This is a genomic window from Wolbachia endosymbiont (group A) of Lypha dubia, assembly GCF_964028575.1.
Taxonomy (GTDB): domain Bacteria; phylum Pseudomonadota; class Alphaproteobacteria; order Rickettsiales; family Anaplasmataceae; genus Wolbachia; species Wolbachia pipientis.
The window spans coordinates 288,358-749,730 of the sequence record NZ_OZ034796.1; the positions used below are offsets into that span (position 1 = coordinate 288,358).

Here is a 461,373-nt window from a genome sequence, read left to right on the forward strand (position 1 = left end):
CAGTGGTTGATAGTGCCGTTGTATGTGTTGGATTACTATACAAATTTTCTGCAGGTAAATGCTTATCAATATACATTAGAGATTTAATTTTTAAGTTTTCTTATGTGTCAGTATTGAGCATCTGCTTGTTTGTAGGAATGTATTTATTTTGCTTGGCGAACAAGAAGTATTTTAAGATTTCCACATAACCTGTTTTCTGATATAGCTAAACTGACTTTGGGTCCTGGGGGTGTATTTGGTGGTCCTAATACGTAACAACAGTTTAGAATTTATAGGTAGCCTAAACCCACAACTGTACAAACACTATGATTTGAGCCTATCAGGGGGGTGTCATTCCAGTGCCCAGACACTGGAATCCAGAAAAAAGAATGGTGTCATCCCAGTGCTTGACACATAGCTGTACGAACATTCATTTTTGAAGGTAAATTGCACAGCAAATGGTGTCATTCCAGTCTGGAATCCAGAAATTTTGCTTATAACTGAGCTGATGAGCTAAAGGTAGTTGTCTTACGCTAAAACAAACGTTTTTAATTAAGTTGCATAGAACCAGTGTCTGGGCACTGGCCCACTGGTGGGAATTGCTCCTAAACTACAACGTTCGTACAGCTATGTGCTTGACACTGGGATGACATCATAGGGGCACTGGCCTACTTAACCGTCATACCGTCGCGGTATCTCAGCCGCTAACAAGTAGCGGAATGACGATTTATCAAACGCTGCTTAATTTTCCGTAACAGTTGAAAAAATCAATAGAAAATCAATATATCACTATAAATTCACGTATTTTGAGGCTATAATGGTTAATACGCTATATGGTATAATATGGACGATTTTATCAGAGTTAAGGGCGCAAGGGAACATAATCTGCAAGGTGTAGACGTCAATATACCGAAAAATAAGCTAGTTGTTATAACTGGGCTAAGTGGTTCTGGCAAGTCTAGCCTTGCATTTGATACGATTTATGCAGAAGGCCAACGCCGGTACGTTGAAAGCCTGTCAGCTTACGCGCGTCAATTTCTCAACATTCAGGATAAACCAGATGTTGAGTCGATTACAGGTCTCTCTCCTGCAATATCTATCAACCAGAAATCGATCTCAAAAAATCCAAGGTCAACAGTTGGAACTGTTACCGAAATTTACGATTACTTGCGCTTAGTATATGCACGAATAGGAGTTCCTTATTCACCTGCAACTGGATTACCAATAACAAAACAAACGGTGTCTCAAATTGTAGATACTATAATTGCGTTACCTTTAGAAACTAAGATATATATACTTGCCCCTGTTGTGCGTGGTAGAAAGGGAGAACATCTTAAAGAGATATTGGAAATTAAAAGACAAGGTTACGTAAGGTTCAAAATAGATGGTGAAGTGTACAATGTAGATGACTTGCCTAAACTCGATAAGAACAAGAAACACGACATTTTTGTGGTTGCAGATAGAATATCAATATTGGGCGATATAGGAAATCGACTGCCAAGTAGTATAGAATCCGCACTAAAACTTGGTAATGGTCTAATGTATGTAGAAATAGTAAACCTACCTGACAACCATAATTCCGAGTATAAAAATGGTCAAATTCTGACTTTTTCAGAGAATTTTGCATGCCCCGAGTCTGGTTTCACTCTTGAGGAAATAGAACCAAGATTATTTTCTTTTAACAGCCCTTACGGTGCATGTGGTTCGTGTAATGGGCTTGGTAAAAAGCTGGCTATTGATGTGAAGCTGATAGTGCCAGATGAAACTCTTTCAATATCTGAAAGCGCTTTAAAGCCAGTGGGATCAATGTTCCGTCAAGTGCACACAGGTTATGGATTTTTAAAAAGTGCAATTCTATCACTGGCTGAAAATTGTAAATTTAGCCTTGATGTTCCGTGGAAGAACATAGATCAAGAAGTAAAAGATATGATACTCTTTGGCTTCGGTAAATTTCAAGGTTTGGTCAGTATCTTAGAAAACCAGATGGATTATGATGAAACGCTTGTTGAGCGATATTGCTCTGTTACTCACTGCAGAGAATGCACTGGCTATAGATTGAGAAAAGAAGCGCTTACAGTAAAAATTGATAGCAAACATATAGGTGAAATATCAGGGCTCAGCATCGATGAATCCCTTAAATGGTTTGAAAATTTGCCAGACAAGCTCACAGAACAACAGAAGCAAATCTCAAGTAAAATATTAAATGAAATAATCAAGAGGCTAGCATTTTTAAAGAATGTAGGGTTGAATTACCTAACGCTTGATCGAGAATCTAGCACTCTCTCTGGCGGTGAGAGTCAGAGGATCAGACTTGCTTCACAAATTGGCTCTGGTTTAACAGGAGTGCTGTACGTGCTTGATGAACCCTCGATAGGCCTTCATCAATGTGATAATGATCGGTTAATTGCCACACTAAAAAACTTAAGAGACATGGGTAACACTGTAATCGTTGTTGAGCATGATGAAGATACAATAATGGCTGCTGATTATGCGATTGATATTGGTCCTGGAGCTGGCGTAAATGGTGGAAAAGTTGTTGCAGAAGGAACACCAGACCAGGTGCAAAGAAATTCGGGGAGCATAACAGGGCAATATTTGAGTGGAGAGAAAAAAATTTTAATTCCAAGGAGAAGAAAGCAAGCAACTCAGTTCATAAAAGTAATAAATGCATGTGAAAATAACTTAAAAAATGTGAACGTTAAATTTCCTATAGGGAATCTTATTTGTGTTACTGGAATATCAGGAGGGGGAAAATCAAGTTTAGTCATAGAAACGTTATATAAATATTCAGCACATAAGATACATCATTCGTCTGCAAGGTATGGTCAGTGTGATAGAATAGAAGGCCTTGAATATATAGATAAAGTTATAGAAGTTGATCAGTCGCCAATTGGTAGAACTCCTGCGTCAAATCCAGCAACATATGTTGGTATGTTCACTCATATAAGAAATTGGTTTGCAGGTCTTTCGGAGTCAAAAGCAAGGGGATATAATATAGGCCGGTTTTCATTTAATACCAGAGGGGGAAGGTGTGAGGCTTGTAAAGGTGATGGGCACTTAAAGATAGAGATGCATTTTCTACCGGACGTTTATGTGAAGTGTGAGCAATGTAAAGGGCGAAGGTATAATCGGGAAACATTGGAAGTTACTTATAAAGAAAAATCAATCTCTGATGTCCTTGATATGACGATAGATCAAGCTTGTGATTTTTTTGAAAACCTTCCAATGGTAAAAGAAAAGTTGATTTCTTTGCAGGAAGTGGGGCTTGGCTATATAAAACTCGGACAGTCGTCAACAACGTTGTCTGGGGGTGAAGCACAACGAATAAAGCTGTCCAAGGAGCTATCAAAACGATTTACCGGAAGAACATTGTATATTCTTGATGAGCCAACAACTGGATTACACTTTGAAGATATAAATAACTTACTAAAAATACTCCATAGATTAGTCGATCTGGGAAACACTGTTATAGTTATCGAGCACAATTTGCACGTTATAAAAACTGCAGATTATATAATAGACATCGGACCAGAGGGCGGAATAAAAGGCGGAGAAGTGATTGCTACTGGAACTCCAGAAGAAGTGGTAAAAATTCCAGAAAGTGTTACAGGCAGGTATCTTAAAACGTATTTATTATAAACTATTTCTTAATTATATTAGGCTAGGTTGCATATTTATGATTTGGAGATAAGAATGTCAGTATATCGATACTTTAGAAGGTACGTTGAATATGGAGTTGTACCTGCTAAGAAAGCAGAAGATAACACACTATAGTATTTTCTAAAATGAATGATAAATTTCCATTATGGTATTACCAACCAAAAGTTGTAAGTCTGTATATTTATGCATTAAAGGTCTGAGGCGGCTTTTGATGGTATTCCAACAATGCTCTATAGGGTTCAAATCTGGTGAATATGTTGGTAGATAGAGCAAACGGCATCTAGCATTATCTATTAACTCCTTTGTTTTGGGAGTTTTATGGAATGTGGCATTGTCCATAACTATTGTAGTACCATGTGGCAATTTAGGTAATAACATCTTCTCTAACCATGTATTGAATACCTCTTTGTCACACCCACCTTTGAAAGTCATTGGTGCAATAAATCTCTTTCCAATCCACCCGCCTATTATACTGATTCTCTCTCGTTTTCTTCCTGGAATATCTGCATAAATTTTCTTTCCTATTGGAGCACGTCCATACTCTCGGTATAACCTATTATCAACTCCTGCTTCATCTATATATAAGATGCTGGAATGGTCTATTTTTGAGATTTTATCGGTAAATCGCTGCCTATCTTCTTGATTGCGCTCTTGATATAGTGTAACTTTTTTTTAAAGTAATTCTTAGCTGTTTCAGCCTATACCAAATTGAATTTATTCCAAATCCAAGATTTTGTTTCATCTCTGCCAGCGTATGATCTGGATTCTTTTTAACATATTCTTCGAGTATTTTTGGGTCTATTTTTCGAATAAAGCTGCCGTTTTTCGATGGCCTTAGGCTTTCACCAGCGGCTTTCTTTCTTAACCAGCGGTACAGAGTTGCTATTCCTATCTCCAAAAGCTCTGCCACCTCAACCTTTGACTTCCCTTTTTCTATCATCGATACTGCCCTTTCCCTTAAATCCACACTATACGCCATTATAACTCAAATAGCTTATTATACCTTTATCATTTACTTTGGGAAGTACTATAGTTCCAGAAAATAGTTTCTATAAATCTGTACGTTACGTTGATAATGTGCTAGGACCTGTGAAAGATGTAATTTGTGGAGTTGAGAGTAAAGACAATTATAACAAGTATTATCAAGATAATGATAAATGTGAATACGTGGGCCACAGAGCAGAGGGAGTGTATTCATTGTGTACACTGGGTGCTGTTTTAGCAGCCAACATAATATTGCAACCTTTATTTTTGATAGTGGCATGTTTGTCATACTTTCCAGTCAAGTTATTGTCAAAAATAACAGGGGACTATTGTTTTAAAACGGATACAAAATCATTCGTTAATTATTCAAACATATTTTTAGAAATGGGGCAAGATTGTGCTAATGCAGTAGCTAGAGTATTTAACAAGATTGTAAGTTATGCTTGCGCTGCTATCATTTGGGCTGCCGCGTCAATCATAACGCCACTTGTGTGGGCTTGTGACAAAGTGCAAAGTAAGTTGAGTGAAGTACAGAAGCCAGAAAAACATCAATTTTTATCTAAGGATAATTCAAAGACTACTTCAGTCAATGGTATACCACAAACTGAGTTATAAGTTCTGCTTTTCAGCAGCATGAACTATATTGAAATGGAATAAAAAGTGAAAGAGTGTAAGCTTAAGTTACTTTAGCTATACTATATAAATTATTTTATAATATATTTAATGAGTTGTGAACCTTCTCTTACTAAAAAAAGCTACAAATCTCATATTTCCAAGCGTATGCGTAAGTTGCGAATGTATCATTGATGAAAATCTTAATCTGTGTAGTGAATGCAACAAAAAAATCAATTTTCTAACTAAGCATTACTGCAATGTTTGTGGCGTAGTAATCTCAGACAATATTTATACGTGTGGTAAGTGCATCATCAATCCTCCACCGTTTAAAGTATTAAGATCAGTTTTTGCTTATGATCAACATAGTAGAAACATGATTATAAATTTCAAATTTTTTGATAATTTGAATTACGTAAAAATCTATGCAAAGTGGATACACCAAGCTAATCAGGATACATTTCAGAACGCAGAGATCATAATTCCTATACCGTTACATAAAATGCGCTTGTTTAAACGTAAATATAATCAAGCAGCACTGCTTGCAAAAGAATTGAGTAAGTTGTCCAATTTATCCTATACGCCATTTGCAATAAAACGCCTTCGCCATACTGCGCCTCAAGCTGGTCTTTCACTTAAACAGCGTGAAAAAAATTTAAAGAAGGCTTTTAAAACAAGCAACAAGAAAATTATCGAAAATAAAATCGTGATATTAGTTGATGATGTGGTAACAACCGGAGCAACTGTAAGATCTTGCTCTCAGGAAATTTTAAACTCCGGTGCAAAAGAAGTGAGAGTGCTATCACTTGCAAGAACGGTGAATGATTGGACCTCTTGCATAAAAAATTAGCAGTCAGTATCATCCAAGTAGCTTGACTACTTGGATCTATTTTTTTCTAGATTCCAGCGCCAGCGTCACGCACATAGCTGTACGAACATTGTTTGCCAAGGAGGGTGTCATCCCAGTGCTTGACACTGGGATGGCTTTGTTGCATCGCTCTTCGGATAGTAGGTAACGCACAATAAATTTATGAAGCTATCTCAAATTTAGCCATGCCTATTTCAGTAAATTTGTTAAGCAAATAACATTTGAGTAGCAGTTCCCTCTCACGATTCATTTCAGATTTGTTCCTAAAACTAAATCCAAATGTCTTTTTTAATCGCGAGAAAAAACCTTCTATATAAGATCTTTTTCCATAACTCATCTCTTTTTTCCACTTCTTTATACCATCTTCATCATATGACTTTATGAGCTTGACTGCAGAATTTCTCTCAGCCATATAGTCTAACTTTGGATGCTCTGCTGCGTTGTTTTTCGGAGGAATTTTCGTTTTTATACCATATTGATTACACAGCTTATAGAGCTTTTCTCTGTCATATGCCCTATCTGCATATAGTACTTTTATGACATACTGAAAATCGACTTCTTTTAGCAAATCACAAGCTCCATAGTGATCAGCCGTTACTGTATTTTACAGCTATGGCTTTTTTGCTGTTTGTATTCAACATTACATGCAATTTTCTTGTCTGTTCATAGCTGCGATACTTTCTATCTTCGCTATTTTCTTTGCTATGACCAGGAGTGTTGTTGTATATACTAATTCCTGTACTGTCTATAGCAATTTCGATATCTTCCATATTATTTTCTGCAATCATTGATCTTAATATTGAGTTTCTTAAACCTTCTTGATGATTGTGAATAGCTGATAACTTGCAAATTTTTCCCAATTTGCTCAAGGTATCCTGCTATAAACCCAACTGTTTGCCTCAGGCCTATTCTAAATAAACAAGTTATTATGTGCACCAAAATTACAACTTTATCGCTATAAATATTGTTGCCACCTGGTATTTTTGGACCATTCTCGTACCACTTTTCTATGGCTTCGTTGATATAATGAAAAATATTTCCTCTTTTTTCTAGAAATTTGTTATATTCGCTATGGTTACTGACCCTCATTTTTTGTGGCATATTTTTTCTTCAACAGTTAAATCGCTATTTATAATGAATTTTGTCAGTAATCACTAATTTTTCTGCTGCTATGCAACAAAGCCCACTGGGATCCAGGAAAGTTTGCTTGTGAGCAAGCAAACTAGTATAGAAAGTGGTTACAACATTTTCGATGAGATTATATGGAAAACTGGATCCCAGTGTCAGCTACTCGGATGACAGGAGAGGGGACTGGGATAGCAAGAGAAGAATTCTGGAACGACAAACCTCAAAAAAAACTTATGTAAAATCTAGCATTAACGAAAATTATACTTTTTTCATGCATGCTATGGTTTTTATAATTAACGGAGAGTGTGATATGGCGTTAGGTGATCAATTGAATGCTAAGACAGAACAAGAGCTCATAGACGACGGTGCTTTTATAAATGCTTTAGTAGAAAAGCTCGCAGCAGGTGTTGGTAATAGTGGTGTTTATACTAAAACTGCTGCAAATACTGCATTTGTTAAAACTGATGGTTCCAATATTTCAACTCAAGCAGATAAAGGAAAAGCTTTAGCAGATGCAATACTTGCTGTACAAGATAACAATAAAAAATCAGCTCTAGTGGATAAATTAGGAGGATTTCTTGATGCTGCCGATGCAGTGTATGGTGCTAGTAGCAATCAAGCAGCAAAAGCTTTCTTAGCTGATAAATATCCTTTTGTTAAAACTGCAGATCTTGGAGCAAAAGTTGCAGAAAAAGCTGTCGTGGATGTTCTAGTTCCTGCTCTTGCAACAGTTGGTACTGATGATACTAAGAAGGTTTATACTAAATCAGTAGCAGATACTGCGTTTGCTAAAATCGATGCTTCCAACCTTACAGAGGCAGCAAACAAAAAAGCTTTCGCGGAAGCTATACTTCCTGCAGAAGATAACAAAAAATCAATTTTAGTAAATAAACTTGGGGAAGCTTTGGACAGGGTTAAAAATGATGCTAACGATAAAGTGTATGGTACAGACCTTGCTAATTTAAAGATAGCAAAAGATTTCTTAGCTGATAAATATCCTTTTGTTAAAACTGCAGATCTTGGAACAAAAGTTGCAGAAAAAGCTGTCGTGGATGTTCTAGTTCCTGCTCTTGCAACAGTTGGTACTGATGATACTAAGAAGGTTTATACTAAATCAGTAGCAGATACTGCGTTTGCTAAAATCGATGCTTCCAACCTTACAGATGCAGCAAACAAGAAAGCTTTCGCGGAAGCTATACTTCCTGCACAAGACGGCGACAAATCAATTTTAGTGGATAAATTGGGGGACGCCATAGCTAGCACAGATAAAGCAGAGTATAATGTTGGAACTGAACAAACAGCAAAACAGTTCTTAAACAGTAGAGGGCTAATTCCATCAGAGGATGCAATATTTACTAGACTCACAAGCAATGACAATTTCAAAACAAGCGTTGCAATGAATGTCAATGCTAGTGATACAGGATTTCAAAATGCTGTAAGGGAAGTAATGTCACAACCGCGATTTGAGATTCCAGGCGAAGCAGATGTTCCAATTTCTGCGGATTGGTAATTCAGCGCTAGATCCAAGTAGTCACGCTACTTGGATGACGTCATACGGTCCTCGGATGACGAAAAAAAGGACTCGGATAACACCCTACAATGTCATTCCAGCGCGTGACGCTGGAATCCAGGTCTTTTTAGCTATCATAGGATGACAGAAGCAGACCCTCCACTTTGTCATTCCAGTACCCTCTTCTTGTCATGAAAGTAGCTGACACTGGTCTCCATCCAAGAGGGTGTCATCCGAGTAGCTGACACTGGTTTACTTTATGATGATGTCATGCAAGTAGCTTTCCATCCAAAAGGGTGTCATCCCAGTGCCTTGACTACTTGGATCCAGAAAAAAGAATGGTGTCATGAAAGTAGCCTCCTTCTCCTGTCATCCCAGTGCCTATTTCTTTGTCATCCCAGTGCCTTGACTACTTGGATCCAGGAAAGTTTGCTTGTGAGCAAGCAAACTAGCATAGAAAGTGGTTACAACATTTTCGATGAGATTATATGGAAAACTGGATCCCAGTGTCAAGCACTGGGATGATATCATCCTTCTACGTCATACCGCGATTCATTCGCGGTATCTCTAGATCCCGCTAACACGTAGCGGGATGACGGTTGTCAGGGTGTCATGCAAGTAGCTGACTACTTGGATCTGGTAGACTCAAATCACAATGCCCGTAAAGCTGCGACCCTAGAGCTACTATCTCTCACCCACTGCAAATATTGCACGGTACTATCCACTTGATCATCGTGTCGAGTTTCAGGAAACATTAAAGTCTCATACTCAAAATCGTTCAGCCATACTGCTTGGTGCGGCAGAAAAACCTTGCCAGACTCTATAATCGGAACAATTTGATAAAATCGAGTGAGTTTGTCATCATGTGGTACTATTTCGATAATTGGTAAATCACTGTTTGTCTTTAGCTCTTGCACCAATTGCTGACCACTTGTTTTTGCTTCGATTAAAATTGCGTGCGGTGTCCATCTTGCAGCTAGTGACAGAACTTGCTCTTTAAGCTTTGGATACTCAAGCTTTGCGCGATATACATCGAGTAAATAGAATTTATTGCCCACTTTTGTCCAGGTGGTGCAGACGCTAAAGTTGCTCATGTTGCTTGTTGAAACTGCAGTGTCCCAGCTTTGAGTTACATGCGAGAGATTGTCAGGAAAATTTCTATAGCGCTTCAGCCACTCTCGTTTAATTATACCACTTGAAAGTGGCAGAGGGTTTTGTTGATATTGTGCAGCAAAAGCGTAACTTCCAAGTTCAACCTTTATCATCTCAACTTCTTCTTTTCCTCCATCGAGGGGATATAGCAACTGACCTTCTTCTCTTGAGTATAATATTACGGGTGGTGTCATTCTAGCACTTGATGCTGTAATCCAGCTTTTGTACTCATTTGTAGTTACTCGGGTGACAGGAACAAGAAAAGGAGGCGCTGGCTTTTTGATTGAATAGATAATCTCCTTATTTTCAGATATCATCGGTAAACAAGTATGGTTCCATATGTTTTTCGGTTTGGAGAGAAGGTGCCCGGTTAAATCTTCTTGATGTAGCCTGTGCATCACAAGAACAATTACTCCTTTTTTTCTATTGTTGAGCCTGGCTACTAAAGTCTGGTCAAACCAATTTGTAGCACGCTTTCTAAACGTTTCACTCAAAGCTTGGGCGGGACTCAGTGGATCATCCACGATGATGAAATCACCACCTTCACCTGTTAACGTCCCTCCAACTGACGTTGCGATTCTGTATCCTCTCTGCACTGTTTGAAATTTGTATTTGGTATTCTGATCTTTGGATAGTTCTACCTCTGGAAACAGCTCTCTATACCAACTAGACTGCATTATGCATCTTGTATCGAGCGAGTGCTTTTCGCTAAGCAGCCGAGAGTAGCTTGCAACTATTATTCTTGCAGTTGGCTGATTTCCCAGTATCCATGCGGGCCACGCAACACTAGCGCACAGGGACTTCATTGAACGCGGAGGCATATTGAATATTATTCGCCTCATTTTGCCAACATTTGCCGCTTCAAGTCTGTCTGCTATGACTTTTATATACTGATAATCATTATACTCACACCCCGGCACCACCGTTTGAAAGCACAGTTCAATGAATTTTAGAAAGTTCATGATATAATGTTGAAACCAACGCGTGACGCTGGGATGACAAAAAAAGGAGCACTGAAGGCTATAGGTGAGACGTTGCGGTATCTCTAGATCCCGCTAACAAGCAGCGGGATGACGAATTACTTAACCATCATCTACACCGTCATACCGCGATTCATTCGCGGTATCTCTTAACATAGATCCCCTACTATACCTTAACATAGATCCCGCTAACAAGCAGCGGGATGACGAATTACTATGCCGCCGCGAACCGTCATACTGCTGCGGTATCTCAGCCGCTAATAAGTAGCGGGATGACGGTTGTTGTTTAGCTATAAATATTAAGAAATTTACCAAATAAAAAAAAGGCAAAAGAAGCCCCGTGGTTGGCTAATTACTTACATTATACTTTCAAGTATGGCGTTTTTTTATTCTAAACGCTTAATAACCGCGATTTAGCTGCTTTTTAATGCAACTAACCTTTAGTCATAAATGTTTAAGAAATTTACTAAACAGAAAAAAAGGCAAAAGAAACCCTAGGGTAGCTAATTATTCACTATCCATTTTTTAAGTTGGCGTTTTTTGATGTTTTAAATGCTTTATAAGCGTATTTCAGCTTATATTAGGTAAAAACCTAGAAATTTTATAAAGACATAAGGTGCACATAGTGCAAAAAATTAAACATGGGACGCCAGATACGTGAGTTTTTTTGTCATTTAATCTGTACAGAGAAGATAAATAAATAGCTTCAGTTTCATGATAAGGGGACTGGCAAGGCTTGTCAAGCAAGTTTTTTGCAATATCAGGGGATAATTTCGACCATAAATCCCTATCAATAAATTTTAACAAAAATACTTCAGTGCATTTTCAAATATAAGCATTCCATCGCCATATTTTGGCACAGCAACACCTAAACGCTTGCTCTTTTCTTTTTCAAGGGGCCAATTATCTTGCTGGGTAAAAAATATTCCCCTTTCTGGATGGGGCATTAAAGCTAGCACTCTTCCACTTTTATCTGATAAAGCTGCTAGGTCGTATGTAGATCCATTCGGATTGTAAGGAAATTGTAGGTTAGCATAGTTGCCATTTTTATCAATGTAACGTAATGCGGTGGAATTGCTCTCAATCAATTGGTTCAAAATATCTTGATCCATAAAAAATTTGCCTTCCCCATGAGCAATAGGGAGATATAGTTCACTCAGACCCCGTAGCCAAACAGAATTACTCTTTGAATTAACTCTCACTCTAATCCAACGGCATTGATAATTGCCTATATCATTATGGATTAAAGCTAAATTAGAGAATTCTGGAATTAACTTTACTAATATCTGACAACCATTACATATTCCTATAATCAGCTTGTCCTGAGATAAAAACTCTTGAAACTCATCCAACAAGTTGTTTTTAATACGTAAAGCAAACGCATTACCAGCACCAGTGTCATCACCATAGGAAAAACCCCCTGGAATTGCAAGTATATTGCTTAATTTCAGTTCACCTGGATTATTTATGATATCGTTAATGTGAACGATTTTTACTTCAACATTACCAATACCAAGTTTTCTGCTGCATTCCATAAATGCAAATGCAGTTTCTTTTTCGCAATTTAAGCCATAACCAGATAGGACTGTGATTTTCATGAATTGCTAAAAATTAAAAAATTCGAATTTCCTTTTTACAAAATTTGCTACTAAATTTAACGCAAATAACACCAATAATAAAGCTATAATTGCGATAGCAGCAAGTTCAACAAATGCAATTTCAGGATTGCTTGACCATATGTATATTTGCACAGGTAGAACAGTCGCCGGATCGAAAAAGGACGTAGGTGTATCAGCAATAAATGCCACCATACCCATCATAAGTAAAGGAGAAGATTCACCTAAAATCCTTGCAATTGCAAGCACAGTACCATGTATTATTCTTGGTAACGCAATCGGTAAAGAGTGATCTAATATCACCTTGATGTGAGGTGCACCGAGCGCAAACGCTGCATCTTTTATCGTAATAGGAACATTCGCAAAGGCATTTTTTGTTGCAATTATAATATTAGGTAACATCATAAATGAAAGAGTCATTCCACCAACAAGTGGTGAAGAGCGTGGTAGCCCAAATATGCCAAGATAGAGAGTTAAGCCTACTACACCAAATATTATTGAAGGCACTGCAGCAAGATTATTTATGCTAATTTCTACAATATTAGTCATTAGCCTATTTTTAGGCATAAATTCGTAAAGACAGATGCCCGACATAATTCCTATTGGTAATGCTAATGCTAGGCACACTATAATTGTCATTAATGAACCGATAAACGCTCCTAAAATCCCTGCATTTTCAGGTTCACGAGAGTCAGATTTAAGGAATAAAGACTTATTAAAAAATTTTTTCACTCTCCTCTTTTCTTTTAGCCAATCAAGTAATTTAGCATAACGATCATTCAAATATTTATCTTTATTTATTGAATTAATTATACTTGACGCGGTAAACCAGATCTCATATTCACCACTATCTTTTACTTTCTTACGAAAAAATTTCTCTAGTTCTTTGTAAGAATTACGACTTAAAATTTCGTCACCGTCTTTAAAATCAGTTCCTCCAAACACCTTACGTAAAGAATCGTTGAGTAAGCCAATGGACTTATACCGCAAATCACTAGGATTACTCGCCAAAGCAAGATCAGCATTTATTTCAACTGGCAATAAAATTTTCGTTACTGTTAAGGCACTGTAAGAGTTAACTAATATACTCAACAATATACACACAGGACAGCCAAGTGAGATAACTAGTGCCGTGAAAGAACAAAAGCGTAGCGCTCTGTTCTTTTTATTTTTCCTTTTTATACGAGCATGTACACGCCTTGACTGAAGTAATTTAAGGAATTTTTTCTTTATACTCATTTACTTTTCTTTACACGAGGATTTGAAAAAACTTTCCCCTTTTTTGTCATGCAAGTAGCTGACACTGGGATCCAGCAGGCTTTGCCTGCAAATAATTTTTACATTTTCCATGAAAGCACAAACCAAAAGGAGAATAATGAATGCTGGATCCCAGTGTCGGAGCACTGGGATGACACCACAGCGGGAGGCAAACACAATGTTCGTACAGTTGTGTGTCACGCACTGGGATGACAAGAGAGAGTTCTGAGATGACACAATTGACATCACTCCCTATTGTATCTACTTAGATTTCTTTTTAACATAAGTAGTACGCTCTTTGATCCTTGCAGCTTTTCCAAATAGTTTGCACAGATAATACAGTTTTGCTCTACGAACCTTTCCTTTTCTTGTCACTTGCACTGAAACCAGTGCAGGAGAATAAACAAAAAACTGAGACACTATACTTTCTCCATGGCTCACTTTTCTGACTGCAAAAGAAGAATGTAACCCGCGGTTCCTTTTTGATATACATACACCTTCAAATATCTGTATACGTTCACTTGTACCGTCAACTACTTTAAAAGTGACCTTCAAATCATCGCCAGGACGAAATTCTGGTATTTCTTTAGCTAACACTTGCATTTGCTGTTCGTTAAATTTTTTAAGTAAATTTGTCATTTATCTCTCCACTCAATAATTCAGGCCTACGCTTTTTTGTTATAACATGAGACTGCTTCTGCCTCCAATCACTTATTTTTTTGTGATTGCCAGATAACAAAACCTCAGGTACTTTATATCCCTTCCACTGCTCAGGTCTAGTATATTGAGGATATTCAAGTACACCACCACCATAATTAAAACTTTCTTCAGTAATACTATCGGTATTATTTACTACACCTGGAAGAAGTCTAATGCATGCATCAAGAACCACCATTGCAGCTGGCTCACCTCCTGAAAGTATATAATCTCCAATACTTAACTCATAAGGAGTATACGCATCAATTATCCTTTGGTCAATACCTTCAAATCGACCACACAATATTGTTATATGAGGAAACTCTAATAATTCTCTGGCAATATTCTGATTAAACTTAGTTCCAGATGGAGTCATGTAAATAAACTTAGTGTTTTTATGAACAGAGAGCATACTATCTACTGCATCACCAACTACATCAGAACGCATAACCATTCCTGCTCCACCTCCATATGGAACATCATCCACAGTTGAATGTTTATCTTTCGCAAAAGAACGAATATTTATTACTTCAAGGTTCCATATTTTTTTTTCTAACGCTTTTCCGGCAAGAGAATAGTTCAAAAACCCCGGGAACATTTCTGGGAATATGGTTAATATTGTAACATTGAATGCCATTAAGGTTTATTTTAAGTTATTTGGGGCTATACTCTAAGAATAGTAAATTGATATAATATATAGTTAAATTAAACATGTCACTGAATAAAACGATATACGAAGGTAAAGCGAAAGCCATTATTGAAACTGAAGACTTATCAATTGTCATACAGCACTTTAAAGATGATATTACAGCATTCAATAAGGAAAAATATGAAATAATCGATGGTAAAGGAATAATTAATAATCATATTAGTGCTTTTATCATGGAAAAGCTTGAGAAAGCAGAAATTAGCACACACTTTATAAAAACTCTAAACGAAAGAGAACAGCTAGTCAAAAAACTCAAGATAATACCTCTTGAGGTAGTAGTTAGAAATGTCGCAGCTGGCAGCTTTTGCAAACGTTTTAATATCAAAGAAGGTGAGAGGCTTGCATCTCCTATAATCGATTTTTTTTACAAAAATGATGACCTAGCCGACCCAATGGTAAGTGAAAATCACATACTGTATTTTGATTGGCTATCTAGCAAAGAAATGGATGAAGTTAAAACTACAACTTTAAAAATCAACGAAATATTAGTTCACCTATTTTCAAATGCAAGTATATATTTAGTTGATCTCAAGTTAGAATTTGGCAGATTAATAAATGACAGTACTAAAATCGTTTTAGCTGATGAAATTAGCCCTGATAACTGCAGATTATGGGATAAAAATACTTATAAAAAGCTAGACAAAGATGTCTTTCGTTTGAATTTAGGAGATTTAAAGGAAGCATACCTAGAAGTTGCAAAAAGACTGTCAGTAAAGTTAGGTTAACTAAATACTACTCTATCAAGTGGAGGGTTACATGCCTCATCAAGTTTTCCAATAATTTCAATTTTTTCTCCACGTTTTTGGAAATGATTTTTCACGTTTTGCATATTCTCAGAACTTACGATCAATACCATACCAATACCACAATTAAATGTTTTTAGCATTTCTTTCTTCTCTATTTTACCCTCCTTTGTTAGCCATAAAAATATATCTGGCCATTTCCAGGAATTAATGTCTATGTTTGCAAATAAGTTTTTTGGAAGAATTCGCGGAATATTGTCTACCAAACCACCACCCGTGATGTGCGCAATACCTTTTACTTGTGACATGATAGGCAGCAAAGAATCAACATATATTTTTGTTGGTTCAAGTAGTATTTCACTCCAAGATTTATTATTCCATAGAGATGTATCGTTATAATTTATACCTAAGCTTTTGAAAACATGGCGCACTAAAGAAAACCCATTTGAGTGAATTCCACTTGACTCTAAGCCAACTATATAATCACCTGCTTTCATCATACTACAGTTTGGAAGAATTTGCTTTCGATCAACTACACCAACCACAAACCCTGCAAGGTCATAGTGATTATTACCATACATTCCAGGCATTTCTGCAGTTTCCCCACCAACCAATGCTATTTTAGCTTGCTTGCACCCCTCTGCAATGCCCTTAACCACAGATAATAAAACATCTTTGGTTAAAACGCCTGTTGCAAAGTAATCAAGGAAAAACAAAGGCGTTGCTCCTTGTGCAAGTAAGTCATTTACACACATTGCAACTAAATCTATACCTATAGTATCATGTTTATTCACTTCTTGAGCTATCAACAGTTTCGTACCTACTCCATCAGTTGAGGAAACGAGTACTGGATGGTCATACTTCTTACTTAGTGCAGCAAAATCAAATAACGCAGAAAATGAACCTATTTCGCTGATTACTTCTTCTCTAGTAGTTTCTTGAGCAATAGGCTTGACTTCTTTTATTAACTTATTATATAGTTCAATATCTATTCCTGATCTGGTATAAGTATTCATAATCCTTTTATAAATTTTAAAATTGTTAATACTATATTAATGCCTTGATATAAAAAGTGCAACGAAACTTTCTCTTAATTGACTATTATATACTTACCAATATAGGGTAACTTAAATCATTTATAATTATCCAATGAACGAAAATACCAAAAACATACTGTTAATAACGGAACTGCTATCAGGACGGCTGCTTCATGACTTTGCTAACTCTATGAATGGAATAACGTTTGGCGTAGAAGAGCTTGAAGTAATAGATAAGAATGATGCTGATGCGCAGAAGGAAGCGTTGTTGTTTCTTAAAGAAAGCTCCGATGATTTAATATATAAACATAAAGTTATGAAGCAGGCATATTCTTCTTCAATGGATAATTATAGCTTTGATAAGACCAAATCTAATATCGAAAATTATTTATTAAAAAAAAAGTAAAGCTTACGTGGAAAATAGACGCATACTCTGCAAAAAATAAGGAAGATTTAATTGAAAAGATAAATAAGATAATTTCTAATATGGTGCTAACTATAGCCAGTGCAGTGGCGGAAGTTGAACTAGTATCTGTTTTACTGAGTCAAACAGAAGATAAAATGCTATTAACTATAAAAATTCTAAATGAACACAAACCAATAAGCAAATCATTAGTAGACAAATTAATCAAAAAAAATGACACTAATTTAAATACAAAAGATATTAATATCTATATGACCTCTTTATTATTAGAGTACTATAACACTGAAATGCATTATACTTGCGAAAATAATTTGCTGGAAATAGGTTTAACTATAACTTGAGTTGCATATTTGGTTATTACAACTTTTTCTTCGTGTCAAGGCATTCCCCGACAAGGGGTACCAAATCTAATTTTTGTAATCACTTAAGTCTAGTACTATTTTATTAATGTAGCGCTCATTTGCATCTTTGATGATAAACTTCATACCATTTTTATATTTAATGACTTCATCTACAGAAGGTACTTTACCAGCAATCGAAAGAATCAAACCACCAAGTGTAACATAGTCTTCTTCAGGGTCACGTAATTCTATTTTTAGATCCTCTTCTATATCTTTTATAAGAGCCCTTGCTGATACTTCAAACTTATTTTGAGACAATTCAGTAATGGTATATTCTGAATTTATTTCGTTTTCACTATCAATGTTTGGTATTAGTTCCTCTATAAGATCAGTCATTGAAATTAAACCATCAGTTCCACCATATTCATCCAATACGATAGCTAAGCATGATTTAGAAGAGTTCATCCTAACAAAAAGATTAGTTGTCTTCATCGAGGGTGGAACAAATATTACGCTTTGTATAATATGTTTCAGATTAAAATTTTTATCCCTATTAAAAATAACATCTTTTACATAAAAAAAGCCTATTACGTTATCAAAGTTATTTTTATAAATTGGTATTTTAGTGTGGCAAGTGTTTTTTATCTTCTTTATTATTTCACGCTCGCTTGACTCAATGTCTACTGCGCATATCTCTGTACGTGGAGTCATTATATCCATTATACCACAATCGCGGAATTTTAATAGACCATTAAATATATCAAGGTCTGGCAGATCTTTCATTAATGCCTCAGTCGCACACTTTTTCAACACAGAAGCTTTTTTGAAAAGGAAGAGAAAAATTCTATATGCTATTTTTTCTACTAAGGTTCTTTTTTTACTCAATTTATTCCCTGTAATGGCAAAAACGTTTTCAGATTAGATTTATCAAGAAAACTGTTATTAAATGTTTAATAAGCATGTGAATAATGTCAAATTAATTTGTGAATTATTTGTTGATATAAAATACCAACAATTGATCAACAACTTTTTCAACAACATATACATAGTTGTGTAACAATGCATGATGGTAAAGTATTTTCCATAAAAGAAAATTACTAACACTCTAAACACCTTACTTATACACATAAATCATAACAGAAAATCAATAATATACGAAAGTTACTCACATATTTATCCACAAGTTGAACAACGCCAATTTTTACTGAATTTTAAGTTAGTAACAAGTTATTGATAGAACTATTATTATTACTATACTTTAATATACAAAAGAATAAATAGAATAGATTGGAAAGCGGCAAAACAACAATAGCGAAAATTATTAAGAGAAATAAGCCGGGTGGAAGAGTGCCTATCTGGCTAATGCGTCAGGCTGGCAGGTCTCTTCCTGAGTACCGCAAAGCAGTAGAAAATATGAATAATTTTATGGAGATATGCTGCAACACAGATTTAGTGACAGAATTGACGTTACAGCCGGTGACAAGATTTGACATGGATGCGGCGATAATTTTTTCAGACATTTTAATAATAGCTGATGTTTTGGGTTGTGACGTGAATTTCGTACGCGGTGTAGGTCCAATAATAAAACCCGTGGAAAGTCCTAAGGAATTGAAGGGTCCACAAGAAATTGAAACTAAAACCTTACCAATTCTAAACGCTATAAAAAAAGTCAGAAGCCAATTACCAAAAGAAAAATCTCTCATAGGATTTGCTGGTGGACCATGGACAGTAGCCTCATACATCATAGAAGGTGGGAGCAGCAAAACTTTTTCCAAAGTATTAAATTTTTATCCTTCGTGTTTGAAGGAAATAATTGAACGAATAACGGAAGTAACGATTATTTATCTAATTAAACAGATAGAATTTGGAGCAGATGTTATTCAGCTATTTGACAGTAATGCTGGTGCGTTATCGGAACCATTGTTTAAAGAATATGTTATCGAACCAACAAAGAGAATTATCTTGGCAATAAAGGATAGATTTTCTGATTTTCCAATAATAGGTTTTCCAAGGTCTGCTGGAAATCTTTATAAAGATTACTGCGAACAAACAGGTGTATCTGCAGTAAGTATAGATTATAATGTTCCAATAAAATGGGCGAAAGCGAATCTAAACATCCCTCTACAAGGAAACCTTGATCCTAATCTTTTAGCCTATAATAAAACGGAAGCAATCAAAGAAGCAAAACGTATAATAGATTGCTTTAGAGATTTACCCTTCATATTTAATCTCGGACATGGAGTACTCCCTGATACTCCAGTTGAAAATATTGCTGCGTTGGTAAACCTGGTAAAAAGCTACTAATACAATACACAAAATTCTAGCTTTTTTGTTGTACGGGGTTTATCATTTGAATTTAGCTTCAGTAAGATATGTCAGACCTTGCAAAAAGAATGTCCCTAATAAAACCATCACCTACGATTGCTGTAACTGATAAGGCAAATAAGTTGAAAAATGAAGGAAAAAAGATCTGTGTTTTAGCTGCAGGAGAACCGGATTTTGATACTCCAGATCATATAAAAAAAGCAGCTATTCAAGCAATAAGTGAAGGTAAGACTAAATATACTGCTGTTGATGGAACGCGTGAGCTGAAAGAAGCAATAATTAATAAGTTAAGAAAGGATAATAACCTCGAGTACACGCTTAACCAAATCTGTGTTGGTACAGGTGCTAAGCAGGTGTTATTCAATTTGTTCATGGCAACAATTAACTCTGGAGATGAAGTTATTATTCCAGCTCCTTATTGGGTTTCATATGTTGATATGGTAAGTCTTTTTGGCGGCTTGCCAGTTGTAGTAGAATGCAAACAAAATTTTAAACTGACAGCGGAATTATTGAAAAGCAGGATAACTAAAAAAACTAAATGGTTAATTCTTAACTCACCGAACAACCCTGCAGGAGCTGTGTACACATGTGATGAATTGAAAGACATAGCACAAATATTGCTTGAATATCCACATATGAATGTCGTTACAGATGATATTTATGAGCATATAATATACGACGAAAAGTTTTTTACTATCGCTCAGGTTGAGCCGAAGCTTTATGATAGAGTTTTTGTAGTCAATGGAGTATCAAAAGCCTATGCAATGACAGGCTGGAGAATAGGGTATATTGCAGGTAGAAGTGATGTGGTAAAAGCTATCTCTACGCTGCAGTCTCAAAGCACTTCTAATCCAAATTCGATAGCACAAGCAGCAGCAGCAGCAGCATTAAACGGTGATCATAGTTTTTTGAAAGAAAGAACAAGGATTTTTAAGAGTCGTAGAGATTTTATGGTGAAAGAGCTAAATTCTGCCCCGGGATTATCAGCGTCTGTTCCACAAGGTGCGTTTTATTTATTTGTCTCATGTGAAGGATTGCTCAGTAAAAGCACAAAAAGTGATAAGATAATAAATAATGATTTAGATTTTACTGAATACTTACTGGGAGATCATTTGGTTGCTGTGGTTCCAGGAATTGCATTTGGTCTAGAAAATTTTATCAGAATTTCTTATGCAACCTCTCAGGAACAATTAGAAATTGGATGTGATAGTATTACTAAAGCGTGCCAGGAGTTAAAATGAAATAGACTATCCATAAGTTGTATATTTTGCCATACTTCGCCAAGGTTATTTTGAATGTTCTAACTTGTGTTTTTCTATGGAAGGCATTTTTATTGATTGAGCAAGTGTCTTTCTAATATTGAATTCCTCATTTTTTTCATTTTGTTGCAGTAAGTTAATGTTATTTATTTTATTTACTAAATCTTTCCCCTTTTCCAGAGTCTTTAAATCACTTTCGTTAATGTGATGTTCATTGTAAAATTCTGCAACAATTTCTTTTCTTTTCGGATAAGTATTTAAAAATTCCGACACCTGATGTTTAGTAACAGCTTGAATAAATTTCTTATTAAATCTTGAATCGTTATATAGATCTTCTAAATTTTCATCGTAGTGTTTTGCTTCATTTACAGCAAGCTTTATTATCTCTTCTATACCACTTAGAAGTTTCCTATACAATTTGTCGTATCTATTGCCTAGCACGTGTGTAGCGAATGTTTGTTCAATGTATTTTGTTATGTAATTTTGCAGCGTATTATCTATCGTGCTTATATTCATCAGCCTGCTTTAATATTATATTAACTATTTTACACATAAAAAGGTTAATATTGAATTAATAGAATACTTCTGAAGTCAAATTTTACTGAAAATTATGGTATTTAAGATATAATTGTCAGCATGAAATAAAAACATAAATAAAATGGATCTTGTAACAAAAGTGAAGCTCAAGATAAAGATGAATAAGGGTAAAATCATAAATATACTTATCATTTGTGGTGTAATTTTTTTCATATACCTTATTCATGAGCCAGTTGTAGATATGGTAGAAAAAATTATAAGTAAAATAAAAGGTCTCTTTTAAAAATAGAAAAAGTGAACTTTTTCCATCATCCAAACTTGAACCTGGAAAATTTAGTTAATGCATAAACTACTTATGTTGGCTATGAGTTCAACTGTATAAAATTCCGGTAAATTAAAATAAGTATTCATAAAAATATTGTTTTCTATAAACAGAGTATCTATAGTATTTTCTAAAATGAATGATAAATTTCCATTATGGTATTACCAACCAAAAGTTGTAAGTCTGTATATTTATGCATTAAAGGTCTGAGGCGGCTTTTGATGGTATTCCAACAATGCTCTATAGGGTTCAAATCTGGTGAATATGTTGGTAGATAGAGCAAACGGCATCTAGCATTATCTATTAACTCCTTTGTTTTGGGAGTTTTATGGAATGTGGCATTGTCCATAACTATTGTAGTACCATGTGGCAATTTAGGTAATAACATCTTCTCTAACCATGTATTGAATACCTCTTTGTCACACCCACCTTTGAAAGTCATTGGTGCAATAAATCTCTTTCCAATCCACCCGCCTATTATACTGATTCTCTCTCGTTTTCTTCCTGGAATATCTGCATAAATTTTCTTTCCTATTGGAGCACGTCCATACTCTCGGTATAACCTATTATCAACTCCTGCTTCATCTATATATAAGATGCTGGAATGGTCTATTTTTGAGATTTTATCGGTAAATCGCTGCCTATCTTCTTGATTGCGCTCTTGATATAGTGTAACTTTTTTTTAAAGTAATTCTTAGCTGTTTCAGCCTATACCAAATTGAATTTATTCCAAATCCAAGATTTTGTTTCATCTCTGCCAGCGTATGATCTGGATTCTTTTTAACATATTCTTCGAGTATTTTTGGGTCTATTTTTCGAATAAAGCTGCCGTTTTTCGATGGCCTTAGGCTTTCACCAGCGGCTTTCTTTCTTAACCAGCGGTACAGAGTTGCTATTCCTATCTCCAAAAGCTCTGCCACCTCAACCTTTGACTTCCCTTTTTCTATCATCGATACTGCCCTTTCCCTTAAATCCACACTATACGCCATTATAACTCAAATAGCTTATTATACCTTTATCATTTACTTTGGGAAGTACTATATAATGCTAGCTTTGGGGTAAAGTATTGCAGAGGAATTTTTTAATCTGGTTGTTGGCGTCACTGTTTTATGCATACCAATATATATTACGCGTAATTCCAAATATTATAATTCCTGAATTGGTAGTAAGGTTTAATATAGGAACAACAGAAATAGGACAATTTTGTGGACTGTATTATGTAGGTTATGTGTTAGCACATATTCCTGTAGGTATTCTTTTAGATAGATTTGGTTCTAAAGTTGTTATACCGATTTGTATTGCATTAACATCTTTAGGTGCTTTACCTTTAGTCAGTTCTAATGATTGGAGTTATTCTATTATTGGAAGAATAATTACTGGTATTGGATCCTCTGCTTCAGTACTTGGACTCTTTAAAATAATAAGAATCTATTACCATAGAGAAAAATTTGCCATGATGTTCAGCATATCGGTTATTATTGGCATTTCAGGTGGTGTATTTGCCACCAAACCATTACATGTCTTACTTGATAAGTTTGGGTGGGATTATTTATTTACTGTGTGTATAATGCTTGGATTATTGCTTGCTTTAACTACCTTTATATCTATACCTAAAGTTGGCACCTCAGACGAAGAATTAAATATTAAATATTAAAAATTTAAGCAAAGTTATATTTAATAAAGATATTTTATTGATAGGTTTGTTTGGCGGTTTTATGGTTGGACCATTAGAAGGCTTTGCAGATGCGTGGTCCGCAACATTCTTGCATGAGATGTACGCTATAGATAGACACATTGCATATAGCATTTCAAAATGGATACTAATAGGCTTTGGCTTTGGGCATTTATTACTTCCTTACATATTAGCAAAAAATCCAACCAAGCACTATGAAATAATAATTTCTTGTGCTATGGCCATGATAATTGTGTTCTTATTACTTTTTATATGCAATATTAGTGAACTCCTGGCATGTATATTACTATTCATTATTGGTCTTGCTTCTGCATACCAAATTGTTTTTACTGCTAAAGTTGTAAGTTGTGTAAAAAACGAAGCAGTAGCAAGTGCAGGATCTGTAGGTAATTCCATAGTTATGAGTTTTGGTTATTTTTTTCACGTCATTATTGCAAATATAATGAATTTTTATTGGAACGGTGAAATTATCGATGGAAAGCCATTTTATGGAACTGATGTAATGGTTAAGTCTATGTTAATAATACCTATATGCCTACTAATAGGAATGATAGGCTTTTGGTTACTTAAAGTTATAAGCTGTAAAAAGAGCTAAGCAGATTTAGATGATTAATATAGTATTGTTTTTTATAACTAAAGTATCTATAATCCTAAATTTTAGCTGAGATTCATGTTGCAGAGGAATTTTTTAATCTGGTTGTTGACGTCACTGTTTTATGCATACCAATATATATTACGCGTAATTCCAAACATAATTGCGCCTGAATTAATAACAAAATTTAACATAAGTATTGCAGATGTTGGCCAGTTTGGTGGGTTATACTATGTAGGCTATACGCTAGCTCATATACCTATTGGTCTTTTCCTTGATAGATTTGGACCAAAGTTTGTTTTACCTGCTTGTACCGTTTTGACATTTACCGGAACACTACCGCTTATATGCTTTGATGAGTGGAGTTATTCAATAATTGGAAGAATAATTGTGGGAATTGGGTCATCCGCTTCGGCAATTGGAATCTTTAAAGTTGCAAGCATGTATTTTGCGCAAGAAAAATCAGCAAGAATGGCCAGCTTATCTATAATTATAGGAATTTTGGGAGGGATATGTGGCGGGTTACCTTTAGACTTCTTACTCGATAAATTTGGCTGGAATTATGTTATCTATACATTCTCAGCATTTGGGTGTTTACTTGCTCTGTTGCTGTTCTTAGTAACGCCTGAAAGCAATGCTCAACAGGAAAAAGTTAGCATTAGAGACTTAAAAAACATACTTTTCAACAAGCATATTATTCTAATTAGCTTTTTTGGTGGACTCATGGTCGGTCCAATGCAAGGTTTTGCCGATGGTTGGGTGAAAGCATTCTTTTTTGAAGTATATAAAATGAATGAAGACTTGGCATCTTCTCTCTCTTCCGTAATATTGATAGGAATGTTAACAGGATCATTCTCTTTGGCTTATTTATTGGAAAAATATAAAAATAAGCATTATGAAGTAATAATTGCATGCTCATTTGCAATGATCGCTAGTTTTCTTTTGCTTTTTACTCAGATTGGTGGCTTGTATGTTGTATTACCTACGCTTTTTATTATTGGCTTCACATCTGGATATCAGGTGGTTACCATTTACAAAGCGATAAGTTATGTAAATAATAACTTAGTAGGCCTGGCTACAGCTGTGTCAAACATGATAGTTATGGTTTTTGGCTATTTTTTTCACACTGGGATCGCAAAAATAGTAGATTTGTGTTGGGATAGAACAATAATACAAGGAAATCCTGTGTATGGTGCTGAATTGCTGATAAAAGCAACATCAGTTATTCCTGTATGTTTGCTGGTGGCTGTTTTTGGGCTCTTATGGTTAAAAAATAAAGATTTTAGAGAAGTTGATTGTAATAAGTAGATAATTTATCGAAGGCTCGTATGATAAAATCGTTAGATGTACTAATTTAAGGCTCTTGTTATTATGAAATATAATACTTTATTTTACTTTGATATTTTTGTTTTAATTGTAATAGGGTTTTATTAGGTGGTAGGTATGTCGAAAAGTAATTTTTTTGTATGGTTGATAGTATCTCTTTTCTATGCATACCAGTATGTGTTACGTGTCATGCCAAACATAATTGCGCCTGTATTAATAACAAAATTTAATATAAGCATTGCAGATTTAGGGCAATTTAATGGTCTCTACTATGTGGGATTTACACTAGTTCATATCCCTGTTGGTCTTTGTTTTGATAGATTCGGTCCAAAAATTGTTTTACCTATTTGTGCTGTCTTGGTATCTATTGGAACATTACCTCTTGTGTGCTTTGATGAGTGGTATTATTCAGTATTAGGTAGAATAATTGTTGGGATTGGCTCGTCTGCGTCAGTAATAGGAGTATTTAAAGTTGCCAGTATGTATTTTCCGCGAGAAAAATCAGCAAAAATGGCAAGCATATCTGTTATTATAGGGCTATTAGGGGCAATATATGGTGGTCTACCAATAGAACTTTTGCTTGATGAGTTTGGTTGGAATTACGTAATTTATATTCTTTCAGGGTTTGGTTTCTTACTCGCTTTATCTTTATTTTTAGTTATTCCTTACAATGCTTACGACTTTCGAAAAGAAAAAATTAGCATGAAGGATCTAAAAACTGTGCTTTTCAATAAATATATCATTCTAATTAGTTTTTTTGGTGGCTTAATGGTAGGTCCACTAGAAGGTTTTGCTGATGCTTGGACAAAAGCTTTTTTATGTGAGGTATATCAAATGGCCGGTGATCTAGCGTCTTCAATTTCTTCTGTTATATATGTAGGATTTGCAGCTGGATTGCTCTCTTTTGCTCACATATTAGAAAAATATCCAAATAGACATTATGAAGTTATTATTGTCTGTTCCTTTGCAATGATTGCTAGTTTCCTTTTACTTTTTACACAGGCTGGCGGATTGTATATTGTATTGCCTGCACTTCTTGTTATAGGTTTCGCTTCTGGATATCAAATAGTAACACTGTACAAAGCATTAAGTTATGTAAATAATAACTTAATAGGATTAACTACAGCTGTGTCAAATATGATAGTCATGGTTTTTGGCTATTTTTTTCACACTGGGATCGCAAAAATAATAGATTTGTGTTGGGATAGGACAGTGATACAAGGAAATCCTGTGTATGGTGCTGAATTGCTGATAAAAGCAACATCTATTATTCCTGTATGTTTGCTAATAGCTGTTTTTGGGCTCTTATGGTTAAAAAAGCAGGATAAGCAGTCTTAAAATTGCTTGTGCATCTTAAAATTAAAGCGAGGTTTGATCTATGATGAGTGTTTTAAAAAAAATCTGTGGCTCTAAAAATAGTTTAAAGTCTTTTGATAACGAGGTTTATCAGTCTATAGAAAAAGAATTGCAACGCCAAAGATCACAACTGCAACTAATTGCATCAGAAAATTTTGCAAGCAAAGCGGTAATGGAGGCACAAGGCTCTTTTCTGACTAATAAATACGCAGAAGGTTATCCAGGCAGAAGATATTACTGTGGTTGTGAGCATGTGGACAAAATTGAAAGTCTGGCTATAGAAAGACTTTGTAAGTTGTTTGGTGTTAAATTTGCAAACGTTCAACCTCATTCTGGTTCTCAGGCAAACCAGGCGGTATTTGCTTCACTGCTTACTCCAGGTGATACGATACTTGGATTGTCACTGAATTGCGGTGGGCATCTAACTCATGGTGCGGCACCAAGCCTTTCTGGTAAATGGTTTAAGTCGATTCAATATACAGTAAATAAAGACACTTATCTGCTCAATATGGATGAGATAGAAAAGCTGGCGCTGGAGCATAAACCGAAATTGATCATAGCTGGTGCTTCTGCTTATCCAAGAAAAATGGACTTCAAACGCTTTCGCGAGATTGCAGATAAAGTTGGTGCTTATTTGCTTGCAGACATTGCTCACTATGCAGGGCTTATTGCAGCGGGCGAATATCCATCCCCTGCTGAATATGCACATGTTATGACTTCCACAACTCACAAAACTTTGCGTGGTCCTCGTGGTGGAATAGTGATGACCAATGATGAAGCATTACACAAAAAAATTCAATCTGCAGTTTTTCCAGGATTGCAGGGCGGGCCACTTATGCATGTGATAGCTGCAAAAGCTGTTGCATTTAAAGAAGCGTTAGCGCCAGAGTTTAAAACTTATAGCAAGAAAGTCGTGGAAAATGCGAAAGTACTAGCTCAAGAATTGCAAAAGCATGGACTCGACATTATAACCGGTGGCACTGACTCTCATATAGTGCTAGTTGACTTAAGATCGCAGAAATTAACTGGAAAAGACGTTGTAGATAGCCTTGAGAGAGCCGGTATTACCTGCAATAAAAACTCTGTACCATTTGACACAGAAAAGCCAACCATCACCTCAGGGCTCCGTTTTGGCACCGCTGCTGAGACAACACGCGGGCTTGAGGCAGAAAATTTTAAAGAAATAGCCGGCCTAATAAATGAAGTAATTCAAGGATTAATCAGCGGAAATAGCCCTGATATTGAAAGAACGGTGAAAACTAAAGTTGAAAAGATTTGTAGTAATTTTCCTATTTATTAATTTATGTGGTGTCATCCAAGTAGCTGGTAGAAACGAAAAAACTTACTTGACACCCTTCGCCAGCCCACTTATCATGATAGTGAAGCTATTGTATTTGCTTTCGCCAATCTGCAGATTAAAAGGTAAGGATTACTTAATGTATCGGCGTCTTATGTTCAATTTTTTGCAGTATATAGATACTGTATGTCTTTACAAAACTTCATCTACATCTAGATTTTTATCTAAATAAGCTGAACGCGCTTATAAAGCGTTACAAGACATCAAAAAATGCCAATACTCGACAGAGATAGTAAAAGACTAGCTAACTCGGGGATTCTTTGTCTTTTTTTCTGCTTAGTAAATTTCTTAAACATTTGCAGCGTAAGTTAGTTGCAATTAAAAGCAGCTGAATTTCGCTTGTCAAGCGTTTAAAACATAAAAAACGCCAATATTTTAAAGCGGATAATAACCCCAGGGCTTCTTTTGCCTTTTTTTTCATTTGGTAAATTTCTTAATGTTTGTGGCTAAACGACAATCGTCATCCCAGTGCTCCTTTTTTTGTCATCCGAGTAGCTGACACTGGGATCTATTTTGCATGTAACTCCAATTGTGTTTTGGCATAAAACGCGACGCGTATTAGACTTATTTGCAAGCAAAGCTTGCTAGATCCCAGTGTCAGCTACTTGGATGACACCATTCTTTTTCCTGGATCCAAGTAGTCTGGGCACTGGGATGACAAGAAGAAGGCACTGGGATGACAGGAGAAGGAGGCACTGGAATGACAAAGTGGAGTGTCTGCTTCTGTCATCCTATGATAGCTAAAAAGACCTGGTCACGCGCTGGAATGACGTAGCGGAATGTTATCCCAGTTTCCCTATCCTGTTATCCAAGTAGCGTGACTACTTGGATCTAGCGCTGGATTACCAAGTCCAATTAAGTGCAGCATCATCACTTGTTGGAGGCTCAAAATACGGTTGTGACATTTCCTCTTGCACAGCTCTTTTAAATTCTGGACTTTCTATGCTTATCTTTGTTACATGCTCTTGTAAGGCTTTCTCAGCAGCTATTTCATCAGCTGATGGACTTGTTCCATCTGCTCCTTTAAGACCAGTATCCCCTTTCTCTCCTTTTAGCCCGGTGTCTCCTTTATCTCCTTTTGGGCCTTGAGCTCCATCTGCTCCTTTAAGACCAGTATCCCCTTTCTCTCCTTTTGGCCCGGTGTTTCCTTGATCTCCCTTTAGCCCTTTACCTCCTAAGAACACCTTTGCTGTTTGATCACTTTTGGCACCATACTTATTGTCAGTAGAGTTATCAAGGAATTCTCCTAATTTATCCACTAGAATTGATTTGTCGCCGTCTTTTGCAGGAAGTATAGCTTTCGCGAAAGCTTTTTTGTTTACTGCCTCTATAAGGTTGGAAGCATTGATTTTAGCAAAAGCAGTATCAGCAGCAGTTTTAGTGTAAACATCTGCAGTATTAGCTTTCTTTCCTAGCTCAGTATCGACGTAATTCTTGTCAGCTTTGTTAGCTAGAGCGGCTGTGTCAGCTTTTTTTGCCAACTCATCATCTACATTTTTTTTAGTGTAAACGTCTGCAGTGTTAGCTTTAGCTGCTAAATCAGCTGAATTAGCTTTCTTTCCTAGCTCAGTATCGACGTAATTCTTGTCAGCTTTGTTAGCTAGAGCGGCTGTGTCAGCTTTTTTTGCCAACTCATCATCTACATTTTTTTTAGTGTAAACGTCTGCAGTGTTAGCTTTAGCTGCTAAATCAGCTGAATTAGCTTTCTTTCCTAGCTCAGTATCGACGTAATTCTTGTCAGTTTTGTCAGCTAGAGCGGCTGTGTCAGCTTTTTTTGCCAACTCATCATCTACATTTTTTTTAGTGTAAACATCTGCAGTATTAGCTTTGTTGGCTAGATCAGCTGCACCAGCTTTCTTTCCTAGCTCAGTATCGACGTAATTCTTGTCAGCTTTGTTAGCTAGAGCGGCTGTGTCAGCTTTTTTTGCCAACTCATCATCTACATTTTTTTTAGTGTAAACGTCTGCAGTGTTAGCTTTAGCTGCTAAATCAGCTGAATTAGCTTTCTTTCCTAGCTCAGTATCGACGTAATTCTTGTCAGTTTTGTCAGCTAGAGCGGCTGTATCAGCTTTTTTTGCCAACTCATCATCTACATTTTTTTTAGTGTAAACATCTGCAGTATTAGCTTTGTTGGCTAGATCAGCTGCACCAGCTTTCTTTCCTAGCTCAGTATCGACGTAATTCTTGTCAGCTTTGTTAGCTAGAGCGGCTGTGTCAGCTTTTTTTGCCAACTCATCATCTACATTTTTTTTAGTGTAAACGTCTGCAGTGTTAGCTTTAGCTGCTAAATCAGCTGAATTAGCTTTCTTTCCTAGCTCAGTATCGACGTAATTCTTGTCAGCTTTGTTAGCTAGAGCGGCTGTGTCAGCTTTCTTTTTCAACTCATCATCCACACCTTTTTTAGTATAAACACCATTATCATCAGCCCCTGCTTTGAGCTTTGCTAATAGAGCATTTACAAAATCATTATTGTTTATGAGTGATTCTTCTAAAGGTTCATCTAACGTCATATCACACTCTCCATTGATTATAAAAACCATAGAGTGCATAAAAATAATATAATTTCCGTAAATGCTAGATTTTGCATAAGACTTCCCTGAAACTTGTTGTTTCAGAATTCTCCTCTTGTAATCCAAGTGTGTAGCAGATGATGTCATGCAAGTAGCTGACACTGGTTTGATCGAAAATGTTGTATAGTGCACAATCAATTTTTCTGGATCCCAGTGGGCTTTGTTGCATCGCTAGCTATGATGGATTAAAGATAAAAAAGATAGGGAATATCAGTAGCTTATTATTCTGGTATTTATAACAAGAACGGTCAATGAATACCTAAATTTGAGTAAAAGAAATTTCACTACCATTTACCAATCCGGCTAAAATTCAAGAATTTCAATGCTTTAGCTATTTTCAATAGAATTAAATTTATTAATATAAATAACAAATTACTATTCTTAAATTTGATCAGATTGATTGCAAAAAAACAAGATTTTCAATAGGTTGCTTATAATCCTAACTATAGTTAGCCTTTCATAAGTAGCGATGCAACAAAGCCATCCCAGTGTCAAGCACTGGGATGACACCGAAGGGGCTACTCGGATGACAAACCCTGTCATTCCAGGGCGTGACGCTGGTTTCCATCCAAGACGGCAGTGCTTGACACTGGAATGACAAGAAGAGGGCACTGCCCTCCTTGTATGTATTAGATATAGGCCGAGTTGTGGTCGTGATAAATGTGATCGCTTGCGCAATCGAACATTTTCACAAAACCATTCTCTAGATAAAGATTATATTCGTGATGTTGATCTGATAATACAATATTATCTTGCTCCCCTGAATTGAAATGACTTGAATCTGACAGCAATTCGTAATTTGGATTATCTATTTTACTAATGCTGTTTATTACTTTGCCATTACCACTTGATATAGCTAAACTATAACTATCACCATCCTTCATTATCTTGATGGACACCTTATCTTCAGGTAACACTATAAGCTTCTTTGTGCCACTATCGTGGATTACGAATTTGCCTTTTTCAAAATAGTATTTGTCTTCCGGCAAAGCACCAACCTTATAATCTGATGTGTGCAGTTTGTTCCAAAAATCTAACACAGATTGCTTTTCTGCTCCTTCCGCTCTATCATACAAGGCTTTCACATCATTATAATTTATCGTTACATTTGCCTTATGCTTCCCTTCTGAGTCCTGCTCGTAGCTCTTTTCTATTTTGAGAATTGTGTCTTTTAATACTACCTGTTCTTGCTCTTTCTCCTCCACTGAAGCTGACCTTTTTGCCCTTGTTGGAATTTGTGGCTGATCAGACTGCATTTCACTATTGTCGTTTGATGCAGTTTTCTCTTCAGCAGCTTGTGCAACAACATTAGTAGTACTATGAACTTCTGTCTTAGTTTCACTTACTTGCCCTTTTGGACTTTCGGTTTGTTTCTCTTTTGTAAATATTCTCTGATAGTCCGTGTAGCCTCTATTAGTATCACCGATATCGCCACTGCCTTGATCAAAAGTTATTTTTTTACTTCCATTTCCCATATCTTCAATTTCAACTTGAGGAGAAACAGATGCTAGGAAATCGTTATAACTGTAGTTGTAGTCAGCAGAAAAGAATATTTTCCCTTTGAAATTGTGAAAGTTATTAGACAACATTCCAATTTCTTCATCACCATCAAACAATTTTACTTTAGTGAAATATGTTTGATCTTTTATTCTAACTATTTCACCGCTGGAGTTTCTTTGTATGTGATAATCATTTGGGTCGTACTTTATAGCAAAAAGTTTGCCAGAGCCATATTTCTCTAAGTTTATAAGGCCCACATTTACATGTTTATGGGAATAATCTCTCTTTTCATATTCATGTGCAAATATTGGATCTATGTATCTATATTCATCTGATATATTTGGCATACCTATTGGATGTTCATTTCCATCTTTCGTCACCGGAACAAGCTTATATGTTCCGTCTTTTTCCACTAATTTTAGATGAGTAATACTTTGTGGTAGTTGAAACCTTACATTTGCTCCATGGTCATGAATAAATAGATCACCTTTTTCGGTAATATAAAAGCCCATATTTTTGAATGTATGTAAATTTTCGCCTCCTTGTTTTACAACCGCTTCGTGTACATCGTCGTCTGTCCTATCTGTTCCCTTATTATCCAGTAGTTTTCCTTTTTCTACGATTACTCCATTTGCCTTTTGCTCATCAGAATATTGGGCATGCTCTGAATCCTGATGATTCAAAATTTTGGTACCTCTAAGGAGCAGAGAATCTAAATCTTTTTGGATGTGTCCAGTGCTAGGATGCAACAATTCATTTTCATGTAAATGCGCCTCATCAAAGTATTCATCACGTTCAACTGTTCTGCCATCTATTAGGGAAGCTTTATAATGACCGTTTTCTTTTGTAACTGCCATGTAAGCACCACCATCATATTGGGTATTTAAGTTGTGCAATATATCCTCAAAAATGAAAGTTTCTTTAGTTTGGCCTTCAACTTGCTTAAAAAATCCTGATTCGCTCAATAATTCTCCAAGCTTTGTATTTCCGTCATATATAGACAGTGCACCCATATCTCCTTGACCATGAGCTTGCATAGAAAAAATCTTACCTTCTTGTGGATCAATATGAGTACCTCTGATTAAGTTTGGATCGATATTGACCAGCCCATCTAATATTTTTGCTGCTTGGGAATTATTTTCAATCTTATCAACAGCTTTGTTTTTTAGTTGATCAAACTTTAAAAATGCTGGTCTGTATTTTGTATTTTCCTCATTACGTAACTCTTCAATAGTAATCTCTCCTTTATGATATTTTTGATACATTTCACCACGTTCTTTATTCAAATTATCAAATTCATCTACCTGATTCTTAATTTCTGTATCATATTTTGATAATATCCTTAAAGCCTGATTTTTATACTCTTGACTGTTTCGATATTCATTACCTTGTTGGTCAGAGTAAGTTAGTTTATCCTGTCCATCGGAAGTTTTTACTACCTTGAGGAAATGATATTCCTTTGATATATCAAGTGTATCATTTGTTGCCCTATTTATAGCACGAGCAACATCATAAAATGCAACGTGTTCTACAGGAGAAAAACTTCCAACGTTTTCTCCATCCATTTTTTCTATATTTGCTTTATAGTAGGATACGTTTTTAATTTCTCCACCCACTATTTCTTGACCAATTGCTATGAAATCTCCTTTTGTAACTTGCAAAGCGTTGAGATGTTCCATTGCAGTTTCTGTATCATTCTCAGCAAGCCAACTTTTGAAGTCAGTATCGTGTCCTTTTATGTCTTTCAAGAAACTTTTTGACTCATCTGAGTTACCTTGACGTAAAGCATCTAGGTAGTCTCTTAATAAACTAGGATCTTTTTCCTGTAAGTACATTATCAACGCATGACCTGTTTTATAAACCAAGCTATTTGCTTCGCTGTCCTTTGAGTATTCTAAACTTAAAATTTTATCTAAATCCAAATTTGCAGCTTCAGTTTTGTCGATACTTGATCCTTGAGAATTGAATTTATGATCTGAATGATGCTCAAAGTAGTCTGCAATTCCTTCCATTAATACTGTAGGTAAAGATTTGCCTCCTGTAGCCAAGTAAGTTAAACCATGTGCAAATTCATGCTGAAGGTTATGAATGCCACCTTGCTGGTAGACGTACATTTCAGCAAAAACGTCAGCTTTCCCTTTGTAGTAACATTTACCACCTTCGTCTCCAAGGTAAGAACCGAAACGCTCGCTTCCGCCAAGGTGAGTGTAATCATCCTTGTCATCAAACATGTAAATTTTAAATGTTTGTTCTGAACTGCCGCGTTCTAACTCGAATGCGTTTTTAAAATTAGTAGCTGTTTCTCTTATCTCACTTTCAATGTTAGCAACTTTACTTGCTCTTAAATTGTGAGAATAAACCTCTACTTTAATATTTAAATCTTCAACTTCTATAACATGTGGCGAATTAAACCCTTTGCCGTTATTGTTGAAATATTCTGCTTTAATTATATTTTTATTTACTTGTTGACTAATTGTCATAATTTTAACCTCTAATTTGCTGATCTTTCAATATCAAGCATAAAGTAATTTCCCTAAAAAAAACGTAAATCCCTGTATTAATATAATTTATATCTTAATAAATAAAGTATAGATAGTTAACTTAATATGTAAAATTTAGAATATGGCTGAAATTCTATACAGCTATATTCCGGAATCACATTGGACAAGGACAAAAGCAAAGTGGTTTATTGACTTTCATTCCACCAAAGCACTATACTAAAACCACGATGGGTAATTAGCTCAGTTGGTAGAGCACTTGCTTGACGTGCAAGCGGTCGCTGGTTCGAACCCAGTGTTACCCACGTTTTTGTTTATGAAAAGATTTTATATGACAGCAGTGCATAACGGTAAACACTCAGCAGCGCAGTCCAAGCGCTTAATCTATTCCATAATAATAGTTGCGATAACAATGTTTATGGAAATAGTAGGTGGAATAATTTCACATTCGCTTGCTCTATTATCAGATGCAGGGCATATGCTCACTGACCTCTTTGCCTTGGTTTTAAGCTGGTTAGCACATAGGTTTTCAGCTAAGAAATCCGATTTGCAGAGATCATACGGATATCATCGGTTGCAGATAATTGCAGCATTTGTTAATGGTTTAACTCTATTCCTCATTGCAGTAATCATTATAATTGAGTCAATAAAGAGGTTTATTTTTCCAGTCAATGTTGAGTGGAAAGTAATGTTAATAATTGCTACACTCGGTCTTGTCTCTAACATAATAGTCTTTTTTATATTACATAGTAAATGCGAGAGCAATATAAACATAAAAAGTGCTGTACTACACGTTATAGGAGATATTTTAGGTTCTGTAGCTGCTATACTTGCATCTATAATTATCATGCTTACTGGATGGCAAATAGTAGATCCAATCTTATCAGTATTTGTTAGTGTGATAATTCTAAATAGCGGCTATAAAATTCTCAAAAATTCTTGCCATATACTCCTTGAAGGTACGCCTGAGGGTATATCTGCTGAAGAGATAAAAAGTAAGATCACATCAGAATTACCTGAAGTGATAGATGTGCACCACATACATACATGGTCGCTGTCTGATAATTATTTTATAATTACCATGCATGCTAAAATAAAGCAAAATGTGCAGCACACCAATGTTTTATATGAAATAAAAAAAATATTGCTAGATAAGTTCGAGATAGCACACTCTACAGTCGAGATCGAATACGATGAGTGTGCGGATAATAAGATACTTAAACATTGACGTTTTAAATTATTATGCTATTACTAGAGTGTAATGATGTTGAAGGTAAGCTATGATAGGTATTTCTCAAATACAATTTCCTTCAAAGGATTCTAGTAAGCTAAAATTTGTTAGCTACTTTGGAGCTTTTGTCTCGTTAAGCATTATCACTAATCCTGTTAATGTTCTTTTTTCTCTTGGTACTATGTTCTTCAGGTCTGAAATTAAAACTCTTTATATCTACAAAGAAATAAAAACGGCAAAACAGCAAAAAATGAGCAAAAGGGAATATTGGGAAATATTTTTTAAAAACAATACAATCAAGGTAGCAGCCTTCCTCTTGTTTTCTGCTTTCATAACATATCTAACTTTCACTACCACTTTCTTGCTTATTTCGTTACTGGGAACTATACCACTTACAATGCTATTAATTTTATTGCAGAGTGAACTAAGGCCAAAAGATTTTAACCCATTTACGCTGCTTAAAGCTTCTATAAATTTCTTTTTGGAAGGTATAAAAGAGAATTTACGTGGTATGGTTAATAGTTTTGATGTTAAGCTTGAACATTTACTGCCCCATCAATTAAATGATGATATCATTAAAAATATTGATAAATTAAAAGGTAAGTATAGTGAACAAGTACCTGAAGACGTAATCAAAAATGATGAATATATTCAATTCATTGGATATATAAACAATTCATATGAGTTTAGTGATGAGGATAAAGGAAGAGTAATTGCATTTTTAGATGACTTTTGCAAAGATGATCAAAAGCATAGCTCCGGCTTTACAGGTGGGCAGGTTCTGCTTTTAGTTTTAAGGGCTTGCAATGATGGAGACGGAGAAGCCGTTAAGAGTAAAAAGGATGCATTGATTTCTAATTTAATTGATAGCCAAACTTTCTCTAGAAAAGAGCGAATTCCTAACACTTGCTTCACCGGTATTATCTATAGAATGTTAAGCACGCTAGAGGGTATTCATCCTGATCCAGAAATTAGATTTACTCCCCCAAGGGAAATGTTGCTCTCAGAAGCACAAAATAAAGCACGTGAGTTTATGTTAGACAGGTTAAAAAACAAGAAAAACAATAAAGAAATTCTTAAGGCTTGGTATGACGTTCAAAATGGTTATGAAGACGATGAAAGTCAAAAAATAGTTGATGATTTTATTTCAGAAGTAAGTATTCCTTTAATGAGAAAATTATTGAGTATTACTTCTCAATATAGTGAACAAATTGTGCTGACGTTAATGAAAAATATTAGCTCTATAAAGTTAAATAAATTACAATGTTGTGAGCTGGTTCAGCACATGAGAAATAAACTGCAGGAGCATGATTTAGATGACCAAGAAAGTTTACTCGAAAACATCGGAAAAAAAGTATTCTTAGAGCTATTAAATCGAGATCTACTCGAGACAGATTTTTCTCTCAAGGATTCATCTTTGGATGGAGCTAAGAGAATAGCTAATAAGATAATAGAAGAAGAAGTAGCAGAATTTAAGTTAAAGGCTGAGAAGACTATTGAAGGTCAGATAATTAGCATGTTAGATGGGTTAAGAATGCTCCCAAGAGAAAAAAGATGTTATAGGGTATATGTAGAACTCAGTAAAAATAACGAAAATGATAAGGAAAAAATAAAGAAAATTTTGCAAGAAAGGTTAAAAGTAACAAAAGCAGCAATGGATGAAATGTTAAAAAAAGGAGCTTCACATAAGCTAGAGTTAGAAATTGAAAGTGTATATGAAGGAAATAAAGATCACGTTACTCAACTTTATGAAAAAATAAGAGAAACAAAAAAGGAATTCATTGAAGATGGTCTTTTAACACCTCAAGAAGTAGAGAATATAACAAAAGCAAAAATCATAGACTTAAACAAAGAGGACAAAATCATACCGTCAAGCAATTTGTCTCGTAGTTTAAGTGTCAATAATTTGGCAGTACATTATCTATAAAATTTATACTCTTTACCTTGCAGAAGATTCACAATATTTCTGTGGTGTTTTAGGAAGACCAGTGCTCCTATAATTAGTAATGTTACGAACAAATTCCTCTGAAAAAAAAAGGACCATGCTACAGCCGTTGAAGTAGCACTGAGTGAAGCAAGGGAAGAGTATCTAAAGGCAAGAAAGACTATTATCCAAATTATTACGAATACTAAAGTAATATCGATGTTAAATGCTATCAGTATCCCTAGAGTGGTTGCAACGCCCTTTCCTCCACTGAATTTTAGCCAAATAGGAAACATGTGTCCTAAAACTGCTAAAATTGCAGATACATATATATAAAAATCGTTATTATCACAAAATTGTTGTGCTATATAAACGGCAATAAATCCCTTAAAGGAATCCAGAAATAATGCCAAAGCAGCAAGAAATTTATTTCCCGTCCTTGCAACGTTTGTAGCACCAATGTTTCCTGAACCTACTTCTCTTAAGTTTATCCCTTTTATTCTTGTAATGATTAAGCTAAACGGTATTGAACCGAGTATGTAGGACAGCATAAGGACTACATACTTTTCCATTATACCAAGAACCTAATTAATTTTATTATTCCTCAGCCTTTTTAGGTAGCACTGAACTTCATCGTTAATCTGATTACTAAACAGTATAAGCGCTGTCATGTTGATGAGAGCTAAACAAGAGAATAAAGTTCCACCGATATTGGCAATAGCCATTATATCTTTAGAAAGACCAGAGAAAAACGCCACAATTATTACCGCTATGCGGTATATCACTATACTTTTTGCACCGAATAAATATAGCCACCCCATTTCACAACAATATACAAACGAAATTACTGAAGAAAATGCAAACAAAGGAGCAGCTACTGTTAGAAGGATAGGAAACCATGGAGAAACTGTCTCAAATGCTTTGTGAGTAATTAATATTCCCTCACCAACACCTGTTTGGTATGCACCTGTTATTACTATTGTTATTCCTGTTAAACAGCAAATTAACATTGTGTCAAAGCATGGTTCTATCATAGCGACTAGTCCAGTTCTTACTGGTTCTTCATCTTTAGTTGTTGCATGAGTAATTGAAGCAGAACCAACACCTGCTTCGCTGGCAAAGATTGCCCTTTGAATTCCAGCAACAAATGCTCCTACCATCCCTCCGCCAACAGCATTGAAATCTATCATAGTGGAAAATAATATTTTCAACGTATAACCAAGGTTATGAATATTAAATGCAATAATAATAATACAACTAAAGATATATATAAGTGACATAATAGGCACTAGTGCAGAAGATACTCTAGCTATCCTTTTAATTCCGCCAATAATCACTAGAGCAAGCAGCGCAGAAATTATGGAAGAAAGAAACCAAGAGTGACCATCTACCCAACTTGAATAGCCAGATAATATTGAAACCATTTGGTTGGTTTGAAACGCTACACTTCCACCAAGACCTGATAATACAAAGAATACTGCATACATGGCAGCCAGCACAATACCAAGTTTTTTAAATCCAAATTCCTCCAGACCATTCCTTATATACTGAAAGGGACCACTAAACAATTGGTCCTGATCTTCTGTTCTATGTCTAAACGCCAACGTTACCTCAGCAAATTTTGCTGACATACCAAAAAAACCTGTAATCATCATCCAAGGCACCGCTCCTGGTCCACCCATTGAAACTGCAATTGCGACTCCAGCAACAGTTCCAAGGCCTACTGTGCTTGAAAGTGCAGTCATAAATGCCTGAAAATGCGTAATATGACCATCATGGTGATTCGTGTCATATTTTCCACATAAAATAGCAAACGCATGCTTAAACATTCTTATGTTGAGAAATCCAAAACGTAATGTTAGAAACACATAACCAAAAACTAGTAGAAGGATTATAAATGGCACGTAAAGGATCTTGAAAAACAGTACTTCATTCATGAAGTTATTTATTCCATTCAACACAGCGTCATAACTTTCGTAAAAACCTGAAGCAGCGTACACATCATTAAACAATAGGCAAAATAACACCATACAAAGCAATCTATAAATCATGTTAATACCCTTTAGAATTGTAATAAGAATCTATTGTATTCAAAACTTCCCTTCTTAGTAGATATATTGCAACAGCATTTGGAATCATAAGGCACATAAACAAACTGTCACCTAGATAAGATATAAATTCTATATTCTTTGACATACAGCTGATATACACTGAAACCACTATAAGAATTTGGAACGGTATCAGTATTTTTTTACTACCAAATAAATACAGCAAAGCAACTTCACAGTAGTAACAATAAGCTATTATTGTGGAAAATGCAAAGGAAAACATCATTAGCGGAAAAACTAACTTGCTGAACAAGGGCAAAGCTGTTGAAAATATCGAACTAATTAGTGTAATATCACCCACGTTATCAGTGCTATGCATACCAGTGATAATTATCACAATACCAGTCAAAAATGAGATTAATATTGTGTCTATAAGTGGTGCAATCATTGCAACGCACCCAACTTTAATTGGATCTTCTTCTTTTACAGCTGAATGTGCTATAGCTGCTGTTCCGGTACCTGCTTCGTTAGCAAACACTGATCTTCTCACTCCGGCTATTAATCCGCTCAATACTCCGCTTCCTATAGCTGATTTATTGAAGATATCTTGGAATATTATGGATAGAGCATTCAGCAAATTACTTCCGTTTACATAAATTAAATATATACACATACCCACATATAGCACTATCATAACTGGTGTTAAGCTCGTTGAAACGAAAGCAATGCGCTTTATTCCTCCCAATATTACAATAAAGACAAGCAGGGATATAATAATGGATGCGTTGTATTCTAGGAGGTTATTTGATAGTGCTGCTATTTGATTTGCTTGAAATGGTATACCGCCCAAAATCATTGCAATAAGTAGCATAATCGCATAAGTGAAGGCAAGAAATCTACCAGTTTTTGCAAATCCAATTTTTGCAAGCCCGTACTTCATGTAATAAAAAGCCCCGCCAGTTGTATTTTCAGAGCGATAAGTAAATGCAAGCACCACCTCGGCAAACTTTATCGACATACCAAGTATTCCGGTAATTACCATCCAAAAAACTGCACTTGGGCCCCCTATTGTGATAGCTATTGCAACTCCTGATATTGTTCCAAGACCAACTGTTCCTGAAATTACTGTTGCAAACGCTTGAATATGAGTGATTATGCCATTGTTGCTGTTATTACACTTTAGATTGAATAGCGTCTGTATTCCATATTTAAGTAACCTAAAGTTAATGAATTTGAACTGGGCAGTACAAAAGATTCCAGTTGCAATTACCCAAATAATTATAAATGGAATGTTGAATATCTTTATATACAGAAATGAATTTAATAGTTCACTTATCTTCAAAATCATGCAGTTTTCTATTTTTTGTTAGCTAACGAGTTTTATATGTAAAATATATGTAAAACCCGATGCTTATTGGAATAGTAAGTGTATACACTATACCTAAAATTGGTAGAGTCATCCAGGGCTTACTGATGAAAAATACAATAAGTACTCCAAAAAATGACACAAATATATAGGATAGGCTTTTGGGAATATAAATATATTTTGCAGAGAAAGTTGGAATGTGACTTATCGAAAAAAATGAAATGGCCAGAAAGTAACAAGCTACGTTTCTTGTGTTAAAAAATCGCTCTATGAGAAGTAAGTATTCACTCTCATGAGATTGAAAGGTAATAATTATTGGTAACAAAGAAAGTAAAGCACACACTGGAGCTGGAACACCAGAAAAGAAAAATTTTTCCCAGTATGGTTGTTCTGAGTGTAGCGAAACATTAAATCTTGCAAGTCTTATTGATATGCAGATTACGTATATCATTACTAAAATCCAACCTATGACTTTGATTTCGTTTAGCTTCCAAAAATACAAAAGAAATGCAGGCGCTGCACCAAAATTTAGAAAATCTGCAAAAGAATCAAGTTGGGCTCCAAAATCGCTAGTTGATTTTAGAATTCTAGCTATTCTGCCATCCATTCCATCTATTATTGCTGCAATGATGATAAAAATTACTGAGAATTCCCATTGTTCATTAAATGTAAATTTAAGTGAAGTGAGACCAGAACATAAACCCAATAAAGTTATAAAGTTTGGGAATAATTTAGTAATAGGTAAGAATCTACTGTTACTTCCATCGTTATTCATATAACGTCAAAAGTAAGCTTCTCTTGAACGTTTTCCTTATTTAAGTTTGCTATAATTGTTTCACCACCAATAACAGTTTGCCCTTCTGAAACTCTGACTTCTGTATCAGCAGGAACATAGATATTCACTCTACTGCCAAACCTTATAATTCCAAACCTTTCACCTGCTTTTACGTTCTGGGATATTCCTAAATTACAAACGATACGACGTGCAATTAATCCAGCTATTTGCTCCACAATAATTTCTTTCCCCTTTTCGTATTCAATTACAATAACCTGCTTTTCATTTTCATTACTAGACCTATTGCTCATTGCGGATACAAACTTGCCTTTTTTATAACTCATTTCCTTTATCGTACCAGATATTGGTATACGGTTCACATGGACGTTCAAAACACTTAAAAATATGCTAACAAGCGTAAACTTCTTCTCCTCTCCGTTTTCTGCTGATAAAGGATAATTAACTTCTTCAATTTTTGAAATCACACCATCAGCAGGACTTAATATAAGATTCTTATTGTTTGGCACAGCTCTTGTTGGATCACGAAAGAAATAAGTACACAATAATGTCGGAAACAAGCACGTAACGCCAAACCCCCAAGATATAGAGAATGCTATACACGTTACTATAAAGGAAACTACTATAAATGAATAACCTTCCCTGTTTATATTAGGTAAACCAAAACACATAATCTTATTAACAATAACCTATTGTTAACAATTTATCATTTATAATTTCTCATGAAAAGCTTTTTTTAACTGCTTCAGCAAAGTCTTTTTGATACAAGGTAACATTACAGATTGTTATATTAGCACATAGAATTACCGTCATACTGTAACAACCCGTCCAACACAAAATCTAATGCCTAAGTTTAGATCAGAAAACTGATTCTTCTAAAAGTTGCTCACTATCCTCGTCTATTATGATAGAATTATCATGATTTCTGAGTAAATCTCTGATTTTCGTTTCTATTTCATTTGCGACTTCTTTGTTTGTTTTTAGGTAAGTTTTTACATTCTCTCTTCCTTGCCCAAGACGTGTGTTGTTATATGAATAGTAAGCGCCTGCTTTTTCAAGCACACCAAGCTTTGCTCCCATATCTATTATTTCTCCGAGTTTTGATATACCTTCATTGTACATTATATCAAATTTCGCTTCTCTAAATGGAGGAGCAACTTTATTTTTTACAACTTTAACTCTTGTTTCATTACCTGTAATATTTTCTTTGTCTTTTATTACACCAACTTTTCTTATATCAAGCCTTACAGAAGTATAGAATTTTAATGCATTTCCACCCGTGGTAGTTTCAGGATTTCCATACACTACTCCTATTTTCATACGAATTTGATTAATAAATATCAATATACAGTTCGCTTTTGAAACGGCAGAGGTTAGTTTCCGTAGCCCATGACTTAGAAGCCTTGCTTGCAGCCCCATATGTTGATCACCCATATCACCTTCAATTTCAGCTCTTGGAGTTAATGCTGCGACAGAGTCAATAACTATCACATCAACCGCACCAGAACACACTAAATACTCAACAATATGCAACGCCTGCTCTCCAGTGTCTGGTTGTGAAATCACTAAATCATCAGTGCTTACCCCAAGTTTACGAGCATATAAGACATCCAATGCATGTTCTGCATCGATAAATGCGCATGATCCTCCTTTTTTTTGTGCTTCAGCAATCACGTGCAAGGCAAGAGTGGTTTTACCAGAACTCTCGGGGCCAAATATTTCAATTATACGCCCTTTTGGCAGACCTCCAACACCTAGAGCCGAATCAAGCGCAATTGATCCTGTGGATATTGTGTCTATTTTTTCTACAGGGTTTTGCTTCAACTTCATTATTGCACCTTTACCGAATGCTTTTTCAATCTGGCTTATTGCGTTATCTAGCGCTTTTTGTTTATCACTATTTCTTTCTTCTGGGTTACTTGCCATAGATCATTTATTAATTTATATAATTCTCTATGATAATCAAACGCGAATAACCTGCCAAGGTTTTTCTAGTATTTATGTATTATTTCAATGAAAAATATTAACGTTTTCATAAAGCAGATATTTGTTTGCCTTCGTTAGTAACACACTATACTTTAGTGTACGAACGTTGCAATTTGCAGCATAGCAGGTGGTGTCATCCAAGTAGCCAACACTGAAATGACTAAATTCGAAATGGCTACATGAATTTATTGTAAATTACTACCGTATAAGGTGCGATGCAACAAAGCCATTCCAGTGTCAGCTACTTGAATGACACCTCTTAGATGGGTCAGCTACTCAGATCTGCCATGAAAACTGCAACCCTAAATGTTGGAGCACTGTCGTACACTAAGCGCTGTAATGACAATTTTAGTCGCTTCATACACTTATCATGCTAGTCATAACAGAAATAATTTTTACCAAAGATATTTATGAAATAATTGACATAGTTTGGAAATATGTATATTATAGAACATTAATAGTTAGTTAATTTGTAGGTGTAATGTGGCTAGAAATGTTTTGAATGAAAATGAGTACCACGCTTTAAAGCAGTTGTTTTTAACATTTAATATTCAAAAGGAGGATGTGGTAAATTCTGACATTAAGAATATTAAGAAAAAGCTTAGTCAACAATACCGTAAATTATCGTTAAAATATCACTCAGATAAAAACCCAAACAATAAAGAAGCGGAGGAGAAATTTAAGGTTATTGCATTAAATAAGCCATTTTTTGAAGAATTTATAATAGAGCCATTGGAGAAAGGTCTCAATAAAAGAAATAATTTAATAAAAGAATTACGCGGTAAGTTGTGGAGTCGCAGTTATGAAGAATTGCAAAAATACTTAGATGATAAGTGCAGAAATAAACTCTATAATAAGCAGCAGTCAATTAACAATAATGTAACTGCTTATGTAAAATATTCTTCTTATTCAAATCTCTTAGGAGTTCTTTTAGTATCCTTCACATCAATTGCATTTTTAATAATTAATGGTATCAACTATGTTTTTTAAAAATTTTTTTATTTGTGTAATTTTGCAAATTATATGGGCAATAAAAACCCGTTTGTCATAGAAATAGAATTTTATATCAAACAGCTACCACAGCAATTTCTGCTTAAGCTAATGAATATGTGCTTTAAGTCTGTGTGGACGCACATATTCATTAGCCAATTTCAGTTACCGTTGTGAAGATTTTTAAGTATGCAAATTAATTGCTTCTTTAAGTCTTGTATTAGCAATTACTATAATTTTACGCATTAGGGCTGTTATAGCCACCATCTTCTTCTTACCACTTTCAACAAGCTTAGAATAAAAGGCGCCAAGTATAGATTTCGACCTTGTAGCAGCCATAGCGGCTGTAAAGAGCTTTGAACGAACGTTACTTCTACCACCTGTAATCCTTCGGTAACCAACAGCTTTACCACTTTCTTTTGGATGCGGTGCAACTCCGGCAAGACTTGCTACTTCTTTTCTGTTTAAGTAACCAAGCTCTGGCATTAAACACAAAAAATCTTGTGATAACTTTTTACCTATTCCAGGAACTGTTTTAAGAATTTTTTGGCGTTGTTGTAATTCGCGGCTTTCATCAATAATCTTTTGTATAGTATCATTGAGTTCGTTTATTTGACTATCGAAAAACTCAATGGTCTTTTGACAGCTTTCTTTTATATGATCATTTTCCGGTGCTTCAAGTCTGCATTTTTCTTGAGTTCTCATTTGCGTAATATCATCACGACGTTGACAAAGTGCAGCCAAAGTTGATTGTTCTGTAGAGGTAGGTACAAATAGAGAGATAGTTCTATGGCGTTCAAATCCATATTGAGCAAGAGCTCTTGCATCTAGACTTTGCTAAAGTTCCGTGAGATAAAATAAAGCTTTTTACTTTACGAGTATTAGCTCGATGCACGGCAATATTTTTGTCGGTAAGAAAATGTGATAAGCCAAGCTCATATTTCCCTGTATTTTCTAAAGTCACTAAAGCATTAGGTAGAATATCTGAAAACTCTTGAAATAATTGTTGCCAACCAGAAGCATTATTATCAAATTCGACAGCATTCTTCTGTTTGTGAATTGCAACGACATTTTTAAATTTTCCGATGTCAATGCCAATAAAATTTTGATAAGATGTAACCATAATAAACCTCGATAGTTTTAGTTAATTTAAGATTGTAAACGGGTGCATATATATGTTCCAAGCAACTATTCAAACGTATCGAGAGATAGGGCTAGCGTACCTTGATACCAACGGTTGTAATACCAATTTCCTTTCGGTCGCGCACGCCCGCTATTCCTAGTGAGCAGGGTTATCTTTCTCTCTTATCTCTTTTATATCACGTTTTTAACTTACAATTTCTTCTAATGTACCAATAGCAGTAGGTTTTCTTGCTCCCTTGTTAGCAGGATCTATTTTGAGTCTAGCTGTTAAGAGCATTTATACTAGAAATGGGAAAGAGTTTAATCATCAGACTAATATTTTATTATTGTTTAACTTTGACCAAGAATGCGAAAATTTTTCAAAGAGTGATAGGACTAAATTAAAGTGGCTAAAAAATTCAGTTATTTTGAGCAACACAATCTGTACATCTTTAATGTTTTTCGGTGTGGGATTAGATTTAGTTGCCAACGGCTTTGGTATAACTAACTCTATGATGTTATCCGGCTTATTACTTTCATTACCATTCACGCTTTTAATTGTTACTTCACCTATTTTAAATGCTGCAAGTAATTATATTCTCAAAAAGACAGCTATAAATTCAATTGAGGAGCAATTTAAAGGTGATGATCAGTTTATAGAAGTCGATAACGAAAAGCCAAGCAGTACTATGAGCAATCAAAGTTATTTCCCCATCGGTCAGTTAATATCATCAAAGTTAGCTATTCTCCATAGCGAAGTCTCTAGCTAGGAACAATGAGCCACAGATTAGTATGGTTTTGACGTTTTGGGTAGAGGCTTTTAATATGTGATTTGATATTGCATCGCCAATTGATTCACATTCAACTGCTTTTATTCCTATGTTATTGGCTTTTTCCCTAATCAAATTTGTATTTGTTGCTTTAGGTTCAGACTTAACACAAACCGCACATAGTAGCTTGATATATGGCTTTAAGTGCTCTAAGAACTCTTCCACATTTCTGTTACTAGTAACACCAAAAACCATATAAATACCTTCAGCAAAATTATCTTTTACCCACTGAGATAGTACTCTAGCACCATCATTATTGTGTGCACCATCTAAAAATAATTGCCAATCTTTCGGTAGTAGGAAAATTAAATTACCTTCTTTTATAGACTCTAGCCGTGCAGGCCAATAAGTGCACTGTAAACCTGAAGTGATATCCTCTTCTCCAATATCAAATTCATACTTTCCACTTAAAATACTACATGCTGCAATAGCATTGCCTGCATTAATCACCTGATGATCACCCTTTAAAGATGGCAAAGGAAATTCTATTGATTGAATAGCTGATTGAAAAACCATTTTGTTGTTCTTTTTTTTGCAATTCCATTCAAGACCTCCTCTATACAAGGGAGATTTCTTATTTATTGCGTGGTGTTCTAGCGTGTTCACTATAGATTTTTCTTGCGGTGCTATTACGCAAGGAACATTAGGTTTCATTATTCCAGCCTTTTCACCTGCTATAATTTCTACAGTAGGGCCAAGATATTCCGTATGATCAAGTGCAATGGAAGTAATTATTGTTAAAATCGGATTATCTATAACATTTGTTGCATCAAGCCTTCCACCCATACCCACTTCAACTAAAGTTATATCGGCTTTATGACGAGAAAAAGCTAAAAAAGCTGCAATAGTTGCAGCTTCAAACAGAGTGATAGGTTGTTCTGCAATTACTGCACGACATTCTTCTAATAAGCTATATAATTCATTATCGTCGATATAGCTGCCGGCTATCACTATCCTCTCATTAAAACTCACTAAATGTGGAGAAGTGTATGCGTGTACCTTATACCCTGCTGCTTGCATTATATATCTTATAAATGCTAGTGTTGAGCCTTTCCCATTAGTTCCAGCTATATGAATTACGGGAGGCACTTTTTTCTCGGGGTTATCTAGTTTGCTAAGAAAGCCTTTTATGCGATCAAGAGAAAAATCATTCGGCCTGCTACCAAGTGGCTTAGGCCAATGAGGCATATATATCATGGATTGTTATTGCATTTTAATTCAGCTATAACGCTTGCTATGCCATGCGTGTCGATTTTTTCACTAAATTGATAACGTTGATTAATAGCAATACTTATTCCACTCATTACAACATCACTTATCAAGAAAGAACTGTTATTTTTAGTAACTTTAAAATCAATATTTGTAAATTCTTCATCACCGTAAGAAAATCTTGTACCAATTAAGCAAGTTTCATCGTCAACTGCTTTTGTACTCATTATGATCATTTCACTATCATGCATGTATTTATATAAAATTTTAACGCACAAACGCGTAAGATACACTTCATACTCTCTTAAAAAATCTTCTTTTTCTTTTTGTTTAACTAAAGCCCAATGTTTTCCTATGACGAATTGCGATATTCCTTTGAGGTTAACATTGTTTTGAATGACCTCCTGAAGCTTTTTTTGCACACATTCCCGGTTTTTTTTATTCTCCTTTGTAGATATACCATCCACTTGTTGCTTCATAGTATGCACAAAAATTTTGTGATCTGTACAATTAGTGTAAGCACTTGAAGAAATTACAATAAAAACAATGATAGTTAAAACTTTAGTAATGTTCATAAGATATATTTATTAGCTATGATACTTAGAATGCAAAGTTTAATAAAGATTAAATAATAATCGCTAGCTTTAATATATCTATAGACACACCTTGTATAAATCATCTACAATTAATTAAGGGTCTGTTCTATGCGTTATGAGTTAAGTTAAATTTCCCGAGCGATAATTTCTAGTCAAGGGAATTGCCTCTGTTAATTTCGTTGAAATTGATACGCGATGCCCACCTTAACTTTAGTCTCAGGAATCTACTAAGGCTGACGGTAGATACGGATCCTATTTTGATTGGTTTAACATTTATGCTTCATCAATACAAAGAACAGGGTGTTTTCCTATGTTTGCCTAATGAAGTATTCCAAATTGTAATTGATGTTGAAAGGTATCCTGATTTTGTTCCTTGGTGCAAAGCCGTTTATATAAAAGAAAAAATTAACAACCAAATGGTTGTGGATCTCCTCGCAGCTTTTCATGGAATTAAAGGTAGATATACATCAGAAGTTACTTCTCTTTCTCCAAGTGGAACAAATGAAGGTTGGATAAAAGCTGTATCATCAAATGGAATATTTAAACATCTATACAATGAATGGCAATTCATTCCCATAGATGAAAATAAAACTATGGTAAAGTTTTATATAGAGTTTAAGTTTAAGTCCAACTCATTTTCCACTTTATTAAACTCAGTATATAAGTATACACAAAGTAAAATAATTGCTGCATTTAAAGATAGGGCTGAAAGCCTTGCTAAACAAAAGTTATCTTGACATTATTAATATAAATGTATAATTTTTTTTAGTAAGTTAAGTGTTTATATTGTAATGATTTTTAGACTATTGTTTTTATTAATTTTCATAAGTGTTAATTCTTATGCAGTTGTTAAGCAAGATTTATCCGATAACCAATACATTCAAAAAAAACCCAATGAAATAACATCAAATGAGCTATTATCGCCATTACCTAATGATAAATTATTAGGAGATCCAAAAGCACCAATTCTAATGATAGAATATGCTTCATTAACTTGTTATCACTGCTCTCTTTTTCATAGGAATGTTTTTCCTAAAATTAAAGAGAAATATATAGACACAGGTAAGATGTTATATATATTTCGTCATTTTCCTTTGGATTACAGAGGGCTAAAGGCTGCAATGCTAAGTCATTGCTACGAAAAACAAGAAGACTACTTTAATTTTAACAAAGCTGTTTTTAACTCAATAGATTCGTGGAATTACTACAATTTAAGTGATTTGACTTTACTACAAAGAATTGCTGCACTAAGCAACTTAAAGCAAGATGCATTTAACCAATGCATTAATGATAAGAAAATAATGGATAAAATCGTAAATGATAAATCACTGGCAATTAATAAACTTGGTATCACAGCCACTCCAATATTTTTCATCAAGCTTAACGATGATAAATCATATATAGAGCATAATAAAGTTAAACATGGAGGGTATAAAGAGCTGAAATATTTCACTAATGTGATAGATAAATTATATGGAAAAGCTATAGTGAAGTAATACCACTGTAGCTTACCATATAAAAGACTCTATGCTGAGTCATTGTTTTTCACTACTGTTTGTTGTTTTTTACGCTCAAACTCTCTTTTTTTACTGTGCCAAGTGTAGTAATACATAGCGATTTTATTCTCTATTAATACTATTGTCCCATCATAAAACTGAACCATATCCATAACTTTTCTCTGAGCTTCATCAAAACGTTCTTTATACTTTTCACGATAAGCTGGATTATGTAGTAACATAACCCCTTCATTCTTGTTAGATTTTTTGTTTAACGTTTCAACTTCACCAGCAATAGTATAAGACATATAACCCCCTCTAATTGATTATAAAAATTATATTTTAAAAAGAGAAATGCGCATAAACAATCCCTTTAATTCTAGCATAATAATCGACTGTTTATTATACTAGTTAACTATAGTACGATATATAATAATTTTTGTCACTTAAAATTTTATACTATGAAATAATAACTTAAAATAAATGTTTTTATTATTTTAAACTATATTATTATATTTATAAATTGTGTATGAATTAAGTCTCCCTAATTTATAATATATGCGTAATAATTTTAGTATAAAATTGTCATACATAAGAAATCTATTTGCAAAAGAATATAAAAAAATAGAAGAATATTGTATTCTTGAAAAAAAGCAACATATTCAAATTGGCCCTGAAGAAGGAAAGCTATTAAGTTTATTTATAAAAATCCAAAAAATCAAAAGTATTGTTGAGATTGGCACGTTATACGGTTACTCGTCGATTTGCATGGCAAAAGCTCTACTAAAAGACGGTCATATATATACAATAGAAAATAATCCTCAACACTCAAGAATAGCAAAAAAAAATTTTAGTGCTTTTAATCTAAGTGATAAAATTACTCTAATAGAAGGCGATGCACTGGAAAAAATTAATGAATTATCAGCAAAAGCACCATTTGACATGATATTTATTGATGCTGACAAAAGTAGTTATCCTAAGTATTTAGATTGGGCAGAGTCATACATTAAACAAGATGGGCTAATCGTTGCAGATAACACTCTACTGTTTAACACAGTATTTTTAGAATCGCCTCCAAAAGAAGTATCAGAAAAATCATGGCATGCCATGAGGGAGTTTAATAATAGATTATCAGATGAAAAAAAATATTTCTCTATATTGATTCCAACTGATGAAGGAATGACTGTAGCTTTAAAGCTAACATAAGTTAAAAATCAAGGTCAGCATAATGTTTAGGAGGGATTAAACCAGAAATCCTCTCTAATAATATCTCACGAAAACAAGGCTTTGATTTAACAATGGAGTACCATTCTTTTAAAATTTTACTTTTTTCCCATGGAAAACTACTTACATAATCCATTACGGAAATATGCGATGCTAAAGTAATATCAGCTAAAGTGAACTTATCAGTTGCAAGCCAAACGTTCTTGTTAATTAAGTGTTCGATGTATTCCATATGGCAAGGCAGGTTATGCTGAGCTGCATGAAGAAATCTAGAGTCAGGGCTGCGGTTAGTAATTACTTTTTCATTCATAATATACTTAGTAACTTCATTGTAAAATTTGTTATCGAACCAATTGATTAGAGCGCGTATTTTAGACTTAATAATAGTGGATGAACCAAGTAATTTGACGTCGCTATTGTAAGTCTCTTCTATATATTCACAAATGGCATTACTATCCGCTATTACAAAGTTATTATCTATTAACACTGGTACTTGCCCGGTTGGATTGATCTCCATAAATTCATTCCGCTTTTCCCACGGATTTTCATACACTAGATCACAGCCTAATTTTTTTTCTTTTAGAAAAGCTCTAACTTTTCGTGAAAATGGACAAAGAGGAAAATGATATAAAATCATAATGTTCCTCTTTTGTTATACCAATATCCTTTTTTTGTTACTCTATGGCTTGACCTACAACTGTACGAACTTTCTTTGTAGTCCACAGAAGTTTGCGTAGCAGGTAGTGTCATGCAAGTAGCTGACACTGGAATCCAGTTCTTGTTATACAATTGCCTAGTGCGCTCATTTACAGTTAAGTTTTCTGGATCCAAGTAGTCAAGCACTGGGATGACATCCTTTTCGGTAAAAATTGCTCTTATATCACAACATTCATACAGCTGTATGCCTAGGCACTGGGATGACATAAATAAGCGCTGAAATGACATAAATAAACATTGGAGTGACAATCTTGTAGTGACTTGCATGACAACTAACTTTTTATTTACTTCAAAATAGCACTGTAAAAAATTTAACATATCAAATTATAGAGCTAATATAGGATATACCTTGCTAAATAAAAAAAAAAGTATAATATTTTATAAGGTATGCAGGCAAAAACTCTGTAATTTGGTCAGATCAGAAATGAAGCAGCCATATCAGAACCTTTTTGGGTTGCATACCTATTTCATTATTTGTTTTATCCGAGGCTATGAATATAGCATTAAAACATCGTCCTAGTAGCTTCAAAGATCTAGTAGGTCAAGATATATTAGTGCGTGTATTAGAAAATGCTTTTATTTTAAACAAAATCCCACAATCTATACTGCTCTCTGGTAGTAGTGGAGTTGGTAAAACCACCACTGCAAGGATAATAGCTTTATGTTTGAATTGTTCCCTGGGGCCAATTTTTGAACCTTGCGGATCATGTGAAAATTGTCTAGCAATAAAAAATTCAAGCCATCCAGATGTAATTGAAATCGATGCAGCAAGTCACACTAGCATTGACGATATTAAAGTAATCCTGGGAGATATTTGCTATTCACCTATAAGCTCTAAATTCAAAGTCTACATTATAGATGAAGTACACATGCTATCTAGCAGTGCATTTAACGCATTACTTAAAACCCTAGAAGAGCCACCATCTAGTGTAAAGTTCATTTTAGCAACTACGGAAATAAAAAAGATACCAATAACTATTATTGCACGTTGTCAAAGATTTGATTTACACAACATTCCTGTAGCTAAAATAGTGGAACGTTTAAATGATGTTGCACAAAAAGAGAGTTATTCCATTGAAAAGGGAGCATTAGAATTAATTGCACGACACTCTGGAAATTCAATGCGTAACGCCTTGTTTTTGATGAATCAAGCAGTGCTATATAGCAAAGATGGTGCAATATCCACTAAAAATGTGACAGACATACTTGGCCTAGTGGATAAAGATATTATATTCGATCTATTAGGGGCAATATTAGAAGGTGATTTACAGAAAGCTCTATCAGTGTTTGACAAGGCGGTAAAAACAGCAAACCCACTTAGTATTTTTGAAGGTCTATTGCAAACAATTCAGTTAGTATGCCGTTTTTTGATTACAAAAGAGATTGATAATGCAGTTACAGAGCATGAAAAGAATAGGATAAAAGATTTAAGTATAAAGAGATCTTTAATATTTTTTTCGAGATTGTGGAAGATGTTGCTTAAAGGTATTCAAGATATAAAAACTTCAACATGCAACGATGTTGCTGCTGAAATGATGTTAATTAGCCTCTGTTATCTTTCTGATCTGCCTTCTCCGGAACAGGTGATCAAAAAAGTTCTTTCACAGAATGTAGAGCAAGGAAATAGACAGGGCAGACCTGTTGCACCTTCCCCCTCTGTCATCCAAGTAGCTGACTACTCGGATCCAAAAAAATATGTGGAAAGTAAACAACAACCCCACTCTGTCATCCCAGTGCGTGACACTGGGATCCATGTGGAAAATAAACAACAAAATTACGATTTTGATAAGATTTTGCAACTATTAAGGCGAAGTAACCAAATTTATCTTTACAAACAACTGTGTAATAATCTACAATTAATAGATTGTAAACCTGGATATTTAAAATTAAAAGCTGTATCTAAGTTGGATAGTAATTTTTGCAATGATTTAAAAAATTACTTAAACCAGGTGACTCAGCAAGAGTGGGTTATTGCAGTTGATACAGGTTATATAAACAGGGAAGTGAGTAATTTAAATTATGCACCTGCAGTTAAGGATATCCTTGACACGTTTAAAGGTGCAAAAGTAGTTAATATAGAAAATAAGGAGTAAGTTGTGGATTTTAGTCAAATAATGAAACAAGCGCAAGAGATGCAAAAAAAGCTTGCAGAAGCTCAAGAAAAATATGTTGGAAAAGAGTTTCAAGGTATTTCTGGTGGTGGCAAAGTTTCTGTATTAGTGGAAGTCATAAAAATAGGTAGCTATAAAGCTAAAAAGGTGAACATAGACTTAGAACTTATGAGAAATGAGGAAAAAGATATAGTAGAGGATTTAGTAACAGCAGCGTTTAATGATGCCGTTAAAAAAGCAGAAGAAGATATGGCGAATGCAACTTCTGATCTTGCAGGTATGATGGGTTTACCATCTGGGTTTAAACTTCCTTTTTGAATTTACTACTGAAGTTTCTTTTAGTGTAAGTATTTTTTTTCTAATATTCCCAACGCTAGTACTTCTTCATATAATGTACCTATACTAGCATAGCCCTACGTCATACCGTGATTCATTCCACAACTGTACAAACATTGCAATATGGCACATAGTAAACGATGTCATTCCAGTCTGGAATCCAGCCTTGCCGTAATCTCATCAAGAACATTGTGTTTTAACATAAAACGGCTACTTTTATGCTTACCAACTTAATAAAATTCCTGGATCCCAGACTGGGATGACAAGAAGATGGTACTTGGATAAGAGGCATTGCCCTCCTGGTAGGCCCAAATTGCAATGTTCGTACAGTTGTGGATTTCTCATCCGCTAACAAGCAGCGAGATGACGAGGTCTTTCGATAGTAAATCTTACCTGTGTTAGCTATACCAAAAAATCAAAAGTCGTATTTATTCATTAATAAAATCTTTGTCTTCTCCTAAAAATTAGTTAAAATGTAGAATATTTTGTGTTATTAAGTTAGCACTTGACTTAACTTTAGTTGTTACTTAGACTGCTAAAGTGGAATTTTAATTTTTTTACGAGGACAATTATGCATTATAAAAAGTTTTTTTCAGCAGCCGCTTTAGCAACGTTGCTAAGTTTATCAAACTCTGCTTTTTCAGATCCTGTTGGTCCAATAAGTGATGAAGAAACTAGTTACTATATTCGTTTGCAATACAACGGTGAAATTTTACCTCTTTTCACAAAAGTTGATGGTATTACCTATACGAAAGACAATAGTGATTACAGTCCATTAAAAGCGTCTTTTCTAGCTGGTGGTGGTGCGTTTGGTTACAAAATGGACGACATCAGGGTTGATGTTGAAGGAGTTTATTCATACCTAAACAAAAATAATGTTACAGATGCAAGATTTATGCCAGATACTATTGCAGACAGTGTAACAGCAATTTCAGGACTAGTTAACGTTTATTACGATATAGCAATTGAAGATATGCCTATCACTCCATATATTGGTGTTGGTGTTGGTGCAGCGTATATTAGCACTCCTTTGAAAGACGCTGTGAATGATCAAAAAAGTAAATTTGGTTTTGCTGGTCAAGTAAAAGCTGGTGTTAGTTATGATGTAACTCCGGAAGTCAAACTTTATGCTGGAGCTCGTTATTTCGGTTCTTTTGGTGCTCATTTTGATAAAGATGCTGCTGCAGGCAAAGACAAAGGGGAACTCAAAGTTCTTTACAGCACTGTTGGTGCAGAAGCTGGAGTAGCGTTTAATTTCTAGTCTATCTCAGTCTTGTTATCCCAGTGGGGTTTTTCTTGTCATCCAAGTAGCATGATACTGGGATCTAGAAAAAAGAAATGTGGATTCCAGTGTCAAGGCACTGGAATAACACTATTTGCTATGTGTTTAAGCTGTAACGTTTACCATTGTACTGGTAGAATATCATCTAAAGTTACATAATGTTATCCAATTAGCTAACACTGCGGCCTACTGTCTCCAAGAAATTAGATGAAAAATTTGTACTTTTTTCAAATCAAAGCTTGAATTTTTGCTGGAAAATCAATATATTATATGCATGAAGTTTTAATTTAAGTTGTTATGTTGACCCCAATGGCAAGCTTATGTGTCGATAGCAGAACCAATCTCATGCAATATATTGCTAGGGTGCAAAAATTTCCTATGCTGTCTCAAGAGGAAGAGGTACGATTAGCAAAAAATTGGAACCAATATAATGATGTTTCTTCTGCTCATAAATTGATTACCAGCCATTTGAATTTGGTAGTGAAAATTGCAATGAAATTCAAAAATTATGGACTATTGTTGATGGACCTGGTCATGGAAGGAAATATGGGTTTAATGCATGCAGTGAAAAAGTTTAATCCTGATTTAGGGTTTCGTTTTTCAACTTATGCGGTGTGGTGGATTGAAGCTTCAATAAAAGACTTTATATTGAAATCTTGGTCGTTTGTGAAAATAGGCACAACGCAAGCACAAAGAAGATTGTTTTTTAGTTTACGTAAAATAAAAAAAAGAATTTTACAGTATACAAACAGGGAAACCTTAAATAATGAAGAAATAAAAGCAATATCTAATGAGCTTTCTGTATCCGAAGGAGACGTTCTGCAGATGAATTACCGTATGGCTTGTAAGGATCAGTCGCTAAACGATTGCATAAAAATAGGTGATGACTCTAAAAGGGAGCTACAAGATATGATCCCATGTAACTTGGTTAGTCAAGAAGTAACCTATCAGAATCATGAAGAAAAAGAATTAAAAGAAACAATTTTAAACAATGCACTAGCGAGCCTCAACGAAAGGGCAAGAGACATTTTTATCAGTAGATATTTGTCTGAAAACATTCAAACTCTGGATGAACTTAGTAAAAAATATTGTGTTTCAAGAGAAAGAATAAGGCAGTTGGCTGAGCAGGCGATGGCTAAGGTAAAACAATATATACAATCTGAAAGTTTGAAATTTGGTTTGCATGCGTAGTTTTTTTATATTTCTAATATTTTTTTCGATAGGCGCTTTTGCATCGGTTAGTGATGTACAATTGAAGGAAAAATATAAAGATTGGCTCGTGTATACTGCATTGGAAGATGGAGAGAAAGTATGTTATATTGTATCCTATCCTAAAAAAAAAAGCGAATATTATACAACCAATCGCAAGCCGTATGTAATGGTTAGTTATGTTGATAAAAAAGCAGATGAGGTAAGCGTTACCTCTGGTTTTCAGTATGATAAGGAGCCTGTAGCTCTCAATATCGACAAAAAAATTAAATATACACTGCCCATAATACAGGGAAGTTTTGCGTGGGCAGAGCATACAAAAATAGATCAAGATCTCATTCTAAAAATGAAGCAGGGATTATCAATGGTAGTTAATGGAAAAACAAAAACAGTGACCATTGATGATACTTATTCCCTACTTGGTTTTCAAAAAGCGTATCAAAAAATGCATGATTTATGCCATACAAAGTAAATTATTGTAACAGAATAGGTAATTTTCCAGTTGTAGTATAAAACAGACTGCCCTTTCGATAAATAGCACTTTACTTTATATGGGATGTGGATATCATTTAAAATATATTTTTGAGAGTTAGCAATGTCAGAGGTTGCAGGTGTAGATACAGAAATCAAAAAGCAAAATTCTGTGTGCGAGCAGATGCGTTTTAGCGTGAGCCGCACAAGTCTTTTAAATACATTATCCAGAGTAAGTGGAGTGGTTGAAAGGCGTAATGCAATAGATGTTTTGGCGTGTATAAATATCAAAGCACAACACGGCAGCATAAAATTAATGGCAACTGATCTTGACATTTCAATGTTTGCCTCACTTGCTGCAACCGTATTAACAGAAGGAGAAGTAAAAATTTCAGCGCATACTTTACATGACATAGTGAAGAAGTTACCCGCTGATTTGGATGTCAATTTTGAAGTAAATAACCAAGGAAAATTATTGATGTCTTGCGGAAATGCAAACTTTTCTTTACCGAATGTAGTTTCAAGCAGCTTTCCTGCTCTTGAAGAAGACAATTATAAACATGATTTTACTCTACTAAATACAGACCTGATAGACTTATTAACTAAAACAAAATTTGCTGTATCACTAGATGATACAAGGTATAATTTAAATGGAATATATCTACATACAGATGAGCAATTTCTGTACTGCGTTGCAACTGATGGCCATCGTTTATCATGTATAAAGAGGCCAAAGCCTGGGAACATCAATGGCGAATTTGGTGTGATCATTCCACGTAAAACTGTTATGGAGCTGTTAAAAATATTGGACGATTGTAATGAAATTAAAGTAAAACTCTCAGACAGAAAAATCAAGTTTACATGCGGTGAATATATTCTAATATCAAAATTAATAGATGGAACTTTTCCAAATTATAAAGCAGTTATTCCAGCATCTCAAGATAAGCATATGATTATTGAAAGTAAAAAACTTTCAGATGTTATAGATCGAGTTTCCGTTGTTGTATCTGATAAAGTAAAATCCATTAAATTCTCACTACAAGAAAAGCTACTAACTCTGCATTCAAACTCCCAAGAGTGCAGTGATGCAACTGAATCCATAGAAGTGGACTACAATGAAGCCCCTATAGAAATAGGGTTCAACTCGCGTTATTTACTTGATGTTCTATCCTGCATAAAAAATAAATGTAAGTTTAGCTTGGCCGATGGTAATAGTGCTACAATTATCACTGATGAAGACGATTCAAGTGCATTATATGTAGTAATGCCAATGAGAACTTAAACTCGTCATCTCGCTGCTTGTTAGCGGAATCTGGAGATACCGTGGCGGTATGGCACTTATTTCACTAGCTTTTATTAAATTAGTAATCTATCTTTACCAAATATAAGCCAAAAGGTGGTGCAGTAACTCCAGCGGCATTTCTTTTGCATTGGTTTAATATATTTAGCATTTCTTGCGGATTGGTTCTATTTTTTCCAAATTCAACTAAAGTACCCACAATAATTCTCACTTGGTTATGTAAAAAGGAAATAGCAGATATTTTGATGTGTATATGATTCCCGTTTTGTATTATATCGATATCATCAATTGTTCTTATCGGATTTGCGGCGTGACAATCTTTTGAACGGAAACTTGAAAGGTCATGTTTTCCAAGTAGATGTTTAGCAGCTTCACGCATAATATTTACATCAAGTGGGCTAAACACTTGCCATACATAACCCGTCTCCAGAGCGGCAGGAGCATAGCGATTAACTATTCTGTATTCGTAATATCTTTTTTTTGCTGAAAACCGTGCGTGAAACGCATCATCTACAACTTCTACATTGAGCACAACTATAGGAATTGATTTTAAATGATAATTTATTGCGTTTCTTATTCTATAAAGCTCAAATTCCTTTTCGATATCAAAATGAGCAACTTGTCCTAAAGCATGAACCCCTGCATCAGTTCTACCACCACAGTACAAAGTAACTTTCTCACCACTAAAATTAAATATAGCATTTTCTATCTTCTCCTGGATTGAGTTAGCAGAGTGTTGCTGTTTTTGCCAACCAGAGAAACTACTACCATTATATTCTACCGTTATTTTGTATCGCACTGCATTACATCAAGCTCTATCTAAAATAGTCATTTTCTATCTTAACATAATTTATGGTCAAGCCTACAGTGCTGCCACTCCCATAAAGTAGTTCGTCCAATCTTAAATCTTGCTGCCACTGCTTCTCTGCTTTCTCCTTCGTCTAGCGCCTCCATTGCTTTTTTTCTTAAATCATAACTATATGCTGCTGGCATTCAACCTCCTTATCATTATCTATCCTTATCACATCCGGACTTCTATGAAAAGAGCTATAAATCGTGAAAAAGAACTGCTCATTAAGTGCTGTTTGCTTAATAAATTTACTGACATTGGTATGGCTAAATTCGAAATGGCTACATGAATTTATCGTAAATTATTACCGTATAAGGTACGATGCGACAAAGCCATCCCAGTGTCAGCTACTCGGATGACACCGTCATAAATACACTACCGACAATGTTGCAAAAAACATAAAAATAAAACTAGAGAAAACCATTTCTCGAAAACTTCTGTGTCCAGAACCAAGAGTCCGATTTACTTATAGCGCTAATAATCAATTAACCATCGGCTTTAAGGAATGATATGAACATATTATTTCAAGGAAAAGTCATGGGAAACAAGAGATTAGCTATACGAATTAGCTGTAGCTATGAACCTAACCGGTTGGCAGAACAATGCTTATCAGATGCTTATGAAAAGGTAGCATCAAAGGAAATAAGTCAAAAAAACTTAAAACATAAAAATGGGATTCAAGGAGGGTCAAATGGTAACAGTATGTTTATATGCGAGAGTTTCTTCGGGGAAACAAGTAGAAGGAAATACGATAGAAAGTCAAATTGCAGCTTTAGAGAAGCAAATTAATCTGGACGGATACAAATTGTTAAGTGAGTATAAATTTATTGATAACGGCTACAGTGGATCTCATTTAGTCCGCCCTGATTTAGAAAAATTACGTGATAAAGTAACAGAAGGTAAAATTGATAAGATTTACATTCATTCTCCTGATCGTTTATCTAGAAAATATGCATATCAAATGGTGCTGATTGAAGAATTTGAAAGAGCAGGAGCAAAAGTGGTTTTTTTAAATTATGAGATTAACGGTAACCCAGAATCTCAATTACTGTTACAAATGCAAGGTATGATAGCAGAATATGAACGTGCGAAAATTATGGAACGAAGTCGTCGTGGTAAAATCTATGCAGCTAACAAAGGCTGTGTAAATGTAATGGGAGGGGCTCCTTATGGTTATCGTTATATAGATAAACATATGGGAGGAGGACAAGCTTTATTTGAGATTAACGAAGAAGAAGCTGATGTCGTTCGCAAAGTATTTTTGTGGGTAGGCAGAGAAAGAACAAGTATTGGGGAAGTATGTCGTCGGCTAAATACTATGTCCATTAAGACACAAAAAGGAAAAGAACGCTGGAATAAAGGTACAATTTGGAGTATGTTGAAAAACCCTGCTTACAAAGGACAAGCAGCCTTTGGTAGAAGAAGGTTAGGAGTAAGATTAAAACAAGTAAGACCACAGAAAGGCTCTTGTGAGCAGCCAAAAAGTAACCATTCTGTCTATCCTGTTGAAAAAGCAAATTGGATTTATATTAAAGTGCCAAATATAGTAGATGAAGATATATTTGATATTGTTCAAGAACAATTAGCTGAAAATAGAAAAATAGCAAGGACAAGAAAAAGAGGAGCAAAGTACTTACTACAAGGTTTAGTCATATGTAAGCGTTGTAATTACGGATGTTACGGAACTTGCATGAAAAGTAGACGAGAAGAAGAAGGTGGCCATTATGCATATTACCGTTGTAGTAGTAAAGATTCTTACCGTTTTGGTGGTAATAAGATTTGTGACAATAAACTCATCCGCTCAGATGCATTAGAAACAGCTGTGTGGGAAGAGGTTAAGCAGTTATTGAAAAATCCAAACAGGGTTTTAGAAGAATACAAGCGTAGGCTTTCAGAACTAAAAAAATCATCATTGGATCAAAAAAGCGACCTGCTAGAGAAACAAGAAAATAAATTAAAACGTGGTATTGCTAGACTTATTGATGGTTATGCTCAAGAATATATCAATCAAGAGGAATTTGAACCACGAATTAAAGCAATGAAACAAAGCTTAAAAACAATTGAAGAAGAGAAGAAAAAGATATTTTATCAAAAGGAATTAGAACAGGAGGTAACTCTGGTTGTGACCAATTTAGAAGACTTTTCTTCCAATATTACGTTAAACCTTGATAACGCAGACTGGCTAACTAAACGTGATATTATCAGAACATTGGTCAAGAGAATTGAAATTAACCTTGAGGACGTAAATGTGGTATTTCGCGTAAAAGAGCTACCGAACTCTTCTGGACATAATGGAGAGGAAAATAAAAATTTGCAACATTGTCGTAGGTGTAAAGGAACCAGTGTTAGCTACTTGGATGACAACCATTGTGCTTGAGGCAAAATTGACTATCACTTCTTTTTATAGAGCTTGCTCCAAACTTTGTTGTTAGTTAATACAAAAAACACTGTTAAAATTATAAAATACGCCACTACTTTTAATCCAAGTTTATGCCGGCGCTCTAATTCTGGCTCTGCTGCCCATTGTAAAAAATTTATCACATCATACGCCATATTTTCAACTGTGGCTTGCCTTGCACCATCATATTCCACCATTCCTTCAGAAAGTGGTGGCGCCATAGCTAATCTGCCTGTTGGAAAATACGAATTAAAATATAAATCATTTTCATCGTGTTCGCCGTTTTGATAGCCTGTTAACAATGAATAGACATAATTTGCACCATCATGCCTTGCTTTAATAATTAATGATAAGTCTGGTGGGACTGCACCATTGTTGCTTGCTGCAGCTGCTTCTTTTGTATCAAAAGGCGCAATAAAATAATCCGAAGGTACTCCAGGTCTGTCAAACATTTCACCCAAATCATTCGGACCATCTTTAACTTGATAAGAAGCTGCTATTTGTTTTACATCTTCTTCAGAAAAACCGACATCTTGCAAATTACGAAATGCTACCCTATTCATTGAATGACAAGCAGCACAGACTTCTTTATACACTTTATAGCCACGCTGAATTGACTCTCTATCGAAAGATCCGACAATTCCATCAAATTTCCAGTCTATTTTCTTATTTGGTGATGATTTAAATTCTTCTGCAGATATAAGACTAGATAGAAATAACATGCAGAAGATTGCAAATACATTAGATCCCATGCATAACCACTGTTTTAGTAAATTTCGAATTGATGTCATGCAAGTAGCTGACACTGGAATCCAGCTTATTTCATCACTGACATTATGGTTATCATGCACTCCTAGAATCTGTTGTCCATTGCATGATTTGTAAGTATTTTTATACCTGGATCCCAGTGTCAAGCACTGGGATGACAACGGAAGATAGTGGAATGACACTGTGTGTTGTATACAACGTTCATACAATTGTGTACATGATGCTGGAATCCATTTATTTTTTTTCTGGATCCCAGTGTCAAGCACTGGGATGACAAAAGAGGGCTCTGGGATGACAGAAGAGAGCTCTGGGATGACAGAGAATTTTGTAAGAGATCTGCTTTGAATTGACATCACCTCATCTCCGGCACAGAATCACTTAAGGTTTTTGGTGGTTCTTTTGGCTTTTCATACTTACTAAGCAGTGGTAAAACTATCACAAAGTATGCAAAGTAATAAAGAGTAGATAGCCTACTCATAGTGATGTAAGGCTCTTTTACCTCTTGTCCTCCAAGCCAGGCAAGAAGTACAAAATTTATTGCAAAAACCCAAAAAAATTTCTTAAACACCGGGCGATAAGCACCACTTTTAACTTTTGATTTATCAAGCCAAGGTAACAAAAACCACACTAAAATAGACGCAAACATGGTAAGCACACCAGTAAGTTTATCTGGAATTGAACGTAGCATTGCATAAAAAGGTAAAAAATACCACTCTGGCACTATATGTACCGGAGTGACCATAGAATCAGCTTCTATATAATTGTCTGGATGCCCAAGATAATTGGGAGCATAGAAAACAAATGCGAACAAAACTACAAAAAACAGACCAAAAGTTATGCAATCCTTGACTATATAATAAGGATAGAGAGGGATGGTATCCTTATCTGATTTTACCTCCACTCCACTTGGGTTACCAGAGCCAAACCTATGCAGAGCTATCACATGAAGCATAGCTAAAGCAATAATAACAAAAGGCAGAAGATAATGCAGAGCGAAAAAACGGTTAAGTGTTGGGTTATCCACTGAAAAACCACCCCATAACCATATAACTATTTTATTGCCAATTAAAGGTATAGCAGAAAATAAGTTGGTTATAACTGTTGCACCCCAGAAACTCATTTGTCCCCAAGGCAATACATATCCCATAAAGGCAGTTGCCATCATTGCAAAAAATATAAATATTCCAATAAACCACACCATCTCTCTCGGTCTTTTATAAGATCCGTAATATAATCCACGCATTATATGAACATAGACTACCATAAAGAAGAGCGATGCTCCAACAGCGTGAGTGTAGCGTATTAACCACCCGTAATTCACATCTCGCATTATGCGCTCTACACTATTAAACGCATAATCAACATGCGGAGTGTAGTGCATAGCAAGAAATATACCTGTTATTATTTGTAAAATCAGCGCTATACCAGCCAAAGAGCCAAAGTTCCAAGCATAATTTAAGTTTTTTGGCACTTGGTAAGAAGCAGTGTGTCTTAGAAAAGAAAATATAGGCAATCTATATTCTATCCATCCTAATATGCCTTTTTCTTCTTTTATTGTTTCTTTTTTGTTATCTTCCTGCATAACTTAAACCTTTCTGAACACATGTCCATTGCTACTTTTATCTTATTTTTTTATTGTAGCAACTTATCCTTTACGCACAAATAAAAACTTTAAAGCAATATTAATTACCTCTTCAGCAACCTGTCACGTGCTGCGTTTAATTTTTGTGCAAAATATTCCGAGCCTCCTTTATCTGGGTGAACTAATTTCATTAAATTTTGATATGCTTTATTGATTTCATTTTGGTTCGCTCCAGAATCTATTCCTAGCACTTTAAATGCTCCATCTCTGAACATGTTACTACTACCAGACTAGTATGATTTTGTCTTGTAAATTTATTCAACAACCCTATTCTAACTATATAATGAAAAATTATCTACAAAGTGTTTATGAAGATGGTATGAAAATCCAACTATCTAAAGTCAACAAATATTTATTAGTTTTACTGATTACTGTCTCAGCATTTCTCATATCTGGGCAAGTATCCAGTTCAAGCAATATCGAGAATGATTTTCAAGATTTACAAGAAAAATTACCATTATTGAAAGATCAGGATTTGTTATTTTTAGATCCAGCTTCAGCTTTAAATTATGGTGATAGGGCAGGTAAAAAAGTGTTAATGGTTATAGTTCACCATACTGAAACATCAACACTAAAAGGTACAAAAGATACGCTGAATGCTAGAGGATTGTCAGTTCATTTTATTGTCGATAGGGATGGCAGCATCACCTTAATGGTTCCATTAGAGAAAGAAGCATGGCATGCTGGTATTAGTTATGCAAGAGTTAAGGTAGATAGTAAGCTTGAAGAGTTACGGAAGCTTAACAACTATTCTGTAGGTATTGAAATTGTAAACACAGGACTTGAGCCTTTTCCGGAAGAGCAAATGAGATCTGTTAAAGAGCTGATTTTATACCTTATGGAGCGTTTTAAAATTAAAAGGGATATGATATTTAGTCATTCTGAAATAGGAACTATAGTGTATGATCCAGAGCTTGGCTATACAATGCGTAAACCAGATCCACACAAATTGTTTGATTGGGAGTTATTAGAGAAAAATGAAATTGGATTGCACATAAGTGACAGAATAAACCCTAAAGATGCTAAACACAAAATGGGCAAAACATTGTATAAAGCAGGTGATAGAAATGAAGGTATTTTGAAATTAAAACAAAGGCTGAACAGATTTTTCTATAAGATAGAACCTTGGAATGATAAGAAAGGTAATGTAATTTTTCCTGATAATAATGCTGATTACTCAGATGAGTTTGATGAGAATTTTGTATGGGTTATTTATCAGTTTTCAATACATAATTTACCAAGAGAAATTAGAAAAGATCTACCTCTTAAACTAGAACAAGCAGATATATTTCCTGAATTCTTTAGTGAATATAGTCATGGCATTTCTTCTAGTTATCTAACCTTTAGTGAAAAAATTAAATCGACTCTACAACCATGTTTAAGCAAAGTAGATTATGAGAATTTATTATCTTCTCTTGCACAATATGAGAATAACATTTCTCCTGATGCATCTACCACTTTAATGTACAAAATTAAGTTATACTATGATTCTTATTTAAGATATCGCATATGGTCTTCACTCTATAAACCATTTAAGCTTAATGTATTGGAAGAGTTAGAGATTTTAAAGAGTGGAGTGTTATCTTTAAAATCACTAGATAGCTCTAAAGCTGCAGAAGTTTCCAGTTTAATTGATAGCTTTAAAGTAGATATTTCTTTAGAATTTCAGGGTTTTGAAAAACAGTGGTTTCAGGAGTTTAAGAATGCTTGGAGACAAGAATTTATACCTTCCCTGGAAGAACAGATAACATGGACTGCACTACATGAAGCAATATTGGAGTATTTAGAAAAAGCAAAGGAAGAAATTCGTTAAACGAAAACTTTTTTTAAGATCACTTTTTTAACAATTTATCACGTGCCGCATTTAGCTTTTGCGCAAAATATTCCGAGCCTCCCTTATCTGGGTGAACTAATTTCATTAAATTTTGATATGCTTTATTGATTTCATTTTGACTTGCCTCAGGATTCAGCCCCAGTATCTTTAATGCTTCATCCTTGGACATGTTATCACCAGTGTAATTTTCAGTATAACTTCTACTGCTACTAAATTCGTTCAAAAACTTACTCAATATAGAGTTCATCATGAAACTTATGTTATTTTTTTTTGTCAGGAAAAGAAAAAATACAACAACGCTAGGCAAGACAAATGTAACTACTATGAATATCAAAAAAAGGAAAAAGATGAATGACATGTATATTTTTTTATCATTTTATGATTAAATAGTAACAATTATAATCGTCATGGTAAATAACATGTTCATTCAGATTGAAGAAACACCTAATCCAAACACACTGAAATTTCTCCCTGGATTTGCAATTCTAAACGAAGGAGAAACGGCTGATTTTTCAAATGCAAATGAGATAAAAAATTCTAAACTAGCAGCAAATCTTTTTCAAATAGAACATGTGGTAAGAGTGTTTTTTGGTCATGATTTTATTTCAGTAACAAAATTGGGTGGAATTAATTGGGATACATTAAAAGTAGAAATTTTAACTACAATCATGGATCACTTTACTTCAGGTGGAAAAGCACTAGATAAAGAAGGAGTAAATGATAATAATATACCGGATGAAGAATTTTTTGATAAAAATGATATAGAAATTGTAAATAGAATAAAAGAATTAATGGAAAGTTATATCAAACCTGCAGTTGCTCAAGATGGTGGCGATATCAAATTTCGTGGCTATAAAGACGGGATAGTTTATGTTGAGTTACAAGGAGCTTGCTCTGGATGCCCAAGTGCTGCAATTACTTTAAAGCAAGGAGTGCAAAATATGCTGAGCTACCACATACCAGAGATTGCAGGTATAGAGACCACACTATGACTAATCAAACGGTTAGAGGAACAAAAGATCTCCTGTTTGATGAATGGTACAAGTTTAAACACATAGAGCAAACAGCAAGCAGAATCTCAAATCTATATGGCTTTTTGCCTGCTCAAACTCCGATATTTGAATACACGGAGGTTTTTACAAAAACCTTAGGTGATAGCTCAGATATCATCACTAAAGAGATGTATAGCTTCAATGATAAAGGGGGAAAGAGCATAACTTTACGTCCTGAGTTCACTGCAGCGATTGTCAGGCTACTCATTGAAAAAAAACTGCAAACACCGATAAAATTATTCTCAACAGGACCTGCATTTCGCTATGAAAGACCGCAAAAGGGAAGACAAAGGCAATTTCATCAGATAAATTTTGAGGTTTTTGGCATAGAAGATCCAAAAGCTGATATTGAATTGATATCACTCGCTCAGCACTTACTAACTGAATTTGGCATCAATAAAAATGTAAAGCTGGAAATCAACTCTTTAGGTGATGGTGAAACAATAACTAAATATAGAGAAGCTTTGATCTTATACTTTACAAAGTATCAAAATGATCTATCAGAAGATAGCAAAAATAGGTTGATCAAAAACCCACTCAGAATACTGGATTCCAAGGACGAGAAAGATAAATCAATAATTTCTGATGCGCCCAAAATCAGCAATTATTATACGAAAGAGTCCTCAGATTTCTTTGAACAAATACTAAATGGATTAACAATTCTTGATATACCTTATACCGTAAACAATAAACTAGTTCGAGGTTTGGATTATTATTGCCACACAGTGTTTGAGTTTGTTACAGAGGATTTAGGTGCACAAGGGGCAGTTTTTGCCGGTGGAAGATACGATAATTTAGTATCTTCAGTAGGTGGAAAACACACTCCAGCAATAGGATTTGCAGGGGGTATTGAGCGCATAATGGAGTTAATCAATTATTCTCCGAAAGAAGAGCGACCTATTTACCTAATTCCAATCGGTAGAGAGGTTGAAGAATATACCCTAACACTTGCGAATGAATTGCGCAGAAATGGTTTATATGTAATCTATGAATATAGCGGAACGCTCAGAACCCGAATGAAAAAAGCAAATCAAGCAAATGCTAAAGCTGCTTTAATCTTTGGCGATGAAGAATTGAGTAGTAAAACTTTAAAGATTAAAAACATGGATACAGGTGAAGAAAAAATAATTGCTCGCGATAACACAATAGAAAATATCTATTAGGAGCAATGCAAATGTTTTTCTCAGTCAGCTATAGAAGAAAATTCGTCTGCACAAGAATTTTTCATAGTATTCAATGTATCATAATCTGTAAAATCTAATTTTACCGGTGTAATAGTAATAAATCCTTCTTTTATTTTATTTATACTACCACTGCCTGAGTGCTCTCGAGACCAATTTAAGCTAAAAGAGCCATTCGAATTTTCAGTAAAAGTTAAATCCCCATCAATGTTATATTCACCTTGTTCAGCAAATTCTACTCCTTTTACTTTTTCCGTAGCAGGAAAATTTACACTCATCACTATGTTTTTAGGCCAACCAACCTTAACTAGCTTGGCAATAACCTTTGGTGCAAAAACCTTTGTATTGTGCCAGTCTATTTTATCATGATAAACTTGGCTTAGCGCAATAGAAGGTATAGACCTTGCAGCACCTTCCATTACAGCACCAATTGTTCCTGAATAACAAATATCGTCCCCGACATTTGATCCAATATTTACTCCGGACAATATTAAGTCTGGTTTTTTATTCATAACTTTATTTAGCGCAATAATGACACAATCTGCAGGAGTACCAGACACACTAAATTCCCTTTCACTATGTTGTTTTATTCCAATAGATTGTTTCACTGGATAATCAAGAGATCTTGCAGCTCCGCTTCTATCAGTATCTGGTGCCACTATCCATATTTCTGACGCAAAATTCCGTGCAACCTCTTTGAGTAATTTTATTCCTTCACTTCCAAAACCATCATCGTTTGTTATTAATATTATCATATACAATGTTCAGCTATACAGCTCCAAATTATGTAAACCACTGGCTGTAAATAAACTCATGAGGCTTTAAGTTTCTTTGCATAACTACGAACTGTAACAAAGAACCTGCTGTAAATCAATAGATTTCTTGCACAGGCCATAACTGTCATTACAATAGAAACGAAAAAACTTACTTGACAAACTCCGCCAGCCCCCTTATCATAAAACTGAAGCTATTGTATTTGCTTTCGCCAATCTGCAGATTAAAAGGTAAGGATTACTTAATGTATCGGCGTCTTATGTTTAATTTTTTGCAGTACATAGATACTGTATGTCTTTACAAAACTTCATCTACATCTAGATTTTTATCTAAATAAGCTGAACGCGCTTATAAAGCGTTACAAGACATCAAAAAATGCCAATACTCGACAGAGATAGTAAAAGACTAGCTAACTCGGGGATTCTTTGTCTTTTTTTCTGCTTAGTAAACTTCTTAAACATTTGCAGCGTAAGTTAGTTGCAATTAAAAGCAGCTTAATCTTGCTTGTCAAGCGTTTAAAACATAAAAAACGCCAATATTTTAAAGCGGATAATAACCCCAGGGCTTCTTTTGCCTTTTTTTTCATTTGGTAAATTTCTTAACGTTTGTAGCTAAACGACAACCGTCATCCCGCTACGTGTTAGCGGCTAAGAGATACCGCGGCGGTATGACGGTTTGCGGCGGCATGACCTCGTCATTCCCCTACGTGTTAGCGGGATCTAGAGATACCGTGACGGTATGACGGTTCGCGCGGTGGCATGACCTCGTCATCCCGCTACGTGTTAGCGGGATCTATGCTTTGAGATACCGCGAATGAATCGCGGTATGACGGTGTAGATGATGGTTAAGTATCCCGCTACGTGTTAGCGGCTAAGAGATACCGCGGCGGTATGACGGTTTGCGCGGTGGCATGACCTCGTCATCCCGCTACGTGTTAGCGGGATCTATGCTTTGAGATACCGCGAATGAATCGCGGTATAACGGTGTAGATGATGGTTAAGTATCCCGCTGCTTGTTAGCGGGATCTAGAGATACCGCGAATGAATCGCGGTATGACGGTTCGCGGCGGTATGACGGTTTGCAGTGGCATGACGATAAGCTCGTCATCCCGCTGCTTGTTAGCGGGATCTCTTGTTAGCGGATGAGATACCGCGAATGAATCGCGGGATGACGTGTTGAAACAATCCGATAAGGTAAGCCTCGTCATCCAGCTACGTGTTAGCGGGATCTAGAGATACCGCGGCGGTATGACGTGTTGCTTGGGTCAGCTATAGTATTTCTTAAAATTAATAATAAATTTCTTGGCTAGCAAGAAGCTGTAAATTTTTTTGCGAGACCTAAGCCGCTTTTGATATAGCTAAAGGTTTACTGATGATTTGTCTCATTCCACTACCTGCTGACTTACTTTCTGCTTAGCATATCCATCAAATCAGATTCTTTGAGTTTACTATGGTCAACTTTACTGAACTTATTTACCATAGAGCTCATTTGATTATACTGCTTAATTAGAAGATTAATGTCAGTTAAAGTTGTTCCGGACCCCTTAGAAATTCTAAGTCTTCTTTTGCCATTTAAAATATCTGGATTTTGCCTTTCTTTTTCAGTCATTGAGTTTATGATGGCTATATATTTTTTCACTTTATTGTCATCTGGCACACTGCTACTTAGCTTTTTTGTAAATGAACTAGGAATGAATTTCATTATGTTGCTAATGCCATCCATTTTACTCAGAGTTTTTAACATTCCCACTAGGTCGTTTAGGTCGAATTTACCTTTTTTCACTTTCTTTTGTAACTTATCAATTTCTTCCTGACCAACAATCTCAGCAGCTTTTTCAACCAATGAGACAACATCACCCATGCTAAGTATTCTTTTTGCAATTCTATCTGGATAAAAATCATCGAGGTCACTTAATTTTTCACCACAAGCAATAAATTTAATTGGACAATCGGCGATCATTTTCATAGAAAGAGCAGCACCACCACGTGCATCACCATCAACACGGGTAAGAATAATGCCGGTTACACCTATTACCTCATTGAATGATTTGGCAATGTTGACCGCATCCTGGCCTATCATTGCGTCGGCTACTAAAATAACTTCTGCAGGTGAAGCTATTTCCTTTACGGCTTTCAACTCATTCATCATATTATTGTCAATATGAAGCCTGCCTGCAGTGTCTAGTATTAATACATCATAATTATCGTTCTTTGCTGCTGCCAGTGCCCTTTTTGTAATTGTAATGGGCTTCTCATCTATTACTACAGGTAAAGTTTGCACATCTATTTGTTTACCTAGCACTTCAAGTTGTTTCTGGGCAGCAGGCCTATAAATGTCTAAAGAGGCAAGCATCACTTTTTTCTTTTGCTTTTTTAGTTTTAAAGCAAGCTTTCCTGAGGTAGTTGTTTTACCTGCACCTTGTAAGCCCACCATCATAATCACAGCAGGGGGTTTAACTGCTAGATTTAAGTCACTTTTCTCTGATCCGAGAACTGCAACTAAATTATCCTGTACAATTTTAATTATCATTTGTGCTGGAGAAACACTTTTTATGACTTTTTCCCCAATCACTTTATCTTTAATGTCGTTGATGAATTTTTTTGCAACTTCAAGTGAAACGTCAGCTTCAATTAAGGCTATGCGTATTTCACGCATGGCAAGATTAAAATCATCTTCAGAAATGATTGACTTTCCTCTCAGTTTACTAAATACAGAATTTAAACTTTCAGTTAACGATTTAAACATAATAGCATTAGTAGAATACTCATTAAAAAGAGAGAAGAAGCTGAAACAAAACTCACTGAGTTATAACCCAGCACTTCTTTAAGTTTAGTAATATTATTAAAGTATAAACCAGTAAGTGGATTAGTCAAGTTTTGCACTACGCTGGCAAACATTTCTCTAGTTTTAGAGACTAACTGATTGAACAACAAGACAATATAGGATATGAAAGTTCTAAAAATCCAATCAACATCCATTTTAAAATTTACTCTCGGGTAAAATAACTTGCGTAAAGGAATAAACAATAAAGTGGTACATAGTAACAAATTAAATTGCGACAAAATATTTTTTGTGTTGTACACAAAATCGAAAATCGAAGGTTTATTGTAAATAGGTAAGTAAGGATTGCCAGCGATTACGCATATAAATGCTAAAATAATCATAGTCATTTTGCCTCCTCTCTCTGCTAAAGGTTTTGACTTACTTTTTGCAATAAATAAGTAATAAAGAAACTTTAGCCCCACGCTTAAATGAAGCAGCAAATTTAGAAGCTTATATAAATTTTTATACCCTTTTAAGGCAACAGTGTTCATTTCAATTTCAGCTGTGATATATGATTTACTGATAAATCCAACGGTTCCAGGAAATGCAGCCATTGTAAGTATTGCGATTATAGCACACATGCCTTCCACTGACATCAGTTTACCCACTCCATTAAAACTAATTGTTTTTGTTTGTGAAATAATCGAATTACTGACCACAAACAATAATGATTGATAAACAAGAGAGAAGATTATATGCAGTATCAAAATTGGTATTGCTTTTTCCGAAGGACTGAGCAAACTTCCTGCAATAATCAGCAAGCCCATTTGTCCTACAACGTTATAGCATAAAAATCTGCGAATATTTTGCTCAAGAGAAGCAAATATAATGCTGTAAATTGCAGTGATGGCGCCTACAAGCGCTAATATTTCAGTACAATCTTGCCATAGGTTATAAGTGTGTAAAAGCATCACTAAAAAAGAGACTTTAGTGGTAAATAAAGAGAGATATGTGGTGCCATGTAGCGATGCAGCAGGATATGCATCAACAACCCAAAATGAAAAAGGAAAACAAGCGCAGTTTATCAATAAACCCAAAATTATCAGGTTAGTGCTTTGAAGTGCCAATCCTGCTATTAATATAACTCCAACGAAAAAGTGTACACAAGCGTACCTTATTGCAGGTCCACTATCTCTACAGCTAGCTGCGATAATAAAAAATGCACTGATGGTCATTAATTCACAGAATATTATAACCAATATCATATGTTCAGATAAAACTGCATAAAGTGAACTAATAGTGTAAGCAGCAAAAGATAGCATCTCTGAAAAAGTCAAATTTTGTGCTGGTAGAACAGCTAAAAATGCAACTGATAAAAAAGATATTAGTATGGTACGAAAAGATAAATCAAAATCTAGAATTGGGAGAGACCAATTTACTGCAATGCTCAAATTTTCAGGTAATTTTAGGACTATAACTATTAATACAGTCAGTAGAAGTAACAGTGACGATTTATAAAGTTGCACAATAATTAAAACCAATATGGTTTATGCTATCTCAATATATGAATAAAATCAATTTGCATATTAACCACTAATTAAACTAATTATCATATAATTATATCAGAGTTTAGAGGGTTATAGAGAAACCGGTCAGATTAGGTTTTTAATCTAATCTGACCGATAGCTTTAATAGTGAGGTAAGCTTTAATATAGCACTCCTAATTCATAACGCTACACTCGTGCATAATTTATTTTTAATTTGTGCACGAGCGTTAGTAAATTATTTACTTTTTGAAATAAAATTTGGCATCACTTTAATATTGAGACTTAGTAAACCTCAGTAGGTCTGCCAGTTGGGCCCATAAGAATTATTTGCTCGCCTTCTCTTAAGTGTCTGCATAAATTAGTGGAGCCGCCGATTTCCAGCACAATAGTGGAAATAATTCCTTTTTTTTTGTCTACTTCAGTGCCAGTCACAGCTATACCTTCCATAGCAAGGTTAGTTTTTCTGCTATTGGTTTCAAAATTTTGCAACCTAAAAAATTGTCCAGGTTTAAAATTCTTTGCCGCAAGAGGTGCTTTAATCACTATTTCTATCACTTTATCTGTTAAATATTGAACTTTTATGACTTTTGCAGTGAATTGCTCTTTGATTCTATTAAATAATTCTTTATTAGCCAGGTCTTCAACACTTGACCACGCATTTTTTTTCTGGCCCACAACATCACACACTGGAATGACAGAAACGAAGCTATTAACTCCACTCAAAAGCTGAGAAATAATAGGGTAGCCGTTCTTAGCACTTGCCATAGCTTTCACGACGCTGCCGCTATACGAAGGATGAAGGTCACCAAAAAAGCTAATTGTTTTATTGCCTTGCTTGTATACTAATATTCTGTCTTTATTTTGCATTTTAGGAGAAAATATTGGGTCTATTTCTTTTCCCAATGAATTCAATTGAGTAAAATACCCATTACTTAATTTAAAATGCTTTTCATCTTCTGTTGCAATAACCGTATTTGGCTCAGTACCTGCTGCTATAAAAATAGAACGTGCTTTTATACGTTTGATTTCGCCGGATTTTGTGTCTATCAGTTTTATTGATTCAGCATGGTTATATTTATCCGTCACAACTTCAACTGGCTCTAAGTTTTCAATAAAGTAAATTCCTTCTGACAGTGCATTTTGCACCTCTTCGCTATTTAATCGATAACTTGGTGAATCTTTTAGCTCTTTTCTATATATAACTTTCACTCCCCCGAGGCTCTGCATCAACTCTAATATTTTTATTTCTCTATTCTCTTTTTTTGCTAACTCTTGCTCTGCTTGGATCAACTTTGCGTGCGATATGAGCTCATTTGCAATTTTGTGTTCTTCTTCTGTCCAATCTTTTTCAACACAGTCCTTTCCATACTTATCAACTAATATCTCATAACGAAGAAGAAATTTTTCTACTTGAATTGAATAATACGCTAAAGCTTCAGTGGCAGTGTCAATCGCAGTAAGCCCCGCACCTATGACAACTATCGGCATACGAACTTGCAGATTTGCTATAGAATCAAATTTAAGAGCACCAGTCAGTTGTAACGACATAAGAAAGTCAGATGCCATACGCACTCCACGAGCTAGTATATTCTTTATTTTGATCATTCGTGGCTTGCCAGAGCCAAGTGCTAGGGCAATGTGATCAAAACCCAAGTTGAACGCGTCATCAACATTAATCGTGCCACCAAAACGAATGCCTCCATAAAGTGCGAAATTCTCACGTCTTTCCAGCAGTAATCTAATAATCTTTAAGTAATTCTTATCCCACCGAGAAGTAATACCATATTCTGCCACTCCACCAAATCCTCCTGCCACGCGTTCACTCAATTTTTCGTGTTTGAAATCTTTAATTAGCTGGAAATTATCGATCAAAGGTTCAATCTTTAGTCCATCAATGGCGATAACGTTATGCCCATCATTCAACAAATGATGAGCTAAATTAAAACCAGCAGGACCAAGGCCTACAACTAGAACATTTTTTCCAGTGTTTCCTCTTGGCAATGGACGCTGAAAATTTAAAGGATTCCAACGGCTGAGCAGAGAATATATTTCAAATCCGTACGGTAAACTGAGCACATCATCCAGAATCCTTGTTTCAATTGCTGGCACATTTACGGGTTCTTGTTTTTGATATATGCACGAATTCATGCAGTCATTGCATATTCTGTGTCCAGTAGCTGCACATAACGGGTTATCTATCATCACAATTGCAAGACTTGCTATGCTGTACCCTTCGCTTTTCACCAGATTCATTTCTGATATTTTCTGTTCTAGTGGGCAGCCATGCAGCTCAACTCTAAGTGGAGACTTTTTGAAAGTGTTGTCATCATTGATTAGCCCCTTTGAGCAGCTGTCCTTACTTTGCTTATGACAAAATATGCAGTAGTGAGCATTATCTAGTGCTTTATTCAAACTCACCTTTTTGCTTGTTAGATCAAAACCATATCGTCTTTTTACTTCATTTGAATACAGCACTTCAACTTTGTCTACTTCTTTTTTAGAAAATAGTATGAGGTTTTCGTGGTCGATTTTTTTATGAATACTGAATAATATACTCTGTTTATTTTTTACTCTCCACACTGCATATTGTGCCGCAAGTTCTATTTCCTCTTTGTGATTTTCTTTATCTTCAAACCAATGCATCACCTGCTCAGCGAAATTTTTTTCTGTTGTTGGCAAAGTGAGAAAATGACTTAGTTTGTTAGTAATATCTATATTCGCCACATTAGTGTATTTCTTCAATGCATAGCGTTGGACAAATAACCTTTTGCATTTATATATTACAGCAAAGTCGTTGTGCTTTTTCTTTAGCTCTTCTATTCCTTTTTCAATATTGAAAAGTTTTGCAATAAATCCATCAAGTAAGTACGAAAGGTCTATTATTAACTGACTATCTGTCATCCAAGTAGCTGACCGTCCTTCTTGTTTTCTAGATCCCAGTGTCAAGCACTGGGATGACGGAGGGTGACACTGGGATGATGGGAGGTGACACTGGGATGACATCGAAGAAGAAGCTGCTTTTTCTCTTGCTTCAATTAATGAACAAAACAAGCTCTCATCACATGATTTAATATAATTCAAAAATGTCTCATCTAATTTTGTTAATCCATCACGAGTATATAGATTCGAAAATGAGATTTTGAAATTCAGCTTCATTGCTATACTATACAGTGTACATGCTGTTTCTTACAGATGAAGATTTTATTTATTTTGCAGTACTGCTGAGATTGTTGCTTCTGCAACTTTTTCTTCGCTAACAGATGCAATACACCTAAATTTGTGTACACCTAAACACACACTTTGAATGTTAGCTTGAAGAATCAATGTGTCCCCTGGAGTAACTGGCTTTCTGAATTTTGCATTTTCAATGGATCTCAAGTAAACAACTTTATTTTCTATTGTTTCTTTACCAAGAACACATATGGCAGATGCCTGAGCTAGAGATTCAATTATCAAGACTCCGGGCATTATTGGATGACCAGGGAAATGGCCAATAAAAAATGGCTCATTGAAAGTCATATTTTTGATTGCTTTTATACTTTTACCAGGATCACACTCTATAACCCTATCAACCAAGAGGAACGGATAAGAATGTGGCAATATTTTTATAATATCACTGATATTAAATTGCATAATCCTACTCAATGCTTTGTAAAGCAAATTCAGGTATTTCCTTGTTTATATTGTTCAATACCACATCTGATAAATCAACTTCATCCATGGAGTATAAAACTTGGTTCTTTTTTGAAATAAATAGTACCAAATCTATGTTGTTTTTTTCTGCCGTTTTTTTAGCGACTTCTTTTATCTTGTTAAAAACACTCTCTACTGCGTCTCTATAGCTTTCTTCTAAATGTAACATTTTTTTAGCGTAATTATCTCTAGTATTTACAGTGTGCTTATTAAATTGTCCTGTCTTTTCCTTTTTTGCTTCTTCTGACAAAAGGTCAAATTCTTCTTTTGATGGCTTAAGTTTTTCTAACTCATTTTCAAATTCTTGTTGTAATCTAGAATTCTGCTCCTTTATTTGTTGTTGTATATTTTGCAGAGCAAGAGATTCATTGATGACTTTGTCACTATCGATAATTGCAGCCTTTGTGTTCTGAGGTTGATATCCTACAAACTTATACCCCACAAATAAGGAAATAATTAAGGCAATAACTGATATAAATAACTGTATATATTTCATTCAAATCCCCGCTTCAATAGAAAATTTAACATTTGGTGATGGTATTATATCATAAGATTCCTTTACTAAAGGAAACCCGAAATCCAATCTAAGTCTACCAAAAAGAGAAAGCATTGAAAAGCCAAAACCTGGTGACACTCTCACAAGCTTGCTATCGTAGTATTTCCCTTCATACTTCTTATTTTTATCATCTAAGCCAAAAAGTGTTGCATAGTCAACAAATAGTGAGCCTTTGATACCAGCATAGTCATATAGTTTTGGTAGAGGAAAATCCACTTGCTGTGTTAGATTAAAATAAGTTTTGCCTCCTAATGAGCTTTTATTTTTGTCTTCTGCTCTTGGTCCAATACCGGAAAGGTCAAACCCTCTAATCTCATTACCCCCTTTAAAAAAGTGCTGGCCAATGTTTAGATTTTCATCAGTATAAGAAAAAATATGACCTGCCGCCATCTTAAAGCGTAGCGTTATATCATCGTCAATTTTGCTTAATATAGGGTGCGTATAAAAAGATAAGAATTCAGATTTTAGGAAATTCACGTTTCCTCCCAATCCTGAAATATCCTGACTTAAGCGCAGTAAATACCCTTCTTTTGGAGCATATAGATTATCCAGTTTATTATATGCCAACGTGTATCCCACTGATGAAATCTGATGTTTACCTTTTCGGTCCAGTATTATTTCAGAGATATCGGTGTCTTGTCCACCCTTATTATCCATGTGTATATGATTATACTTATAAGAATAGCGAAGGGAATTAGTTAAGTTCTCTGTGACTTTATATGATAACTTTGTAAAAAATCCCATATCGCAACTATCAAAAGTAGTGTTTGGTTTATCTTGTTTTTCATAAAATACACCCATGCCTAGTGACGTATCAGAATCGTTAAAATTATTTTCAACAAACTCTAAATCAGTAGAAAATACGTATTGACTTTTTTCAAGAGCAAAAGAGAGCTCTTTTCCAGTACCAAATAAATTACGGTCTTTGAGGTCAATTTTAATCAATGCTCCACCAGGAAGAGACACACCTCCTCCCAAATACAACGAAGTAGTGTTTTTTTCTTTAACACTTAAGTCAAGATTTACTGCATTATCATTAACTGCATAACTATTTACTTTCACTGTTTCAAAAAAATCACTACTCATTAGTTTTTTACGTGACTTTTGAATCTCAGATATATTGTACGCATCACCTTCTGCTACACTTAGCTTACTTCTGATCACTTTATCTAAAGTGCGATCGTTACCATCAATTGTAATTTGATTTATATAAATCTTTTTACCCGGCAGCACTCTGTAGGTTACATCTACAACATTGTCACGTTGTGCATACTCTGGATTAACTTTTGCAAATATATATCCTTTCTCATTTAAATATTTGTTTATTTTTTCTACTGTATTATTAATTTTAACTCTATTAAATATCTTATCGTTTTCCTCTGTTATAAAATCCAATATTTCTTCTTTTAGGCTCAAATCCTGAATTTCAGTTTCAATATTAACCTCATTATTTCCAAATAAATACTGCTGTCCTTCGTCAATCAAAAAAGTTAACTCTGTTTGATTGTTATTATCAACCTCAACAATTGGTTGAATATTATTTTGAATATATCCTTTAGATGAATAAAAATGATCGAGCAATTCTGTGTTAATCAATAGATATTGCGGTGAATAATGATTTCCGCCTTTAAAAATAGCTCTAAATAACTTACTAAATATGTCATTACTATGTCTTTTGATAACTTGCTCTAGCTCATTTTCAGAAAAGTTTTTATTGCCTATAAATCTTATATCCTTAATTTTAGAGGTTTTGCCTTCTTTTATTTTAAAAATTAGATTGACCCTATTGCCATCAAGCTTATTCAGGTCATATTCAATTTTAACACCAATCTTACCGTTATTTCTATAAGTAGTGACTAAATTCACTAAATCGTTTTGCAATTTTGTTTCAGTTAAAATAGTTAGCGACTTTGATTGAATCACATTACTTAGCAGCTCTTTGCTGTTAAATAACTTATTGCCTTTTAACACTACCTTGTTAATCAGTGGATTTTCTTGAATTTTTATTACTAAATTTTTTTTATCATCTATGTAAGCATTAACACTAGCAAATAACTTTGTTTTATATAGATCTTTTATAATTGAGTCTATATCATCGTCGTTTATATAATCACCAGATTTTAGTTTTATATAGAACCCTATTGTCTGGTTGCTTACCCTCTCATTACCAATACATTTGACATCTTTCACCTGCACTTTTTCCGCAGTTCCTAAAGCAACAAGCAGGGCAGGAAAAGAAATAAAAACCACTACCAGTATATAAAATAGCTTTTTCATATTTTATTTCAAAAAAGATCCCTAATATCATTTGACATTCCAGTTGCCATAAGCAAAAACAACACTAAAGCACCAAAAATAGCTGCATATTTTTGACATTTCAAGCTTAAATCCCTACGTATAACCGCTTCTATGATATAATGAAATAAATGCCCACCATCTAGCAGTGGTATTGGCAGCAAGTTAATTGCAGCTAAATTAGCTGAAATAATTGCCATGAAATACACAACCATAACGAACCCCTTTTTAGCTGATTGCCCTGAATACTTTGCGATTTTTATTGGCCCACCTATTTCATTGATACTCCTTTTACCAACAATAATGTGAAAGAGAGCTTTGATCGTTAAGCACATAGTGTGGTAAGTTTCACTTACTGATAAGCTCACAGCCCCAAGAAAAGACGACTGCTTTAATGTATTGACTGAAATAATCCCTATAGTTTCTCTTTCTATTGTGTTGCCAAAAACGTCTTTGTCCTTGATTATTAATGGAGTTAAACTGGTCCTGTGCTTCTCATTATTTCTGCTATACTCAATCTCCATTCTTATTTTAGGATTCGACATTATCACACGTGAAATATCTTCAAAGTATTTTATTTTATGCTCATTGATTTGTGTAATAGTGTCACCTGGCAACAAACCAGCTTGCTTAGCTGCACTACCTTCGATTACATTTTCAATCATCGGTGGAGTGCGATAATAACCTGCTATGCTAAAAAATATTGTAAAAGCTATAACAGCAAATACCATGTTTGCAAAAGGCCCTGCAAAAACTACTGCTGCTTTTTTATGACGCGGTTTTGTATGAAATGAATACAATTTTTCTTCTTCCGTTAATTCTTGTTGATCAGCTGGGACACTCGCTGCATTAGTATCTCCTAGCATTTTAACATAACCACCCAATGGAACAGCGCTTAATTTCCATCTAGTTCCAGACTTATCGTTAAAACCAAAAATTTCAGGACCAAAACCTATGGAAAAAGATTCAACTTTAACTTTGCATGCTTTGGCAACAACATAATGCCCATATTCATGCACGAATACTATGACAGAAATTATTAAAGAAAATGATAAAAAATAATATATTCCATCGCTAAATTGATGGATAAGATTAGAAATTAATTCCACCTGTATATTTAGATCTTAACAAAATGTTAAGTATATTAAAATGCGCCTCGCTTGACAAGTATTTAGTTTAACTTTTAAATTAAAAAAAGTTTAATTGTAATGACAGATACCTCACTACTCAGAAGAAAATTAATATATAGAAGCTGGCATAGGGGTTGCAAAGAAACCGATATACTTTTAGGGCATTTCGCATTGAAATATCTTGATAAATTTTCCTTAAGCGAACTAATCGAATACGAAAAAATAGTTGATCTTGATGATTACGAATTATATTGTTACATAACTCGTAAGACAAACCTCCCTCCTGGCTTGAATAGTCAGATAGTCAATTTAATTGCTTGCTTTATTGAAGCTAATCCTTTATGCACTCAAGATTAGTGATAATCTTATTTACCTTATCTAGTACCTCAGTATATTCTATTCTTTTCTCGTTTCTATACTTTTCGCGCTCTTGATTTATTTCATCTAATCGCTTTGTTAATTCTAAAATTTTATCCTCAAGAATTAGTGCTGCAAGTAAGAAATTTAATGCATCCGAACCCTTACCTCCAGTTTTTTGAGATACAGAACTAACTAACTTGTCAAAACTATTAGCAAGGCGTAATAAATGATTCCCCTTCCCACTTTCGCAAGATATTTTATATGTGTTATTACGTATAACTATTTCTACTACTTGCATATGGTGCTAAAAATTTCTATCGTACAGTATAAACTCAAACCCCTACTTTCATCTTATTTATGGTATAAATTTTTATTCATTTATCAAATCAGATAATTTTTTACTGCTACGAAAATATGTTTTAAAGTATTGATTCTTTGTAAACTTCTGTAACATTAAATGGCTTGTTTCTTTCAAGTTATAACTTCTAACTGAAAAAGAACCAAACCCCCTAATTTCAACTCTATTATGATGTTTCAATGTGGTTGAAAGTATCCCAAAAAATCTATCAACTATAGCTGCTATAACAATCTTATCTAAAAAAGGATGTCTTTTTGCTACCCTCGCTATTATATCAGACTTTGTTGCCATTTATATGAAGCCAAAATAAGTAAACCTTATCACTTAGCAGATAATGCTATGTTATATTCTTCAACACCCAATACTTCAACTTCTATTTTTTCTGATATAGAGAATTTTTTATTCTCTGGTAAATGCTCTTGATCTATTAGAAGGGTTACATCGTTCTCAACTTCAACGACTAGTCCATTATCTTCTCTCTTACCTACAATAACCTGTATTTTATCACCTACCTTAACTTTCTTTATCAGTTCTTCAAGAGGATCATACTCTATTTGTTTTATTCCAAGATAAATTCTTGCCCGATTCACGTTAGCCCTTATTACTTTTGCTTCTATTTTATCACCTACATTATACTTCTTTATCTCATCTGAACCATTTTTAGACCAACTAAAATCTTTCACATATATTGTCCCTTCTACGTTCTCATCTATTTCAGAATCACCGAAAGCAACAGATACATATGAGCCGGTATTATTCTTCACTTCACCAGAAACAATAGAACCAGGAGGATATTTATTGATAAATACTTGCCAAGGGTTGTCTACACACCTTTTCATGCTTAAACTCATCCTACTCTTAGCAATGTCAATACTGAGAATTTTTACATATACTTCTTGTCCCCTTGTTACGAGACTACTAACTGGTAAATTACTCTTAACCCAAGTTATTTCTGACGAGTGCACTAAACCTTCAATTCCAGGTCTAAGCTCAACAAATAATCCATAATCTTCTATGCTTGTTACATAACCCTTATGCACACTATCAACTGGATATTTTGACTCTGCATCTTGCCAAGGGCTATCTTCTAGCTGCTTCACACCCAAGGAAATTTTAGCATTTTCCTTATCTATTTTTATAATTTTAACTTTTATAGTCTGACCACAAGTAAAAACTGCAGACGGATGACTTACCCTACTCCAAGAGATATCTGTAATATGTAACAATCCATCTATAACTCCCACTACATCTGATTCATGAATACCGACAAATACACCGTAATGAGTGATACTTTTTATTTTCCCTTCTATTATATCGCCTTCATTTAAAGATTCTAAAAATTTAATTTTTTCACCAGCGTGCAATTTTTCTAACACCAGCTTTCTTGATACTACAATATTGCCCTGCTTCTTATCCATTTTAAGCACGATGAACTTTTGTTCAGTTTCAATAAGGTGCTTCGCATCTTTTACTTGCTTCAAATCCACATGACTCAGCGGTAAAAAAGCGCTTATTCCGTCACCAAGATCAACAATAAAGCCACATTTAATTGAGCGTTTAATAACTCCGCTTACTTCAGCCCTTGTAACTGTATCTTCTTCCAACTTATTCCATTTTTCGTCCCTAATTGCTTTTTCACGACTAAGAACAACATTACCATGATAATCTTCAATTCTTTCCACATAAACTCTGATTTTCGAGCCAATAATGACCTCATCATTACAACCGAGTTCCTTGATCAGAATTCTCCCGTCAGATTTTAAACCAATATCAACCACAACGTCGTTAGGGTTTATTCTTGTAATTACACCTTCTACCACATCTCCTTCTTTAATTTTGTTAACAAAAGAATCTTCAAACAAGGTATTATCTTGATCCTCAAATTGGCCTTGACATATCTCTTCTATAAATTTGTTTGATGATAGCTTTCTGATAGTAACCGGTAGATTTACGACTGGATTATTATTATTCATACCTTTAACTTAAACTTTATTAGAACTCATATATTATATAATATTAACAATTATTGACAAGTAATTTTTCATTAACTCATTTCGAGAATTGTTTAAGCTATATAAAATATAGTGAGAAAATTATATATGTATCAAGAATATGCTATTTAAGAATAGCAAGTGGATTAGATCGTTCTCCAGAAGGTCCAGGCTAAAACCTGATGTTGATGAAATATTGGAAAAATATTCTATTCAAAACAGCAAGGAATCTATAGAGAAAATTGTAAATTCACAAAAAAGAATATGGGTAGAAATAGGCTTTGGCAACGGTGAAAATATGCTTTACCAGGTGCTCAATGAACCTGATCTATTATTTATAGGATGTGAGCCCTACTTAAAGGGGGTTTCTCGCTTGCTAACAAACATAGAAATACAGAACATAAAAAATATTTTAATGTGGACAGAAGATGCAAGAGAATTGATTGCAAATTTTCCTGATAACAGTGTTGAAAGATTCTTTATTCTCTTTCCAGATCCATGGCCAAAAAGAAGTCACAATAAAAGACGATTAATTAATACGGAATTTTTAAATTTATTAGCAAAAAAAATACTTATAACAGGGGAAATATTCATTGCAACCGATCATCAGGACTATGCAGAGTGGATAGCATCACATATAAAGCAGTGTAACTCTTTAATCTATAGGGAAGACGATTTCACAAGTTATACTCTTACAAAATACCACAGAAGAGCGCTCAAAGATCAGCGTAAAGTGAGGTTCTTTAAAGTAAGTGTTATTAATAATTTGCAGACTATGGATCAATAGAGTTTTTGCATATCTCTTTTACGTTAACTATAGATTAAAAATAATAAAAAAAGAGGGAGAAATAGAGTAAATTCCTTTAACTACTTCTCCTTATGAAGGAATAGACTTCTTGCATAACCCAAACTAAGTAGGAAAAAGGTATCATCCAAGTAGCCCCTTTCTCGTCATGCCGCCGCGGCGCTAACACGTAGCGGGATGATGAGGCTTATCGTCATGCCACCGCGAACCGTCATACTGTCACGGTATCTCTTAGCCGCTAACAAGTAGCGGGATGACGGTTGTCAGGTTAGCTGTTATCCCAGTTTTTGACACTGGGATGACAACGAAGGGCTACTTGGATGACAGGGAAGGATGCTGGAATGAAGGTTTTTCAAATTGTCGATAAACCTAAATCTATAATAACTATTTGCCTTTTTTCTAGGTTATGCAAGAAGTCTACTGAATAACAGTAAGATTTTTCAATCCTGTTCCACAGCAAATTTTAGTGCCATGTGAGTAGTTATGGTGCTGTTAACAATCAAAATAACAAAAACTAAGATGGTGATTAGTAGTGTATAAATATTCAAGGATAAATTTTCAAATTGAGTTAGCATTTTAAAATACACAAAGGTTGGCATTATCATTGGCAAAACAAGAACTTGCGATACTCCTGATGCTAAGTTGTTTCGACCAATCATCAATGCATTTCCAGTAGCTGAAATATTAATGATTATCAGCGTATTAAATAATAAAGACACTCCAACTGCTATTGAGTGTTCAATACTATTGCCTAGAATTGCAAAGCTGAATATGGAAGAAATTACTGAAATCGGTAACCCAAATAATAACCAGTGAGCGAAAATTTTATAAGCAACTATAAGCCTAGAAGAGAGTGGCTGTACAAAGATTTGCTCTAATATTCCATCATGATAATCAGATGTAAACAAATTATTTGTAGAAATCTGCAAAACAAATGTAGCACATATCCATGTTAATGTTAACATAACTTCTTGTTTATTGTTGTTTTTAAGTGTAAATGAAGATAAACTTAACATTATGATAAAAATACATACTATATAGGTAAAGTTCTTATCATCTATTACTAATTTTTTTACTGAGTCGATCATACTAGGCTTTTAAATGTTTATTATAAATTATAGTGTTTACTTTGAGGTAGTATAATTTTTTGTTCATAAATTATATAGGTTTTATTATTTTTTTGATAATGCAATTATGGAAAAGTTACCAAAAATAAAGTCACCAGAAGATTACACTCCTTCAGAAGATGAAGAATATATGAGCGTAAAACAACTGGAATACTTCAGCTTAAAGTTACAATCAATACTCGCTGAGTTAGAGAAACAAGAACTAGAAGATAATAGTATTGATACATACTATTCTGATGAAGATAGTGGAAACGAGGAATTAATCAAGCGTCGAAAAGATAGAAAAGAAAAAATTAAGGAGGCGTTAGAAAAAATAAAATTAGGCACTTATGGTTACTGCGATGGAACAGGAGAAGAAATAGGAGTCGAAAGACTTAAAGCTAATCCGCTTGCTATATATTGTATTGAAGAGCAAGAGAGAGTAGAAAAAGAAAAGAACGTGTACAACATTAACGATTAATTTACACATAAGTGGTGAGCCCATTGGACTTCAAGAGGAGCAAGAGGCGCTGAAGTATGTTATGCTATAAAGAAAGTGGAAAATTGGACATTCTCAACTTGACTCCTGCAGATTAAAAATTAAGTTGTATCCGTTCAGGCAATGGCGTCAACTTAAGGAAAAATATCAGCGATAGTGTATAAAATTTCTCTCTAAATTTTTTATCATTAAATTATCCAAAGAGTGCAAGGGACAGCACTTTTGTTTCTGTTTTATTTCAACAAAGAAGTCTAAAATGTGTCCTTTTTAGGTGAAATATGCGTGCGCCAAGCAAAGTGCGTAAAGTCCAGTTGGTGAAAATCCAACCCAGGCAAAGCCTAGCCAGCAGGCTGGAACAAACCACTATGCTGCGTAAGGTAACGAGCGTAGTAAAGCTAGTGGAATGGACAACACAGGGTACAACGAAAGTGAAGGTATTGAGTCCCGAAATTCTCGATGTCATAGAGGTCGACACGTTGCATATAGTGGAAGACAGCAAGAAGGGTAACAATAGGGCAAGTTATCACTCACTCTATCGGGATCTGAGGCCGTATCACGTGTTGAGATGGAGTTTACGTAAACTTGGGAGATCCTTTGTATTCCTATTAAGGTACGTTGGAACAAGTCAACAAAGGCGAGTACTGACGGAAGATATAAAGGAAGTCGGACTGATTGATAGTACTCAGAGTGTGGGAAAGCCACATACAAGGGGAAGCGGTCAGCAATATAGTGACTGGTTTAGGAATTGCTATGCCAATACAACGGAGGTTGGAATAACGTGCAAAGAAAACTAAATCAGATAGCAGTAAGAGCCAGGCAAGATAAACGATTGAAATTTACATCGTTAATTCATCTGATAAACGCAGAGAATCTTGCTGAATGTTATAAAGAGCTAAAGCATAACAAAGCATGCGGTATAGACCAGGTGACAGTAGAAGCTTATGGAGAAAATCTTGAAGAGAAGCTCAACACTCTGGTGGATAGTATGAAAAGAAAGCGATATCAACCGCAACCAGTGAAAAGAGTATATATACCAAAAGCTGGAAGCAAAGAGAAACGCGGGCTTGGAGTACCGTCTACAGAAGATAAGTTAGTCCAGATAATGCTGAAGAAGATATTAGAAAATATTTATGAAGCTAACTTTCTGGATAACTCATATGGTTTTCGTCCTGGTAGAAGCTGTCATCAAGCGGTAAATGCACTAAATAAAGCAGTTATGTACAGACCAACTAACTATGTAGTAGAAGTTGATATCAAGAAATTCTTTGATAATGTCCAGCACAAATGGCTAATGAGATGCTTGAGAGAACGGATAACAGACCCAAACATACTGTGGTTAGTAAAACGATTTCTTAAGGCAGGAGTAGTCGAAGCAGGACATTATGAAGCAACTGAACTAGGCACACCTCAGGGGGGAATAGTAAGTCCTATACTAGCTAATATATACTTGCATTATGTGCTGGATTTGTGGTTTGAAAAGAAATTCAAGCTAAGATCTAAAGGTTATATGGAGCTAGTTAGGTATGCAGATGATCACCTGATTTGCTGCGAAAGAGAAAAAGATGCTAGAGAACTCTTAGAGTCACTGAAACAAAGGCTAGGAAAATTTGGACTGGAAATATCTGAAGACAAAACAAGAATAGTAAAGTTTGGCAAAAAGGAGTGGCAACAAGGAATAAGGGAGAAACGAAAAACGGAAAGTTTCAACTTTCTAGGATTCACCCATTATGGTACAAGGAGTCGTAAAGGTAGAGTAATGGTAGGTCATAAAACCTCGAAAGAAAATCTATCTAGAAAACTTAAAGAAATCAAAGAATGGGTGAAAAAGATCCGAAATAAAGTTCACCTTAAAGATTGGTGGTCAATACTTAAAGCAAAACTAACAGGACACTATAACTACTTCGGAGTTAGCGGAAATTACCGGTGGTTGAATAAATTCTTCTGGCGGGTAATCAAGCTAGCGTATAAATGGATAAACCGACGTAGTCAGAAGAAGAGTATGAATTCAAAGCAATTTATACACTATCTACAAGTTAATCCATTACCAAAACCAAGAATATGCTACTCATTATATACAAAATAGGAAATGCTGTGAATACTACATTGTGGAGCCGTGTGCGGGAAAGCTGCAAGCACGGTTCTGGTGGGGGAGTCATAGCGATAAAACTTAATCAGGAGGATTTAAAACTATGACTTCTACCAAACAAAAAGGAAAAAACCTTATTCTACAAATTAAAAATATAATATACTCGAAAACTTTTCAGAAAATCCATTGTGTTGAGTTTTACACGAACAAGCTTTTTCGACAGTATTTTCTATGATTTTAAAGTTAGTTAAAAAAAGTTTGGGAATAGAATGTGAACTTATGGAGCCATTGACATGTACCCTCAAAGCAAGCTTTTTCTAAAGCAAGATATAAGATTTGCCATACAGGCTTTCAAGAATTTAAGCATCCAAACAGCCTATCAGGATGAACCTGAGTTGGAGAGGCTATAGACTTATTGCAGCAGATGGTTCTGGTATGAGATTACCCAGCTCTGGGGAAATTGTATCCGAGTTTGAACCAAATGGAACAACAGGCACCATTGGCAATTTGTTTGTTGATTTGTGTACTTCGCTGATTTGTAGTGCTCGTCTTGCAGCTTGGAATATAGGTGAACAAACGTTGGCGGCAGAGCAATTACCCGAAGTTATCACTCAAATGCGTTTATTAAATCAAGAGAAATTATTATTTATCTATGATCGTCTTCAGTAAAATTCATTCAGCAGCATTATGATTTGGAAGTAGATTTTATTTTTCGCTTGCAAAAAAGAAATTATAGTAAGCTATGGGAACGCTGGCGAATTAGATTTTGATTTTATATTAGAAAATGAAAAGCTAAAAAATAAAATGAAAGGACAGAAAGTAAGAGTTATAGTGCTGACATTAGCCAACTGAGAAACAGAGTTTTTGACCGAGACTTTGGAGCAAAGCTTATGTGTTAAGGTGGCACATAGAGGGGTGCTATAAACGACTCAAAGTAGGAGCAGAGTTAGAGAATTTTTCTGGAGAGGCTGTATTACAAGAATTTTGGGCAAACTTGGTCATGTGCAATATATTATCGCTTCATATATGTGATGCACAAGGGCCTTGGAACCCAGATCAAATTACTGAGTATCGTTTAAATTTTTCAGTTTTATTTAGTGTAATGAGACAGAAACTCTATCAGGTACTTATTGCGCCAAAAAACTTTCAAGCCCTTTTTAAGTATACGCGCTAAAGTTAAAATCCGACCGGGACAGCCGCAATAAAGTAGATAAGCCTAAACGCCATCATGTCTTTAGGAGAGTTTGCTAATGAAAGTTCTTAAGTTGACGTCATTGACTGTTCCGATTCGTTATATGACATAAGAGCATCATATATTTCATGCAATGTATTTGAGATGTTTTTTTCCATATGTTGATTAATATGCCCATATATTGTCGTCTCTTCCGAACACTCTGTATCTTTATGTATATGATTTTGTTGCTTTAATCCTTCTCTATCTACACTCTCTATTTGCTCTGACACTAGCATAACTACCTCATATTTTACATAACGAAATAAAAAAATTCTAACTGTAGTATGCTTATATAATCTACGAAGTCAATAGTTAAATTGAAAAGTTTCGGTTATAATTTACTTCATATAGAACATGCCCTTGAATTATGCTAAAAATCGCCATAGTAGGCCTACCAAATGCTGGAAAATCGACCCTATTCAACAGATTAGTAGGAAGAAAAGCAGCAGTAGTGAGTAACATTCCAGGAGTGACAAGGGATAGGCGAGAGGGAATGGGGAGAATTAGCGATTTGGAGTTTAAAGTTATAGATACAGGAGGATGGAACGACCAAACTAGTTTTTCACTGCAAGTTATTGAGCAAATAGAGTTTTCTTTATCCAGTTCAAACATAATTTTCTTTCTTGTTGACGCAAAAGTGCAAAATGAGCGAAATAAAGAGTTTGCAAAGTGGCTGAAGAGAAAAATAAATAAACCTGTGATACTGATAGCAAATAAATGCGAGAGTCATAAATCCGAAAATGTTGATTATTTGCAGTTTTTTGATTTTCTTGGCCCGGTGTATATCTCTGCCGAGCATAATCTTGGCATGGTTGATCTTTATGATGCATTAGCTGGTGTTATTGAAAATTTTAACGAGAACACTGAGTTACCTAACAATGAACTGAGTAGGCTGAGGATCGCGATCATCGGCCGTCCGAATGTTGGAAAATCAACTTTTTTAAATGGTTTACTTGCAGAAAACAGACTAATAACAAGTTCAGAGCCAGGTACCACACGTGATTCTGTGGATATTACATATGATCATGATGGAGAGTTAATTACTCTAATTGACACTGCCGGAATCCGCAGAAAGGCGAATGTTGTAGATGGCTTAGAATCAAGATTTGTTGAGAAAAGCATGGAATCAATCAAGCGCTCTCATGTGGTAGTTTTAATGCTAGACTCCCTAGTTGGTATTGAGCAGCAGGATTTATCAATTGGTGAAGCTGCAATTAAGGGAGGGAAAGGGATTATTGTTGTTTTAAATAAGTGGGATTTAATAGGTAAGGATGACAGAAGCAGGTTAATAAAATTTGTCAAACAACAGGAAGTAACTAGGTTATTCTTGGAAGTGCCAACTATAACAATTTCTGCGTTAAAAGGCATGCGCTGCGGTGATGTGATAGATAAGTGTCTTGAAGTGAGTGAATCCTTGAACAAGAAGATCAGCACTGCAAAACTGAATAAGTGGCTCATAGATGCTGTAGGAAAACATTCTCACCCTCTTGTAAAAGGCAAAGCAGTTAAAATGAAGTATATCGCTCAAATTGGTACTAAACCTCCAGCTTTTTCTTTGATATGTAACATACCTGAAAGTGTTGATGAAAGTTACAAACGCTATTTAATTAACGATCTCAGAAAAAATTTCTTTGCAGACGGTGTGCCAGTTAGATTGCTTTTGAAAAAAAATAAAAATCCCTATGTAAAATGAATACTCTGCTTTATACTTTCAGGGATAATTTACTTAAAGTTATGTGTAATAATTCCAGAATTCCTGCAATCTTTCTGCTGTCGAGTGCCGCTGCTCTAATTTTTGCATATGTGCTAGAATATTTTTTCAACATGCTGCCATGCAAGTTATGTACATACGAGCGAATAGTTTACTATATCGCCGGATTACTTGCAGTAGCGTGCATGCTTAAAGACAACAAAATTCTAATCTATGCAATGTTTTGCAGCTACCTCATAGGTGCAGTAATATCTTTTTATCATATAGGTCTTGAACTCCACTTATTTCATGATGTTTTAGGTTGTACAGAGCAAGCAAGTGGTAACGTTAGTATAGAAGAGCTCAGAAATAATCTACTAAATCCTAATTACTCTCCATCTTGTGACAGACCTCATTACGTTCTAGGTGTTTCCTTAGCAACATGGAATCTAATTTATCTCATAGTAGCTCTGTTCGTATCAGGTAAGGTGTATTGTGGAGAAAGAAAGAAATCTAAATAATTTAAGGTACAGCAACAATCAGTTCTTGCAACAGGCAATTAGAGTAGATCACGCTGGAGAATATGGAGCTATTTGCATTTATTCTGGTCAAAAATTTATTCTTAAGAAATCTTCTATAATCAATGAAATAATTGAAATGGAAGAGCAGGAAAAAAAGCATTTTCACTATTTTAATGAGAAAATCAAAGAGCAAAAAGTTCGTCCTACTGTTTTGTTGCCTGTTTGGCGTGTTTTAGGAGTGTCGCTTGGCGTTGCAACTGCCATTATGGGCAAAAAAGCTGCTATGGCTTGCACTGCTGCAGTTGAAGAAGTTATCGGGGAGCACTACAAAGAGCAAGTTTCACATTTAGAAGATGGGGAATTAAGAGAAACTATAAGTAAATTTCGCGACGAGGAGTTAGAGCACAAAGATATTGCAATTCAGCACAATGCTGAAAGCGCATTTGGCTACAACATTTTATCATCATTCATAAAAACAGGCTGCAAAACTGCTATTTACTTGTCTAAGTTAATTTAACTAAGCAACTTTCTTAAAGTGTTTTAAATGTTCTGATAACAACAGAAACCAGGAAGGAATTCAAGTGTAACAATTATTTTATAACTATATTTACATATCACCATTATTAATAAATAATTAGTATTTGTAAATTAAATACATCTAAAGTATAGACTGCAAAGGAGGCAAAAGTGCGTTTTAATTTAGAAGAGGGAAATGCTCTTATGTAATACCTGCCACAGGTTCACAACTGTACGAACATTCATTTTTGAAGGTAAATTGCACAGCAAATGGTGTCATTCCAGTCTGGAATCCAGAAATTTTGCTTATAACTGAGCTGATAAGCTAAAGGTAATTGTCTTACACTAAAACAAACGTTTTTAATTAAGTTGCATAGAACCAGTGTCTGGGCACTGGGATGACACCCCACTGGTGGTCCAAACTACAACGTTCGTACAGTTGTGGATTCCAGACTGGGATGACACCCTACTGATGGGCCCAAATCACAATGTTCGTACAGTTGTGGGTCAGGCTATAGGATGACAGAAGTTGACTTTATTAGCTATAGGTGGTATGACACTTAGTCAATTTAAGTAAGCAGATGATCTTAGCTACAAAAGTATTTTTTACCTCATTTGTTTTTGGGTTTATTCTTTTTCCCTATTTTATAAAGCTTCTAAAAAAAATAAGCAAAGATGGGCAACCAATTAGATCATGTGGACCAGAAAGTCATTTAATAACAAAAAAGAATGTACCACCTATGGGCGGAATAATAATACTGATTTCTTCTTTATTACCAATTTTACTCTGGGCTCAGTTAACACCAGAAATTTTGCTGCTGATATTGATAACTCTATTTTTTGCTCTACTTGGATTTATTGATGATTATTTAAAATTGAAGACAAATCACTATCGAGGTTTAAGTGCAAAAACCAAAATACTTATTCAGTTTATTGTTGCTCTGGTTGGTGTGTTTATACTTAAGCTATACTCTGCTGAATGTTTTACAAAAACGTCCCTATTTAAAGGAGTAATAATAGATTTTGGCTATCTATATGTTCCGTTTGCTGCGTTTGTAATTGTCGGCTCTTCTAATGCTGTGAATCTCACAGATGGTTTGGATGGCCTTGCTGCAACTCAAGTTATCACTTCCTTTGCTTTTTTGGGGCTAATTGCATATATAACTCAGGCAGATATGAATATTACTTTATTCTGCATTGCATTTATAGGAGCTATTCTAAGTTTCTTGTGGTTTAACACACATCCAGCAAAAATATTTATGGGTGATGTTGGTAGCTTGTCGGTAGGTGCGGCTTTAGGGTTAACTAGTGTCCTAATTAAAAGAGAAATGCTTTTTGCCATTATTGGAATAATCTTTGTAATAGAGACTCTATCTGTTATTATTCAGATATCATATTTTAAATATACAAAGTTTAAATATGGAGAAGGAAAAAGAGTTTTTCTTATGGCACCAATACATCATCACTTTGAGAAGAAGGGATGGTCAGAAAATACAATCGTTATGAAATTTTGGATAATTTCTATTATCTGTTCAGTTTTTACTATAACTTTCTTATTATAAAAACCTATGAAATACCCAGACTTTACATTAGAAAATAAATTATCAGGAGTGATAGCAGGAGTGGATGAAGTTGGAAGAGGTCCGCTAGCTGGTCCAGTAATATCCGCAGCCGTAGTGTTTATTGATAGAAATACAATTATTGATGGAATCAACGACTCGAAAAAGTTGACTCCTCAATGTAGGCAAGTCCTATATGAAAAAATAATATCCGTTGCAAAATTTGGTATAGGAATGGCAAGCGTAGAAGAAATAAATTCATACAATATCTTGCAAGCAACAAAACTTTCAATGAAACGTGCGTTGATAGACTTGGACCTAGAATTAGATTATGTGCTAGTTGATGGTAATCAACCACCTGAAGTGAAATGGCAAGTGAAATCCATAGTAAATGGTGATAATTTGAGTACATCAATTGCAGCAGCTTCAATCGTTGCAAAAGTTACGAGAGATCGGCTTATGCAAGAATTGCACAATAAGCATCCTGAATATAATTGGTATAAAAATAAAGGATATGGGACAAAAGAGCACCTTAACGCTATTGGCCTTTATGGAATTACAGAACATCATAGAAAAAATTTTGCACCCATATCTCGGGCATTATAGCCTTTACCCTTTTTTGAAAGGTATGGTTTCATTAAATAGGCAAACTGTACTCGATCCATTCCTTAAGGTAAACACTGAACTTACCCTTTCGATTATCAGGTAGTTATCAACTGTACGGAAATTTACTAAAGACTCATATCCTGCAGAATCAACCATAAAAACTGCCGGAAAATCAGAGTTTATTTTATTGAATTGTAGATATGTAAATTTTCCGTCATCAAAAACCTTAATTGGTATTATTGACTGACTACCTTTGACGTGCGAGATGGAATAATTAAAATTTAATCCCTTCTTTACAACTTCAATATCATTGATATCAGGAATAATGGTATGACTAGCTTGTTCGAAGATATCACCGTTATTTGTTGTGTAAATCTCATCACTGCTAAATAGTGGATAAAGAAACCTTACTTCATATGCTAATCTTGGATCATCTAGTCCAGTTGCTTCTTCAGCATGAAGTTCAAAGTAATAAACTCTTTTATTGGTAATTATAGTTGCATTAGTATCGGCAATATCATCTATAGGCTTAATAAACAATCTATTACCTTGAGGAAGGAGTTGCCAACCAGTTGAATCACCCATTGAAAGGTTTTGTATTACCTCCCCTGGTTCAAACAATATACTGGACTGATAACCATAAAAACCCGTATACTTATGTATAGCTTGTGGGTTATAATTTATCACCTTTATGTGATTATCTCCAGCTATTGAACGTGGCTCCTGTTTTGCAAGTGCATCACTACCACAGAGGAACAACAGTACGGCAAACAGTAAACCAATCATAATATCAAAATAAATTAATTTTCATTTTATCATTGATAGACATGCACTGCAACTATTAAGGCACTTTCTATACTATAAACCCCAAAGCAAGCGGTAGAAAAGGCAAGAAATAAGGCAAACTCCTTAAATACTTTAGAACTACAGGAGGCTTTACCTGAACGGATATACTTGGAATCCTGCCATTTTCACTTTGTAAACATACCAAGAATTCTGTCCATTATTCCACCCATATTTGCTTCAGCTTGAGTATACTCTATTTTACCACCATGCAAGATTAGTTTAATATCTGATCCAGGTGATATATTAACAAATTTACTGCCAACAACTCCACTGCTAGTGATCAGAGCTGAACTATCAATTGGCAATTTTATGTCTTTGCTTATACACATATCGATTCGTGCTACGTAGGTAGCTTTGTCAAGTGATACACCAGTTATGCTTCCAACATCTACACCAGAGATCTTGACACTATCACCAACTCCTATACCGTTAGCGTTAGCAAAAAGACCATATATTTTATAGCAATCCTTATAGTTTTTCTTTATGTAAGATAGCTTATCAATAGCAAAGAAAATCAGAAAAATAGTAAAAATTAATACAAATAATCCAGCGGTTATTTCAAGTATATTTGACCTTCGCATCTTTAGTTATCAGGACTCCAGCTTTTATAGTAATTTTTCACTTTTTGGTTTGGATAGTATGCATCTTTTGTACCCGTTAAATTAGGAGTATGTTTTACTTTTCTTTTTTTATTATTAACTGGTACTACATTATCAGTATAGTGAAGCCATATATGCCATTCCGGAGGCACTGTTGTAGGCTCAGAGACACTGCTATACATAACCCACCTTTTTCCTTTACTTGATTCATAGTAAGAATTTCCATTTTCATCTCTTCCTACAAATTTATCTTCTCTTCGTAATAGGCGTTTTATTGCGTTACAAATTTTAGATAACATAAGGGTATTAAAACAAAAAGTATTATATATACTAATACTTTAACGATATATTAACAACAATTTAATGCAATTACCAATTTTACAAGTTATTATCCCAATAATTGCATCAATGTTTTGCTTTCTTGCCAAGAAACACAAGGTATCTTGGTTTATTTCTTTTATTGCAACAACAATCACTCTTATCATTTCATCAATACTACTCATTAAAACATATAAAGGCGAAATTATAACTTATCACCTTGGGGATTGGGCTCCCCCGTACGGCATAGAGTTAAGAATCGACGTGTTGAACTCCTTGATTCTAACTTTGGTGAATTTTATAGCGCTGATTAGCGTGCTTTATAGCTTTTATATTAACGAAAAAGAAATTAGCAAAAACAAAATCACTGGTTTTTACTCTCTATTTCTACTGTGCTTAAGCGGACTGTTCGGGATTCTAGTAACAAACGACATATTTAACCTTTACGTTTTCTTGGAAATTTCATCTCTTTCTTCTTATGTATTAGTTTCAATGGGAAGGGATAAAAAAGCCTTGGTTGCAGCATTTGAATATCTAATTAGTGGAACAATAGGTGCAACATTTTATTTATTTGGCATCGGGCTCTTGTATTCAATGACTGGAACGCTCAATATGTCTGACATGGCTGAAAGAATAGTTCCATTATACGATAACAACATCATAAAACTTGGCACGTTGTTCATTTTTGTTGGTCTCTCAATCAAAATGGCACTGTTTCCATTAAGCAGGTGGCTGGTTAATGCATATAGTGAGGCGCCAAGTTTCATTAGCATATTCTTTTCAGGCACAGTGACAAAAGTGATGATATATGTTTTCATCAGAATCTTTTATACTGTTTTTCATCAAAATTTTTTCTTGTTTAAGCCGCTACTGGACAATGTGATAATTATCCTCGCACTTTGCGCTATTGTATTTGGGTCGATATTTGCAATAACCGCAAAAGACATAAAAAGACTGCTTGCTCACTCTAGTATTAGCCAAATTGGTTATATAATTTTAGCACTGAGTTTTAACTCAAAAACAGGTGTATTTGCAGCAATTCTTCACATAGTAAACCACAGCATAATAAAAACATCTTTATTTATGGCTGCAGGATGTATTTCTTACAAATTTGATACAACAAAAATAGAGAATTTATCGGGACTCAAGAAATCAATGCCTTATACAGCACTTGCGTTCACTCTACTCAGTTTAGCATTAATCGGTGTGCCTTTAACAAATGGCTTTGTAAGCAAGTGGTATATAATGAAAGCAATTATCGAATCTCGCGCGTGGATTTCCCTGATAGCTTTTGCTGCCGGTTCTTTTCTTGCACTAATATACATGTGGAAGATGGTAGAGAAAATGTATTTTGAAAATGATGCAACGTCACGCACTAGAATGACACTAGGCAAAATTAATGATGTGCCATTTCCTATGCTTTTCTGTCTATTGTTTATGGCAGCTTTAACAGTAGTAACTGGAATATATAGCACTCCAATTCGGTTAGTAGTTGAGAAGTTGGTTTTTTGATTTTTATCTTTGTTTCATATTTTACTATACTTTAAGGTTATAAGGTCTTTATTGTGGGTAGGCTGAAGAAGATTCATTGGTTATTAGTCATTAACGTGATAGCGCTGTTTTGCGTTGGCATTGTTGTTCAATACTCTTCTGCTGGAGGAAAGTGGGTGCCATTTGCGATTCACCAACTGGTCATATTTTCCTTCTTTTTCCTACTCGCTATAGCTATGTCATTCATAGAGCTAGATTTTTATTTGAAGTACGCCTACTTTTTTTATATAGCAGCAGCGATTTCACTATTAGCAGTAAATTTTTTTGGCTCACACATAATGGGTGCAACAAGGTGGATAAGAATTGGATCAATTAGTTTGCAACCATCAGAATTTGCAAAAGTAGGCTTAATACTTGCGCTTGCTCGCTATTTTGATAAGCAGAGTATGTATAAAATGATGGAATTTAAAAGATTGCTTAAGGCACTTATAATTATTTTCTTACCCGTGTTCTTGGTGTTAAAGCAACCTAATTTAGGCACAGCTATGATAATGTTATTTATAGGGATATCAATTATATTCACAACAATAATAAAAAGATCTCATTCAGTAATATGTGGAACTCTTGGCATTTTTGCAGTACCGGCTATTTGGCCTTTTTTACGTCCTTATCACAAGCAAAGGATATTGTCATTTTTGGATTCATCAGTGGATCCACTTGGAATAGGTTATAATGCGCAGCAATCTCAAATAGCTATTGGTTCAGGAGGTTTGCTTGGTAAGGGCTTTGTTAACGGAAGTCAAACTCAACTTGGATTTTTGCCGGAGAAACGTACAGATTTTGCTTTTGCAGTGCTGAGTGAGGAATGGGGATTTTTAGGTAGCATGACTTTAATTTTACTCTATACTACATTGCTTGCTATAATGCTCTCTATTGCTTATAGGTCAAAAAATTATTTTTCTAAGTCGTTATCTATCGGCATTTTTGCCTTTTTTAGTGCTCATTTCTTTATAAACATCGGAATGACAATGGGCCTCTTACCTGTAATAGGCGACCCATTGCCATTTCTGTCCTATGGAGGAAGTACAACTGCTGCAAGCTTAATATGTATAGGACTATTGCTAGCAATAAAAGCAGATGAACAACAAAATACTTGTATTTTACCTATGCTAAAGTAAAATTTAACTTTACTTAATAGTTTTTATGCTAGATGAAATGCGTGAGGAGTGTGGGGTATTTGGCATAAGTTGCAACCAAAGTGCTGCTTTTAACTCTATACTTGCTCTCCACGCTTTGCAGCATAGAGGTCAAGAGTCTTTTGGTGTAGTAACCAGTAACAACGATAAGCTGCACTCTTATCACTTTCAAGGTCAAGTGAGCAGCGTATTTGATGATGTAGATGAAATAAAGAAATCCTTACCTGGAGACTGTGCAATAGGTCATGTTCGATACTCAACAAGTGGTAGTAAATTTGGAGTGCAGCCCATGTTTGGCAAAAGTGGCAAATTTGGGGATTTCGCCATAGCACATAATGGTAATTTAATTAATATTTCTCCAATACGCGAACAATTAATTAAACAAGAGTGCGTTTTTCAGTCAGATATTGATACAGAAGTAGTAGTGCATCTGACAGCAAGCGGTGAAAAAGATAGCTTTTTAGAGAGTTTTATATATGCATTAAAGCAAATACAAGGTGCTTATTCTTTTGTGGCAATCAATCAAGAAGTAGTTATTGGAGTACGTGATCCATCTGGAATCAGGCCTCTTGTTTTAGGGAAGTTAAACGGTTCTTATGTTCTTGCATCTGAAACTTGTGCTCTTGATATAGTAAATGCAGAGTTTGTTAGAGAAATAAAACCAGGTGAGTTAGTCACCATTGATCGAAATGGTAATCTAGCTTCAGCATTTCCTTTCCCACAGCAAAAATCAAGTTTTTGTATTTTTGAATACGTTTATTTTTCAAGACCAGACAGCATAATGGAGAATAGGTCCATATATGATATAAGAAAAGAAATAGGAAGAATACTTGCAGAAGAGAGCCCACCAAAAAACAATATGGATATGGTTGTACCAATACCTGATTCTGGAATACCTGCAGCTATTGGATATGCAAAGCATTCAGGATTACCTATGGAACTGGGAATAATTCGTAATCATTACATAGGAAGAACTTTTATACAACCAACCGCTGAAGTACGTAAAGTTAGAATAAAATTAAAATTCAATGCTAATAAGCACACTTTGAAAGGTAAAAACATAATTTTAATAGATGATAGTATAGTGCGTGGTAGTACGTTAACAAATATAATAGTTATGTTAAAGGATGCAGGAGTAAAAGAGATTCACCTCAAAATTTCAAGCCCACCAATTAAGCATTCTTGTTTTTATGGAATAGATACGCCAGAGTGCAAAGATTTAATTGCTGCAAATAAATCTGTAGAGGAAATTAAGGAAGTTATAGGAGTAGATAGCCTAGCCTTCTTGAGTATTGATGGACTATATCAGGCTGTTAAAGCAGAAAAGCGTAACAATGCTACACCACAATATTGTGATGCTTGTTTCACTGGTGATTATCCGATTGGCAAATAGTCTACGCAAGGTCTTAAGTTTAGAAAATCTTAAACCGCCAAAATTTCTCTTGGCCTTTACTAATTCCGATTCTCGGAGTGCAAATATAATCTGGTTTGAGGTGGGATTCATAAACACAAAATTCGTGGCTTATAGTAAGGTCCTGTTTGTTATGTTCTTTTGTAATATTTAATCTTTTGCACAATATTCCTGGTCCACCTAAATTTGCTTCAAGTGGTTCAATAAGCTTTAATCCCCGTATTAACACTGCTGCTGGGAACCCTTCTGTTTCTGTTACAATATTTAAACAGTAATACATTCCATATATAAAATACACGTATGAAAACCCCGGCATACCAAACATTACTGAGGTTCGGTTAGTATAGCCTCTTGCCGCGTGACAAGCTGGGTCATTCATTCCTATATAGGCTTCAACTTCGGTTATTATTCCACTAAAGTTAGAAAATTTGAGGACTTTTCCCAATAACTCTCCAGCTACAGTTAAGGTCGGCCGCTCGTAGAAATTTCTTGGCAGTATTGTGCTACCCATTTTTTATTTTTGTTCTGAGGTTCTATATAGAGTTCAGTTTAAGAATTTCTGGATCCCAGTGTCAAGCACTGGGATGACAAGAAGGGGAGCTACTTGAATGACAAGAAAATGGTACTGGCATAATAAGAAAGAAACATTGAGATGGTGAAAGAGAGAATATATGCAAGCAGTCACCCATAGGGTAGCGCGTGACGCTGGAATCCAGTTTTCTCCTATTACCCAAACCATAGCTTAATTAGTTAGAATAGCATAACTAGCGAGTACGAAATGGAGAAGTTTTAATTTGAACTACAGTTTCAGTGCTATTTAACACATATGCCTTCATACAAAAAGATGCCAGTATATGATATTATGCCAATCAATATATATATAATTGAATTATGGTAGAAAAGCTCTCTAATATTAAAGGCTCAAATACTCCTTTGCTTGATCGGTTAGAACGCGCCCTCTTGGTGTGCGCTTTACAAAACTAATTTTGATTAAATAAGGTTCTACTGTTTCTTCAATATTGCCAACATCCTCAGATAGTGCAATAGATATAGTGTCAATTCCAACAGGTCCTGAGGTGTTGAATAAAAATCTTAGATAATTCATATCAAGTTTATTGAGTCCCATTTTATCTACACCCAATTTTAGTAATACAGAATCAGCGACTTCATAAGTGATTTTTTTATCATCTTTCACTTCAACAAAATCCCTTATTCTCCTCAGTAACCTCAGAGCAATTCTTGGAGTGCCGCGCGCACGGTAGGCAATTTCCCGCGCAGCACCCTCTTCAATTTCAGCAGAAAGAACTCTTGCGCCTCTTTTTATAATATTAACCAGTTCTTCAAAAGAATAAAACTCAAGATGCAAAGGAATGCCAAAACGATCTCTGAGTGGCGCAGAAAGTAATCCAAGCCGCGTTGTTGCTCCAATTAGCGTAAATGGTGGTAGATCTATCCTTAAAGTGCGAGTAGATGGACCTTCACCTACTAATATGTCCAGGCAAAAATCTTCCATAGCAGTATATAAAACTTCTTCGATGCTGCGATTTAATCTATGAATTTCGTCGATAAATAGAACATCTTTTGCATTTAAAGTGGTAAGCACTGCGGCCAAATCTCCAGCTTTACTAAGTAAAGGACCAGAAGTTGCGCGAAAGCTAACTCTTAATTCTTTAGAAACAATTTGTGCTAAAGTTGTTTTGCCAAGCCCTGGAGGACCATATAATAAAACGTGATCTAAGGCTTCAGTTCTCGTCTGTGCAGCGTTTATAAACACTTTTAAATTTTGTATTAAGTCTTTTTGCCCGACAAAATCGTCAAGTTGTTCAGGTCTGATGTTGATATTGCGCACATCTTCAGTATATTCTTTACCGCACGATATTGATTTCATAATGTTGAGAGCTCCTTAAGCGCTATGCGAATAATATCCTTAGTGTCCAGATTTGGCCTGTATTTTTTTATCGTATCATAAGCTTTCATTTTTTCATATCCAAGATTGATCAATGCTGAAAGGGCATCTTCATTAATTGGATTAAAGTTATTGTTATTTATTTCTAGTTTACTCACTTTGCCACTCAATTCAGTGATGATTCGATTTATGAGTTTCAGGCCAAGTCCGCTCATCTTGAGTGCTACTTTATCTTCATTCATAATTGCCAAAAATAGCTGTTCTGGAGTTAATTTGCCCAAAATTGACATTGCAGTTTTATAGCTAACGCCGCTTACTTTAACTAGCAACCTCAAGCACTGCTGTTCTTCTTCGCTTATAAAACCATATAGCTGAGTAGTGTTTTCTCTGTTATTTGCATAGGTTTCGATAAGTAATTTGACTCTGCTTCCGGTGGAACATGCATTTAAAGTTTTGGCAGAAAGGTGCACCATATAGCCAACATCATTCACATTCAGGATTATGTGATCACTGCGCACTTCATCAACTATTCCGCTTAGATTTCCTATCATTTTTAACACTATATAGAGTTCAGTTTAAATACTCCCGGATCTTAGGTCAAGCAAACGAACATTATAACAGGGAAACGTGGCTAAAAAACCACTTGACAAACTCCGCCAGCGCCCTTATCATGAGACTGAAGCTATTTATTTATCTTCTCTGTACAGATTAAATGACAAAAAAACTCAACGTATCTGGCGTCTCATGTTTAATTTTTTGCACTATGTGCACTCTATGTCTTTATCAAATTTCTGGGTTTTTACCTACACAAGCTGAAATACGCTTATAAAGCATTTAAAACATTAAAAAACGCCAACTTAAAAAATGGATAGTGAATAACTAGCTACCCTAGGGTTTCTTTTGCCTTTTTTTCTGTTTAGTAAATTTCTTAACGTTTATAATTTAGATTAGTTGCGGCTTAAAAGCAACTGAATCGCGGTTATTAAATGTTTAGAATAAAAAAACGCCATACTTGAAAGTATAATGTAAGTAACTAGCCAACCACGGGGCTTCTTTTGCCTTTTTTTCATTTGGTAAATTTCTTAATGTTTGTAGCTAAACGACAACCGTTATCCCGCTGCTTGTTAGCGGGATCTATGCTAAGAGATACCGCGGATGAATCGCGCGGTATGACGGTTCGTGGTGGCATCTCGTCATCCCGCTACGTGTTAGCGGCTAAGAGATACCGCGGCGGTATGACGTCTTAGCCATAGATTACCTGATCTCACCATCTTTCCGGTTGTTTTATACATAATTCTCGGATTTTGAAAGTTCACTTTGAATAAATTGCTCATATTCTTTATCCTCTAGTTCTTCAAAAATCTCAGGATAATGTTTACTGGAACGAGTAATTATTGAAATTAGCTCTTGCTTTGTTTTTCTTAGTAAAACCTTTCAAAGAGAGTCTGTTCATCTGGGCGCGCAGACGATCGATACTCCTTTCTATCAAGTGCAACCAAAGCAAAACCTGTTGCAGCCATATGCTTACATGGACCATAATACACAAATGCAGGACAGGAACATGTTCCACTCAAAAGAGGACCATCGTGCTTTAGTGTTACTCGATATACATTTGATCCAACTACCTTTGATTTAGCTTGAGATTCATTAACAGATATAATCTGTACCTTTCTTTTGTCAAAATAATCCCTTCCTCTGGAGCGGTAGGGTTCTTTGATAAGACCTGTGATATCTTTATAATACAGTCTCATTTTTACCTCCTTTAAAACCCTCAATTTTCTAATATATCCTTTCTTCCATAAAAATTTATTAACTCACCACGACTTTTATATGGCCCTGCGGACAATTTTATAGTGCTATAGCTAACTCAAGAAAGGTTTCCCTACGTCATACCGCGATTCATTCCATAACTGTATGAACATTCATTTTTGAAGGTAAATTGCACAGCAAATGGTGTCATGAAAGTAGCTGACACTGGAATCCAGCCTTGCCGTAATCTCATCAAGAACGTTGTGTTTTAACATAAAACGGCTACTTTTATACTTACCAACTTAATAAAATTCCTGGATCCCAGTGGGCTTTGTTGCATCGCTACTTATGAAAGGCTAACTATAATTAGGATTATAAGCAACCTATTGAAAATCTTGTTTTTTTGCAATCAATCTGATCAAATTTAAGAATAGTAATTTATTATTTATATTAATAAATTTAATTCTATTGAAAATAGCTAAAGCATTGAAATTCTTGAATTTTAGCCGGATTAGTGAGTGGTAGTGAAATTTCTTTTACTCAAATTTAGGTATTCACTGACCGTTCTTGTTATAAATACCAGAATAATAAGCTACTGATATTCTCCACCTTTTTTATCTTTAATCCATCATAGCTAGCGATGCAACAAAGCCATCCCAGTGTCGGCTACTTGGATGACAAGAAGAGGGTACTTGGATAAGAGGCATTGCCCTCCTGGTAGGCCCAAATTGCAATGTCCGTACAGTTATGGATTCATTCGCGGTATAGATTCCGCTAATGAGTAGCGGAATGACGAATTTGTTGTTTTTCAAATTGTAGGTAAACCTAAGCCACTTTAGCTATATATAATAGAATTTCGCTTTCTACTATCTTTCCAGTTGTTTTATACATAATTCTCGAATTTTGAAAATTTGCTCCATATCTAATTTCTCACTTGTATAAAATTTGTTTTCTTACTTCGAGACCTAATCTACCACAACTTTTATATGGCGTTTCTTTCCTGCAGATAATTTTATAAATGGCTGATCTTTAAAGCTTTCGAAATTTATTACATGATCAATATTGTTTACAACATTATCATTAATCTTGCATCCGTTGCCCTGTATTAAACGCTTTGCAGCGCCTTTTGAAAGTTCAAAACCGGTGTCATGTAGTAGGTCTACTAAGGATATGCCGCTTGCAACTTGTTCTTTTTTTATGATGTAATCAGGAAGTAGTGAGCTATCTTCATTCTCAAAAGCAGAAATTGCAGCAAATTGTGCAAGTTCCGCTTCTTTGTCACCATGACATATTTTTGTCACTTCTGTTGCCAAGACCTTTTTTGCTTCATTTATTTCTTGATCCTTTAAAGACTCTAATTTTCTAATCTCATCAATTGGCACATCAGTGAGCAATCTTAAAAAACGTCCAACATCTTGATCATCAACGTTGCGAAAATATTGCCAGTAGTCGTAAGGCTTTAGCATATTATCATCAAGCCACACTGCTCCACTTTCAGTTTTGCCCATTTTTTTTCCTTGTGCATTTAATAAAAGAGGCATGGTAAGGCCAAATAGCTCAGGTAAATTCAACTTTTTTCCAAGTTCAATTCCGTTTACTATATTTCCCCACTGGTCTGACCCTCCAATCTGCAGACGACAATCATATTTTTTGTTTAATTCAATAAAGTCGTAAGCTTGCAATAGCATGTAATTAAATTCCAGAAAGCTTAAGGTTTGCTCTCTATCCAGCCTGGTTTTCACACTATCAAAACTTAGCATACGATTTACAGAAAAATAAGCTCCTATATCACGCAAAAAATCTATGTATTTTATGTTATCCAACCAATCTGCGTTATTTACTATCATTGCACCAGTCTTGCTGTCATTAAAAGACACCATTTTCTCTAATATTCTCCTTATACTGGATGTATTTTGATTGATGTTCTCTACAGGCAAGATGCTTCTTGCTTTATCTTTGAAGGATGGGTCACCAATTTTTGTTGTGCCACCTCCAAGTAAGACTATCGGCTTATAACCAAATTTTTGTAGGTGACAGAGCATCATAATCTGAATTAGGTGACCAGCATGAAGACTTGGTGCTGTGCAATCAAACCCAATGTATGCAACTATATAATTGCTCTGCAATAATAATTGATCTAGTCCTTCAATGTTTGTGCATTGGTATAGGTACCCTCTTTCTTGGATGAAATTTAAAAATTCAGATGCGTGTTTCATTTTATAAACCCCAGTCTATCCTGTCATTAATGCCGAAGGTAACCCTAATAGAGAAGCCAGTGCCCAGACACTGGAACTTAATTATAAACAAGCACACTATGCAACGTTTTCGATGAAATTGCATGAAAAACTGGATTCCAGTGTCAGCTACTTTCATGACACCACTACCTGTGCAGGAGTTGCCTTCAAAATTACAACGTTTGTGCAGTTGTGCACCAGCTATCCAGTCAATCAGTTCCATAACTCTTCTATTTTATAATACTCCCTTACTTCCGGCCTGAATATGTGAACCATTATGCCTTGAAAATTCAAAACCACCCAATTGCCTTCATCCATACCTTCTACATCTATTTTATCATGTGGCTTGAGGCTTTTTATTACGTGCTCAGCTAAAGCTTTAACGTGACGGCTTGAATCACCAGATGCAATAATCATATATTTTGCAATAACGGTTTTATTCTGCACATCAAAAGTTACTATATCATGACCTTTATTTTGATCTATTATCTCTTCAATTGTACTTCTTATCGATTCCATATCGCTAAGCATTGTTTACAGGTTATATGATTCATTTATAATTATATACTCAAAATTTCTAAATATGAACTATTTTCAACGCAACTACTTGTTAAAGGTATTACCTGCATCTATTTTATCATCATGTTTTTAGCATGTACAATGTATATACTTTTTATATAATTGAAAATAGCTTTTTACTAGTATTCATTATGGGCAAGACTCTCATCTACTTAATCGGCTTTCCAGGCAGTGGTAAGTTTACTACTGCAAAGGAACTGTGTAAAATCATTGGTGCAGTAATAGTAAGCAATAATCTATTCAATAATATTATATTTGATATTGTTAAATTACAAAACGCTGAAGTTCCAGATGACCTATGGGAAAAAATTTTTGCAGTTAGGGAAAATGTATTAGCAATACTGGAAAAACACTACGTAAAATCAAAACATTATATATTTACAAATGAATTGATAGAGGGTGATCCCTATGACCAAAGATTATATAACTCAGTGGTAAATTTAAGTAAAAAAATGGACATGGAAATTTTTTCTGTAGTATTACATTGTAATAATGAAAAACTAGTAAGACGTGTCCAATCAGAAGAGAGATATCAGGAAAATAAAATTACTGATCCGGATTTTGCTATAAAGAAAATTGAAGGGAAAAGGCTATTTATACCTGAGGGTTCGCTTGAAATTGATAACTCGAACTTGAGTGCAAAGGAAGTTGCAAAGAAAATTGTTGAAGAGATGAAGAAAGAAAAAAATGGAAAATTAATTAAAACTTCTGTAACAAATCATTTAAAAACAGAGCGTACTCGTGGTTGAGCAGAAAGATAAGTACCGTCCTTGTGTTGGCATAATGCTATTTAACAGACAAGGACATGCCTTTATTGGAAAACGCTTTGATAGCGATTCTTACTGGCAGATGCCACAAGGAGGTGTTGATGATGGTGAGGAACTGGAACAAGCAGCGTTACGTGAGTTGCTAGAGGAGGTTGGTACTAATAAAGTAAAGGTTATAACTAAAAGCAAGGATTGGATATACTACAACTTGCCTGAAGAAGTTATACCAATATGCTGGAATGGAAAATATTCTGGTCAAAAGCAAAGGTGGTTCTTAATGAAGTTTTGCGGAGAGGATGAGGACATTGATATTAATTATACTGGTCATCCAGAGTTCAAAGAGTGGCGTTGGCAAGGTATAGATAGTTTAGTAGCCAGTGCTATATCATTTAAAAAAGAAGTTTATAAAACAGTGATAGAAGAGTTTTCTTCTATAATAAAAGCCTCAACAATAAGCTCATGATAGTAGATTCTCATTGCCACTTGATTTATTTTTCTGACGATGAAATACCAAAAGTAATTTCAAGGGCAGAGCAAAATGGTGTAAAGGTTTTGCATAACATATGCGTAAGCATTGACGATGTTCCTAAGTTATTAAAAATTTCTTCATCCTATGATCAGGTCTACTCCTCTGTTGGTATACATCCGCTTGATGCTGCTATAGAAAACGGTGAGTGTATACATGTTGATGAATTAGTTGAATTTACCAAGAACCAAAAGGTAATTAGTATCGGTGAAACCGGGTTAGATTTTTATAAATCTGACAACAAAGACAATCAGAAAAAAAGTTTTGCATTACATATAGAAGCGTCAAGAATAACTGGACTACCTTTAGTTATTCACACAAGAAGCGCTGATAATGAGATGATCGATATGTTAAGGTCAGAAATGAAAGCCGGTGCTTTTAGTGGAGTAATGCACTGCTTTGCTTCCTCTAAAGAACTTGCTTATCAATCTATAGATTTGGGGTTATATATTTCATTTTCTGGAATTATTACTTTTAAAAATGCGAGCTTACTCAGAGAAATTGCACAAAATGTACCACGCGAGCGTGTTTTAGTCGAAACTGATGCACCATATCTATCACCTGAGCCTTATAGGGGAAAAAAGAATGAACCAGCAATGGTGAAATACGTTGTTGATTGTTTGGCAGAGTTGTGGAATGAGTCACCAGAACAAGTAGCGAAGGTAACCACAAGCAACTTTTTTAGGCTGTTTGAGCTATAAAGAAGCTCTATAAAACCATTAATTTGCTTATGAACCTAAAGATTTCACCAGCTCTCTCACCGAGTTTACAGACTTATTAAACATTTCTTGTTCACTATCATTCATTTTAACTTCTAGGATCTTTTCAATTCCGTTTTTTCCAATAATTACAGGAACACCAATAAACAACTCTTCTACACCATATTCACCATTAAGGTAAGCAGCACATGGTAATATGCGCCTCTTATCTTTTAAATATGATTCTAACATGCATATAGCTGAAGATGCAGGAGCGTAGTATGCAGATCCAGACTTAAGCAGATCAACTATTTCTTTACCGCCATTGCGAGTGCGTTCAACTATTTCATCGACTTTTTTCTGTGTGATAAGACCCATATCGATAATTTGAGTAAGTGGAACTCCAGCAACTGAAGCACAATTGATTAGTGGTACCATAGTGTCGCCATGTCCTCCAAGCACAAAAGCAGATATATCTTCAACTGAGATATTTAACTCACTTGCAAGAAAGTAACGAAAACGGGAAGAATCAAGCACTCCTGCCATGCCAACAATCATATTAGTTGGAAGGTTTGAAAATTTATGCACCACTGAAACCATGGCATCCAAAGGGTTGGTAACCACTATTACAAACGCGTTTGGAGAATATTTTTTAATATTTTCGCCAACCTCCTTCATTACTTTAGCATTGGTTTGCAGGAGGTCATCCCTGCTCATTCCAGGTTTTCTAGCGATGCCAGCGGTTATTATAATTGCATCGGAGTTTTTTATATCTTCATACCTATTTGTGCCAGTAATATTGACATTAAATCCATCAATAGGGGATGATTCTGCTATGTCGAGTGCTTTACCTTGTGGTATTCCATCACTAATATCAAGTAAAACAACATCACCGAGTTCCCTTAGTGCAATCATATGGGTGAGAGTTCCACCGATATTTCCTGCACCGATTAAAGATATTTTTTTTCTTTGTACTGTCATTTTCTACTCCTTTGTATTTACTTTTATGGTTTTACCTTCCCAAGGCGATAAGCTATCAAACATACGAAAATCTTGCGGTAAATCTATAGGATTATACACAACCTTTTTTGTCTCTATATCATATCTTACTTCCTCATAACCAGTGAGAGGGAAATCTTTTAACATTGGATGACCTTTGAATCCATAGTCTGTTAGAATCCTACGCAAATCAGGGTGATCAGAAAACTCTATTCCATACATATCAAACACTTCACGCTCAAACCACAAAGCCGTACTAAATATCTTCGCTACACTTGGAGGCATGTCGCTTTCACATAACTGAAGCTTTATGTGTACTCTAATATTATGCACAATGCTGAGCAGATTGTATATTAGCTCGAAACGCTTCTCTCTATTTGGATAGTCAACCCCAAAAATATCAACTAATAGTTCAAACCTACACTTTTCATCATCACGTAGAAAGAATAGGTACTTTTCAATTTCATCTAAAGTTGAATATATTACAATAATGCCATCATCTTTTTGAATGCACTCGCATTTGGTCTTTTTTTGTATATACTTTGCAGTTTTATCCATTCCGAGTCCGTTTTATTTTGTTTTGTAGGCATAGCATTCCATATAGCAACGCCTCAGCGGTTGGTGGGCATCCAGGGACATACACGTCAACTGGCACAATTCTATCACAGCCTCGGACTACTGAATAAGAGTAATGGTAATAACCACCACCATTTGCACAACTTCCCATGGAAATAACATACTTCGGGTCTGCCATTTGATCATAAACCTTGCGCAATGCTGCTGCCATTTTATTAGTTAGTGTGCCAGCAACAATCATCACATCTGATTGACGTGGGCTTGCACGAAACATTATACCATATCTATCAAGATCATAACGGCTGGATGCAGTATGCATCATCTCAACTGCGCAACATGCAAGACCAAATGTCATTGGCCACAATGAACCAGACCTTGCCCAATTCATTACATAATCTGTTAAATCACCAAATTTAGCGACAAGAAACCCTTCTTTTTTATAACGACCCCAGTCATCATTAGATAGAATTTGATTTGTCATAAACTACTCCCACTCTAATGCACCTTTACACCATTCATAGATAAAACCTATAGTGAGTATTGCAAGAAATACCATCATAGACCAAAATCCACCATAGCTTATCTTAGATAAAGAAACAGCCCAAGGAAAAAGAAAAGCAATTTCTAAGTCAAATATTATAAATAATATTGAAACTAGGTAAAATTTAATGTCAAAATTTTTCCTTGCACTGGATAGTGGATTGAAGCCACACTCATATGTGGAAAGCTTTTCACCATCTGGCTTACTCACTGCAAGAAACATAGGCAATATACCTAAAGCAAAAGATACTACAATTGATACGCAGATAAAGATTACTATGGTTAAATATTCGCTCATTTAACAAAACATATAACACTATGAGTTTACATGCTTTCCTAACTTTTTACCACCTAAAATATGCACGTGAAAGTGTGGTACAACCTGCTCTCCATTTTCACCGTAGTTAGTGACTAATCTATATCCTGTTTTTTCTAGATTATATTTGTGTGCTATCTCTCTTACAGTTTTGAAGAAATCCGCTATTTCCTCTTCAGGAGCTTTTAGAATGAAATCATCATATGAAATATATTGATTTTTTGATATAACTAAAATATGAACTGGTGCGTCAGGGTACTTATCATGAAAAGCTAGTACATTTTCATTTTCATGTACCTTCTCACAAGGTAACTCACCTCTTAATATTTGAGCAAAGATGTTATCGCTACCATAAACTTCATTGCTCATATTTTAAGAGCGACCTTTCCCTCTTTCTTCGTTTTTCTCTACATTAGGTGTAGATAGTGGTTTTATCGCTTCACCAGAAGCATCTTCAAGATTTAAAGAGCTTACAAGTTCCCTTACTTTTACCATGTCCTGCTGTTCTTTCAAAAAGGGTTCTATTCCACTTACCCTTTTTCCAGTAATAACTCCTGGTTGTAAGTGATACATATCCCCAGGAACAGTTAGACTATGATGTCTTTCCTCTATTTTTTTAGCTTCACTCATAATACTCCCCTATAACTTATTTTTGCATTGCACAACTTTGCGACTTACCTGCTTTTATAGCTTCTTGCGCCCATTTTTTCTCACCTGAAGCTATAGTTTCTGAAGGCTGACCAACATCAGACTTCACAACTTTGTCTGATGACTGCTTTTGATCATCATATTCCTTATACAATTTTTCTGCAATACCATACAGCAATTTTAAGTCTGTGTGAACTTTAAATTCTCCGCCAGTAATTTTTGCTAGCTTTTTAAGGTTGCCACCAACTCCTTCAGCTCCTTCAGCAATTTTTTCAAGAGCAAGCTCTTTTATTCTTTTCTCATCAATTCCTGGATTGTTCTTTTTGATGTCTTCAATTATTTTTTTAACATCAACTTCAATTACAACTTTGTTTTCTTCTTTAAAGATAGTTACATTTGGCAGGTTTTGCTTTATTTCACCTAATCGTTCTGGCGTCAAATAGGGTATATCCCCTGTCAGAGTCCTTGATGCTAAAAAAGTTACCTTTCCTGTTCCTTTCTTTTGCTCCATTATTTGGACACCAAGATCCTCACTAGCTTGTGTGGTTTCTATAGGTGGATCATATTCTTCAAGTGGGTTGCCAATAATAGAACGTCCGCCATTTTTTATGTCGTGCCGCATTTCATCCCAGGACTTAAACCAATTCTTTGGCCATATAGGGTACACTGCACCCTTGACTAGAACTTTTACACCTCTACCCAGAAAACTTCCTACTCCCGAAGCTGCATTACCAACTTTAGCTAGTATAGAAGTAGATTTTTCATTTTTTCCTGTGAACATACATACCTCCAAGGTACTTTCTACAACTAAATACATTTTAATTATAGACGAAAAAATTTAAACTTCTATATCCATTATAAGATAGAATTATAGGGATTGCAACCATTATTTGTACATTGTCTAAAACATGTAGTATTTTCGCTACTTTTATTGTTCAATTTATTATAAAGAATACTCTAAATTATGTTTAAATGGAACACAAATAATATCATTGATGCAACTGGCGGAAGAGACGTAAATGGTTGTAATTGGATACATAGCTCAAATATTTCAACGGACACAAGAAGCATAAAAAAAGGTGATTTATTTATTGCCCTCAAGGGAAAGAATTTTGATGGCCATAATTTTTTGCATGAAGCGTTTTTAAAAGGGGCTGTCGCTGCAATAGTGAGTGAGGGTAAATATAAAAGTTTCCCTCTCATGATTGTACAAGATACCCTGAAAGCTTTGCACGATATGGCATCATACTATATTAGAAATGTTCTTGTTGACGCTAAAGTTATTGCAATTACAGGCAGTGTCGGGAAAACTACTACAAAGGATATGCTGCATACTGTTTTATCGCAATATGGAGTGTCCCATGCAAACGAAGGTAACTTAAATAATAATATAGGATTGCCTTTGACAATTCTGAAAGCTCCAAAAAACTGCCAGTACTTAATTCTTGAAATGGGAATGAATAAAGCTGGTGAAATAAAAGAATTATCAAAAATTAGTAATCCGAATATTGCAGTTATTACCAACATCGAACCTGCACATACTGAAAATTTTTCATCACTATTTGACGTTGCACAAGCGAAGTTAGAAATTCTGTATGGTATGAAAAATAACGGTACTTTGGTTTTAAGCAGAGATAATAAATATTATGATTATCTCTCATCACACGCCAATAGAAATGTAATAAGCTTCGGTAAAGATAAAAATGCTGAAGTTTGTTTACTAAACTTAATAAGAAACGATGAATCTTCTGTCATTTCAGCACTATCTTCTGTCATCCCAGTGCTTGACTACTTGGATCCAGGAAGTTCAATTGCAAATGAGCATATCAGACGGTTGTATAATAAAGACTGGATTCCAGCGTCACGCGCTGGAATGACATCAAACCGAGTTGCTAATAGATTAAGTTTAAAAATCAGGCTGAGTGATAATCAAATTATAAACTGTAATTTACGTGTACAAGGTGAGCATTTTGCTTATTCGCTACTTGCTGTTGCAGCAGTTGTGCAAAGCCTCGGACTTGATTTATCAAAATTACCACTTGCACTTAAGAATTTTAGTGTAGCGAAAGGTAGAGGCAATATTCATAAGGTCAAATGCAATAAAAAATATATACATTTAATTGATGACTCCTATAACGCCAGCCCTGCTTCGATGAAAACTGCAATAAAAACTTTGAGTACATATTCTAATCAGAGAAAAGTAGCTTTGCTTGGTGATATGTTGGAACTTGGTGATGAAAGCATAGAGTTTCATACAGATTTGGTTAAGATTATCACAGAAAATAATATAGATAAAGTTTATACAGTTGGTAAATTTATGTTAGAATTGCATGAGCTTTTGCCAGATAATATAAGAGGCACGCATTTTAATGATTCTAATCAATTGAAAAGTGATTTAGCTAACATTATTCAGAATAATGATGCAATTCTAGTTAAAGGCTCACGAGGAATGAAAATGGATCTTATTGTACGGGAATTCGTAATAAAATATTAAGCGAAATCATTGTATTAATTTACAGTAACAAATTATTAGGAACTTTAATTGTGACAAAACGTGTAATTATTTTTGGTGGAACGGGGTTTATAGGGAAACACATCGTAAGACGCTTGGCAGCAGAAGGATATTTAATAAAGATATTCACTCGTAATCAGGAAAAAGCTGCTTGTTTAAAATTGTGTGGCAATTTGGGACAAATATCAATATTTAAAGGCGATTTTTTTGATGAAAAATCAGTTCTGGATGGTATGGAAGAATGTGATGTAGCCATAAACTTAGTGGGAATATTATATGAAGCAAAAAAGCACGATTTTTACGCTGTTCACGTTAAAATAGCTGAAAGGATAGCAAAAGCGGCAAAAATGAAAAATGTACCTATGATGATACATTTTTCTGCTATGGGAATAGAAAATAGCAAGTTGTCAAAATATGCTCAAAGTAAATTGGAAGGTGAAAAAGCTGTAACTTCAGCATTTCAAAAAGCAATAATAATTAGGCCAAGCCTTGTATTTGGTAAAGAAGACAACTTCTTTAATAAATTTGCAAGATTAGCAACTATTCTTCCTTTCTTACCACTAATTGGCAATGGAACAACTAAATTTCAGCCAATATGTGTAACAGACTTAGCTGAAGTGGTATATCGTATTATCAGTTTTAATAAGCAAGACAAGAAAATTTATAACATGGGTGGACCAAAGGTTTACTCTTTCAAAAGCTTATTGAAGTTTATTCTGAATGTTACTAACAGAAAGTGTTTGTTGATCAATGTATCTTTTCCAATGGCAAAGTTAATAGCTTTCTTTTTAGAAAATAAAATTATTTCTATGCTGCTAAAACCAATAACCGGAGATACGAACCCTATGCTTACTCAAGATCAGGTGAAAGTTATGATGAATAGTTCAATCGAAAAGTCAGTTGACCTTGAAACAATGAAGGTTCGACCATTAGCAATTGAAAATGTGGTGCCAGAGTACTTGAAGATTTATAGAAAGTATTGATAAAAGAGTGTGCCCGGTGGGATTCGAACCTACGACCCACAGCTTAGAAGGCTGTTGCTCTATCCAGCTGAGCTACGGGCACACAACATATATAAAATGCTTCTTAGTACACGTGAAGTCAAGTACTTCGTGTGAATATGATGGTTGTGGTAATATCTTGCAACACCTTGTCATTGCAGTTGTGTGTCACACGCTACCGAAATTGGATGCGAGAAGTCTATTTATTTTAGAAAATATTATATAGAAAGTTGCTTGACAAACTCCGCCAGCCCCCTTATCATGATAGTGAAGCTATTGTATTTGCTTTCGCCAATCTGCAGATTAAAAGGTAAGGATTACTTAATGTATCGGCGTCTTATGTTCAATTTTTTGCAGTATATAGATACTGTATGTCTTTACAAAACTTCATCTACATCTAGATTTTTATCTAAATAAGCTGAACGCGCTTATAAAGCGTTACAAGACATCAAAAAATGCCAATACTCGACAGAGATAGTAAAAGACTAGCTAACTCGGGGATTCTTTGTCTTTTTTTCTGCTTAGTAAATTTCTTAAACATTTGCAGCGTAGGTTAGTTGCAATTAAAAGCGGCTGAATCTCGCTTGTCAAGCGTTTAAAACATAAAAAACGCCAATATTTTAAAGCGGATAATAACCACGGGGCTTCTTTTGCCTTTTTTTTTATTTGGTAAATTTCTTAATATTTATAGCTAAACAACAACCGTCATCCCGCTACGTGTTAGCGGCTAAGAGATACCGCGGCGGCATGACCTCGTCATTCCCCTACGTGTTAGCGGGATCTAGAGATACCGCGAATGAATCGCGGTATGACGGTGTAATGATGGTTAAGTATCCCGCTACGTGTTAGCGGGATCTATGTTAAGAGATACCGCGAATGAATCGCGGTATGACGGTTAAGTAGGGTGTCATTCCAGTGCTCCTTTTTTTGTCATCCCAGCGTCACGCGCTGGTTTCAACATTATATCATGAACTTTCTAAAATTCATTGAACTGTGCTTTCAAACGGTAGTGCCGGGGTGTGAGTATAACGATTATCAGTATATAAAAGTCATAGCAGATAGGCTGGAAGCGGCGAGCGCTGGTGAAGTGAAACGAATAATATTCAATATGCCTCCGCGCTCGATGAAGTCCATGTGCATAAGCGTTGCGTGGCCCGCATGGATACTGGGAAACCAACCAACTGCGAGAATAATAGTTGCAAGTTATTCTCAGCGGCTCAGCGAAAAGCACTCGCTCGACACCAGGTGCGTGATGCAGTCTAGTTGGTATAGAGCGCTATTTCCAGAGATAGAACTATCCAAAGACCAGAATACAAAATATAAATTTCAAACAGTGCAGAGAGGATACAGAATCGCAACATCAGTTGGTGGAACACTAACTGGTGAAGGTGGTGATTTTATCATTGTGGACGATCCGCTCAGTTCTGCTCAAGCTTTGAGTGAAACGCTTAGAAAGCGTGCCACAAACTGGTTTGATCAGACTTTAGTAACCAGGCTGAACGATAGAAAAAAAGGAGTCATCGTTCTTGTAATGCACAGGCTACACCAGGAGGACTTAACTGGACACCTTCTCTCCAAGCCAAAAAACATATGGCATCATATTTGTTTGCCAATGATTTCTGAAAATAAGCAGGTTATTTATTCAATCAAAAAGCCAATACCTCCCGTTCCTATCATCCGAGTAGCTCAGCACTGTGCGACCAGGCGATTATATAATAAACCAGCGTCACCTGTAAGGATATTATATTCAAGAGAAGAAGGTCAGTTGTTATATCCCCTCGATGGAGGAAAAGAAGAAGTTGAGATAATAAAAGCTGAACTTGGGAGTTACGCTTTTGCTGCTCAATATCAACAAAACCCTCTGCCGCTTTCAAGTGGTATAGTCAAACGAGAGTGGCTAAAGCGCTATAAAAATGTTCCTGATAATCTCTCGCATGTAACACAAAGTTGGGATACTGCGGTTTCAACAAGTAACATGAGCAACTTTAGTGTCTGCACCACCTGGGCAAAAATAGATAATAAATTCTATTTACTCGACGTATATCGCGCAAAGCTTGAGTATCCAAAGCTTAAAGAACAGGTTTTGTCACTAGCTGCAAGATGGACGCCACACGCAATTTTAATCGAAGCAAAAACAAGTGGTCAACAATTGGTGCAAGAGCTAAAGACAAACAGTGATTTACCGATTATTGAAATAGTGCCACATGATGACAAGCTCACTCGATTTCATCAAATTGTTCCGATTATAGAGTCTGGCAAGGTTTTTCTGCCACATCAAGCAGTATGGCTGAACGATTTTGAGTATGAGATTTTAATGTTCCCAGAAACGCGCCACGACGACCAAGTGGATAGTACCGTGCAATATTTGCAGTGGGTGAGAAACAGTACCTCTAGGGTCGCAGCTTTACGGGCATTGTGATTTGAGAGCAATTTCCACAAGGGAGGATGTCATCCCAGCGCTCCTTTTTTTGTCATGCAAGCAGCTGACACTGGAATCTAGCTTCTCGTTGCTGCTGCGATCATATACTATTGTAATGAGCCTTCAAAGTCACTTAAAAATAGCAACGTCCAAGGGTTTTCTGAAAAGGTCCCACAACCCGGTTCGTAAAATTCACAAGAACCATTAAAATATTTTTTTACTTTTCATTGTATATTTCTCAACATATTATCTTTAAGTACTAAAATAATTAACAATATGGCATTATTAATAGTTGAATCACCTGCGAAAGCAAAGACAATAGGTAAATATTTGAGTAAAGAGTTCAAAGTAGCTGCATCCTTTGGACATGTGAGGGATCTTCCAGCAAAAAACGGCTCTGTCGATCCGGATAATGATTTTGCTATAAAGTATGAAACCATTGAAAAAGCAGAAAAGTATATAAAAGAGTTAGTAAAAGCCGCAAGCAAAACATCAGATATATATCTTGCAACAGACCCAGACAGAGAAGGGGAAGCAATGGCTTGGCATGTGATAGAGACATTAAAAGAAAAGAAAGCAATCAGTAATGAAAACAACATTTATAGAGTAGTCTTTAATGAGATAACAAAAAGAGCAGTTCAAGAGGCTATAAAAAATCCACGTGAAATAAATATGGATTTAGTGCGTGCACAACAAGCACGTAGAGCTTTGGATTATCTAGTTGGGTTTAGTTTGTCACCACTGCTGTGGACAAAATTGTCGGGAAGCAAGTCTGCAGGGCGAGTGCAGTCTGTTGCATTAAAGATTATATGCGAACGAGAAGATGAAATTAGTAAATTTATAACACAGGAGTATTGGAGCATAAAAGCAGAAATGCAAAATAGCAAAGATGAGGCTTTTTTTGCTATGCTAAGCCACTATGACAATAAAAAGCTAGAAAAATTTGATATTAAGAATGAAGAAGAAGCAAAGAACTTAGTCAGGGAGATTGAATCAAGGCAATATGCTGTAAGCACAGTAGAACGCAAGCAAGTTAAGAGAAACCCGCTTCCTCCGTTTATTACTTCAAGTCTTCAGCAAGATGCAGTGAATAAACTGTATTTTAATGTGAAAAGTGTTATGCGCATAGCGCAAAATTTATATGAAGGTATCGATATTGGTGGTGAAACTGTAGGGTTGATAACTTACATGCGTACAGATGGGTTTCATATTGCAGATGAGGCTATAAACTCAATTAGAGGGTCAATTAAGTCATTATATGGTGATAAATATTTACCGCAGTCTCCTCGTAAATATGTAAAAAAGGTCAAAAATGCTCAAGAAGCACATGAAGCAATTCGTCCAACTGATATCAATAGAACGCCGGGTAATATTAAGGATTACTTAACGCCAGAGCAATTTAAATTGTATGATTTAATCTGGAAAAGGACCATTGCAAGTCAAATGGAGTCGGCGATTCTTGATCAAGTGGTAGTCGAAATTAGTTCTACTGACCAGAAAATAATTCTGCGAGCAAGTGGATCAAGTATATTCTTTGATGGTTTTTATAGAGTCTATCAAGATAACATGGAAGCCGAAAATGAAGGCCTGCTACCTGCCATGAAGGAAGGGGAAGCATGCAAGCTGATTTCAGTTGAGCCAAAACAACATTTCACTCAACCGCCACCTCGTTATAGTGAAGCAAGTATCGTAAAAAAAATGGAAGAAATCGGTATAGGTCGACCATCAACTTATGCAACAATTATTTCGGTATTACAAGATCGTGAGTACGTTTCATTGGATAGCAAAAGGTTTATTCCAAGCAGTCGTGGTAAAATCGTTACTATATTTTTAGAAACTTTTTTTCAGCGTTGTGTAGAGTATGATTTCACAGCACAAATGGAAGAAAAGCTTGATTTAATTTCAAATGGACATGCAGATTGGAAAAAAGAATTAGGCCACTTTTGGGTGCCATTTTTTGGTCATGTAAACTCTGTCAAGCAAATGACGCATGATGAAGTTTTCAGCGGCATTCACAATTTGGTAGTCGATTGGTTTTGTTCAGAAGAAGGAAGAAAAGAGGTGAATACAAAATGCCCTGCTTGCTCTGATGGCATATTGAAATTGAACTTTGGAAAAGCCGGGGTGTTCCTTGGATGTTCTAACTATCCTGAATGCAACCATACAAAAGAAATTATGGGCAGTAACGACAATTCAGAATATCCAAAAAGTTTAGGTATAGATGATATAACAAACCAAGAAGTGATGATCAAAAAGGGTCCTTTTGGACTTTATCTGGAGTTTAATAACGAGTTAAAAAAGAAAAAAACGGTTTCCATACCAAAAGATATAAATGTTAATGAGATTGATCTGAGCACCGCTACTCAGTTACTTTCCTTGCCAAAAGTAATCGGAGAACACCCTGAAACCGGAAAGGAAGTAAAAATAGGCCTTGGGCGATTTGGGTACTATATTTTCTATGATGGTAGATACTTTTCTCTTAAGAAAAGCTCCAAAGAGGTGCTAAATACAGAATTGAGCGAAGCTGTACAAATTATTGCAAACAGTCCACGCAAAGAACTAAAGTCTCTCGGGGTTAATGAAAAGGGAAAAGAAGTTTTCATCTGCAACGGTAGGTACGGATTCTATATAAAATGCGGTAAAACAAACGTTGCTTTGGGCAAGAGTGCAGATATTGAGAGTATAGATTTGAAGAAGGCTTTAGAGTTGATTAAGGGTAAGAAATAGACTTCTTGCATAACCATTATCTACGTTAAAAATCAGCTTTTTTGTCATTCCAGCGTGTGACGCTGGAATCTAGAAAAAAAGAACCTGGATGCCAGTGTCTGGGCACTGGCATGACACCCTTTCTGGTAGAGGTTGCTCTCAAATCACAACGTGCATACAACTGCAGCAGTATGATGTTTTATTTATTATAGCTATAACACTGAAGTTTACAATCAGAACAAACCACTTGGCCACGTGGAACTGATTTCAGTTTATCAGTTGAAACTTGATTTGAGCAGAATATGCATTTTATTGTGTTGCTTGGAGTAAGTGAGTTATCAACAGCAATTCTATCATCAAAAACAAAACATTCTCCTTTCCAATTACCATTTTTATTATAAGTTTTTTCAAGGTAAGAAAGAATGCCGCCTTTAAGATGGTAAACATCACTAAATCCAAGGCTTTTCATATATGCTGTAGATTTTTCGCATCTAATCCCACCAGTGCAGTACATAGCCACTTTCAGGTCTTTACTCTCAGAAAATGACTCTGTCCACTGAGGAAACTCACGGAAACATTGTGTGTGTGGATTAATTGCATTCTTAAACTTGCCTAATTTCACTTCATACTCGTTTCGTGTATCTATTACTAAAACGTCAGGTTGAGAAGTAAAATCATCCCAATGCTCTGGATCAACATATTTACCCTTAAGGGAAATATCAAGATTGCTTACACCAAGATTCACAATCTCTCTTTTTAATTTTACCTTCATCTTGCTAAATGGTTGATATTCTGCTGCACTCTCTTTCCATGTAAGGTCCCTTAGCCTATAATCAGAACGTAGAAAATCGAATATTTTATCAATTGCGTTTCTTTCACCAGATATTGTTGCATTAACACCCTCTTCTGCAAGGAGTATAGTGCCCTTTAACTCAACGTTGTTGCATGTAGCTTTTATTTCGTCTTTCATGTCATAATAATTAGAAAGTTCTACAAAATGATAGAAAGTTGCAATGACGAAGCTCATGATTATTCACTTATCAACTAAAAACATGATATACAAAATTATAAAGATATTCAATAGTACGGCTGTTAATTACTGGATATCTTCAGTTTTTACATATAACATTTTAATATAAAATATAGATTCAAATTAATGTTTTTAAGAGTATTTAAAAATATATTCTTATTTCTAGTAAGTATATTATTCGTCTGTCCTATACTATCGTTAATATCAATCTTATTTACAGATTCAGCGAATTCCGAATGGGTAATCAGTACACTTTTTCCTGAATATATACTGAGTACGTTAATTTTGATGGTAGGAGTAGGGGGAATATCTTTCATATTTGGAGTAATTCCAGCTTGGCTCACCACATTTTTTTCATTTCCTGGAAGTAAAATTTTTGAGATTGCTTTGTTCTTTCCGATATCGATTCCTGGATATATAGTAGCGTTCGTCTATGTAAATACGCTAGAGTTTTCAGGTCCGGTGCAGAGCTCATTAAGAGACATTTTAGAGTGGAGCAAAGGTGACTATTGGTTTCCTGAAATAAAATCTCTAGGTGGTGGAATATTAGTAATGGGATTCAGCCTATATCCATACGTTTATATGTTAGTCCGCTCAAGTCTAAAGAATGTTAGTAACTCAGTCACTATTGCGTCAACACTTGGGTTCTCCTCATTGAAGAGCCTGTTTTCTGTCATCATACCCTCCATACGCCCATCAATTATAGCTGGGTTGTCTTTGGTACTAATGGAAGTAATTACAGATTTCGGCACACCACAGTTTCTTGCTATCGATACTTTCACAACAGGAATATATCGCACCTGGTTTTTACTGCATGACAAATATTCAACTACTGTTTTAGCAGTTGCAGAATTGATTTTCGTTGCAACACTAATAGCTATCGAAAAAAAACTACAAAAAAAAGGAATATCCTACTCTTCAATCAATACCAATTCAGATTATCACAACAAACGGAGTATAAGTGGCACTATACCATTGATCTTTGCTTATCTTATGTGTGTATTGCCGATATTAATAGGTTTTATTTTGCCAATGATTCCGCTCATATATTGGAGCATAGAGAAGGGGTTTTTCATATATGAAGCAAGATTCTATAACATAATAGCAAATAGCGTTAGTTTATCATTCATCACTGCACTAATCTCAATTAGCATTGCAATAATTATTGGATATACGGCGCGTAAAAATAAGGTAATCAATAATGTAGCACGTCTCATTTCTTTAGGCTACGCAATTCCAAATGCAATTATCGCAATTAGCATAATAATATTTTTAAGCAGAATATCCTCTTTCATTACTCAATATATTGTGGAAATTAGCTTGGTAGGAACTATTGGCGCATTAGTTTACTCATATTTATTTCGTTTTTTTGCTATATCTTTCAAGGCGGTAGAGTCAGGGCTCAAAAAAACACCAAATGAAATTGAGTGGACTGCATATACTATGGGTCATGGACCTATTTCCACATGTTTGAATGTTCATATCCCTCTCATCAAGAAGAGTATATTATCGGGATTTTTGCTCGTATTTATGGATACTATCAAAGAGCTCACAGCAACACTTATTATAAGACCATTTAATTTTGAAACTATATCAACTAGAATATATGAACTTGTAAGCGATGAGCGCTATAGAGAAGCTGCCCCATTTTCGTTAATAATAGTTATAATAGGCTTAATCTCTACAATAACCTTATTTACACTTGATGATAAGGATAAAAAATAAACGTAACCGTTCACAGATTTCCACTTAATTCTTCAATCTCACTAATAGAAAGGCCAGTAAACTTGACAATAGTGTTGACATCAACATTATTAGCCAGCATTGCTTTTGCGACTTCAATTTTCCCTTCCTCTTTACCAATTTTTTTGCCTTTTTCAGTAGCAAGATCAAGTCTGTATTCAAGAATGGCTTCTTCTTTGCGTAGATCCATTATCCTTTCTTCATAGGCTACTAAATCTTTTTCGTTCCAACGAAACTTGTCTAACTCATCATACGCCAGCTTTATTATTGGTGCTTTTTCTGCTATCTCTTTTAAGTCCTCTTCTGTTGTTTCTTCTGCATATTTAAAAAAGAAACACCACCTTTCTATTGTACTTTCTAGCTGCTCTACTTTACTTTTTGAAAATTTGGGCAATTCTATAAAGATAAATTGAAAATCTTTTAAGTAATGGCCGTTAGTTTTTATATCACGTATATTGTGAGTAGAAATATAATCAACTTCTTCAGGAAGTAAGTTACAATTTGATATAGCAATAAAGAAGACTTTCTTTAAATCAATGTAGTTGCCAGATTTATCTAATTGTCTTGAGTAGGCTTTAGCGGCATATAATTGAGCGCGTTTTTCGAAGCCCTTGTCTCTAGCGAGCTGGTTAGGTAAGGAAGTAGTATTGCTACTACTCCCTCCCTTAGAAACGCAGCATGCAGGTTTCCCCACACTACGCTTGAGCCCCTTATCTAAGTCCTTCTTTTCTCGAACCGGCTTGTCCTTCATGATTCCTCAGAAAACATCATTCTTAATGGTGACACCAACAGTAGAGAACCTTCTCTTGAGAAAGAGCTTGCTAACATTTTTGTTTGTTTCACTCTTTCATCAAAATACTTTTTCCATTTTAAGTCAAGTGGATTTGCATCCGCCCTGATTTTAACATGTCGTCTGATAGGTATATCAATCAACCTAAGCAGTCTTAAATACCTTATCTCTTTCGGTTTGTTCTTGCATATGGGTGCAGCAAAGACCCATTGGCGTTGTTTCATTACCTTGAAGTAACGATTCTTTATCCAACGTAATCCTTTACGAGGATGTCTTTTCTTTGCCCATTTCCATAGAGCACACATAATTTCATGGTCTATTTTGTTAAAAGCTCTTTTCGCACACACATGGCTGTAGTAATTTCCCCATCCCCTTAATAGGGAATTGAGCAACTTGATTAGTACGGCCTGAGTGTTCGCTATGTTTGCCTTTATCAATGTACGTGCTTTATTAAGAAGTTTCTTAATACTTTCTTTTGAAGGTTTTATAATTAACTTCTTATTATACCTGCGTACATTACAACCAAGAAAGTCAAACCCTGTTGTAATAGATGTAATTTTTGTTTTCTCTTCGGAAAGGATAAGACCTCTCTCCTGAAGAAAGGACGATACTAGAGGTTTTACTTCATTTTCCAGTACTTCACGTGTGATTCCTGAAATGATAAAGTCATCTGCGTACCTGATTACATTTACTCCACTTCTGATTTTGCTTCTTCTTTTACTGCCAAGTTTACCAAATTGACTTTCCAATGATTTTTCAAGTCCATTTAGGGCTAGATTTGCTAGTATTGGAGAGATGATACTACCTTGTGGGGTACCTGCAGTTGTGGAATACAGAGTTTTTGATTCTAGGAAGCCAGCTTTTAACCAGCTATGAAGAATTTTCTTCTCCATAGGAATATGCTTCATGAGCCATTCATGGTTAATGTTATCAAAACACCCTTTAATATCACCTTCGAGTATCCATTGTAGTTGGTTACGGCTTGCCAGTAACAAGTGACAAGCCACAGTAGCGTCTGCGCAGGATCTTTTTGGTCTAAAACCATAAGAGTGACGATCACTGATCGTTTCAGCTATCGGTTCCAAAGCAAACAAGTATAATGCTTGCATGGCTCTATTTTTTATCGTAGGGATTCCAAGAGGTCTTCTTTTGCCATTAGACTTACTGATGTATATCCGTTTTAGCGGAGAAGGTTTGTATCCTCTTTGTTTTAATAGCTTTATTCCTTGAAATTTTGTGTTGCAAGTTGACCATATTTGACGATCTACACCTGCTGTGTTTTTTCCTTGGTTTTCAGTTACTCTCTTAACCGCCAAAGCTTTGCCGCTAAAAGAGCGTGTGAGAAGGTGTTGTAAAGTTTTCACCTTACCCCATCTGCCTTGTTGGACAGCCTTAACAATACGCCTCTGTAGCCTCATAACAACTTTTTGGCATTTCTTCCAGGGTAACTGGTTCCATGCTTCGGAGTTATTGGTAGGTGCACTTACAGTTGTACTTGTAATCATCTGCTTTCCTACCTTAAGTGGTTAACAAAGTTTCTTGTCATGAGGGACCAAATGGAAGTCTGCTCGTTTTCACGCGAATTAATGTTACAAATTCTATCCATTTCGTTACAAAATGGCATTCGCTTTCTCCATTATCCTTTACCTGCACATCCATCAGCATTCCTTGCGGGTTGCCTGCCATATAGGCGAAAATACAGGCTTATCCTGTTCCTTTTGTCATACAATAGTGGGTTAGGTGGCTTCTCTATACCGGTGGAATTATTATTTGCGTACATCCAGAAATGAAAAATGTAACTCATCCACATTACCTTTTGGTCGGAGCTTATCAGCATCTTTAGCTCTTTAATCGTTACGATACTTATGAAGCTTCACTTACGTTCACCATACCACTAAGCCTAGCCCTCCAACCACATGATGCTTGTAGTTTATGCTTTCTCTCACGATTGAGCATCTTCTTTATCAAGAGGAGGTTCATTGTCCGCGTCGCTCGGCACCAACTGGTTACCCAATTCGCACTGATGCGTAGACTCAGATGGCAAAACATCTGGTTCAATAAGCTTTAGAATCCTTTCAGTTTCTTTCTGAATGAATTCCTCTCCTTTTAAACAATATGACCGAAGGCTTTCAGGTCGCACCATTTCTGCTATATATCTATTTCCGTGAGAATCCTTGCAGAGAACATCAACAATACTTTGTTTATCAGAGGCAACTTCGGGATCCATAATAGTACTTAAGAATTCAACTTCTTGTATTGCATTTATCTCAGTAAACCCTAAAATATCGTTCAAAAAGTGGATAAGGATATTCTTATTTTTTTCCGTTCCAAAGATTTTTTTGAAACACAAATCATTGCGAGGATCGAGAAACTTTGAAAGAGCCATAGCCAAAGTGCTTAAAAATATTAATAATTATACACTATTATTAACAATTATTCAACCATATTTTTGAAGATAGCTATAGCTAACACGTCATAACCGCCACGAACCGTGATTCATTCGCGGTATCTTAGCATAGATCCCGCTAACAAGTAGCGGGATGACAGTTTTTCAAATTGTCGTAAGTCAGTTTAGCTATAGGCAGCAATTTTCTGTATTTATTTTAAATTGAAGAAAGCTCAAATGAAAGATCGTGTTTTGCTAAAAATCACAGAATGCAGTCTAATAGTGAGCAGTTACAAACAAACTATTTTGATAGTTAATGGGGTCTAGTTTTGATGTATGGACTATCCAAAGAAAAGGGTGGCATCATAACTTCAAAAACTTTTATGCTTTCTTCATTCAGAAATTCATACTTACCCTGCATTATTCCTGACGGTACATTTAAGTATGTTCCACTTGTGTATTTAAATACCTCTCCAGATTTTATCACAGGCTGTTCTCCGATAACACCAACTCCGGCAATTTCATTTACTTTGCCCTTATAATCTATTATTTGCCAATGACGACTTAACAATTGAATAGTTGATTGGCTTTTGTTTTTTATCTTAACGTTATACATCCATACATAGCAATTTTCATAAGGAATGGATTGCTCTTCAATGTAAATTGGTAAAACTGTAACTTCAACAAAGTTGGTAGTCAATGTGTATTCTAGAATCATTATAGAATATTCATGATAAAAAGATAATATTCTAATTATATGCTTTTTTCATAGATTTTTCAAGTATACTTTAATTAGGAAATATCAATTTATAGTATGAATGAACCAGATGCGCTGAGCAAAAAAGTAATAGGAATAATAGGTGGTGGACAATTAGGTAAAATGACTGCTATCGCTGCAACAAAACTTGGACAAAAAATACATGTTTTTGCCAGTGCTAAAGACGATCCGGCTTGCTCTGTTGCTGATGATTTCACAATAGCAGATTTCTCTGATAAGAAAGCGCTTGAATCTTTTGCACAGAGTGTGGATTTGGTCACTATTGAGTCTGAAAATATTCCATGTAGTGCAATTGATATCGATGTAAATTTTTATCCGGGTAAAAAAGCGTTACACATTGCGCAAAATAGGCTTAGAGAGAAAGATTTCATTAGAAGCTTGAGTATAAAAACTGCTAAATACAAAAGTATACAAAATTATAATGAGCTACTGAAAAGCAGTAGAGCTTTTGGCTATCCAACAAGGCTGAAAACAACAGAAATGGGTTATGATGGAAAAGGGCAATATGTGCTTGAGAATGATTCTGAAGTGAAGCAATTTGCTTCCTTTGATTGGAATACAGAGTACATTCTTGAAGCAAGTGTTGATCTACTGAAAGAGGTTTCAATAGTCGTTGCAAGAGATAAAAACGGTAAAGTAGCTTTTTTTCCTATAGCAGAAAATTACCACGTTGATGGAATACTTGATACTTCAACAGTGCCAGCTAAAATAGATAGTAAATTAACTCAAGAGGTACAACGAGCTGCAAAGAAAATAGCAAATGCGCTTGATGTAATAGGAATTCTGGCTATTGAATTTTTTGTTACTAAGGATAACGAATTGTTAGTTAATGAACTAGCTCCCAGACCTCACAATTCTTGCCACTGGAGCTTGGATGCATGTAACGTTAGTCAATTTGAACAGCTAGTTAGGATAATATGCGGGTTACCTATGCAGGAAGTAGTATTACGCTTTCCTTGTATGACGAAAAATATAATAGGTAATGATATATATGATTCTCATAAGTATTTGAGCAACGAAAAAGCTAGTTTAACCATATATGGGAAAAAAGAGGTTAGGGATAAGCGTAAAATGGGACATGTCAATATAGATTTAAGTTAACAGTTTTTCTACGTCATACCGCCACAACTGTACGAACATTGTGATATGATGAGATGTTACATAGTAAACGGTGTCATTCTAGCACCTCTTTTCCCGTCATCCCGCTGCTTGTTAGCGGGATCTCATTTCACTTTGTGAAGGTGTCATCCCAGCACCTCTTTTCCCGTCATTCCGCTGCTTGTTAGCGGGATCTCATTTTACTTTATGAGGGTGTCATCCGAGTAGCCCCTTTCTCGTCATCCCGCTGCTTGTTAGCGGGATCTCATTTCACTTTATGAAGGTGTCATCCGAGTAGCCTGACTACTTGGATCCAGGAATTTTATTAAGTTGGTAAGCATAAAAGTGGCTGATCTTATGTTAAAACACAACGTTCTTGATGAGATTACAGCAAGGCTGGATTCCAGCGTCAGCTACTTGAATGACAGCAGTCCTACGTCATGCCGCCGCGGTATCTCTAGATCCCGCTAACAAGTAGCGGGATGACGGTTGTCGTTTAGCCATAAATGTTTAAGAAATTTACCAAACGAAAAAAAAGGCAAAAGAAGCCCCGTGGTTGGCTAGTTACTTACATTATACTTTCAAGTATGGCGTTTTTTTATTCTAAACGTTTAATAACCGCGATTCATCTGCTTTTAAGCCGCAACTAATCTAAATTATAAACATTAAGAAATTTACTAAACAGAAAAAAAGGCAAAGAAAACCTAGGGTAGCTAATTACTCACTATCCATTTTTTAAGTTGGCGTTTTTTGATGTTTTAAATGCTTTATAAGCGCATTTTAGCTTGTATAGCTAGAAATTTGATAAAGACATAAGGTGCACATAGTGCAAAAAATTAAACATGAGACGCCAAATACGTTGAGTTTTTTTGTCATTTAATCTGTACAGAGAAGATAAATAAATAGCTTCAGTTTCATGATAAGGGGGCTGGCGAAGGGTGTCAAGTAAGTTTTTTCGTTTCTATTTCCAATAAAAGTTTGTATGCAATAACACAGAAGCATGCACTGCTATTCCTTCATTTCTTCCAATATAACCTAATTTCTCTGCAGTGGTTGCTTTGATATTTACAAATTCATCATCAATTTCTAATGCTTTTGATATGAATTTCTTCATTTCTACTTTGTAAGGCGATATTTTAGGCTCTTCACAAACTATAGTAATATCTAAATTAGACACGCTGTACCCTTTTTCTTTTGCTTTTTTAGCAGCAAAGTCAAGAAAGTGAGATGAATTGCAATCTTTCCATTCAGAGGAACTAGGAGGAAAGTGCTCTCCTATGTCGCCACATCCCAGTGCTCCGAGTATTGCATCAACGATTGCATGTATTGCAACATCACCATCAGAGTGCGCTTCTATTGCCATGTTGTGTTCAATTTTCACACCGCAAATTTTTATAAAGCTTTCAGCACCATTTTGAACTTTAATGAACTTATGTATATCATAACCGGCTCCGACACGAAATTTTGGCTCTTCAAAAAGAAGCTTTGCCATATTGATATCCTCTTTTGTGGTTAACTTAAAATTGCTTTTCTCACCTTTAATAATCGCAACATGTTTTTTGTGCTCTACCATTAGTGATGAATCGTCAGTAAATTCTTTGACTGATTGATGGCATGATAATAATTCTTTGAAATTAAAAATTTGAGGGGTTTGTATGGCTCTGAGCTTTCCTCTTGAAATCGTAGATTCAATAAAACTATTACTCACCAATGACATAGTGTCTTCAACTTCTATTGCTGGAACTACTCCTGTATATTGATCATTAATCATAGATTCAACCAAGTTATCTATCAGAACATCTGACACAAAAGGCCTACAAGCATCGTGTATAACTACAAAATCTGGGTTAACTTTTTGTAAGCTTTCAAGCCCTAGTTTAACTGAACTTTGCCTGTTTTCTCCTCCGTATACAGGGCTTAGTAATTTAGTGTCTGTAATTAGTGATATAGCTTTCTCATAGAAACTTTCATGGTCTCTATTAATTGCTATTCTTATGTAATCTATATATTGGTTAGCCAGAAATCTTTTAATTGTATGAAATAAAACAGATTTACCTGCCAGTTTTATATATTGCTTAGGAATCGTAGAATTGCATCTACTGCCTACTCCCGCTGCAACTATTAATGCTGCTATTTTGTATTTCTTAGCGCACATATTTCTTTTTGTAGAAGCTTTCCTCTCTATCCAAGATTCTTTCCGAAAAATAAAATTTCTGACATCATATAAAAGTTACTTCCCCTATTAACTAGCATAATTATAATAGCAAAAGAGATATTTAGAGAGCTCAAAATCTATCTTTGCCTGCGGATTAAACAACTAAATTTTAGTAAAAAACGATAGTATTACAAATCGTAAAATACTTTCAACATAGGAAAAATAAATTGCATATTTTTCAGTAAATTAGCTATGCTAAACACATGCAAAAACGTCATATAACTATTTGTTTCATACTGCTTTTTATAATAGGGATGTTATTCCTGATGCGTCCTATGATTTTTCCATGTTTAATATCTATTATTATTGCATATTTGTTTAATCCGCTAGTAGTCAAGTTTGAAAAGTATAGAATACCACGTTCATGTTCTGTAATTTTTATAATACTTATTTTATTAATAGCTTTTATACTAGTCATAACATTTGTTTTACCTATTATATATGTTCAAATTACTTCAATATTAAATTTCTTAGTGAGTAAAGTGCCTTCATTAAAGCTTCAAGTAATCCCCTCTGTATTAGAATTTCTTAATATGAAAATCGAGGATAGCTTATTTGATCATTTATCTAAAAATCTAGCAGAAAATTACAGCAACTATGTATCTTATTTCATGAATGCTCTTGATATTGCTAGTAACTTTATAATCCAAGTGTTAAGTTCAAGCTTTAACACGGTATCATTAATGGTGATTACTCCTGTAGTGTTTTTCTATATATTACGTGATTGGCCTTTAATTATAGAAAAAGCTAGTAAATTAATCCCTATTCCTTACAGAGGAAAAATTGCAGATTATTTTTCCAAAGTGGATTTCATTATATCTAATTATCTAAAGGGGCAGGTAAATGTATGTATTGTCATGATGGTCTTTTACTCTGTGAGTCTGAGCATAATCGGATTGGAACACTCTATTGTTATTGGAATTTTATCAGGAATGTTAACGTTCATACCTTACGTAGGGCCATTATTATATACCATTATTGGGTTTTTGAGCGCTATCACTCAATTTAGTGGATGGTTTGAAAGTGCTGCCGTTTTGCTATTATTTGGTGTTGGACAATTAATAGATTCAAACATATTAGTTCCTTTATTAATAGGAAAAAAAGTTCATATACATCCAACTGTAATTATTCTGGGAATTACTATATGCGCTTCATATTTTGGATTTATAGGTATATTACTTTTTATTCCAATAATAGCAATGTTCAATGTATCAGTAGAATATGCAATCAATAAATATTTTAAAAGTGAGCTTTATAAAAACGGCTAACAGACCTTTTGCATAATCAATTTATGGTAAGAGGAGAAATGAGCCCAGAATACCTGAGATATTTTAGGAGCGTAAGTAAATTTTTGCGCAAAAATTACTACCAGAAAGAGGTTACGTAAGAGGCTTAACGTGCAATTAAATTTATTTAACAACAATCAAGCTGATTATAGCCGGCAAAATTACATCATCTTAGATGAAAATAAGCACGTATATAATTCGGTAGTTAATGATTTATCTTGGAAATGTCTGATTCTTTTTGGACCTAAAAGCTCCGGTAAAACTCATCTTGCTCATATTTGGCAATCAATAAACGATGCAATCTTTATCAATGTGAATAACTTCGTAAGCGAGATTAGGTATAGCGATGCTTTTATTTTAGAAGACGTACAAAACATTAAAGATGAAGCAATGTTATTACATTGTTACAATTACATGAAAGAAAACGACAAGAGGCTGCTAATCACTTCTTCAATTTCACCAAAAAAGCTTAACTTCAAACTAAGAGATTTAAGTTCTCGAATATTATCAACTATCAGCGTAAAAATTTTGCCTGCAAGCGAGGAATTATTAAGAATTATGCTAATAAAACGATTTTCAGATAAACAGTTAAAAATTGATTTAAAAGTGATTAATTATATTTTAGCAAGAATAGAACGTTCTTTCTATAGCATTGATAAAATTATAGAAAAGATAGATAATGAATCTATAGGGTCAAATGTGACCGTTCCTTTTATTAGCACTTTATTAAAAAAAGATGCCATTTGATTTCTTCTTTTGTAAAGGTGTATATTAAAAATTTATTAACACCCATAACACTAACGTAATTGGAATCTCTATCTGTCCATGTTAGAATTATAATCAATGTTATGTTATAATAAATATAGATAGATACAGCTAAGAAGTATTCTATATTTATAGTAGAGCTCACTTTATAAGGTGTTTTTTATAGATTTAACGTTATAATTTAACTATGATAAGAGTAAGATTAAATTTAAGAAAAAGGTTAAAGCAAAAGTTTGTGATGTTCACTCTATTGATAAATGCTTTATTTGTCTCATATTTTCTCATAAGAAACACAGGGAACACTTCTAATCAAATTATAGCCAAAGAAATAAATATAGGAACTGATAATGAAAAATAAACAGTCGCAAAATAAAAAAGAAAATCTTTACATAACATATTACATAGATGCTTTAGCTTCAGAGAGGTCCGCTGCACAAAATACTCTGGAAAGTTATCGTTCGGATTTACACCAGTTTGAAGAATTTTTATTGGAAAGCGGCACTACCTTGGTTGGTGTAAACAAAACCAATATTAAAGATTATGTGAAATCTTTATGTACACAAAAAAAATATAAAAGTAGCTCTATATCAAGAAAAATATCCGCTATGAAAAATTTTTACAAGTGTCTATTTAATGACGGAATAATAGATTTTAATCCAGCGCCGGCTAATGATGCTGAATTAAAGAATCCAAAAGTTTCTCGTCCTTTGCCTAAGTATTTAAGTGTCGAAGAAATATTTTTGCTAATGGACACAGTGAGAAAATCAGCAAGCGAATCGAATAAAGAGATAAGCAGTAAAAGGCTATGTGCGATTTTAGATATCCTTTACTCTTCTGGAATGCGTGTTTCTGAACTAATTAGTATGAAATTATGTGAAGTGTCACATTTAATAAACAGTAATAACAAAGAATGCTATATAATAATAAAAGGAAAAAGTGGTAGAGAGAGGCAAATTCTTTTTAATGAACAAGCATTGCAGAGCCTTAGAAATTATTTATCAGTTCGTGATAATCTGATCTCTAAAGAAAAGGAATCCGATTGGCTATTCCCAGGTGATAAACCTAATAAACCAATTACAAGGCAGAGGGTCGGTCAATTAATGAAGGAGTTGGCAAGAAAATGCAATATTGATGAAAATAAGATCTCTCCACACGTGATTAGGCATTCTTTTGCTACCCATCTACTAAATAGCGGAGCAAATATTGTGTTGATACAGAAAGTTCTTGGCCATACTAACCTTTCTACAACACAAATATATATTCATATTGCTAACGAAAAGTTAAAGGACAAATTAGCTGATTCGCATCCTATTACTCAGATGATCAATAATTAAATTTATTGTTTTTAATTTGTAATAAAGTTAAATTTAAATAAATTTATGTGAGTTTGTGATTTCAAGTTTATTGTTTAATTTCTTTCTTATATTATGGGAGGTATTCTATACTTTCATTACTCTCCCTGTAATTTTCTTTTCTGAGTGTGTAATAACCATTTTCCTCGTCTGTTCGGTGAGAGTTGTATTATTCATGCTGCGTTTATTATGTGGCATTAAATATGAAGTGAGGGGAATGGAAAACATCCCTAAGCAACCTTTTATCATTGCATCTAAACACCAATCTCCATTTGAAACATTTATTTTTATACTACTATTTAGAAAAGCGGTTTTTATTTTAAAACGTGAATTGAAATGGATTCCATTCATTGGTTTGCATCTTATAGCGCTGAAAATGATTTTTATTAACCGTTCAGATGGTATCAGTTCTATACGCCATATAATCAAACTAGCAAAAATGCGTATAAAAGAAAATAGAAGCATAATAATATTTCCTGAAGGTACAAGAACAACTATAAACCAAAATATAAAATATCAACCAGGTATTGCTGCTTTATATAGCGTATTATCTGTTCCTGTGTTACCGGTTGCTTTAAACACTGGTTTGTTTTGGCCAAAAAGCATACTTTCTCTGAGAAAGAATCCCGGAAAGGCAGTAATAGAAATATTGCCCCCAATATATCCTGGGTTAAACAAAAATGAATTCTTGCAAAGTTTAGAAAAAATTATTGAAGAGAGAAGCAGTAGATTAACCATAGGAAAAACTGATATTGCAAATTAACAAAAAAACTTTATAATTAAAAGAAAAGTACAGTATTTTAGGTATTAATATATGGCAAATCATAAGAGTGCTAAAAAAATGATAAAGGTAATAGCAAAGCGCACTTTAATAAATAAGATGCGGAAAAGTAAAACTCGCACCTCTATTAGAAAATTGGTTGATATAATCAAGTCTGGCGACAAAGAAAATGTTGTTCTGGCATTTCGGAATGCTGAATCTAATTTACACAAGTGTGTGAATAAAGGTGTTATTCATAGGAATACTGCTGCGCGTAAAATAAGTCGCTTAAATGCAAAAGTAAAAGCATTGATGACCGCTTAATACGGTTAATGTAAAGTTAACTGTATTAATATATACTCCTCAGTTTGTATATTCTGTATAAAATTTAAGTAGCTTAAGTGATGGATAAAAAAGTGCTATTAGAACTAAGTAATGGATTAAAAATCGAGCTACCTGTATTAAGCGGAACAACAGGTCCTGATGTGTTAAATATCAAGGATTTATATAAGATGACAGGATTATTCACTTACGATCCAGGGTTTGTTTCTACAGCTTCATGCTCTTCTACAATTACATTCATTGATGGAGATGAAGGAGTTCTTAAATATAGGGGACATAATATAGCTGATTTGGCAGAGAATAATAATTTTACTGCTGTGATTTATTTATTGCTCTATGGTGAATTACCCAGTTCAGAGCAACACAAAAAATTTCTTCTCAAAATACAAGAATCATCCAAAGTATCAGAGCAAGTTACAAATGTAATTAAAGCATTTCCAAAAACTGCTCACCCTATGTCAATCTTAGTTGCATGTTTTGCAAGTTTGTCAGCATCTTATCATGAAAAGCATGGCAACAATGTCAATGGTGAAGACCTAGATTTTGGAATTTCTGCAATAGCGCAAGTTTCCACAATTATTGCAATGATTTATAGGCATATCAACAATCAGGAATTCATAAATGCTAACAATGAATTAAGTTACAGTGAAAATTTCTTAAAGATGATATTTGGCGATGCTGTTGATAATGATAAAAGCGCCCTTTTTGCAAAAGCTCTGGATAAAATATTTACTCTCCATGCTGATCATGAACAGAATGCTTCTACGGCGGCTGTCAGATTGGTGGGATCGGCTGGTTCTAATCTGTTTGCAAGCCTCTCTGCAGGAGTTGCTACACTTTGGGGACCAGCACATGGTGGAGCTAATGAGGCAGTTATAAATATGCTAAAAGAGATAGAGCAAAGTGGAGATATAGATAAATTCATCGAAAAAGCTAAAGATGATAAAGATCCATTTAAATTGATGGGATTTGGACATCGTGTTTATAAAAATTATGATCCGCGCGCGCGTATATTGAAAGGCGCTTGCCATGAGGTTCTAAGTAAACTAGAACAAAATAATGAACTGCTTAAAATTGCAAAAAAACTTGAAGAAATAGCTTTAAAGGATGAATATTTTATCGTGCGTAAGTTATATCCAAATGTTGATTTTTACTCAGGTATAATAATGAATGCTATTGATATCCCCTCAAATATGTTCACGCCTATTTTTGCACTTGCAAGAACCACTGGTTGGGTTACTCAGTGGTATGAAATGATAAATGATAAAGAAACTAAGATCTGTAGACCAAGGCAACTCTATTTTGGTAAATAAATTTATTTTCACTTCATTAGACTTCTTGCATAACCCAAACTAAGTAGAAAAAAGGTGTCATCCGAGTAGCTGACACTGGTTCCTTTACGACGGAAGTGTCCAGAGGTGTCATTCCAGTCTGGAATCCAGAAAAAAGGATGGTGTCATTCCGTATCCGTTCAGCCAATGGCGTCAACTTAAGAGCCTCCATTAGCAAACTCTCCTAAAGACATGATGGCGTTTGGGCTTATCTACCTTATCGCGGCTGTCCTGGTCGGATTTTAACTTTAGCGCGTATACTTAAAAAGGGCTTGAAAGTTTTTTGGCGCAATAAGTACCTGATAGAGTTTCTGCCTCATTACACCAAATAAAACTGAAAAATTTAAACGATACTCAGTAATTTGATCTGGGTTCCAAGGCCCTTGTGCATCACACATATGAAGCGATAATATATTGCACATGACCAAGTTTGCCCAAAATTCTTGTAATACAGCCTCTCCAGAAAAATTCTCTAACTCTGCTCCTACTTTGAGTCGTTTCCTCTATGTGCCACCTTAACACATAAGCTTTGCTCCAAAGTCTCGATCAAAAACTCTGTTTCTCAGTTGGCTAATGTCAGCACTATAGTACTTCCCAAAGTAAATGATAAAGGTATAATAAGCTATTTGAGTTATAATGGCGTATAGTGTGGATTTAAGGGAAAGGGCAGTATCGATGATAGAAAAAGGGAAGTCAAAGGTTGAGGTGGCAGAGCTTTTGGAGATAGGAATAGCAACTCTGTACCGCTGGTTAAGAAAGAAAGCCGCTGGTGAAAGCCTAAGGCCATCGAAAAACGGCAGCTTTATTCGAAAAATAGACCCAAAAATACTCGAAGAATATGTTAAAAAGAATCCAGATCATACGCTGGCAGAGATGAAACAAAATCTTGGATTTGGAATAAATTCAATTTGGTATAGGCTGAAACAGCTAAGAATTACTTTAAAAAAAAGTTACACTATATCAAGAGCGCAATCAAGAAGATAGGCAGCGATTTACCGATAAAATCTCAAAAATAGACCATTCCAGCATCTTATATATAGATGAAGCAGGAGTTGATAATAGGTTATACCGAGAGTATGGACGTGCTCCAATAGGAAAGAAAATTTATGCAGATATTCCAGGAAGAAAACGAGAGAGAATCAGTATAATAGGCGGGTGGATTGGAAAGAGATTTATTGCACCAATGACTTTCAAAGGTGGGTGTGACAAAGAGGTATTCAATACATGGTTAGAGAAGATGTTATTACCTAAATTGCCACATGGTACTACAATAGTTATGGACAATGCCACATTCCATAAAACTCCCAAAACAAAGGAGTTAATAGATAATGCTAGATGCCGTTTGCTCTATCTACCAACATATTCACCAGATTTGAACCCTATAGAGCATTGTTGGAATACCATCAAAAGCCGCCTCAGACCTTTAATGCATAAATATACAGACTTACAACTTTTGGTTGGTAATACCATAATGGAAATTTATCATTCATTTTAGAAAATACTATATAACTCTTACTTTCTGTCCTTTCATTTTATTTTTTAGATTTTCATTTTCTAATATAAAATCAAAATCTAATTCGCCAGCGTTCCCATAGCTTACTATAATTTCTTTTTTGCAAGCGAAAAATAAAATCTACTTCCAAATCATAATGCTGCTGAATGAATTTTACTGAAGACGATCATAGATAAATAATAATTTCTCTTGATTTAATAAACGCATTTGAGTGATAACTTCGGGTAATTGCTCTGCCGCCAACGTTTGTTCACCTATATTCCAAGCTGCAAGACGAGCACTACAAATCAGCGAAGTACACAAATCAACAAACAAATTGCCAATGGTGCCTGTTGTTCCATTTGGTTCAAACTCGGATACAATTTCCCCAGAGCTGGGTAATCTCATACCAGAACCATCTGCTGCAATAAGTCTATAGCCTCTCCAACTCAGGTTCATCCTGATAGGCTGTTTGGATGCTTAAATTCTTGAAAGCCTGTATGGCAAATCTTATATCTTGCTTTAGAAAAAGCTTGCTTTGAGGGTACATGTCAATGGCTCCATAAGTTCACATTCTATTCCCAAACTTTTTTTAACTAACTTTAAAATCATAGAAAATACTGTCGAAAAAGCTTGTTCGTGTAAAACTCAACACAATGGATTTTCTGAAAAGTTTTCGAGTATATTATATTTTTAATTTGTAGAATAAGGTTTTTTCCTTTTTGTTTGGTAGAAGTCATAGTTTTAAATCCTCCTGATTAAGTTTTATCGCTATGACTCCCCCACCAGAACCGTGCTTGCAGCTTTCCCGCACACGGCTCCACAATGTAGTATTCACAGCATTTCCTATTTTGTATATAATGAGTAGCATATTCTTGGTTTTGGTAATGGATTAACTTGTAGATAGTGTATAAATTGCTTTGAATTCATACTCTTCTTCTGACTACGTCGGTTTATCCATTTATACGCTAGCTTGATTACCCGCCAGAAGAATTTATTCAACCACCGGTAATTTCCGCTAACTCCGAAGTAGTTATAGTGTCCTGTTAGTTTTGCTTTAAGTATTGACCACCAATCTTTAAGGTGAACTTTATTTCGGATCTTTTTCACCCATTCTTTGATTTCTTTAAGTTTTCTAGATAGATTTTCTTTCGAGGTTTTATGACCTACCATTACTCTACCTTTACGACTCCTTGTACCATAATGGGTGAATCCTAGAAAGTTGAAACTTTCCGTTTTTCGTTTCTCCCTTATTCCTTGTTGCCACTCCTTTTTGCCAAACTTTACTATTCTTGTTTTGTCTTCAGATATTTCCAGTCCAAATTTTCCTAGCCTTTGTTTCAGTGACTCTAAGAGTTCTCTAGCATCTTTTTCTCTTTCGCAGCAAATCAGGTGATCATCTGCATACCTAACTAGCTCCATATAACCTTTAGATCTTAGCTTGAATTTCTTTTCAAACCACAAATCCAGCACATAATGCAAGTATATATTAGCTAGTATAGGACTTACTATTCCCCCCTGAGGTGTGCCTAGTTCAGTTGCTTCATAATGTCCTGCTTCGACTACTCCTGCCTTAAGAAATCGTTTTACTAACCACAGTATGTTTGGGTCTGTTATCCGTTCTCTCAAGCATCTCATTAGCCATTTGTGCTGGACATTATCAAAGAATTTCTTGATATCAACTTCTACTACATAGTTAGTTGGTCTGTACATAACTGCTTTATTTAGTGCATTTACCGCTTGATGACAGCTTCTACCAGGACGAAAACCATATGAGTTATCCAGAAAGTTAGCTTCATAAATATTTTCTAATATCTTCTTCAGCATTATCTGGACTAACTTATCTTCTGTAGACGGTACTCCAAGCCCGCGTTTCTCTTTGCTTCCAGCTTTTGGTATATATACTCTTTTCACTGGTTGCGGTTGATATCGCTTTCTTTTCATACTATCCACCAGAGTGTTGAGCTTCTCTTCAAGATTTTCTCCATAAGCTTCTACTGTCACCTGGTCTATACCGCATGCTTTGTTATGCTTTAGCTCTTTATAACATTCAGCAAGATTCTCTGCGTTTATCAGATGAATTAACGATGTAAATTTCAATCGTTTATCTTGCCTGGCTCTTACTGCTATCTGATTTAGTTTTCTTTGCACGTTATTCCAACCTCCGTTGTATTGGCATAGCAATTCCTAAACCAGTCACTATATTGCTGACCGCTTCCCCTTGTATGTGGCTTTCCCACACTCTGAGTACTATCAATCAGTCCGACTTCCTTTATATCTTCCGTCAGTACTCGCCTTTGTTGACTTGTTCCAACGTACCTTAATAGGAATACAAAGGATCTCCCAAGTTTACGTAAACTCCATCTCAACACGTGATACGGCCTCAGATCCCGATAGAGTGAGTGATAACTTGCCCTATTGTTACCCTTCTTGCTGTCTTCCACTATATGCAACGTGTCGACCTCTATGACATCGAGAATTTCGGGACTCAATACCTTCACTTTCGTTGTACCCTGTGTTGTCCATTCCACTAGCTTTACTACGCTCGTTACCTTACGCAGCATAGTGGTTTGTTCCAGCCTGCTGGCTAGGCTTTGCCTGGGTTGGATTTTCACCAACTGGACTTTACGCACTTTGCTTGGCGCACGCATATTTCACCTAAAAAGGACACATTTTAGACTTCTTTGTTGAAATAAAACAGAAACAAAAGTGCTGTCCCTTGCACTCTTTGGATAATTTAATGATAAAAAATTTAGAGAGAAATTTTATACACTATCGCTGATATTTTTCCTTAAGTTGATGCCATTGCCTGAACACTTACCTAATGATGAAGCTATCGAAAACATAGCAAAGAGACTTCAAAAATCTATAGACGATGCAAAAAAGCACAAGGTCATGTTTAGTGTTGATGTATTCCAAGGAGAAAAAAGTCATCAATAATAGATTATTCGATACTGATCTTATACCACCTCATGGAGCAAGATAAAAATGTTACTGAGACTGGAAAAGAAAAACTACGGCCTCTTATGTTAGAAATGTTTAATCTAGTTTTAGCAGGCACTGATGTGAGCCAAGAAGTTCGGAGATTATTGCCAGAAGATATACTGAAAGAACGCGGCGAATATTTGTCACGTCTAAAACAAATTGTAAGTGATAGTATTGAAAATGACAAAAAAAAAGAAATTGTAGTAGAAAGAGATAATAAATTTTATTATGTACAGTGTCCAGAAAAAAGTGTGATCACTCCTGCAAAATTTATGAACTCCCCGGAATTTAAGGACTTAGAATATGGTGCATTGCGAATAGGAGAAGGAGATAATCTAATCTGAATAAAAAGCTGGCAATATCATGATATGCAAGGCAAAGTAAAAATGACCTTTAGGGTAGGCGATGAAAAGATCGAAATGATTTTATCTTCTGAAAAAGCTGAAAGTTTTGGTAAAATAATGGTACATATGGATGACAAAAGTTGTGAAATCTTCTCAAAGTACCTAAAAGAGCTAGAAAAAGAACCTCGTATAAGCAAGGTTGTTGAAGCTGCTAAAAGTTTTGCACAAACGAAAAGCAGTGCAGTTAGTCCACCTCTTTCTAATATGAAAAGTGTTGACACATCGCAACATTTTCAAAGTAGTGACCATGAATCACCAGAGCATTAACAATTATCATACATACATTGTTGCATATAGCAATAGTGTATGTGTATAGTTAGTAGGGTTTGTAAACTTAATAAAGTCTACAACTAATTTGAAAACTACTTTATTGTATGCAAGACTTTAAAATACTAGAAAATCTAAAAACCAAAGCACTAGAAGCTGAAAAAGGAGGCGGTTCTGACAGGATTACCAAACAACATGAAAAAGGGAAATTAACTGCTAGAGAAAGGCTCAGTATATTGCTCGATGAAAGTTCTTTTGCAGAATACGATAAATTCGTAAAACATCATGCAAATGATTTTGGCATGCAAAATGCTAATTTTTTAGGTGATGGGGTAGTGATTGGTCATGGTACTATTTATGGCAGAAAAGTTTTTGTTTATTCTCAGGATTTTACTGTCTTTGGTGGTTCACTTGGTGCGTCACATGCAAAAAAAATATGCAAAATTATGGATATGGCAATTAATGCCAGAGTTCCAATTATCGGACTAAATGATTCTGGTGGAGCCAGAATTCAGGAAGGAGTAAATTCTCTTGCTGGTTATGGAGAAATTTTTCAAAGAAACGTAAATGCATCGGGTGTTATACCACAAATTTCTTTAATTATGGGCCCATGTGCAGGAGGTGCAGTTTATTCCCCAGCATTAACTGACTTTACTTTCATGGTGAAAAACAGTTCATATATGTTTATAACCGGGCCAGATGTAGTAAAAAAGGTTACCTACGAAGATGTAAGTTTCGAAGACCTCGGTGGAGCAAAAATTCATACAAGCAAAACAGGAGTAGCGGATTTTGCATTCAATAATGATGTTGAAATGCTGCTAAAAATGCGTGAATTCTTTACTTTCTTACCAGCAAATAATCAAGAATCACCAAAATCTGCACCAATCTGTAATGATGTTGACGACATTGATGAATCCTTAAACACTCTAATTCCTACCAATCCTAATACTCCTTATGATATGTATGAACTCATTGAAAAAGTTTGTGATGAAAGGAATTTCTTTGAACTGAAACCTGATTTTGCTCGTAATATCATAACTGGTTTTGGTAGAATTGGAGGAAATACTGTCGGTATTGTTGCAAATCAACCTATGCACCTTGCAGGATGTTTGGATATTGATTCTTCAAGAAAAGCTGCGAGGTTTGTAAGGTTTTGTGACGCATTTAACATTCCGATCATCACACTTATTGATGTTCCAGGATTTTTGCCGGGTACAAATCAAGAATACAATAATATAATACAACACGGAGCGAAACTGCTTTACGCTTACGCTGAAGCGACCGTGCCGAAAATTAGCCTTATCACTAGAAAAGCGTATGGTGGTGCATACATTGTTATGAATTCGAAACATCTAAAAGGTGATATAAATTATGCCTGGCCAACTGCTGAAATAGCTGTGATGGGCCCTGAAAGTGCAGTTGAGATTATATTTCGACACGAAAAAGATCAGCAAACGTTAATTAAAGAATATAAAGAAAAATTTGCTAACCCATTTTTTGCTGCATCATATGGATACATTGATGACATTATAGTGCCAAGTAAAACAAGGTATCACTTTTGTAAAGCATTAGAGCTACTCAAAAACAAGAAGGTAGAAAGGATATGGAAAAAGCATGACAACTTACCTCTGTAACTTTCTTCTAAGCCTTGCTTACAAGTTATGCAATATTATAAGTATAATCAGTGTGCCGTTACCAAGACTCGAACTTGGGACCTCGTCATTACCAATGACGTACTCTACCACCTGAGCTACAACGGCAAGTTTATATATTATGATAATGAATAACACAAAAAAGAATAAGGAAAAAGAAGAGGAGAAAAAAAGATTAGCGAAAGCTTTAAAGCAAAATATTTTGAAAAGAAAAAAGCAGCAACAGAGTAGACAGAGAACCCTTTCAAAACTCGTTTGTGGTGAGGAATTTTTAGGAGAAAGCACCGCAGAATACTCGAATGTATTTGAGAACGACAAAATTACCATCAGAAACTTAAGTTTTGAAGGAGGTATCATGCCAGAACTACCGGAAGTGGAAGTAATCTCTAATTTTTTGCTTGATAAAATTAAAAACAAGCAAATCAGTAATGTTATAGTGAATAATTGGAATTTACGTGCCCCAATAACAAAAAATATTGATGATATGCTAAAGGGCAAAGTCATACGCAACATCAAGCGTAGAGGTAAGTATACCATCTGGAATACAGATGGTAGTGTGGCTGTAATCATACATCTTGGCATGAGCGGAAAGCTTATATATGCTGACCACGATCAAATGCGGAATAAGCATGATCACGTGGTATTTTTATTTTCTGACAATACTTCAATAATTTTTAATGACCCAAGAAGATTTGGATTAGTTATCGTTTTAAATAAAGAACAAGAAACGGATTTTTTTAGCGATTTTGGAATAGAGCCCCTCACGGATGAATTCAGTGGAGACTATTTACAGGAGTTGCTGAAAAACAAAAAAGTGAATATCAAATCAGCGTTAATGGACAATAAATCAATAGTTGGCGTAGGCAACATATATGCTTCTGAGAGCTTGTTTAGAGCCCGTATATCACCACTCAGGTCAGCAAAAAACTTGACCTATAGAGAGTGCGAAAAACTTGCTGCTGAAATAAAAAATACTCTGAGTGATGCAATTGCTGCAGGTGGTTCAACACTGAAAGATTATGCACAGCCATCTGGATCTGCTGGATACTTTCAAAATAACTTTTACGTATATGGTAAAGTTCAAAAACCTTGCAAGATTTGCAATAATATCATAACACTTATACGACAAAATGGCCGTAGCACTTATTTTTGCAACGCGTGCCAGAATTAAGATTTTATTTTTTGATATGATATTTTCACTTGAAAAAGATCCATTTGATTTGTTTTCAAAGTGGTACAAAGCAGTACTTAATTCTCCGTGTGAACAACCAACTGCAATGACGCTAGCAACTTGTAGCAAAGACTGTATTCCATCTGCAAGAGTGGTATTACTAAAGGAATATAGCAAAGAAGGTTTTGTGTTTTTCACTAACGTAAACAGTAAAAAAGGGAAAGAATTGACTGAGAACCCCAAAGCTGCGTTAGTGTTTCATTGGATAGAATTTGCTAGGCAAGTGCGAATTGAAGGAGAGGTTAAACTTCTAAACGATGAAAGAACTGACAAATACTTCTCTTCTCGAGCGCTGGGTAGTCAAATTAGCGCATGGTGCTCAAAACAATCGAGCATTCTGAAAGATTGGCAAGATTTTGAGCAAGCTATAAAATTGAAGGAAAAAGAATTTCACAATACACAAGTTTCTCGTCCTGATTTTTGGGTGGGATTTTGCGTAATCCCAAAAGTAATTGAATTTTGGCAAGAAGGTGAATATAGGAAGCATATTAGATTTAGATACACTCTTGTTGAGGGAAGCGATTGGAAAGTGGAACAACTATATCCTTAAAAATGGTTGCGGGAGTAGGATTTGAACCTACGACCTTCAGGTTATGAGCCTGACGAGCTACCGAGCTGCTCCATCCCGCGTCGTTGCTTATTTAGTTATTATATATACAAATAATGAAAAAAGAAAAATAAAATTTCACCACATGCAAATATCGACACACTTATTAACTTTTCTTGACATAATAGTTAGTTATATACGTAACAATCTGCGCAATGAACAATATAACTTGATACTGTGGTTTCCTGTTTTTCAGTGTGTAGGAATTCTAACCTATTTTTCCCTAAGTTTTGAACCAAGCTGCATATCTATTTTTCTTTTGCTTTTACCCACACTAATTTTGATTGCAATATTGTATAAAAGGTACGCGATATTGTGTATCGCTTTAATTGCAGTGCTCATAGGATTTACAGCTAGTAAATTAAGAACAGCTTTAGTTGATACTCAAATTCTTGATAAAGAGAGATATGTAAAAGATATCGTTGCCACAGTGAAGGATATTAACGACAGGGGCTCATATAAACAATTTCTGCTTTCTGTTGAAAAATCCCCTACTATCTCAAAATCCTCTCCTGTCATCCCAGCGCCCCCTTTTGTCATCCCAGTACTTGATACTGGGATCCAGAAAAAAAAGATATGGATTCCAGCGTCACGCGCTGGAATGACACCGGATAGAGCTCTAGATAACATCAGAATATCAGTTAGAACCAAAGTGGAAAAAGGCATTAAAATAGGCGATCAAGTAAAATTATCAGCAAAACTCTTCCCTCTAAAGATTGCGCCCTCGGAGTATGCATACGATTTTGCAAGAATAGCATATTACCAGAAAATAAGTGCAACAGGCTTTGCAACAAGCAAAATAGCCCTGCACAAAAAGGCTGAAGCAAGGAAATTTCAAGAATATATAGAATCTTTCCGTCAATACATTTATGAAAACCTGCAGCAAAATATCAAGAAACCACATGCGGATATAATCTCTGCATTACTGATCGGTAAAAAAGATGGCATAGATCAAAAAACTATGGACGCGATACGAGATTCAGGTATAGCACATTTGTTTGCCATATCTGGTTTGCATTTATCATTCGTTGCTGGTCTGTTTTTTGTAGTGTTTCGTAATTTATTCGCAATATCTGAAACTTTGACTCTTAAGTATAACACCAAGAAAATATCTGCATTCCTTACTATCTTGCCAACCACGTTTTATTTGTTGATTACCGGTATGCAAATTTCTGCTCAGCGTGCCTACATCATGGTGATTTTAGTACTCGTTGCAATAATGATAGAGAGAAAATATCGAGGGTTAATAGCAATTGCGTTTGCTGCTGCAGTGATACTTATCATAGAACCTGAAGCAATTTTAAAGCCAGGCTTTCAGATGTCATTTTCTGCTGTTTTGGCACTGGTTGCCAGTTATCAAATTAATGCTAATAAATTATTCAAAATAAAAATAATGAAATATTTTGTGTCGATAATGATCAGCTCAGTAATAGCAAGTTTAGCAACTGTTCCGTATACGATATATAATTTTAATTATTTTTCAATTAGTGGCATTATCACAAATTTAGTTGCTATACCAATAGTTACATTAATTATTATTCCACTTGGAATAATCTATGTTTTGTTGATTCCTTTCGGTATTGAATGGATTATAGCGCCACTTGTAGAACGCCCAATTGACAGCATTTTGTATATAACAAACGCTATCGCTAGTCTTCAGTATTTGGTTATTCCCATTCGTACTTTTCCTGCCTCATCAATTATTATAATAACATTTGGGTTATTGTGGCTGTGCTTGTGGGAAAGAAATTGGCGTTTTTTGGGATTTTTTTTTATTGTACTAGGTATTTGCTTTAGCGCTGCATATAAAACCCCCGACATCCTAATAAATGCTGATAATGTTGCTGCAAAGGAGAGTGATAACTTACTATATTCTCTCACTAGAAAAAGCAGAAATTTTGTTATCAAAACGTGGGCAAAGCAAAACGGACAGAACCAAATTTTGAATCATACAAAATATAACAATTCAAATAAAAGGCTACAGTGTGAAGATTATGATTGTATATATAATAAAGGAAATAATAAATCAGTGCTACTTGCTTATAAAAAAGAAGATATTTCAGAAAATTGTGATAAAGTTGATTTAATAATTCAATTAAGTGAATTCGACTATTCAGCTTGCAACGCTAAAATTATTAAACATGCTGATCTAGAAACGTATGGCACACATTCTGTTTGGTTAACAAATCGTTACGTAAAGATTAATACAGTGCGCTCCAATAGGCCTTGGCACATGTTGAAAAATTAAGAAACTTGATTTTAAGGTTTGGTTAATGTATACCTAAATAAGTTTAAACTAGAAAAATGTTATGGTTACAGACACTAAAGATCCTTTCAAAGACTATTTTGATTTTTTAGGATTTAGAAAACTTTCTGACCAGCCCAGTAGAATTTTGAGCTCTATAAGAAAGTATTCTGGTACTATATCGATAGCAAGTACCATTGCTACTCTTATAGCATTTACTGCCTTTTCTATTCAGCCTGTTACAGTAAGTATTGCTGGGTTTGCGTTCACGCCAGCACCTCTTGCCTTTATTCCTCTTATAGTTCTCTTATTTACTGCTGTTATAAACTTTATAAATACACAAAAAATAAAAGAGAATGAAATAGATAAAAAAATAGGAAACTATCAAGTTGATGAACAGTACAGCCAGATTGCTCAAGAAGCTAAAAAAATTGAAATTGTAACAAATTTAGATAAAAAGGGGGAAAAGCTTTCAATAGTTTTACCAATTTCTAAGACGCAGAGAGAAATACTAGAAGATATAGAAGCAGAAAATAGAAATAGGATTCTCTTGTTTACTGGATCATATGTATTTGGTACTATTATAGTAGTTTCAGCAATATCACAATCCATTAATGCTCCAATAATATTAATAGCTTTATTAGTCGCTATTCTTTTATGCATCATATCAACACTTAGCAATCTAATAAGTAATAGCGTGGATCATGAAAATCATACTATTAGAAAACACAGTTCTTTAGGTCTTCTATTTCCATACTGGTCTGGAAAGGGCATGGTTGTATCAGTAGTAGAAAATAAGCTTGGTAAAAGGGAAAATGAACTAATATCTCTAATGAAAAAACTACTTAGTCCGCTTTGCAACTCATTTGACAGTAACCTTAAAAAAGCTTGCGATTTACTTGATAATAGTCTTTTAAAGCCTGCAAATATTAACATTAAAGAAACGCTTGATCACCTAAAAAAAATCAGAGAAGACATCAAAAAAGATTTAGATTGGCTACATGCAGAAATTTCAGAAGTTTTAAACAACACTAAAGAATTGACAAAAAAAGCACATTCACTAGATATTGAAGGTACTTTTTCTAGGTTAGAGAATGCTATTAAAATTGCTGAAGATAAAATTGAACGATTTGAACCAAGCCGCTTTGTAGGCTGGCTTCAATCAACTACGCAGTCTAATAATAACGAGTTCCTTAGCATGCTAAAAAAGTTAAAAGAGGATACAGAAGAGGAAAAAACGGAATTGAAGGAGCAATTAAACGTAGTAAGGAATGAATTAGAAGAAATAAAAAAGAAGCAAGCTCAACCAAGTACGCCTGATTTAGAAGCTAACAATGGAAATAATACTAATAAATTATTAGTATTAGAAAATAAAGTCAAAGAACTACGTGACACAGTTAGAAAGTTAGAGCTGGAAGCAGAACAAAATAAGCTGCAGCAAAAGAAGGAAAAGTTAGAGCAAAAAAAATCTGAACAAGAAAAAACAGATGAATGGAAAGAAAAAATCAACGGCAAACCAAGTGACTTTCTATATTATTTATTAGAATCTATTAAGCTGGAAGAAAAAGATAATAAAGAAAAAAAGGTTGAGGCAACATTACGAGATTTTGATAATAAAGTTACAATCTACTGGAAAGATGGCTCTCAAACAATTTGCCATATTAAAAAACAAGGTGATCTGCAAATTGAGTCTAGTGCAACAATGTTTACAGACCCAAATGTTCAAGCAGCATGGGAAATGGCGCGGGGTAAATCACTATAGATCACTCAATAATAACCTTAAGTGTTAATAATGATAAAGAGAAATTAAGGTTAGACACCTATATAGCTGAAAAATGCAACATATCACGCAGCAAAGCGCAAAGATTGATACAAAATGAGCAGGTGAAATTACTTGGCACACCGATAATTAATAATGACTACATAGTAAAACCAGATGAAGAGTATGTGGTGCATCTCGTTCAACCTGACATATCCACATCAATTGAGCCTAATTATGACATAAAACTTAATATCGTCTATGAAGATGAAGACATTATAGTTCTGAGTAAACAAAGTGGATTAACGGTACATCCAGGTGCTGGGACAAACAATGATACGCTTTTGAACGCAGTTATCGCTCACCTTGGTAAAATCCCATATACCCATGTGAGACCAGGAATTGTTCATAGACTCGATAAAGATACCAGTGGGCTAATGGTAATTGCAAAAAATGAAGCAGCCCATAGTTTTTTGTCTGAATTGTTATCGAATCGCAAAATAAAGCGGGAATACTTAGCAGTAGTTTGGGGAACATTATCTTCCCAGCAGGGAACTATAGAAACTAACATTGCTCCAAAGCGTGGTAATAAAGAAATGATGTGTGTTACAAAAACAACGGGCAAATTAGCAATCACTCATTACTCAGTAGAGAAAGTTATAGGACAAGCAAGCCTCGTTAAATGCACTTTAGAAACAGGTAGAACGCACCAAATTCGAGTCCACATGAGCCACATAGGACATTCCATAGTTGGTGATCAAGTTTATGGAAAAAATAGTAGTAAAAGCACAAAATATGCTAAAAACTCTAGTTTCATTCGTAATTTCAATAGACAAGCACTACATGCTTATACACTGGGCTTATACCACCCAAAAAGTAAGGAATACATGGAATTTGTCTCTGATTTACCGCAAGATATAAAAACTTTAATTGGTGAGTTTGACAACATATCTTAATAACATTCGTATTAACCTATCAATATTATCATCCATGTTATCAGGAAGTTAATTAATGAAAGAAAAACTGCTGCACTACCTAGATCTTTCACCTTTTTTGAAAGTATGTGTTGTTCACTGGAAATACGCTCAATTGTCGTTTCAAAAGCAGTGTTAACAATTTCCACAATTAACACCAGGAATAGGCTGCTTATCATTACTGCACGTTCTAGATTACTTACATCCAAAACAAACAAAACTGAGACACATACTATAAAAAGCAGTAACTCCTGTCTGAACGCAATTTCTGATATAAAAGCTGATTTTATTCCTTCACAAGAGTATTGAATTGCTTTTATTAGACGAATAATGCCCTTCTTCATTATTATTCACAAAACCCTTTAATCAAAATTTTAACTCATTTGGATTTGCTACACCCTATAGCATTTTTATCATTTGTTCACCCTATTGGTTTTGAAATTAAGATTTACTGCAACTACAATAAGTACTCTTATCATCACATTTTGGTGTTAAGTCAGGATAGAACGTGAGTATAGCATCATTCTTTCTTACAAACACTGATTGATAATTGTCATCTTCCATTTCATATAGACACATTCCATCTTTTCCTAATTCCTTAAACGCCTTAGTTGCAGAAATTATCGGCATGAAGGTTATATGCGTATCCATTTGGGCATTTAACTTTCACTTCCCCATCCTTACCTAAATATTTCATTCCAAATGTATAAACTGGCGGCTTAATATCTGATTTATTGCATAGGATTCCAACTGCCCATTTATCCTCTTGAGCTTCAACATATCTACCTACAAAATGCATACCACCTAGTTTATCGTTTGGCTCACCACAAAAAATATGTCCAAACCCTATAGTTTCTTTTTCACTTCCACTATTTGTAAACCAAATGTTAGCCAGTTCATCTTTAAGTAACTCCAAATCCGCATCTGGCGTAATCACTTATATATTCCTTTCACTACTTCTTGATGCTGCGGACAACTAAGTAAAATTTTGAAATCTTCTTTATCTGGATGTGCTCCCCAATCTCCACAAACTTTCAACACTCCTCTATCGAAGTCAGTTAATTCTGAAACGGTGGCTGGTTGTGAACTGAAAAATGGTTCAAAATTGACTTCAACATTTTCTTCTACATAGCCGGTGTGAAAATAATGATCCTTAATATAAAAAATAAATCCTATTATTGGTATTATTAAACACAAAATTAGTTTAACTGTCTTCGACATAATCACGTTCACAAAAAAGCTAGCTTACAAGAAACAATTTAAAAAAGTTTTAATCTAATCATTTTTGCAGAGCAGCAACTCCCGGCATTTCGTCACCACCCAGCCAACTTAAAAACGCTCCTCCACCAGTGGAAACATATGTAAAATCCTTATCAGTAAGGCCTGCAGCGCTTATTGCAGATAGACTATCACCTCCCCCTATTATGCTGGTTAACTTTCCTTTGTGCGTTAAGTCACTTACGACTTTCATTATCCCTATTGTACCACTTGCAAAAGCTGAATGTTCAAAAACACCAATAGGTCCATTCCATAATAGAATTTTACTGCTCGCTATTATACTGCTTATTATACTCAAAGTTTGTGGTCCGATATCCAAAATTACATCGCTGTCCAAAATGGACTCAGCTTTTCTTGAAATACTAGTGCTGTAATCAGAGTTTATTGCAACCAAAACGTCTTCCGGTACAATTATTTTGCAATTGTTTTTATTTGCTGTTTCAACAATATTATGTAGAAGGTCGTCAACACCATTTTGAAAGAAAGATTTTCCTATATTTACTTTGCTAAATGACAAAAAATTATTAGCAATCGCACCACCGAGAACTAGGTAATCAACCTTTTCTGTTAGCTTCATAAGCACTTTTATTTTAGTTGATATTTTAGCTCCCCCAACTATCGCAGTAATAGGTTTAGCTTTAAACGATACAGCTTTTTCAAGATACTTTAGCTCATCTTGCAAGCAAAACCCTGCATAAGAGGGTAAAAATTCTGTAATGCGTGAAATAGAAGCGTGAGCTCTGTGAGAGCAAGAAAATGCATCATTTACATATATATCCGCTAGAGATGCTAGTTGTTTGGCAAAATTTGAGTCACTTTGCTCTTCCTCTTTATAAAATCTTAGATTCTCTAGTAATATTATATCTCCTGCATCCATAACACTTACTGCTCTTTGTACTTTTTCACCAACGCAATCGTCAATGAATTTCACTTTTTTATTTAGTAACTGCGATAAAGTGTCAATTACATTTTTTAGCGACAGATTATTGTCTCTGGCCTTTGGGCGTCCAAAATGTGATATAATAATAATCTTTGCACTCGCATTCACTAAATACTGAATAGTAGGCAATGCTCTCAAAATACGAGTGACATCACGAATTTCTCCATCTTTTATAGGAACATTGAAGTCAACTCTAAGTAAGACGGCTTTATTGTGAAGATCACAATTTTCTATACTAGGTATGTTCATTACAAAATTGAAGCTATAAAGTCACTATACAGCAGTTTGATCTAAAGTAAAGTTTTAAGCTTACGAACGTTTAAGGAAATTTGCATGCCAAACGCTTGACACTGGAACTTTATCGTCATGCCACCACGAACCGTCATACCGTTGCGAACCGTCATACCGCGATTCATTCGCGGTATCTCTAGATCCCGCTAACACGTAGCGGGATGACGATTGTCAGGGTGTCATCCCAGCACCCCTATGATGTCATTTAAGTAGCTGACACTGGTTCCTTTATGATGGCAGTGCCCCTATGGTGTCATTCCAGTGCTTGACACTGGAATCCAGCCTTTCCATAATCATCAAAACATTGTATTTTAACGTAAAACAGCTATTTTTATGCTCACCAACTTAATAAAATTCCTGGATTCCAGCGTCACGCGCTGGAATGACATCACAGGAGCACTGGAATGACACCATTTGTTGTGTTTAACAAAGTTCGTACTTAGCTTCATGTTAGCTATAAATATTAAGAAATTTACCAAACGAAAAAAAAGGCAAAAGAAGCCCCGTGGTTATTATCCGCTTTAAAATATTGGCGTTTTTTATGTTTTAAACGCTTGACAAGCGAGATTCAGCCGCTTTTAATTGCAACTAACCTACGCTGCAAATGTTTAAGAAATTTACTAAGCAGAAAAAAAGACAAAGAATCCCCGAGTTAGCTAGTCTTTTACTATCTCTGTCGAGTATTGGCATTTTTTGATGTCTTGTAACGCTTTATAAGCGCGTTCAGCTTATTTAGATAAAAATCTAGATGTAGATGAAGTTTTGTAAAGACATACAGTATCTATATACTGCAAAAAATTGAACATAAGACGCCGATACATTAAGTAATCCTTACCTTTTAATCTGCAGATTGGCGAAAGCAAATACAATAGCTTCAGTTTCATGATAAGGGGGCTGGCGGAGTTTGTCAAGGAAGTTTTTCGTTTCTATGTTCTGAATGACAGGATTGCTCTTGAATTTACATTGTCGGTAAATCTAAATTGCTTTAATAATTTTGATTGAAAAATAGTTTTTCTATTATATAAATGCTACTTTAGGGTAATCAAAATGGAAGACGATAAATATAGCCTAGGTTTAAGGGTTATCCATTGGTTGATGGCTATTTTTATTATCGGTATGCTTTGCTCTGGACTTTATATGAAAAGCTTACCACTTAGCAATGAAATTAAGTTCAACATATACGCTATTCATAAGGCTTGCGGTATCACTATTCTTGGATTAATCATAGTACGCATATTTTTTCGCGTCTTTACTTATGTTCCACCACTTCCAGCAAATTTCTCTCGATTTGTAATCAATGTAAGCAAAACAGTACACTTTGGTTTATATTCTTTAATGGTGCTAATGCCACTATCTGGCTATGTTATGTCTTCTGCTTCTGGCAAACAGATCAAATATTTTTTTCATATCCCTTTGTTGATTAATCAAAACAAAGATCTAGCTAACGCAGCTAATCAGCTACATTCGATGTTTGCGTATTTTATGGTACTCTTTATAATCTTACATATACTTGGCGCTTTGAAGCACACATTTATAGATAAACAAAACATTTTTAAACGCATGATATAGGTTATATGTTAAGTAGCCTCTGGAAAAAAGGAACAGATTTTCTTGGCAGTGAGTTTGCTATAATGGGTGGTGCTATGAGCTGGGTTTCAGAGAGAAACTTGGTCTCAGCAATCTCAAACGCTGGTGGTTTTGGTGTGATTGCATGTGGTGCAATGTTTCCAGACTTGCTAAAAAAAGAAATCATAGAGACGCAGCAATTAACTAACAAGCCATTTGGTGTAAATCTAATTACTATGCACCCAAAGTTGAGTGAGTTGATAGATGTGTGTATTGAAACGAAAGTGAGCCATATAGTGCTTGCCGGTGGACTGCCAACAAAGCCTAATATAGAAAAAATCAAGGGTGCGGGCATTAAAGTTATGTGCTTTGCACCAGCATTAAGCCTTGCGAAAAGGTTAGTAAAAATGGGAGTAGATGCATTAATAATAGAAGGAATGGAAGCAGGTGGGCATATAGGTCCAGTTAGCACTTCTGTTCTTGCACAAGAGATATTGCCTCATTTTAAAAATGAACAAATACCAGTGTTTGTTGCAGGTGGAATAGGAAGAGGTGAAATGATAATTAATTACCTGGAAATGGGAGCAAGTGGCTGTCAAATAGGTACATTATTTGTCTGCACTAATGAGTCAATTGCCCACAAAAATTTCAAGGAAGTGTTTATTAAATCGGCCGCACGTAATGCAATACCTTCTGTACAGATAAGTGCTGATTTTCCTGTAATTCCTGTAAGAGCTATAGCCAACAAAGCAAGTGATGACTTTATGAAGCGTCAAAAAGAAGTTATTGATGAATACCAAAAGGGACAGATCTCAAAAGAAGATGGGCAGCTTGAAATAGAAAAGTTCTGGGCTGGAGCTTTAAGAAGAGCAGTGATTGAAGGAGATGTTGAAACGGGATCTTTAATGGCCGGTCAAAGTGTTGGCATGGTTGATAGGGAAAAGCCTGTAAAAGAAGTAGTGGATATGTTAGTTCAACAAGCAAACAATTATATTGAGAGCAAATCTGTAGAAGTAGAAAACCCAGAAAGCAAATAGTTAAGCGACCTCACAATAAGCAAGTTGCCATTAATTATCCATAATATGGCATAATTATCCAATTTTAATGTAAAATTAACGCTAAAGAGGTATCTATACATTTTATTTGTATGGAGGAGTCTATGCCAGGTACTTTAAAAAAACCTCAGAATAATAAAGAAGTTATTAACCAACAATTGCACGACACTATATACAAAAAGGTAACAAAAAAAACACATAATCATGAAAGCCCAAAAAAAAATGGAGATGGAACTATCAAAAAATGCATAGAGTTGTTCAAGGAAGGAGCTAGTCCTGAGGTATTAACTGAATTAGAAAAATCGCTGAGAGAACAATTAGAAAAATCACCAGAAAAACAAGAGGAATATCAAAAACATTATAAGTATTATATCGAAAACTTTCTTCCTGCATTGAAAGATGAAGTAATAAAATCAGAAGAACTAGCTGTACCTACAGTATTTAACAATGAAAGAGAACAATCACAAAGACCACAAACAAAAAGAGGAAAAATAGTGAAAACAATTTTGGATATTACTAACAGGAGCAGCAGTGTAAGCTCAATACCAAATGCTGTTGAAGAAAATATTGAAGATCAAATGCAGCTAGGACATATTGAAGAGCAAAACAACACACAAGAAACACCCTTGAATGTAGCTGAGAAAAAAAGTGGTGATACTAAAATACTTGGCCAATTAGATATTCCGAAAGAGGTATCTAGAAAATATAGTAAAGTTATGGAGCAATTAAAGAAGAATATAAAAACTCCTAAGCTTGGTAACGGTAGTGGTTCAGATAGTGGAATAAACTCACCTGGACTGAGTGAAAAAAACTCGATATCACCAATAAATAGTAGAAAAAACAGTTTAACATCAATAGCAAGCACTTCATCTGAGGAAAGTTTAAACTCAACATTGAGCTCTGTTGAAGAAGATAATGGCTTACAACCAGAGGGTGGAGAAAAAACTGAGTTATTAGAATCAAATTTGGAATCCCCAAAAGAAAACGAGACTCAAGTGCAGCCAGAGCAGACTGTAAAAAAAGAGCCAAAAATGCAAGAAAATGAAAACTCAGATGGTCAAGCAAATCCAGATCAAGTTAAGAAAGATATCCTACTTAAAAACCAACCCAATAACAGAAATCTTCACGTTGCATTTGTAGCAGGTTGTGCTCTCTCCACAATAGGGTGCATTGTTGCAGGAGCAATGACATCAGGATTGATAGGAGCAGGACTACTTGCTATGGTTGCAGTGCTTGCTATAGCAGCAGTAGCTGAATTGCATTCAAACTTCCTATCAAGTAAATTAACATCCATTAATGTGAGTCCTCTTGTTGATGATAAGAGCTTACAGCATGTTCACAGCGGTAAAAATTAAATATGTGTTACTTGTAGTGGATAAGTGAATTCAGTTCTTGCCTATTGATATAAAAGTTGTTATATTTGAGGAATGTTTAAAAGGTGTTTAGTTGATGCGCATTCAATTGAATAAAGTTTTGGTTTTTATAGCCTTATTAAGTTTCATTTTTGCATCATATTCTAGCGAAGCAAGTTCGGCGAGTGATGAATTAAAGGGTATACAAGAAACGGTAAAAAATTTTATTTCTTCATTTTCAGTTAAAGATACTGTAGAAAATATGAGTCCTTCAACAATCATAGGGTTGTGTATAGCTGCAGTGATACTTGCAGTAGTGTTCAGAGGTCTAATCTTTTTTATGATAATGTTTGGTGTACTGGTCCTGATGTTCGGTAGTACAGAAAAGGCAACAGACTACTTAAAAGAAAAATTTAACTTTGCAAAAGATATAAAATTACAATCCGATAGCGAAAAAAAAGATAAAAATTAAGATAGTATTTTTATCTTTTTTAATTATCTTTATTGAATACGCATATGCAGTTAAAAGTACCAACAGTTAACTCTAAGCTTAAAAAAAAGAACAACTTAGCATTACTAGAAAGCATTGATTTAGATTTTGTTCCTTATGCTTGTCATTACGATGAAGAAACCATACTAACAAAACAGGGAGAATTGTTAAAAATAATCAAGTTAGAAGATTATTCTTCTGTTGATAACTACAGCGACCTCAGAACTGAAATTAGAAAAAGCATATCAAAAAATATTAATAGCCTGTATTTTACCGTTTGGATTCATACCGTTAGAAAGCGCAATAAACTGAGCTTGAAATGGAATAAAACTGAAGACTTCTCTGACAACCTACATTCAACGTGGTTTAATAAACTAACTGATAGTAAATTACAGTATATAAATGAACTATACATTGTAATATTGTTTAGCGATTTTGGCAAGCATACTAATAATTCGTTTTTTTTCAATAGAATAAAGAATAAGCATAAGTTGTCTTTACAAGAAAGCCATCAGGAGTTGCAAAAGATAACTGACGTAATTCAAAATGATTTAGGACCTTTTGGAGCTAAAAAACTGAGTCTAAGGTTTAGTGAAGGTAAAATATATTCTGAAATGATAGAATTTCTCCACTATATTGTTACATTAACGCACAAAGATTATCCAATACATGAAAGGGACCTGTCGCAATATATTAGAAATTTTAAAATAGCTTTTGGTTTCAATACGTTTCAAACAATATTTGAAAATCAACAGAAATTTGGCTCTATTTTCAGCATAAAAGAATACCGGGAAATCTCTTTAGGTAATATAGATAGATGCTTGCAGCTTGAATCTGAATTTATCATTACAGAAATAATGATATTTACTAGTAATAACAAACCAATAAAAGAATTTAAAAAACAAATCAACATGCTGCAAATTAGTGAGGATAATACCTTACTTAAAAGCTCAGGAATTGAAGAAATAATAGAGCTTGAAAAGACCTCTAGTATAGACTTCTGCCAACAGAAAATTATTTTTACAATATTTGCAGATGATAGGAATAAGTTAGCTGAAAGTATTAGTGATTTATCTTCTATAATGTCATTAGTTGGCTTCATGATGTTTAGAACTGATTTACATATGGAAAGTCATTTTTGGGCACAACTTCCAGGCAATTTTGCTTTTATTACGCAACCGAAAAATATCTTAACAAAATACGCTTGCAGCTTTGCTATGCTGCACGATTTTACGTCAGGTACATTAAAAGGAAGAAGGTGGAAAGAAGCGGTAATGATTTTTTTCTCAAAAAAAGGAAATCCTTACTTCTTTAATTTTCATGGAAAAAGAAATAATGGCCATACTACGATACTCGGAGCTCCAAATTCAGGCAGAACTTCACTCATTAATTTTCTATTATCAGAATCAAGAAAGTTTAACCCAAGAATTGTCATATTGGATAACACTGGAAAATCAATAATTTTTACTAAAGCAGTGAGTGGTAAATATTACATAATCGATCCAAAATATAAGGACAAAAGCCTAAAATTTAATCCACTAAACATTGAAGATAGTGCTTCCAATCGCAATATGTTGGTTGAACTGATCAGAAGAATGGTAGCCGATACGAGCTTGGTGGACGTAGAAGAAAAGATAAGAAAAATTGTGGATTCTATATTTGCTATACCCAAGGAATCACGTTCTATTTCACAAATTTCTGAGGTGCTCTTGCTCCTTGGGGGTAAGATAAGTAGATGGTGTGACGATGGTGACTTTGCTTACTTATTTCAAGATGGTAATGAATCAGATATTGACTGGGAAACAAAAATTATATCTCTCAACACCGCAAACCTTACAAAACAAAAGGAATGTATGTCCGTGATACTTTACTATTTTTTATATTCTTTTGAGGCAAAATGTGATGGCTCGCCTGCAATACTTGTTTTGGATGAAGCATGGGAGATAAGTAATATTTTTCCTACAGAGAAAGAGTTTGATAACTGGATGCAAAGAATGACGGAACTAAATGTTGTAGTAATCCTAAGTACTGAAAATTTAAATCTCGCATTTGCTAGCAAATTTACTCAATATTTAGATAAACATGTTGATACAAGAATCTTGATGCCGAACGTCAATGCAAATAGATTATACATGAAGGCATTTTCTCTATCGAAAGAGGAGCTGAATATAATTCTGCAGACGCCAACACAGGAAGGTTTATTTTTGATAAAACAGTACAAAGGATTAGTAACCTTAAATCTGGATTTGAAGGATATGCAAGAAATACATGTACTTTCAGCTAACAAAGAGACTATAAAGTATATGTATGAGGCAATAAAAGAAAAAGGAGAAGAAGTTAATGAGTGGTTACCGGTATTTTATGAGAAGTGTAAGGCTTAATTTCTTATTGATATTTTTTTTGATACTTGGTCTTTCGTATCAAGGATATGCTGATTGTCCAACATTTGTAGAAAGTAATACTTGGTGGGAAGCAATAGTTGGTGGAGATTGGGTAAAGGAAATTAAGGTGCAAGCAATAAAAGATCAAGGAGTTGATGGTTACTTTAATCCCAAAATTAGAGTATGTGCTTATGATGGACAAAGTTATTGTTATGACTTACAAAGTGGGGAATCCTGCCGCCAGATATATGGAACGCAAGGTACAGGAGCTGGAGTTTCTGCTGCAGCTTTTATTGATTGGGAAGGGGATAAAACAAAAGCTGGAGGAGAAATTGCTCGGGGTCTTAAATGGGAATGGGCAGACGGTGTTACTGATGAGGAAAAAAGAAGATTCGCTAACTCTCCTAAAATATGTGCTTGCAGTCAAAAAGGGGCTTGTATGTCAGGAATTTCTTCATGGGGTTCTAGAGTATTTTCGGGTGAGAATATTTTCCGTCCTGGGGAGATGGAAAAAGTCTGTGATACCTGCTACCAAACGGCAGTAAAATGTGCTCCTGTGCCACTTGCACCTAGCCCCCCTCCATTCTGTGAACAACTTGCGATGTCACCTCCACAAGTTAGAATTGTTCCTATAACAAATGAAGATAATGATTACTTCGATCCAAGAGTTGGGGTGATAATTAGCGGACTGGAGGAAAGAAAAGAGTTAGGTTTTCCACACGTTGTTTCAAATAATGAGAACATTCCAAATCACTCATATACTGTTACAGATAAGGATACTCACTATTACTTCAAAACCTATAGAAAAAAGGGCCAGCTCTGCGCTGAATACCATGGAACTAAAAGTATAGACAAAAAAAATCCACAGTTCGTCCGCTGTTTCCCTGCACCACCTGCTCCAGAGCCTGAAGTAGTAGAAATAGTACAAAGTAACACGTCTGGAAAGCAGAGTGACACGTTAAAGATAAGAATGAAGATGAGCGAGAGCACTTGTACTTATGAAGCACGTGGAACCTACAGTGATGGTTTATGTACTTTTAATGTTAATACCGCTGTAAATATTGGCCCCCTATCTTTAAAAGTAGTAAAACCAGCAATAGTAGCAAAAACAACTGATAGTAATATTGATAATATTATAGAAGGTATATTAGAAAGTAATCCGCAACAATTTAAAGTTCTGAAAGAATATGGCTATGTTCCTGATGTGCAAATTAAATGTTCTAAAGGCGGAAGTTTTTATAGTTTTAATGATTTTGAGAAAAAGTTAAAAGACAAATCTATTCAATGTGAATTTAATAACTCTGGGCAGCCGGAAATAGAAGTAAAGTATAAAGGAAATTCTAACAGTAAAATGCTTTGTCTTTCTGGATGGCAGCCAGAACCAGAAGAGTTTGTTCTTAAAAGAGAAAATAAAATAATACCACTAAAATTAATGGGAACAAGATATACTAAATACAATGCTGTTTACTCCAAGGAATCAAATCAGTTCTATTATCTTCCAAGCAAGGAAAATAAAAGAGCCGATCTCTTAAACAGAGATCAGAGTGAGTTAGATAAAATAATATTCAATAAGCAAGGGTATGTTTTCTTCCCTGACAACAATAAACAGGAAAAGGGGAAATGCAGTTACTGTGTAAAAAGAAATGATGAGATAGACGATACATTTAAATCTAGTAAAGGACTGAAAGTAGTGTACAAATTGACGGATGTAGAGCATAGAGAAAAATGTAATCAAGGTGATGATGGTTGTATCTGCTTTACTGGAACATGCAGCCGTTCAACACGATATGTAGACAAAAAAAACACTCAACCTTTTTATACAAAGATTTCACAAAATACAAATGGCGTTGTCACGCAACCAGAAGCACCAATAAAAGCAAACAGAATGGAGGTCTTTTACGCTGATAAATTGTGTAGGTTCGATTTAGAAGGTCTCAAAAAGAAATTAAAAGAAAAATTAAAAGAGATAATCAAGGAACAGCTGAAAAATAAGAAACCAGATCTTGAAAAAAATAATGAAAAATCCTATGATCATAAAAATAAAGATGTTTATACAGATGACTTATCAATAAAATTTGATCGTATTAAAATAGAAGCGTGGGGAAGTGGTGAAGCAGGTCATATACAAGGTAGTGGCTGTGACAATCAAAAATGCCATTCTACTGAAAGCAGAGTAGGGATGCCAGGAGATTATATTAAAGCTAAACTGAAAATCGATCCTAATTATCCTATAATTAAGGTGCAAGTCACAGAGGGAGGGGGTAACCAGGAAAGTAACCTCTCAGATAAGGACGGGGGACCTGTTTTCATAGAAATGTGCAATTCGCAGAAGCAACATTGCCAGCAACTGATTACTGTTGCAGGTGGAGGTGAGTATAGAACATACGGTGGTAAGGGTTATGAGGAAACAGTAATTCATAAGCAAGATTTAAAGCTAGAGGAGAAAATTGTAAAGGCAGATAAACTGAAGTCTACACAAGACAATCAAATAGCATATATAGAAAATGGTGAAATCAAGTATGAAACAGTAGAGTGTGGAAGTGGTTTGAGAAGCAGTAGATCTGGTGCAGGTGGCTGCATTAATAAAAGCAAAGGAATTTATGGTAAAGGCTCTCCAGGGTATGTGAAGATTAGACCTATTATAAAGGAATTTGACGAAGAAGAAATAAATGCTGCTATTAAAAAAGTAATAGAGGATCTATACGATCTTGAAACTATGACTGATTTTTGGGTAGGGGATCTTAACGTGAATATAAGTGGGATAATTAAAGAGGAAGTCAAAAAAGAATTATCAAGGTAAAAAGATATAGCTCTGGAAATGATGCTCTTGTCTTAATAATTAATTAAAGTAAAGCATGTAGTAAATGGTGTAATTGCTGTATCTTAACAAAAAGGTATAACGAATGTAGGAGGGTGCTTTATGTCTCTAAAGAATAAAATTTCTGAGTTAATAGAACAACAATTTAGCATTAAATACCATGACAATTATTTGGCTTACACTATACATAATTGGGCTGCAAGCGAAATATCTGATTCTATTACTTTTTGCATAATTGGTTGTGGAAATTGCAAGATTGGATATCAAGATGTTGCAAAGTCATTCAACATAACAAAAGAAGAAATTGACCAAGGTAATATTGCAAGCATAGAAAGTAAAATAAAAAGTGAAGCTGAAAAATCAGGTAGCGAGTTTTCTGAGTTGATTTCTAGAGTGGATCAATCGCTAAAAGAGCAGAGTGAAAAGTCTATTGTACAAATTTTAGATTCATCCGCTGAGGAGATGTTAAGGAGTTTCTGTGATAGCCCTGTACAGTCTCCAGAGCCTCAAGAACCCTCTGCTTCATCTGAAGAGCATGCTACAGAAGGCCCAGAAACTAGTGTTAATTCAGATCTTTTGTCAACCTAATCAACCCCATATATATGTTTTTTTTGTACCCATGCTTTGCGTTTTGGGGTGGAAAGAAAGCACCATTCTTCGTTACACTTTTCTATTTTCATTACAACAAATTTGTCTATTTTTATAGTAATCTTGCTGTCTACACTCTGTTTTTGATATCCATAAGTATCTTCTTTTACAATCGTGTAGCGCTTATCACTAAGAAGATTGCCTTTTATCCATCCGCAGTCTTCATCTATATCGCAGACCTTTTTCCAACTCTCAAACTCTTCTATCACTTTCAGGGGCAGATTTTTGCAAGTGTATATCCATTTTACAGGATAGTGAAACCCTGGCCCCGTTCTCATGTTGATCTTATTTGATTTGGTTGAAACAAAGTTGTTAGCAAACAAGCTATGGCTAAATAATAAAAACAATAGGATAATAGTACTGAACCAAGATCCTAGTGTTACGCACTGGGATGACGTGAGGGATAGTGTAACAGACTTATTCATCATAATTCACGATTAGGTTGACATAAGATAAAGAGTAAATTAAAAATTGAATAGATCTTTAAATGCAAAATCAATGCCTATAGAAATATTAATGCCTGCTCTTTCACCGACAATGAGCAAAACTGGAGGAAAAATTGTAAAGTGGCATAAAAAAGAACAAGACAAAGTTGAAGTAGGCGACGTAATTGCTGAGATAGAGACTGATAAAGCCATAATGGAGTTTGAATCTATAGATGAAGGAGTTTTAGCAAAAATTTTAGTAACAGAAGGAACAAGTGGCGTGCCTGTAAATCAACCAATAGCTTTAATGCTGGAAGAAGGAGAAGATGAAAGTGCACTTAACAACTATACTTCAACTTCCATCAATAGTGCAGTTAAAAAGGAAGTGACAAAAAGTGCTGTTGATAATCAAAAATCAGAACACCAAGATTTAAACGGAAAGCCAATAAGTCATTCTTCGGTGTCATTCCAGCGCGTGACGCTGGAATCCAACCCCTCAATGTCATCCCAGTGCTTGACACTGGGATCTAGAAAAGAAGAATGGATCCCAGTGTCAGCTACTCAGATGACAGAGGGTTATGCAGAAGGTAGAACAAAAATAAGCCCATTAGCTAAGAAAATAGCTCAAAATGAAGGGGTTAATGTGCAGCAATTAAAAGGTACAGGACCATATGGTCGCATAATTAAGGCTGATGTGTTGGAGTTTTTAGGCAGTGGTATACATACTGAAAGTCCTGAGAAAGATACCATAGTTGAAGTAAGCAACATGCGCCAAGTGATAGCACAGCGCCTGACTGAATCAAAACAGAATGTTCCACATTTTTATTTAACTGTAGACTGCCAGGTTGATAAGTTAATATCGTTAAAAAACGAGATTAACTCAGCAGATGAAAACAATAAAGTAACAATTAATGATCTAATCATAAAAGCTGCAGCTTTCAGCATGAAAAAATTTCCTGATATAAATTCTTCGTGGATAGATAATAAAATACTGAGATATTCAAATATAGATATTTCAATCGCTGTGGCACTTGAAGATGGGCTAATTACTCCTATAGTAAAAAATGCTGATAAAAAGGGTATTTTATCTATATCAAAAGAAGTGAAAGATTTAGTAAGCAGAGCAAGATCTGGAAAATTGAAACCTGAAGAGTTTCAAGGAGGAGGGTTTACTATCTCCAACTTAGGGATGTTTGGTATAAAAGCCTTCAGTGCTATAATCAATCCGCCGCAATCTTGCATTATGGCAGTTGGTGCATCTAAAAAACAACCAATTGTTATGAATGAGAAAATAGAAATAGCAGAAATAATGACAGTAATGCTCTCTGTTGACCATAGAGCAGTTGATGGGGCACTCGGAGCAAAGTTTTTAAATGCCTTTAAGCATTATATAGAGAATCCTCTGGTGATGTTTATTGAAACTGCGGTAACCTATTAGCATTGTTATTACAAAATTAATACCTCTAAGTTTATAATTCTACTAGTTAATAGGCTTAGAGGTAAAAAAATGAATACTACAGTAGAAAAAAATAATCCAAAAATTTTTCCTAAAAATGAAAACTCGAAAGGTATGGTTGCTCCACCTGTTCCTCCAAAATCTTCCCAAGTTAAATTTGCTGGAATAAGAGCAATTTTTGAGCAAAATGCATCTTATTCCCAAGCAAATGATAGTAATAAAACAGTAAGTAGCAATCTTGGAAGAACATTTGGCCCAACAATGCGAAAACTCATGGAAGACAACATTCATAGCACTCCTAACAAACAACGCCGTGATTCAGGGGATAGTGGTATCAGTGATGTTAGTAGCAGCACTTCTGATGATGAGGATAGAACAATAAAAGATAAAATGATGGAAAATGTTAAGCAGGATAACCATCAAAAAAGCTTTGATTTACATAAAGTACAAGCAACTGATGAATTAGAAACCGTAAAATTTCTCAAAACGCTAAGCAAGAAAGAAAGAGAAAAACTTGGTTTTTCTCCTAAACAGCAAAATAACCAAAAGGTTGAGACTAGCAAAAAAACTTATAATCCACTTGATTGGAATCCAATCTATCAAGGTAAAAAGCTCTTTAGCTTAGGCAATATGTCGAGTAATTCGTCTTCATGTAGTGAAAAAAGCAATATTTCAGATGTAAGCGGTAAGTCTAATAATTCAAACATTGTCAGATGTAATATTACTAGGAGTAACAGTAAGGAAGACCTTCGTAAACCTGATGCTTCACATAATGACAAATTTGCAGGTAAAAAATTATCTAATGTCAATGTAAGCGAATTAATCAGAAAGTTTGAACAAGGTAATGACATAGTAAAAGGGCGTTAATCAAATGTTACCCTATCTTTGTATATGTGAAGGTAGGGTATCTTTTCAAAATAGTATATCCTTTATAGCTTTGTTAATTTTTGACTCCCTCTCTGCAAAAGCAGTTTCTAGAGAGGTTTTAAGTTTTTCCCATTCTTCTTGACCATTTAGAACTAAAGATTTATATTCATTTTCAATTTTTTCCAAGGATCTTTGACATGAGGAATCTAGTTCCTCATATATATCAATATTTATTGATTGCAGTATTACCAAAAATGCAAACAAATTCGGATCAGGTAATTCTTCTCTTGTGTGATTCAGAAGACACAGCTTTATTTTTTTTACGCAGTATTCTATTGTTTTTAACGATAGTGACAGGCTTTCTGCATAAAATATAAAACTATCTACAATCAAATTTTTTGACTTTTTCGGTAATTTAATATTTTCAAATAGTTCTTTTGTAAATTTTTCTATCGGTTGTTTTGGCAAATGTAAAGAGAGATCAGTAAAAGATTTTAGGTCAAAATTTGGTCCAAGTATTGTGCTGATTGCTCTTTGTACATTACTCTTATCTTTACTTACAGAAATAATGAAAACCAGCCCCTCCACATCAAGCATATACTTTATAGATTCCAAAAAATCGACAACGAATTTAGGACGGCACACATCAAGATTATCCACCATTATATAAATGTTTTTGTCTTTTCTGATTTTATTAACCACATCCGCTAACTGTATTTTGAAATCTCTAGTACTCTCTTTTCTTCTTTGGAGAAGACTTAATTCACTCAAGACAAAACCTATGTCTTTTTTATCAGCCTCTTTTGCAGCATCAAGAAATACTGAAAGCATAGCAAGTGGAGATTTACTGATCAGCTTTCCTAGTGTGTTTAGAGAAAATAGCTCTTGGTTTATGTTCTTGAACTGTTGTATAACGCTTCTTTTTACTTCATACGATGCAAATAAATCTTCAAATAGAAAATTTAAAAAAGAAGGAAGTGGTTGGTCCAATGCATTGATATCCCATGCACTATAATAAGCTACAATTTCATTTTGCTGTTTTAACTCTTTTACCCATTCTTTCAAAAAAAACGTCTTGCCCCATCCATCATATCCTTCTAAAGATATTATTGTAAAAGACTGATCAATTGTTTTAATTATAGTGTTGAATTTACCTGAAAATTGCTTATAGTTTAGGCGGTCATTTTCCCAAGCCACCACTTTAAGTGGTGGCACTATTTTTTTCTTTTTGAATGTTATTAGCGATATAAGTTTTTTTAAGCACATGTCTTATTTTATATTTAACTCATATTCTTGTCTTGAAGTAAGTGCTATCCTCAGCGTTCCTTCATCAAGATAGTCAATTTCTCCGCCCATTGGTATGCCGCAAGCAAGGCGTGATATTTTCACATCCAAATTTTTTAGCAATTCAATTATATATTGTGCAGTAACTTGGCCCTCTAATGTCGGATTAATTGCGATAATTATCTCTTCAATTTTAGACTCTGTCACTCTTTTCAGAATAGTGTCAAGGTTGAGTTCTTTTGGACCTATGCCATTTATTGCAGACAATCTGCCACCCAAAACATGGTATAAACCTGAATATATATTTCCTTTTTCAAACGCCCATAGATCACCTAATTCTTCTACTACACACAGTAACTTAGTGTCACGTTTTGGGTTAGTACAAATAGAACAAGGTGACTTAGTATCTAGATTTCCGCAAACTTCACACTCTATTATAAGATCTGCTAGCTCTTTAATCAAAGATGCAAGTGGTAGCATAACTTTTTCTTTGTTTTGGAGTAAATGTATAACTAACCTGCGTGATGATGATGGCCCTAAACTTGGCAATTTAGAGAAAGCATGAACTAGATTTTTTATGTTAACGTTCATTCAATAAATTCAGAATAGGCAGTCAAATGGTAACATCAAACCCTTTGTAAAGAAAGTGGTAAGTTTCTCTTGATCCCACTTTGATCAGCTATAGAAAAAATTTTTTACTTTAACGAAAAAAATTACTTCCGCACATTTAAAGCCTGATTATAATAGACTTCTTGCATAACCCAAACTAAGTAGAAAAAAGGTATCATCCAAGTAGCTGACACTGGTTCCTTTATGACGGCAGTACCTTCTCCTGTCATCCGAGTAGCCGACTACTTGGATCCAGGAAATTTAACTCTACCAAGTAAATGTACAATAAGAACTAGATTCCAGACTGGAATGACAGCAGTCCTACGTCATACCGCGATTCATTCGCGGTATCTCAGCCGCTAACAAGAGATCCCGCTAACAAGCAGCGGGATGACGGTTGTCGTTTAGCCATAAACATTAAGAAATTTACCAAATGAAAAAAAAGGCAAAAGAAGCCCTGTGGTTATTATCCGCTTTAAAATATTGGCGTTTTTTATGTTTTAAACGCTTGACAAGCGAGATTCAGCCGCTTTTAATTGCAACTAACTTACGCTGCAAATGTTTAAGAAATTTACTAAGCAGAAAAAAAGACAAAGAATCCCCGAGTTAGCTAGTCTTTTACTATCTCTGTCGAGTATTGGCATTTTTTGATGTCTTGTAACGCTTTATAAGCGCGTTCAGCTTATTTAGATAAAAATCTAGATGTAGATGAAGTTTTGTAAAGACATACAGTATCTATATACTGCAAAAAATTGAACATAAGACGCCGATACATTAAGTAATCCTTACCTTTTAATCTGCAGATTGGCGAAAGCAAATACAATAGCTTCACTATCATGATAAGGGCGCTGGCGAAGGGTGTCAAGTAAGTTTTTTCGTTTCTATGTTGTCAGCTACTTGGATGACGCCAATCTGAGTTAACTACACCAACTCACATTCAGCAAAAAAGAAAGCTATCTCCTTACGAGCATTTTCTAGACTATCCGAGCCGTGGACTCTATTTTCACTAATATCATCAGCAAAATCACCCCTGATTGTGCCTTTATCTGCCTGCTTTGGATCGGTAGCTCCCATGATTTGTCTGTATTTACTTACTGCATTTTCACCAACTAAAACTTGAACTACCACAGAACCAGAGGTCATAAACTCTACTAATTCCCCAAAAAAAGGCCTATCTTTATGAATTTCATAAAACAGCTCTGCTTGTTTTTTTGTTAGTAACATCATTTTTTGTGCTGTGATTTTCAGCCCAGATTGTTCGATGTAGGAATTTATATTGCCTGTAATATTATTTTTTACTGCATCAGGTTTTAATATCGAAAGTGTCTTCTCAATTGCCATATTGTTTCCTTATATAAAATAGTATATTTATAGATTTATTTTATTGTAAATTTTGATTTGATAAAAGTAGTTTTTTATTTATAGTTAAGGATAAACCATCAAGGAGGTATTGTATGGGTGAATGTTGTAAAAATAACACTACTAAACAAGCTGAGCCTACCACTAAAAAACAAGCTAAATCTACTACTAAAAAATTAGTAAGTAACTTTAAGTCATCACTTTTTTGTGGAACAAAAGGATTTTTAACTTTTAATTTGGCCTTTTTAAGCTTTTTGGAATATAGCTTACATCATAATACAGAATTAAAAAAAGGTGCTGCTTTTGCAATGAAAAGAAACACTATTCCATTTCTTGAAATGACAATCATAGCACCGCTTGTTTGTTTTGCACTGCCAGCTATGCTAGGCAGTATGAGCCTCATGCAATGCGCACTTTTATGTGCTTCCTTAATGATTGCCACATGTTTTATTGTCAGAACTTTTCATCTGCGTGAGAAGTTAATGGAAAAAATCACTAACCATAGTAGAAAAGAAATAGACGCGGAATTTAAGAAAGATACTATAAAATTTCCTATCTTTGATCAAAATAGAAAACACACCGAGTATAATTCGCCTAACTCAGGGCGACTACTGGATGAAACAAGTAGCACCTCTCTTTTCGTTAAAGTTTTACTTTTTCCCCTCAAGGTTCTTCTGAATGTCCTGCAAAGTTGTATAATGCTATCTTTAGCTGCTGTTGAACTTCTTGAAACGGTACCAAGTCTTTTTGTCGATACATTTTTCGATTGGAACTTCACATCCACCAAGAGTAACCTGAAGAGATCAGGCCACTTATTGTATGCCAGTGTAAGAAATTTAGTGCCTATAACTAAATTTGATGAGTGTGTAGCTAATTTTATAGGCACCCCAGAAGTAACTTGTTGTAGTAGTGCGTAGGTGAAAAAGGCAGTTATCTTATTTAATCTTGGCGGGCCTGATTCACTAAATGCGGTCCGTCCTTTTTTATTCAACCTTTTTTATGACAGGAGAATAATCAATCTACCGAATCCCTTTCGGTTTCTTTTAGCAAAGTTTATATCTGCGAAACGAGAAAATACTGCACGAAAAATATACGAGGAAATTGGAGGTAAATCGCCAATTCTAGAGAATACAAAAATGCAAGCTAATGCTTTAGAACTAAAATTAAACGAAAATAGAAACCATGTACACAAGGTATTCATCTGCATGCGCTATTGGCGTCCATTTGCTGACGAAGTTATTGAAAGTGTAAAACAGTTTGATCCTGACGAAGTAATTCTGCTGCCACTGTATCCACAATATTCAACTACCACAACTCTGTCATCCATCGAGAATTGGCAAAAAAATGCTAAACGGTATGGCCTAAAATGCAATACAAAAATGATTCACCGTTATTATGATAACCAAGATTTTATTGAAGCTCACACTAATCTGATAGCTAAGTACTATAAATTGGCTAGAAAAATCGGTAAACCAAGAGTCCTATTTTCAGCCCATAGCTTACCTCTTAGTATCATTAAAAAGGGCGACCCTTACGCTTCACAGGTAGAAAGAAGCGTAGAGTTAATAGTAGAAAAGTTAGCTATCAATAACTTAGATTGGTCAATATGTTATCAGAGTAAGATTGGTCCTGTAAAATGGCTAGAGCCAAGCACTGAAAGTGAGCTATTACGCGCAAAAGCTGATGGTGTACCTGTAGTTCTATCACCTATATCTTTTGTTTCTGAGCATTCAGAAACTCTAGTTGAACTTGATATAGAATATAAAGCAATTATCAAGGATGGATATTACTTTCGTGTGCCAACTCTCAGTACCGATCCCTTGTTTATAAAATGCTTGGCCGATTTGTGCATAAATCTCCCTTGAAGTCCTGATTCATAGGGCTTTTCTTTTAGGATTTTATGTGATAGAATAACAGGAAGTTATTAACTATTTCATGCCAAACAAGCTAAAAAAGAAATCTAACATACTCGCACAAAGGGTGCATGATATTTATGATCATGATTTCAGGAAGGTAATCTGCATCACAACAGGTTTAACAGCCCTATTGTGTAAGATTTCACTGCAATTTTGCTGCGAGTTCATTGACAATAATAGATCCAATATCTTTCTTATACGGAATGTTGCTCGACTAGTAAAGTTTCCGACATCTATTCTATACATTGCCCATTCTGCATTTACTCTACAGGATCTAATTAAGGATTACAGAAACCCTGAGAGTAAAAAAGAGCTGGCAAAAATTGTGGGTAAATCGGCTAATCTTGCAAGCAGCACCATAGAAGCGCTAATGATGTTGAAAATCATCCATTTTTGCACTGGAAGCAATACAGACATAATAAGTTATATTAACTTAACCTCAACGATCCTATTTTTGTTCATTTCAGAACCTATAAGCTATTATTATACATGCAAGGAATATCTGGATAATAAGGATCCTGAAAAGTCTGCTGAGTGTAAGAAGGACCTTATTATTAGCACATTAACTTTGTCGTTAGGTTTATTAAACTTCATATTAAGAAGGATAGAGACTCCAACTATACCAATAAACTTAGGTAATGGTATAATCTATAATTTCAACTTAAGCGTAACAGTCAGCATAATATATAGTGCAGTATTTCTTGCAGTTCAGCTTGACAAATTGTTTCAACAACCTGTCAATGATGATCCTTCCACTGAACTTGATGATGTTCATAATATAAACGGTCATTCTAATGACAGCACTGTAGAGGTATAAGAATTAGGGATGAAAAGATTTTATTTCTACTGCCAACGCTAGTACTGCTAATTTGCTAACAATACTCCAAAGTGATAGAATTTTACCTTCTACAACCTGGCTAACATCATGAAACTCACAGTCAGTGGCATTCAAGCTAGAATATACATCTTTTCTGCTATTACATCGGTATAAGTAACATGTTGGAGTATCTCCTATATAGTATATTAGCGGTTCTGCAGAACTGCTTTTAAACATGTCAATGGTTGGTACACCTTCTTGTATAATAACGCTATTGATTGCTATTCCTTCTTTTATCTTTTTCATTTTATGACGCTTTTTTTTATTGAGGTTTAATATTTCCTCTCCACTTGTTGCTGTTATAATGCCCATCCCATATGTGCCATTGCTTGCTTTGATAAAAACGTAAGGTTGTGTTTTTATTTCATATTCCTCATATTTTTTTTGCACTAGAGATAATATTTGGTCAACTTTAGTTGCTACTGCTCCTAGTGACAAATCATCATCAAAATCAACTCCATCACAGCTCTCTGTAAGCACAGAAATTAGCCATGGGTCTATTTTAAATTTGCCACAAAACTCAGATGCTAATTCTTGATAGATTTCAAAATACTTAAATTTCTGCCTGCTATGCCAACCGTATAGTGGGCTTGGTACTATATCTTGCTTTACGTCTTTCAGCGTGTCTGGAATGTGGCTCGTCATATCACGGTTCAGTATAATAACATCAGGCACAAATCCTGAAGTTGTCTTTAGCAGAGAGTTTTCTTTCACAACAGTTTCATACTGTTCTATTAAATTGTATACTTCATTATATAAAAGGCCAATTCTAGTCTCAAAACCTGCGAGTTGTAGTATTTTCTCTATAACAAATACGTTTTCTATATACATTTTATTGCGTGTATAATTTTCCGGTATTATAAGAACCTTTTTGTATTGATGTCTTTTAAAATAGCTTTTTATCAATCTTGCTGCCATCGTTCTTGATTCTTCACTTAAGTTATTGAACCCCGCAGGAAATAAATTAGCGTCTACTGGAACGATTTTATAGCCAGAGTTTCTAAGATCTATAGAGCTATAAAATGGCGATGTAAGGCCATTAAATTTTGCTTCGAACCAATTATTTATACTTTTTTCCAAATCTGGGTGAATTATGTTTTGCATCTGTACTTTAAATGTTATAAGGAAGGTATTATATTATAAGCTATAGTTGAACATATTTAGTAAATTTGACTAAAGATTAAAGTATAATGAGATTCTTATTTAAAGTGATAGAAAAATGATTCAACACGATAACAATAAAATGTATGGCACTACTATATTATCAATTAGAAAAGATAAAAGTGTAGTAGTAATAGGTGACGGACAAGTTTCACTGGGCCACACTGTTATAAAATCTGGAGCAAAAAAAGTTAGGCGTCTTTCTGGTGATTCCGTAATTGCTGGATTTGCCGGGGCAACAGCCGACGCATTTACTCTTTTTGAAAGATTAGAATCTAAACTTGACAAGCACCCAGGGCAATTAATGAGAGCATGTGTTGAACTTGCAAAAGACTGGAGAATGGATAAATATCTGAGGAAATTAGAAGCTATGATGATCGTTGCAGATAAATCTATTTCATTAGTAATTACGGGAACAGGTGATGTTCTTGAACCTGAAGATGGAGTCGCAGCTATTGGCTCTGGGGGAAATTTTGCTCTATCTGCAGCAAGAGCTTTAATTGACATTAAAGGAATATCAATAGAGGAAATTGCGAAAAAGGCTATGAAGATAGCTGGCGATATATGTGTTTATACAAATCATAATGTAGTTATTGAAAAGATAGAGGAGTGATATGTCTTCCAAGCAAAAAACTTTATGCACCAATTTTTCCAATCAGCCCATAACCCTTTCAGAAGGGCGGTCTTGTAGTAGTGACACCTACGATGAAAAAGATAACCTCTATAAAGATACTAAGAGTGGTTTTGATTCAAATGACAGCGATGTTCAAGTTAATGACAGCACTCAAGTTTTGTTAGATGACCTGCCACCACAGAAGATAGTTAAAGAATTGGACAGATTCATAATCGGACAGGATGATGCAAAGCGTGCTGTTGCTATTGCGCTCAGAAATCGTTGGCGTCGCAATCAGGTTCCATTTCCATTGCGTGATGAAATCATACCTAAGAATATATTGATGATCGGTCATACAGGGGTTGGTAAAACTGAAATAGCTCGTCGCTTAGCAAAACTTGCCGGTGCACCGTTCATAAAAATTGAGGCAACGAAGTTTACTGAAATAGGGTACGTTGGACGTGACGTTGATTCGATAATACGCGATTTAGTTGATGCAGCAATAGTTTTAGTTAAAGAGAAAGCCCGTAAAGCCTTAGCTAAAAAGGCTTTAATTTTAGCTGAGAAAACAATAGTAAACTCTATGGTAGGCGAAAATGCAACCGAAGAGAGTAAAAAAATTTTTAGAGAAAGGTTGAGGAATAAAGAGTTTGAGGACGGAGAAGTTTCTATTAACGTCAGAGAGAGCAAGAGTATGTTACCTACTTTCGATATACCAGGCATGCCAGGTGGGCAAGTTGGTGTGATGAATGTAACAGAAATAATGGGCAAGATGTTTAACGGGAGCAAAAAAACAAAAACTATTACGGTGAAGGTAAAAGAAGCGCGTGAAATATTAATTAATGAAGAAAGTGAAAGGCTAATGGATGAAGATAAGATAATCAAAGAAGCCATTGATCTTGTTAGTAATGACGGTATAGTATTTTTGGATGAAATAGACAAAATTGCAGCGCGTACAGAAGTAAAAGGTGAAGTAAACAGAGAAGGAGTGCAACGCGATCTGTTACCATTACTTGAAGGAACAACTGTTACAACTAAGTATGGCCATGTAAAAACAGACTATATATTATTTATTGCATCTGGTGCTTTTCATCAGTCTAAACCATCTGACCTCTTACCGGAATTGCAGGGCAGATTACCGATCAGGGTAGAACTTAAGGCACTTACTCAAGAGGATTTAATAAGAATATTAAAGGAACCAGAATCTAGTTTGTTAAAGCAGTACATAGCTTTAATGAAAACAGAAAATGTGACACTTGAGTTCACTGATGATGGTATAAAAACCATAGCTGAAATAGCGTTTACAGTTAATAGGCAAGTGGAAAATATAGGCGCAAGAAGGCTTCACACTGTCATGGAGAAGCTTTTAGATGAAATAAGTTTCATTGCTTCTGAGAAAAATAGCGAAAAATTCATTATAGACAGCAAGTATGTAAAAGATAAACTTGAGTCAATTTCGAAGCAGCTTGATTTATCTAAGTTTATACTTTAGGAAAAACGAAAAGCCTACTTTAAGTAGTATAGAGAGTGTTCAGAAGATTAGCCAGTAGACCTAAAATTTCAGCTATATTCTTTAGGCTGTTTTTCAACAGTAGAATGGTGTGCTGCGACCTCTTGCTTAACATCTAAGCTTAAGTCAATTATTGAGATATTTTCTTCATCATAATCTATGTCTTTTATTAACATATCGTCAGTAATAGTCAAAAGGTCAGGCGGAGAAAGAATAGTTCTTTTATTACCAGCTCTCATTCCCACAACTCCAAGCTCTATAGCAAGTGGTATTTTTTTATCGCCAACCCTAAATTGCACTGTTTGATCTTTGACTATATATTCCCCATTATGCTCCTTTACGCTATATTTAACCGATATCTCATCACCGCACCTTACTTGTTTTCCAGTCTTGTTAATTAAGTCATTAAAAACCATCAGATTATTTACTGAGTCGGGATATTTATCCTTTACTTCGATCAGTTTGACGTAATAAGAATTAAAATTCATTTTGTTCTCATTGGCAATAGTAACTACACGCTCTCCGCCTTCTTTCATACCTATTACCCCTAAACTCACTTCTTTTAGGTCATCTTGACCTATTTTCAAAGTAACATCAGAAACTTTGCTAGGGAGTGTTGCTGAGTTATTATTAGAAATTTTATATATTTGCAATAGGACTTCCAGGCCACAAAAAGCCTTGCTGCCACTGCCTTCAGTAATTTCATAAAAATTTATTGAATCTTCTTCCTTTTGCTGCGTTATTTCTTCTAAATATTCTGTCAGCCCATGCTTTTCAATATAGCGGTCAAGTGCTGATTCAAGTATTGGCTTCACTAGGTAATGTGCTATCGTCTGTATCAAACCACCATGCGTGGCATTTATCTCATAAAGCTTGTCCTTTTTTTCCGGTTTACCTTTGTTTATATAGACAATAGTAAACACAAAAGCAGAAGTTAAAGTGAGAATCATTACTACGGAAATAAGCATTTGTAATATAATTTTTCTAACCATCTTTCTTTACTTGATTCAATAAATCATATAAATAATTAGTATCCCCTGAAAGCGCACTCAAATTATCCAAGCCTTGTTTAAAGAGGCCGTCTATATAGTCCTCTACTTCACTTTTACCAAGCACAGACATAAGATTATTTGTTTTATCTTGTTCGTAGTCTTCAATATCATCCTTAGCTTGAAAGATAAGCCCTAGATTTATTCCATAGTTATATAACGCTTTACGTTGCTTGTCTGTAGCACCCCCGATTATAGCACCTATTTCACATGAAGCTGCAAATAGTTTTGCGGTTTTCATCAAATGAATTTCTTTTATTTTATCAGCTTGGCCCGACGTCATTCCAGCGTCATACATACAGCCGTACGAATGTTGTAGTTTTAAGGTAGAAAGGGTGTCATGCAAGTAGCTGACACTGGAATCCATTTCATGTTCAGCTCCACTATCGCATGGCTTTTTGCACGAAATGCTTGTAGGCAAAGCCTTCTGGATCCCAGTGTCCGCTACTTGAATGACAGAGGGTTGGGGGCTAAAATCTATATGCTCACTGTTAATATCTAAAGCCTGTCCTCCCACCATTCCCCTAATTCCTATTGCCTGAGAAAGAACTTTTATGATCTCACAGCGTTTCTCATTTAACGAAGATAATACCTCAAAAGCCAGAGTAAGTAGTGCATCTCCGGCAAGCACTGCTGTTGCTTCATCAAATTTTTTATGGCAGCTTAGCTGGCTTCTGCGAGTATCACTGTTGTCCATGCACGGTAAATCATCGTGAATTAGAGAGTAAGCATGAACAAATTCAATTGCTGCAGCAACTGATATTACTTTTTTAGCTTCCGCGTTAAACACTCGCGATGAAGCTACGACTAAAAAGGAGCGTATATGTTTTGCAGGAGCAAGGAGTATATAACGCATAGCTGATATAAGCTTATTCTCGCTATTTTCGGGTAAGAGTTTATTTACTTCTACAATAAGCAAATTTTTTGTTGTTTCGTCTAGCATTTTTGAATTGTTAATTGTTTAGCACGTAACGCTAGCCAGCTAGGGCAGTAGAAAACTTTACTGTAGTTTACCAGTTATAAAAGATATTGCAAACATAAAAATTTTTTATAACATCAAAGAATAGGTTATTTTTTTGGTAAGAAATGTGAATAGCGAACTAGCAAAGAGCACTAGAGAAGACATAGAAGAAAAAGTGAAAAAGATTATACTAGAGCATATTAGTAAGGATGTAGAGAAATTCAACAGCTCTTCAAAGCTTTCGGAGCATGGTACAGACAGCTTAGATGCAGTTGAAATCATCATGGCAGCAGAAGAAGAGTTTGGAATAGAAATTCCAGATGAAGACGCACAAAAAATGGAAACTATGGAGCAAATAGTTGAGTACATTAATAATAAAAAAGGCTAATATTTAGTGTTAAATGAGCAGAAGAGTAGTAGTCACTGGTGTTGGTTTAATCACTCCACTAGCGGCAGATGTTGACAACACTTGGTCAAGGCTAATGAAAAGTGAGTCTGGCATAAAAGCAATCAATACGGATAGATTTGACTCTTCTGATCTTGCTTGCAAAATTGCAGGGCAGGTGCCGTTGCAATCAGATAACATTGAGCACCATTTCAATCCACTAGATTATATTTCTGAGAAAGACTCAAAAAGGACAGATCGTTTTATCCATTACGGTATTGCAGCAGCTATTCAGGCAGTAGATGATTCATTAATTTTGGAAAGCCAAAATATCAATCGGGAACGTGTTGGTGTGACTATTGGCTCTGGTATAGGTGGTCTTCCGTCAATTCAGGAAAATGTTATTACCATGCAGGAAAAAGGGCCCAGACGTGTCAGTCCATTTTTTGTCCCTGCAAGTCTAATAAATTTGATATCTGGCCATATTTCTATTAAATACGAATTTACAGGTCCAAACGATTCAGCAGTAACCGCATGTGCAACAGGTGCGCATGCAATCATAAACTCAGCAAGAACTATAAAACTTGGTGAAGCGGATGTTATGATTGCAGGTGGAGCAGAAAGTGCACTGTGTAGAGTTGGAATTGCAGGTTTTGCATCTATGAAGGCGTTATCAACTAAATTTAACGATAAACCGGAAGAAGCTTCAAGGCCATGGGATGAAGAACGCGATGGTTTTGTTATGGGTGAAGGAGCAGGTATATTGGTGCTGGAGGAATACGAACATGCGAAAAAAAGGGGGGCAAAAATACATGCTGAACTGGTTGGGTACGGACTCACAGGAGATGCGCACCACATTACAGCACCACATCCAGAAGGAAGAGGCGCATTTAAGGCAATGCAGCTTGCTTTAAAGAGCGCACAAATTAATCCCAATCAAGTAGGGTATATCAATGCACATGGAACTTCAACGCCACTTGGAGATAAAATTGAAGTAATAGCAATGAAACAGTTATTCGGTGACTACGTTTATAAAATACCTGTTTCTTCAACTAAATCTTCTATAGGACATTTACTTGGTGCTGCAGGGAGCGTTGAAGCAATATTCAGTATTCTTGCGTTAAATAATGGAATTATTCCGCCAACCTTAAATTTACACAAGCCTTCAGAAGGATGTGATTTAAATTTTGTACCGTTTAAAGCTCAGGAGCATAAAATTCAATATGCACTTTCTAATTCGTTTGGTTTTGGTGGCACTAATGCATCGCTCATATTTGGACAAGTTTAGTTGATGTCACCCCAGTGTCTTCCTCTTGTCATTCCAGTACCCTCCTCTTGTCATGCAAGCAGCTCTCCTACTGTCATCCCAGCACGTGACACTGGGATGACAAACGGTTGTGAAAGGGAATACATATAAAAATTAAACTATCAATAGCAATTCAAAAAGAAAAAATATTCTATTCATCCCTGAAGAAGTATTTTATTGACAATTTATGAATAAAGATCAATAATGCAGAAAAGGAATTGATGGGCGTATGCATGAATTTAACCACTATTAATTGTACATTATTTGTTGTAATTACATATTTTTTGACGTGCATTATAGCTTGGTGCTTACCTTTCAAAGACATAACATTATTAACAACATTTGTTCCGGCTTCAGTTGCAATTTTGCTAACCATTTATAATAAACAGAAGGTAAGGGATCTTTTTAAACTTAGTTCGCCAAAAAACTGTCTATTAGGGTTTATACTTATTCTGGTAAGTATGCTAATTTCCAATGGTCTTTTGTCAATTTACTGCGGTTTTTCATTTTTCCGAGAGTCTTTTACGTTAGACCGTGTAAAGGATTTGAGTGCAGTTTTGAGTCCATTAGTGATGTTATTTGTTTTATTATCAACCTTTGTGATGTGGATCATTATGTCTCTTGGTGAAGAGATCGGTTGGCGTGGCTATCTTTTGAAAAATCTTAAAAGCAAAATATCAAATTTTTATATCAGAGCAATTATTGTCGGTATTATTTGGTCAGTATGGCACATACCAACTTATGTGGTTGCTGGCTCAGCTTTGTGGAAGGATGGCTTTACATTCCCGACTATTTGTGCTTATACCCTTTATATTTGTGCAATGTCTATAATGTTTACCTGGTTGTTTGAAAAAGACAACTCGATTTGGCCAGTAACTATTGCTCATGCAACAAATAATCTTGTGTATAGTGTTTTGAGCATTCTAATGCCGTCTCCTCCTCTGTCAACTTTCGATGCAGTAATTCGCCTTACATTAGGAGCAGCTGGTTATTTCATTGTTGCAATTGGTGTTATTTGGTTTGATAAAGCTCGAGAGCGTCATTTGAGTAATTCATAGTATAAAATTTCGGGGGCAATTCGCATCAGGTGTCATGCAGGTAGCATGACACTGGGATGATGAGGAAGAAAAAGCAAATTTTGCCTTTTACGGTCAATCTATTATACTTAGTAAGACTTCAATAAACTAATGAATTATACTTTATATCTAATTAAATGCACAAGATATTAATAAGAAATAACTACAAACCTTTGGTCGGAAAAATCAAGATTAATGGCTCAAAAAATGCTGTTTTACCAATAATGGCAGCAAGTCTATTAAGTAGCTCCCCGGTAATTTTGCATAATGTACCTGATTTAATTGATGTGCATCTAATGTCTAAGTTGCTTGAAAGTCTTGGAGCAGAAGTGAACTTTATGCACAATAAAAATTATAAAGCGAACCATACTTTGAAAATTGACTGCAGCAATATCAACAATCACGTGATGCCATATAAAACCGCAAGTAAGCTAAGAACTTCTTTTCTAATATTGGGTCCAATGCTTAGCAGATTTGGCAAAGCGAGAACAGCATTTCCTGGTGGATGCAACATTGGAAAGCGTCCCGTTGATATGCATATTAAAGCATTAGAAGAAATGGGAGCTAAAATTGAAATTGACGGCTATAATATAATTGCAACAGTGAAAGGAAAGCTACAAGGAAAAGAAATCACATTTGAGAAAATAAGTGTTGGCGCAACAGAAAATGTAATAATGGCAGCAACATTTGCAGAAGGAGTGACAACAATAAACAATGCTGCAACTGAGCCGGAAGTTCTTGATTTAATAGATTTTCTGAAGAAAATGGGTGCTGATATTGAAATTGATAATACAAAGGTCATAATAACAGGAGTTGAAGCACTAAATGGATGTGTTCATAAAATAATACCAGATCGCATAGAAGCAGGCACCTATGCACTAGCTGCTATAATAACCGGTGGTAAGTTGGAGTTGGAAGGAATAAATCTATCTGATATAAGGTGTATTACAAATGAGTTGGAGACTATAGGAGCTATGGTTGAACTGTATGATGGAGGCATTGTTATTTCCAGAAAAAATGGCTCTATTAAGTCTGCTAACGTTGCGACAGATCCATATCCCAATTTTCCCAGTGATATGCAACCACAACTGATGTCTGCAATGTGCATCGCTGATGGGATATCAGTAATTGAAGAGAACATTTTTGAAAACAGATTTACACATGCAGATGAATTGAGAAAGTTAGGTGCTAATATCAGCATCGAGAAAAGCAAAGCTACTATAAGTGGAATAAAAAGCTTATCTGGAGCTAATCTATATGCTACTGACTTAAGATCAACAGCAGCTTTGGTGCTTGCTTCTTTGGTAGCCGGTGGAGAAACTATAATAAACAATTCACATCATTTATGGAGAGGATATGAAGCAATGCATGAAAAACTCAATTCATGTGGAGCTGATATCTCCATTTCGTCTTGAGGATATTTTATGAATGAAGCAACCAAACGAACTATAGTAAAAGAAATAGATGCAATCTTATATGAAGAACATAAGGTATTAGACCATGGATTTATTCGAGTAGTGGATTATATGGGCTCTGATAGCGCTATAGTTCAAGCTGCTCGTGTTTCTTATGGCAAGGGAACAAAACAGATAAGTCAGGATGAAGCACTTATAAAGTATTTAATGAGACATCATCATACAACTCCATTTGAAATGTGTGAAATTAAGTTTCACGTGAAACTTCCAATTTTTGTTGCAAGGCAATGGATAAGGCATAGAACTGCAAATGTGAATGAATATTCAGCAAGGTATTCAATACTTGATAATGAATTTTATACACCTAAACCAGAACAAGTTGCAAAACAATCTGACAATAATAAACAAGGTAGCGGGGAAGCTTTTGATCCAGATACCTCAAAGGAAATAATAGATTCTCTAACAAATGACTCTAATTTAGTATATTCTCATTATGAAAAATTTATTGAGCAGGGGCTTGCAAGAGAAATTGCCAGAACTAACCTAATGCTTAATTACTACACGCAATTTTATTGGAAAATAGATCTGCATAATCTCCTTCATTTTTTGAAGCTTAGAGCTGATAAGCATGCCCAATATGAAATCAGAGTTTATGCAGAAGTTATGCTGGATATAATAAAAAAATGGGTTCCACTGGCCTACAATGCCTTTGTTGAATATTGCCTAGAATCAGCCTGTATTTCAAGAACTGGTCTAGAAATAATTCGCAAATTAATTAAAGGGGAAAACGTTACTAGAGAAGAAAGTAATATTGGTAAAAGAGAATGGGGCGAGCTGATGTCTATACTTGATAAACAATCTTAAAGATAAAGGCATACGTGTCAATCTCCTCTGTCAGTTAACTCTCGTTCACCAGATTGAATCTTGCTTTTTACATCACATTAACTCATCACTTTTATAGAACATCTCATTAAAATCATTTAGAGTTCCAAAATCCTGACCCTTGATAAACAGGTGATCATTAGCAACATGTGCTTCATCAAGAGTAAACAGCTCGTAATGATGATTGTGAGCGGGCCTAACAATTTCATTATATAAAACCATTACTTGTTCGTAGTTATATCCATCGCCAGCATGATATTTACCACGTACGGTATCATAAAAATTCTTTACATCATCATATGTCACTTGCAGCTCCACCTTATACTTTCCCACTTCAAGAGGACTTCCTGTCTTTATTTTTAAGGGATGTTGTGAATTTGCAACACTGTTAGAAGTTTCTGCTTCAATATCAGAATTTTTATCCATATTTTCTATCACACTTGCCATAACAGTTTCTTGTTCATCTTCTGTTGGTTTTGTTTGTTTTTCAGTCTTATTACTGCTACTGTCAGTTTCCACAGTTACTTTTTTTACTTCTATATCTTTTTGAGCTTTCTCATTACTTTGCTTGTGTATTTCATCTCCATGCAATTTTTCCTGCAGAGCTTTTTTCGTATCAGCATAATCATCACGATTGCTTTGCAAAGCTGGTTTATAACTGCTGCTATCATCCGCTTGCATTTGATCTATATAGTTAGATTCTTCTTCCTGTATAGTATTTTTTGCGTTATCCTCACCAACCGTTCCTTTCTCCCCAGACTTGGCTTCACTCTCTACCACAACTTCTTCGTCTACTTGCTCATCATCAATTGTAAATTCAGTACCTATCTGATTGCTATCTTCCTCCAATTCATTAGATAATTTTTCAGATAGCTGGTCACCACTCAAATATGGTTCCTTTGAATATTTAGCATAATTATGGGGATCGGTTCTGTTTTCTGAATAAAACCCACTTTCAAAGTCTGAGTAGGAGCTTTGATTGAGCACAAAAAATAAGTTTTCATAATTAACCAGCATATCACTATCAGGGCTAACAAAATTTAAATATTCATCGCCTTCCCATTCTGGGTGGTGTCTATACTCTGCTATGTAGTATTTACTAGAGTCGAGAGGTATCTTGTCACCTTCTTCCCCATCAAGTTGTAAAACTACTGCTGAATGCCCATTACCTAAATCATTACCTTTTACCACTTTGAATATTTTAATCTCATCCTTTTCTACAAGTTCTTTTAATTCCTCGTTCTTTTCATTTAACTCTTCCTCCCTTTGTCTTTCTGCTTCTCTTTCTCTTGCCAATCTTTCTGCTTCTTCATCAGCTTTCTTCTGCAGTTGTGAGAATACATTTTGTAATATATCTTGTGTGGTTAAGCTATTTGTATTGCTTAAAAAATTATCTAACACATTTGATGCAATTGGTGACAATTCACCGTGATCATCAAATACTTTTTCCTTTGCTTTATCATAGTGATTTGGGTTATAGATTGCATACAGAGGATAAAAACCATAATCTGCAATTGACGCTCCGTCAGGTGATAGTTCCATTGAGAATCCATAGTAATTAAGTGAAAGATTGGAGGTTAAATATTTACCGTTATCATCCCTAACGTATAGCTCACTTCTACCATTGTGCTCACTATATTTGTTGTAGTAGATATAAAAATTCTCATGGTTAAGATTGAAGTGATCATCTAGATTATCGAATTGAATTGTACTGCCAAGCTTCTCGCGCAAAAGATTTTTGCTTTCATCTGTAAGCTTTATATGTGCAGAAAAGTAGTATCGATCTATAGGTTCGCCTTTTTCTATTTCAAAGTTCAAAGTAATCTTGTCGTTGACCATTGGTAGCCTCCACAAATTCTATAAATCATTTTATTTATCAATCATACGGTCTGTACTATGAAAAATGTGTTAAACGTTAAGATTTTCTCTGTACCGATTCATCTATATTGCCAAGCTTAATAAAGTTACAAGCTCTTTAAAACAATGTTAAACTCAATCACTATGGCAAAAACAGTTGACGTATTACTACCACTTCCAATTGATCAGTTATTTTCATATGCAATTGAGGAAAATACTGAGATTTTACTTGGAGATTACGTAGTGGTGCCATTTGGCAAAAAACGCTTAATCGGAATAGTTTGGAAATACAGTGATAAAAGTAACCGAGAATTAAAATTTATTGAGCAAAAAATCGATTTACCAAATATTAGACCAAAATTGATCGCATTTGCAGAGTGGGTTGCGCAGTATAACTTAATACCTATTGGTATGCTTGCCAAAGTGATAATGGGAGGAGTGTTAAAAGTAAATCACATAGATAAATTGGTTTGTGCTAAGCAGAAGCAGGAAATAAGTGAAATAAGTTGCCAATTAAGCCCTGAACAGCAGGTAGCTAGTGATAAAATAATCAGCAGTTTGAATGAGTATTCAGTGACTTTGCTTGACGGTGAGACAGGGTCTGGAAAAACAGAAGTTTACTTATCCGTAGTTGCAAAATTGGTAGAGACTGTAAACAGTGCACAAATTTTAATCCTCTTGCCTGAAATTGTTTTAACTTCACAATTGGTAAATCGTGTTCGCGGTCAGATATCAAAAAACTTAGTTGAATGGCACTCAAGGCTCACTCCAAAAACTCGCCGAAGTAATTGGCTCAATATAGCAAGTGGAAATGCGCAGATAATTATTGGTGCACGATCAGCGCTTTTTTTGCCTTATAAAAACTTAAAATTGATTATCGTTGATGAAGAGCACGACTCATCTTTTAAACAAGAACAGGGAATTATATATAATGCTCGAGATATGGCGATAATCTTAGCCAAATTTGAAAATATTCCGATTATTTTATCATCAGCTACTCCACTGCTTGAAACGATTCATCATGTTAAAAACGGGAATTACAATCATGTAAAGCTAACCAAGCGATTCGGTGGTGCAGAATTGCCACTCATTAAAGTAGTGGATATGAGAAGCAATAAGCAATGGATCTCCGATGAGCTTTTTGAAAGCATCAAACAAACCATAGAGAAAAAACAGCAGGTTATGCTCTTTTTAAACCGCCGAGGGTATGCACAACTGGCAGTTTGTAAAAAGTGTGGATATAAAATTTCCTGCTTAAATTGTGCTGTTTGGCTTACATATCACAAGAAAAAGAATGCTCTTTTGTGCCATCATTGCTCTTATCAATTAAAACTTCCAGAAAAATGCTCTGATTGCCAGAGTGAACAGTCATTTTCCCTTTATGGCATAGGAATTGAAAGGTTACTTGAAGAAATGGTGAAATTAATACCAAACGCAAAAACTGCGATTATAAGCAGCGATCAGAAGTCGGTTAGTAACATCATTGATTTAGTGTTAAAGGAAGAGGTGAACATTATAATCGGCACACAGATAATTGCTAAAGGGCACAATTTTCCCAAATTAACTTTGGTTGGAGTAATAAATGCAGATTTGAGCCTCGAAAATTCTGATTTGAGAGCAGCGGAAAAGACGTATCAATTATTGCACCAAGTTGCAGGCAGATCAGGAAGGTTTAATGAAAAAGGAATGGTAATAGTGCAAACCAATAATCCTGAAGGTTCAATAATAAAAGCATTGCTGCATCAAAAAAGGGACTCATTTTATGAAATTGAACTTAAGTCAAGACGTGAAGCCAAAATGCCACCATTTAGCAGATTAATAGCGCTTATCATTTGTGGTAAGAATCAGATTGCAACACAAAAAGCAGCGAATGAAATAGTAAAATCTCTTCTTTGTCATCCAAGTAGCTTAACTACTTGTATCCAGGAAAAAAATGTAGGTGTAGACAAAAAGGAATTTGAAATTCTTGGCCCATCACCAGCAGCGATAAATTTTTTAAATAATAAGTATCGGTATAGGGTATTATTAAAAATACACAATAAGCATAGTCTATCCATACAAAAAAAGCTGAAATATTGGATTAAAAATTGTAACTTGAATTCGAGTATTGCAGTGATAATAGATGTTGATCCTGTGAGTTTTTTTTAACGAGTTTATTTATATTCGTTAAGCCTTCTTGCCAATTACCACAACATTCTCACTGGGAAAAAAATAATCAGGTACAGCCATATTTTTCGGTGCAGGACCCCCAATTACTCGACCTGATGTATCATAATATGAACCGTGGCAAGGACAGAACCAACCATTACCATCTCTTGTAGCGTGGTCAACCGGTACACACCCAAGATGTGTACATATTCCGATCATGATTAACCATTCGTCTTTTCCTTCGCGTACTCTTTGCTCATCTGACTCAGGGTCCCTCAAGTTCTTTACATTCACAGTTTTTGCAGCCTCAATTTCTTGCTTTGTGCGTCTACGAATGAATACTGGTTTACCTTGCCACTTTACTTTTACTCCGTGTCCTTCCTGAATTCCAGACAAATTCACCTCCACTGTGGAAGTTGCTAAAACTTCAGCAGAAGGATTCATAGACTTAACCAGTGGCCAAAGTCCACTTGCAGCTCCTATACCTGCCATAGCGCATGTAGTTAATGTTATAAAATCTCTCCTACTCTTATTTTTAGTAAGATCTTTAACAGGAGGTGTTTTTTTATCCTCTTTGTTTGCCAGTGGTTTTTTATTTTTAGTTAAATTTTTGTCCATTGATCTTTACTCAGCCATAAGTATATATTTTAAATTAAATACTGTGTATTAATCAACAAAAACTTGCGCTTTTTGTTTAACCTGTACTACAGTTGAGAAGAGATAGAGTTTTCAACTTCAGAAATACTATCTTCAGTGGAATCAGGATCTTCAATTTTCGCTACTGACACCACCTTTTCTCTACTTTCTGTTTTAAATAGAGTTACTCCCTGAGTGCTACGTCCTGCAATTCTGATATCATTTACTGAAATACGAATTAACTTTCCTTTATCTGTAATAAGCATTATATTATCACCCTGCTCAACTGGAAAACTAGCAATAACATTACCGTTTCTGCTAGTAGTAAGAATATTGGTGATACCAACACCACCCCTGTTAGTTATTCTATACTCATACGCAGAAGTTCTTTTACCAAAGCCATTTTCAGTAATAGTTAATATAAACTCCTCATTCACTGCAAGTTTTAAGAATAATTCGTTATCTATTCCTAAATCATTTAAAGTCTTTTCCAATTTAGAATCAATGGAGTTATTAATTGCAGTTCCCAGTCTTTTTGCAAGTGGAACTTTTAAGTAAAGTTCTTTTGTTTCTGTTGCTACACCTATCCCATTTAATATGGTCATGGATATCACACTGTCATTCTTTGCAAGTTTGATACCTCTTACGCCATCTGAATTGCGACTTTTAAATTGACGCACATCACTTACAACAAATCTGATACTTTTGCCGAATCTTGTTGAAAGAAAAACATGATCAATTGCATTGCATACTTTAACCGATATTAATTTGTCTCCTTCATCGAGCTTTATTGCTATTTTTCCATTGCTTGGAATATAGTGAAAGTCCGCTAAAGAGTTACGCCTTATGTTTCCATAGGCAGTAGCAAAAACTATGTTTTGATTCTCATCATTTTCACTTGGCAACGGCATGATATTAGTTATAGTTTCACCATCGCTAAGCGGGAATATATTAACAAGCGCTCTTCCACGTGCAGTTGGCTCTGCAAGAGGTAATTTATAAACTTTTAATCTATAAACTCGACCAATGTTAGAGAAGAACAAAACACTAGTGTGAGTATTTGTCACAAATAATTCTGTAATTACGTCTTCTTCTTTTAATCCCTGTCCTAGCTTTCCTTTTCCACCACGACGCTGAGTTCTGTAGTGAGAAAGCTTCACACGCTTGATATAACCATTCATAGTTACGGTTATCACCATATCCTCTTGTGGAATTAGATCTTCAGCTTCAATGTCCGCGTCTGACTCCTCTATTGAAGTTTTTCGCGGCACAGCAAATCTGTTCTTTATTTCTTGTAAATTGTTTTTTATTTCCTTCATCAACTTCTCTTCTGAGCCAAGAAAAGCGATATATTCTTTTATCAGGTTGATCATTGAACTTAGCTCAGCTTCTAATTTGTCTTTTTCAAGGCCTGTTAAACGCTGCAGTTTCATATCAAGGATAGCCTTAATTTGTAGCTCAGTTAATCTATACACTCCATCTTTCAAAAAACTTGCGCTATCTGAAATCAACTCGATAATAGTGTTGATTTCATTCGAAGTTTTCCATTCTTTATTTAAAAGTTCTCTACTTGCTTCCGCAGGGTCTTTTGCACCGCGGATGATTTTTATCACTTTATCTATGCTGAGGACCGCAATGTAGAGCCCTATATATATATGAGCTTTTTCTCTCGTTTTTCTTAGACGAAATTCTGTTCTCCTGATTAATACTTCTTTTCTAAAATCAACAAAAGCAGCTATGATTTCTTTTAATGACATCATAGCAGGCCTGTTGTTATTGAGCACTAAAGTGTTAACACTAAAACTGCTTCTTAATGGAGTAAGTCCCAATATTTGATTAAGTATAAAACTTGCTTCAGCATTTCTTCTGAGGTCAATTACTACTCTAATACCAGACTTATCGGACTCATCCCTAATCTCTGTTATGCCATCAATTCTTTTTTCTTTTACAAGCTCACCTATCTTCTCAATTAATTTTACTTTATTTACTTGGTAAGGTATTTCATCAATCACTATTACTTGCCTATCTTGCGGCAGGTCTTCTATGTGAGTCTTGCCTTGCACAACAATTGATCCACGACCTGTGGCAAACGCTGATCTTATTCCAGACCTGCCAAGAATTGTTCCCCCAGTTGGGAAATCCGGCCCTGGTATCACTTCAAGTAACTCATCCAAAGTCACTTCAGGATTATCTACATATAACATACAAGCATCTATTATTTCTCCAAGGTTGTGAGAAGGAATATTGGTTGCCATACCAACTGCAACACCACTTGCACCGTTTACCAATAGATTCGGAAACTCTGCAGGCAGCACAACAGGCTCTGTTTCATTTCCATCGTAGTTTGGCCTAAAATCAACTGTATCTTCATCAATATCATTCAGTAAAAAGTGCGACACTTTTTGAAGTCTTGCTTCTGTGTATCGCATTGAAGCTGGTGGATCTCCGTCTATCGAACCAAAGTTACCTTGCCCATCAACAAGTGGTAAAAGAAGAGAGAAATCTTGGGCCATTCTAACCAAGGAATCGTAAATAGCTGCATCACCATGTGGGTGATATTTCCCCATTACATCCCCTACTATACGAGCTGCCTTTTTATATGGCTTACCAGCATCGAATCCAGCTCTCGACATTGCATATAATATGCGCCTATGAACAGGTTTAAATCCATCTCGCACGTCAGGTATAGCCCGGCTTATGATAACGCTCATTGCGTAGGAAAGATAAGAATCTTCCAGCTCTTTTACTATTGAGATTGGTACTATATTATCCTGCATTTTCTATACTTTAATTGAAGTAATTAATAATACTAACATTCAGTTAAGCAAATGGGCAATGACAGACTTGAACTGCCGACCTCCTCGGTGTAAACGAGATGCTCTACCAGCTGAGCTAATTGCCCCTTTAGATCTAATTCTATAGCTCAATATTATTATTGTAAACAAAAATAGCGATAAATTGTGTCCGTTCAGCCAATGGCGTCAACTTAAGGAAAAATATCAGCGATAGTGTATAAAATTTCTCTCTAAAACTTTTACCATTAAATTATCCAAAGAGTGCAAGGGACAGCACTTTTGTTTCTGTTTTATTTCAACACAGAAGTCTAAAATGTGTCCTTAAGTTGACGCCATTGCCTGAACAGATACGATAAATTAGCTTTAGGTAAGCTATAAGCTTTTATGAAATCTTTGGGTGCGTGCTGTGAAGTTTTATAAATTTTAGTCTTGCTGTCACTTTGTATAAAGGTATTTTTTCACTCACATCTTTCGAAGTTGTAGCCATGTTTAACAACTTTAAGTAGAATATTGTAGCATTTTGAAAATCTGAAAGTTTATCTAGAATAACAGCTAAATTATAAGTATAAAAAATATTGTTTTCATCGAGGGAAATAGCAGTTATCATATACTCTTTACCTTTTACATAATCCTCCTTTTTCATATAGATCAGACCTAAATTTGCTAATAAAGGAGCATAATTTTTATGTATATCATACAATTTTAACATTTCACTCAACGCCAGATCAGGATCATATTGTGAGATTATCGTCAGAAAATTTTTTAATATGTAAGGGTTACTAGGGTGTTCTTTTAACAGTCTTGTGTAAATCTCTACAGCTTTTTTGTATTCTTTATTAGCGTAATAAATATTTCCCAATCCAATTAAAGCATTTTTATGATAAGGAAACTTTGCAATGATCTGATTAAGGAGAGAAATAGCTGTTTCATTATCTCCTGATTCAAAGGAATCTTTTGCTTTTTTTAAAGTAGAGTATATGTCAAAACTCTTGCCAGAATTCTGCGCAATTTTGATGTTAAATTTATCACTTTTTCTCTCAATAACATCAAGATCTTTATATTTTTTATCAGCTTTTATATGCTTGACAACACTATCAAAGGCCTTCTGTATCTCCAAATTTTCACTAGCATAGGTAACAGAAGACCTCCATAAAATCACAACGCAAATTAACATGCAGATAAACATAGGTCCTAGTGTTGTGGCATTGGCTGCAGCGTGTAACCAGTAAACCTTATTTCTTTGAGCTATATGCAACACATTACAAATTCATAAATGCTAAATTACCTATCTCATACAATAATAAAGATATTATTAATTAGCGGGACGAACATGCTGTGTAGCCTTTCAGAATGCATTTATCTTTTGTCTTCCATATTTCGCTTTATTTCCACAAAAATGCTTCGATTTATCTTAACATTTTGTCAACTACCTTTATAGGAATGACAATTTAAAAGGGCATTTTTACATATTTCATATGGCTGCCAGTTGCACCCCTCACATGCGTACTCGAATTTCTCTAAAGACATTTTCTCCCTAATCTTTTCTACCGCTTCACTCCAGGTCAAAGTCTCGCCAATTTTAATTCCTAAAATTTCCATATGCCTTCTATCTAGCTCTAAAACTTTAGCTTGTGTGGTGCATTTACCTTGTTTAGTCTGATTTGGACAAGCACTACAGATATTATCAAGGTTACCAACTACTTCGATTTGAGTACTAATTACTTTGCTTGCTATCCTTTTATAATTTTCTACAAAACCCTGAGAATACCCATATCCCCGAAACGCGAGGGTGCACATGAAATGATGAGGGCGGAATTTTATCATTTTTTCAAATATTGCAAAGCTGCTACAAGTAGAAAAATTTTTACCAAACCAGGAAGGATAAATGGCAAAACACCCACCATTATTGCTTGTCTCAGACCCAAGTAAACAGCAAGCCAACTAACACCACAAATAAAGATTATAACTGTACCAGCCAGACAACTTAAAGAATTACACACAAATGATTTATACTTAGAGTTCAGTAATTCATTTACTTTGCTCATTACCATAACAGCAGCTAAACAGCCAATTAAATATCCACCTGTTGGTCCAAGGAGAGCGTGATAACCACCAGAAAAATTTGCAAGAACAGGCAATCCTGCTGCACCAAGTGATAGATATGTAAGCACAGAATAGAATGCTGTTCTGCGGTTAAATTTAAGCCCAATAAGCATTACTCCTAAAGTTTGCAATGTGATAGGCACAGGCTGCAATGGTATACTTATTTGAGCCATCAAGAATAAAAGTAAAACGCAAGACAATATTTCAGCCAGTGTTGATCTGCTGCTAGATTGTGTTATAAACATACCTTCCCAATAAAAATAACTTATTAAATGTAATATATGTGTATGAGAGGTTTTGCAATTTAAATTTTGCTTATATTGTGCTACAATGAATTATTTATGCACTATTAAATTAAAAATGATGAGTAAACAAGATCTATTATCGTTGATGAAAGCAAGACACAGCGGACGTTCATACGATCCTACAAGAGCAATATCTCAGGAAGACATGGATATTTTAATGGAAGCTGTAAGGCTGACTCCCTCATGTTTTGGTGATGAACCTTGGAGATATGTGATATGCAATAAACAGAGCAATCAAAACGCATGGGAAAAATTGCTAAATTGTCTTGATGAATCTAATCAAAAGTGGGCAAAAGATGCACAAGTGTTAATCATATCTTTAAGCGCTAAGAATTTCCGCAAATCTGATAAAGGTGAAAATTTTTGGGCTAATCACGATACTGGTGCAGCGAATTATGGACTTATGTTACAAGCTGCAGTTATGAACTTAATGGCCCATCAAATGGGTGGATTTGATAGAGATAAAATAGTGAAAGAGTTCAATATACCCAATGACTTTAACGTAATGTCAGTGATAGCGGTTGGTTACGAAGAAGAGGGCGCTGAAACAAGTAAGAAAAAAAGGAGACCAATAGAAGAAATGTTTTTTTATGATGAGTGGCCAAGGTCCTGAAAATTTTATCAAAATGCACGGAACTGGTAACAACTTCGTTATCATAGACTCACGTTCAGCAAATGATTTAAATTGGAACTATAAAAAAATTGCTAACCAAAACGGTTGCGATCAAGTCATAGTGATAACAAACTCCAGTTTAGCCGATTGCTTTATGCATATCTATAATGCTGATGGTAGCAAAGCTGAAATGTGCGGAAATGCAGCACGTTGCGTTGGATATTTGCTAATGTCAGAAAAAGGTACTGAGTATATCACTATTGAGCTGGTAAACAAACGCATTTTAGAGTGTTTTAAAGTTGGTGATAAATCCATAAAGGTTAACATGGGTAAACCTTTGCTAAAATGGCATAAAATTCCCTTGTCTACTGAGTGTGACACTCTTCACTTACCTATAGAGCTTGAAATGCTAAAAGATCCTGTTGCAGTAAATATTGGTAATCCTCACATAGTTTTTTTTGTTGATAACGTAAATGAAATACCATTGCAAAGTTTAGGATCAAAGTTGGAAAGTCACGTATTATTTCCTCAGAAAATTAATATTAGTATTGCACAAGTTGAAAAGTCTGGAGAAATAGCTTTAAGAGTTTGGGAAAGAGGTACAGGCATTACTGCATCATGCGGTAGTGCAGCCTGTGCAGCACTTGTTACATCCACACTACGTGGATATCTGACTGTCCAACAGACTTCAGTAAATTTACCAGGAGGGAAGTTATTAATCGAATGGGCAAATAACGTATTCATGACCGGTGATATAGGGTTTTTGTGACCCTAATTCTAGTGATGCATTACTTCCAATACCTTCTTACCAATTACTGCAGGGGTTTCAGCAATTGCAATCCCGGCACTCCGCATAACTTCTAGTTTTGCACCAGCACTTCCACCGCTGGAAGAGATGATTGCTCCAGCGTGTCCCATACGTCTTCCTGGAGGTGCCGTTTGGCCTGCTACAAAACCAACGATTGGCTTTTTAGTTTTTTCTGTTTTCACAAAATGTGATACATCTTCTTCTTCGTTTCCACCTATTTCACCAATAACTACAATACCATGAGTATCGTTATCTTTTAAAAAGAGCTCCATACAGTCAACAAATGTCATACCATGAACTGGATCCCCCCCAATTCCGATACATGTGGATTGACCAAGACCAACAGCAGTTGTTTGTGCTACTGCTTCGTAAGTTAAAGTTCCAGAGCGAGACATAATTCCTATGTGTCCACGCTTATGGATATGGCCAGGCATAATTCCTATTTTGCACTCTTCAGGCGTAATAATTCCCGGACAGTTGGGACCAACCAATCGACTTTTTGAATCAACAAGCGCGCGCTTAACTTTCACCATATCAAGTATAGGAATGCCCTCTGTAATACAAACTATCAATTCTATTTTTGCATCTATTGCTTCAAGTATTGCAGCAGCAGCAAATTTAGCAGGTACATATATAACTGTAGCATTTGCACCGGTTTTTTCTTTGGCTTCTGCTACAGTATTAAAAACCGGTAAATTAAGGTGAGTGCTACCACCCTTTCCAGGAGTTACACCTCCCACCATTTTCGTTCCGTAATCAATTGCTTGCTCTGAATGAAATGTGCCTTGTGCACCAGTAAAACCCTGGCATATTAATCTTGTATCTTTATTTACTAAAACGGACATGCTTTATTTTACCTCTTTTACTATCTTTTGCGCAGCTTCATCTAGCTCATCTGCAGCAATAATATTTAATCCCGACTCTTCTAAAATTTTTTTTCCTTCTTCAAAATTAGTACCTGATAATCTAACCACTAGAGGAACTTTAATGCTCATTTCTTTTGCAGCCGCAACAATTCCACTTGCGATAATATCGCAACGCATTATACCACCAAATATATTAACCAAAATTCCTCTTACGTTGCTATCAGACAATATGATTTTAAATGCTTCAGTTACAGTTTCTTTACTCGCTCCACCACCAACATCCAAAAAGTTAGCAGGCTCTGCTCCGTAGTATTTTATTATATCCATTGTTGCCATAGCAAGACCTGCACCATTTACCATGCAACCAATACTGCCATCCATTTTGATGTAACTGAGCCCATACTTTGAAGCCTCTATCTCTTCTTTCACTTCTTCATCATAATCACGAAGTTCCATAATTTCTGGGTGACGATATAAAGCATTATCATCGAAATTAATTTTTGCATCGAGCGCAATAAAATCTCCAGAATTTGTTTCAACCAGTGGATTAATTTCAATTTGGCTCGCGTCAGTTGCAATAAATGCATCATATATTTTTTTTGCAATGTTCGATATCTTTTCTATTTGTTCTGGACTCAAATGAAAACTGCTGCTTAACTTGCTGCTATCAAAACTTGTAGCAGAATCAATATCAAATTTCACAATTTTTGCGGGAGAATTTTTCGCCACTTCTTCGATGTCCATTCCACCCTCTGAGGAAAATATGAATATTGGCCTACTGAGCTTCGGGTCGATTACCAGGCTTAAATAATACTCTTTCTTAATGCTTGAGCCTTCTTCAACGTACACTTTTCTTACTTGCTGCCCGCTTGGCCCTGTTTGATGAGTAACTAAAGTCATACCAATCATGTCCTTTACAAACTGTTGAGCTTCTTCAACTGACTTTGCTAGCTTTACGCCACCGGCTTTACCCCTACCACCTGCATGAATTTGAGCTTTAACTACAAACACGTCAGATTTTAATTGACTTACTTGAGTCTTTACTTCTTCCGCAGATGTAGCAACAAAACCTTTTGGCACTGGGACATTAAATTTATGCAAAACTTCTTTCGCTTGATATTCGTGAATATTCATAAAATAACCAATGATAAACTATTAACTTGAGTACAAACTACCAACCATAACGCTGCCTTCTGCACTCTTGTTGGTACCTCTTTTTTTTAGCTTCAGCTTTCTTTTTAGCTCTTTTTTCTGATTTTTTTTCATGATATTGTTTTTTCATTTTCAACCCTCTTCCTTCCTTTTGAATTGTTTTTTTCAATACTGGAAGAGCTCTGTCTACATCACCATAATGGACTGATACTTCTATCAAACTCTATACCTCCTTCGGTAATCATGTCAAAATCTATTTATAAATTAGAAAATTAACATTGTCAATTATTTTATAAACTTGAGCGTTAAAATATAATATGCCACAATTTACATGGTAAATGATGTCATTCCAGTGTCAGCTACTTGCTTACTGATGGAGATTGCTCTTATATTGCAGCGTTTTTACAATCGTACTAACATCGGGGCGGAGAGATTTGAACTCCCGACCCTTTGGTCCCAAACCAAATGCGCTACCAGGCTGCGCTACGCCCCGACTTCTTTACTCAGAGTATCAATAACTCAGGCAAAATGCAAGATTCATTTGTTTACTTTAGAAAAAATATAATACGAGATTTAATATTATCTTAGAATATGTTTTTTATTAGCTACTCTTTAACAACAGACTGCTTCGTAGAGAGTCTACAGAGTTTTTGTGCGCGCAACACTGAACCAGATTTCTTTATCTTAGCCATATTTAAAAATCTAGCTACACCAATTGGTGAAAGTGAGTGCAGCAACTACAGCAGTATCGACCCTTAAAATTCTTTTTCCTAGACTCAATTTTTGACAAAACTTATCGGCAAGATCAAGTTCATAAGATGAAAAACCACCTTCAGGGCCAACAATAATAGCAACATTTTTTTTGCCTTTCAGCACTTTGTCAGCTTTACCTGTTTCATCACACAAAACAAAATTTTTACTCTGGGAATCAGGTAACTCACAAAAGTTAATAGGAGGCAAAATCTCTGGTATACTTATCCTACCTGATTGTTCCGCTGCTTCGATTGCTTGTAATTTTGCTCTACTTAGGTTAATATTTTTTACCACTGTACGTTCCGTTGAAATAAATTGAATGCAGATTACTCCCATTTCAGTTGCCTGTCTTACTATATTGTTCAAAGCAGCACTTTTTACCATGGCACAATACAGGTATAAATTTTCCTCATATTGCTGTTGTTTAGTGCATTCTTTGGGTGTAACTTCTGTCAATTTACGCGATATATTAACTACTTCTCCTAACCATTCTCCATCTTTTCCATTAAAAAGAGAGAGATTATCATACTTCTTAAGCCGCATTACATTGCAAATATAGTGACTTTGTTGTGGATTAAGTGCTAAACTCACGCCTTGTGATAAAGCTTCTTCAACATAGAGCCTAATTTTTCCCATTCAAAACTTTAATTATATTCTACTTGAGTGACTCTTACGGGATTTGAACCCGTGTTACCACCGTGAAAGGGTGGTGTCCTAACCACTAGACGAAAGAGTCAACTTGAATCTAACTAGGTTATATCGATTACATATATAAAGTCAATTCAATTATTTTGAATCACATAGTTAGAGGGATATATCAGTAATCTTATATCGACAGCCTCCTATTACTCCATGCTCAATACTCACTGAACCTATCTCAGATTTAGGAGCTAATTCTAATTGTTGTTCAACTTTTGTATCGGAATCATAGCCAGAATCGTAGCCAGAATCTCTACGCTCATATTTCTGCCTTATTTCTTCTACACTAAAGCCAGCCTTGGTCTTAATTTTTTGATCATTAGTCTGTTGCTGACTTATCGACTTATTAGCACTTAGCTCATTTAGCTTCACTTGCCAATCATTCACTTTATCTTGCACTAACCCATGGCAAGTTCCAGAATTAGCTTTTATGTCTTTTGCTTTTCTTTCTGCTCTTTTCTTGGACAAATCTACCCTAGCATAAATAGGTTCTGACGACTGTTCTGGCTCTTTCTGTTTTAGGCTAGTAGGCTTTTTTGTTCTGAAAGATCATCTATAGTGCAATAAATAGGTTCTTCTGATATACTCAAATAACCACTATCTTCCAATGATAAATTTTCAGTGGATTTTTTATGTGAATCATATATTTCAGCATAAATAGATTCTTCTGATACACTCAAATAACCATTCTCCCCTAATGAGTTACTAACCTTAGCATCATACACCTCAGCGTAAATTGGCTCTTTTGAAGGCAAAGCATCATAATTAGTGCTCTTTGGCTTATACTCAAAAGTTCTAGAAGGTTTTTGAGGTGGTATTACATTGTTGTTCACCTCAGCGTACATAGTTATTGGCTCATATTCAGAGGTTCTAGGAGGTTTTTGTTGTATAGCTTCAACATTCAAATCATCTGTAGAATAATACTCTGCGCCTTTTCCTAGTAAAAAGGAAACTGTGGGGTGAAGAGTTATCTCTGCTGGTAAGTTTTTCTCACTATCCAATTTTAGATTTTTTGATTCTGCTAAACTCTCAATAACACGAATTATAACATTCTTTCCATTCTCATCTATTGAGTGGATATCAGCTCCACGATTAATCAGCAATTCCATTATTTTGTGATCTGTAGCATGTCCTAAAGCTTGATTATTATTTATATCAAATGATCCTGTATTCTTGAGAGACATAGTCTTTGAAAAGAATTTTCTAAAACTATTTAATGCATCATAGAGAATTAGAGTCAGTTTAACACCTTTTATGTCATTGTTTTTGACAGATTTAATTAAAAAATTATCTATTATGCCCATGATTATACCCCCTATATAAAAGCTCACTACCATGGTACAATTTTAAACTATGATGATTTATTTTCTACTAATAGCAGCTCTCTATAACCACTTAACAAGTGGTGGCATTGACATCATAATTGCATCTGGATTGCCGTCAGTCATTAAACCAAACCTTGTGCCACGATCGTATAACAGATTGAATTCTACATATCTGCCACGTTTTATTAATTGATTTTCTCGTTGTTCTTTTGTCCAAGATTTTTGCATATGTTTACGTATGACGTGCGAATAAATTTCCAAAAAGGCTTCACCTACTGCTTTTGTGAACTCAAAATCGTTTTCCCAGTTGCCAGAACTCAGATTATCATAGAAAATACCACCAATGCCACGTGGCTCTTTTCTGTGTTGTAAGAAAAAATAATTGTCACATTGCTCTTTAAATTTTGGATAATATCCGGTGTCAAATCTATCACATGTCATTTTGATTGATTCATGAATATACTTGCAATCTTCTTCATTTCTATATATTGGCGTAAAATCCATTCCTCCACCAAACCATTGTTTTGAAGTATATATCAGCCTTGTGTTCATATGCGCTGCAGGGATAAGGGGCGATTGCATATGAGACACTAAAGATATACCGCTTGCCCAGAACTCTCCGTTACTTTCACTTGCACCAGGAATTTCATTAATGGCTGAATCTGCAAATTTTCCGTGTACTTTTGAAACGTTTACTCCAACTTTTTCAAAAACATTACCAAAAATAATTGTAGATTCACCACCTCCACCACCTGGGCGATCCCACTTTCTCTTTTCGATCTTTGGCTCTGCGGATGATTGTTTTTCAATTAATAAGAAAGATTCTATGATCTTATCTCTTAGTGCACAGAACCATTTAAATGCTTGTGTTTTTTGTTTTTCCATAATATCCTCTTGCTAGCTTATTAACATTGTTATATCTGATATTTAAGGAACTTAATTAGATTTGGATGATAATTATCTATCAAAGACGTTAATAAATCTATAATAATTAAATCAATATAATAGAACATTTTCGTATGTACAACAATGCCAAGTAACAATAATGAATAAAAGATACATAGATAACAAAAAAGAGAACAGGGTTGACTTCATACTAAGAAATTATGGAATGTCAATTGTTGTGATGGCAGTTATTATGCTCTTACCTCCAGTAGCAATATCGATACTCTACTTTTTTGATATATATAGTCAGCATATTAATATAGAGATTAATTTATTAGTTAGCATTCTAACAACTCTCTTTATGATGTATAATGTAAAACGCTACAGATACCTACTTAATACTATAGAATTTCAAAATGCAATATTTGCAAATGCACTAAATCATAATACAGAATTTTGCCTTATTTTACATAAAGATGAGGGTGTTATTTATGCTGATGCAAGGTTCTACGAAAGGTTTAAAGATCATATAGATGATGACATTACGTTAGACAAGATTCTTGAAATAGGAGATGTTTCAGAAGCAGACAAAAAAGTACTCTATCATGCACTAAAAAATAACTCTTCTGTACAGGTATGCATTTCCTTAAACAAGAAGAATAGAGTATCTAACTTTCTTTTGCTCTTTGAGCCGATACCAGATAATCCCCAAATTGCTATAAATAGTAATAAGATTTTAAATTTATCATTAGTGCCAATAGCAAGGCCAGATGGGTATTTTGTATTAAAAGCAACACAGATAAACAAGGAGCAGATATATGAAGAGTTAATAGAAAAACACAGCATAGGAACTTACATTGCAAATGCCAAAGGGGTGATTTTATCTGTAAATAAAAGATTTTTAGACATATTTGAACTGAAAAAACTGGAAAAAGGTAGCTCAATCAGTGATTTTATATCTCAATCTAAATATAACAATACAACAACCGATAATGAAATTTTGTTTTTTACTATAAGTGGTATTCCATTCAAGGCTTATATGAGCACTGCTATATTTTGTGATAAATACAACCATAGCTATATATATGGCTTTATAACACCAACCGAATCAAATATTGTTGATTATCAATTACACCCTTGTTTTGCAAATTCATCAATTGCTATTGCACAATGTGACATAAACGGCAACTTTGTAAAGAAAAATACGGCACTAATAAAGCTTGCAGGGTCAGATAATAATTCAATCTTTACGTTGATATTGGATAGTTATCATGTGAAAATACGTGAATATTTTTCGAGTAATAGAATAAATAATGCGTCTTTTGATGTACAGCTCAACGGCGGTAATAACATAAAAATATATTTCAATAAGTTTCTTCATAATAAAATGATCTTCATACTTTGTTATTTTATTGACAATACTGAACACAAAAACCTAGAGATAAAGCTTGAGCATTATCAAAAGATGCAAGCTATAGGGCAGTTAGCAGGTGGTATTGCGCATGATTTCAACAATATATTGACTGGGATAATAGGATTTTGCGATTTGCTTTTACTCCAGCATTCAGCTGGTGATCCATCTTTTGGAGATATAATACAGATACAGCAAAATGCAAAGCGTGGATCAAATTTAGTAAGACAATTGCTTGCTTTCTCAAGAAGACAGACCTTGCAGCCAAAAATTATTGATGTAAATAATACTATAGCTAATCTTTATGAAATGATAAAAAGATTAATAGGTGAAAATATAAAATTTAATATTTATTATGGTAGAGACTTGGGTGCTGTTAGGGCTGATCAAGGGCAATTAGAGCAAGTTATACTTAACTTAGCAGTCAATGCTAGTGCTGCTATGGAAAAGGGCGGAGAATTAACTATACGAACCTTTAATCAAAAGATTGACTCATTAAATTCTACACCTCAGGATATGTTTTCTCCAGACAAGGAAGCGATTGAACATGGAAATTATGTTGTGATTGAAGTAATTGATACTGGATGTGGAATGACGAGTGATACAACTGAAAAGATCTTTGATCCATTTTTTTCTACCAAAGATATTACCTCTGGTACAGGTCTTGGCCTCTCTACTGTATATGGCATTATTAAACAAACTGAAGGATACATCTATGTTGCTAGCAAAGTAAATCATGGAACTAAATTTAGCATATTTTTGCCCATGGTTTACATATCAGATGAAAATGATAGAGAGGAAGATAGTGAAGAAACAGAAAGACCGGTAGTAAGTGAAATTAAAGGTAATGGTATAATTTTATTAATCGAAGATGAAGATTCAGTAAGGGAATTCATCTCTAAAGCACTCAAAAGAAAAGGATTTGATGTAATAGAAGCAAGCATAGGCAGCGAGGCGCTAGAAATAATCAGTAAAAAAAGTCAACACATAGATCTTATAATCACTGATGTAATCATGCCAGAGGTGAGCGGCCCAGAAATAGTTAAAGAAGCATTGATCCATAGGCCAAATATCAACGTTATTTTTATTTCTGGGTATGCAGAAGATGCTTTTTTAAAGAGTGATGACATCAATATAGAAGATTTTCACTTTTTGCCAAAACCATTCACTCTGAATGAATTAGGAAACAAGGTTCAAAGTGTGTTACACAAAGCAAAAAAGACAGTCTAATTTTAGTGTGGTTAACAACAAAAAAATTTTCTAATGCAAAAGTTTCTTGCATATATACAATAGAATTATTTTATACATAAGATAAAAGGCGTGAGCAAGATTATTGCAATAGTAAATCAAAAGGGTGGAGTTGGCAAAACCACAACTAGTATAAATTTGTCGACAGCCTTTGCTGCTGTGGGAAAAAGCACTTTATTGGTAGATCTTGATCCTCAAGGAAATGCTAGCACCGGGCTCGGGATTTCTTATCGTAGTAGGGAAGAAAAAAATATATACAAAATACTACTAAGCAGCGAAAATAAATTGATAGAATCGGCAATTTTCAATATAAAGGAAATTCCAAATTTATCACTAATTTCGTCAGTAGTTGATTTATCAGCTGCAGAAATTGAATTATCGCAACTTGAGCGAGGAAAATTTGTGCTAAAAAGCGCATTAGAGAAGATACGTGATAATTATGAGTATATAATCATCGATTGCCCTCCATCACTTGGGCTTCTAACCATAAATGCTTTGACTGCTGCTAATTCTATTATTGTCCCTCTTCAGTGTGAATTTTTTGCTTTGGAGGGATTAAGCCATTTAGTTAAAACTGTAGAGCTGATAAAAAGAAATAACCTAAACCCTTTTTTGGCAATAGAAGGGATAGTGTTAACAATGTATGACAGGCGCAACAAACTCAGTGAACAGATTAAAAACGATATTTGCCAGTATTTAAATGATAAAGTATACAAAACTATCATCCCATTGTATGAGACTGTTATTCCACGTAACGTACGGTTATCAGAAGCGCCTTCTCATGGAAAACCCGCTATTGTGTATGATCTTAAGTGTCCTGGTGCACAAGCATATATAAGTTTGGCAAGGGAAATTTTAAAAAAGCACGCGAGCAGTTGTAAGGAGAAGAAACTAGTAAGCGAGGGCGTAGTATGAAGGATGATAGACGCCTCGGCAGAGGTCTTGCCGGCCTCATAGGCGATAATTATGATAATAAAGAAGATCGACAAGAGCATTTGCCTATTTCATTACTGCACCCAAGCAAATTTCAACCGAGGAAACATTTTGACGAGGAGTCATTAAGAGAACTTGCAAATTCGATAAAGAAAAGTGGCATTATACAGCCTATCGTGGTACGCAAAGATTCAAATGATGATGGTTATGAAATAATAGCTGGAGAACGTCGTTGGCGAGCAAGCAAGATTGCAAATCTTGATAGTGCACCGGTTATCATAAAAGATCTGAGCGACAAGGAATGCTTGGAAGTATCCATTATTGAAAACATACAAAGGCAAGATATTAATCCAATAGAGGAAGGTGAAGCTTACAGAAAACTGATAGATGAGTTTTTCTATACACATGAGGAATTAGCTTCAGCTATAGGCAAAAGCCGCAGCCACATAACCAATATGATTCGGATGTTGTTGCTCCCTGATAGGGTGAAAACAATGATCAATGAGAAAAAATTGTCTATGGGTCATGCAAGAGCGTTGATTAATGTTGAAAATGCGGAAAGTATTGCAGAAAAAATAGTTTCTCAGGGCTTAAGCGTTAGACAAACTGAAAAACTGATAAAGGACCTACATCAAAACAACAATCAAAAAGAGCAGAGATATACTAGAAATCAAGATATGACAGTAATAGAAGGCGCTATATCTTCTCAACTAGGTTTAAAGATCAAAATTAATGACAACAATTCTAAGGGTAAAGTTATGATACGGTATGATAATCCAAATGAATTGGATTTGATATTGAAAATTTTGAATAGGAAACTTGAGGCATAGCTAGTAGTTGGCTAGCAAAGCAACAAACCAATATCAACTGTTGGTGCCATGAAAGTAGCTGACACTGGAATCCAGGAATTTTATTAAGTTGGTAAGCATAAAAGTATAACTTCTACGTCATACCGCCGCGGTATCCGCTAACAAGCAGCGGGGTGACGATTGTCAGGGTAGCTGTCATCCCAGTGCCCTGACTACTTGGATCCAGGAAAAAGAATGGTGTCATCCCAGTGCGTGATACCCTAGTAGAAATCGTTTTTGTAATTGCAACATTCGTGCAATCTTTAGCCATAAATATTTAAAAAATTTACCAAATGAAAAAAAAGGCAAAAGAAACCCTGGGGTTATTATCCGCTTTAAAATATTGGCGTTTTTTATGTTTTAAACGCTTGACAAGCAAGATTAAGCTGCTTTTAATTGCAACTAACTTACGCTGCAAATGTTTAAGAAGTTTACTAAGCAGAAAAAAAGACAAAGAATCCCCGAGTTAGCTAGTCTTTTACTATCTCTGTCGAGTATTGGCATTTTTTGATGTCTTGTAACGCTTTATAAGCGCGTTCAGCTTATTTAGATAAAAATCTAGATGTAGATGAAGTTTTGTAAAGACATACAGTATCTATATACTGCAAAAAATTGAACATAAGACGCCGATACATTAAGTAATCCTTACCTTTTAATCTGCAGATTGGCGAAAGCAAATACAATAGCTTCACTATCATGATAAGGGGGCTGGCGAAGGGTGTCAAGTAAGTTTTTTCGTTTCATCCGATGCGCTGCCAAAAGCTATGCAAAAAGTCCAATGAGTTAACTCCCATATATCCTGAGTAATTCTTGTGCATTAGCTTTGATTAGGATAGGGCATTTTCTATCATTTAATAGGGAACGCAATATTTCAGTTGCACCCTTAACGTCGTTATTGTGTATCTTTACTACAGCAATAGCTTCTTGGCTTGAATAAGGATACACTGTGCTTGATTCTAAATTATCAATTTTATCTTTATTTATTTTTTCACCGTTGGAGTGAAGTAAGCTCATTACTTCTAAATATTGTGCTAACTCACGCAAAACATTAGGAGCATCTTTATCATCTGCCAAATCATTATAAATAGATGCTGTGTCTGTTGGCATTGAATCTGAGATATGATTGAATGCGCGTTCAAAATTTGCTAAATACTCCCAATTTGAATCTATTTCTTCTAGCAGCGGCTTATTATCTTTTTTTAAGAATAATACTTCGTAAAACTTGTCACCTGCAGTTATAGATTGTTTTGTGTTATCAATGTTGCGCAATAAGTATAATGTGATGCCAACTAACATTGGCGCGAGTGCAAGCAGAAAGATGTATTTTTTCATGGTAATATTCCAAATAGTTATATATTTATACATTAATGCTTTTGATTTGCAAAAACATATTGACATAGTGATTATATCACATAATAATATTCTTAAAGTTGTTTGAATAGTTGGAGATTAAAATATTTCTAAAGTAGAAATAAAGACAGCAGTATTAAGCTAAATTATTTTTTGTCGGATTTATCCGATGTACCCTCAACCTTTTATAGGTTGAAGTCTAAATTTGAGAGTTTGATCCTGGCTCAGAATGAACGCTGGCGGCAGGCCTAACACATGCAAGTCGAACGGAGTTATATTGTAGCTTGCTATGGTATAACTTAGTGGCAGACGGGTGAGTAATGTATAGGAATCTACCTAGTAGTACGGAATAATTGTTGGAAACGGCAACTAATACCGTATACGCCCTACGGGGGAAAAATTTATTGCTATTAGATGAGCCTATATTAGATTAGCTAGTTGGTGGAGTAATAGCCTACCAAGGCAATGATCTATAGCTGATCTGAGAGGATGATCAGCCACACTGGAACTGAGATACGGTCCAGACTCCTACGGGAGGCAGCAGTGGGGAATATTGGACAATGGGCGAAAGCCTGATCCAGCCATGCCGCATGAGTGAAGAAGGCCTTTGGGTTGTAAAGCTCTTTTAGTGAGGAAGATAATGACGGTACTCACAGAAGAAGTCCTGGCTAACTCCGTGCCAGCAGCCGCGGTAATACGGAGAGGGCTAGCGTTATTCGGAATTATTGGGCGTAAAGGGCGCGTAGGCGGATTAGTAAGTTAAAAGTGAAATCCCAAGGCTCAACCTTGGAATTGCTTTTAAAACTGCTAATCTAGAGATTGAAAGAGGATAGAGGAATTCCTAGTGTAGAGGTGAAATTCGTAAATATTAGGAGGAACACCAGTGGCGAAGGCGTCTATCTGGTTCAAATCTGACGCTGAGGCGCGAAGGCGTGGGGAGCAAACAGGATTAGATACCCTGGTAGTCCACGCTGTAAACGATGAATGTTAAATATGGGAAGTTTTACTTTCTGTATTACAGCTAACGCGTTAAACATTCCGCCTGGGGACTACGGTCGCAAGATTAAAACTCAAAGGAATTGACGGGGACCCGCACAAGCGGTGGAGCATGTGGTTTAATTCGATGCAACGCGAAAAACCTTACCACTCCTTGACATGGAAATTATACCTATTCGAAGGGATAGGGTCGGTTCGGCCGGGTTTCACACAGGTGTTGCATGGCTGTCGTCAGCTCGTGTCGTGAGATGTTGGGTTAAGTCCCGCAACGAGCGCAACCCTCATCCTTAGTTACCATCAGGTAATGCTGGGGACTTTAAGGAAACTGCCAGTGATAAACTGGAGGAAGGTGGGGATGATGTCAAGTCATCATGGCCCTTATGGAGTGGGCTACACACGTGCTACAATGGTGGCTACAATGGGCTGCAAAGTCGCGAGGCTAAGCTAATCCCTTAAAAGCCATCTCAGTTCGGATTGTACTCTGCAACTCGAGTGCATGAAGTTGGAATCGCTAGTAATCGTGGATCAGCACGCCACGGTGAATACGTTCTCGGGTCTTGTACACACTGCCCGTCACGCCATGGGAATTGGTTTCACTCGAAGCTAACGACCTAACCGCAAGGAGGGAGTTATTTAAAGTGGGATCGGTGACTGGGGTGAAGTCGTAACAAGGTAGCAGTAGGGGAATCTGCAGCTGGATTACCTCCTTAGGCTTTGCGCATAACTTACCATTTTTAATGATGGTGTTGTTATGTGCTATACTGCTGTCTTTACTTCTACTTTATTTTAATTTCCCGATAACGGAATTTTATGAGTGATAGACCTCTTTCTCCACATTTACAAATATATAAAGTACAAGTTACTAGTTTTTTCTCTATTATGCATAGATTGACTGGTATCTTGCTATTCCTTTTATTAATGATACTTTCTTGGTATTTCATATTACATGTTTACTTTCCTGAGTTACTTATAGTAAGGTACTTAAATGCATTATTATTCACTCCTGTTGCTAAATTAGCTTATGTCTTATGTTTTATAAGTTTTGTATATCATTTTCTTAATGGTATTCGTCATTTATTGTGGGATGCTGGGCTTAATTTAGAAATTACTGGCGTTTCAAGGAGTGCTATACTGCTGACAGTAACGCTACTTCTTTCTACTATGGCTTTTTTATTTATGTTTATATGAGTCAGTCTGGAAATTCAGTACATCATTGGTGGGTTCAGCGTGTTTCTGCGGTAATTTTACTGTTCCTGTTTTCTTGGTTTATCTATTCATTTTCTTGCACATTTTATACTGATAGCTCTTTGTCTTTTAGTGAAAAATTTATTAATCACCCTCTAGAGCTTTTATTTTTTGTTGTATTGTTGTTTTGCATTTTTTGGCACGCAGTTCTTGGAATGCAGGTAGTATGCGAAGATTATATACACAGCGTACCTTTGAGGATTTTTACAATTACATGCATAAAGTACTTATCAAGCATTACTTATATAACCCTCGCTTTTACAATCTTTATCTTCTACAGGCATATTTTCTTGTAAAATCACCGGTGCTGTGTTAATATATTATTAGTGTACTAGTTTTATTATTGAACTATAGCATTATAGCGATTTTGGTTTGACAATATGTTTGAAGCATTAAAAAAGGGAGCAATAGATCTTACACTTAAAGCAAAAGGTCTGCTTACTTCACCTGAATCTCAAGTTTACGTCGAAGACCTTAGAAAGGTAATGATGTATGATGGAAGGAAATGCCAGTATCCAAAAAATTATGATCAAATTGTACAGTCTGCTAAAATCATAGAAAACAGGGATATGCATGGAAATGCTATACTAGATAAAGATAAAAATCCAACCTATAAACTTTTGTATGGTCAAAAAGATGAGAATGGAGAACAACCAAGTTTCAGATTATCTTTAGTTACCAAAGATAAAGATAATGATAGATCTTATTTTACTATCAATTATATAGACAATCAGGGTAAGCAAATTCCGATAAATGAGTTGCATAAGTCATATTTTGAGCCATTAGGCTTTTCGAGAATGGATTTGAAAAAACACGTGCCAATTTTTGAAGCTGAAAAAACTAAGGATCCTCAATATCCATTTGAATTAACTAATTCTTCTGTGCTAACTAAAGAGGTAAAAAATAAAGAAGGTAAAGTTCAGGAAGTTGTTGATGAAAAAGGAAGAAATGGAGAATTATTATACACTAGTGATTACAAGAAGCTAAGCACCCATTTTTCAGAAATTAGAGATCAGAATGGTAATCTAGAGCTAGATAAAAGTCTTATATCTGTTCCTATCGTTTTTGCTACAAGCTTGGCTAAAGTTTGTACTAAATTGTTGACTTCTCTTCCTATAAAGTTAGGGGAGCATTTAATAAGCAAACAAAACCCAATTGCAAAGTCTTTTGGTTATCTTTTATTCACTCCTGCAGCGGCAGTAAAAAATTTAGTGGATATGGGAGCTACCATACTTAAGGCTCCAATTTTATTGTTTGTAGCAAATGAGAAAAAATATGGTGATGCTTACTTCACTATGTGGAAACACCAATTGAAAGGATGTTGGGAAGAAGCAAAAAGTGACTTTAATGTTATTAAGGGTGGAGAAAGGCTAAAGCCAGGGCAAAAGGATCATAAGCCACTTAGTATAGTGGGCACATGGGATGAGCTTAACGCTAGAAGGCCAAAGAAACAAGGGAATGATAAAGAAGTTAGCAAGAGTAATGAAATACTAAAGAGTCCTGAGGAAGAACAAAATAAGGGTAATGAAATATTAAGTGATAAAAGAAAAGGTCATGTTGAGGAATTACAAAATAGAAGAAATTCACAGCAAGGGCAAGGCGCTACACATGATCACTCTCATTAGCAATTACTTTAAATCAACATTTACTTTCTTTATTAACTATTCCACAACAAAAACTTGCATGTATTTTGCCCTCAGTATAAGATATTAATTATTTAATTAATATCTTAACTAAATGCGCCCTGTAATATTGTGTGGTGGTAGTGGTAGCAGACTTTGGCCTTTATCTAAGCCAAAGCAATTTCAGAAAATATTTAGTCAGAACACTATGTTTCACAACACTTTGTTGAGGCTGAAAAGCGATTATATGCCGCCCATAATTGCTACAAATATACAGTACGAGTCATTAGTGATGGAGGAATTGCATGCACTGCAAGAATATAAAGTGATTTTCGAACCAGTGAAAATTGGAACAGCAGCGGCAATATTAATTGCTGCGCTTCTCTGCAATGAAAACGAGACAATGTTAATTCTGCCTTCAGATCATTTCATAGGTGATTTGAATAGTTTTTATGCTTCTACTCAAAAAGCGTCTAAGTTAGCCTCTGAAACTAACTCTATAGTCACTTTTGGGGTTAAGCCTAATGAATTCAATTCTGAATACGGTTATATAAATGCAGTTTATGATCAGAAAGAAAAATATCATATAGTGAAAGATTTTACAGAAAAACCCGAGCGTAAGTTAAGTAACGATCATTATTGGAACTCTGGAATATTTGTGTTTAAAGCAAAACGCTACATAGATGAGATCAAAAAATCTGCCCTGAATCTTTACAATTCATGTTTTAAACATTTCACACCGCAAGAGAGATTTCTATATTTAAAACAACAAGATTTTGCAGGAATTAAAGACATATCCATTGATTATTTGGTGATGGAGAAAGCAAAAAACGTTGCAATGATAGAAGCTAATTTCGATTGGTTGGATGTTGGAACTTGGAATTCAGTTTTAGAATTGAGTGAGAAGTTTAGTAAAGAACCGGTGCCATTTCAGCATGTGATTAGAGAAAAAGAACCAGTTTCAACGACAGAAAGTAATAAAAATTTATTGGGTGGAGCTTGTAAGCAACCAAATAAAAGTCTAATTTCATTTATTCATAAAGTTAAGAAAGTAAAGGCGATAAGGAAAGAAGTTAAACCATGGGGATTTTGTAGTATAATTTTAATGAGCGAAAATTTTCTCATAAAATATCTTTTTATAAATCCATTAAGCTGCACTTCTAAGCAATTCCATCACTATAGAGATGAATACCATATGGTACTATCAGGAGTTGGGTATGTTAGTTTAGACGACAAAGAATATGCTATAGTAAAAGACCATATGATAGAAATCCCAAGGGAAGTTTCCCATAGGATTGAAAATAGAAGCACAAGCTTTCCACTTGAAATAGTTGAATTTCAGATAGGAGAGCATTTATCTGATAATGATATAGTGAGGTTGGATGATGTATATGGAAGATTTTGAAATTCTAATGTTAAAGATACTCTATAAGTCTGCTAAATTTAAGGAAGCAAAAATCTCTAGTTTTCAAATAAAGAAAAGTCTACAATTATACGAAGTTTCAAAAATATAATGTCTAACCTCAAAATATTTTGTAATGTCCATTGCCTTTGAAATTACTATGGCTGCTTGCTATTTGCGAGCGAAAAATGCCAGATTTTGCTCTATAATGACTTTGTTCTCTATTATCGGCATTGCCCTTGGAGTTGCAACACTAATAGTGGTGATGTCTGTGATGAACGGATTCAGAGCAAAGTTGCTTGACTCAATACTTGGCATTGATGGCCATATTAACGTTTATTTTGATAGGAACATAAATTCAGATTACTACGCAGTTTCAAAATCTATTGAGAGAATTCCTGGTATATTAAAAGCTACTCCTATGACCAATGATCAAGTCATTATTGCAGCAAATGGTAAAATTGCAGGTAGCGTAGTGCGAGGTGTGTCAACTAAAGACTTGCTTGATAGTACTGCCGTTACAAATAATGTAATTATAGGTGATGTAAAAAAATTTGATGAAGGGATAATAATAGGAGCACGATTGGCAGAAGCTTTGAACATTGACTATGGCGACGAAATTACGTTTATATCATCTGAAGAATTTGATGCATTACTTGGTGAAATGCCACGAATGAAAAAATATAAAGTTATAGCAATATTTGATATGGGTATGTTTGAGTATGATAATACCTTGATATATATGCCTCTAAAATCAGCACAAGCCTTTTTTAATTATGAAAATAGCATAAAAAATATAGAAGTACTTGTAGACGACGTTACTAGAGCTGATAAGCTGGCAGATGCTATAGAAAAAGAAATAGGAATGGAAGCTGAAAGTTGGCAATCACAGCAAAGCCATTATTTTAGTGCTTTAAAAACTGAAAGAAATGTGATGTTTTTAATTCTTACTTTGATTATAGTTGTAGCAGCGTTTAATATTATCTCAAATTTAATGATGATAGTGCAAGAAAAGAAATCCGCGATTGCAATTATGCGTACATTTGGTGCAACAAGTGGAAGCATTATGCGCATATTTTGTGCTTGTGGTCTATTAATCGGTTTTACGGGAACTTGTCTTGGCTGTATTATAGGTGTCTTTTTTTCTCTCAATATCGAAAGCATTAGAGTGTTTTTAGAAAACATTACTAATGTCAAGCTGTTTGATCCTATGATATACTTTTTTTCAAGTTTGCCAGTAATATTAGTTCCTCAAGATGTAGTGAACATTTCTGCACTTGCATTATTCTTATCATTTTTAGCGACAATTGCTCCTGCATTACAGGCAGCTGCACAAGATCCTGCGGAGATATTACGTTATGAATGATACTCAGCAAAAGTACATAGGTTGGTTCTTAATTGTATTGTTATTTACCGGTTACATCACAATAAATAACATAATCTTTTTAAAAATAAATCAGCAAGAGAGTGAAAACAATGTGAAAGCTTTAACGGAAAACATGGATGAATTTAGAATGTTGCTTGAAGTTAATCAATCTAGAATAGAAAAAAAGATATTTGACCTCAAGAGAAGTCAGCATACTCAATGTGAGCAAGGTGATAATAACTCAAGATGTAAGAACCTTGCAAAATTGCTATTACTTGTGGTTAAAATGAAGAATTCGTTATTGCGAGAAGCAAAATTTGATAACCATATAAATTCAATAAAGCCTTTGATATCAGAGCTTGACGATCCAGAGATAGAAAATGCAGTAGATGAATTAGAAAATTTGAAAGAGATAAATACCTTACACGAATTGAAGTTATCTTTTGAAAAAACTATTGATACTATCGATTACAACAAAAGTACATTGTCTAAAAAAATCATTTCAAACTGGATAAAGGTAGACGACCGAAATGATCCATTAAGAGTAAAATTCGCAGAAATTGAGGAGTCAATAAATGATAATGATTGGCAAAATATAACTGTTACAGTAAGCAATTTAACGCATTCAGAATTCAAGCCATGGCTGAATAAATTGAATGGTTTTATTGTAGCTTCTAAGAATATTTCAACAATATATCATCACTTATTACAATATATCTCATGATTTATTTTATAATTTTCGCTTTTTCGTTTTTATTTGGTATATGGGTCAAGGTAAGTGGTGAAGTAATAAAATTGGAATTAGGCAATTACACTATAAGTATTGATCTATATTTCATTATTTTTACTTGTGTAGTTTTATTATTTTTATTAATTACACTTGTACGCTTTTTTTCCTCCATTTCATCAACATTTGCCAACATAAGAAATAGAAGAAGGGATAGGGAAGAATTGCTTCTCTTTGAAGCTTTCTTTAGCATAGACTTAGACAATATAGAGAATGCCCAAAAGCTAGTTAAAAGTCTGAGTGAGGAGAGCGATAGGTTGTCTTTAATAAAGCTCTTTAACTCAGGTAAGACGGGAAATTACAGCTTTTTCAGTAACGGTTTAACAAATATTGCAAATAAAAATCGTAACTTAGCTCTACTTCTAGCCAATAAGCTGATTGTCCACCTCAAACAAGAAAAAGTAGTCTTTCAAAAATTTATAGAATATTGCTCTAGTTCAATTAACGATAAAATGCTATCTATTCCCTTTCAAATAGAGCATTGCATATTGAAAGAAGATTGGATTAATGCAATTTTGAGGTTGAAGGAAGCAGTTAAGTCCAATATTTTTCTCCCCTTTGATCATAAAGAAATGTTTGCAGTGTTTTATTGCGCTTTAGCAAAGCAATATGAAAGTAAAGGAAATTTTAAGGAGGCTATAAAGTCTTTATTTAGAGCACAACGTTATAGTGCAATTTTTCAGCCCATCAATTATTTAAAGGCAGAATTATATATTAAACTTGGAAAAATCAGAAAAGCTTCTGCAGTGCTAGAGGCAGAGTATACAGTAAATCCTACTCCTCAGTCAGCTAAAATGTACATCAATTTAAATAGTAAAGGTGCTGAAAGACTATACAACTTACGCCCTGATTATTATTTTAGTTACTGTTTACTTGCTTTGTCCTCAATGAGTTCAGGTAAATATGATCTTGCAAGTCAATATTTAGACACTGCTATGAAAAAAGCTAATTACATGTCAATCTACTTTATTGTAATACAACTCAAGGTTACATTGCAAGAACACGACAAGGTAATTTATTGGCTAAACAAGATGGACTCAGAAGCTTTGCCTGATCCAGGCTGGAAATGTAAAAATTGTAACAGGGAACTAGAACAATGGGATCATAAGTGTTCAAGTTGTAATAGTTTTAATTGTGTTTATTATATATTATAAAATTCCACAAAGTGTAGAAATTACCATTAGGCTACTTTCACATTGATATTGCTGAAGTTAGAGCACTTTCTTAATATAATCCTTATCTCCAAACAATAAACCTGCAAGTTTCTTAGCTAGACTTGGTTTTAATGTCAAAAAAACTTGCTTTTAGACACTAACAGTTATATATTTTAATAAATCAGGGTTGTATACAAAATGAAGAGCTTAAAGGAATTATCCTTAAGAATTAAGAATATTAGGTCTGTACAGAAAACCACGAAAATAATGCAAATGGTTTCTGCAGCAAAGTTGTTACAAAGCCAAAAGAAGTTATTAAATTCAAAATTATATGTATCTAAGCTGCATAACATTATTTTTTCATTAATGCTATCAGTTGATCAAGAATTACTGGCAAAAATTCTAAATGTCAGTAACGACGGTTCTTACCTAGTATTCATTATTGCGTCTGATCGTGGCTTGTGCGGCAACTTTAACTCTTCTATTGTCAAATTTAGTCAAGAGCGTGTAAATAAGTCAATCGCAAATGGCAAAAAAGTAGATATTGTATTTCTTGGTAAAAAAGCTTTTGATGTAGGTAAAAATAGATTTGACTCTAAAAGTATCTTAAAAATTGAAAATAGTAAGGGAATCACGTTAAAGCACGTAGAAGCTTTGGTTGATGGTATAGATTTAAGTAAATACGATAAAGTTAAAGTTTTTTATAGTAAATTCTATAATACCTTCACGCAAAAACCAATGTTGGAAACAATAAAACCATGGAGTAAAGACTCATCCTTGATTGATAGCTCTCTGGCTGGTCCAACAACAGATTACGGCTATGAGTATGAACCACAAAATATTGAATTTATTTTAAAATCTTTAGTTCAAGATTACGTTGTAATTGCTCTTTACTCTGCTTTACTTGAAAGTGCAACGAGTGAGAATAGTGCTAGAATGGTTGCTATGGAATCAGCAAACAGAAACACTAAAGAGATACTGAACAAATTAGCATTGCTTTATAATCGTTCTCGTCAAGCAGCGATTACGACTGATTTAATTGAAGTTATAGGTGGTGCAGAATCTTTATAGAAATCTAAGGAATAGAAAATGAATATATTAAATATTGCAGCAGATATTACTAAACTAATAAAAAAGCAAAATCAAGATGCGGAAGTTACAATATATGAAACTAATAAGACTTCAGTTTCTCAGCGTCTATCAAAAATTGAGCAAATATCACAATCTAAAAATTGCACTGTAGGAATCAGAGCTATAGCAGGTAAAAACAAAGCTGCGTATATTTCTACAAACGATTTGAATAATCTGAGTGATACAGTAAGCCAAGTGGTAGAAATGGCAAAGAATGCGCCAGAAGATCCTTGCATTAATTTTGCTGTAAATGGTAGTAATTATATCTCTTCTGCAGATTTAAGTATCTCAGATAATAATGTTGTAACCGTTGATAACCTAAAAGAAATTGCTGAAGCTGCAGAAAATTCAGCCCTTGCACATAAGAGTATCACTAATTCTGAAGGAGCCTCTTCTTCATACGCTTTAGTGAATACAGTATTATCGACTGTTTCTGGTTTTATTGGCTCGTTTAGTAAATCAACCTTTGCTAATCAGGTCTCTGTTGTTGCTGGAAGAGAAAGTGAAATGAAGGTTGGTTACGATTATGATATAGCATGTAATTTTAGTGATTTAAAGTTGCCAGAGTTAATGGGAAAAGAAGCAGCAAAAAGAGCAGTTGATCAATTGAATTCACGTACAATGAAAACTGGTAAATTTCCAGTTATTTTTGAAAAAAGAGCAGCAAAAGGGCTAGTAAAAAGTTTTGCTTCTGCTATAAATGGGAGCAGTATTATAAGCAACAGTTCTTTCTTGAGGGGTAGTTTAAACGCTCAGATTTTCAACGATAGAATTAATATTATCGATGATCCATTGTTGCCAAGAGGCATAGCATCGAGACCATTTGATGGAGAAGGGATAACTAGCAAGAAAAATATATTTGTAAAAAACGGAATATTACAAAATTGGATTTTAGACTTATACTCGGCTAGAAAATTAGACTCAGAAACAACCGGAAGTGCAACTCGTGCAAGTAATGCTGCAGTTATTCCTGCAGCTAGTAACCTCTACATTGAGAATGGTGATGTATCGTTTGAAGAATTAATTCAGGAAGTGAAAGAGGGAATATATGTAACTGATTTATTTGGTTTTGGTGTCAATTTAATCAATGGCGATTACAGCCAAGGCGCTTCCGGATTTTTTATAGAAAATGGAAAAATAACGTATCCAATACATGAGATTACCATTGCTAGCAATTTGAAGGATATGTTTAGCAATTTAGTCGTTGCAGATGATCTAACTTTTTGTGGGCAATTTAATTCACCAACGATTAAAGTTAGCGAAATGACGGTTGCAGGTTCGCTTAACGATTAAAAAATTTATTTGCATCAAGTACAACAATTGTGTATTATTGTCATGTAATGTTAAGAATAGACTATGGAGTATAAAGGTTTAGTTTCAATAGCTAAGCTTAAAGCATTCTCAATCGTAATTTCAAAGTTTTTCATCACATTAGTAATGTTAGTTAATAATTTAGGAGTTGTTTAAATGGAATTTGGTAATGTAAAATGGTTTAATGCCGAAAAAGGCTATGGTTTCATCAAGCCAGAAGGTAAAGGGGGTGACGTTTTTGTACATATTAGCACATTGGAACGTTCGGGAATAAGACCTGAGGCACTTAAAGGAGAGAATAAAGAGAAGGGAATAAAAGGAGAAAGGGTGAGTTATGAGGTTAAAGAGGAGCGCGGTAGAAACGGAGAAGATAAAAAATCTGCAATAAATTTAAGATTGGAAGATTAATCTATTATGAAGTCTTTTAACAGGATTAACGTATTGTGAATAATTTTCATGAGATGGGTCTCCCAGCTTCGCTTAGACAAGCTCTAGATAAAAATAATCTTTTCGTCCCAACTCCGATTCAAATACAAGCGATTCCCTTAGCGCTACAAGGTAAAGATATTCTCGGATCTGCTCAAACGGGGACTGGAAAAACTTTAGCATTTGCTATTCCGTTGGTTGCTAAGTTGCTGAATGAGCCTAACACTGGTTCAGATTTAGTCATCGTGCCAACCAGAGAGCTTGCGCATCAGGTAACAAATGAGATAAGAAAACTCTTATCTCAAAATTCTGCACTAAGGGTCGCTTTGTTGATTGGTGGTGAGCCTATTTTTAGGCAGCTAAATCAGCTTCAGAAAAAACCACAAATTGTAATAGGTACTCCTGGTCGTATTATAGACCATATTGAGCGTAAAACTTTGATTACTCGCAATGTTAGCGTTCTTGTGCTTGATGAAACGGATCGTATGTTTGATATGGGCTTTGGAGTTCAGATTGAAGAAATTATGAAGCATTTGCCTAAAATAAGGCAAACTCTTATGTTTTCTGCAACTCTTCCTGGAGATATAGTAAAACTTGCTGAGAAGTACCTTAATCGACCAGAACGTATTTCTGTTGATTGTGAGGTTACAACTTCTGTAAAAATTAAGCAAGAAATTGTTTATGCATCAGAATCAGAAAAATATGAAAAGCTTGTTACACAACTATGTCAGCGCGAAGGATCAATCATTATCTTTGTCAAAACAAAGCGAGGAGCGGATCAGCTAGCTAACAGATTGCACAAAGATGACTATAGCGCTTTAGCAATTCATGGTGATTTAAGGCAGCACAAGCGCGAAAGGGTCATTAATTCTTTTCGTCGTGGCCGTAATCAAATCATGGTTGCAACAGATGTTGCTTCTCGCGGCCTTGATATTCCCCACATTCAACATGTTATCAATTATGATGCACCACAATCGCAAGCTGACTATATTCATCGTATAGGTAGAACTGCACGCGCTGGAGCTGAAGGGTATGCGCTATCTTTTGTTACACCTCAAGATAAGAGAAGACTGCCTGCACTGGCAGACAAAGAAGGAGAGCTAAATTTTGATTGTAGTGTGCAATTTAAAAAACGTAACAGCAAAAAGGTCTTTAAAAGGCCAAGTACGTTAAAGACTAAATACGGTAGAAAAAAGATCAATGCATTTAAGAAGAAAAGCAGAGTACTAGAAAAAGCGTATTAAATAGGATTTACCTACAATTTGATAAGCGTAAAACTCGTCATTCCGCTACTCATTAGCGGAATCTATGCTGAGATATTGCGGTGCTATGACGTAGATCCAGAGTGGGATTCAAATTGGCTACAGCGAACTGCTGGATTTCAATTTTTTTAATAATTGTGTGCTATTCATTATATATGAGTTCCCACTTTTAAAGAGAATAGGAGATGATTTCCAAAAACTTAGAGGCAAGTTTGAATAGAGCACTATTCATTGCTTCTAATTTTAATCTTAAATATGCGAAAGTAGAACATTTATTGCTGGCGTTAACTAAAGACGTGGATGTAAATTACGTTTTATCAAGATGTAATATCAGAGCCGATGAAATCATCAGTATGGATAACATTCTATCAAGATGCAATATTAAGGCTAATGATTATAATAATAATATAAAAGGGTTTTTACAAAGCAGTTCTGAATTGATTATCAGTGGAGTTAAACCTAGCTCAATGTTTCAATGCATAATACACAGAGCAATAATACGGGCTCATAGCTTGGGGAAAAAAGAAATAAATGGAGCAAGTGTTCTAGTAGAAATTTTGTCTGGGCAAGATTTATACGTTGAAGATCTATTGCAGAAACAAAGTGCGAAAGATTCCAATTTGATTTACCACATATCTAACATGAAATACTCTAACGATATAGATGAATACACCACTAATCATAAAGTAAAACTTGATAAAAATAATGATGCTCCTACTACAGTAAATAAAGGTGAGCTACTAAAAGATGAGGAAATTCTACAAAGTTATTGTAAAAATTTAAATGACTATGCAAGAAGCAAAAAAATAGATTATGTTATTGGTCGTGATTATGAATTAAATCGCACTATAGAAATATTATTGAGGCGTAGAAAAAACAACCCTTTATATGTTGGAGATCCAGGTGTTGGCAAAACCACAATAGTTGAGGGTTTGGTACTCAAAATCATTGAAAACAGTGTTCCAAGTGCGCTCAGGTCCAGTATAATTTATGCTTTGGATTTAGGGTCACTCCTTGCAGGGACACGCTATAGAGGTGATTTTGAAGAGAGAATAAAATCTATAATAAAAGCGATTGAGGCAAAACCAGGTGCTATCCTTTTTATTGACGAAATACACACTATCATTGGAGCAGGTTCTACAAGTGGTAGCTTTCTTGATGCAGGTAACCTACTCAAACCTGCGCTTGCAAGAGGTACACTGCGTTGTATAGGTGCAACTACATATAGAGAATACAGCAATAGTTTTGAAAAAGATAAAGCATTAGCGAGGAGGTTTCAAAAAATTAATGTTAAGGAATCTTCTGTTAACGAAACGATAAAGATACTAGATGGTATAAAGCACTACTATGAAGGGTATCATGGAGTATATTATACAAAGAATGCCATTAGGTCTGCGGCTGAACTTTCGCATAAGTATATTACTGGGCGAATATTACCTGATAAAGCGGTTGATGTTATTGATGAGGCAGGGGCATATTGTAAATTGCTAAGAAACAGGGGTAAAATTGTAAATAGTAGAGATATTAAGAATACTATTACTAGAATTACAAATGTGCCTTGCGGATCTGAATCTGATGATTTGCAGAAAGTAAAGTATTTAAAAGCTAATCTAGAGAAGGTGATTTTTGGCCAAGAGCAGGCAATAGAATCTCTTGTTAATTCTATTAAAATTGCTAAATCTGGGTTGAGAAATTACAATAAGCCTTTAGCAAATTATCTTTTTGCAGGGCCAACCGGTGTTGGTAAAACCGAGCTAGCAAAACAATTAGCAGAAAGCATGGGCATGAATCTTATACGCTTTGATATGTCCGAATATATTGAGTCTCATACGATATCAAGGATGATTGGTTCTCCTCCTGGATATGTAGGTTATGATCAGGGTGGATTACTCACAGAGTCTGTATCTAATAATCAATATAGTGTTGTGCTGCTTGATGAAATTGAAAAGGCTCATAGCGATATCTATAATATATTGCTACAAATTATGGATTATGGTTGCGTTACAGACACTTACGGACGTAAAGTTAACTTTTCCAATATAATCTTAATTATGACAACTAATGCAGGAGCAGCTGAACGCAGCAAAAGTTTTGTTGGCTTTGGGCATAAAAAATTTAACACTGGTGATAGTGAAAAAGCGATAGAACAGGTTTTTAGCCCTGAATTTCGTAATCGTCTTGATGCGATTATTTCTTTTTCTGACTTAAATGCGGATATAATTCTGCATATTGTAGATAAATTTATTCAGGAACTGAAAAAGCAGCTGACGCAAAAAGGCATAAACTGCTTGGTAGAGGATGAAGTGAAATCTTATCTTGTACAAATGGGTTATAGTAAGGAAATGGGAGCACGTCCGATAGAGAGACTTATTGAAAAAGAGATAAAAAGTTACTTAGCGGAAGAAATACTGAATCGTAAATTAATAAAAGGAAAGAAATTAAGAATCTATATGAATAAAGTAGAAAATAAAATTGCTTTTGATATAGTTTAAAATCCTTGTATTGAACTTCATCTTTGTTACAATCTATAACTTAAATTCAATTTGAATTATAGTGATAAGTGATAAAGTAAAACAAGTCCTAAGCTACTACGAAAGTGAAAACCCTGGGGTAAAAGCAAATCTTACTCGTATTCTCATGCATGGAAAGCTTGGCGGCACTGGCAAATTAGTAATTCTCCCTGTAGACCAAGGGTTTGAACACGGGCCAATAAAAAGTTTTGAAGTTAACCCTGATGCTTATGACCCACATTATCATTTTCAGCTTGCAGTTGATTCGGGAGTAAGTGCATATGCTGCTCCACTTGGTATGATTGAAGCTGGTGCTTCAACTTATGCTGGAATGCTCCCACTTATTTTGAAACTTAATAGTTCCAACTCCTTACATTCGAAGAATCTGACTTCTGATCAAGCAATAACCTCTTCTGTGAAAGATGCACTGCGTTTGGGCTGCTTGGCTGTTGGATTTACTATATATCCTGGTTCTGCTAAGTGTTTCGATATGATGGAAGAAGCCCGTGAAATCGTAGCTGAAGCCAAATCTTATGGGCTTGCAGTAGTGTTATGGTCTTATCCACGCGGTGAAGGAATTTCCAAAGAAGGTGAAACAGCGGTTGATGTTATTGCCTATGCTGCACACATGGCAGCTTTGCTTGGCGCTAATATAATAAAAGTAAAACTTCCAACTAAATATTTGGAAAGGGAGAAAATAGAAACAGAAAATATTGAATTATTACCTAAAAGAATTGAATATGTTAAAAGATCTTGTTTTGCAGGAAAAAGAATAGTAGTTTTTTCTGGTGGCGAGTCGAAATCAGTGAATGACATATGCAATGAAGCGAAAGAAATTAAGCAGGGTGGTGGTAATGGTTCAATCATTGGACGTAACACTTTCCAACGCAAAAGGGAGGAAGCTTTATCTATGCTAAAAGATATAATGGATATCTACACATAAAAAACGGCTGGGTGGCAGAATGGCTTATGCAGAGGACTGCAAATCCTTTTATACCGGTTCAATTCCGGTCCCGGCCTCTTTCATTTTCTATATCTTGTAAAAGTTGCTCAATTCAACAGTAGCTTTAAGTGTGTAACCTATAGAGAAAATTATTCATAAGTAAAATCAATTTCTTTTCAAGTTATGGTTATACTCTTATAGCGTTTCATGGTAAAAAATAAACTAAAAATAAGCAAAGTGTTTTACAAAATGATATTACGTGATTTATTGTTTTTACTGCCGCCCGAAGTTGCTCACTCTTTGGCAATTATGGCATTAAAGAAAATACCTTATAAGAATCCTATAGAGCTACCAGAATCTTTGAGTGTGAATTTTTTTGGTAATAAGCTCAGAAGCCCCGTGGGTCTGGCTGCAGGTTTTGACAAGAATGCAGAAGTTATAAGGCCTATGCTTTCATTTGGTTTTGGATTTATTGAAACTGGTACTGTAACTCGTAATCCACAATATGGAAACAAAAAACCAAGAATTTTTCGGTTAATTAAAGATCAAGGGGTAATTAACAGATTGGGATTTAACAATAAAGGAATAGACTACTTTCTTAAACAAATAGATAAAACCAAGCTTGATGATTGCATTTTTGGCATCAACATAGGAAAAAACAGTACATCAAAGGACCAAATCAGCGATTATGTTGACTTAATAAAGATAGTATATGGAAAAAGCAATTATATAGTGCTGAACATCTCATCCCCAAACACGCCTAATTTACGCAATCTGCACAATAAGCAAGAATTATCGGAATTGTTGAAATCCGTAACTCTAACCCGGAAATCAATTGATAATTCTAAATCCATACCAATAATATTAAAAATCTCACCAGATATAGATCAGCAAACGAAAGAAAATATCGCTGAGCTTGCGTTGGAATATAAGATTGACGGATTAACAGTGAGCAACACTACGATCAGTCGGAATAACTTACATTCCCACCACAACGAGAGTGGTGGGTTGAGTGGCAAACCGCTGTTTAAACTTTCAACCGAGTTATTGAGCGATATGTACAAACTTACTAAGGGCAAAATATTGTTGGTAGGATGCGGAGGAATCTCAAGTGGTGCTGATGCATATAAAAAAATAAAGGCAGGAGCTTCTTTGGTGCAGTTGTACACTGCTCTCATATACCACGGACCTCAAGTTGTAAACAAAATTAATCTAGAACTTGCAGAACTAATAAGGAGAGATGGATTTAGTAACATTAGTGAGGTGGTGGGTTGTATACATTAAGCATCTTCTCTGTCACCTAAGTAGCCGACACTGGAATAACATCGATGAATCATTATTCAAATAATGGTTATGCAAGAAGTCTATTAAACTGTATATTTTGGAAGTTGTTGGTATTATTTTAATAAAACAAAACTAATTCTTTGGTATAAAGGTGTGGTAGGAAGTGTTATTCTTTTAAATAATGGGTATGAAGAGTTTGAATGATGCAATATCTAAGATCATTGATTATAAATTTACAAATTATGCAATATTAGAAGAGGCACTAACTCACCCAAGCGTAAATAAAAGGAATAGCAAAAACCAGATTGTAAGCTACGAAAGACTAGAGTTTTTGGGCGATAGTGTTTTGAATATGGTTGTATCTGCCACACTGTTTAAACTATTTCCTGAAGAAAAAGAAGGAGCATTGGCAAAAAGAAAGACGGATTTAGTTTGTGGCAACACCATTGCTAATGTTGCTAAAGAAATAAAATTAGGCAGCTTTATCATCATGAATAATAGTGAACGCTGCAATGGAGGGAGATGTAACTTAAAAAATTTAGAAAACTCGCTTGAAGCACTAATAGGTGCAATTTATATTGATGGCGGGCTTGAAAATGTTGAAAAATTTATTATCCAATATTGGGAAAAGCTAGCTAAAGGCATGCTTGACCCCCCTCAAGATCCTAAAACCTCACTGCAAGAGTGGACTCAGAAAAACAAATTGCCTTTACCAGAGTATGAGCTTGTAAAACAAACTGGACCAGCGCACAATCCTGAATTTACTATATCAGTTTGCATAGAAGATTATGGTAAAGTTTCTGCATGCGCTTCTAGTAAAAAGATTGCTGAACAAAAAGCTGCTGAGTTGATGCTAGAAAAAATTGGAAAAGACGCTTCAGTTTAGGTAAAATAGGCATTAATGTAAATTTTAAGGAAGCTAATAGCGTTTAGGGTAAATGGTCAATTTAAGGAGAAGCATAGTATTATTCATAAAAAAGTTGATCTACCAAAAATCAAGCCTTATGTAGTGGAATATCAATGGCTGTTGTCGGAGATGCGGAAAAAAAGAAGTAGCAAGTTACCAAAAGGTGTTATGCCAGATACATTTGGTCCAAGAGTTGTTTTGTGAAGTTGACAGAGTCAAGGAGAATGAAAGTTTTAAAAAATAGCATATTTTTTAATTATAAAAATTTGATATTAACTGTTGTTGGTTGATTGAGTAAAAACCAGTGAATGGTCACGTTAAAACATATTTTTAAATTTCTGCCAAAATCCTGGTTTATTATCATTAACCTTTGTAAATGTTATATTTAAACTGTATTTCGGATCATTTGGCACGTCGTATTTTATGCTAAATGTTGAAACTTTATCGTTATTGTAAATATGTACATCATCATATGATAGCTTTGTTGTGTAACACTTTACATACTTTTGCTTATCATGCACTAAATCACCTGACTCCCTTTCTAGTTCCACAAATTTCGTTTTTTTCTGACATTCCTTCATTTTTATTAAATCCTTATCTAGTGATATTGAAACTGGCAACGTATTTCCAGCATATTCTTTAGCTAAAAGTTCACTTTGAGGATACATTTTTATTTCCCTGCCAAAATGTGAGTCTATGAAATTATTACTCCAAAATTTATCGCCAGAATGCACGTACTCATCAGTAGCATACGGCACCCCACCATAATTGCATTGAACTTTGTAATCTCCAACACCGTTGTTTTGAAAAAAATCATGAATAGCAGTGTAGCTACCGGCAGCATCATTTATATAATCCATTACTTTATTCCTTAAATTTTTAGTTCATTATATCATAATCATTATGCCAATCAATCAAAAAAGCTCTCCCTTGCTGTTTTTAAAACTGATTTTGAGCAAGCGCTCTCGATTAGTTGGGAGCGTATTTGTAAGATTGTGACATTCGTGCCTCCCAGTTTTTCACATACTGCTGAATCAATTCAGGATAATCTGTAATAATTAATAAATTTTCAGCATTTCCTTTTTTAGCTGTCTTACTAAGGTTAAATGACCCTGTGATGACTTTTTGATTGTCAACAATCATTATCTTATTATGAGCAATCTTTGGCTTATCATCGATCCAAATTGGTACTCCACCTGAAAATAATTCATTTATAACACTATATTTTGAGTAGAGTTGCGATTTATCTAAGATGACTTTAACATCAACACCGCGTTCTTTAGCATTAATCAAAGATTTTGCAACTGTTCCAAGAGTAAATGTATATTCTTGAACTAAGATAGATTTTTTAGACTGATCTATTACGTTGATTATCGGTACAGCACAATCTTCTCCAGGTGAAAAGCAAACCGTAGCTTTTGGGCAGGGCGAAAATATAAAACCCGCATAGTAATACAGAGAAAAACACATTAACAAGAATAAAAAGTGAAAAAGCCTCACAACAACCCACCCCCGGATATACGGCGATAGGCTACATTATAATTTAATCACCTGTCAATAGACTTCTTGCATAGTTTTTGGCAACAACCGTTAGAAACGAAAAAACTTACTTGACAAACTCCGCCAGCCCCCTTATCATGAAACTGAAGGTATTCAGTTATCTTCATCTGTGCAGATTAAACAGCAAGAAAACAACGTAGTTGGCGTCTTATTTTTAATTTTTTGCACTATGTGCACCTTATGTCTTCACAATATTTCTAGGTTTTTACCTACACAAGCTGAAACGCGCTTATAAGTCGTTTAAGACAGTATAGTACGCCAATTTGCAGGATTAGGGAGTGACAACTAGCTAACACGGGGTTTCTTTTGCCTTTTTTTCTGCTTAGTAAATTTCTTAAACATTTAAACTAAGGTGAGTTGCATTTAAAAGCAGCTAAATTGCAGTGTTTAAGACTTAAAAAACGCCAATGTTCTAAAATAGATATTAGCTGGGGCTTCTTTTGCCTTTTTTTTCGCTTGGTAAATTTCTTAATGTTTATAGCTAACATGAAGCTAAGTACGAACTTTGTTAAATACAACAAATGGTGTCATCCCAGTGCTCCTTTTTTTGTCATCCGAGTAGCTGACACTGGGATCTATTTTGCATGTAACTCCAATTGTGTTTTGGCATAAAACGCGACGCGTATTAGACTTATTTGCAAGCAAAGCTTGCTAGATCCAAGTAGTCAGGGCACTGGGATGACATCATAGGGACACTGGGATGACACCCTGACAATCGTCATCCCGCTACTTGTTAGCGGATGAGATACCGCGGCGGTATGACGGTTCGTGGCGGTATAATGAAGCTTGAAAGCGGATCACCTTTCACGACCCGTGTTTACTTCATTCACTTTAGGAGTATTAACAGGCGTTATTGCCGGGTTCTCAAGCTTTGTTGCCTGCTTCAAACCCTCGCTTACACTTTTGTCCTTTAAAATTTCATCAAGCTGCTTACTCTTTTGTTGCTCTTCGTTATTTGACGTATCTCTTTGAGCATCTTCTTTCATGCCACGAGCATTCTCTACATCCTTTTCACCTTCACCTAAAAATTTTTCTAATATTTTCTTAACAAAGCGCTTCAGAAGACTCAAAAACCCTTCTTCTTTTTGATTTTCTTGTGGTTGAGGCGTGGTATCTTTTTTGTCCGGCTCAGTGTTGAGCTTCTCTTTTACAGAACTCTTGCTCACTGAGGGATTAACGGTTTGTGAATCGTGCTCTGATGCTGTTTGCACAGAAGCTTCAGTAGTCTTTTTTTGTGTATTATGTTCAAGGTCTTTAACTGCTGTTGTAGTTTTTCTCGGAGTGTCTTGGAGTTTTTTGTCACTTTTTGGCTCTGCAACTTTTTCACTTGTGAAGATGCCCTTCCCTTTATATTGTTGGTCAAGCTCAGCAATTCTTTCAAAATCTTGACGTGCTTTTTCATCTGCACGTCCTTCTTGACTTTCAAGTTTCTGATTCAATTCTGCAACGTTTTTCATCTTGTTCTCAAGCTCCTTACTTTTCACAGCTTTTAGAGCCTTTGTTCCTTTTGCGATATAATTAACCTTCTCTTCTAATGAGGTACCTTCTGGAAAAGCACCTGGAGAACGTTCAAAGACGTCTTTAAACTTTTTTTCAACACTTTCTTGAGATGTCTGGGCCATACCTATTACCTATTAAAACATATCATATAACCAGTATATTAGCTAATTATATAAAAAACAGTTAACATAACTTGTGGTAGAGCGTCCTATTTATATCTTTTTCATTAAAATGCTATTTACTTATTAACTTAAAATATATAACAATATAGAAATGAAAAACAGCCCATTAGCAGTAGTATTCGATTGGGATAATACCTTAGTTGACACTCAAGATAACATTTTTAATGCTATTAAACATACCATAAACTCAATGGGGTATAGTAATAAAGCTGCTGATAGAAATTCCCATGAGTCGAGAAAGAGCTATATGGTCAATTTATTTGGCGATCAGTGGAAAAAAGCGAATCAGATATATCAACAATATTTAGATGATGCACTATTGCAAAACATTGCTCTGAATCAAGGAGTAGAGAAAATGTTGCAGACACTGAAAAGCCACAATGTTTATCTAGCAATAGTAAGTAATAAGAAAAATACTAATTTACGTAAAGAAGTTGCCTATTTTAAACTAGATTCTTACTTTGAAAGAGTGGTTGGGTCATGCGATACTGCAGAAGATAAACCATCTGCAACCCCACTGCTATTTGCACTAGAAGAGAGTACGTTGCCTATAAATAGAGAAAATGTGTTTTTCGTTGGTGATAGCATCACAGATGTTCTGTGTGCACAAAATGCCAATTGTTTACCTATTATATACGGTCAATCAATAAGCGGTTATGAAGATTTGTTATGTTTTCAACATTTTGATAAGCTTACAGATTTCATAATAAAATATTTGGAAGATAGGTAATGACAGAGATTGCCAGCATAAAAAGGCGCTTTTGCGCATATTTAATAGATGTAGCAATTTTATTAATTCCAACTTTATTAATTATACTGCTATTAGAGGATTCTCCGTTGATCTTACATCTATCATACATGTGTGTAAATTGTAGTTACTTCACATATTTTATATCTTCAAAGGCCCAAGCAACTCCTGGTCAGCAGTTAATGAATATATATACTATCAATTTAGATAATTCTAAAATAGACTTGAATTTAGCGTTTGACAGAAGCACTTCCCAGTTTTTTCTTCCTCTGTTAAACAGTGTAGTAGTTGTCCTTACTGAACTTTTGCAAGATCAGGAAGTATTAGTGAATGTCTTGAGTGCATTGAAAGTAATGATGGTGCTGCTCACCCTCTATTGGTATCTAGTTGCTTGTTTTTCTAAAAAGAAACAGACATACCACGACATGCTATTTAATACGGTTGTTATCAAAGGAAATATTAAATGAGTTGCTATAACTATCGTTATCATATAAATTATGCTGATGAATTGAACTAAGGGAAGATTATGAATGAAGAGATAGTAAAACATTTGAATAAATTATTGACCAATGAGCTGACTTCTGTACGCCAGTATCTTTTACATTTTGCGGTTCTCAAAAACAATGGAATTAATAGACTTGCAGAAAAGGTAAAAAATGAGCTTAACGAAGAACTTGAACATGCAAACAAGTTGGCAGAAAGAATTTTGTTATTCAAAGGAGTTCCAAATTTTCAGGATACAAACGAAATATCAAAGCATGATGGAAAGTTTACAAAAGACACAATACGGAAAATCTTAGAAGCTAATTTGAAATTAGAGGGAAAAGGTATTAAGGATATCAAAGAAACGATTTCTATCGCTGAGAAAGAAAAAGATTTTGTTAGTGTAATGTTATTAGAAGAGATGTTAAAAAATGAAGAAGAGCACTTCCATTGGATTGAGAAACAGATTGACCTTATTGAACTAATGGGTGTTGAAAACTATTTAAGAACACAAATATAGAGTGTTAAAAAAAATAGTATTTATTTTAATTGTACCTTGCTTGCTCCTTTTTTTATTAGGATTATGGCAAGTATTCAGATTGAACTGGAAGAATAATATTATTAAAAGTATGAGCCTTCCAGTTGTTCATCTGTTGCCCAATAACGACCTTGAAAAATTTAACTATAGGCATGTCAAGATTGATGGGATTCTAAGTGACATAGAGCTATATGTTTTTGCAGGACAACATGGCTATCATGTGTTATCTCCTATGCTACTTACTACTGGAAATTATATGCTAGTGAACAAAGGAATAGTTAAAGAAAAAAAAGAGGAAAGAGCAAAAATTGAAAAAGTAGCTGCAGGTGGAGTTTTATATTGCAATAGCAGTAAAAGCAAAAATTGGTTTATCAAGAACGATACTGCTTCGAATACATGGTTTACCCTGAGTACAGAAGAAATTTCCAATGAGTTAGGTATTAAGCTAGAGAAGTGTATATTGTGGCCGAACAATTTTGGCAGCAAAGTAGCTATACAGCCAATGAAGCATTTGGAATATGCAATCACTTGGTTTGCACTTTCCTTAATTTGGTTGATTATGTGCGTAATTTACTATAGGCAAAACCTCAATAAAGCTTGAAGCTTTCTGTACATAAAATTAGAGAAGTAGTTATTCATCTTTATCACTACCAAGGTCTTTTAACATACTGTAATTGCCTTTTCTGAATCTACTTTTTAAAGACGTAACTCCACTTTCGCTAATACCACTAAGGCTCAGTGCAGCTCCACCTAGCTGCAATCCTATCTCAGATGTTTCAGGAATAATTTTACTAGCTCCTAGATCTCTATAAACCTCCACATTACTCAGATCTGGTAAGCGTATTACAATATTTACATGCGGAAAATTTGCTGCAACTAAAGAAACAACTTTTTTTATAGTAACTTCATTCTTTATTGAAATAACGAGAGCTTGAGCTCTTTCTATTCCTACCGATTTTAAAATTTCACATCTTGTAACATCTCCAAGATATATAGGAAAACTATCACTTTTTCCTTCTTTGACTATTTTCGATTGAATATCTACAACAACGTAACTTAAATGCTCTGCCGTAAGCATTTTTGTTACCATATATCCCACTCTACCAAATCCAGCAACTATCACATGGTTATAAAGATCTTGTGTATCTGTTTCAACAGCTTCATCATCTAATATTGTTTTCTCAGTGCTAAATGAGTTTGCTATCCAATCTCCAAGCCCCGATAAAAGAGGAGTGAAAGCCATGGTTACTGTAGTTACCATCATAAGTACTTGAGCGATTTCACTTGGTAGCACATTTAGCTCATCTGCTAAGCGAAACAAAATAAACGCAAATTCACCGCCTTGTGAAAGCAGTAACCCAGCTTGTATAGCAGGTGCACTCTTAAACCCAAAAAATCTACACAATATATATATAATAGATGTTTTTAAAACGATAAGGATAATCGATAATAAAGTAATTAGTGGTAACTTATTGAGTAAAAGTTCGGTATTGATGGACATACCAACAGTCATGAAAAATAAGCCAAGAAACAAATCTTTAAATGGCAATACTGCGTGTTCTACTGAGTGTCTATATTCTGTTTCTGCAACTAACAATCCAGCAACAAATGCACCTAATGCTAACGATAAATGGAATTGCTCAGTAATAAATGCTGCTCCTAATACTATTAAAAGCGTTGTTGATATAAAGATCTCATTACTTTCCATTTTAGCAATAACCGAAAATAAAGGTCTAAGCAATAATCTACCAGTTATAAATATCAGCACTAATGCAATAGCTGCTTGCACCAATGAACCTGCCAATGAGCTTATCAGGCTGTGCTCAGAATTGCCAGTAAGTAAAGGTACCAATACTATTAATGGTACCACTGCAAAATCTTGCATTAATAGCACTGCTATCGACAATCTACCAACCTGACTTGCTTGAGAACCTTTTTCTTGCAGAACCTGCAACACTATTGCTGTTGAGGATAGCGCAAGCCCACCACCAATAACTGTTGCTATATTCGTATTCACTCCGAAAGCAAGAGCGATGCACCATATTGCTACCATGGTAACTATAACTTGAAGAGAACCGAACCCAAATACATGAATACGCATAGCGATCAGGCGTTCAAATGTCAATTCAAGGCCTATAATGAATAATAGAAAAACTACACCAAATTCTGCAAGATTATCCATTGCTTCAGCTGAGTGTATCAGATTAAATCCGTGAGAACCAATAACTGCACCTGCAACGAAGTAACCAAGCACTGGACTAATATTCATTTTCCAAAATGCTATGACTATAAACACAGCAGCAGAAAGCAAAATTATAATATCAAACAAATGCTGAGAGCCACTGTGCATGATATTTAACCTGTAGAATTAGACCATTTAATTGAGCAGCCAATACTTGATTTTTGGTCAATTGGAGAATTACCAGTTTCTGCAATAAATTTCATAGCTTGAAATAAGTCACTACTTCCTACTTCATAGCTTTGAACCTTTTCTTTTTTTGTGTCGTTAAAACGTCCACGATAGCAAAGGTTTAAATTGGAATTAAAGCCGAAAAAGTCAGGAGTGCAAACAGCCCCGTATTCTTTAGCTATTTTCTGTGTACTATCAATTAAATATGGAAATGTAAACTTATTTTCCTTGGCAAAATTAATCATATTTTCAAAGGAATCTTCTGGATATTCATTTACATCATTTGGCATTATTGCAATGGTGTTTACCTGATAATCTTTTTTCAATTGATCAACATCGCTTACCAGATTGCTAATAATTGACTGAACGTAAGGACAGTGATTGCATATAAACATTATAATAAGACCATTTTTTCCACAACAGTCACTTAATGCATAATATTTATTGTCTACTCCCAAAAGATTAAAATCTTTTGCAGTAAAACTAAAATCGACTTTAGGAGTATTCAGAGCAACCATAGACTATTATTATACCACATGTAATTTACGGTCTTATTATTTAAATGTCAAACGGTTTCTATGTATACTGTTTGCATATTCTTTTTTAGTATTATAATTATAAAACTTATGTTCATAACTTTCGAAGGAATAGACGGCTCTGGTAAAACAACACAATCTAAGCTACTTGCAAATCATTTTAAGCAAATTCACGGCGAAAATAATGTGGTATTGACTCGAGAACCAGGTGGTACTGATTTTGCAGAAAAGATAAGAGGAGTGTTGTTAACGAATAACATTGATCCTATTTCTGAACTCTTGCTACTTATCTCGATGAGGCGCGAACATATGAAAAAATTAATATTACCAGCTCTTGCAGAAGGAAAAATAGTGATTTGTGATCGGTTTATTGATTCAACTATTGCATATCAAGGATATGGGTTTGGAGTTGACTTAGGGCTAATAAGGGACTTACATAAGCTAGTGGAAATTAAATATCCAGATATTACATTCATTCTAGATATTGATGTTAAAGTTGGGTTAAATAGAGCAAAAGACAAGAATAAATATGAAGAAATGGATGTTAATTTTTACAATAAGGTCAGAAAAGGATTTCAGGAAATAGCCATAAAAGAGCCCGTTAGGTGCAGTGTTATCACTGGAATTGAAACAAAAAATGATAATCACGTACACAATGAAATTATTGATAAAATCACCTAGCTTGTGATAGAAAATTATCAATTTCAGGTAACATTATTTCATATGAATAACTTTTTGTTTGAGTAGCTAAAAAATCCTGTATTTTGTCTGGATCTTCTTCACTTATCATCTTATATGCCCTTGCGAGGTTCATTAATTCACTTCTATTTTTTTTATTGCTTACTTCAGTAATAGTAAAAAATTGATCAAAATGGTCTAAGAGGTCTTTATTTTTTATTGAAGACACAATATCGTCAATTTCTTTCACATATAATGCAAGTTTGTGTGCTTTACTACGATCTTCAAAACAAAGATTAACAAGCACGTTACGAAACCTATCTTTCGTAGTACTTCTCACTTCTGCTAATAAGGACTTAATATTTTCTTGGCAATGCACTCTCTTTACCGATTCAGCCGGTTCAACCATACCAAGAACATTCTTTACCAAAGATTTTTCTTCACAACTAAATATGAACATGTAATAACCCATCGATAAAGTGAAGAGCAAGAACATAGCCGGAAGTAAAAACGGAGCTAATACATTTTGTGACGCAGGGAAAATAAACCAGGTAACAGTTGCTATTGACACAGTTACAAATAATCCTGATAAACATAATTGTGCTTTTCTTCTATAATTCTGATCAATAACTGTACTTACACCAATAGAAGCTATATCAATCATTACTCACACCTCATTAAACATTAATACTAACTGAATGATAGCATTATTGTGATGAAAATGCAATATTATGAATATTTTAATACAATTTATATTGACAGTTACAATTCTGAATGTTTTATTGCAGCGTTAGCTGATTAGCATTTTTAAGATGAGGTCAACTCTCATAGAGAGAGGATTTTTTTATTTTCTCATTCTTCTCATTTTCCTCTCTAACAATTTTTTTTCCATTTAATATGTCCTTTATTTCATCTCCTGTTAAAGTTTCAAACTCCAGTAGATTTTCGGCAATGAGATCTAAGCCTTTCTTATGCTTGGTCAAAATGTCTTTTGCTTTTTCATAGCAAGAAGATACAACTTTCTTCACTTCTTCATCTATAAGTTTTAACGTATCTTCAGAAATTATCTCAGAACCATGTATGGTTTGTTCGCGATTGTGATAGATCGGGCCTATTTTGTCACTCATTCCCCATTTTGTTACCATAGCGCGTGATAAATCAGATGCTTGTTTTATATCCGAAGATGCACCGCTTGTGACTTTATCGTAGCCAAAAATTAGCTCTTCTGCCACTCTTCCACCCATTGCAACAGTTATATCTGCTAGCATCTTTTCTCTTGTGAGGGACACTCTATCTGTTTCTGGTAGTCTCATAACTAAACCGAGTGCCCTACCGCGTGGAATAATTGTTGCCTTGTGTATAGGATCAGAAGCAGGCATATTAACAGCAATCATCGCATGACCAGCTTCATGGTATGCAGTCAGTCTCTTTTCCTCTTCTGTCATAATGAGAGATCGCCTTTCTACGCCCATCATCACTTTATCACGTGCATATTCGAAATCATCCATGGTAACAATCTTCTTGTTTCTTCTTGCAGCGATAAGTGCAGATTCATTCACCAAATTTGCTAGATCAGCCCCTGAAAAAGCTGGTGTTCCTCTTGCAACTGTTTTCACGTTTACATCTGGTGCTATTGATATTTTCTTTATATGAGTATTTAATATCTTTTCACGCCCATTTATATCGGGTAAAGAAATAGTAATCTGTCGGTCAAAACGACCAGGTCTAAGCAGTGCTGGATCTAAGACATCCGGACGGTTAGTCGCAGCAATTATTATTACACCTTCATTAGACTCAAAGCCATCCATCTCAACTAATAACTGATTTAATGTTTGTTCTCTTTCATCATTGCCGCCACCAAGACCAATGCCACGATGTCTACCCACCGCATCTATTTCATCTATAAAAATTATACAAGGAGCATTTTTCTTGCCTTGATCAAACATATCACGAACACGACTTGCACCAACACCCACAAACATTTCAACAAAATCAGATCCAGAAATACTAAAGAATGGCACATTAGCTTCTCCTGCAATTGCACGAGCAAGTAAAGTTTTACCAGTTCCAGGAGAGCCAATCAAAAGGCACCCTTTTGGTATTTTTCCACCTAATATTTGAAATTTTTGCCTTTGTTTAAGAAAATCAACGATCTCTACTAGCTCTTCTTTTGCTTCATCAATTCCGGCAACATCATCAAATGTTACTTTTTTTCCACTAGTCATGAGTCTAGCCCTTGACTTGCCAAAGCTTATAGTTCTGTTGCCCCCCGCTTGTGTTTGTTTAAGAAAGAATAGCAAGAAGCCAATAAAGATAAATGTTGGGACCCATGAGATAAGTAATCCACCAATTACGTTCATGGCAGAATCTCCAGTTGAAAAGGAGAATCTCACTTTTCTATCATGTAAATTTTTTATTAGGTCGCTATATATGACACCGCTTGAATTGAAACTTGAACCGTCCCTGAACTTGCCTTCAATGCTCTGGTTTTTTATGACAATATTTTCTACATCATTGTCTTCTAGTCTAGTTAAAAATTCCGAAAAAGGTATAATTGTTTTACTTTTACCTACATTTCCGCTGAACTGAATATAAGCAACTGAAATAAGAACAATAATTACTAACCAGATCAATAAGCCTTCTAAAAATTTTTTCATTTCTATTTCTAACTAAATACTAATCAAGCTTACCAAATTTTGTTTTATCGTGCTATTAATAATGCATTGAACCTTATCGTCATTGGTATTTTTTCCGTTATAATTTACATCAGGATAAGCAAGCACCTTTCCATCTTTTAGCACTACAGGCAAAGAATAGAAAACTTCAGGGCAGCAGTTGTAATCCTTCAGAAATTCAGGAACTTTTTGTGTTTTTTTTAATGGAGCGATGATAACTGAACACTCTTGATTTCCGAGTATTGTGCAGCTAAATCTGTTATCCCATTGAGTAGGTTCATTTAAAGGTAGGTTTAAGGTAATTTCTTGTATCTTTGACGATTCTCTAATTATCAAGATATTTTCTCCATGTTTTCTTATTTTACACCCAGAAAGTGTACAGTTAACATTACTATCCTTTTGCAATATTTTATTAAATATTACGATAAGGCTGTTGTACCTTGGTTTATAATGTTTACTGGCAATTGCCATTATGGAGTAAAGAAGAAGCCTCAAGGCTATTTCCTCTGGCAATTGATAAAACTCACTTAGTTTAATTTCAATATAACCAAGATCATGCACATTAACGCAGTCATTAAACGCAAGGCGTGTGTAGTGCATCAACGCTTTTGCAGCTCTTTTCATATGAAGGGCTGTGAGGCATATTCGCTCTGTTAAAATCTCTTGATTATCACTTGCTTTAAGTAAGTTACGGTATAAAGTTCGCCTGTATTTTAAGTCATAGTTGCTTCTATCTTCGATCCATTTTAACCGATGAAGCTTAGCGTACTTTTCTATTTCACTACGACTAAAATTTAACAATGGCCTAAATATATAAATACCATTTAGGAAAGACTTGTAGTCCATTGATGATAATCCATCTACGCCACTACCTCGCTCTAATCTTAACAAGAACGTTTCTGCTTGATCATCTTTGTGATGAGCAACAAGTAAATATTTAACATTATTATTTTTACACCACTCTGCTAGTAACTTATACCGTGCTTTTCGTGCCTGTAACTGAATATTGCCTTTAATATTTTGCTTCTCCCAATTTAATATGAACGATTCCTTTGCTCCAAGTTCCTTTGCATAACTTACAACAAAATCAGCTTCTTTTTGAGACTCTGGACGTAACCCATGATTTACTGTTAATGCTGTAGGAAGTGAAAGCTTGTTTTTTTTTGCCCAGTTAGTCATTAAGTGCAGTAAGACTATACTATCTACACCACCTGATACTGCAACTGCAACTTGATTGTTATAGAAAGCAAAACTATTAACCACATTTTGAAATAATAACTCTAATTCCATTATGTCTCTTGATGGCCAGACAGGTCAGATCTCTTACGTCATACCGCGACTTATTTGTGGTATATATAGATCCCGCTAACAAACAACGAAATATGCAAGTTTGTCCTTTTTTGTCTACCCCAGTGCCCTTTCTTTATGTCATCCCAGTGTTTGACACTGGGATCCAGGTTTTAATGCAAGAAACTATTTCTTTATTCCAGAAAATGAAAATTCCACTCTACGATTTTTAGCATGCTCTTTTTCATATTTAGAATTTCTAGAATCATCTTTTACATTAACCAAAGGCTCAGTTTCACCTTTAGAAGCAGTTTTTATTCTGTTTTCTATGTAGGGTGTACAACTAACCATAAATTTTTTAGCTGCATCTGCCCTTCTAGCGCCTAGCGCAAGATTATATTCATGAGAACCACGGTTGTCAGTGTGACCAGTTAAAGTAACCTTCGCGTCAGGGTTATCTTGTAACACCTCCATTACGTCAAGTAATGCATCTGCACTTACTTCAGCAATACTAGATTCATCATAACCAAAGAAAACTCTTTTATCACCTATCTGCTTAACAACAGAATTTATTTTATTTGTTGTATTTGCTCCTTTTTTTGGGCAAGAACTTACACCAGTAAGTAATAAACAAAAACAGCACATTATAACCAGTCTACTCCACATTACTAAACCTCCATAAATTTTAAATAGTGCGTAACTTTAATTTCAGTAGCTAATATCTCTCCATATTGTAATATAGTCAAGAGAAATAAAATACTAAATACTTTTTCTACAACCTTACAATTAATTTTCCTATAATATGCTGGACTCTGAGTAGAAAAATCCAATAAAAGAATAAAAAGTACAATTTTTTATTGTACTTTAAGCAAATATACTTTTAACTTTATTATTAATCTATTACGGTATTAAACAGATGTTTTCTAAAATAATGAACAAATATGCAATCTTATAAGTTTTTAGAGGAAGTATTATATAGGGTAAAGAATATCGAAAATACGCTAAAAGTACTAAACCAAAGCCAATTGAATATAGAGGACAAAGTTGAACAAATGAGTCTTCTAGAAGAAATCAGACATGAAATTATCTCTCATGACGCAATAAAGGAATCATTAGCAGATGCTCTTGGTAACAAAAAAAGTGCAAATACTCAGCAGCTAAAGTTAATAGAGAGAATACATAAAAGCAACAGTGCTGTTCCTATTGATTTAGTAAAGTCTTTATCCAAAGCTAAGGTTGAATGCCAAGATTTATGGAAGCTATCTCATTCTGAAACCAGTAACTTAGAAAAACTAAAAGAACGTTTTACTGATTTAATCACACTCATTCGCGAAGTAGCTTCTATAAAATCGCAGCAATTAAAATGCTCAAAATACGACTCACTGCTTGCTGACTATGACTCTGATATCACAGAAAAGAATATAAGGGAAGTATTCCCCAAGGTAGGCAAATTTTTTAGCGAAAATGTAGATAAAATAATTGAAAAGCAGAAAAAGGATAAGGTTACTAATATACAAAAAGTTGCTACTCAGAAACAGATTGAACTTGGCTCATTATGTTTACAGCAAATGGGTATTGCACTAAATGAGATTCGTACTTCTTATTACTACCCTATAGATTATGATGAATCTGATTTTTGTTATGGTTTATTTTCACTTTTACGGCATAGTGGTTATGCAATTTATCAAAAATGTTTAGCGCAAAATTCTATAAGTAGTCCAATTACGAGACATGTTATGTATGAAACTCAAGGGTTATTCATGGAAAGGATGATTGGAACATCCAGAGAATTTATTGAGTTCATTCAACCACACATAAAAGAGAAATTTGCTATAAAAGGCAAAACTAACGAGAAAGTTAGCAGTGTTGAAAATTTGTACTTGATTTTCAATGAAATAAACCTTTCTTCTTTTTTAAAAAATGCAGATGAATTTAGTCTGTTAGCTCATATTATGTTGAGAACTAGGTTAGAACAAGATATAATAAATGGTACATTGGAAGTCAAAGACCTGCATGATGCGTGGCTGGAAGGTATGAAGCACTATAAAATTCCAGTAAAAGCTGAAAATGAGCTAAACACTTATTTTCAAGATGAATATTGGGCAAGCGGTGTTATGGGCTACTTTCCTATAAAAATTATTGCTTTAATTGCTGCTGTGCAGATTTTCTCTTGCGTTAAAAAGAATCATTACGAATCATTAAGTGCTATAATAAAAGGAGATTTTAGTTTACTTATCAGTTGGTTATCTCAAAATATATACAGTGCAAAGTGTGGCCTGGAACTGCTAAAAAAAGTAACAGGTAAGGGTTTAGACGTTGAGTGCTGCATTAGCTACTTATCTGAAAAGTATAATTTGTCTTAATAAATGATTTTCTTGAGTTGCGTATGAATTTTGTTCGAAAATTAACCGGAAAGTTTTATAGCCTTTTTACTTTCAAAGGTTTGTTTGCTAGCGATATTGCTATAGACCTTGGTACTGCAAACACTTTAGTTTATCAGAAAAATCAGGGAATAGTGCTTGATGAGCCTTCAGTTGTAGCAAGAATAAAAGAAAAAGGAAGTTACGTTCCTTATGCTTTTGGTAAAAAAGCTAAAATGATGCTTGGGAAAACGCCTGGAGAAATAGAGGCGATAAGGCCCTTAAAGGATGGAGTTATTGCTGATTTTAAAAGTGCGGAAGAAATGCTAAAATATTTCATACGCAGTGCAAACACAAAATTCACTGTTAATAAACCTAATATTATCATATGCGTTCCATCTGGATCCACGCCAGTTGAAAGGCGTGCTATACAAGATGCAGCAGAAAGTGCTGGTGCAAATGAAGTATTTTTAATTGAAGAACCAATGGCTGCAGCAATCGGAGCTGGGCTCCCGGTTACTGAACCTGAGGGTTCTATGATTGTTGATATAGGAGGCGGTACAACTGAAGTTGCAATTATTTCTTTAGGTGGAATTGTTTATTCACGTTCTGCCAGAGTAGGTGGAGATATTATGGATGAAGCAATAAAATCATATATTCGTGAAAATCATAAATTATTAATCGGTGAAACAACCGCTGAGAAAATTAAGAAAAGCATAGGTTCAGCCAGTCTGCCAGGTGAAAATAACAAAGAGGGAATGATAATTAAGGGCAGGGATTTAGTGAGTGGCATGCCAAAAGAAATGCTTTTATCAGAATACCAAGTTGCAGAGAGTTTAATAGAGCCTGTACATCAGATAATTTCTGCTATTAAGACTGCGCTGGAGAGCACTCCACCTGAACTTTCTTCTGATATAGTCGATAGAGGAATAGTTTTATCCGGTGGTGGTGGATTATTACGTAATCTAGGTAAAGTTATCAGTGAAACAACAAAATTACCGGTTCGTGTTGCAGATGACCCACTTTGTTGTGTTGCCTTAGGTAGTGGAAAAGTGCTTGAAAACATGGATTATTTTGGCCATGTTTTATTCAAGCAAGATTAAATTATTTTTGAAGGTAGTTTATCGAATTGTTTTGATGGAATTATGTAATATAAATGAGATCCCAGTGTCATGCACCAAGTAATTTGAAGGCAACTTCTAGCAGAAAAGGGTGTCATCCGAGTAGCTAACACTGGGATCCAGGAAACTTGATTACAAATAAATATGCTGTTTTAATGAATTTGTGTAATAGAAGCTAGATTCCAGTGTCAGCTACTTTCATGACATCATCTACTATGTAAATTGCCCCCAAATCAAAACGTTTGCACAGTTGTATGTTGGAATGACACAAGATTTGCGTTTATAAATTAAGGCGATTATGCTAAAAGAATTTGAAATTGAACCTCTGCTAAAAGATAAAGCTCCGCACCAGACCAAGGCTATTGTTGCAATATCCGGGGGAGTTGATAGCTCGGTTGCTGCAGCACTGCTACATAACCTTGGGTACCAGGTGATAGGTGTAACTCTTCAGCTATATGGCACTGATGGCAATGCTAACGCAAGAAAGGGTGCATGCTGCGCTGGACAGGATATTTATGACGCTAAGCGTGTAGCTGAAAGTGTTGGCTTTCCTCACTATATTTTAAACTATGAGGAAATATTCAAAAAGGAAGTAATAGAGGATTTTGCGAGTACCTATATGCGTGGAGAAACTCCCATACCATGCGTGAGATGTAACCAAACGGTAAAATTTCGTGATCTATTGCAAGTTACAAAAAATCTTGGTGCGGATGTGCTCGTAACAGGACATTACGTGAGAAGGTTAGAAAAAAATGGTGAGGTAAAGTTGTGCAGAAGCATTGATAAAAGTAAAGATCAAAGTTATTTTTTGTTTGCTACAACTCAAGAGCAATTGAAGCTTTTGCGATTTCCACTAGGTGGGTTCTATAAAAGTGATATAAGAAAATTAGCAAAGTATTTCAGCTTACAAATTTCTGAAAAGCCGGACAGTCAAGATATATGCTTTGTTTCCGAAAGCTATAGTAAAACAATAGCTAAATTAGCTCCACAATCTGTACAGAAAGGTAAAATAGTGGATGTTAATGGAAAAGTGCTAGGCGAGCACAGTGGCATAGTAAATTTTACAGTGGGGCAAAGAAAGGGCTTGGGTATCGCACACAATGAACCTCTTTACGTGATAAAAATTAATACAGAGAATAATGAGGTTATAGTAGGCCCGATCAACGCGTTAATGCAAAAAAAGATATTGATCAAAGAGTTAAATTGGTTAGAACAACCAAAGGAAGGTATGGAAGTAACTGTGAAGCTGAGATCATCACATGCGGGAAGTTTAGCAACAATACATTCAACTGACGAAAAAAATAAAGCCTGTGTCATTTTAAACGACGATTACTTTGGCATCAGTCCAGGTCAAGCCTGTGTAGCGTATAAAGATGAGCAAGTTATCGGCGGTGGATGGATATGCTCTTAACCAAAAGCTTTAATGCAGAGTGTAAACATACAATAGACTTCTTGCATAACCATATAACATTGGGAATAGAAACGAAAAAACTTCCTTGACAAACTCCGCCAGCCCCCTTATCATGAAACTGAAGCTATTTATTTATCTTCTCTGTACAGATTAAATGACAAAAAAACTCACGTATCTGGCGTCTCATGTTTAATTTTTTGCACTATGTGCACTCTATGTCTTTATCAAATTTCTGGGTTTTTACCTACACAAGCTGAAATACGCTTATAAAGCATTTAAAACATTAAAAAACGCCAACTTAAAAAATGGATAGTGAATAACTAGCTACCCTAGGGTTTCTTTTGCCTTTTTTTCTGTTTAGTAAATTTCTTAACGTTTATAATTTAGATTAGTTGCGGCTTAAAAGCAGCTAAATCGCGGTTATTAAGTGTTTAGAATAAAAAAACGCCATACTTGAAAGTATAATGTAAGTAATTAGCCAACCACGGGGCTTCTTTTGCCTTTTTTTTCATTTGGTAAATTTCTTAAATATTTATGGCTAAACGACAACCGTCATCCCGCTAGCGGGATCTCTTGTTAGTGGCTGAGAGATACCGCGAATGAATCGCGGTATGACGGTTCGCGGCAGCATAAAGATAAGTCTCGTCATCCCACTGCTTGTTAGCGGGATCTGGAGATACCGCGGCGGTATGACGGTTCGCGGCGGCATAAAGATAAGTCTCGTCATCCCGCTGCTTGTTAGCGGCTAAGAGATACCGCGAATGAATCGCGGTATGACGGTGTAATGATGGTTAAGTAATTCGTCATCCCGCTACGTGTTAGCGGGATCTATGTTGAGAGATACCGCGAATGAATCGCGGTATGACGGTGTAGATAGTATCCCGCTGCGTGTTAGCGGGATCTCTTGTTAGTGCCGCGGCGGTATAGCTATACCTTTTTCTACTTAGTTTGGGTTATGCAAGAAGTCTAATAACATTTATTGCTATTTTGCCATGTATCCCTTATACTATAAAGTAGAACATTATAGGTTTCAGCAATGATAAAAGAAATTGAAGAACTAATAAAAATTGTTGGTAAGGGTAATTTATTAGAGACGTTATTTATTTTTTTAGGTAGCTTTCAACATGCTGACTTAGATCGTTTTATGGATCACAGAAATCATTTTGGTTTGTCTGAATTCATTAGAAAAAAAGAGGAACCATTAGATAAATATTTTAACTTAAAATTTAGTCTACAAGGGCTGTTTTTAATTTATGCTCAAGCTTATAAGATACTTAGTGAAAACAATAACCTGAATACTAAAGATGTCATAGATAAAATATATGAAGTTATTAAAGGGTCTGAGTTAAATGAATATATAAATGAAGTAGTAGATGGAAGAAAATTAGATTTACTTAACATCTTAGCAAATCCAAAGAGAGAACCAATATTTAAAACAGAAAAAGATTTTGAAAGTAAAGTACTCATTGGTGTTAGAAAGGTGCTAGATGAAGAAACTACATTAAATAAATACGATAGAGAATTTGCATTAAATAAGTGCGTTATCAGCAGCTATTATTCTATTCATCAAGACATAAAAGTAGACAAGGATGTAGTGTTGTTATTTTCTATACTTGTCGACTATCATAAGCTTTCTGAACATCACAAAGAGTCGATAAAAAAAGAAAATTTACCAATAATAGATAACGTGGTCTTTCTCACATATATAACGAATTTAGCTGGATTACTGCAAAGTATTAATCTGAAAGATCAAAATAGAGCCACTAAATATACGCTGAATCGCGAAAAGATAGGTAGCCTAAACAGAACATTTAATATGTTGGCAGATCAAAATAATCAAAATTTTCCAACCTTTAAAAGCATTGGACCAACCTTGAAGCAATAGCTAAAAAACCAGAATAGTGATGAATTTGAACAATTAGTAACAAACCCTAAAAATATATACTACTCAGTGCCACAAAAAGAGAATAAATGTAGGTCAAATTTCATTGTCAGCAAGAAAAAAGAAAAGAACCATAAAAATACAGCCTGTAAACTTATTTTGGGTATGTTTGTATTATCTGTTGGGTTATCTGTTGCTGATTATTTCCTTATGGAGCAAAAATTATTTAATCCAATAAAAGGTGTCCTACCACAGGATAATTTTGCTAATCTAGTAATTGCTGCAGTGCTTACTATCGTAATAGTATATGCTTTATTTCAATTATCACAGGAACCACCACTTTCAACAGTCAATAAGATGACGAATGAAAATTTAGGACAGCCCGTGCAAAACAAGCTTAGAACTACATAAATGTAGCAACTTAAAAGCATATATTGTATAATGCTTATTCTTAAGTTAAGAGATGATTTATGGATTTAAGTAAAATAACAGCGGTACCAAATGCGGTGAATGTGGTAATTGAAATAAGTGCGAATGCTGAACCTGTAAAGTATGAATTTAATAAAGAGCTTGGGTTGTTACAAGTTGACAGATTTTTATCTACCTCAATGACTTATCCTTGCAATTATGGATTTATACCAAATACCTGCGCAGGTGATGGTGACCCTGTGGATGTTTTGGTGCTAACTCAATTTCCCTTAGCATCTAGTGTTTTAATATCGGTACGTCCAATAGGCGCATTACTCACTAAAGATGAAAAAGGAGAAGATGAGAAAATATTAGCAGTGCCTGTTTCCAGTGTTGATAGCTATTATGACAATATAAAGGACTATTCTGACTTATCTAAAAGCCTACTAGATAAAATTACTCATTTCTTTTCTCATTATAAAGATCTAGAAAAGGGAAAAACGGTAGCAGTTGGAGAATGGGTTGGTGTGGAAGAAGCAAAGAAAATCATTGAAAAAAGCAGAAATTAGTTTTTATTGATTTATAGCTAAAGTGGCTTAGGTTTGCCCACAATTTGAAAAACAACAAATTCGTCATTCCGCTACTTGTTAGCGGAATCTATACCGCGCACAACTGTACGAACATTGCAATATGGCACATAGTAAACGATGTCATTCCAGTGCGTGACACTGGGATCCAGACTTTCCGTAAAAACGTTATATTTTAACATAACACTTATATGCTCACCAACTTAGTGCTAATCAAAATCCTGGATCCCAGTGTCTGGGCACTGGGATGACAAGAAAGGGAGCACTGGAATTTTTGTTTCAGCATTAGCCATGCATCTGAACAGATACAAATATTGCAATTAAAAGCATTAGACAGGTGGTAGAGGTCTTGGTATTATATAATCTTTAGGTTCTAAATTTGGAAGGGTGGCCGAGCGGCTGAAGGCGGCGGTTTGCTAAACCGTTATACGACCCAAAAGTCGTATCGAGGGTTCGAATCCCTCTCCTTCCGTATACTGTTTTTAGCACGGTTTAAATTCGCTATATTAGCCTGTTTACCTGATCTTATTGTAATGTTTTTTTTATTTCCATCTTTAACTATTAAAAAGTTGGCTAGCATTGACTCAGTATTTATTATAGAATTGGTCATTAACTAAACAACTTTGCTTGTATGTATAGAATACTAATTTTACTGTTAATAGTGTTGCCACTTAGGTTGCTTGCAACCGAGATTGAAATTGTTGCAGATGTAAATGGTGAACCAATTTCAAATTTAGATATCGAAAAACGCATCAACTTTATAAATTCATTGTTTGGCACTCAAAGTGTTAATCAAAAAGAAGCAAAGCCTCAAATTCTTAGGGAGCTAATAGACGAAATTATCATTATCAATGAAGCACAGAGGCTGAATATAAAATTGAGCAACGAGGAGTTAGATAATGCTATTATGTTATTTTTAACCCAAAGTTTTAAACTTAAGGCTAATGAAGTTGATCAATACATAGAGAAGCATAATATAGATCTTGGTATTTTAAGAAAACAAATAAAATGTCAGTTACTGTGGAGCAAAATTATTGAAGTAAGAATTGTGCCATTTATTAATATAAGCGATAAAGAAGTAGATGATGTAAAAAGGCAAACAGAAAAGCCGGATTATCTTATCACGTTCCAAGAGTTTATAATTCCTGATCAAAAAGACAAGGACGTTTATGGTATAGCTGAAGATTTAGTAAAAAAATTACGCAACAGTAATAACCCAGAATCTCCAATAAAGATGCGTAAAGCAACAGTTAATTTAAGTCAGCTAAAAGGAAAACTCAAGAGCGTTTTAGAAGGATTAGAAACCAGCGACATAGCAGGTCCATTCAGTTTCAGTGAAGGTTACTCCGTTATAAAAGTAATAGATAAAGTACAACTTAATCATGCACTGCTGGAAAGCACTTTAAAATTAAAACAGATTGTGGTTGAAGGTTCAGAAAGTTTATTAGATAATCTCAAGGAGCAAAAAGTTAATTGTTTAAATTTTGATAAATTAGCAGATAATTTTAAGCTGCCAAACGCAAAAGAATTTGAAATAAAAATGCGAGATTTAAATCCTGATTTACAGATTTTATTTAGTAAAACAAGTGTGAATGAAATAGTAGAATTGAGAGAAAATGGCACTGCAAAGTTGATGATGTTGTGTGATATCAAGAGTAATGTAGCGGGTATAGAAGCAATCAAACAGAAAATGTACCAACAAAAGATTATGATACAAAGCAACTTGTTATTAGATGATATGCGTAAAAATGCAGCTATCAGTTATCGGTATAGTTGAAGTCAGAGAGTGTCCTTGTCTCTGTCTTTGTGTATAGAACTATATAAATTACTTTGTTCTATAAAATTTCAAAAAATTTGAACAAATGTAGTTAAAATAGCACATGAAGAATATAATGCTAATTGGTGGTGGAGTTGGAAATGCAGTGTTATTTTCGATAGGGAAGGCATGTCTTGAAAATAATAACAAGGTTTTGTACTTCGCTGGCTATAAGAAGTTAAGTGATGTATTTAAACGAGCACTGATAGAGCGTGCATCAAATGCAGTAGTTTGGGCATGTGAAGAAGGATTGATAGAAACAAGCAGAGATCAAGATAAATCCTTTCATGGTAATATAGTTGATGCAATAGTCTCTTATCAACAAGGAAGATTAGGTATTAATTTGAACGTTATAGATAAAATTATCACTATTGGTTCTGATAAAATGATGAAAGCTGTGAATGAAGCTAGAAAAACAATTTTAAAGCCATATCTGAAGTCAAGTCATATAGCAATATCGTCAGTTAATTCTCCTATGCAGTGTATGATGAAAGAAATCTGCGCTCAGTGTGTGCAGCAGCATATAAATGCGAAAACAGGAGAAAGGAGTTTTGTTTATAGCTGCAGTAATCAAGACCAGGATATGGAATTTATTGACTTTGATTTTTTAAGTGAGCGCTTGAAGCAAAATAGTTTACAAGAAAAACTTACTGCGAAATGGATAGATCATGTTCAAAGATATTAAACAGCACAAAAAGGAAATAAGAGAGCAATATAGAGCTATAAGAAAAGATATTGATGAAAGTTATTCCAGTTATGCGGCAAATTCCCTTATTAATCTCTTTAATCAGAACTTAAGCTACGTTAAAGGCAAAACAATAGCAGCTTACATTCCAATGGATGAGGAAATAGATGTTGTGCCTTTGATGCATAGTTTACTCGATTTAGATTATAAAGTAGCAATTCCTAATAAAAATAAGTTACTAAAATTTGAGGAATGGAACGAAACAAATGAAGATGTAATTCCCGACACAATCATTACTCCTGTTATTGCTTTTGATGATCATTTTAATAGATTGGGTTTTGGCGGTGGTTGGTATGATACAATGATAGAAAAACTGCGGCCACTTGGAAAAATATTTATAGGTGTAGCCTATGAGAAACAATATTGTAAAGATTTACCTGTAGAAAAACATGATCAAAAATTGGATATTATAATCACTGAGATGTGTGTTAGATGTGGAAGTGGATTGCTCAAAAAAGTGGATAAAAAGGAGTAGCGTAACCCCACTTTCTGATAGTAATTTTTGCGTAAAAAAATGCATCAACTCGGTCCTGTGATTCCTCCTTCACTAACTCGTGCAGCACTTGAAATACCTAAGTGAGAATTTGGCTTCATTTCCTGAGCTTTCTCATTAACTTTTTGTTCTACCTCTTTTATGTCACTACCAATTGCCATAATTGCAGGTTGAAATTCGCTCATAAAATCTACAAGTTTCTCCATGTCTTCCTCATGAGTACTATAGTATTTTCTAAAATGAATGATAAATTTCCATTATGGTATTACCAACCAAAAGTTGTAAGTCTGTATATTTATGCATTAAAGGTCTGAGGCGGCTTTTGATGGTATTCCAACAATGCTCTATAGGGTTCAAATCTGGTAAATATGTTGGTAGATAGAGCAAACGGCATCTAGCATTATCTATTAACTCCTTTGTTTTGGGAGTTTTATGGAATGTGGCATTGTCCATAACTATTGTAGTACCATGTGGCAATTTAGGTAATAACATCTTCTCTAACCATGTATTGAATACCTCTTTGTCACACCCACCTTTGAAAGTCATTGGTGCAATAAATCTCTTTCCAATCCACCCGCCTATTATACTGATTCTCTCTCGTTTTCTTCCTGGAATATCTGCATAAATTTTCTTTCCTATTGGAGCACGTCCATACTCTCGGTATAACCTATTATCAACTCCTGCTTCATCTATATATAAGATGCTGGAATGGTCTATTTTTGAGATTTTATCGGTAAATCGCTGCCTATCTTCTTGATTGCGCTCTTGATATAGTGTAACTTTTTTTTAAAGTAATTCTTAGCTGTTTCAGCCTATACCAAATTGAATTTATTCCAAATCCAAGATTTTGTTTCATCTCTGCCAGCGTATGATCTGGATTCTTTTTAACATATTCTTCGAGTATTTTTGGGTCTATTTTTCGAATAAAGCTGCCGTTTTTCGATGGCCTTAGGCTTTCACCAGCGGCTTTCTTTCTTAACCAGCGGTACAGAGTTGCTATTCCTATCTCCAAAAGCTCTGCCACCTCAACCTTTGACTTCCCTTTTTCTATCATCGATACTGCCCTTTCCCTTAAATCCACACTATACGCCATTATAACTCAAATAGCTTATTATACCTTTATCATTTACTTTGGGAAGTACTATAGTACCCTTGCTCATAAGATTGTTCAAAAGACCAGCCTTATCTTCCCTTATTAACTGTCCTATTGCTGCTAGTTGCTCTTGATTCTGAAGCATTTTTATTATTTTTATTTCATTACTAAGCATTGTTCTTTCTCCTTCATCAGCTTCAAGATTCTTTTCCATTAAATTACTTATTAACTTTTCAAAATTATTTTCTCTTCTTTGAACCTCAGGTAATTTATCTATTAAATCCTTATATGAACTTTTCACTGCTTTTCCTGCTTCAATCGCTCCTTCTTTTATTTTTTCCCCTGCCTTTCCTATACCTATTCCTACATAACGTGCTCCAATAGCCACAAGCGCTATTAATGTAGCAAGGACAATAAGCGGAGAAAATGCTGCTCCTAATACCATTACGGCAGAAGCTATTCTAATTTTTTTATTTGCAGAGGCTGATTTAAAATAATTGACTAGATTATCCAGTGGACCTTTATTATTATTTATAACATTACTTATTGCTTGTTGGTTAACAGATTTTAACGCCTCTTCTATTATTTTTGAGTCAACATTTTCAGAAGTTAAATCTTTAAGTGCTTCTTCAATGAGTTTTATAAATAATTCTTTATTTACCTCCTTTTGCAAGCCTTGGTCATTAATTGCTAAACCTAAATCTTTGAGGTTCATCCCTTTAACTTGTTCTGATAGGGTTGTAAATAACTCTTTTTTCCCCTCTTGTGAGGATTGTGCAATACTTTCTATTATATCTGAAATAGCTTTTCTTAGTTCTGGATAGTCAGTGTCAAAAAACATACTATTGCTAGATTCCATATTCAGCTTCGTTGATTATAAATATGCCTAATTATACATACTAATCATTAATTATATTATAATTGATATAACATACCCCTTTCCAAATATAGAATTTGTATTAAAATATCTAGATTATATGAAATCAAGGTACTTTATGGGTGAAAAAAAATTAAAAGCTGCTGTGGTCTTATCAGGGTGTGGTCACCTTGACGGTGTAGAGGTAAGAGAAGCGGTTTTAAGTTTGCTTGTGCTTGATCAGCAGGAAGTGGATGTTAAATGCTTTGCACCTGATATCAATATCACACAAGTTATGAATCATAGAACAAAAGAGGCAACAAAAGAAAAAAGGAATGTACTTGTGGAAGCAGCAAGAATCGCAAGAGGCGAAATATATGACTTAAAAGAAGCCAAAGCTGAAAATTTTGACATGCTAGTTGTACCTGGTGGATACGGGGTTGCGAAAAATTTATCTGACTTAGCTGAAAGTAAAGACATGGTGACAGTAATGCCTGAATTTGAAAGATTAGTTTCAGAATTTTTTGTTACAAAAAAGCCAATAGGAGCGATATGCATATCTCCAGCCATCATTGTTTCAATTTTAAGTAGCAAGATAGGTAAAGAAGAAAGTAAGGTTAAGGTAACTATAGGAGATGACAGAGAACAGTTGATAGAAAGGCTTGGCGGCGAGCACATAAAATGCGATACAGAGTTATCAATAGAAGACGAAGAACATAATGTATTTTCCTGTTCTGCTTATATGCGTAGCGACGAAAGTACATACTCTGTATATCAAGGGATAAAGCATATGATTGACAGCATGGTAAAAAAGATTAACAAAAAAACTAAACAGCCATTCCTCTAAGATATAGTAATTTAGACTTCCTTACACAATTAACTGTTGAATTTTACATTCTTAGCTGTATTATAGCTAAAGTGCTCTAGGTTTACTGACTATAACGGTATGGCGTAGGGCTTTAGCTCTTTTTTTATAAACGTAAGGTGTTTTATATGTCAGACTTTTTCTATATTGAAACTACGTGTTGTGTGGACGGTCAGTGTGATGTCTATACAGGGGAAGTGAGTTTTAATGATGTCATGTTAGGCAAGTTCAGTCTAAATTCGTGCAGCGGGAAAGAAGCTATGATAAATCTAGACATTATTACATTCGATATTAATATCGCTATTGATGGTCAAAATGGAAAGACAATAAAAAAAGACCTTAAAGGTCTTGAATTTGTAACTAAAGATGATGGTTCTTGGTATATTAATAAGGATTTTGGTGATGATAAATTTGAAGTTGTAGTAAAGCAATCATAATTTTACATCTCAGGTGTAACATTTAGTATAGGCGCTATTCTATTTATAATGTTCTTTACTATAGGCGCAGCAATTATTCCCCCGGTATGGTGCATCCCTTGAGGCTCATCAATAGCAATTAGCACTATGTACCTTGGGTCAAGCATAGTTAGCACTCCTATAAATGATGCTATGTTTGCATCTTTGCTATATTTACCATCTACAACTTTTTCCGCCGATCCAGTTTTTCCTCCTATTGAATATGCCTTTATTTTTGCTTTTCTGCCAGTGCCATCTGTTACTGCTGCACGTAATAATTTTCTCATTTCCCTGGAAGTTCTTCTTGAGATAATTTGCTCTCCTATACTTCTTTTATTCAACATCAAGGTTGCGTTATGAAATATCCCATTGTTGATTAATGCTGCTGCAGTTTGTGCAAGATGTATAGGAGTTACAGCTATGCCATAACCATAAGATGCTGTTATTAAAGTGTTTTCACTCCATTTATCCGGGATTATCGGTGTGGATTTTTCTGGTATTTCTATTTTCAAAGGAGAAAATAGCTTCATAGCTTTAAAGTATTCTACCTGTTTTTCAATACCTAGTTTGACTGCAATTTTTGCTGCACCAATGTTGGATGATTTTACAAATATATCTTGCACAGTAATTTTTGGAATTTTAGATTTATGAAAATCCTGAATTTTATACTTTCCAATGGTGATTGGTGTTGATACGTCATATAAATCGCTAGTTTTTGTAGCGTTCGCATCAAGCGCTGCGGCTATTGTAAAGTATTTTAATACCGACCCCATCTCATATACCCCAAGACTGGCGCGATTAAACTTTTGTACGTCTTCTGCCTTATTCTGTAAGTTGGGATTAAAATCAGGTAGGCTGACCATCGAGATAACTTCACTATTTCTCACATTTAAAACAATTCCTACTCCGCCAAGTGCCTGATATCTGCTTACAGCTTTAGTTAGCTCTTCATGCACTATGCTTTGCACTCGTGTATCTAAGGATAGTATTATGGGCTTTTCTTGCTCATTATTTTTACTTATATATGCCTCAACTCCTGCAATACCGTTGCCATCTATGTCAGTGTAACCAAGCACGTGTGAAAATAAATTACTGTGAGGATATATACGCTTTATGTCGTCATAAAAATTTACTCCTGGTACACCAGCGTTTTTGATCGCTAGTAATTCTTTTGGAGTCAAGTGCCGCTTTATCCAAGCAAATTTCTTTTCTGAAGTAAGTACTCTATATAAGTTCTTGTATTCGAGGTCATGCAAAGTAGAACACAGTTGTGCTGCTATACTTTCCGGATTCTTTACTTTGGTTGCATCTATATATAGTGATGTTGTGGGCACATTTGTTGCTATTACCACTCCATTTCTATCTAAAATATCAGGTTGTTTATGTACTATATTATCTTTTCTAAAATTTTCTGAAGTAGTAGGTTGATCAAATGTTAAAGAGAATATGCGAAAAATAATTATTATATAAAATATAAATAATGGTACTATAAAACACAGTGAGCGGAGCTTATTTTTAAGTAATGCTTGCATATTTACTTGATTTGACAAAAATGGAAATTATCTTAGCTGAGCCGCGAGGTTTTTGTGCCGGGGTAAAAAGAGCTGTGGACATATTAGCTATTACTTTAGAAAAATACAAAAACGAGCGCCAAGTTTATGTGCTACACGAAATTGTTCACAATAAATATATAGTAGAGGACTTTAAGAAACAAGGAGTGGTTTTTGTAAGCAGTATCGAGGAAATTGAAGATAATGAAGGAATACTGATCTTCAGCGCGCACGGAGTATCAAAAAATATAGAAGATGAGGCAAAAAGAAAGGGTATTCAAGTGATTGATGCAACATGTCCTTTAGTCAACAAAGTGCATAAAGAAGCAAAAAGGTATGAAAACAGTGGTAAAGAATTAATTCTCATTGGGCATGAAAACCATCCAGAAGTTAAGGGAATTAGGGGAAGAGTAAACAATCCTATCACTTTAGTGCAAACTTTGCAGGATGTATATGATTTAAAGGTTAAAGATCCAGATAATTTGTCTTATGTTACACAAACTACGTTAAGCATCGACGATACCCGTGACATTATTGCTGCCTTGAAATTAAGGTTTCCAGGCATAACAGGTCCAGATTTAAAGGACATATGCTATGCAACGCAAAACAGACAAAATGCTGTTAAAAAGCTAGCTGAAATTGTAGACATGGTATTAGTTGTAGGAAGTAAAAATAGCTCAAATTCAAACCGCTTATTAGATCTGTGCACTGCCAGAGGAAAAAGAGCCTACTTGATTGATAATTACAGCTGTGTGAATAAAAGCTGGTTTCAGGGCGTAGAAAAGATAGGAATCACCGCAGGTGCTTCCGCTCCTGACATATTAGTTGATGAATTAATAGACTACCTAAAAGTAAACCTGAGTGTAAAAATTTCAGTTATGCCAGGTGGTATTACTGAAAATGTTCAGTTTAAAATACCGAATCTGGTTTAAAACACAACTTATCTACTAAACTTCTCTTGAAATCACACAAACCAGCATCTATAGCTAAGACGTCATACCGCGATTCATTAGACTTCTTGCATAACCATATAACAAACTTTTATTGGGAATAGAAACGAAAAAACTTGCTTGACAAACTCCGCCAGCCCCCTTATCATGAAACTGAAGCTATTGTATTTGCTTTCGCCAATCTGCAGATTAAAAGGTAAGGATTACTTAATGTATCGGCGTCTTATGTTCAATTTTTTGCAGTATATAGATACTGTATGTCTTTACAAAACTTCATCTACATCTAGGTTTTTATCTAAATAAGCTGAACGCGCTTATAAAGCGTTACAAGACATCAAAAAATGCCAATACTCGACAGAGATAGTAAAAGACTAGCTAACTCGGGGATTCTTTGTCTTTTTTTCTGCTTAGTAAATTTCTTAAACATTTGCAGCGTAAGTTAGTTGCAATTAAAAGCGGCTGAATCTCGCTTGTCAAGCGTTTAAAACATAAAAAACGCCAATATTTTAAAGCGGATAATAACCACGGGGCTTCTTTTGCCTTTTTTTTCGTTTGGTAAATTTCTTAATATTTATAGCTAAACAACAACCGTCATCCCGCTACGTGTTAGCGGGATCTCTTGTTAGCGGCTGAGATACCGCGAATGAATCGCGGTATGACGGTTCGCGGCGGCATGACGATAAGGTTTATACCTTGTCATCCCAGTGCTTGACACTGGGATCCAGCTTTCTTTATAAATTCACCAAAAGTGTTTCATTCTATAACATAAAACCCATACTCACCAAATCCAATGCATTACTTGCAATTAAGTTTCCTGGATCCCAGTGTCTGGGCACTGGGATAACAAAGGAGGACGTTATTCCAGTGCCAAGCACTGACCATTTCTGGTCTCTTAAATTGCAACTAATCTAAGTATTAAAAAATTTACCAAGCGAAAAAAAAGGCAAAAAAAGCCCGATGGTTGGCTAGTTACTTACATTATACTTTCAAGTATGGCGTTTTTTTATTCTAAACGCTTAATAACCGTGACTCAGCCGCTTTTAAGCCGCAACTAATCTAAATTATAAACGTTAAGAAATTTACTAAACAGAAAAAAAGGCAAAGAAACCCTAGGGTAGCTAATTATTCACTATCCATTTTTTAAGTTGGCGTTTTTTGATGTTTTAAATAGCGTATTTCAGCTTGTGTAGCTAGAAATTTGATAAAGACATGAGGTGCACATAGTGCAAAAAATTAAGCATGATTTACGCCAAATACATTAAGTTTTTTTGTCATTAATCCACTGCAGAGATTGCGAAGATAAATAAATAGCTTCAGTTTCATGATAAGGGGGCTGGCGAAGGGTGTCAAGGAAGTTTTTCGTTTCATCCAATGCGCTGCCAAAAGTTTGTTATGCAAGAGATCCCATAAATTGGGTGTCATAATAACTACACCCACATTAATTTTGGTGTACGTGACCTTGAAAGATCGTGATTCAATACTTAAATTATTAGGGTAGTAGGCAAATAATGGAGCTCAAAATGCATAATGTACAAGAAACTGAAAATTTAAAATTTGACGCTGAGGTAGGGAAAGTACTGAATATAGTGATTCATTCACTTTACACCAATAAAGACATTTTTCTGCGTGAATTAATATCAAATGCATCAGATGCATGTGATAAGTTGCGCTATGAATCTCAACTAAACCCTAATTTGCTAGATTTGAGTGACGAATTAAAAATCACTATCAGCTCCAATAAAGATAAGAACGAGCTATATATCACTGATAATGGCATTGGAATGAATAGACAGGATTTAATAGACAATCTTGGTACAATTGCAAGCTCTGGTACGCAAAAGTTCTTGGATGCGATTAAGAATAGCAAGGATTCAAGCCAAACTGTGGAGCTGATTGGGAAGTTTGGTGTTGGTTTTTACTCAAGCTTTATGGTTGCATCAGAAGTAATAGTAGAATCGAGAAAAGCTGGAGAAGAGGAGTCTTGGATCTGGCAATCCAAAGGAGATGGGGAATATTCAATCAGCAAGTCAGATAATCAAGTCCCTCGCGGAACCAAAATTACGCTCATTATGCATCCTGAAGAAAACGAGTTTTTAGATAAATTTCGTGTTGAAAATATTGTCACTACTTACTCTGATCACATAAATTTTCCTGTTGAATTTATAGACGAAGAAGGAAAAAGTGAAAAGTTAAACAGTAAGGCTGCAATTTGGACTAAGCCAAAAAATGACGTTACTCAAGAGGAGCACAACGATTTTTTTCGCAGTGTTGCTCACGTTGGCGGGGAGCCCTGGATGATATTGCATAATAAAAATGAAGGTGCAATAGAATATACAAATTTGCTTTATGTTCCTTCTATAAAACCTTTTGATTTATTCCATCCAGATAGACGTTGCTCTGTGAAGTTATATGTAAATAAAGTATTTATCACTGAAGATAACGTACAGATTATACCACAATACTTGCGTTTTCTGAAAGGCGTGGTTGATTCACCGGACTTGCCTCTTAATATCAGCAGAGAAACGCTGCAGAATAATCGTGTTGTTGAGCAGATCAGAAAATCTCTCACTAAGCGTGTGATATCAGAGCTCGGTAAAAAAGCAAAAGAGAATTTAGAGGAATATACAAAATTCTGGACCAATTTTGGTGCAGTTTTAAAGGAAGGTCTTTGCGAAGCTATGCCAACTGATGAGAGAGAAGCACTACTCTCAATTTGCAGATTTCATAGTACTGGTGATGAGAAATTAGTCAGCATTGATGACTATATAAGCAGAATGAAGCCTGAGCAGGAGCATATCTATTATCTCACCGGAAATAGCCTCGATTCAGTGAAAAACAGTCCGCAACTTGAGGGATTCGTCAGTAAAGGACTAGAAGTGCTCCTATTTGTTGATCCAGTTGATGACTTTTGGACTAGTGTAATTCATGAATACAAAGATCAGAAAATCAAGTCTGTAACCCGTGCAGATGTTGATTTGGAAAAATTCTCTTCAGAAGAAGATAAGACAGATGAAGAAAATAAATCGAATGGAGAAAAAACTGAGGAAACTATACTGCAATATTTTACCACAGTGCTTGGAGATTCAGTAAAAAGCGTAAAAATTTCCAAAAAATTGACTGATAGTCCCGTATGCCTAGCGGTTGATGAAGGTGCTATGGATCTTCGCATGGAGCGTTTTTTGCGTGAACAAAAGCAGCTAAATTACCGCACGCCAAAGGTGCTTGAAATTAACACTAAGCATCCTGTAATAAAGAGTATAATGAAATCTTATGCTGAAAGTGGTGAAAACCCAACATTGGAAGACATGATTCATTTATTATTTTACCAAGCTTGCATCGTGGAAGGCGAAGAGATGGATGACGCGAGCAGCTTTGCTAAGAGACTGAATAATTTGCTTGGCAAGATTTCTGTTTAATGCTATACTCAGCTTAGCTGCTAGTTAGGAGGTAAAACATGTTTGGTTCCAATTTTAGAGACTTTGTATCACAAGATACAACTTCACAGGGCCAATCAAATTCTGAAAGATTAATCAAAAGTTGGCATGGTTTTGAAAAACCAGATTCTGAAGATTCAGGTATTGAAGAAGAGTTTGAAGTTTTAGATAGCGAAAGTCAAGAGATACCAGCTACTCCATGTAGCACACCCCCTGAAGATCTAAGTTTAGAGAATGCAATACTTGCAAACTTTCCTGATGGTTGTGATAGGTCGTTTACTGTAGAGTTAAAAGATGAAGATTCATATGGTATCATTCCTAAAAACTTAACTTTTGCTGAGATTATAAATATCTTAAATCAAGCTATACAAGAAGATAATTGTGAAGAATTAGACAAGGTTGTACAAAATATTGAAGATTATGAAGGCAGGTCTATTACGCTGGATAATGAAAATCTCAAAGATTTCTGTTCAAATCAACTTAATTTGGAGTTACAAAACGGAAGCAACCATCAACATATATATTCAAATGTACTATCACAATATAAATTTGATCAAGAGGGTTTCAAGTATGATTATTCAGTAAAAGAATTGGTACTATTGGCAATTGCAGCTAATGACAAGCTAGTAGAGCAATATCAGGATTTTCTTTTTGCTGAAGAAAACTTAAGTCTTTTACCTCTCCTTGTTGGTAATCAAAAATATATTGAAGCTTTTATAGAAAAATTCCATGGTACCGATGGAGTTTATGGAAGATTAAAAGATCAAACTATACAACTTGTCGAACCTAATAAGATTGGTTTTTTCTCAGTTATAGCATTAAGAAAAGAGCAAGAATTATTAAATGCAGTTTTTGTCGAATACGTTTTAAGAGATTTTGGACAGGTGTTAAAAACAAGTAATCCTGATTCTTTGTATGGTGTGCTTGAAACAGCGTCTCTGATCAAAAATGAAGAATTCATCACGATAGTGCTGGGTGCATTTGAAAGATATATTAATAAGCTAACTAAAAAAGCCTCAACAGAAGAGTTATTAAAAAAGAGTTTTGTTACTTTATTAGAAACTGCGATAAGCCAGGAACACACATCTGTCATTGAATACCTGTGCAAACGATACACTAATAGTGCAGATCATGCCATTTACGATGTATATGAACAAGCATTTGCGGATGATAAAGTTATTACAATACTAGGGCAACAAATCCTGAAAAACATAGGAGCTCGTGGCAGAAAAGAAATTTATGATTTAATTCTGAAAACTGCATTGGATGCTGGTAATATTGCATTTATCGAGCACTTGTGTGAAAAATGTGCTAAATGCAGCAATGATGTTATCGGCTATCTCAATCAAAAATTTAAAAATAACGAATTTGATAACATACACGAATCAATCCTCATTGCATTGTCTAATGTTGAATACACAAACACAGACGTTATAGTCGAGGTGCTTTTTTACACTAAAGAAATCCATCAAAACGTATCACATAATGAGCAAGTGATTAGGCCGGTCATACAGAATATACTGAAAAATGCAACACACTACTCAATAGGCCAAGAAGATTACTCCTTAGTCAAGGAAGTATGTTACTTATACACAGAAGAGGGTGCAATTAACGTAATTTTTCAAGAGGAGTGTAAGATTTTTAAATCTAGCATAGAAAAGCGCATAGAAGATCTGGAAAAGGAAAACAAATTATTGCAATCTGAAGCTTTACGTGAATATAACAGCCGTCTTCCAGGTATTGTAAATGGATTAGTTCAGACTGCTTGCATAGTGTATGATGAATACACTAAAGATCCAAAAGACAATAAACGTCAAAAGAATATTGATCTAATATTCAGTTTAATGCAAATTAGAAATATTCTGCAATTTTCTATTGATGTGCAAAAATATTCCTGCCATGAACGTCAAGATTTGTGGGATGAAATGTGCCAAACTCCTGGAACTTTTATAATACGAAAAAGAAGTAATAACGTTGCAGATGAATTAGAAATTCCAGTTATAACAAGTGACATTCTATCAGAAAATCCAGGACTTGAAAGTGCTGGCAGTAAGCAGCCACAAGAAAATGTTATGAGTAATGGAAAGGCTTCAATAGAAGAAGCTATAGGTAATAATTATAGGAGAGGTAAAATGTCTAAAAATAAAAAAAGTATAAAGCAGGGATTGTTTATTGATGTTATCTACGATGTTAAGCGGATGAAGAATTTCCTAAAAAGCAATGATGATAAGCTTGTTTTGGAGAAGGCCCTAAACCAAGTAAATACTGAAATTAAAAAGAAGGAGGACACTAACGGTCTAGGTGTTACTAAGAAGAAAAGAAAAAATGATCAGAAAGAAAAACTCTTACAAACTAAAGAATTGCTTGAAGACAAGATCAAAAGCATTGGAACTGATGCTAAGGCTGCTGTATCATCAGTAACTGATGTTAGCGCTACTACAAGTAGTCACGAAGCTCCTGTTAATATTGATGATGAGAAAAAACAAGCTCATGCTCAACCTGCTGAACATGTACCAGAAGAAAGTGCAAAACTTAAGGCACAGCCTTCTAATACTCAAGAGCAACAAGAAGTTTCTGAGACTCCAGTTCCAGAACAAACGGATGATATTGAAAGTTTAAGTACACAGGACGCTCTTGTTCCTCAAAGTAAAAGTGCTACCGTGTTATCAGTTGATAGCGATGAGGAAAAACAAGCTTCTCTAAGTGATGAAGTTTTTTATGATGCAGAAGAATCTATGTTAGGTACAACAAATAGTAAGGATGGTTCTACGCTTGAAGGTGATAGTGATAAACAAGAGCCACAACCAAAATCAGTGCCAACACCTTTAGTAGCTAAAGAAAATTCTGGACAAGTGAATAATGTTCAAAGTAATGGTAGACAGTCTGATAATCAAAACAATAAAGATATACAAGATGTTAGCGCTACTATAAGTGATCAGGTAACTCCTGTGAGTAGTGATACTGAAAACAATAAAGTGGAAAAAAGTGGTGTGAGTTTACAAAGCAGCGGCTATGTGGACAATAGCACAGTATTATCCTTTGTGGATAGAGAGCGTGTTATTCATGTTGATGCGCAGGTTTCAGGGGATGTGAGTTGTCTGGTTGAAACTATTAGTGAAGATACTGATGAAGTTGCAAGTAATCAAAATGGTGTACTTTTGCTGGAAGCTCAACCTATGGTACAGAGTTATGATTCAAGTGAAAAAGGTAATACTAATTTGCAAAGTGCAGGTGATAGTAGTGTAGGTGTAGTGTCAAAGAATGGTAGTGATCAACTACCTGCCGATAATCTAGAGCAGAATAGCAAAGGGGTGGATGATAGTAGTGTATCTGTGCAGTCTATAGGTATGGTGATAAGTCAATCTAATAGTGCTTCCACTATAACTCTGGATGATCACAAGCCTCTCATGAAAGATATAGAAAATGATAATGATCCAAGTGAAGAAGATAATGATTCTCCACAGAATATCAAAAAAAGCACATTGTCTACTATAGTTGTTTCAACACTAGTCGTGGCTGCAGTAGCTTCGATAGCTATCTCTGTTTACTTAGAAATGTTAGCAGTGGGGATAGCAGTTGGAGCTTGTTGTCTGGTTGCCGCTGCAGTTATATACTGCTGTACACCTAAAAGCCAAGTTGAAAACAGCGAGGTTGAAAAACCTTTCAACACGGGGAAAGTACCTACTGCCGTACATGTATAATAAATATAGTAGTCTATCGTTTAATAATTTATTATAATTATGTTAATTATCGGTAAATAAGGACTTGGTAAACTACGAAGAAATATTCTTGAATAAAATAAAAGATATAAAAGATGAGGGGCGCTACCGTGAATTTACGCACTTTGCGTCATTACCAGGTAGGCTCCCCCACATTATGGACTATGAAAGAAATAGGGAAGTAATAGTCTGGTGCAGTAATAACTATTTGGGAATGTCACAAAATGAGAGTGTAATTGCCGCTATCCAAAATTCATCTGTTGGTGCTGGAGGAACAAGAAATATATCTGGTACAACAAAAGAGGTTGTTGAACTTGAAAAATCCTTAGCTTGTTTGCATAAAAAAGAGGCTGCTTTAACTTTTGCTTGTGGCTACCTCGCTAACCAGACAACACTTAGCACTTTATCGTCTGTTATTCCGGGCGTAGTAATTTTTTCAGACGAGAAGAACCATTCTTCGATGATAGAAGGCATAAAATCAGGAAAAAGGCCAAAACATATATTTAAACACAATGATGTTAATCATCTAGAGCAGTTACTCAAGTCTATAGACAAAAAGACACCAAAAATAATAGCACTTGAATCCGTATATTCAATGGATGGCGATATAGCGCCGCTTAAAGCAATATGCGATCTTGCAGATCAACATAATGCAATTACCTATTTGGATGAGGTGCACGCAGTTGGCATGTATGGTTCACATGGTGGCGGAATTGCAGAAAGAGAAGGCCTGATGGATAGAATAACCGTTATTCAAGGTACACTATCAAAGGCTTTTGGAGTGATGGGTGGGTATATAGCGTCTTCAAAGAGCTTGGTAGATGTAATAAGAAGTTCCGCTCCAGGATTTATTTTTACCACTGCTATGTCGCCTGTTTTAGCAGCGGCAGCAAAGGCAAGCGTTGAGCACCTAAAATCGAGCAACATTGAAAGGGAAAAGCAAAAGCAAGTCGTTGAAAAAGTAAAAAACTCACTGAGAAATGCAGGAATTAACTTCATTCCAACAGAAACTCATATAATTCCAATAATAATTGGCAACTCAGAGTTATCCAAAAAAGCATCAAAATTATTATTTGATGAGTATGGAATATATGTTCAACATATAAATTACCCGACAGTTCCAAGAGGAACTGAGCGTTTCCGTATTACCCCTACACCTTATCATACCGATGAAATGATAGAGCATTTAACAGAATCTCTTGTAAAAGTTTTCGAAAAGTTGTCTATCTCTGTAGCCTGTTTATGCTATAGCTAGTACAGCCCTACATCATACCGCGATTTATTCGCGGTATCTCAGCATGGATTCCGCTAACAAGTAGCGGAATGACGAGTTTTACGCTTATCAAATTGTAGGTAAACATAAATTACTTTAGCTATAGTTTTATATCTCCAGCAATGATTAGCCCGTTGTCTTCCGTTAGCCTTCCACCGCTTTCTTGCAGAAAAAGTCTACCGAGCAAGGCTTTATATTTGTTAACTCCAGAGTAAATTATTCCACTGTGCCTTCCTGCCGCAAGGTATGCAAAGCCTAAAATTGTTGAACCTATGGAGCGTACATTACTATTGCCAGGCAGCAATTTATTTAACAAATTACCACTTACATCTATTAGACCCCCTTCACGGCTTTTCACTCGCATTTTTACATGACGAGATCTAAAATCCTCAAGAAAAGCACCTTTCTTTTCTTCTGCCCAAAAAGTTTCTCTAAGAGCCGGAGCATCAATTACAGCTGCCACAACTTTATTTTTATGAATGAGACAGACTGATACTGCAAAATAAACCATGCAACTAGAAAAGTTCTCCCTGCCCTCTATAGGCATAATAAACCAGGTATAAGTGTTATCTTTTACTTCTTGATCAGTATCATCTTCAAAAATAAAACCATAGTCTCGTTTGTAGTCGTGCAAGCAATCGTATATGGTTTGCTTGGATTTTGAATAAGTTTTATTAATAAAGTCTGCTGATTTAACATTAGAAATTTGCAATTCATTAAAATCGCGCATAAGCTGCTTGGAAGCATTACGCACAGAATCAAGCATCACATTAATTCGTGGTGATGAGAGGGACATTCTTCCTTTTACTCTTTCACTCTTTCATAATAGCTGTCACCTGGAGTATATACTACAATTTTATCCTCTTCTTTTATAAATTGAGGCACGTTAACGCGCATTCCGTTTTCCAAAATTGCAGGCTTATAAGAAGCAGTAGCAGTTTGTCCTTTAATAACAGACTCTGTTTCTTTCACAGCAAGTGTAACATAATCAGGCACATGCGCAGAAATTATTTTGTCTTGATAAGCTACAACTTTAATTTTCATGTTATCCTGTAAATAAATTTTTTTTTCTCCCAATAAGTCCAAATTTATAGTGATTTGCTCGTAATTACTTGGATGCATAAGATTTACAATGTTTCCTTCAGTGAAAAGGTAAACATATTCCTCTTCATCTAAAATTGCCCTTCTGATTGTTGCATCAGAACGAAATCTTTCATAGTGTTTTGCTCCGGTCTTGATATTTTTCATTTCAGCTTGTATGTATGCACCACCTTTACCAGGTTGAGTATGCATAATACCTACAACCAAAAATAATCCGCCGTTATGTTCCAACACCTGACCTGGTCTAATATCGTTAGCTCTTTCTGCCATAATTACATTTTCAGTTTGATCTTACAATTATAAATAGCTTTATATAAATATCAAAGTCTTTATTAGTCAATAAATTCTGGTATATTTAATACTATATACCTCCCCTTTATATTTATATGTGGAAATATCTCTTTAGTGAAAGACAGCATAATACGTTTTTTTGTGCTGATAACTAAAATTTCTAATATATCCCCTGAGCCGAAATTATACACAGATTTTACATAGCCATATAATTCATTACTTTTCAGCCTTACTTCCATATCTACAAGGTCACTTTGGTAAAATTCATCCTCATCATTTAGCTCTGGTAACTTGCTTCTTTCTATATATAGCTTCTTATTCCTTAAAAGCTCTGCTTCATTACGGGAATTTACTCCGCTTATTGTAGCTATTACTAAATTATCACCTATGACGGATACTGAGTCTATTTTATAATTCTCATCACCACTTATTAGCTTACCATATAAGAAGATATTTTCAGGCTTTTCAGTAAAGGTTTTTACTTTAACAGCTCCTTTAATTCCGTGAGGAGAGGTAATAATTCCTAAGCATACCAGATTGTCGTTCATATTAATGCAAGTATCTAATCAGAAGATTTCTCAGATAAATATTGAGTCAAAATCTCGATGCCTTCATCAATCTCTTTTTCAGTGATAATGAGTGGAGGTAAAATTCTCACAACGTTATCTGATGTTACCCCAACAGTAAGCAAGCCGCGATGACTTAACTCTTCTGCAAACTTTTGATTGTCTGCTTTCACTTTTATTCCAAGCATTAACCCTTTCCCTCTTACTTCCTCTATTATTGGAAATTTACTTGCTAAGTCTTCTAGTTTATTTTTTAAGTATTTACCTCTAATTTCAACATTTTTCAAAAAGCCGGGGCTGAGCAATTCTTCGAGCACAGCATTACCTACTGAGGTTGCAAGCGGATTGCCACCAAAAGTGGAACCGTGCATACCGACCGCCATATATTTAGCAGCATTTTCAGTCGCAAGACAAGCCCCTAGCGGAAACCCGCCGCCTATTCCCTTTGCAAGAGCGCATATATCAGGTTCCACTCCTATATGTTCGTATGCAAATAATTTTCCTGTCCTGCCAGCACCGCATTGCACGCAATCAAAAAATAACAATATGTCATTTTCATCACACAGCTTTCTTAGTTCTTTCATAAAGACTTCATTCATTACTTTGATACCACCTTGCCCTTGTATTGGTTCTATTAATATAACGCCTATACCACTTGAAATTGCTTTCTTTACGCTCTCAATATTGGGCTCGATGTTATCACACCAATCAATGTAGGGATTTAGTAATTCAGAAAATTTCTGTTTATCGTTTGTAGCACAAGTTAAAAAGGTTCTTCCATGAAATGCACCATGGAATGTTAAAATTCTGTGACGATTTTTATTGCCTTTTCCATTTTGATAGATCCTAGCAATCTTAAGCCCACATTCTACTGCCTCTGATCCAGAATTTGAGAAAAATACAGTGTCAGCGAAACTGTTGTTTATTAATTTTTCTGCAAAATTATTGGCAGCAGGTATATTATAGGTATTTGATATATGCCATAATTTTTCTCCTTGCAATTTAAGAGCACTAATTAATCGCGAATTAGTGTGACCTAAGCTACTAACGGCTATTCCGGAGTGAAAATCTACGTAGCGCTCACCATCAACATCATATAGGTAGATACCTTTGCCATGAGAAAAATTTATATTAACAGGAGAATAAACTGGCAAAATAGGAGAAATTGTCATAAAATATTATATGCTAAATTTTATTATTAATAACATAAAAGCCGTTGTTTCGCAATGAGTAAGGATATGTATAAGATAGGTAAATTAATGTTTTCTGCACTGGGGAGAAACAAATACACAAAAGTTATCGCATTATTCTCATCAATTTTTATGATTTTATTCAGTGTGATATATTGTAATCATTTACTAAGGAGTAATTTCCTTTCTTCTTACCGTGATTCAAGTGTAAACTTAAAAAGCGTACTGGAAAATGGCATAATAAAAAAATACCATTATTTACTAATAGAAAAGCATCACATTAAATACAAAAATTTTGACTACATAAACCAACTAGTAAAACTACGTGCTGAATTATTACAATCAGTGAGCAAAGTAAAGGATTTCAGCTTAATACTGTATGATCAAAACGGCAGAATAATATTCAGTAATTTTAACACTCAAGATTATGATTATGAACAGTTACTTACAAACGATGAAATTGATAAACTATTAAGTAACCAAGAAATATTTTATACTACAGGAAATACATTAACTTCTATTTTCCCTATATTCCATGAAAATAGCGTTAAACCGTCGTTTTTTTTGAAGATTCTTCGAAACTACAATAATTCTTATGTTATAGCATATGGCCTGTTTTTAACATTTTTGGGCCTATTATTAATAATCTTAATATTAATAATGTTCTATTTGCACTTTTCTAATACCCAAATGCTAGCCAAGCAACATAAAACTAACATTGAATTACAGCAGATAAAAGAGACATTAGAGCAAGAAAATGCAAACAAGCTAAAGTTTTTTGCAAGCGTTACACATGAATTACGCACACCTCTTAATGCTATTATTGGATTTGCGGAGTTGATCAAAAATAAAACTTTAGGTTCAATGGATAATTCTCAATACAAGGAGTATGCAGACGATATATATAATGCAGGAACACACTTACTTACCTTAATTAATGATGTGCTCGATTTTTCTAAAGCTGAATCAAGTAGTTTAACAGTAGAAAAAGTGAAGTTTAACCTGAACAAAATAATGGATTCATGCGTAAATATGCTATTACCTAAATTAAAAGAAGCCGGGATTAATTTAAAAAAAGAGATGACTAATAAACAATTATTAGTCATTGCAGATCCCAAGAGAATGAAACAAGTTATAATAAATTTATTATCAAACTCAATCAAGTTTACTCCCAAAGATGGTTTAATAAGAATGGTGATAAAAGAAAATATAGAAAAAAACTTATTAACTATTGAGTTTCATGACAATGGAATAGGAATAATGCAGCAGGACATATATAAAGTTATGTCTGTTTTTGGCCAAGCAGATTCGGGGTATAGAAACGAAGGTACGGGCATCGGATTGCCGCTAAGCAAGAAATTAGTAGAGTTAATGGGTGGAACTTTTGACATTAAAAGTGAAGCAAAACTTGGTACTACGATAACATTGAACTTCTTTTATGAAGAACAAACATGTGAAGATTCGATTGATTTTTAATAGGATCTATTTGATATGGCCTTACATCAGACGAAAACCACACTTTATCAAAAGCGGCAAGCCGAGAAGGTAGGCAGAAATTCATCAATAAGCCCCCATCAAGAATCTTATCTGTTAGCTATATATAAAATTTGATACTCTGACTACAATATACTACTATAGATAGAAGTGTTATTAATGGAGCAAGGTATGGAATTAGCAGTAGGAAATAATGCACCCGATTTTAGCTTACCAACAGATTCTGGTGAAAATTTATCACTGAGTGAATTTTTTGATAAAAAAAATGTAGTTCTTTATTTTTATCCTAAAGACGATACTCCGGGTTGTACAATGGAGGCAAAAGGCTTTAGAGATAAAATAGATGATTTTTCTTTCCTTGACACAGTGATAATTGGTGTATCAAAAGATAGTGTTAGATGTCACACTAACTTCAAAGCAAAATATTCTCTGCCGTTTTCTTTAGTTTCTGATGAGAATGCTGAAATGTTGGGAAAATATGGTGTTTGGGTAGAGAAAAGTATGTTTGGCAAAAAGTATATGGGAATAGAACGCACTACTTTTTTAATAGATAAAAAAGGTAAAATAGTGAAGATCTGGAAAAATGTAAAAGTTAGTGGACATGTTGATGAGGTTCTGGAAGAAGTAAAGAGAATATAAACTAAAGAATAGGTTAATGGCTACCCATTGCTACATAAAAAAGCTGAAATTACATAATTTTCGTAGCCACTCAAACTTTGAACTGGATTCAGATGATAGCTCAGTTGTAATAACTGGCAAAAACGGTATTGGTAAAACTAATATACTTGAAGCAATCTCGTTGCTTGCTAAAAGCAATGGAATGAAAAAAGCAAAAGCCAGTGAGATACAAAATAGATTCAGTAATGAAGATTGGGCAGTGCACTATGATTTTTTTAATGGAACAGATTTTAATTCAATTGGTATCGCAAAGAGTTTTGATAAGAAACTAATACAAATTGATGGAAAAACGCAATCAAGTTATTCATCTCTGTATAAGATATCCAATGTAATATGGCTGATTCCACAAATGGACTATGTTCTTCTTAATTCTCCAAGTGACAGATTAAAATTTTTAGACCGTATAGTCTCACTGTTTGAGGAAAATTACACTTGCTGCTACATGAAACACAGAAAAGCTAAACGTGAGCGAAGTAAACTGTTGAGAGAGAACACCTTGGACGAAAATTGGCTCTCTAGTCTTGAAAACATAATGGCTGTTAATGCAGTTAGTATTTTACGTATGCGATCGTCTGTTTTAAAAATATTACAAGACACAATTGATAACCATTCCAGTGAGCTTTTTCCAAAGGCAAGTTTGAAATTCAGCAGCCAGCTAACTTTGAACGATACTGCAGAATATTTTCAGAATCGTCTAAAGGAAAACAGAGAAAAAGACTCATTGACTGGTAGAGTAACCTTTGGTGTGCATAACGATAATTTTCGGGTTTTTTGTCAAAAAAGAAACGTACCAATAAATCTGTGCTCCACTGGAGAACAAAAGTTATTACTGCTTTCTATTATTTTATCCAGTGTAAAAGCAAGGTGTATTCATTACAATAAGGCACCACTTCTTCTGCTTGACGATATAATGTCTCATCTGGATAAACATTACAGAAAGGCGTTAATAGAGGAAATGTTAAGTATTCAATGTCAAACTTGGATAACTGATGTAAATCAAGATAATTTCAATAGCTATCTTTATTCTTTCAAGTTTTTTGAATTATCAAATGAATTAAATGCAAAACTTCCTTGACAAACCTCGCCAGCCCCCTTATCATGATACTGAAGGTATTCAGTTATCTTCATCTGTGCAGATTAAACAGCAAGAAAACAACGTAGTTGGCGTCTTATTTTTAATTTTTTACACTATGTGCACCTTATGTCTTCACAACATTTCTGGGTTTTTACCTATATAAGCTGAAACGCGCTTGTAAGTCGTTTAAGACAGTATAGTACGCCAATTTTGCAGGATTAGAGAGTGACAACTAGCTAACACGGGGTTTCTTTTGCCTTTTTTTCTGCTTAGTAAATTTCTTAAACATTCAAACTAAGGTGAGTTGCATTCAAAAGCAGCTAAATTGCAGTGTTTAAGACTTAAAAAACGCCAATACTGAAAATAGACAATGACCAGGGCTTCTTTTGCCTTTTTTTTTATTTGGTAAATTTCTTAATATTCATAGCTAAACGACAACCGTTATTCCGCTGCTTGTTAGCGGCTGAGATACCGCGAATGAATCGCGGTATGACGGTATGCGGCGGCATGACGATAAGCCTTGTCATTCCAGCGCGTGACGCTGGAATCTAAACTTTAACTGATATGATTACAGAAAGAGAATTTATTAGGTATTCATAGACACTGAAAGTGGTCAGCTTGACCACTTTCAAGTAAAGAAAACTACGTTTGTGCCTCCAATAATTTCTATTACTTATTCGGTTACTACACCGTCTTTACAAATCACACCTCCTGGTGTTATTTTTGAAACGACTACAGGAGCGCCAAAAAACACAGCAGTAAATGCACCGAGTGCAAAAAGCGCTGGCCATGGCATTCTGCCAAATATCGCAAGCAAAGCTGCACCAATTATCACTATTGTGATCATCGGCCCACCTATGCCATGAGTATAGCCTATTATCTTGCATATCACTGATGATGTTGTATCACTTTCATCAACAAAAACGGTGTTGGTGGTGCCACCACTAGTATTAGCATTTGCATCAAACGCAAAGGAGAGAATTAACGCCACAAGTAGAAGAAAATTTTTCATTACGCCTCCTATAATTTCTGTTTCATGTTTGATTATCTATCGCTTTGATTAAATTTAAGTAAATGGTGAGGATTCTAGTAAATTTGTCATCCTATCAGTTTATAAAAATTCCCGGATCTCAGTGTTATTCACTTGGACAACATTTATACAATTGTGGAATAATGGTGCTCCTTTAAGAAGCACCATTCAGCTAATGTTTTTCTAAATTTAGTACCTATTTACATACATTATTTGTTGTATCCCATGTTTTACCATCAGGGCAAGCAGTTGCACCATTTTTACAAATCACACCGCCTGGTACTATTTTTGAAACAACTACAGGTGCACCAAAAAATACAGCAGTAAATGCACCGAGTGCAAAAAGTGCTGGCCACGGCATTCTGCCAAATATTGCAAGCAACGCTGCACCAATTATTACTATTGTGATCATCGGTCCACCTATGCCGTGAGTATAGCCTACTATTTTGCATATTGTATTTGACGTTGCGTCATCAGTAACACTGCTAGCAAAAGCATTATCAAATGCAAAGAAGAGAATTAACGCCACTAGTAGAAGAAAATTTTTCATTATGCCTCCAATAATTTCTATTACTTATTCGGTTACTACACCGTCTTTACAAATCACACCTCCTGGTGTTATTTTTGAAACGACTACAGGAGCGCCAAAAAACACAGCAGTGAACGCACCGAGTGCAAAAAGCGCTGGCCACGGCATTCTACCGAATATTGCAAGCAACGCTGCACCAATTATCACTATTGTGATCATTGGTCCACCTATGCCATGAGTATAGCCTATTATCTTGCATATCACTGATGATGTTGTATCATTTTTATCAACAAAAGTATTAGCATTTGCATCAAACGCAAAGGAGAGAATTAACGCCACAAGTAGAAGAAAATTTTTCATTACGCCTCCGATAATTTCTATTTAATGCTGGATTATCTACCATTTTGATTAAATTTAAGTAAATGGTGAGGATTTTTTTGCTTAAAAGTATCCTTTATTTCATTTAGAATACTTTTCTTGGTTCGTTTATATTACAGTGCTACAGAAATTTTACAGCATCGTTTATTGTCTTTATCGTGCTTTGATTGACACAATTTATAATGATGGAGTGGAGCATGCAGGGTATTTATCATTTTTAATTCTGTTATCAATATTTCCTTTTCTCATCGTTTTAATGGCTGTGGCGTCAACATTCGCAAATTTTTTAGACCAGTACAACATTGGCTGGGTATTTATCATTGATAACATGCCACAGGATATTTTATCATCTTTGATGCCGCGTATTAGGGAGATAATATCAGGCCCGCCGCAAAGCTTACTAACTTTAGCAATTGTAGGTGCTGTTTGGACCGCTTCATCGACAATTGAAGGGCTTAGAACAATACTCAATAAGGCCTATAAAGTTCCGGTTTCGCCGCCTTATATATTAAGAAGAGTACTAAGTATATTACAATTTTTAGTAATCACGCTTATTATAACTCTAACTATAGTGTTTTCTACACTAGTACCAATGCTAATTGATTTTTCCTATCAGGGGCTAAGTTATACTAGGTATTTACTTATTGAATTTGTACTTTTCACAGTAGTCTCTTGGCTATATTTTATGTTACCAAACATAAAACAAAATTTATCAGACGTATTTCCTGGATCTTGTGTAGCTGTTATTCTTTGGACGATTTCTGCTTCAGCTTTTAAGCAATACTTAAAAGCTTCCTTTGACCAACTGGATTTGATATATGGAAGTTTAGGTGGTGTGGTAGTGTCATTACTATTTTTTTATATGCTAAGTTTGATTTTTATATATGGAGCAAAATTCAATTTTCAGCTAAAATATTTCAATGGATCTCGCTAAGGAGAAAGAAATGGGTAAGTTAGAAGGTAAAGTAGCTTTAATCACCGGAGCTTCAGGTGGAGTAGGCTCTGCTGTTGCAAAAAGGTTTATAAGAGAAGGTGCATGTGTGATTCTGATTTCAAGATCTCTTGATAATCTCAAGCCACTATATAATGAAATTGAAGAGCTTGAAGAATTTAAAGAAGGCTCTGTGAAACTAATTCAGCTTGATCTTTTAGACTTTGAGAATGTAAAGATACTGACAAACATGATAGAAAGCCTGAAATTATCAGAATCTGGAGCACTTGATATATTAGTTGCGTGTGCTGGAATTTTAGGCAAACTGAACCCCATTCATGACTGTGAGATTGAAGAGCTACAGAACGTAATGAATACAAATTTTACTGCCAATTGGTACTTACTAAAAAACTTAGATCCAATGCTAAAAAAGTCTAATGCTGGAAGAGCGATATTCATGACCTCAGAAGTGACACTTTCTCCTTCCTCTTATCCATATTGGATGCCGTATGCTGCAAGTAAAGTTGCACTAGAAATAATGGTGCAAATATATGCATCTGAGACAAAACATACAAAATTATGTGTAAATGCTGTATACACGGAAGGACCTGTGGGTAGTGAGCAGGCATTTCCTGGATCTGAATTGGTGTCGCCTGATAAACTAACAGATAAATTTGTGGAATTAGCTTCTGAAGACTGCAGCATATCAGGAAAAATCTTACCGCTCAGCAAATCTCCCGAATAAATTACCATAGTATCTGCAAAGATACCGTTAAGCCCACAACTGTATGAACATTGTGATTTGAGAGTAATCTCCACTAGGAAGGATGTCATCCCAGTGCCTCTATGGTGTCATTCCAGTCTGGAATCTAGTCTTTATTATGCAGCCACTTATTTAAAGTTAAGTTTTCTGGATCCCAGACTGGGATGACACCTCTGGGCACTGCCGTCATAAAGGAACCAGTGTCAGCTACTTGAAAGACATCATTTGCTGTGCAATTTACCTTCAAAAATGAATGTTTGTACAGCTGTGTGTCAAGCACTGGAATCTGCCACGCAAATTGCAATGTTCGTACAGTTATGCGTCAAGCCTAAAAGTAATTAGCTAATAGGTTTAATAAAAATTCACATATACAGGAAAGATTGGTAACATTACTTGAATAGAGACCGTTATTGTAATTATGCCGAAACGCACAGATATAGAATCTATATTAGTAATAGGAGCAGGCCCAATAGTTATAGGTCAGGCATGCGAGTTTGATTATTCCGGAACGCAAAGCTGTAAAGTATTAAAAAGCGAAGGTTATAAAGTCATTTTGGTTAACTCCAACCCCGCAACTATAATGACAGATCCTGAGTTTTCTGATGCGACGTATATTGAGCCGGTACTGCCTGAAATCATAGAGAAAATTATAATTAAGGAGAGGCCAGACGCAATATTGCCAACAATGGGCGGGCAAACAGCGCTCAATTGTGCAATAAAACTTGCAGATGATGGAGTGTTAGACAAATACAACGTAGAATTAATAGGGGTAAATAGAGAAGCAATAAAAAAAGCAGAGGATAGAGAGTTATTCCGCCAGTCCATGGATAGAATAGGACTGAAATACCCCAAAAGTATCATTATAAAAAATCAAGAACAAATAAAAAAGGCTTTGGATTACGTTGGATTACCAGCAATCATTCGTTCATCATTCACTCTTGGTGGCGCAGGTAGTGGTATAGCATATAATAAAGAGGAGTTTTTCAATATCGCAGAAAGTGCTCTCAAAATTTCGCCAATAAATGAAGTTCAGATAGATGAATCAATTATCGGCTGGAAAGAATATGAAATGGAAGTTATCCGCGATTGTAAAGATAACTGCATAATAGTCTGTTCGATAGAAAATGTTGATCCGATGGGAGTGCACACTGGGGATAGCATAACTGTTGCTCCTGCTTTGACTCTGCGTGATGCTGAATATCAACAAATGAGAAATGCATCTATAGCAGTGCTGAGGGAAATTGACGTTAGTGCCGGTGGTGCAAATGTTCAGTTTGCAGTGAACCCTAAAGAAGATGGAAGCCTCGTTGTAATTGAAATGAATCCAAGGGTTTCTCGCTCCTCTGCACTTGCTTCGAAAGCAACAGGCTATCCTATTGCAAAAGTTGTAACCAAACTTGCTATCGGCTATTCGCTCGATGAAATACGTAACGACTGCGCTCCAATAATACCAGCAGCATTCGAACCAGTGATTGATTATATCGTCACTAAAATTCCTCGATTTGAGTTTGAGAAATTTAAGGGGACGAATTGTGAATTATCAACCTCCATGAAATCAGTGGGAGAAGTGATGTCTATAGGCCGCACTTTTAATGAGTCACTACAGAAAGCTTTCCGTTCACTTGAAACTGATTTTACAGGACTTGATGAAGTATTTCCTGAGAACATTGATATTGATCACATAAAATCTCAATTAGCAAAATTGCTACCAAACAGATTACTGATTGCTGCTGACGCAATGCGCCACGGAATTAGCATAGAAGAAATAAATTCGATTACAGGATATGACTTATGGTTTCTGCAAAATATACAGCAAATCATCTTGGCTGAACAAAAAATCAAGGAAAATGGCCTTCCTGGAACTGCATATGAAATATTAGAACTAAAAAAGATGGGATTCTCGGATGCAAGGTTGGCAAAGTTAAGTAATAGATCTACCTCTGTCATCCCAGTACCCTCTAATGTCATCCCAGTGCGTGACACTGGGATCCAGCCAGCGTTATACGCTGGAGATCGAGTAAAACAAATTGAGGAAATAAGGAAAAAATTTGGCATTCATCCAGTTTATAAACGTGTAGACACCTGTGCGGCTGAATTTGAATCGAGCACTGCTTATATGTATGGCTGCTATGAGGGAGACATTACAAATAGGACAGAATGCGAAGCGGACATTTCTGACCGAGAAAAGGTTGTCATCTTAGGAAGTGGTCCAAACCGCATTGGTCAAGGTATTGAGTTTGATTATGCATGCGTACATGCAGCTTCTGCCGCCAAAGAAATGGGGTATGAAACAATAATGATCAACTGTAATCCAGAAACTGTCTCAACTGACTACGATACTGCTGATCGTTTATATTTCGCCCCACTGATTGCAGAGGATGTGCTTGAAATACTAAGTAAAGAGCAAGAAAATGGCACACTGGTTGGTGTGATAGTTCAAATAGGTGGTCAAACACCTTTAAAGTTAGCCAAAGTGCTTAACGAGAGAGGTTTCAAAATTCTGGGAACTTCGTTTGATTCTATTGACCTTGCAGAAGATCGCATGAGATTTAAAAATCTTGCTTTGCAACTTAATTTAAAACAACCTGAAAGTTCTATCTGCCATTCAGTAGAAGAAGCGTTAACCAACGCAGAAAAGGTGGGGTTTCCACTAGTAGTCAGGCCATCATATGTCCTCGGCGGTCAGTCTATGTCGATTAGACACGATACTCAGAGCTTTAAAGAGTACGTCTTGGATCAAACTAAAATCTTTGAGCATGGTTCGCTGCTTCTTGATAAATTTTTAGTCAATGCAGTTGAGGTTGACGTTGATGCTGTATGTGATGGGGAAAAAGTTTTCATTGCAGCGGTCATGGAGCATATTGAAGAAGCTGGTATCCACTCTGGTGATTCAACATGCTCAATACCGACAAATACATTGAGTGACGAAGTAATAAAAGAGATTAAGCTACAAACTGAAAGAATAGCATTAGCATTAAAAGTGAAAGGTCTGATAAACATTCAGTTTGCTGTTCAAGAGAATAGACCTCTTGCAGAACCTGTTTGTGATGAGAAATTTTTAGGAAAAGTGCAGATGAGCACCACAGAATACTCGAATGTATTTGAGGAGCGCAGACAAGCTTTGACGACAAAATTGCCTTCAGAAATCGAGTTATGCAAGAGGTCTAGTGATGTATACATACTTGAAGTAAATTTACGAGCTAGTAGAACCGTTCCTTTTATTTCCAAGGTAATCAATATTCCTATTGCAAAGCTTGCCACTCAAGTTATTTTGGGTAAAAAATTGAATCAGGAAAACAAGCCTTTCAATCATTTTGCAGTTAAAGCTGCTGTTTTTCCATTTACCCGCTTTGCAGGAGTTGATACTTTACTTGGTCCTGAAATGAAATCAACAGGAGAAGTGATGGGAATTGACTCATCATTTGAAGCTGCACTTGCAAAAACGCACATGGCTGCAGGATACAAGTTACCAACAGAAGGAACAGCTCTGGTTTCAGTAAAAGATGATGATAAAAAGTATATATTGCCAGTTGCACGAATGTTGAAAGAACTGAGTTTTGAAATATATGCCACCAAAGGCACAGCTTCGTATCTGAACAATAACGGCATTGCTGCACAAGCTGTAAATAAAGTAAGAGAAGGCAGACCCCACATAGTTGATATGCTCAAAGATGGAAAAATAAATCTAGTGATTAATACTTCAAAAGGTGTAAAGTCAGTCTCAGACAGCAAAGATATCAGGAGAACTGCTATTTTGCAAAATATAGCTTACAGCACCACAGCTTCCGGAAGTAAAGCGTTAGTGCTTGCAATTCAATATGTAAAGAATAGCAAACTGGAAGTGAAATCATTACAGCAGATACAAAACGTTTAAATATCAAAACTAGAATAATTCACTCTCAAAATGCTAAAGAGAACATAATAAAAAGATGGAAATTTTGAAGGAAATAGTATACCTAAAGAATCAACTAGCGTAATTGAACAGCCAAATGCTGCAACGAATGCTCCACAATCTCACCTAGAGGACACTTCCCTTATATGTTAAGAACAAGTCTTTATAAATATCAAAGTAGTGAGATTAAAGACACACAGAGAAGAGGAATCGTCACGCCCCTTGATTATAAGAATCGTTGTTCAGCAAGGTTCTCTTCTCTGGTTTATTATACTGAAAGTTCCGAACAACTGATTGAGCTTTTAGGCTCGTATATAAGGCTGGAAAATGCAGTATATGTTATTATTACGGAGGAATTATGAATTCATCAAACATTATTGCTGGCATTGATGTTAGCAAAAGTAAATTAGATCTCCACATTCACCCACTTGAGCATTATAAAATATTTGAAAACAATGTACAATCCATTGATGAAATGCTGGACTTTTTACGTTTGCATAATGTAACCAAAATTGGTCTTGAGGCAACTGGTGGATACGAAAAATTATGTGCCTATACTTTACTAAGCAATGGTTTTGAGGTGTACGTCATTCAACCAAGGTGGGAGAGACTATGCTAAAAGCCTTGGTATTACTACAAAAACTGATAAAATAGACTGCAGTATCATCTCACGTTATATTAATAATACAGATATGCGTGTTACTCCTTTAACAGTTAGTAATGGTAATATTGATTGCTTGAAACAAAAATTATCTCGTAGAAACCAACTTGTAGAAATAGCAAAAATACAAAAAACCCAAATCCAACAGGTAACTGATACATCTATAATCAAACAAATAGAGGAACTTCTTGCAATTTTACGTAATCAAATTAAAACTTTAGAAGATGAAATGATTACATTTATCGATCAAAACCAAGAGCTTAAAAGAAAATATATATCAATAACTATATAGTAGCGGGATGACGGTTTTTCAAATTATCGGTAAATCTAAGTCAGTTTAGCTATAGGCAGCAATTTTCTGTATTTATTTTAAATTGAAGAAAGCTCAAATGAAAGATCGTGTTTTGCTAAAAATCACAGAATGCAGTCTGGTTACTATTTAAAAGGATATGTTCAAAAAACTGTGTCAAATCAACTCATACACTTCATTACCAACTTCATGATGAAGTTCCGCAGTTGGATGGAAATAATCAAAAAAGAAATAATCCTTTAGTGTTTCTTTGCTACACCCAGGGTTATAGTGAACGTCAAGTTCCCCTTTAAATATCAACTTTAAGAGTATTTTTATATTTTCTTTAAATCTCCCAACTTGGTCTGCAATGTTCGATGTGCATGCATCTTGACAATTTAAACCTTTGCTCTTGTATTCGCTAAACATACTTCTCATTTTAGAGTTAAGATCAAATGCTTTTATTTCAAGATTTGTACTTTTCTTCATATAATCTAAGCCTTTAGCCAGTTTTGCATTGAAACTCTCCGTGAGCTTTGTAGCTAGTTCCCTTGCTTCTTCATCTCTATTAAAAGCTGGTATTGAGCCAACTTCAGGTGCATTTGCAACAACTACATGCTTAACACCATGTTCATTTAGAACCTTAAGTGCATTACATATTTCACTCACTGCTTGTTCCAATACTTCTTCCGCTTTAGTATCGTCATAAGCAGTGGCAACCATAACATCATTTCCGCCGATTATGATGCAAAATAAATCTTCTTTACCTATATCTGGATGATGTTTAATTACCGCATCTAGCTGGTTAGCTAAACGAAATTTATTGAAGAAATAAGAAAAAATAGGGTCAAAAATTTCAGATGCTGTTGCATATGAAACTGCGTAATTCTGACCTTGCTGTTCGTGGCATCTCCCAAAAAATGAATAACTCCACCCAGGTTTAAATTCATCTAAATCTAAATATTTTGCTATATATTCAACAGCAGTAGGGCCATTGCTAAAAGATCTTCCTTGATAAAAAGGATCATCAAATTTTACGCTTTTTGCAAAGGATAAATTATTTAAAATTCCAATGATTGCGCCATTATCGGATAAGCTATCACCCAGAACATAAAAATTTCTATACTTTGAATTAGAATTGTCATTTTTGTTTGTCATAATATTTACCGTAGATTAGCATGTTGTTTCATTAGATTCATAGAAAAAGAAAAATAGCGGTGAAATTATACAACTTTGGCCTAACTTGCTCTCCACTTTTTCCGGGCAAAATCAGCTTCTTCTTAACTTGACACGTATACTTAAAAGAACCCTCTAAGTTTTCTAGCACGGCTTGGATGTTTCAACTTGCGCAGTGCTTTTGCCTCTATTTGCCTAATTCTCTCACGTGTTACATTAAAAATTTTTCCTACTTCTTCTAAGGTATGTTCCTTCCCATCTTTACCAAGGCCAAAACGCATTCTTAAAATTCTTTCTTCCTTTGGTGTTAAAGTTGCAAGGACATTGGTTGTAATGCCACGCAAGTCAGCAAGTATTGCAGCATCCTCTGGCCTGGAGACTCGCTTGTCTTCTATACAATCACCAAAGGTACTACTATCATCTTTTCCTGTTGGAGCTTCAAGACTTACTGGATCCCTTGCTATTTTCATAACTTTGCGTATTCTTTCCAGTGGCATTGTCAGTTCTACACTCAATTCCTCTAACGTCGGCTCTCTTCCCATCTCATGAGTCATCTTTCTTAATGCTCTGTTGATTTTACTGATAATTTCCACCATATGAACTGGTATTCTAACTACTTTAGACTGCTCAGGTATTGCTCTAGTGATTGATTGTCTTACCCACCAAGTGCCATAAGTTGAAAATTTATATCCACGTTTGTAATCAAACTTATCCACGGCCTTCATAAGACCAATATTGCCTTCTTGTATCAAATCAAGCAGATCAAGGCCTCTTTTTGAATACTTCTTAGCAATGGAAACTACTAGCCTTAAGTTAGCCTTAATCATTTCTTGCTTTGCTTCAGAGACTTCTCGTTCGTGTTTTTGTATTCTCTTGATTAGCTCCTTAAATTCTTGTACGTTATCTTCCTGTATATGCTGCTTAATACCGTTCAAGGTACTAGCTATATGTTCAGAGTTATCGTCTATAAACCTTAAAAATTTGTTTTTTAATTCACCTGTAAAAGAGGACTGATTTTCATTGATCTTTAAAAGACTTATCTTTTTCAATTCGTGCTTTAAAAGCACGTCATCATAAACTTTATAGAAACTTTCTCTATCGATATCGTATTTTCTAGCCTCAGCAATAAGATTAGCCTCTTCAAGCGTAATGGATCTATTTATCTTATAAAGTTCTTGTGTAATTCTGGCAACAGCAGCATCACTTAACTTAATTTGTAATGCTATAGACCATATTTGATTATACAAATTTTCTAGCTCATTAGAGAAATTTTTAGAATTTTTTCTTAATATCAACGCTTCATTTGTTAAAGTAATTATCTCATCCAATGCAACTATGACCTTTGGCAATAAGTCACTTTCCATTTCAAGAATAGAAACATTTAAATTGACTGAACTTATATCTTCATTATTACCGTCTTTCTCATCATCACTTTTTTTACTATCTTTCTCATCATCACTACAGTACTCAGCATCTTCAGAAACATCCTCAGAATCCTCAACATCTTCAGCACTTTCTTCACTCTCTTCACTTTCTTCTTTGGGTACCACATTAAAATCAGAGTTATAAATTGCATCCAGATCTATAATTTCTCTCAGTAAGAGAGCTCCATTACTTAAATCATCACGCCATACTTTTATCACCTTTAATGTTACTGATGTTTCAATTATTGCGCGTAACATGTTATGCTTTTCAGATTCAATTTTTTTTGCTATCTCGATTTCATCTGCCCTTGATAAAAGCTTTACGGAGCTCATGTCTTGTAAATAAATCCTCACTGGATCATCATTTTGTACTAAAGTTGCAGTAACATTTGGCGATGTGTCATCATCATCAAGTTTACTATCATCACTGTTGGAAGGAATATCTTCTTCATCTTCGCTACTTTCAAGCACATTAATTCCGGAATCCTGCAATAAAGATATAGCATCATCTATAAAGTCAGACGAAAAATTTTCATCTGATAATTTATCATTTATATCATCAAAGGTGATAAAACCACCCTTTTTTATACTCTTAGTTACCAGATCTTTGATAATTTTTTTCTTATCTTCTGCATCATTAATAGTTGACATCATTACCTTTATAGTTTATAATTTTATTTCTTATTAACAAACAAACTTACAACGAGCAAGTCTATAATTTTACTTTTAACTTGTGGCTATTTGTTACTTCATATAGTTTAAGATACTGTTAATTTATGTACACTTGTCTTAATCAATTGTTCCATACTTTTCTTCCATTTTTACTGCTATGGATAATCCAACTGAAAATGTTGCAATTCCAACCACTATAGCAGTAAGCATTAAAACATGGGGTATAGGATTGCTATATGAATAAAAATTTAAAACCAATATAGGAGGCAAGGAACTTTTTATATATCCTAGAGATATGTAAAATAACAAAACAGATGCTTGGAAGACGCTTACCCCTATCATTTTCTTGATTAAATTTTTATCGTTTATAATAATATATAAACCTAGCACCATTAATACAATAATAATCGTATAATTATATAAAGTCATTGTTTTTTCCTACGAGCAAAATTTATATATATAATTAACATAGAGGAGCAGACAGTAAATGCTACACCTAATTCCACCAAAAAAATACCTAATTTTTGACCGGTTCTATTATTGGTTAACAAGATATCATAAGATAAAAAATTTTGGCCAAGTAAAGTTGTTGCAACGCCCGTTCCTCCATAAATTAAAATACCTAACACGTTAGTCAATCTAATCACAGAATAAGGTATTGCTTTTAGAGTTGTAGATACACCAAATAGCATTGAATATAATATTATCCCGGAGGCAATAATTATTCCTGCTTGAAAACCTCCACCCGGAGTGTAATCACCGTGAAATTGTATGTATAAACCAAATAAAATGATAAAAGGTATCATCAAAAATGTTACTGCATTTAATATCGGATCTTTAATCATTTTCTTTTTCTTCTTTTAATATCAACGTTATACAAAGCGCAGCAGTAAAAACTACTATAGTTTCTCCAAACGTGTCATAACCACGAAAGCTTGCCAAAATAGCTGTCACTATATTAGGAATACCGGTAGCTTTTTCGGTATTTTCCACATAATAAGGAGCAACATGCAAGTGGATCGGAGCATTGTGGCTGCCAAAATCTGGCAATTGAATCATAAAATATGACAAACATACAGCCAGAAATAACATAAAAAAAAGCGTTATAGGGTTATGAGATAGATTTACTTTATGATTCTTTATCAAGGAGAGTGCTGCAAACGTAAAAACTGTACTGAGCCCCGCACCAACAGAAGCTTCAGTAATTGCAACATCAGGTGCATTCATAATTAAGTATATAAGCGCAATCAGTGAACTAAATACACACATTAGAACAGCACTTACGACTAAATGTCGCGAGAAAACTATAAAAACCGTAACTGTTAGTAACAACAAAAGTAACACTACATTTAATATTTCTAACACCTTAGCCTTCTTTAACAGTTTTTTTCTTAACTTTATAATGAGTGCGCGCTAAAATATAGCTATTAGTTGAGTTAGCTACCCATATTATAAAAATTAATAATACTATTTTAACAGTATTGATTGAAAATCCATTCTGCAAAGCAAAACCAATTAACAATAACGTTGCACCGCTAGAATCTGTAATACCTGCTGCATTTAACCTAGTATAGAAATCAGGAAATCTGATCACCCCTATATTTGAAATAATTATCAAACAAATACCTAAAAATATGAAAATGGATCCTATCATAAATTATCAAAACAACATTAATCTCATTAGTGCTATAGTTGATATAAAGCTAACGCTAGCATACAACAATGCTATATCAATTAAAAAAAAATTATTCAGAATGATTGATATTGCTGTTATAAGTACAACTACTTGCGTTGAGAAATTATTGAACGCTAAAACCTTATTGTACACATCATTTGACTTAGACACTATGCAACACAACATTACACTCATACAGAACAACAGTGTATAGATAGCAATGCAAATCATTTAAAGACTATGTGACTTCAGTAGATTTCTAAACGGATACTTCTTCATCGCCATCTTGATCATTTATTTCATCATCTATTTCACCATCCACTTCACCATCCACTTCATAATCTTGGCTTTCTTGACTTGCATCAAGATCTGTGTTATCAGAAAAATTTAATAAATTCGCTAGCTTACTTGTATTACTGCTGTAAACATTATTCATATTTCCTTTCATGTATTCCTTGCATCTACCTACCAAAAGGCTAAACAGCTCATGAGTATCCACCTGTTTTCCTGCTATTTCATGTAAGGAAACTATGGTATTTTTATGACCTTTAAACTTAGCTGCTTGAATTGGATTACTTGCCCCTGTATTTAAATCATGTGTTCTTTGACTTGCCAACAGAACCAATTTGAAACGGTTACTTACCCGTTCTATACACTTTTCTACAATAGACTCAGCCATAAGATACTACCTTAATAAGTTTTATACTATATCACAAAAAACAAGTTGTCAACTTTGTATCTATTGCGATTCAACTTCATGTTTTACTTTTTCTGCCTCAGATTTTATTTCTTGGCTTTCTGTCATCGTGATTGTTATCTCATGATCAAGTTTTTTTAGAAATCCTAACAATCGCTCTAAAGAAAAACCATCTATTTTACCATTTTTAATTTGCGATACCTTTGGCTGATCAATACCAAGTTTCTCAGCTGCAAAAGCCTGAGTCCAAGCATTTTTTTCTACAATTTTATTTATTATATAAAGCAACTTTGTTTTTATTCCTGCACTGTCTAAGTTATTTAACGATATTATTTCCATAATTCTTACACTCACATATCAATTAACTTTATTAAATATTATAACATAATATTTAATATACCAAGATATTAATATCATGTAACTTGTCAATAATTATATGATATCAATATTTAAAACTTTAAGTTGATTATATATTAATATTTTTATCAAATTTCTAGTAATTTTAAATTACCATTTTACCATCAGTCTATCTGAAAAAACCATTTATAGAAAGAACAAGCTAAGATTACAAAGCTTGAAATACAAAAATAATTATTTTATAAATTTATCTTACATAAGAAGTTTATATCTCTATATCTTAATATAAATATTTATTTAAATTTTTAAAATTTCTATTTTAACGAGAATTCTATATATTATATTTATAATATAATTTAAATATTTGTTGCTTTTTAGCTGGAACATTATTTAGTTAGTAAGTAAAATTGTGTTGAATATGACAAAAATAAAAAAAGATGTTGCTGTTATTATGGGAAGTGAGTCAGATTACACCACTATGGTCCATACCGTTGATATGTTAAAAGCATTAGAAGCTTCACATGACATATTCATAATATCTGCACATAGAACGCCAGAAAGGCTCTTCAATTTTGCTAAATCTGCACAAGAAGAAGGTTTTAAGGTTATTATAGCTGGTGCAGGAGGTGCAGCTCATTTACCTGGTATGGTTGCGTCACTAACTTGTTTACCAGTTATCGGTGTTCCTGTGCATAGTAAACAATTAAATGGGCTGGACAGCCTACTCTCTATAGTTCAAATGCCAAAGGGTGTTCCAGTTGCAACCATGTCTATAGGAGAAAATGGAGCATATAATGCTGCCATTACTGCCGTATCTATATTGTCAATTTCCAACAGTGAAATTGCAGGTAGGTTAAAAAAGTGGAGAGAGAAACAGACCAAAGAAGTAAAAGAGAAACCAGTTTCATAATAAATCTATGGCAATAATTCTTTTAGACACAAAAACCATAAACCGTATAGCAGCGGGGGAGGTGATAGAAAGGCCAGCAAGTGTAGTAAAGGAATTAGTGGAAAATGCAATAGATGCTGGAAGTTTAGAAATAGAGATTAAAATAGAAAGTGGTGGGCGTAACCTTATTATTGTGACAGATGATGGTAACGGAGTAGAAAAAAACGATTTAGAACTTGCGTTTATGCGCCATGCTACTTCAAAATTGAGCGACAATGAGTTGATAGAAATCAAGCATCTTGGCTTTAGAGGAGAAGCTCTGCCTTCAATAGCAGCAGTAAGTAGGATAAAATTATCGTCTAAGGCAAGAGAAGCAAATGAAGCATGGTCTATAAGTTATGAGGGTGGAGAGAAAATAGGGGAGCAAACTCCTTACTCTTTATCACAAGGGACACATATTGAAGTACGAGATTTATTTTTTGCCACTCCAAATAGACTAAAATTTCTAAAAACTGAAAGAGCAGAAACTCAAAGCATTGTTGATATTGTAAACAACCTAGCAATGATTAACTATCATATAGGGTTTACTCTCACTTCAGGTAATAAAAAGCTCTTAAAATACGCTAAGCAGACTTCGTTATTTCATAGATTGTGTGAAGTAGAAGAAGAATTTCAGGGCAGTTCTCTGGAGATTAATGAAGAAGAAGACGGCATTAAACTTACGGGACACATCTGTAAACCGACCGTCAATCGTGGTAAGTCCACTCAGATCTATACGTTTGTTAATGGAAGGCCAATCAAAGATAATCTACTTATTGGCGCAGTTAGGTATGCATATCATGATTTTATTCCAAGCGATAGGTATCCTTTCGCAGCGTTACATTTAGAGATACCTTATGATCAAGTAGATGTAAATGTGCATCCAAATAAGTCAGAAGTAAGGTTTCAGAATAAGAAGCTCATATATGAGATAATGACAAGAGGATTAATTAAAGCATTGTCAAGAAGGATAGGCACCTTTCCAGCGCATGACCAGAAAATGGATTCAACATTGCCAGATCCTTTTGATAAACCTAATGTTCAAAATGAAAGAAGGCCAAGTCCTTTTGAAAATCAACTAATAAAAGAATTTGCTTCTCCAAATGAAAGAGTAAAAAGCTTATCAGAACAGTCAAAATCGTTTGATTATACCGGCATACAGAAATTACCATCACAAGCGGAGACTATGGTTCTAGAAAAAAAGGTGTTAGAGCAAGTTGATTTGATAGAGAGCCACCCGCTCGGGTTTGCACGCTGTCAGGTCTATAATACTTACATTATTGCCGAGGTAAGAGACAAATTGATTATAGTCGACCAGCATGCAGCCCACGAAAGGCTAGTATATGAATGCTTAAAACAAAAATCAAATGTAAAAAGACAAAAACTACTTCTTCCTGAAACGGTTGAAATCAAAAATCAAGCTGGAATGGAGATGATTGAAATCTATAAAGATAAGTTATTTGAAATGGGTTTTGATATTGAAATCAAATCAGAGAATAAAGTGATAGTAAAAGAAATCCCTGCAATTTTGGGAGCAATAGATGTGAAAGAGATGCTAATTAACATAATTGATAGATTAACGGAAATAGAAGATACATTGCCAGTAGAAGATAAAGTGAACAAAATATTGGCCACTATCGCTTGTCATGGATCAATTAGAGCGGGTAGAAAAATGAGGTTAGATGAAATGAATGAGCTGCTGAGACAAATGGAAAAAACCCCATATTCCGGGCAATGCAACCACGGAAGACCAACTTATATAGAAATGAAACTCAGTGATATTGAAAAACTTTTTGAGCGTAGGTAATGAGGTTGCCATAAATATGTAAGTGCTCCTTTCTCGTCATCCAAGTAGCTCATAGAAACGAAAAAACTTCCTTGACAAACTCCGTCAGCCCCCTTATCATGAAAGTGAAGCTATTTATTTATCTTCTCTGTACAGATTAAATGACAAAAAAACTCACGAATCTGGCGTCTCATGTTTAATTTTTTGCACTATGTGCACCTTATGTCTTTATAAAATTCTAGGTTTTTACCTAATATAAGCTAAAATGCGCTTATAAAGCATTTAAAACATAAAAAAACGCCAACTTAAAAAATGGATAGTGAATAATTAGCTACCCTAGGGTTTCTTTTGTCTTTTTTTCTGTTTAGTAAATTTCTTAAACATTTATGACTAAAGGTTAGTTGCATTAAAAAGCAGCTAAATCGCGGTTATTAAGCGTTTAGAATAAAAAAACGCCATACTTGAAAGTATAATGTAAGTAATTAGCCAACCACGGGGCTTCTTTTGCCTTTTTTTTCGCTTAGTAAATTTCTTAATGTTTATAGCTAAACGACAACCGTCATCCCGCTACGTGTTAGCGGGATCTCTTGTTAGCGCCGCGGCGGTATGACGGTTCGTGGCAGCGTGACGATAAGCTCGTCATCCCGCTGCTTGTTAGCGGGATCTAGAGATACCGCGGCGGTATGACGTAGGACTGCTGTCATTCTGCTACTTGTTAGCGGCTGAGATACCGCGAATGAATCGCGGTATGACAGTTCGTGGCGGCGTGACGATAAGCTCGTCATCCCGCTGCTTGTTAGCGGGATCTCTTGTTAGCGGCTGAGATACCGCGAATGAATCGCGGTATGACGGTTCGTGGCGGCGTGACGATAAGGTTTATACCTTGTCATCCCAGTGCGTGACACTGGGATCTAGCCTTTATTATGCAGCCACTTGGTTGAAATTAAGTCTTCTGGATCCCAGTGTCAGCTACTCGGATGACACCATTCTTTTTTCTGGATCCAAGTAGTCTGGGCACTGGGATGACACCATAGGGGCGCTGCCATTATAGAGTGAACCAGTGTCACGCACTGGGATGACACCCTGACAATCGTCATCCCGCTACGTGTTAGCGGGATCTATGTTAAGAGATACCGCGGCGGTATGACGTATAGAAACTAAAAAAGTTCTTTTTTAAAAAACTTAAGTTATACTTATAAGTATTTGATACTTTTTATAGTGATTATGTCGAGTTTAAGCTGCCTTTATGGTGATAATGCAGAATTTGTGGAAGAAATGTATAGCCGTTATCTGCAGGGCGATAAATCAATCGGGGAAGATTGGAACAGAATTTTTTCAAGTAATTTAGAAGTTAAGAAAACGGAGACCTGCAGTCCGCAGCATGTAACCAAGACGGATGATTCGGCTTCTGATTTGGCAAATTTCTTTAGGTCCTACGGTCATTTTTTTGCAGACCTTAACCCGCTATCACCAAATGAAAATCAAGAAATAGATTATCAAAAATATTCAAATTTATCCCCAGCACGTGACGCTGAAATCTATAGAGATATTTACTGCAAGAATATCGGCTTTGAATTTATGCATATCTCCTCTTATGAAGAGAGAATGTGGCTGCAAGAAAAAATTGAAAATCAAACCTATACGCTGAGTTCACAAGATAAAAAGGAAATACTGAGGCACTTAATTGAATCTGAAATGTTCGAACAATTTCTCCATATGAAATTTCCTGGATATAAACGCTTCTCTATTGAGGGTGGAGAATCAGCTATTGTTGCAATTGAAAAAATTATTAGTGATTCCGCTGGTTATGGTATTGAAGAAGTAGTTCTTGGTATGGCTCATCGCGGACGACTCAATGTTCTAACCAAAGTTATGGGCAAAGAATATGCAGCAATGCTGTCTGAATTTCAAGGCAACCTTGCATACCCAAGTGGTCTTGAGGTGTCTGGTGATGTTAAATATCACCTTGGTTATTCTTCTGATCGAGCACTTGCCAGTGGCAAAAAAATACATTTAAGTTTATGCCCTAATCCATCTCACCTTGAAGCGGTAAATCCGGTTTTGGCTGGAAGAATAAGAGCAAAACAGAATATAAGATCTGTGCTTGGCATATCAATTCATGGTGATGCGGCTTTCATCGGCCAAGGAGTGGTTGCTGAAACTCTAACCTTAAGCAATATTGAAGGTTATAAGGTGGATGGCATTGTGCACATTGTCATTAATAACCAAGTTGGTTTTACTGCTAACCCATGCTGCGCACGATCTTCTTTTTATTGCACTGACATAGCAAAATCAATAGAAGCTCCAGTGTTTCACGTTAATGGAGATAACCCTGAAGTTGTGAGTTTTGTTGCGAATTTGGCGATGGAATATAGGCAGAAATTTAAAAAGGACGTAGTGATTGACATAATATGCTACCGCAAATACGGCCATAATGAAGGCGATGAACCGAATTTCACTCAGCCACTTATGTATAAGGCGATATCAAAGCATAAAACTCTAGGAACACTGTATGAAGAGAAGGTGATCGCAGAGAAAGTATCAAGTGGTGATGAGGTAAATAAATTGCGCAGTGAGTTCAGGGCAAAATTAGATAAAAGTCTTGCTGAATCAGTGACTTACACTCCAAAAAAAGCTGACTGGTTTTGTGGAGTGTGGTCAAAATTAAGAAGGGCAAAGTTGAACGATTTGAGCGAATACTATACAGATTCTGGTGTTCCGCCAGATGAGTTGAAAAAATTAGGTGTGCATATAAATAGCAATATCCCAAGTAGCTTTAACATTAACAATAAGGTTAGAAAAATACTTGATGGCAGAATAGACAGTATAAATTCCGGTAGTAATATAGACTGGGCAACTGCCGAAAGTTTTGCGTTTGCATCACTGCTCACAGAAGGAATAGGAGTGCGTTTATCAGGACAAGACTCTGGTCGTGGAACTTTTTCGCACCGTCATTCAAGGCTTGTTGATCAGGTAACGGAAGAAGCGTTTATTCCGCTAAACAATATAAATGAAAAGCAAGCTTACTTTGAGGTCATAGATAGCGCTTTATCAGAGTATGCTGTAATGGGCTTTGAATATGGATATAGCCTTGATTCCCCGTATTCACTGGTGCTCTGGGAAGGACAATTTGGTGATTTTGCAAACGGTGCGCAAATTATGATTGACCAGTTTATCGCATCTGCAGAAACAAAGTGGTTGCGATCAAGCGGTCTAGTTTTGTTGCTGCCTCATGGTTATGAAGGACAGGGACCTGAGCATAGCTCCGCGCGTATAGAGAGATTTTTGCAACTCTGCGCAGAAGATAATATGCAGGTAGTTAATTGTTCCACTCCGGCGAATTACTTCCATGTCTTACGCAGACAAATGCATAGAGACTTTCGTAAGCCTCTGGTAGTGTTTACACCTAAATCGCTACTGCGCCACAAAAGAGCAGTATCTAACCTATCTGATTTTGAAGGAAAATTCCTCACAGTAATTCCAGAATGTAGAACAGGTTTAGTTTCGAATGATAAAATATGTAAAGTTGTAATATGCAGTGGTAAAGTTTATTACGACATATGTGAAGCACAAAAAATAAACGATATAGCAGTAATACGTTTGGAGCAATTCTATCCGTTTCCTGCAGATAAACTAAGTAATGAACTTGAAAAGTACAAAAACGCTGAAATTATATGGTGTCAAGAAGAACCAAAAAATATGGGAGGATGGTTTTTTGTCAACCCATTGATAGAAGAAGTGTTGTCCAATCTCGATATCCAAGCAAAAAGACCTAAGTGCATTGCAAGACTTGCTGCTGCATCTCCTGCATGTGGTTATGCTAGTGTACATGCTCAGCAACAAGAGGAGATTTTAAGACAGATCGCTTAGTATTTACAGTTATTGAAGCAGAAGTGGTGCTATAAAAGTAGCTGACACTTGAATCCGGTTGCATCACGCGCTGCGGCCAGGCGCAATAGAAAACGCATTACACCAATAAAGCCCTTTTGGTACTCAAGCAAATATAAAAGATTTTTATTCTATTAAAAAAAATTTAATTTTTATTAAAATTTTCATTTATTTTTATTTAAAAAGTAAACATTATTAATATTTACTTTAATTAATATAGGATATATATGAATACAAAAATATTTGAGATGTTAATAAGGAGAACTGGTCTACGCAGAGATAGCAAAGCTGAGATCATACAGTTAAATAGAAATGAAAAAGCTTTCGTAGATGAGGATAAAGAATCTATCGAATTAGCTGAGGCCATTTTTGAAGAGAATAATATGTTTCATTTCCGCAAACCAGGTCCTGCTATGGATTACATTTTGCACAAATTAATAAATGATAGGAAGCTTTTCGAGGAAATGAAAGATAGAGGTACAAGTATAATACGTCTTTTTTCTTTGTTATCAATGTATCATGGTCGTCTCAATTGCTGTGTTATAAGAAAAGGAGGGTGTATTACTGAGTGTGGCATACTTGATTACGCTGGCACCTATCCAGAACTAGTGCCTTTAGAGGACTTTATACTTATTGAGCCTTGCTCGTACCTCGAGTACACTGTGCTTGATAATGATAACATCAGAAATAGGTTAGCTAGAGACTTGACTGAAGACAAAACAAAATTAGATATTTTCGTAAATGGAATTTTAGCAATAAAGAGCTCGGATTTAGTATTATCTTGTATTAACAAGATAGAGGTTCTTAATGAGGAAGATAGATATTTTGTTAATCGCTTACAGAAAAACAACATGCTAGACTACATCTTAAACAAAGATGATACAACACTTGCAAAATCAACTCTAAAGGAGTTGTTGAAGCTTTCTATTTTGCAGGAAGAAAAAAGCACTGAGTTAGAATCTCCCCAAGCTTCAAGTGTAAATGTTAGCAAAGCTCAGCAACATTGTAGTATATAGCTGGTGATAAAGTTTAAAATAATTGCATATACTAAGGCTCATTTAAATATAGAGCCTCAGTGGTGCTTAATTTTTTCAATTTATGGTAGCCCTACTATGATGTAGATCTATGCTTGCTTACAGCTAAAATTTCACCTCTATTAGTGGAATGTTATTCCAGCTATTGCTTCCATAGTCATCAATCGAAGCGTTTAAGTAATCTGTATCAAAGCGTACGGGCACATCAAATTCGAAGCTCGCAGTGATTATCGCATCTTTTACTGGTGGCTTCATAAATGTTATTTCTCCCGTTGAATAATTTACTGAATATTCACTCTCTTCTTTACCATTTAAATAAATCTTTACTGTCCCATGTACTGGCTTTTTGATCATGCGTATATGCTTATCTTCCCCACTTACATAAGTTTTGATTAGCTGAAAAGTCGTTTTTTTGTTATCTCCTATACCAATCTCTTGGCTGATGGCTATAAAATCCGACCAATCCTTAAAACGAAACCCTATTGCTTTACCTTTTCGTGCATGAAAAAATGTTATTAGTTCTAGTAGTTGCTCGTTTGATCTGACCCCGTAAGCTATGTTGTATCTAGTGCGTGCATGAGACCAATTGATGTTGCGCTGTTCACAACCATTGTGAGTTGTTACAACGTCAGTGGAAAATTCCGGTCCTCCAGTGGAACCATAAGATATATTTTCTGGAAATCTAATTTCTGTGAATGACATATGTCCTCCTGTGAAAGTAAAATTAAGATAGTTTGGTTGAAGAAAATGTTGTAATTTGAAAGCATTTCACATAGTAAATGACGCTATGGAAAGTGGATGAGACCACTGAGTTAAACTGCTGTCACACCCACAGTTACTATACTCAGGTTCATTTGAGTTGTCAAGCAAAAAAAATAAAATTTTATGGCAAACTGTAACTAGCCTTGCTTGTGACTTAATTCATCTACTTTTTTGCGTAATACATTCAAATCAGTTGCTCCTACAAACAGGCTATCTCCAATTATTAAAAAAGGTGTACCACCTACTCCCAAATCTCTTACTAGAAGCCTACTGTTGTTTATCATTTGCTCAATTTTGTCCGCGTTATCTTTTATGGAATCATTAAAATCGTCCTCATCAATCCCTATGTTTTTCACTATATCCAATATGCTTTCGTCTGAAAATTCTCCTTTGTGACTTAAAGCAGCATGGTGAAAATCGAAATATTTTTCTTTATCGAGAAAATAGACAGCTAAAGCACTTTTTGCTGCCTTTAAAGAAGCGTTACCAAGTATTGGAGCATCCCTAAAGATATACTTAATTTTGCCGTCGTTAATTAACTGCTTTATATCATTCTTTATAGCTTTGCAATGTCCACAAGAATAGTCAAGGAAGCCTACAGCTATAACACTACTATTTTCATTTCCGGAGTAAGGATAAGTAAGGTCAAATATTTGATCCTTGTATTGTGAAATTTTACTTTTGGTTACATTATCTCGAGCAGCGTAACTACTTTTAATCGACTCCTCTTTGAGAGTTTTTATGATCTTATCAAAATTTCTACTGATATAATCATCTAATCTCGTACTTATTTGGTCATCGGTTAGGGTTTGACCGCGGTGTGAAAGCCAATTGTTTATTACTGGTAAACTTGCTACTGCCAGTATAAGAATCAATAAAAACGATATTCTAGACATATACTTATTAAAGAACCTACAATATAAAACTTTTAGTACACATTTATCTATATATTAAAAGAAGCATTTAATGTTAATATATAAAAACATTTATATCAAGTGTATTTTATAGCCAATTTTGCTGCAAGTACAAACTTTACGCACAATGAAACTCAAGCACATTACCACAAAGTTCATCAGGAGACTTGGTAGCAGAGGCGCGCGGAGCGTAGATTTAAGTTGTTTCCGCTGTGTATAATTTTCCGCGGAATAAACATATGAGTGAACCAATAATTGGCAGAGAAAAAGAAATAGCTATTCTACAAGACAAACTTCTTTCTCAATCAGCCGAATTTATTGCTGTTTATGGTCGGCGTTGTGTAAATGTTGTATTATCTGCATTTTATCAGCATAATATAGAAGTAATGTAATGCAGATATTATGCCGATGCCAAATTATACGATTACTTCTAAAATTGCTAATTGCCTTATGAGGATTGAAGCAGCAAAAGAAAAAGTGTTACATTTGCCACTCACTGTATCGATGCTCTCGTCCCTTCGTGAAACTGCACGGCTTTATACCACACACTATTCTACTATGATTGAAGGAAATCGACTTGAGCCTAAACAGATTGAAGAGGTTTTAAGTGGTAAAAGCCACTTTCCAAAATATAGGAGAGATGAAAATGAGGTTAAAGGATATTATGCAGCTTTAACCCAAGTTGAACAATGGGCAGCGAGAACGATCCCTATTACTGAGAAAGCCATTCAAACGCTTCATGCCCTAGTAATGGCGAGTGGAAAATCTAAAGTGAAGCCAACCTCTTATCGTGATGGTCAAAACGTTATTCGTGATAGCCGTACACGTGCAATAATTTATATGCCCCCTGAAGCAAAGGATGTACCAAAGCTCATGAGCAGTATGATTGATTGGATTCGTGACAGTGAGCAAGTGCCTTGCCCAATTATTGCAGGTATTGCTCATTATCAATTTGTAACAATTCACCCTTACTATGACGGTAATGGTCGTACTGCAAGATTGTTGACTACATTAATTTTACACCTTGGTGGATATGACCTAAAAGGGCTTTATTCATTGGAAGAATATTATGCTAAGAATCTAGGAGCTTATTATGAGGCAATCAGTGTAGGTCCATCGCACAATTATTATATGGGACGAGCTGAAGCAGATATCACTAAGTGGGTGGAGTATTTCGTAGAAGGTATGGCAAATTCATTTGAGAACGTTTTACAACGTATAAATGAAGAAGAATACCACGCTGATCAGACTGATCTTATACGTAAGCTTGATCCTAAACAACGCAAAGCTCTTGAGCTCTTCCAGGAGTTTTCCGCTATTACAGCTAGTCAGGTTGGCGAACTATTTAATTTTAAGCCTCGTACCAGTGCGCAACTTTGTAAAAAGTGGGTGGAAATGGGGTTTATCAAGATTGTAGATTTTTCCAATAGAGGAAGGAAATACAAACTTAGTAAGCAATATGAAGATTTGATCTCAAATTAACTGAAAGCTCGCTAGACAGTGCATAGATCAAATTTCAATAAAGTGCTTGAAAACTAGATATAAACTTAAAATTTTAAAAACTGGAATATGTACAACAACTTACGCGACTTCATCAAAGCCTTAGAAGAAAAAAAAGATCTGATTAGGATTAAGGAGGAAGTTTCAACAGTTCTTGAAATGACAGAAATTCACCGTAGGGTTTTGTCAAACAAAGGGCCAGCGATCATTTTTGAAAATGTTGTCACAGAAAATGGTAAAAATTCGATTCCTGTTTTGGTGAATTTATTTGGTACTATTAAGAGGATTGCATTGGGGTTGAACATAAATCCTGATGAACTAAGAGATCTTGGTAAACTTTTAGCATTTTTGCAATCACCTGAGCCGCCAAAAAACTTTAAGGATGCTATAAAAATGTTTCCTTTGTTGAAAGTCGTGTTATCGATGCGAAGTAAAGTCGTGAGCAAGGCTCCATGTCAAGAGGTAGTGCTAACCGGAGATGAAGTGGACCTAAGTCTACTGCCCATTCAAACATGCTGGCCAAATGAACCTGCACCACTTATCACCTGGCCAATTGTGGTAACGAAAGGACCCACGAAAGAAAAGCAAGATAATTTTAATCTTGGAATATATCGTATGCAGGTTATAGATAAAAAAACAACACTAATGCGTTGGCTTGCACACAGGGGTGGCGCAACTCACCATAAGCGTTGGAAGGAAGAAGGCAGAAATATGAAATTTCCTGCTGCTGCTGTGATCGGTAGTGATCCTGCAACGATTATTGCTGCAGTAACTCCAGTGCCAGAAACATTGTCAGAATACCAATTTGCTGGACTACTGCGAAAGAAGCCGCTTGAGCTTGTAAATTGTAAGACTATTCCACTTCAAGTGCCAGCTCACGCGGAAATCGTTCTGGAAGGCTATGTGAGTTTGGATAGATATCAAGACGAAGGGCCATACGGAGATCACACCGGCTACTATAATTCTGTTGAGCAATTTCCTGAATTTAATATTACTGCAATTACTATGCGTAAAAACCCGATATATCTTAGCACTTTCACTGGCAAGCCACCTGATGAACCATCGATTCTTGGTGAAGCACTCAATGAAATTTTTGTGCCCATTCTTATCAATCAATTTCCAGAGATAGTGGACTTTTATCTGCCACCGGAAGGTTGCTCATATAGAATAGCGATAGTGTCGATAAAAAAATCCTATCCAGGGCAGGCAAAAAGAATTGTTATGGGCATACTTTCTTTTCTAAAGCAGTTTTTATACACGAAGTTTATTATCGTTGTTGATGATGATATAAATATACGTGATTGGAAGGAAGTGATGTGGGCAATGTCAACGAGGATGGACCCTGTGCGTGATACAATCATGATAGAAAATACACCTATTGATTATTTAGACTTTGCTTCCCCTGAAAGTGGACTTGGAGGTAAAATGGGATTTGATGCGACAAATAAAATCCCGCCTGAAACCAAACGAGAATGGGGAAAGAAAATTAAAATGAGTGAGGAAATAGTAAGAAAAGTCACGGAAAAGTGGGAGGAATATATGGACTAGACTTCTTGCATAAAAGCAGAAAAAAGTTTGGCGTTTTTTATAATGCCGTAATTAGCATTAACTGATAATTGTGCGTCACAGTGCCCTTTTTTTGTCATCCTATAGCTATACCGCCGCGGTATCTCTTAGCCGCTAACAAGTAGTGGGATGACGAGCTTATCGTCATCCTGCCGCGAACCGTCATACCGCGATTCATTCGCGGTATCTCTAGATCCCGCTAACAAGCAGCGGGATACTTAACCATCATCTACACCGTCATACCGCGAATGAATCGCGGTATCTCTAGATCCCGCTAACAAGCAGCGGGATACTTAACCATCATCTACACCGTCATACCGCGAATGAATCGCGGTATCTCTAGATCCCGCTAACAAGCAGCGGGATACTTAACCATCATCTACACCGTCATACCGCGATTCATTCGCGGTATCTCTAGATCCCGCTAACAAGCAGCGGGATACTTAACCATCATCTACACCGTTATACCGCGATTCATTCGCGGTATCTCAAAGCATAGATCCCGCTAACACGTAGCGGGATGACGAGGTCATGCCACCGCGCGAACCGTCATACCGTCACGGTATCTCTAGATCCCGCTAACACGTAGCGGGATACTTAACCATCATCTACACCGTCATACCGCGATTCATTCGCGGTATCTCTAGATCCCGCTAACAAGCAGCGGGATACTTAACCATCATCTACACCGTTATACCGCGATTCATTCGCGGTATCTCAAAGCATAGATCCCGCTAACACGTAGCGGTATGACGAGGTCATGCCACCGCGCGAACCGTCATACCGTCACGGTATCTCTAGATCCCGCTAACACGTAGCGGGATACTTAACCATCATCTACACCGTCATACCGCGATTCATTCGCGGTATCTCAAAGCATAGATCCCGCTAACACGTAGCGGGATGACGAGGTCATGCCACCGCGCGAACCGTCATACCGTCACGGTATCTCTAGATCCCGCTAACACGTAGGGGAATGACGAGGTCATGCCGCCGCAAACCGTCATACCGCCGCGGTATCTCTTAGCCGCTAACACGTAGCGGGATGACGGTTGTTGTTTAGCTATAAATATTAAGAAATTTACCAAACGAAAAAAAAGGCAAAAGAAGCCCCGTGGTTATTATCCGCTTTAAAATATTGGCGTTTTTTATGTTTTAAACGCTTGACAAGCGAGATTCAGCCGCTTTTAATTGCAACTAACTTACGCTGCAAATGTTTAAGAAATTTACTAAGCAGAAAAAAAGACAAAGAATCCCCGAGTTAGCTAGTCTTTTACTATCTCTGTCGAGTATTGGCATTTTTTGATGTCTTGTAACGCTTTATAAGCGCGTTCAGCTTATTTAGATAAAAATCTAGATGTAGATGAAGTTTTGTAAAGACATACAGTATCTATATACTGCAAAAAATTGAACATAAGACGCCGATACATTAAGTAATCCTTACCTTTTAATCTGCAGATTGGCGAAAGCAAATACAATAGCTTCAGTTTCATAATAAGAGGGCTGGCGGAGTTTGTCAAGCAAGTTTTTTTGTTTCTGCGGGCTACCTGAGTCTATTGATTTCATTAGAGCCGAAACTCTTGAGACCTAGGTGATAATTCTATCTAAAAGGATGCCAAAAAAGAGAAGCAACCCTACGTAGGAATTATTTTTAAATATGGACATGCATTGACTGGGATCGTCAGGATTGAAATTTTTGTATTGGCGGTGAAATATGAACCCTACAGCAAGTAGAGCAATATAAAAAATGTTATTTAATGATGATAAGATACCAGCATATAGCCACGTCATAAGAGATATTAAATAAAATCTTTTCAACCAAGATTTTGTTGTATCACCAAAATATAATGCGGTAGATTTCATCCCGAGTTTTTCATCATCTTTTTTATCTTGATGGGCGTATATGGTGTCATAGCTAAGTGTCCAAAAGACGCATCCTATATAAAACAGCAAGGATTCTATACTGATCTGGTTTGTTATTGCTGCTGAGCCCATGAGCGATCCCATATTGAAGGTAAACCCTAAGAACAATTGTGGCCACCAAACATACCGCTTTAATAAAGGGTAAGTAGCTATCATACACATTGAGATTATTCCAAGTATAAGTGTAGTTTTATTAGTTAATAATAAGATTACCAGGGCAATAGACAGTAGCAGTGAAAGTAAAGCCAAAGCCTGCTTTATGTTTAATGCACCACTTGCAAGTGGCCTATATTTTGTTCGTTCAACGTGCGCATCTATTTCCCTATCGAAAATGTCATTGATTATGCACCCTGCAGGTCTCATTAAAAATGCACCTATAGTAAACAAAACAAGGAGAAAAAGAACCTGATACGATAGAGAAGTTGAGGCTAAAAGAATACCGCTCAAACTGGGAAATAGCACAAGCCACAAACCTGTTAAACTGTGCAACCTCATTAATGAAAAGTAATGGTTGAAATACATTAATTAAGTGTGATTATGTAATATTTTGCTTACATTAACAAAATTATCGAACGCTAAATCAGGCTTGAAAACTAACTCAGGTATAAATCGCAAATCAACATAACACAATATAGATTTACGTATTGACCATGCAGACTGGTTCATTTCATTAACAACAGTGTTAATATCACAATTATTCTCAGAAGGATCTCCAGTGCGTCTTTTTTCTGGATCTAAGTAGTCAGCTACTTGAATATTCAATGAAGATAACACAATATATACATCTGCTTTTTTTAAATCTTTACTTAATTTTACGTCAGATACCGCTACATTTTTATTGAACACCTTACCTTCCATTAGAATTCTTGATATTGCTCTATGCAATACCGATGCTATCTTTAGGTTTCTAATTTCCTTTTTCATATCCAGCTACTATAACACCCTTTCTTCTTGCACTAATTGATAAGCTTCCAAAATATCTCCAACTTTAATATCGACATTACCCTCTAGTGATACTCCGCATTCAAAGTTTACACCTACTTCTTTAACATCATCTTTAAATCTACGTAGTGCTTTTAACTTTCCTTCATGCACCAATTTGCCACCACGCACTACCTTAATTAAAGAATCTTTTCTTATGACTCCATCACTTACGTAACATCCAATGATATTACCAGCTTTAGATACATTAAATATTTGCCTTACAGATGCAGAACCAACACGAACCTCTCGTGTAACAGGCTTTAACATTTTAGTTAAATACATTCTCATGTCGTCAATGAGCTCGTATATTATGTTATAAGTATGTATTTCTATACCTTTTTGTTTTGCCAAGTCCCTTATTTTTGAGTCCACTTTTACATTAAAAGCTAAAATTACTGCACTTGATGCTTCTGCAAGCAGCACATCTGAATCTGTTATCCCTCCTACTGCTTTGTGTAGGATATTTAATTTCACTTGGTCTTTACCGAGTTTATCAATTGAACTTGATATTGCTTCAATAGAACCAGTTACATCGCACTTTAAAACTACAGATAGTTCTTCTGTTTCGCTGTTATTACGACTGAATATATCTAAATTATTGTCGCCCAAATCTTCTTTCTTTTTCTTGATTAACTCTAGCCTGTATTCAACAATTTCACGCGCCTGCTTTTCAGAATTTACAACAACAAATTTATCTCCAGCATTTGGTACACCATTTAGACCAGTAATTTCAATTGGAGCGGAGGGTAGTGCTGCTTTTTCTCTTTGACCAAGGTGATTAACCATACTACGTACTTTACTGTATGTTGTACCAACTACCAATATATCACCAACCTTTAACGTTCCTTCCTCAACTATCAATGTAGCTGATATTCCTTTCGCTTTATCTATTTTGGATTCTATTACCCATCCAAGTGCTCGACAATCTTCTATTGCTTCTAGCTTCATTAATTCAGCGATTAACAAAATCGTCTCTTCTAGTTTATCTAAATTAGTTTTCTTTTTTGCTGATACTGGCACAATCATAACATCACCACCAAGATCTTCAGGAATGAGATCATATTGAGGTAAGCTACTCATTACTTTCTCCACATCACCAGGCTCAGATTTATCAATTTTATTAATAGCAACTATAATAGAAACATTTGCTGCTTTTGCATGATTTATTGCTTCAACTGTTTGTTTCATGATTCCATCGTCAGCTGCAACTACTATTACAACTATATTAGTAATATTGGCACCACATGCACGCATCGCAGTGAACGCTTCATGTCCTGGTGTATCAATGAAAGTAATTTTTTGCTTATCTTTTGTTATTATTTGATAAGCACCTATGTGTTGAGTTATGCCACCTGACTCTCTTTCTGCAACATTAGATTCACGAAATGCATCGAGCAATGAGGTTTTACCATGATCGACGTGTCCCATAAAAGTGACGATTGGTGGTTTAGGTTTTTTAGGCAGGCTTTCTCTGCCTTCTATAAAAAATAAATCTTTTTCTCTGTTGGTATCGCTCACTCGTTTAGCCGTATGATTAAATTTTTCCACTATTTCACATGCTATATCTGGATCCACCAGATCATCTACTCTATAACTCTCACCGACTTCTTCTTTGAACATTTTTAGCACACTCTTGCTATCTTCTGCCATGCGAATAGATAACTCCCTGATAGTTATTTTGTCTGGTATAATAACTTCTCTTGATATATTTTTACCCTTAGTAAACTTTGACTTTCTACCTCTTATACCAAACCTTTGCTTAAATACAGGGGGTTGTTCAGTTTTTTCATCTATTGCCTGTGCAATTACCAGTTTAGAATGCTTAGAATATATATCTTTGTTGACTTTAAAAGACTTTTTATCGTTGTCCTCATGGTCAATACTATCTTCTTTTGGTTCAACTAAGTGGGTATTACTTAAAACTTGCTTATTTATTTCCTTAGATAAAGCGTCCGCTTCATTTTTCTCGTCAATCTCTTTATTGCTGTCTTCTTTTGCTGTTTTCTCTTTTTCTTCTCTCTGATTTCTTTCTTTCAGCAAAGCAGCATTCTGCACAGCATTAATGCGAAAAATTTGTTCTTTCTCTGTTAAAGAACCTAATTTACTCTCGTCAAATAAATTATGTTCTTCTGCATCATGAGATTTTTTTCTTCTTTTTTTTACTACTGTAGCTCCAGTACTTGGGCTAGCTGAAGAGTTTAAATTGAGGTCTAATTTAAGCTTGCTTAAACCTTGGAGCGTTAATTTTTTATCACTGATATCTTCATTATTCATATTATTTTATTATATTAATCCAAGCTTTTTACGTGCTTCTATGATTATTGAATCTACTGTATCTTTTAGATCTTCTTTGCTATCGGATGAGGAAGAGAGTATGCTGCAAAACTCATAACTTGATAAATCTGCTATGTCCTCTAAAGTCTTAATATCATGCTTACTAAGAGCAATTTTATTGTCTATTGATAAAGTTAAATTGATTACATCATCCTCCATACCTAAACTTTTTAGCTCTTCTATTTTTCTATCATTTTCTGCTTTCAGGTACTTATTTGCTCTATTATGAAGTTCGTTTGCAATATCTTCATTAAAGCCCTCTATTGAAGCAAGCTCTTTAATTGAAGCGCTAGATATGTCTTCTACACTTGAAAAACCTTCTGTTACCAATAGCTGACCCATAATCTCTTCTAAGTTTAAAGCTTCAGCAAATAAAGCTGAACATTGACTAAGTTCTTTACTTCGCCTTTCTGATTCTTGCTGAGTGCTTAATATCTCAATTTTCCATCCAACAAGCTCTGAAGCTAATCTTACATTCTGGCCCTTTTTTCCTATCGCTAAACTCAATTGATCTTCAGCAACTATTAACTCTATGCAATTTTCATTTTCATCAATAATAACCTTCGATACTTCTGCAGGAGTAATGGCTTTAATAACAAATTGACCCAAATCTGAGGAGTAATTTATAACGTCAATTTTTTCACCATTTAATTCGTGTATAATAGTTTTTATTCTATCTCCCTTAACTCCAACACAAGCACCTACTGGATCAATGTTCTTGTCGGGAGAGAAAACGGCAACCTTAGACCTTGAACCAGCATCTCTAGCTATACCTTTAATTGTCACTAATCCGTCAGCAATTTCTGGTATTTCTTGATTTAATAATGCCTCCAAAAAGCCTTCATGAGTCCTAGAAAGAATAATTTGACGTCCATCATCAGAGCGCTTAACAGTCTGTATGTAAGCTTTAACCTTATCACCTTCACGAAATGATTCACCACCAGTTAAATTTCGCAATGGAAGATATGCCCTAGTGCCATTTATGTCTATAATAAGATCTGAATATTCTACTTGTTTAACAATACCATACCTTATTTCTCCCACCTTATCTTTAAATTCCTCATATTGCTTTTTTGACTCTTCATCTTTAATTATTTGAGCAATCTTTTGCTGGGCAATTCTTGCTGAAGCAAGATCAGTGTTAAGAGAGAGTAATTCACTAACAGTATCTCCAACTTTTGCATCTCCTTTTATTAATTTAGCTTGTGTAAGCGTAATTGATTCACACTCGGTATTCTCTTTTTCATTTGATTCATCATCAATAACTTTTAGTTTTCTATATGAAGTAACTTTGCCTGTGTTTCTATCTATATCAACTACAATTTTACTTTTGCTACCATATTTTTGATGAGCCACTGCTTCTATAGCACTTTCTAGTGCCTTTATTACAACATCAAAATCTAAACCTTTTTGAAGTGAAAGCTCTCCTGCTGTTTTTATTACATCAAGGCTTCCAACTATGTTATTCTTGTTACTTTTCTGCTTAACACTGCTTTTACGATTAGCAATCATAATAAATAAATCCAATGTAATTAGTTATAATTATAGCTCCAACGGGCAAAGAACACTATCTTAAATGTTAAATGATTGCTAATTTAAGTCAAGTTTTTTCATGTCTTTGTATAACAAGCAACGCAGGAGTAAAGAATAAAGTTAAAACCGTTGCAGCCAATATTCCACTTGCTATGGTTGTTGAAATGTCAACCCACCACTGGCTTGATGGAGCATCATATGTGATTTGTAGCGTAAAAAAATTGATATTTAACCTGGTAATCATCGGTATTAAACCAAGAACTGTGGTTGCAACGGTAAGCAATATTGGCCTAACGTGAGAAATTGCAGCGTTTATTACACATCGCTTGATGTCATTTTTGTGTACCTTAATTTGGTGATGAAAGGCATCAAGTAATAGTATGTTATTATTCACTATAATTCCCGCCAAAGCAATTATCCCCACTCCACACATAACAACTACGAAAACTTGTTGGATAAGAAAGAAAACAAAAAACACACATGTTGTGGATAAAAACACTGCTGTCATTACGATAAATGTATGGTATACATTATTAAACTGTGTCACTAATACCAATATCATTAGTGTAATCGCTAATATAAAAGCCTTTAACAAAAATGCTCCTGATTTTTGTTGATCTTCTTTGTCGCCTTTAAAATCAATTTTTACTCCCTTGTCCCAATCCTGGGCAATAGAATTCTGAATGAACTTTACTCTTTCATCAACAAGATAGCCAGTATCCAGGTCAGCAGAGATTGTCACTGTGCGTGATCCATCAATCCTACTTAGTTTGTTTACCTTTTTTTCGGGGGCATATTTTACTATGTTGCTCATAGGATACGGGCCATTAACTGTATTGATAAAAAGATTGTCTATAGTCTTCATGTTGCGGTCTCTTCTGGGGAAACGGAGTACAATATCGATTTCTTCATCCGTGTTATTTGGTCTATATTTTCCAATCAACACTCCATTTGTAACCATCTTTATAAAATCGCCAATGGTTGCAACACTTACTCCAGAACTTGTAGCCTTACTCTTATCAACGCTCATATTCCACTCTATTTCAGGTGCTGATCTGCTATCTTGAATATTTATAAACCCGGATGAAGGTTGGTTCATAATTTCTAGAATTTTCTCTGCTGCTAAATTCAAACTGGATACACTCCCGCTGAGGTTAATTTGTATTGGCTTGTCAGCCGACGGTCCTGGCTTTTCCTCTTGAACATTAATTATTATTCCTTTCATGTCTTGCACACTGCTCCTTATATCATTTAGTATGTGCTTAGCTTTGCGCCTGAAGCGCCAATCCATAAGTTCTAGTTGTATTCTGGCGATAACGTTGTCTGAAAATGCTCCTGATCTAGCATAAGAAACATGAATTTCTTTTTCAATGCTCAAAATGCGTTCTTCCACTTCTTTGAGTATCAGATCTCGTTCTTTGGCTGATAAGCTTTCTTTTGCTTTAACACTGATTAAAATATTATCTGAATCCACTTTCGGAAAAAACTTTACTCCAGGAGCAAAAGTAAAGTACAGCACACTAAATGAAAACAAAACGAATACAGTAGCACATACGAATTTTTTAGGATGATCCAAAACCTTCTCTAGCATGCGTACGTAAGCTCTTATTATAGGCCCAGCATTTTTTATTTCACCACTTTCTATAGCACTCATTTTTTTTATTTCTTTTTTTGAAGTTATCGAAGGCTTACCAAATATTGCACCAAGTGTTGGTATAAAAACCAAAGCCATAATGAGCGATCCAGTCAAAGTTAGAATTATTGTAATTGGTATGTACTGCATGAATTTACCAACAGTATCAGGCCAGAATAATAGAGGAAAAAACACTGCTAATTTAGTTAACGTTGATGATGGAACCGGATAAAACATATCACGAACTGAAGTGTAAAAAGCTTCTACTTTGTCCATTCCGCAGATCATCTTTCTATCGGCATATTCGCTGATCACAATTGCATCATCAACCAGCATGCCAACAGCCATGATTAAACTGAAGAGCACAACGATATTTAAAGTGATGCCCATAAAGTAAAGAGCTATTATTCCAATGAGAAAGGAACCGGGTATCGAGAGTGCCACAAGAATAGCAATCCTTGTTCCCATCGAAAGCATCATTATGATCAATATTAACAACACAGCGAATATTATGCCGTTTTCCAAGTCATCAAGCACATCGCGGACGTTTTTTGACTGGTCGTTTAAGTACACCACTTTTAAATTTTCAGGTAATTGATCTTTTGCCTTATCCATTAAGTATTTTACTTGATTTACTGTGTCTATTATGTTTTTTCCATTACGTTTTGAAATTTCTAGCACGACACTAGGTAATCCATTAATGCGAGCAAACCCTTGGTGATCCTCAAACCTAGGGTATACTTTTGCTATATCTTTGATTCTCAAAACTGCATCGCCTTGAGATCTAATAGGAATATTCATAATATCTTCTATATCTTTTAATAACCCTGATATTTTAATCGAATATTTACCGGCCAGTGACCCAGCTCCCACTAGTCTGTTATTGCTTGATATAGCTTGGAATATTTCGTTTGATTGAATGTTATATTTTGTTAGAACTGTGGGCTCAATTATAACTTCCACTGTTTCTTTACGCATACCCGCCACTTCAACTTTGAGAACATTTGGCAGAGATTCTATTTCTTTCTTTAGCTTGCGTGCTATTTCAGTTAAGGCTCTTTCTGGCAAATTACCAATTAAGCCGACATTGAGTATCGGAAATAAGCTCAAGTTTATTTCATTGATTATCGGAGATTCCGCTTCAACAGGTAACTTCGATTTTATGTTTGAAAGCTTTGAACGAACATTATCGAGTACTTCTTTATTATCATACTCTGTTCCAAATTCGAGTATCATGTGAGCACCATCATTAGTTGCAAAAGCTCTCAATTCTCTTACACCTTCGATGGATCTTAGTTCATTTTCTATAGGAAGCACTAATAGCTTTTCACTATCTTGAGCAGAAATCCCAGGAAGTCCAACAAACACGCTGATTATAGGAATCTGTATATCAGGATTGCTTTCCCTTGGCATTTTTACATAAACGTATGAACCGAAGATAAAAATTACTATAAGTAATAATACCACCGCCCTGTTTCGCTCTATGAGTAAGCTCTGCATGTTGAATGTTAGCTGAATATGTGTGTTTGTACAATATTATAGTCGAGATACATTGCATATTAATTAATCCTTGTGTAGCTTTAAAACTTTACGCAAATAATTAAAATTTTCGCAAAATTGCAAGTATAAGAAAATTCCTGTATAATAATTCTAGAACAGTATTTGAGAGGTTATTATGGTGGCAATTCTAAATGTAACAAAGGGCAAAAATAAAGTTATTGTGTCTGGATTAGCTGGAGCTTTATCAGCTTTAATATTTTTAACAGCAATCCACATTGCCGCAAAGATAGCCATTATCGTTTCTGCCGCTGCAGTTACTTACTTATTACTTTCGCTGGTTCATAAAATAAGAACTAAAGCTGAAATTACTCGTGTTTCAGGAGATAAAGTTTCAGAAGATGAAGGGTATAGCAGTGTTGATGAAGGTGAAGAAAAAGATACCGTAAAAGAACCAAAAAGAACTGAAACTGAGCTAGAAGAAGAAATAATAAGGAAAAGAGCACAAGAACGCATGGAGAAAGGATCACTTGGTGGTCCTATAAATGCGTTTGGCGAACCAATTCATGTGACTATAGATGCTGAAAATAGTAATCCTGTTGATTATACAAAAACTATGGTAGTGCCTGAGGAAATTGTTCTTAGCATGCTAAATGATAAAACTCTTACACAAAATAACTCTAGCTCTATAAAGAATCAGATGAAACCTCTTCCTGAGCACATGGATGTGCCTGGTAATCCACTTCCTGGGCAAGTGTTAAGCAATCTAGAGCTTGAATCTAAAAGCACGCAGAAACTATCTGCTTTAGACTTGCTATTACAGTGCAAAAATGTAGATAATGATGTAAAAAAAATGCTAAAACAGCCAATTACCCAAAAGGGGTTTAACGGATTAGGATTTGATAGATAGTTGTTATATTAACCTCTCCATCTCATATTGAGGATCAGATGCAATGCCGTAGACCCTATTTGGCGGAGCAATTTTGTTCTCTATACCAAAAACCATACCTTCAATTATTGCTGTGAGTACTTTTTCAAGGTCACAATCTGCTCCGGGAACGCGGTGCTCTAGGCGGCATCTTTTGAAATCGTTGCCAAAATAGGGAATTCTTATCGCAGCAGTTCTGTTATTTACTCCCCAACTAATCGTAGTTGGAGTGTGAATATCCGGATACTGAAATCTTAAATATGAATCATCATTTGGAGCAAAAAACAACATATGTTTTTTCATCATTGCACATAATCCACCAATACTATGAATCAGATAGTCACTGTACTTTTGCTCATTGATATAAAATAAGTTACCGTTATTTGAATTCACGAGATTAACATGCACATTTAATGCACTGCCTGCTCTATCCAAATAAGGCTTTGCTTTAAAAGAAACATTCCCACCTAGTTTTTGTGCTGTTTCAGTAAGTGATTGTTTTGCTAACTCAAAATGCTTAATTAAATTGTAGGAGTTCGTATAACAACCACTTTTTATCTCATACTGATGTGTAGAATTCTCCTTCTCGCAAGAAAATTCAAGAGATGCTATTTTATTTTTGATGCTATTCAGAAATAAGTATTCTTTTTCTATTCCTTCAATGTAAAACTCTAGTTCAATACCGAATACAGCATAACAACTCAAATTACTTAATATAATCATAAATTTGCTTCAGTAAATCTATATTAGGTTAGCTATATTTATATGAATACTTTACTTATTTGCCAGTAAATTTAACATCTTATTTATACATAATGTATTACTGTTTTTAATAGCATGCTTCTAATCCTCGATACAAGCGACATTTACAAATTTTTCATTTTTTTGAAATAAAAATGATCAATTTTAATGTTTTTATACCCTTTACAACCCATCAAAAAATCACCATAATTTTTAGTATGTATTAAGTAGTATTAGCTTTTCATTTTGCAGTAAGCTATTGATTATCTTGTATTTTTCTAATTATTGCTTTTTTCTTGGTGTGGTATATGAACTTAACTAGCCCTAAGGTTTCTACTATGTTTTTTGATCAGATTATTACAGTAACGGATCACAATGTTACTTGGGAAAAAATCCAAAATTGTCTTTATAATCTTTATGGAGAAGCAACATATAATAGCTGGCTGAGTTCACTAAAATTTGTCAGTAGCAGAAATGGGGAAGTTCTTTTATCCGTGTCAACAAGGTTTATAAAAGAGTGGATTACAGTTCATTACATGAAAAAAATATTATCATTATGGCAAAGCGAAGATAAAAGTATACGTTCTATTGATATTCAAGTAATTGAGGAGAGGAATTCAAATTTTAATGTTATACTAAAAAACAGAGAGGAAAGTAATCATAATCTTGGTTCGCCGCTGGATCCAAGGTTCACCTTTGATAATTTTGTAGTGGGAAAGCCAAATGAATTAGCATTTACGGCGGCAAAGCGTGTGGCAGAATCTATAGATCCAATATTAGGCAGCAATCCTTTGTTTCTATATGGTGGAGTGGGACTTGGTAAAACACATCTAATGCATGCTATAGCTTGGCACATAGTCAATTCCCCATCAGCAAAAAGAAAAGTGGTGTATTTATCAGCAGAGAAATTCATGTACCAATATATTACAGCGCTGCGAAGCAAAGATATTATGTTATTTAAAGAGCAATTTAGATCAGTAGATGTATTGATGGTAGATGATGTGCAATTTATCAGTGGTAAAGATAGTACACAAGAAGAATTTTTTCACACTTTCAATGCATTGATAGACCAAAATAAACAATTGGTTATATCAGCTGATAGGTCTCCTAGTGATCTTGATGGAGTGGAAGAAAGAATAAAATCACGACTCGGTTGGGGGTTGGTGGCAGATATTAATGAAACAACTTTTGAATTAAGGCTTGGTATATTGCAGGCAAAAGTGGAGCAGATGAATATGTATGTTCCGAAAGATGTCCTAGAGTTTTTAGCAAGGAACATAAAATCTAATATAAGAGAATTAGAAGGAGCATTAAATAAGGTTACCCATACCTCATTAATTGGAAGAAGTATGACGGTAGAATCAGCTAGTGAAACCCTAATCGATCTTCTTAGGTCAAATCATAGGTCAGTCACAATAGAAGAAATACAAAAGAAAGTAGCTGAATTTTTCAATATAAAGGTTGCAGATATGCAATCCAATAGAAGGCTTCGCAGTCTTGCAAGGCCAAGACAAATAGCTATGTATTTTGCCAAAAAATTTACGCAAAAAAGCCTACCAGATATTGGGAGAAACTTTGGTGGCAGAGACCATGCTACTGTTATACATGCAGTAAAACAAGTAGAAAATTTTATAAAGACCGACTCAAAATTTGCTGATGAAATCAATCGATTAAAAAAAATGTTTAAGTAGCGTTTTTAAAATAGCTAATAACAAATCCTAAAATGAATCGACTATAGTTTTAATCCGTTTAAGTTTAAAATCTTCTGTTAGCTTCGCAGAATACATTTCCTTATTGTGTTGATTATAGAAGGTAAATTCGTGATCATCTAAATTTAGTATTGCAAAGCCAAAGCCAAAAAAGTTTCTAACCTCGTGTGCTAAGTAGTTTTTACCATTTAAATAGTCAAATTCTACATTTTGATAAACAGATTCTTGATCTTGAGCGTGTAATGATGCACCACCGTTTCCAACTATAATTTGGTCTGGAACATTATCCATTAATAAAATCTGGGCTATATGAATGTGGCCAGAAACTATGGTAGTAACATTGCTTGGAAATTTATCTCCAAAAGCTTCGATTTGTGTAAGATTACCATGGCTTTTTAATGTCAAAAATTCTTTTTTTGGAGATCTCCAAAGCGGTTTATGAGTTAAAAACCACATGGGCTTGTCAGAACTATTTTGTATCAATTTATCAAATTGCCTCTCAAAAGCATCAATTGTGCTTTGGGTTGTAAAAATATCCTCACCGGATGAAGAGTCGAAGATAAAAAATTTCATCGGTCCAGCATCTAAGGACCAACTAGAAACGAAGTTTCCACATTTTTCAGACGAAAAGGGGTATGAATCTAGATACCTGAACCATCCTTCATAAGCTCTATCACAACTCTCATGGTTTCCACGAACAAAAAGGAAAGGGGATTGTGATAAAATATCCTTTGCAGGCTCAAACCAATCAGCGTACCAAACTTCTTTATTATATCCATAAATATCGCCACACTTTTTTGTATTTCTACATTTTGTTTGTCTATAATGATAATCACCAACATGGATAATTAAATCTGGTTTATGAAGGGCGATTGAATCTAAATTTTTTTTTAAAGGCCAGCTATCTACCGAATTACATTCCTGCTGAAATAACATATTTATTCTACAGCCCGTGTCACCAATGAAAGCAATTTTATTAACCTTTTTTGGTAATATAGGAACCCGTAGATCCTCAATACTAATGTTTTTGGCACTTGTTTGTACTGTCAGTTCACAAACTGTTTCGTTATGATCACCATTGTTAATTGAGCTGCGATTCAGCATTTCTGTTTCCTCGCCATCAACATAAACAATGGGACACATGTCATTGTCCGTAATTGCGCGTATGCTTAGTTTATTTTCTGGGATAACTTGAGACCATGTGTATAATATTTGTGCATGGACGAAATGAAAGCTAGTTATAAGAGAGAGAGCTAAAAAAATAAAGATATTAGCTATATTCATTTGTATAAAAACCTAAGTTAAAAATTAGTAGTAAGGTTATCTTAAATGATTAAAATTTATAATCACAAAATTCATAATCAAATTATACAAACAATTTCTAAATTATTCTAGTATCAGATTGACACTCTAGATGAAAAATTCTAAAATGATTAAGTAATTTAAAATAATTATATAAAAACTAGAATATAGTGCGGCCGTGGTGGAATTGGTAGACACGCAGCGTTGAGGTCGCTGTGGCTCATAAGGCCTTGGAAGTTCAAGTCTTCTCGGCCGCACCAGTTTTTATCGCTGTTTAATATGGGTAAAAATGTTTATAGGAAATCAGAGTAGCAATAAGGTAGAAAGAGCTATCAGCGAAATCAGGCGCGGTCGGCCAATTGTAATATATGATGAAAGTAATTACCTATTGTTTGCTGCTGCTGAGGCTTTAGAAAGAGATTTATTTAATCAATACAAGCTTACATCAAGTAATGTATATGTTACTTTAACTTCAAGTAAGGTAAAATACATATCTCAGAATAAAGAACATAACAGCAAACGTCTGTTGGTGAATAATTTTGATGAACTGCTCTATTTAATAAACTGTTCAAAGGAAGATTGCATAAAAGAGTTGCAATGCTCAAAGACAATAGATGAATGTGCTATTGCCTTGCTTAAGTTCTCAGAATTATTGCCATACGCGTTAGTGGCTGATATGACTTTTGAGAATAACCATGAAATGCGAAATTGGTGCGAGAAAAATGACGTTATTGCACTGGACACGTCATTCATAAATAATTTTCAAGAAAATCAGGATGTATATGAAGTGTGCAAAACATCATTATTTTTAAAACAGACTCAAGAAGTAAATATCATATCTTATAGAACCGAAAGTGGTGGAAGAGAACATCATGCAATTATCATTGGCAATCCAGATAAAGATGACGAACCATTAGTGAGAATTCATTCTTCGTGCTATACGGGTGACTTGTTAGATAGCTTGTCATGCGATTGCAGAAGTCAGTTACATCAAGCAATTCAAATGATAGCTGACTCTGGAAGTGGTATTATATTGTATTTGATGCAAGATGGAAGAGGCATTGGTTTAACTAATAAGTTAAGAGCGTACAGTATGCAAAGAGGACATAATCTTGATACTGTTGATGCAAATAGAATATTGGGTTTTGAAGATGATGAAAGGAGTTTTGCTGTTGCAGCTAAAATGCTTAAGAAATTGAACATTAACAAAATCCAATTACTTACAAACAATGATAGGAAATTGTCAGAATTGGAAAGTAGTGGTATAGGAGTTACAAAGTGTCTACCACTTATTGTGGAACGTAATAAATATAACGATTCATATATGGAGACAAAGTTTGGTAAATTAGGCCATAGATTAAGAGTTTTTTAGCTTTTTTGCTGTAACTACTTTGTTAATTTGCTATGTTTATTAACATAAGTTAAGATTTTTAGGAATACTAAAATGCTAAGATTTTTTAAGCAAGAAAAAAATACTGAATCCTTAGATAAGGATATAAATTGGAATTCAAACCGCTACAGCACAGTTATTGCTCAAAGGAATATTCTACTTTTATTTGCATTAATATTATTAGCAACGATCTCTATCAGCATATTAGTCATATTTAAAATTAGCACAAGTAGCACTATTGAGCCATTTGTTATAGAAATTGACAAGAAATCAGGAATAGTGCAATTGGTTGATCCTGTCACAGTAAAACAGTATTCTGCAGATGAAGCGCTAAACGATTATTTTATTTCAGAGTATATAAAAGCAAGGGAGGTTTTTGATCCATATCATTATAATTATAACTATTATACAAAGGTGAGGTTGTTTTCCTCACCTAATGTGTATAATGAATTTAGAAATTATGTAGGATCGCAGAATATGGATGATCTTTTTAATTTATATTCAGATACCAAAAGTGAATTTAAAATTCGCTCAATTCAAAAGTTGGGTAACGATGCTCTTCAGGTGAGATTTTTTGTGGAATTTACACGGAAAGATGGAAGTTCTACGAGAAAAAATAAGATAGTTATTATGTCATATAGATATGCATCGCTTGAAATGGATGATCAGCAAAGATATATTAACCCATTAGGATTTCAAGTTATTTCATATAGAGTAGATGATGAATATGTATAGGATATTATTAGTTTTAGCTTTACTTGTAAGTGGCAATTTAAACGCATCCATTAATTATAATGAGCCTATTTCTATAGATAGTAGAATAAAGACTTTTGTGTATAGCCCTAATGAAGTATTTACGGTGGTTTTTAGTCAGGGTTACTATTCTTATATTGAATTTGCGGAAGGAGAAAAAGTTAAAAATATCGCTGTTGGTGATGCATCAAGTTGGAAAATTAATCCTTATGACAATAAATTGCTTATCATGCCATTTGAAGTTAGTAGTCGCACTAACATGATTATTACGACAACTAAAAAAAGAAATTACATTTTTGATTTAATCTCAAGGCCAAACTACGATAAATACCCGGATACTGATGCTAAGAAAGTAGATCACGATTATTCTGCTGAAAAGGATATATCTTACGTAGTACGTTTTTATTATCCTCAAGAAGAAGGTGAATTTGATGTTGATTTAGATGAGGTTTCTTTACCTACTCAAATGCAATATACTACAGACAAGCTAGAAAAAATAATACAAGAAAATGATACGAAGTACAATTATACATATATTGATGAAGGTGGTAATGCGGATATAGTTCCGATCGAGTTATTTGATGATGGTTATTTAACCTATTTAAAATTTAGAAATAATAATAAAATACCTCAGGTTTTTGTAGAAGGGGAGGATAAACCTTGTAAAAGGCTGTTATTTGATGATTATGTTATAATAAAAGGAGTACATAAAAAGCTATTTATGCGTTATGAAGATGGTGAAGTTGAAATTATAAATAGGTCACTTTAGCTGTGGTACATGCAATATGAATAAAGAAAGGCGTAACAATTCAGAAGATGAATCAGAAATAGAGAATAAGGTAGTAACAGTTGGCTCTAATCAAGGTTATAGGGCATTGATGGTCATTATTTTAGTGCTTCTGGCTGGTGGAGTGTATTATCTCTATTTTAGTCCTTCTCCTAAAGAGGGTTCAGAAGTTATTAAAAAAGAGGAAACAAAGCAAAACGTTCAAGAATTGAAAGGAAAGTTGGAACAAGTTCCAGATAATGTAATGGTTCCTGAAAGAATAATAACTGATCCCTTACCACCCTTACCTCCTCTTCCTACACCACTAATCATACCAGAAATAAAACAAATTAGAAAAGAAGAAGTGATGAAAAAAGAAGAAGAGAAACCAAAAGAAACTCCTGTGTCAAATATACCTATTTTGCCAAAGCAAAATTTTCCTTCTAGTAATGTTATGGGCAATTTACCTACCTCGTTTCCTACAATAGGGGGTGGCGGTTATCCTAGAGACAGACGTAGTGCACAGATGTTGACAATTTCAGGTGGTAGTGGAGAGAACAAGGCTGCTGATGCTATTTTATCCGACACTTCAGCACAATCGAGCAAAGCTACCAGAGTAGGAAAGCTTGGTTTAATGATTACTCAAGGTAAAATTATTGATGCTGTTCTTGAAACTGCAATAAACTCTGATCTGCAAGGAATGCTGCGTGCTATGGTGAGTAGAGATGTTTATGCAGAAACTGGTGATACAGTTTTAATACCTAAAGGCTCAAGATTGATAGGCAGTTATTCATTTGACTCGAATGTTGCTAAATCTCGTGTAAATATAAACTGGAATAGAGTGATTCTGCCACATGGAATAGATATTGCAATCTCATCACTTAGTACTGACGAGCTTGGTAGAGCAGGAATAGCAGGAATAGTTGATAACAAAATAGTAAGTGCGTTATTCTCTTCAGTGACACTTGCTGGTGTTTCGATTGGTTCTGCTGTTATAGGGCAAAAGGCTTCTAATCTTGTTGATACGCTAACTATCAGAGATGCAGTAAAGTCTATCACTGCAACCGAAATAGATTTTTCTTCTCTCCAACTCATTATTGACCCAGAAAAGAAGATATCTAGTGACAAATGGAAATTAGGCCTTGGGGCTATCGGAAGAATTCGGAGTGCCAAAAGCAGACAAGATTTACTAAAAATAATGAAAGAGGAAATAGCAAAAGCACTAGGAATTGAAGAAGACGAGGTAAATATAAGCCTGGAAATTGTAAATCAACTGTTAGAACAAATTCAAAGAAAAAGCAAGTCTGTTTATGATGAAGCAATCGGGAAATCAATCGAGGATTTTTCTAAAGATATGCGGGATGTAGTGGGCAGATATACAGATAAAAAACCAACTATTTATGTTGATCAAGGCACTGCATTGAAAGTATTTGTTAACCAAGATATAGTATTTCCTCCACAGGCAATATTAAATCAATGAAATGAACTATGCTGCACTTGATACATATTTGGAGCCATTACAAGGCATATTTCAAGAAGAAGGCGTAAATGAAATATCAATAAATAAGCCAAAGGAAGTATGGATTGAAAATCGCGGTGAAATAAGGTGTGAAAAATTAGAAGTATTCGATCTTAACCATTTGAAATCTCTTGGCAGACTGATTGCTCAAGCTACAGAACAAAAACTTAGCGAAGAAGCGCCGTTACTTTCGGCAACATTACCAAATGGTTATCGTATACAGATAGTATTTCCGCCAGCATGTGAACCTGATAAAGTAGTCATGTCGATTCGTAAGCCTTCTAGCATGCAGTTAGCACTCGATGATTACGAAAAAATGGGGGCTTTTTCTGAAACTGTTACAGAAGCAACTGATAATCCAGTTGACCGTCATTTGGATTTATTGTTAAGGCAAAAAAAAATAAAAGAGTTTTTAGAATACGCTGTAATAAGTAAGAAAAATATTATAATTAGTGGTGGAACTTCCACTGGTAAGACTACTTTTACTAATGCTACTTTGCGTGCTATTCCAGCTGAGGAAAGAATTATTACTGTTGAGGATGCAAGGGAAATCGTTTTGAACGATCATCCCAATAAAGTCCATCTAATTGCCTCTAAAGGAGGGCAGGGCAGAGCAAAAGTAACCACTCAAGATTTGATAGAAGCGTGCTTACGTTTAAGGCCAGACAGAATAATAGTTGGTGAGCTCCGTGGAGCGGAAGCTTTTAGTTTTCTCAGGGCGATAAATACTGGTCACCCTGGATCAATATCAACCCTTCATGCAGATAGTCCAACAATGGCCCTTGAGCAAATAAAATTGATGGTTATGCAGGCAAATCTTGGCATTCCTCCAGACCAAATTATACCATACATTAGAAATGTGATTGATATTGTTATTCAGCTAAAAAGAACCGGTGGGGGCAAAAGAAGCATTTCTGAGATATTATTTACTAGATCTGCGAGCGAAAATGCTTAAATTTATACATAAGTTAAGGAAGAGTAGTTTATGAGTAATGGAAATCACCTACGTAATATTCTCATAGGAGGTGTAGTAGCTTTTAGCGTACTTGAGTTTTGCTTCTATCTATCTGGTATATTGTTTGTTCTGTTTGCTGATGGTCCGGATGCTGTGGATTTTAAGGCAATTAATCCTAGTTTGACGCCTTTCCCTCAAGCTCTTTGGCCAACGATTTTTGATCATATACAATATTGTTGGCATCATCCAGAGTTATATAGCCTTGAGCTCAAAATCACATTAATTATATCTTCTGCACTGCCTATCATTGTTTTAATGATTATCTTATGGAATTTAAGAGAAAGGATAATTGAGTGGCGACCATTTAAAAAGAAGGAATCACTTCATGGAGATTCGCAGTGGGCATCAGAGAAAGACATACGAAAAGCAGGATTAAGAAGCAAAAAGGGATTATTGCTTGGTAAAGATAAAAGAGGATACTTCATTTCTGATGGGTTTCAGCATGCATTGTTATTTGCACCTACAGGTTCTGGTAAGGGTGTTGGCTTTGTAATTCCTAATTTATTATTTTGGACTGACTCGGTAATTGTACACGACATAAAATTAGAAAACTATGAAATAACAAGTGGTTGGCGAGAACGACAAGGACAAAAAGTATACGTATGGAATCCAGCGCAGCCAGATGGAATAAGTCACTGTTACAATCCATTACAATGGATTAGTGAAAAACCTGGGCAGATGGTTGACGATGTGCAGAAAATAGCTAACCTAATCATGCCTGAACAAGACTTTTGGCAGAATGAAGCAAGAAGCTTATTTGTTGGAGTGGTATTATACTTACTTGCTGCACCAGAGAAAGTTAAATCTTTTGGTGAAGTTGTGCGTACGATGCGTAGTGATGACGTGGTTTATAATCTTGCTGTTGCTCTTGATACAATGGGTAAAATACTACACCCTGTAGCATATATGAATATTGCAGCTTTTTTACAAAAAGCTGATAAAGAAAGGTCAGGTGTTGTATCAACCATGAACTCATCACTTGAATTGTGGGCAAACCCATTGATTGATACTGCAACTGCGTCAAGTGATTTTAATATTCTAGATTTTAAAAAGAAGAAAATTACAGTTTATGTTGGTTTAACTCCTGACAACTTGACTAGGCTCAGGCCTTTAATGCAGGTTTTTTACCAACAGGCAACTGAGTTTTTATGTAGAAAATTGCCATCGGATGACGAGCCTTATGGCGTATTGTTTTTAATGGATGAGTTTCCTACACTTGGAAAAATGGAGCAATTTCAAACAGGTATTGCATATTTTCGTGGTTATCGAGTTAGGTTATTCTTAATTGTTCAAGATACTGAGCAGCTCAAAGGAATATACGAAGAAGCAGGGATGAACTCCTTTTTGTCAAACTCGACTTACAGAATAACTTTTGCAGCCAATAATATTGAAACAGCTAATTTAATATCGCAACTTATAGGAAACAAAACTGTACAACAAGAATCGTTGAATAAGCCTAAATTTTTAGATTTAAATCCTGCTTCAAGGTCATTACATATCTCTGAAATACAGAGAGCATTGCTATTGCCTCAAGAAGTTATTATGTTGCCACGTGACGATCAGATAATTTTAATAGAGTCGACTTACCCAATTAAATCAAAGAAAATTTTGTACTACAGTGATACCACCTTCACAAGAAGGCTGCTCAAACAAACTCGTGTGCCTACACAAGAACCATATGACCCAAACAAAGTTCTTTCTGCCGCTGCGAGCAAAGATAAGGTTAATAACGAGGGGAATAATGTTCTTGAGGGACCTAATTCAGTTGATTATCCTGCTGAAACTAAAACCGAAGATGCAGTATATGATGAATCAGATGAATTTGCAGACGAAGATATTGATGATAAAGATATCGACGATAAGTTTGAAGATGATGACGAGGAAGATGAGGATAGGAGCGATGATGGGTTTGATGACGAAGAAGAGGAGGATGAATTTGAAGATGAGGATAAATTAAAAAATGACGAGAAGTAAGGTTAACTTTGCCTATTTTTAGCTCAGAAAAGTGCAAGTTATGCAAATAATTAGGTTTTTCATATTAAGCCATTTTTAATTAATTAGTATTAGATTAGCTATTTTAACTAGGGGAGTAGTAATGATTAGTAAAAAAACATTAGCGGTTACAGCATTTGCTTTATTGTTGTCACAACAATCTTTTGCAAGTGAAACAGAAGGGTTTTACTTTGGTAGTGGGTATTACGGTCAATATTTAAATAACACAAGCGTACTAAAAACAAGCACTACAGGTATCAAAAATTTGTCTATAAATGACAGGGGTGCTCAGAACACAGAAGGTCAGTCACTAAGTGAGTATAAAGGAGATTATAATCCACCTTTTGCTGCAAATGTGGCATTTGGTTACACAGGGGAATTGGGTAACAACAGCTATAGGGCTGAATTGGAAGGGATGTATTCTTCTGTAAAAGTGGATAATATTGGTTTAACAAGTAGCCAAATAACTGTTTCATACCTAAAGGAGACTGGTGAGGATCCTGATAAAGAAACTTATCTCTATAGTGCTGGAGTTAGTCATGACCAAATTGAGAACATATCTGTAATGGCAAATGTTTATCATCATTGGAAAAGTGACCGTTTCTCTTTTTCTCCTTACGTTGGTATTGGGATCGGTGCAACAAGAATGACGATGTTTGAAAAACCGTCAATAAGACCCGCAGGTCAATTAAAAGCTGGCTTTGACTATCGCATAAACGAAGATGTAAATATGCATATCGGATATAGAGGTTTTGGTGCTATTGGTAGCGATATTAAGCTTACAGCAAAAAGGTTAGGACAAGTGGTAGACGGCCATAATGCTGGAAAAAAGAAGCTTGATCCTAGCTCAGGTAACAAAGTAACTGAGGAAATAAATATAGGTAATCAACTATTTCACACACACGGCATAGAGGCTGGCCTTACTTTCCACTTTGCTAGTAAAGCTTAAACATGTTGCCCTTTAAAAAATGCATAAAACCGTTCCTGTCATCCTATGGCTTGACCATAGTAAATATAGATCCCAGTGTCACGCACTGGGATGACGAGGTAGAGGGTACTGGGATGATATAGGATAATATGGGATGAAGGAGATAATACAAGAAAACATTAGCTATGTTCTTTTCACAACAATGCATCTCTTCATTCCCGCTAAGTCATATACATATTCCTGAAAAGCTAGTTCATACAAGGGTATTATTTTGTCAATATCATTTTGATCTTCACCTACCTCCAATATCGCAAACCCATTTTTTTTAAGGCACTTTCTCAATATTGGAAAAATACTCAAATAACAGCTCAAACCATCAATACCACCATCAAGGGCAATTCTTGGTTCCTTTTGCACTTCAGCTTGCAAGTCTTTCAATTTGCTTCTTTTAATATATGGAGGATTACTGATTATAAGATCGAATGAACCTCTGCACTCTGTCCACGAACTTGGAAATATTTTGGCTCTGCTGAGAAGATCATGTTTTTTTGTGTTCTGATAGGCAACTTTATATGCTTCCAAGCTTTTTTCAAAACCGACGCCAACAGCATATTCATACTCACTAAGTACGGATATCAATAAACAACCTGTGCCTGTACCAAAATCTGCAATTTTTAGTTTCTGTTTTTTGTTTGGGTAATATTTTAACACTGCTAGGATTATTGTTTCACTATCTGGCCTTGGATCTAAAACATGCTGGTTAACTATAAAATTTTTACTCCAGAATTCACGATTACCTATTATTTGCGATATTGGATATCTTTCCGCTCTTTTTTTTGTTAATTTCCAAAATAAAAGTTCTTTCTCCATCGGCACTTGATCAGCATGGTTCACAATTATAAATGATCTTTCCACTCCAAGTACGTGCTGCATGATGATTTCACAATCTAAATGTGGTGATTCAACTTTATGTGACGATAATAACTCCGATCCTTCTTGAATTAAAGTGCTGATTGTTTTCATTATTCTAAAAATATGTTTCTTTCAGCCAAAAATAGCAAGATGAGCTTCCAGTTTAGGGTAGCTGCACTAAATCCTAGTGTCAAGCACGCAGCTGTACGAACATTGCAATTTGCAGATCCAAGTAGCTTGACTACTTGGATCCAGCTAAGTTGGTGAGCATAAAAGTATAGCTAATGCGAGCTTTACGTCATACCGTCACGGTATCTCTAGATTCCGCTAACACGTAGCGGGACGACGAGGTCAGGGTGTCATCCTAGTACCTTCTCCTGTCATCCCAGTGCCCTGACTACTTGGATCCAGGAAAAAGAATGGTGTCATCCAAGTAGCCTTCCTCCCCTGTCATCCCAGTGCCCAGACACTGGGATCCAGAAAAGTTTGCTTGTAAGCAAGCAAACTAGTACAGAAAGTGGTTACAACATTTTCGATGAGATTATATGGAAAACTGGATTCCAGTGTCAAGCACTGGAATGACACCTTCCTGCCCAGTTCATGTTGCCATAAATATTAAGAAATTTACCAAGCAAAAAAAAGGCAAAAGAAGCCCTAGTCATTGTCTATTTTCAGTATTGGCGTTTTTTAAGTCTTAAACACTGCAATTTAGCTGCTTTTAAATGCAACTCACCTTAGTTTAAATGTTTAAGAAATTTACTAAGCAGAAAAAAAGGCAAAAGATATCCCGTATTAGCTAGTTGTCACTCTCTAATCCTGCAAATTGGCGTACTATACTGTCTTAAACGCTATATAAGCGCGTTTCAGCTTATATAGGTAAAAACCCAGAAATGTTGTGAAGACGTAAAGTGTGCATAGTGCAAAAAATTAAAAATAAGACGCCAATTACGTAATACTGTTGTCATTTAATCTGCACAGATTGAAGATAAATGAATACCTTCAGTACCATGATAATGGGGCTGGCGAAGGGTGTCAAGTAAGTTTTTTCGTTTCTACTGAATGACAGTTGTGGCTTGGGAGGTAGTGCAAGAAGTCTACTGATGGCTTTCAAGGCAGTTGAGCTTAATTATTAGAGTAGTAATGTTTATTTTTATATTGACTATTGAGGTTTATTATTTTATAACTAAAAACTTAGTTATTTTAATGAGCTTGAGTTTATAACATATGCCTACGATAAATCAATTAATACGTAAGGGTAGATTAGGATTGACCCATAAGAAAAAGGTACCAGCTTTGGGAAAAAGCAACCCTCAAAGGAGAGGTGTTTGCACTAAGGTGTATACTACAACTCCTAGAAAGCCTAACTCAGCACTCCGTAAAGTAGCCAGAGTAAAAATTAGTGGGTATGGTGAAGTGACGGCTTATATACCTGGTGAAGGTCATAATTTACAAGAACACTCTGTTGTTTTGATACGTGGTGGGCGGGTTAAAGATTTGCCAGGTGTGCGTTATCACATAATAAGAGGTGCCCTTGATCTGCGTGGTGTGCAAAATCGAAAGAAAGCTCGTTCAAAATATGGTGTAAAGAAATCTGGTTAAAGTTTATGGCTCGTCGGAATAAAGCAAAAAAAAGAGAAATAAGTCCTGATTCGCGTTACGGCAGTGTTTTGCTGATGCGTTTCATTAATACAATCATGAAATGTGGTAAAAAATCTACTGCAGAAAAGATTATCTATGACGCTTTGTCCTTAGCTGAAAAGAAAATAGGCGAAGGTGGGTTATCAATTTTTGAGACAGCAGTAGGAAATGTTACTCCTTCTATAGAAGTGCGTTCTCGACGCATTGGTGGTGCAACTTATCAAGTACCTGTTGAAGTTCGACAAGATAGAGCGGTTTCTTTAGCGTTAAGGTGGATTGCTAAAGCAACTTCTGCTGCTCGAAAAAAGAGTGGAAAAACCACTGTTGATTGTTTGCAATCTGAAATACTGGATGCTTATAATAAACGCGGTGGTGCGTTTAAGATGTGCGAAGAAAAATATAAAATGGCTGAAGCTAATAAGGCATTTTCTCATCTTCGTTTTTAATGTTAGCTAATTAATTGTGATATGGAAATTGGAATATCTAAATACAGAAATATAGGGATAATGGCTCACATAGATGCTGGTAAGACTACCACAACAGAGCGTATTTTATTTTATACTGGTAAGCAAAATAGAATTGGTGAAGTGCACGATGGTGCAGCTTCTATGGATTGGATGGAGCAGGAAAAAGAGCGTGGTATTACAATCACATCTGCTGCAACAACATGTTTTTGGAATGATCATAGGGTCAATATAATAGACACTCCTGGTCACGTTGATTTCACTATTGAAGTTGAGAGATCTTTAAGGGTTTTGGATGGTGCAGTTGCTGTATTTGATGGAGTTGCTGGAGTTGAACCTCAATCTGAGACAGTGTGGCGTCAAGCTGATAAATATAGCGTTCCTCGTATCTGCTTTGTTAATAAGATGGATAGAATAGGGGCAAATTTTTATCGATGTGTTGATATGATAAAGACGAAGCTTGGTGCAGCACCTTTAGTTATTCATTTACCAATAGGGAGTGAGAAAGATTTCAAAGGTATAATTGACCTTATTTCTATGAAAGCCATTATATGGCAAGAAGAAACGTTGGGCGCTAAATTTTCTTATGAAGATATTCCTTCTGATTTGCTTGATAAGGCTCAAGAATATCGAAATCTTTTATTAGATGCTGCAGCTGAGATGGATGATGAAGCGATGAATACTTACTTTGAGTCTAATGATCTGCCAGTGGATTTACTGAAAAAATGCGTGAGAAATGGGACCATTAAAGGAAAATTTGTTCCTGTGTTATGTGGATCAGCTTTTAAAAATAAAGGCGTACAACCACTTTTAGATGGTGTGGTTGACTTTTTACCTTCTCCTATTGATGTTGATGTAATTGTTGGAATTGATCCTAAAGATTCAGAAAAGAAAATTGAGGTCAAACCTTCAGAAAAAGAGAAATTTGTTGCTCTTGCATTTAAAGTGATGACGGATAAATTTGTAGGCAGCTTGACGTTTATCCGTATTTATTCTGGTAAATTAAAGTCTAAATCTACCGTTTCAAATGCGTTAAAAAACGAAACTGAAGGGATTGGCAGAATGTTACTTATGCATGCAAATAACCGAGAAGATATAACTGAGGCTAGGGCTGGAGATATAGTTGCTTTAGTTGGGCTAAAGAAAACAACCACCGGAGATACTTTATGTTCTGTTGATTTTCCTATATTATTGGAGCGTATGGAATTTCCTGAGCCTGTTATTGAAATTGCTGTGGAACCTAAAACCACTTCAGATCAGGAAAAATTAGGTATTGCTCTAAATAGGTTGGTTGCAGAAGATCCTTCTTTGAGAATGTCAGTAAATGCGGAAAGTGGCCAGACTATATTGAAAGGCATGGGTGAGCTCCATCTTGAGATTATTGTTGATAGAATGAAGCGCGAATTTAACGTTGAGGCTAACGTCGGTGCTCCTCAGGTTGCATATCGTGAAACTATCACTAAATCTGTTGAAATTGATTACACTCATAAAAAACAATCTGGTGGAGCTGGTCAGTTTGCTAAGGTTAAAATAAAATTTGAACCTCTTGAGCCTGGTTCTGGGTTTCAATTTGAAAGTAAAATTGTAGGTGGTGCTATTCCAAAAGAGTATATTCCTGGGGTAGAAAATGGCTTGGAGTTGATAAAAGAAGGTGGTATAATTTCGGGATTTCCGTTGATTGATTTTAAGGCTACCCTTCTTGATGGTGCTTTTCATGAGGTTGATTCTAGTCCTTTAGCTTTTGAACTTGCTGCTAAAGGTGCTTTTAAAGAGATGGCAAATAAAGCTGGTCCAAAAATGCTGGAGCCTATAATGAAAGTTGAAATCATTACTCCTGAAGAATATATGGGTGATGTTATGGGTGATATAAATAGTAGAAGAGGAAATGTTGCTGATATGCTCGATTTAGGTAATAATAGTAAAATAATTACTGCTTCGGTACCTCTTGCAAATATGTTTGGTTATATCAACGTTTTGCGTTCTATGTCTCAGGGAAGGGCGCAGTATAGTATGCATTTTTCTTGTTATGAGCAAGTGCCACAATATGTGGTTGATGAGTTAAAGTTAGAGTATAATTAAGGGTAATAATTATGACAGCAGTAGTGGAAGCATTTGGAAAGCCACATGTAAATGTGGGAACAATAGGACATGTGGATCATGGGAAGACAACGTTAACAGCAGCGATAACAAAGCATTATGGAAATTTTGTAGCGTATGATCAGATAGATAAGGCGCCAGAAGAAAGGAAGAGGGGGATAACGATAGCAACAGCGCATGTTGAGTATCAGACGGAAAAAAGGCATTATGCACACGTTGATTGTCCTGGACACGCTGACTATGTAAAGAACATGATAGTAGGTGCAGCACAGATGGATGCGGCGATATTGGTAGTGTCGGGGGTTGATGGGCCAATGCCACAAACGAGAGAGCATATATTGCTGGCGAAGCAGGTAGGTGTTGGATATATCGTGGTGTATATAAATAAAGTTGATGTTGCTGATGCTGATATGATAGATTTAGTAGAAATGGAAGTGAGGGAATTACTGAGTAAATACGGATTTCCAGGGGATGAAGTGCCTGTGGTGGTTGGTTCAGCGCTCAAGGCGCTGGAGGATGACAGCAGCGAATATGGAAAGAAATCAATAGATAAATTGATGGAAAAGTTAGATGAATATGTAGCGGTTCCACCAAGGCCTGTGGATTTACCATTTTTATTGCCAATCGAAGATGTATTTTCGATATCGGGGCGAGGAACAGTGGTAACAGGAAGAATAGAGAAGGGAGAGATAAAGACGGGAGAAGAGATAGAGATAATAGGTCTGAAAGCGACGCAAAAGACGATATGCACAGGTGTAGAAATGTTTAAGAAGTTGCTGGATAAGGGAAGTGCAGGACTCAATGTAGGAATATTGTTAAGAGGAACAAAAAGAGAAGAAGTAGAGAGAGGGCAAGTATTGGCAAAACCGGGGACGATAACGCCGCATAGAAAGTTTAAGGCGGAGGTTTATATATTAAAGAAAGAGGAAGGAGGAAGGCATACACCATTTTTTGCGAATTACCAGCCACAGTTTTATTTAAGGACAACGGATGTAACTGGGAGCATAAAATTGCTAGATGGGAAGGAGATGGTAATGCCAGGAGATAATGTGAGTGTAGAAGTAGAATTGCAAGTACCGATAGCAATGGATAAGGGATTGCGTTTTGCGATAAGAGAAGGCGGTAGAACTGTTGGTTCTGGTGTTGTTTCTGAAATTTTGGAGTGAGAGTTTGAGTTATAGGAGTGTAGCTCAATTGGTAGAGCGCTGGTCTCCAAAACCAGAGGTTGTAGGTTCAATTCCTATCGCTCCTGCATTAATGTTGTGGTGGAAATGTTAAAAAGTTTGTGTGGTTTTTTCTGTGATATAAAGCAAGAAATACGAAGAATTGCTTGGGTAAAGAAACAGGAGGTGTTGTCATCTCTATTTGTTGTAATGATTGTTATATTATGCTTTTCGATTTTCTTCTGTTTTGTGGATTTTATGTCTCTTTACGTAATTAAGGCTTTATTTGGAATTATTTATGGAATGTGAATATAAATGGTATATCATTAAAGTTGATTATGGATATGAGCAAAACATACGCGAATTGGTAAGTAATGCTGTTTATTTTAAGGAAGTGTTTATTCCTTATCAAACGGTATGTAATTCAAAGTCTGATATAAAAGAATTATGTGAAGTGTATGTATATATGCATCTGTGTGATGAAAGCAAAAATATTTTGAATCAAACGCCAGGATTCTGCAGTGGCGAATCTGGTGATTTTGAGATGATTTCAGATGATGAGATAAGTTTAAAGTTTAAAGAATTTAATAGATATAAATGGTATATCTTGAGAGTTGCTTCCAATTGTGAAGAGAAAGTGCGCCAACATATATTGGAAAATTCTATGAGATTGGGTGTTAATGATTACTTTAAGGAAGTTTTTATTCCATATGAAGAGCTAAGTGAAGTAGAGTTGAAATCTAAGAAAATTGCTACACGAAGGAAATGCTTTCCTGGTTATGTCTTTTTATACGTGAATTTATGCGATGAAGTATTGAATTTTATCAATAATATACCAAAATCTCTTAAGGTTTATGGATTTTTGAAAAACGGTAATATTCCAAAGGTGATTTTGGATGATGAGATTCACTCAATGTGTAATGCACTTTATAATGCTCAAGAGACAAAGAAGTTAGGTTATGGTTATGAAAAAGGTGAAAAAGTGAAAATTAATGATGGTCTTTTTCAAAATTTTACTGGTAAGGTAAATATGGTAAACGATGAGAAAAAAATTATTAATGTGGAAGTATCGATTTTAGGTAAGCCGACAATAATAGAGCTTGATCTGGCTCAAGTAGAGAAAATAGAGGATTAATTATGAGTGTTATAGTTGCTAAGATTAACTTACTTATGGAAGCTGGGAAAGCAGTTCCAGGACCGAAAATTGCTTCAGTACTTGGTCCACGTGGTATACCTGTTCCTAAGTTTTGTGAAGCTTTTAATAAAGTTACTAGTGCTGCTAACGCTAATTATAAAGTAGGCGATTTAGTAACAGTGCGAATTTCCATAAAGGATGATCGCTCTCATGATTTTACTGTCAGCGGTCCGCCTGTGGCTTATTTACTTAAGCAGGAGGCTAAATTAAGTAAAAGTTCTGGTAATCCTGGTAAAGAATTAGTGGCTAAATTACCTATGTCTGCTATAATTAAAGTAGCAAAGTGCAAGATGGTTGATATGAAAGTGGATAATGAAGATTCAGCAGTGAAAATGGTTGTAGGCACTGCAAAATCTATGGGTATAGAAGTTGTGGAAGGTTAGGTAAATGAATACATATAATGATAATCCTAAGCAGTGTTTGAAGAAGATTGTTGAGTCTGCTTCAGCAAAATTTAATGAATCAGTTGATATTGCGGTCAATTTAGGCGTAGATTCACGTAAATCTGAAGAGCAGGTGCGTGGTACAGTAGTTTTGCCTAAAGGTATCGGGAAGAATATTAAAGTAGCTGTTTTCGCTCAAGATAAACATTTATTAGAAGCTGAAAAAGCTGGTGCTGATATTGCAGGAGGAGAGGATTTAGTTGAAGAAATAAAAAAAGGTAGAAAGTTAGATGTTGATTGGTGCATTACTACTCCTGATTTTATGGCAAAAATCACTCCTATTGCAAAAGTATTGGGTGCTAAAGGGCTGATGCCTAACCCTAAATTTGGTACTGTGACTTCTAACATTGCAGAAGCTATTAAAACCATTAAGTCTGGTCAGGTAAAATTTAGAACAGATAAAAATGGTGTTATTCATGGTAAATTAGGAAATATTAAATTTGATATTGATGACTTGCTAGAAAATTTAAAAGCCTTTCTTAAAGTAATTAAAGATAATAAACCTATTTCTGCGAAAGGAATTTACTTTAAGGGTGTTTTTTTAAATTCAACTATGGGTAAAGCTTATAAGATAGGCAAAGTGGAAGATATAATTTAAGGGAGTGATACCGTGAAGCGTAAAGATAAGGATGAATTTATACAGAGCACAATAAACGTATTTGTAAATAATGATTTCTTGATATTAGTAAATTTTAAATCTATAAATGCTAATGATTCATTAACTCTGAGGAATAGTCTGAAGTCTATAGCAGGTGGGGTATTAGTAGTTAAAAACACTCTAGCACGCTTGGCTTTGGAAAGGACTGGTAAATTCTCTTATTTATCAGGCAAATTTTCCGGTCCTGTTGCTATTATATACTCTAGTGGCATAGTAGAAGCTGCAAAATTAATAGTTGATTTTACTAATGCTAACAAAGAAAAAATGTCTGTGATTTGCGCAGCTCATTTAAATGAATTGTTAACAGTGGAAGATGTTAATAAACTGGCTAAGTTGCCTTCTCTGGATGAATTGCGTGTTAAAATTATGCGTTTAATATCTTATGATATTCCTGCTCGGTTAGCGTTGTCTATTAATTCATCTTCTATGAGGCTTATGAGAGTTTTGGATTATTATAGTTCTAAAAAATAAATTTGTTGTTAAGTAAGGTGGTAATTATGAGTAATGTAACAAGTGATTTGGTTGATAAAATATTATCTTTAAACCTATTAGAGGCTTCTGAACTTGTAAAAGTTTTAGAAGAGAAAATAGGGTTGCCTGCTGGTTCTTTTCTTGGTGGAGCTGTTGGTGCTGGGGCGCTTATTGGTGATAATGCTGCTGCTCCTGCTGCTCAAGAAAAAGCTGAGTATAAAGTTGTGATTAAAGAAATTGATGCGAGTAAAAAAATAGGAGTTATTAAAGCTGTGAGAGAGGTTAATTCTACATTTGGTTTAAAAGAAGCAAAAGAGTTGGTTGAATCTTTACCTAAAGATTTGACTGCTAATGTTCCTAAAGACGAAGCAGAAAAAATCAAGCAAAAACTTATTGAAGCAGGAGCAACTAAAGTGGAGCTTGAATAATATTTAATGTATTAATTTTATATTGATATAGCTCTTTTAATTAGTTTGGGGTATTTTAATGGTTGATTCTTCTTATATGTACGCTTCTGGTGCTTTTGTTCCTAGAGTTTCTTATTCTAGGTCGATTGATTTAAAAGATTCTTTATTGGATTTGGTTAAGGTTCAAAAAGAATCATATGATTCTTTTACTCCTAAGAATAAGGGTAATGAAAGACTTGAAGTTATCTTTCATACAATCTTTCCAATAAATGATCCTTTGCGTAGGGCTACTATTGAGTTTATAAGTTGTAGGGTAGATGATCCTAAGTATGATGAATCTGAGTGTATAAAGCGTGGTGTAACTTTTTCTGCTCAGGTTATTGCTTCTATACGTCTTGTTGTTATGCAGGATGGTATTTCTCTTGATGAATATAAATCGATTAAAGAGAGTGGAGATCATTCTAAACTTGCAACCGTTGTAAAATCTATAGAAGAGCAGAAAGTCCACTTTTGTGGGTTGCCTATGATGACTGATAAGGGCACTTTCATCATTAATGGTGTGGAAAAAGTTATCGTCTCACAAATGCATAGGTCTCCTGGTGTATTTTTTGATAGCGATAAGGGAAAAACTTACAATTCTGGTAAATTGATCTATTCTGCTAGAATTATTCCTTATAGGGGTTCTTGGCTTGATATTGAATTTGATGTTAAAGACCATTTGTATTTTCGTGTTGATAGAAAAAGAAAATTGCCAATTTCAGTTTTATTAAAGGCGTTGGGTCTATCAAATAATGATATACTCGATAGATTTTATGAGAAAATAAAGTATGTAAAACATAAAGATGGTTGGAAAGTGCCTTTTGTTCCTGATAAATTTAAAGGAGTGAGGCTGCCTTTCGACTTAATGGATATTGAAGGTAATGTGCTGCTTAAAGCTAACGTTCGTATTACCTCAAGACTAGCTAAAAAGCTATATGATAATGAATTGAAAGAGTATCTGGTTCCTTTTAATTCTATATGTGGTTTATTCCTCGCAGAAGATTTAATGGATAGTGCTAGCTCTACGAAAATTTTATCTGCTGGTAAATCTATAAAGCTGGAAGACATAAAGAAGCTTGAGTTATTATCTGTAGATGAAATATCAGTGTTGAACATAGATAATTTGTTTGTTGGACCTTATATATTAAATACGCTTTTCTTAGATGAAAACATGTCTTATCAGGATGCACTATATGAAATATATAGAGTTTTGCGTCCTGGTGAAGTTCCTGTTTTAGAGATAGTAGAAGAGTTTTTCCGTAATCTTTTCTTCAGTCCGGAATATTATGATTTGTCTAACATTGGTAGGTTGAAGCTTAACTCTTACCTTGGATTAAATTATGATGAGGATTTAACTGTTTTAACGCATGAAGATATTATTGAAATTGTGAAAAAAATAGTATTGTTACGTGACGGTCAAGGATCTGTAGATGATATTGATCATTTAGGAAACAGAAGAGTAAGATCAGTTGGAGAGTTTATAGAAAATCAATTTAGAACTGGGTTGTTGAAATTGGAACGCGCAATAGTTGATTCTATGTCCACTTCTAGTTTAGATAAAGTTTCTCCATCTGATTTTATTAATCCAAAAGTGTTAACTAATGTCTTAAGAGATTTCTTCAATTCTTCTCAATTATCTCAATTTATGGATCAGACTAATCCGTTATCTGAAATAACACATAAAAGAAGGTTATCCGCGTTAGGTCCTGGCGGTTTAACAAGAGAACGGGCAGGATTTGAGGTGCGTGATGTTCATCCAACTCATTATGGAAGAATTTGCCCTATTGAGACTCCTGAAGGGCAAAATATAGGGTTAATCAACAGCTTAGCTATATACGCGCGTATTAATAAATATGGTTTCATTGAAAGCCCTTATAGAAAAGTAGTCAATAGGGTTGTTACTGATCAAATTGAGTATCTTTCTGCTATAGACGAAGGCTCACATCATATAGCTGACACTAGCGTAAAGCTTGATGAAAATAATTGCTTTGTTGATGACATGCTATACTGTAGATATGCTGGTAGCTTCGTCATGGTAAGTAGCGACCAAGTTAGTTACATTGACGTATCTCCTAAGCAGGTAATATCAGTTGCAGCTTCCTTGATTCCATTTTTAGAAAATGATGATGCTAATAGAGCATTAATGGGCTCAAATATGCAACGTCAGGCCGTACCTTTATTGAAGCCTACCGCTCCTCTGGTTGCTACTGGTATGGAGTCTTTTGTAGCTTCTGGCTCTGGTGCTGTAGTTTTAGCAAAACGCGATGGCATAGTTGATAGTTCTGATAGTAACTCTATAGTTATACGTGCTTTTGATAAAGAAAGGGTTAACTACTTGGACGTAGATATTTATCATCTAAGGAAATTTCAGCGTTCTAACCATAATACTTGTATTAATCAAAGACCGCTAGTGTGCGTAGGTGATTATGTTAAAAAGGGTGATGTAATAGCTGATGGTCCTGCAATTAACAGTGGTGAGTTGGCGCTTGGTAAAAATTTGCTAGTCGCTTTTATGTCTTGGCAAGGTTATAATTTTGAAGACTCTATTATTATTTCTAGTGAAGTTGTTAAAAAAGATCTCTTTACTTCTATTCATATAGAAGAATTTGACTGTGTTGTACATGATACCCCTTTAGGATCAGAAAAAATAACTCGTGCTATACCTGGTGTTAATGAAGAAAATCTATATCACTTGGATGATAGTGGTATAGTGAAAATTGGTACAAGAGTTGGTCCAGGCTATATTTTGGTAGGTAAAGTTACACCTAAACCTTCTCTTTCATTGCCTCCTGAAACGAAGTTATTAATGACAATTTTTGGTGAAAAGTCATTCGATTGTGCGGATTCCTCTTTATATACATCTCCAGATGTTGAAGGGACAGTAATTGATGTACAAGTCTTTACACGCAGGGGGATTGAAGAAAATGAAAGGGCATTACTCATCAAACAAAAAGAGATAAATGACTTTGAGGAAGAGCGAGATTATATAATCAATGTTACTAGTGAATATTTCTATGATGAACTGAAGAAACTTCTTATTAATTCTGGTTCTCAAGATCGAGAAAAATTTGACTCTATTGAACGTGAGCAATGGTGGGGTATAGGATTAAAAAACCAATCCATTTCTGAGCAAGTTAAGAGCTTAAAAAAAGATTTTGATGAAAAAGTATCACATGCAATAGCACAGTTTAAGCGAAAAGTAGAAAAATTACATGAAGGTTATGACCTGCCTCAAGGTGTGTCGATGTCAGTAAAAGTTTTCATTGCTGTGAAACATAGTCTGCAACCAGGGGATAAAATGGCTGGTAGACATGGAAATAAAGGTGTGATTTCTCGAGTTGTGCCAGTGGAAGATATGCCTTATTTGGAAGATGGTACTCCTGTTGATATTATTCTTAACCCTCTTGGTGTTCCTTCACGAATGAATGTAGGGCAAATACTGGAAACGCATGTAGGTTGGGCTTGTAGAAAATTAGGGGAAAAGGTAAGTAATATTCTCGATGAGATCAATAAGATCAAAAGTGCTTTTTGCAAGGGAATTAGGTCCCTTAACGATGATAATTTTACACAATTTGCAGTAGCATACCTTGATAATAAAAAAATTGAAAATATTGATGATGATGAAATAACGGCTTCTGTTTTAAATACACCTAATAAGAATGCACTAAATGACGAGTTGAATGAGTTAGTAGAGAACTATTTGAACTCTTGTAAAAGTTCATACAGCAATTTACGTAACTTCCTGATTGAGGTTTATAGCTATGGCAGTAACGTATCTATCTGTAATGATATTCGTAATATTAGTGATAATAATCTCATTGAATTTGCACGCAAATTACGTGATGGCGTTCCTGTTGCTGCACCTGTATTTGAGGGTCCAAAAGATGAACAAATAGCAAAATTATTTGAACTTGCTGGTTTAGATAACTCTGGACAAGCTGTATTATATGACGGTTGCAGTGGTGAAAAATTCGACCGCAAGGTTACAGTTGGTTACATGTACATGCTTAAGTTGCACCACTTGGTTGATGGTAAAATTCATGCGCGTTCAGTAGGGCCTTATAGTTTGGTTACTCAACAACCTCTTGGAGGAAAATCTCATTTTGGTGGTCAGCGTTTTGGTGAAATGGAATGTTGGGCATTACAAGCCTATGGTGCTGCTTATACTTTGCAGGAAATGTTAACTGTGAAGTCTGATGATATTAATGGTAGAGTTAAGATTTATGAATCGATAATAAAAGGTGACAGTAATTTTGAATGTGGAATTCCTGAATCCTTTAATGTGATGATAAAAGAACTACGTTCTTTATGTTTAAATGTAGATTTAAAGCAAAATGATGTAGTGATTGAAGATATATCTCACACTAACATTGCACAACCTTTTAATGAGGTTAGCATATCGATTGCTAGCCCTGAAAGTATTAAGCGTATATCTTGTGGTGAGATAGAAGATGTTTCAACTGCAAATTATCGTACGTTCAAAGTTGAGAAAGGTGGATTATTTTGCCCTAAGGTTTTTGGCCCTGTCAATGACGATGAATGTTTATGTGGAAAATACAAAAAAAGAAGACACAGAGGTCGCATATGCGAAAAATGCGGAGTAGAAGTTACATCTTCTAAAGTAAGAAGAGAAAGGATGGGTCATATAGAGCTTGCATCTCCTGTTGCTCATATATGGTTTTTGAAATCGCTTCCTTCAAGAATTGGAGCATTATTGGATATGTCTCTCAGAGATATTGAGAATATTTTATATAGCGATAATTATATCGTAATAGATCCTCTTGTTTCGCCTTTTGAAAAAGGTGAGATTATTAGTGAAAAAGCTTATAATGAAGCTAAAGATAGCTATGGGATCGATAGTTTTGTAGCTATGCAAGGTGTTGAAGCTATAAGAGAGTTGCTAACGCGCCTTGATTTACATGAAATTAGGAAGGATTTAAGACTAGAATTAGAATCTGTTGCTTCTGAGATAAGAAGAAAGAAAATTATAAAGAGATTGCGTATTGTTGAAAACTTCATTAAATCTGGAAATAGGCCTGAGTGGATGATACTTACAACTATACCTATTTTACCACCTGATTTGCGTCCTTTGGTATCGCTTGAGAGTGGTCGTCCTGCAGTTTCTGATCTGAATCATCATTATAGGACTATTATTAATAGAAATAACAGGTTGAGGAAATTGTTGAGCTTAAATCCTCCTGAGATTATGATTCGTAATGAAAAAAGGATGTTACAAGAAGCAGTTGATTCTCTTTTTGATAATAGTCGTCGTAATACTTTGGTAAATAAAGCTGGTGCTGTTGGATATAAAAAGTCCATTAGTGATATGTTAAAAGGAAAACAGGGTCGTTTTCGCCAGAACCTCTTAGGAAAAAGGGTAGACTACTCTGGACGTTCTGTAATAGTTGTTGGTCCAACTTTGAAACTAAATCAGTGTGGATTACCAAAAAGAATGGCTCTTGAACTATTCAAACCTTTTGTTTACTCAAAGCTTAAGATGTATGGTATGGCTCCAACTATTAAGTTTGCTAGTAAGTTGATAAGAGCAGAAAAACCAGAAGTTTGGGATATGCTTGAAGAGGTAATAAAAGAGCATCCTGTTTTGTTGAATAGAGCGCCTACGCTACATAGACTTGGTATTCAGGCTTTTGAGCCAATCCTTATTGAAGGCAAAGCAATACAGCTTCATCCGCTTGTCTGTACGGCGTTTAATGCTGATTTTGATGGTGATCAAATGGCAGTGCATGTGCCAATTTCATTGGAAGCTCAGCTTGAAGCTAGGGTGTTGATGATGTCCACTAATAACGTTTTAAGTCCTTCTAATGGCAGACCGATTATAGTTCCTAGTAAAGATATAGTACTTGGTATATATTATCTGACTTTACAAGAACCTAAGGAAGATAATTTACCATCTTTTGGTGCTTTTTGTGAAGTTGAGCATTCCTTGAGTGATGGTACTTTACATATTCATTCTAGTATAAAGTATAGGATGGAGTATATTAATAGCAGCGGTGAAACTCACTATAAAACTGTTTGTACAACTCCTGGCCGTTTAATATTATGGCAAATTTTTCCTAAGCATGAGAATCTAGGCTTCGATCTAATAAATCAGATATTAACAGTCAAGGAAATAACTGGTATAGTTGATTTGGTATATCGTAACTGTGGTCAAAGTGCTACAGTGGCATTTTCTGATAAATTAATGGTACTTGGCTTTGAGTATGCCACATTTTCTGGTGTCTCTTTTGGTCGTTGTGATATGGTTATACCTGAAACTAAAGCTACACATGTTGATCACGCGAGGGGTGAAATTAAGAAATTCTCTATGCAATATCAAGATGGGCTAATAACTAGAAGTGAGAGGTATAACAAGGTTATAGATGAATGGTCTAAGTGTACGGATATGATAGCTAATGATATGTTAAAAGCAATATCTATATATGATGGAAATAGTAAGTACAACTCAGTGTATATGATGGTTAACTCTGGTGCAAGGGGTTCTACTTCACAGATGAAACAGCTAGCAGGAATGCGAGGGCTCATGACCAAACCTTCTGGTGAGATTATAGAAACACCTATAATTTCTAATTTCCGTGAAGGATTGAACGTATTTGAATACTTTAATTCTACTCACGGTGCGCGTAAAGGTTTAGCTGACACTGCACTTAAAACTGCAAACTCTGGATACTTAACTCGTCGTTTAGTTGATGTATCTCAAAATTGCATAGTTACAAAGCATGACTGTAAAACAAAAAATGGTCTTGTTGTGAGAGCTACAGTTGAAGGAAGTACTATAGTTGCATCTCTAGAGAGTGTTGTGCTGGGTAGAACAGCTGCAAATGATATATATAACCCAGTGACAAAAGAATTATTAGTAAAAGCAGGGGAATTAATTGATGAGGATAAAGTAAAGCAAATCAGCATTGCAGGTCTTGATGTTGTAAAAATTAGATCGCCTTTAACTTGTGAAATAAGTCCTGGTGTATGTTCTTTATGTTATGGAAGAGACCTTGCAACTGGTAAAATTGTTTCAGTAGGTGAAGCAGTTGGTGTTATAGCTGCTCAATCTGTTGGAGAGCCAGGTACTCAGTTAACGATGCGTACTTTTCATATAGGTGGAGTAATGACTAGAGGCGTTGAATCCTCGAATATTATAGCTTCTATTAATGCTAAAATAAAGTTAAACAATAGTAATATAATTATAGATAGAAACGGAAATAAAATTGTGATAAGCCGTTCCTGTGAAGTCGTGTTGATTGATAGCCTTGGTAGTGAGAAGTTGAAGCACAGTGTACCTTACGGCGCTAAGCTTTATGTAGATGAGAGTGGGTCAGTAAAAATTGGCGATAAAGTTGCGGAATGGGATCCTTATACATTGCCTATTATCACGGAGAAGACTGGTACAGTGTCTTATCAGGACTTAAAAGATGGAATTTCGATCACTGAAGTGATGGATGAATCTACAGGAATATCAAGCAAAGTAGTAAAAGACTGGAAATTGCATTCTGGTGGAGCTAATTTACGTCCTCGTATTGTGCTGCTTGACGATAATGGTAAAGTAATGACACTCGCAAGTGGCGTTGAAGCATGTTATTTTATACCAATCGGTGCAGTGCTCAATGTACAAGATGGCCAGAAGGTTCATGCAGGTGATGTTATTACAAGAACACCAAGAGAGTCAGTTAAAACTCGTGATATTACTGGTGGTTTACCGAGGGTTATAGAGTTATTTGAAGCACGTCGTCCTAAAGAGCATGCTATTGTTAGTGAGATAGATGGCTATGTAGCGTTTTCTGAAAAAGACCGTAGAGGAAAACGCAGTATATTAATTAAACCTGTAGATGAACAAATTTCTCCAGTTGAATATTTGGTATCAAGAAGTAAGCATGTAATAGTCAATGAAGGTGATTTTGTACGTAAAGGTGATCTATTGATGGATGGTGACCCTGATCTCCATGATATTTTACGTGTGCTTGGGTTAGAAGCTTTAGCGCACTATATGATTTCTGAAATACAGCAAGTTTATAGATTGCAGGGTGTTCGTATAGACAATAAGCATTTAGAGGTGATCTTAAAACAAATGCTACAAAAAGTGGAAATTACTGATCCTGGTGATACTATGTACTTGGTTGGCGAAAGCATTGACAAGCTGGAAGTTGATAGGGAAAATGATGCTATGAGTAACTCTGGCAAACGGTCTACTCATTATCTTCCTATTCTGCAGGGGATTACTAGGGCAAGTCTTGAAACTAGCTCCTTTATTTCTGCTGCCTCTTTCCAAGAGACAACAAAAGTACTTACAGAAGCAGCATTCTGCGGGAAGAGTGATCCTTTAAGTGGATTAAAAGAAAATGTTATAGTAGGAAGATTAATTCCTGCTGGTACAGGTTTGATTATGAATAAGATCAGAGCACTTTCACTTTGTGATAATGTGGATAAATATGAAAAATATTTTGATATTGAAACTTATGACGAGGAATGGTTGATGGATAATGGTTGTCATTTACACTCTGGTGAGGAAGAGAGCGTAGTGGCATACGATCAGTCGAATTGAGTACAGCTAGTGTGTCTCTTGACCAAAAAAGCCAATAATATTTTCTTTCACTTCTGTGCTATCTGTCATGTTATTTACTCTCACACGAAATTCAGATGAGCCTTGAAGCCCGCTACTGTACCAACCTATGTGTTTGCGGGCCATCTTTATTCCTGTGTCATTTCCATAGTACTCAAGAATATTGTCGTAATGCTCGAGTATGATGCTTAATCTCTCTGAAGCTGTTGGCTCAGAAGTTTCACTTCCACTGAGAAAGTTCATTGCTTGATTAATCAGCCAAGGTTTACCGTAGGCACCACGACCTATCATCACTCCGTCTGCTCCAGATTCTTTGAGAGCATTCTGAATATCATTTAAATTTTTAATATCGCCATTTACTATAACTGGAATTTTCACTTGCTCTTTAACATTTCTAACGAATTTCCAATCTGCTTGACCATTATAAAGCTGCGCTCTTGTTCTTCCATGCACAGTGATCATTTTTGCTCCTAAGTCTTCGGCAATTTTCGCAAGTCTCGGGGCATTGCGATTTTCATCGTTCCATCCAGTGCGCATTTTCACCGTAACTGGCATATTCACTGCTTTGACCACAGCTTCAATTATCTCAGCGGCTTTTTTCTCATCACGCATTAGCGCTGATCCTGCATAACCGTTTACAACTTTTTTAACAGGGCAACCAAAGTTTATGTCTATAATTTTTGCTCCCATGTCCTCGTTTAATTTTGCAGCCTCCGCCATAACATCTGGCTCACACCCAGCAAGCTGCACAGCAGTTAATGCATCGACTTTTGCTTTTTGCAAACTCTGGCGAGTTTGCATAATCATAGCTCTGCTTGCGATCATCTCTGAAACTAACAAACTTGCACCAAGTTTCTTCACAATACTTCTAAACGGATAATCAGTCACTCCAGACATTGGAGCTAAAATAACTGGAGAATCAATTGTCAAATTTCCTACTTGTAGGGACATATATTCTATGTGTTCAAACCTAGCGCATTTACACATACTGTTACAACACTTTGTATAGCCGAACTTACTTTTTCCATAAGAGAAGGCTCTACCTCTACTATCTCAGCTCTCTCATAATGACCAGGTGCCAAGTATACCGTTTCTTGTTCTTTATTTCCCCATAGCTCGTTGTTCTGCTGATAACCTTCATTTATCATTCCCGCATTTGGCAGAAACAATGTATTTACATCATTACCATTATTTTTATAGTAGACGTCAATTTCAATATTAGCCAGCGAAGCTAAGATAGAAATTTCTTCTATGAAAACATGGTAACTTTGGCTGCTGATTGCCTCTAGATAAGATCTATAAATGGATTTGCCATTGAGAAAAGAATTTGCTGCAGTATCACTATTATAATTTCTATCATATTTTCTTTCACTAATATTGAGATTACTAGCACTAATGCTTCTTAAATCACCTATAACTTCATTTTCTTTTAATGTTGTAAGACAACATAACTTTTTTATTAATTTATTAGTCTTTTTTTTGATCTTCTCTACCCGTCTGTTTGTATGCTGAACCAAATCTTTTATTGAGTCCGACATACCAATCAAATGATTTGGATTTTCTAAGAATGCACCAAAAACTTTCTGCATCTGTCCCTTCAATAACTCAGGCATCCTTGGATCATTCAAAGAGTTAAATTGACTTAAAAATTTGTGCCATTCCATTCTCATATCTTGTGCTTTTTCAGTTTTATATTGACCAGAGCTATTATCACCAAATACCGCATGGAAAAAGCAGTTGCCATCACCTGTAGTATTATATTGAACAATTTTTGTTTGCTTACTTTCTACTGAATCTAAACTTACTCCGCTATCTTTACGACTTATATTTCCTGGACTACCTAATACAGGGCTTGGCGTGCCAGCCCTGCTTTGTTCATCCTTTTTCAACGCTTTTGCAAATTCTTTTCTCTTCTCTATTAATTGCTCTGAACTAAGTTCATATTTTAGCTGATCATCAATTTCATCAAACGATTTGCCTGCTTTCAGCATATCTGTAATTTTCTTAGCATTCTCTAAGGCAAATATTCCACAATTATACTTATCATCTTGTTGTTTAGCTTTTGAGTTTCTAATACTACTATTGTCTATTCCTAGAGTTTTCTGTAGCGCACTTGATACCTCTTCTGGTAATGGTTCACCAAATGAATCGCAATAATATGCTCTAAACTTTTTACTCTTTTCATCATGAGAAATAACCAATGTTACCCAATGATTGTTATTTAAGTTAAGAATTGAAGATAATACTAAATTGTTATCCCCTTTTACTTTATCTTTATATTCTTGCAATCGGTTCCCCAGAAAAGATGTAAGATTATCGAGGCAAGAAAAGAACACTCCTTTGGAAAATTCCCTGTGACCTTTTTTACGATATGGCATCCATCCATAGTAACTTTTTGCAATCTCTGCAATATCAAAATTACTTAACCAAAATTTATAATCTTCTTTTTTATTTGTCTTATATACAAAAGAATCCTTATTTTCTTTGCAGTCAAAAATACCACTATCCCTATCAGGAGTTTTCGGTCTTGCTTGCTTTTCTGGAGTCTTGCCTTGCAAATCTTGTAGTTCTGTATCTTTTTCTTCACTCTTTTCCCCCTTTGAAGCTCTTTTTCCATTAATATAGTTCTTCGCTAAGTAAAATAAAGGTTCAACAACCATTTTGTATGCTACTGTAAGAATTATTCCCATTAAAACCCAAACTACGGGGTTAGAGATGAGCATAGCAAGTGGAAAGGTCAATAGAGGGGATCCTATTACCGCCCCTAAACAGCCAGCAGCGAATGTGGCTGCTAGGCATACACAAGTAGCGTAGATAACGAATTCCTCACCAGCAAAGTCAGTGCTCTCTTTCTGATTATTTTTTGTAATACCCAACATACTACACCCTATGAACGCTAAGTTAATTAAATTTTAACAAATTCTAACAAAAAAATCAACCATAATAATTTTAGTAGTATGAGAATATATTGAATATTAAGAGCTTTTGGAGTACAGTAACAATGTTAGTAATAGCACAATATATGCACGATATAGAATATATACGCAAAAACCCTGAAGGATTTGAAAAGGCAATGAAAAGCAGGGGAATTAGAGAATCTACTGCGGAAGAGATATTAGAAATCGATCACGAGAAAAGATCATTAACCACTAAACTGCAGGATTTGAATAGGCAGCGCAATGAAATCACAGAGGAAATAAAAAAGCTTAAAATGAGCAAGAGCCCCTGTGAAGAGCAAATAGAGTTGTCAAAAAGCATCACAAATGAGATAGAGGCAATCAGCTTAAAAGAACAAGCAGAAAAGGATAAGTTAGTGAATGTTTTATCTAACTTGCCGAATATTCCTGCGCAAGATGTGCCAATAGGCGCAGATGAGAACTCTAATTTAGAGGTGAGAAGATATGGAGGAAAAAGACAGTTTGATTTTGTACCAGAATCTCATTATGAACTCGGAGAAAAATTAGGTTTAATAGACTTCGAACAAGCGGCGAGAATTTCCGGATCAAGATTTACGATATTAAAAGGACAGTTAGCTAAGCTTGGACGAGCGCTAATAAATTGTATGCTTGAAATGCATGTTAATGAATTTGGCTATACTGAGGTGTACCACCCGGCTTTGGTGAAAAACGAAGCTATGTATAATGTTGGTCAGCTACCGAAATTTTCTGACGATTCGTATTTAACTACCGACGAATTGAGGTTGATTCCCACAAGTGAAGTGTTTTTAACAAATTTAGTTGCTGACAAAATAATGGAAGAAAAAGAACTGCCTATTCGCTTTACTGCATATTCGGAGTGCTTTCGTAAAGAAGCAGGTAGTGCAGGTCGCGATACCAGGGGCATGATAAGGCAACACCAATTTGGTAAAGTGGAGTTGGTAAGCATCACAACTGAAGACCAATCAAATGATGAGCTTGAGGGTATGACGAGTGTTGCTGAAGAGATATTAAAAAAATTAGAATTGCCATACAGAGTAATGCTGCTTTGCAGTGGCGATATGGGTTTTGCTGCACAAAGGACTTATGACATAGAGGTATGGTTACCTGGGCAAAATAAATATAGAGAAATATCAAGCTGCTCAAATTGTGGTGCATTTCAAGCAAGAAGGATGAACGCTAAATACTCTTCAGAAACTGATAAAAAGATAAAAAAATATGTTCACACTTTAAACGGCTCAGCTTTAGCTATAGGAAGAACGATTATTGCCATAATGGAGAATTATCAAAATTCTGACGGGTCGATTGCAATACCAAACGTGTTGCAAAAATACATGAGTAATGATACTGTTATAAGCAAATAATAATTTTGACATATAGAAAAGCGAGGAAATAAAGATGAAGGTTCTGGTTATAGGTTCTGGTGGGCGTGAGCACGCTCTACTTTGGGCTCTAAAAAAATCTCCTATCTTGACTGAGTTATATGTAACTCCTGGTCGCCAAGCTATGAAAGATCTTGGGGCTCTTGTGGATGTAAATATTCAAAATTCAGTGGATGTTACACAATTTTGCAAGAGAGAAAATATAGAGTTGGTTGTTATTGGTCCAGAACAACCAATAATTGATGGGCTTGCTGATGATTTAGTTGCAGAGGGAATAAATGTTTTTGCTCCAAGTCAAGCAACTGCAAAACTTGAGGGATCGAAGTCTTTCACCAAGGGACTATGTAAACGATATGGTATACCAACTGCCAAGTACGAGTGTTTTGTTGATGAAGGGTTAGCTAAAGATTTTGTACGTAGCAATAAAATAAAGTTTCCACTTGTAGTGAAAGCAAATGGAATTGCAGCAGGAAAAGGGGTGGTTATATGTAATACAGAAAGCGAAGCTTTTTCAGCAATAAATTCAATGCTAGTGGAGAAAAAATTTGGTGAATCAGGTGAAGAAATAATCATAGAAGAGTTTTTAGTTGGAGAAGAAGTAAGTTTTTTTGCTCTTATTGATGGGTTGAAAGTAGTAACTCTTGGGTGTGCAAAAGATTATAAGAGAGTTGATGAAAGTAATGAAAGCCAAAATACTGGAGGTATGGGGTCGTACTCATCACCTTCAATTATAAGTAAGGACATGGAGCAAAAAATTATCCAAAAAATAATATACCCTACAGCTCAAGCATTGGTTAACATGGGTACGTCTTATAAAGGAGTACTCTTTGCTGGTTTAATGATTTGCAAAGATAGCCCAAAACTTCTCGAGTATAACGTTAGATTCGGTGATCCAGAAACGCAATCTATATTACCTAGATTTGATTCAAATTGCGATTTGTTAAAATTGATGTTGTCAGTTGCAGAAGGAAAGTTAAATGTCAAAATGGTGGAACTTAACAACAAATCTACAGTTTGTGTAGTTGTTGCAAGTAAAGGCTATCCGGGTGATTATCAAAAGGGAGAAGTAATTAAAGGATTAGATAAGATTGAAAGCATTCCTGGTGTGTTGGTGTTTCATGCTGGTACTAAATTCGATGAAAGTGGTAACTTAGTTTCCGATGGCGGAAGAGTGCTAAATATAGTAGCAGAAGGGAGCACTATAGAGGAAGCCAAAAGTAAGGTGTACTCAGCATTAAATTTTTTAGAATGGCCAGGGTGCTTCTTCAGATACGATATCGGTAGTTAATGTTAGCTGTCGGTTAGCAGGTGGTTCACAGAAACGAAAAACTTCCTTGACAAACTCCGCCAGCCCCCTTATCATGAAACTGAAGCTATTGTATTTGCTTTCGCCAATCTGCAGATTAAAAGGTAAGGATTACTTAATGTATCGGCGTCTTATGTTCAATTTTTTGCAGTATATAGATACTGTATGTCTTTACAAAACTTCATCTACATCTAGATTTTTATCTAAATAAGCTGAACGCGCTTATAAAGCGTTACAAGACATCAAAAAATGCCAATACTCGACAGAGATAGTAAAAGACTAGCTAACTCGGGGATTCTTTGTCTTTTTTTCTGCTTAGTAAATTTCTTAAACATTTGCAGCGTAAGTTAGTTGCAATTAAAAGCGGCTGAATCTCGCTTGTCAAGCGTTTAAAACATAAAAAACGCCAATATTTTAAAGCGGATAATAACCCCAGGGCTTCTTTTGCCTTTTTTTTCATTTGGTAAATTTCTTAAATATTTATGGCTAAACGACAATCGTCATCCCGCAGCGGGATCTAGAGATACCGCGGCGGTATGACGTAGGGAAACCTTTCTTGGGTTAGCTATAAAACTAATCAGCATCTTGTTTAGCACATATAAATTAAGTTTCATAAATATAGTGTTAAACCTTGAAAATATGTTATAGCTACTTCTTCCAATTTAGTGGTGGGTTTTAACAGTACACATGTCGCTTTACTATCTACCAACTCAATCACCATAGAAGCTACAGTCATTACTTTGCATCCACTTATATTCCGTACTTTAACATTTGTTCTACTTTCTATAGGAAGCTTTACCCCCCCTACATCATTACGTACAGCAGTATGATTTATTTCATTTTTAGTTCCACTACTATGCTGCAACAAGATATCCCCATTAACTTTTATTTCAACATTTTTGTCACTACTACCATTGTTAAAATTTAATCCCTCATCTCTTCTACTTTGTCTTTTTTCTTTTAATTTTAATTCAGTTTCTCTTTCATCAAGTACGGAAACGGTAGGAAATGGGATGTGAGTTTTTTCCTGACCATCTTGATTTATAGCTCTTGTTGTATTAAAAGCTTCGTTGCTTTTACATGATATTGTATAAGTAAGTGGTGTGTAGATTTTTTCTTCACTATCTGGATATTTTATAGTTATTGTTGCATTAAGAATGTCTTTCAGAATATCGTTTTCTCTAGCTATGTCTAAAATTTCTTGAATAACTTTGCGATCATGTAATGCGGCAAGTAACTTATCAGTTACTTTTTGATTATTTTTATGTTTTATGGTTATTGTTGTGTTAAGAATGTCTTTCAGAATACCGTTTTCTTTAGCTACTCTTAACATTTTCTCAACAGCTATACTATCTTTACGTAGTATAGCATAAGCAAGTGGTGTGCAAGTTTCTTCCTGACCATCTGGATATTTTATAGTTGTTGTTGCGTCAAGAATGTCTTTCAGAATACCGTTTTCTTTAGCTACTCTTAACATTTTCTCAACAGCCATACTATCTTTACGTAGTATAGCATAAGCAAGTGGTGTAACAGTTACTCTCCGACCATCTGGACATTTTATAGTTATTGTTGCGTTAAGAATATCTTTCAGAATACTGTTCTCCTTAGAGATTTTTAAAATTTCTTCAATAGCTATACTATTTTCACGCAGTATAGCATAAGCAAGTAGTGTGTAAGTTACTTCCCGGCTATCTGAATGTTTTATAGTTGTTGTTGCGTCAAGAATGTCTTTCAGAATATCGTTTTCTTTAGCTACTCTTAACATTTTCTCAACAGCTATACTATCTTTACGTAGTATAGCATAAGTAAGCGGTGCGCAAGTTTCTTCATGACCATCTGGACATTTTATAGTTGTTGTTGCATCAAGAATATCTTTCAGAATACCGTTTTCTTTAGAGATTTTTAAAATTTCTTCAATAGTTTTGCTATTTTTACATGATATAGCGTAAGTAAGCGGTGTGTAAATTTCTTTCTGACCATCTAGATATTTTATAGTTGTTGTTGCGTCAAGAATGTCTTTCAGAATATCGTTTTCTTTAGAGACTTTTAAAATTTCTTCAATAGTTTTGCTATTTTTACATGATATGGCGTAAGTAAGCGGTGTGTAAATTTCTTCTTGACCATCTAGATATTTTATAGTTGTTGTTGCGTCAAGAATATCTTTCAGAATACTGTTCTCTTCAGCTGCTACTAGAATTTCTTTAATAATTTTGCCATCCTCCCAGAACATAGCATGAGCAAGTGGTGTGTAAGTCACTTCCCGGCTATCTAAATGTTTTATAGTTATTGTTGTGTCAAGAATATCTCTCAGAATACCGTTTTCTTTAGCTACTCTTAACACTTTCTCAACAGCTATACTATCTCTACGTAGTATAACATAAGCAAGTGGTGTGTAAGTCACTTCCCGGTCTAGATATTTCATAGTTGTTGTTGTGTTAAGAATATCTTTCAGAAGAGTACTGTTCCCTTTAGCTGCTACTAGAATTTCTTTAATAGCTTTGCTATCCTTCCAGAACATAGCATAAGTAAGTGGTGTGTAAGTCACTTTCTGGCTATCTGGATATTTTATAGTTGCTGTTGTGTTAAGAATATCTTTCTCCTTAGAGACTTTTAAAATTTCTTCAATAGCTATACTATCTCCACATAGTATAGCACAAGCAAGTGGTGTAACAGTTGCTCTCCGACCATCTAGATATTTTATAGTTGTTGTTGCGTTAAGAATATCTTTCAGAATATCGTTTCCTTTAGAGACTTTTAAAATTTCTTCAATAGCTTTGCTATTTTTACATAATATGGCATAAGTAAGTGGTGTGTAAATTAATGAATCATCACTAATTATTTTTGCACTAAGAACACTCTTTAAAAGGTTGCTTAATTCGGCTTGTTGCAAAATATCCTTTACAGCTTGACTATTCTCGCAAAATATAGCATGAGTAAGTAGTGTAAAAGTTGATTCTTTACCCCGATGTTTACTTACTTCCGTAGTAAGAATCCTTTGTTTTTCCTTTTCAGATATTTTTTCTAGTTCTTCAGCAATGCTACTTTTTTTGCCTTCTATTTTTGATGCTAATTTTAAAATACTTTTTTCATCTTTCTCTTTCAATTTCGAATCATTTGCCTGATAAGTTATTTTTCTTCCCAAGATCTTTCTTATTAAACTAAGCATAACATTTTCTCTCTTCGTGGTTATAATATTTGCTTTTATGAATCAGTTGTGTTGATAATGTATTAATTGCATAGTTCAGACATTGTTTTATAAAGCAAAATTTTAGTAGACCACCTTACAAGAACGTTTCTTGCTAATTCTGAATCCGAAAAAAGGACGCAGTAAAGTTATTTGTAAGGGAAGAATGAAACTTGTAGCTATAGCTAAACTGACTTACGATAATTTGAAAAACCGTCATCCCGCTGCTTGTTAGCGCTTACTATTACCCACAAATATAAATGTTTGTTGCATAGCTCTTAATGGCATAACTTTTGCTTGAAATAACTGTTTATATGGTGCAATTTACAGCTTTTAGTTGCTAAAATTATAACTCTTAGTTTAATAATTTTAATCTAATAAGCTTTCAGGTTAATAAAATTAAATTATTTGAGTAAATACAATATTATGTTTTTATTTGTGGGTAATAGTAAGTTGTTAGCGGGATCTAGAGATACCGCGGCGGGATGACGGTTCGCAGTGGTATGACGGTTCGCGGCGGGATGACGATAAGCTCGTCATCCCGCTACATTAATATTGTATTAATAAAAACTTAATAATAATCCTTAATAATATATGAACTAACATGTTCGCAATTTCGTATGACAGAGGAAACAAAAGATGGATATGCTTCCTTATACGTTGCAATTCAGGAAGGTAATATTGAAGCTGCAGAACTACTAATAAAGTGTGGCACAAACGTCAATGATCATTATGAACGCAATCGTACGCCACTGCATATTGCCATCGGACGCAAACAATTAGAAATAGCAAAATTGCTGATAAAAAATGGAGCAAACGTTAATGCAAAAACTCAAAATCATGGTAAAGATGATCTAACACCAATGCACTTTGCAGTTTTTGCAAATACGCCAGAATTTATAGAATTACTAGCTAGCCATGGTGCATTGATTAATGAAAGAGAAAGCACCGAAGGGTATACTCCTCTTCACTTTGCTGCTTTATATGGGAACAAAAATATAATACAAGCCTTAATTGATAAGGGACAAGATATTGAAGATGTGGACAATAATGGGCGAACAGCTCTGTTTTTAGCTGCTAGGCAGTGCACTGAAGCAGAAGATGATAGCAGAATAGAAATTATCAAGTATTTGATAGACAAGCTCAAAGCAGATGTAACAAAGAAAGACAATAATAACAATGCAGTACTCTTTCCTGCCGCTAATAATTGCCCTGGAAAAGTGGTAGAATTCATCATTGAGCAATATATAAAAATCTTTGAGTTAGAGAATTTTATCAACCACAAAAATAATGATGGAATGGATGCTTTGGATATTGCGCTGAATAGTGGAAACGAGAAAGCTATTGAAGTATTAAGATCATATGGAGCAGATATCAAGAATAAGGTAGATGGTAGCATTCAAAAAATTACTGCAGAAAAACCAAGTAGTACCCTAGACAGAGCAGAAAGTGCAGAGGTAGCGCCTCCAATTAAGCAAAGAGTATAAAGCTTTTTATAAAGCGATTATAAATTTCAGTAAGTTGCAGAGGCTCTACAATGGGAAGTGTAGTATGTTAGCAGATACAAATGACTAGATAAATTATATTTCATTAAAGTCATTTATCTTGAAACATAAGCAGGATTTTGTATAGTTGTTTCAATTTGGGTCTGTATATTGAAACAACGCGTGAAAATGACAGGTCATTGTACAAGAGGTACCTAATTCACCGACAAGAATGCTAGATAAAGACACTTACATTTCAATTATTTCACAATTTCTGTATAATCTTAAAAACTCAATTAGTGCGTTATGAAGATAATAATAGGTAATGCTAGTAAGGAATTAGGGGAATCAGTAGTTAACCGGCTAGATGTTCAACCATCCTCTGCTTGGATATCAAAGTTTACCGATGGTGAGGTAAATGTAGAAGTAGCAAATGATCTATATAATCAAGAAGTATATATAATACAATCTCTTTCTCCCCCTGTGAATGATAACCTTATGGAGCTTCTGCTCATAATTGATGCAGTAAATAGATTAGGAGCCAAAAGGATAGTAGTAATTATTCCTTATTATGGATATAGCAGGCAAGATAGAATTATCAAGAACAATAATGTGCAGTCTGCTTTAAGTGCCAAATTAGTTGCAAATCTTATTCAAACTGCAGGTGCAAGTAGTGTTGCAGTTATTGATTTGCACTCAAGTCAAATTGAAGGATTCTTTGATGTACCGATAACTAATTTGAACTGCTTTGAAGCATTTGTTGACTCTATACACACGGAAAATTTGGCAATTGTTGCACCTGATGTTGGAGCAATTGGTAGAGCACGTGCTTTTGCAAAGACTTTAGAGGAAAAGTACAAGATAGGGTTAAGTGATAAGATTATTGTAGTAGATAAATATAGGGAGAAAGCAGGCACATCTCAAGTAATGAACATAATAGGAGAAGTTGCAAACAAAAATTGTGTCATTGTTGATGATATAGTTGACTCTGGTGGAACGTTGTGTAATGCAGCTCTTGCTTTAAAAAGTTACGGAGCAAAGTCCGTAACTTCATGCATCACACACGGTGTGCTTTCAGGAAGTGCAGTTGAGAAAATCTCTTCCTCTTCTTTAGATAAATTAGTGATTACGGATACCATACTTCACAAACTTGAAAAAACTGGTAAAATAGAAGTTGTTTCGGTTGTAAATATTTTAACTCACTTCATCCAAGGAGGTAGAAATGCCAGCTAAGTCAACAGAAGACGTTATTACTTCACTAATAGAATTTGCAAATAAGAGAAAAATAACAATTACCAAAGAAGAAATGCTTAAAATTGCACAGCTTGTAAGGATTAAGTTATCAAATGACGAGATTGATCACTACTCCAAAGAACTGACAATGCTGGATTGGATACATGATACTTTATTGCAAGTTAATACTGAAGGTGTTTCTCCTATGCGTTATGGCAGCATAGACAAGGACATTCATGTACGCGATGATGTTATAAATTCTCAAAACATTAAAAAAGAGATATTGTCCAATACAAAACCTGAGCATGGGTATTTCGTAGTGCCAAAGGTTATAAGCAATTAAAGTAAAATAAGGCTCATATCAAATCTATAATAGATCTACTTTCAAAAATAAGACCAATCCGGTAAAGAAGCATTTGTGGGAGTGGAAACCATTTTTTGATTTTTCTTTACTAAGTCTACTAAATATAGTTTAGAGTTGCTTGGTGATTCTGTTCTTGTAAAAATGATTTCTCTACCATTTGGTAGCCATGCCGGGGATTCAATTTTATGCCCCTCTGAAAGCAGACGTTCTTCTTTGCCATCTGGCTTCATAACTCCTATGTAAAATTTTCCTGACTGAATCTTTGTAAAAGCTATCAGATCTCCTTTTGGCGACCAAACAGGCGTAGCATATCTTCCACTCCCAAAACTAATTCTTTTAGGTTTTTTACTTTTGTTAGTAAAATCGATAACGTACAGTTGCTGACTCCCACTTATATCAGAACTAAAAGCCATATACTTTTGATCTGGAGAAAAAGAGGGAGAAGTGCTTATAGCTGAACCTTTAGTAATTTTTTTTGTTCGTTTACTACTTAAATCCAAAGATAATATATTCGTTTCACCACCCAATGAGTGGGAAATTAAAAGAGATTTACCATCGGGAGAAAATCTTGGTGCAGAAACAACTCCTTCAAATGCGCTGATTATTGATTCAGTGTTATCTTTTAAATTTTTTAATATTATATAACTTTTACCATTTGCGTACGAGATATAAACAATACCCTTTCCATTTGGTGAGAATCTCGGTGTTGACACAAATCTATCGCCATTTGTTAAGTATTTTATATTACTTCCATCTTGATTCATCACAGCAATTTTACGCACAGATTTGTAGTTGCTATCTTTTTCTTCAGCGATATACGTGATTTTTGTGTTGAAGTGCCCTTTCTCACCAATTAATCTATCATGTATCACATCCGAAACGAGGTGACCAATTTTTCTCCAGTCTTTTGCTGGAAAAACAACTGACTGAGTAAGTAATTCTCTTTTTGTAAAAGTGTCAAATAAACGAAATGATAGCTCTAATGCACTACCAGATATTTCGCTTAAACTTACTGTGACTACAGTATCGCTTTTCCAAGATTTAGATTCAGCTTCCGCGCCACGTTTTACATTAAATAAGCCACAATTAGATAAATTTGTTCCTATTACCTTTGCAATATTTTCGCTTAATTCGCTTTCCAACGCTGTTTTACATGTACATTTAGATACAACAAGACCAATGTTGCCAACACTGCTTTTTTTTATATCAACATATAAAGCAGCTTTTGTAAAATAAGGAATAAATAACGAAATAAATAACACCAGATGAACGAATAGCTTCATTCATTTCATACCTGTTCTATCTGAACCTCAATTATAGGCCTTTTTAGTAAATATTCCTTTAAGATACTCAATATTGAACTTTCAATCTTATTTTTAATTTTTTTTGTTGGCTGCAAACTAAACAACGACTCAACTTTCTTGACAATTTTCTGTATGGTAGCTGCATCTTCTAGCACTTCAAAAACACCAGGTACAAATACTTTTGGTTTAGCAAGCAATTTATTTTTCTTGTTTACAACTGCTGTTACCACAATAACTCCGGCATCTCTCATTCTTTTACGCATTTTTATAACACTGCTCTCCGGATGACGTAGCAACATACCATCAATACCAAAGTAGTCAACATCAATTGAATCAACTTTTTCTCCGTTCTCCAAATTAACAATATCACCTGGTGCAATCATTATTGCTTTTGCCACACCGCACTCTTTAGCAAATTTTACATGTGCATGCGTGTGAATATATTCGCCGTGAACTGGAATAGACATCTTCGGTTTTATTAAAGAATACATTTCCTTTAGCTCTTCTCTTGTTGGATGCCCAGAAGCATGAACATGCTCTGTTTTTTCAGTAATAACTTCTACCCCCATCTCAATAAAGGCATTGAGCATGTTGTGCGCACGAGTTTCATTTCCAGGAATGATTTTTGACGAAAAGATCATGGTATCACCTTGCTGCATTTTAAATGCTTGATGACTCTTAGCAGCAAGTCTTGCGGTAGCTGCCAGTGGCTCACCTTGACAACCTGTGCAAAGTAGCACCAGTTCTTCCCTTGGAAAATTTACTGCTTCCTTTGCTTCAAGAAACTGAGGAGAATCAGTTAAATAACCACTATCTTGCGCAACTTTCACTATTCTCCATAAAGATCTACCAAGTAAAACTACTTTTCTATTTAGTGCTTTTGCAGCTTGGCTTATCGTTTCAATTCGTGCCACATTTGAAGCGAATAGCGAAACAGCAACTAATTTTTTAGACCGCTTTATTATGTTATAAATATTATTATAAATTTCACCTTCTGACTCAGGGTGATGCTTGCTTAATATATTGGTTGAATCGCAAATTGCTGCAAGCAGGTCACCTTTATCGCCAATTTCTTTTAGACGCTCCATATTAGAAGTTAATCCAACAACAGGTTTTGGATCAAATTTCCAGTCTCCGGTATGGAGTGCACTACCCATTTCAGTGCTAATTAATATTGAATTTGCCTCAGGAATTGAATGAGTTACATTTATAAACTCGACGGTAAAAGGACCCAAATTTATGCTGCCATTTATGTCTACCTCTTTTACAGGCACTATACCTTCCAATCGAAATTCTTTTAGTTTTTCTTTAAGAAAATTAACCGTAAACTTTGTTGTATATATGGAGCACTGCAACTCTTCCCACAAGTGGGGCACTGCACCGCAGTGGTCCTCATGTGCATGTGTAATTATTATTCCAAGTAAATCTTTTTTTCTTTGAGCAATAAAATCTATATCAGCAATGAGCAGCTCAACACCTGGCATAGTTTCATCTGCAAAACCAACACCAAGGTCGATCATAATCCACTTACCTTGGTAATGATATAGGCTAACATTCATCCCGATTCTTCCTACTCCCCCAAGCGGAAGAAATAAAAACTCATTTTTGTTTATATTCATTAAATTTAAATTATTAAAACCTGAGAATAGCAAAACTTCGACCTTAAATAAAGAAATTTATTGCTTTTACATAGTTTTAAGGAACTAAGAAGTTTCTGTTGGCTAATAATAACACTATTGTTAAGTTTTCCATTAATAAGGTCAAAGAATTGCAGGATTAAATGAAAACCCGTAAACAGTTACCCCTTTATGTCATTTAGCAGATTTCTTATTTTTTTTTTACTTTACTAAAAAACCCTTCAGATTGCTGTTGTACACTTGCATTTTCCTCTTCTTCAAGCGCTTTTAATAGTTCAATTTGCTTTTTAGTTAAATTTTTTGGATTTAAAGTCTCAACTATTACCTGTACGTATAAATCACCACGAGCATGTGAGTTCATATATGGCATACCCTTTTCCCTACAACGTAGTTTGGTACCAGTTTGAGTGCCTTCAGGGACCTTTACTTTTATTTTAGCTCCATCAATTGATTGAATATCGATTTCACCACCAAGCACTGCTAGTGTCATTCTTATAGGCACTTTACAGTGTAAATCTGCTTTATTTCTAGCAAAGATTTTATGGAAAATTATTTTCACGTATACGTATAAATCTCCACTTTTTCCACCTTTTGTTCCAGCTTCTCCTTTACCACTTATCCTTACCTTAGCTCCTTCTTCTATGCCTTTTGGAATTGAAACGGATATATTTACTTCATCTCTTCTACGTCCACTTCCACCACATTTCTTACATTTGTTTTGTATTATTTCTCCTTCCCCATAGCATGTAGTACATGTTCTTTCGATGGTAAAAAAGCCTTGTTGAGTTCTAATCCTACCGCTTCCCTGGCATGTGTGGCACTGAACTGGTTTAATTGCTCCTTCGCCACCTGTGCCTTGGCATGTATCACATTTTACATTTGTCACATAATGTATAGGCGCTTGTATTCCTTTAAATGCATCTTCTAAGGTAATTTCAAGATCATAACGTAGGTCTGCTCCAGATACTCCTGTTGTACTTCTTTTTGCTCTCGATCTACTTGCACCACCACCGAATCCTCCACCAAAGAAGTCATTGAATATGTCGCTAAAATCTCCTGCAGAGCTAAAGCCTTGAAATCCACCAGAAGCACCTTCGTGGCCATAACGGTCATAGCCTGCCCTTTTCTCAGAGTCAGACAGAACTTCATATGCAGCTGTTACTTCTTTAAATTTTTCCTCTGCTTCTTGATTGCCAGGATTTCTATCAGGATGATATTTTAACGCTAATTTTTTATACGCTTTTTTTATCTCATCAATACTGGCATTTCTGCCTACTTCCAGTAGCTCATAGTAGTCTTTTTTGCTCATATATAATAGTTTAGTGCTTAACCTTTAAAGATAGGTATTGCATATATTAATTTCAAGTGTGACTTCTGCTTCCTATAAAATGTGGTGCACCCTGAGCGACTTGAACGCCCGACCTTTTGATCCGTAGTCAAATGCTCTAATCCAACTGAGCTAAGGGTGCTTTCATAAAGTTAACTTTAGCAGATTTTGTGGCTTGATTCAATTAATTTGGCTAAAAATAAAACTATTGATTTCTATCATACGTGAACCCCTCACAATTCTCAGACTGCCATTTCGCATTAGAATTATCAAATTCACTACAAGGAGGAGCAGTTGGAGTAGTATTAGGATCTTGAGAAAAGTAAGGAGGTGGTGCATCATAACGAGAAGAATCTCCATAACCATGCCCTTGTCTAAGACAGCTATCTACCGCTCCTTTAGCTTTCTCGATATTTTCTGATTCTTCCTCATGCTTCATATGAAAAGCTAAACCACCAGTAAAACACACAAGAGAATTAACGCCAAGGATAACTAAACCCCACACTGGTAAGACTGGGTAAACAGCACAAGCTACCAAAGCTGCCAAAGAAACAGCGCCAACCGCAAATTCTATATTTCTGAACGTTTTAAATTTACTATCCAGGTAATCTATTTTTTCTTCTTTTCTAGCCACTTTTCTGCTGCTGTTATACCAAAAACACATACCAGCATGGAAAGCAACACACACAACTGCAGCTACCATACCTAAAGCTAATAACTTTCTATTGTCTTCTGAGTCTTTTTTCTTATCTTCTCTGCTTTGATGGCTACCACTACTGAAACCAGGGTTATTTATAACTGTAGTATGACCACCAAACAGGCTGCGAAGTAGTAAATAATCCCAAAAATCTAAACCTCTATCATTGTATACATGTATATGTGTAGTCTGAGGGCCTGTAGGTTGTGTGTTATTCCCTGCGTTATATTGATCATTTCTGCTTCCTGTATCGTGCCTATTGCTTGAATTTGGATATGTAAATTCTTCATACACATTTTTAAAATTCTCCTTGCTCCAAGTTAAATTCGGTGTATTATTACAATACTGTAGAAACCCTTCAATATTATTATTATTACCTAATTTCTTTATATAGGCTAACGCATACCTTTTTAAAACACTATCACTTGCTACCATAAATACCCTCTTAAGTTAAGATTAAATTAATAAATATTTATTATAACAAGATAACATCTACTTGTCAACTTGAGCCTGATTCAAGTATCCGTTCAGAGTGTGGCAGAAGAACTTATTCAAATAAAGTAGGTGGTAAAATATAAACATTTTATAAAGTGAAAAATGGACTTTTCAGACCACTGCCGAGCTAAAAAAGCCCTGAAAACCGTGATACTTAGGCCACTTCTTGCTTAAGCTGTACAATTTCAGCTTGAGAAAGGCCAGTGGATTCAGCTATTAAATTAACAGATACACCAGCTTTAAGTAAATTTTTTGCAACTTCGATTTTTCCTTTCTCTATACCTTCCTCAAGTTTGTATTCAAGAATGGCTTCTTCCTTACGTAGATCCATTATTCTTTCTTCATATGCTACTAAATCTTTCTCATTCCAGCAAAACTTGTCTAACTCATCATATGCTAGCTTTACTATTGGTGATTTTTCTGCTATATTCCTTAGGTCTTCATCTGTAGTTTCATCTGCATACTGTTGTCTAAGTGAAGAAGGTCGCCCCTCCTCACTCGACTTCAAAACCGTACGTGAGACTTTGCGCCTCATACGGCTTCTCTCTAATTTGGTGCTTGTCATGCATACCTCCTGTGTAATTCATCGTGACAATGCCCATGTAACAAAGATAAATTTTTGATCATATTGTTTCGTCTATTCCGGTCTTTATGATGTATTTCTATTATATCATCACTTTCAAACCATAGTCTACATTATCACATTTACTTTGTTGTAACTTCAATAGTTTTATTACTCTTAATGGCTTATCTGGTATTTTTCTCAGACGTTTACCCCAATATACCCAATCACCATCATATGGAGATCTGGTTTTTTGCACTTTGTTTAATAACATGATCGCTGTGTATAGTAAGACGTACCTTGTTACTTGTCATAAAGCGCCAGTTATCGTTATTATACTTTTTAAAGTATTTTCTTTTTATCCAGCATTTCCCTTTGTTTGGGTGCCTAAAGACTGCCCACTTCCAGAGCTTTCTATGTATAGTATTATCCAATGAGCTAAAGATTTTACATGAAACTACCGAAGAGTAATATTGACTCCATCCTCTGTTTATTGGATTGAGATTCCTTATTATTACTTCCTGTGGCGCCCCACGCATTTCTCTAAGTTTATGTTTAATAGCAAATGTATGCTGCTTTATAGAATTACGACTTGGTTTTATTAATAATGTGTAACCTTTTTTACTTTCTTTTGTTGGATATTGTCTTATTGAAAATCCAAGAAAATCAAATCCTGGTTTTGTTTCGTCAATGGTTCTTAATGTATGAGAAATTCTTGTTTTAGAGGGCTTTAATTTTAGTCCAATGGTTTCTAACCATTCTTCAACTAAAATTTTTGCTTTAAGAATAATCTCTTCGTTTTCATGTATGATGACAAAATCATCACAGTAGAAAATTACACTAATAGACTTTTGCGCGTTTTTATGCGATATCCTACCATATTTTCTTTTCATGCATTGAAAGAGTTCGTTTGTTAATGCTTTTTTGACATGTTGCTCTAATCCGTGTAATGCAACACAAGCTAGCAACGGTGCCTCCTTGAATTGTACCACGTTTTGTGGATTGAAACTTTCCATCTTCCATAACGCCTGCCCTTAACCATCTTCTTATGATTTTCTTTAACGTTGGTGTGGTTTTCAAGCAGTTTATTATGGTTAATATTGTCAAAACATCCAGAAATATCAGCATCTAATACATATGCTGTTTTCTGTTTTAGCACATCAAATATGGCTTCAATTGCATCATGACATGATCTACCAGGTCTAAAACCATAAGTGTTTGGCTCAAGTTTTGCCTCCCATTCTGGTTCCAACACCATTTTTACAAGTGTTTGTTTTGCTCGACACGATATAGTTGGTATACCAAGCGGGCGATATTCCGATGGCTTACCAGGTCAGACACGTCTTGATGGCTTTGCTTTCTCTCTTATATCTAAGGAGTTTGCCAATTGCAATCTTTCTTTTTGACTAAGGTTAGCTTTTCCATCAATACCTGCAGTTTTTTTCCCTCTGTTGTCCTGAGTTACCCTTCTAACTGCGATCGTTCTTGCACTTGTTGATTTGAGTAATAATCTCTGAAGGTTGTGCATCTTTTTGATATCATTACATTTAGAAGCTTGGTAAATTCGTTTTTGTAGCTTAAATGAAGATTTCTTCAGCTTTCGCCAAGGAATTCCATTCATACCTAGCTTTTTGCTGGTCCATAACATATTCACTACTATTCACCACTTTACCTTCCAAATTAAAGTGTTTACGTCTGCATATCCCAGATATTACTTTGGGCATTAGCTTCTTCTTCCACATAGCAGCTTGTGGTTGGCTACCTACTTATATTTTAATGAATATAAGAGCTTTTATGTGGTTACTCCGTTCCATGGCTTCGTTTCACGTTAAACTTAGATTCCTACTATTTGCCGGAAGCTGGGAACATCAATAACTAAAGTCTTCAATCTTTAGTTCCACTTTTGCTTCATACCGTTTTGGTCTATGCGTAATTCAACCTCCTTTCGCATACTATGCTTTGACGACAATTCAAACATAGGTTCCTCTCGTAATCATATCTAACTCTGTTTGCAAGGATTCACCATGAGGTTTAGTGTTACCTGCTTTTATCTCATGCTTGCACCCCAAAGGTTGCCACCCTTTAAAATGTGAGATATACATTATCCCCGATGTCTAGGGAAAGTGGAATTTAACCACCACAAAACCACGACTTTCAGGGTCGCACTAAAAAAATAAATCCATTTTTCAACAATATTTGAAAGCTGATCTTCTTTTGTCTTATTAAACTTTGGTAGCTCGATGAAAGTGCAACTAAAATCTTTGAGATCATGTTCATAGGTAATTTTATCAAAAGTAACGTGATCAGATTTGTAAGCCAGCTTGTTAGGAAATAAGATAAAATCGGCGATAGCAATAAAAATAACTCCTTTAAGATCTTGATCACCTTTGTGAGCTTGACTTGAATAAGCTTTAGCAGCATAGTATTGAGCGCGTTTCTCAAAACCTTTATCACGAGCAAACTGGTCAGGTAAGGAAGCAGTATTACTACTACTCCCTCCCTTAGAAACCTTACTATTACCCACAAATATGAGGTTCGTGAGCAAGTCGCCATCCTTCTGCTAGATCAAAGAGACGTCTCCACCCTTTCCAAAGAGTAATTGGTCCTGGTTTTGGGTCGCTTTTTCTTGCTAAATGACCTCCAAGTTCACGAAACGGCTTCTTTTATAGTAGGGGCTATATTTGGACATGGTTTCCTGTGTATTTTAACATATAAAACTTTCCATTCTTCCTCAGCTAATAAGGCAGTACATGGTAATGTTGGGTTAGTTCTTGCAATTGATGTAATAAAGAAAATTCTCCAAGCAATAATGCTCATGACTGTTAAATACCTCATTAATCTTTCTGCTGTTCCAAGTCTACATTCCTCAACTTTGAGACCAGATTTTAAAATCTTATGCAATATCTCTATTTTCCATCTCAAACAATACCAACTAACTTTTTCAACAGCTTCTTCAAAAGTACTGACCGGAAAAAAGCATCCACTCTAGAGGACTTGCTTCGGGAGGAGAGTTTTTTTCAACAACATGAATTGCGTGAAGTTGTAGACTCTGTCGGTTTATATTTTATGTGACCTTCTTTACATTTTATATGGCCTTCATGTGATAAATTTTCCGAATCTAATTTCTAAAAACGCTGTCCTTTTTTGCTTGTTATCTCTAGCAGGGATTTCAACTTCTACTTTTCCAGCGCAAGGGAGGCCTTGGATAAATGACCATAATTTTTGCTTGTTCCTGGTATGCATGAATTTTTTATTTACATTTCTGTTGTGGCAAGCTCTTACTAAAATTTCTGAGTTAAGATTATGTGCAAGTTCAAAAAAATCATGCATATCTGCTTCTCTGTCACATACAGTTATAGCTTCGGTTTGGGCCAGATCTATAATATTATTTGTTTTCTTTAAACTTTCTAGCCATTTCATACTTTCTTTATCCTCAATATGAACGTTGTTACGATGGCTCTTTAGTCTTTTTTCTTCTTCAGAAATGAGTTGCCTCGAGTAAATCTTTTGATCCAGTATTCCCAGCTTCCGTACTAACAGCAAGGGCTGTATGCATTACTGCTCCTTTTCCAGCAATAGTTCCCAATCCGCTTATGGCTTGAGTATGAAATATAAGTTGTATCTTGAATCACAAGAATTCTTTTATGAGCTTTTGTTCTTTCAACTGTTTTATCAATGTGTGAAGCTAGAATATCGACTTCTTTTACGTTCTCATTTTGAAAAAAACGATATGCTGCTTTTGCTTCTGACCAACTTCTGCATGCCTCATTAATTGAGCTTTCAGGTAAACTTATCAAACTATCAGCAATCTTTACTAATCGGTCAGTTAATCTTTTATCTCCAAGTACAGCATCTCCAAATTCATTTTTAGCCCATTCATTACTCTCGTTTGCCATTTTTATACCCTCAATATTTGCAAACTTTAATATTGTAATACTTTATTTATAAGTACATTTATATTTGTGGATAATAGTAAGATTTGATATGCTGCCAACACTTATGTTCAAATTAAAAATGTCATTTATGATACTAGCCACTTCACGCTTTGAGTTTTTGTAAAATCCGCTGAGTGCTGCAATTATAGACTTAACCCTTGGACCAAATGTATCTGGCGTAACACCTTCTGGTAACTTGCTACTTTTTCTTTTTCTGCATCTCCGACAACGACCATGTTCCAATTACTACATAAGGCCTAATTTCCGGAAGATCAACTTTTTGGTGAACATAAGGTTTTTCGCATATTACAAGCTCTCCTCCGCATTCGCAAATATTAGGCAACTCTATTTTTACTACTTTATCCGCTTCCATTGTGGCATGAAAATTTCCTTTATGCCCAACCTGATCGCCAACATTCCTTTCGCTTTTTGGCTTGTCCTTTTTTATTTTGTATAGCTCTTTTGAGCTGGGCAGGGATGAGTTTTTTGAATTTAAACCGAGCCTTTCCTTTAATTCAGCGTTCTCTATCTTTAAAGCTTTATTTTCTGCTTTTAAGTTTTCTATCTCTGCTTCCAGTTTTTCTATTTTTTGCTGTAAATTTTTGCAAAGTTCTAAAAGGTTTACCACATTACCTCACTTTTGCTCTATGATTATCTTTATTATCTTGCTTTGTCTACCTTATTCTACCACTCCGCTGAACGGATACAATTTACTAAACAGAAAAAAAGGCAAAAGAAACCCTAGGGTAGCTAGTTATTCACTATCCATTTTTTAAGTTGGCGTTTTTTAATGTTTTAAATAGCGCGTTTCAGCTTGTGTAGGTAAAAACCTAGAAATATTGTGAAGACATAAGGTGCACATAGTGCAAAAAATTAAAAATAAGACGCCAACTACGTTGTTTTCTTGCTGTTTAATCTGCACAGATGAAGATAACTGAATACCTTCAGTTTCATGATAAGGAGGCTGGCGAAGGGTGTCAAGCAAGTTTTTTCGTTTCTATTTCCAATAAAAGTTTGTTATATGGTTATGCAAGAAGTCTATTATAAATGAAATGAATGTGAAAAATATCTTGTTAGCACTTTTAGTACAAATGATATTCAGTTTGCCGCTATTTGCAGCTGATCCTGTTTTGCTCAACTGCATTAAAACTCCGGAAATATATGACCTTGATGCAAGGCCAAAAAATTTTAGCTCTTCAAACAATTTAAGAAGGAAACCTGGTTCTCCAAATAGTGCAATAGGGGAATTAATACACATAGTGGGTAGAATTACTGATATAAACTGCTTACCAATACAAAATGCTGTAGTTTCTATATGGCACGCGAATTCACGCGGCGTGAACCATTACGATAAGAATATAGAGGATGATCCGAATTTTGCTGGATCAGGAAGGTTTGTAGTGAATAATCTTGGCTATTATAATTTTATTACGATAGCACCTGGTAAAATTGGTGATAGAGCTCCACATATCAACTTTCTAGTTCAACATCCGGATTTTCCGGAATTCACAACGCAAATGTTTTTTGTTGACCATAATTGCGATAATTGTGCTGATCCTGTTCTTGGAGATTTTGTTAGTAATGGGCTTGCAAGCCTTCTCATAACACCATTTACTTACAGTGATCAGGTCATAAAAACCTATACGTTTAACATTACCTTGGGCGGATATAATAAGTTCTCTAATAAAAGATAAAAAACCCTTGCATGTAAGGGAGTCCATAGTAAACTTGAGTGTTATTGTACTTAGGATGTATATGAAAAATATCTTACTGATGTTTTTGCTGTGTTTTATGTACAGTTTACAATTATTTGCAACGGAGATGCCAGCAATGAAAATAACAATTTCTAAAATTTCGCCCGATTTTAAAACAATAGTAACGGGTTTATTTGAGGACAACGAAACCGTAAATGATGGCGGAGTTTTGCAAGGAAAACAGATCATGGATAATATAAAGCAATTTAGCAATTTCAATGGAAGTTTTGGTGAATTTTTCTCTACTACTTTGCCAGAAGAAAAAAATGTCATAGTTGTTGGACTTGGTAAGAAGGATGAATGGAATGAAAATAAAGAATTAAATATTGGTGGTAAAATATATTGTGAGCTAAGCAGATTAAAAATTAAAAAAGCAGCGGTTTTAATCGAAGGTAGTGCAGCAAATGTTGCATATGGTGCGTTTCTGCGTAGTTTTAAGTTTGATAAGTATAAAACTAAAAAGGATGAGAAAATTACAGAGGTAGAGGAGATTACCGTATTAGTAAAAGATGAGCAATTAAGTAATGCTGAAAGATCATTTGAGCACTCAAGGCAAGAAGGTGAGAGTATATTCCTTGCGCGCTCTTTTATAACAGAGCCTCCTAACATTCTATATCCAGAATCCTATGCTGATCATATAAAAAAAGAACTTACTAAGCTTGGCCTTGAAATCGAGGTGCTTGATAAAAAGCAGATGGAAGAGAAAAAAATGGGAGCCTTGCTTGGAGTTGCACAAGGAAGTAGTAAAGAACCAAAATTAGTAGTGATAAAATGGAATGGAGCTGCTAAAGAACAAAAGCCAATAGCTTTTGTTGGTAAAGGCATAACGTTTGACACTGGTGGAGTATCGCTCAAACCTTCACGTGGTATGGAGTCGATGAAATATGACATGGCAGGCTCTGCTGCTGTGGTTGGGGTGATGCATGCTTTAGCAGGACGAAAAGCAAAAGTAAATGCGATCGGTGTGGTCGCACTTGCAGAAAATGCAGTGGGTGGTAATGCTCAAAGACCAAGTGATGTAGTAACTTCAATGTCTGGACAGACAATAGAAGTGTTGAACACCGATGCAGAAGGAAGGCTCATACTTGCAGATGCTTTGTGGTATACGCAAGAGAGATTTTCACCACAATTTATGATTGATCTTGCAACTTTAACTGGTGCTATAGTGGTTGCGCTTGGAAATAACGAATATGCTGGTCTTTTTTCAAATAATGATGAATTAGCAAACCGTCTGATTGATGCAGGAAATGAAGTAAATGAGAAGTTATGGCGTTTTCCTATGAATGAAACTTACGATAAAATTATTGATTCACCGATTGCTGATGTGCAAAATATCGCTCCTGCGGGCTCTGGCGGAGATAGCATAATGGCTGCACAGTTTTTACAGCGTTTTGTGGATGAAACTTGCTGGGCACATTTAGATATTGCAGGCACTGCTTGGCACGAAAAAGGTACTGACATTTGTCCAAGAGGAGCAGTAGGTTTTGGTGTAAGGTTACTTAATAAGTTGGTTGAAAAGTACTACGAAGCCAATGATTAAAGATCTTTATCTGGATTTATGGCTTGACTTACAGCTACATGAACGTTTATTTTTGAGGCGCAGCAAATGAAAGTAGCTGATACATATTTCTTTTTTTCTGGATTCCAGTGTCAGCTACTTTCATGACACCCTGACAACCGTCATCCCGCTACTTGTTAGCGGCTGAGATACCGCGAATGAATCGCGGTATGAAGGTTCGTGGCGGCGTGACGATAAGCTCGTCATCCCGCTGCTTGTTAGCGGGATCTAGAGATACCGCGGCGGTATGACGTAGGACTGCTGTCATCCCAGTGCTCCTTTTTTTGTCATCCAAGTAGCCTCCTATGGTGTCATCCCAGTGCCCAGACACTGGGATCCAGTTGAGCTATTTCAACAAAAATACTGCATTTTGAGATGAACGTTTATTTTCACCAGATTATTTACAAGTATAACAATTAAAGTCTGGATTCCAGTGGGCTTTGTTGCATAGCAACTGAAAAAATCTGGTGGCTACTGACAAAATTCATTATAAAATAGCCATTTAACCTTGAAAGAAAAAATATGCCACAAAAAATGAGGGTCAGTAACCATAGCGAATATAACAAATTTCTAGAAAAAAGAGGAAATATTTTTCATTATATCAACGAAGCCATAGAAAAGTGGTACGAGAATGGTCCAAAAATACCAGGTGGCAACAATATTTATAGCGATAAAGTTGTAATTTTGGTGCACATAATAACTTGTTTATTTAGAATAGGCCTGAGGCAAACAGTTGGGTTTATAGCAGGATACCTTGAGCAAATTGGGAAAAATTTGCAAGTTATCAGCTATTCACAATCATCAAGAAGGTTTAAGAAACTCAATATTAAGATCAATGATTGCAGAAAATAATATGGAAGATATCGAAATTGCTATAGACAGTACAGGAATTAGTATATACAACAACACTCCTGGTCATAGCAAGGAAAATAGCGAAGATAGAAAGTATCGCAGCTATGAACAGACAAGAAAATTGCATGTAATGTTGAATACAAACAGCAAAAAAGCCATAGCTGTAAAATACAGTAACGGCTGATCACTATGGAGCTTGTGATTTGCTAAAAGAAGTCGATTTTCAGTATGTCATAAAAGTACTATATGCAGATAGGGCATATGACAGAGAAAAGCTCTATAAGCTGTGTAATCAATATGGTATAAAAACGAAAATTCCTCCGAAAAACAACGCAGCAGAGCATCCAAAGTTAGACTATATGGCTGAGAGAAATTCTGCAGTCAAGCTCATAAAGTCATATGATGAAGATGGTATAAAGAAGTGGAAAAAAGAGATGAGTTATGGAAAAAGATCTTATATAGAAAGTTTTTTCTCGCGACTGAAACAAACATTCGGGTTTAGTTTTAGGAATAAATCTGAGACAAATAGAGAGAAGGAACTACTTGTTAAATGCTATTTGCTCAATAAGTTCACTGATATTGGTATGGCTAAATTTGAGATAGCTTCATAAATTTATTGTGCGTTACCTACTATCCGAAGAGCGATGCAACAAAGCCATTCCAGTGTCAAGCACTGGAATGACACCGTCTTGGATGGAAACCAGTGTTGGCTACTCGGATGACATCATAGGGGCGCTGGGATGACACCCCGACAATCGTCATCCCGCTGCTTGTTAGCGGCTAAGAGATACCGCGGCGGCATAACGTAGGGAAACCGTTTTTTGGGTTAGCTATAACAGTAGTCAGGAAACAATAGCTTAAAAAGAGACTTAGTGTTAAATTTCTAATAGATTACTTATAAAAACAAATCTTATGGAAAGCAGAGCTAAGGCTTGGTTCATTTGGCTGATTAGTAACTTGGTTGTTATATTCAGCAACATGCAGATAATTTATACCTTTATAAGTGTAAATCTCGAAAAGGAACTTGGACTTACAATCGCGCAAGTTGCACTGGCTAATTCAGCATATACTTGGACTTTCGCCATCTTACAATTTTTTAGTGGAGCAACGTTTAATGTTTTTTCCAGTAAAAAAATTTATTTTTTCTCGTTATCAACTATGATCTTGGGGTTTTTTGTCCTTATTAATAGTGACAATTTCTCCCATTTGATTTTGTCTCAAGTGTTGATTGCAACTGGAGCATCATTTGGTTTTATTGGTGCTGCTCACACAAGTAGCATATGTTTTTCCGCTGCCCAATTTGGACTAATGTTTTCACTAGTGCAGACAATTTCAAGCCTTTCTGCTTTGGTAATTCAAATACTGTTCTCTAACTTGCTTGCCGAAGATGCATATTGGAAAAATCTGATTGTATGCATAATACTATTTGGTGTGTTGATATTTGTACTTACGCTTTTTTGTCCAAACACACTTCCAGAAAGCAGCTCAGAAAAGCGCACAATAAAAAGCTCTATGAAGACAGTAATGTGCTCTATATTAACAGTGCTAAAATTAAGAGATATCTGGATAACTTCAGTGGTGGGTGCTATTACTTTTGGAACATTTTTAGCACTTAATACCTTGTGGGCTCCAAGGTTACTGGGCAACTTAGAACTCAATGCAATGGAGTCAGGTATAGCAACTGCAATACTATGGCTTGGTCTTGCAGTTGGTGCTCCAATTGCAGATCGAATCTCAAACTTATTTAAAAATAGGAAACATGTAATTTCTGCTTTTGCTTTATTGCAAGGCGTCTCAATTATTATTTTACTATACAGCCATTTAACAGTCCACGTTGTGTACTTTTGTATGTTAATGTTCGGGTTTTTTGCGGGAGGACATATGCTTAATTTTACTGTCGGCAGCGAGATTGTGAAACGAAAATACATCAGCACATCATCATCCATTATCAATGGATTTATGTTTATTGGCAGTGGAGTTATAGTGTCAATGTTAGCACTTTTTACAGATCATAAAATGGCACTTTTTGCAATATTTGCGATATTGATAGTTGCCGGTATTTTAAATTATGCAACAAAAGAGACATACTCTAAAAAATAAAGTAGCTGAATCTCGAGTCGATTGCTATATTATATTTACGTATTGTAATATTTATCAATAATGGATCACGTTACAACAAAAGACACAACAGTAACTAAGGCAACGATAGCTGGAGATATAAACCAAGAAATAGGATTATCAAAGGAAGACTCTGTTTCGATAATAGATGATATATTGGACGAAATAAAGACAAGCTTGGTAAAGGATGGAATAGTAAAAATATCGTCATTTGGAACATTCTTGGTTAAGAAAAAGAAGGAAAGACCAGGAAATATACCAAATACATCGGAGAAAGTGATGATTCAGGCAAGAAATTCAGTTTCTTTTAGGCCTTCAAAAATTATAAAAAAATCAATCAATAATTAATGAACAAGGAAAAATTATTTTATACGATTGGGGAAGTAGCTGAAGAGCTACATTTGGAACAGCATGTTTTGAGATTTTGGGAAGGTCAATTTCATCAAATTAAGCCTACAAAGCGTAAAGGAAGAAGGCTATATGATCGCAAGTGTATAGAGGCCATAAAGAAAGTAAAATACATGCTATATGATAAAGGATATACAATAAAAGGAGTGCAAAAAGAATTTGGTAATGATATAAAAGTCACAAAGAATTTGTTGCAAGAACTCACCGATTTGAGGGACTATTTAACTAGTAAAATAAATAACGAGGAAAGTAACAAGCAGGCGTGAAACACTACGTCTCGCTAAAATTTTGGAGTTTTGTGAGAGTTTAAAATGTGGCATATAGCCTCATTTCTTATGTTATTAGCAATATTAATAGGCTGTGGCCTGCAAAAACCTGCACCTGTGCTGCTTAAAGGCGAAGAATTTTACGGAAAAAGAGATCTGGAATATACAAGAGAGTACCATTTAATTAGGGAGCCTTCAGTGCAAAAAGAAAGTAGAAAAGCCATCATAAATAGGATATACAAAGATAACAATAATACACAAAATGTGGGGGTAAATTGTAAATTTGTAATGCCAGTTAAAGGTTCAGCTACCTCTTCTGATGAAATGTGTAAGGATGGCATAAAAATTGCTGCTCAAAATGGAACGAACGTAGTTTCCTCTGCACCAGGCAAAGTGATATATGTAGGCAAAGGGCTGAGATGGTATGGGAATTTAATTATAGTGGAACACAAAGATAATTACATGACTGTGTACTCCTATTTAAAAAACATACATGTTGAAATTGGCGATAAAGTAAAGCAAGGTCAAGTAATTGGATCTGCAGGTAAATCAAGCACACAAGATAAAGATCCACAGATGTGTTTCACAATACGACATAATGGCCAAGCGGTTGATCCTTTGATGCATATGAACTGTAATTGAATTTGGATTTATATGAAATATGATTTTAAAAGTGTTGAAAAATTTTATCAAGATAAATGGGATTTTTCTGTAAGCAAGAGTGGTAAACAAGAAAAGTGTTACGTGTTGGAAATGTTTCCATATCCATCTGGTAAAATTCATATGGGACACTTACGTAACTATGCAATAGGGGATGTGATAGCGCGTTACAAGAGAGCTAATGGATTTGAGGTTTTGCATCCAATTGGCTGGGATGCGTTTGGATTACCAGCTGAGAATGCAGCAAGGGATAACAATATTAGCCCCGAAACATGGACAAAAGAGAATATAGATAATATGCGTACACAGTTGAAATCTATAGGTCTTTCTTATAATTGGGAGCGTGAACTCTCCACATGTGAGCCTGATTATTACAAACACGAACAAAAATTTTTCCTGGATTTTTTAAAGCATGGGCTTGCCTATCGAAAAGAATCATGGGTTAACTGGGATCCAGTGGACCAAACAGTGCTTGCAAATGAACAGGTGGTTGATGGAAAAGGATGGCGATCAGGTGCAGTTGTTGAAAAACGTAAGTTGTCCCAATGGTTTTTAAAGATTACTGATTTCGCTGAAGATTTACTCAAGTGCCTGCAAAGTTTGAAAAATTGGCCAGAAAAAGTCAAAACAATGCAGGAGCGTTGGATAGGAAAATCTGAAGGAGCAACTATAGAGTTTGAAGTAGTTGGCCTGAATAAGAAATTAAAGGTTTTTACAACTTATCCTCATACTTTGTTTGGGGCTTCTTTTTGTGCAGTGGCAGCAGAGCATCCTATTGTGCAGGATTTAAAGAATGGTTCTTCTGTTGTCATCCCAGTGCTTGACACTGGGATCCAGGAAATAAAATCGAAAAGAGAGAACGATGAAAAAATAGGAGTTTACACCGGATTAAACGTCAAACATCCATTTCTTGATAAGGAATTGCCGCTTTACATAGCGAATTTTGTGTTGATGGAATATGGGGAAGGCGCGATTTTTGGTTGCCCTGCACATGATCAGCGTGACTTTGAATTTGCACAGAAATATAATTTGCCGATAATTCCCGTTATTTCTTCAGCCCACTTAGGTGTCATTCCAGCGCGTGACCAGAATTCTTACAATGGATCCCAGTGTCAAGCTACTCAGATGACAAAGGAGGCGTATACTGGAGACGGGACAATGTTTAACTCCGAATTCTTAAACGGATTAATGGTTAGTGAAGCAAAGGAAGCCATAGTTAAAAAATTTGAAGAAAAAAAAATAGGCAAAAAAACAATAAACTATCGTTTGCACGATTGGGGAGTTTCAAGGCAGCGTTATTGGGGATGCCCTATACCTATCATATATTGCAAAGATTGCGGAACTGTTCCAGTGCCAGAAAAAGACCTTCCTGTAGTTCTACCAATAGATGTAGAATTTACAAGTGGTGGCAATCCGCTGGATAAGCACCCAACTTGGAAATTTGTTGATTGTCCAAAGTGCGGAAAGCAAGCAGAGCGTGAAACTGATACATTCGACACCTTTTTTGAATCTTCCTGGTATTTTGCTGCATTCTGTAGTGAAGATAAATCAATAGACAAAGATGCATGTAATCGTTTTATGCCTGTTGATTATTATATAGGTGGGATAGAACATGCAATTCTGCATTTGCTTTATTCAAGATTTTTCTGCCGTGCTTTAACCAAATGTGGCTATTTTGATATTAAAGAGCCTTTCTCTACTTTAATCACTCAAGGAATGGTCTGCCATGCAACTTATAAAGACGAAAATGGTAAGTGGCTATTTCCCGCAGAAGCAAAAGAATTAATAGCGCGAGGTGCAAAAGTTCAAGTGGGCAAAGTTGAAAAAATGAGCAAATCGAAAAAGAATACAGTTGACCCAAACTTTATCATAGAAAAGTATGGTGCTGATACTGCTCGCTTGTTTGTGTTGTCCGACACTCCTCCGGAGAAAGATATGGAATGGTCCGATGATGGTGTGGAAGGTTGTTCTCGTTATGTAAATAAATTGTGGCGTATGGTCATGCAGCTAAGACCTGTAAATATACACTATGATAATGAAAATGTTACGGGTGGACTTCTAGAGTACAGAAAAAAAATTCATAAACTCTTACACGGACTTACAGATGACTTGGAAAACTGCAGATTAAACTGTGTAGTGGCAAAATTTCGTGAGATGACGAATTTAATAGCTGAAATAGACGTAAAAACTGGAAAATCTCTTATTGATGAAGGTATATGTATATTAATCAGAGTAATCGAACCATTCATACCACATCTAGCTGAAAGCCTATGGCAAGAAATAGGAGGTCAACCTTGGCCAAAAGCTGATGAATCATTATTAGTTGACGATACGGTAACTATAGCAGTGCAAATCAATGGAAAATTACGTACAACAATCAAGGTGGCAATTAACTTACCTCAAGAAGAATTGAAGAAAATAGCGATAGACTCTGTGTCCAGTAAGATCGATCAAAGCAAAGTTTGCACTGTATATGCTGTACCAAATAAGATAGTAAATATAGTTATATAAAAGACCTGAGTAGTACGTTTTATATAATCTGATTTTATGGCTATACTTTTTTTGACATGTAGTTATATCTTTTTTAATATAAAGGATATATACTTATGCATTATATATTTTTTTGTATGAGGAGTTATATGAAAATAAAGAGATTGTGCGTTTTGGCTGTGTTGCTTACTTCATCTCTAGCAGGTGCAGCTAGTAATAGTGCAAGTAAGTCAGAAGATAAGTACTATGCAGGTTTAAACTTTGGTGCTGGTTGGGGTGGTGGCTTTAAAATGAAACCTGGTGTTGTTCTTGGTTACCATTATGACCAAAACTCTAAATTTGAACTTGAGGTTCTCAGTAATATTAAGTCATTAAAGAGCATAGGAGCTAGCTTATTGGCAAACTACCGCTTCTATCCTGACCTTGATATTGATCCCGTTAAACTATATGTCAGCGGAGGTTTAGGAGGATATCTCCAAATAACACCTTTTGGCTTTGGTGTTAGTGATACAGTTGATGGTGATGGCGATAGTTCACAAGAAGAAAAAGAAAAGGAAGAAGAAACACAAGGTGCTCCAGAATCAGGTGGTGAAGCTGCTGGTTCATCTGTAGTAGATAAAATACTGAGTTCTATTTCCTATAAACTAAAGTTAGGTGTTGATTATGAAATTACTCCGCAGATAATTGGTGCAGTTGGTATGACCATGGGTGGGCAACTAAGTGGTATAAAAGCAAAACAAATACCAGATGCAACTCTAGAGATAGGGGTACGTTATAATTTTTAATGCTGCTACTTAGTTCATAAAGGTAGAGACGATGTTGAGGATGAAATAAACAGCATTAAAAAAAATCCGAAAACGTATTTTCGAATATGGTTTTGAACGCTAGCTATAGATTAGAAAAATAACAAGAAAAAGGGTAAACATACTGTAATTGCTGTTGAATGATGGAGTCCATTATTTTAGCACGAAGTAACGAATTCAGTAGAATAAGTTCTTCAAAAATAATTTAAACTTTTATTAGTAGGAGCAGTCTCATGGAATATTATAGCGATCTCACTAAAAGAAACTTTTATAAGTATCGTTGATAAGAAAGGAAAAATTGTTAAGGAAGAAGTTGTTGCAAGAGAAAGTAAGGCAATAGCTGAATTTTTTCTTGGTCAAGGCAAAAATGACCTTACCCAGAAAAAGTGGAGAGAAAGTGTGGAATGTTTTTTACAAAAAGAATGATGCATCAAATTGTTCTGGAATGCAATAGTTAATAGTGACGTTGTTTGTTATAAAAAATTTCTATGTATTCAAATATTGCAGTTCTATAGTACTTCCCAAAGTAAATGATAAAGGTATAATAAGCTATTTGAGTTATAATGGCGTATAGTGTGGATTTAAGGGAAAGGGCAGTATCGATGATAGAAAAAGGGAAGTCAAAGGTTGAGGTGGCAGAGCTTTTGGAGATAGGAATAGCAACTCTGTACCGCTGGTTAAGAAAGAAAGCCGCTGGTGAAAGCCTAAGGCCATCGAAAAACGGCAGCTTTATTCGAAAAATAGACCCAAAAATACTCGAAGAATATGTTAAAAAGAATCCAGATCATACGCTGGCAGAGATGAAACAAAATCTTGGATTTGGAATAAATTCAATTTGGTATAGGCTGAAACAGCTAAGAATTACTTTAAAAAAAAGTTACACTATATCAAGAGCGCAATCAAGAAGATAGGCAGCGATTTACCGATAAAATCTCAAAAATAGACCATTCCAGCATCTTATATATAGATGAAGCAGGAGTTGATAATAGGTTATACCGAGAGTATGGACGTGCTCCAATAGGAAAGAAAATTTATGCAGATATTCCAGGAAGAAAACGAGAGAGAATCAGTATAATAGGCGGGTGGATTGGAAAGAGATTTATTGCACCAATGACTTTCAAAGGTGGGTGTGACAAAGAGGTATTCAATACATGGTTAGAGAAGATGTTATTACCTAAATTGCCACATGGTACTACAATAGTTATGGACAATGCCACATTCCATAAAACTCCCAAAACAAAGGAGTTAATAGATAATGCTAGATGCCGTTTGCTCTATCTACCAACATATTCACCAGATTTGAACCCTATAGAGCATTGTTGGAATACCATCAAAAGCCGCCTCAGACCTTTAATGCATAAATATACAGACTTACAACTTTTGGTTGGTAATACCATAATGGAAATTTATCATTCATTTTAGAAAATACTATAGTTTGTTGAGCAGAGTGTTGTGAAGTATCAATAAGTATTTCTCTTTTCAATGAGCTAAAGAAGCTTTCCACAACAGAATTGTCGTAACAACAACCTTTATGATTCATCTATGTTTTTTATGGATAAGAGATATTGATAACCTTGCAAAGTATATTGTGAACCTTGATCACTATGTAATAGTAGATTTTTAACAGGTTTACGCCTATTAATGGCCATTAATAAAGAGTTCATAACCAAAATTGTTTATTTATTGCACTACTCATTAACTACCATACGTGAGAATTATTGCTGCCAAATATAGCCATCCCTCCTTGGTTTTGATGTAAGTAATCTCATACTTTATTTGGTTGATCAACAATAAAGTTTTGGTCTAATATATTGGGAGCTACAGCTCTATTATCTGTTTGTTGTTTTTTAATTTTAAACTTTCTTCTCAGTATAGCCCTGATGTCATTTTTCTGCATAATACTTTGCACCGTTTTCAAATTGCAACTTTTACCCAAAGCCTTCAATTCAGCATGAATTTTAGGAGCTCCATATCTACATTTAGAAACTTGATATATTTTTTGAATAGCTTCGAGTAGCTCTTTATTTGCTGATTCTCTACTGCTTATTTTTCTTGTGGTCCACTTATAGTAGCCACTAGCAGAAAATCCTACATAATTCCTGTACTTTATAGCAGTTACTATATAAAAAAATATTTTACTCTTTTTGACTGGCCAGGGCTTTTTTTTAAATGTCTCTTTCCCTTGTTACTCTTGCTTTGTAAATCAAACCTCTCTTTGTCATAAGGTGCTACATCTGGAAATGCATTTGCCGCTGACTTTTTTTCGTTATATTTCTTCATCCATTTTCCTAATACACTATCCCTTATTCCTAGATCTCTTGCTACTTTTGCAACTGGTTGACCTACCTTTCTTTGTTCATTTGCCAGTTTAACAGCTTCCAATTTGAATTCTGCTGTATATTCTCTTACCATTTCTAATCCTCCAAAATTTTATTTTACCCAAAAAAACTCTTTTCTTTCTCTCCACTTTTTCTGGGTAAGGTCAAACAATGACTATGCAAAAAACCTAATAACATGTATAATCTATAAATAATTTCTGAGGTAGATTGTGAAACTAGGTGTTAATATCGATCACGTTGCAACCCTCCGCAACGCACGCGGAACTTCTTATCCAGATCCATTGAAAGCAGCAGAAATAGCCATTGACGCTGGAGCAGACTTTATTACTGTACACTTACGAGAAGATAGAAGGCATGTTAGAGATGAAGACGTATTTAACCTAAAAAAAAGCATTAGCACTGAGTTAAATCTTGAAATTGCAGCCACGGAAGAAATGCTTGAAATAGCAAAAAAGGTAAAACCCTATTCGATTAGTATAGTACCAGAAAAAAGAGAAGAATTAACAACCGAAGGTGGCCTGGATATCGTGAATATGCACAGTAAACTTTCTAGTATAATAGAGGAAATGCATAGCTCTAGCATAAAAGTCTCACTGTTTATCGATCCAAATATTGATCAACTAAAATATCTTGAAAAGCTAGGGACAAAACCTGACATAATAGAAATTCACACAGGGGATTACTGTGATAATCCATCAGAAAAAAAGTTACAGTTAATTACTAATGCTGCAGAGTACGTCAATAAATTAGGAATAGAATGCCACGCAGGACATGGCATAACTTATAAACACGCTAAGAAGATGACAAGAATACCTCACATCTCAGCTCTTAACATAGGCCACTATTTAATTAGCGAAGCTGTATTTTACGGCTTACACAGCGTAGTAAAAACAATAAAAATGACAATGTCTAACTAACTGCTGCTTTTTCCTTCTCATTTAAAATACTTAAAAGAGTTTGGCTTGCTTTAAATTTTACCCTTGTCTTTTTAGGAACAGTCATGATCTCACCACTTTGGGGGTTACGACATTGTTTTTCCTGACTGATAGCAGTAGAAAATGTTCCTATTCCATGCAAACGTATTTCACCTTTCCCATGCAGCTCATTCTTTATTATTTTAATAAACGCATCATGAATCTTGCTCAAATCAGATTTTGTTATATCTATATTCTGACTAGAACAATCTTCCTTTAATTGTTTTATTATATCTTCTTTACTCATAAATTACCTTAATATTGAAAAAATCACATAAATAGCATATTATGTTGACACCGATAGTCAACTAAATTCATCACAAAAATAGAGGATATCATACATTTTTGCAAATATTTGTATAATACTTACAAAAAAACACCCCTATAAAATAACTATCTCTTAGAAAATTGACACTTTTTCCGAGCTTTATGTTGACCATATTTCTTACGTTCAACAACACGTGAATCTCTAGTTAAGAACTCACCATTACGTAGTATAGAATGCAAATCTTGGCTTACACTACTTAAAGCTCTGCTTATTCCATGAGCTAGAGCACCTGCTTGACCAGATAGCCCTCCACCTTTTACAGTTGCAAATACATCGTATTTATCCAATGTGGAAGTTGCAACAAATGGCATTTTTACTATTTGGCACACTGACTCTCTTTTAAAATAAGAAATTAGATCGCCTTTTTTGTTAACACTAAATTTTCCACTCCCCGGCTTTATCCATACTCTTGCTACAGATTCTTTTCTTCGGCCTGTAGCATATAAACGACCAAGCGAATCAACTGCTGATTTAATTGTCTTTTCTGACCAATCATTGTTATTTATTGTAGAACTCTTCATTTTTACTCCATTACTTTTTATTTTTACGATTCAAAGAGGCAAAATCTATCTTTTCAGGTTGCTGTCCTTGATGCTTATGCTCTGAACCAGAATAAACATACAAATTTTCAAAGCGTCTACGTGCCATAGGCCCATCATCAAGCATCCTTTTCACTGCCATTTCTATTACACGCTCAGGAAATTTGCCATTTAAAATATTATCTGGAGTAGTTTTCTTCAAACCACCAGAATAACCTGTATGCTTATAGTAAATTTTATCTTTAAGCTTCTTCCCGGTGAAATGCACCTTTTCTGCGTTGATAATAATTACATTATCGCCACAATCCATATGAGGTGTATACTCAGGTTTATGCTTTCCACGTAATAGTGTCGCTACAAATGCTGCAAGCCTCCCTACCACTAATCCTTCTGCATCTATGACAAACCACTTTTTATTGATTTGTTTCTCCTTTAAGAAAAAAGTCTTCATTATTTGATCCAACAATAGTAAGCTATGATATACTTAATTTCTCAATAGTGTCAACAATATTAGTTATTGATTATTAAAGTAATTTATGTTAGTAATTGAGCTGCGCAACCAATATGCATAGGAATTAGAATGTTTCGATTGATTATCACACTTGCGATCATTTTTAATACTATAAGTTGCTATGCAACCGATGTGGGAGAAGTGATAAGCAAAGCCATCAAAAATAGCTCAAAAATAAAGTCTCAATTTTACCAATATAAAAGCGCAGAAAAACACTATAAATCTTCTGGGTTAGCTGGATTTTTACCTGACATTAATTTGCAATACAATTTCGATAGTAACTTTAATCTTGATACATCTGAAAAAAAACTTACATTGCGCCAGAAATTAATCGATGGCGGTGGTACCTTTGCCACATTCAGTCGATCAAGCCATCTTCTCAAAGCAGAAAAGATGCGATTTCAGCAATTAAAACAAGAGCTTGCACTTAATGCTGTGAAAGCATATGTTAATGTTTTACAAAAGACAGAAATATTAAAGCTCAGAGAACATAAAGAACGCGTTTCTTTGGAACATTTGTCAGCTATGAAAAAACGCTTTTCCCTTGGAGAGGTAACCAATGCTGAAGTTTTGTTAGCAAAAGCAAAATTTTCGTCTTCTATATCCGAAAGAGTTGATGCTGAAGGTAAATTAAAGTTGGTAAATATTGCTTATTATCATTTGATTGGCGAAGATGCTGATGACCTTTCTGAAGCTAATGATAAACTACCTTCTGTTCCAGAGCTAAATGAATGTTTACAGTTAGCAAAAACCAATAATTTATCTCTAAAAGCAGCAGTTTATCAAAAAAGAGCAGCCGGAATGGAAGTGATTGCTGAAAGCTCCAAGTGGCTTCCTTCTTTAAATCTAAGTGCAAGCAAAAATTTTGGGGAGGATGGTATGAAGGTAGACAAACTATTAGAAAATGTTCATGTAGTTTTTACTCTTGATGTTCCAATCTTTAAGAGAGGAGTTAATGCTTTTGGTGTCAGTAAAGCTAAAATGGATGCAAAAAAATCTACCTACGATTATTATGAAACGGTAAAAAATATAGAACAAGCAGTTGTAAATGCTTGGAATAATGTGTTGACAGCAAAGGCCATTATCAAAGCAAGTCAAGAAGCGGAAAAAGCAGCAGCTCTAGCATTGGAAGGAGTTGAGCAAGAAGTAAACTTAAATTTAAAGAGTACATCTGACCTTTTGGACACTGAAGATGCATTATTTAAAGCACGTTCAGACTTAGTTGAAGCAAAAAGCAATTATGTGATTAGTGTTTACAACTTGCTTTTTATGATAAATAGTATAGACCTCTAAATTTAATGGTATTAGCACTATGCATGATGAAAAAGGCAATCAATCTGTAAAAGATATCCTAGAAGATATAAAAAAAGCTATATCGGGTAAAAACGCGAGTAACGATAAAGCAGAAATAAAGGATGAAAATGATGATGTGCTATACCTTGAGGAAGAGTATCCAGAAGAAATAGAAGAAGATGGCAAAAAAGAAAATAATGAAAAAGAGGACATTGATAATGATGACCAAAGTGAGGAAATGGCTTGCAACAATAACCAATTTAATGGCCATAGCTACAATTCAGAAGAAAAAAAAGATATTTATTTGTACGATAATATCCAAATGAGTAATAACAAAGCGAGTAATAGCGGCTTACAAGCGCAAAATAACGATCATCTAATTTTAAAAGAGAATATGGAAGAGATCAAAGCGTTGCTTGGAAAAATGCAAAACGAATTACAGCATAAACAACAAAAAAAAGCGAACCTTACTGTTGAAGAATTAGTTACATCTCTTTTAAAACCTCAGCTCTCAGAATGGCTGAATAAATATCTACATGCACTGGTAAAAGAAGTAGTTGAAAAAGAGCTTAAAGATATAATCAATAATAAGTAGGGTATTAGCAATAAAAACTAGAGTAAAGACGGCTAGAGGCAGAAAACTATCTTCAACAAGGTGGCTACATCGTCATTTGAATGATCAGTATGTGCAAAAAACTAGCAAGGATGGTTATAGGTCACGCTCAGCATATAAGCTGGTAGAAATGGATAACAAATTTAAATTATTCCAAGAAGGGCAAAAAATTATTGATCTTGGTGCTTCTCCTGGTGGATGGTCACAAGTTGCATCTCAGAAAGGTGCAAATGTGGTTGCTCTTGACATAAAACCAATGAACGCAATTAATGGAGTAGAGTTTATACAATGTGATATTATCAATGAGTTTGAAATTTTAAGAGAAAAATTCAAGGATCAAAAATTTGATGTAATTTTATCTGACATGGCGCCCGAATCTTGTGGTTTAAAATCGTTGGATCATATCAGAATTATGCTTTTATGTGAGGCAGCGCTCAATTTTGCAAAGCATTTCTTGAGCCATGGTGGCACGTTTGTAGTAAAAATTTTCCAAGGAGAATCTGATAAAGATTTTTGTAACGAGCTAAAAAAAATGTTTAAAACAGTAAAATACTTTAAACCAAAGTCAAGTAGATCTGAATCTACAGAAATGTATTTGGTAAGTTTAGGCTTTATTGGCAGCAGACTTTCTATATAATATTAATCCAGGTAGCCCACAGAAACGAAAAAACTTACTTGACAAACTCCGCCAGCCCCCTTATCATGATAGTGAAGCTATTGTATTTGCTTTCGCCAATCTGCAGATTAAAAGGTAAGGATTACTTAATGTATCGGCGTCTTATGTTCAATTTTTTGCAGTATATAGATACTGTATGTCTTTACAAAACTTCATCTACATCTAGATTTTTATCTAAATAAGCTGAACGCGCTTATAAAGCGTTACAAGACATCAAAAAATGCCAATACTCGACAGAGATAGTAAAAGACTAGCTAACTCGGGGATTCTTTGTCTTTTTTTCTGCTTAGTAAATTTCTTAAACATTTGCAGCGTAGGTTAGTTGCAATTAAAAGCAGCTAAATCTTGCTTGTCAAGCGTTTAAAACATAAAAAACGCCAATATTTTAAAGCAGATAATAACCCCAGGGCTTCTTTTGCCTTTTTTTTTATTTGGTAAATTTCTTAATATTTATGGCTAAACGACAACCGTCATCCCGCTACGTGTTAGCGGCTAAGAGATACCGCGGCGGTATGACGGTTTGCGGCGGCATGACCTCGTCATTCCCCTACGTGTTAGCGGGATCTAGAGATACCGCGAATGAATCGCGGTATGACGGTGTAGATGATGGTTAAGTAATTCGTCATCCCGCTACGTGTTAGCGGGATCTATGTTAAGGTATAGTAGGGGATCTATGTTAAGAGATACCGCGAATGAATCGCGGTATGACGGTGTAGATGATGGTTAAGTAATTCGTCATCCCGCTACGTGTTAGCGGGATCTATGTTAAGGTATAGTAGGGGATCTATGTTAAGAGATACCGCGAATGAATCGCGGTATGACGGTGTAATGATGGTTAAGTAATTCGTCATCCCGCTGCTTGTTAGCGGGATCTCTTGTTAGCGCCGCGGCGGTATGACGGTTCGTGGCGGCATGAAGATAAGCTCGTCATCCCGCTACGTGTTAGCGGGATCTCTTGTTAGCGGATGAGATACCGCGAATGAATCGCGGTATGACGTGTTGAAACAATCCGATAAGGTAAGCCTCGTCATCCCGCTGCTTGTTAGCGGGATCTCTTGTTAGCGCCGCGGCGGTATGACGGTTCGTGGCGGCATGAAGATAAGCTCGTCATCCCGCTGCTTGTTAGCGGGATCTCTTGTTAGCGCCGCGGCGGTATGACGTAGGACTGCTGTCATTCTGCTACTTGTTAGCGGCTGAGATACCGCGAATGAATCGCGGTATGACGGTTCGCGGTGGCATGATGTAGGACTGCTGTGACACCATTATAGAATGAACCAGTGTCAGCTACTTGCATAGAAAATGTTTATGACTAATTTTTAGATCAAACATGGAATTTCGACAAACTTAACTTTTTTGTGAGACTGTTCAGCAATAATAAATAAATTGAGAGGAAAGGTTATGGCAATAAAAAAGGAAAAGTTTTTTGAAATAATAAATGAGGTAAGCAAGAGTGAAGGTTTAAATGAGAATAATTTACTTGAAAGAATAGGAAATGAGTTAGAAAAGATAAACTCACAAGAGCATACAACACATAATATGTATAGTGATTTAAAAAAAAGTGGGCGGTTAAAAGATAAGATCTTCAGTATATTAAATTCAGGCAAAACTGTAAATTGTATGTTGTTACATCTTGCTGTGGAATGTAACAGTGTACCAATAGTAAAACTCCTACTAGCAAAGGGAGTAAAAGTTAATGAACCAACACATGAACTTGGGAGAGTTAAGTCTCAATTAACTGCTTTGCACATTGCTGCTTTGCATGGTCATCAAGAGATAGTTCAGCTTTTATTGAATAATGACGCAAATCTTTTACTAAAAGATAGTCAAGGCCGAACTCCAAGGGATATTGTCGGTGATGTAAAAGGTAAAAAGGCTATAATAGAAATGTTAAAGGAAGGAGAACAACGTTATGCTGAGGCAGGAGCTACGAGAAGACAAAATAGACAAGGCACTTTACCGCAGCCTAATAATAAAACTCCAGGAAATTTAGCTGTGAACGGAAATAACGCAACTGCTGCAGTGCAAGCATGTAATGCAAGAGATCAGGAAGAGAACAACGGAACTACACCAAACAACAGAAAAATCTATGTACAAGATGAGGATGAACAGACTTCTTCAAACTCAATCGTTAATGAAAACAATACAGACAAAGTAGATGATACATTAGAAAGAGAACAGGCTATAAGAGAAAGAGATGCTATGTTGCAAAAGTTGCGAGAGGCAGAGCAACGACTTGCCAATAATCAGAAGCGCATAGAACAAGATTACTTGCACGATCAACATCTAGAGCAGTATACTATACATAATGGTGAACAGACCTTTTTAAATAAAAGTAGTAGTGACGACAGTGGAATATGTTTTGATGGAGATGGATCTGAAGCTTTAGGCCGATCTATATTAGAAAATGGAGAAGACATTGATGCACAAGATAAAGATGGCGTGACCCCTTTACATTGGGCTGTTGCAGATAACAATAAAGAATTAGCAAAACTTTTGATAAAACATGGAGCAGATGTTGATGCACGAAATAGAGATAAACATACCCCTTTATATTTTGCTGTTGCAAATGACAATAAAGAATTAGCAAAACTTTTGATAAAATATGGAGCAGATCGCTCATTGATAAAGGATGAAGACCTAATAGATAGACTAAACAGTATGTGTGATCAGCCATCTGAGGTTGTATCTAGTACTTCTTCCCATTCCAAAACACACAACGCAATGGAAACTCCAGAAGAAGCAGAAAAGGTTAAAAAAAGTAAAGTTAAGTTAAAAGAATTACGTACTCAGCTAAAGGATAAGCAGAAAAAGAATGAATTGCTAAAACAACAAATACAAGATCTAGAAAGTGAAAAAGCAACGCTTAAGGATAAATTAGACAAAACAGAAAGTCAGCATTCTAAAACAGAAGTGTTGTTAGAAAAAGCGCAAAAAGAACTAGCAGAATCAAAAAGTTGCATAGTTGGACATGAGACTAAGTTGAAACAATTCAATAAAGAGAATGAATCACTAACACAAAAAATAAAAAGTCTGGAGAATGAAAACACACCACTTGAGGGTGAACTGGGCAAAACTAAAACAAATGAAGTGTCACTAGAAAAAGTAGGAAAAAGACAATTTTCCCCAAAAGTTGCCTACGCGAGCCTTGCAGCTATGTTAGTAGTAGGTGCTGCTCTTAGTATTGCTTCCGGATTGTCTGCTCTATTAATAGTTGCAGCTTCTGTGGTATCTGCACTGATAGCCGGTGGCATTACATACACAATATCAAAACCCATCGCTCCTGACACTGAATTGAAAGAAGTGGATATTCAAGGTTCAGCACAACGGTGTTTGTAAAACTTAGCACCTACATCTGTACGAACATTGCAGTTTGCAGATGCAAGTAGCTGCACTGGAATCCCAAAAAGGATGATGTCATTCCAGTCTGGAATCCAGCCTTGCCGTAATCTCATCAAGAACGTTGTGTTTTAACATAAAACGGCTACTTTTATGCTTACCAACTTAATAAAATTCCTGGATCCCAGTGTCAGCTACTCGGATGACAAGAAGAGGGTACTTGGATAAGAGTCATTGCCCTCCTGGTAGGCCCAAATTGCAATGTTCGTACAGTTATGAGTTACACAGTAGTGCGAATTTTTTACTTTGGTAGTTTTTTTATTACAGTTATAATCATAAAAGTAGTTGAGTTTAATTGATATGAAAACTTTTACGAAAAATTTTAAAAATAACGAAAAAAAGCTAGAGGAGTTTAATAAGGAAATTGAAGATATAACAACTATAGCTCAAGATAAATTTGCACATGAACTTGAGAACATCGCATATGACAGTGTGCAGAAATTTCGCAGTCTGCTTGCTAAAGAGTTAAACTCCATCTTCAACAATATTCATTCTCAAAATGTTAATCTACTAAAATCTAGCCTAGTTGAATATGCTATAAGTTCAAATTTTATCAATAAAAAAGGAGAAACAGCTTTAATTCGCTCTCTTCTTAATATATTCATACGATAAAGCACTCAGAGTTGTTGCTGCGCCAATCTAACTTAATGTTGAATGCAAGCTGTATAGCTAAAGTAAGTAAGATTTGCCCCACGCTGTCACGAGGTAAACCTTACTTATTCTAGCTATATCAAAAAGGAGGGTTATTATGTCAATAAGATCTACTTCACCAAGAATATCTGTGCAACGTAAATCTAAGCTTAAATCTTTTCCGGTTACTTTAGAAGAGGTTAAATCTTTTTTACGCATTGAGAACGACCAGGATGATAAGTTGATTTCAGATCTAATTTTTATGGCTACTGATTATGCTGAGTGGCATATGGAAAAGTCACTGGTGAAACAAACATGGCAAGTTTCATATGAAGATTATGTACCTCGTAGGATCTATTTAAGCTATGGCCCTGTGAGTAAGATAGTATTGGCTACTGCAATGATGTCTAAAAATCAAGAGAAGAGAACACTTAAGTATTATTTTAGTGATGTAGGGGGCTACGTTGAGTTTTTCAATTGTTTGAATGCAATAAGAGTTGATGTTGTATACGAAGCTGGTTATGACAATGTTCCTGAGCAGATAAAACTAGGTATTATGCGGCATGTTTCTGCTCTTTACAAAAATCGTGAATCGGAGGTAAGTAGCCATTTATCTGAAGTGAAGAAGGTATATTCTCCATTTCGCGAACCAAAGGTTGTTTTGTAGCTCTTTCTGGTCATTCAAACTGGGCTACTACGTCATACCGTTACGGATAGATCCCGCTAACAAGCAGCGGTATCTCAGCCGCTAACACGTAGCGGAATGACAGCAGTCCTACGTCATACCGTCACGGATAGATCCCGCTAACAAGCAGCGGGATGACGAGTTTCTATATATCTTTCGAGGGTTAATTATGAAAAAAATTCAAGCTATAAACGAGTTGTACAGTAGCATTTATGAAGCACTAAAAGCAAACTCTGATTTAAGGAAATATGTTACTAACATTTATGACTACTTACCTAAACAGGTCACCATTCCTTACCTGAGATTGCGTGTAGTGAATTATAATAACCTGCATATGCTGTCCAATTTTGCTACAAAGGCAAGATTTTCATGCGACATATATACTTATCATATAGACAGTATGTTTGCCATTATAAGGCATATTAACTTGATACTTAAGAGCATTGAAGGTTTTAATAATGAGGCCATTTTAGAAAGTAATTGTGCTATGGATCAGCACGATGAAATTTTACATTCAACAATTAATTTTGATATTTTAATAAAAGGAGGTGATAATGAGCAAATTACAGCTAAAAATTAAAGATCATGACAATAATTTTATTGTGTTAAATAATATAAGAAACCTAAGGTTTACTTTGCGTAATAACAGAGAAGAGGTGAAAGATATTTCTTCTTTTGGCTGGAGAAAAGTATTGGACTCTGCTGGAAGCAGACATATTACGATAAAAATTAATGGAATTTTAGACTCTGTATTAGCTGATGAATTATTACGTAATTCTGCTATGCTAAACTCTAATAATGATTATGAAATTAGTTTTAATGCTAAGGAAAAGATAAGGCTTAGGTGTTCAGTTGAACTGTATGAGAGGTATTATGACCCCGCTGCTTTTGACAGCTTTACTGTCGTTTTAGCCAGTGCTGAAGTTGTAAACGCTTTTCATTAATGTTAATTTAATCTTTTTATATACAATAGTAACTGGTGAGAATTTTAACTAAATTAAAAAAAATCATGAACGACAAAGACCTTTTCGAGGAAGACGGTGATAATATTGAAGAAAATAACGATGATAAAAGAGAGAAAAGTTTAGAAAATGAAAATCAGCAAAATCAAGAAGAACAACACAAAGAGGAAGATAAGCAATACATAATACAGTATATTCAAGACTATTTGAAAGTTTTTGAGGATATTCTAAATCAGATCGACGAAGGAATTGATAATTCGGATAGTTACGAAAGGACTATGCAAATAAAGCGAAGCATAGACAGGCTCATAGAGACTTTATATAGTCAGGCTGCGTCCGAAGATATTGATGCAGAATTTGAAACTACCAAACACACTCGCGATAAATCAGAATCTATGAAAAGAGTTAGAGAGAAGAGAAGAAAGCAAGTGATAGAAGAAGTATTAAGTAGCATGTTTGTCCAGCAACAAAAGGAGCTAATGAACGCTAAACACTTAAGTCATGGACATGAAACAGCAAAAGATGGGGATGTCCACGAAGCAAAGGAAAAAGTGAAGTCTTCAATCAGGGGAGTGTTGTTTTCGGTGATTGCTCATAGGATGGATCCAAGAAGGAGGGCAGGGGAAACTGCTGACGGTAACGAAAAGCAAGCTCATATATATGGCAGGGAAGCAGTTGGTGGAGCTTTAGGTGCATTGTTAAAAACGTTTTTAACAGCAGTTATTGCCGTTGTGCGTGAAATTGCTAAGCCACTTCAGAAACCGGAAACATCTTTTGCAAAACAAGTTGAAGAAAGCAGAAACGCAGATTCACAAAAGGGTCGATCTGTGTAGATTTCTCCTTGTAATAATCTTTCGATTCTACTGTCTGTTAATTCAAATTAGGGTTATAAAATTTTAGAAGCCAGCTCTTATATAACCAATTTATAGCAAGAAATTACGATACAAAAATCAGCGTCCGTTAGAAAATAAACATAACACAGGGTGATAGAGTTGCCCCTATCCATAAGCGTCAGTTAAGCTCAAAATTGTAAGCTTAAAATATGGTTGAATAATTATTAATAATAGTATATAATTATTAACGTTTTTCAGGCATTTTTGTTATGGGTGCGCCAAGTAAGCGTTTAGAATACAGTTGGTGAAAATCCAACTGACCTTACCCAGAAAAAGTGGAGAGAAAGTGTGGAATGTTTTTTACAAAAAGAATGATGCATCAAATTGTTCTGGAATGCAATAGTTAATAGTGACGTTGTTTGTTATAAAAAATTTCTATGTATTCAAATATTGCAGTTCTAGTTTGTTGAGCAGAGTGTTGTGAAGTATCAATAAGTATTTCTCTTTTCAATGAGCTAAAGAAGCTTTCCACAACAGAATTGTCGTAACAACAACCTTTATGATTCATCTATGTTTTTTATGGATAAGAGATATTGATAACCTTGCAAAGTATATTGTGAACCTTGATCACTATGTAATAGTAGATTTTTAACAGGTTTACGCCTATTAATGGCCATTAATAAAGAGTTCATAACCAAAATTGTTTATTTATTGCACTACTCATTAACTACCATACGTGAGAATTATTGCTGCCAAATATAGCCATCCCTCCTTGGTTTTGATGTAAGTAATCTCATACTTTATTTGGTTGATCAACAATAAAGTTTTGGTCTAATATATTGGGAGCTACAGCTCTATTATCTGTTTGTTGTTTTTTAATTTTAAACTTTCTTCTCAGTATAGCCCTGATGTCATTTTTCTGCATAATACTTTGCACCGTTTTCAAATTGCAACTTTTACCCAAAGCCTTCAATTCAGCATGAATTTTAGGAGCTCCATATCTACATTTAGAAACTTGATATATTTTTTGAATAGCTTCGAGTAGCTCTTTATTTGCTGATTCTCTACTGCTTATTTTTCTTGTGGTCCACTTATAGTAGCCACTAGCAGAAAATCCTACATAATTCCTGTACTTTATAGCAGTTACTATATAAAAAAATATTTTACTCTTTTTGACTGGCCAGGGCTTTTTTTTAAATGTCTCTTTCCCTTGTTACTCTTGCTTTGTAAATCAAACCTCTCTTTGTCATAAGGTGCTACATCTGGAAATGCATTTGCCGCTGACTTTTTTTCGTTATATTTCTTCATCCATTTTCCTAATACACTATCCCTTATTCCTAGATCTCTTGCTACTTTTGCAACTGGTTGACCTACCTTTCTTTGTTCATTTGCCAGTTTAACAGCTTCCAATTTGAATTCTGCTGTATATTCTCTTACCATTTCTAATCCTCCAAAATTTTATTTTACCCAAAAAAACTCTTTTCTTTCTCTCCACTTTTTCTGGGTAAGGTCAGTCTTTAGGCACCCAAACAAAGGGAAATGCTGGATAAAAAGAAAATACTTTAAAAAGTATAATAACGATAACTGGCGTTTTATGACAAGTAACAAGATACATCTTATTATACACAGCGATCATGTTATTAAACAAAGTGCAAAAAACCAGATCTCCATATGATGGTGATTGGGTTTATTGGGGTAAACGTCTGAGAAAAATACCAGATAAGCCATTAAGAGTAATAAAACTATTGAAGTTACAACAAAGTAAATGTGATAATTGTAGACTATGGTTTAAAAGTGATGATACAATAGAAATACATCACAAAGACCGGAATAGACGAAACAACATGATCAAAAACTTATCTTTGTTACATGGACATTGTCACGATGAATTACACAGGAGGTGTGCATGAAAAGCTCCAAATTGGAGAGAAGCCGTATGAGGCGCAAAGTCTCACGTACGGTTTTGAAGTCGAGTGAGGAGGGGCGACCTTCTTCACTTAGACAACAATATGCAGATGAAACTACGGAAGAAGACTTAAGGAAAATAGCAGAAAAAGCACCAATAATAAAGTTAGCCTACGATGCATTAGACAGGTTTAGCTGGAATGAAAAAGATTTAGTAGCATATGAAGAAAGAATAATGGATCTGCGGAAAGAAGAAGGCATCCTCGCTAAAAAACTTGATGAGGGAAAGATTGAAGGAAAGATTGAAGTAGCAAAAAACCTACTTAAGGCTGACATCTCTATTGATATTATCTCTCAGACAACCGGCCTTCCTCAAGCTGAGATTAAACGACTTCAGGAAGAAATCACCTAAAAGGCTAATGATCAACGAAAAAATTGTAAGAGAGAACTTAAAAAAAGTCATAGAGCAAAAAAGCGGTAAAGATGTGATCGCTCTTGGCATAATATCCTCAATTATTATTAAAGGTCAAGATGTTGGTTTTGTGCTTGAAGTTGCCGGTAACACGCAAGCAAATGAAGAATTAAGAAGAAATTGTGAGCAAGCTGTTAAAGCTATACCGGGGGTGACAAAAGTGACCGTGGTTGCTACTTGTCAAAAACAAACTGGGCAACAAAAAGCTAAATTACATATCGAAGGAGTGAAAAATATAATCGTTGTGGCCTCTGGTAAAGGCGGTGTGGGCAAGTCCACAGTTGCGCTAAATCTTGCTCTCTCATTAGCAAAGTTAAAACACAAAGTTGCGCTGGTTGATGCAGATATATATGGTCCTTCAATTCCTAAAATGCTTGGCGCTGAAAAATTAAAGCCAGAAATACAGGATAGTAAAGCAATGCCTATAGAAAAGTATGGACTGCATACTATTTCAATTGGCTATTTTATCGATAAAGATCGTGCAGCAATATGGCGCGGACCTATGATTACAAAAGCACTTTATAGTCTGCTAATGGGAACAAAATGGTCCGATATAGAGTATTTGATAATTGATACACCACCTGGAACTGGCGATGTGCATTTAAGTCTTATGGAAAATTTTAACTTAACTGGGGCGATAATAGTTTCAACTCCACAGGAGCTCTCTTTAATCGATGCTCGCAAAATTTATGATATGTTTACAAAGCTCAGCGTACCGGTTATTGGCATTGTAGAAAATATGAGTTATTTCATTCAAAGCGGCTCAAAAATATACATATTTGGAAAAGACGGTGCAAAAAAAATGTCTGAGGAGCTGGGCATCAAACTTCTAGGCAGAGTTCCTCTAGATCCACAAATATGCCATGCTTCTGATTGCGGAAATCCTTTAATGTTAAGTGAGGATTTGGCAGAGATTTATGAAGACATTGCTCAAAGTATAGTTAAACAATAGAATAAGCGTGAGAAACATGCGAATCAAAGTCCTCTTTTGTTAGTTACAAAATAGACTGCTTGCATAACCATTATTTACATGAAAAATTAGCAGCTTTTGTCATTCCAGCGCGTGACGCTGGAATCCAGAAAAAAAGAAGAATGGATCCCAGTGGGCTTTGTTGCATCGCTCTTCGGATAGTAGGTAACGCACAATAAATTTATGAAGCTATCTCAAATTTAGCCATACCAATATCAGTGAACTTATTGAGCAAATAGCATTTAACAAGTAGTTCCTTCTCTCTATTTGTCTCAGATTTATTCCTAAAACTAAACCCGAATGTTTGTTTCAGTCGCGAGAAAAAACTTTCTATATAAGATCTTTTTCCGTAGTTTGTTTGCCTTTTCCACCTCTTCATTCCATCTTCGCTGCATGATTTTATTAGTCTAATTGCAGCATTTCTCTCAGCCATATAGTCTAACTTTGGATGCTCTGCTGCGTTGTTTTTCGGAGGAATTTTCGTTTTTATACCATATTGATTACACAGCTTATAGAGCTTTTCTCTGTCATATGCCCTATCTGTATATAGTACTTTTATGACATACTGAAAATCGACTTCTTTTAGCAAATCACAAGCTCCATAGTGATCAGCCGTTACTGTATTTTACAGCTATGGCTTTTTTGCTGTTTGTATTCAACATTACATGCAATTTTCTTGTCTGTTCATAGCTGCGATACTTTCTATCTTCGCTATTTTCTTTGCTATGACCAGGAGTGTTGTTGTATATACTAATTCCTGTACTGTCTATAGCAATTTCGATATCTTCCATATTATTTTCTGCAATCATTGATCTTAATATTGAGTTTCTTAAACCTTCTTGATGATTGTGAATAGCTGATAACTTGCAAATTTTTCCCAATTTGCTCAAGGTATCCTGCTATAAACCCAACTGTTTGCCTCAGGCCTATTCTAAATAAACAAGATACCGTTTTTATTGTCAACAAATTATTTAGCTAAAAAGAATAAAAAATAACAAAAAGTTTTAATTTAGGCTGATACCTTCTATAAATTAGTGTAACTGTGTATAAGTACTTTCAGTTTGTGTGGCGTACTTATACACAGTTACACCAATTTTTTACTGTGCCTTCTTATTTTATGAGAATTGTTTTACAAAGTTACTAAGCAACTCTGTTAAAGTCAATGTGAGAGGCAGTGCATCAGTTATACGTTCAGCGAATCTATCTCTTATAAAACAAGCAGCAATTTTGAGTAACCAGGTAATAAAGATACTCAAAAACATCTAAAGTTTAGTACAAATGACAAAATATATTCTCTCAATTGATGGTGGTGGAATAAGAGGAATTATTCCAGCAATGATATTATCCAGAATAGAGCAAAAAACGGGTAAACCTATTTCTCAAATTTTTGATTTATTGGTGGGTACTTCAACTGGTGCTACTATTGTAGCAGGACTATGTAAAAAAGATAGCAAAGGAAAGCTACAATATTCAGCTGATGACTTGGTTAATCTTTATCAGGAGTACGGACCTTATATTTTTAAGTCTTCATTTCTAAGAAGATCAATATTTTCTTGGATTAACGGTGCACAATACCCCAGTAAAAATATTGAGTATGTACTTCATAAATATTTTGGCGATGATATCCTTAAAAACACTTTAAGTAATGTGTTGATTACGAGTTACGATATTCACAATAACTGCCCATTTTTCTTCAAAAGCTGGAAAGAGGATAGAAATTTTATTAAATTAAGGGATGTATTGAGAGCAGCAACTGCAGCACCTACTTACTTTGCACCTAAATATTTAAAAGTCAACCAAAAGGAAATGGTATTAATAGATGGAGGAGTTTTTGCCAATAATCCAGCAGCATGTAGCTATGCAAGCAGCAGAAAGCTATTTCCTAACGATGATGTAGTACTTCTTTCCATCGGTACTGGCAGATCGTCTCATTCCATTAAATACCTCAGATCGAAAAGATTTGGCAAAATATCCTGGATTAAGCCATTGATAAACGTAATGTTTGCCTCTGGACTAGATTGTGTAAATTATCAGTTAGACCAGATTATTAACAATAGCTATATCAGAATTCAATCGCAGCTAAAAGTAGCATCAACGGAGATGGACAATACAACATACGAAAATATCAAGTGTTTAAAAAAAGAAGCACAAACGATGATTGAATGTAATCAAAAAGCAATAGATAAATTCTGTACAGTAGTATCATAAACTTTAACCTTTTAATCTAGAACTCGCATTTTTGAACGTTTCCTTTTAAGCTTCAGTAAACCTCCTAACTCTATAGTTCTTGATATGATCTGGATTAAAAGCCTTCCTTGAACTTAAAACACCAAAAACTATATGGAGTAATTTACGCATTGCAGCTCCCACAACGGCCATATTATGCTTGCCTTTTTCCTTTAATCTTTCGCAGTAAGTCTTAATAATAGAGTTGTGATTTTTAGCTACTATAGCAGGAAAATAAAGAGCCTTACGCAATGTCCGTGAACCTGACTTACTTAGCTTAGGCTTGGCATATACAGAGGAACCTGACGTCATATTTCGTGGTATAACACCTGCATACGCCGCCAATTGCCTGGCATCTCTAAAAGCCTCTATGTCAGAAACTTCAGCTAAAATAGCTATTGCTGATTCTTCTCCTATGCCTGGAATAGTCAATAGAAGTTGAAAATTTTCCAACAATTCTTTGTGTTGATTTAATAGTTCACGTACGGAGTTTTTTATTGTTTCTATTTTTTGAGTTATATTCATTGCAAGGTCTTCCCAAGCATTTGCAACTTCTTCAGGCAGTCTCTCTTTTTTTTCTAAGTGGTTATTTACTAATGTTAACTCGTCTTTTAACGCAACCGAGCAACGATAAAGATGTTTTAATTTTTTCATTTCAGGAGAAGGTGGTGTCCAACGAGTAGGTTCTTGTCTTTGACAATAATCAGCAATAATCTCTGCATCAGACTGGTCATTCTTTTGCCGTGCGAGCTTACTTTTTGCATAAAAATTTATGCGAGCTGGGTTTACAACACTAACAAAATATCCAGCCTTGTAAAGGAATTCAGCTAAAGCTTCACTATAACAACCGGTGGATTCCATGCAAGCTTTTACTTTTTCTACGTTATGTTTTTGTAGAAAGTCCAGCAGACCTTGAAATCCAGTATCATCATTTTTAAATTTCCTTTTCCTAGCTTCACGTTTTCCTTTTTTACTTATAAACGAAAGAAAAACATCAAAGCGTTCTTTTGAAACATCTATACCAAGAAAGTTGTTGATCATATATAACTCCATACGTTACTATTTAAAATGAAAAGTAAGGCTTACCTTATGAATACAGAATTAGAACCATTGAGGTCTTTCTATGATACCGTCCAGCCTAAACTTTTGAGAAGGGGGCTCTTATCTTGTAAACAGATTTTATATCTAAGTTACGATTCAGAGTTCTTCCCTTCTCCACCTAATGCTTAAGCTTAAAACACTAGATGCTTTTTACAAGATATAAGCTATGATATTAAGAACAATTATCCCTTCTTCTTTAAAAGCTGGAAAGAAGATAGAAATTTTATCAAATTGAAAGATGCATTACGAGCTACAACTGCAGCACCTACTTACTTTATACCTAAATATCTTAAAATCAACCAAAAGGAAATGGTACTAGTGGATGGCGGGGTATTTGCCAATAATCCAGCGGCTTGTGCATATGCAAGTGGTAAGAGATTATTTCCTAATGATGATATTCTACTGTTATCGATAGGTACTGGCAGAACAGATAGAAGTATAGGGTATTCTAACTCAAGGAGATTTGGAAAGATAGGTTGGATAAAACCGCTGTTGAACGTAATGTTTGCCTCAAGTTTAGATGCAGTAAATTACCAACTTGATCAAGTTATAGCTGATAAATATATACGAATACAATCGCAATTAAAAGTAGCATCACCTGAGATGGATAATATAACACCTAAAAATATTAAATATCTGCAGCAAGAGGCGAATGCAATGATAAAGGACAATCAGGAATTAATAGATAAATTTTGTGATTTTAAAAGTGCCAAATAAAATAAAGAAGTTATACAAAAAAGCTAAAAAAGGCCTACAGAATATAGTCTCGCCAAAAAAACAACGCTCTGAAGTTCCGGTAAAAATTCAAAATCCTACAGCTAAAGTTGAAAAGCCCACTGAAGAAAAACAAAAGGATTTAGAAGGAAAAGGCTTAAAGAGAGGCATCAGCTTCAGAGGTAGCTTTCAAAAGGCAAAAGAGAAAATCAGAAGCTTAAGAACTGAACCTAAAGAAAAAACAATCAAAAAGGGCGGCATGTTCAAGAAGTTCAAGAAAAAAATCAAGAGCCTAAATCCAATCAAGGTTAAAAAAAATAAGATCATTGGAAGCAAAAAGTTAGCATTTTTACTGACATCTGGCACGATTGTAGCAATTTTACCAATGTTCAATTTGAACCCCTTTCCAGCATTAGCAGTAACTTCTGCATGTGTTTTCAGTATAAACTTTATCGCAGTCAAAACATTGAAGAAGTTTATCAAACAACGCAAATTAGCAGCAGAATCTAAAGAAGTAGCCGAACCAAACAAGCCGGAAGAGGAAATTCAAGATGTATCGGTTGAACCGGTAAAAGAAAAAGCCGCAAGCAAAACTTCAGAGAAATCTTAAATAGATTAACTATCTTCATCTATATCATAATATATTATGTAAATTATCATAGTTTTAATTCCGTTGGGAGCGTAAGTTGCGCAATTTCCTCAACAGTCAAGCTAGTTATTGAAGAAATAGCATCAGCAGAAACACCTAGTATAAGTAGATTATTTGCTACTTTGATTCCCTCTATTTTATCAATCTTTTCTTTGTAAATTCGCTTTCTTTGCAATAAAAATTCTACCCATATATCCAGTTCATCTTGTGATTCTTGATTGTTAATTTTTTTTAACTCTCTCGCCCAGCTTAATAGCTCTTTTTCTCCTTCACTATCTGTATCTTCGTCTTCACAACAGTTTTCTTCCGCTACCAGATCTTCAGCATTCACTGATAATTTTCTTGCTATTTCCCATAACCTCTCACCGAACATGGTGCTTCCTTGTTCATAGTAATGTATCTGTGGACCTCCTATACCAAGCTCCTTCGCTAATTCCTCTTGAGTATATCCCCGTATTATCCTCCACTTTTTCATTCCATCCCTCTTGTTGGAACGCTTAGAACTTTTTTCTTCTTTATTTTCATATTCATCAACTGATAAGCCTGTTGCTCGGTAGATAATATCAGCATCAAATTCTAACTTGAGCATATTTTTTGCCATTCTTATTCTTGCTGCTTTTATAGCACTTTCTTCCTCAGCTCGGATAGATTTGGTTAATGCGTAGATTGCCTTGCTTCCCCTTGTTTTTTCTATGAAATTGGACATCCATTGAGTCTTATCACAACAACGATTTTCTTTGAGTACTTTTTGTCTAGGAAGTAGATCACTAAAACTAACTGATAATGCGTCTGCTATTGTTTGTAACTCTTCATCTGGAATGCCACATACCCCTAGTTCATATCTTCGCAGCGTATGATAGTTTATACCTGTTTTGCTTGCTAAGTCTTTTACGGTATATTTTCTTTTTAACCTCCAGCTTCTTACTTTTTGCGCTATTTTGTATCTTATAGAGATATTTGCCATGCTGCAACGGTTTTACGGAAATAAACATGTATACCCTGTTAATAGGCTTTTTGCTATAACCTACTTTGTCAAAAGATTAAATTTAGCTTATGTTTATTGGAAGAGCTCGGCTTGGACTGCGATTTATATAAAGCTTTTACGCAGTCCAATTTGAGAAGGAAGTCCTTTGTTTAACGTTTCCTAAATGCTTCTTGGCTACCTCCACATGCCCTATTTACCCACAACAGTGTTTCACTTGAGTGATCCTCCCTTATCTCCTCTTTGGCCTGCTCTTTACTCCACATGCCACTTCTTGTGAAACTTCCTCTTTCTACAGCTTCTTTGACTGTCGTTCCCCCAAAGAGGCAACCTTTTCCTATTATTTCACCTCTTTTTTGTAGTTCAGACCACATTTCTGTATCTGCTACTCTTACCTGTACTTGGTCTGCTTTGTGGTACAGTATAACTCTTAGTCCACCAATGCTTGTTGGAAATGTTACCTCAAATACACTACCGACAATGTTGCAAAAAACATAAAAATAAAACTAGAGAAAACCATTTCTCGAAAACTTCTGTGTCCAGAACCAAGAGTCCGATTTACTTATAGCGCTAATAATCAATTAACCATCGGCTTTAAGGAATGATATGAACATATTATTTCAAGGAAAAGTCATGGGAAACAAGAGATTAGCTATACGAATTAGCTGTAGCTATGAACCTAACCGGTTGGCAGAACAATGCTTATCAGATGCTTATGAAAAGGTAGCATCAAAGGAAATAAGTCAAAAAAACTTAAAACATAAAAATGGGATTCAAGGAGGGTCAAATGGTAACAGTATGTTTATATGCGAGAGTTTCTTCGGGGAAACAAGTAGAAGGAAATACGATAGAAAGTCAAATTGCAGCTTTAGAGAAGCAAATTAATCTGGACGGATACAAATTGTTAAGTGAGTATAAATTTATTGATAACGGCTACAGTGGATCTCATTTAGTCCGCCCTGATTTAGAAAAATTACGTGATAAAGTAACAGAAGGTAAAATTGATAAGATTTACATTCATTCTCCTGATCGTTTATCTAGAAAATATGCATATCAAATGGTGCTGATTGAAGAATTTGAAAGAGCAGGAGCAAAAGTGGTTTTTTTAAATTATGAGATTAACGGTAACCCAGAATCTCAATTACTGTTACAAATGCAAGGTATGATAGCAGAATATGAACGTGCGAAAATTATGGAACGAAGTCGTCGTGGTAAAATCTATGCAGCTAACAAAGGCTGTGTAAATGTAATGGGAGGGGCTCCTTATGGTTATCGTTATATAGATAAACATATGGGAGGAGGACAAGCTTTATTTGAGATTAACGAAGAAGAAGCTGATGTCGTTCGCAAAGTATTTTTGTGGGTAGGCAGAGAAAGAACAAGTATTGGGGAAGTATGTCGTCGGCTAAATACTATGTCCATTAAGACACAAAAAGGAAAAGAACGCTGGAATAAAGGTACAATTTGGAGTATGTTGAAAAACCCTGCTTACAAAGGACAAGCAGCCTTTGGTAGAAGAAGGTTAGGAGTAAGATTAAAACAAGTAAGACCACAGAAAGGCTCTTGTGAGCAGCCAAAAAGTAACCATTCTGTCTATCCTGTTGAAAAAGCAAATTGGATTTATATTAAAGTGCCAAATATAGTAGATGAAGATATATTTGATATTGTTCAAGAACAATTAGCTGAAAATAGAAAAATAGCAAGGACAAGAAAAAGAGGAGCAAAGTACTTACTACAAGGTTTAGTCATATGTAAGCGTTGTAATTACGGATGTTACGGAACTTGCATGAAAAGTAGACGAGAAGAAGAAGGTGGCCATTATGCATATTACCGTTGTAGTGGTAAAGATTCTTACCGTTTTGGTGGTAATAAGATTTGTGACAATAAACTCATCCGCTCAGATGCATTAGAAACAGCTGTGTGGGAAGAGGTTAAGCAGTTATTGAAAAATCCAAACAGGGTTTTAGAAGAATACAAGCGTAGGCTTTCAGAACTAAAAAAATCATCATTGGATCAAAAAAGCGACCTGCTAGAGAAACAAGAAAATAAATTAAAACGTGGTATTGCTAGACTTATTGATGGTTATGCTCAAGAATATATCAATCAAGAGGAATTTGAACCACGAATTAAAGCAATGAAACAAAGCTTAAAAACAATTGAAGAAGAGAAGAAAAAGATATTTTATCAAAAGGAATTAGAACAGGAGGTAACTCTGGTTGTGACCAATTTAGAAGACTTTTCTTCCAATATTACGTTAAACCTTGATAACGCAGACTGGCTAACTAAACGTGATATTATCAGAACATTGGTCAAGAGAATTGAAATTAACCTTGAGGACGTAAATGTGGTATTTCGCGTAAAAGAGCTACCGAACTCTTCTGGACATAATGGAGAGGAAAATAAAAATTTGCAACATTGTCGTAGGTGTAAAAACGCTATTGTCCGATATATCAGTGTAATTTCTCTCACCTCCTTTCTCGTTTTTGACTTCAAATTCTCTATTGCCTATTTTTATGATGTTACATCTGTTTAGACCTAAGCCTTCTATTACTTTTGCAGGCTCTACTGTGCTACCCTCAGAAAATTCCGTATACGATGTTGTATTGTCTATTTCCACATCTATTACAGCTCCTTTTTGAACAGCACTTTCACCGACTTTCCTCAGTTCTTCAAGTTGCTTGTCTAGCTGTGGCTGCACCTCTTTTTGCAGTTCGTTATAAGTTTCACCTACCAGCTCATTCTGCAATAGCCTGTCATGAAACTCTGCACCCTTCAGCATTAATTCACGCATTATTTTTTTTAGTTCACCTTTTTTGACTTTGTGAAAATGTGTGCCTAATATCACATACTCGGAAAAACTCCATTCTCCTTCATGACATGCATTTATCCTTATTCCAGCAGATAGAGCTTGATCCACAACCTTATGCATCTCTTTTGGGCTGCCTGCTTTTACCACTGCACTTTTAAACCAGCTCAACTTTTTATTTTCCCTTGCACTTAGCTTTATTTTTTGCAGGCCTGAGGCAAATGGATTTAACCCCTCTGGATAATCTTCTTGATTACTTGCTGGTTTTGTGCCATAAATACGGTCAAGTCCTTCTTCGAAGTTTATTTGGTTTTCGCGACCATCTCTACTAGGGGAAGGCATTGTACCTCCAGGATTCTGGTTATTAATTTTGCTCACAAAGTTAGACGGTTGTATATCAATGCCCTCAAGAGCACTAAATATTTTACCCAATAACTTGCGGTTAATATTGAACTTGTGATTCTTTTTACTTGGGTCTTTTCGAACCATTGTAATTTTTTTACTAGCCATATAAGCCTCCTATATTAAGCATATTATCTAAGTCTATAGCGCAATTTATTGCTTTACTATTAACTTAATATACAAATATTAGAAAGATCTTGTATGGTTTGCAACTATTTATAACAAAAGAATAGAGCTTTTTGGGCTTTTATTCGTTTATTATAACTTAACATGCAAGTTATACAAAGATCTTGTATGTTTTACAACTTTTGTTATGTCTTTTTCCAAATCTCAGCTATAGAAATACGCTTTTCTTAAAGCACTTATATTCATATTTCGTATTGTTTCCACTAGCAGTGGTAGCCAAACTTCCCAAACCTGAAAAATTTGGCATCCATCTTTATAGCAGCTCTCTTTCCTTAAAGCTGCAATATCCTTTGTCCGTCACAATAATGTGATCCTCTAGCTCAATTCCCACCCCTTGACATGCTGACACTAATTCTCTAGTCATAACTTTATCATCTTCTGATGGTTCTAAACTCCCTCCTGGATGGTTGTGAGCTAATATTATCGATGCTGCCTCCATTGATAATGCCTTTTTTACCACTTTCCTTTCAGATAGGTGCACCTCATCTATTGTACCAAAATACACTTCGTCTCTTATCAAACGGTACTGTGTATCCAAATATATTATCTGGACAGCTTCTTTTGCTGAAAAGCCTATACTTACCCTTACATATTCTATGAGCTTTTCTTGGCTATCCATTACAGGGCCTCTCTTTAACCCTTCTCTTAGTGCCCTCTTGTAAGCTTCTTTAACACATTCAATTGCTGCGGCTGCATGTTCAGTCATTCCGTCTATCATTTTCAGGTCATCGATTTCTCGCCCTAAAATTTCTCCTATTCCTGGGCAATTATCCATTAAAGTTTTAGTCACATCTTGTGCTTGCTTTCTGTCATGAACTGCTCCTAGAAGCACTGCCACTATTTCGCGATCAAATAGAGCACTTCCTCCTCCGCTTTGTAGTACTCTCTCTATTTCTTCTGTAAGTTTTTCACTATTATTCATAAAATATACTCCTCGTTAATAACAAATTGTTTTTAATTGTTTACTGCTACTTTTTTAGCAGTCTTGGCATAAAGCCATAGCTTTCGAGTGAAGTCAAATCAATTTTTCAATCTTTTTTACTTATTTTTTCATCAAAAAATTAAGATATTAACAGATGCTTATTTATCTAATTGAAAATTAATCCTTTATGTAAAAGAAGTTGTTACTATTTTAGAAATAACATCAGTAGAAAAACCTAACTTGAGTAAATTATTTGCAACTTTCATTCCCTCTATTTTATCAATCTTCTCTTTGTAAATTTGCTTTCTTTGCAATAAAAATTCTACCCATATATTTAGCTCATCTCGTGATTCTTGATTGCCAATTTTTCTATATTCCCTCGCCCAACTTAATAACTCATTTTCTGCTTCACCATCTTCATAATTATCTTCTTCCTTTATCAGATCTTCAGCATTCACTGATAATTCTTTTGCTATTTCCCATAACCTTTCACTTAAAAGAGTAACACTACCTTGTTCATAATGATGTACCTGCGAGGGTCCTACATCTAGCTTTTTTGCTAATTCTTCTTGAGTATATCCCCTTATTATTCTCCACTTTTTTATCTCTTGTCCTCCGTTTGGCTCGTATCTCTCTTTATCAGCATATTCTTCAGTTGATAAGCCTGTTGCTCGATAGATAATCTCAGTATCAAACCCCGCCTTAACTAGATTCTTTGCAATTCTTATTCTTGCTGCTTTTACATTACTTTCTTCCTCAGCTAGGATAGATTTGGTTAATGCGTAAATTGCTTTGCGTCCTTCTATTTTTTTGTATTTTTCTATGAAATTATACATTTCCTCGGTCTTAGCTTTCTCGAAACAACTATTTTCTTTTAGCACTTTTCGTCCTGGAAAGAGATTTCTAATAGGGATTGATAACGACTCTGCTATGATTTTTAACTTTTCAACTGGAATACCACATGTTCCTTGCTCATATCTTAGCAGCGTGTGATAGTTTATGCTTGTTTTGTCTACTAAGTCTTTCAGAGTATATTTTCGCTTTAACCTCCAGATCCTTACTTTTTGCGCTATTTGGTACCTTATGGAAACAGTAGTATGCTTTGCCATACAGAAATAGATATTATATAGGTTAATACTACCAAATAAAGATATACAAAAGGGATGCTTCTTTCTATGTTTGAATTTTAGTTGAATATTTCTTCACAATTGTGTATAATTATTAATGCTTTTTATCTTACTTTCTCATGGCTCTTTCGAAGTTTCTCGATCCAAAAAACGACCTTAGTTTTAAGAAAATATTTGGCTCTGAAAAGAATAAAAATATCCTCATCCTCATCCACTTCCTCAACGATATCTTGGACTTTTCTACTTCTGATCAAATAATGGAAATTGAATTCCTTAGTACCATCATGGATCCTGAAATTGCCTCTGACAAGCAAAGCATTGTTGATGTTCTTTGCAAAGACTCTATTGGTAATAGATTTGTCATCGAAATGGTGCGACCTGAAAGCCTTCGGTCATATTGTTTAAAAGGAGAGGAATTCATTCAGAAAGAAACTGAAAGGATTCTAAAGCTTATTGAACCAGATGTTTTGCCATCTGAGTCTACGCATCAGTGCGAATTGGGTAACCAGTTGGTGCCGAGCGACGCGGACAATGAACCTCCTCTTGATAAAGAAGATGCTCAATCGTGAGAGAAAGCATAAACTACAAGCATCATGTGGTTGGAGGGCTAGGCTTAGTGGTATGGTGAACGTAAGTGAAGCTTCATAAGTATCGTAACGATTAAAGAGCTAAAGATGCTGATAAGCTCCGACCAAAAGGTAATGTGGATGAGTTACATTTTTCATTTCTGGATGTACGCAAATAATAATTCCACCGGTATAGAGAAGCCACCTAACCCACTATTGTATGACAAAAGGAACAGGATAAGCCTGTATTTTCGCCTATATGGCAGGCAACCCGCAAGGAATGCTGATGGATGTGCAGGTAAAGGATAATGGAGAAAGCGAATGCCATTTTGTAACGAAATGGATAGAATTTGTAACATTAATTCGCGTGAAAACGAGCAGACTTCCATTTGGTCCCTCATGACAAGAAACTTTGTTAACCACTTAAGGTAGGAAAGCAGATGATTACAAGTACAACTGTAAGTGCACCTACCAATAACTCCGAAGCATGGAACCAGTTACCCTGGAAGAAATGCCAAAAAGTTGTTATGAGGCTACAGAGGCGTATTGTTAAGGCTGTCCAACAAGGCAGATGGGGTAAGGTGAAAACTTTACAACACCTTCTCACACGCTCTTTTAGCGGCAAAGCTTTGGCGGTTAAGAGAGTAACTGAAAACCAAGGAAAAAACACAGCAGGTGTAGATCGTCAAATATGGTCAACTTGCAACACAAAATTTCAAGGAATAAAGCTATTAAAACAAAGAGGATACAAACCTTCTCCGCTAAAACGGATATACATCAGTAAGTCTAATGGCAAAAGAAGACCTCTTGGAATCCCTACGATAAAAGATAGAGCCATGCAAGCATTATACTTGTTTGCTTTGGAACCGATAGCTGAAACGATCAGTGATCGTCACTCTTATGGTTTTAGACCAAAAAGATCCTGCGCAGACGCTACTGTGGCTTGTCACTTGTTACTGGCAAGCCGTAACCAACTACAATGGATACTCGAAGGTGATATTAAAGGGTGTTTTGATAACATTAACCATGAATGGCTCATGAAGCATATTCCTATGGAGAAGAAAATTCTTCATAGCTGGTTAAAAGCTGGCTTCCTAGAATCAAAAACTCTGTATTCCACAACTGCAGGTACCCCACAAGGTAGTATCATCTCTCCAATACTAGCAAATCTAGCCCTAAATGGACTTGAAAAATCATTGGAAAGTCAATTTGGTAAACTTGGCAGTAAAAGAAGAAGCAAAATCAGAAGTGGAGTAAATGTAATCAGGTACGCAGATGACTTTATCATTTCAGGAATCACACGTGAAGTACTGGAAAATGAAGTAAAACCTCTAGTATCGTCCTTTCTTCAGGAGAGAGGTCTTATCCTTTCCGAAGAGAAAACAAAAATTACATCTATTACAACAGGGTTTGACTTTCTTGGTTGTAATGTACGCAGGTATAATAAGAAGTTAATTATAAAACCTTCAAAAGAAAGTATTAAGAAACTTCTTAATAAAGCACGTACATTGATAAAGGCAAACATAGCGAACACTCAGGCCGTACTAATCAAGTTGCTCAATTCCCTATTAAGGGGATGGGGAAATTACTACAGCCATGTGTGTGCGAAAAGAGCTTTTAACAAAATAGACCATGAAATTATGTGTGCTCTATGGAAATGGGCAAAGAAAAGACATCCTCGTAAAGGATTACGTTGGATAAAGAATCGTTACTTCAAGGTAATGAAACAACGCCAATGGGTCTTTGCTGCACCCATATGCAAGAACAAACCGAAAGAGATAAGGTATTTAAGACTGCTTAGGTTGATTGATATACCTATCAGACGACATGTTAAAATCAGGGCGGATGCAAATCCACTTGACTTAAAATGGAAAAAGTATTTTGATGAAAGAGTGAAACAAACAAAAATGTTAGCAAGCTCTTTCTCAAGAGAAGGTTCTCTACTGTTGGTGTCACCATTAAGAATGATGTTTTCTGAGGAATCATGAAGGACAAGCCGGTTCGAGAAAAGAAGGACTTAGATAAGGGGCTCAAGCGTAGTGTGGGGAAACCTGCATGCTGCGTTTCTAAGGGAGGGAGTAGTAGCAATACTACTTCCTTACCTAACCAGCTCGCTCGTGATAAAGGCTTTGAAAAACGTGCTCAACTTTATGCTGCTAAGGCTTACTCAAGACAATTAGATAAATCTGGTAATTACATTGATCTTCAGAAAGTCTTTTTTATTGCTATTTCCAATTGTAACCTTCTGCCTGAAGAAGTTGACTATATTTCTACTCATAATATACGGGATATCAAAACCAATGGTCATTACTTAAAAGATCTACAATTTGTCTTTATTGAGTTGCCTAAATTTACAAAAAATAGAGTAGAGCAGTTAGAGAATACTACAGAGAGGTGGTGTTTCTTTTTTAAATACGCAGAGGAAACAACTGATGAAGATCTGAAAAAGATAGCAGCAGAAGCTCCGATAATAAAGCTAGCATATGATGAATTAGACAGGTTTCGCTGGAATGAAAAGGATTTGATCGCATATGAAGAAAGAATATTGAGTGTACAGAAAGAGAAGGCTATTTTGGAACAACGTCTTGATGATGCTAAACATGAAGGTAGACAAGAAGGCATCCAAATCGGCCATCAAAAAGGTAAAATTGAAGGTAAAATTGAAGTAGCCAAAAACTCACTCAAGGCCAGTGTCCCTATAGATGTTATAGCTCAAATTACCGGTCTCTCTCATTCTGAAATTTTACAACTCAGGGAAAAAACATAAATACTACAACTTATTCACTTCAACATTTATGAAAACCTTCTCTAAGTTAGACATATCCCCTAATTAAGAATCTAGTGAACTGTCTAAAATGGCTATAAAGATTGCACATAGAATTATATAAATTACTATCATAACATTACCCAAACTTCTATATCAAAGCTATGTGCTATAAGTTCAATATGGAAAACACATTAACCACTTAGCATTTAATGTCTACTTCATCCATTTTACTATTAGGACCATCAAACTTGGTCTGGTATCCCTAATTATTTTGGCTACCTTCACTTTAAATTTTCCACTACTTGGCATTTTATAGCTGCACCTCTTATATTATAACCTACCTATTGATATTACCTCCAAGCTTGGTTACTCCTATCTCAGAAAGACAAGTTGATACTTCTGAATGGCTGTGAACTGAAGCATTACTTAAATAACTTTGAGGCTCTAAACTTATCTGCTGTTTTTTTGTACCATCAACTTCTAATCTACCATCTCTGTTGTGTAATATCTGCTCTATTGATTGATTTAGCAGACCCTTATTAAATTGAGCTATAAACTTTTCAAATTTCTTCGGACTTAATTTACCAGCTTTTTCACCAGGACATGCTTTCTCTACATACGATTTCAAAATCCCCGAAATTTCATAAAATTTACCACTCATGACTTTTCTAGTAATCTCTTTCTGCATTCCCATATAATCAATATTTAATCGATGTACTGATACACCACTTTTTAATCCAGCTTGCTCTAATACTTTCTCACATCCCTTTGTAATATTTAATGCATAGCCCTGTGCTTCTAGTGGAGATATAGACTGATCTACTCTAGAAATATACTTTTGACCTGTAACCCTTCTAATCAATAAGTCAAGTAACATTATTGTACCATTTACATCCATTGATGCATCAACTTGTGATATTGGACTTGGAGTGCTTGATGTTTCCTTAGGTAATTCAGGCTTAGAACTTAATAACCCACCTACAGAGCTTTTTACCCAACTAAACAAATCATTTATCCATGAAGATGGTCTTTCTACACTGCTTGTTGCTATTTCAGTTTGATCACTTGAATATACAGCAAGAAGTTTACGTGATGAATGATTTTTATTGGTAATGTTGACATCAACATAGAGACTAGAATTTAAACTCACTTTACTTTCTAATTCTTGTATATCACGTCTCTTGCGAGTAGATCCACAATCTTCAATCTTCCAAACACCATTGGTAACACTTTCCCCTGATTTCCAAGTAAACACATACTGCCTGTTATTGTCAAATTGGAAACCACCATAACTATTAGGTGAATATAAGTACCTTCCATACTCCACATTCTTTAGATACACATCATCACCACTAAGCTCAACCTTCCACTTACCATCGTTTTCTACCTTTGAGGGCCAGGTAAATACATACCGCCTGTCATTGTCAAATTGGAAACGACTATAATTATTAGGTGAATATAAGTACCTTCCATACTCCACATTCTTTAGATACACATCATCACCACTAAGCTCAACCTTCCACTTACCATCGTTTCCTACCTTTGAGGGCCAGGTAAATACATACCGCCTGTCATTGTCAAATTGGAAACGACTATAACTATTAGGTGAATATAAGTACCTTCCATACTCCACATTTCTAATACATACCTGTGACGCAAATACCAAATTCTTCACTGACTCTGGTAAATTACTTTTTAATTCTTGAAAGTCAGATTGTACATTGTTGTTTGTTTTGTCCATAAGCCCTTTTATACAATAGGCTAGCTTAAGCACTGTATTATCATGAAAGTCACTTGCTTCAATATTAGTACCTCTACCTAACAAAAAGTTGATTATACCCGGCCTATCATATTGAACAGCGACACACAGAGGTATTTGACCATCTTTATCTTTAGCTCTAATATTAGCTCCCTTATCAGTAAGAAACTCAGCAGCTTTTAAACATCCTCTCCGTGCAGCATAGTGTAGTGATGTCCAACCATTACTATCTTTAGTATCCACGCTAGCACCTTTACTTACAAGATCTTTAACTTTATTAAGATCATTACCTCGTACTGCAACCAATAATTGTTCATTTAAACCTGATTGTGTTTGTTGTAAATATACTGCGACACTGTCATGTTTTTGATCAATAGCAATATCTTGCGGTGTTTTGCCATTCTTATCTTTAGCATTAATATTAGTTCCTTTTCCTACTAAGAACTTTGTAACCTCTAAATAACCTTGCGATGCAGCCAAGTGTAGTGATGTCCAACCATATTCATCTTCATCCTTAGCCTCTATGCTAGCACCTCTACCTATAAAATCTTTAACTTTATTAAGATCACCACCCTGTACTGCAGTTAACAATTCCCTATTCAGACTTGACTGTGTTTGTTGTAAGTACTGTACAAGATTATTATGTCCCTTATCTCTAGCAATATCTAGTGGTGTTTTGCCACTACTATCTTTAGTACCAATATTAGCTTGATTATTTGTAAGATCCTGCAACACACCTAAATGACCACCCCAAGAAGCTAAGTGTAGTGGTGTCTCACCATTTTTATCAGCCTCATTAATACTTGCTCCTTTCATCAAAAAAAGTTCTATAATCTCTTTATCGTTGCTTTCAGCAACAGTGTACATAGGTCCTCTACCATACACATCTTGAATATCCTTGTGATTATTCATAACAGCAAAGTGCATAGGAGTCCTGCCAAGTACATCCTTAGCATTCGCATTAGCTCCCTTACTAACTAAAAACTTAGCAATATCTGAATGACCCTTCAATGCAGCCCAGTGTAATAGTGTGCAGCCATATTTATCAGTTGCATTAACACTCACATCTTCACTAACAAGAAACTCTACTGTGTCTAAGTTACCACTCCAAGTATAATAAAATCCGCCATGCGTTCTGTCGTCAATATCTTTAGCAATAAGATCATTAATTGTCTTTAGATCCTTTTCATTTTTTACAGTAAGTAACAATTCTTTATCTAAGTGTGCTTGCATAAAAACTTGCCTCATTGTATTAGAATTAGCATAATATTCCTCACCTTCAGGAGTTCTACCACTGTTATCTTTAGCATCAATATCAGCACCTTTACTTATAAGATATTTCACCATACCTAAATGATGAACAGAACGTGAAGCATAATGTAGAGGGGTTTTACCATCTTTATCTTTAGCATTAACGTTAGCACCTCGATTTACAAGACCTTGAACTTTATTAAAACCACCATCTTGTACTGCACCTGACAATTCTTTATCCAATTGTGTTCCCTCTTTTCCTTTATTAAATTCCACTATAACATCTTCTGAGTTACAAATAGAAGCTATACACTTTGAGTTATAAACTATTGCATCATTAAAACCGAACATCATTTCTCTTGCTGGCTGGTAAGTATTCCAATTCTCTACTTTTACAAGAGTGTTATTTTTATGTGATAGCAATAAGGTATCATTCATAACTTTCATATCGAAATCTAATATAGACTTATCTTTCAAATCAACTAAACCAATATCATTCTTGTTAATAGGTTGATTATGATAAATCTGTAACCCTTGCTCATCTGGCTTATAATACCTGAAAGAACTAAATTCATCAGCTCTTTCTCCAAATTCTTCTGGTTCTATAATTCTATTGTTCAGTTCTACAGATAAATCCCAATTTTTGTGAACAGAAGAATAATAATTTGATATCGATAATGCTCCTCTATCTGATAGCAATAGCAAATTATTATTTAGTTTCAAAAAAAGTACTTTGTCTGAGTCAAATGTGAAACAATTATGATAATTTAAAAGGTCAGTACCATTAACGCTAAACCTTCCATCTATTTTTAAGCTATGAGAACAATAATCTCGCTCTAGTTCCCCATTTTGAAATTTGTAATATTCTTCTCCGTCAAATGTAACTGTAACATCTTTGTAATTCGGCAACATGGTTACGTGTAAGCTATTTCTGTTAATCTTTATTTCTCCTTCATTATTCTCTGTAAATGGCATATCATCTAATGTACAATTTAATTGGCTAAAATCCAATATGCCATTTGCTTGAGCAATCGTAATATTAGCGTTCCTGTTATCGAAAAGATAAAGATGACTTATATTACTTGGAGCTTCCCAGTAAAAATTATGATGCTCTTTATCAGGATAAAAAATATGATTACTGGAACTACCTATAGTACTATGATAATTAGCACTTGATAATTGCTTTGTAATATTAAAGTTTAAATTGTCTATCTTTCGTAAATTATCTAATTCATCATCTAACACAACATCACCACTCAGGCTTTTTGTCACATGCAAGTTTGTTACTACGCCAGTTTTATCATCTATTTTTGTTGGTGTTACAAATAAACCATCTGCTGTTTTTACCGACGTTTGTTTATCTACACTTATAAAGGCTCCACTTTTATTACAGATGTTTGTTATGTTATTAACGTGGGTTATGTTACCTACATCATTAAAGTTTATCGGCAATAATACTAAACCTTTTCCATAAATAGAATCACCAAAATAACCCTTTATTGTGGTAAAATTCTTTACCGTTATTACATCATTGCCACCTTTACCGTCTACATAATCTGCATGAGAAACTTCTATATGATTAGCTTCGTTACTGCCAATGACAGAGTGTATATTTTTTGAATCTATAAAATCACCTTTTACTACAACTATGTTTTTTTGTCCATTTATTCCTAAGTTACAAGAAAGCCTATCATCTTCTATGTAAAAGAAGTTGTTACCTGATTTTTGTACATCACAGCTCTCCAACGGACTCATAAAATAGTACCTATTTTCCACTTTATCACTTCCTTTTTTACTTGAATCAGCAATAGATACATGAGTTCCCCAAAAAATAAGATTAAGGCTACCTTCTTCACTTATATGTATATCGGTATATAAAGATTTTATGTAATACATATCAGTTTTATACTTGTGAGGACTCTCGTTCTTATACACAACTACGTTTTGGCAGTGAGGTGGATATTCTTGTAAAGACCATTTCTCTTTTACTGTACTTAATACTTTACCTTTATGTGGTGAAGAATCATCGCATAATGCTTCACTTGGTAGTTTATGCCAGGTTTCCCTAGATACTTCTTGTTCTTTTATATTATCACCACGTGACCCACAAACAATATTATAGTTTTCAAGAGAGTGAGGAACTATTCTAGAATAGTGATCAGTGTATCCTGTATTAGATGAAGACACAGCAGCAGTAAAGTTAAAATCAAATTCCCTATCAACAACCTTTGTTCTAATGCGGCAAGCATCGAATAAATGTTTCATTTGATTATCTATGTCATCCACTACACCTCTTTTCTTTTGACGAAGCTGATTATTAGTAGCATACTCTATTTTCTTAACTGAAATGGGAGGTAAGGATATAGCTATCCTGGAATAATCATTCTTAAACTTATCTACAATCTTCGATATATATTGTTTATATATCTCTTTTACTTCCATATTGTCTTCTATATAATGAGGTACTTTTTTACCTAAGAATAAATCCCAATAAAGATCATGTTTTTCCTGATCTGTAAGGTTCATTTGTTCTTCTAATTTTTCTACCTCAAGCCCTGCTTCTACAAACTGTGATATGACAATAACAGCAACTGAGACAGCAGCACCAACTGGACCAGCAAATTCTCCTACTACTCCAGTTTCTAAGCCTGCTACTGACATTGTTTCAGTAACAACCGCAGGGACATCTGCGGCGATAAAGATAGAATTAGTTGCGATGTTTAGGTCAGCAATCTTTATATCTGCAGGATCTGTCGCACTTTGCCTTGCTTTTATTGACTCCGCTAACCCTAAAAATGCCGCAAAATTACCTATAGCACGTCCCATAACTGGAGCAAATCCCTTCAACATCTGAGAATCAAGCTTTGTTCCTAACTCTAATATTTTTCCAGAGATTTTTTCACCAATTTTTGGCATTACCCAGAGATTTAATGCATCGTAGCCTAATCCCTCTATGTCTCCATTTGCTATATGCTTACCAACTAAAAATGCTGTAAAGGCAAGACCTGCACCTTCTGCTACTTTTCCTATTTTTTCTGCTACTCCGGATCTTCTCAGAATATTTTTCACTTCTTCTTTGTTCTCTATATTATCCTTCATTTCTTTCACAATATCCCTAATCTCTGGATCTATCGAATTTAGGTCTACATCCTTGATCTTCGCTACAAATGCTTCTTCAACATTTTTATCTATAATTTCACCTTCAGATATCTTCTGAGAAACCTTGAAAAGCTGATCATAAAACTCAATATTCTTTACTCTTTCTGCTACCTTGTCAGCATTGAATAACTCTTTGATACGTCGTTCTTTTTCCTCCTCTGTAATCTTTTCTTCATCAAACGAATCTATGCAGGCCATACTTACACTTCTTTCTCTTCTTGGTTTTTTACTTGGTGGATACTCTGGCAATGAAGGTCCTCTTTTCTTTCCTTTAGAACAAGCAGGTAACATATGAACTGAACTATGAACTACTTCAACAGGAATAAATCCTTCCTTAGCTGTCCTACTTGTTAAAATAAGTTTATTTGGATTATTAGATCCTTTATCGAAAACAACACCGATAAATTTCACCTCATCACCATCTGTGAGTGTTTTATAGGTAACGCCCTCTTTATACTCTTCATTTATTTGATCATTTGCTTCCCTCAATAAAGCTTTAGCTCCTTTGCCCTGCCTTGATGTCTTAAGTTCCAACCCTATTGGTGTGTACTCCTCAGCATTTCCACCTTGAGCCACAAACTTAATACCATGAACTAGCATGTCAATACGTTCTCCTCTACCAGTTTGAAACTCAGTTAAAACTAATGCCCTAGTTTCTGGTGATTCTTGTAATTTTAGGTCGCTATAATAACTAAATGCTCCATTCAATATTCCCTGGAAATGAGCTTCTTTATTCACGAGGCTCTTAAAAGGGAATATTCCTTCTCCAATTTTTTCTAATAATCTACTATATCCTCCTATTGATAAAGATTGAATATCTAATGCTCTATCGAATGTTTCTTTTAACTCATTAGGATAAGGAACTTCTTTGAAAGTACCTTGAAATCTCTCAGCTCCGTTGTTGTACTCTTGTAAAGAATTGTATTTTTCAGCCCAAATAGTAAGATATCTTTTAAAATCTGACTTGTATCTAGTATCAAAATTAAGACTTAATTCGATTATTTCCCTATTCCCTATTTCTCTATTTAATCTATCAAGAGGGAGCACTTCATCCAGCCCGTTCAGAACATCCTTTCTGTTAGCTTCAACAATATTTATTACATAAACCAACTTCTCTGTATTTTCTGGAATGAGCACCATTGTCACAACTGCATGAATCGCATCAAGATTAGCTGACAATCTCTCCCTGGCTCTTTCAGCTGCTAAACGTCCAGACCCACGAAGATTAGGACGTACCTCGGTAGGTATATTGTCTCCATAGATAAAAATGTATTTTTTAAAACCAGTTTTTAAATCTTCAACTCTATTTAGCAATAGTGATTGCCCTAGTAAAAATCTACTAAAATAATGTTTATCTCCCTTCTCAGGTGTACCAGGAAACGTATGATAAATACGTTCTAGATTATCTTTCACCTGTCCCTTTAATTCTATTGTTCCAATCCTTTGCGTATCCCAGTCATCAGAAGATTTTAGCATATCTTGAAAAAGAGGAATTATTTCTTTCCCACGATTTGATACTTTAATATCAGAGATAGGAGATGGATTATCAAGATTGACACCAACACATAAAATGTCATCTGCAGTGGTTAGAACTCGCTGAATATTTGGTTGAAAGCCTTGTGCATACTTTTCTGCTTGCTGCAAAGCCTTATCTGGAGTAGCATTAGAACCTGCTCCCGCTTTTAATTCAATAATAATGGGAATAGAATCCAATGCACGATCAGGACCACGAGCCAGCAAGATAATATCTGCATAACCCCTTCCTGCAAATTGCTCTGGGTAGACTCTAAAATTATACCTGTAGTGGAAATTCATGAAAACGCCTACCGCAAACCCATGATGTGCTGCTTCACGTGCTCTGCTAGCATAGATTAGTGAGTCTGCATATTCGGAGTGAATTGTATAAATCTTATCAAGAATTCTCCTTAAAGATGCTTTAACTGTTCGCTGATTGGAAATAGCTAGCTTCGCTATATCGACTTCGGGATCCCTCCATAACCCTTTTCTCACTTTTTTAAATTGAACTTCAGAATTATGTTCTATGTCTACTCCTTTATCTTTCACATCAACAACTATTTCTCCCTGATGACCGGCATCTTTAATGATTTTTATTGATTTAACTTTAATTTTATCTAGGTTATTTTCAATAAGAGAGTAAAGCTTGCCTAATACCTCCTTCAATTCACCTTGATCAAACTCTTGAGTGTAAGAATGAGAACCACTTTCTGATATAACAAATAATTTTACTTTATCGATCACATCTTTTTGACTCTTCATTTCACCATTTTTTATAATAGCTACCTTCAAAGTCTTTGCACCGTCAAAGCTAAAATAAATCTCCTTGATGTCTAGCTTTTTTGCCATCTCTGTATCCAACAAAGTAGAAAAACTACCTAGGAAGAAGTGTGTAAAAAACCCTGCTTTTTCTACAGAGTGTAAATAAGATGGAATCTGATCCACAAATGACTGAAATCTCGGTTCAAAAGATTTAAAATCCTCATCTTGCCGGCTTATACCAACTTCTTTATCTGCTTCCTCCATCAATAACTGTATTAACTCAAAGTCTTGTGGTCTTACTTTACCCATGACTCTTTTTAAGCCTTTTGCAAGCTCTTTATCATTATCAATAATATTCCTTTCAAGACCAAAATTATAATGGTTTCGTTTACCTGGTGCACCAACATGAAATAACTGTATTTGAGTATTTCCATTACCATATTGAGTTTCAACCTCACCAGAAACACTAATCGTTGCGCTAAGCATTCCACTCATTGCTCTTATTTCAGGTTCACCTCCCCAAGTATCAGGGTTCCTCATGTTTTCCAAGTAACGCTCAAAATCACCTTCAACAAAATCTCTGAACTCATTTCTATAAGAACTTATGTGATCAACTACTCGATTACGAAATAAGTTTCTTACTAAATTTGCAAATGTGTCATCATAATTCGCAGCACCTAAATTCCGAACCAAACCTCTAATATGATCTAAATTTTGGGTTATAGTTCCATCATTTCCAAATAGTACTTCATACCTTTGTCGAAATAAAGCATCGTCGTTTCTGACGGGTATTAAGTAAGCCATAGTAACAGACCAAAACAAGCAACTACCGTCTCCTGGAACATCGATTCTCTTAATCTGACTTCCACTTTCGGAATCAACATCAGATCTCCGATAACGCTTAAGTTGAGAAAATTCTCTAGCTTGCTCTATATATTGCACTTCATCCGATAATTCAGTAATCTTTGAATTAACATCTTCTTTTTTTAGATGATCTGTTGGATATTGTATCTTGAACATAAACCCCCTTCATTATATTATACTAAACCCACTATACCAAGCTTATTGTATAACCATCAGAGATATCAATAATAAAAGCTATTTTTGCCTACATGCTGACTTGTGTATATAACATTTGTATTACAATGCAACATCTTTTTGACAGAAGCTAAAGTAGTAACAAGAAACCACCACCTACTTTATAGAATTGCCTTATAATACCTTAATTGCCTAACCCTAATTGCTCACATGCTTTGCTTAATTCAACTTCAGTTAAGCTAGTGAACTCTTCATCTGTAGACTTTCTATATGCTAGAAACTTATTCAATGAATCAGCATCTCTTTTTTCCAATATAGATCGTATGTAGCCTGCCTGTTTAGAACACATAAACTCTTTAACCTGATCAGAATTAGCTTTATTTAATAACGCCCATACTGGTTCCATACAGCCCTTTTCTACTAAAGGTGTTAATAAAACTGTACAGAAAAGAGGTGATTTATCCTCTAGTTCCTCTCTTATCACTAAAGCACGATGGCTATCAAATCCTTCCTTCATCCACATATGCATAAAAAGCTTTACACTTTCACTTACATAAGGCTCTGAATGTTTTTTGATTTCCATGTCTAACCAGATATTATAATCATCTTCTGGAACATCATTTGGCTTTAAACAATCAAATAATTCCTGAAATTTATCAAAGCGAAGTGCACCCTGTAGTGTATTCAAACTACCATAATAACCATTTTCAGCTAAGTCTCTTTTTAGAAGTTCTGGATATTTATCAGGACTGATTTGACTAAAACAAAACTCGAATATTTCAGGATAACTATTACAACGACTACCTGCTGCATACACTGATGTCTTCATGAAGATTTCATCCTTTTTCTGTTCACTCATCTCACTTTCAGGTAATGATTTTATTTTATTCCAGAAGAATTCCACTGCCTGCTCCTGCTTAAGGCTCATAGCACACTTAAGTCCATATTCATATGGATGACAGCCATCTAAATTTAATTTAGAGATATAACCGCTAATAAAATGTGACCAAAACTGCGCTAAAAGACCCGACCCGCAACACCTAACTAAGTGCTCATACTCCAATAGACTACTCTTACCTTGAGCTGATAATTCCTCTTTTCTTTCCTCAAACAAAGCAATAATATCTTCTTCTAGACAGCAACTACAGGCAATGGCATACTTATCAAAGAGATTACCTGAATCTGGCGCAATTAACTTTTTGCCTACGACTTGCCTATCAAGCTTAACTCCATGTAAATTGTCTACTTTTTTCCAACAATCCTCACTAGATAGCACTTGTGCAAGAAAATTACGTCCTTTCTTGCCACTTTTTTGGTGTAGACGCCAATTTGCATAGCACCAGCGTTCAATTTGAAAAAGCTTAGATGCTCTATAAGGGTCATCTTCTCTAATAGATGAAAATAAAATTTCTGGAATATCTGAACGCAACATAGCCACTACCTTATTAATTAGAACGTAAGTATATTTTAAGTATAGTATTCTACCTTTAAAATTTGTCAATCACTACTTTAAGAAAAATTTTCTAACCTAAAGTAGTTTTAGGCAAAAGGCTCTTAACAAGCTCAATATAAGATCTTTTCTCTACTTCTAAATTCTTTTTTTATTAGAAATTTACCTTAACTCTTCCGCAAGCAAACTAATATTAGTTTAGCAAAATATATTATTAAGATCTCAAGTAAAATAACCACTTCCAGCGTTCAAAATCAGCTAATGAGAGAAGTGTTTTTCTTGGAATCGGTTGGTCTACCAATTGTACCATACGAACTTTTTTATATGGTAATTTGATTATGCGCTAAAATCATCTACATTGGCTCACTTTAGCCATATTTACATATGAACCAATTTGTCTAAACCTTGTTGCAACAATTTGAAGCTTCTATTTCCACGATTCTATTTTACGCAACGCATTCTCACAAATATACGATCATTTTTATGTTTTTTGGAGGAAGTAAATAATTAAATTCTCGTTGATACTAAAAAGTGTAGTGTTTTGTTAAATCAGAACGGACTTTGCAATATAGTTTAATAGCGCTTTAGTATACTCTTTACATTGGAGAATTTTGATGTAAATTACGTTTCCAATCCAATTTAGAAATCAGCAATATATATTGACAAAAGTTAGGGTTAATGATAACATAACAAAGAGAAAATTATCAGGAAATTTATGCCGCCAGTTAATGATTATACAAGTATTAACACACCTAAACGTGTTATTAACTTTGATATTGACTATTATGAAATATTGGGAGTAAAGGTAAATGCCAGCCTGGATGAGATAAAAAATGCATATAGAAATTTGGCAAGAAAACATCATCCAGATAAAAATAGTAACAAAGAAACAGCAAAAAAAAATTTTCAAAAACTTGAAGAAGCATATAGCATCTTGAAAGATTCAAAACAAAGAGCGGAGTATGATGAAGAAAGGATATCCAATGAACGTCTTGGAAATGAATTGTTCGGAGCCATTTCTTCTAAAAATTTAGAAAAAGCAAAAGACCTAATACAGAGAGTGAAGAACTTTAGTATGTTTCGCAATCAAAAAGTGATATTGACTTGTTTTGCTATGAATGCCTGTGAACATAGCAATTGGCTTAATTTTTATAAAGACTTTTTATTACGAGACAGTAAAAAAGTTGATGCTAATATCTCTTTTAAAGATAAAGCTTTAAGCCATATATGCAAAAACTGCTCAGGCATGATAAAGGCTAAAAGATTTTCATTAAGGGATGAGGTTATAAAATCACTATTAGAATACAGAGCTGATGTTAATAAAGTTAGTCAGTCAAAAGATAAAGCACCTATTTATTACGCTCTGGAAGATAATGACCATAATTTAGCAAATTTGCTTTTTCAGCATGGAGCAAAGATTAATGTTACTGCTGAGTTAGAAAAAGCAGTTATCGCTAATAGCTGTAAATATACAAAAGAAACGATAAGGATTCTGTTGAAATATACTTCCCCTGAACAAAATACTGAAATACTAAAGCATTTTTCAAATAATTCTATCTTACAAAGTGAAGGTATTGAAATTGTAAAGTTGCTTTTAAATAAAGGAGCTAATCCTTTTCTTGGAGAATTTAATGCAATGAAAATTGCTACTGATAAAGGTAATAGTAAGCTTATAGAGCTATTTAATTTAACACAGCAGGAAAACGATAAAGTTTCAGAAGGGTCGCATGAAAAATTCGATGTTTTGAACATTAAAACCCTTGATGAAGTGATAAATATTTTGAACGAAGCAGTCAAGCATAATGACTATGAGCAGTTAGACGAAGTTATAAATAACATAGATAAAGATGATGTGTTCATGAGTGGCCTGAATAGTGATAATTTTAAAGCCTTTTGTTCACGATACCTTAACTTGGATTTGCAAAAAAGGGACGATCATAAGTATATATATGACAATATGTTGTCAAAGTATAAACTTGATACAGAAAGTAATAATTGCAGCTTTTTAGTAGAAGAATTAGTGCTTCTAGCAATTGCAGCTAATGATAAGCTTACAGAAAAGTATCAGAGTAAATTGTTTGATCAAAAGGAACTGGAATCTCTATTACTGCTTGTAGGTCAACAAAAATACATTGATATTTTATCCGGCAGATTAAAAGAAAAAGATAACGGTATAAGAACTGTAAGCCATGCATTCTTTCCAACCATAGCATTAAGAAAAGAATTTAACCAACTCTTTACTGACCACGTTACTGAATACTTGAAAACATTAGAAGATGAGAATGTTGTTGATAAGATACGTAATATACTTAATTCGGCGTTATCTGTTAAAAATGAAGAGTGCATCAAAACGGTGCTATCTCCATCCCTAGAGGCTAAAGTTAGTGGTGCTAGTCTTTTGTATCTTGCTGCCCTCTACAGTAAAGAAGTAGCACAAGCTCTTTTGAATGGTGAAGTTTATGTTGACATTAAAGACGTTAGTGATATGACAGCTTTACACTTTATAGCTCGTGATGCACGTCAGACAGCTCAAAAAGATACCAATAACGGGTGGATGGAGTACATTTGGTCTTTTTTTCCTAATAGCAGCAAAGATAACGATGATGTAGCACTCTTTCTAGAAGGTGCAAAGTTTCTCCTTAGTAAAGGTGCTGATGTTGACGTCAAAGATAATAATGGTATAACACCTTTATACTTTGCGGTTTGCAATGGCAATTTGGAAATAGTAAAGCTTCTTGTGAAGAACGGTGCTAACTTCAACATTACATATAGAAATAGCACTGTTTTGAATTTAGCAAAATCATCCAAAACAGAGAAAAGAGAAGAAGTGATAAAATTCTTTAAGGAGGAAGTAGAAATAGAAAAGAAGCGTACACCTTTACATTACGCTGTTTTAAATGATAACAATGAAACACTTAATCTTCTTCTCAAAAAAAGATGCTATGATGTTGATGCTAAAGGTATTGATAATCGTACGCCTCTAGACCTTGCTATTCAAAATAGTAAACTAGAAGCTATTAAGCTTTTACTTAATTGTGATGCTAACTTTAATATTGGATATTTGCACTTAGCAATGCCAGATAGTGTTCAAACAAAAAAAATAGCTTGTCTTCTGATATCTAACCTTAAAGAGAGACTTAAGAAAACAGAAGCTGAACTTGCAAAGAAAAAAGAAGAGATGGAAAGCAAAATTGGAAAAGTAACTAAGCTTGATAATACTATAAAGGAGCTTAAGGAGACAAATGCTGGACTAGAAAGAAAGAATAGTGACCTAACTAGTCAGATAGATGATTTGAATAAAGAAAAAAATGTACTTGATTGCCAATTTGCAGAGAAGGAGAGAGTACTGAACAGAAATGTATGGAAATTAGAAGATCAGCTCAAAAAGCAGACGAAAGAGTTGGATGACGCAAAACAAAACTTGGATAGCAGAACTAGTGAAGTAGCTAAACTTGAGAGAACAAAAATCGAGCTAGAACAAAATATTAATAATCTGACTGGTAAAACAGCTCAACTTAATAACGAAAGAAATATACTGAGTAATACACAAACTCGATTAAAACAAGAGCATGCGGAACTTACAAAGGAAAATAAGCAGCTAAAGGATGTACAAGTTCAATTAGAACAAGAGCTGGAGAGTGCAAAGCAAAGCTTAAATGAAAAAATTAGTAAAGTGACTACACTTACTGAAGAACTTGAGGAAACAAAAACTCAACTTGCAGGAAAGGTGGAAGAGCTAAATATTGTAAATGAAAAGGTTTCGCAATTGCAAAAGAAGCTTGAGGGCATGGAAGTTTTGTTGAGACAAGCGAATAAAGAGTTAATGCAAGAGCAACAGAAGGCTAGTCAACTCAATGATCAAGTAGATAACCGTACTAAAGAACTTAAAGAGGCAAAGGCTCAGCTTGTAGACTTGCAAAACAACCTCGGTGATGCAAAGCAAGATTTGGCTAGAAAAACTAATGAAGTAGTTCAACTCACTGAGAAAAAAAAACAACTAAAGGGGCAGTTAAATACTGTACTTCAAAAGCTAGAAAAAGCTGAAAGCAAAAATAAAGAGCTGAGCACACAAAATGTAGCACTGGGGGATCAAAATAAGGAGCTGGAGAAGCTTAAAGATGAAAGTGAAAATAAAAGCCAGCAGCTAGAAGCACTTGAAAGTCAAGGTAAGCAGTTGAAGGGTCAAATTGAAAGTCTAAAAGCACAACTTGGCAACAGAAATCGAGAGCTGAGTAGCACAAATCAGAAGGTTGCACAGTTAGAACGTGAGCAAGATAGTATAAGGCAAGATTTAGCTGCAAAAACTAGAGAACTTGATGAAGCAAAAGTTCAATTTGAAGAGAATTTAAATGAAATACGGCAAAGCCTAAAAGGTCCAAGTCCAGACAATGGAAACAAAAAACTCTCAGCAGCAAGCGCCCAGGATAGAAAGCAAATAACCTATGCTTCTATTTCTTTTGTATTATCTGGAGCATTTGCTGTTGGTGCAAGTTTAACAATGTTTCATTTAGCAATCTGTATTACACTTGCTGTAGCTGCATTAACTTTTCTCGCAGTAGGGTGTTACTGTTCACATAAGGCAAATACAGCACTTAGTAATGTTGAAGTTAAAAATGGTGTTGATCCTGCTGTGAAGGTTTAAAATAGCTCAAGGTAATGAGAAACAGCAGGGGTACAAGATAAATGTTGTGTTAATAATTTAGATAGTATTCTAAATAAATTATCTTATTAAAAAAAATTATTGGACATATTCTTTTATACTGAGTTTAAAGCAGGAGAAGCAATAATAGACTGTTTTATATCTCTAATTTTCTCGAGCTTAGTATTTGGCTTATATAGCACAAGACCTATACATGCTAATCCAACTATTCCCACAACCACTGCTACTACAGGCATTTTCATGATATACAGTGCAATGCTGCTTACCAGTAACGCTGTACTAACAACACTAGCTAGAATTGCTTGCCTTTGCTGCGTTAATGGTTTGTCTTTTTCGTTTGTAGCATCAAAACATGGTTCAGCGGAAGATGGGCTGTCAGAAGCGTTTAGCCCTTGCTCATCTAAAGAGTTCTTAGCTTCTTTGTTGCTTTCACACATGAGTTGAGGATTTTCACTTTCTATTAAAATATTTCGAGCTTCTTCACTGTTTACAATTCTAGATTCATGTATTTCATGGTCTTTATTGATATCTTCACATCTAGTTTCAGCATTATCACTTACAGGTATATCATTTTTAACTTCTATATTCAGAATTTCTTCAAATCCCTTGAGAATCTTTGCACTTTCTTTGCAATTGTGTTTATTAGCATAGTCAAGTAGTGTAGTATAGCTTATCTCTTGACCTTCTGCTTTCTCTACTTTCACTTTCTGGTTGAGAATTTCTTTTAAAAAACCATTCTTTTTAGAAGCTTCTAAAACTGCTCTAATAGCTTTACTATCTTCCTCTAATATGCAGGATACCAGTGCCGTGTAAGTTATTGTTAGACCATTTGGCAATTTTTGGATCAATTCCTCACTAAGAACATCCTTTAAGGTTCCTTGATTTATTGCTTCTTGTAAAAGCTCCTCAAAAGCTTGATTATTTTTATAGAACACAGAGTGGCACAGTAGCGTCAGAGTCCCTTCCTTTTTCTCATCCTTGTAAATTATTTTTTTTGTAAGAAGTTTCTGCGTGTTGTAATTAGATTTATTAAATTTTCCACTAATATTTTCACCGTTTTCTATCTTCTTTAACAACTTGAAAAGCTTTTTTTTATCTTCATTGGTAAAATTATCCTGATCACCTGCCAGCTCATAGATTATATTTTTTGCGTTCTTAATCTTTTTAAACTTTGGCATTACTTTCCTTGCTCTACAATATTTAATTTTATAAATTAGTTATATTAACAACTTATTAATTGTTCAATTAGGTTGCTAATCCATAAAATTTCTCCAGTTGGTTACTCCATAACATCGGTATTTCCCTCAAGTCAGCTAACTTCAAACCCCTTGGCTGCCTCCCATTTACTATGTCTTCCTTAATCTTCGGCGCTAAATAATTCAGCCTTAAAATTTGCTGTATTCGTCTTGTACCTATATTAATTTTGGCACTCAGCTCTTTCACACTTCTATATTTTCCCTCTTCTAGTTGACGTTTCCAGGAATGGGCTCTCACCACTGCTTTCAGTAGTGCATTATTTGTTTTTCCTTCAGGTTCTACTACTGTGCATTTGTTTCCTTTCTTTTTTATTGGTATAAATTTTTTCTCTGATTCAGAATGCACCTCCATTCCATCCTCTTTCACCATTACTCCCTTTATTAACTTTTTCACTATTTCTTTCTGCTTTCCAAAATTTAAATTTTCCCATTTTTCTTCGGTCTTGTCTTTCCAATTTTCATATAGCTGCTCTGTTTTCCTCATTACTTCTTTTTCGACTTCTCCGGCTATTACATTTCTTTTTTCTGATTCACAACCTTTTCCCCTTAAATGATTATTGCATACGTAATATCTATATCTCTTATTCTCCTTTTTTGCATAGGTCAGTATCATGTTTACTTCACAGCTCTTACACTTAATTATTCCCTTAAGCAGCGCTTCCTCATATTTTGCTTTTCTATATGGCTGATTCTTTATTAACTCTTGCGCTTTTTGCCATTTTTCTTCCTCTATTATTGCTTCATGCTTTCCTTCATACTTTTTCTCATAATGTCTTATCTTTCCCATATATATTGGGTTTGTCACTATCCTTCTCACTGTTGCTTTTTTAAAGATATCTGATTTTGTTCTGTAACCTTCTCTATTTAACTCCCTTGCCAATTCTGCCATTGACTTCAGCTCCAAATATCTTTCAAATATGTGCCCTACTATTTTCGCTTCTTTCTCATTTATTATTAATTCTTTATCTTTTATATCATACCCTAGCGGTAAAGTTCCACCCATCCATAAACCTTGTTCTTTTGATGTTGCTATTTTATTTTTTACTCTCTCCACTATCATTTCTCTTTCTAGTTGTGCTGCTCCTGATAACACTGTTTGTACAAATTTTCCCATTGGCGTATTATTGTCAAATATCTGCGTTACTGCTATAAAATTTACTCGATGTCTTCTAAAAAATGATGTTACTTCAATGCTGTCTTTTGTTTCCCTTGATAGCCTATCCAGAGTATACACCACTACACAATCTACTTCTCCTTTTTTTACATCTTCAAACAATTCCTTTATCGCTGGTCTTTCTAAATTTTTCCCTGAGAAGCCTCCATCGTCGTACCTTTTGGCCGATACTACCCAGCCTTCTTTGCTCTTTATATATTTTTCACATGCTACTCGCTGCGCATCTAAACTGTTAAACTTTTGTTCTAGACCGTCTTCATTTGACTTTCTCGTATATATTCCACATCTTATCCCTTTACACATTTTCCTTTCCCTTTTGATCACGCAAACCAAATAGGAGCGGCCCATTGTAACTCATTCCCATTATTTTTCCGGCTACTGCTGACAATGACGTGAAAAATTCTTCTCTGTAGATTAAACCCTTATCTGTTACCATTACTGCATGCGTCTCTTCCCCTCTCTCTAATATTAGCTCTGTTCCTTCTACTGGCAGTTTGTCACTACTTATTCTTTTTCCCTTCTCCAGCCGATCTGCTAAATAATCTAGTCTTTTTGACCCTTTTCTTGACATTTCTCCATACACTTTTTCCTGCATTCTATAAGCTAATCTTGGTATCAGATATTTCTTTGAATGTTTAGGTGCCTCTTCCCCAAATACCTTCTTCCACGTTTTTCTCAGCTCACCCAAAGGTTTTCTCTCTAAATTCATTACTTTCTTTTCTGTTTCTTCCTCCATATTTTCTATCCTCTCATAAATAACTTTTCAATTCTGTCTATTTCTTTCCTCAATATTTCAGTGATCTCTTTGCTATAATCCATCGCTGTCATTCCAAATTTATCTGCTTGCTCTATTTCTGCTCCTGCTTCTACTAGCTCCTCCACTATTTCTTTTTTTTCCACCATACATGCAAGGTGCAATGGAGTGCATTTACTTCCATATTCCTCAGCATTTACATTCCCTCCTGATTTTATTAATTCTCTCACGGTTTCTAGGCGTTTTTCCGTTACCGCTAGGTGCAGTGCTGTATATCCTTCTACATCTGCTGCATTCACATTCGCTCCTTTTTCAATTAATAACTTCACTGTTTTTGCGTCTACTGCATAATGTAGAGCTGTTCTTCCCTTTTCGTCTCTTGCGTAAATATTTTTGTATGAGTACTCTAATAGTGACTCCTCTTTTCCTTTTTTACTCATAACCTACCTCACCTTTTTTTTGAATTTAAATTCCTAAGCCCTCCTTTTCACCACCTCATCTATCATTTCATTTACTTGGCTCATTATCTTGCTTGCTAAATTTTGACATTCTTTCTTTATTAGCGATTTGTCTTTCTTTCTGATTTCTTTTATCTCTATTATTTTTAGCTCCGGCATATAGCTCCCATTCAACATGTCTGCTATTTCTCCCACTAGCCCCTCTATTCCATAGCACGTCAGTTCTCTACTTTTTGTTATTCCACCCTTTTCTCTCAGAAATTTACTTGCCTTTTCACTTTCTTTACTATCACACAGAGAATACTTTTCACTTTCCCAAATGTAATACATTGGTGTTGCACCATATTTATTCAGTTGATTAACCTCAGCTCCTGCTTTTACTAGCTCTTTTATTATTTCAACTCCTGCTCCTCCTATTTTGCACGCAGAGTGGAGTGGAGTACATCCACTGACATATTGAGTAGCATTTACTTCCGCTCCTTCCCTTAGCAGTACTTTTACATTTTCTAAACTTTTTGCGAATACTGCGCAGTGCAGAGGTGTATAACCATTTTTATCTCTTGCATTAACCTCTGCCCCTTTTTTTATTAATAACCTTATTGTTTTGTAATTGGAGATTTCTACTGCTTGATGTAATATCGTCTCTCCTTCTTCATTTCTTTTATTAATGTTTTTAAACCCGTTACTTGATACTTCTTTAAAAAACTTACTCTTGCTAAAACTCATTTCATACCTCACAAAATTAGCTTTTCTAGCGCCAGACAAATTTCTTATATTTACCTGCTGCTATTCAAGTCATGTCCTTTTTAGCATAAGAAAGCAAGTCCTTTTCTTTTTATTTCATACACTTTAACCTATTATTAATATAATATATAAGGATCTAAATATAAGTACTTAACTTATTATAGATATTACTTGACTATTTTTCCAACTTCTGTACAAATGTCGATGTTCGTGCCACTTCAGTACTCCTGGATAAAATACTAAAATGTAATTTTCTAATTCGTGTATTGAGTCTTTTTGCTCTGAATCTGAGTCATTTTTATAGTAAACGTTGTGTTCTGCTAAAACATATTTTGTGACCTTCTGATCTGCATAATTTTCTACTTTGTAAAGATGGATAATGCTGAATCTTTCTAAAATTGGCTTGTGTTTTAAATTCCAATGTTGCCCTGAAAGTTTATCACTTCCCAATACAAATTTATTTCCTCTTTCTTCTACACTACTAACTGAAAAGCACGTATTTATGTCTCCTAAATCCCAACTGTCTGATAATACTATCTGCGCTTTTGCAAATTTAATCGATGGTAATAAACTCTGTGGTAATGGATATAGTGCTTTTAAGTTGTACCACAAAAGATCTCTTTCATAGATGCCTTTATAATCCCTTGTGTGAGGCTCTGTTTCTCCAAGGATTGCTACATCTAGGCGATATATATCATTGCTTAAAGCTCGTTCATAATGATCGCGTAGATAATTTTCTATAATCCTAATAACTGGACCACTAGACCTGAAAAAATTTACTCTTCCAAACGATAACACTGGCCCATTTTTTTCAACTTTTATACCAGAGTAGTCTGATAACAAACTTCCAAATAAACTTTCATCTAAAATAAACCTATCAACGTTGTAATAATCGTTAAAAATCCTCATTAGCCGCGATCTTACGGGTAACGATAGTTTCGCAAGTTCCACAACTGCATCTACAAAAAAGTTATTTGGAACATTCCTTATCCCTATCTGCAGCTCAAAAAAATGTTTACCTGGTGGTTCTTCGATAATTGTAATATCTTCTATATTTGCCCATTTTAGTGCTATTTTAAGTGATGCAGGTGTTCCTCTCAGTCTTTGAAATTTTACTCCTTCTACTATCGCCCTTCTTTTATTTTTTACCCAGCGCAATATCTCTTCTAAACCATATTCTTCTATTATCCATGGTAATGTTTCTTCTTTCAGGTTGAACTTAAACCCTCTGATACAGCTTGGATCAACCTTATAATCTATTGCATCAACCAGTGCTTGCTCTTGCTTTGTTGCGTTTGGCGGTAATAAACTTTTCATTTGTCTTTTCTTTCAAGTTGCTTTAACTTCCTTTATTTAGGTAGCTTATGAGTAAGCAAGAGATCATTGCAGAAAAATAAAGATGTTCTTAATATCGAAAACACTCTCCATAATATTTGACCATATTATCCATACTTTAAAAAATAAGTTACAACTTCTGGAAGAAAATCAATACTTTCGTCTCCCTAACATTGGATCCAGTAAACCTTAAACCACTTATTGCACGCAATCCCCTCACTGGCACAAAACAAAAAAAATACGTTTTAAATCCTATCTAACTTGACGTAGCCAAGCACTGCACACTCATTCCCCAGAACCACAACATCCTCTCTTGGCTCGATTAATTCTACGTTTTCTACACCCTCTACAAACAAATTTGCTATTATCCATGATCTTGTTACGTTCCATCCCAACCTTTTGCTTGCTTCAAACTTCTTAATAAATTGCTTCTTGATTTCTTCCTCTGATGTTATGTAATTCGTGCTGATTCTGCTGTGAATATCTATTTCCGTAATATTGCAACCAATTACTGTTACTGTATCTGTTAAAACCCTTATATCATCTCTAGTAACCTGCTTTTTTACAATTTCTAGTAGTTCTTCTGACACTATGCCAGTTGTGGATAATTGTGTTGATAAAATCGAGATCTGTACTTTCCCTGGTATAGGTGATTCTACTAGCGCATCCTTTACTCTTCTATCTGCCGAAAGTGCATTATAACGATAATATTCTTTGCTTCCTCCTGTTGACCAACCTGCTATTTTTGCTTTTACCCTCTTTCTAAATCTTTCATCCTCTTCTTCTTTTTCTCTCTCTACTCCATAAAACTCAGCCAAATTATCAAGATCTTCTCCTGTCGCAAATTTAAGTAAGTTACTCTTTACTGCTTCATTTATTCTTTCTCTAAGCAAAAGTTCTCGCCATGCTGCTACTTCTAATACCTTCATTGCTGGATCACTTTCCACCAATCCTGTAAAACTTGCATCTCGCTTTACTAACTCTTCCTTCATTCTCGAAAAGATTTCCTCAAAGCTCAGTGATTCAATAATATTTGGCTGCTGCATCTTTATACTACAACCCCATCGAAGCGAATCTTTCTTCCCATTGGCAGATACAATCCTTCTAGATCAAGCGTCACTTTTCCTTCTTTTACTCCTTCAACTTTTACTTTTTCTAACTTAAACCTCTTGTCCCATTTTTCCAAAGCTTCTCCTGTTGCTGCATATATCTCAAGTGTTAAATCTCTATTTATTGGCTTATCCACCAATTCAAACGATCAGTCACCTTAATACCCCCTTCAACAATCAAGTAGCCAAAGAAATTACAGTTACAGATCCAACACATCCACTATTTGGCAGAACTTTTCCCGTATCATCTTTCAGTTCAACAGCCTACAAAGGTGGTAATGTATCTGTTATTTATCGTGATGACATCACTCTACATATTCCATTTTTTTCTACTAACTTAGCTAGTAAGCAAGATTTTCTCACCAGCAAGTTAACATGGACTTCATTATACGAGTTTGTTTCTCTAGCAAAGGAGTATAAATTATGCCATGTAAATCATGTCAAGTGTGGCAGAAAATGCCACAACGTTTTAAGTCAGAAGTTTTAGAAAATATATTATTAGTATCCAAAGAGGTTATCCATGAGTACATCAGAGCTAATCACAGCACAACATTTAGCACGCGAAGCGATAATTTACATCAGACAATCAACACATCATCAAATATTAAGCAATCAAGAAAGTCTAGAGTTGCAGTATGCGCTGAAACAAAAGGCAATTGATCTTGGCTGGAAAGCTGATAGTATTATTATAATTGACACTGATCTTGGTATAACTGGTGCTAGTGCTGAAAAGCGTGAAGGATTTAAAGAACTTGTTACTAAAGTCACTTTAGCGAAGGTAGGGATCATACTTTCCTATGATGTAACCCGTTTATCACGCAATTGTTCTGACTGGTATCCGTTACTAGATATATGTGGCTATAAACAGTGTTTAATAGCTGATCGTGATGGTATCTATGATCCTGGTACCATTAATGGTCGATTATTACTGGGTCTAAAAGGGCAACTTGCTGAAATGGAGTTATCTACTATAAGAGCTAGACTAAATGCTGGATTATTGAATAAAGCAGCACGAGGTGATTTAGCCTTATCTCTTCCAGTTGGTCTTATTCGTCATACCGATGGTTCAGTACATAAGGATCATAATCTTGAAGTTCAGCATCGTATTAAGCTTATTTTTGAAACTTTTCTAGAGAAACGAGCAGCATCAAAAGTTCTAAAGCATTTTAATGACCATCAACTTACTATTCCTAGGTATGATAAGTTTAAAGAGTTGCAATGGAAAAAACCGACACGTGGAAAAATTCTCTCGATACTTAAAAATCCAGCTTATGCTGGAGCATTTGTTTATGGTCGTACTAGAAGTCATAAAATATCCTCTGCTGAAAAAACAACAAAAAGCATGCCAATGGAAGAATGGAAAATTTTAATAAAAGATAAATATCCAGCTTATATAGATTGGGAAAGCTTTATAAAAATTCAGATGACACTAAAAGACAATTATGCAAAGTATGAATACAATAGCACGCGTGGCATAGCTAGATCAGGAGAAGCATTATTGCAGGGAATAATCTATTGTGGAGAATGTGGATACAAAATGACAATGCGATATAAAGAAAGAAACTATTATATGTGTAATTACCTGCAACGAAAGTATCATGAACCTGTATGTCAGCGTTTACTAACTGATATTATCGATTGTGCAGTGGTTTCTAAATTTTTTGCAGCACTTAGTCAAATTGAACTAGATGCTTATACTAATGCTATTGATTCACAGTCACAATCTGAACAAGCCCTTAATAAAGTACATTTGCAACAATTAGAACGTCTGAGATATCAAGCTAAGTTGGCAGAACGACAATTTAATCAAGTTGATCCTGATAATCGTCTTGTAGCTGCAGAACTTGAAAAACGTTGGGAACAAGCATTGAACGAACTCAAGCAAGCAGAAATTACATTCGAACGTCAACATCCAAAGAAACCTAATCTTCAATTATCTGAAGAGCTGAAAACAGTATTTTTAGATGTGGGTAGGAAATTACCTGAAATTTGGCATAAGTCAGTTCTGTCAAGTCAGCAGCAAAAATCCTTTCTTCGTTGCATAATTGATAAGGTAGTAGCACACCGGATCAAACGCGATTGCTTACAAATACGTATTGTATGGCATGGTGGAGAAACTACTACTTTTCATGTCCCTATTCCAGTAAAATCCTTTTATGAATTAACCACAGCAACAGAAATGGAACAGCTTATAATAAAGTTAAGTAAGGAGGGTAAATCAGATATAGAAATCGCCAAGTACTTAGAAAAACAAGGATATCGCTCTCCAAAGAAAAATGTTGTTTTAAGAAGTACAGTCGAAAGTATTCGATTAAAAAATGATATTTTTCGAAAAAGACATCAACCACGTCTCCTTGCACCTGGCTACCTTACTGTTACACAAGTTGCAAAGATCCTCAAAGTTTCTAGGAATTGGCTTTACCATAAAATCAATAGTGGTCAAATTAAAATACGAAAAGATGATAGTAAAGCCAAGGGCAAATACTTATTTGAGGATAAACCAGAAACTATTAAAATTCTGATGGATTTTAAAAATGGCAAATTCAACAATATAAATTTTTTATAGGAGTATCAACATGCATAGTCAAATAATCTTGACCCATAATCTCTCCTCATTACTCTGCTATTAATAGGGGTAGTTAAAATATCTACGACAGATTGCTTTAAGTGCTCTATTCCTTCTAACGCTTTTCCTGTTTTAGCATCCATACCCTTCATTTCTATTTTGCAAAAACGCTTTCACTGCCTTTTATTACTTTAAAACCACATGAAACTATATCTCCTACTCTTCCTATACTATAGCCATTTGCAAACACTATTTTTGATCCTTGAATCATTACTTTTCCTTCACTAAAACTGTCTCCTTGTCTACATATTGACTTACCGTTTACAAAAACATTATTACTTCCGATAATGCAGAAATGCGGTGTTACTTCTACACAATAATCTCCTACTCGTACAACCGATTTATTCATTTAATTAAGGTTTATTCTATCTGCTTTCAGTTTTATTTCGCTCTTCGTCATCTCTATGCTCGATTCCCCAGCTTTCAGTGTTATTTTGTCTACTACTTCAATCTCTAAATGATGCTTCTCTTTATCATATAACAATCTTGTTCCATCCTGAAACTTCACACTATTTATTTCTTTTTTATTCTCTGGTGCAGCATACTTCTGTTGATATATTCCAGCTAGTACTACTCCTAATGATAACTCTCCCAATGGTGACAATATTACTACCTGTTCATTTATGCTTGGTGGTAGCCAGCTTCTTTCCTCTCCTGCTCTAGAAGTTATCCATGGAAGAAAATCTGTTAAAAGTTCTCCTATCTTCACTCTTACTTTTGCTTTCTCATAATCTACTTCTTTTACAACTCCTATTCGTACAATGTTTGCTAACTTTCTTTGCAGCTCTGAAATAGCAAAATTACTCTCTAACATTTTCTTCTATTATAATCGTATGTGGCTTAATCTTATTTTCTGTCCATATCGATTTACCTAAATGAAGCTGATGACTCCAATCAACCATCCACACCAAATATGCATCTAATTCGGGTCTAAATCCATCAGGCTCTGCAGAGAGAAATTCAGCAGGAAAAATATTTTCCACGTTCCAAGTATTTTTATTTACTACTTTCGCAACCTCAGCAGCTAATGTTCTGACAATAATAGCTGCATTTTCTATTGTGCTATCAATCACAATTCGTGCTTCAAATCTTGCTTTCAGCGCTAATTCCTCTGTTCCAGGATCTTTTCCCGATTCTAAACTCACAAGCTCTACAAATAACGCTGGCGCTAATAATTTTTTTCTTATCGATGGATAAATTTCACATGTCTGTATTGCTGGTATTTCTCTCTTCAGCGTAGTGCAGATTGCGTTATGCAAATCTTTAAAATTCATACACTTTCTGTAATATAACTTAATTCACGTTCAAAAAATTTTGTAAATACTTTCTCAACCTCATAATTAACAAGATTTCCTATTATCCTTGAAGCCTCTGGTTCCAGCGGTAGTTTTACTTCCTTTATTGGCAATGATGCTCTTCCTTCACGTTTAAAAATACCGCTATTTCCTTTTGGCATAACTGCTGCAAATCCTCCTATAAACTCATGCTTTCCTACTTTCGATCCTCTTCTTGTTTTTTGTATTTTGCCAATTGCCGATGCTCTAATGTCATAGAGATTTGCTCTAATTAACACTTCTAATCTGCTAGTTTTCGCCTTAAAAATTCTTAATCTCTTTCTTATCAAACTTAATTTTACCTTCTTTTCCTCACTGATTTCCTTAGCTGCTTTTGCTTTTAACCATAGTGCTGTTCTATTTAGTGCTTTTATAGCTGCCAGTTTTACTTTCTGCTCTTTTCCGTCAATATTGGAGATTATTTCATTAATATTGTTACTAGTTTTAATATTAAACACTTTCTATTGCCTCAATTTTCCATATTTTACCTGAAGAATCTTTCAATGGTGGTTCAAAAATCTTGTAGAACCTTTTTTCAATCTTGATATAATCACCTATGCTAAAGGAAGTAACGTCCTGATCACGTATTTCTATAGAAGCAATTTGCTGAGTTAATGCTCCATCTGAACCTAGAGAGTACGTAGTCTCAGGACGTTTAATTAGCACTTTTATTCTACGAATGCCCTCCTTATTTTTATTACAATATATGGCTTCCACTCCTAGATGCTCAAAACAATCTTCCAATAATTTTCCTATATTCATCAACTAGAACTAATTTTTACCAAAACTGCCGGACGATGGCACATTGGCAGAGGATTTGACTGCGTATGTAAATCAGTTCCTCTATCAAATCTTCTTGGCTCTTGTTTTGCATAAAGTGGTTGTCCTAGTGTGTTTACCGTTTCATTAAAATCTGCTGGTGCAAAATATGTCGTAAATGTGCTTGCTGTTCCTACTGGAAAACAGTGCCCTGTATCTTTCTCAATAAATCTTCTCACGGTTCCTTCAGGGTCAGTTGCTTGCCCTCTATATTCCTCAAATGTTATACCACAAAACGTAAATCCTGACCTCATATCATTTCGAAGCGCTGCTCCTTCTTGCCATCTCTCGTATGCTTCTTTCACTTTAGTATGTGAAGTTAGTGCATCAAAAAACTCAGGGCTTACCAAGGCATGAATTCCGGTCATATATTCACCACTTAGATTATCTTCTATATGCCGGAGTACTTCCATACACTTACGCTTTACATCAGTTGTTGCAGTTCCTAGTGCAAAATTTACTACTTTTGGTGTGATTTCAAATTCGTTGTACAGATTTAATAATTCTGACCCATCAGCATCTAAAATTATTCCTTTTAGCGCTCCCATTCGCAAATGCTCTAATGTTATTGCATGTTTGTTTCTCATTAGCTGCAAATGATCAGTTATTACATCTGCCAGCGCTTTAAGTTCACTCTCTGATCCAAATGCTCTTATTCCTTGTACTTCCTCTGGTAATACTACATCATCGTGTGGAATATGTGGAATCGTAAATGTTCTTACTTTTCTTTTTCCTCTTTTTCCTACTGTTGCTGGCGCTCCGGGTAACTGAGTTGGTAGTAAACTTAATACTCCATTTTGCTCTTCTATGGTAATATGTCTAAATCTTACTGACCTACTTGGAAACAAACTTAAATTTTCAACTCGTCCATAATTTATCGGCAATATATTCATCGCATTTGTTAGTGCCGTCATGCTAAATGCTGTATTTGTAAATGGATTTTGCATTTTTTATTTTCCCCTTTTGTGTTTTTAATAGTTTTTTTAAGCTCCCTTGCGGATAATGATCCCTCGTCCTTCAAGTTGCTTTATTGCTTCAGCTTTCTGTTCTTCAGTGATATTTGCTGGCCACACAACTGCATGATCTGCTAGTATTGCACCACGAGTAATAATTACTGCTTTGGCATTTTCTGTCGCATTTACATCACTTACTATTGCACCTATTGCTGTTTGTGTGCCGTCTGTTCCAGTGGGATTAAGGACTCTAATAAAACCATCTTCCGTCTTTTTGGCAACTACTGCACCAAGCTTAAGATTTTGACCTTTAGCTACTGTTATTTGATCTCTTGAATATAGACTTGATGCCTCATACTTTAATAAGTCACCTAGATTATTTTGTTCAGTTATACATGTCATATTTTCTTTTCTCCTTTTTTTCCCTTTAGTTTACCGCCATGTTTGTAGTTGTTGTACCCGACGGTTATAAAAAAACTTAAATACTTGATTGTGCTCTAGCTTTAGCTACTTGCATCATCAACTCCTCTCCTGAATTCTGTGGTATTGCACTCATTATCTCTGTCTTCTTCGTTCTCTCTGCAAGTAATTCCATTAAAACTTCCCTGGCTTGCTCAACACTTACGCCTTGCTCAATAAATTCTCCTATCTTTTCTGGCATCTTTGATATATTACATAATCTTATTATCTCTAAAATTTCTCTACGACAGTTTTCGTAGCCTTCATCAGTTAACTCATTAGTTGTCATACTAACACTCCTACTTTTATGATTATTGATAAATTCAAAAAATGTTGTAACTCCATCTGCAAGACCTATTTCTACTGCTTTCTCGCCAAAATATAGACCTGCTTCTGTTGATCGAATCTTTTCAATTGAAAGACCTCTGTTTCTTGCTATTAGCTGCAAAAACATTTCATATAGTCTTCCTACTTCTTTTTGTAAGCTTTCTAAACTTTCAGACGTCATTGGCTCATGCGGATTTAAATCATTCTTCCGACTACCAGCAAATATTGTGGTATATTTTATTCCCTGTTTTTCGTCAAATCCACTTTGATCTATATGACTTGCTATTACTCCTATACTCCCAATTCCTGAAGTGCGGGTGAGAAAAATCTTTTCAGCGCTAGAGGCTATAGCGTACGCAGCAGAATATGCATCATCATTTGCTATTGCAATAATTCTCTTTTTTGCTCTTGATTCATAAATAAAATCAGCTAGGTCAAAGACACCGTTTACTTCCCCTCCTGGACTGTCTATGTCAAGTAGAATCGTCTCTATGCTTTTATCTTCTAAAGCACTCTCTATCTCTTCATGAATATTTTCATACGAAGTCATGTCTAAAATATGATCAAAAGCTTCTGTTTTTTTTGTCAAAACTCCATAAATACGTATTATTGCTATTCCTTTTGGATTTATATGAAAATGCTTTAAATTCTTAAAGATAGGTTGTTTGCTGTTATATAATGATAGTAGTTCAAAACTTCTTCTCTCTACCATTATTGGTTTATTTATCCACATCACCTTCCTCCCCTTATTGTATTTTATGGCACATTAACGTCACAATCGAAACAAAGTCCAAAAGAATTAGCTCGCTTTTGATCTTCTGCTATTTCTTGGTCAATTTCTTCTACACCATAACCCATTTCTGATACTACTTCCGATCGACTCTTAAATCCATTCCTTACTGCCATTTGCTGTGCTTGCTGGTCTTTTAAAGGATCAACCCAATCAAACCCTTGTGGTATCCATTTTACTTCTTTCAATGACTCACTTGTTAAATCTTTAGCTATAGAAAGTTTTCCAGATACTAACGCTAATTCTAGCCATCTATTCCATACTGGTCTGCAAAATTGAAATACCATAATGTTGTGTTGCAGCATAGCACATCTACGACGAAACTCTATTAATCCAGCTCTGATTGATGAATAATTAACGCCTGTTAAATCTCCTGTTAGCTGCTCATATGTTATCCCTGTACCAATCGCTATTGCCCTCAGTTGCTGTCTCATGAATGCTTCATAACTTCCTCCAACATCAGACGGCTCTGAAAATTTTATATCTTCTCCTGGGTCTAAAAGTTGCATTGTTCCAGGTTCTAGGCCAGATAATGCTACTCCTTGCTCATTACTTTCACCTTCTCCTAAAATATTTGCTTCTGGATCGAGTCTCGTAATAAATCCAGCAAACATTGCTGCAGTTTTCTTTCTCACCAGCTCTGCATCATCATATTGATCAAGCTCATAAAGCTTCAGCAGTATATTAGAAAGCCAAGGCTCCCCTCTAACTTGCCCAGGTCTTAGTGGTCTGTAAATATGTAAAACATCATTTGCTGGCACTCTCACTGATTCTCCAAACATACTTTCACCAGGGTGTTCTTTAAATAGGTAGTATGCTTCTCTTTGCCCAAGCCTGTTAAACTCAATCCCGTTTCTTATTACATTACCATTTCCTAAAGTTTGATTTGTTTTATTATCTAAATGTTCAGACTCAAGTACTTGCAGTTGTAATGGTACAGAAAATCTATCTTCCAGCTTTCTCGTTCTTAAACGTACAAAACATTCTCCTCCCTCTATCATACTTCTGCATACTAGAGCTTGTAATCCATAAAAATCACTTACTCCGCTACTGTCTGCTTCATCTGTCCATTTTAGCCATAATTCTTGCACCTTCTTTCGAAATTCTCCATCCCTTGCTTTTGATTGTGGTTTTATTCCTGTTCCAATCGAGTTACTTACTATTGTATCAATGATATTTGCTGCATATGGGTTTTTTCTCACCATATCACGTGATCTACTACGTAAAGTTTCAAGGTTTTGAGACAGCAAATTGTTTATACTTCCTAACTCTGGTTGAAAGTGAAAAAATCTTCTTCCTGAGCCTGCTGCATCCCACGCTGAGCTTTTTATCTTTTGTTTGTTAAATAATTGCTTGAAGGTTTTTAGCAGCATTTATAAAATTCCTTTACTCGTTGAAAAAACAATTTTCCTCTTTGGCCTCATGCCTGCAACTTTTAACCCCGCTTTTATTCGTTGCCTGAGCTCCAATAAATCCTTTATTTGAACTTCCCCGTACCGCACAACATGGTCACCATATGCAATTGAGACAACTCTTTCTCCGCTTTGCAGTTTTTGAATTGCTTTCTCAACTTGAGTTAAATATCCTTCACTGTACATTTTGATTACCAAGCCACTTACTCTGTCTTACTTTTTTAGGCTTTTTGCTTTCCATTTTTCCACTCAAACTATTCCATTTACTCTCTGGCCAACGATCCATTCCAAGCGCAATAGATGCTGCTCTCGCATAAATTCGGCAATCCAGTACTTCATTTCTTTCTCTTACCTTTTGCCATTCTTGTTTGGTGTATCCTTTTACCACTTTGCTGACTAATTGCTCTGCCGTTAGCTGCTTAAAATATTCAGGTGCATACTCCGGAAAATGACAATATCCTGGCGGTGTTTCTTCACCATCTTTTAAAATATTAAGTAATTGAAAAAGCTCTGACTTTAATATCGATACTCCTACTGGCCAGAGCTTTATTCCTCTTTTTAGCTTTTGACCACCAACTGTTATATCTACTCTACTTGGGCTGCTCAGTGGCACTAGAGCTTTATTTACACCTTTGACTGCCATTACTCTTCCAGAGCCCTGATGACCTCTTACCCAGTTGTATACTTCCTGCGTTGCATACCCTGCATCAACCGCCATCATACTTATCATGTATTCAAGACCATTTTCACCGATAAAATGATGATTGAGGAGCTCCGAAAGTTTTCCCCATACTTCTCCTCCTCCAGTATCACCTTCAAATACCTGGTAGTCTATTGACCAACTTTCACGACTTTTTCCCCATGCTACAACTTCCACCTCTAGACGATCTTTTTGGACATCTACTCCTGCTGTCAAAACCACTTCACCTTTTGGTACTGTGCCTACGGGAAAAAATTCTCTTCTGTTGAATAATTGCTTCCAGTCTGGTACTTCTCCCTTATCTACCCAGGTTTCTCCAAGCGTTGTATTTATCCATACTTTTAGTAATTGTTCACTTTCTTTTGCATGGAGAAAATCCTCCACTGCTTGAGTCCAGCTATACCAGCCTACTGGACTATAAAGACTTGAAAGATGAAATCCTTTTTTCTCACCTTTCATTGGATTTGTAGCTCTCCATTCTCCACGTTCAAGCATCTCTGTCTTTTGATGATTTTCTATCTTTTCACCACATTCTATACATATATAGTGTGCTGTACTTGGATTTTTATCTTCCCATTTTATTTGTGACCATTTTAGAACTTGATAGTAATTACAATACGGACAGGGAACAAAAAAATATCTCTTATCTGTTGCTTCAAATTCTTTCTCAATTCTGCTTATTCCATGAATCGTTGGTGTTGATACTAAAAAAATCTTTCGCCGTGCAAATGTATTAGTACGGGCTATGCTGAGTAAAACTGGATCTCCTTCACCTCCCGAATCTCCTGGATAGGCATCTATCTCATCAAGAAAGAGATATTTTACTGGCATGGACCTGAGACCTACACTGCTATTTGCTCCGGTTATTACTACTATTCCACCTGGAAATTCCTTACTTTGTACAGTATTGCCTGAATCTCTTGATCTTGGGTCTTTTACTTTACTTTTTAAACATGGTGTACTTTCAATCAGTGGCGCAAATCTTCCTTTTGACCAACGCTTTCCCATTTCAACTGTAGGCTGTACTACCAACATTGGACCAGGAGTCTGATCTATGATGTAGCCTATCCAATTGTTACCAGCTTCTGTTCCTCCAATCTGCGCTCCTTTCATGAATACTACTTTTTCTGCAGGTGAAGATGGTGATAGTGAATCCATTATTTCTTTTAAATAAGGAGTTCTTTCTGTTCTCCATTTACCTGGCTCTGATGCTGCAGTTGCTGCTAAAACTCGATACTCATTCGCCCACTCTGATACTTTAAGCTGGGGATCTGGTCTTAAACCTTCAGAAAAAGCTCTAGCGTATATCATTGTCTGCATCTACTCATAATTGGTTCTATCTCGACATCATTAACAATAGAACTACACTCCTCCATCTCCATAAGCATCTTTTTCTGAAATTCGTTTTCTATATATCTTTTGCTCATCTCACTTATCATTATTGCTATAACAAGAGCAAATATCCCTGTTATTGTTGCAAAAATGATTGCACTGCTTATTGTTGCTGCTGTTAAACCTATATATGCTGCCATTACTACTGCGCTAACTGTAATACAGATGCAGATAATATTATTATGTTTTTTCATCCTTTTATCTGCTATTTCTCTCTGTGCTATATATTTATTATGAAGGGTTGGAAAATTAACAACGGTATCTCTGCAGAGCAATGACCCATTTTTTTCAGTAAATAAAACTTTAAGTAACTCCAAATTATTTGATTTGATTGCTAAGTGCAAAACAGGTGTATAATTTGCTCCTTTTTTCAGTAGTAATTTTACTACATGTAAATGTCCTTTTTCTGCAGCAAGGTAAATCGGTGATAGACCTTTATTATTTACAATATCAATATCGATTTCTTCTTTTAAGATAGACTCTACAAGCTCAATTTCTCCCATTTGTGCAGCTAAATGGAGTAGACTATTCTTTTCAGAACCGTATTTATTACTCATCAAAGCCTTCTTTATCTCAGGTTTAGCGTAATCAAATGGTGTCTTACCATTATCATCCCTGATTAAAGGATCTATATCCTCTCGAGTTAGTAAAACCTCTATTGTTTTAAGTCTTTCAGCGTAATGTAGTGGCGTTTTATTTTCGTAGTCTTGCAAATTTACTTGAGCATTAGGCTCCTTTATTAAGCATCTGAGGATATCAAGACATAAATCTCTTTCATCATAATTAGTATTACTTACGGCTATATGAACAGGTGACAATTTCATTGAGTTTTGTCCCATGCGCGCGCTATTTACATCTGCTCCTAGCTTTAGCAGTAACTTTACTATTTCCAACTTTTTGTTATTAACTGCATAGTGCATTGGTGTCTGATTTCGTGCATCAAAGACATCTATTTCAGCGTTTCCTTCTTCCACTAAAATTTTGACAACATTCTCATGTCCTATGCCTGCTGCTAGATGTAATGGCGTATGATGCAAAGCATTTCGTACATTAACGTCAACACCTTTTCCTATCAAATATCTAACTGCATTAACTTCACCTATCATTGCAGCTAAATGAAGTAAGTTATCTTGTTCTGATCCGTATTTGTTATTAATTAGCGCTTGTAATATTTCTGCTTTTTTACCTTCTTTGGCATAATCTAAGGAGGTTTTGCCTTCATTGTCCTCAACAAAAGGATTGATATTCTTTTTTGTGAGTAGCAGATCTACCATGCTTAATTCATCAAATTCTATAGCACAATGTAGTGGTGTCTTTCCATTTAATCCTCTAACATTAACATCTAATCCAGGTTGATTGATGAGACACTTTATTAACTCTAAACTTAAGTTATTAGCCATTTTATATTTGAAATTTAGTATTAGATAATTCTTGTAATGAGTTTGTAATCTCTTCAGTGAGCGTCTTATGAATCTTTTCAGTGTCACTCAGTGATGCAAGCAGTGCTGAAACTCTATTTGGAATATTAAGCAAATTATTACGGACAACTCTTGCTACGTTAAATGCTTCATTTCTTACTTCCTCTACTGCTATAAGTTCTCCTATCTCAGCCTTAGCTTTCGCCTCAAGCAGTTTACCACGTTCCATCTCATTTTTTATTCGCGTTTTTAGCAACATTGTAGAAAGGTTATTTGTATTTTCGTTTTCTGGATTTTTCCTCCTAAGTGGCTGACTTGGATCTCTTATTGCTGCCACCGCTTCATTTGCTTGTTCTCTACTGATCAAACCATCCTCCAACTCAACTATTCCTTTCTTTACTAAATAACAGACATATTGCTTTGATACTCCTATCTCTCTTGCCCATTCCGTTTGTGTGATCTTTTCCACTTTTTTTGCTTCTTTTTTACAAATTTTCTTCTTGAATTTCTGCAAAAGTTTTACCAGTACCGGCTAAAATGGCATCTCTTCCGGTATATATTTGCCAACGTTTTATGGTTACATCTACAAATTTTGAATCCAGCTCTATTGTTCTGCAAATTCTTCCTGTTCTCTCACATGCAATCAGTGTGCTGCCAGAACCGCTAAATGGATCAAGTACAGTATCCCCAGGTCTGCTGCTATTAACTATTGCTTTCTCCATTAGCTCTACTGGCTTCATTGTTGGATGCAGTGAGTTATGTGTTGGCTTATCATAAAACCATAGATCACTTTGATTTCTACCTCCATGCCACTCACGTTTATTGCCGCTTTTCCATCCATAGAGCATTGCTTCGTATTGTCTTTGATAATCGGACCTTCCTAGCGTAAAGTGATTCTTTGCCCAAATGATAAATGTTGACCATTTCCCTCCTGCTTCCTCAAATGCTTTTTGCAACGTTGAAAACTCTGATGATGATATGCAAATGTAAATTGCTCCCTTCGTATATGCTAAAATATTGGAACAGATATCGTAGAGAAAAAGTTCGTACTTTTCACCTTGATTATCGTTTAATATCTTTTTGTCTTGACTGCTACCATAGTTAACGTTATATGGAGGATCACAAACAGTAATGTCTGCCATTTTATCATCTAACAGCACTTTATATGATTCAACTACAGAGCTATCACCACAATAGATTCGATGATCACCTAAAATCCAAAGATCACCTGGCTTTGTTATTTCTACCTTTTTGTCATCAACAACTAAGTCAGAAAGATCTTCTTCTTCACCATCTAAATCATCAAGAAAGTTTTGAACTTTTTCTAGCTCAAATCCAGTCATTTTAAGATCAAACTGCAAATCTTCTAATTCTTGAATTTCCACTCTCAAAAGATCATCGTCCCACTTTGCCCAATTAGCTGATTGATTTGCCAGTAACCGAAAAGCTTTAGTTTGTGGTTCATTTAAATTATCACTTAAAACCACTGGAATACTTTCCATACCAAGTTTTCTTGCTGCTTTAAGTCTTAAATGACCATCAACCACAGTACCATCACTTTTTGCAACTATTGGAATACGAAAGCCAAATTCCCTGATTGAAGCACACATTCTATTTACTACGTCATCATTTTTACGAGGATTACGCTCATATTCAACTAGGTTTCGAGTAGGATAGTAGTGGATTGCTAAATTCATATAATTGCTATACTAATTAAAAAGTTAATATTCAAAATATGTCTGACGCTAAAGAAGGCCTGGGGCCAGCACCACCAAACCCGCCAGTATGGCCGAAAGGACCCACTTTTACGGTATTTTTAATGTGTTAAAATCTTTACTAAGATTCATAACGTAGAACATTAATGCCAAAGCATCTGCTTGATTATCATCTCTAGGTGAAAAACCTTTTTCACGTATCGCTTCAATAACTTCACTCTTACTTGCATTACCTTTGCCTGCTATAAAGCGTTTTATAGTTTTAACATTAACACCTTGGTAGGGAATATTGTTCTCTTCACACCAAGCAGATAGAACGGCAAGAAAACCACCGTAGCAATGCGCTGCATCAGTTCCTAGATGTCTTCTCACTTCTTCAAAATACACTGCAGTGAACTCATATTTCAAAGAATTAAGCCAATTACGAAAATTTAAGAAGTGCATGCCACCTCCACTGAAACGACTACCATAAAAACTTTTGCTTCCACTTTCAATTACTCCATCTGTTAGAATTGCCCAGCCAGTTTGTTTGCCGAGATCTAATGTTAAAACGGACATTTATATTCAGAGTTTGTTTCGCTAGAGTGTAAAATACCCATATAATATATATTCAGGATTTGAAAAATTTTTGTCCAAAAAATCTTCTTCTTAAGCAAACTTTTTAGAAAAAACTTGGTTAAAAATCAGTAAACAGCCATTGCATAATTATTGGTCAAGACTTTCAAATTTCTATCTTAACTATTTAAATAGTCTATTATGTTATTATGGTGTGGTTAGTTTCTTATGAACATTTATCCAAATCGTAAATTTTGGGAAGATGATTTAGAAGTCCCTGTTAACCATTTGCTTGATCGTTTTCACAATACAAAAATACGTCAGTCTTGGATAGATTCACTTTCTGGTAAGCAATTAAATATTATTTTTCAAAACTCCTTTAAAGATAAATTAAATGCTCAACTCTTTGATGATGAAAGTTACGATAATACATCTGTACAATACAAACGTAAAGTGATTGCTAATTATTCCGATTCTCTCGTTACTTACTACTTGATTACCTGTTTTGACCGTGCAAAACTAGAGGTTACTGTCAGTGAAATTGCAAGATCTGCATTAACTACGGAACTCATGAAATCCTACCTTGTAAAAAATAATAATAAATATGATAAGAAGTCTTTGCTGTTTCTACTGTTTCATGCAGATTACAATCTTTTAAAGTCTGTCTATCACTTTGAAAAAATACAAAGAAAGAGTTTCATGTCTTTTGCCTTACAAAAAATACCAAGACGACCAAGTACTCCATTTAAAGACTTTATCTCAGAGGAAATCATACAACAAATACTGAAAGAAGATAACATTAAGAAAAATGACAGTTTCGAGAATCAATTACAAGGTTTCTTCTATCATCAGAATCGTTTATATGTGTTAATACGCAAAGCTAGCGATATAGATTTGTTGTTAAATTCAAACAAAGTTATTCATGGCCATAAGGCAGAGTGGATGATTTTGGATTTTCTACTAAATGGCACTCAGGTAGATCTTGGTGCTAGAAATATTGATCAAGCTATAGAAATAGCAAATAGCATTGCAAGTTGTTACTTTGGCTGCGAATGTATTTTTGTAGATGTGCAGGATAAAAACTTCGCGGAACAGGTACATAAATTTATAGAAACTTGTATTAATGAATCTGATTCAAATATTCGTGTTTTTGAGTTAAAGTTTCAGTCAAATCGTTTCAATTACAGCTATACTAATATCACTTTGACTGTTGCTCCATATGATCCTATTGCACCGGAATTGCATGTTTTAAAGCCATTTGTAGGAAACATAGTGCCATTTATAGAGTCGATTAAAGTAATATTTCAAGGCAAAAAGATAGGCTTATTTTTCAAGCGAAGTGATGAGTATATAGCAATTTACTACTCTGAACATCCTCTGAATAAAAGGGAAAGAGAGGATTTTAAAGCATACATAAAACAATTTTATGGTCTTACAATCTTGCCAAGAGCAAATCTCTGATCTTCTTAATTCTGGCAGCTCTTGGGTTAATCCAAATCAAAATTATATCAAAGCAGCAAGGTATTTGTCAGATCTTGAATTAATTCAGATGCAAGAGAGGTCTTACATTATCTGCTCTCGTAGACAAGATAAATTAGATTGGCCAAATATAGTTGATCCATACTGTAACAATGAGATTTTCATTGATGAGGACTTTAACGAAGCATGCGATAATATAATTTGTGAAAATTGCAACCGTGATATTTTACCTAATACCTACAAGAAGCAAAGATTTCACCGCTTATCTGCATATTTAAACCCAGAGAAATTTATGAATTGGTTTGAAGGTCAGCTAAGTGATACAAATTTTATGTGGCAAAAAGTGGAAAGTGGAGTTTATCATGTTGGTGGACAAGGTAAGATTGTAAGTTTAATCATACTTGATTTTTGCACCAATCCAACATTCTTAACGATAGATAAGCTTAAAGCTAATCCAACTGTATTAATAATACTGAGAAAAAATCCATCAAACATACCTCTTGATTTGCCCACAGTAAAAATGGTTGACCTTTTCTTTCAGCATAAGACTTTAATTGAAGTATTCCAAGAAGCAGCACAAAGAGGAGTACTAGAGTTTATACCAAATACTTCAATGCAAATCTTACATACTGCACTTAATCTAATTGAACCTTCTAAGAAACTCTTTCTGCTAGTAGCTCTTTTTTAATCAAGACATAACCAAATTCACTAGCTTTCTTGCTTAGAGTCTTCACTATTTTTTCCTTATATAACTTTTCATAGTAATCAATGCCCTTCTCTACATATTCCTGTCCATACTTTAGCATACTATAAAAAATGCACGCCAATTTCCTAGCCGTAGCGGTAATCGCTTTCGGTGCTCCTAGTCGTTTTTTTAACCTTCTGCAATATGCACCAATCCCACTGTTGCTTCTTGACACACACTGGGCAGCCATCCTAAAAGCATTTGCAGCACGAGCAATAACTTTGCGAGTTCTAGTCCCAAATACTTTTTCCCCTGTAACTTTATTAGCAGGACTTAGCCCCAACCAAGAAGTAAAGTGCTTCTCTGATGGCCATTTATCGTGGTTCAAACCAACTTCTGAGATAATTGTTTGTATAGTTAGCACATCAAGCCCAGGAACTTTAGTAAAATCAATACCGGTTACTCTATACAGTTCTTCGTGTAAAGGAAAGTCTGGTCTGTTTTTTGAAAACCTATTCTTTATTTTGCTGCATCGCTTATTCTCGTCAGATTTTGTTTCAAATGTTTTGTAATATTGTTCGATGCTTTTGTCGCATTCTGCTATTTTTTCCTGATAAATATTATACAATTCAAATTCTTGCTTTAACACAAATAAGAGTTCCTTTCTGTAGTCGCCTTTTAGCGCTTTTGCCATGGTAGATCTATCATTTCTTATCCGTACATCTCTCAATTCTGATAATTTTTCAGGATTCCTTTCACCTTCAATTATTGCTTTGATAATTTGCATACCGGTCACTCCAGTAATATCACTTATGACTTTGTGTAATTGAACGTTCATTTGAATTAACGCTTTTTGCATACGTAGAATATGTGTGGATGCACTTTCAATCAGGTTGCTACGTTGCCTAACGTAATTACGCAACACACACATTTGATCATCAGGTCTAAACGACCCATGGAGTAATCCATAGCTGTGTAATTGTTGTAACCATTGACAGTCTTGAACGTCGGATTTTCTACCAGGCACGTTCTTAATATATCGTGCATTTACCAATTTTACCTCAAATCCATATGACTCAAGTATTTGAAACAAAGGAATCCAATATACTCCTGTTGATTCCATAGCTACTGTTCTAACTTTACATTTCTTTAACCACCCTGCTAAGTTATGAAGATCAACTGTAAAGCATCCAAATTTTTTGACACGTTGTTCATCTCTTCCTTCAGGTACACATACATAATGTACAGCTGAGCCGATATCAATTCCTGCTGTATCAGGATTCACTATTTCTAGTTTACTTTTTGCCTTTATCATGGTAATTATCCTACTATAACTTATAATGGAGAAGCACTTAAGCTTGGGACGGTTAGATTATACAATCTTCTAATCGAGGTAGTCATAATAGACTCCATCAGTGGTTTAACCGTTCCTCCAAAACCACGCTCCTAAACGGGCACTTAAGCACCATTGATCAGTCGGTTATAACTGCAGAAGTACTTCTTGATAAATTATATATAAAAATTGCTATGGAAGTGAAGAAATAGTTTCTTTCCGGTTTAACAAGATTTTTTTCTTGTTCGACGCTCCTAAAGAGAAGGAATTACTAAAGTTGCAATTGATAGAGGGCTCACTTTACGTAAACAATATAGAGATTCTAAATAAGAAAGCTGTAGCATGTATGAAGGTTTTTCGCATATTATTTGAACAGTTTTTGCATGATTGTAAAAAAGAATTACCTCCTGAAAAACACATGTTGCTTAGCATAACTGAAATAGAAAAACGCCTAAATCTCGATCCAGAAGCAGATCCAGAACATTACATTAGAAAACCAATAAACACAATTCAAAGAACAATAAAAACCACCTTAGCTAAAAAGTTAGGACTAAACATCGAACGTAATGATGTGATTCAAACAGTTGGTTGGCCTGGATCATCGCGTAGAGATTATGGTTACCGTATTAACCCTTTTACTGTGGTAGTTCGTTAACTGTGTTGACGAGAAGTAAAAGTAGTATATTTTACCCTAAAGTCACATCTAGCTTTAAAATACAGTTTTTGTCTTATTTAAAAAAATATAAATTCTCAATTATGTAACTTACCAAAAGCCTAAATTTCTTTTGCTTTCTTCAATCTTTTCTACTCTGTTCGTTTGCCGACTTTTGTGTTTGAAGCACATCTACACTCAATGACCCTATACTAATATATACCGGATTTCTTACTACTTTTTCCGGGATTTTCTCAAAAAAAGTTAAAATAATTTTAAGACAGCTAAGAAATTAAAAAGAGCATTATGTCTTTTACAACAGAAATCTTCGCTATTTGAGTCCTTTCCATTTTGGAAACAACTTTTTACTTGAGCTGAAAAGAGATTACATGAGTTTTTGGTAAAAACATACAAAACCTATCTAAATCATCAATAACGCTATAATAGCCCTCTAAAGACGTTTTAAAGAATGGTATTGTAGTAGAGAGATTATTTTGGCTCCATTCCCTTCTTGTAAAGCTAAAGATACTAATGTTAGCAAACTCTATAAACTTAAGAATAACTGTAGAAACTATTATTTTTTAAAGTCAGAAAAAACATCACTTACAATTCAACAATTCTCCAAAATCAATTATGTTTGAAAAGTAATCACTATCTATAACATCATCACTTACATCATTGACGTGGATAAGGACTGGACGACATGAAAAGCCTTTTGGACGATTTAGTGTATCTATTTTCTTTTGTACCTCTTGTATTATTGAATAACCAATTTTATTTTTTGAAAATTTGATTTCGCAAATGTAGAGAGTGTTAAACTTCGTTTGAATCATATAATCAATTTGACAACCTGCACTATTACGCGTTCTTTTCTGAAAAAATGGATTCTCGCTTATTATTCCATCAATTCCTAAGATATTATGTATACTCTTTCTATTGTTCAGCACCAAATTTTCAAATTGAAGCCCAATAATTGTATACCACTCTGGTAAGAACCCTATAGAATAGGTGTCACGACTAATTTTTCCTAGATCTTTTTCGATATATTTTAGATAAAACCTTAAATAATTATCTTGAAGTCTGTATCTCCTGAGTCGTGAATCAGTACCAGTTTTTATACTCCAAGTATGATCTTTTGCAATAAAACCAGCAAGCTCAAGCTCATGTAGATACTCAGAAATGCGTCCATGTCTTACGATATTTAAAGTAGCACAAATTTCTTCTTGTTCTTTAGCTCCAGTAGAAAGAGCTCTGACTATTTGCTTATAAAAAGCCGTTTTTCGCATGAATAAATCTGAGAATATTTGATTAAATTCTTCAACTAAAAACCCACCTTTTGTAAAACAAAGCCTTTTAATATTTTCTTCAGCGCTATGTTTAAAATTTACCTCCTCTAAATACTTTGGAATTCCGCCAGTTACTGCAAGCACCTTAAATTTTTCATATGCTGAAATATTTTTCGGCCAAAATTCATTGCAATCAGAAAGTGATAATTCTCCGAGTGTTAAAGTTAACGATATTCTCCCTACGAAACCAGTGCTGCTAAGTATATTTTTCTCGATCCAGGATGAAGCTGATCCACAAACAACAAAAATTAGCTTGTTATTATTTTTTAGCTGCGTATCCCAAAAATTTTTTATTTTGCCTAAAAAGGTTGGATCTTTTGAGCCCATCCAAGAAATTTCATCAAACAGCAATAATGTTTTTCCTGATAGTAGACGTTCACCAACTGCCCATAGTAAATCGCTCCAGTCATCATACCTAGCAAAAGATGTATTAAATTGTCTAGCAACTTGTCTAGAAAATTCATTAAGTTGGTAGGACATTGTAGTATGCTTTTCTGGTGGCAAACCTATAAAGGAGTAATATTGTTCAAAATACTTACCAAACTCTTGAATTAAACGACTTTTTCCTATACGACGCCTTCCTTTGACTACTACAAAAGATGCAGTATTTTTTTCTGTAAGCTCCAGTAGTTGTTTTAACTCAGTTTGCCTACCAATAAATGATGGAGACATAAAATACGAAATATAAATCTTTGTCTCCGTTATACTAGATAAAATTGGAGACGTAAACAAATAAATTTAGATCTTTGTCTCCATTTTAAGGGGCAATCAAGTTTTACGAGCTTCTGTTTCTTCTTCTATGGCAGTAACTTCAAACTTTTTTCCTTTAGCTTCATCTACAATTTGCTGATAAAGATTGTTTCATCACTGAGAGTTTTGCAATCAATTGCTCAGAGGTTTGCAATAAAAGTTGTTGTATTCTCATATAGTCTCCATTAACCCCTTATACTCACCACAAGTTGTTCAATCTTTTTTGAAAAATTTTCTTTGCAACCAACAAAAAAACATGATAGACTAGCTTTAGGGTTTTTTGTAATAAATAAAAATTTGAGATAAAAAATAATTTAGAAATGCCTCATAATCGATTTTTAAGCTACCTTACATGAGCAACTTAGGTCTTGGTGGTATAATTGTACCCTGAAGTCGTAGAATCGTTTTAAAACCGCATTAGCAGACCAACGTTTATTTGAGTTTTATCAGCATAAAAAAAAGATGAGAGTAAGAGCCTTTTAAAAACGCACTAATTGTATTTTTCATTAAATGTAAATATCTTAATAATATTTTGTGGCAGCCTTTCTGGACTTCTTTCTTTTTGCTGTTTAAGTTATTGTACTTTATTTGTATTTTACTATTATTTTATATTATCTATTATTATTTATTACTATTATATATATATAATATATAAGGGTTTTAGGAACGCAGAATCCGCTATACTGGCTGACTTCAGACACATAATAACTAGGAACACTTTTAGGAATAGAGGGCAAAAGGTTAGGATTCAAGCGATCTTTAGCTTCCTAGTTTCTCATTACTTATTTAGTAACCAAGGAATCAGGAATATAATTCAACCATTTGATGTCTTATCCCTTTTTAATTGAAATCATAACTTATAATAGGGTTGTGGCTCCGAAGTTAGATTGAGTAGATGGTAGATTGAATAGAGAAAATAGGGCAACTCTAAAATATTTAAAGAGCCACCCATAAAGAAAGACTTATCCTAACATTAAATTTTGCCTATAGCTAAAATCTTCAGCTCCAAGAGTGAACTTTCCTATACCACAAGCAAATGGTCCAGTTGGAATGTCAAGCCACTTATCCTCTTTTGCACCTGTAGACATTCCTTTAACTAACTGCTTTGCTTGTAAAAGTTCCTGAACTATACGCTCTAGTCGATCTCTTCCCATACTGTGGAAAATCTCAGGTAGCCTATGCCGTTGTTTATATACTCCTGTGCTTCCTGTGTGAGTAAATGGGTGTCCTGCAACAGCAGATCGTGTAATTGCATCAGTAAGACATATTTTAAGGTCTTTTTCACTAGCATTTTTAACTGTTAGTTGTATTGTTATATCTTCTAGTAGCCCTGTTTCCTGATTTCTTAGGTAAGTTCTTACAGTGCGATCAGCTAAACCATTGGCCTTCACAACTGCCCCATGAAACAAAGCATTCTGTCTTGGTGTTTCTCCTACTGCCTTAAAGATTTCTAGCCTAGCTGTATTTTCTATTGGCCAAAAAGCGTATGAGCATCTAACACCATTAACAAGAGCAGAGGTACCTCTAATTGCATCGCGTGCTTGTTCAGCAGTTAATATTGGTTTTTCTCCTTTTGGCTTTCTCATGTGATGAGCAGTAATTATCGAAGCTCCAGTACTACATGCTAAATCAGATAATAAGCACATTAGATAATCCCCTACAGCAGGATCAGCATTTATATCTGCATGGATAAATGAAGCAAGTGGATCAAATACTATCAATTTCAGATCTTTAATTTCCTCGAGCTGTTTCATTACGGATTCGAATTCAGGAGAAACTTCGACGATTTTACCACGAACATTTCTGAGTATTGTAAGTGATCCTCTGACGTTTGGCAGTGGTACAATAAATAATTTATCTTTATGTTTCAACCTTTCACACTTAGGGTCGAGTCGTTCTAAGCGGCGGTGTATCTCACTTGCATCATCTTCTGCTGAAAAAATCACTACTGATCCATGTTCAGTAACAAGTGAACCAAAGCCACACATCTGATCCTTATCACTTGCAACCTTAAGCGCTAGGTCAAGAAGAAGCATACCTTTGCCTGTATCTCCCATTGCTGCTATTATTGAAGTAACACCTAAAGGAAATAGACCTTCAACAAGAAACTTTTGCTCTGGTACCGGACCTACAAAGCGCTCTGCACTCCAATCTAAAATGTTAAGTGGCTGTTTTGTGGATCTTTCTAAACTTTTCATATTTGAAGTATCAGTAGCTGGAGTATCAATAGTAAGCAACGGAGTTGAAGCTAAAAACTCTTTGACATCTATACCTTCCTCTACACAATCAGCAGCATCCCATTTCTCAGGCTTACCTCGAGGAATTTCAAGCACAGCAAGTGATGCAACTCCGATCTCTAAAAGCTTTTTTTCAGCATTTTTTGCGTATTTATTACCTGCTTCATCATTATCTGGCCAAATGATAATATGCTTACCTTTAAGTGGTGACCAGTCTGTTTTATCAATTGGTGCGTTTGCTCCAGACATTGCTGTTGTTGCTGTGATACCTTGTTCTATCAGCGCTTCTGCACATTTTTCCCCTTCAACCAGAACAACTTTATCAGACTTTAAAATACTTGGTATGTTATAGAGAGGTCTTACTTTTGGCGCACCATACCGAGATTGTTTAACATCAAAAGGCTTATATTGCTTTTTTCCTTTAGGAGGATCAGAACGATAAATTTTTACAATGACCTGACCATTTTCATCATAATAATTCCAACTGTGGGTAATAAATTTCTCGAAGTCTTCGTCAGCCTTTGCGCATTTCTTGTTATATCCAAGACATTCACTTATAGAGGCCATCACTTCACAAAAGTCTCTCTTTGTATCTTTTCCCTGTGCACCTGCCCAAATATCAAGAACATCACCTTTCTGCCCAGTTGCAAAATCCTGCCAGAGTCCGGCTTTTCCACCAGTTAATGCTACTCTGAGGCTTTGTCCTTTGTTACCATGCACATCACCTATTCGGAATTCATCTCCATGAAAAGTTCCCCTTGGGAATAAATAAGAAAGGCATGATCTTATGTTTAATAATAGTTGTCTTTTTATTTCTTCTACATCAAATTGCTCTAATGGTTCTACAGTATTATTAAAATCATAATATTCATCATTTAAAGTATTTTTTTGTTTGACATCAGTTAAAAAATCTTGTACCATAAGTTGAAACTCCTTTTAAGATTAAGCGTTTGAAAGGTTTTTGAGTAAGGCTGTTTTGATTGGGGTCTTACTCTTTCATTATGTAAGTAAAAACTACGGTGGGGGTTCTCTTGGCAAAGCTTGAAAAATATATTAACAAGTAAAGGAAGTCAGTTCAGGTGAAAGGTGAGGTTTTAGTATCTTCTTTCTTTTAAGGAAAAATACTCTATTATAATTCTACTACATTTTACTCACCATGTCAACCACTTAGTTTTTATTCTGTTGATATATTTAAAATAAATTAAAAAAACTAATGTTTTCTTTCTGCTATATAATTCATAATGGTGTCTTTGATAGAAAACCCTCTACTATATATATACCGGGTTTCTTATGACTTTTTCTGAAAAAATTAAAAACTTTTTTCTTTGGAGGAGTTTGGCCTACCTATTAATGATAATCTTTTCAAGCCATCTGTAAAAATGAAAAGTTTCTGAAAACGGCAATTACTTTTTGGTTCATGAATAGAATTATTAAAGATGCTTTTTATTCAAATTTTAAAGGGCATTACAGGTGCTAAAGGGTACAGTTTAAAGTGGAATCACTTTAAAACGTAATTACAGGCTTTTTGCCTACCAATGAGACATAAAGTACGAAATATAAATCTTTGTCTCTATTTTGAACTATTAGCGGTAGTTAGCTGGTTCTTTACATTAAATAACTCAGCTATATTATAGTGCATTTTTTATATTAACTAAATCTCTTAATTGATCGTTGTTAAATTCTGTAATCCAACTCTCGCCACTACTTATAGTTAGGTTCGCTAATTCCTTCTTGCTTTGAATCATCTCATCAATACGCTCTTCAAATGTACCTGTTGAAAGTAGCCTGTACACCATGACATTACGTTCTTGCCCGATACGATAGGCCCGATCTGTTGCTTGTGCTTCCACTGCTGGATTCCACCATAAATCGTAATGTATTACATGGTTTGCCGCTGTTAAATTAAGCCCTGTTCCACCAGCTTTTAAAGACACTATAAGAATGTTGGACTGGAATAAGTTTTGAAAGTCATTAATCATTGTATCACGTGCTTTTCTAGAAAGTCCTCCATGTAAAAATGGCACTTCTGATTCAAACCTTTCTTCAAGTAGCCTAGCTATAATCTCACCCATTTCAGTGTATTGAGTAAATATCAATGATTTTTCTGCAACTTCACCAATACTAATCAATATTTCCTCAAGCATCTGCATTTTACCGGATTGTTCAATACTCGCACGCTTTTTCTTGCCAAACTGTGATGGATGGTTACAAATTTGCTTTAAAGCATTGATAAGTTTAAAGATTAGTCCCTTACGTTCAATCCCTTCACTTTTTTCTATCTTCTCCATAGTTGTATCAACAACCTTTTGATAAAGCGCTGTTTGCTCTGAAGTGAGGGAACAATAACGATTGTTCTCAATTTTATCTGGTAAATCCTGAATAATGCTTTTATCACTCTTAAGCCTACGTAACATAAAAGGGCTAGTGATTTTCATAAACCTTTCTAGACAAGTTTTATCTCTTGCTTTTTCAATCGGTGTTGCAAAGCTGCTTTTAAACTGCTTAGGAGTACCAAGATAAGATTTGTTGATAAAGTCAAAAATGCTCCAATACTCAAGCAACCTATTCTCAACAGGCGTACCACTCATAGCTATCTTATGTTTTGCTGCAATAGTTTTAATTGCCTTGGTTTGTTCGGTATTAGGATTTTTTATATTTTGTGCTTCATCAATCACGAGCAAAAACCAGCGAATTTTATTAAGTTCTTTTTTATCACGACGTGCAAGACCATAGGATGTTAGAGCTACATCATAATCACTTGCCAATTCTCGATTTTGTCCGTGATAGACGAAAAGCTTTAATTCTGGTGCAAAACGTTCCATCTCTCGTTGCCAATTACTTAATATGCTTGTGGGAGCTACTACCAAGACTCTGTCCCGATCCAAAAACCCTGTATTTTTGCAACACAGAATAGCTGCTATAACCTGTAATGTTTTACCAAGACCCATATCATCAGCAATTATGCTACCAAACCCGTTTTCTATGTTCTGTACAAGCCAACTAAATCCACGTTCTTGATATGGGCGTAGTTGTGCTATTAGATTATTTGGTGTAGTAACAGGTGTGTAAGTATTAAGTTTATTAAATAAGCTTGTAAGCTGCTGGTCAAATGCTACTTTAGTTTCATTTACTTCTCCTGTTAGAGCAGCTTGCATAAGCTCTGCTTGACTTAAATAATCAGGCAATTTATCAAGTTTTTTTAATAAAGCTTCTACCTCTTTGTCATCCAAAAGGACGTACTGATCGACTATTCGCACAAGCCCTCGGGAATCTTTTAGCAATTTTTTAAATTCTGTAACGCTTAGTTTTTTATCTCCTATTGCTACTTTCCAATCAAATTTCAATAAATTTTCCAGCGTTAAAAAGCTTTCGCGATCTTCTTTTATTTTATCTTTAGTAGACAAATTAAGACTTAATTGTGGTTTTAAGATTTTTTGTAAAGATTTCGGCAAAATAACTTTGATGCCTATTGCTCTTAGTACAGGCAAGATATGCAAAAATAATGGTGCAAAATTATCTAAATTAAATGATAATGTGCTATTATCGTCAATCGACTTTTCTAGTTCAGGTATATATTCAGACAAAAGTGCAAGATCAGATAAAATACTAAGCTTTACGTTTTGATTAGAGAGTGCTTTTTCCAGCTTGATGAATGACTTCTCATCATCCAGTGATAACTGTACCTCAAGTTCAAATTTTTCATGGTGATCTTTTATCATTAAATAGAGTTTGTAAGGTTTATCTGCTAAATAAAGACGTGAAAGCCAGAGATTAATTGCTTGCGGTATTTCCTTGTTGCTAAACTCAGTAAACTTGTATGATCTTCCAGTAAAGAATAATTCAAAGATGGATTTATCTCTATGCTTATCCAGTGATGCAGGAAAGTTATCTTCTATATACCCTAAAAGGATGAGAGAGATAGCAACATTTACTTGTTCCTCTGGTTCCATAACGATTTCTTGATATTTAATCAATAGAGGCGGACAAATAGATGATATCTTGCTATGAATTTCCTTAACTGACTCATTAAACAACGCCGGAATCCACCTAATTATTACTTCTCCTCTTTTGTTTTGTAATACTTGTGGTATTAGCGCTGACTTTTCCATTAGCATATGTGCAAACTGTGAAATCATATGCATGAAGCGAAGTTCAGGGTTAAGTTTGTGGAGTAACGAACTAGGAATATCATTTAAAAATCGTGCTACATCCCTCAATACATTTCCACTGAGCCTAAATAAATTAGTTGTACCATTGCTCACTTGAGTAAGGTAATGCTGATCATCAATGAATAGTTGAAATGTTTGCCAATTCTCAATATTTCCCCATCTTTTAATAAATAGCTCCTCTTCTGATAGTTCCTTCTTAGAAGCTGGATAGTACACTAATCTTCCTGCAGGATACTTTTGCCAATGCTTATAAGCTATCTGTAAGATATTATGAAAGTTTTTTTCAAAAAAAAGTGGATTATCTGTTAAAATACTACTGATACAATCAAAAAGGTTAGGAATAGTTGATAAATCAATATCATTTAAAATTGCTTGGTTATGTATTCTAATTTTAGAACATGCCTTAAATATATCATCTATCTTTAAAATGTTTTGAGCATTTTCTAATTTTCCATTCCCAAAATCATCGATAAGTGCTGACAAATTACAATTATGAATATTAAAAATCATGAAGGGGTTTTTATCAATTTCTGCAGCAATAAGATAAATTACAGCAGCAATGTGTTTACAAGGCATAGCCCAATCAGGACAACTACAACTTGCATTCATCTCCTGCCAATTTGAAGGAAATAATTTAATCCCAAGATCATTAAGCTTATCAAACAAGCTGGCTGATAATTGTCTATTTATCAATTTAGCTAATATAGCTGGTGAAGTTTCAATAATTTGACGAATGGTCTGTTGTTCTGATGAGCTTAATTCATTGAGTATAATTTTGACTTTATATGGTTGAGGTTTTGAACCACGATATGGGTAAGATCCTGAGCTATGAACTTTAGCTGTAACTATGTGACCATTAATTTTAATACCAAAAGCTCGACCAGTATTAGCACAAGTTCTGCCACGTGGAAGACGGTTATCATAATCTATTCCGTCAAAAGACTGGAGCCACTTCTTACCCCACCATGTTCTTCCATAAATAGTCATCTTGTAAAACTATATATTTTAACCTAGATAAGCTAGATGCTGATTCTATGGACGATTTTCTCTGAATATGCAAAACTCATCTTGAACTACTACAAAATGTTAATTATAACAACAGAGAGGGCAAAAGCAATAAACACTTATATCAAAGGAAAAATTGATTAAGGGAAAAGTGAAACTTTTTAAAGGTTGTTTAATACCTTTACACCTGTGATTGTAGCACTAATGTTGTGCGATAAATGTACAGTGAAAATGTCATCAGAAGTTACCCAATTATTGAGTAGTTTTTTTTACGGCGTCAAGACTCTTGCCAGCATAGAAAATATCAGTTCCTATATAAATATCCTTATGGGCTAAAAGAAACTTCTATTGGTTGATAGAAAACAGAAAAAAACTATTTAAAAAGTATACTCAACAATATAACAAGGAAGCATAAGTTAGGAAAAGTAGTAGGCCGTTGATAAGGATTTGCCTATTTTCTCGATCAACTAGCTTTTGTATAAGTACTGATGGGTCAATATAAATGAGTAGTTCTGGGAAGCTTACTTTATCGGCTAATCTATATTAGCGTCATAGAGGATTTATATATTTCAAGCATGTTAATTATTTTTTCTGGATCATTTAGGAAACTATAGTAGACTTTACAACTCATTAATTATCACTTAACTTACCTCCTAGTAAGTTCTTGAGTTATGTATGGATAACACGTTGATAATATTAGCAGCAGGAAAAAGCAGTAGAATGAATTCACAGTACTCAAAAACACTACACCTAGTAGGAAATTTTACTCTTTTAGAGCATATAATTCACAATGCAAAACCGCTGAGTTTAAAAAGTCTATCAATTGTCATTAACAAGCCTTTTCTAAAGGAGTTAGAAAGATTTAGTACCTTAAAAGATATAATTGATAAATATAATATAAAATTGATAATTCAAGAAAATATTACAGGTACTGGCACTGCAGTTAAAATTGCCCTAGAAAGCCTGGAGCGGTTATCTGACCAAGACATAGTTTTAATACAGTACGGAGACACCCCGTTTATATCTAGTGATACAGTTATGAGAATGACTGATTGTTTAAAGTGTAATAATAAAAATTTAGTTCTTCTTGGATTTAATAGTCAAGATAAGCAATATGGAAGATTAGTAATTGATGATAATGACAATGTTCAAAAAGTCTTGAAAAGTGAAGATGAAATTCTTCTTGCAAACTCTGGAATAATAGCTTCATATGCTAAAGATCTCTTTACCTTAGTAAAAGAAATAAAATTTAATAATTCGACCAATGAATATTGTCTTAATGATATAGTGCCCATTGCAGCAAACAATAACTTGAGTGTAGGTTATGTAGTTTCTGATGAAAGAGAAGCAATGGGAGTAAATAATAAGGAGGATTTGATTAAAGCCGAACACTATTTTCAAGAAAGAAGGCAGCCAACTTTTCTTTCATAATTACATTTTTTTATTCATTAATTTAAGTTGACATTTGTTTTATATTGGTTTTATAATACCTTTTGATTCTTACTTGTAAGATAATTGGTACGACAAATTTTCCTATTTGTAGTGAGAGGGTATACATGGGGATATTAATAACAGGTGCTGCAGGTTTGATAGGGTCAACCTTGGTGAAAAAGTTAGAAAACCAAGGCCATGAAGTAATAAGCTGCGATATTAGATTTCACGATAATCCACTCAGTTTTTTTTCAGAAGATATAGTACCACTACTTGCTCAGTGTACAGGAATCATTCATCTGGCTGCAATTTCTAGAGTTATACATGGTGAACTTTATCCTACACTGTGTCAAAAGATTAATGTTGATGGTACAATGCGGTTTTTAGGGTTATGTAAGTCACTTCCAAATAAACCATGGTTTATATATGCAAGTAGTAGGGAAGTCTATGGAGAGCAGAAGGAACTGCCGGTTACAGAATCTGCTAGTATCGATCCAATAAATAATTATGCCAAAGGTAAAGCATTTATTGAGAAGCAAATAACAAGTTTAAAAGATTTTAATGTAGCAATATTACGCTTTTCAAATGTATACGGTGGTTTACTAGATCATAACAGTAGAGTAATTCCCGCACTCTGTATTAATGCATTAAGAGGTGATCCAATTAAAATAGAAGGTAAAGAATGTGTTTTTGATTTTACCTATTTGGATGATGTTATAGAGGGTATATGCTTAACTGTTAAATATTTACAAAGCGAAAAATCTTCCCTTCCTGCTATTCATCTTACTACTAATAGCCCATGTACTTTAGAAAACTTAGCAAAAACAATATTAAAAGTCACGAAAAGTGATTCTAGAATTGATTTTTATCCTCCAAGAAATTTTGATGTAACTAAGTTCCATGGTGATTTTACTAGAGCTAAAGAGCTACTTGGTTGGTCTCCAAAACATTCATTAGAAGTAGGATTAAGTAAATTTATAAAAAGTCTACAAAACAATACACAAGAACATCCTAACAATATAGATATGGTAATATATGAAAATATTAAAAGTTATTCATGGTTACCCTCCTTATTATAGTGCTGGTTCAGAGGTTTATAGCCAAACTCTTGCTCATGAACTAGCAAATAACAATGAGGTACAAGTATTTACTAGGTATGAAAATAGCTTTTTACCTGATTTTTATTACACTACAGTCCTAGATCGTAGTGATTCTCGAATCTTACTGCATTTAATTAATATACCCATAGCTAAATATCGTTATAAATTTATTAATGAAGAAGTAGATATAAAATTTAAAAGAGTAATAGATAACTTTCAGCCAGATCTTATACATTTTGGTCATCTTAATCATCTATCAATTACTTTACCAGAAATTGCTTTTAAAGAAAATATACCTACAATTTTTACGCTACATGACTTTTGGTTAATGTGTCCAAGAGGAAGGTTTATTCAACGCAATTCTGAAGATTTGTTACGGCTTTGTGATGGACAAAAGGATCAAAAATGTGCAACCCAATGTTACAAAGGATATTTTACAGGAGATAAAGAATTCCTGAATTTAGACATAAATTATTGGGAACAATGGGTTGCAACTAGAATGAAGCAAACAAAGAAAGTAGTGGACTATATAGATTACTTCATTGCTCCGTCAAAATTCTTAATGGATAAATTTACTCAAGACTTTAATGTTCCGATAAACAAAATTTCTTATCTTGATTATGGTTTTGATCTAAATCGTCTTAAGAATAGAAATAGGGTGCAAGAAAAAGGGTTTATTTTCGGTTATATAGGTACTCATACTCCCGAGAAAGGTGTTGACCTATTATTGAAGGCTTTTTCTCGCTTATCATCTAAAGCAAAACTTAGAATTTGGGGAGCGGCAAGGGAAGAAACTAAAACTTTAAAAGCGATTGCCGATCAGTTTCCACATGCTGTTAAAGAAAGGATAGAATGGATGGGAAGTTATAACAATAAAAATATAGTTACTGATGTATTTAATAAAGTTGATGCGATAGTTGTTCCTTCAATTTGGGGTGAAAATTCACCATTAGTAATACATGAAGCACAGCAACTGAGTGTACCAGTAATAACGGCTGATTATGGTGGCATGGCAGAATATGTAAGAGATGGAATAAACGGACTATTATTTAAGCATAGAGATACAAATAGTTTGTCAGAAAAAATGCAAGTCCTATCTACAGACCAGGAATTATACAGTGAACTGACCCAAAGAGGCTATCTTTATACTAAAAATGGTAATGTACCTTCTATAAGTGAGCATACTGAGAAACTTAACAAAATTTACCGTAATGTTATTGAAAATAAAGGCAAATCAGTGGCTACAAAACCTGGTCCTTGGAGAATTACTTTTGATACTAATCCAGATTACTGCAACTTTGCTTGTGTAATGTGTGAATGCTTTTCACCATATAGTAAAGTTAAAGAGGAGAAGAAAGCTAAAGGGATAAAACCCAAGATAATGTCAATAGAAACTATCAGGAAGGTAATTAAGGAAGCAGATGGAACACCTTTAAGGGAAATCATTCCTTCTACTATGGGTGAGCCTTTAATGTATAAAAGCTTTGATGAAATAATCAATTTGTGCCATGAGTTCGGCCTGAAGCTTAACCTCACGACCAATGGTTCTTTTCCTATTAAAGGAGCTAGAAAATGGGCTGAACTATTGGTACCAATTTTATCTGATGTTAAGATTTCCTGGAATGGGGCAACTAAAGAAACTCATGAAAGAATCATGAAAGGTTCAAAATGGGAAGTAGTGACAGAAAATTTAAAAACTTTCCTTGAAGTTAGAGATAAATACTTTAGCGATACAGGTGAAAGGTGTACCGTTACTTTACAATTAACATTTTTAGAAAGTAATTTACATGAACTTTACGACATAGTTGAGATGGCTATAAAAAATGGCATAGATAGAGTTAAAGGACATCATCTTTGGGCACATTTTAAGGAAATTAAGGATCTATCTATGAGGAGAGATGAATTAGCAATTAGTAGATGGAATACGGAGGTGGGAAGGTTATATGAACTTAGGGATAATATGCTATTGCCAAATGGTAAAAAGATAAAATTAGAAAATTTTACGATCCTTTCTCAAGAGGGTATCAAGGATTTGGCTCCAGGTGGTCAGTGCCCATTTTTAGGTAAAGAAGCATGGATAAACAATGAAGGCAAGTTTAGTCCCTGCTGTGCTCCAGATGAACTACGCAAAACATTAGGAGATTTTGGCAATGTTAATGAAGTTAAACTGGAGGAAATATGGCAAAGTAGCGAGTACCTAAACTTACAAAAGAATTATTTAAACTATGAATTATGCAAAACATGCAACATGAGAAAACCATTAGTCAATTAATGAAAGATAGTGAGTACCTTAAATCTATTAGGGTTTCCCCCTGTGAAAGGTTTCACCAATTGTCAGAAAATCCTTTGTACAAAAATAGATTTATTAGAGTTGATAAATTTCACGAGCCTGGCCTTGCACCAGTTTATGATGAGACAGGCGCTTATCACATCGATGCAATGGGAGAAGCAATTTATCGCGACAGATTTTTAAAAACTTTTGGATTTTACTGCAATAGAGCAGCCGTAGAAGATGACACAGGGTATTACCATATTGATCCATCTGGATGTAGAGTATACAAACATTCGTATCAATGGATTGGAAATTACCAAGAAGATATTTGTGTGATTAGAAAGCATGATAAGTTTTTTCATATTGATTTGAACGGCAATAGAGTTTATGAGCAAGAATACAATTATGTTGGGGATTTTAAGGATGGTATCGCTGTAGTCCATAAAGATGGTAAAGCTACACATATTAATAATCATGGAAAGTTAGTACATAATAAATGGTATAAAAAGCTTAATGTTTTTCATAAAGGATTTGCTATTGCAGAAGATAAGCATGGCTGGTTTCATATAGATATTAATGGCAATCCTGTTTACCGGCAAAGATTTAAAATGGTAGAAGCATTCTATAATGGCATGGCAAAAGTTGAAACTTTTGAAGGTGTATTAGGACAGATCGATATTACCGGAAACGTAAAGTTTAGTATTTTTGATTTAGATAAAGAATCTCAAGTGCATAAGATTTCTGCAGAACTTTCAGCCTTTTGGAAAACTTACCTCGCAAATGTTGCTATTGAACTTGATTTGTTAAATATCTTACCTGCAACTATGCCAGTTTTATCTCAAAAGTTAAATATTATCGTTCCAAATCTAGAAAGGCTGTTAAGGGCGTTGTGGGAAATAGGGTTTATTGATTACGATAAGAACAAGGACTTATGGCAACTATCATCAAAAGGTAAGTGTTTTAAGGAAATACCATTTTTGCCTAAAGCAGCAGCAATGTGGGCAAGGGTTGCCGCTGAAAAGAATTGGTTAAAAATTGCCGATATATTAAGGCAGGAGTCAATATCTTCATTTGAATCTTTTAAGGAGAAAGAAACATCAGAAGACAGGAAAATAGCGTTTTACCAAGCATTGCTAGGATATTCCAGGTTTGACACTAAAGAGTTTAATTCTAGGGTTAATATAGATGGTGCTAAAAATATATTGCTATTTGGCGTACACTCTTTATTTCTTGCTTATTCTGATATACACAATAAAGGTTCTATAGGCTTATATTATTACAACGAACATAAAGTGCCTAGGCAGGCAGTAGAAGATTTAAAAATTAAACTCATAACTCAAGAAGAATTATCAGCTACAAATTATGAATTAGGTGTCTTTTGCCGCTTTCTGCAGCATTATGATGATAATAAGGTATTGTCTTATTTAAAATTGGTAAAAAATAAAGGAATACCACGCGTTTTAGTGATAGAAACTATCCTAGATTACTACTCCCCAGTGGGAGGTTCTGTAGATATTAATGTAATGGTTGAAACAGGGGGTAAACTAAGGACATTGAGCGATTGGAAAAGAATACTAAAACAAGTAAAAGGGCTTAAAATTTTTAGTATTGTACCTTTAACAGATTATTTATCAGTTATTGACATTAGGTGTTAATATATGAAAGCATTGCAAAAAAATGGTTTTTTTATTATCAAAAATCTAGTTCCTTTAGAGTTAATAACTCAGTCTTTAAATGATATAATAAGCAAGATATCAAAGTTATCTCAAGAATTAGGTGTTTCAACTTCTGACTATTTAAACTGCACTGGAAGATGGGGTACATCATCTCAGGTAACTAGAATTGTATCTCAAGTATTAGATAAAATTATTAAAAATTATCTTGAAAAGTCACTTCAATGCCAGATACTGCAGAAAAAATCAAATGTTATATGTAAAACTGCTGATTTAATAGATGCAGTTCCCTTCCATCAGGACATCTCTTATAGCTTTAATGACCCTTATCATTTTTCTGTTTGGCTAGCTTTGAATAATGTCAATAAAACTTCAGGTGCACTACAAGTTATAGAAGATAGTCACAACTGGAAAATACAGCCTCTAGTTGATTTTTGGCATCCATACTTTTTGGATCAATACTCGGATAACCGGGAAAATTATAAAATTAAGTCACTACCTATTTCAGCAGGAGATGCGATAGTTTTTGATTCACGGTTATGGCATGGTAGTGATAAGAATATAGATGCTAAAGATAGGTTTGCTTATGTTACGAGATGGGTTGTAAAAGATAAAAGTCTTCCTTGTGTGCCAAAACCTCAGCCTTCAGTTTTTGGTATATTAAACTGTGGTGCATTAACAGAATTTATACTGAGAGAATACTTATCATTATTTCGTCGCCAGGAAAGTATAAAAACAAAAAATATGGAAGAACTTATTAAGAGCTGGTTAGCCTTTATTACAGACACAACTACAAATATTTCTGAGGTCAACACTGCTGAAGCTAAGCGAGATTTATATAAGCTACTTATTCTGAATCAAGCGTCAGCACTACATGATGCTGGAGACATTTCAGGAAAAATATACAAAAATTTATGGTTTTCACTGCTTGTATTTCTCAATAAAAAAGTCAATGTGGTGGAGCTAGCATTATAAATGAACAAAAGTAGAGTTGGTAGTTTCAAGTATATATTGGTGTTCATTTTGAATATCTTATCCAAGTTTAAGCTTAATGTGCTTGTAATGTTCCTGGTTGCCCTAGTAGTGGCTGTTGATTTATCTTTTAGAAAGTATTTAGTAAAAAATATCTTAGATACAGCTGTAAAATATCAAGAAGGTAATGTAATTGAAAATCTTTTATTACCTGTAAGCGCTTATGTTTGTATGGCATTACTTATTACTACTGCTTTTAGATTCTATGGCTATTTTGTTGACATTCGAATGTTTACCTCAATGCGTCAAAAAATAGCTGATATGTCTTTTTACAGGCTGCTTCAGCAAGACCATTCCTATTATCAAAACAACCTATCCGGAAGTTTAGTATATAAGGTCAGTAACTTAATGGATAGTGTGATAGAGCTAATAAGACTGCTTATAGACTGTTTCTTTAGTTATAGTATAGCATTAATCTTGGCTATTTATACTTTATCACTAGTAAATATAAAGTTTGCAATAGCTACATTCATTTGGGTGAACATTTTTATTTTGATTTCGGTTTTCAGTTTTCGGGTGCTTACCGGATTAGCCGATGATCATTCTAAACAAAGTTCACAAGTAATAGCGGGTATAGCCGACAGTATTTTAAATGTTATATCAGTAAGGTTATTTTCTCGGCAAGCGCATGAGAGGCATAAATTTTTTCAAGTATGCAAGAAAAAAACTATTGCAGAAAGAAAATTACAATGGGCATACTTTTGGCTTTGGTTTATATATGGCTATTCATTTGATATACTCCAAGCAGTAAACTTGTATTTTTTAATTCATGATTATCAATTGAACAAGATTGCAATAGGAGATATTGCTCTTGTACTTGGAATTAATATATCGATTATAGAGTTTCTTAACCATCTAACTAGGAATCTTACCCAATTTTCTACTCATTTCGGCAAAGTTTCAGATGCATTGCCAATCTTGACTACCGTACCAGAAATTCAAGATAAGGAAAATGCTAAAAAATTAAATTTATTAAGTGGAAGAATAACGTTTAATAATGTTTCTTTTTCTTATGAGGGTCAGAAGTCATTATTTCAAGATTTTTCAGTTACCATTAATCCTTGCGAAAAGGTAGGTCTAGTTGGTTATTCTGGAGGTGGTAAATCTACTTTTATAAACTTAATCATAAGGCTATTTGATGTTAAAAAAGGTAATATACAGATTGATAATCAAGTAGTATCGGAAGTTACACAGAGTTCTTTGAGGCAACAAATATCTGTAATACCTCAAGAACCATTGTTGTTTCATGATACTATTTTAGCAAATATTATATATGGTAAACTTCAATCTACTATCGAAGAAATAATAAGAGCTGCAAAGCTGGCTGGTATTCACGATTTCATTATGACTCTACCCGATCAATATGAAACTGTAGTCGGAGAAAAAGGCATAAAGCTATCTGGAGGGGAAAGACAAAGAATAATCATAGCGAGAGCATTTCTAAAAAACGCTCCGATATTATTTTTCGATGAGCCAACTAGTCAGTTAGATTCTATAACAGAGAAAACAATTCAAATGAGTTTATTTAAGTTGATGGAAAATAAAACCACCATTACTATAGCACACCGTATTTCTACACTTTTACATATGGACCGAATTCTAGTATTTAACAAAGGAAAAATTGTCCAAGATGGTAAACACGCTGAATTAGTTTCTAAGCAAGGTCTTTACAAGGAACTTTGGAATGCTCAAATTGGTTGTTTGAATGGCAAAAAATAAGATGGAAAAAATTATTGATCTGAGAAGTGACACTACAACTCTGCAGAGCTCCAACGTTATACATGCAATAAGTAATGCAACTGTTGGAGATTTTGCTTATGGTGAAGACAAAAGCTGTAATGACTTATCAGAATATTGCAAACAATTATTCAAAGTAGAAGAAGCATTATTTGCAACCAGCGGTATGCTTGCAAATAGATTAGCCATTGCCAGTCAAACAAGTCCTGGTGATGAACTAATAACTCATTATAATTATCACGTTAATTTTTTCGATAGCGCAGGCAATGCAAAAGTAAATAATATCGTATTTAATTGTATTAGAAATAATAGCGGAATCTTAGATGTTGCTGAAGTAGAATATGCTATTAATTCTAAGCCAAGGTACAAAATTTTTGCTCAGGTGAGTCTTGTTTCTATAGAAAATAGTATAAACGGGTTTAATGGTAAAATTTATCCTTTTGAAAAACAAGTCGAGTTATATCACTTTTTAAAAGCTCACAATGTAAATCTTCATTTAGACGGTGCAAGAATATTTAATGCTCATGTCGAAACAAATATTGCTTTAGCAGATTATGCTAAATATGTGGATACAATGAGCTTTTCTTTTACCAAAGGACTTGGAGCTCCTTTTGGTTCAATGCTTATGGGTAAAAGAGAGATAATTGAAAGGGCTAAAAAGCTACAGGTTTGGCTAGGTAGTGGTTATCATCAGATAGGGTATTGTGCTAATGCAGCAAAGTATGTACTACAGAACAATATTTCTAGGCTTAAAGAAGACAATAAACTCGCCAAACTGTTTGCAGACAAGATTAAGGAAATTCCACACATAAAACTGGTACTACCTTATCCAGAAACTAATATAGTAAGCTTTAGTATAAAAGCACTAAATGTAACTAATGAGGTTTTCTTGAGTAAGTGCCAAGCTTATGGTTTATTGCTTTTTCCTTGGCTCGAGTCTCATATAAGAGCAGTTACCCATCTTGGCACAAAGGAAACAGACATCATGAAAGCTGCTGAAATTATAAAGGAGGTTGTGTTAAATTTAATATGAGAGTAAAAATAGATTTCTTTAGCGATTCAAACACTGACCCTTCAGCTAAAATGAGGGAAGCGATGGCTAAAGCAAAAGTTGGAAACGAAGCTGCATGTGAAGATCCAACTGTGAACGAATTAGTGGCAACCGCATGTAAAATATTAGGTAAACCTGCAGGAATCTTTTTGATTTCAGGAACGATGTCCAATGTAATTGCTTATAAAGTACACATTCAAAGACCTGGTGATTACTTGCTGCTTGATGAAACTTCACATCCACTCATAGTACAATCTGGCTTGATCGCAGCCCAGGCACATGCTACTCCTTTGCCCATCAAAGGTACAAGAGGAATATTTACTGGAGAACAAATTGTTGAGTTTATTACTCGTCCTAGTTTAAGAAATATTCCGAGAGTTGGGCTTGTTTCTATCGAACAAACGACAAATTTTGGTGGTGGAGCTGTGTGGCCTTTAGAATATATTCAAGAGATCTCAAGTCTCTGCAAAGAGAATGACGTATTCACTCATTTAGATGGAGCAAGACTGTTCAACGCTTGTGCTCATACTAAAATATCTCCAAAGGAGTATGCAAGTTATTTTGATTCGGTATTCATTGATTTTAGTAAAGGATTAGGTGCTCCAATGGGTGCAATATTGCTTGGAAGTGAAGA

Annotated in this window: 430 protein-coding genes, 12 tRNA genes, 1 rRNA gene, 2 other RNA genes and 18 pseudogenes (2 of these 463 cut by a window edge); 242 read left to right on the forward strand and 221 right to left on the reverse strand. The window is 35.1% G+C overall.

The features are described from left to right. From ABWU72_RS01515 to uvrA, 3 genes are all read left to right on the forward strand, one after another. Window positions 1–188 carry the 3' end of a hypothetical protein gene (locus ABWU72_RS01515; RefSeq protein ID WP_155969435.1) on the forward strand. The gene continues 325 nt to the left of window position 1, outside the view, so 188 of the gene's 513 nt are visible here — the last part of the coding sequence; its start codon lies off the left edge, out of view; its stop codon occupies window positions 186–188. A 50-nt stretch (window positions 189–238) separates the two neighbouring features. Beyond that, a complete protein-coding gene (locus ABWU72_RS01520; protein ID WP_161601225.1) occupies window positions 239–397 on the forward strand; it encodes a hypothetical protein in 159 nt (52 codons plus the stop codon). A 425-nt stretch (window positions 398–822) separates the two neighbouring features. Next, the gene (gene uvrA / locus ABWU72_RS01525; RefSeq protein ID WP_353283815.1) at window positions 823–3,618 is read left to right on the forward strand and encodes an excinuclease ABC subunit UvrA; all 2,796 of its coding nucleotides are present in this window, start codon (window positions 823–825) and stop codon (window positions 3,616–3,618) included. A gap of 141 nt (window positions 3,619–3,759) precedes the next feature. Here the strand turns inward: uvrA and ABWU72_RS01530 are convergent, their stop codons facing one another. Together ABWU72_RS01530 and ABWU72_RS01535 are read right to left on the reverse strand one after the other, a co-directional pair. Continuing rightward, window positions 3,760–4,251 carry an IS630 family transposase gene (locus ABWU72_RS01530; RefSeq protein WP_155968340.1) on the reverse strand — a complete coding sequence of 164 codons (492 nt, stop codon included), beginning with the start codon at window positions 4,249–4,251 and terminating at the stop codon, window positions 3,760–3,762. A 19-nt stretch (window positions 4,252–4,270) separates the two neighbouring features. Then, complete coding sequence (locus tag ABWU72_RS01535) at window positions 4,271–4,618, reverse strand: IS630 transposase-related protein (RefSeq protein WP_155968342.1); 348 nt, start codon at window positions 4,616–4,618, stop codon at window positions 4,271–4,273. A gap of 38 nt (window positions 4,619–4,656) precedes the next feature. On the opposite strand from ABWU72_RS01535, the gene ABWU72_RS01540 reads away from it, so the two are divergent. Together ABWU72_RS01540 and ABWU72_RS01545 are read left to right on the forward strand one after the other, a co-directional pair. Further along, window positions 4,657–5,238: a hypothetical protein gene (locus ABWU72_RS01540; RefSeq protein WP_353283816.1), complete on the forward strand. Its 582-nt coding sequence runs from the start codon at window positions 4,657–4,659 to the stop codon at window positions 5,236–5,238. A 115-nt stretch (window positions 5,239–5,353) separates the two neighbouring features. Next, window positions 5,354–6,085, forward strand: a complete 732-nt coding sequence (locus tag ABWU72_RS01545) for a ComF family protein (RefSeq protein ID WP_155969427.1) — start codon at window positions 5,354–5,356, stop codon at window positions 6,083–6,085. A gap of 36 nt (window positions 6,086–6,121) precedes the next feature. Here ABWU72_RS01545 and ABWU72_RS01550 read toward each other — a convergent pair whose 3' ends face one another. Genes ABWU72_RS01550 through ABWU72_RS01565 form a run of 4 tightly spaced genes read right to left on the reverse strand, consistent with a single transcriptional unit; the run spans window position 6,122 to window position 7,204 of the window. After that, a complete protein-coding gene (locus ABWU72_RS01550) occupies window positions 6,122–6,256 on the reverse strand; it encodes a hypothetical protein (RefSeq protein WP_256437791.1) in 135 nt (44 codons plus the stop codon). A 7-nt stretch (window positions 6,257–6,263) separates the two neighbouring features. Next, the gene (locus ABWU72_RS01555) at window positions 6,264–6,671 is read right to left on the reverse strand and encodes a transposase (RefSeq protein WP_051062209.1); all 408 of its coding nucleotides are present in this window, start codon (window positions 6,669–6,671) and stop codon (window positions 6,264–6,266) included. A 19-nt stretch (window positions 6,672–6,690) separates the two neighbouring features. Continuing rightward, a complete protein-coding gene (locus ABWU72_RS01560; RefSeq protein ID WP_167347183.1) occupies window positions 6,691–6,873 on the reverse strand; it encodes a transposase in 183 nt (60 codons plus the stop codon). Window position 6,874: 1 nt separating this feature from the next. Then, entirely contained in the window at window positions 6,875–7,204 is a 330-nt protein-coding gene (locus ABWU72_RS01565) for a transposase (RefSeq protein ID WP_007548762.1), read from the reverse strand. Between the two features lie 133 nt (window positions 7,205–7,337). On the opposite strand from ABWU72_RS01565, the gene ABWU72_RS01570 reads away from it, so the two are divergent. Further along, window positions 7,338–8,741, forward strand: a complete 1,404-nt coding sequence (locus tag ABWU72_RS01570; RefSeq protein ID WP_353283817.1) for a hypothetical protein — start codon at window positions 7,338–7,340, stop codon at window positions 8,739–8,741. A gap of 270 nt (window positions 8,742–9,011) precedes the next feature. After that, window positions 9,012–9,266, forward strand: coding sequence for a hypothetical protein (locus tag ABWU72_RS01575; RefSeq protein WP_155969423.1), 255 nt, complete (start codon window positions 9,012–9,014; stop codon window positions 9,264–9,266). Window positions 9,267–9,391: 125 nt separating this feature from the next. Here ABWU72_RS01575 and terL (ABWU72_RS01580) read toward each other — a convergent pair whose 3' ends face one another. The 3 genes from terL (ABWU72_RS01580) to pstA form a co-directional block, all read right to left on the reverse strand. After that, window positions 9,392–10,855 carry a phage terminase large subunit gene (gene terL, locus ABWU72_RS01580; protein ID WP_155968932.1) on the reverse strand — a complete coding sequence of 488 codons (1,464 nt, stop codon included), beginning with the start codon at window positions 10,853–10,855 and terminating at the stop codon, window positions 9,392–9,394. Window positions 10,856–11,673: 818 nt separating this feature from the next. After that, window positions 11,674–12,471: a phosphoribosylformylglycinamidine synthase subunit PurQ gene (locus ABWU72_RS01585; protein ID WP_353283818.1), complete on the reverse strand. Its 798-nt coding sequence runs from the start codon at window positions 12,469–12,471 to the stop codon at window positions 11,674–11,676. A gap of 6 nt (window positions 12,472–12,477) precedes the next feature. Beyond that, a complete protein-coding gene (gene pstA / locus ABWU72_RS01590) occupies window positions 12,478–13,728 on the reverse strand; it encodes a phosphate ABC transporter permease PstA (protein WP_007549491.1) in 1,251 nt (416 codons plus the stop codon). Window positions 13,729–13,776: 48 nt separating this feature from the next. Here pstA and ABWU72_RS01595 point away from each other — a divergent pair, with 48 nt between their 5' ends. Further along, on the forward strand, window positions 13,777–13,959 hold the full coding sequence (locus ABWU72_RS01595) for a hypothetical protein (RefSeq protein WP_010962989.1): 183 nt from the start codon (window positions 13,777–13,779) through the stop codon (window positions 13,957–13,959). Window positions 13,960–14,007: 48 nt separating this feature from the next. Here the strand turns inward: ABWU72_RS01595 and rplS are convergent, their stop codons facing one another. After that, the gene (gene rplS / locus ABWU72_RS01600; protein ID WP_006279489.1) at window positions 14,008–14,385 is read right to left on the reverse strand and encodes a 50S ribosomal protein L19; all 378 of its coding nucleotides are present in this window, start codon (window positions 14,383–14,385) and stop codon (window positions 14,008–14,010) included. Then, window positions 14,369–15,079 (reverse strand): tRNA (guanosine(37)-N1)-methyltransferase TrmD, encoded by a 711-nt coding sequence (gene trmD, locus ABWU72_RS01605; protein WP_007549279.1) that lies wholly within the window; start codon window positions 15,077–15,079, stop codon window positions 14,369–14,371. The genes rplS and trmD overlap by 17 nt, the downstream gene beginning before the upstream one ends. A gap of 74 nt (window positions 15,080–15,153) precedes the next feature. Between trmD and purC the strand changes: the two genes are divergently transcribed. Continuing rightward, window positions 15,154–15,876 carry a phosphoribosylaminoimidazolesuccinocarboxamide synthase gene (purC, locus tag ABWU72_RS01610; RefSeq protein ID WP_155969369.1) on the forward strand — a complete coding sequence of 241 codons (723 nt, stop codon included), beginning with the start codon at window positions 15,154–15,156 and terminating at the stop codon, window positions 15,874–15,876. Here the strand turns inward: purC and purM are convergent. Next, window positions 15,873–16,910 (reverse strand): phosphoribosylformylglycinamidine cyclo-ligase, encoded by a 1,038-nt coding sequence (gene purM, locus ABWU72_RS01615; RefSeq protein WP_007549277.1) that lies wholly within the window; start codon window positions 16,908–16,910, stop codon window positions 15,873–15,875. The genes purC and purM overlap by 4 nt on opposite strands. Window positions 16,911–17,043: 133 nt before the next feature. On the opposite strand from purM, the gene ABWU72_RS01620 reads away from it, so the two are divergent. Both ABWU72_RS01620 and ABWU72_RS01625 read left to right on the forward strand, forming a co-directional pair. Further along, window positions 17,044–17,337, forward strand: a complete 294-nt coding sequence (locus ABWU72_RS01620; RefSeq protein ID WP_006280049.1) for a hypothetical protein — start codon at window positions 17,044–17,046, stop codon at window positions 17,335–17,337. A 14-nt stretch (window positions 17,338–17,351) separates the two neighbouring features. Continuing rightward, entirely contained in the window at window positions 17,352–17,696 is a 345-nt protein-coding gene (locus tag ABWU72_RS01625; RefSeq protein WP_233395610.1) for a hypothetical protein, read from the forward strand. Window positions 17,697–17,762: 66 nt separating this feature from the next. Here ABWU72_RS01625 and ABWU72_RS01630 read toward each other — a convergent pair whose 3' ends face one another. Further along, a complete protein-coding gene (locus ABWU72_RS01630; protein ID WP_353283819.1) occupies window positions 17,763–18,581 on the reverse strand; it encodes a transporter associated domain-containing protein in 819 nt (272 codons plus the stop codon). A gap of 402 nt (window positions 18,582–18,983) precedes the next feature. On the opposite strand from ABWU72_RS01630, the gene hemE reads away from it, so the two are divergent. Together hemE and ABWU72_RS01640 are read left to right on the forward strand one after the other, a co-directional pair. After that, on the forward strand, window positions 18,984–20,000 hold the full coding sequence (hemE, locus tag ABWU72_RS01635) for a uroporphyrinogen decarboxylase (RefSeq protein WP_353283820.1): 1,017 nt from the start codon (window positions 18,984–18,986) through the stop codon (window positions 19,998–20,000). A 68-nt stretch (window positions 20,001–20,068) separates the two neighbouring features. Next, window positions 20,069–21,262, forward strand: coding sequence for a pyridoxal phosphate-dependent aminotransferase (locus ABWU72_RS01640; protein ID WP_353283821.1), 1,194 nt, complete (start codon window positions 20,069–20,071; stop codon window positions 21,260–21,262). 45 nt (window positions 21,263–21,307) lie between these two features. Here the strand turns inward: ABWU72_RS01640 and ABWU72_RS01645 are convergent, their stop codons facing one another. Further along, complete coding sequence (locus tag ABWU72_RS01645; protein ID WP_353283822.1) at window positions 21,308–21,796, reverse strand: hypothetical protein; 489 nt, start codon at window positions 21,794–21,796, stop codon at window positions 21,308–21,310. A gap of 142 nt (window positions 21,797–21,938) precedes the next feature. On the opposite strand from ABWU72_RS01645, the gene ABWU72_RS01650 reads away from it, so the two are divergent. Beyond that, window positions 21,939–22,100, forward strand: coding sequence for a hypothetical protein (locus ABWU72_RS01650; protein WP_006280042.1), 162 nt, complete (start codon window positions 21,939–21,941; stop codon window positions 22,098–22,100). Between the two features lie 169 nt (window positions 22,101–22,269). Here the strand turns inward: ABWU72_RS01650 and ABWU72_RS01655 are convergent, their stop codons facing one another. Together ABWU72_RS01655 and ABWU72_RS01660 are read right to left on the reverse strand one after the other, a co-directional pair. After that, a complete protein-coding gene (locus ABWU72_RS01655; RefSeq protein WP_155968340.1) occupies window positions 22,270–22,761 on the reverse strand; it encodes an IS630 family transposase in 492 nt (163 codons plus the stop codon). A gap of 19 nt (window positions 22,762–22,780) precedes the next feature. After that, window positions 22,781–23,128 (reverse strand): IS630 transposase-related protein, encoded by a 348-nt coding sequence (locus tag ABWU72_RS01660; protein ID WP_155968342.1) that lies wholly within the window; start codon window positions 23,126–23,128, stop codon window positions 22,781–22,783. A 77-nt stretch (window positions 23,129–23,205) separates the two neighbouring features. On the opposite strand from ABWU72_RS01660, the pseudogene ABWU72_RS01665 reads away from it, so the two are divergent. The 4 genes and pseudogenes from ABWU72_RS01665 (at window position 23,206) to glyA (ending at window position 28,406) form a co-directional block, all read left to right on the forward strand. Beyond that, window positions 23,206–24,427: pseudogene (locus ABWU72_RS01665) on the forward strand (MFS transporter). A 75-nt stretch (window positions 24,428–24,502) separates the two neighbouring features. Next, on the forward strand, window positions 24,503–25,732 hold the full coding sequence (locus tag ABWU72_RS01670) for an MFS transporter (protein ID WP_010962993.1): 1,230 nt from the start codon (window positions 24,503–24,505) through the stop codon (window positions 25,730–25,732). 135 nt (window positions 25,733–25,867) lie between these two features. Then, window positions 25,868–27,088 carry an MFS transporter gene (locus ABWU72_RS01675; RefSeq protein WP_213863644.1) on the forward strand — a complete coding sequence of 407 codons (1,221 nt, stop codon included), beginning with the start codon at window positions 25,868–25,870 and terminating at the stop codon, window positions 27,086–27,088. Window positions 27,089–27,128: 40 nt separating this feature from the next. Continuing rightward, entirely contained in the window at window positions 27,129–28,406 is a 1,278-nt protein-coding gene (gene glyA, locus ABWU72_RS01680) for a serine hydroxymethyltransferase (RefSeq protein ID WP_155969373.1), read from the forward strand. A 301-nt stretch (window positions 28,407–28,707) separates the two neighbouring features. On the opposite strand, the gene ABWU72_RS01685 is transcribed toward glyA, so the two are convergent. The 5 genes from ABWU72_RS01685 to ABWU72_RS01705 all read right to left on the reverse strand — a co-directional run bounded on the left by ABWU72_RS01685 (window position 28,708) and on the right by ABWU72_RS01705 (window position 35,013). Then, window positions 28,708–28,884 carry a hypothetical protein gene (locus tag ABWU72_RS01685; protein WP_155968847.1) on the reverse strand — a complete coding sequence of 59 codons (177 nt, stop codon included), beginning with the start codon at window positions 28,882–28,884 and terminating at the stop codon, window positions 28,708–28,710. A 163-nt stretch (window positions 28,885–29,047) separates the two neighbouring features. Continuing rightward, window positions 29,048–29,170, reverse strand: a complete 123-nt coding sequence (locus tag ABWU72_RS01690; protein ID WP_281346863.1) for a hypothetical protein — start codon at window positions 29,168–29,170, stop codon at window positions 29,048–29,050. A gap of 135 nt (window positions 29,171–29,305) precedes the next feature. Further along, window positions 29,306–31,165 (reverse strand): collagen-like protein, encoded by a 1,860-nt coding sequence (locus tag ABWU72_RS01695; RefSeq protein ID WP_353283823.1) that lies wholly within the window; start codon window positions 31,163–31,165, stop codon window positions 29,306–29,308. A gap of 249 nt (window positions 31,166–31,414) precedes the next feature. Beyond that, window positions 31,415–31,645: a hypothetical protein gene (locus ABWU72_RS01700; RefSeq protein WP_213863632.1), complete on the reverse strand. Its 231-nt coding sequence runs from the start codon at window positions 31,643–31,645 to the stop codon at window positions 31,415–31,417. A gap of 17 nt (window positions 31,646–31,662) precedes the next feature. Beyond that, window positions 31,663–35,013 carry a peptidase M2 gene (locus ABWU72_RS01705; protein ID WP_155969375.1) on the reverse strand — a complete coding sequence of 1,117 codons (3,351 nt, stop codon included), beginning with the start codon at window positions 35,011–35,013 and terminating at the stop codon, window positions 31,663–31,665. 250 nt (window positions 35,014–35,263) lie between these two features. Between ABWU72_RS01705 and ABWU72_RS01710 the strand changes: the two genes are divergently transcribed. The 3 genes from ABWU72_RS01710 (at window position 35,264) to ABWU72_RS01720 (ending at window position 38,189) form a co-directional block, all read left to right on the forward strand. Continuing rightward, a tRNA-Val gene (locus ABWU72_RS01710) sits at window positions 35,264–35,336 on the forward strand. Between the two features lie 11 nt (window positions 35,337–35,347). Then, complete coding sequence (locus ABWU72_RS01715; RefSeq protein ID WP_083250476.1) at window positions 35,348–36,259, forward strand: cation diffusion facilitator family transporter; 912 nt, start codon at window positions 35,348–35,350, stop codon at window positions 36,257–36,259. A gap of 52 nt (window positions 36,260–36,311) precedes the next feature. After that, window positions 36,312–38,189, forward strand: coding sequence for a hypothetical protein (locus tag ABWU72_RS01720; RefSeq protein ID WP_138264899.1), 1,878 nt, complete (start codon window positions 36,312–36,314; stop codon window positions 38,187–38,189). On the opposite strand, the gene plsY is transcribed toward ABWU72_RS01720, so the two are convergent. The 6 genes from plsY to recA all read right to left on the reverse strand — a co-directional run bounded on the left by plsY (window position 38,180) and on the right by recA (window position 44,319). Continuing rightward, the gene (plsY, locus tag ABWU72_RS01725) at window positions 38,180–38,758 is read right to left on the reverse strand and encodes a glycerol-3-phosphate 1-O-acyltransferase PlsY (RefSeq protein WP_174515808.1); all 579 of its coding nucleotides are present in this window, start codon (window positions 38,756–38,758) and stop codon (window positions 38,180–38,182) included. The genes ABWU72_RS01720 and plsY overlap by 10 nt on opposite strands. Before the next feature lie 12 nt (window positions 38,759–38,770). Beyond that, window positions 38,771–40,237 (reverse strand): alanine/glycine:cation symporter family protein, encoded by a 1,467-nt coding sequence (locus tag ABWU72_RS01730; protein WP_155969383.1) that lies wholly within the window; start codon window positions 40,235–40,237, stop codon window positions 38,771–38,773. 1 nt (window position 40,238) lies between these two features. Continuing rightward, the gene (locus tag ABWU72_RS01735) at window positions 40,239–41,582 is read right to left on the reverse strand and encodes an alanine/glycine:cation symporter family protein (RefSeq protein ID WP_155969385.1); all 1,344 of its coding nucleotides are present in this window, start codon (window positions 41,580–41,582) and stop codon (window positions 40,239–40,241) included. Between the two features lie 22 nt (window positions 41,583–41,604). Further along, window positions 41,605–42,375, reverse strand: coding sequence for a CDP-alcohol phosphatidyltransferase family protein (locus ABWU72_RS01740; RefSeq protein ID WP_015589351.1), 771 nt, complete (start codon window positions 42,373–42,375; stop codon window positions 41,605–41,607). Continuing rightward, complete coding sequence (locus ABWU72_RS01745; protein ID WP_353283824.1) at window positions 42,372–43,064, reverse strand: phosphatidylserine decarboxylase; 693 nt, start codon at window positions 43,062–43,064, stop codon at window positions 42,372–42,374. The genes ABWU72_RS01740 and ABWU72_RS01745 overlap by 4 nt, the downstream gene beginning before the upstream one ends. A gap of 187 nt (window positions 43,065–43,251) precedes the next feature. Then, window positions 43,252–44,319, reverse strand: coding sequence for a recombinase RecA (recA, locus tag ABWU72_RS01750; protein ID WP_010963008.1), 1,068 nt, complete (start codon window positions 44,317–44,319; stop codon window positions 43,252–43,254). A 624-nt stretch (window positions 44,320–44,943) separates the two neighbouring features. On the opposite strand from recA, the pseudogene ABWU72_RS01755 reads away from it, so the two are divergent. After that, a pseudogene (locus ABWU72_RS01755) lies at window positions 44,944–45,072 on the forward strand (DnaJ domain-containing protein); the annotation flags it as partial. A gap of 480 nt (window positions 45,073–45,552) precedes the next feature. On the opposite strand, the pseudogene ABWU72_RS01760 reads toward ABWU72_RS01755, so the two are convergent. After that, window positions 45,553–46,492: pseudogene (locus ABWU72_RS01760) on the reverse strand (IS110 family transposase). 274 nt (window positions 46,493–46,766) lie between these two features. Here ABWU72_RS01760 and ABWU72_RS01765 point away from each other — a divergent pair. Next, window positions 46,767–47,261 carry a hypothetical protein gene (locus ABWU72_RS01765; protein ID WP_231115854.1) on the forward strand — a complete coding sequence of 165 codons (495 nt, stop codon included), beginning with the start codon at window positions 46,767–46,769 and terminating at the stop codon, window positions 47,259–47,261. On the opposite strand, the gene ABWU72_RS01770 is transcribed toward ABWU72_RS01765, so the two are convergent. Both ABWU72_RS01770 and ABWU72_RS01775 read right to left on the reverse strand, forming a co-directional pair. Next, on the reverse strand, window positions 47,229–48,518 hold the full coding sequence (locus ABWU72_RS01770) for a bifunctional folylpolyglutamate synthase/dihydrofolate synthase (RefSeq protein WP_022626401.1): 1,290 nt from the start codon (window positions 48,516–48,518) through the stop codon (window positions 47,229–47,231). The genes ABWU72_RS01765 and ABWU72_RS01770 overlap by 33 nt on opposite strands. Next, window positions 48,515–49,105, reverse strand: coding sequence for a phospholipid-binding protein MlaC (locus ABWU72_RS01775; protein WP_010963011.1), 591 nt, complete (start codon window positions 49,103–49,105; stop codon window positions 48,515–48,517). The genes ABWU72_RS01770 and ABWU72_RS01775 overlap by 4 nt, the downstream gene beginning before the upstream one ends. A 116-nt stretch (window positions 49,106–49,221) precedes the next feature. Between ABWU72_RS01775 and ssrS the strand changes: the two genes are divergently transcribed. From ssrS to ABWU72_RS01790, 3 genes are all read left to right on the forward strand, one after another. Continuing rightward, window positions 49,222–49,382: non-coding RNA, 6S RNA (ssrS, locus tag ABWU72_RS01780), on the forward strand. Between the two features lie 19 nt (window positions 49,383–49,401). Further along, window positions 49,402–49,863 (forward strand): type II toxin-antitoxin system RatA family toxin, encoded by a 462-nt coding sequence (locus ABWU72_RS01785; RefSeq protein ID WP_010963012.1) that lies wholly within the window; start codon window positions 49,402–49,404, stop codon window positions 49,861–49,863. A gap of 54 nt (window positions 49,864–49,917) precedes the next feature. Next, on the forward strand, window positions 49,918–50,622 hold the full coding sequence (locus ABWU72_RS01790) for a DsbA family protein (RefSeq protein WP_038199341.1): 705 nt from the start codon (window positions 49,918–49,920) through the stop codon (window positions 50,620–50,622). Between the two features lie 29 nt (window positions 50,623–50,651). On the opposite strand, the gene ABWU72_RS01795 is transcribed toward ABWU72_RS01790, so the two are convergent. Further along, complete coding sequence (locus ABWU72_RS01795; RefSeq protein WP_006279425.1) at window positions 50,652–50,930, reverse strand: DUF2671 domain-containing protein; 279 nt, start codon at window positions 50,928–50,930, stop codon at window positions 50,652–50,654. A 250-nt stretch (window positions 50,931–51,180) separates the two neighbouring features. Between ABWU72_RS01795 and ABWU72_RS01800 the strand changes: the two genes are divergently transcribed. Beyond that, complete coding sequence (locus tag ABWU72_RS01800) at window positions 51,181–51,828, forward strand: O-methyltransferase (protein ID WP_010081993.1); 648 nt, start codon at window positions 51,181–51,183, stop codon at window positions 51,826–51,828. Between the two features lies 1 nt (window position 51,829). Here the strand turns inward: ABWU72_RS01800 and ABWU72_RS01805 are convergent, their stop codons facing one another. Then, window positions 51,830–52,483, reverse strand: a complete 654-nt coding sequence (locus tag ABWU72_RS01805) for a glutathione S-transferase family protein (protein ID WP_065094500.1) — start codon at window positions 52,481–52,483, stop codon at window positions 51,830–51,832. A 107-nt stretch (window positions 52,484–52,590) separates the two neighbouring features. Then, window positions 52,591–52,707: pseudogene (locus ABWU72_RS01810) on the reverse strand (WPE palindromic element domain-containing protein); the annotation flags it as partial. 236 nt (window positions 52,708–52,943) lie between these two features. Between ABWU72_RS01810 and ffs the strand changes: the two are divergent. The 8 genes from ffs to dnaN all read left to right on the forward strand — a co-directional run bounded on the left by ffs (window position 52,944) and on the right by dnaN (window position 59,254). Further along, an RNA gene (ffs, locus tag ABWU72_RS01815) (signal recognition particle sRNA small type) lies at window positions 52,944–53,033 on the forward strand. A gap of 21 nt (window positions 53,034–53,054) precedes the next feature. Then, window positions 53,055–54,656, forward strand: a complete 1,602-nt coding sequence (gene dnaX, locus ABWU72_RS01820; protein WP_012673353.1) for a DNA polymerase III subunit gamma/tau — start codon at window positions 53,055–53,057, stop codon at window positions 54,654–54,656. A 3-nt stretch (window positions 54,657–54,659) separates the two neighbouring features. Then, on the forward strand, window positions 54,660–54,992 hold the full coding sequence (locus ABWU72_RS01825; RefSeq protein WP_010963017.1) for a YbaB/EbfC family nucleoid-associated protein: 333 nt from the start codon (window positions 54,660–54,662) through the stop codon (window positions 54,990–54,992). Between the two features lie 589 nt (window positions 54,993–55,581). Beyond that, window positions 55,582–56,271 (forward strand): acyloxyacyl hydrolase, encoded by a 690-nt coding sequence (locus ABWU72_RS01830; protein WP_155969456.1) that lies wholly within the window; start codon window positions 55,582–55,584, stop codon window positions 56,269–56,271. A gap of 12 nt (window positions 56,272–56,283) precedes the next feature. Beyond that, the gene (locus ABWU72_RS01835; RefSeq protein ID WP_353283825.1) at window positions 56,284–56,451 is read left to right on the forward strand and encodes a hypothetical protein; all 168 of its coding nucleotides are present in this window, start codon (window positions 56,284–56,286) and stop codon (window positions 56,449–56,451) included. 138 nt (window positions 56,452–56,589) lie between these two features. Continuing rightward, complete coding sequence (locus ABWU72_RS01840; protein ID WP_353283826.1) at window positions 56,590–57,483, forward strand: RNA polymerase factor sigma-32; 894 nt, start codon at window positions 56,590–56,592, stop codon at window positions 57,481–57,483. Then, window positions 57,476–57,973, forward strand: coding sequence for an invasion associated locus B family protein (locus tag ABWU72_RS01845; protein ID WP_006279310.1), 498 nt, complete (start codon window positions 57,476–57,478; stop codon window positions 57,971–57,973). The genes ABWU72_RS01840 and ABWU72_RS01845 overlap by 8 nt, the downstream gene beginning before the upstream one ends. A gap of 123 nt (window positions 57,974–58,096) precedes the next feature. After that, window positions 58,097–59,254: a DNA polymerase III subunit beta gene (dnaN, locus tag ABWU72_RS01850; protein ID WP_038199350.1), complete on the forward strand. Its 1,158-nt coding sequence runs from the start codon at window positions 58,097–58,099 to the stop codon at window positions 59,252–59,254. A 79-nt stretch (window positions 59,255–59,333) separates the two neighbouring features. Here dnaN and truA read toward each other — a convergent pair whose 3' ends face one another. Then, window positions 59,334–60,071, reverse strand: coding sequence for a tRNA pseudouridine(38-40) synthase TruA (truA, locus tag ABWU72_RS01855; RefSeq protein WP_155969460.1), 738 nt, complete (start codon window positions 60,069–60,071; stop codon window positions 59,334–59,336). Window positions 60,072–60,142: 71 nt separating this feature from the next. Next, a pseudogene (locus tag ABWU72_RS01860) lies at window positions 60,143–60,265 on the reverse strand (IS630 transposase-related protein); the annotation flags it as partial. 367 nt (window positions 60,266–60,632) lie between these two features. Between ABWU72_RS01860 and ABWU72_RS01865 the strand changes: the two are divergent. Together ABWU72_RS01865 and ABWU72_RS01870 are read left to right on the forward strand one after the other, a co-directional pair. Beyond that, a complete protein-coding gene (locus ABWU72_RS01865) occupies window positions 60,633–60,911 on the forward strand; it encodes a hypothetical protein (protein WP_353283789.1) in 279 nt (92 codons plus the stop codon). Further along, on the forward strand, window positions 60,814–62,499 hold the full coding sequence (locus ABWU72_RS01870) for a recombinase family protein (RefSeq protein ID WP_353283827.1): 1,686 nt from the start codon (window positions 60,814–60,816) through the stop codon (window positions 62,497–62,499). The genes ABWU72_RS01865 and ABWU72_RS01870 overlap by 98 nt, the downstream gene beginning before the upstream one ends. Window positions 62,500–62,513: 14 nt before the next feature. Here ABWU72_RS01870 and ABWU72_RS01875 read toward each other — a convergent pair whose 3' ends face one another. From ABWU72_RS01875 to ABWU72_RS01885, 3 genes are all read right to left on the reverse strand, one after another. Beyond that, window positions 62,514–63,272: a cytochrome c1 gene (locus ABWU72_RS01875; RefSeq protein WP_010963022.1), complete on the reverse strand. Its 759-nt coding sequence runs from the start codon at window positions 63,270–63,272 to the stop codon at window positions 62,514–62,516. A gap of 368 nt (window positions 63,273–63,640) precedes the next feature. Then, a complete protein-coding gene (locus ABWU72_RS01880) occupies window positions 63,641–64,870 on the reverse strand; it encodes a cytochrome b (RefSeq protein ID WP_006280242.1) in 1,230 nt (409 codons plus the stop codon). A 104-nt stretch (window positions 64,871–64,974) separates the two neighbouring features. Further along, window positions 64,975–65,145: a J domain-containing protein gene (locus ABWU72_RS01885; RefSeq protein ID WP_010082675.1), complete on the reverse strand. Its 171-nt coding sequence runs from the start codon at window positions 65,143–65,145 to the stop codon at window positions 64,975–64,977. 68 nt (window positions 65,146–65,213) lie between these two features. On the opposite strand from ABWU72_RS01885, the gene ABWU72_RS01890 reads away from it, so the two are divergent. Next, window positions 65,214–66,743, forward strand: coding sequence for an N-acetylmuramoyl-L-alanine amidase (locus ABWU72_RS01890; RefSeq protein WP_223823148.1), 1,530 nt, complete (start codon window positions 65,214–65,216; stop codon window positions 66,741–66,743). A 19-nt stretch (window positions 66,744–66,762) separates the two neighbouring features. Here ABWU72_RS01890 and ABWU72_RS01895 read toward each other — a convergent pair whose 3' ends face one another. Then, on the reverse strand, window positions 66,763–67,011 hold the full coding sequence (locus tag ABWU72_RS01895) for a J domain-containing protein (RefSeq protein ID WP_022626406.1): 249 nt from the start codon (window positions 67,009–67,011) through the stop codon (window positions 66,763–66,765). Window positions 67,012–67,183: 172 nt separating this feature from the next. Between ABWU72_RS01895 and ABWU72_RS01900 the strand changes: the two genes are divergently transcribed. Both ABWU72_RS01900 and hisS read left to right on the forward strand, forming a co-directional pair. Further along, a complete protein-coding gene (locus tag ABWU72_RS01900) occupies window positions 67,184–67,756 on the forward strand; it encodes a NifU family protein (RefSeq protein ID WP_155969464.1) in 573 nt (190 codons plus the stop codon). Further along, window positions 67,753–68,979 (forward strand): histidine--tRNA ligase, encoded by a 1,227-nt coding sequence (hisS, locus tag ABWU72_RS01905; protein ID WP_155969466.1) that lies wholly within the window; start codon window positions 67,753–67,755, stop codon window positions 68,977–68,979. The genes ABWU72_RS01900 and hisS overlap by 4 nt, the downstream gene beginning before the upstream one ends. Before the next feature lie 20 nt (window positions 68,980–68,999). Here the strand turns inward: hisS and surE are convergent, their stop codons facing one another. From surE to rseP, 9 genes are all read right to left on the reverse strand, one after another. Further along, window positions 69,000–69,752 (reverse strand): 5'/3'-nucleotidase SurE, encoded by a 753-nt coding sequence (gene surE, locus ABWU72_RS01910; protein WP_010081939.1) that lies wholly within the window; start codon window positions 69,750–69,752, stop codon window positions 69,000–69,002. Between the two features lie 428 nt (window positions 69,753–70,180). Beyond that, a complete protein-coding gene (locus ABWU72_RS01915; RefSeq protein ID WP_155968924.1) occupies window positions 70,181–70,357 on the reverse strand; it encodes a hypothetical protein in 177 nt (58 codons plus the stop codon). A gap of 815 nt (window positions 70,358–71,172) precedes the next feature. Next, window positions 71,173–72,516, reverse strand: coding sequence for a signal recognition particle protein (gene ffh / locus ABWU72_RS01920; RefSeq protein ID WP_353283828.1), 1,344 nt, complete (start codon window positions 72,514–72,516; stop codon window positions 71,173–71,175). Next, the gene (locus tag ABWU72_RS01925) at window positions 72,501–74,060 is read right to left on the reverse strand and encodes a proton-conducting transporter membrane subunit (protein ID WP_155969468.1); all 1,560 of its coding nucleotides are present in this window, start codon (window positions 74,058–74,060) and stop codon (window positions 72,501–72,503) included. The genes ffh and ABWU72_RS01925 overlap by 16 nt, the downstream gene beginning before the upstream one ends. A gap of 303 nt (window positions 74,061–74,363) precedes the next feature. Beyond that, entirely contained in the window at window positions 74,364–77,237 is a 2,874-nt protein-coding gene (locus ABWU72_RS01930) for an FAD-dependent oxidoreductase (protein ID WP_353283829.1), read from the reverse strand. Window positions 77,238–77,282: 45 nt separating this feature from the next. Beyond that, complete coding sequence (gene fabZ / locus ABWU72_RS01935) at window positions 77,283–77,714, reverse strand: 3-hydroxyacyl-ACP dehydratase FabZ (protein WP_155969472.1); 432 nt, start codon at window positions 77,712–77,714, stop codon at window positions 77,283–77,285. Window positions 77,715–77,718: 4 nt separating this feature from the next. Then, window positions 77,719–78,270, reverse strand: a complete 552-nt coding sequence (locus ABWU72_RS01940) for an OmpH family outer membrane protein (protein WP_155969474.1) — start codon at window positions 78,268–78,270, stop codon at window positions 77,719–77,721. Further along, on the reverse strand, window positions 78,271–80,607 hold the full coding sequence (bamA, locus tag ABWU72_RS01945; protein WP_155969476.1) for an outer membrane protein assembly factor BamA: 2,337 nt from the start codon (window positions 80,605–80,607) through the stop codon (window positions 78,271–78,273). It abuts the gene before it with no gap. 8 nt (window positions 80,608–80,615) lie between these two features. After that, on the reverse strand, window positions 80,616–81,734 hold the full coding sequence (gene rseP / locus ABWU72_RS01950; protein ID WP_353283830.1) for an RIP metalloprotease RseP: 1,119 nt from the start codon (window positions 81,732–81,734) through the stop codon (window positions 80,616–80,618). Window positions 81,735–81,833: 99 nt separating this feature from the next. On the opposite strand from rseP, the gene ABWU72_RS01955 reads away from it, so the two are divergent. Further along, window positions 81,834–82,112 (forward strand): succinate dehydrogenase assembly factor 2, encoded by a 279-nt coding sequence (locus ABWU72_RS01955; RefSeq protein WP_006279484.1) that lies wholly within the window; start codon window positions 81,834–81,836, stop codon window positions 82,110–82,112. On the opposite strand, the gene ABWU72_RS01960 is transcribed toward ABWU72_RS01955, so the two are convergent. From ABWU72_RS01960 to ABWU72_RS01970, 3 genes are all read right to left on the reverse strand, one after another. Continuing rightward, window positions 82,087–82,413, reverse strand: a complete 327-nt coding sequence (locus ABWU72_RS01960; protein WP_353283831.1) for a cell division protein ZapA — start codon at window positions 82,411–82,413, stop codon at window positions 82,087–82,089. The genes ABWU72_RS01955 and ABWU72_RS01960 overlap by 26 nt on opposite strands. Before the next feature lie 72 nt (window positions 82,414–82,485). Continuing rightward, window positions 82,486–82,764, reverse strand: coding sequence for an HU family DNA-binding protein (locus ABWU72_RS01965; protein WP_353283832.1), 279 nt, complete (start codon window positions 82,762–82,764; stop codon window positions 82,486–82,488). A 29-nt stretch (window positions 82,765–82,793) separates the two neighbouring features. Further along, window positions 82,794–84,446 carry a 30S ribosomal protein S1 gene (locus tag ABWU72_RS01970; RefSeq protein WP_012673366.1) on the reverse strand — a complete coding sequence of 551 codons (1,653 nt, stop codon included), beginning with the start codon at window positions 84,444–84,446 and terminating at the stop codon, window positions 82,794–82,796. A 139-nt stretch (window positions 84,447–84,585) separates the two neighbouring features. On the opposite strand from ABWU72_RS01970, the gene trmB reads away from it, so the two are divergent. Then, window positions 84,586–85,251: a tRNA (guanosine(46)-N7)-methyltransferase TrmB gene (gene trmB, locus ABWU72_RS01975; protein WP_012673367.1), complete on the forward strand. Its 666-nt coding sequence runs from the start codon at window positions 84,586–84,588 to the stop codon at window positions 85,249–85,251. A 458-nt stretch (window positions 85,252–85,709) separates the two neighbouring features. Here trmB and ABWU72_RS01980 read toward each other — a convergent pair whose 3' ends face one another. After that, the gene (locus ABWU72_RS01980; RefSeq protein WP_353283833.1) at window positions 85,710–86,357 is read right to left on the reverse strand and encodes a heme exporter protein CcmB; all 648 of its coding nucleotides are present in this window, start codon (window positions 86,355–86,357) and stop codon (window positions 85,710–85,712) included. Between the two features lie 106 nt (window positions 86,358–86,463). On the opposite strand from ABWU72_RS01980, the gene ABWU72_RS01985 reads away from it, so the two are divergent. From ABWU72_RS01985 to ABWU72_RS01995, 3 genes and pseudogenes are all read left to right on the forward strand, one after another. Then, window positions 86,464–86,856 (forward strand): TraR/DksA family transcriptional regulator, encoded by a 393-nt coding sequence (locus ABWU72_RS01985; RefSeq protein ID WP_010963040.1) that lies wholly within the window; start codon window positions 86,464–86,466, stop codon window positions 86,854–86,856. A gap of 796 nt (window positions 86,857–87,652) precedes the next feature. Further along, complete coding sequence (ltrA, locus tag ABWU72_RS01990; protein ID WP_017531706.1) at window positions 87,653–88,957, forward strand: group II intron reverse transcriptase/maturase; 1,305 nt, start codon at window positions 87,653–87,655, stop codon at window positions 88,955–88,957. Window positions 88,958–89,063: 106 nt separating this feature from the next. Next, a pseudogene (locus ABWU72_RS01995) lies at window positions 89,064–90,211 on the forward strand (transposase). Between the two features lie 9 nt (window positions 90,212–90,220). Here ABWU72_RS01995 and ABWU72_RS02000 read toward each other — a convergent pair. Next, window positions 90,221–90,430 carry a hypothetical protein gene (locus ABWU72_RS02000; protein ID WP_155969249.1) on the reverse strand — a complete coding sequence of 70 codons (210 nt, stop codon included), beginning with the start codon at window positions 90,428–90,430 and terminating at the stop codon, window positions 90,221–90,223. 131 nt (window positions 90,431–90,561) lie between these two features. Between ABWU72_RS02000 and der the strand changes: the two genes are divergently transcribed. After that, a complete protein-coding gene (gene der, locus ABWU72_RS02005) occupies window positions 90,562–91,887 on the forward strand; it encodes a ribosome biogenesis GTPase Der (protein ID WP_012673406.1) in 1,326 nt (441 codons plus the stop codon). A gap of 10 nt (window positions 91,888–91,897) precedes the next feature. On the opposite strand, the gene ABWU72_RS02010 is transcribed toward der, so the two are convergent. Further along, entirely contained in the window at window positions 91,898–92,020 is a 123-nt protein-coding gene (locus ABWU72_RS02010; RefSeq protein WP_255511218.1) for a hypothetical protein, read from the reverse strand. On the opposite strand from ABWU72_RS02010, the gene ABWU72_RS02015 reads away from it, so the two are divergent. From ABWU72_RS02015 to ABWU72_RS02030, 4 genes are all read left to right on the forward strand, one after another. After that, window positions 91,986–92,405, forward strand: a complete 420-nt coding sequence (locus tag ABWU72_RS02015; protein WP_320109778.1) for a disulfide bond formation protein B — start codon at window positions 91,986–91,988, stop codon at window positions 92,403–92,405. The two genes, ABWU72_RS02010 and ABWU72_RS02015, sit on opposite strands and share 35 nt — an antisense overlap. After that, window positions 92,380–92,922, forward strand: a complete 543-nt coding sequence (locus tag ABWU72_RS02020) for a demethoxyubiquinone hydroxylase family protein (RefSeq protein ID WP_006279362.1) — start codon at window positions 92,380–92,382, stop codon at window positions 92,920–92,922. The genes ABWU72_RS02015 and ABWU72_RS02020 overlap by 26 nt, the downstream gene beginning before the upstream one ends. 580 nt (window positions 92,923–93,502) lie before the next feature. Further along, a complete protein-coding gene (gene mraY / locus ABWU72_RS02025; RefSeq protein WP_155969251.1) occupies window positions 93,503–94,483 on the forward strand; it encodes a phospho-N-acetylmuramoyl-pentapeptide-transferase in 981 nt (326 codons plus the stop codon). Window positions 94,484–94,489: 6 nt separating this feature from the next. Beyond that, window positions 94,490–95,086, forward strand: coding sequence for a ribonuclease HII (locus tag ABWU72_RS02030; RefSeq protein WP_015589381.1), 597 nt, complete (start codon window positions 94,490–94,492; stop codon window positions 95,084–95,086). 3 nt (window positions 95,087–95,089) lie between these two features. Here ABWU72_RS02030 and virB9 (ABWU72_RS02035) read toward each other — a convergent pair whose 3' ends face one another. The 3 genes from virB9 (ABWU72_RS02035) to ABWU72_RS02045 all read right to left on the reverse strand — a co-directional run bounded on the left by virB9 (ABWU72_RS02035) (window position 95,090) and on the right by ABWU72_RS02045 (window position 96,830). Continuing rightward, the gene (virB9, locus tag ABWU72_RS02035; RefSeq protein ID WP_010082330.1) at window positions 95,090–95,872 is read right to left on the reverse strand and encodes a P-type conjugative transfer protein VirB9; all 783 of its coding nucleotides are present in this window, start codon (window positions 95,870–95,872) and stop codon (window positions 95,090–95,092) included. Between the two features lie 185 nt (window positions 95,873–96,057). Beyond that, window positions 96,058–96,513, reverse strand: a complete 456-nt coding sequence (gene mlaD / locus ABWU72_RS02040; protein ID WP_007548591.1) for an outer membrane lipid asymmetry maintenance protein MlaD — start codon at window positions 96,511–96,513, stop codon at window positions 96,058–96,060. Between the two features lie 2 nt (window positions 96,514–96,515). Beyond that, window positions 96,516–96,830, reverse strand: coding sequence for an NADH-ubiquinone oxidoreductase subunit NDUFA12 family protein (locus tag ABWU72_RS02045; RefSeq protein ID WP_007548590.1), 315 nt, complete (start codon window positions 96,828–96,830; stop codon window positions 96,516–96,518). Window positions 96,831–96,894: 64 nt separating this feature from the next. Here ABWU72_RS02045 and ABWU72_RS02050 point away from each other — a divergent pair, with 64 nt between their 5' ends. From ABWU72_RS02050 to purF, 3 genes are read left to right on the forward strand one after another with little or no spacing between them, the layout of a single operon-like run. After that, complete coding sequence (locus ABWU72_RS02050) at window positions 96,895–98,361, forward strand: proton-conducting transporter membrane subunit (protein WP_155969254.1); 1,467 nt, start codon at window positions 96,895–96,897, stop codon at window positions 98,359–98,361. Between the two features lie 53 nt (window positions 98,362–98,414). After that, window positions 98,415–99,518 carry a rod shape-determining protein RodA gene (gene rodA / locus ABWU72_RS02055; RefSeq protein WP_353283834.1) on the forward strand — a complete coding sequence of 368 codons (1,104 nt, stop codon included), beginning with the start codon at window positions 98,415–98,417 and terminating at the stop codon, window positions 99,516–99,518. A 25-nt stretch (window positions 99,519–99,543) separates the two neighbouring features. Continuing rightward, window positions 99,544–100,929: an amidophosphoribosyltransferase gene (gene purF, locus ABWU72_RS02060; RefSeq protein WP_155969258.1), complete on the forward strand. Its 1,386-nt coding sequence runs from the start codon at window positions 99,544–99,546 to the stop codon at window positions 100,927–100,929. A 19-nt stretch (window positions 100,930–100,948) separates the two neighbouring features. Here the strand turns inward: purF and ABWU72_RS02065 are convergent, their stop codons facing one another. The 7 genes from ABWU72_RS02065 to rsfS form a co-directional block, all read right to left on the reverse strand. Continuing rightward, window positions 100,949–101,458, reverse strand: coding sequence for a DNA-3-methyladenine glycosylase (locus ABWU72_RS02065; protein ID WP_155969260.1), 510 nt, complete (start codon window positions 101,456–101,458; stop codon window positions 100,949–100,951). 402 nt (window positions 101,459–101,860) lie between these two features. Continuing rightward, a complete protein-coding gene (gene ruvB / locus ABWU72_RS02070; RefSeq protein WP_155969262.1) occupies window positions 101,861–102,835 on the reverse strand; it encodes a Holliday junction branch migration DNA helicase RuvB in 975 nt (324 codons plus the stop codon). Further along, complete coding sequence (ruvA, locus tag ABWU72_RS02075) at window positions 102,832–103,404, reverse strand: Holliday junction branch migration protein RuvA (protein ID WP_353283835.1); 573 nt, start codon at window positions 103,402–103,404, stop codon at window positions 102,832–102,834. The genes ruvB and ruvA overlap by 4 nt, the downstream gene beginning before the upstream one ends. A gap of 870 nt (window positions 103,405–104,274) precedes the next feature. After that, complete coding sequence (locus ABWU72_RS02080) at window positions 104,275–104,604, reverse strand: SWIM zinc finger domain-containing protein (protein WP_007548583.1); 330 nt, start codon at window positions 104,602–104,604, stop codon at window positions 104,275–104,277. Window positions 104,605–105,567: 963 nt separating this feature from the next. After that, a complete protein-coding gene (gene tyrS / locus ABWU72_RS02085) occupies window positions 105,568–106,818 on the reverse strand; it encodes a tyrosine--tRNA ligase (protein ID WP_155969266.1) in 1,251 nt (416 codons plus the stop codon). Window position 106,819: 1 nt separating this feature from the next. Continuing rightward, on the reverse strand, window positions 106,820–107,059 hold the full coding sequence (locus ABWU72_RS02090) for a hypothetical protein (protein WP_138264847.1): 240 nt from the start codon (window positions 107,057–107,059) through the stop codon (window positions 106,820–106,822). Then, complete coding sequence (gene rsfS, locus ABWU72_RS02095) at window positions 107,050–107,367, reverse strand: ribosome silencing factor (protein WP_006279567.1); 318 nt, start codon at window positions 107,365–107,367, stop codon at window positions 107,050–107,052. The genes ABWU72_RS02090 and rsfS overlap by 10 nt, the downstream gene beginning before the upstream one ends. Before the next feature lie 179 nt (window positions 107,368–107,546). Between rsfS and ABWU72_RS02100 the strand changes: the two genes are divergently transcribed. From ABWU72_RS02100 to ABWU72_RS02110, 3 genes are read left to right on the forward strand one after another with little or no spacing between them, the layout of a single operon-like run. Then, entirely contained in the window at window positions 107,547–108,164 is a 618-nt protein-coding gene (locus ABWU72_RS02100) for an AAA family ATPase (RefSeq protein WP_022626414.1), read from the forward strand. Continuing rightward, the gene (locus tag ABWU72_RS02105) at window positions 108,157–108,645 is read left to right on the forward strand and encodes an RNA pyrophosphohydrolase (protein ID WP_006279569.1); all 489 of its coding nucleotides are present in this window, start codon (window positions 108,157–108,159) and stop codon (window positions 108,643–108,645) included. Before ABWU72_RS02100 ends, ABWU72_RS02105 begins: the two co-directional genes overlap by 8 nt. After that, the gene (locus tag ABWU72_RS02110; protein WP_010082353.1) at window positions 108,642–109,409 is read left to right on the forward strand and encodes a TatD family hydrolase; all 768 of its coding nucleotides are present in this window, start codon (window positions 108,642–108,644) and stop codon (window positions 109,407–109,409) included. Before ABWU72_RS02105 ends, ABWU72_RS02110 begins: the two co-directional genes overlap by 4 nt. Window positions 109,410–109,436: 27 nt before the next feature. Here ABWU72_RS02110 and mdh read toward each other — a convergent pair whose 3' ends face one another. Genes mdh through ABWU72_RS02145 form a run of 7 tightly spaced genes read right to left on the reverse strand, consistent with a single transcriptional unit; the run spans window position 109,437 to window position 113,266 of the window. After that, window positions 109,437–110,387 carry a malate dehydrogenase gene (gene mdh / locus ABWU72_RS02115; protein ID WP_007548577.1) on the reverse strand — a complete coding sequence of 317 codons (951 nt, stop codon included), beginning with the start codon at window positions 110,385–110,387 and terminating at the stop codon, window positions 109,437–109,439. 3 nt (window positions 110,388–110,390) lie between these two features. Continuing rightward, the gene (locus ABWU72_RS02120; RefSeq protein ID WP_006279573.1) at window positions 110,391–110,963 is read right to left on the reverse strand and encodes an NADH-quinone oxidoreductase subunit C; all 573 of its coding nucleotides are present in this window, start codon (window positions 110,961–110,963) and stop codon (window positions 110,391–110,393) included. Further along, the gene (locus ABWU72_RS02125; protein WP_155969268.1) at window positions 110,956–111,462 is read right to left on the reverse strand and encodes a NuoB/complex I 20 kDa subunit family protein; all 507 of its coding nucleotides are present in this window, start codon (window positions 111,460–111,462) and stop codon (window positions 110,956–110,958) included. The genes ABWU72_RS02120 and ABWU72_RS02125 overlap by 8 nt, the downstream gene beginning before the upstream one ends. 3 nt (window positions 111,463–111,465) lie before the next feature. Beyond that, the gene (locus ABWU72_RS02130) at window positions 111,466–111,819 is read right to left on the reverse strand and encodes an NADH-quinone oxidoreductase subunit A (RefSeq protein ID WP_006279576.1); all 354 of its coding nucleotides are present in this window, start codon (window positions 111,817–111,819) and stop codon (window positions 111,466–111,468) included. Between the two features lie 18 nt (window positions 111,820–111,837). Then, window positions 111,838–112,206, reverse strand: coding sequence for an HIT domain-containing protein (locus ABWU72_RS02135; RefSeq protein WP_353283836.1), 369 nt, complete (start codon window positions 112,204–112,206; stop codon window positions 111,838–111,840). Window positions 112,207–112,209: 3 nt separating this feature from the next. Then, window positions 112,210–112,467, reverse strand: a complete 258-nt coding sequence (locus ABWU72_RS02140; protein ID WP_006279579.1) for a hypothetical protein — start codon at window positions 112,465–112,467, stop codon at window positions 112,210–112,212. A 16-nt stretch (window positions 112,468–112,483) separates the two neighbouring features. After that, window positions 112,484–113,266, reverse strand: a complete 783-nt coding sequence (locus tag ABWU72_RS02145; protein WP_353283837.1) for a hypothetical protein — start codon at window positions 113,264–113,266, stop codon at window positions 112,484–112,486. A gap of 183 nt (window positions 113,267–113,449) precedes the next feature. On the opposite strand from ABWU72_RS02145, the gene ABWU72_RS02150 reads away from it, so the two are divergent. Together ABWU72_RS02150 and ABWU72_RS02155 are read left to right on the forward strand one after the other, a co-directional pair. Continuing rightward, on the forward strand, window positions 113,450–114,979 hold the full coding sequence (locus ABWU72_RS02150) for a UDP-N-acetylmuramoyl-tripeptide--D-alanyl-D-alanine ligase (RefSeq protein WP_155969272.1): 1,530 nt from the start codon (window positions 113,450–113,452) through the stop codon (window positions 114,977–114,979). Window positions 114,980–115,029: 50 nt separating this feature from the next. Continuing rightward, window positions 115,030–115,980 (forward strand): complex I NDUFA9 subunit family protein, encoded by a 951-nt coding sequence (locus tag ABWU72_RS02155; RefSeq protein WP_213863248.1) that lies wholly within the window; start codon window positions 115,030–115,032, stop codon window positions 115,978–115,980. An 8-nt stretch (window positions 115,981–115,988) separates the two neighbouring features. On the opposite strand, the gene ABWU72_RS02160 is transcribed toward ABWU72_RS02155, so the two are convergent. Beyond that, window positions 115,989–116,062: transfer RNA gene (locus tag ABWU72_RS02160), tRNA-Arg, on the reverse strand. A gap of 903 nt (window positions 116,063–116,965) precedes the next feature. On the opposite strand from ABWU72_RS02160, the gene terL (ABWU72_RS02165) reads away from it, so the two are divergent. Then, window positions 116,966–118,417 carry a phage terminase large subunit gene (gene terL, locus ABWU72_RS02165; protein ID WP_155969274.1) on the forward strand — a complete coding sequence of 484 codons (1,452 nt, stop codon included), beginning with the start codon at window positions 116,966–116,968 and terminating at the stop codon, window positions 118,415–118,417. 276 nt (window positions 118,418–118,693) lie between these two features. Next, window positions 118,694–121,144 (forward strand): type I DNA topoisomerase, encoded by a 2,451-nt coding sequence (gene topA, locus ABWU72_RS02170; RefSeq protein ID WP_353283838.1) that lies wholly within the window; start codon window positions 118,694–118,696, stop codon window positions 121,142–121,144. Between the two features lie 178 nt (window positions 121,145–121,322). Here the strand turns inward: topA and ABWU72_RS02175 are convergent, their stop codons facing one another. Continuing rightward, a complete protein-coding gene (locus ABWU72_RS02175; protein WP_155969276.1) occupies window positions 121,323–122,150 on the reverse strand; it encodes a rhodanese-related sulfurtransferase in 828 nt (275 codons plus the stop codon). Between the two features lie 129 nt (window positions 122,151–122,279). Here ABWU72_RS02175 and ABWU72_RS02180 point away from each other — a divergent pair, with 129 nt between their 5' ends. After that, the gene (locus ABWU72_RS02180; RefSeq protein ID WP_264374021.1) at window positions 122,280–123,878 is read left to right on the forward strand and encodes an ABC transporter permease; all 1,599 of its coding nucleotides are present in this window, start codon (window positions 122,280–122,282) and stop codon (window positions 123,876–123,878) included. 10 nt (window positions 123,879–123,888) lie between these two features. Here the strand turns inward: ABWU72_RS02180 and ABWU72_RS02185 are convergent, their stop codons facing one another. The 5 genes and pseudogenes from ABWU72_RS02185 to apaG form a co-directional block, all read right to left on the reverse strand. Further along, window positions 123,889–124,647 carry an Rpn family recombination-promoting nuclease/putative transposase gene (locus tag ABWU72_RS02185; RefSeq protein WP_353283839.1) on the reverse strand — a complete coding sequence of 253 codons (759 nt, stop codon included), beginning with the start codon at window positions 124,645–124,647 and terminating at the stop codon, window positions 123,889–123,891. Further along, window positions 124,644–126,191, reverse strand: a complete 1,548-nt coding sequence (ltrA, locus tag ABWU72_RS02190) for a group II intron reverse transcriptase/maturase (RefSeq protein WP_353283840.1) — start codon at window positions 126,189–126,191, stop codon at window positions 124,644–124,646. The genes ABWU72_RS02185 and ltrA (ABWU72_RS02190) overlap by 4 nt, the downstream gene beginning before the upstream one ends. A 37-nt stretch (window positions 126,192–126,228) precedes the next feature. Continuing rightward, window positions 126,229–126,372: a hypothetical protein gene (locus tag ABWU72_RS02195; protein WP_173862902.1), complete on the reverse strand. Its 144-nt coding sequence runs from the start codon at window positions 126,370–126,372 to the stop codon at window positions 126,229–126,231. A gap of 454 nt (window positions 126,373–126,826) precedes the next feature. Next, a pseudogene (locus tag ABWU72_RS02200) lies at window positions 126,827–127,072 on the reverse strand (PD-(D/E)XK nuclease family transposase); the annotation flags it as partial. Between the two features lie 313 nt (window positions 127,073–127,385). Then, window positions 127,386–127,787 (reverse strand): Co2+/Mg2+ efflux protein ApaG, encoded by a 402-nt coding sequence (gene apaG, locus ABWU72_RS02205; protein WP_353284055.1) that lies wholly within the window; start codon window positions 127,785–127,787, stop codon window positions 127,386–127,388. 99 nt (window positions 127,788–127,886) lie between these two features. Between apaG and ABWU72_RS02210 the strand changes: the two genes are divergently transcribed. Further along, the gene (locus ABWU72_RS02210) at window positions 127,887–128,951 is read left to right on the forward strand and encodes a 5-(carboxyamino)imidazole ribonucleotide synthase (RefSeq protein WP_155969283.1); all 1,065 of its coding nucleotides are present in this window, start codon (window positions 127,887–127,889) and stop codon (window positions 128,949–128,951) included. 958 nt (window positions 128,952–129,909) lie between these two features. Here the strand turns inward: ABWU72_RS02210 and ABWU72_RS02215 are convergent. Beyond that, complete coding sequence (locus ABWU72_RS02215; RefSeq protein WP_155969285.1) at window positions 129,910–131,103, reverse strand: bifunctional 2-C-methyl-D-erythritol 4-phosphate cytidylyltransferase/2-C-methyl-D-erythritol 2,4-cyclodiphosphate synthase; 1,194 nt, start codon at window positions 131,101–131,103, stop codon at window positions 129,910–129,912. Between the two features lie 263 nt (window positions 131,104–131,366). Here ABWU72_RS02215 and ABWU72_RS02220 point away from each other — a divergent pair, with 263 nt between their 5' ends. From ABWU72_RS02220 to ABWU72_RS02250, 7 genes are all read left to right on the forward strand, one after another. After that, entirely contained in the window at window positions 131,367–132,431 is a 1,065-nt protein-coding gene (locus tag ABWU72_RS02220; RefSeq protein WP_155969287.1) for an AI-2E family transporter, read from the forward strand. A gap of 129 nt (window positions 132,432–132,560) precedes the next feature. Next, window positions 132,561–133,196 carry a DnaA ATPase domain-containing protein gene (locus tag ABWU72_RS02225; protein WP_006280257.1) on the forward strand — a complete coding sequence of 212 codons (636 nt, stop codon included), beginning with the start codon at window positions 132,561–132,563 and terminating at the stop codon, window positions 133,194–133,196. A gap of 205 nt (window positions 133,197–133,401) precedes the next feature. Then, window positions 133,402–133,572 carry a hypothetical protein gene (locus ABWU72_RS02230; RefSeq protein ID WP_007549057.1) on the forward strand — a complete coding sequence of 57 codons (171 nt, stop codon included), beginning with the start codon at window positions 133,402–133,404 and terminating at the stop codon, window positions 133,570–133,572. Continuing rightward, on the forward strand, window positions 133,562–134,548 hold the full coding sequence (locus ABWU72_RS02235) for a tyrosine recombinase (protein ID WP_353283841.1): 987 nt from the start codon (window positions 133,562–133,564) through the stop codon (window positions 134,546–134,548). The genes ABWU72_RS02230 and ABWU72_RS02235 overlap by 11 nt, the downstream gene beginning before the upstream one ends. Before the next feature lie 55 nt (window positions 134,549–134,603). Further along, window positions 134,604–135,329, forward strand: coding sequence for a lysophospholipid acyltransferase family protein (locus tag ABWU72_RS02240; protein ID WP_010963063.1), 726 nt, complete (start codon window positions 134,604–134,606; stop codon window positions 135,327–135,329). A 51-nt stretch (window positions 135,330–135,380) separates the two neighbouring features. Continuing rightward, window positions 135,381–135,650, forward strand: a complete 270-nt coding sequence (gene rpsT, locus ABWU72_RS02245) for a 30S ribosomal protein S20 (RefSeq protein WP_012673338.1) — start codon at window positions 135,381–135,383, stop codon at window positions 135,648–135,650. Window positions 135,651–135,730: 80 nt separating this feature from the next. Beyond that, complete coding sequence (locus tag ABWU72_RS02250; RefSeq protein WP_015589409.1) at window positions 135,731–136,981, forward strand: citrate synthase; 1,251 nt, start codon at window positions 135,731–135,733, stop codon at window positions 136,979–136,981. 189 nt (window positions 136,982–137,170) lie between these two features. Here ABWU72_RS02250 and ABWU72_RS02255 read toward each other — a convergent pair. Next, window positions 137,171–137,533, reverse strand: a pseudogene (locus tag ABWU72_RS02255) (IS4 family transposase); the annotation flags it as partial. Window positions 137,534–137,635: 102 nt separating this feature from the next. On the opposite strand from ABWU72_RS02255, the gene ABWU72_RS02260 reads away from it, so the two are divergent. Next, window positions 137,636–137,983, forward strand: a complete 348-nt coding sequence (locus ABWU72_RS02260; RefSeq protein ID WP_155968342.1) for an IS630 transposase-related protein — start codon at window positions 137,636–137,638, stop codon at window positions 137,981–137,983. 28 nt (window positions 137,984–138,011) lie between these two features. After that, window positions 138,012–138,494 carry an IS630 family transposase gene (locus ABWU72_RS02265; RefSeq protein ID WP_231115908.1) on the forward strand — a complete coding sequence of 161 codons (483 nt, stop codon included), beginning with the start codon at window positions 138,012–138,014 and terminating at the stop codon, window positions 138,492–138,494. A 9-nt stretch (window positions 138,495–138,503) separates the two neighbouring features. On the opposite strand, the pseudogene ABWU72_RS02270 reads toward ABWU72_RS02265, so the two are convergent. After that, window positions 138,504–139,231 (reverse strand): annotated as a pseudogene (locus tag ABWU72_RS02270) (IS4 family transposase); the annotation flags it as partial. Window positions 139,232–139,337: 106 nt separating this feature from the next. Further along, a complete protein-coding gene (gene ltrA / locus ABWU72_RS02275; protein WP_017531706.1) occupies window positions 139,338–140,642 on the reverse strand; it encodes a group II intron reverse transcriptase/maturase in 1,305 nt (434 codons plus the stop codon). Between the two features lie 648 nt (window positions 140,643–141,290). Here ltrA (ABWU72_RS02275) and ABWU72_RS02280 point away from each other — a divergent pair. From ABWU72_RS02280 to ABWU72_RS02295, 4 genes are all read left to right on the forward strand, one after another. Beyond that, entirely contained in the window at window positions 141,291–141,431 is a 141-nt protein-coding gene (locus tag ABWU72_RS02280; RefSeq protein ID WP_167884945.1) for a hypothetical protein, read from the forward strand. 32 nt (window positions 141,432–141,463) lie between these two features. Then, entirely contained in the window at window positions 141,464–141,820 is a 357-nt protein-coding gene (locus ABWU72_RS02285) for a hypothetical protein (RefSeq protein ID WP_353283842.1), read from the forward strand. A 24-nt stretch (window positions 141,821–141,844) separates the two neighbouring features. Further along, window positions 141,845–142,147, forward strand: coding sequence for a hypothetical protein (locus ABWU72_RS02290; protein WP_231115838.1), 303 nt, complete (start codon window positions 141,845–141,847; stop codon window positions 142,145–142,147). A gap of 107 nt (window positions 142,148–142,254) precedes the next feature. Continuing rightward, on the forward strand, window positions 142,255–143,781 hold the full coding sequence (locus ABWU72_RS02295) for an acyl-CoA carboxylase subunit beta (RefSeq protein ID WP_015589410.1): 1,527 nt from the start codon (window positions 142,255–142,257) through the stop codon (window positions 143,779–143,781). Window positions 143,782–143,834: 53 nt separating this feature from the next. Here ABWU72_RS02295 and ABWU72_RS02300 read toward each other — a convergent pair. Next, window positions 143,835–143,907: transfer RNA gene (locus ABWU72_RS02300), tRNA-Thr, on the reverse strand. Between the two features lie 247 nt (window positions 143,908–144,154). On the opposite strand from ABWU72_RS02300, the gene mutM reads away from it, so the two are divergent. Both mutM and pdxH read left to right on the forward strand, forming a co-directional pair. Further along, the gene (gene mutM, locus ABWU72_RS02305; protein ID WP_010963068.1) at window positions 144,155–144,970 is read left to right on the forward strand and encodes a bifunctional DNA-formamidopyrimidine glycosylase/DNA-(apurinic or apyrimidinic site) lyase; all 816 of its coding nucleotides are present in this window, start codon (window positions 144,155–144,157) and stop codon (window positions 144,968–144,970) included. A 16-nt stretch (window positions 144,971–144,986) separates the two neighbouring features. After that, window positions 144,987–145,580 carry a pyridoxamine 5'-phosphate oxidase gene (gene pdxH, locus ABWU72_RS02310; RefSeq protein WP_022626142.1) on the forward strand — a complete coding sequence of 198 codons (594 nt, stop codon included), beginning with the start codon at window positions 144,987–144,989 and terminating at the stop codon, window positions 145,578–145,580. A 3-nt stretch (window positions 145,581–145,583) separates the two neighbouring features. Here the strand turns inward: pdxH and ABWU72_RS02315 are convergent. Next, window positions 145,584–145,660: transfer RNA gene (locus ABWU72_RS02315), tRNA-Met, on the reverse strand. A gap of 62 nt (window positions 145,661–145,722) precedes the next feature. On the opposite strand from ABWU72_RS02315, the gene ABWU72_RS02320 reads away from it, so the two are divergent. The 3 genes from ABWU72_RS02320 (at window position 145,723) to ABWU72_RS02330 (ending at window position 150,597) form a co-directional block, all read left to right on the forward strand. Beyond that, on the forward strand, window positions 145,723–147,885 hold the full coding sequence (locus tag ABWU72_RS02320; protein WP_155969245.1) for a ComEC/Rec2 family competence protein: 2,163 nt from the start codon (window positions 145,723–145,725) through the stop codon (window positions 147,883–147,885). Window positions 147,886–147,946: 61 nt separating this feature from the next. Continuing rightward, the gene (locus ABWU72_RS02325) at window positions 147,947–149,644 is read left to right on the forward strand and encodes a hypothetical protein (protein ID WP_341811428.1); all 1,698 of its coding nucleotides are present in this window, start codon (window positions 147,947–147,949) and stop codon (window positions 149,642–149,644) included. Beyond that, window positions 149,635–150,597 carry an RluA family pseudouridine synthase gene (locus ABWU72_RS02330; protein ID WP_155969241.1) on the forward strand — a complete coding sequence of 321 codons (963 nt, stop codon included), beginning with the start codon at window positions 149,635–149,637 and terminating at the stop codon, window positions 150,595–150,597. Before ABWU72_RS02325 ends, ABWU72_RS02330 begins: the two co-directional genes overlap by 10 nt. Window positions 150,598–150,608: 11 nt before the next feature. On the opposite strand, the gene ABWU72_RS02335 is transcribed toward ABWU72_RS02330, so the two are convergent. The 6 genes from ABWU72_RS02335 to ABWU72_RS02360 form a co-directional block, all read right to left on the reverse strand. Beyond that, window positions 150,609–150,959: a diacylglycerol kinase gene (locus ABWU72_RS02335; RefSeq protein ID WP_155969239.1), complete on the reverse strand. Its 351-nt coding sequence runs from the start codon at window positions 150,957–150,959 to the stop codon at window positions 150,609–150,611. A gap of 97 nt (window positions 150,960–151,056) precedes the next feature. After that, window positions 151,057–151,266 carry a hypothetical protein gene (locus ABWU72_RS02340; protein ID WP_353283843.1) on the reverse strand — a complete coding sequence of 70 codons (210 nt, stop codon included), beginning with the start codon at window positions 151,264–151,266 and terminating at the stop codon, window positions 151,057–151,059. Further along, complete coding sequence (locus tag ABWU72_RS02345; RefSeq protein WP_231115837.1) at window positions 151,223–151,552, reverse strand: EndoU domain-containing protein; 330 nt, start codon at window positions 151,550–151,552, stop codon at window positions 151,223–151,225. The genes ABWU72_RS02340 and ABWU72_RS02345 overlap by 44 nt, the downstream gene beginning before the upstream one ends. Then, on the reverse strand, window positions 151,549–151,848 hold the full coding sequence (locus ABWU72_RS02350; protein WP_007549045.1) for a hypothetical protein: 300 nt from the start codon (window positions 151,846–151,848) through the stop codon (window positions 151,549–151,551). Before ABWU72_RS02350 ends, ABWU72_RS02345 begins: the two co-directional genes overlap by 4 nt. Before the next feature lie 46 nt (window positions 151,849–151,894). Then, on the reverse strand, window positions 151,895–153,082 hold the full coding sequence (locus ABWU72_RS02355) for a phosphoglycerate kinase (RefSeq protein ID WP_155969237.1): 1,188 nt from the start codon (window positions 153,080–153,082) through the stop codon (window positions 151,895–151,897). Window positions 153,083–153,435: 353 nt separating this feature from the next. Next, window positions 153,436–153,573, reverse strand: coding sequence for a hypothetical protein (locus tag ABWU72_RS02360; protein WP_213863637.1), 138 nt, complete (start codon window positions 153,571–153,573; stop codon window positions 153,436–153,438). Window positions 153,574–154,171: 598 nt separating this feature from the next. Here ABWU72_RS02360 and ABWU72_RS02365 point away from each other — a divergent pair. The 7 genes from ABWU72_RS02365 (at window position 154,172) to ABWU72_RS02395 (ending at window position 163,374) form a co-directional block, all read left to right on the forward strand. Beyond that, the gene (locus ABWU72_RS02365) at window positions 154,172–154,693 is read left to right on the forward strand and encodes a cytochrome b (RefSeq protein ID WP_155969235.1); all 522 of its coding nucleotides are present in this window, start codon (window positions 154,172–154,174) and stop codon (window positions 154,691–154,693) included. A gap of 5 nt (window positions 154,694–154,698) precedes the next feature. Beyond that, window positions 154,699–155,727, forward strand: coding sequence for an NAD(P)H-dependent flavin oxidoreductase (locus ABWU72_RS02370; RefSeq protein ID WP_155969233.1), 1,029 nt, complete (start codon window positions 154,699–154,701; stop codon window positions 155,725–155,727). 122 nt (window positions 155,728–155,849) lie between these two features. Further along, window positions 155,850–157,100 (forward strand): hypothetical protein, encoded by a 1,251-nt coding sequence (locus ABWU72_RS02375; protein ID WP_155969231.1) that lies wholly within the window; start codon window positions 155,850–155,852, stop codon window positions 157,098–157,100. Between the two features lie 94 nt (window positions 157,101–157,194). Next, a complete protein-coding gene (locus ABWU72_RS02380) occupies window positions 157,195–157,569 on the forward strand; it encodes a hypothetical protein (RefSeq protein WP_022626145.1) in 375 nt (124 codons plus the stop codon). Window positions 157,570–157,613: 44 nt separating this feature from the next. Further along, window positions 157,614–159,968: a type VI secretion protein gene (locus ABWU72_RS02385; protein ID WP_353283844.1), complete on the forward strand. Its 2,355-nt coding sequence runs from the start codon at window positions 157,614–157,616 to the stop codon at window positions 159,966–159,968. Beyond that, window positions 159,949–162,768 carry a hypothetical protein gene (locus ABWU72_RS02390; RefSeq protein WP_155969225.1) on the forward strand — a complete coding sequence of 940 codons (2,820 nt, stop codon included), beginning with the start codon at window positions 159,949–159,951 and terminating at the stop codon, window positions 162,766–162,768. The genes ABWU72_RS02385 and ABWU72_RS02390 overlap by 20 nt, the downstream gene beginning before the upstream one ends. A 120-nt stretch (window positions 162,769–162,888) precedes the next feature. Then, window positions 162,889–163,374: a hypothetical protein gene (locus ABWU72_RS02395; RefSeq protein ID WP_010082090.1), complete on the forward strand. Its 486-nt coding sequence runs from the start codon at window positions 162,889–162,891 to the stop codon at window positions 163,372–163,374. Here the strand turns inward: ABWU72_RS02395 and ABWU72_RS02400 are convergent. Beyond that, on the reverse strand, window positions 163,371–163,712 hold the full coding sequence (locus ABWU72_RS02400; RefSeq protein ID WP_231115835.1) for an SH3 domain-containing protein: 342 nt from the start codon (window positions 163,710–163,712) through the stop codon (window positions 163,371–163,373). The two genes, ABWU72_RS02395 and ABWU72_RS02400, sit on opposite strands and share 4 nt — an antisense overlap. Between ABWU72_RS02400 and ABWU72_RS02405 the strand changes: the two genes are divergently transcribed. The 3 genes from ABWU72_RS02405 to ABWU72_RS02415 all read left to right on the forward strand — a co-directional run bounded on the left by ABWU72_RS02405 (window position 163,711) and on the right by ABWU72_RS02415 (window position 166,182). Continuing rightward, entirely contained in the window at window positions 163,711–163,875 is a 165-nt protein-coding gene (locus tag ABWU72_RS02405; RefSeq protein ID WP_264328715.1) for a hypothetical protein, read from the forward strand. The two genes, ABWU72_RS02400 and ABWU72_RS02405, sit on opposite strands and share 2 nt — an antisense overlap. Before the next feature lie 57 nt (window positions 163,876–163,932). Next, entirely contained in the window at window positions 163,933–165,297 is a 1,365-nt protein-coding gene (locus ABWU72_RS02410) for a pyruvate dehydrogenase complex dihydrolipoamide acetyltransferase (RefSeq protein WP_353284056.1), read from the forward strand. Between the two features lie 69 nt (window positions 165,298–165,366). Beyond that, window positions 165,367–166,182 carry a hypothetical protein gene (locus ABWU72_RS02415; RefSeq protein ID WP_155969221.1) on the forward strand — a complete coding sequence of 272 codons (816 nt, stop codon included), beginning with the start codon at window positions 165,367–165,369 and terminating at the stop codon, window positions 166,180–166,182. Between the two features lie 45 nt (window positions 166,183–166,227). On the opposite strand, the gene ABWU72_RS02420 is transcribed toward ABWU72_RS02415, so the two are convergent. Both ABWU72_RS02420 and recR read right to left on the reverse strand, forming a co-directional pair. Further along, window positions 166,228–167,448: a P-loop NTPase fold protein gene (locus ABWU72_RS02420; protein ID WP_155969219.1), complete on the reverse strand. Its 1,221-nt coding sequence runs from the start codon at window positions 167,446–167,448 to the stop codon at window positions 166,228–166,230. 3 nt (window positions 167,449–167,451) lie between these two features. After that, window positions 167,452–168,057, reverse strand: a complete 606-nt coding sequence (gene recR / locus ABWU72_RS02425; protein WP_010963080.1) for a recombination mediator RecR — start codon at window positions 168,055–168,057, stop codon at window positions 167,452–167,454. A 451-nt stretch (window positions 168,058–168,508) separates the two neighbouring features. Here recR and ABWU72_RS02430 point away from each other — a divergent pair, with 451 nt between their 5' ends. After that, complete coding sequence (locus ABWU72_RS02430) at window positions 168,509–168,685, forward strand: hypothetical protein (RefSeq protein ID WP_155968258.1); 177 nt, start codon at window positions 168,509–168,511, stop codon at window positions 168,683–168,685. A gap of 311 nt (window positions 168,686–168,996) precedes the next feature. Here the strand turns inward: ABWU72_RS02430 and ndk are convergent, their stop codons facing one another. Then, a complete protein-coding gene (gene ndk / locus ABWU72_RS02435; protein WP_015589428.1) occupies window positions 168,997–169,416 on the reverse strand; it encodes a nucleoside-diphosphate kinase in 420 nt (139 codons plus the stop codon). Window positions 169,417–169,529: 113 nt separating this feature from the next. Between ndk and ABWU72_RS02440 the strand changes: the two genes are divergently transcribed. From ABWU72_RS02440 to ABWU72_RS02450, 3 genes are all read left to right on the forward strand, one after another. Next, window positions 169,530–170,351 (forward strand): hypothetical protein, encoded by an 822-nt coding sequence (locus tag ABWU72_RS02440; RefSeq protein ID WP_155969217.1) that lies wholly within the window; start codon window positions 169,530–169,532, stop codon window positions 170,349–170,351. Further along, window positions 170,352–171,299, forward strand: coding sequence for a ferrochelatase (hemH, locus tag ABWU72_RS02445; protein WP_007548918.1), 948 nt, complete (start codon window positions 170,352–170,354; stop codon window positions 171,297–171,299). It begins immediately after the preceding gene. Window positions 171,300–171,369: 70 nt separating this feature from the next. Continuing rightward, window positions 171,370–172,167, forward strand: coding sequence for a hypothetical protein (locus tag ABWU72_RS02450; RefSeq protein ID WP_006280195.1), 798 nt, complete (start codon window positions 171,370–171,372; stop codon window positions 172,165–172,167). Between the two features lie 3 nt (window positions 172,168–172,170). On the opposite strand, the gene gshA is transcribed toward ABWU72_RS02450, so the two are convergent. Continuing rightward, window positions 172,171–173,331: a glutamate--cysteine ligase gene (gene gshA / locus ABWU72_RS02455; RefSeq protein ID WP_151807649.1), complete on the reverse strand. Its 1,161-nt coding sequence runs from the start codon at window positions 173,329–173,331 to the stop codon at window positions 172,171–172,173. Between the two features lie 115 nt (window positions 173,332–173,446). Here gshA and hslV point away from each other — a divergent pair, with 115 nt between their 5' ends. Together hslV and hslU are read left to right on the forward strand one after the other, a co-directional pair. Beyond that, the gene (hslV, locus tag ABWU72_RS02460; RefSeq protein WP_006280198.1) at window positions 173,447–174,001 is read left to right on the forward strand and encodes an ATP-dependent protease subunit HslV; all 555 of its coding nucleotides are present in this window, start codon (window positions 173,447–173,449) and stop codon (window positions 173,999–174,001) included. A 1-nt stretch (window position 174,002) separates the two neighbouring features. Beyond that, on the forward strand, window positions 174,003–175,493 hold the full coding sequence (hslU, locus tag ABWU72_RS02465; protein WP_006280200.1) for an ATP-dependent protease ATPase subunit HslU: 1,491 nt from the start codon (window positions 174,003–174,005) through the stop codon (window positions 175,491–175,493). A gap of 68 nt (window positions 175,494–175,561) precedes the next feature. On the opposite strand, the gene ABWU72_RS02470 is transcribed toward hslU, so the two are convergent. Further along, window positions 175,562–176,503, reverse strand: coding sequence for an FKBP-type peptidyl-prolyl cis-trans isomerase (locus ABWU72_RS02470; RefSeq protein WP_010963087.1), 942 nt, complete (start codon window positions 176,501–176,503; stop codon window positions 175,562–175,564). Beyond that, entirely contained in the window at window positions 176,496–177,503 is a 1,008-nt protein-coding gene (locus tag ABWU72_RS08195) for a polyprenyl synthetase family protein (RefSeq protein ID WP_010082029.1), read from the reverse strand. Before ABWU72_RS08195 ends, ABWU72_RS02470 begins: the two co-directional genes overlap by 8 nt. Window positions 177,504–177,648: 145 nt before the next feature. On the opposite strand from ABWU72_RS08195, the gene acpP reads away from it, so the two are divergent. From acpP to ABWU72_RS02500, 3 genes are read left to right on the forward strand one after another with little or no spacing between them, the layout of a single operon-like run. After that, on the forward strand, window positions 177,649–177,909 hold the full coding sequence (gene acpP, locus ABWU72_RS02490) for an acyl carrier protein (RefSeq protein ID WP_006279836.1): 261 nt from the start codon (window positions 177,649–177,651) through the stop codon (window positions 177,907–177,909). Window positions 177,910–177,922: 13 nt separating this feature from the next. After that, on the forward strand, window positions 177,923–179,194 hold the full coding sequence (fabF, locus tag ABWU72_RS02495; protein ID WP_155969215.1) for a beta-ketoacyl-ACP synthase II: 1,272 nt from the start codon (window positions 177,923–177,925) through the stop codon (window positions 179,192–179,194). Window positions 179,195–179,197: 3 nt separating this feature from the next. Next, the gene (locus ABWU72_RS02500) at window positions 179,198–179,323 is read left to right on the forward strand and encodes a hypothetical protein (protein WP_255322260.1); all 126 of its coding nucleotides are present in this window, start codon (window positions 179,198–179,200) and stop codon (window positions 179,321–179,323) included. Window positions 179,324–179,363: 40 nt separating this feature from the next. Here ABWU72_RS02500 and ABWU72_RS02505 read toward each other — a convergent pair whose 3' ends face one another. Further along, window positions 179,364–179,588 (reverse strand): hypothetical protein, encoded by a 225-nt coding sequence (locus ABWU72_RS02505; RefSeq protein ID WP_010082031.1) that lies wholly within the window; start codon window positions 179,586–179,588, stop codon window positions 179,364–179,366. A gap of 196 nt (window positions 179,589–179,784) precedes the next feature. On the opposite strand from ABWU72_RS02505, the gene ABWU72_RS02510 reads away from it, so the two are divergent. The 3 genes from ABWU72_RS02510 to thyX all read left to right on the forward strand — a co-directional run bounded on the left by ABWU72_RS02510 (window position 179,785) and on the right by thyX (window position 182,567). After that, on the forward strand, window positions 179,785–180,270 hold the full coding sequence (locus ABWU72_RS02510) for a CPBP family intramembrane glutamic endopeptidase (protein ID WP_227738600.1): 486 nt from the start codon (window positions 179,785–179,787) through the stop codon (window positions 180,268–180,270). A 155-nt stretch (window positions 180,271–180,425) separates the two neighbouring features. Further along, window positions 180,426–181,703, forward strand: a complete 1,278-nt coding sequence (gene murA, locus ABWU72_RS02515; protein ID WP_006279833.1) for a UDP-N-acetylglucosamine 1-carboxyvinyltransferase — start codon at window positions 180,426–180,428, stop codon at window positions 181,701–181,703. 9 nt (window positions 181,704–181,712) lie between these two features. After that, window positions 181,713–182,567, forward strand: a complete 855-nt coding sequence (gene thyX, locus ABWU72_RS02520; protein WP_015589436.1) for an FAD-dependent thymidylate synthase — start codon at window positions 181,713–181,715, stop codon at window positions 182,565–182,567. 72 nt (window positions 182,568–182,639) lie between these two features. Here thyX and ABWU72_RS02525 read toward each other — a convergent pair whose 3' ends face one another. Next, a complete protein-coding gene (locus ABWU72_RS02525) occupies window positions 182,640–184,424 on the reverse strand; it encodes a hypothetical protein (protein WP_155969213.1) in 1,785 nt (594 codons plus the stop codon). Window positions 184,425–184,568: 144 nt separating this feature from the next. Here ABWU72_RS02525 and priA point away from each other — a divergent pair, with 144 nt between their 5' ends. Next, the gene (gene priA, locus ABWU72_RS02530) at window positions 184,569–186,590 is read left to right on the forward strand and encodes a primosomal protein N' (RefSeq protein ID WP_265032032.1); all 2,022 of its coding nucleotides are present in this window, start codon (window positions 184,569–184,571) and stop codon (window positions 186,588–186,590) included. An 18-nt stretch (window positions 186,591–186,608) separates the two neighbouring features. On the opposite strand, the gene petA is transcribed toward priA, so the two are convergent. From petA to ABWU72_RS02560, 6 genes are all read right to left on the reverse strand, one after another. Beyond that, window positions 186,609–187,208 carry a ubiquinol-cytochrome c reductase iron-sulfur subunit gene (gene petA, locus ABWU72_RS02535; RefSeq protein ID WP_155969209.1) on the reverse strand — a complete coding sequence of 200 codons (600 nt, stop codon included), beginning with the start codon at window positions 187,206–187,208 and terminating at the stop codon, window positions 186,609–186,611. Between the two features lie 86 nt (window positions 187,209–187,294). Next, window positions 187,295–190,003, reverse strand: coding sequence for a DNA gyrase subunit A (gene gyrA / locus ABWU72_RS02540; protein WP_353283845.1), 2,709 nt, complete (start codon window positions 190,001–190,003; stop codon window positions 187,295–187,297). A 52-nt stretch (window positions 190,004–190,055) separates the two neighbouring features. Then, a tRNA-Val gene (locus tag ABWU72_RS02545) sits at window positions 190,056–190,128 on the reverse strand. Window positions 190,129–190,403: 275 nt separating this feature from the next. Then, the gene (locus tag ABWU72_RS02550) at window positions 190,404–191,279 is read right to left on the reverse strand and encodes a tetratricopeptide repeat protein (RefSeq protein ID WP_007548480.1); all 876 of its coding nucleotides are present in this window, start codon (window positions 191,277–191,279) and stop codon (window positions 190,404–190,406) included. 164 nt (window positions 191,280–191,443) lie between these two features. Continuing rightward, a complete protein-coding gene (locus tag ABWU72_RS02555; protein ID WP_155969205.1) occupies window positions 191,444–191,845 on the reverse strand; it encodes a DUF1284 domain-containing protein in 402 nt (133 codons plus the stop codon). Next, window positions 191,842–192,369 carry a biotin transporter BioY gene (locus tag ABWU72_RS02560; RefSeq protein ID WP_155969202.1) on the reverse strand — a complete coding sequence of 176 codons (528 nt, stop codon included), beginning with the start codon at window positions 192,367–192,369 and terminating at the stop codon, window positions 191,842–191,844. The genes ABWU72_RS02555 and ABWU72_RS02560 overlap by 4 nt, the downstream gene beginning before the upstream one ends. Window positions 192,370–192,454: 85 nt before the next feature. On the opposite strand from ABWU72_RS02560, the gene ABWU72_RS02565 reads away from it, so the two are divergent. After that, complete coding sequence (locus tag ABWU72_RS02565; RefSeq protein WP_155969200.1) at window positions 192,455–193,042, forward strand: nitroreductase family protein; 588 nt, start codon at window positions 192,455–192,457, stop codon at window positions 193,040–193,042. Next, window positions 193,023–193,811: a diaminopimelate epimerase gene (dapF, locus tag ABWU72_RS02570; RefSeq protein WP_196770146.1), complete on the forward strand. Its 789-nt coding sequence runs from the start codon at window positions 193,023–193,025 to the stop codon at window positions 193,809–193,811. The genes ABWU72_RS02565 and dapF overlap by 20 nt, the downstream gene beginning before the upstream one ends. A gap of 8 nt (window positions 193,812–193,819) precedes the next feature. On the opposite strand, the gene sucD is transcribed toward dapF, so the two are convergent. The 9 genes from sucD to hemF all read right to left on the reverse strand — a co-directional run bounded on the left by sucD (window position 193,820) and on the right by hemF (window position 199,530). Next, a complete protein-coding gene (gene sucD / locus ABWU72_RS02575) occupies window positions 193,820–194,695 on the reverse strand; it encodes a succinate--CoA ligase subunit alpha (protein ID WP_155969196.1) in 876 nt (291 codons plus the stop codon). Window positions 194,696–194,698: 3 nt separating this feature from the next. Then, the gene (sucC, locus tag ABWU72_RS02580; RefSeq protein WP_174515667.1) at window positions 194,699–195,850 is read right to left on the reverse strand and encodes an ADP-forming succinate--CoA ligase subunit beta; all 1,152 of its coding nucleotides are present in this window, start codon (window positions 195,848–195,850) and stop codon (window positions 194,699–194,701) included. Window positions 195,851–195,887: 37 nt separating this feature from the next. After that, entirely contained in the window at window positions 195,888–196,088 is a 201-nt protein-coding gene (gene rpsU, locus ABWU72_RS02585; RefSeq protein ID WP_006279819.1) for a 30S ribosomal protein S21, read from the reverse strand. 199 nt (window positions 196,089–196,287) lie between these two features. Then, window positions 196,288–196,361, reverse strand: a tRNA-Pro gene (locus tag ABWU72_RS02590). Between the two features lie 209 nt (window positions 196,362–196,570). After that, on the reverse strand, window positions 196,571–197,257 hold the full coding sequence (locus ABWU72_RS02595; RefSeq protein ID WP_006279818.1) for a 16S rRNA (uracil(1498)-N(3))-methyltransferase: 687 nt from the start codon (window positions 197,255–197,257) through the stop codon (window positions 196,571–196,573). Between the two features lie 28 nt (window positions 197,258–197,285). Next, window positions 197,286–197,357, reverse strand: a tRNA-Glu gene (locus ABWU72_RS02600). Window positions 197,358–197,425: 68 nt separating this feature from the next. Continuing rightward, window positions 197,426–197,788, reverse strand: coding sequence for a hypothetical protein (locus ABWU72_RS02605; protein WP_223823129.1), 363 nt, complete (start codon window positions 197,786–197,788; stop codon window positions 197,426–197,428). 50 nt (window positions 197,789–197,838) lie between these two features. Next, window positions 197,839–198,624: a hypothetical protein gene (locus ABWU72_RS02610; RefSeq protein WP_353283846.1), complete on the reverse strand. Its 786-nt coding sequence runs from the start codon at window positions 198,622–198,624 to the stop codon at window positions 197,839–197,841. A gap of 81 nt (window positions 198,625–198,705) precedes the next feature. Further along, window positions 198,706–199,530 (reverse strand): oxygen-dependent coproporphyrinogen oxidase, encoded by an 825-nt coding sequence (gene hemF / locus ABWU72_RS02615; RefSeq protein ID WP_155969192.1) that lies wholly within the window; start codon window positions 199,528–199,530, stop codon window positions 198,706–198,708. A 160-nt stretch (window positions 199,531–199,690) separates the two neighbouring features. Between hemF and ABWU72_RS02620 the strand changes: the two genes are divergently transcribed. The 3 genes from ABWU72_RS02620 to ABWU72_RS02630 all read left to right on the forward strand — a co-directional run bounded on the left by ABWU72_RS02620 (window position 199,691) and on the right by ABWU72_RS02630 (window position 203,952). Then, window positions 199,691–202,171 carry a response regulator gene (locus tag ABWU72_RS02620; protein ID WP_155969191.1) on the forward strand — a complete coding sequence of 827 codons (2,481 nt, stop codon included), beginning with the start codon at window positions 199,691–199,693 and terminating at the stop codon, window positions 202,169–202,171. Window positions 202,172–202,261: 90 nt separating this feature from the next. After that, window positions 202,262–203,104 (forward strand): ParA family protein, encoded by an 843-nt coding sequence (locus ABWU72_RS02625; protein ID WP_006280226.1) that lies wholly within the window; start codon window positions 202,262–202,264, stop codon window positions 203,102–203,104. Continuing rightward, the gene (locus ABWU72_RS02630) at window positions 203,101–203,952 is read left to right on the forward strand and encodes a ParB/RepB/Spo0J family partition protein (RefSeq protein WP_006279814.1); all 852 of its coding nucleotides are present in this window, start codon (window positions 203,101–203,103) and stop codon (window positions 203,950–203,952) included. The genes ABWU72_RS02625 and ABWU72_RS02630 overlap by 4 nt, the downstream gene beginning before the upstream one ends. A gap of 801 nt (window positions 203,953–204,753) precedes the next feature. Here ABWU72_RS02630 and ABWU72_RS02635 read toward each other — a convergent pair. Then, window positions 204,754–205,368 (reverse strand): hypothetical protein, encoded by a 615-nt coding sequence (locus ABWU72_RS02635; RefSeq protein ID WP_155969120.1) that lies wholly within the window; start codon window positions 205,366–205,368, stop codon window positions 204,754–204,756. Window positions 205,369–205,521: 153 nt separating this feature from the next. On the opposite strand from ABWU72_RS02635, the gene ABWU72_RS02640 reads away from it, so the two are divergent. The 17 genes from ABWU72_RS02640 (at window position 205,522) to rnc (ending at window position 223,645) form a co-directional block, all read left to right on the forward strand. After that, a 16S ribosomal RNA gene (locus ABWU72_RS02640) occupies window positions 205,522–207,026 on the forward strand. A gap of 100 nt (window positions 207,027–207,126) precedes the next feature. Beyond that, a complete protein-coding gene (gene sdhC, locus ABWU72_RS02645; protein WP_007548462.1) occupies window positions 207,127–207,504 on the forward strand; it encodes a succinate dehydrogenase, cytochrome b556 subunit in 378 nt (125 codons plus the stop codon). Beyond that, on the forward strand, window positions 207,501–207,857 hold the full coding sequence (gene sdhD, locus ABWU72_RS02650; protein WP_155969122.1) for a succinate dehydrogenase, hydrophobic membrane anchor protein: 357 nt from the start codon (window positions 207,501–207,503) through the stop codon (window positions 207,855–207,857). The genes sdhC and sdhD overlap by 4 nt, the downstream gene beginning before the upstream one ends. Window positions 207,858–207,941: 84 nt before the next feature. Continuing rightward, the gene (locus ABWU72_RS02655) at window positions 207,942–209,186 is read left to right on the forward strand and encodes a hypothetical protein (protein ID WP_155969125.1); all 1,245 of its coding nucleotides are present in this window, start codon (window positions 207,942–207,944) and stop codon (window positions 209,184–209,186) included. Between the two features lie 112 nt (window positions 209,187–209,298). Beyond that, a complete protein-coding gene (locus ABWU72_RS02660) occupies window positions 209,299–210,588 on the forward strand; it encodes a sugar phosphate nucleotidyltransferase (RefSeq protein ID WP_155969127.1) in 1,290 nt (429 codons plus the stop codon). A gap of 133 nt (window positions 210,589–210,721) precedes the next feature. Beyond that, window positions 210,722–211,951 carry a lipoprotein-releasing ABC transporter permease subunit gene (locus ABWU72_RS02665; RefSeq protein WP_353283847.1) on the forward strand — a complete coding sequence of 410 codons (1,230 nt, stop codon included), beginning with the start codon at window positions 210,722–210,724 and terminating at the stop codon, window positions 211,949–211,951. Beyond that, window positions 211,944–212,675, forward strand: coding sequence for a hypothetical protein (locus ABWU72_RS02670; RefSeq protein WP_038250643.1), 732 nt, complete (start codon window positions 211,944–211,946; stop codon window positions 212,673–212,675). The genes ABWU72_RS02665 and ABWU72_RS02670 overlap by 8 nt, the downstream gene beginning before the upstream one ends. Then, the gene (locus tag ABWU72_RS02675) at window positions 212,672–213,892 is read left to right on the forward strand and encodes a heme biosynthesis protein HemY (RefSeq protein WP_155969131.1); all 1,221 of its coding nucleotides are present in this window, start codon (window positions 212,672–212,674) and stop codon (window positions 213,890–213,892) included. The genes ABWU72_RS02670 and ABWU72_RS02675 overlap by 4 nt, the downstream gene beginning before the upstream one ends. A 198-nt stretch (window positions 213,893–214,090) precedes the next feature. Continuing rightward, a complete protein-coding gene (gene atpG / locus ABWU72_RS02680; RefSeq protein ID WP_010081973.1) occupies window positions 214,091–214,963 on the forward strand; it encodes an ATP synthase F1 subunit gamma in 873 nt (290 codons plus the stop codon). A gap of 18 nt (window positions 214,964–214,981) precedes the next feature. Beyond that, on the forward strand, window positions 214,982–216,316 hold the full coding sequence (locus ABWU72_RS02685; RefSeq protein WP_010081974.1) for a TldD/PmbA family protein: 1,335 nt from the start codon (window positions 214,982–214,984) through the stop codon (window positions 216,314–216,316). A gap of 174 nt (window positions 216,317–216,490) precedes the next feature. Then, window positions 216,491–216,742 carry a cold-shock protein gene (locus ABWU72_RS02690; protein WP_006279919.1) on the forward strand — a complete coding sequence of 84 codons (252 nt, stop codon included), beginning with the start codon at window positions 216,491–216,493 and terminating at the stop codon, window positions 216,740–216,742. Window positions 216,743–216,777: 35 nt separating this feature from the next. After that, entirely contained in the window at window positions 216,778–218,004 is a 1,227-nt protein-coding gene (locus ABWU72_RS02695; protein WP_353283848.1) for a DEAD/DEAH box helicase, read from the forward strand. Between the two features lie 203 nt (window positions 218,005–218,207). Continuing rightward, complete coding sequence (locus ABWU72_RS02700; RefSeq protein WP_353283849.1) at window positions 218,208–220,514, forward strand: AAA family ATPase; 2,307 nt, start codon at window positions 218,208–218,210, stop codon at window positions 220,512–220,514. 64 nt (window positions 220,515–220,578) lie between these two features. After that, entirely contained in the window at window positions 220,579–221,475 is an 897-nt protein-coding gene (locus ABWU72_RS02705; protein ID WP_155969605.1) for a class I fructose-bisphosphate aldolase, read from the forward strand. A gap of 5 nt (window positions 221,476–221,480) precedes the next feature. Next, window positions 221,481–221,552 (forward strand) — tRNA-Cys (locus ABWU72_RS02710). A gap of 130 nt (window positions 221,553–221,682) precedes the next feature. Beyond that, the gene (locus tag ABWU72_RS02715; protein ID WP_151807528.1) at window positions 221,683–222,759 is read left to right on the forward strand and encodes a quinone-dependent dihydroorotate dehydrogenase; all 1,077 of its coding nucleotides are present in this window, start codon (window positions 221,683–221,685) and stop codon (window positions 222,757–222,759) included. 187 nt (window positions 222,760–222,946) lie between these two features. Next, window positions 222,947–223,645 (forward strand): ribonuclease III, encoded by a 699-nt coding sequence (gene rnc / locus ABWU72_RS02720; RefSeq protein ID WP_006279914.1) that lies wholly within the window; start codon window positions 222,947–222,949, stop codon window positions 223,643–223,645. A gap of 338 nt (window positions 223,646–223,983) precedes the next feature. Here rnc and ABWU72_RS02730 read toward each other — a convergent pair whose 3' ends face one another. Together ABWU72_RS02730 and ABWU72_RS02735 are read right to left on the reverse strand one after the other, a co-directional pair. After that, on the reverse strand, window positions 223,984–224,526 hold the full coding sequence (locus ABWU72_RS02730; RefSeq protein WP_006279913.1) for a hypothetical protein: 543 nt from the start codon (window positions 224,524–224,526) through the stop codon (window positions 223,984–223,986). Window positions 224,527–224,635: 109 nt separating this feature from the next. Further along, a complete protein-coding gene (locus ABWU72_RS02735; protein WP_015589462.1) occupies window positions 224,636–225,166 on the reverse strand; it encodes a phospholipase D family protein in 531 nt (176 codons plus the stop codon). A 546-nt stretch (window positions 225,167–225,712) separates the two neighbouring features. Here ABWU72_RS02735 and ABWU72_RS02740 point away from each other — a divergent pair. Beyond that, complete coding sequence (locus ABWU72_RS02740) at window positions 225,713–225,838, forward strand: hypothetical protein (RefSeq protein ID WP_255511221.1); 126 nt, start codon at window positions 225,713–225,715, stop codon at window positions 225,836–225,838. A 185-nt stretch (window positions 225,839–226,023) separates the two neighbouring features. On the opposite strand, the gene ABWU72_RS02745 is transcribed toward ABWU72_RS02740, so the two are convergent. Then, the gene (locus ABWU72_RS02745) at window positions 226,024–226,848 is read right to left on the reverse strand and encodes a hypothetical protein (RefSeq protein WP_155969297.1); all 825 of its coding nucleotides are present in this window, start codon (window positions 226,846–226,848) and stop codon (window positions 226,024–226,026) included. Between the two features lie 151 nt (window positions 226,849–226,999). Between ABWU72_RS02745 and ABWU72_RS02750 the strand changes: the two genes are divergently transcribed. From ABWU72_RS02750 to ABWU72_RS02765, 4 genes are read left to right on the forward strand one after another with little or no spacing between them, the layout of a single operon-like run. Next, window positions 227,000–227,638, forward strand: a complete 639-nt coding sequence (locus ABWU72_RS02750) for an HAD family hydrolase (RefSeq protein ID WP_155969299.1) — start codon at window positions 227,000–227,002, stop codon at window positions 227,636–227,638. Then, window positions 227,638–228,123 carry an RDD family protein gene (locus tag ABWU72_RS02755; protein ID WP_155969301.1) on the forward strand — a complete coding sequence of 162 codons (486 nt, stop codon included), beginning with the start codon at window positions 227,638–227,640 and terminating at the stop codon, window positions 228,121–228,123. The genes ABWU72_RS02750 and ABWU72_RS02755 overlap by 1 nt, the downstream gene beginning before the upstream one ends. Before the next feature lie 59 nt (window positions 228,124–228,182). Continuing rightward, on the forward strand, window positions 228,183–228,659 hold the full coding sequence (gene bfr, locus ABWU72_RS02760) for a bacterioferritin (RefSeq protein WP_155969303.1): 477 nt from the start codon (window positions 228,183–228,185) through the stop codon (window positions 228,657–228,659). Window position 228,660: 1 nt separating this feature from the next. Next, entirely contained in the window at window positions 228,661–229,278 is a 618-nt protein-coding gene (locus ABWU72_RS02765) for an SURF1 family protein (protein ID WP_155969305.1), read from the forward strand. A 30-nt stretch (window positions 229,279–229,308) separates the two neighbouring features. Here the strand turns inward: ABWU72_RS02765 and ABWU72_RS02770 are convergent, their stop codons facing one another. Next, window positions 229,309–231,027, reverse strand: coding sequence for a monovalent cation:proton antiporter-2 (CPA2) family protein (locus ABWU72_RS02770; RefSeq protein WP_010963130.1), 1,719 nt, complete (start codon window positions 231,025–231,027; stop codon window positions 229,309–229,311). A gap of 5 nt (window positions 231,028–231,032) precedes the next feature. Continuing rightward, window positions 231,033–231,605, reverse strand: a complete 573-nt coding sequence (locus ABWU72_RS02775; protein WP_006279694.1) for a thioredoxin family protein — start codon at window positions 231,603–231,605, stop codon at window positions 231,033–231,035. 108 nt (window positions 231,606–231,713) lie between these two features. On the opposite strand from ABWU72_RS02775, the gene tmk reads away from it, so the two are divergent. Then, complete coding sequence (tmk, locus tag ABWU72_RS02780) at window positions 231,714–232,304, forward strand: dTMP kinase (RefSeq protein WP_155969309.1); 591 nt, start codon at window positions 231,714–231,716, stop codon at window positions 232,302–232,304. Here the strand turns inward: tmk and ABWU72_RS02785 are convergent. The 4 genes from ABWU72_RS02785 to ABWU72_RS02800 all read right to left on the reverse strand — a co-directional run bounded on the left by ABWU72_RS02785 (window position 232,297) and on the right by ABWU72_RS02800 (window position 236,929). After that, the gene (locus tag ABWU72_RS02785; protein ID WP_010081999.1) at window positions 232,297–232,965 is read right to left on the reverse strand and encodes a hypothetical protein; all 669 of its coding nucleotides are present in this window, start codon (window positions 232,963–232,965) and stop codon (window positions 232,297–232,299) included. The two genes, tmk and ABWU72_RS02785, sit on opposite strands and share 8 nt — an antisense overlap. 154 nt (window positions 232,966–233,119) lie before the next feature. Next, complete coding sequence (gene ftsH, locus ABWU72_RS02790) at window positions 233,120–234,958, reverse strand: ATP-dependent zinc metalloprotease FtsH (RefSeq protein WP_353283850.1); 1,839 nt, start codon at window positions 234,956–234,958, stop codon at window positions 233,120–233,122. A gap of 12 nt (window positions 234,959–234,970) precedes the next feature. Then, window positions 234,971–236,266, reverse strand: coding sequence for a tRNA lysidine(34) synthetase TilS (gene tilS / locus ABWU72_RS02795; RefSeq protein WP_007548788.1), 1,296 nt, complete (start codon window positions 236,264–236,266; stop codon window positions 234,971–234,973). Between the two features lie 183 nt (window positions 236,267–236,449). After that, window positions 236,450–236,929: an OmpA family protein gene (locus ABWU72_RS02800; RefSeq protein WP_010081889.1), complete on the reverse strand. Its 480-nt coding sequence runs from the start codon at window positions 236,927–236,929 to the stop codon at window positions 236,450–236,452. Between the two features lie 275 nt (window positions 236,930–237,204). On the opposite strand from ABWU72_RS02800, the gene ABWU72_RS02805 reads away from it, so the two are divergent. The 10 genes and pseudogenes from ABWU72_RS02805 to ABWU72_RS02855 all read left to right on the forward strand — a co-directional run bounded on the left by ABWU72_RS02805 (window position 237,205) and on the right by ABWU72_RS02855 (window position 247,068). Continuing rightward, entirely contained in the window at window positions 237,205–238,626 is a 1,422-nt protein-coding gene (locus ABWU72_RS02805) for a carboxypeptidase (RefSeq protein ID WP_155969311.1), read from the forward strand. A gap of 23 nt (window positions 238,627–238,649) precedes the next feature. After that, complete coding sequence (locus tag ABWU72_RS02810) at window positions 238,650–239,726, forward strand: rod shape-determining protein (protein ID WP_007548791.1); 1,077 nt, start codon at window positions 238,650–238,652, stop codon at window positions 239,724–239,726. Window positions 239,727–240,042: 316 nt separating this feature from the next. Beyond that, window positions 240,043–241,155, forward strand: coding sequence for a tRNA 2-thiouridine(34) synthase MnmA (mnmA, locus tag ABWU72_RS02815; protein ID WP_353283851.1), 1,113 nt, complete (start codon window positions 240,043–240,045; stop codon window positions 241,153–241,155). A gap of 1,036 nt (window positions 241,156–242,191) precedes the next feature. After that, window positions 242,192–243,448: pseudogene (locus tag ABWU72_RS02820) on the forward strand (hypothetical protein). A 59-nt stretch (window positions 243,449–243,507) separates the two neighbouring features. Then, the gene (gene ppa / locus ABWU72_RS02830) at window positions 243,508–244,014 is read left to right on the forward strand and encodes an inorganic diphosphatase (RefSeq protein ID WP_155968438.1); all 507 of its coding nucleotides are present in this window, start codon (window positions 243,508–243,510) and stop codon (window positions 244,012–244,014) included. 44 nt (window positions 244,015–244,058) lie between these two features. Then, window positions 244,059–244,211, forward strand: a complete 153-nt coding sequence (locus ABWU72_RS02835; protein ID WP_179943781.1) for a hypothetical protein — start codon at window positions 244,059–244,061, stop codon at window positions 244,209–244,211. A gap of 202 nt (window positions 244,212–244,413) precedes the next feature. After that, window positions 244,414–244,504: transfer RNA gene (locus ABWU72_RS02840), tRNA-Ser, on the forward strand. Window positions 244,505–244,663: 159 nt separating this feature from the next. After that, window positions 244,664–245,809, forward strand: a complete 1,146-nt coding sequence (locus ABWU72_RS02845) for a SurA N-terminal domain-containing protein (protein WP_155968436.1) — start codon at window positions 244,664–244,666, stop codon at window positions 245,807–245,809. A 103-nt stretch (window positions 245,810–245,912) separates the two neighbouring features. Beyond that, window positions 245,913–246,533, forward strand: a complete 621-nt coding sequence (locus ABWU72_RS02850; RefSeq protein WP_155968434.1) for an oxidoreductase — start codon at window positions 245,913–245,915, stop codon at window positions 246,531–246,533. Then, complete coding sequence (locus tag ABWU72_RS02855; RefSeq protein WP_155968432.1) at window positions 246,517–247,068, forward strand: 5-formyltetrahydrofolate cyclo-ligase; 552 nt, start codon at window positions 246,517–246,519, stop codon at window positions 247,066–247,068. Before ABWU72_RS02850 ends, ABWU72_RS02855 begins: the two co-directional genes overlap by 17 nt. Window positions 247,069–247,112: 44 nt before the next feature. Here ABWU72_RS02855 and ABWU72_RS02860 read toward each other — a convergent pair whose 3' ends face one another. The 4 genes from ABWU72_RS02860 to ABWU72_RS02875 are packed head-to-tail and all read right to left on the reverse strand — an operon-like array spanning window position 247,113 to window position 249,038. After that, entirely contained in the window at window positions 247,113–247,292 is a 180-nt protein-coding gene (locus tag ABWU72_RS02860) for a hypothetical protein (protein ID WP_231115869.1), read from the reverse strand. A 28-nt stretch (window positions 247,293–247,320) separates the two neighbouring features. Beyond that, entirely contained in the window at window positions 247,321–247,812 is a 492-nt protein-coding gene (locus tag ABWU72_RS02865; RefSeq protein ID WP_353284057.1) for an IS630 family transposase, read from the reverse strand. Window positions 247,813–247,831: 19 nt separating this feature from the next. Continuing rightward, on the reverse strand, window positions 247,832–248,179 hold the full coding sequence (locus ABWU72_RS02870) for an IS630 transposase-related protein (protein ID WP_155968342.1): 348 nt from the start codon (window positions 248,177–248,179) through the stop codon (window positions 247,832–247,834). Further along, window positions 248,169–249,038 carry a hypothetical protein gene (locus ABWU72_RS02875; protein ID WP_353283854.1) on the reverse strand — a complete coding sequence of 290 codons (870 nt, stop codon included), beginning with the start codon at window positions 249,036–249,038 and terminating at the stop codon, window positions 248,169–248,171. Before ABWU72_RS02875 ends, ABWU72_RS02870 begins: the two co-directional genes overlap by 11 nt. 136 nt (window positions 249,039–249,174) lie before the next feature. Here ABWU72_RS02875 and elbB point away from each other — a divergent pair, with 136 nt between their 5' ends. Both elbB and ABWU72_RS02885 read left to right on the forward strand, forming a co-directional pair. Continuing rightward, complete coding sequence (gene elbB / locus ABWU72_RS02880; protein WP_039963711.1) at window positions 249,175–249,882, forward strand: isoprenoid biosynthesis glyoxalase ElbB; 708 nt, start codon at window positions 249,175–249,177, stop codon at window positions 249,880–249,882. Window positions 249,883–250,028: 146 nt separating this feature from the next. After that, window positions 250,029–250,337, forward strand: a complete 309-nt coding sequence (locus ABWU72_RS02885; RefSeq protein WP_353283855.1) for a hypothetical protein — start codon at window positions 250,029–250,031, stop codon at window positions 250,335–250,337. A 2-nt stretch (window positions 250,338–250,339) separates the two neighbouring features. Here the strand turns inward: ABWU72_RS02885 and ABWU72_RS02890 are convergent, their stop codons facing one another. After that, a complete protein-coding gene (locus tag ABWU72_RS02890; RefSeq protein WP_155969114.1) occupies window positions 250,340–251,887 on the reverse strand; it encodes a peptidoglycan D,D-transpeptidase FtsI family protein in 1,548 nt (515 codons plus the stop codon). A gap of 20 nt (window positions 251,888–251,907) precedes the next feature. Between ABWU72_RS02890 and ispH the strand changes: the two genes are divergently transcribed. From ispH to hemA, 5 genes are all read left to right on the forward strand, one after another. Then, a complete protein-coding gene (gene ispH / locus ABWU72_RS02895; RefSeq protein ID WP_010963148.1) occupies window positions 251,908–252,837 on the forward strand; it encodes a 4-hydroxy-3-methylbut-2-enyl diphosphate reductase in 930 nt (309 codons plus the stop codon). Between the two features lie 711 nt (window positions 252,838–253,548). Then, window positions 253,549–253,767 carry a hypothetical protein gene (locus tag ABWU72_RS08200; protein ID WP_246484394.1) on the forward strand — a complete coding sequence of 73 codons (219 nt, stop codon included), beginning with the start codon at window positions 253,549–253,551 and terminating at the stop codon, window positions 253,765–253,767. A gap of 608 nt (window positions 253,768–254,375) precedes the next feature. Beyond that, window positions 254,376–256,271, forward strand: a complete 1,896-nt coding sequence (gene htpG, locus ABWU72_RS02905; protein ID WP_155969111.1) for a molecular chaperone HtpG — start codon at window positions 254,376–254,378, stop codon at window positions 256,269–256,271. A 38-nt stretch (window positions 256,272–256,309) separates the two neighbouring features. Continuing rightward, a complete protein-coding gene (locus ABWU72_RS02910; protein WP_353283856.1) occupies window positions 256,310–259,990 on the forward strand; it encodes a hypothetical protein in 3,681 nt (1,226 codons plus the stop codon). A gap of 64 nt (window positions 259,991–260,054) precedes the next feature. Beyond that, the gene (gene hemA, locus ABWU72_RS02915) at window positions 260,055–261,263 is read left to right on the forward strand and encodes a 5-aminolevulinate synthase (protein WP_155969391.1); all 1,209 of its coding nucleotides are present in this window, start codon (window positions 260,055–260,057) and stop codon (window positions 261,261–261,263) included. A gap of 118 nt (window positions 261,264–261,381) precedes the next feature. On the opposite strand, the gene ABWU72_RS02920 is transcribed toward hemA, so the two are convergent. The 4 genes from ABWU72_RS02920 to ABWU72_RS02935 form a co-directional block, all read right to left on the reverse strand. Beyond that, the gene (locus ABWU72_RS02920; RefSeq protein WP_006279720.1) at window positions 261,382–262,077 is read right to left on the reverse strand and encodes an inositol monophosphatase family protein; all 696 of its coding nucleotides are present in this window, start codon (window positions 262,075–262,077) and stop codon (window positions 261,382–261,384) included. Between the two features lie 8 nt (window positions 262,078–262,085). Further along, window positions 262,086–262,652, reverse strand: a complete 567-nt coding sequence (gene efp, locus ABWU72_RS02925; RefSeq protein ID WP_006279719.1) for an elongation factor P — start codon at window positions 262,650–262,652, stop codon at window positions 262,086–262,088. 62 nt (window positions 262,653–262,714) lie between these two features. Then, complete coding sequence (rimM, locus tag ABWU72_RS02930; RefSeq protein ID WP_038250708.1) at window positions 262,715–263,221, reverse strand: ribosome maturation factor RimM; 507 nt, start codon at window positions 263,219–263,221, stop codon at window positions 262,715–262,717. Window positions 263,222–263,235: 14 nt separating this feature from the next. Next, the gene (locus ABWU72_RS02935) at window positions 263,236–264,411 is read right to left on the reverse strand and encodes an aspartate aminotransferase family protein (RefSeq protein WP_155969393.1); all 1,176 of its coding nucleotides are present in this window, start codon (window positions 264,409–264,411) and stop codon (window positions 263,236–263,238) included. Between the two features lie 66 nt (window positions 264,412–264,477). Between ABWU72_RS02935 and ABWU72_RS02940 the strand changes: the two genes are divergently transcribed. The 3 genes from ABWU72_RS02940 to recF all read left to right on the forward strand — a co-directional run bounded on the left by ABWU72_RS02940 (window position 264,478) and on the right by recF (window position 267,676). Continuing rightward, a complete protein-coding gene (locus ABWU72_RS02940) occupies window positions 264,478–265,905 on the forward strand; it encodes a sensor histidine kinase (protein ID WP_155969395.1) in 1,428 nt (475 codons plus the stop codon). 189 nt (window positions 265,906–266,094) lie between these two features. Then, complete coding sequence (gene bcp / locus ABWU72_RS02945; RefSeq protein ID WP_006279715.1) at window positions 266,095–266,562, forward strand: thioredoxin-dependent thiol peroxidase; 468 nt, start codon at window positions 266,095–266,097, stop codon at window positions 266,560–266,562. A gap of 16 nt (window positions 266,563–266,578) precedes the next feature. Then, entirely contained in the window at window positions 266,579–267,676 is a 1,098-nt protein-coding gene (gene recF, locus ABWU72_RS02950) for a DNA replication/repair protein RecF (protein ID WP_155969397.1), read from the forward strand. 673 nt (window positions 267,677–268,349) lie between these two features. Here recF and ABWU72_RS02955 read toward each other — a convergent pair. The 3 genes from ABWU72_RS02955 to ABWU72_RS02965 form a co-directional block, all read right to left on the reverse strand. Beyond that, window positions 268,350–268,688 carry a TrbC/VirB2 family protein gene (locus tag ABWU72_RS02955; RefSeq protein ID WP_353283857.1) on the reverse strand — a complete coding sequence of 113 codons (339 nt, stop codon included), beginning with the start codon at window positions 268,686–268,688 and terminating at the stop codon, window positions 268,350–268,352. A 214-nt stretch (window positions 268,689–268,902) separates the two neighbouring features. Beyond that, window positions 268,903–269,256 carry a TrbC/VirB2 family protein gene (locus ABWU72_RS02960; RefSeq protein WP_155969480.1) on the reverse strand — a complete coding sequence of 118 codons (354 nt, stop codon included), beginning with the start codon at window positions 269,254–269,256 and terminating at the stop codon, window positions 268,903–268,905. Between the two features lie 24 nt (window positions 269,257–269,280). Continuing rightward, a complete protein-coding gene (locus ABWU72_RS02965) occupies window positions 269,281–269,595 on the reverse strand; it encodes a TrbC/VirB2 family protein (protein ID WP_155969482.1) in 315 nt (104 codons plus the stop codon). Between the two features lie 136 nt (window positions 269,596–269,731). On the opposite strand from ABWU72_RS02965, the gene ABWU72_RS02970 reads away from it, so the two are divergent. Then, on the forward strand, window positions 269,732–270,547 hold the full coding sequence (locus ABWU72_RS02970; RefSeq protein WP_155969484.1) for a YihY/virulence factor BrkB family protein: 816 nt from the start codon (window positions 269,732–269,734) through the stop codon (window positions 270,545–270,547). After that, window positions 270,534–271,289, forward strand: a complete 756-nt coding sequence (locus ABWU72_RS02975) for an SDR family oxidoreductase (protein WP_012673418.1) — start codon at window positions 270,534–270,536, stop codon at window positions 271,287–271,289. Before ABWU72_RS02970 ends, ABWU72_RS02975 begins: the two co-directional genes overlap by 14 nt. Before the next feature lie 124 nt (window positions 271,290–271,413). Here ABWU72_RS02975 and ABWU72_RS02980 read toward each other — a convergent pair whose 3' ends face one another. Beyond that, a complete protein-coding gene (locus ABWU72_RS02980; protein ID WP_231115856.1) occupies window positions 271,414–271,587 on the reverse strand; it encodes a hypothetical protein in 174 nt (57 codons plus the stop codon). Window positions 271,588–271,725: 138 nt separating this feature from the next. On the opposite strand from ABWU72_RS02980, the gene carB reads away from it, so the two are divergent. From carB to ABWU72_RS03000, 4 genes are all read left to right on the forward strand, one after another. Further along, entirely contained in the window at window positions 271,726–275,181 is a 3,456-nt protein-coding gene (carB, locus tag ABWU72_RS02985) for a carbamoyl-phosphate synthase large subunit (protein ID WP_155969488.1), read from the forward strand. 164 nt (window positions 275,182–275,345) lie between these two features. After that, window positions 275,346–275,561, forward strand: coding sequence for a hypothetical protein (locus tag ABWU72_RS02990; RefSeq protein WP_080717592.1), 216 nt, complete (start codon window positions 275,346–275,348; stop codon window positions 275,559–275,561). Beyond that, window positions 275,558–275,818, forward strand: a complete 261-nt coding sequence (locus ABWU72_RS02995) for an IS110 family transposase (protein ID WP_010082049.1) — start codon at window positions 275,558–275,560, stop codon at window positions 275,816–275,818. Before ABWU72_RS02990 ends, ABWU72_RS02995 begins: the two co-directional genes overlap by 4 nt. Further along, a complete protein-coding gene (locus ABWU72_RS03000; RefSeq protein WP_227738615.1) occupies window positions 275,769–276,152 on the forward strand; it encodes a hypothetical protein in 384 nt (127 codons plus the stop codon). Before ABWU72_RS02995 ends, ABWU72_RS03000 begins: the two co-directional genes overlap by 50 nt. Before the next feature lie 174 nt (window positions 276,153–276,326). On the opposite strand, the gene ABWU72_RS03005 is transcribed toward ABWU72_RS03000, so the two are convergent. From ABWU72_RS03005 to ABWU72_RS03045, 9 genes are all read right to left on the reverse strand, one after another. Next, window positions 276,327–277,307, reverse strand: a complete 981-nt coding sequence (locus ABWU72_RS03005) for an SGNH/GDSL hydrolase family protein (protein ID WP_010082050.1) — start codon at window positions 277,305–277,307, stop codon at window positions 276,327–276,329. A 140-nt stretch (window positions 277,308–277,447) separates the two neighbouring features. Continuing rightward, window positions 277,448–279,400: an RNA polymerase sigma factor RpoD gene (rpoD, locus tag ABWU72_RS03010; protein WP_012673419.1), complete on the reverse strand. Its 1,953-nt coding sequence runs from the start codon at window positions 279,398–279,400 to the stop codon at window positions 277,448–277,450. A gap of 138 nt (window positions 279,401–279,538) precedes the next feature. After that, a complete protein-coding gene (locus ABWU72_RS03015) occupies window positions 279,539–279,850 on the reverse strand; it encodes a cation:proton antiporter subunit C (protein ID WP_155969490.1) in 312 nt (103 codons plus the stop codon). After that, entirely contained in the window at window positions 279,847–280,266 is a 420-nt protein-coding gene (locus ABWU72_RS03020; RefSeq protein ID WP_006279705.1) for a Na(+)/H(+) antiporter subunit B, read from the reverse strand. The genes ABWU72_RS03015 and ABWU72_RS03020 overlap by 4 nt, the downstream gene beginning before the upstream one ends. After that, window positions 280,259–280,786, reverse strand: a complete 528-nt coding sequence (locus ABWU72_RS03025) for a DUF4040 domain-containing protein (RefSeq protein WP_015589497.1) — start codon at window positions 280,784–280,786, stop codon at window positions 280,259–280,261. The genes ABWU72_RS03020 and ABWU72_RS03025 overlap by 8 nt, the downstream gene beginning before the upstream one ends. A gap of 1 nt (window position 280,787) precedes the next feature. Next, window positions 280,788–281,075 (reverse strand): monovalent cation/H(+) antiporter subunit G, encoded by a 288-nt coding sequence (mnhG, locus tag ABWU72_RS03030; RefSeq protein ID WP_155969497.1) that lies wholly within the window; start codon window positions 281,073–281,075, stop codon window positions 280,788–280,790. Between the two features lie 6 nt (window positions 281,076–281,081). Further along, the gene (locus tag ABWU72_RS03035) at window positions 281,082–281,327 is read right to left on the reverse strand and encodes a monovalent cation/H+ antiporter complex subunit F (protein WP_007548527.1); all 246 of its coding nucleotides are present in this window, start codon (window positions 281,325–281,327) and stop codon (window positions 281,082–281,084) included. 28 nt (window positions 281,328–281,355) lie between these two features. Next, window positions 281,356–281,775: a DNA-directed RNA polymerase subunit omega gene (rpoZ, locus tag ABWU72_RS03040; protein ID WP_213863649.1), complete on the reverse strand. Its 420-nt coding sequence runs from the start codon at window positions 281,773–281,775 to the stop codon at window positions 281,356–281,358. Between the two features lie 60 nt (window positions 281,776–281,835). After that, complete coding sequence (locus tag ABWU72_RS03045; RefSeq protein ID WP_012673420.1) at window positions 281,836–282,132, reverse strand: helix-turn-helix domain-containing protein; 297 nt, start codon at window positions 282,130–282,132, stop codon at window positions 281,836–281,838. A gap of 436 nt (window positions 282,133–282,568) precedes the next feature. On the opposite strand from ABWU72_RS03045, the gene purE reads away from it, so the two are divergent. The 4 genes from purE (at window position 282,569) to ABWU72_RS03065 (ending at window position 289,768) form a co-directional block, all read left to right on the forward strand. Further along, window positions 282,569–283,060 carry a 5-(carboxyamino)imidazole ribonucleotide mutase gene (purE, locus tag ABWU72_RS03050; protein WP_196770129.1) on the forward strand — a complete coding sequence of 164 codons (492 nt, stop codon included), beginning with the start codon at window positions 282,569–282,571 and terminating at the stop codon, window positions 283,058–283,060. A 7-nt stretch (window positions 283,061–283,067) separates the two neighbouring features. After that, window positions 283,068–284,885: a DNA mismatch repair endonuclease MutL gene (gene mutL, locus ABWU72_RS03055; RefSeq protein ID WP_353283858.1), complete on the forward strand. Its 1,818-nt coding sequence runs from the start codon at window positions 283,068–283,070 to the stop codon at window positions 284,883–284,885. Window positions 284,886–286,088: 1,203 nt separating this feature from the next. Further along, window positions 286,089–288,734: a 2-oxoglutarate dehydrogenase E1 component gene (locus tag ABWU72_RS03060; RefSeq protein WP_353283859.1), complete on the forward strand. Its 2,646-nt coding sequence runs from the start codon at window positions 286,089–286,091 to the stop codon at window positions 288,732–288,734. 245 nt (window positions 288,735–288,979) lie between these two features. Next, complete coding sequence (locus ABWU72_RS03065) at window positions 288,980–289,768, forward strand: hypothetical protein (RefSeq protein WP_264719112.1); 789 nt, start codon at window positions 288,980–288,982, stop codon at window positions 289,766–289,768. A gap of 123 nt (window positions 289,769–289,891) precedes the next feature. On the opposite strand, the gene ABWU72_RS03070 is transcribed toward ABWU72_RS03065, so the two are convergent. Next, window positions 289,892–290,488 carry a TIGR02217 family protein gene (locus ABWU72_RS03070; protein ID WP_155969509.1) on the reverse strand — a complete coding sequence of 199 codons (597 nt, stop codon included), beginning with the start codon at window positions 290,486–290,488 and terminating at the stop codon, window positions 289,892–289,894. A 197-nt stretch (window positions 290,489–290,685) separates the two neighbouring features. Continuing rightward, a complete protein-coding gene (locus ABWU72_RS03075) occupies window positions 290,686–291,444 on the reverse strand; it encodes a DsbA family protein (RefSeq protein ID WP_155969511.1) in 759 nt (252 codons plus the stop codon). A gap of 257 nt (window positions 291,445–291,701) precedes the next feature. Between ABWU72_RS03075 and ABWU72_RS03080 the strand changes: the two genes are divergently transcribed. The 3 genes from ABWU72_RS03080 (at window position 291,702) to ABWU72_RS03090 (ending at window position 294,510) form a co-directional block, all read left to right on the forward strand. Further along, entirely contained in the window at window positions 291,702–291,854 is a 153-nt protein-coding gene (locus tag ABWU72_RS03080; RefSeq protein ID WP_196770130.1) for a hypothetical protein, read from the forward strand. Window positions 291,855–291,912: 58 nt separating this feature from the next. Beyond that, window positions 291,913–292,944, forward strand: a complete 1,032-nt coding sequence (locus ABWU72_RS03085) for a Fic family protein (protein ID WP_353283860.1) — start codon at window positions 291,913–291,915, stop codon at window positions 292,942–292,944. Window positions 292,945–293,031: 87 nt separating this feature from the next. After that, window positions 293,032–294,510 (forward strand): UbiD family decarboxylase, encoded by a 1,479-nt coding sequence (locus ABWU72_RS03090; protein WP_155969515.1) that lies wholly within the window; start codon window positions 293,032–293,034, stop codon window positions 294,508–294,510. Window positions 294,511–296,115: 1,605 nt separating this feature from the next. Here the strand turns inward: ABWU72_RS03090 and ubiA are convergent. From ubiA to ABWU72_RS03115, 5 genes are all read right to left on the reverse strand, one after another. Then, window positions 296,116–296,973: a 4-hydroxybenzoate octaprenyltransferase gene (gene ubiA, locus ABWU72_RS03095; protein ID WP_155969517.1), complete on the reverse strand. Its 858-nt coding sequence runs from the start codon at window positions 296,971–296,973 to the stop codon at window positions 296,116–296,118. A 3-nt stretch (window positions 296,974–296,976) separates the two neighbouring features. Next, a complete protein-coding gene (locus ABWU72_RS03100; protein WP_038249615.1) occupies window positions 296,977–297,375 on the reverse strand; it encodes a ribosome-binding factor A in 399 nt (132 codons plus the stop codon). 9 nt (window positions 297,376–297,384) lie between these two features. Next, window positions 297,385–299,709: a translation initiation factor IF-2 gene (gene infB / locus ABWU72_RS03105; protein ID WP_353283861.1), complete on the reverse strand. Its 2,325-nt coding sequence runs from the start codon at window positions 299,707–299,709 to the stop codon at window positions 297,385–297,387. A gap of 9 nt (window positions 299,710–299,718) precedes the next feature. Next, window positions 299,719–301,281 carry a transcription termination factor NusA gene (gene nusA, locus ABWU72_RS03110; protein WP_015589511.1) on the reverse strand — a complete coding sequence of 521 codons (1,563 nt, stop codon included), beginning with the start codon at window positions 301,279–301,281 and terminating at the stop codon, window positions 299,719–299,721. Window positions 301,282–301,369: 88 nt separating this feature from the next. Next, window positions 301,370–304,435: an efflux RND transporter permease subunit gene (locus ABWU72_RS03115; RefSeq protein ID WP_353283862.1), complete on the reverse strand. Its 3,066-nt coding sequence runs from the start codon at window positions 304,433–304,435 to the stop codon at window positions 301,370–301,372. A gap of 175 nt (window positions 304,436–304,610) precedes the next feature. On the opposite strand from ABWU72_RS03115, the gene ABWU72_RS03120 reads away from it, so the two are divergent. Then, window positions 304,611–305,342: a hypothetical protein gene (locus ABWU72_RS03120; protein WP_155969525.1), complete on the forward strand. Its 732-nt coding sequence runs from the start codon at window positions 304,611–304,613 to the stop codon at window positions 305,340–305,342. Between the two features lie 3 nt (window positions 305,343–305,345). On the opposite strand, the gene ABWU72_RS03125 is transcribed toward ABWU72_RS03120, so the two are convergent. Beyond that, the gene (locus ABWU72_RS03125; RefSeq protein ID WP_006280263.1) at window positions 305,346–306,083 is read right to left on the reverse strand and encodes a glutamine synthetase; all 738 of its coding nucleotides are present in this window, start codon (window positions 306,081–306,083) and stop codon (window positions 305,346–305,348) included. Between the two features lie 326 nt (window positions 306,084–306,409). Between ABWU72_RS03125 and dnaA the strand changes: the two genes are divergently transcribed. Further along, on the forward strand, window positions 306,410–307,792 hold the full coding sequence (dnaA, locus tag ABWU72_RS03130) for a chromosomal replication initiator protein DnaA (protein ID WP_010962298.1): 1,383 nt from the start codon (window positions 306,410–306,412) through the stop codon (window positions 307,790–307,792). 27 nt (window positions 307,793–307,819) lie between these two features. On the opposite strand, the gene ABWU72_RS03135 is transcribed toward dnaA, so the two are convergent. Then, window positions 307,820–309,094, reverse strand: coding sequence for a metallophosphoesterase (locus tag ABWU72_RS03135; protein WP_006279778.1), 1,275 nt, complete (start codon window positions 309,092–309,094; stop codon window positions 307,820–307,822). A gap of 190 nt (window positions 309,095–309,284) precedes the next feature. On the opposite strand from ABWU72_RS03135, the gene ABWU72_RS03140 reads away from it, so the two are divergent. The 8 genes from ABWU72_RS03140 (at window position 309,285) to ABWU72_RS03175 (ending at window position 317,496) form a co-directional block, all read left to right on the forward strand. Further along, a tRNA-Leu gene (locus ABWU72_RS03140) sits at window positions 309,285–309,372 on the forward strand. A 29-nt stretch (window positions 309,373–309,401) separates the two neighbouring features. Continuing rightward, window positions 309,402–310,484, forward strand: a complete 1,083-nt coding sequence (locus ABWU72_RS03145; RefSeq protein WP_010082649.1) for a GTP cyclohydrolase II — start codon at window positions 309,402–309,404, stop codon at window positions 310,482–310,484. Between the two features lie 72 nt (window positions 310,485–310,556). Continuing rightward, complete coding sequence (locus tag ABWU72_RS03150; RefSeq protein ID WP_155968235.1) at window positions 310,557–311,237, forward strand: virB8 family protein; 681 nt, start codon at window positions 310,557–310,559, stop codon at window positions 311,235–311,237. Then, window positions 311,224–312,024 carry a P-type conjugative transfer protein VirB9 gene (gene virB9 / locus ABWU72_RS03155; RefSeq protein WP_174515708.1) on the forward strand — a complete coding sequence of 267 codons (801 nt, stop codon included), beginning with the start codon at window positions 311,224–311,226 and terminating at the stop codon, window positions 312,022–312,024. Before ABWU72_RS03150 ends, virB9 (ABWU72_RS03155) begins: the two co-directional genes overlap by 14 nt. A gap of 16 nt (window positions 312,025–312,040) precedes the next feature. Then, window positions 312,041–313,501 (forward strand): TrbI/VirB10 family protein, encoded by a 1,461-nt coding sequence (locus ABWU72_RS03160; protein ID WP_353283863.1) that lies wholly within the window; start codon window positions 312,041–312,043, stop codon window positions 313,499–313,501. 1 nt (window position 313,502) lies between these two features. Further along, the gene (virB11, locus tag ABWU72_RS03165; RefSeq protein WP_065094644.1) at window positions 313,503–314,495 is read left to right on the forward strand and encodes a P-type DNA transfer ATPase VirB11; all 993 of its coding nucleotides are present in this window, start codon (window positions 313,503–313,505) and stop codon (window positions 314,493–314,495) included. Between the two features lie 30 nt (window positions 314,496–314,525). Further along, window positions 314,526–316,529 carry a type IV secretory system conjugative DNA transfer family protein gene (locus ABWU72_RS03170; protein ID WP_353283864.1) on the forward strand — a complete coding sequence of 668 codons (2,004 nt, stop codon included), beginning with the start codon at window positions 314,526–314,528 and terminating at the stop codon, window positions 316,527–316,529. Window positions 316,530–316,650: 121 nt separating this feature from the next. Next, window positions 316,651–317,496, forward strand: coding sequence for a P44/Msp2 family outer membrane protein (locus tag ABWU72_RS03175; protein WP_353283865.1), 846 nt, complete (start codon window positions 316,651–316,653; stop codon window positions 317,494–317,496). 162 nt (window positions 317,497–317,658) lie between these two features. Here the strand turns inward: ABWU72_RS03175 and prmC are convergent, their stop codons facing one another. After that, window positions 317,659–318,498, reverse strand: coding sequence for a peptide chain release factor N(5)-glutamine methyltransferase (gene prmC / locus ABWU72_RS03180; protein ID WP_174515710.1), 840 nt, complete (start codon window positions 318,496–318,498; stop codon window positions 317,659–317,661). A gap of 434 nt (window positions 318,499–318,932) precedes the next feature. Between prmC and ABWU72_RS03185 the strand changes: the two genes are divergently transcribed. The 13 genes from ABWU72_RS03185 to ABWU72_RS03245 all read left to right on the forward strand — a co-directional run bounded on the left by ABWU72_RS03185 (window position 318,933) and on the right by ABWU72_RS03245 (window position 335,516). Next, window positions 318,933–319,085: a hypothetical protein gene (locus tag ABWU72_RS03185; protein WP_007549315.1), complete on the forward strand. Its 153-nt coding sequence runs from the start codon at window positions 318,933–318,935 to the stop codon at window positions 319,083–319,085. A gap of 526 nt (window positions 319,086–319,611) precedes the next feature. Next, entirely contained in the window at window positions 319,612–319,986 is a 375-nt protein-coding gene (gene rpsL / locus ABWU72_RS03190; protein WP_007549314.1) for a 30S ribosomal protein S12, read from the forward strand. 5 nt (window positions 319,987–319,991) lie between these two features. Then, window positions 319,992–320,471 carry a 30S ribosomal protein S7 gene (gene rpsG / locus ABWU72_RS03195; RefSeq protein ID WP_007549313.1) on the forward strand — a complete coding sequence of 160 codons (480 nt, stop codon included), beginning with the start codon at window positions 319,992–319,994 and terminating at the stop codon, window positions 320,469–320,471. Between the two features lie 21 nt (window positions 320,472–320,492). Continuing rightward, window positions 320,493–322,568 (forward strand): elongation factor G, encoded by a 2,076-nt coding sequence (fusA, locus tag ABWU72_RS03200; RefSeq protein ID WP_010962308.1) that lies wholly within the window; start codon window positions 320,493–320,495, stop codon window positions 322,566–322,568. An 11-nt stretch (window positions 322,569–322,579) separates the two neighbouring features. Next, window positions 322,580–323,752 (forward strand): elongation factor Tu, encoded by a 1,173-nt coding sequence (gene tuf, locus ABWU72_RS03205; RefSeq protein ID WP_353283866.1) that lies wholly within the window; start codon window positions 322,580–322,582, stop codon window positions 323,750–323,752. Window positions 323,753–323,765: 13 nt separating this feature from the next. Continuing rightward, a tRNA-Trp gene (locus ABWU72_RS03210) sits at window positions 323,766–323,838 on the forward strand. 10 nt (window positions 323,839–323,848) lie between these two features. Beyond that, on the forward strand, window positions 323,849–324,058 hold the full coding sequence (gene secE, locus ABWU72_RS03215) for a preprotein translocase subunit SecE (protein WP_006279543.1): 210 nt from the start codon (window positions 323,849–323,851) through the stop codon (window positions 324,056–324,058). After that, entirely contained in the window at window positions 324,048–324,884 is an 837-nt protein-coding gene (gene nusG, locus ABWU72_RS03220; RefSeq protein WP_353283867.1) for a transcription termination/antitermination protein NusG, read from the forward strand. The genes secE and nusG overlap by 11 nt, the downstream gene beginning before the upstream one ends. Window positions 324,885–324,886: 2 nt before the next feature. Next, entirely contained in the window at window positions 324,887–325,327 is a 441-nt protein-coding gene (locus ABWU72_RS03225; RefSeq protein ID WP_006279541.1) for a 50S ribosomal protein L11, read from the forward strand. Between the two features lie 4 nt (window positions 325,328–325,331). Then, entirely contained in the window at window positions 325,332–325,985 is a 654-nt protein-coding gene (gene rplA / locus ABWU72_RS03230; RefSeq protein WP_065094732.1) for a 50S ribosomal protein L1, read from the forward strand. A 12-nt stretch (window positions 325,986–325,997) separates the two neighbouring features. After that, the gene (gene rplJ / locus ABWU72_RS03235; protein WP_006279539.1) at window positions 325,998–326,516 is read left to right on the forward strand and encodes a 50S ribosomal protein L10; all 519 of its coding nucleotides are present in this window, start codon (window positions 325,998–326,000) and stop codon (window positions 326,514–326,516) included. Window positions 326,517–326,542: 26 nt separating this feature from the next. Next, on the forward strand, window positions 326,543–326,944 hold the full coding sequence (rplL, locus tag ABWU72_RS03240) for a 50S ribosomal protein L7/L12 (RefSeq protein WP_353283868.1): 402 nt from the start codon (window positions 326,543–326,545) through the stop codon (window positions 326,942–326,944). A 58-nt stretch (window positions 326,945–327,002) separates the two neighbouring features. Next, window positions 327,003–335,516, forward strand: coding sequence for a DNA-directed RNA polymerase subunit beta/beta' (locus ABWU72_RS03245; protein ID WP_353283869.1), 8,514 nt, complete (start codon window positions 327,003–327,005; stop codon window positions 335,514–335,516). Window positions 335,517–335,522: 6 nt separating this feature from the next. On the opposite strand, the gene dusB is transcribed toward ABWU72_RS03245, so the two are convergent. Then, window positions 335,523–336,485, reverse strand: a complete 963-nt coding sequence (dusB, locus tag ABWU72_RS03250; protein ID WP_012673040.1) for a tRNA dihydrouridine synthase DusB — start codon at window positions 336,483–336,485, stop codon at window positions 335,523–335,525. 5 nt (window positions 336,486–336,490) lie between these two features. Then, window positions 336,491–338,413 (reverse strand): Ulp1 family isopeptidase, encoded by a 1,923-nt coding sequence (locus ABWU72_RS03255; RefSeq protein WP_155968252.1) that lies wholly within the window; start codon window positions 338,411–338,413, stop codon window positions 336,491–336,493. Between the two features lie 143 nt (window positions 338,414–338,556). Between ABWU72_RS03255 and serS the strand changes: the two genes are divergently transcribed. Both serS and purD read left to right on the forward strand, forming a co-directional pair. Beyond that, window positions 338,557–339,834, forward strand: coding sequence for a serine--tRNA ligase (gene serS / locus ABWU72_RS03260; protein WP_155968254.1), 1,278 nt, complete (start codon window positions 338,557–338,559; stop codon window positions 339,832–339,834). 34 nt (window positions 339,835–339,868) lie between these two features. Next, a complete protein-coding gene (gene purD, locus ABWU72_RS03265) occupies window positions 339,869–341,140 on the forward strand; it encodes a phosphoribosylamine--glycine ligase (RefSeq protein WP_155968256.1) in 1,272 nt (423 codons plus the stop codon). Between the two features lie 301 nt (window positions 341,141–341,441). On the opposite strand, the gene ABWU72_RS03270 is transcribed toward purD, so the two are convergent. Both ABWU72_RS03270 and ABWU72_RS03275 read right to left on the reverse strand, forming a co-directional pair. Beyond that, complete coding sequence (locus ABWU72_RS03270; RefSeq protein ID WP_179945710.1) at window positions 341,442–341,618, reverse strand: hypothetical protein; 177 nt, start codon at window positions 341,616–341,618, stop codon at window positions 341,442–341,444. A gap of 150 nt (window positions 341,619–341,768) precedes the next feature. After that, a complete protein-coding gene (locus ABWU72_RS03275) occupies window positions 341,769–344,324 on the reverse strand; it encodes a hypothetical protein (protein WP_353283870.1) in 2,556 nt (851 codons plus the stop codon). Between the two features lie 638 nt (window positions 344,325–344,962). Between ABWU72_RS03275 and ABWU72_RS03280 the strand changes: the two genes are divergently transcribed. From ABWU72_RS03280 to gatC, 3 genes are all read left to right on the forward strand, one after another. After that, complete coding sequence (locus tag ABWU72_RS03280; RefSeq protein ID WP_006280296.1) at window positions 344,963–345,829, forward strand: ankyrin repeat domain-containing protein; 867 nt, start codon at window positions 344,963–344,965, stop codon at window positions 345,827–345,829. A 303-nt stretch (window positions 345,830–346,132) separates the two neighbouring features. Next, a complete protein-coding gene (locus ABWU72_RS03285) occupies window positions 346,133–347,059 on the forward strand; it encodes a ribose-phosphate diphosphokinase (protein WP_155968767.1) in 927 nt (308 codons plus the stop codon). Beyond that, window positions 347,049–347,402: an Asp-tRNA(Asn)/Glu-tRNA(Gln) amidotransferase subunit GatC gene (gatC, locus tag ABWU72_RS03290; protein WP_010962323.1), complete on the forward strand. Its 354-nt coding sequence runs from the start codon at window positions 347,049–347,051 to the stop codon at window positions 347,400–347,402. Before ABWU72_RS03285 ends, gatC begins: the two co-directional genes overlap by 11 nt. Window positions 347,403–347,443: 41 nt before the next feature. Here the strand turns inward: gatC and ABWU72_RS03295 are convergent, their stop codons facing one another. The 12 genes and pseudogenes from ABWU72_RS03295 to ABWU72_RS03350 form a co-directional block, all read right to left on the reverse strand. After that, complete coding sequence (locus tag ABWU72_RS03295) at window positions 347,444–348,706, reverse strand: Tol-Pal system protein TolB (RefSeq protein ID WP_015588777.1); 1,263 nt, start codon at window positions 348,704–348,706, stop codon at window positions 347,444–347,446. 5 nt (window positions 348,707–348,711) lie between these two features. Then, entirely contained in the window at window positions 348,712–350,346 is a 1,635-nt protein-coding gene (locus tag ABWU72_RS03300; RefSeq protein WP_012673044.1) for a ribonuclease J, read from the reverse strand. 208 nt (window positions 350,347–350,554) lie between these two features. Continuing rightward, entirely contained in the window at window positions 350,555–351,673 is a 1,119-nt protein-coding gene (gene dnaJ / locus ABWU72_RS03305) for a molecular chaperone DnaJ (protein WP_174515787.1), read from the reverse strand. Window positions 351,674–351,755: 82 nt separating this feature from the next. Beyond that, a tRNA-Arg gene (locus ABWU72_RS03310) sits at window positions 351,756–351,833 on the reverse strand. A gap of 63 nt (window positions 351,834–351,896) precedes the next feature. Next, the gene (locus tag ABWU72_RS03315; RefSeq protein WP_155968772.1) at window positions 351,897–352,823 is read right to left on the reverse strand and encodes a hypothetical protein; all 927 of its coding nucleotides are present in this window, start codon (window positions 352,821–352,823) and stop codon (window positions 351,897–351,899) included. A gap of 214 nt (window positions 352,824–353,037) precedes the next feature. Further along, window positions 353,038–353,448 (reverse strand): hypothetical protein, encoded by a 411-nt coding sequence (locus tag ABWU72_RS03320; RefSeq protein WP_155968775.1) that lies wholly within the window; start codon window positions 353,446–353,448, stop codon window positions 353,038–353,040. A 230-nt stretch (window positions 353,449–353,678) separates the two neighbouring features. Next, a complete protein-coding gene (locus ABWU72_RS03325; protein ID WP_218939166.1) occupies window positions 353,679–354,413 on the reverse strand; it encodes a group II intron maturase-specific domain-containing protein in 735 nt (244 codons plus the stop codon). Beyond that, window positions 354,407–354,757, reverse strand: a pseudogene (locus tag ABWU72_RS03330) (reverse transcriptase/maturase family protein); the annotation flags it as partial. The gene ABWU72_RS03325 and the pseudogene ABWU72_RS03330, both read right to left, overlap by 7 nt. A 21-nt stretch (window positions 354,758–354,778) precedes the next feature. Continuing rightward, the gene (locus tag ABWU72_RS03335) at window positions 354,779–355,093 is read right to left on the reverse strand and encodes a reverse transcriptase N-terminal domain-containing protein (protein ID WP_218939165.1); all 315 of its coding nucleotides are present in this window, start codon (window positions 355,091–355,093) and stop codon (window positions 354,779–354,781) included. Window positions 355,094–355,612: 519 nt separating this feature from the next. Beyond that, window positions 355,613–355,954 (reverse strand): annotated as a pseudogene (locus tag ABWU72_RS03340) (PD-(D/E)XK nuclease family transposase); the annotation flags it as partial. 7 nt (window positions 355,955–355,961) lie between these two features. Continuing rightward, a pseudogene (locus ABWU72_RS03345) lies at window positions 355,962–357,341 on the reverse strand (IS4 family transposase). Between the two features lie 81 nt (window positions 357,342–357,422). Then, window positions 357,423–358,008: pseudogene (locus ABWU72_RS03350) on the reverse strand (DUF6444 domain-containing protein); the annotation flags it as partial. A gap of 424 nt (window positions 358,009–358,432) precedes the next feature. On the opposite strand from ABWU72_RS03350, the gene ABWU72_RS03355 reads away from it, so the two are divergent. From ABWU72_RS03355 to ABWU72_RS03420, 14 genes are all read left to right on the forward strand, one after another. After that, entirely contained in the window at window positions 358,433–359,074 is a 642-nt protein-coding gene (locus ABWU72_RS03355) for a protocatechuate 3,4-dioxygenase (RefSeq protein WP_155968861.1), read from the forward strand. Window positions 359,075–359,171: 97 nt separating this feature from the next. Next, window positions 359,172–360,674, forward strand: a complete 1,503-nt coding sequence (locus ABWU72_RS03360; RefSeq protein ID WP_174515790.1) for a leucyl aminopeptidase — start codon at window positions 359,172–359,174, stop codon at window positions 360,672–360,674. A gap of 540 nt (window positions 360,675–361,214) precedes the next feature. Next, window positions 361,215–361,544, forward strand: a complete 330-nt coding sequence (locus ABWU72_RS03365; RefSeq protein ID WP_007548762.1) for a transposase — start codon at window positions 361,215–361,217, stop codon at window positions 361,542–361,544. Window position 361,545: 1 nt separating this feature from the next. Beyond that, window positions 361,546–361,728, forward strand: coding sequence for a transposase (locus ABWU72_RS03370; protein ID WP_167347183.1), 183 nt, complete (start codon window positions 361,546–361,548; stop codon window positions 361,726–361,728). A 19-nt stretch (window positions 361,729–361,747) separates the two neighbouring features. Then, the gene (locus ABWU72_RS03375; protein ID WP_007548764.1) at window positions 361,748–362,155 is read left to right on the forward strand and encodes a transposase; all 408 of its coding nucleotides are present in this window, start codon (window positions 361,748–361,750) and stop codon (window positions 362,153–362,155) included. A gap of 7 nt (window positions 362,156–362,162) precedes the next feature. Next, the gene (locus ABWU72_RS03380; RefSeq protein ID WP_256437788.1) at window positions 362,163–362,288 is read left to right on the forward strand and encodes a hypothetical protein; all 126 of its coding nucleotides are present in this window, start codon (window positions 362,163–362,165) and stop codon (window positions 362,286–362,288) included. 234 nt (window positions 362,289–362,522) lie between these two features. Next, window positions 362,523–363,644, forward strand: a complete 1,122-nt coding sequence (locus ABWU72_RS03385) for an MFS transporter (RefSeq protein ID WP_353283871.1) — start codon at window positions 362,523–362,525, stop codon at window positions 363,642–363,644. Window positions 363,645–363,704: 60 nt separating this feature from the next. Beyond that, on the forward strand, window positions 363,705–364,010 hold the full coding sequence (locus tag ABWU72_RS03390) for an integration host factor subunit alpha (RefSeq protein WP_006279881.1): 306 nt from the start codon (window positions 363,705–363,707) through the stop codon (window positions 364,008–364,010). Continuing rightward, complete coding sequence (locus tag ABWU72_RS03395) at window positions 364,010–364,336, forward strand: MerR family transcriptional regulator (protein ID WP_006279880.1); 327 nt, start codon at window positions 364,010–364,012, stop codon at window positions 364,334–364,336. Before ABWU72_RS03390 ends, ABWU72_RS03395 begins: the two co-directional genes overlap by 1 nt. Window positions 364,337–364,381: 45 nt before the next feature. Beyond that, complete coding sequence (locus ABWU72_RS03400) at window positions 364,382–364,978, forward strand: murein hydrolase activator EnvC family protein (protein ID WP_006279879.1); 597 nt, start codon at window positions 364,382–364,384, stop codon at window positions 364,976–364,978. 12 nt (window positions 364,979–364,990) lie between these two features. After that, window positions 364,991–367,507, forward strand: coding sequence for a leucine--tRNA ligase (gene leuS, locus ABWU72_RS03405; RefSeq protein ID WP_353283872.1), 2,517 nt, complete (start codon window positions 364,991–364,993; stop codon window positions 367,505–367,507). A gap of 128 nt (window positions 367,508–367,635) precedes the next feature. Further along, window positions 367,636–368,271, forward strand: coding sequence for a hypothetical protein (locus tag ABWU72_RS03410; protein WP_155968855.1), 636 nt, complete (start codon window positions 367,636–367,638; stop codon window positions 368,269–368,271). A gap of 581 nt (window positions 368,272–368,852) precedes the next feature. Then, the gene (locus tag ABWU72_RS03415) at window positions 368,853–369,200 is read left to right on the forward strand and encodes an IS630 transposase-related protein (RefSeq protein ID WP_155968342.1); all 348 of its coding nucleotides are present in this window, start codon (window positions 368,853–368,855) and stop codon (window positions 369,198–369,200) included. A gap of 28 nt (window positions 369,201–369,228) precedes the next feature. Next, window positions 369,229–369,711 carry an IS630 family transposase gene (locus tag ABWU72_RS03420; RefSeq protein ID WP_231115908.1) on the forward strand — a complete coding sequence of 161 codons (483 nt, stop codon included), beginning with the start codon at window positions 369,229–369,231 and terminating at the stop codon, window positions 369,709–369,711. 107 nt (window positions 369,712–369,818) lie between these two features. Here ABWU72_RS03420 and ABWU72_RS03425 read toward each other — a convergent pair whose 3' ends face one another. The 3 genes from ABWU72_RS03425 to ABWU72_RS03435 form a co-directional block, all read right to left on the reverse strand. Beyond that, window positions 369,819–369,953, reverse strand: coding sequence for a hypothetical protein (locus ABWU72_RS03425; protein WP_269203991.1), 135 nt, complete (start codon window positions 369,951–369,953; stop codon window positions 369,819–369,821). Window positions 369,954–370,054: 101 nt separating this feature from the next. Next, window positions 370,055–370,423 carry an IS3 family transposase gene (locus ABWU72_RS03430; RefSeq protein ID WP_155968462.1) on the reverse strand — a complete coding sequence of 123 codons (369 nt, stop codon included), beginning with the start codon at window positions 370,421–370,423 and terminating at the stop codon, window positions 370,055–370,057. Continuing rightward, window positions 370,408–370,701 (reverse strand): transposase, encoded by a 294-nt coding sequence (locus ABWU72_RS03435; protein WP_007548709.1) that lies wholly within the window; start codon window positions 370,699–370,701, stop codon window positions 370,408–370,410. The genes ABWU72_RS03430 and ABWU72_RS03435 overlap by 16 nt, the downstream gene beginning before the upstream one ends. Window positions 370,702–370,837: 136 nt before the next feature. On the opposite strand from ABWU72_RS03435, the gene ABWU72_RS03440 reads away from it, so the two are divergent. Continuing rightward, entirely contained in the window at window positions 370,838–371,545 is a 708-nt protein-coding gene (locus ABWU72_RS03440) for a pyridoxine 5'-phosphate synthase (protein ID WP_353283873.1), read from the forward strand. Here the strand turns inward: ABWU72_RS03440 and ABWU72_RS03445 are convergent. From ABWU72_RS03445 to rplM, 3 genes are all read right to left on the reverse strand, one after another. Next, window positions 371,538–371,849, reverse strand: a complete 312-nt coding sequence (locus ABWU72_RS03445; protein ID WP_006279876.1) for an HU family DNA-binding protein — start codon at window positions 371,847–371,849, stop codon at window positions 371,538–371,540. The genes ABWU72_RS03440 and ABWU72_RS03445 overlap by 8 nt on opposite strands. 146 nt (window positions 371,850–371,995) lie before the next feature. Then, entirely contained in the window at window positions 371,996–372,451 is a 456-nt protein-coding gene (gene rpsI / locus ABWU72_RS03450; RefSeq protein ID WP_006279875.1) for a 30S ribosomal protein S9, read from the reverse strand. Window positions 372,452–372,461: 10 nt separating this feature from the next. Further along, window positions 372,462–372,920 carry a 50S ribosomal protein L13 gene (rplM, locus tag ABWU72_RS03455; RefSeq protein ID WP_010082596.1) on the reverse strand — a complete coding sequence of 153 codons (459 nt, stop codon included), beginning with the start codon at window positions 372,918–372,920 and terminating at the stop codon, window positions 372,462–372,464. A 129-nt stretch (window positions 372,921–373,049) separates the two neighbouring features. Here rplM and ABWU72_RS03460 point away from each other — a divergent pair, with 129 nt between their 5' ends. From ABWU72_RS03460 to ABWU72_RS03475, 4 genes are all read left to right on the forward strand, one after another. Further along, complete coding sequence (locus tag ABWU72_RS03460; RefSeq protein ID WP_006279873.1) at window positions 373,050–374,273, forward strand: TolC family protein; 1,224 nt, start codon at window positions 373,050–373,052, stop codon at window positions 374,271–374,273. Window positions 374,274–374,292: 19 nt separating this feature from the next. Beyond that, the gene (locus tag ABWU72_RS03465; RefSeq protein WP_353283874.1) at window positions 374,293–374,868 is read left to right on the forward strand and encodes a PopZ family protein; all 576 of its coding nucleotides are present in this window, start codon (window positions 374,293–374,295) and stop codon (window positions 374,866–374,868) included. A 76-nt stretch (window positions 374,869–374,944) separates the two neighbouring features. Further along, the gene (locus tag ABWU72_RS03470; RefSeq protein WP_015588787.1) at window positions 374,945–375,523 is read left to right on the forward strand and encodes an RlmE family RNA methyltransferase; all 579 of its coding nucleotides are present in this window, start codon (window positions 374,945–374,947) and stop codon (window positions 375,521–375,523) included. Between the two features lie 1,437 nt (window positions 375,524–376,960). Next, window positions 376,961–378,898: an ankyrin repeat domain-containing protein gene (locus ABWU72_RS03475; RefSeq protein WP_353283875.1), complete on the forward strand. Its 1,938-nt coding sequence runs from the start codon at window positions 376,961–376,963 to the stop codon at window positions 378,896–378,898. Here ABWU72_RS03475 and ABWU72_RS03480 read toward each other — a convergent pair. After that, on the reverse strand, window positions 378,871–379,014 hold the full coding sequence (locus tag ABWU72_RS03480) for a hypothetical protein (protein WP_155968843.1): 144 nt from the start codon (window positions 379,012–379,014) through the stop codon (window positions 378,871–378,873). The two genes, ABWU72_RS03475 and ABWU72_RS03480, sit on opposite strands and share 28 nt — an antisense overlap. Window positions 379,015–379,258: 244 nt before the next feature. On the opposite strand from ABWU72_RS03480, the gene ABWU72_RS03485 reads away from it, so the two are divergent. From ABWU72_RS03485 to ABWU72_RS03505, 5 genes are all read left to right on the forward strand, one after another. Next, the gene (locus ABWU72_RS03485; protein ID WP_007548422.1) at window positions 379,259–379,570 is read left to right on the forward strand and encodes a hypothetical protein; all 312 of its coding nucleotides are present in this window, start codon (window positions 379,259–379,261) and stop codon (window positions 379,568–379,570) included. A gap of 136 nt (window positions 379,571–379,706) precedes the next feature. Further along, on the forward strand, window positions 379,707–380,255 hold the full coding sequence (locus tag ABWU72_RS03490; RefSeq protein WP_151807563.1) for a head-tail connector protein: 549 nt from the start codon (window positions 379,707–379,709) through the stop codon (window positions 380,253–380,255). A gap of 187 nt (window positions 380,256–380,442) precedes the next feature. Continuing rightward, window positions 380,443–380,853 (forward strand): DUF3168 domain-containing protein, encoded by a 411-nt coding sequence (locus ABWU72_RS03495; protein WP_155968841.1) that lies wholly within the window; start codon window positions 380,443–380,445, stop codon window positions 380,851–380,853. Then, complete coding sequence (locus tag ABWU72_RS03500) at window positions 380,828–381,217, forward strand: phage tail tube protein (protein ID WP_213863655.1); 390 nt, start codon at window positions 380,828–380,830, stop codon at window positions 381,215–381,217. The genes ABWU72_RS03495 and ABWU72_RS03500 overlap by 26 nt, the downstream gene beginning before the upstream one ends. A 65-nt stretch (window positions 381,218–381,282) precedes the next feature. Next, the gene (locus ABWU72_RS03505) at window positions 381,283–382,068 is read left to right on the forward strand and encodes a hypothetical protein (RefSeq protein WP_353283876.1); all 786 of its coding nucleotides are present in this window, start codon (window positions 381,283–381,285) and stop codon (window positions 382,066–382,068) included. Between the two features lie 403 nt (window positions 382,069–382,471). Here the strand turns inward: ABWU72_RS03505 and ABWU72_RS03510 are convergent, their stop codons facing one another. The 4 genes from ABWU72_RS03510 to ABWU72_RS03525 form a co-directional block, all read right to left on the reverse strand. Continuing rightward, window positions 382,472–382,636 carry an IS3 family transposase gene (locus tag ABWU72_RS03510; protein WP_155968853.1) on the reverse strand — a complete coding sequence of 55 codons (165 nt, stop codon included), beginning with the start codon at window positions 382,634–382,636 and terminating at the stop codon, window positions 382,472–382,474. After that, on the reverse strand, window positions 382,626–382,760 hold the full coding sequence (locus ABWU72_RS03515) for a hypothetical protein (RefSeq protein ID WP_269203991.1): 135 nt from the start codon (window positions 382,758–382,760) through the stop codon (window positions 382,626–382,628). The genes ABWU72_RS03510 and ABWU72_RS03515 overlap by 11 nt, the downstream gene beginning before the upstream one ends. Window positions 382,761–382,861: 101 nt before the next feature. Beyond that, entirely contained in the window at window positions 382,862–383,230 is a 369-nt protein-coding gene (locus tag ABWU72_RS03520) for an IS3 family transposase (RefSeq protein WP_155968462.1), read from the reverse strand. Further along, complete coding sequence (locus ABWU72_RS03525) at window positions 383,215–383,508, reverse strand: transposase (RefSeq protein ID WP_007548709.1); 294 nt, start codon at window positions 383,506–383,508, stop codon at window positions 383,215–383,217. The genes ABWU72_RS03520 and ABWU72_RS03525 overlap by 16 nt, the downstream gene beginning before the upstream one ends. Window positions 383,509–383,717: 209 nt before the next feature. Here ABWU72_RS03525 and ABWU72_RS03530 point away from each other — a divergent pair, with 209 nt between their 5' ends. The 3 genes from ABWU72_RS03530 to ABWU72_RS03540 are packed head-to-tail and all read left to right on the forward strand — an operon-like array spanning window position 383,718 to window position 385,397. Continuing rightward, window positions 383,718–383,978, forward strand: a complete 261-nt coding sequence (locus ABWU72_RS03530; RefSeq protein WP_151808131.1) for an HNH endonuclease signature motif containing protein — start codon at window positions 383,718–383,720, stop codon at window positions 383,976–383,978. After that, a complete protein-coding gene (locus ABWU72_RS03535) occupies window positions 383,975–384,385 on the forward strand; it encodes a hypothetical protein (RefSeq protein ID WP_155968833.1) in 411 nt (136 codons plus the stop codon). The genes ABWU72_RS03530 and ABWU72_RS03535 overlap by 4 nt, the downstream gene beginning before the upstream one ends. Before the next feature lie 7 nt (window positions 384,386–384,392). After that, window positions 384,393–385,397, forward strand: a complete 1,005-nt coding sequence (locus tag ABWU72_RS03540; RefSeq protein ID WP_007548295.1) for an Mrp/NBP35 family ATP-binding protein — start codon at window positions 384,393–384,395, stop codon at window positions 385,395–385,397. Window positions 385,398–385,596: 199 nt separating this feature from the next. Here ABWU72_RS03540 and ABWU72_RS03545 read toward each other — a convergent pair whose 3' ends face one another. Genes ABWU72_RS03545 through ABWU72_RS03555 form a run of 3 tightly spaced genes read right to left on the reverse strand, consistent with a single transcriptional unit; the run spans window position 385,597 to window position 386,381 of the window. Further along, entirely contained in the window at window positions 385,597–386,004 is a 408-nt protein-coding gene (locus ABWU72_RS03545) for a transposase (RefSeq protein WP_353283877.1), read from the reverse strand. A gap of 19 nt (window positions 386,005–386,023) precedes the next feature. Beyond that, window positions 386,024–386,206 carry a transposase gene (locus tag ABWU72_RS03550; RefSeq protein ID WP_167347183.1) on the reverse strand — a complete coding sequence of 61 codons (183 nt, stop codon included), beginning with the start codon at window positions 386,204–386,206 and terminating at the stop codon, window positions 386,024–386,026. A gap of 1 nt (window position 386,207) precedes the next feature. Further along, on the reverse strand, window positions 386,208–386,381 hold the full coding sequence (locus tag ABWU72_RS03555; protein WP_353283878.1) for a transposase: 174 nt from the start codon (window positions 386,379–386,381) through the stop codon (window positions 386,208–386,210). Between the two features lie 312 nt (window positions 386,382–386,693). Between ABWU72_RS03555 and ABWU72_RS03560 the strand changes: the two genes are divergently transcribed. Then, a complete protein-coding gene (locus ABWU72_RS03560; protein WP_264735396.1) occupies window positions 386,694–387,623 on the forward strand; it encodes a patatin-like phospholipase family protein in 930 nt (309 codons plus the stop codon). Window positions 387,624–387,668: 45 nt separating this feature from the next. Here ABWU72_RS03560 and ABWU72_RS03565 read toward each other — a convergent pair whose 3' ends face one another. Continuing rightward, complete coding sequence (locus tag ABWU72_RS03565) at window positions 387,669–388,682, reverse strand: IS110 family transposase (protein ID WP_353283879.1); 1,014 nt, start codon at window positions 388,680–388,682, stop codon at window positions 387,669–387,671. Between the two features lie 222 nt (window positions 388,683–388,904). On the opposite strand from ABWU72_RS03565, the pseudogene ABWU72_RS03570 reads away from it, so the two are divergent. Continuing rightward, a pseudogene (locus tag ABWU72_RS03570) lies at window positions 388,905–389,459 on the forward strand (patatin-like phospholipase family protein); the annotation flags it as partial. Next, window positions 389,449–390,066, forward strand: coding sequence for a hypothetical protein (locus ABWU72_RS03575; RefSeq protein ID WP_265023371.1), 618 nt, complete (start codon window positions 389,449–389,451; stop codon window positions 390,064–390,066). The pseudogene ABWU72_RS03570 and the gene ABWU72_RS03575, both read left to right, overlap by 11 nt. A gap of 46 nt (window positions 390,067–390,112) precedes the next feature. Here the strand turns inward: ABWU72_RS03575 and ABWU72_RS03580 are convergent, their stop codons facing one another. Both ABWU72_RS03580 and ABWU72_RS03585 read right to left on the reverse strand, forming a co-directional pair. After that, window positions 390,113–391,069, reverse strand: a complete 957-nt coding sequence (locus ABWU72_RS03580; RefSeq protein WP_353283880.1) for a helix-turn-helix domain-containing protein — start codon at window positions 391,067–391,069, stop codon at window positions 390,113–390,115. Window positions 391,070–391,239: 170 nt separating this feature from the next. Further along, window positions 391,240–391,461, reverse strand: a complete 222-nt coding sequence (locus ABWU72_RS03585) for a hypothetical protein (RefSeq protein ID WP_353283881.1) — start codon at window positions 391,459–391,461, stop codon at window positions 391,240–391,242. Between the two features lie 232 nt (window positions 391,462–391,693). On the opposite strand from ABWU72_RS03585, the gene ABWU72_RS03590 reads away from it, so the two are divergent. Together ABWU72_RS03590 and ABWU72_RS03595 are read left to right on the forward strand one after the other, a co-directional pair. Next, window positions 391,694–391,972, forward strand: a complete 279-nt coding sequence (locus ABWU72_RS03590) for a hypothetical protein (protein ID WP_353283789.1) — start codon at window positions 391,694–391,696, stop codon at window positions 391,970–391,972. Further along, on the forward strand, window positions 391,875–393,620 hold the full coding sequence (locus ABWU72_RS03595) for a recombinase family protein (RefSeq protein ID WP_353283882.1): 1,746 nt from the start codon (window positions 391,875–391,877) through the stop codon (window positions 393,618–393,620). The genes ABWU72_RS03590 and ABWU72_RS03595 overlap by 98 nt, the downstream gene beginning before the upstream one ends. A 1,114-nt stretch (window positions 393,621–394,734) precedes the next feature. On the opposite strand, the gene ABWU72_RS03600 is transcribed toward ABWU72_RS03595, so the two are convergent. Both ABWU72_RS03600 and ABWU72_RS03605 read right to left on the reverse strand, forming a co-directional pair. After that, window positions 394,735–395,403 carry a RadC family protein gene (locus ABWU72_RS03600; protein WP_341810163.1) on the reverse strand — a complete coding sequence of 223 codons (669 nt, stop codon included), beginning with the start codon at window positions 395,401–395,403 and terminating at the stop codon, window positions 394,735–394,737. Window positions 395,404–395,588: 185 nt separating this feature from the next. Continuing rightward, on the reverse strand, window positions 395,589–396,512 hold the full coding sequence (locus ABWU72_RS03605) for a helix-turn-helix domain-containing protein (RefSeq protein WP_353283883.1): 924 nt from the start codon (window positions 396,510–396,512) through the stop codon (window positions 395,589–395,591). 137 nt (window positions 396,513–396,649) lie between these two features. On the opposite strand from ABWU72_RS03605, the pseudogene ABWU72_RS03610 reads away from it, so the two are divergent. From ABWU72_RS03610 to ABWU72_RS03625, 4 genes and pseudogenes are all read left to right on the forward strand, one after another. Continuing rightward, a pseudogene (locus ABWU72_RS03610) lies at window positions 396,650–396,901 on the forward strand (PD-(D/E)XK nuclease family transposase); the annotation flags it as partial. Window positions 396,902–397,355: 454 nt separating this feature from the next. After that, complete coding sequence (locus ABWU72_RS03615; protein ID WP_173862902.1) at window positions 397,356–397,499, forward strand: hypothetical protein; 144 nt, start codon at window positions 397,356–397,358, stop codon at window positions 397,497–397,499. A gap of 37 nt (window positions 397,500–397,536) precedes the next feature. Then, complete coding sequence (gene ltrA / locus ABWU72_RS03620) at window positions 397,537–399,084, forward strand: group II intron reverse transcriptase/maturase (protein ID WP_006280223.1); 1,548 nt, start codon at window positions 397,537–397,539, stop codon at window positions 399,082–399,084. Further along, complete coding sequence (locus tag ABWU72_RS03625; protein ID WP_353283884.1) at window positions 399,081–399,863, forward strand: Rpn family recombination-promoting nuclease/putative transposase; 783 nt, start codon at window positions 399,081–399,083, stop codon at window positions 399,861–399,863. The genes ltrA (ABWU72_RS03620) and ABWU72_RS03625 overlap by 4 nt, the downstream gene beginning before the upstream one ends. Before the next feature lie 337 nt (window positions 399,864–400,200). On the opposite strand, the gene ABWU72_RS03630 is transcribed toward ABWU72_RS03625, so the two are convergent. Next, window positions 400,201–409,329 (reverse strand): ankyrin repeat domain-containing protein, encoded by a 9,129-nt coding sequence (locus ABWU72_RS03630; protein ID WP_353283885.1) that lies wholly within the window; start codon window positions 409,327–409,329, stop codon window positions 400,201–400,203. 202 nt (window positions 409,330–409,531) lie between these two features. Then, window positions 409,532–410,779 carry a hypothetical protein gene (locus ABWU72_RS03635; RefSeq protein WP_353283886.1) on the reverse strand — a complete coding sequence of 416 codons (1,248 nt, stop codon included), beginning with the start codon at window positions 410,777–410,779 and terminating at the stop codon, window positions 409,532–409,534. A gap of 733 nt (window positions 410,780–411,512) precedes the next feature. On the opposite strand from ABWU72_RS03635, the gene ABWU72_RS03640 reads away from it, so the two are divergent. Beyond that, window positions 411,513–415,439 (forward strand): ankyrin repeat domain-containing protein, encoded by a 3,927-nt coding sequence (locus ABWU72_RS03640; RefSeq protein ID WP_236514645.1) that lies wholly within the window; start codon window positions 411,513–411,515, stop codon window positions 415,437–415,439. 113 nt (window positions 415,440–415,552) lie between these two features. On the opposite strand, the gene ABWU72_RS03645 is transcribed toward ABWU72_RS03640, so the two are convergent. The 8 genes and pseudogenes from ABWU72_RS03645 to ABWU72_RS03680 form a co-directional block, all read right to left on the reverse strand. Further along, window positions 415,553–416,635, reverse strand: coding sequence for a hypothetical protein (locus ABWU72_RS03645; protein WP_236514646.1), 1,083 nt, complete (start codon window positions 416,633–416,635; stop codon window positions 415,553–415,555). Between the two features lie 67 nt (window positions 416,636–416,702). Further along, the gene (locus tag ABWU72_RS03650; RefSeq protein ID WP_236514647.1) at window positions 416,703–418,190 is read right to left on the reverse strand and encodes a recombinase family protein; all 1,488 of its coding nucleotides are present in this window, start codon (window positions 418,188–418,190) and stop codon (window positions 416,703–416,705) included. After that, the gene (locus ABWU72_RS03655; RefSeq protein WP_236514648.1) at window positions 418,183–418,623 is read right to left on the reverse strand and encodes a DUF2924 domain-containing protein; all 441 of its coding nucleotides are present in this window, start codon (window positions 418,621–418,623) and stop codon (window positions 418,183–418,185) included. Before ABWU72_RS03655 ends, ABWU72_RS03650 begins: the two co-directional genes overlap by 8 nt. 5 nt (window positions 418,624–418,628) lie before the next feature. Then, a complete protein-coding gene (locus ABWU72_RS03660; RefSeq protein WP_236514651.1) occupies window positions 418,629–419,081 on the reverse strand; it encodes an ankyrin repeat domain-containing protein in 453 nt (150 codons plus the stop codon). A gap of 33 nt (window positions 419,082–419,114) precedes the next feature. Next, a complete protein-coding gene (locus ABWU72_RS03665) occupies window positions 419,115–419,825 on the reverse strand; it encodes an ankyrin repeat domain-containing protein (protein WP_236514653.1) in 711 nt (236 codons plus the stop codon). A gap of 168 nt (window positions 419,826–419,993) precedes the next feature. Then, complete coding sequence (locus tag ABWU72_RS03670; RefSeq protein ID WP_236514655.1) at window positions 419,994–421,160, reverse strand: phage tail protein; 1,167 nt, start codon at window positions 421,158–421,160, stop codon at window positions 419,994–419,996. 263 nt (window positions 421,161–421,423) lie between these two features. Then, window positions 421,424–422,224 (reverse strand): baseplate J/gp47 family protein, encoded by an 801-nt coding sequence (locus ABWU72_RS03675; protein ID WP_236514657.1) that lies wholly within the window; start codon window positions 422,222–422,224, stop codon window positions 421,424–421,426. A 2-nt stretch (window positions 422,225–422,226) separates the two neighbouring features. Beyond that, window positions 422,227–422,433 (reverse strand): annotated as a pseudogene (locus tag ABWU72_RS03680) (baseplate assembly protein W); the annotation flags it as partial. On the opposite strand from ABWU72_RS03680, the gene ABWU72_RS03685 reads away from it, so the two are divergent. Then, window positions 422,412–422,774, forward strand: coding sequence for a Y4bD/Y4pK family protein (locus ABWU72_RS03685; RefSeq protein WP_236514962.1), 363 nt, complete (start codon window positions 422,412–422,414; stop codon window positions 422,772–422,774). The pseudogene ABWU72_RS03680 and the gene ABWU72_RS03685 overlap by 22 nt on opposite strands. A gap of 33 nt (window positions 422,775–422,807) precedes the next feature. Beyond that, window positions 422,808–424,853: a recombinase family protein gene (locus ABWU72_RS03690; RefSeq protein ID WP_236514263.1), complete on the forward strand. Its 2,046-nt coding sequence runs from the start codon at window positions 422,808–422,810 to the stop codon at window positions 424,851–424,853. A 17-nt stretch (window positions 424,854–424,870) separates the two neighbouring features. Here ABWU72_RS03690 and ABWU72_RS03695 read toward each other — a convergent pair. The 16 genes and pseudogenes from ABWU72_RS03695 to ABWU72_RS03770 all read right to left on the reverse strand — a co-directional run. Beyond that, window positions 424,871–425,005, reverse strand: a pseudogene (locus ABWU72_RS03695) (baseplate assembly protein W); the annotation flags it as partial. A 2-nt stretch (window positions 425,006–425,007) separates the two neighbouring features. Further along, complete coding sequence (locus ABWU72_RS03700) at window positions 425,008–425,262, reverse strand: PAAR domain-containing protein (protein ID WP_236514662.1); 255 nt, start codon at window positions 425,260–425,262, stop codon at window positions 425,008–425,010. Beyond that, window positions 425,263–425,727, reverse strand: a complete 465-nt coding sequence (locus tag ABWU72_RS03705) for a phage baseplate assembly protein V (RefSeq protein ID WP_208571542.1) — start codon at window positions 425,725–425,727, stop codon at window positions 425,263–425,265. Continuing rightward, window positions 425,714–426,187: a hypothetical protein gene (locus ABWU72_RS03710; protein WP_236514664.1), complete on the reverse strand. Its 474-nt coding sequence runs from the start codon at window positions 426,185–426,187 to the stop codon at window positions 425,714–425,716. Before ABWU72_RS03710 ends, ABWU72_RS03705 begins: the two co-directional genes overlap by 14 nt. After that, complete coding sequence (locus ABWU72_RS03715) at window positions 426,184–426,678, reverse strand: phage tail protein (RefSeq protein ID WP_375316780.1); 495 nt, start codon at window positions 426,676–426,678, stop codon at window positions 426,184–426,186. Before ABWU72_RS03715 ends, ABWU72_RS03710 begins: the two co-directional genes overlap by 4 nt. A 19-nt stretch (window positions 426,679–426,697) precedes the next feature. Further along, the gene (locus ABWU72_RS03720; protein ID WP_236514668.1) at window positions 426,698–427,009 is read right to left on the reverse strand and encodes a hypothetical protein; all 312 of its coding nucleotides are present in this window, start codon (window positions 427,007–427,009) and stop codon (window positions 426,698–426,700) included. After that, window positions 427,009–428,013: a major capsid protein gene (locus tag ABWU72_RS03725; RefSeq protein WP_265039622.1), complete on the reverse strand. Its 1,005-nt coding sequence runs from the start codon at window positions 428,011–428,013 to the stop codon at window positions 427,009–427,011. The genes ABWU72_RS03720 and ABWU72_RS03725 overlap by 1 nt, the downstream gene beginning before the upstream one ends. A gap of 36 nt (window positions 428,014–428,049) precedes the next feature. Further along, window positions 428,050–428,421: a head decoration protein gene (locus ABWU72_RS03730; RefSeq protein ID WP_208571546.1), complete on the reverse strand. Its 372-nt coding sequence runs from the start codon at window positions 428,419–428,421 to the stop codon at window positions 428,050–428,052. Between the two features lie 76 nt (window positions 428,422–428,497). Next, window positions 428,498–429,538: a S49 family peptidase gene (locus ABWU72_RS03735; RefSeq protein WP_265039621.1), complete on the reverse strand. Its 1,041-nt coding sequence runs from the start codon at window positions 429,536–429,538 to the stop codon at window positions 428,498–428,500. 23 nt (window positions 429,539–429,561) lie between these two features. After that, window positions 429,562–430,968: a phage portal protein gene (locus tag ABWU72_RS03740; RefSeq protein WP_353283887.1), complete on the reverse strand. Its 1,407-nt coding sequence runs from the start codon at window positions 430,966–430,968 to the stop codon at window positions 429,562–429,564. Next, window positions 430,969–431,193, reverse strand: a complete 225-nt coding sequence (locus ABWU72_RS03745; RefSeq protein ID WP_047759508.1) for a gpW family head-tail joining protein — start codon at window positions 431,191–431,193, stop codon at window positions 430,969–430,971. Continuing rightward, window positions 431,183–433,018: a phage terminase large subunit family protein gene (locus tag ABWU72_RS03750; protein ID WP_264683186.1), complete on the reverse strand. Its 1,836-nt coding sequence runs from the start codon at window positions 433,016–433,018 to the stop codon at window positions 431,183–431,185. Before ABWU72_RS03750 ends, ABWU72_RS03745 begins: the two co-directional genes overlap by 11 nt. Continuing rightward, complete coding sequence (locus ABWU72_RS03755; protein ID WP_264376273.1) at window positions 433,015–434,499, reverse strand: ankyrin repeat domain-containing protein; 1,485 nt, start codon at window positions 434,497–434,499, stop codon at window positions 433,015–433,017. Before ABWU72_RS03755 ends, ABWU72_RS03750 begins: the two co-directional genes overlap by 4 nt. A gap of 1 nt (window position 434,500) precedes the next feature. Beyond that, on the reverse strand, window positions 434,501–434,986 hold the full coding sequence (locus ABWU72_RS03760; protein WP_264683187.1) for a hypothetical protein: 486 nt from the start codon (window positions 434,984–434,986) through the stop codon (window positions 434,501–434,503). A gap of 16 nt (window positions 434,987–435,002) precedes the next feature. Beyond that, complete coding sequence (locus tag ABWU72_RS03765) at window positions 435,003–436,214, reverse strand: DNA modification methylase (RefSeq protein ID WP_264683188.1); 1,212 nt, start codon at window positions 436,212–436,214, stop codon at window positions 435,003–435,005. 108 nt (window positions 436,215–436,322) lie between these two features. Next, window positions 436,323–436,790, reverse strand: a complete 468-nt coding sequence (locus tag ABWU72_RS03770) for a Holliday junction resolvase (protein WP_353283888.1) — start codon at window positions 436,788–436,790, stop codon at window positions 436,323–436,325. A 225-nt stretch (window positions 436,791–437,015) separates the two neighbouring features. Here ABWU72_RS03770 and ABWU72_RS03775 point away from each other — a divergent pair, with 225 nt between their 5' ends. Beyond that, window positions 437,016–438,248: a hypothetical protein gene (locus ABWU72_RS03775; protein WP_264377051.1), complete on the forward strand. Its 1,233-nt coding sequence runs from the start codon at window positions 437,016–437,018 to the stop codon at window positions 438,246–438,248. Then, on the forward strand, window positions 438,214–438,954 hold the full coding sequence (locus ABWU72_RS03780) for a hypothetical protein (RefSeq protein ID WP_353283889.1): 741 nt from the start codon (window positions 438,214–438,216) through the stop codon (window positions 438,952–438,954). The genes ABWU72_RS03775 and ABWU72_RS03780 overlap by 35 nt, the downstream gene beginning before the upstream one ends. On the opposite strand, the gene ABWU72_RS03785 is transcribed toward ABWU72_RS03780, so the two are convergent. Continuing rightward, window positions 438,920–440,266, reverse strand: a complete 1,347-nt coding sequence (locus ABWU72_RS03785; protein ID WP_174515809.1) for an IS110 family transposase — start codon at window positions 440,264–440,266, stop codon at window positions 438,920–438,922. The two genes, ABWU72_RS03780 and ABWU72_RS03785, sit on opposite strands and share 35 nt — an antisense overlap. A gap of 259 nt (window positions 440,267–440,525) precedes the next feature. Between ABWU72_RS03785 and ABWU72_RS03790 the strand changes: the two genes are divergently transcribed. Next, window positions 440,526–440,939 carry a hypothetical protein gene (locus ABWU72_RS03790; RefSeq protein ID WP_353283890.1) on the forward strand — a complete coding sequence of 138 codons (414 nt, stop codon included), beginning with the start codon at window positions 440,526–440,528 and terminating at the stop codon, window positions 440,937–440,939. Window positions 440,940–441,535: 596 nt separating this feature from the next. Here the strand turns inward: ABWU72_RS03790 and ABWU72_RS03795 are convergent. The 3 genes from ABWU72_RS03795 to ABWU72_RS03805 all read right to left on the reverse strand — a co-directional run bounded on the left by ABWU72_RS03795 (window position 441,536) and on the right by ABWU72_RS03805 (window position 450,425). Continuing rightward, window positions 441,536–442,954 carry an AAA family ATPase gene (locus ABWU72_RS03795; RefSeq protein ID WP_264683189.1) on the reverse strand — a complete coding sequence of 473 codons (1,419 nt, stop codon included), beginning with the start codon at window positions 442,952–442,954 and terminating at the stop codon, window positions 441,536–441,538. Between the two features lie 1,040 nt (window positions 442,955–443,994). Beyond that, window positions 443,995–446,190: an AAA family ATPase gene (locus ABWU72_RS03800; RefSeq protein ID WP_006280189.1), complete on the reverse strand. Its 2,196-nt coding sequence runs from the start codon at window positions 446,188–446,190 to the stop codon at window positions 443,995–443,997. Window positions 446,191–446,897: 707 nt separating this feature from the next. Beyond that, the gene (locus ABWU72_RS03805) at window positions 446,898–450,425 is read right to left on the reverse strand and encodes a DEAD/DEAH box helicase (RefSeq protein ID WP_044471241.1); all 3,528 of its coding nucleotides are present in this window, start codon (window positions 450,423–450,425) and stop codon (window positions 446,898–446,900) included. A gap of 693 nt (window positions 450,426–451,118) precedes the next feature. On the opposite strand from ABWU72_RS03805, the gene ABWU72_RS03810 reads away from it, so the two are divergent. From ABWU72_RS03810 to ABWU72_RS03845, 8 genes are all read left to right on the forward strand, one after another. Beyond that, the gene (locus tag ABWU72_RS03810) at window positions 451,119–451,874 is read left to right on the forward strand and encodes a sugar phosphate nucleotidyltransferase (protein WP_353283891.1); all 756 of its coding nucleotides are present in this window, start codon (window positions 451,119–451,121) and stop codon (window positions 451,872–451,874) included. Between the two features lie 125 nt (window positions 451,875–451,999). Then, window positions 452,000–452,953 (forward strand): NAD-dependent epimerase/dehydratase family protein, encoded by a 954-nt coding sequence (locus tag ABWU72_RS03815; protein ID WP_353283892.1) that lies wholly within the window; start codon window positions 452,000–452,002, stop codon window positions 452,951–452,953. Beyond that, on the forward strand, window positions 452,910–455,246 hold the full coding sequence (locus ABWU72_RS03820; protein WP_353283893.1) for a glycosyltransferase: 2,337 nt from the start codon (window positions 452,910–452,912) through the stop codon (window positions 455,244–455,246). Before ABWU72_RS03815 ends, ABWU72_RS03820 begins: the two co-directional genes overlap by 44 nt. Continuing rightward, window positions 455,207–456,901 carry a WG repeat-containing protein gene (locus tag ABWU72_RS03825; RefSeq protein ID WP_006280066.1) on the forward strand — a complete coding sequence of 565 codons (1,695 nt, stop codon included), beginning with the start codon at window positions 455,207–455,209 and terminating at the stop codon, window positions 456,899–456,901. The genes ABWU72_RS03820 and ABWU72_RS03825 overlap by 40 nt, the downstream gene beginning before the upstream one ends. 3 nt (window positions 456,902–456,904) lie before the next feature. Then, complete coding sequence (locus tag ABWU72_RS03830; protein ID WP_006280067.1) at window positions 456,905–457,894, forward strand: phytanoyl-CoA dioxygenase family protein; 990 nt, start codon at window positions 456,905–456,907, stop codon at window positions 457,892–457,894. Beyond that, complete coding sequence (locus tag ABWU72_RS03835) at window positions 457,895–459,670, forward strand: ABC transporter ATP-binding protein (protein ID WP_006280068.1); 1,776 nt, start codon at window positions 457,895–457,897, stop codon at window positions 459,668–459,670. A gap of 1 nt (window position 459,671) precedes the next feature. Beyond that, on the forward strand, window positions 459,672–460,721 hold the full coding sequence (locus ABWU72_RS03840) for a threonine aldolase family protein (RefSeq protein ID WP_006280069.1): 1,050 nt from the start codon (window positions 459,672–459,674) through the stop codon (window positions 460,719–460,721). Then, on the forward strand, window positions 460,718–461,373 hold the 5' portion of the coding sequence (locus tag ABWU72_RS03845) for a threonine aldolase family protein (protein ID WP_006280070.1). 397 nt of this gene lie beyond the right edge of the window; only the first 656 of its 1,053 coding nucleotides appear in the window; the start codon lies at window positions 460,718–460,720; the stop codon falls past the right edge of the window. The genes ABWU72_RS03840 and ABWU72_RS03845 overlap by 4 nt, the downstream gene beginning before the upstream one ends.

Bases quoted from the DNA above. Each gene is read 5' to 3' on its own strand.
- uvrA (WP_353283815.1), top strand. From the start codon at position 823: ATGGACGATTTTATCAGAGTTAAGGGCGCAAGGGAACATAATCTGCAA.
- ABWU72_RS01535 (WP_155968342.1), bottom strand. From the start codon at position 4,618: ATGGCGTATAGTGTGGATTTAAGGGAAAGGGCAGTATCGATGATAGAA.
- ABWU72_RS01560 (WP_167347183.1), bottom strand. From the start codon at position 6,873: ATGGAAGATATCGAAATTGCTATAGACAGTACAGGAATTAGTATATAC.
- ABWU72_RS01565 (WP_007548762.1), bottom strand. From the start codon at position 7,204: ATGCCACAAAAAATGAGGGTCAGTAACCATAGCGAATATAACAAATTT.
- ABWU72_RS01575 (WP_155969423.1), top strand. From the start codon at position 9,012: ATGCAAGTAGCTTTCCATCCAAAAGGGTGTCATCCCAGTGCCTTGACT.
- terL (WP_155968932.1), bottom strand. From the start codon at position 10,855: ATGAACTTTCTAAAATTCATTGAACTGTGCTTTCAAACGGTGGTGCCG.
- ABWU72_RS01585 (WP_353283818.1), bottom strand. From the start codon at position 12,471: ATGAAAATCACAGTCCTATCTGGTTATGGCTTAAATTGCGAAAAAGAA.
- pstA (WP_007549491.1), bottom strand. From the start codon at position 13,728: ATGAGTATAAAGAAAAAATTCCTTAAATTACTTCAGTCAAGGCGTGTA.
- ABWU72_RS01595 (WP_010962989.1), top strand. From the start codon at position 13,777: ATGCAAGTAGCTGACACTGGGATCCAGCAGGCTTTGCCTGCAAATAAT.
- rplS (WP_006279489.1), bottom strand. From the start codon at position 14,385: ATGACAAATTTACTTAAAAAATTTAACGAACAGCAAATGCAAGTGTTA.
- trmD (WP_007549279.1), bottom strand. From the start codon at position 15,079: ATGGCATTCAATGTTACAATATTAACCATATTCCCAGAAATGTTCCCG.
- purC (WP_155969369.1), top strand. From the start codon at position 15,154: ATGTCACTGAATAAAACGATATACGAAGGTAAAGCGAAAGCCATTATT.
- purM (WP_007549277.1), bottom strand. From the start codon at position 16,910: ATGAATACTTATACCAGATCAGGAATAGATATTGAACTATATAATAAG.
- ABWU72_RS01620 (WP_006280049.1), top strand. From the start codon at position 17,044: ATGAACGAAAATACCAAAAACATACTGTTAATAACGGAACTGCTATCA.
- ABWU72_RS01640 (WP_353283821.1), top strand. From the start codon at position 20,069: ATGTCAGACCTTGCAAAAAGAATGTCCCTAATAAAACCATCACCTACG.
- ABWU72_RS01645 (WP_353283822.1), bottom strand. From the start codon at position 21,796: ATGAATATAAGCACGATAGATAATACGCTGCAAAATTACATAACAAAA.
- ABWU72_RS01650 (WP_006280042.1), top strand. From the start codon at position 21,939: ATGGATCTTGTAACAAAAGTGAAGCTCAAGATAAAGATGAATAAGGGT.
- ABWU72_RS01660 (WP_155968342.1), bottom strand. From the start codon at position 23,128: ATGGCGTATAGTGTGGATTTAAGGGAAAGGGCAGTATCGATGATAGAA.
- ABWU72_RS01670 (WP_010962993.1), top strand. From the start codon at position 24,503: ATGTTGCAGAGGAATTTTTTAATCTGGTTGTTGACGTCACTGTTTTAT.
- ABWU72_RS01675 (WP_213863644.1), top strand. From the start codon at position 25,868: ATGTCGAAAAGTAATTTTTTTGTATGGTTGATAGTATCTCTTTTCTAT.
- glyA (WP_155969373.1), top strand. From the start codon at position 27,129: ATGATGAGTGTTTTAAAAAAAATCTGTGGCTCTAAAAATAGTTTAAAG.
- ABWU72_RS01685 (WP_155968847.1), bottom strand. From the start codon at position 28,884: ATGAAAAAAAAGGCAAAAGAAGCCCTGGGGTTATTATCCGCTTTAAAA.
- ABWU72_RS01705 (WP_155969375.1), bottom strand. From the start codon at position 35,013: ATGACAATTAGTCAACAAGTAAATAAAAATATAATTAAAGCAGAATAT.
- ABWU72_RS01715 (WP_083250476.1), top strand. From the start codon at position 35,348: ATGAAAAGATTTTATATGACAGCAGTGCATAACGGTAAACACTCAGCA.
- ABWU72_RS01720 (WP_138264899.1), top strand. From the start codon at position 36,312: ATGATAGGTATTTCTCAAATACAATTTCCTTCAAAGGATTCTAGTAAG.
- plsY (WP_174515808.1), bottom strand. From the start codon at position 38,758: ATGGAAAAGTATGTAGTCCTTATGCTGTCCTACATACTCGGTTCAATA.
- ABWU72_RS01730 (WP_155969383.1), bottom strand. From the start codon at position 40,237: ATGATTTATAGATTGCTTTGTATGGTGTTATTTTGCCTATTGTTTAAT.
- ABWU72_RS01735 (WP_155969385.1), bottom strand. From the start codon at position 41,582: ATGATTTTGAAGATAAGTGAACTATTAAATTCATTTCTGTATATAAAG.
- ABWU72_RS01740 (WP_015589351.1), bottom strand. From the start codon at position 42,375: ATGAATAACGATGGAAGTAACAGTAGATTCTTACCTATTACTAAATTA.
- ABWU72_RS01745 (WP_353283824.1), bottom strand. From the start codon at position 43,064: ATGTGTTTTGGTTTACCTAATATAAACAGGGAAGGTTATTCATTTATA.
- recA (WP_010963008.1), bottom strand. From the start codon at position 44,319: ATGGCAAGTAACCCAGAAGAAAGAAATAGTGATAAACAAAAAGCGCTA.
- ABWU72_RS01770 (WP_022626401.1), bottom strand. From the start codon at position 48,518: ATGATATATATGCCTCATTGGCCTAAGCCACTTGGTAGCAGGCCGAAT.
- ABWU72_RS01775 (WP_010963011.1), bottom strand. From the start codon at position 49,105: ATGAACATTACTAAAGTTTTAACTATCATTGTTTTTATTGTAATTTCT.
- ABWU72_RS01785 (WP_010963012.1), top strand. From the start codon at position 49,402: ATGCTTCATCAATACAAAGAACAGGGTGTTTTCCTATGTTTGCCTAAT.
- ABWU72_RS01790 (WP_038199341.1), top strand. From the start codon at position 49,918: ATGATTTTTAGACTATTGTTTTTATTAATTTTCATAAGTGTTAATTCT.
- ABWU72_RS01795 (WP_006279425.1), bottom strand. From the start codon at position 50,930: ATGTCTTATACTATTGCTGGTGAAGTTGAAACGTTAAACAAAAAATCT.
- ABWU72_RS01800 (WP_010081993.1), top strand. From the start codon at position 51,181: ATGCGTAATAATTTTAGTATAAAATTGTCATACATAAGAAATCTATTT.
- ABWU72_RS01805 (WP_065094500.1), bottom strand. From the start codon at position 52,483: ATGATTTTATATCATTTTCCTCTTTGTCCATTTTCACGAAAAGTTAGA.
- dnaX (WP_012673353.1), top strand. From the start codon at position 53,055: ATGAATATAGCATTAAAACATCGTCCTAGTAGCTTCAAAGATCTAGTA.
- ABWU72_RS01830 (WP_155969456.1), top strand. From the start codon at position 55,582: ATGCATTATAAAAAGTTTTTTTCAGCAGCCGCTTTAGCAACGTTGCTA.
- ABWU72_RS01840 (WP_353283826.1), top strand. From the start codon at position 56,590: ATGTTGACCCCAATGGCAAGCTTATGTGTCGATAGCAGAACCAATCTC.
- ABWU72_RS01845 (WP_006279310.1), top strand. From the start codon at position 57,476: ATGCGTAGTTTTTTTATATTTCTAATATTTTTTTCGATAGGCGCTTTT.
- dnaN (WP_038199350.1), top strand. From the start codon at position 58,097: ATGTCAGAGGTTGCAGGTGTAGATACAGAAATCAAAAAGCAAAATTCT.
- ABWU72_RS01865 (WP_353283789.1), top strand. From the start codon at position 60,633: ATGAACATATTATTTCAAGGAAAAGTCATGGGAAACAAGAGATTAGCT.
- ABWU72_RS01870 (WP_353283827.1), top strand. From the start codon at position 60,814: ATGGTAACAGTATGTTTATATGCGAGAGTTTCTTCGGGGAAACAAGTA.
- ABWU72_RS01875 (WP_010963022.1), bottom strand. From the start codon at position 63,272: ATGGGATCTAATGTATTTGCAATCTTCTGCATGTTATTTCTATCTAGT.
- ABWU72_RS01880 (WP_006280242.1), bottom strand. From the start codon at position 64,870: ATGCAGGAAGATAACAAAAAAGAAACAATAAAAGAAGAAAAAGGCATA.
- ABWU72_RS01885 (WP_010082675.1), bottom strand. From the start codon at position 65,145: ATGTTCAGAGATGGAGCATTTAAAGTGCTAGGAATAGATTCTGGAGCG.
- ABWU72_RS01890 (WP_223823148.1), top strand. From the start codon at position 65,214: ATGAAAAATTATCTACAAAGTGTTTATGAAGATGGTATGAAAATCCAA.
- ABWU72_RS01895 (WP_022626406.1), bottom strand. From the start codon at position 67,011: ATGAACTCTATATTGAGTAAGTTTTTGAACGAATTTAGTAGCAGTAGA.
- ABWU72_RS01900 (WP_155969464.1), top strand. From the start codon at position 67,184: ATGTTCATTCAGATTGAAGAAACACCTAATCCAAACACACTGAAATTT.
- hisS (WP_155969466.1), top strand. From the start codon at position 67,753: ATGACTAATCAAACGGTTAGAGGAACAAAAGATCTCCTGTTTGATGAA.
- surE (WP_010081939.1), bottom strand. From the start codon at position 69,752: ATGATAATATTAATAACAAACGATGATGGTTTTGGAAGTGAAGGAATA.
- ABWU72_RS01915 (WP_155968924.1), bottom strand. From the start codon at position 70,357: ATGAAAAAAAAGGCAAAAGAAGCCCTGGGGTTATTATCCGCTTTAAAA.
- ffh (WP_353283828.1), bottom strand. From the start codon at position 72,516: ATGTTTAAATCGTTAACTGAAAGTTTAAATTCTGTATTTAGTAAACTG.
- ABWU72_RS01930 (WP_353283829.1), bottom strand. From the start codon at position 77,237: ATGAAGCTGAATTTCAAAATCTCATTTTCGAATCTATATACTCGTGAT.
- fabZ (WP_155969472.1), bottom strand. From the start codon at position 77,714: ATGCAATTTAATATCAGTGATATTATAAAAATATTGCCACATTCTTAT.
- ABWU72_RS01940 (WP_155969474.1), bottom strand. From the start codon at position 78,270: ATGAAATATATACAGTTATTTATATCAGTTATTGCCTTAATTATTTCC.
- bamA (WP_155969476.1), bottom strand. From the start codon at position 80,607: ATGAAAAAGCTATTTTATATACTGGTAGTGGTTTTTATTTCTTTTCCT.
- ABWU72_RS01955 (WP_006279484.1), top strand. From the start codon at position 81,834: ATGACAGATACCTCACTACTCAGAAGAAAATTAATATATAGAAGCTGG.
- ABWU72_RS01960 (WP_353283831.1), bottom strand. From the start codon at position 82,413: ATGCAAGTAGTAGAAATAGTTATACGTAATAACACATATAAAATATCT.
- ABWU72_RS01965 (WP_353283832.1), bottom strand. From the start codon at position 82,764: ATGGCAACAAAGTCTGATATAATAGCGAGGGTAGCAAAAAGACATCCT.
- ABWU72_RS01970 (WP_012673366.1), bottom strand. From the start codon at position 84,446: ATGAATAATAATAATCCAGTCGTAAATCTACCGGTTACTATCAGAAAG.
- trmB (WP_012673367.1), top strand. From the start codon at position 84,586: ATGCTATTTAAGAATAGCAAGTGGATTAGATCGTTCTCCAGAAGGTCC.
- ABWU72_RS01980 (WP_353283833.1), bottom strand. From the start codon at position 86,357: ATGATCGACTCAGTAAAAAAATTAGTAATAGATGATAAGAACTTTACC.
- ABWU72_RS01985 (WP_010963040.1), top strand. From the start codon at position 86,464: ATGGAAAAGTTACCAAAAATAAAGTCACCAGAAGATTACACTCCTTCA.
- ABWU72_RS02000 (WP_155969249.1), bottom strand. From the start codon at position 90,430: ATGCTAGTGTCAGAGCAAATAGAGAGTGTAGATAGAGAAGGATTAAAG.
- der (WP_012673406.1), top strand. From the start codon at position 90,562: ATGCTAAAAATCGCCATAGTAGGCCTACCAAATGCTGGAAAATCGACC.
- ABWU72_RS02010 (WP_255511218.1), bottom strand. From the start codon at position 92,020: ATGTTGAAAAAATATTCTAGCACATATGCAAAAATTAGAGCAGCGGCA.
- mraY (WP_155969251.1), top strand. From the start codon at position 93,503: ATGATCTTAGCTACAAAAGTATTTTTTACCTCATTTGTTTTTGGGTTT.
- ABWU72_RS02030 (WP_015589381.1), top strand. From the start codon at position 94,490: ATGAAATACCCAGACTTTACATTAGAAAATAAATTATCAGGAGTGATA.
- virB9 (WP_010082330.1), bottom strand. From the start codon at position 95,872: ATGATTGGTTTACTGTTTGCCGTACTGTTGTTCCTCTGTGGTAGTGAT.
- mlaD (WP_007548591.1), bottom strand. From the start codon at position 96,513: ATGCGAAGGTCAAATATACTTGAAATAACCGCTGGATTATTTGTATTA.
- ABWU72_RS02045 (WP_007548590.1), bottom strand. From the start codon at position 96,830: ATGTTATCTAAAATTTGTAACGCAATAAAACGCCTATTACGAAGAGAA.
- ABWU72_RS02050 (WP_155969254.1), top strand. From the start codon at position 96,895: ATGCAATTACCAATTTTACAAGTTATTATCCCAATAATTGCATCAATG.
- purF (WP_155969258.1), top strand. From the start codon at position 99,544: ATGCTAGATGAAATGCGTGAGGAGTGTGGGGTATTTGGCATAAGTTGC.
- ABWU72_RS02065 (WP_155969260.1), bottom strand. From the start codon at position 101,458: ATGGGTAGCACAATACTGCCAAGAAATTTCTACGAGCGGCCGACCTTA.
- ruvB (WP_155969262.1), bottom strand. From the start codon at position 102,835: ATGAAATCAATATCGTGCGGTAAAGAATATACTGAAGATGTGCGCAAT.
- ruvA (WP_353283835.1), bottom strand. From the start codon at position 103,404: ATGATAGGAAATCTAAGCGGAATAGTTGATGAAGTGCGCAGTGATCAC.
- ABWU72_RS02080 (WP_007548583.1), bottom strand. From the start codon at position 104,604: ATGAGACTGTATTATAAAGATATCACAGGTCTTATCAAAGAACCCTAC.
- tyrS (WP_155969266.1), bottom strand. From the start codon at position 106,818: ATGAAACACGCATCTGAATTTTTAAATTTCATCCAAGAAAGAGGGTAC.
- ABWU72_RS02090 (WP_138264847.1), bottom strand. From the start codon at position 107,059: ATGGAACTGATTGACTGGATAGCTGGTGCACAACTGCACAAACGTTGT.
- rsfS (WP_006279567.1), bottom strand. From the start codon at position 107,367: ATGCTTAGCGATATGGAATCGATAAGAAGTACAATTGAAGAGATAATA.
- ABWU72_RS02100 (WP_022626414.1), top strand. From the start codon at position 107,547: ATGGGCAAGACTCTCATCTACTTAATCGGCTTTCCAGGCAGTGGTAAG.
- ABWU72_RS02110 (WP_010082353.1), top strand. From the start codon at position 108,642: ATGATAGTAGATTCTCATTGCCACTTGATTTATTTTTCTGACGATGAA.
- mdh (WP_007548577.1), bottom strand. From the start codon at position 110,387: ATGACAGTACAAAGAAAAAAAATATCTTTAATCGGTGCAGGAAATATC.
- ABWU72_RS02120 (WP_006279573.1), bottom strand. From the start codon at position 110,963: ATGGATAAAACTGCAAAGTATATACAAAAAAAGACCAAATGCGAGTGC.
- ABWU72_RS02125 (WP_155969268.1), bottom strand. From the start codon at position 111,462: ATGACAAATCAAATTCTATCTAATGATGACTGGGGTCGTTATAAAAAA.
- ABWU72_RS02130 (WP_006279576.1), bottom strand. From the start codon at position 111,819: ATGAGCGAATATTTAACCATAGTAATCTTTATCTGCGTATCAATTGTA.
- ABWU72_RS02135 (WP_353283836.1), bottom strand. From the start codon at position 112,206: ATGAGCAATGAAGTTTATGGTAGCGATAACATCTTTGCTCAAATATTA.
- ABWU72_RS02140 (WP_006279579.1), bottom strand. From the start codon at position 112,467: ATGAGTGAAGCTAAAAAAATAGAGGAAAGACATCATAGTCTAACTGTT.
- ABWU72_RS02145 (WP_353283837.1), bottom strand. From the start codon at position 113,266: ATGTTCACAGGAAAAAATGAAAAATCTACTTCTATACTAGCTAAAGTT.
- ABWU72_RS02150 (WP_155969272.1), top strand. From the start codon at position 113,450: ATGTTTAAATGGAACACAAATAATATCATTGATGCAACTGGCGGAAGA.
- terL (WP_155969274.1), top strand. From the start codon at position 116,966: ATGAACTTTCTAAAATTCATTGAACTGTGCTTTCAAACGGTAGTGCCG.
- topA (WP_353283838.1), top strand. From the start codon at position 118,694: ATGGCATTATTAATAGTTGAATCACCTGCGAAAGCAAAGACAATAGGT.
- ABWU72_RS02175 (WP_155969276.1), bottom strand. From the start codon at position 122,150: ATGAGCTTCGTCATTGCAACTTTCTATCATTTTGTAGAACTTTCTAAT.
- ABWU72_RS02180 (WP_264374021.1), top strand. From the start codon at position 122,280: ATGTTTTTAAGAGTATTTAAAAATATATTCTTATTTCTAGTAAGTATA.
- ABWU72_RS02185 (WP_353283839.1), bottom strand. From the start codon at position 124,647: ATGAAGGACAAGCCGGTTCGAGAAAAGAAGGACTTAGATAAGGGGCTC.
- ltrA (WP_353283840.1), bottom strand. From the start codon at position 126,191: ATGATTACAAGTACAACTGTAAGTGCACCTACCAATAACTCCGAAGCA.
- ABWU72_RS02195 (WP_173862902.1), bottom strand. From the start codon at position 126,372: ATGGCAGGCAACCCGCAAGGAATGCTGATGGATGTGCAGGTAAAGGAT.
- ABWU72_RS02210 (WP_155969283.1), top strand. From the start codon at position 127,887: ATGAATGAACCAGATGCGCTGAGCAAAAAAGTAATAGGAATAATAGGT.
- ABWU72_RS02215 (WP_155969285.1), bottom strand. From the start codon at position 131,103: ATGTGCGCTAAGAAATACAAAATAGCAGCATTAATAGTTGCAGCGGGA.
- ABWU72_RS02220 (WP_155969287.1), top strand. From the start codon at position 131,367: ATGCAAAAACGTCATATAACTATTTGTTTCATACTGCTTTTTATAATA.
- ABWU72_RS02230 (WP_007549057.1), top strand. From the start codon at position 133,402: ATGATAAGAGTAAGATTAAATTTAAGAAAAAGGTTAAAGCAAAAGTTT.
- ABWU72_RS02235 (WP_353283841.1), top strand. From the start codon at position 133,562: ATGAAAAATAAACAGTCGCAAAATAAAAAAGAAAATCTTTACATAACA.
- rpsT (WP_012673338.1), top strand. From the start codon at position 135,381: ATGGCAAATCATAAGAGTGCTAAAAAAATGATAAAGGTAATAGCAAAG.
- ABWU72_RS02250 (WP_015589409.1), top strand. From the start codon at position 135,731: ATGGATAAAAAAGTGCTATTAGAACTAAGTAATGGATTAAAAATCGAG.
- ABWU72_RS02260 (WP_155968342.1), top strand. From the start codon at position 137,636: ATGGCGTATAGTGTGGATTTAAGGGAAAGGGCAGTATCGATGATAGAA.
- ABWU72_RS02280 (WP_167884945.1), top strand. From the start codon at position 141,291: ATGCCATTGCCTGAACACTTACCTAATGATGAAGCTATCGAAAACATA.
- ABWU72_RS02285 (WP_353283842.1), top strand. From the start codon at position 141,464: ATGGAGCAAGATAAAAATGTTACTGAGACTGGAAAAGAAAAACTACGG.
- ABWU72_RS02290 (WP_231115838.1), top strand. From the start codon at position 141,845: ATGCAAGGCAAAGTAAAAATGACCTTTAGGGTAGGCGATGAAAAGATC.
- ABWU72_RS02295 (WP_015589410.1), top strand. From the start codon at position 142,255: ATGCAAGACTTTAAAATACTAGAAAATCTAAAAACCAAAGCACTAGAA.
- mutM (WP_010963068.1), top strand. From the start codon at position 144,155: ATGCCAGAACTACCGGAAGTGGAAGTAATCTCTAATTTTTTGCTTGAT.
- pdxH (WP_022626142.1), top strand. From the start codon at position 144,987: ATGATATTTTCACTTGAAAAAGATCCATTTGATTTGTTTTCAAAGTGG.
- ABWU72_RS02320 (WP_155969245.1), top strand. From the start codon at position 145,723: ATGCAAATATCGACACACTTATTAACTTTTCTTGACATAATAGTTAGT.
- ABWU72_RS02325 (WP_341811428.1), top strand. From the start codon at position 147,947: ATGGTTACAGACACTAAAGATCCTTTCAAAGACTATTTTGATTTTTTA.
- ABWU72_RS02335 (WP_155969239.1), bottom strand. From the start codon at position 150,959: ATGAAGAAGGGCATTATTCGTCTAATAAAAGCAATTCAATACTCTTGT.
- ABWU72_RS02340 (WP_353283843.1), bottom strand. From the start codon at position 151,266: ATGGATACGCATATAACCTTCATGCCGATAATTTCTGCAACTAAGGCG.
- ABWU72_RS02355 (WP_155969237.1), bottom strand. From the start codon at position 153,082: ATGAACATACCTAGTATAGAAAATTGTGATCTTCACAATAAAGCCGTC.
- ABWU72_RS02360 (WP_213863637.1), bottom strand. From the start codon at position 153,573: ATGAAGCTAAGTACGAACTTTGTTAAACACAACAAATGGTGTCATTCC.
- ABWU72_RS02365 (WP_155969235.1), top strand. From the start codon at position 154,172: ATGGAAGACGATAAATATAGCCTAGGTTTAAGGGTTATCCATTGGTTG.
- ABWU72_RS02370 (WP_155969233.1), top strand. From the start codon at position 154,699: ATGTTAAGTAGCCTCTGGAAAAAAGGAACAGATTTTCTTGGCAGTGAG.
- ABWU72_RS02375 (WP_155969231.1), top strand. From the start codon at position 155,850: ATGCCAGGTACTTTAAAAAAACCTCAGAATAATAAAGAAGTTATTAAC.
- ABWU72_RS02380 (WP_022626145.1), top strand. From the start codon at position 157,195: ATGCGCATTCAATTGAATAAAGTTTTGGTTTTTATAGCCTTATTAAGT.
- ABWU72_RS02385 (WP_353283844.1), top strand. From the start codon at position 157,614: ATGCAGTTAAAAGTACCAACAGTTAACTCTAAGCTTAAAAAAAAGAAC.
- ABWU72_RS02390 (WP_155969225.1), top strand. From the start codon at position 159,949: ATGAGAAGTGTAAGGCTTAATTTCTTATTGATATTTTTTTTGATACTT.
- ABWU72_RS02395 (WP_010082090.1), top strand. From the start codon at position 162,889: ATGTCTCTAAAGAATAAAATTTCTGAGTTAATAGAACAACAATTTAGC.
- ABWU72_RS02405 (WP_264328715.1), top strand. From the start codon at position 163,711: ATGTTGATCTTATTTGATTTGGTTGAAACAAAGTTGTTAGCAAACAAG.
- ABWU72_RS02400 (WP_231115835.1), bottom strand. From the start codon at position 163,712: ATGAGAACGGGGCCAGGGTTTCACTATCCTGTAAAATGGATATACACT.
- ABWU72_RS02410 (WP_353284056.1), top strand. From the start codon at position 163,933: ATGCCTATAGAAATATTAATGCCTGCTCTTTCACCGACAATGAGCAAA.
- ABWU72_RS02415 (WP_155969221.1), top strand. From the start codon at position 165,367: ATGAATACTACAGTAGAAAAAAATAATCCAAAAATTTTTCCTAAAAAT.
- ABWU72_RS02420 (WP_155969219.1), bottom strand. From the start codon at position 167,448: ATGTGCTTAAAAAAACTTATATCGCTAATAACATTCAAAAAGAAAAAA.
- recR (WP_010963080.1), bottom strand. From the start codon at position 168,057: ATGAACGTTAACATAAAAAATCTAGTTCATGCTTTCTCTAAATTGCCA.
- ABWU72_RS02430 (WP_155968258.1), top strand. From the start codon at position 168,509: ATGAAAAAAAAGGCAAAAGAAGCCCTGTGGTTATTATCCGCTTTAAAA.
- ndk (WP_015589428.1), bottom strand. From the start codon at position 169,416: ATGGCAATTGAGAAGACACTTTCGATATTAAAACCTGATGCAGTAAAA.
- ABWU72_RS02440 (WP_155969217.1), top strand. From the start codon at position 169,530: ATGGGTGAATGTTGTAAAAATAACACTACTAAACAAGCTGAGCCTACC.
- ABWU72_RS02450 (WP_006280195.1), top strand. From the start codon at position 171,370: ATGCCAAACAAGCTAAAAAAGAAATCTAACATACTCGCACAAAGGGTG.
- gshA (WP_151807649.1), bottom strand. From the start codon at position 173,331: ATGCAAAACATAATTCACCCAGATTTGGAAAAAAGTATAAATAATTGG.
- hslV (WP_006280198.1), top strand. From the start codon at position 173,447: ATGATTCAACACGATAACAATAAAATGTATGGCACTACTATATTATCA.
- hslU (WP_006280200.1), top strand. From the start codon at position 174,003: ATGTCTTCCAAGCAAAAAACTTTATGCACCAATTTTTCCAATCAGCCC.
- ABWU72_RS02470 (WP_010963087.1), bottom strand. From the start codon at position 176,503: ATGGTTAGAAAAATTATATTACAAATGCTTATTTCCGTAGTAATGATT.
- ABWU72_RS08195 (WP_010082029.1), bottom strand. From the start codon at position 177,503: ATGCTAGACGAAACAACAAAAAATTTGCTTATTGTAGAAGTAAATAAA.
- fabF (WP_155969215.1), top strand. From the start codon at position 177,923: ATGAGCAGAAGAGTAGTAGTCACTGGTGTTGGTTTAATCACTCCACTA.
- ABWU72_RS02500 (WP_255322260.1), top strand. From the start codon at position 179,198: ATGTCACCCCAGTGTCTTCCTCTTGTCATTCCAGTACCCTCCTCTTGT.
- ABWU72_RS02505 (WP_010082031.1), bottom strand. From the start codon at position 179,588: ATGGTTAGCAAAATTGCAACTGAAGCCGGAACAAATGTTGTTAATAAT.
- ABWU72_RS02510 (WP_227738600.1), top strand. From the start codon at position 179,785: ATGTTATTTGTTTTATTATCAACCTTTGTGATGTGGATCATTATGTCT.
- murA (WP_006279833.1), top strand. From the start codon at position 180,426: ATGCACAAGATATTAATAAGAAATAACTACAAACCTTTGGTCGGAAAA.
- thyX (WP_015589436.1), top strand. From the start codon at position 181,713: ATGAATGAAGCAACCAAACGAACTATAGTAAAAGAAATAGATGCAATC.
- ABWU72_RS02525 (WP_155969213.1), bottom strand. From the start codon at position 184,424: ATGGTCAACGACAAGATTACTTTGAACTTTGAAATAGAAAAAGGCGAA.
- priA (WP_265032032.1), top strand. From the start codon at position 184,569: ATGTTAAACTCAATCACTATGGCAAAAACAGTTGACGTATTACTACCA.
- petA (WP_155969209.1), bottom strand. From the start codon at position 187,208: ATGGACAAAAATTTAACTAAAAATAAAAAACCACTGGCAAACAAAGAG.
- gyrA (WP_353283845.1), bottom strand. From the start codon at position 190,003: ATGCAGGATAATATAGTACCAATCTCAATAGTAAAAGAGCTGGAAGAT.
- ABWU72_RS02555 (WP_155969205.1), bottom strand. From the start codon at position 191,845: ATGATAAAATTCCGCCCTCATCATTTCATGTGCACCCTCGCGTTTCGG.
- ABWU72_RS02560 (WP_155969202.1), bottom strand. From the start codon at position 192,369: ATGTTTATAACACAATCTAGCAGCAGATCAACACTGGCTGAAATATTG.
- ABWU72_RS02565 (WP_155969200.1), top strand. From the start codon at position 192,455: ATGAATTATTTATGCACTATTAAATTAAAAATGATGAGTAAACAAGAT.
- dapF (WP_196770146.1), top strand. From the start codon at position 193,023: ATGAGTGGCCAAGGTCCTGAAAATTTTATCAAAATGCACGGAACTGGT.
- sucD (WP_155969196.1), bottom strand. From the start codon at position 194,695: ATGTCCGTTTTAGTAAATAAAGATACAAGATTAATATGCCAGGGTTTT.
- sucC (WP_174515667.1), bottom strand. From the start codon at position 195,850: ATGAATATTCACGAATATCAAGCGAAAGAAGTTTTGCATAAATTTAAT.
- ABWU72_RS02595 (WP_006279818.1), bottom strand. From the start codon at position 197,257: ATGGGAAAAATTAGGCTCTATGTTGAAGAAGCTTTATCACAAGGCGTG.
- ABWU72_RS02610 (WP_353283846.1), bottom strand. From the start codon at position 198,624: ATGGGCATAATAGATAATTTTTTAATTAAATCTGTCAAAAACAATGAC.
- hemF (WP_155969192.1), bottom strand. From the start codon at position 199,530: ATGGAAAAACAAAAAACACAAGCATTTAAATGGTTCTGTGCACTAAGA.
- ABWU72_RS02620 (WP_155969191.1), top strand. From the start codon at position 199,691: ATGAATAAAAGATACATAGATAACAAAAAAGAGAACAGGGTTGACTTC.
- ABWU72_RS02630 (WP_006279814.1), top strand. From the start codon at position 203,101: ATGAAGGATGATAGACGCCTCGGCAGAGGTCTTGCCGGCCTCATAGGC.
- ABWU72_RS02635 (WP_155969120.1), bottom strand. From the start codon at position 205,368: ATGTCAATATGTTTTTGCAAATCAAAAGCATTAATGTATAAATATATA.
- sdhC (WP_007548462.1), top strand. From the start codon at position 207,127: ATGAGTGATAGACCTCTTTCTCCACATTTACAAATATATAAAGTACAA.
- sdhD (WP_155969122.1), top strand. From the start codon at position 207,501: ATGAGTCAGTCTGGAAATTCAGTACATCATTGGTGGGTTCAGCGTGTT.
- ABWU72_RS02655 (WP_155969125.1), top strand. From the start codon at position 207,942: ATGTTTGAAGCATTAAAAAAGGGAGCAATAGATCTTACACTTAAAGCA.
- ABWU72_RS02660 (WP_155969127.1), top strand. From the start codon at position 209,299: ATGCGCCCTGTAATATTGTGTGGTGGTAGTGGTAGCAGACTTTGGCCT.
- ABWU72_RS02665 (WP_353283847.1), top strand. From the start codon at position 210,722: ATGTCCATTGCCTTTGAAATTACTATGGCTGCTTGCTATTTGCGAGCG.
- ABWU72_RS02670 (WP_038250643.1), top strand. From the start codon at position 211,944: ATGAATGATACTCAGCAAAAGTACATAGGTTGGTTCTTAATTGTATTG.
- ABWU72_RS02675 (WP_155969131.1), top strand. From the start codon at position 212,672: ATGATTTATTTTATAATTTTCGCTTTTTCGTTTTTATTTGGTATATGG.
- atpG (WP_010081973.1), top strand. From the start codon at position 214,091: ATGAAGAGCTTAAAGGAATTATCCTTAAGAATTAAGAATATTAGGTCT.
- ABWU72_RS02685 (WP_010081974.1), top strand. From the start codon at position 214,982: ATGAATATATTAAATATTGCAGCAGATATTACTAAACTAATAAAAAAG.
- ABWU72_RS02690 (WP_006279919.1), top strand. From the start codon at position 216,491: ATGGAATTTGGTAATGTAAAATGGTTTAATGCCGAAAAAGGCTATGGT.
- ABWU72_RS02700 (WP_353283849.1), top strand. From the start codon at position 218,208: ATGATTTCCAAAAACTTAGAGGCAAGTTTGAATAGAGCACTATTCATT.
- ABWU72_RS02715 (WP_151807528.1), top strand. From the start codon at position 221,683: ATGGTAAAAAATAAACTAAAAATAAGCAAAGTGTTTTACAAAATGATA.
- rnc (WP_006279914.1), top strand. From the start codon at position 222,947: ATGAAGAGTTTGAATGATGCAATATCTAAGATCATTGATTATAAATTT.
- ABWU72_RS02730 (WP_006279913.1), bottom strand. From the start codon at position 224,526: ATGGATTATATAAATGATGCTGCCGGTAGCTACACTGCTATTCATGAT.
- ABWU72_RS02740 (WP_255511221.1), top strand. From the start codon at position 225,713: ATGAAGCTAAGTACGAACTTTGTTAAATACAACAAATGGTGTCATCCC.
- ABWU72_RS02745 (WP_155969297.1), bottom strand. From the start codon at position 226,848: ATGGCCCAGACATCTCAAGAAAGTGTTGAAAAAAAGTTTAAAGACGTC.
- ABWU72_RS02750 (WP_155969299.1), top strand. From the start codon at position 227,000: ATGAAAAACAGCCCATTAGCAGTAGTATTCGATTGGGATAATACCTTA.
- ABWU72_RS02755 (WP_155969301.1), top strand. From the start codon at position 227,638: ATGACAGAGATTGCCAGCATAAAAAGGCGCTTTTGCGCATATTTAATA.
- bfr (WP_155969303.1), top strand. From the start codon at position 228,183: ATGAATGAAGAGATAGTAAAACATTTGAATAAATTATTGACCAATGAG.
- ABWU72_RS02770 (WP_010963130.1), bottom strand. From the start codon at position 231,027: ATGCACAGTGGCTCTCAGCATTTGTTTGATATTATAATTTTGCTTTCT.
- ABWU72_RS02775 (WP_006279694.1), bottom strand. From the start codon at position 231,605: ATGGTTGCTCTGAATACTCCTAAAGTCGATTTTAGTTTTACTGCAAAA.
- tmk (WP_155969309.1), top strand. From the start codon at position 231,714: ATGTTCATAACTTTCGAAGGAATAGACGGCTCTGGTAAAACAACACAA.
- ABWU72_RS02785 (WP_010081999.1), bottom strand. From the start codon at position 232,965: ATGATTGATATAGCTTCTATTGGTGTAAGTACAGTTATTGATCAGAAT.
- ftsH (WP_353283850.1), bottom strand. From the start codon at position 234,958: ATGAAAAAATTTTTAGAAGGCTTATTGATCTGGTTAGTAATTATTGTT.
- tilS (WP_007548788.1), bottom strand. From the start codon at position 236,266: ATGGAATTAGAGTTATTATTTCAAAATGTGGTTAATAGTTTTGCTTTC.
- ABWU72_RS02800 (WP_010081889.1), bottom strand. From the start codon at position 236,929: ATGTGGAGTAGACTGGTTATAATGTGCTGTTTTTGTTTATTACTTACT.
- ABWU72_RS02805 (WP_155969311.1), top strand. From the start codon at position 237,205: ATGCAATCTTATAAGTTTTTAGAGGAAGTATTATATAGGGTAAAGAAT.
- ABWU72_RS02810 (WP_007548791.1), top strand. From the start codon at position 238,650: ATGAATTTTGTTCGAAAATTAACCGGAAAGTTTTATAGCCTTTTTACT.
- mnmA (WP_353283851.1), top strand. From the start codon at position 240,043: ATGCTAAAAGAATTTGAAATTGAACCTCTGCTAAAAGATAAAGCTCCG.
- ppa (WP_155968438.1), top strand. From the start codon at position 243,508: ATGGATTTAAGTAAAATAACAGCGGTACCAAATGCGGTGAATGTGGTA.
- ABWU72_RS02845 (WP_155968436.1), top strand. From the start codon at position 244,664: ATGTATAGAATACTAATTTTACTGTTAATAGTGTTGCCACTTAGGTTG.
- ABWU72_RS02850 (WP_155968434.1), top strand. From the start codon at position 245,913: ATGAAGAATATAATGCTAATTGGTGGTGGAGTTGGAAATGCAGTGTTA.
- ABWU72_RS02855 (WP_155968432.1), top strand. From the start codon at position 246,517: ATGTTCAAAGATATTAAACAGCACAAAAAGGAAATAAGAGAGCAATAT.
- ABWU72_RS02860 (WP_231115869.1), bottom strand. From the start codon at position 247,292: ATGGAGAAACTTGTAGATTTTATGAGCGAATTTCAACCTGCAATTATG.
- ABWU72_RS02870 (WP_155968342.1), bottom strand. From the start codon at position 248,179: ATGGCGTATAGTGTGGATTTAAGGGAAAGGGCAGTATCGATGATAGAA.
- ABWU72_RS02875 (WP_353283854.1), bottom strand. From the start codon at position 249,038: ATGGAATCTAGCAATAGTATGTTTTTTGACACTGACTATCCAGAACTA.
- elbB (WP_039963711.1), top strand. From the start codon at position 249,175: ATGGGTGAAAAAAAATTAAAAGCTGCTGTGGTCTTATCAGGGTGTGGT.
- ABWU72_RS02885 (WP_353283855.1), top strand. From the start codon at position 250,029: ATGTCAGACTTTTTCTATATTGAAACTACGTGTTGTGTGGACGGTCAG.
- ABWU72_RS02890 (WP_155969114.1), bottom strand. From the start codon at position 251,887: ATGCAAGCATTACTTAAAAATAAGCTCCGCTCACTGTGTTTTATAGTA.
- ispH (WP_010963148.1), top strand. From the start codon at position 251,908: ATGGAAATTATCTTAGCTGAGCCGCGAGGTTTTTGTGCCGGGGTAAAA.
- htpG (WP_155969111.1), top strand. From the start codon at position 254,376: ATGCATAATGTACAAGAAACTGAAAATTTAAAATTTGACGCTGAGGTA.
- ABWU72_RS02910 (WP_353283856.1), top strand. From the start codon at position 256,310: ATGTTTGGTTCCAATTTTAGAGACTTTGTATCACAAGATACAACTTCA.
- ABWU72_RS02920 (WP_006279720.1), bottom strand. From the start codon at position 262,077: ATGTCCCTCTCATCACCACGAATTAATGTGATGCTTGATTCTGTGCGT.
- efp (WP_006279719.1), bottom strand. From the start codon at position 262,652: ATGGCAGAAAGAGCTAACGATATTAGACCAGGTCAGGTGTTGGAACAT.
- rimM (WP_038250708.1), bottom strand. From the start codon at position 263,221: ATGAACGACAATCTGGTATGCTTAGGAATTATTACCTCTCCTCACGGA.
- ABWU72_RS02935 (WP_155969393.1), bottom strand. From the start codon at position 264,411: ATGACAATTTCTCCTATTTTGCCAGTTTATTCTCCTGTTAATATAAAT.
- ABWU72_RS02940 (WP_155969395.1), top strand. From the start codon at position 264,478: ATGTATAAGATAGGTAAATTAATGTTTTCTGCACTGGGGAGAAACAAA.
- bcp (WP_006279715.1), top strand. From the start codon at position 266,095: ATGGAATTAGCAGTAGGAAATAATGCACCCGATTTTAGCTTACCAACA.
- recF (WP_155969397.1), top strand. From the start codon at position 266,579: ATGGCTACCCATTGCTACATAAAAAAGCTGAAATTACATAATTTTCGT.
- ABWU72_RS02955 (WP_353283857.1), bottom strand. From the start codon at position 268,688: ATGAAAAATTTTCTTCTACTTGTGGCGTTAATTCTCTCCTTTGCGTTT.
- ABWU72_RS02960 (WP_155969480.1), bottom strand. From the start codon at position 269,256: ATGAAAAATTTTCTTCTACTAGTGGCGTTAATTCTCTTCTTTGCATTT.
- ABWU72_RS02965 (WP_155969482.1), bottom strand. From the start codon at position 269,595: ATGAAAAATTTTCTTCTACTTGTGGCGTTAATTCTCTCCTTTGCGTTT.
- ABWU72_RS02975 (WP_012673418.1), top strand. From the start codon at position 270,534: ATGGATCTCGCTAAGGAGAAAGAAATGGGTAAGTTAGAAGGTAAAGTA.
- carB (WP_155969488.1), top strand. From the start codon at position 271,726: ATGCCGAAACGCACAGATATAGAATCTATATTAGTAATAGGAGCAGGC.
- ABWU72_RS02990 (WP_080717592.1), top strand. From the start codon at position 275,346: ATGTTAAGAACAAGTCTTTATAAATATCAAAGTAGTGAGATTAAAGAC.
- ABWU72_RS02995 (WP_010082049.1), top strand. From the start codon at position 275,558: ATGAATTCATCAAACATTATTGCTGGCATTGATGTTAGCAAAAGTAAA.
- ABWU72_RS03000 (WP_227738615.1), top strand. From the start codon at position 275,769: ATGGTTTTGAGGTGTACGTCATTCAACCAAGGTGGGAGAGACTATGCT.
- ABWU72_RS03005 (WP_010082050.1), bottom strand. From the start codon at position 277,307: ATGACAAACAAAAATGACAATTCTAATTCAAAGTATAGAAATTTTTAT.
- rpoD (WP_012673419.1), bottom strand. From the start codon at position 279,400: ATGTCAACTATTAATGATGCAGAAGATAAGAAAAAAATTATCAAAGAT.
- ABWU72_RS03015 (WP_155969490.1), bottom strand. From the start codon at position 279,850: ATGACTTTATATAATTATACGATTATTATTGTATTAATGGTGCTAGGT.
- ABWU72_RS03020 (WP_006279705.1), bottom strand. From the start codon at position 280,266: ATGATTAAAGATCCGATATTAAATGCAGTAACATTTTTGATGATACCT.
- mnhG (WP_155969497.1), bottom strand. From the start codon at position 281,075: ATGATAGGATCCATTTTCATATTTTTAGGTATTTGTTTGATAATTATT.
- ABWU72_RS03035 (WP_007548527.1), bottom strand. From the start codon at position 281,327: ATGATTTGCATTGCTATCTATACACTGTTGTTCTGTATGAGTGTAATG.
- rpoZ (WP_213863649.1), bottom strand. From the start codon at position 281,775: ATGGCTGAGTCTATTGTAGAAAAGTGTATAGAACGGGTAAGTAACCGT.
- ABWU72_RS03045 (WP_012673420.1), bottom strand. From the start codon at position 282,132: ATGGAAATAATATCGTTAAATAACTTAGACAGTGCAGGAATAAAAACA.
- purE (WP_196770129.1), top strand. From the start codon at position 282,569: ATGACAAAAATAAAAAAAGATGTTGCTGTTATTATGGGAAGTGAGTCA.
- mutL (WP_353283858.1), top strand. From the start codon at position 283,068: ATGGCAATAATTCTTTTAGACACAAAAACCATAAACCGTATAGCAGCG.
- ABWU72_RS03060 (WP_353283859.1), top strand. From the start codon at position 286,089: ATGTCGAGTTTAAGCTGCCTTTATGGTGATAATGCAGAATTTGTGGAA.
- ABWU72_RS03065 (WP_264719112.1), top strand. From the start codon at position 288,980: ATGAATACAAAAATATTTGAGATGTTAATAAGGAGAACTGGTCTACGC.
- ABWU72_RS03070 (WP_155969509.1), bottom strand. From the start codon at position 290,488: ATGTCATTCACAGAAATTAGATTTCCAGAAAATATATCTTATGGTTCC.
- ABWU72_RS03075 (WP_155969511.1), bottom strand. From the start codon at position 291,444: ATGTCTAGAATATCGTTTTTATTGATTCTTATACTGGCAGTAGCAAGT.
- ABWU72_RS03080 (WP_196770130.1), top strand. From the start codon at position 291,702: ATGAGTGAACCAATAATTGGCAGAGAAAAAGAAATAGCTATTCTACAA.
- ABWU72_RS03085 (WP_353283860.1), top strand. From the start codon at position 291,913: ATGAGGATTGAAGCAGCAAAAGAAAAAGTGTTACATTTGCCACTCACT.
- ABWU72_RS03090 (WP_155969515.1), top strand. From the start codon at position 293,032: ATGTACAACAACTTACGCGACTTCATCAAAGCCTTAGAAGAAAAAAAA.
- ubiA (WP_155969517.1), bottom strand. From the start codon at position 296,973: ATGTATTTCAACCATTACTTTTCATTAATGAGGTTGCACAGTTTAACA.
- ABWU72_RS03100 (WP_038249615.1), bottom strand. From the start codon at position 297,375: ATGAAAAAGGAAATTAGAAACCTAAAGATAGCATCGGTATTGCATAGA.
- infB (WP_353283861.1), bottom strand. From the start codon at position 299,709: ATGAATAATGAAGATATCAGTGATAAAAAATTAACGCTCCAAGGTTTA.
- nusA (WP_015589511.1), bottom strand. From the start codon at position 301,281: ATGATTGCTAATCGTAAAAGCAGTGTTAAGCAGAAAAGTAACAAGAAT.
- ABWU72_RS03115 (WP_353283862.1), bottom strand. From the start codon at position 304,435: ATGCAGAGCTTACTCATAGAGCGAAACAGGGCGGTGGTATTATTACTT.
- ABWU72_RS03120 (WP_155969525.1), top strand. From the start codon at position 304,611: ATGGTGGCAATTCTAAATGTAACAAAGGGCAAAAATAAAGTTATTGTG.
- ABWU72_RS03125 (WP_006280263.1), bottom strand. From the start codon at position 306,083: ATGATTATATTAAGTAATTTGAGTTGTTATGCTGTATTCGGTATTGAA.
- dnaA (WP_010962298.1), top strand. From the start codon at position 306,410: ATGAACTTAACTAGCCCTAAGGTTTCTACTATGTTTTTTGATCAGATT.
- ABWU72_RS03135 (WP_006279778.1), bottom strand. From the start codon at position 309,094: ATGAATATAGCTAATATCTTTATTTTTTTAGCTCTCTCTCTTATAACT.
- ABWU72_RS03145 (WP_010082649.1), top strand. From the start codon at position 309,402: ATGTTTATAGGAAATCAGAGTAGCAATAAGGTAGAAAGAGCTATCAGC.
- ABWU72_RS03150 (WP_155968235.1), top strand. From the start codon at position 310,557: ATGCTAAGATTTTTTAAGCAAGAAAAAAATACTGAATCCTTAGATAAG.
- virB9 (WP_174515708.1), top strand. From the start codon at position 311,224: ATGAATATGTATAGGATATTATTAGTTTTAGCTTTACTTGTAAGTGGC.
- ABWU72_RS03160 (WP_353283863.1), top strand. From the start codon at position 312,041: ATGAATAAAGAAAGGCGTAACAATTCAGAAGATGAATCAGAAATAGAG.
- virB11 (WP_065094644.1), top strand. From the start codon at position 313,503: ATGAACTATGCTGCACTTGATACATATTTGGAGCCATTACAAGGCATA.
- ABWU72_RS03170 (WP_353283864.1), top strand. From the start codon at position 314,526: ATGAGTAATGGAAATCACCTACGTAATATTCTCATAGGAGGTGTAGTA.
- ABWU72_RS03175 (WP_353283865.1), top strand. From the start codon at position 316,651: ATGATTAGTAAAAAAACATTAGCGGTTACAGCATTTGCTTTATTGTTG.
- prmC (WP_174515710.1), bottom strand. From the start codon at position 318,498: ATGAAAACAATCAGCACTTTAATTCAAGAAGGATCGGAGTTATTATCG.
- ABWU72_RS03185 (WP_007549315.1), top strand. From the start codon at position 318,933: ATGGAAAACTGGATTCCAGTGTCAAGCACTGGAATGACACCTTCCTGC.
- rpsL (WP_007549314.1), top strand. From the start codon at position 319,612: ATGCCTACGATAAATCAATTAATACGTAAGGGTAGATTAGGATTGACC.
- rpsG (WP_007549313.1), top strand. From the start codon at position 319,992: ATGGCTCGTCGGAATAAAGCAAAAAAAAGAGAAATAAGTCCTGATTCG.
- fusA (WP_010962308.1), top strand. From the start codon at position 320,493: ATGGAAATTGGAATATCTAAATACAGAAATATAGGGATAATGGCTCAC.
- tuf (WP_353283866.1), top strand. From the start codon at position 322,580: ATGACAGCAGTAGTGGAAGCATTTGGAAAGCCACATGTAAATGTGGGA.
- nusG (WP_353283867.1), top strand. From the start codon at position 324,048: ATGGAATGTGAATATAAATGGTATATCATTAAAGTTGATTATGGATAT.
- ABWU72_RS03225 (WP_006279541.1), top strand. From the start codon at position 324,887: ATGAGTGTTATAGTTGCTAAGATTAACTTACTTATGGAAGCTGGGAAA.
- rplA (WP_065094732.1), top strand. From the start codon at position 325,332: ATGAATACATATAATGATAATCCTAAGCAGTGTTTGAAGAAGATTGTT.
- rplL (WP_353283868.1), top strand. From the start codon at position 326,543: ATGAGTAATGTAACAAGTGATTTGGTTGATAAAATATTATCTTTAAAC.
- ABWU72_RS03245 (WP_353283869.1), top strand. From the start codon at position 327,003: ATGGTTGATTCTTCTTATATGTACGCTTCTGGTGCTTTTGTTCCTAGA.
- dusB (WP_012673040.1), bottom strand. From the start codon at position 336,485: ATGTCCCTACAAGTAGGAAATTTGACAATTGATTCTCCAGTTATTTTA.
- ABWU72_RS03255 (WP_155968252.1), bottom strand. From the start codon at position 338,413: ATGTTGGGTATTACAAAAAATAATCAGAAAGAGAGCACTGACTTTGCT.
- serS (WP_155968254.1), top strand. From the start codon at position 338,557: ATGCACGATATAGAATATATACGCAAAAACCCTGAAGGATTTGAAAAG.
- purD (WP_155968256.1), top strand. From the start codon at position 339,869: ATGAAGGTTCTGGTTATAGGTTCTGGTGGGCGTGAGCACGCTCTACTT.
- ABWU72_RS03270 (WP_179945710.1), bottom strand. From the start codon at position 341,618: ATGAAAAAAAAGGCAAAAGAAGCCCTGGGGTTATTATCCGCTTTAAAA.
- ABWU72_RS03275 (WP_353283870.1), bottom strand. From the start codon at position 344,324: ATGCTTAGTTTAATAAGAAAGATCTTGGGAAGAAAAATAACTTATCAG.
- ABWU72_RS03280 (WP_006280296.1), top strand. From the start codon at position 344,963: ATGACAGAGGAAACAAAAGATGGATATGCTTCCTTATACGTTGCAATT.
- ABWU72_RS03285 (WP_155968767.1), top strand. From the start codon at position 346,133: ATGAAGATAATAATAGGTAATGCTAGTAAGGAATTAGGGGAATCAGTA.
- gatC (WP_010962323.1), top strand. From the start codon at position 347,049: ATGCCAGCTAAGTCAACAGAAGACGTTATTACTTCACTAATAGAATTT.
- ABWU72_RS03295 (WP_015588777.1), bottom strand. From the start codon at position 348,706: ATGAAGCTATTCGTTCATCTGGTGTTATTTATTTCGTTATTTATTCCT.
- ABWU72_RS03300 (WP_012673044.1), bottom strand. From the start codon at position 350,346: ATGAATATAAACAAAAATGAGTTTTTATTTCTTCCGCTTGGGGGAGTA.
- dnaJ (WP_174515787.1), bottom strand. From the start codon at position 351,673: ATGAGCAAAAAAGACTACTATGAGCTACTGGAAGTAGGCAGAAATGCC.
- ABWU72_RS03315 (WP_155968772.1), bottom strand. From the start codon at position 352,823: ATGGTAGCAAGTGATAGTGTTTTAAAAAGGTATGCGTTAGCCTATATA.
- ABWU72_RS03320 (WP_155968775.1), bottom strand. From the start codon at position 353,448: ATGACAAGCACCAAATTAGAGAGAAGCCGTATGAGGCGCAAAGTCTCA.
- ABWU72_RS03335 (WP_218939165.1), bottom strand. From the start codon at position 355,093: ATGTTATGGACCAGCAAAAAGCTAGGTATGAATGGAATTCCTTGGCGA.
- ABWU72_RS03355 (WP_155968861.1), top strand. From the start codon at position 358,433: ATGAATGTGAAAAATATCTTGTTAGCACTTTTAGTACAAATGATATTC.
- ABWU72_RS03360 (WP_174515790.1), top strand. From the start codon at position 359,172: ATGTACAGTTTACAATTATTTGCAACGGAGATGCCAGCAATGAAAATA.
- ABWU72_RS03365 (WP_007548762.1), top strand. From the start codon at position 361,215: ATGCCACAAAAAATGAGGGTCAGTAACCATAGCGAATATAACAAATTT.
- ABWU72_RS03370 (WP_167347183.1), top strand. From the start codon at position 361,546: ATGGAAGATATCGAAATTGCTATAGACAGTACAGGAATTAGTATATAC.
- ABWU72_RS03385 (WP_353283871.1), top strand. From the start codon at position 362,523: ATGCAGATAATTTATACCTTTATAAGTGTAAATCTCGAAAAGGAACTT.
- ABWU72_RS03390 (WP_006279881.1), top strand. From the start codon at position 363,705: ATGGATCACGTTACAACAAAAGACACAACAGTAACTAAGGCAACGATA.
- ABWU72_RS03395 (WP_006279880.1), top strand. From the start codon at position 364,010: ATGAACAAGGAAAAATTATTTTATACGATTGGGGAAGTAGCTGAAGAG.
- ABWU72_RS03400 (WP_006279879.1), top strand. From the start codon at position 364,382: ATGTGGCATATAGCCTCATTTCTTATGTTATTAGCAATATTAATAGGC.
- leuS (WP_353283872.1), top strand. From the start codon at position 364,991: ATGAAATATGATTTTAAAAGTGTTGAAAAATTTTATCAAGATAAATGG.
- ABWU72_RS03410 (WP_155968855.1), top strand. From the start codon at position 367,636: ATGAAAATAAAGAGATTGTGCGTTTTGGCTGTGTTGCTTACTTCATCT.
- ABWU72_RS03415 (WP_155968342.1), top strand. From the start codon at position 368,853: ATGGCGTATAGTGTGGATTTAAGGGAAAGGGCAGTATCGATGATAGAA.
- ABWU72_RS03425 (WP_269203991.1), bottom strand. From the start codon at position 369,953: ATGAACTCTTTATTAATGGCCATTAATAGGCGTAAACCTGTTAAAAAT.
- ABWU72_RS03435 (WP_007548709.1), bottom strand. From the start codon at position 370,701: ATGGTAAGAGAATATACAGCAGAATTCAAATTGGAAGCTGTTAAACTG.
- ABWU72_RS03445 (WP_006279876.1), bottom strand. From the start codon at position 371,849: ATGAGTAAAGAAGATATAATAAAACAATTAAAGGAAGATTGTTCTAGT.
- rpsI (WP_006279875.1), bottom strand. From the start codon at position 372,451: ATGAAGAGTTCTACAATAAATAACAATGATTGGTCAGAAAAGACAATT.
- rplM (WP_010082596.1), bottom strand. From the start codon at position 372,920: ATGAAGACTTTTTTCTTAAAGGAGAAACAAATCAATAAAAAGTGGTTT.
- ABWU72_RS03460 (WP_006279873.1), top strand. From the start codon at position 373,050: ATGTTTCGATTGATTATCACACTTGCGATCATTTTTAATACTATAAGT.
- ABWU72_RS03465 (WP_353283874.1), top strand. From the start codon at position 374,293: ATGCATGATGAAAAAGGCAATCAATCTGTAAAAGATATCCTAGAAGAT.
- ABWU72_RS03475 (WP_353283875.1), top strand. From the start codon at position 376,961: ATGGCAATAAAAAAGGAAAAGTTTTTTGAAATAATAAATGAGGTAAGC.
- ABWU72_RS03480 (WP_155968843.1), bottom strand. From the start codon at position 379,014: ATGAGATTACGGCAAGGCTGGATTCCAGACTGGAATGACATCATCCTT.
- ABWU72_RS03485 (WP_007548422.1), top strand. From the start codon at position 379,259: ATGAAAACTTTTACGAAAAATTTTAAAAATAACGAAAAAAAGCTAGAG.
- ABWU72_RS03490 (WP_151807563.1), top strand. From the start codon at position 379,707: ATGTCAATAAGATCTACTTCACCAAGAATATCTGTGCAACGTAAATCT.
- ABWU72_RS03495 (WP_155968841.1), top strand. From the start codon at position 380,443: ATGAAAAAAATTCAAGCTATAAACGAGTTGTACAGTAGCATTTATGAA.
- ABWU72_RS03500 (WP_213863655.1), top strand. From the start codon at position 380,828: ATGAGCAAATTACAGCTAAAAATTAAAGATCATGACAATAATTTTATT.
- ABWU72_RS03505 (WP_353283876.1), top strand. From the start codon at position 381,283: ATGAACGACAAAGACCTTTTCGAGGAAGACGGTGATAATATTGAAGAA.
- ABWU72_RS03510 (WP_155968853.1), bottom strand. From the start codon at position 382,636: ATGAATCATAAAGGTTGTTGTTACGACAATTCTGTTGTGGAAAGCTTC.
- ABWU72_RS03515 (WP_269203991.1), bottom strand. From the start codon at position 382,760: ATGAACTCTTTATTAATGGCCATTAATAGGCGTAAACCTGTTAAAAAT.
- ABWU72_RS03525 (WP_007548709.1), bottom strand. From the start codon at position 383,508: ATGGTAAGAGAATATACAGCAGAATTCAAATTGGAAGCTGTTAAACTG.
- ABWU72_RS03535 (WP_155968833.1), top strand. From the start codon at position 383,975: ATGAAAAGCTCCAAATTGGAGAGAAGCCGTATGAGGCGCAAAGTCTCA.
- ABWU72_RS03540 (WP_007548295.1), top strand. From the start codon at position 384,393: ATGATCAACGAAAAAATTGTAAGAGAGAACTTAAAAAAAGTCATAGAG.
- ABWU72_RS03550 (WP_167347183.1), bottom strand. From the start codon at position 386,206: ATGGAAGATATCGAAATTGCTATAGACAGTACAGGAATTAGTATATAC.
- ABWU72_RS03560 (WP_264735396.1), top strand. From the start codon at position 386,694: ATGACAAAATATATTCTCTCAATTGATGGTGGTGGAATAAGAGGAATT.
- ABWU72_RS03565 (WP_353283879.1), bottom strand. From the start codon at position 388,682: ATGATCAACAACTTTCTTGGTATAGATGTTTCAAAAGAACGCTTTGAT.
- ABWU72_RS03580 (WP_353283880.1), bottom strand. From the start codon at position 391,069: ATGGCAAATATCTCTATAAGATACAAAATAGCGCAAAAAGTAAGAAGC.
- ABWU72_RS03585 (WP_353283881.1), bottom strand. From the start codon at position 391,461: ATGTGGTCTGAACTACAAAAAAGAGGTGAAATAATAGGAAAAGGTTGC.
- ABWU72_RS03590 (WP_353283789.1), top strand. From the start codon at position 391,694: ATGAACATATTATTTCAAGGAAAAGTCATGGGAAACAAGAGATTAGCT.
- ABWU72_RS03595 (WP_353283882.1), top strand. From the start codon at position 391,875: ATGGTAACAGTATGTTTATATGCGAGAGTTTCTTCGGGGAAACAAGTA.
- ABWU72_RS03600 (WP_341810163.1), bottom strand. From the start codon at position 395,403: ATGAATAATAGTGAAAAACTTACAGAAGAAATAGAGAGAGTACTACAA.
- ABWU72_RS03605 (WP_353283883.1), bottom strand. From the start codon at position 396,512: ATGGCAAAGCATACTACTGTTTCCATAAGGTACCAAATAGCGCAAAAA.
- ABWU72_RS03615 (WP_173862902.1), top strand. From the start codon at position 397,356: ATGGCAGGCAACCCGCAAGGAATGCTGATGGATGTGCAGGTAAAGGAT.
- ltrA (WP_006280223.1), top strand. From the start codon at position 397,537: ATGATTACAAGTACAACTGTAAGTGCACCTACCAATAACTCCGAAGCA.
- ABWU72_RS03625 (WP_353283884.1), top strand. From the start codon at position 399,081: ATGAAGGACAAGCCGGTTCGAGAAAAGAAGGACTTAGATAAGGGGCTC.
- ABWU72_RS03630 (WP_353283885.1), bottom strand. From the start codon at position 409,329: ATGTTCAAGATACAATATCCAACAGATCATCTAAAAAAAGAAGATGTT.
- ABWU72_RS03635 (WP_353283886.1), bottom strand. From the start codon at position 410,779: ATGTTGCGTTCAGATATTCCAGAAATTTTATTTTCATCTATTAGAGAA.
- ABWU72_RS03640 (WP_236514645.1), top strand. From the start codon at position 411,513: ATGCCGCCAGTTAATGATTATACAAGTATTAACACACCTAAACGTGTT.
- ABWU72_RS03645 (WP_236514646.1), bottom strand. From the start codon at position 416,635: ATGCCAAAGTTTAAAAAGATTAAGAACGCAAAAAATATAATCTATGAG.
- ABWU72_RS03650 (WP_236514647.1), bottom strand. From the start codon at position 418,190: ATGTGTAAAGGGATAAGATGTGGAATATATACGAGAAAGTCAAATGAA.
- ABWU72_RS03655 (WP_236514648.1), bottom strand. From the start codon at position 418,623: ATGGAGGAAGAAACAGAAAAGAAAGTAATGAATTTAGAGAGAAAACCT.
- ABWU72_RS03660 (WP_236514651.1), bottom strand. From the start codon at position 419,081: ATGAGTAAAAAAGGAAAAGAGGAGTCACTATTAGAGTACTCATACAAA.
- ABWU72_RS03665 (WP_236514653.1), bottom strand. From the start codon at position 419,825: ATGAGTTTTAGCAAGAGTAAGTTTTTTAAAGAAGTATCAAGTAACGGG.
- ABWU72_RS03670 (WP_236514655.1), bottom strand. From the start codon at position 421,160: ATGAAAAGTTTATTACCGCCAAACGCAACAAAGCAAGAGCAAGCACTG.
- ABWU72_RS03675 (WP_236514657.1), bottom strand. From the start codon at position 422,224: ATGCAGCAGCCAAATATTATTGAATCACTGAGCTTTGAGGAAATCTTT.
- ABWU72_RS03690 (WP_236514263.1), top strand. From the start codon at position 422,808: ATGAGTACATCAGAGCTAATCACAGCACAACATTTAGCACGCGAAGCG.
- ABWU72_RS03700 (WP_236514662.1), bottom strand. From the start codon at position 425,262: ATGAATAAATCGGTTGTACGAGTAGGAGATTATTGTGTAGAAGTAACA.
- ABWU72_RS03705 (WP_208571542.1), bottom strand. From the start codon at position 425,727: ATGTTAGAGAGTAATTTTGCTATTTCAGAGCTGCAAAGAAAGTTAGCA.
- ABWU72_RS03710 (WP_236514664.1), bottom strand. From the start codon at position 426,187: ATGAATTTTAAAGATTTGCATAACGCAATCTGCACTACGCTGAAGAGA.
- ABWU72_RS03720 (WP_236514668.1), bottom strand. From the start codon at position 427,009: ATGAATATAGGAAAATTATTGGAAGATTGTTTTGAGCATCTAGGAGTG.
- ABWU72_RS03725 (WP_265039622.1), bottom strand. From the start codon at position 428,013: ATGCAAAATCCATTTACAAATACAGCATTTAGCATGACGGCACTAACA.
- ABWU72_RS03730 (WP_208571546.1), bottom strand. From the start codon at position 428,421: ATGACATGTATAACTGAACAAAATAATCTAGGTGACTTATTAAAGTAT.
- ABWU72_RS03735 (WP_265039621.1), bottom strand. From the start codon at position 429,538: ATGTGGATAAATAAACCAATAATGGTAGAGAGAAGAAGTTTTGAACTA.
- ABWU72_RS03740 (WP_353283887.1), bottom strand. From the start codon at position 430,968: ATGCTGCTAAAAACCTTCAAGCAATTATTTAACAAACAAAAGATAAAA.
- ABWU72_RS03745 (WP_047759508.1), bottom strand. From the start codon at position 431,193: ATGTACAGTGAAGGATATTTAACTCAAGTTGAGAAAGCAATTCAAAAA.
- ABWU72_RS03750 (WP_264683186.1), bottom strand. From the start codon at position 433,018: ATGATATACGCTAGAGCTTTTTCTGAAGGTTTAAGACCAGATCCCCAG.
- ABWU72_RS03755 (WP_264376273.1), bottom strand. From the start codon at position 434,499: ATGGCTAATAACTTAAGTTTAGAGTTAATAAAGTGTCTCATCAATCAA.
- ABWU72_RS03765 (WP_264683188.1), bottom strand. From the start codon at position 436,214: ATGAATTTAGCAATCCACTACTATCCTACTCGAAACCTAGTTGAATAT.
- ABWU72_RS03770 (WP_353283888.1), bottom strand. From the start codon at position 436,790: ATGTCCGTTTTAACATTAGATCTCGGCAAACAAACTGGCTGGGCAATT.
- ABWU72_RS03775 (WP_264377051.1), top strand. From the start codon at position 437,016: ATGAACATTTATCCAAATCGTAAATTTTGGGAAGATGATTTAGAAGTC.
- ABWU72_RS03780 (WP_353283889.1), top strand. From the start codon at position 438,214: ATGGTCTTACAATCTTGCCAAGAGCAAATCTCTGATCTTCTTAATTCT.
- ABWU72_RS03785 (WP_174515809.1), bottom strand. From the start codon at position 440,266: ATGATAAAGGCAAAAAGTAAACTAGAAATAGTGAATCCTGATACAGCA.
- ABWU72_RS03795 (WP_264683189.1), bottom strand. From the start codon at position 442,954: ATGTCTCCATCATTTATTGGTAGGCAAACTGAGTTAAAACAACTACTG.
- ABWU72_RS03800 (WP_006280189.1), bottom strand. From the start codon at position 446,190: ATGGTACAAGATTTTTTAACTGATGTCAAACAAAAAAATACTTTAAAT.
- ABWU72_RS03805 (WP_044471241.1), bottom strand. From the start codon at position 450,425: ATGACTATTTATGGAAGAACATGGTGGGGTAAGAAGTGGCTCCAGTCT.
- ABWU72_RS03810 (WP_353283891.1), top strand. From the start codon at position 451,119: ATGGATAACACGTTGATAATATTAGCAGCAGGAAAAAGCAGTAGAATG.
- ABWU72_RS03815 (WP_353283892.1), top strand. From the start codon at position 452,000: ATGGGGATATTAATAACAGGTGCTGCAGGTTTGATAGGGTCAACCTTG.
- ABWU72_RS03820 (WP_353283893.1), top strand. From the start codon at position 452,910: ATGAAAATATTAAAAGTTATTCATGGTTACCCTCCTTATTATAGTGCT.
- ABWU72_RS03825 (WP_006280066.1), top strand. From the start codon at position 455,207: ATGCAAAACATGCAACATGAGAAAACCATTAGTCAATTAATGAAAGAT.
- ABWU72_RS03830 (WP_006280067.1), top strand. From the start codon at position 456,905: ATGAAAGCATTGCAAAAAAATGGTTTTTTTATTATCAAAAATCTAGTT.
- ABWU72_RS03835 (WP_006280068.1), top strand. From the start codon at position 457,895: ATGAACAAAAGTAGAGTTGGTAGTTTCAAGTATATATTGGTGTTCATT.
- ABWU72_RS03840 (WP_006280069.1), top strand. From the start codon at position 459,672: ATGGAAAAAATTATTGATCTGAGAAGTGACACTACAACTCTGCAGAGC.